365 protein-coding genes, 3 tRNA genes, 3 pseudogenes and 2 riboswitches are annotated in these 422,690 nt (G+C 65.8%); of the genes and pseudogenes, 199 read left to right on the forward strand and 172 right to left on the reverse strand.

From position 1 onward, the window contains the following. Position 1: 1 nt before the first annotated feature. Both BLR29_RS17370 and rfaE2 read left to right on the forward strand, forming a co-directional pair. Positions 2-862 carry a ferritin family protein gene (locus BLR29_RS17370; RefSeq protein ID WP_092138282.1) on the forward strand — a complete coding sequence of 287 codons (861 nt, stop codon included), beginning with the start codon at positions 2-4 and terminating at the stop codon, positions 860-862. 155 nt (positions 863-1,017) lie between these two features. Next, positions 1,018-1,512: a D-glycero-beta-D-manno-heptose 1-phosphate adenylyltransferase gene (gene rfaE2 / locus BLR29_RS17375; protein WP_092138283.1), complete on the forward strand. Its 495-nt coding sequence runs from the start codon at positions 1,018-1,020 to the stop codon at positions 1,510-1,512. Between the two features lie 68 nt (positions 1,513-1,580). Here the strand turns inward: rfaE2 and BLR29_RS17380 are convergent, their stop codons facing one another. From BLR29_RS17380 to BLR29_RS17390, 3 genes are read right to left on the reverse strand one after another with little or no spacing between them, the layout of a single operon-like run. After that, the gene (locus BLR29_RS17380) at positions 1,581-2,444 is read right to left on the reverse strand and encodes an SPOR domain-containing protein (RefSeq protein ID WP_092138284.1); all 864 of its coding nucleotides are present in this window, start codon (positions 2,442-2,444) and stop codon (positions 1,581-1,583) included. 48 nt (positions 2,445-2,492) lie between these two features. Further along, the gene (locus BLR29_RS17385) at positions 2,493-3,320 is read right to left on the reverse strand and encodes a type III pantothenate kinase (RefSeq protein WP_092138285.1); all 828 of its coding nucleotides are present in this window, start codon (positions 3,318-3,320) and stop codon (positions 2,493-2,495) included. Further along, positions 3,317-4,195: a biotin--[acetyl-CoA-carboxylase] ligase gene (locus tag BLR29_RS17390; RefSeq protein ID WP_092138286.1), complete on the reverse strand. Its 879-nt coding sequence runs from the start codon at positions 4,193-4,195 to the stop codon at positions 3,317-3,319. Before BLR29_RS17390 ends, BLR29_RS17385 begins: the two co-directional genes overlap by 4 nt. 263 nt (positions 4,196-4,458) lie before the next feature. Between BLR29_RS17390 and BLR29_RS17395 the strand changes: the two genes are divergently transcribed. The 5 genes and pseudogenes from BLR29_RS17395 (at position 4,459) to BLR29_RS17415 (ending at position 9,537) form a co-directional block, all read left to right on the forward strand. Beyond that, complete coding sequence (locus tag BLR29_RS17395; protein ID WP_092138287.1) at positions 4,459-5,589, forward strand: MlaE family ABC transporter permease; 1,131 nt, start codon at positions 4,459-4,461, stop codon at positions 5,587-5,589. Further along, on the forward strand, positions 5,586-6,425 hold the full coding sequence (locus tag BLR29_RS17400; RefSeq protein ID WP_176860983.1) for an ABC transporter ATP-binding protein: 840 nt from the start codon (positions 5,586-5,588) through the stop codon (positions 6,423-6,425). Before BLR29_RS17395 ends, BLR29_RS17400 begins: the two co-directional genes overlap by 4 nt. After that, complete coding sequence (locus BLR29_RS17405) at positions 6,425-7,366, forward strand: MlaD family protein (RefSeq protein ID WP_176860984.1); 942 nt, start codon at positions 6,425-6,427, stop codon at positions 7,364-7,366. The genes BLR29_RS17400 and BLR29_RS17405 overlap by 1 nt, the downstream gene beginning before the upstream one ends. Positions 7,367-7,398: 32 nt before the next feature. Continuing rightward, positions 7,399-8,019: pseudogene (locus tag BLR29_RS17410) on the forward strand (ABC-type transport auxiliary lipoprotein family protein); the annotation flags it as partial. A gap of 210 nt (positions 8,020-8,229) precedes the next feature. Beyond that, entirely contained in the window at positions 8,230-9,537 is a 1,308-nt protein-coding gene (locus tag BLR29_RS17415; protein ID WP_092138290.1) for a VanZ family protein, read from the forward strand. Here the strand turns inward: BLR29_RS17415 and pcp are convergent. The 9 genes from pcp to BLR29_RS17460 form a co-directional block, all read right to left on the reverse strand. Next, complete coding sequence (pcp, locus tag BLR29_RS17420) at positions 9,534-10,184, reverse strand: pyroglutamyl-peptidase I (protein WP_092138291.1); 651 nt, start codon at positions 10,182-10,184, stop codon at positions 9,534-9,536. The genes BLR29_RS17415 and pcp overlap by 4 nt on opposite strands. A 15-nt stretch (positions 10,185-10,199) precedes the next feature. Then, positions 10,200-11,150, reverse strand: coding sequence for a DUF979 domain-containing protein (locus tag BLR29_RS17425; protein ID WP_092138292.1), 951 nt, complete (start codon positions 11,148-11,150; stop codon positions 10,200-10,202). Between the two features lie 3 nt (positions 11,151-11,153). Then, the gene (locus BLR29_RS17430; RefSeq protein WP_092138293.1) at positions 11,154-11,897 is read right to left on the reverse strand and encodes a DUF969 domain-containing protein; all 744 of its coding nucleotides are present in this window, start codon (positions 11,895-11,897) and stop codon (positions 11,154-11,156) included. A 55-nt stretch (positions 11,898-11,952) separates the two neighbouring features. Continuing rightward, positions 11,953-12,693: a 5-oxoprolinase subunit PxpA gene (pxpA, locus tag BLR29_RS17435; RefSeq protein ID WP_092138294.1), complete on the reverse strand. Its 741-nt coding sequence runs from the start codon at positions 12,691-12,693 to the stop codon at positions 11,953-11,955. Positions 12,694-12,816: 123 nt separating this feature from the next. Continuing rightward, positions 12,817-13,836, reverse strand: coding sequence for a 5-oxoprolinase subunit C family protein (locus BLR29_RS17440; protein WP_092138295.1), 1,020 nt, complete (start codon positions 13,834-13,836; stop codon positions 12,817-12,819). Then, on the reverse strand, positions 13,833-14,483 hold the full coding sequence (pxpB, locus tag BLR29_RS17445) for a 5-oxoprolinase subunit PxpB (protein ID WP_092138296.1): 651 nt from the start codon (positions 14,481-14,483) through the stop codon (positions 13,833-13,835). The genes BLR29_RS17440 and pxpB overlap by 4 nt, the downstream gene beginning before the upstream one ends. Before the next feature lie 358 nt (positions 14,484-14,841). Continuing rightward, entirely contained in the window at positions 14,842-15,834 is a 993-nt protein-coding gene (lipA, locus tag BLR29_RS17450; protein WP_092138297.1) for a lipoyl synthase, read from the reverse strand. 64 nt (positions 15,835-15,898) lie between these two features. Beyond that, a complete protein-coding gene (gene lipB, locus BLR29_RS17455) occupies positions 15,899-16,627 on the reverse strand; it encodes a lipoyl(octanoyl) transferase LipB (RefSeq protein WP_092138298.1) in 729 nt (242 codons plus the stop codon). A gap of 150 nt (positions 16,628-16,777) precedes the next feature. Further along, the gene (locus BLR29_RS17460) at positions 16,778-17,146 is read right to left on the reverse strand and encodes a DUF2917 domain-containing protein (protein WP_092138299.1); all 369 of its coding nucleotides are present in this window, start codon (positions 17,144-17,146) and stop codon (positions 16,778-16,780) included. A gap of 193 nt (positions 17,147-17,339) precedes the next feature. On the opposite strand from BLR29_RS17460, the gene BLR29_RS17465 reads away from it, so the two are divergent. Continuing rightward, entirely contained in the window at positions 17,340-18,299 is a 960-nt protein-coding gene (locus BLR29_RS17465) for a transcriptional regulator GcvA (protein WP_092138300.1), read from the forward strand. Here BLR29_RS17465 and xerC read toward each other — a convergent pair. The 7 genes from xerC to BLR29_RS17500 all read right to left on the reverse strand — a co-directional run bounded on the left by xerC (position 18,296) and on the right by BLR29_RS17500 (position 26,532). Beyond that, positions 18,296-19,348 carry a tyrosine recombinase XerC gene (xerC, locus tag BLR29_RS17470; RefSeq protein WP_092138301.1) on the reverse strand — a complete coding sequence of 351 codons (1,053 nt, stop codon included), beginning with the start codon at positions 19,346-19,348 and terminating at the stop codon, positions 18,296-18,298. The two genes, BLR29_RS17465 and xerC, sit on opposite strands and share 4 nt — an antisense overlap. Before the next feature lie 12 nt (positions 19,349-19,360). Continuing rightward, a complete protein-coding gene (locus BLR29_RS17475; protein WP_092138302.1) occupies positions 19,361-20,032 on the reverse strand; it encodes a DUF484 family protein in 672 nt (223 codons plus the stop codon). Between the two features lie 82 nt (positions 20,033-20,114). Continuing rightward, a complete protein-coding gene (gene rodA, locus BLR29_RS17480) occupies positions 20,115-21,257 on the reverse strand; it encodes a rod shape-determining protein RodA (RefSeq protein WP_092138303.1) in 1,143 nt (380 codons plus the stop codon). A 14-nt stretch (positions 21,258-21,271) separates the two neighbouring features. Continuing rightward, positions 21,272-23,641, reverse strand: coding sequence for a penicillin-binding protein 2 (gene mrdA / locus BLR29_RS17485; protein WP_092138304.1), 2,370 nt, complete (start codon positions 23,639-23,641; stop codon positions 21,272-21,274). 39 nt (positions 23,642-23,680) lie between these two features. After that, positions 23,681-24,193 carry a rod shape-determining protein MreD gene (gene mreD / locus BLR29_RS17490; protein WP_092138305.1) on the reverse strand — a complete coding sequence of 171 codons (513 nt, stop codon included), beginning with the start codon at positions 24,191-24,193 and terminating at the stop codon, positions 23,681-23,683. Beyond that, positions 24,190-25,176, reverse strand: a complete 987-nt coding sequence (gene mreC, locus BLR29_RS17495; protein WP_092138306.1) for a rod shape-determining protein MreC — start codon at positions 25,174-25,176, stop codon at positions 24,190-24,192. The genes mreD and mreC overlap by 4 nt, the downstream gene beginning before the upstream one ends. A gap of 312 nt (positions 25,177-25,488) precedes the next feature. Then, positions 25,489-26,532, reverse strand: coding sequence for a rod shape-determining protein (locus BLR29_RS17500; protein WP_092138307.1), 1,044 nt, complete (start codon positions 26,530-26,532; stop codon positions 25,489-25,491). Positions 26,533-27,415: 883 nt separating this feature from the next. Between BLR29_RS17500 and gatC the strand changes: the two genes are divergently transcribed. The 5 genes from gatC to gatB all read left to right on the forward strand — a co-directional run bounded on the left by gatC (position 27,416) and on the right by gatB (position 32,458). After that, a complete protein-coding gene (gene gatC, locus BLR29_RS17505) occupies positions 27,416-27,715 on the forward strand; it encodes an Asp-tRNA(Asn)/Glu-tRNA(Gln) amidotransferase subunit GatC (protein ID WP_092138308.1) in 300 nt (99 codons plus the stop codon). Between the two features lie 66 nt (positions 27,716-27,781). Continuing rightward, entirely contained in the window at positions 27,782-29,281 is a 1,500-nt protein-coding gene (gene gatA / locus BLR29_RS17510; protein WP_092138309.1) for an Asp-tRNA(Asn)/Glu-tRNA(Gln) amidotransferase subunit GatA, read from the forward strand. An 11-nt stretch (positions 29,282-29,292) separates the two neighbouring features. Further along, a complete protein-coding gene (locus BLR29_RS17515) occupies positions 29,293-29,760 on the forward strand; it encodes a hypothetical protein (protein WP_092138310.1) in 468 nt (155 codons plus the stop codon). 18 nt (positions 29,761-29,778) lie between these two features. Further along, complete coding sequence (locus BLR29_RS17520; protein WP_092138311.1) at positions 29,779-30,891, forward strand: dienelactone hydrolase family protein; 1,113 nt, start codon at positions 29,779-29,781, stop codon at positions 30,889-30,891. Between the two features lie 34 nt (positions 30,892-30,925). Continuing rightward, complete coding sequence (gatB, locus tag BLR29_RS17525; protein WP_255371315.1) at positions 30,926-32,458, forward strand: Asp-tRNA(Asn)/Glu-tRNA(Gln) amidotransferase subunit GatB; 1,533 nt, start codon at positions 30,926-30,928, stop codon at positions 32,456-32,458. 155 nt (positions 32,459-32,613) lie between these two features. On the opposite strand, the gene BLR29_RS17530 is transcribed toward gatB, so the two are convergent. Beyond that, positions 32,614-32,937 (reverse strand): hypothetical protein, encoded by a 324-nt coding sequence (locus BLR29_RS17530; protein WP_092138313.1) that lies wholly within the window; start codon positions 32,935-32,937, stop codon positions 32,614-32,616. 209 nt (positions 32,938-33,146) lie between these two features. Here BLR29_RS17530 and BLR29_RS32890 point away from each other — a divergent pair, with 209 nt between their 5' ends. The 9 genes from BLR29_RS32890 (at position 33,147) to BLR29_RS17560 (ending at position 45,773) form a co-directional block, all read left to right on the forward strand. After that, positions 33,147-33,581 (forward strand): hypothetical protein, encoded by a 435-nt coding sequence (locus BLR29_RS32890; protein WP_255371301.1) that lies wholly within the window; start codon positions 33,147-33,149, stop codon positions 33,579-33,581. Beyond that, positions 33,487-41,862 carry a hemagglutinin repeat-containing protein gene (locus BLR29_RS17535; protein WP_255371316.1) on the forward strand — a complete coding sequence of 2,792 codons (8,376 nt, stop codon included), beginning with the start codon at positions 33,487-33,489 and terminating at the stop codon, positions 41,860-41,862. Before BLR29_RS32890 ends, BLR29_RS17535 begins: the two co-directional genes overlap by 95 nt. Then, entirely contained in the window at positions 41,859-42,167 is a 309-nt protein-coding gene (locus BLR29_RS17540; protein WP_092138315.1) for a hypothetical protein, read from the forward strand. Before BLR29_RS17535 ends, BLR29_RS17540 begins: the two co-directional genes overlap by 4 nt. Positions 42,168-42,279: 112 nt before the next feature. Beyond that, a complete protein-coding gene (locus BLR29_RS17545; RefSeq protein WP_092138316.1) occupies positions 42,280-42,534 on the forward strand; it encodes a CPCC family cysteine-rich protein in 255 nt (84 codons plus the stop codon). A gap of 38 nt (positions 42,535-42,572) precedes the next feature. After that, positions 42,573-42,719, forward strand: a complete 147-nt coding sequence (locus BLR29_RS32695; RefSeq protein ID WP_218132704.1) for a hypothetical protein — start codon at positions 42,573-42,575, stop codon at positions 42,717-42,719. 17 nt (positions 42,720-42,736) lie between these two features. Next, positions 42,737-42,901, forward strand: a complete 165-nt coding sequence (locus BLR29_RS33210; RefSeq protein WP_369804645.1) for a DUF596 domain-containing protein — start codon at positions 42,737-42,739, stop codon at positions 42,899-42,901. A gap of 146 nt (positions 42,902-43,047) precedes the next feature. Next, positions 43,048-43,386 carry a DUF6984 family protein gene (locus tag BLR29_RS32700; protein ID WP_218132705.1) on the forward strand — a complete coding sequence of 113 codons (339 nt, stop codon included), beginning with the start codon at positions 43,048-43,050 and terminating at the stop codon, positions 43,384-43,386. Between the two features lie 64 nt (positions 43,387-43,450). After that, complete coding sequence (locus BLR29_RS17555; RefSeq protein WP_092138318.1) at positions 43,451-43,927, forward strand: Imm42 family immunity protein; 477 nt, start codon at positions 43,451-43,453, stop codon at positions 43,925-43,927. A gap of 70 nt (positions 43,928-43,997) precedes the next feature. After that, complete coding sequence (locus BLR29_RS17560; RefSeq protein ID WP_092138319.1) at positions 43,998-45,773, forward strand: ShlB/FhaC/HecB family hemolysin secretion/activation protein; 1,776 nt, start codon at positions 43,998-44,000, stop codon at positions 45,771-45,773. A 31-nt stretch (positions 45,774-45,804) separates the two neighbouring features. Here the strand turns inward: BLR29_RS17560 and BLR29_RS17565 are convergent, their stop codons facing one another. The 12 genes from BLR29_RS17565 to BLR29_RS17620 form a co-directional block, all read right to left on the reverse strand. Beyond that, on the reverse strand, positions 45,805-46,920 hold the full coding sequence (locus BLR29_RS17565) for a transglutaminase family protein (RefSeq protein ID WP_369804646.1): 1,116 nt from the start codon (positions 46,918-46,920) through the stop codon (positions 45,805-45,807). Positions 46,921-46,952: 32 nt separating this feature from the next. Then, positions 46,953-49,571, reverse strand: a complete 2,619-nt coding sequence (locus BLR29_RS17575; protein WP_092138322.1) for a circularly permuted type 2 ATP-grasp protein — start codon at positions 49,569-49,571, stop codon at positions 46,953-46,955. Positions 49,572-49,678: 107 nt separating this feature from the next. Beyond that, positions 49,679-53,209: a transglutaminase family protein gene (locus BLR29_RS17580; protein WP_092138323.1), complete on the reverse strand. Its 3,531-nt coding sequence runs from the start codon at positions 53,207-53,209 to the stop codon at positions 49,679-49,681. Positions 53,210-53,326: 117 nt separating this feature from the next. Next, positions 53,327-54,001 (reverse strand): tetratricopeptide repeat protein, encoded by a 675-nt coding sequence (locus BLR29_RS17585; RefSeq protein ID WP_255371318.1) that lies wholly within the window; start codon positions 53,999-54,001, stop codon positions 53,327-53,329. 294 nt (positions 54,002-54,295) lie between these two features. Next, positions 54,296-54,991 carry a two-component system response regulator KdpE gene (gene kdpE / locus BLR29_RS17590; protein ID WP_092138324.1) on the reverse strand — a complete coding sequence of 232 codons (696 nt, stop codon included), beginning with the start codon at positions 54,989-54,991 and terminating at the stop codon, positions 54,296-54,298. A gap of 1 nt (position 54,992) precedes the next feature. Next, the gene (locus BLR29_RS17595; protein ID WP_092138612.1) at positions 54,993-57,938 is read right to left on the reverse strand and encodes a sensor histidine kinase; all 2,946 of its coding nucleotides are present in this window, start codon (positions 57,936-57,938) and stop codon (positions 54,993-54,995) included. A gap of 117 nt (positions 57,939-58,055) precedes the next feature. Then, positions 58,056-58,676, reverse strand: a complete 621-nt coding sequence (kdpC, locus tag BLR29_RS17600; protein WP_092138325.1) for a potassium-transporting ATPase subunit KdpC — start codon at positions 58,674-58,676, stop codon at positions 58,056-58,058. Between the two features lie 26 nt (positions 58,677-58,702). Next, positions 58,703-60,931: a potassium-transporting ATPase subunit KdpB gene (gene kdpB / locus BLR29_RS17605; RefSeq protein ID WP_092138326.1), complete on the reverse strand. Its 2,229-nt coding sequence runs from the start codon at positions 60,929-60,931 to the stop codon at positions 58,703-58,705. A gap of 16 nt (positions 60,932-60,947) precedes the next feature. Then, on the reverse strand, positions 60,948-62,777 hold the full coding sequence (gene kdpA, locus BLR29_RS17610; RefSeq protein ID WP_092138327.1) for a potassium-transporting ATPase subunit KdpA: 1,830 nt from the start codon (positions 62,775-62,777) through the stop codon (positions 60,948-60,950). Continuing rightward, on the reverse strand, positions 62,777-62,866 hold the full coding sequence (gene kdpF / locus BLR29_RS17615) for a K(+)-transporting ATPase subunit F (protein ID WP_092138328.1): 90 nt from the start codon (positions 62,864-62,866) through the stop codon (positions 62,777-62,779). Before kdpF ends, kdpA begins: the two co-directional genes overlap by 1 nt. Beyond that, positions 62,866-63,042 carry a hypothetical protein gene (locus BLR29_RS32475; protein WP_176860985.1) on the reverse strand — a complete coding sequence of 59 codons (177 nt, stop codon included), beginning with the start codon at positions 63,040-63,042 and terminating at the stop codon, positions 62,866-62,868. The genes kdpF and BLR29_RS32475 overlap by 1 nt, the downstream gene beginning before the upstream one ends. A gap of 155 nt (positions 63,043-63,197) precedes the next feature. Next, positions 63,198-64,169: a magnesium and cobalt transport protein CorA gene (locus BLR29_RS17620; RefSeq protein WP_092138329.1), complete on the reverse strand. Its 972-nt coding sequence runs from the start codon at positions 64,167-64,169 to the stop codon at positions 63,198-63,200. A gap of 219 nt (positions 64,170-64,388) precedes the next feature. Here BLR29_RS17620 and minC point away from each other — a divergent pair, with 219 nt between their 5' ends. From minC to BLR29_RS17640, 4 genes are all read left to right on the forward strand, one after another. Beyond that, a complete protein-coding gene (gene minC, locus BLR29_RS17625; RefSeq protein ID WP_092138330.1) occupies positions 64,389-65,246 on the forward strand; it encodes a septum site-determining protein MinC in 858 nt (285 codons plus the stop codon). Positions 65,247-65,294: 48 nt separating this feature from the next. Next, the gene (gene minD, locus BLR29_RS17630) at positions 65,295-66,110 is read left to right on the forward strand and encodes a septum site-determining protein MinD (protein WP_092138331.1); all 816 of its coding nucleotides are present in this window, start codon (positions 65,295-65,297) and stop codon (positions 66,108-66,110) included. Positions 66,111-66,125: 15 nt separating this feature from the next. Beyond that, the gene (gene minE / locus BLR29_RS17635) at positions 66,126-66,380 is read left to right on the forward strand and encodes a cell division topological specificity factor MinE (protein ID WP_006164360.1); all 255 of its coding nucleotides are present in this window, start codon (positions 66,126-66,128) and stop codon (positions 66,378-66,380) included. 366 nt (positions 66,381-66,746) lie between these two features. Beyond that, on the forward strand, positions 66,747-67,838 hold the full coding sequence (locus BLR29_RS17640) for a porin (RefSeq protein ID WP_092138332.1): 1,092 nt from the start codon (positions 66,747-66,749) through the stop codon (positions 67,836-67,838). A 107-nt stretch (positions 67,839-67,945) separates the two neighbouring features. Here BLR29_RS17640 and BLR29_RS17645 read toward each other — a convergent pair whose 3' ends face one another. Beyond that, on the reverse strand, positions 67,946-68,728 hold the full coding sequence (locus BLR29_RS17645; RefSeq protein ID WP_143018474.1) for an ATP-binding protein: 783 nt from the start codon (positions 68,726-68,728) through the stop codon (positions 67,946-67,948). Continuing rightward, positions 68,725-69,558, reverse strand: coding sequence for a response regulator transcription factor (locus tag BLR29_RS17650; protein ID WP_369804635.1), 834 nt, complete (start codon positions 69,556-69,558; stop codon positions 68,725-68,727). The genes BLR29_RS17645 and BLR29_RS17650 overlap by 4 nt, the downstream gene beginning before the upstream one ends. Positions 69,559-69,723: 165 nt before the next feature. Between BLR29_RS17650 and BLR29_RS17655 the strand changes: the two genes are divergently transcribed. Further along, positions 69,724-70,455 (forward strand): response regulator transcription factor, encoded by a 732-nt coding sequence (locus BLR29_RS17655; RefSeq protein WP_369804636.1) that lies wholly within the window; start codon positions 69,724-69,726, stop codon positions 70,453-70,455. Between the two features lie 160 nt (positions 70,456-70,615). On the opposite strand, the gene BLR29_RS17660 is transcribed toward BLR29_RS17655, so the two are convergent. Then, positions 70,616-71,557, reverse strand: a complete 942-nt coding sequence (locus BLR29_RS17660; protein ID WP_255371320.1) for a Bug family tripartite tricarboxylate transporter substrate binding protein — start codon at positions 71,555-71,557, stop codon at positions 70,616-70,618. A 132-nt stretch (positions 71,558-71,689) separates the two neighbouring features. Further along, entirely contained in the window at positions 71,690-71,989 is a 300-nt protein-coding gene (locus BLR29_RS17665; RefSeq protein WP_369804647.1) for a hypothetical protein, read from the reverse strand. Between the two features lie 188 nt (positions 71,990-72,177). On the opposite strand from BLR29_RS17665, the gene BLR29_RS17670 reads away from it, so the two are divergent. Continuing rightward, entirely contained in the window at positions 72,178-73,485 is a 1,308-nt protein-coding gene (locus BLR29_RS17670) for a M20/M25/M40 family metallo-hydrolase (protein ID WP_092138336.1), read from the forward strand. Between the two features lie 142 nt (positions 73,486-73,627). Here the strand turns inward: BLR29_RS17670 and BLR29_RS17675 are convergent, their stop codons facing one another. Further along, positions 73,628-74,851 (reverse strand): MFS transporter, encoded by a 1,224-nt coding sequence (locus BLR29_RS17675; RefSeq protein ID WP_092138337.1) that lies wholly within the window; start codon positions 74,849-74,851, stop codon positions 73,628-73,630. A 226-nt stretch (positions 74,852-75,077) separates the two neighbouring features. Here BLR29_RS17675 and BLR29_RS17680 point away from each other — a divergent pair, with 226 nt between their 5' ends. After that, positions 75,078-75,896 carry an AraC family transcriptional regulator gene (locus BLR29_RS17680; RefSeq protein WP_092138615.1) on the forward strand — a complete coding sequence of 273 codons (819 nt, stop codon included), beginning with the start codon at positions 75,078-75,080 and terminating at the stop codon, positions 75,894-75,896. A 49-nt stretch (positions 75,897-75,945) separates the two neighbouring features. On the opposite strand, the gene BLR29_RS17685 is transcribed toward BLR29_RS17680, so the two are convergent. From BLR29_RS17685 to BLR29_RS17695, 3 genes are all read right to left on the reverse strand, one after another. Beyond that, a complete protein-coding gene (locus tag BLR29_RS17685) occupies positions 75,946-77,199 on the reverse strand; it encodes a M20 aminoacylase family protein (RefSeq protein WP_092138338.1) in 1,254 nt (417 codons plus the stop codon). Between the two features lie 229 nt (positions 77,200-77,428). Beyond that, the gene (locus BLR29_RS17690) at positions 77,429-78,277 is read right to left on the reverse strand and encodes a fumarylacetoacetate hydrolase family protein (protein WP_092138339.1); all 849 of its coding nucleotides are present in this window, start codon (positions 78,275-78,277) and stop codon (positions 77,429-77,431) included. Beyond that, positions 78,274-78,951 carry a GntR family transcriptional regulator gene (locus BLR29_RS17695; RefSeq protein ID WP_092138616.1) on the reverse strand — a complete coding sequence of 226 codons (678 nt, stop codon included), beginning with the start codon at positions 78,949-78,951 and terminating at the stop codon, positions 78,274-78,276. The genes BLR29_RS17690 and BLR29_RS17695 overlap by 4 nt, the downstream gene beginning before the upstream one ends. A 231-nt stretch (positions 78,952-79,182) precedes the next feature. Between BLR29_RS17695 and BLR29_RS17700 the strand changes: the two genes are divergently transcribed. The 6 genes from BLR29_RS17700 (at position 79,183) to gstA (ending at position 85,451) form a co-directional block, all read left to right on the forward strand. After that, positions 79,183-80,484 (forward strand): MFS transporter, encoded by a 1,302-nt coding sequence (locus tag BLR29_RS17700; RefSeq protein ID WP_092138340.1) that lies wholly within the window; start codon positions 79,183-79,185, stop codon positions 80,482-80,484. A gap of 26 nt (positions 80,485-80,510) precedes the next feature. Further along, positions 80,511-81,719, forward strand: a complete 1,209-nt coding sequence (locus BLR29_RS17705) for a serine hydrolase domain-containing protein (protein WP_092138341.1) — start codon at positions 80,511-80,513, stop codon at positions 81,717-81,719. A 67-nt stretch (positions 81,720-81,786) separates the two neighbouring features. Beyond that, positions 81,787-82,515, forward strand: coding sequence for a maleate cis-trans isomerase family protein (locus tag BLR29_RS17710; RefSeq protein ID WP_092138342.1), 729 nt, complete (start codon positions 81,787-81,789; stop codon positions 82,513-82,515). Between the two features lie 5 nt (positions 82,516-82,520). Beyond that, positions 82,521-83,942, forward strand: a complete 1,422-nt coding sequence (gene hydA / locus BLR29_RS17715; RefSeq protein ID WP_092138343.1) for a dihydropyrimidinase — start codon at positions 82,521-82,523, stop codon at positions 83,940-83,942. Between the two features lie 11 nt (positions 83,943-83,953). After that, entirely contained in the window at positions 83,954-84,691 is a 738-nt protein-coding gene (locus BLR29_RS17720; RefSeq protein WP_092138344.1) for an aspartate/glutamate racemase family protein, read from the forward strand. A gap of 133 nt (positions 84,692-84,824) precedes the next feature. After that, entirely contained in the window at positions 84,825-85,451 is a 627-nt protein-coding gene (gene gstA, locus BLR29_RS17725) for a glutathione transferase GstA (protein WP_092138345.1), read from the forward strand. On the opposite strand, the gene BLR29_RS17730 is transcribed toward gstA, so the two are convergent. From BLR29_RS17730 to BLR29_RS17765, 8 genes and pseudogenes are all read right to left on the reverse strand, one after another. Beyond that, the gene (locus BLR29_RS17730; RefSeq protein ID WP_092138346.1) at positions 85,448-86,242 is read right to left on the reverse strand and encodes an oxygen-binding di-iron domain-containing protein; all 795 of its coding nucleotides are present in this window, start codon (positions 86,240-86,242) and stop codon (positions 85,448-85,450) included. The two genes, gstA and BLR29_RS17730, sit on opposite strands and share 4 nt — an antisense overlap. A 195-nt stretch (positions 86,243-86,437) precedes the next feature. Then, the gene (locus tag BLR29_RS17735) at positions 86,438-87,064 is read right to left on the reverse strand and encodes a glutathione peroxidase (protein ID WP_092138347.1); all 627 of its coding nucleotides are present in this window, start codon (positions 87,062-87,064) and stop codon (positions 86,438-86,440) included. Positions 87,065-87,137: 73 nt separating this feature from the next. Further along, on the reverse strand, positions 87,138-88,628 hold the full coding sequence (locus BLR29_RS17740; RefSeq protein ID WP_176860994.1) for an MDR family MFS transporter: 1,491 nt from the start codon (positions 88,626-88,628) through the stop codon (positions 87,138-87,140). A gap of 324 nt (positions 88,629-88,952) precedes the next feature. Then, on the reverse strand, positions 88,953-89,393 hold the full coding sequence (locus BLR29_RS17745) for a CBS domain-containing protein (protein ID WP_092138349.1): 441 nt from the start codon (positions 89,391-89,393) through the stop codon (positions 88,953-88,955). 208 nt (positions 89,394-89,601) lie between these two features. Continuing rightward, complete coding sequence (dbpA, locus tag BLR29_RS17750; RefSeq protein WP_092138350.1) at positions 89,602-91,023, reverse strand: ATP-dependent RNA helicase DbpA; 1,422 nt, start codon at positions 91,021-91,023, stop codon at positions 89,602-89,604. A gap of 294 nt (positions 91,024-91,317) precedes the next feature. Continuing rightward, a pseudogene (locus tag BLR29_RS17755) lies at positions 91,318-92,145 on the reverse strand (DUF72 domain-containing protein); the annotation flags it as partial. A 113-nt stretch (positions 92,146-92,258) separates the two neighbouring features. Further along, positions 92,259-92,777, reverse strand: coding sequence for a 2-oxo-4-hydroxy-4-carboxy-5-ureidoimidazoline decarboxylase (gene uraD / locus BLR29_RS17760; RefSeq protein WP_092138352.1), 519 nt, complete (start codon positions 92,775-92,777; stop codon positions 92,259-92,261). A gap of 190 nt (positions 92,778-92,967) precedes the next feature. Continuing rightward, positions 92,968-93,912 carry a LysR family transcriptional regulator gene (locus BLR29_RS17765; RefSeq protein WP_092138353.1) on the reverse strand — a complete coding sequence of 315 codons (945 nt, stop codon included), beginning with the start codon at positions 93,910-93,912 and terminating at the stop codon, positions 92,968-92,970. 419 nt (positions 93,913-94,331) lie between these two features. On the opposite strand from BLR29_RS17765, the gene BLR29_RS17770 reads away from it, so the two are divergent. The 4 genes from BLR29_RS17770 to BLR29_RS17785 all read left to right on the forward strand — a co-directional run bounded on the left by BLR29_RS17770 (position 94,332) and on the right by BLR29_RS17785 (position 99,415). Then, entirely contained in the window at positions 94,332-95,690 is a 1,359-nt protein-coding gene (locus tag BLR29_RS17770) for an MFS transporter (protein ID WP_092138354.1), read from the forward strand. 64 nt (positions 95,691-95,754) lie between these two features. Further along, positions 95,755-96,282, forward strand: a complete 528-nt coding sequence (locus BLR29_RS17775; RefSeq protein ID WP_092138617.1) for a hydroxyisourate hydrolase — start codon at positions 95,755-95,757, stop codon at positions 96,280-96,282. 11 nt (positions 96,283-96,293) lie between these two features. Next, positions 96,294-96,629, forward strand: a complete 336-nt coding sequence (uraH, locus tag BLR29_RS17780) for a hydroxyisourate hydrolase (protein WP_176860988.1) — start codon at positions 96,294-96,296, stop codon at positions 96,627-96,629. Positions 96,630-96,736: 107 nt separating this feature from the next. Then, entirely contained in the window at positions 96,737-99,415 is a 2,679-nt protein-coding gene (locus BLR29_RS17785; protein WP_176860989.1) for an ATP-binding protein, read from the forward strand. Between the two features lie 145 nt (positions 99,416-99,560). Here BLR29_RS17785 and BLR29_RS17790 read toward each other — a convergent pair whose 3' ends face one another. Further along, on the reverse strand, positions 99,561-99,890 hold the full coding sequence (locus BLR29_RS17790) for a nucleotide pyrophosphohydrolase (RefSeq protein ID WP_092138356.1): 330 nt from the start codon (positions 99,888-99,890) through the stop codon (positions 99,561-99,563). 197 nt (positions 99,891-100,087) lie between these two features. Here BLR29_RS17790 and BLR29_RS17795 point away from each other — a divergent pair, with 197 nt between their 5' ends. Then, a complete protein-coding gene (locus BLR29_RS17795) occupies positions 100,088-100,729 on the forward strand; it encodes a methyltransferase family protein (RefSeq protein WP_255371321.1) in 642 nt (213 codons plus the stop codon). Between the two features lie 119 nt (positions 100,730-100,848). Here the strand turns inward: BLR29_RS17795 and BLR29_RS33215 are convergent, their stop codons facing one another. The 4 genes from BLR29_RS33215 to dnaA form a co-directional block, all read right to left on the reverse strand. Continuing rightward, positions 100,849-101,412, reverse strand: coding sequence for a DUF1484 family protein (locus BLR29_RS33215; protein ID WP_369804637.1), 564 nt, complete (start codon positions 101,410-101,412; stop codon positions 100,849-100,851). Between the two features lie 217 nt (positions 101,413-101,629). Then, positions 101,630-104,155, reverse strand: coding sequence for a DNA topoisomerase (ATP-hydrolyzing) subunit B (gyrB, locus tag BLR29_RS17805; RefSeq protein WP_092138359.1), 2,526 nt, complete (start codon positions 104,153-104,155; stop codon positions 101,630-101,632). Positions 104,156-104,391: 236 nt separating this feature from the next. Beyond that, a complete protein-coding gene (gene dnaN / locus BLR29_RS17810) occupies positions 104,392-105,507 on the reverse strand; it encodes a DNA polymerase III subunit beta (protein WP_092138360.1) in 1,116 nt (371 codons plus the stop codon). Between the two features lie 365 nt (positions 105,508-105,872). After that, positions 105,873-107,576, reverse strand: a complete 1,704-nt coding sequence (gene dnaA, locus BLR29_RS17815; protein ID WP_092138361.1) for a chromosomal replication initiator protein DnaA — start codon at positions 107,574-107,576, stop codon at positions 105,873-105,875. A gap of 813 nt (positions 107,577-108,389) precedes the next feature. Between dnaA and rpmH the strand changes: the two genes are divergently transcribed. From rpmH to tam, 5 genes are all read left to right on the forward strand, one after another. Next, positions 108,390-108,524, forward strand: a complete 135-nt coding sequence (gene rpmH, locus BLR29_RS17820) for a 50S ribosomal protein L34 (protein ID WP_008650850.1) — start codon at positions 108,390-108,392, stop codon at positions 108,522-108,524. 146 nt (positions 108,525-108,670) lie between these two features. Then, complete coding sequence (gene rnpA, locus BLR29_RS17825; protein ID WP_092138362.1) at positions 108,671-109,120, forward strand: ribonuclease P protein component; 450 nt, start codon at positions 108,671-108,673, stop codon at positions 109,118-109,120. A gap of 9 nt (positions 109,121-109,129) precedes the next feature. Further along, complete coding sequence (gene yidD, locus BLR29_RS17830; RefSeq protein ID WP_092138363.1) at positions 109,130-109,429, forward strand: membrane protein insertion efficiency factor YidD; 300 nt, start codon at positions 109,130-109,132, stop codon at positions 109,427-109,429. A 22-nt stretch (positions 109,430-109,451) separates the two neighbouring features. Beyond that, positions 109,452-111,122: a membrane protein insertase YidC gene (gene yidC / locus BLR29_RS17835; RefSeq protein WP_092138364.1), complete on the forward strand. Its 1,671-nt coding sequence runs from the start codon at positions 109,452-109,454 to the stop codon at positions 111,120-111,122. 106 nt (positions 111,123-111,228) lie between these two features. Continuing rightward, a complete protein-coding gene (tam, locus tag BLR29_RS17840) occupies positions 111,229-111,999 on the forward strand; it encodes a trans-aconitate 2-methyltransferase (RefSeq protein ID WP_092138619.1) in 771 nt (256 codons plus the stop codon). Here tam and BLR29_RS17845 read toward each other — a convergent pair. Then, entirely contained in the window at positions 111,989-112,378 is a 390-nt protein-coding gene (locus BLR29_RS17845) for a VOC family protein (protein ID WP_092138365.1), read from the reverse strand. The genes tam and BLR29_RS17845 overlap by 11 nt on opposite strands. Before the next feature lie 49 nt (positions 112,379-112,427). Continuing rightward, positions 112,428-112,865 carry a PaaI family thioesterase gene (locus BLR29_RS17850; RefSeq protein WP_092138620.1) on the reverse strand — a complete coding sequence of 146 codons (438 nt, stop codon included), beginning with the start codon at positions 112,863-112,865 and terminating at the stop codon, positions 112,428-112,430. Between the two features lie 212 nt (positions 112,866-113,077). Here BLR29_RS17850 and BLR29_RS17855 point away from each other — a divergent pair, with 212 nt between their 5' ends. From BLR29_RS17855 to BLR29_RS17865, 3 genes are read left to right on the forward strand one after another with little or no spacing between them, the layout of a single operon-like run. Further along, complete coding sequence (locus tag BLR29_RS17855; RefSeq protein ID WP_092138366.1) at positions 113,078-113,830, forward strand: CHAD domain-containing protein; 753 nt, start codon at positions 113,078-113,080, stop codon at positions 113,828-113,830. Positions 113,831-113,864: 34 nt separating this feature from the next. Then, positions 113,865-115,292 carry a tRNA uridine-5-carboxymethylaminomethyl(34) synthesis GTPase MnmE gene (mnmE, locus tag BLR29_RS17860; RefSeq protein WP_092138367.1) on the forward strand — a complete coding sequence of 476 codons (1,428 nt, stop codon included), beginning with the start codon at positions 113,865-113,867 and terminating at the stop codon, positions 115,290-115,292. Beyond that, positions 115,292-115,801 (forward strand): hypothetical protein, encoded by a 510-nt coding sequence (locus BLR29_RS17865; protein WP_092138368.1) that lies wholly within the window; start codon positions 115,292-115,294, stop codon positions 115,799-115,801. The genes mnmE and BLR29_RS17865 overlap by 1 nt, the downstream gene beginning before the upstream one ends. A 46-nt stretch (positions 115,802-115,847) precedes the next feature. Here BLR29_RS17865 and BLR29_RS17870 read toward each other — a convergent pair whose 3' ends face one another. Further along, positions 115,848-116,774, reverse strand: a complete 927-nt coding sequence (locus BLR29_RS17870) for a ketopantoate reductase family protein (RefSeq protein WP_092138369.1) — start codon at positions 116,772-116,774, stop codon at positions 115,848-115,850. A gap of 156 nt (positions 116,775-116,930) precedes the next feature. On the opposite strand from BLR29_RS17870, the gene BLR29_RS17875 reads away from it, so the two are divergent. From BLR29_RS17875 to BLR29_RS17885, 3 genes are all read left to right on the forward strand, one after another. Continuing rightward, positions 116,931-117,527, forward strand: a complete 597-nt coding sequence (locus BLR29_RS17875) for a TetR/AcrR family transcriptional regulator (protein ID WP_092138370.1) — start codon at positions 116,931-116,933, stop codon at positions 117,525-117,527. A 140-nt stretch (positions 117,528-117,667) separates the two neighbouring features. Continuing rightward, a complete protein-coding gene (locus BLR29_RS17880; protein ID WP_092138371.1) occupies positions 117,668-118,237 on the forward strand; it encodes an OB-fold putative lipoprotein in 570 nt (189 codons plus the stop codon). A 180-nt stretch (positions 118,238-118,417) separates the two neighbouring features. After that, a complete protein-coding gene (locus BLR29_RS17885) occupies positions 118,418-119,008 on the forward strand; it encodes an Sbal_3080 family lipoprotein (protein WP_092138372.1) in 591 nt (196 codons plus the stop codon). An 82-nt stretch (positions 119,009-119,090) separates the two neighbouring features. Here the strand turns inward: BLR29_RS17885 and BLR29_RS17890 are convergent, their stop codons facing one another. The 4 genes from BLR29_RS17890 to BLR29_RS17905 all read right to left on the reverse strand — a co-directional run bounded on the left by BLR29_RS17890 (position 119,091) and on the right by BLR29_RS17905 (position 124,489). Beyond that, on the reverse strand, positions 119,091-121,094 hold the full coding sequence (locus tag BLR29_RS17890; RefSeq protein WP_255371302.1) for a methyl-accepting chemotaxis protein: 2,004 nt from the start codon (positions 121,092-121,094) through the stop codon (positions 119,091-119,093). Between the two features lie 277 nt (positions 121,095-121,371). Further along, a complete protein-coding gene (locus tag BLR29_RS17895; protein ID WP_092138373.1) occupies positions 121,372-122,346 on the reverse strand; it encodes a M14 family metallopeptidase in 975 nt (324 codons plus the stop codon). A 29-nt stretch (positions 122,347-122,375) separates the two neighbouring features. Beyond that, complete coding sequence (locus BLR29_RS17900; protein ID WP_092138374.1) at positions 122,376-123,347, reverse strand: Bug family tripartite tricarboxylate transporter substrate binding protein; 972 nt, start codon at positions 123,345-123,347, stop codon at positions 122,376-122,378. Between the two features lie 197 nt (positions 123,348-123,544). Further along, positions 123,545-124,489 (reverse strand): LysR family transcriptional regulator, encoded by a 945-nt coding sequence (locus BLR29_RS17905; protein WP_092138375.1) that lies wholly within the window; start codon positions 124,487-124,489, stop codon positions 123,545-123,547. 494 nt (positions 124,490-124,983) lie between these two features. Between BLR29_RS17905 and BLR29_RS17910 the strand changes: the two genes are divergently transcribed. Beyond that, positions 124,984-125,925, forward strand: a complete 942-nt coding sequence (locus BLR29_RS17910) for a TetR/AcrR family transcriptional regulator (RefSeq protein ID WP_092138376.1) — start codon at positions 124,984-124,986, stop codon at positions 125,923-125,925. Positions 125,926-126,036: 111 nt separating this feature from the next. On the opposite strand, the gene BLR29_RS17915 is transcribed toward BLR29_RS17910, so the two are convergent. Genes BLR29_RS17915 through BLR29_RS17925 form a run of 3 tightly spaced genes read right to left on the reverse strand, consistent with a single transcriptional unit; the run spans position 126,037 to position 131,972 of the window. After that, positions 126,037-127,512, reverse strand: a complete 1,476-nt coding sequence (locus BLR29_RS17915) for an efflux transporter outer membrane subunit (RefSeq protein ID WP_092138377.1) — start codon at positions 127,510-127,512, stop codon at positions 126,037-126,039. A 2-nt stretch (positions 127,513-127,514) separates the two neighbouring features. Then, positions 127,515-130,679, reverse strand: a complete 3,165-nt coding sequence (locus tag BLR29_RS17920; RefSeq protein ID WP_092138378.1) for an efflux RND transporter permease subunit — start codon at positions 130,677-130,679, stop codon at positions 127,515-127,517. A 36-nt stretch (positions 130,680-130,715) separates the two neighbouring features. Next, positions 130,716-131,972, reverse strand: coding sequence for an efflux RND transporter periplasmic adaptor subunit (locus BLR29_RS17925; protein ID WP_092138379.1), 1,257 nt, complete (start codon positions 131,970-131,972; stop codon positions 130,716-130,718). Between the two features lie 499 nt (positions 131,973-132,471). Between BLR29_RS17925 and BLR29_RS17930 the strand changes: the two genes are divergently transcribed. Beyond that, complete coding sequence (locus tag BLR29_RS17930) at positions 132,472-133,200, forward strand: TetR family transcriptional regulator (protein WP_092138380.1); 729 nt, start codon at positions 132,472-132,474, stop codon at positions 133,198-133,200. A 15-nt stretch (positions 133,201-133,215) separates the two neighbouring features. On the opposite strand, the gene BLR29_RS17935 is transcribed toward BLR29_RS17930, so the two are convergent. Next, positions 133,216-134,355, reverse strand: coding sequence for an ABC transporter substrate-binding protein (locus tag BLR29_RS17935; RefSeq protein WP_369804648.1), 1,140 nt, complete (start codon positions 134,353-134,355; stop codon positions 133,216-133,218). 278 nt (positions 134,356-134,633) lie between these two features. Here BLR29_RS17935 and BLR29_RS17940 point away from each other — a divergent pair, with 278 nt between their 5' ends. Both BLR29_RS17940 and BLR29_RS17945 read left to right on the forward strand, forming a co-directional pair. Beyond that, complete coding sequence (locus BLR29_RS17940) at positions 134,634-135,308, forward strand: response regulator (protein ID WP_092138381.1); 675 nt, start codon at positions 134,634-134,636, stop codon at positions 135,306-135,308. 1 nt (position 135,309) lies between these two features. Then, positions 135,310-136,800 carry a sensor histidine kinase gene (locus BLR29_RS17945; RefSeq protein WP_092138382.1) on the forward strand — a complete coding sequence of 497 codons (1,491 nt, stop codon included), beginning with the start codon at positions 135,310-135,312 and terminating at the stop codon, positions 136,798-136,800. Between the two features lie 65 nt (positions 136,801-136,865). Here the strand turns inward: BLR29_RS17945 and BLR29_RS17950 are convergent, their stop codons facing one another. From BLR29_RS17950 to BLR29_RS17995, 10 genes are all read right to left on the reverse strand, one after another. Continuing rightward, the gene (locus BLR29_RS17950) at positions 136,866-137,732 is read right to left on the reverse strand and encodes a ChaN family lipoprotein (RefSeq protein WP_092138383.1); all 867 of its coding nucleotides are present in this window, start codon (positions 137,730-137,732) and stop codon (positions 136,866-136,868) included. After that, positions 137,729-138,082 carry a DUF2149 domain-containing protein gene (locus BLR29_RS17955; protein WP_092138384.1) on the reverse strand — a complete coding sequence of 118 codons (354 nt, stop codon included), beginning with the start codon at positions 138,080-138,082 and terminating at the stop codon, positions 137,729-137,731. The genes BLR29_RS17950 and BLR29_RS17955 overlap by 4 nt, the downstream gene beginning before the upstream one ends. Beyond that, on the reverse strand, positions 138,079-138,588 hold the full coding sequence (locus BLR29_RS17960; protein ID WP_092138385.1) for a MotA/TolQ/ExbB proton channel family protein: 510 nt from the start codon (positions 138,586-138,588) through the stop codon (positions 138,079-138,081). The genes BLR29_RS17955 and BLR29_RS17960 overlap by 4 nt, the downstream gene beginning before the upstream one ends. A gap of 76 nt (positions 138,589-138,664) precedes the next feature. Beyond that, positions 138,665-142,669, reverse strand: coding sequence for a cobaltochelatase subunit CobN (gene cobN / locus BLR29_RS17965; protein ID WP_092138386.1), 4,005 nt, complete (start codon positions 142,667-142,669; stop codon positions 138,665-138,667). Between the two features lie 17 nt (positions 142,670-142,686). Next, complete coding sequence (locus BLR29_RS17970; protein WP_092138387.1) at positions 142,687-144,951, reverse strand: TonB-dependent hemoglobin/transferrin/lactoferrin family receptor; 2,265 nt, start codon at positions 144,949-144,951, stop codon at positions 142,687-142,689. Between the two features lie 310 nt (positions 144,952-145,261). Beyond that, on the reverse strand, positions 145,262-148,462 hold the full coding sequence (locus tag BLR29_RS17975; RefSeq protein ID WP_092138388.1) for an efflux RND transporter permease subunit: 3,201 nt from the start codon (positions 148,460-148,462) through the stop codon (positions 145,262-145,264). A gap of 4 nt (positions 148,463-148,466) precedes the next feature. Continuing rightward, a complete protein-coding gene (locus BLR29_RS17980) occupies positions 148,467-149,699 on the reverse strand; it encodes an efflux RND transporter periplasmic adaptor subunit (protein WP_092138389.1) in 1,233 nt (410 codons plus the stop codon). Between the two features lie 237 nt (positions 149,700-149,936). Then, positions 149,937-150,581, reverse strand: a complete 645-nt coding sequence (locus BLR29_RS17985; RefSeq protein ID WP_092138390.1) for an MOSC domain-containing protein — start codon at positions 150,579-150,581, stop codon at positions 149,937-149,939. A gap of 58 nt (positions 150,582-150,639) precedes the next feature. Then, the gene (locus BLR29_RS17990; protein WP_092138391.1) at positions 150,640-151,818 is read right to left on the reverse strand and encodes an MFS transporter; all 1,179 of its coding nucleotides are present in this window, start codon (positions 151,816-151,818) and stop codon (positions 150,640-150,642) included. Between the two features lie 133 nt (positions 151,819-151,951). Continuing rightward, positions 151,952-152,965 (reverse strand): D-2-hydroxyacid dehydrogenase family protein, encoded by a 1,014-nt coding sequence (locus BLR29_RS17995; RefSeq protein WP_092138392.1) that lies wholly within the window; start codon positions 152,963-152,965, stop codon positions 151,952-151,954. A gap of 554 nt (positions 152,966-153,519) precedes the next feature. Between BLR29_RS17995 and BLR29_RS18000 the strand changes: the two genes are divergently transcribed. Beyond that, positions 153,520-155,376, forward strand: coding sequence for a phosphoenolpyruvate carboxykinase (GTP) (locus BLR29_RS18000; RefSeq protein ID WP_092138393.1), 1,857 nt, complete (start codon positions 153,520-153,522; stop codon positions 155,374-155,376). 129 nt (positions 155,377-155,505) lie between these two features. Here BLR29_RS18000 and BLR29_RS18005 read toward each other — a convergent pair whose 3' ends face one another. After that, the gene (locus tag BLR29_RS18005; protein WP_092138394.1) at positions 155,506-156,201 is read right to left on the reverse strand and encodes a response regulator; all 696 of its coding nucleotides are present in this window, start codon (positions 156,199-156,201) and stop codon (positions 155,506-155,508) included. Continuing rightward, positions 156,198-157,646, reverse strand: a complete 1,449-nt coding sequence (locus tag BLR29_RS18010) for a cache domain-containing protein (protein WP_255371303.1) — start codon at positions 157,644-157,646, stop codon at positions 156,198-156,200. Before BLR29_RS18010 ends, BLR29_RS18005 begins: the two co-directional genes overlap by 4 nt. 375 nt (positions 157,647-158,021) lie before the next feature. Here BLR29_RS18010 and BLR29_RS18015 point away from each other — a divergent pair, with 375 nt between their 5' ends. From BLR29_RS18015 to BLR29_RS18025, 3 genes are all read left to right on the forward strand, one after another. Further along, positions 158,022-160,094, forward strand: coding sequence for a carbon starvation CstA family protein (locus tag BLR29_RS18015; RefSeq protein ID WP_092138395.1), 2,073 nt, complete (start codon positions 158,022-158,024; stop codon positions 160,092-160,094). 16 nt (positions 160,095-160,110) lie between these two features. After that, positions 160,111-160,305 (forward strand): YbdD/YjiX family protein, encoded by a 195-nt coding sequence (locus BLR29_RS18020; protein ID WP_092138396.1) that lies wholly within the window; start codon positions 160,111-160,113, stop codon positions 160,303-160,305. A gap of 226 nt (positions 160,306-160,531) precedes the next feature. Next, entirely contained in the window at positions 160,532-160,969 is a 438-nt protein-coding gene (locus BLR29_RS18025; protein WP_092138397.1) for a hypothetical protein, read from the forward strand. A 139-nt stretch (positions 160,970-161,108) separates the two neighbouring features. Here BLR29_RS18025 and BLR29_RS18030 read toward each other — a convergent pair whose 3' ends face one another. After that, positions 161,109-161,366: a hypothetical protein gene (locus BLR29_RS18030; protein ID WP_092138398.1), complete on the reverse strand. Its 258-nt coding sequence runs from the start codon at positions 161,364-161,366 to the stop codon at positions 161,109-161,111. 188 nt (positions 161,367-161,554) lie between these two features. On the opposite strand from BLR29_RS18030, the gene BLR29_RS18035 reads away from it, so the two are divergent. After that, the gene (locus tag BLR29_RS18035) at positions 161,555-162,484 is read left to right on the forward strand and encodes a LysR family transcriptional regulator (RefSeq protein WP_092138399.1); all 930 of its coding nucleotides are present in this window, start codon (positions 161,555-161,557) and stop codon (positions 162,482-162,484) included. Positions 162,485-162,572: 88 nt separating this feature from the next. Here BLR29_RS18035 and BLR29_RS18040 read toward each other — a convergent pair whose 3' ends face one another. From BLR29_RS18040 to BLR29_RS18055, 4 genes are all read right to left on the reverse strand, one after another. Beyond that, entirely contained in the window at positions 162,573-165,293 is a 2,721-nt protein-coding gene (locus tag BLR29_RS18040; protein ID WP_092138400.1) for a DNA topoisomerase III, read from the reverse strand. Positions 165,294-165,457: 164 nt separating this feature from the next. After that, positions 165,458-165,859 carry a thioredoxin family protein gene (locus BLR29_RS18045; RefSeq protein WP_092138401.1) on the reverse strand — a complete coding sequence of 134 codons (402 nt, stop codon included), beginning with the start codon at positions 165,857-165,859 and terminating at the stop codon, positions 165,458-165,460. 121 nt (positions 165,860-165,980) lie between these two features. Further along, entirely contained in the window at positions 165,981-167,162 is a 1,182-nt protein-coding gene (gene dprA / locus BLR29_RS18050; protein WP_255371304.1) for a DNA-processing protein DprA, read from the reverse strand. Positions 167,163-167,263: 101 nt separating this feature from the next. After that, complete coding sequence (locus BLR29_RS18055; protein WP_092138403.1) at positions 167,264-168,439, reverse strand: LysM peptidoglycan-binding domain-containing protein; 1,176 nt, start codon at positions 168,437-168,439, stop codon at positions 167,264-167,266. Between the two features lie 159 nt (positions 168,440-168,598). Here BLR29_RS18055 and def point away from each other — a divergent pair, with 159 nt between their 5' ends. The 10 genes from def to priC all read left to right on the forward strand — a co-directional run bounded on the left by def (position 168,599) and on the right by priC (position 178,249). Then, entirely contained in the window at positions 168,599-169,105 is a 507-nt protein-coding gene (gene def, locus BLR29_RS18060) for a peptide deformylase (protein WP_092138404.1), read from the forward strand. A 116-nt stretch (positions 169,106-169,221) separates the two neighbouring features. Further along, positions 169,222-170,226: a methionyl-tRNA formyltransferase gene (fmt, locus tag BLR29_RS18065; protein ID WP_092138405.1), complete on the forward strand. Its 1,005-nt coding sequence runs from the start codon at positions 169,222-169,224 to the stop codon at positions 170,224-170,226. A 31-nt stretch (positions 170,227-170,257) separates the two neighbouring features. Beyond that, positions 170,258-170,923, forward strand: a complete 666-nt coding sequence (locus BLR29_RS18070; RefSeq protein ID WP_092138406.1) for a LysE family translocator — start codon at positions 170,258-170,260, stop codon at positions 170,921-170,923. Between the two features lie 126 nt (positions 170,924-171,049). Next, the gene (gene htpX / locus BLR29_RS18075) at positions 171,050-171,910 is read left to right on the forward strand and encodes a zinc metalloprotease HtpX (RefSeq protein ID WP_092138407.1); all 861 of its coding nucleotides are present in this window, start codon (positions 171,050-171,052) and stop codon (positions 171,908-171,910) included. Between the two features lie 167 nt (positions 171,911-172,077). Next, positions 172,078-173,451 (forward strand): 16S rRNA (cytosine(967)-C(5))-methyltransferase RsmB, encoded by a 1,374-nt coding sequence (gene rsmB, locus BLR29_RS18080; RefSeq protein WP_092138408.1) that lies wholly within the window; start codon positions 172,078-172,080, stop codon positions 173,449-173,451. A gap of 9 nt (positions 173,452-173,460) precedes the next feature. After that, the gene (locus BLR29_RS18085) at positions 173,461-174,294 is read left to right on the forward strand and encodes a DUF4390 domain-containing protein (RefSeq protein WP_092138409.1); all 834 of its coding nucleotides are present in this window, start codon (positions 173,461-173,463) and stop codon (positions 174,292-174,294) included. Then, positions 174,291-176,756: a sensor histidine kinase gene (locus BLR29_RS18090; protein WP_092138410.1), complete on the forward strand. Its 2,466-nt coding sequence runs from the start codon at positions 174,291-174,293 to the stop codon at positions 176,754-176,756. Before BLR29_RS18085 ends, BLR29_RS18090 begins: the two co-directional genes overlap by 4 nt. 56 nt (positions 176,757-176,812) lie before the next feature. Continuing rightward, complete coding sequence (locus BLR29_RS18095; protein ID WP_092138411.1) at positions 176,813-177,532, forward strand: response regulator; 720 nt, start codon at positions 176,813-176,815, stop codon at positions 177,530-177,532. Positions 177,533-177,590: 58 nt separating this feature from the next. Further along, a tRNA-Phe gene (locus BLR29_RS18100) sits at positions 177,591-177,666 on the forward strand. Between the two features lie 331 nt (positions 177,667-177,997). Beyond that, positions 177,998-178,249 carry a primosomal replication protein PriC gene (gene priC, locus BLR29_RS18105; protein ID WP_092138412.1) on the forward strand — a complete coding sequence of 84 codons (252 nt, stop codon included), beginning with the start codon at positions 177,998-178,000 and terminating at the stop codon, positions 178,247-178,249. Positions 178,250-178,414: 165 nt separating this feature from the next. Here the strand turns inward: priC and BLR29_RS18110 are convergent, their stop codons facing one another. The 6 genes from BLR29_RS18110 to BLR29_RS18135 form a co-directional block, all read right to left on the reverse strand. Continuing rightward, on the reverse strand, positions 178,415-179,899 hold the full coding sequence (locus tag BLR29_RS18110; RefSeq protein ID WP_092138413.1) for a dihydrolipoyl dehydrogenase family protein: 1,485 nt from the start codon (positions 179,897-179,899) through the stop codon (positions 178,415-178,417). Between the two features lie 70 nt (positions 179,900-179,969). Further along, positions 179,970-180,887 (reverse strand): patatin-like phospholipase family protein, encoded by a 918-nt coding sequence (locus BLR29_RS18115; RefSeq protein WP_092138414.1) that lies wholly within the window; start codon positions 180,885-180,887, stop codon positions 179,970-179,972. Positions 180,888-180,922: 35 nt separating this feature from the next. Next, positions 180,923-181,339, reverse strand: coding sequence for a PaaI family thioesterase (locus BLR29_RS18120; RefSeq protein WP_092138415.1), 417 nt, complete (start codon positions 181,337-181,339; stop codon positions 180,923-180,925). A gap of 135 nt (positions 181,340-181,474) precedes the next feature. Further along, entirely contained in the window at positions 181,475-182,989 is a 1,515-nt protein-coding gene (locus BLR29_RS18125; protein ID WP_092138416.1) for a tripartite tricarboxylate transporter permease, read from the reverse strand. Between the two features lie 27 nt (positions 182,990-183,016). After that, positions 183,017-183,490 carry a tripartite tricarboxylate transporter TctB family protein gene (locus BLR29_RS18130; RefSeq protein ID WP_092138417.1) on the reverse strand — a complete coding sequence of 158 codons (474 nt, stop codon included), beginning with the start codon at positions 183,488-183,490 and terminating at the stop codon, positions 183,017-183,019. A 237-nt stretch (positions 183,491-183,727) separates the two neighbouring features. Then, a complete protein-coding gene (locus BLR29_RS18135) occupies positions 183,728-184,696 on the reverse strand; it encodes a Bug family tripartite tricarboxylate transporter substrate binding protein (RefSeq protein ID WP_092138418.1) in 969 nt (322 codons plus the stop codon). A 426-nt stretch (positions 184,697-185,122) separates the two neighbouring features. Here BLR29_RS18135 and BLR29_RS18140 point away from each other — a divergent pair, with 426 nt between their 5' ends. Further along, positions 185,123-185,617 (forward strand): hypothetical protein, encoded by a 495-nt coding sequence (locus BLR29_RS18140; protein WP_092138419.1) that lies wholly within the window; start codon positions 185,123-185,125, stop codon positions 185,615-185,617. A 24-nt stretch (positions 185,618-185,641) separates the two neighbouring features. On the opposite strand, the gene BLR29_RS18145 is transcribed toward BLR29_RS18140, so the two are convergent. After that, complete coding sequence (locus BLR29_RS18145; RefSeq protein WP_092138420.1) at positions 185,642-187,393, reverse strand: diguanylate cyclase; 1,752 nt, start codon at positions 187,391-187,393, stop codon at positions 185,642-185,644. Positions 187,394-187,551: 158 nt separating this feature from the next. Between BLR29_RS18145 and BLR29_RS18150 the strand changes: the two genes are divergently transcribed. Then, the gene (locus tag BLR29_RS18150; RefSeq protein WP_092138421.1) at positions 187,552-188,244 is read left to right on the forward strand and encodes an aspartate/glutamate racemase family protein; all 693 of its coding nucleotides are present in this window, start codon (positions 187,552-187,554) and stop codon (positions 188,242-188,244) included. 9 nt (positions 188,245-188,253) lie between these two features. Here the strand turns inward: BLR29_RS18150 and BLR29_RS18155 are convergent, their stop codons facing one another. From BLR29_RS18155 to BLR29_RS18170, 4 genes are all read right to left on the reverse strand, one after another. Beyond that, a complete protein-coding gene (locus BLR29_RS18155; protein WP_092138422.1) occupies positions 188,254-189,468 on the reverse strand; it encodes an MFS transporter in 1,215 nt (404 codons plus the stop codon). 181 nt (positions 189,469-189,649) lie between these two features. Beyond that, on the reverse strand, positions 189,650-190,819 hold the full coding sequence (gene dinB / locus BLR29_RS18160; RefSeq protein WP_092138423.1) for a DNA polymerase IV: 1,170 nt from the start codon (positions 190,817-190,819) through the stop codon (positions 189,650-189,652). Positions 190,820-190,956: 137 nt separating this feature from the next. Next, complete coding sequence (gene rarD / locus BLR29_RS18165) at positions 190,957-191,862, reverse strand: EamA family transporter RarD (RefSeq protein WP_092138424.1); 906 nt, start codon at positions 191,860-191,862, stop codon at positions 190,957-190,959. Positions 191,863-191,975: 113 nt separating this feature from the next. Then, positions 191,976-193,115, reverse strand: coding sequence for a TRAP transporter substrate-binding protein (locus BLR29_RS18170; protein ID WP_092138425.1), 1,140 nt, complete (start codon positions 193,113-193,115; stop codon positions 191,976-191,978). 296 nt (positions 193,116-193,411) lie between these two features. Between BLR29_RS18170 and BLR29_RS18175 the strand changes: the two genes are divergently transcribed. Further along, the gene (locus tag BLR29_RS18175; RefSeq protein WP_092138426.1) at positions 193,412-195,193 is read left to right on the forward strand and encodes a carbohydrate porin; all 1,782 of its coding nucleotides are present in this window, start codon (positions 193,412-193,414) and stop codon (positions 195,191-195,193) included. Here the strand turns inward: BLR29_RS18175 and BLR29_RS18180 are convergent. Next, the gene (locus BLR29_RS18180) at positions 195,177-195,914 is read right to left on the reverse strand and encodes an aquaporin (RefSeq protein WP_092138427.1); all 738 of its coding nucleotides are present in this window, start codon (positions 195,912-195,914) and stop codon (positions 195,177-195,179) included. The genes BLR29_RS18175 and BLR29_RS18180 overlap by 17 nt on opposite strands. Positions 195,915-196,286: 372 nt before the next feature. On the opposite strand from BLR29_RS18180, the gene BLR29_RS18185 reads away from it, so the two are divergent. Both BLR29_RS18185 and BLR29_RS18190 read left to right on the forward strand, forming a co-directional pair. Continuing rightward, positions 196,287-197,036 carry an SDR family oxidoreductase gene (locus BLR29_RS18185; protein ID WP_092138428.1) on the forward strand — a complete coding sequence of 250 codons (750 nt, stop codon included), beginning with the start codon at positions 196,287-196,289 and terminating at the stop codon, positions 197,034-197,036. A 29-nt stretch (positions 197,037-197,065) separates the two neighbouring features. Further along, on the forward strand, positions 197,066-197,386 hold the full coding sequence (locus BLR29_RS18190; RefSeq protein ID WP_092138429.1) for a putative quinol monooxygenase: 321 nt from the start codon (positions 197,066-197,068) through the stop codon (positions 197,384-197,386). A gap of 115 nt (positions 197,387-197,501) precedes the next feature. Here the strand turns inward: BLR29_RS18190 and BLR29_RS18195 are convergent, their stop codons facing one another. Further along, positions 197,502-198,482, reverse strand: coding sequence for a DUF2272 domain-containing protein (locus BLR29_RS18195; RefSeq protein ID WP_092138430.1), 981 nt, complete (start codon positions 198,480-198,482; stop codon positions 197,502-197,504). 241 nt (positions 198,483-198,723) lie between these two features. Next, entirely contained in the window at positions 198,724-199,002 is a 279-nt protein-coding gene (locus BLR29_RS18200) for an HU family DNA-binding protein (RefSeq protein ID WP_017227089.1), read from the reverse strand. Between the two features lie 1,135 nt (positions 199,003-200,137). On the opposite strand from BLR29_RS18200, the gene BLR29_RS18205 reads away from it, so the two are divergent. Continuing rightward, the gene (locus BLR29_RS18205; RefSeq protein WP_092138431.1) at positions 200,138-200,650 is read left to right on the forward strand and encodes an SET domain-containing protein; all 513 of its coding nucleotides are present in this window, start codon (positions 200,138-200,140) and stop codon (positions 200,648-200,650) included. Positions 200,651-200,679: 29 nt separating this feature from the next. Here the strand turns inward: BLR29_RS18205 and BLR29_RS18210 are convergent, their stop codons facing one another. The 4 genes from BLR29_RS18210 to phhA all read right to left on the reverse strand — a co-directional run bounded on the left by BLR29_RS18210 (position 200,680) and on the right by phhA (position 204,685). Further along, positions 200,680-202,386 (reverse strand): sensor histidine kinase, encoded by a 1,707-nt coding sequence (locus tag BLR29_RS18210; protein WP_092138432.1) that lies wholly within the window; start codon positions 202,384-202,386, stop codon positions 200,680-200,682. Positions 202,387-202,447: 61 nt separating this feature from the next. Further along, positions 202,448-203,152, reverse strand: coding sequence for a response regulator transcription factor (locus tag BLR29_RS18215; RefSeq protein WP_092138433.1), 705 nt, complete (start codon positions 203,150-203,152; stop codon positions 202,448-202,450). 168 nt (positions 203,153-203,320) lie between these two features. Beyond that, a complete protein-coding gene (locus tag BLR29_RS18220) occupies positions 203,321-203,620 on the reverse strand; it encodes a 4a-hydroxytetrahydrobiopterin dehydratase (RefSeq protein WP_092138623.1) in 300 nt (99 codons plus the stop codon). Between the two features lie 129 nt (positions 203,621-203,749). Continuing rightward, complete coding sequence (gene phhA / locus BLR29_RS18225) at positions 203,750-204,685, reverse strand: phenylalanine 4-monooxygenase (RefSeq protein ID WP_092138434.1); 936 nt, start codon at positions 204,683-204,685, stop codon at positions 203,750-203,752. Positions 204,686-204,827: 142 nt separating this feature from the next. Between phhA and BLR29_RS18230 the strand changes: the two genes are divergently transcribed. The 4 genes from BLR29_RS18230 (at position 204,828) to pbpC (ending at position 214,371) form a co-directional block, all read left to right on the forward strand. Further along, positions 204,828-205,307, forward strand: coding sequence for an Lrp/AsnC family transcriptional regulator (locus BLR29_RS18230; RefSeq protein ID WP_092138435.1), 480 nt, complete (start codon positions 204,828-204,830; stop codon positions 205,305-205,307). Between the two features lie 96 nt (positions 205,308-205,403). After that, positions 205,404-211,433, forward strand: a complete 6,030-nt coding sequence (locus tag BLR29_RS18235; RefSeq protein WP_369804649.1) for an alpha-2-macroglobulin family protein — start codon at positions 205,404-205,406, stop codon at positions 211,431-211,433. Next, positions 211,430-212,134: a lysoplasmalogenase gene (locus BLR29_RS18240; RefSeq protein ID WP_092138437.1), complete on the forward strand. Its 705-nt coding sequence runs from the start codon at positions 211,430-211,432 to the stop codon at positions 212,132-212,134. The genes BLR29_RS18235 and BLR29_RS18240 overlap by 4 nt, the downstream gene beginning before the upstream one ends. Positions 212,135-212,145: 11 nt before the next feature. After that, entirely contained in the window at positions 212,146-214,371 is a 2,226-nt protein-coding gene (gene pbpC, locus BLR29_RS18245; RefSeq protein ID WP_092138438.1) for a penicillin-binding protein 1C, read from the forward strand. 3 nt (positions 214,372-214,374) lie between these two features. Here the strand turns inward: pbpC and BLR29_RS18250 are convergent, their stop codons facing one another. Beyond that, positions 214,375-215,304: a LysR family transcriptional regulator gene (locus tag BLR29_RS18250; protein ID WP_092138439.1), complete on the reverse strand. Its 930-nt coding sequence runs from the start codon at positions 215,302-215,304 to the stop codon at positions 214,375-214,377. 135 nt (positions 215,305-215,439) lie between these two features. Here BLR29_RS18250 and BLR29_RS18255 point away from each other — a divergent pair, with 135 nt between their 5' ends. From BLR29_RS18255 to BLR29_RS18265, 3 genes are all read left to right on the forward strand, one after another. After that, positions 215,440-216,435 carry an aldo/keto reductase gene (locus tag BLR29_RS18255; RefSeq protein WP_092138440.1) on the forward strand — a complete coding sequence of 332 codons (996 nt, stop codon included), beginning with the start codon at positions 215,440-215,442 and terminating at the stop codon, positions 216,433-216,435. 55 nt (positions 216,436-216,490) lie between these two features. Continuing rightward, positions 216,491-217,450: a delta(1)-pyrroline-2-carboxylate reductase family protein gene (locus BLR29_RS18260; RefSeq protein WP_092138441.1), complete on the forward strand. Its 960-nt coding sequence runs from the start codon at positions 216,491-216,493 to the stop codon at positions 217,448-217,450. Positions 217,451-217,736: 286 nt separating this feature from the next. Then, positions 217,737-218,465: an OmpW/AlkL family protein gene (locus BLR29_RS18265; RefSeq protein ID WP_092138442.1), complete on the forward strand. Its 729-nt coding sequence runs from the start codon at positions 217,737-217,739 to the stop codon at positions 218,463-218,465. Positions 218,466-218,558: 93 nt separating this feature from the next. Here BLR29_RS18265 and BLR29_RS18270 read toward each other — a convergent pair whose 3' ends face one another. Further along, the gene (locus tag BLR29_RS18270; RefSeq protein ID WP_092138443.1) at positions 218,559-218,771 is read right to left on the reverse strand and encodes a heavy-metal-associated domain-containing protein; all 213 of its coding nucleotides are present in this window, start codon (positions 218,769-218,771) and stop codon (positions 218,559-218,561) included. 197 nt (positions 218,772-218,968) lie between these two features. On the opposite strand from BLR29_RS18270, the gene BLR29_RS18275 reads away from it, so the two are divergent. From BLR29_RS18275 to BLR29_RS18365, 19 genes are all read left to right on the forward strand, one after another. Beyond that, positions 218,969-221,416, forward strand: a complete 2,448-nt coding sequence (locus tag BLR29_RS18275; RefSeq protein WP_092138444.1) for a heavy metal translocating P-type ATPase — start codon at positions 218,969-218,971, stop codon at positions 221,414-221,416. Then, complete coding sequence (gene cueR, locus BLR29_RS18280) at positions 221,413-221,832, forward strand: Cu(I)-responsive transcriptional regulator (RefSeq protein ID WP_092138445.1); 420 nt, start codon at positions 221,413-221,415, stop codon at positions 221,830-221,832. The genes BLR29_RS18275 and cueR overlap by 4 nt, the downstream gene beginning before the upstream one ends. A 132-nt stretch (positions 221,833-221,964) precedes the next feature. Continuing rightward, on the forward strand, positions 221,965-222,903 hold the full coding sequence (locus BLR29_RS18285) for an alpha/beta hydrolase (RefSeq protein WP_092138446.1): 939 nt from the start codon (positions 221,965-221,967) through the stop codon (positions 222,901-222,903). A 65-nt stretch (positions 222,904-222,968) separates the two neighbouring features. Next, positions 222,969-224,630: a GMC family oxidoreductase gene (locus tag BLR29_RS18290; protein WP_092138447.1), complete on the forward strand. Its 1,662-nt coding sequence runs from the start codon at positions 222,969-222,971 to the stop codon at positions 224,628-224,630. 424 nt (positions 224,631-225,054) lie between these two features. Further along, positions 225,055-225,828, forward strand: coding sequence for an ABC transporter ATP-binding protein (locus BLR29_RS18295; RefSeq protein ID WP_092138448.1), 774 nt, complete (start codon positions 225,055-225,057; stop codon positions 225,826-225,828). A gap of 11 nt (positions 225,829-225,839) precedes the next feature. Then, complete coding sequence (locus BLR29_RS18300) at positions 225,840-226,565, forward strand: ABC transporter ATP-binding protein (RefSeq protein WP_092138449.1); 726 nt, start codon at positions 225,840-225,842, stop codon at positions 226,563-226,565. Between the two features lie 90 nt (positions 226,566-226,655). Further along, positions 226,656-227,867 (forward strand): ABC transporter substrate-binding protein, encoded by a 1,212-nt coding sequence (locus tag BLR29_RS18305; RefSeq protein ID WP_092138450.1) that lies wholly within the window; start codon positions 226,656-226,658, stop codon positions 227,865-227,867. A 121-nt stretch (positions 227,868-227,988) separates the two neighbouring features. Beyond that, positions 227,989-228,873, forward strand: a complete 885-nt coding sequence (locus BLR29_RS18310) for a branched-chain amino acid ABC transporter permease (protein ID WP_092138451.1) — start codon at positions 227,989-227,991, stop codon at positions 228,871-228,873. Beyond that, entirely contained in the window at positions 228,873-229,913 is a 1,041-nt protein-coding gene (locus tag BLR29_RS18315) for a branched-chain amino acid ABC transporter permease (RefSeq protein ID WP_092138452.1), read from the forward strand. The genes BLR29_RS18310 and BLR29_RS18315 overlap by 1 nt, the downstream gene beginning before the upstream one ends. A 408-nt stretch (positions 229,914-230,321) precedes the next feature. Continuing rightward, positions 230,322-230,870: a hypothetical protein gene (locus BLR29_RS18320; RefSeq protein WP_143018476.1), complete on the forward strand. Its 549-nt coding sequence runs from the start codon at positions 230,322-230,324 to the stop codon at positions 230,868-230,870. 87 nt (positions 230,871-230,957) lie between these two features. Continuing rightward, complete coding sequence (locus BLR29_RS18325; protein WP_092138454.1) at positions 230,958-231,716, forward strand: sulfite exporter TauE/SafE family protein; 759 nt, start codon at positions 230,958-230,960, stop codon at positions 231,714-231,716. A 457-nt stretch (positions 231,717-232,173) separates the two neighbouring features. Next, positions 232,174-233,322 (forward strand): ABC transporter substrate-binding protein, encoded by a 1,149-nt coding sequence (locus BLR29_RS18330; protein ID WP_092138455.1) that lies wholly within the window; start codon positions 232,174-232,176, stop codon positions 233,320-233,322. Between the two features lie 174 nt (positions 233,323-233,496). Next, positions 233,497-234,549, forward strand: a complete 1,053-nt coding sequence (locus tag BLR29_RS18335; RefSeq protein WP_092138456.1) for a branched-chain amino acid ABC transporter permease — start codon at positions 233,497-233,499, stop codon at positions 234,547-234,549. 3 nt (positions 234,550-234,552) lie between these two features. Beyond that, positions 234,553-236,397 carry a branched-chain amino acid ABC transporter ATP-binding protein/permease gene (locus tag BLR29_RS18340; protein ID WP_092138457.1) on the forward strand — a complete coding sequence of 615 codons (1,845 nt, stop codon included), beginning with the start codon at positions 234,553-234,555 and terminating at the stop codon, positions 236,395-236,397. An 8-nt stretch (positions 236,398-236,405) separates the two neighbouring features. After that, positions 236,406-237,149, forward strand: coding sequence for an ABC transporter ATP-binding protein (locus BLR29_RS18345; protein ID WP_092138458.1), 744 nt, complete (start codon positions 236,406-236,408; stop codon positions 237,147-237,149). Between the two features lie 177 nt (positions 237,150-237,326). Next, complete coding sequence (locus BLR29_RS18350; protein WP_092138459.1) at positions 237,327-238,673, forward strand: nucleotide sugar dehydrogenase; 1,347 nt, start codon at positions 237,327-237,329, stop codon at positions 238,671-238,673. Continuing rightward, entirely contained in the window at positions 238,673-239,887 is a 1,215-nt protein-coding gene (locus tag BLR29_RS18355) for a glycosyltransferase family 2 protein (protein ID WP_092138460.1), read from the forward strand. Before BLR29_RS18350 ends, BLR29_RS18355 begins: the two co-directional genes overlap by 1 nt. Before the next feature lie 28 nt (positions 239,888-239,915). After that, the gene (locus BLR29_RS18360; RefSeq protein WP_092138461.1) at positions 239,916-240,977 is read left to right on the forward strand and encodes a hypothetical protein; all 1,062 of its coding nucleotides are present in this window, start codon (positions 239,916-239,918) and stop codon (positions 240,975-240,977) included. 9 nt (positions 240,978-240,986) lie between these two features. Further along, positions 240,987-242,048 carry a hypothetical protein gene (locus tag BLR29_RS18365; protein ID WP_092138462.1) on the forward strand — a complete coding sequence of 354 codons (1,062 nt, stop codon included), beginning with the start codon at positions 240,987-240,989 and terminating at the stop codon, positions 242,046-242,048. A gap of 50 nt (positions 242,049-242,098) precedes the next feature. Here the strand turns inward: BLR29_RS18365 and BLR29_RS18370 are convergent, their stop codons facing one another. Further along, entirely contained in the window at positions 242,099-243,031 is a 933-nt protein-coding gene (locus tag BLR29_RS18370; RefSeq protein WP_092138463.1) for a LysR substrate-binding domain-containing protein, read from the reverse strand. A gap of 129 nt (positions 243,032-243,160) precedes the next feature. On the opposite strand from BLR29_RS18370, the gene BLR29_RS18375 reads away from it, so the two are divergent. The 23 genes from BLR29_RS18375 (at position 243,161) to BLR29_RS18485 (ending at position 273,656) form a co-directional block, all read left to right on the forward strand. Then, complete coding sequence (locus BLR29_RS18375; protein ID WP_092138464.1) at positions 243,161-244,159, forward strand: Bug family tripartite tricarboxylate transporter substrate binding protein; 999 nt, start codon at positions 243,161-243,163, stop codon at positions 244,157-244,159. Positions 244,160-244,162: 3 nt separating this feature from the next. Further along, on the forward strand, positions 244,163-245,041 hold the full coding sequence (locus BLR29_RS18380; RefSeq protein ID WP_092138465.1) for an N-formylglutamate amidohydrolase: 879 nt from the start codon (positions 244,163-244,165) through the stop codon (positions 245,039-245,041). A gap of 236 nt (positions 245,042-245,277) precedes the next feature. Further along, positions 245,278-247,242 (forward strand): tRNA uridine-5-carboxymethylaminomethyl(34) synthesis enzyme MnmG, encoded by a 1,965-nt coding sequence (mnmG, locus tag BLR29_RS18385; RefSeq protein ID WP_092138466.1) that lies wholly within the window; start codon positions 245,278-245,280, stop codon positions 247,240-247,242. Beyond that, on the forward strand, positions 247,243-247,950 hold the full coding sequence (rsmG, locus tag BLR29_RS18390) for a 16S rRNA (guanine(527)-N(7))-methyltransferase RsmG (RefSeq protein WP_092138467.1): 708 nt from the start codon (positions 247,243-247,245) through the stop codon (positions 247,948-247,950). Between the two features lie 74 nt (positions 247,951-248,024). Further along, complete coding sequence (locus tag BLR29_RS18395) at positions 248,025-248,798, forward strand: ParA family protein (RefSeq protein WP_092138468.1); 774 nt, start codon at positions 248,025-248,027, stop codon at positions 248,796-248,798. Positions 248,799-248,830: 32 nt separating this feature from the next. After that, positions 248,831-249,733, forward strand: a complete 903-nt coding sequence (locus BLR29_RS18400; RefSeq protein ID WP_092138624.1) for a ParB/RepB/Spo0J family partition protein — start codon at positions 248,831-248,833, stop codon at positions 249,731-249,733. Between the two features lie 374 nt (positions 249,734-250,107). After that, complete coding sequence (locus tag BLR29_RS18405) at positions 250,108-250,623, forward strand: ATP synthase subunit I (protein ID WP_092138469.1); 516 nt, start codon at positions 250,108-250,110, stop codon at positions 250,621-250,623. Positions 250,624-250,894: 271 nt separating this feature from the next. After that, positions 250,895-251,764: a F0F1 ATP synthase subunit A gene (gene atpB / locus BLR29_RS18410; protein WP_092138470.1), complete on the forward strand. Its 870-nt coding sequence runs from the start codon at positions 250,895-250,897 to the stop codon at positions 251,762-251,764. A gap of 54 nt (positions 251,765-251,818) precedes the next feature. After that, positions 251,819-252,085: a F0F1 ATP synthase subunit C gene (atpE, locus tag BLR29_RS18415; RefSeq protein WP_092138471.1), complete on the forward strand. Its 267-nt coding sequence runs from the start codon at positions 251,819-251,821 to the stop codon at positions 252,083-252,085. 106 nt (positions 252,086-252,191) lie between these two features. Beyond that, positions 252,192-252,662: a F0F1 ATP synthase subunit B gene (locus BLR29_RS18420; RefSeq protein WP_092138472.1), complete on the forward strand. Its 471-nt coding sequence runs from the start codon at positions 252,192-252,194 to the stop codon at positions 252,660-252,662. Positions 252,663-252,664: 2 nt separating this feature from the next. After that, positions 252,665-253,207: a F0F1 ATP synthase subunit delta gene (locus BLR29_RS18425; RefSeq protein ID WP_092138473.1), complete on the forward strand. Its 543-nt coding sequence runs from the start codon at positions 252,665-252,667 to the stop codon at positions 253,205-253,207. A 39-nt stretch (positions 253,208-253,246) separates the two neighbouring features. After that, positions 253,247-254,788: a F0F1 ATP synthase subunit alpha gene (atpA, locus tag BLR29_RS18430; protein WP_092138474.1), complete on the forward strand. Its 1,542-nt coding sequence runs from the start codon at positions 253,247-253,249 to the stop codon at positions 254,786-254,788. Positions 254,789-254,859: 71 nt separating this feature from the next. After that, positions 254,860-255,735: a F0F1 ATP synthase subunit gamma gene (gene atpG, locus BLR29_RS18435; protein ID WP_092138475.1), complete on the forward strand. Its 876-nt coding sequence runs from the start codon at positions 254,860-254,862 to the stop codon at positions 255,733-255,735. A 33-nt stretch (positions 255,736-255,768) separates the two neighbouring features. Next, positions 255,769-257,172, forward strand: coding sequence for a F0F1 ATP synthase subunit beta (gene atpD, locus BLR29_RS18440; RefSeq protein WP_092138476.1), 1,404 nt, complete (start codon positions 255,769-255,771; stop codon positions 257,170-257,172). A 96-nt stretch (positions 257,173-257,268) separates the two neighbouring features. Continuing rightward, positions 257,269-257,685 carry a F0F1 ATP synthase subunit epsilon gene (locus BLR29_RS18445; RefSeq protein WP_092138477.1) on the forward strand — a complete coding sequence of 139 codons (417 nt, stop codon included), beginning with the start codon at positions 257,269-257,271 and terminating at the stop codon, positions 257,683-257,685. 839 nt (positions 257,686-258,524) lie between these two features. Further along, entirely contained in the window at positions 258,525-259,481 is a 957-nt protein-coding gene (locus BLR29_RS18450; protein ID WP_092138478.1) for an alpha/beta hydrolase, read from the forward strand. A gap of 90 nt (positions 259,482-259,571) precedes the next feature. Continuing rightward, entirely contained in the window at positions 259,572-260,657 is a 1,086-nt protein-coding gene (hemE, locus tag BLR29_RS18455; RefSeq protein ID WP_092138479.1) for a uroporphyrinogen decarboxylase, read from the forward strand. 518 nt (positions 260,658-261,175) lie between these two features. Beyond that, positions 261,176-263,485 (forward strand): primosomal protein N', encoded by a 2,310-nt coding sequence (locus tag BLR29_RS18460; RefSeq protein ID WP_092138480.1) that lies wholly within the window; start codon positions 261,176-261,178, stop codon positions 263,483-263,485. Positions 263,486-263,671: 186 nt separating this feature from the next. Then, on the forward strand, positions 263,672-267,643 hold the full coding sequence (gene putA, locus BLR29_RS18465; RefSeq protein ID WP_092138481.1) for a trifunctional transcriptional regulator/proline dehydrogenase/L-glutamate gamma-semialdehyde dehydrogenase: 3,972 nt from the start codon (positions 263,672-263,674) through the stop codon (positions 267,641-267,643). Between the two features lie 156 nt (positions 267,644-267,799). Next, positions 267,800-268,951 (forward strand): branched-chain amino acid ABC transporter substrate-binding protein, encoded by a 1,152-nt coding sequence (locus BLR29_RS18470; protein ID WP_092138482.1) that lies wholly within the window; start codon positions 267,800-267,802, stop codon positions 268,949-268,951. 188 nt (positions 268,952-269,139) lie between these two features. Beyond that, entirely contained in the window at positions 269,140-271,140 is a 2,001-nt protein-coding gene (locus BLR29_RS18475; protein WP_176860990.1) for a hypothetical protein, read from the forward strand. A gap of 186 nt (positions 271,141-271,326) precedes the next feature. Continuing rightward, positions 271,327-272,541, forward strand: a complete 1,215-nt coding sequence (locus tag BLR29_RS18480; RefSeq protein ID WP_092138626.1) for a cation:proton antiporter — start codon at positions 271,327-271,329, stop codon at positions 272,539-272,541. Then, positions 272,541-273,656 (forward strand): YbdK family carboxylate-amine ligase, encoded by a 1,116-nt coding sequence (locus tag BLR29_RS18485; protein ID WP_092138483.1) that lies wholly within the window; start codon positions 272,541-272,543, stop codon positions 273,654-273,656. Before BLR29_RS18480 ends, BLR29_RS18485 begins: the two co-directional genes overlap by 1 nt. A 21-nt stretch (positions 273,657-273,677) precedes the next feature. Here BLR29_RS18485 and BLR29_RS18490 read toward each other — a convergent pair whose 3' ends face one another. From BLR29_RS18490 to BLR29_RS18525, 8 genes are all read right to left on the reverse strand, one after another. Further along, the gene (locus BLR29_RS18490; protein ID WP_092138484.1) at positions 273,678-274,148 is read right to left on the reverse strand and encodes an OsmC family protein; all 471 of its coding nucleotides are present in this window, start codon (positions 274,146-274,148) and stop codon (positions 273,678-273,680) included. Positions 274,149-274,187: 39 nt separating this feature from the next. Next, on the reverse strand, positions 274,188-274,934 hold the full coding sequence (locus tag BLR29_RS18495; RefSeq protein ID WP_092138485.1) for an MBL fold metallo-hydrolase: 747 nt from the start codon (positions 274,932-274,934) through the stop codon (positions 274,188-274,190). Positions 274,935-275,004: 70 nt separating this feature from the next. Next, the gene (locus tag BLR29_RS18500) at positions 275,005-276,381 is read right to left on the reverse strand and encodes an L-serine ammonia-lyase (RefSeq protein ID WP_092138486.1); all 1,377 of its coding nucleotides are present in this window, start codon (positions 276,379-276,381) and stop codon (positions 275,005-275,007) included. Positions 276,382-276,430: 49 nt separating this feature from the next. Beyond that, positions 276,431-276,970, reverse strand: coding sequence for a DUF421 domain-containing protein (locus BLR29_RS18505; protein WP_092138487.1), 540 nt, complete (start codon positions 276,968-276,970; stop codon positions 276,431-276,433). Positions 276,971-277,074: 104 nt separating this feature from the next. Beyond that, a complete protein-coding gene (gcvP, locus tag BLR29_RS18510) occupies positions 277,075-279,999 on the reverse strand; it encodes an aminomethyl-transferring glycine dehydrogenase (RefSeq protein ID WP_092138488.1) in 2,925 nt (974 codons plus the stop codon). A gap of 107 nt (positions 280,000-280,106) precedes the next feature. Continuing rightward, entirely contained in the window at positions 280,107-280,487 is a 381-nt protein-coding gene (gcvH, locus tag BLR29_RS18515; RefSeq protein WP_092138489.1) for a glycine cleavage system protein GcvH, read from the reverse strand. A 102-nt stretch (positions 280,488-280,589) separates the two neighbouring features. Beyond that, positions 280,590-281,717: a glycine cleavage system aminomethyltransferase GcvT gene (gene gcvT / locus BLR29_RS18520; RefSeq protein WP_092138490.1), complete on the reverse strand. Its 1,128-nt coding sequence runs from the start codon at positions 281,715-281,717 to the stop codon at positions 280,590-280,592. Positions 281,718-281,827: 110 nt separating this feature from the next. Continuing rightward, positions 281,828-281,948: riboswitch (glycine riboswitch) on the reverse strand. Positions 281,949-281,969: 21 nt separating this feature from the next. Beyond that, positions 281,970-282,057, reverse strand: a riboswitch (glycine riboswitch). A gap of 244 nt (positions 282,058-282,301) precedes the next feature. Continuing rightward, a complete protein-coding gene (locus BLR29_RS18525; RefSeq protein WP_092138491.1) occupies positions 282,302-282,523 on the reverse strand; it encodes a glycine zipper 2TM domain-containing protein in 222 nt (73 codons plus the stop codon). Positions 282,524-282,784: 261 nt separating this feature from the next. Here BLR29_RS18525 and BLR29_RS18530 point away from each other — a divergent pair, with 261 nt between their 5' ends. The 3 genes from BLR29_RS18530 to BLR29_RS18540 all read left to right on the forward strand — a co-directional run bounded on the left by BLR29_RS18530 (position 282,785) and on the right by BLR29_RS18540 (position 287,322). Next, on the forward strand, positions 282,785-284,881 hold the full coding sequence (locus BLR29_RS18530) for a UvrD-helicase domain-containing protein (protein ID WP_092138492.1): 2,097 nt from the start codon (positions 282,785-282,787) through the stop codon (positions 284,879-284,881). 403 nt (positions 284,882-285,284) lie between these two features. Further along, positions 285,285-286,037, forward strand: a complete 753-nt coding sequence (locus tag BLR29_RS18535; protein WP_255371307.1) for a response regulator — start codon at positions 285,285-285,287, stop codon at positions 286,035-286,037. A gap of 4 nt (positions 286,038-286,041) precedes the next feature. Beyond that, complete coding sequence (locus BLR29_RS18540) at positions 286,042-287,322, forward strand: ATP-binding protein (protein WP_092138493.1); 1,281 nt, start codon at positions 286,042-286,044, stop codon at positions 287,320-287,322. 149 nt (positions 287,323-287,471) lie between these two features. Here BLR29_RS18540 and BLR29_RS18545 read toward each other — a convergent pair whose 3' ends face one another. Further along, the gene (locus tag BLR29_RS18545) at positions 287,472-288,635 is read right to left on the reverse strand and encodes an ABC transporter substrate-binding protein (RefSeq protein ID WP_092138494.1); all 1,164 of its coding nucleotides are present in this window, start codon (positions 288,633-288,635) and stop codon (positions 287,472-287,474) included. Positions 288,636-288,898: 263 nt separating this feature from the next. On the opposite strand from BLR29_RS18545, the gene hemN reads away from it, so the two are divergent. Next, a complete protein-coding gene (gene hemN, locus BLR29_RS18550; protein ID WP_092138495.1) occupies positions 288,899-290,470 on the forward strand; it encodes an oxygen-independent coproporphyrinogen III oxidase in 1,572 nt (523 codons plus the stop codon). A 181-nt stretch (positions 290,471-290,651) separates the two neighbouring features. Here the strand turns inward: hemN and BLR29_RS18555 are convergent, their stop codons facing one another. Beyond that, a complete protein-coding gene (locus tag BLR29_RS18555) occupies positions 290,652-291,536 on the reverse strand; it encodes a c-type cytochrome (protein WP_092138496.1) in 885 nt (294 codons plus the stop codon). Positions 291,537-291,845: 309 nt separating this feature from the next. Here BLR29_RS18555 and BLR29_RS18560 point away from each other — a divergent pair. Continuing rightward, positions 291,846-291,921: transfer RNA gene (locus BLR29_RS18560), tRNA-Arg, on the forward strand. 95 nt (positions 291,922-292,016) lie between these two features. Here BLR29_RS18560 and BLR29_RS18565 read toward each other — a convergent pair. The 4 genes from BLR29_RS18565 to BLR29_RS18580 all read right to left on the reverse strand — a co-directional run bounded on the left by BLR29_RS18565 (position 292,017) and on the right by BLR29_RS18580 (position 295,211). Further along, positions 292,017-292,268, reverse strand: coding sequence for a hypothetical protein (locus BLR29_RS18565; RefSeq protein WP_092138497.1), 252 nt, complete (start codon positions 292,266-292,268; stop codon positions 292,017-292,019). Between the two features lie 134 nt (positions 292,269-292,402). Continuing rightward, a complete protein-coding gene (locus tag BLR29_RS18570) occupies positions 292,403-292,864 on the reverse strand; it encodes a MarR family winged helix-turn-helix transcriptional regulator (RefSeq protein ID WP_092138498.1) in 462 nt (153 codons plus the stop codon). A 272-nt stretch (positions 292,865-293,136) separates the two neighbouring features. Next, a complete protein-coding gene (locus BLR29_RS18575) occupies positions 293,137-294,528 on the reverse strand; it encodes a heavy metal sensor histidine kinase (RefSeq protein WP_092138499.1) in 1,392 nt (463 codons plus the stop codon). Next, positions 294,525-295,211, reverse strand: a complete 687-nt coding sequence (locus BLR29_RS18580) for a heavy metal response regulator transcription factor (protein WP_092138500.1) — start codon at positions 295,209-295,211, stop codon at positions 294,525-294,527. The genes BLR29_RS18575 and BLR29_RS18580 overlap by 4 nt, the downstream gene beginning before the upstream one ends. A gap of 192 nt (positions 295,212-295,403) precedes the next feature. On the opposite strand from BLR29_RS18580, the gene BLR29_RS18585 reads away from it, so the two are divergent. The 4 genes from BLR29_RS18585 to copD all read left to right on the forward strand — a co-directional run bounded on the left by BLR29_RS18585 (position 295,404) and on the right by copD (position 299,711). Continuing rightward, positions 295,404-297,311, forward strand: coding sequence for a copper resistance system multicopper oxidase (locus BLR29_RS18585; RefSeq protein WP_092138501.1), 1,908 nt, complete (start codon positions 295,404-295,406; stop codon positions 297,309-297,311). A gap of 26 nt (positions 297,312-297,337) precedes the next feature. Further along, a complete protein-coding gene (locus BLR29_RS18590; RefSeq protein WP_092138628.1) occupies positions 297,338-298,315 on the forward strand; it encodes a copper resistance protein B in 978 nt (325 codons plus the stop codon). 79 nt (positions 298,316-298,394) lie between these two features. Beyond that, positions 298,395-298,751, forward strand: coding sequence for a copper homeostasis periplasmic binding protein CopC (gene copC / locus BLR29_RS18595; RefSeq protein WP_092138502.1), 357 nt, complete (start codon positions 298,395-298,397; stop codon positions 298,749-298,751). A 9-nt stretch (positions 298,752-298,760) separates the two neighbouring features. After that, positions 298,761-299,711 carry a copper homeostasis membrane protein CopD gene (copD, locus tag BLR29_RS18600; protein WP_092138503.1) on the forward strand — a complete coding sequence of 317 codons (951 nt, stop codon included), beginning with the start codon at positions 298,761-298,763 and terminating at the stop codon, positions 299,709-299,711. Between the two features lie 83 nt (positions 299,712-299,794). Here the strand turns inward: copD and BLR29_RS18605 are convergent, their stop codons facing one another. After that, positions 299,795-300,706 (reverse strand): SDR family oxidoreductase, encoded by a 912-nt coding sequence (locus BLR29_RS18605; RefSeq protein ID WP_092138504.1) that lies wholly within the window; start codon positions 300,704-300,706, stop codon positions 299,795-299,797. A 202-nt stretch (positions 300,707-300,908) separates the two neighbouring features. On the opposite strand from BLR29_RS18605, the gene BLR29_RS18610 reads away from it, so the two are divergent. The 5 genes from BLR29_RS18610 to BLR29_RS18630 all read left to right on the forward strand — a co-directional run bounded on the left by BLR29_RS18610 (position 300,909) and on the right by BLR29_RS18630 (position 308,764). Next, the gene (locus tag BLR29_RS18610; protein WP_092138505.1) at positions 300,909-302,300 is read left to right on the forward strand and encodes an FAD-binding oxidoreductase; all 1,392 of its coding nucleotides are present in this window, start codon (positions 300,909-300,911) and stop codon (positions 302,298-302,300) included. Positions 302,301-302,357: 57 nt separating this feature from the next. Next, a complete protein-coding gene (gene arfB / locus BLR29_RS18615; RefSeq protein WP_092138629.1) occupies positions 302,358-302,762 on the forward strand; it encodes an alternative ribosome rescue aminoacyl-tRNA hydrolase ArfB in 405 nt (134 codons plus the stop codon). A gap of 177 nt (positions 302,763-302,939) precedes the next feature. After that, positions 302,940-306,146, forward strand: coding sequence for a bifunctional cytochrome P450/NADPH--P450 reductase (locus BLR29_RS18620; protein ID WP_092138506.1), 3,207 nt, complete (start codon positions 302,940-302,942; stop codon positions 306,144-306,146). Positions 306,147-306,384: 238 nt separating this feature from the next. Further along, complete coding sequence (locus BLR29_RS18625; RefSeq protein WP_092138507.1) at positions 306,385-307,593, forward strand: MFS transporter; 1,209 nt, start codon at positions 306,385-306,387, stop codon at positions 307,591-307,593. 139 nt (positions 307,594-307,732) lie between these two features. Next, entirely contained in the window at positions 307,733-308,764 is a 1,032-nt protein-coding gene (locus BLR29_RS18630; RefSeq protein WP_092138508.1) for a GlxA family transcriptional regulator, read from the forward strand. 99 nt (positions 308,765-308,863) lie between these two features. On the opposite strand, the gene htpX (BLR29_RS18635) is transcribed toward BLR29_RS18630, so the two are convergent. The 4 genes from htpX (BLR29_RS18635) to BLR29_RS18650 form a co-directional block, all read right to left on the reverse strand. Further along, positions 308,864-309,742, reverse strand: a complete 879-nt coding sequence (htpX, locus tag BLR29_RS18635; RefSeq protein ID WP_092138509.1) for a protease HtpX — start codon at positions 309,740-309,742, stop codon at positions 308,864-308,866. Positions 309,743-309,853: 111 nt separating this feature from the next. Further along, on the reverse strand, positions 309,854-310,276 hold the full coding sequence (locus BLR29_RS18640) for a hypothetical protein (RefSeq protein WP_255371308.1): 423 nt from the start codon (positions 310,274-310,276) through the stop codon (positions 309,854-309,856). Positions 310,277-310,356: 80 nt separating this feature from the next. Continuing rightward, positions 310,357-312,117: an FAD-dependent oxidoreductase gene (locus BLR29_RS18645; protein ID WP_092138510.1), complete on the reverse strand. Its 1,761-nt coding sequence runs from the start codon at positions 312,115-312,117 to the stop codon at positions 310,357-310,359. Positions 312,118-312,204: 87 nt separating this feature from the next. Further along, the gene (locus BLR29_RS18650) at positions 312,205-313,716 is read right to left on the reverse strand and encodes a polyamine aminopropyltransferase (protein ID WP_092138511.1); all 1,512 of its coding nucleotides are present in this window, start codon (positions 313,714-313,716) and stop codon (positions 312,205-312,207) included. A gap of 177 nt (positions 313,717-313,893) precedes the next feature. Here BLR29_RS18650 and BLR29_RS18655 point away from each other — a divergent pair, with 177 nt between their 5' ends. From BLR29_RS18655 to BLR29_RS18695, 9 genes are all read left to right on the forward strand, one after another. Next, complete coding sequence (locus tag BLR29_RS18655; protein WP_092138512.1) at positions 313,894-314,280, forward strand: DUF350 domain-containing protein; 387 nt, start codon at positions 313,894-313,896, stop codon at positions 314,278-314,280. Between the two features lie 81 nt (positions 314,281-314,361). After that, complete coding sequence (locus BLR29_RS18660; protein ID WP_092138513.1) at positions 314,362-315,435, forward strand: SPFH domain-containing protein; 1,074 nt, start codon at positions 314,362-314,364, stop codon at positions 315,433-315,435. A gap of 9 nt (positions 315,436-315,444) precedes the next feature. Then, entirely contained in the window at positions 315,445-317,025 is a 1,581-nt protein-coding gene (locus BLR29_RS18665; protein WP_092138514.1) for a DUF4178 domain-containing protein, read from the forward strand. Then, positions 316,982-317,188, forward strand: a complete 207-nt coding sequence (locus BLR29_RS32480) for a hypothetical protein (RefSeq protein ID WP_176860992.1) — start codon at positions 316,982-316,984, stop codon at positions 317,186-317,188. Before BLR29_RS18665 ends, BLR29_RS32480 begins: the two co-directional genes overlap by 44 nt. Before the next feature lie 8 nt (positions 317,189-317,196). Next, a complete protein-coding gene (gene speD, locus BLR29_RS18675; RefSeq protein WP_092138516.1) occupies positions 317,197-317,574 on the forward strand; it encodes an adenosylmethionine decarboxylase in 378 nt (125 codons plus the stop codon). A 115-nt stretch (positions 317,575-317,689) separates the two neighbouring features. Then, positions 317,690-318,124, forward strand: a complete 435-nt coding sequence (locus tag BLR29_RS18680; protein WP_092138631.1) for a Cd(II)/Pb(II)-responsive transcriptional regulator — start codon at positions 317,690-317,692, stop codon at positions 318,122-318,124. 97 nt (positions 318,125-318,221) lie between these two features. Beyond that, positions 318,222-318,416: a hypothetical protein gene (locus BLR29_RS18685; protein WP_092138517.1), complete on the forward strand. Its 195-nt coding sequence runs from the start codon at positions 318,222-318,224 to the stop codon at positions 318,414-318,416. Positions 318,417-318,581: 165 nt separating this feature from the next. Further along, positions 318,582-319,013, forward strand: a complete 432-nt coding sequence (rnk, locus tag BLR29_RS18690) for a nucleoside diphosphate kinase regulator (RefSeq protein ID WP_092138518.1) — start codon at positions 318,582-318,584, stop codon at positions 319,011-319,013. A 322-nt stretch (positions 319,014-319,335) separates the two neighbouring features. Next, positions 319,336-319,683 carry a hypothetical protein gene (locus tag BLR29_RS18695; RefSeq protein WP_092138519.1) on the forward strand — a complete coding sequence of 116 codons (348 nt, stop codon included), beginning with the start codon at positions 319,336-319,338 and terminating at the stop codon, positions 319,681-319,683. 358 nt (positions 319,684-320,041) lie between these two features. On the opposite strand, the gene BLR29_RS18700 is transcribed toward BLR29_RS18695, so the two are convergent. The 6 genes from BLR29_RS18700 to gcl form a co-directional block, all read right to left on the reverse strand. Continuing rightward, positions 320,042-320,932 carry a KPN_02809 family neutral zinc metallopeptidase gene (locus BLR29_RS18700; protein WP_092138520.1) on the reverse strand — a complete coding sequence of 297 codons (891 nt, stop codon included), beginning with the start codon at positions 320,930-320,932 and terminating at the stop codon, positions 320,042-320,044. A 242-nt stretch (positions 320,933-321,174) separates the two neighbouring features. Further along, on the reverse strand, positions 321,175-322,659 hold the full coding sequence (gene pyk, locus BLR29_RS18705) for a pyruvate kinase (RefSeq protein ID WP_092138521.1): 1,485 nt from the start codon (positions 322,657-322,659) through the stop codon (positions 321,175-321,177). 73 nt (positions 322,660-322,732) lie between these two features. Further along, a complete protein-coding gene (locus BLR29_RS18710) occupies positions 322,733-324,064 on the reverse strand; it encodes a glycerate kinase type-2 family protein (protein ID WP_092138522.1) in 1,332 nt (443 codons plus the stop codon). Positions 324,065-324,205: 141 nt separating this feature from the next. After that, a complete protein-coding gene (gene glxR, locus BLR29_RS18715; protein ID WP_369804652.1) occupies positions 324,206-325,171 on the reverse strand; it encodes a 2-hydroxy-3-oxopropionate reductase in 966 nt (321 codons plus the stop codon). Positions 325,172-325,186: 15 nt separating this feature from the next. Further along, positions 325,187-325,969 carry a hydroxypyruvate isomerase gene (hyi, locus tag BLR29_RS18720; RefSeq protein ID WP_092138524.1) on the reverse strand — a complete coding sequence of 261 codons (783 nt, stop codon included), beginning with the start codon at positions 325,967-325,969 and terminating at the stop codon, positions 325,187-325,189. Positions 325,970-326,092: 123 nt separating this feature from the next. Then, positions 326,093-327,877 carry a glyoxylate carboligase gene (gene gcl / locus BLR29_RS18725; RefSeq protein WP_092138525.1) on the reverse strand — a complete coding sequence of 595 codons (1,785 nt, stop codon included), beginning with the start codon at positions 327,875-327,877 and terminating at the stop codon, positions 326,093-326,095. Positions 327,878-328,142: 265 nt separating this feature from the next. On the opposite strand from gcl, the gene BLR29_RS18730 reads away from it, so the two are divergent. Both BLR29_RS18730 and BLR29_RS18735 read left to right on the forward strand, forming a co-directional pair. Then, complete coding sequence (locus BLR29_RS18730) at positions 328,143-328,838, forward strand: hypothetical protein (protein ID WP_092138526.1); 696 nt, start codon at positions 328,143-328,145, stop codon at positions 328,836-328,838. 92 nt (positions 328,839-328,930) lie between these two features. Continuing rightward, positions 328,931-329,848 carry a LysR family transcriptional regulator gene (locus BLR29_RS18735; protein WP_092138527.1) on the forward strand — a complete coding sequence of 306 codons (918 nt, stop codon included), beginning with the start codon at positions 328,931-328,933 and terminating at the stop codon, positions 329,846-329,848. A gap of 203 nt (positions 329,849-330,051) precedes the next feature. Here the strand turns inward: BLR29_RS18735 and BLR29_RS18740 are convergent, their stop codons facing one another. Beyond that, a complete protein-coding gene (locus tag BLR29_RS18740) occupies positions 330,052-330,744 on the reverse strand; it encodes a GntR family transcriptional regulator (RefSeq protein WP_092138528.1) in 693 nt (230 codons plus the stop codon). Between the two features lie 51 nt (positions 330,745-330,795). Beyond that, positions 330,796-332,199, reverse strand: a complete 1,404-nt coding sequence (locus BLR29_RS18745) for a C4-dicarboxylate transporter DctA (protein WP_092138529.1) — start codon at positions 332,197-332,199, stop codon at positions 330,796-330,798. A 408-nt stretch (positions 332,200-332,607) separates the two neighbouring features. Between BLR29_RS18745 and BLR29_RS18750 the strand changes: the two genes are divergently transcribed. After that, positions 332,608-333,864 carry an allantoate amidohydrolase gene (locus BLR29_RS18750; RefSeq protein WP_092138530.1) on the forward strand — a complete coding sequence of 419 codons (1,257 nt, stop codon included), beginning with the start codon at positions 332,608-332,610 and terminating at the stop codon, positions 333,862-333,864. Positions 333,865-333,948: 84 nt separating this feature from the next. Continuing rightward, entirely contained in the window at positions 333,949-335,199 is a 1,251-nt protein-coding gene (locus BLR29_RS18755; RefSeq protein ID WP_255371322.1) for a M20/M25/M40 family metallo-hydrolase, read from the forward strand. Positions 335,200-335,256: 57 nt separating this feature from the next. Here BLR29_RS18755 and BLR29_RS18760 read toward each other — a convergent pair whose 3' ends face one another. Continuing rightward, the gene (locus BLR29_RS18760) at positions 335,257-335,793 is read right to left on the reverse strand and encodes a MarR family winged helix-turn-helix transcriptional regulator (protein WP_092138532.1); all 537 of its coding nucleotides are present in this window, start codon (positions 335,791-335,793) and stop codon (positions 335,257-335,259) included. A 91-nt stretch (positions 335,794-335,884) separates the two neighbouring features. Here BLR29_RS18760 and BLR29_RS18765 point away from each other — a divergent pair, with 91 nt between their 5' ends. Both BLR29_RS18765 and BLR29_RS18770 read left to right on the forward strand, forming a co-directional pair. Next, a complete protein-coding gene (locus BLR29_RS18765) occupies positions 335,885-336,346 on the forward strand; it encodes a carboxymuconolactone decarboxylase family protein (protein ID WP_092138632.1) in 462 nt (153 codons plus the stop codon). Beyond that, a complete protein-coding gene (locus tag BLR29_RS18770; protein WP_092138533.1) occupies positions 336,343-336,792 on the forward strand; it encodes a GNAT family N-acetyltransferase in 450 nt (149 codons plus the stop codon). Before BLR29_RS18765 ends, BLR29_RS18770 begins: the two co-directional genes overlap by 4 nt. Before the next feature lie 80 nt (positions 336,793-336,872). On the opposite strand, the gene BLR29_RS18775 is transcribed toward BLR29_RS18770, so the two are convergent. Then, entirely contained in the window at positions 336,873-337,436 is a 564-nt protein-coding gene (locus BLR29_RS18775; protein ID WP_255371310.1) for a GNAT family N-acetyltransferase, read from the reverse strand. A 162-nt stretch (positions 337,437-337,598) separates the two neighbouring features. On the opposite strand from BLR29_RS18775, the gene arsC reads away from it, so the two are divergent. Continuing rightward, positions 337,599-337,958, forward strand: coding sequence for an arsenate reductase (glutaredoxin) (gene arsC, locus BLR29_RS18780; protein WP_092138535.1), 360 nt, complete (start codon positions 337,599-337,601; stop codon positions 337,956-337,958). A 118-nt stretch (positions 337,959-338,076) separates the two neighbouring features. Here arsC and BLR29_RS18785 read toward each other — a convergent pair whose 3' ends face one another. The 3 genes and pseudogenes from BLR29_RS18785 to BLR29_RS18795 form a co-directional block, all read right to left on the reverse strand. Beyond that, entirely contained in the window at positions 338,077-338,307 is a 231-nt protein-coding gene (locus BLR29_RS18785) for a hypothetical protein (protein WP_092138536.1), read from the reverse strand. Positions 338,308-338,520: 213 nt separating this feature from the next. After that, a pseudogene (locus tag BLR29_RS18790) lies at positions 338,521-339,207 on the reverse strand (exonuclease). A gap of 3 nt (positions 339,208-339,210) precedes the next feature. Continuing rightward, positions 339,211-339,861, reverse strand: coding sequence for an MBL fold metallo-hydrolase (locus tag BLR29_RS18795; RefSeq protein ID WP_092138537.1), 651 nt, complete (start codon positions 339,859-339,861; stop codon positions 339,211-339,213). Positions 339,862-340,265: 404 nt separating this feature from the next. Here BLR29_RS18795 and BLR29_RS18800 point away from each other — a divergent pair, with 404 nt between their 5' ends. Beyond that, complete coding sequence (locus BLR29_RS18800) at positions 340,266-341,030, forward strand: septal ring lytic transglycosylase RlpA family protein (protein WP_218132706.1); 765 nt, start codon at positions 340,266-340,268, stop codon at positions 341,028-341,030. Positions 341,031-341,125: 95 nt separating this feature from the next. Here BLR29_RS18800 and rsmI read toward each other — a convergent pair whose 3' ends face one another. Next, complete coding sequence (gene rsmI / locus BLR29_RS18805) at positions 341,126-342,040, reverse strand: 16S rRNA (cytidine(1402)-2'-O)-methyltransferase (protein ID WP_092138538.1); 915 nt, start codon at positions 342,038-342,040, stop codon at positions 341,126-341,128. A gap of 15 nt (positions 342,041-342,055) precedes the next feature. Between rsmI and BLR29_RS18810 the strand changes: the two genes are divergently transcribed. The 25 genes from BLR29_RS18810 (at position 342,056) to BLR29_RS18935 (ending at position 364,644) form a co-directional block, all read left to right on the forward strand. Continuing rightward, complete coding sequence (locus BLR29_RS18810; RefSeq protein ID WP_092138539.1) at positions 342,056-342,448, forward strand: YraN family protein; 393 nt, start codon at positions 342,056-342,058, stop codon at positions 342,446-342,448. 62 nt (positions 342,449-342,510) lie between these two features. Beyond that, positions 342,511-343,098 carry a phosphoheptose isomerase gene (locus BLR29_RS18815; protein ID WP_092138540.1) on the forward strand — a complete coding sequence of 196 codons (588 nt, stop codon included), beginning with the start codon at positions 342,511-342,513 and terminating at the stop codon, positions 343,096-343,098. Between the two features lie 283 nt (positions 343,099-343,381). Then, positions 343,382-344,221 (forward strand): BON domain-containing protein, encoded by an 840-nt coding sequence (locus BLR29_RS18820; RefSeq protein ID WP_092138541.1) that lies wholly within the window; start codon positions 343,382-343,384, stop codon positions 344,219-344,221. A 14-nt stretch (positions 344,222-344,235) separates the two neighbouring features. After that, positions 344,236-344,622: a c-type cytochrome gene (locus BLR29_RS18825; protein ID WP_092138542.1), complete on the forward strand. Its 387-nt coding sequence runs from the start codon at positions 344,236-344,238 to the stop codon at positions 344,620-344,622. 45 nt (positions 344,623-344,667) lie between these two features. Further along, positions 344,668-345,945: an NAD(P)/FAD-dependent oxidoreductase gene (locus BLR29_RS18830; RefSeq protein WP_092138543.1), complete on the forward strand. Its 1,278-nt coding sequence runs from the start codon at positions 344,668-344,670 to the stop codon at positions 345,943-345,945. Between the two features lie 141 nt (positions 345,946-346,086). Then, positions 346,087-346,980, forward strand: a complete 894-nt coding sequence (locus BLR29_RS18835) for an EamA family transporter (RefSeq protein WP_092138634.1) — start codon at positions 346,087-346,089, stop codon at positions 346,978-346,980. Positions 346,981-347,236: 256 nt separating this feature from the next. Beyond that, positions 347,237-347,563 carry a c-type cytochrome gene (locus BLR29_RS18840; RefSeq protein ID WP_092138544.1) on the forward strand — a complete coding sequence of 109 codons (327 nt, stop codon included), beginning with the start codon at positions 347,237-347,239 and terminating at the stop codon, positions 347,561-347,563. A 230-nt stretch (positions 347,564-347,793) separates the two neighbouring features. Beyond that, entirely contained in the window at positions 347,794-348,249 is a 456-nt protein-coding gene (gene soxY, locus BLR29_RS18845) for a thiosulfate oxidation carrier protein SoxY (protein WP_092138545.1), read from the forward strand. Between the two features lie 58 nt (positions 348,250-348,307). Beyond that, the gene (gene soxZ / locus BLR29_RS18850) at positions 348,308-348,619 is read left to right on the forward strand and encodes a thiosulfate oxidation carrier complex protein SoxZ (RefSeq protein ID WP_092138546.1); all 312 of its coding nucleotides are present in this window, start codon (positions 348,308-348,310) and stop codon (positions 348,617-348,619) included. 22 nt (positions 348,620-348,641) lie between these two features. After that, positions 348,642-349,097 (forward strand): DsrE family protein, encoded by a 456-nt coding sequence (locus BLR29_RS18855; RefSeq protein WP_092138547.1) that lies wholly within the window; start codon positions 348,642-348,644, stop codon positions 349,095-349,097. Between the two features lie 134 nt (positions 349,098-349,231). Beyond that, complete coding sequence (gene soxA, locus BLR29_RS18860) at positions 349,232-350,083, forward strand: sulfur oxidation c-type cytochrome SoxA (RefSeq protein ID WP_092138548.1); 852 nt, start codon at positions 349,232-349,234, stop codon at positions 350,081-350,083. 18 nt (positions 350,084-350,101) lie between these two features. After that, positions 350,102-350,779 carry a sulfur oxidation c-type cytochrome SoxX gene (gene soxX, locus BLR29_RS18865; protein ID WP_092138549.1) on the forward strand — a complete coding sequence of 226 codons (678 nt, stop codon included), beginning with the start codon at positions 350,102-350,104 and terminating at the stop codon, positions 350,777-350,779. 10 nt (positions 350,780-350,789) lie between these two features. Next, positions 350,790-351,275, forward strand: a complete 486-nt coding sequence (locus tag BLR29_RS18870) for a TlpA family protein disulfide reductase (RefSeq protein ID WP_092138550.1) — start codon at positions 350,790-350,792, stop codon at positions 351,273-351,275. Positions 351,276-351,315: 40 nt separating this feature from the next. Then, positions 351,316-353,040, forward strand: coding sequence for a thiosulfohydrolase SoxB (gene soxB / locus BLR29_RS18875; RefSeq protein ID WP_092138551.1), 1,725 nt, complete (start codon positions 351,316-351,318; stop codon positions 353,038-353,040). Between the two features lie 106 nt (positions 353,041-353,146). Further along, a tRNA-Ala gene (locus BLR29_RS18880) sits at positions 353,147-353,222 on the forward strand. A 114-nt stretch (positions 353,223-353,336) separates the two neighbouring features. Next, positions 353,337-354,470, forward strand: coding sequence for a site-specific integrase (locus BLR29_RS18885; protein WP_092138552.1), 1,134 nt, complete (start codon positions 353,337-353,339; stop codon positions 354,468-354,470). A 50-nt stretch (positions 354,471-354,520) separates the two neighbouring features. Then, positions 354,521-354,709, forward strand: coding sequence for a plasmid-related protein (locus BLR29_RS18890; RefSeq protein ID WP_092138553.1), 189 nt, complete (start codon positions 354,521-354,523; stop codon positions 354,707-354,709). 2 nt (positions 354,710-354,711) lie between these two features. Continuing rightward, a complete protein-coding gene (locus tag BLR29_RS18895; RefSeq protein WP_255371311.1) occupies positions 354,712-356,295 on the forward strand; it encodes an Eco57I restriction-modification methylase domain-containing protein in 1,584 nt (527 codons plus the stop codon). Further along, positions 356,292-357,209 (forward strand): XamI family restriction endonuclease, encoded by a 918-nt coding sequence (locus tag BLR29_RS18900; protein WP_092138555.1) that lies wholly within the window; start codon positions 356,292-356,294, stop codon positions 357,207-357,209. Before BLR29_RS18895 ends, BLR29_RS18900 begins: the two co-directional genes overlap by 4 nt. A 5-nt stretch (positions 357,210-357,214) precedes the next feature. Continuing rightward, a complete protein-coding gene (locus tag BLR29_RS18905) occupies positions 357,215-357,907 on the forward strand; it encodes a hypothetical protein (protein ID WP_092138556.1) in 693 nt (230 codons plus the stop codon). 62 nt (positions 357,908-357,969) lie between these two features. Beyond that, positions 357,970-359,820, forward strand: a complete 1,851-nt coding sequence (locus tag BLR29_RS18910) for an ATP-binding protein (RefSeq protein ID WP_092138557.1) — start codon at positions 357,970-357,972, stop codon at positions 359,818-359,820. 1,175 nt (positions 359,821-360,995) lie between these two features. Continuing rightward, positions 360,996-361,727: a hypothetical protein gene (locus BLR29_RS18915; RefSeq protein ID WP_092138558.1), complete on the forward strand. Its 732-nt coding sequence runs from the start codon at positions 360,996-360,998 to the stop codon at positions 361,725-361,727. Between the two features lie 434 nt (positions 361,728-362,161). After that, positions 362,162-362,593, forward strand: coding sequence for a hypothetical protein (locus BLR29_RS18920; protein WP_143018477.1), 432 nt, complete (start codon positions 362,162-362,164; stop codon positions 362,591-362,593). Then, complete coding sequence (virB5, locus tag BLR29_RS18925; protein ID WP_176860993.1) at positions 362,583-363,338, forward strand: P-type DNA transfer protein VirB5; 756 nt, start codon at positions 362,583-362,585, stop codon at positions 363,336-363,338. Before BLR29_RS18920 ends, virB5 begins: the two co-directional genes overlap by 11 nt. A 262-nt stretch (positions 363,339-363,600) precedes the next feature. Further along, complete coding sequence (locus BLR29_RS18935) at positions 363,601-364,644, forward strand: TrbL/VirB6 family protein (protein WP_092138562.1); 1,044 nt, start codon at positions 363,601-363,603, stop codon at positions 364,642-364,644. A gap of 368 nt (positions 364,645-365,012) precedes the next feature. Here the strand turns inward: BLR29_RS18935 and mobC are convergent, their stop codons facing one another. The 3 genes from mobC to BLR29_RS18950 form a co-directional block, all read right to left on the reverse strand. Next, complete coding sequence (gene mobC / locus BLR29_RS18940) at positions 365,013-365,555, reverse strand: plasmid mobilization relaxosome protein MobC (RefSeq protein WP_092138563.1); 543 nt, start codon at positions 365,553-365,555, stop codon at positions 365,013-365,015. A gap of 599 nt (positions 365,556-366,154) precedes the next feature. After that, positions 366,155-367,078, reverse strand: coding sequence for a replication initiator protein A (locus BLR29_RS18945; RefSeq protein WP_092138564.1), 924 nt, complete (start codon positions 367,076-367,078; stop codon positions 366,155-366,157). 1,170 nt (positions 367,079-368,248) lie between these two features. Beyond that, positions 368,249-368,830: an LOG family protein gene (locus BLR29_RS18950; RefSeq protein WP_092138565.1), complete on the reverse strand. Its 582-nt coding sequence runs from the start codon at positions 368,828-368,830 to the stop codon at positions 368,249-368,251. Between the two features lie 200 nt (positions 368,831-369,030). Here BLR29_RS18950 and BLR29_RS18955 point away from each other — a divergent pair, with 200 nt between their 5' ends. From BLR29_RS18955 to BLR29_RS18975, 5 genes are all read left to right on the forward strand, one after another. Continuing rightward, positions 369,031-370,455, forward strand: coding sequence for a MocR-like pyridoxine biosynthesis transcription factor PdxR (locus BLR29_RS18955; RefSeq protein ID WP_092138566.1), 1,425 nt, complete (start codon positions 369,031-369,033; stop codon positions 370,453-370,455). Positions 370,456-370,575: 120 nt separating this feature from the next. After that, positions 370,576-371,028 carry a carboxymuconolactone decarboxylase family protein gene (locus BLR29_RS18960; protein WP_092138567.1) on the forward strand — a complete coding sequence of 151 codons (453 nt, stop codon included), beginning with the start codon at positions 370,576-370,578 and terminating at the stop codon, positions 371,026-371,028. A 72-nt stretch (positions 371,029-371,100) separates the two neighbouring features. Then, positions 371,101-371,421, forward strand: a complete 321-nt coding sequence (locus tag BLR29_RS18965; protein ID WP_092138568.1) for a DMT family transporter — start codon at positions 371,101-371,103, stop codon at positions 371,419-371,421. Positions 371,422-371,641: 220 nt separating this feature from the next. Continuing rightward, positions 371,642-372,187 (forward strand): YbhB/YbcL family Raf kinase inhibitor-like protein, encoded by a 546-nt coding sequence (locus BLR29_RS18970; protein ID WP_255371312.1) that lies wholly within the window; start codon positions 371,642-371,644, stop codon positions 372,185-372,187. Beyond that, positions 372,177-373,169 carry a cation diffusion facilitator family transporter gene (locus BLR29_RS18975; RefSeq protein WP_092138636.1) on the forward strand — a complete coding sequence of 331 codons (993 nt, stop codon included), beginning with the start codon at positions 372,177-372,179 and terminating at the stop codon, positions 373,167-373,169. The genes BLR29_RS18970 and BLR29_RS18975 overlap by 11 nt, the downstream gene beginning before the upstream one ends. 84 nt (positions 373,170-373,253) lie before the next feature. On the opposite strand, the gene BLR29_RS18980 is transcribed toward BLR29_RS18975, so the two are convergent. Both BLR29_RS18980 and BLR29_RS18985 read right to left on the reverse strand, forming a co-directional pair. Beyond that, entirely contained in the window at positions 373,254-373,883 is a 630-nt protein-coding gene (locus tag BLR29_RS18980; RefSeq protein WP_092138637.1) for a LysE family translocator, read from the reverse strand. A gap of 480 nt (positions 373,884-374,363) precedes the next feature. Next, on the reverse strand, positions 374,364-374,990 hold the full coding sequence (locus BLR29_RS18985; RefSeq protein WP_092138569.1) for a DNA-3-methyladenine glycosylase I: 627 nt from the start codon (positions 374,988-374,990) through the stop codon (positions 374,364-374,366). A gap of 119 nt (positions 374,991-375,109) precedes the next feature. Here BLR29_RS18985 and BLR29_RS18990 point away from each other — a divergent pair, with 119 nt between their 5' ends. Beyond that, positions 375,110-375,490 carry a DUF2314 domain-containing protein gene (locus BLR29_RS18990; RefSeq protein ID WP_092138570.1) on the forward strand — a complete coding sequence of 127 codons (381 nt, stop codon included), beginning with the start codon at positions 375,110-375,112 and terminating at the stop codon, positions 375,488-375,490. A 111-nt stretch (positions 375,491-375,601) separates the two neighbouring features. On the opposite strand, the gene BLR29_RS18995 is transcribed toward BLR29_RS18990, so the two are convergent. Both BLR29_RS18995 and BLR29_RS19000 read right to left on the reverse strand, forming a co-directional pair. After that, positions 375,602-376,912 carry an MFS transporter gene (locus tag BLR29_RS18995; RefSeq protein WP_092138571.1) on the reverse strand — a complete coding sequence of 437 codons (1,311 nt, stop codon included), beginning with the start codon at positions 376,910-376,912 and terminating at the stop codon, positions 375,602-375,604. 186 nt (positions 376,913-377,098) lie between these two features. Further along, the gene (locus tag BLR29_RS19000; protein ID WP_369804654.1) at positions 377,099-377,398 is read right to left on the reverse strand and encodes a hypothetical protein; all 300 of its coding nucleotides are present in this window, start codon (positions 377,396-377,398) and stop codon (positions 377,099-377,101) included. Positions 377,399-377,773: 375 nt separating this feature from the next. Here BLR29_RS19000 and BLR29_RS19005 point away from each other — a divergent pair, with 375 nt between their 5' ends. Continuing rightward, the gene (locus BLR29_RS19005) at positions 377,774-378,652 is read left to right on the forward strand and encodes a DODA-type extradiol aromatic ring-opening family dioxygenase (protein ID WP_092138638.1); all 879 of its coding nucleotides are present in this window, start codon (positions 377,774-377,776) and stop codon (positions 378,650-378,652) included. 87 nt (positions 378,653-378,739) lie between these two features. On the opposite strand, the gene BLR29_RS19010 is transcribed toward BLR29_RS19005, so the two are convergent. The 5 genes from BLR29_RS19010 to BLR29_RS19030 all read right to left on the reverse strand — a co-directional run bounded on the left by BLR29_RS19010 (position 378,740) and on the right by BLR29_RS19030 (position 382,587). Further along, on the reverse strand, positions 378,740-379,855 hold the full coding sequence (locus tag BLR29_RS19010; protein ID WP_092138573.1) for an MFS transporter: 1,116 nt from the start codon (positions 379,853-379,855) through the stop codon (positions 378,740-378,742). Positions 379,856-379,909: 54 nt separating this feature from the next. After that, complete coding sequence (locus BLR29_RS19015) at positions 379,910-381,154, reverse strand: MFS transporter (RefSeq protein WP_092138574.1); 1,245 nt, start codon at positions 381,152-381,154, stop codon at positions 379,910-379,912. A gap of 187 nt (positions 381,155-381,341) precedes the next feature. Further along, positions 381,342-381,752: a VOC family protein gene (locus BLR29_RS19020; protein ID WP_092138575.1), complete on the reverse strand. Its 411-nt coding sequence runs from the start codon at positions 381,750-381,752 to the stop codon at positions 381,342-381,344. 26 nt (positions 381,753-381,778) lie between these two features. Continuing rightward, the gene (locus BLR29_RS19025) at positions 381,779-382,129 is read right to left on the reverse strand and encodes a GFA family protein (protein ID WP_092138576.1); all 351 of its coding nucleotides are present in this window, start codon (positions 382,127-382,129) and stop codon (positions 381,779-381,781) included. Positions 382,130-382,167: 38 nt separating this feature from the next. Beyond that, on the reverse strand, positions 382,168-382,587 hold the full coding sequence (locus BLR29_RS19030) for a GNAT family acetyltransferase (RefSeq protein ID WP_092138577.1): 420 nt from the start codon (positions 382,585-382,587) through the stop codon (positions 382,168-382,170). 142 nt (positions 382,588-382,729) lie between these two features. On the opposite strand from BLR29_RS19030, the gene BLR29_RS19035 reads away from it, so the two are divergent. Next, complete coding sequence (locus BLR29_RS19035) at positions 382,730-383,344, forward strand: HD domain-containing protein (protein WP_092138578.1); 615 nt, start codon at positions 382,730-382,732, stop codon at positions 383,342-383,344. Between the two features lie 81 nt (positions 383,345-383,425). On the opposite strand, the gene BLR29_RS19040 is transcribed toward BLR29_RS19035, so the two are convergent. Further along, on the reverse strand, positions 383,426-387,019 hold the full coding sequence (locus BLR29_RS19040; protein ID WP_092138579.1) for an indolepyruvate ferredoxin oxidoreductase family protein: 3,594 nt from the start codon (positions 387,017-387,019) through the stop codon (positions 383,426-383,428). Between the two features lie 323 nt (positions 387,020-387,342). On the opposite strand from BLR29_RS19040, the gene BLR29_RS19045 reads away from it, so the two are divergent. After that, entirely contained in the window at positions 387,343-388,797 is a 1,455-nt protein-coding gene (locus BLR29_RS19045) for an NYN domain-containing protein (RefSeq protein ID WP_092138580.1), read from the forward strand. A 165-nt stretch (positions 388,798-388,962) separates the two neighbouring features. Here BLR29_RS19045 and gspF read toward each other — a convergent pair whose 3' ends face one another. From gspF to gspG, 11 genes are all read right to left on the reverse strand, one after another. Next, on the reverse strand, positions 388,963-390,180 hold the full coding sequence (gene gspF / locus BLR29_RS19050) for a type II secretion system inner membrane protein GspF (protein WP_092138581.1): 1,218 nt from the start codon (positions 390,178-390,180) through the stop codon (positions 388,963-388,965). 19 nt (positions 390,181-390,199) lie between these two features. Then, positions 390,200-391,675 (reverse strand): type II secretion system ATPase GspE, encoded by a 1,476-nt coding sequence (gene gspE, locus BLR29_RS19055; RefSeq protein ID WP_092138639.1) that lies wholly within the window; start codon positions 391,673-391,675, stop codon positions 390,200-390,202. An 86-nt stretch (positions 391,676-391,761) separates the two neighbouring features. Further along, on the reverse strand, positions 391,762-394,131 hold the full coding sequence (gspD, locus tag BLR29_RS19060) for a type II secretion system secretin GspD (RefSeq protein WP_092138640.1): 2,370 nt from the start codon (positions 394,129-394,131) through the stop codon (positions 391,762-391,764). A gap of 55 nt (positions 394,132-394,186) precedes the next feature. After that, the gene (locus BLR29_RS19065) at positions 394,187-394,993 is read right to left on the reverse strand and encodes a type II secretion system protein N (RefSeq protein WP_092138582.1); all 807 of its coding nucleotides are present in this window, start codon (positions 394,991-394,993) and stop codon (positions 394,187-394,189) included. After that, a complete protein-coding gene (locus BLR29_RS19070) occupies positions 394,993-395,574 on the reverse strand; it encodes a type II secretion system protein M (RefSeq protein ID WP_092138583.1) in 582 nt (193 codons plus the stop codon). Before BLR29_RS19070 ends, BLR29_RS19065 begins: the two co-directional genes overlap by 1 nt. After that, the gene (gspL, locus tag BLR29_RS19075; RefSeq protein WP_092138584.1) at positions 395,571-397,124 is read right to left on the reverse strand and encodes a type II secretion system protein GspL; all 1,554 of its coding nucleotides are present in this window, start codon (positions 397,122-397,124) and stop codon (positions 395,571-395,573) included. Before gspL ends, BLR29_RS19070 begins: the two co-directional genes overlap by 4 nt. A 242-nt stretch (positions 397,125-397,366) precedes the next feature. After that, positions 397,367-398,404 (reverse strand): type II secretion system minor pseudopilin GspK, encoded by a 1,038-nt coding sequence (gspK, locus tag BLR29_RS19080; RefSeq protein ID WP_092138585.1) that lies wholly within the window; start codon positions 398,402-398,404, stop codon positions 397,367-397,369. Between the two features lie 7 nt (positions 398,405-398,411). After that, entirely contained in the window at positions 398,412-399,137 is a 726-nt protein-coding gene (locus BLR29_RS19085) for a PulJ/GspJ family protein (protein ID WP_092138586.1), read from the reverse strand. Next, the gene (gene gspI / locus BLR29_RS19090) at positions 399,115-399,546 is read right to left on the reverse strand and encodes a type II secretion system minor pseudopilin GspI (protein WP_092138587.1); all 432 of its coding nucleotides are present in this window, start codon (positions 399,544-399,546) and stop codon (positions 399,115-399,117) included. Before gspI ends, BLR29_RS19085 begins: the two co-directional genes overlap by 23 nt. After that, on the reverse strand, positions 399,543-400,055 hold the full coding sequence (locus BLR29_RS19095) for a prepilin-type N-terminal cleavage/methylation domain-containing protein (RefSeq protein WP_092138588.1): 513 nt from the start codon (positions 400,053-400,055) through the stop codon (positions 399,543-399,545). The genes gspI and BLR29_RS19095 overlap by 4 nt, the downstream gene beginning before the upstream one ends. Positions 400,056-400,082: 27 nt before the next feature. After that, positions 400,083-400,562, reverse strand: a complete 480-nt coding sequence (gspG, locus tag BLR29_RS19100) for a type II secretion system major pseudopilin GspG (RefSeq protein ID WP_255371313.1) — start codon at positions 400,560-400,562, stop codon at positions 400,083-400,085. 192 nt (positions 400,563-400,754) lie between these two features. On the opposite strand from gspG, the gene BLR29_RS19105 reads away from it, so the two are divergent. The 5 genes from BLR29_RS19105 to BLR29_RS19125 all read left to right on the forward strand — a co-directional run bounded on the left by BLR29_RS19105 (position 400,755) and on the right by BLR29_RS19125 (position 404,854). After that, positions 400,755-401,207, forward strand: coding sequence for an RrF2 family transcriptional regulator (locus tag BLR29_RS19105; RefSeq protein WP_092138589.1), 453 nt, complete (start codon positions 400,755-400,757; stop codon positions 401,205-401,207). 102 nt (positions 401,208-401,309) lie between these two features. Continuing rightward, on the forward strand, positions 401,310-402,530 hold the full coding sequence (locus BLR29_RS19110) for a globin domain-containing protein (RefSeq protein ID WP_092138590.1): 1,221 nt from the start codon (positions 401,310-401,312) through the stop codon (positions 402,528-402,530). A 120-nt stretch (positions 402,531-402,650) separates the two neighbouring features. After that, positions 402,651-403,373 carry a general secretion pathway protein gene (locus BLR29_RS19115; protein ID WP_092138591.1) on the forward strand — a complete coding sequence of 241 codons (723 nt, stop codon included), beginning with the start codon at positions 402,651-402,653 and terminating at the stop codon, positions 403,371-403,373. Between the two features lie 172 nt (positions 403,374-403,545). Then, entirely contained in the window at positions 403,546-404,145 is a 600-nt protein-coding gene (locus tag BLR29_RS19120) for an EF-hand domain-containing protein (RefSeq protein WP_092138592.1), read from the forward strand. Between the two features lie 217 nt (positions 404,146-404,362). Then, the gene (locus tag BLR29_RS19125) at positions 404,363-404,854 is read left to right on the forward strand and encodes an Lrp/AsnC family transcriptional regulator (RefSeq protein ID WP_092138642.1); all 492 of its coding nucleotides are present in this window, start codon (positions 404,363-404,365) and stop codon (positions 404,852-404,854) included. A gap of 84 nt (positions 404,855-404,938) precedes the next feature. Here the strand turns inward: BLR29_RS19125 and BLR29_RS19130 are convergent, their stop codons facing one another. Continuing rightward, on the reverse strand, positions 404,939-405,637 hold the full coding sequence (locus BLR29_RS19130) for a GNAT family N-acetyltransferase (protein ID WP_092138593.1): 699 nt from the start codon (positions 405,635-405,637) through the stop codon (positions 404,939-404,941). Positions 405,638-405,983: 346 nt separating this feature from the next. On the opposite strand from BLR29_RS19130, the gene BLR29_RS19135 reads away from it, so the two are divergent. Both BLR29_RS19135 and kefC read left to right on the forward strand, forming a co-directional pair. After that, positions 405,984-406,571 (forward strand): glutathione-regulated potassium-efflux system oxidoreductase KefF, encoded by a 588-nt coding sequence (locus BLR29_RS19135; protein WP_092138594.1) that lies wholly within the window; start codon positions 405,984-405,986, stop codon positions 406,569-406,571. Continuing rightward, entirely contained in the window at positions 406,568-408,394 is a 1,827-nt protein-coding gene (gene kefC, locus BLR29_RS19140; protein ID WP_092138595.1) for a glutathione-regulated potassium-efflux system protein KefC, read from the forward strand. The genes BLR29_RS19135 and kefC overlap by 4 nt, the downstream gene beginning before the upstream one ends. A gap of 197 nt (positions 408,395-408,591) precedes the next feature. Here kefC and BLR29_RS19145 read toward each other — a convergent pair whose 3' ends face one another. Next, on the reverse strand, positions 408,592-409,206 hold the full coding sequence (locus BLR29_RS19145) for a TetR/AcrR family transcriptional regulator (protein ID WP_092138596.1): 615 nt from the start codon (positions 409,204-409,206) through the stop codon (positions 408,592-408,594). 46 nt (positions 409,207-409,252) lie between these two features. Next, complete coding sequence (locus tag BLR29_RS19150) at positions 409,253-410,050, reverse strand: DUF1835 domain-containing protein (RefSeq protein ID WP_092138597.1); 798 nt, start codon at positions 410,048-410,050, stop codon at positions 409,253-409,255. 510 nt (positions 410,051-410,560) lie between these two features. On the opposite strand from BLR29_RS19150, the gene BLR29_RS19155 reads away from it, so the two are divergent. After that, on the forward strand, positions 410,561-411,013 hold the full coding sequence (locus BLR29_RS19155; RefSeq protein ID WP_092138598.1) for a DUF302 domain-containing protein: 453 nt from the start codon (positions 410,561-410,563) through the stop codon (positions 411,011-411,013). A 65-nt stretch (positions 411,014-411,078) separates the two neighbouring features. Here BLR29_RS19155 and paaE read toward each other — a convergent pair whose 3' ends face one another. From paaE to paaA, 5 genes are read right to left on the reverse strand one after another with little or no spacing between them, the layout of a single operon-like run. Continuing rightward, the gene (gene paaE, locus BLR29_RS19160; protein ID WP_092138599.1) at positions 411,079-412,167 is read right to left on the reverse strand and encodes a 1,2-phenylacetyl-CoA epoxidase subunit PaaE; all 1,089 of its coding nucleotides are present in this window, start codon (positions 412,165-412,167) and stop codon (positions 411,079-411,081) included. An 11-nt stretch (positions 412,168-412,178) separates the two neighbouring features. Next, complete coding sequence (paaD, locus tag BLR29_RS19165) at positions 412,179-412,838, reverse strand: 1,2-phenylacetyl-CoA epoxidase subunit PaaD (RefSeq protein WP_092138600.1); 660 nt, start codon at positions 412,836-412,838, stop codon at positions 412,179-412,181. Between the two features lie 18 nt (positions 412,839-412,856). Further along, positions 412,857-413,705, reverse strand: coding sequence for a 1,2-phenylacetyl-CoA epoxidase subunit PaaC (gene paaC / locus BLR29_RS19170; protein ID WP_092138601.1), 849 nt, complete (start codon positions 413,703-413,705; stop codon positions 412,857-412,859). 12 nt (positions 413,706-413,717) lie between these two features. Further along, the gene (gene paaB, locus BLR29_RS19175; RefSeq protein WP_092138602.1) at positions 413,718-414,005 is read right to left on the reverse strand and encodes a 1,2-phenylacetyl-CoA epoxidase subunit PaaB; all 288 of its coding nucleotides are present in this window, start codon (positions 414,003-414,005) and stop codon (positions 413,718-413,720) included. 26 nt (positions 414,006-414,031) lie between these two features. Continuing rightward, complete coding sequence (gene paaA, locus BLR29_RS19180; RefSeq protein ID WP_092138603.1) at positions 414,032-415,054, reverse strand: 1,2-phenylacetyl-CoA epoxidase subunit PaaA; 1,023 nt, start codon at positions 415,052-415,054, stop codon at positions 414,032-414,034. A 335-nt stretch (positions 415,055-415,389) separates the two neighbouring features. Between paaA and BLR29_RS19185 the strand changes: the two genes are divergently transcribed. Then, positions 415,390-415,857: a universal stress protein gene (locus tag BLR29_RS19185; protein ID WP_092138604.1), complete on the forward strand. Its 468-nt coding sequence runs from the start codon at positions 415,390-415,392 to the stop codon at positions 415,855-415,857. Between the two features lie 39 nt (positions 415,858-415,896). Here BLR29_RS19185 and BLR29_RS19190 read toward each other — a convergent pair whose 3' ends face one another. From BLR29_RS19190 to BLR29_RS19210, 5 genes are all read right to left on the reverse strand, one after another. After that, on the reverse strand, positions 415,897-416,175 hold the full coding sequence (locus tag BLR29_RS19190; RefSeq protein ID WP_092138605.1) for a DUF1488 family protein: 279 nt from the start codon (positions 416,173-416,175) through the stop codon (positions 415,897-415,899). A gap of 103 nt (positions 416,176-416,278) precedes the next feature. Further along, a complete protein-coding gene (locus tag BLR29_RS19195) occupies positions 416,279-418,399 on the reverse strand; it encodes an FUSC family protein (RefSeq protein WP_092138606.1) in 2,121 nt (706 codons plus the stop codon). Positions 418,400-418,779: 380 nt separating this feature from the next. Next, positions 418,780-420,024: a nucleoside recognition domain-containing protein gene (locus tag BLR29_RS19200; RefSeq protein WP_092138607.1), complete on the reverse strand. Its 1,245-nt coding sequence runs from the start codon at positions 420,022-420,024 to the stop codon at positions 418,780-418,782. A 106-nt stretch (positions 420,025-420,130) separates the two neighbouring features. Beyond that, complete coding sequence (locus tag BLR29_RS19205; RefSeq protein ID WP_092138608.1) at positions 420,131-420,517, reverse strand: DUF488 domain-containing protein; 387 nt, start codon at positions 420,515-420,517, stop codon at positions 420,131-420,133. 16 nt (positions 420,518-420,533) lie between these two features. Beyond that, the gene (locus BLR29_RS19210; protein ID WP_092138609.1) at positions 420,534-422,225 is read right to left on the reverse strand and encodes an AMP-binding protein; all 1,692 of its coding nucleotides are present in this window, start codon (positions 422,223-422,225) and stop codon (positions 420,534-420,536) included. Positions 422,226-422,690: the final 465 nt, after the last annotated feature.

The following is a 422,690-nucleotide window of genomic DNA, read 5'->3' on the forward strand; positions in this document are numbered from 1 at the left end:
CATGCTCTACCCCGAACTGTTCAAATCGTTGGAATCGGTCCGCTGGCACATGGACAAGGACATCCCATGGGATTCCTTCGACGCCAGTCTGCTGACCGATGACCAGGCGAAAACCATCCGCATGAATGCCATCACCGAATGGTCCGCCCTGCCGGCCACGGAGATGTTCCTGCGCGACAACCGCCACGATTCCGACTTTTCGGCGTTCATGAGCATCTGGTTCTTCGAGGAACAGAAGCACTCGCTGGTGCTGATGGAGTACCTGCGCCGCTTCCGCCCCGACCTGGTGCCGACCGAGGAGGAGCTGCACGCCGTGCGCTTCGAGTTCGACCCGGCCCCGCCGCTGGAAACGCTGATGCTGCATTTCTGCGGCGAGATCCGCCTGAACCACTGGTATCGCCGCGCCGCCGAATGGCACTCGGAACCGGTGATCAAGCACATCTACCGCACGCTGTCCCAGGACGAAGCCCGCCACGGCGGCGCGTACCTGCGCTACATGAAGAAGTACCTGGCCCAGTTTGGCGACTCGGCACGCGCGGCGTTTGCCAAAATCGGCGTGCTGATGGCATCGGCCCGCCGCACGGAAAAGCCGCTGCACCCGACCAACCTGCACGTGAACAAGGCGTTGTTCCCCCGCGACACGGTGCAGTCGCGCCTGCCGGACCCGGACTGGCTCGAGCACTGGCTCGACGAGCAGATCCGCTTTGACGAAGGCTGGGAAAAGAAGGTGATCGAACGGATCCTGCACAACATGTCGCTGCTGTTCGAGCGCACGTTTGATACGGTCCAGGACCTGAACCGCTACCGCAAGGAACTGAACGCCAGCCTGCAGGCCGGCGGCGCCCAGCCGGCACAGGCCTGACGCCCTTCCCTCTGGTTGTGCCCGAAGACCCCATCGCCACGATGGGGTTTTTCATTTCAGACACCGCCGCGCGCCGACCTCACACCTATCCACGCCGACCGGCGCCGATCCGGTAAGCTTGCGGCTTGCCGCACCCCACTCGCACTCCGCCACTCATGACCGCTCCCGCCTTCGAATCCAAGCTGGTTCCCGCCGACGATGTCGCCGCGCTGCACGCTGCCGTGGCGGCCCTGCCGCGCCCGCTGGTGTTCACCAACGGCGTGTTCGACATCCTGCATCGCGGCCACGCCACCTACCTGGCGCAGGCGCGCGACATGGGCGCCAGCCTGGTCGTGGGCGTCAACAGCGATGCGTCGGTGAGGATGCTGGGCAAGGGAGACGACCGGCCGCTCAATCACGAGAACGACCGCATGGCGCTGCTGGCGGCGCTGGCGTCGGTGGATCTGGTTGCGATGTTCCGGGAGCAAACCCCGGTGGAACTGATCCGGCTGGTCCGGCCGGACATCTATGTGAAGGGCGGCGACTACGACATCGACACGCTCGAGGAAACCCGGCTCGTCCGCAGCTGGGGCGGCCAGGCGTTTGCGATCAACTTCCTGCACGACCGCTCGACCACCAAGCTGCTGACCAAGGTCCGCCAGCAGCGCTAGACATGGCGGCGGCGCGGGCTCGTTAGCCCACCGCGCCGATGGCGCCCCTGGTCCCTGGTTGGCGGCGATCAGCCCGCAGCCCGCGCGGCCGCGTTGCCGTCGCCACGTGCCTGCGTCCCCGCGGGATTGCGCGGCGGCACCGCTGCCGGCTTGCAGGCCTGCAGCACGTCCGCGCCATAACGCTGGCGCACTTCATCCATGCGCGCCCGCACGGTATCGTCGGCTTGCTTCACGCGCAGCCACAGGCGCGATACCGGGCGCGGCGCATCGGTAATCAGCGCGGTCCGTACGCCCTGCGTGCGCAACGATTCCAGGAATTTGTCGGCCCGCTCGCGCTCCCGGAACAAGCCCAGCGAAACCGTATAGGACTCGGGCTCCTCGCTGCTGACTACCGACACATCCGTCACCTTGCGACGGCGCAGCTCGGCCAGCTTGCGATCGGCGTTTTCCCGCGTCGGCTGGGCAGGCAGGTGGACCCACCAGCGGACCTGCTCGGTGCGCTCGAACTGCTCCACCGGCATCTGGCTCCCCGCAGCGATCGCGGCGAGGTCTTCCTTCGCGCGCTGCACGGTCTGCATCGAGAACCCGCCCATTTCCACGCATCGGTCATCCTCGGGCGTCCGGGCAGTTGCCAGCGTCACGTGGCCCGGCAGCGCGCCGCGCGGCGCGCCGGCCGTTCCGCCCGGGGTGTCCGGAAGGTTCGGCATGCCCGGCGCTCGCGGTACATCCGGCGCCGCGGCCTCGCTGCCGGACGGCGGCTGCAACTGCATGCGTTCGCGGCGGACCTGCTGGTCCACGCGCTGCGGCTCGCGCGGGCTTTCCAGCCATCCGGCCAACGGCTCCAGGCCGAATGCGCCCAGCACGGCGGCCAGCAGCATCGCATTGAGGAGCAGCAGGATCAGCAGCAGGACGATCAGGCGTCTCTGGGGCATGGAAGCAATCGGTTGGGGGATGCGGAGTCTGGAATGCGACGGACGCGCTCACGCGTGCGTTGCCATCGCGTGCAGTCCAAGCAGCACGAGATTATCGTGCATCTCGACCGGCATCGCGAGTGCTCCGGCCAACGCATGACGCGCGCCGCCCGAAAGCAGGCAACGGACGGGCCCGCGTTCCCCGAGCGCACGCCAGGAACGCTCGACGGCACCGGCCTGCGCGGCCAGGCAGCCGGCGGCGATGGCATCGTGTGTGTTGTCTGCGCCCAACGCTCGCACCGCACGCGCCGCCCCGGCACCGGTGTCGAGCACGTCCAGTTCCGGCAATTGCGCCGTGTTGCGCGCCAGCGTGCCCAGCATCAGGGCCAGGCCGGGCAGGATCAGGCCGCCTTCGAAGCGGGCGCCGTCCGGGCCCGCCGTGACGATGTCCAGCGTGGTCGCGGTGCCGGCCGTGACGATCAGCAACGTCTCGCCGGGCAGCCAGCGATGCGCGCCGATGCTGCCGACCCAGCGATCCACGCCCAGTTGCGCGGGCTCGCGATAGCCGTTCTTCAGGTCGCCGTAGGCCGCCGTCGTGCGTACCCATTGCAGCGGGGGCGGCGTGCCGAAGGCGCTGGCCAGCGTGGCCTCGACCTCCGCGGCAATCGTCGCGCCCGCCACATTGGCGATCCAAACGGTGGGAATCCCGCCGCTGGCCAGGCCATGCCACGTACCGACCAGCGCCGCCAGTTCCGCAGGCGCCGCGTGGGTGGCGGCTCCCGCGTGCTGCCAGGGCGTGGGCAGCACGCCGGTTGCCGGCGGCGCGCCGGCGTCCGCCAGGCACCACGCCCACTTGAGGCGTGTGTTGCCAATATCGATCAGCAGACGGGCGCTCATGCCGCGGCTCCACGCAGCGAAACTTCGCCGCTGGCGATGCGTTGCAACCCTTCCGCCGTTTCCAGCAGCAGATGACCGTCGCCATCCACGCCGCGCGCCAGCCCCTCGGCCAGCAGCGCGCCGTCGTGCAGCAATCGCACGGGTTCGTCGCGGAACGCGTCGCGCGCGGACCATCGCGGGGCCATCGGCGCGAAGCCCGTTTCGAGGAATGCCAGCCGCATCGCGGCCAACCGGTCCAGCACCGCGCCCAGGATGCGCGTGGGATCGCGCGACGGGAGGAAGCCCGGTAGCGCCTCCGCCACGCCCGCCAGCTCGCGACCCAGCGCGGCCTCCATGCGCGCATCGCGCACGAGGTTCAGGCCGATGCCGATCACGGCCCAGACGCGCCGTGGCCCGGCCGGGACCGATTCGATCAGGATGCCGGCCAGCTTGCGGCCATCGATCTGCAGGTCATTCGGCCACTTCAGGCCCACGCGGGCCCCGAGCGCCGCGTCGCAGTCCTCCAGCGCCTCCGCCAGCGCCAGTCCGACGGCCAGCGAGAGCCCGCTCAATTGCGCTGGCGCCAGTGCCAGCGGCATGGCCACCGAGAACGTCAGCCCCGCCTGCCCTTGCCAGGGCCGGCCCTGACGTCCGCGACCCGCTGTCTGGCGATAGGCCACGCGCACGCGCGCCTGTTCCGACCAGTCGGCCGTGCGGCAGGCCTGCGTCAGGTCGGCGTTGGTGGAACCGGTCTCCTCGATCACCTCCACCATCCAGTCGCGCGCCGGTCCGGTGGACAGCGCAGTGCGCAGGCCATTGGCATCGATGCACCAGGACGGCAACGCGGCGGCGTCATCGGCCATGGCGGAAACGGGGTGGTCAGGAACAGCGGGCATGCGGGGGCACGAAAAGTGGATCAGCGTGTGAAAAATCGGGCCGGCCGGGAAACCTCGCGCACCGGCAGGCCGTCACAGGTGAGGCGTGCCGCGCACGATCCGGCACGGACCGTGGTTAGCCGAGATTGTATCCGCGCCGCCCGCGATTGCCCGCCAGCCCTTGCGGGACAAGCGTCCGTGGCGATGTGAGCTGACATCCGGTCGCCACGTCACGGCCGGTAGCATAGAATCGAGACTCCCCCATCACATCGCCCCATCTTCATTTGGACCGCCAGCCGACGCCCGCCATCGAGATTTCGCGCCAGGACGGAGCCTTCAGCGTACAACTGCAGGGGGACTGGACGGCGCTCGCGCTTGCCGGCTGCCACGAGGCCCGCGGGCTGCGCGCGCAGCTGCATGCGCTGACCGAGGCCCCGCAGCACGCGGAATGGTCACTGTCCGACGTCACCCGCCTGGACCATATCGGCGCGCAACTGATCTGGCAGGCCTGGAACGGCAAGATGCCGGAGCGCGTCGCCATCAATGACGGCCAGCGACGCGTGTTCGACCGCATCGCCAACCTGCGCACCGAGGGCTGGAAGAAGAAGATCGTGGACCGCTTCAACCCGGTCACGATCCTCGGCGCGAGCCTGTTGTCGATGCTCACCCAGCTGGCAATCGGCGTCACGATGCTCGGCCAGTTGAGCTTCGACCTGCTGCGCTTCCTGCGCGCCCCGCACCGCGGGCCGTGGCGCGAGATCTCCGCGCATGTCTACAACGTCGGCTACAAGGCACTGGGGATCACCGCGCTGGTCGGCTTCCTGATCGGCATCGTGCTGTCCTACCTGTCCGCCAACCAGTTGCGGAGCTACGGCGCCAGCACGTTCATCGTCAATATCCTCGGCATGGCCGTGATCCGCGAGCTGGGCCCCGTGCTGGCCGCGATCCTGGTGGCCGGCCGCTCCGGGTCCGCCATCACCGCGCAGATCGGCGTGATGCGCGTGACCGAGGAGCTCGACGCGATGCGCGTGATGGGCATCTCGCACGGCTTCCGCCTGATCATGCCGCGCGTGATCGCGCTGGCGGTGTCGATGCCGCTGCTGGTGGCATGGACCGACCTGATGGCAATTCTTGGCGGCATGACGGCCGCGCGGCTGCAACTCGGCATCAGCTTCTCGTTTTTCCTGCGCCAGTTGCCCGATGCGGTGCCGGTGGCCAACCTGTGGCTTGGCCTGGGCAAGGGCGTGGCGTTCGGCATGCTGATCGCGCTGACCGCGTGCCACTTCGGCCTGCGCATCAAGCCCAACACGCAGAGCCTCGGCGAAGGCACGACGGCATCGGTCGTGACATCGATCACCGTGGTGATCCTGGCCGATGCGATCTTCGCGATCCTGTTCAAGGAAGTGGGAATATGAACGCGCCCATGCCTGCGACGCCGGCCTGCGGCGAGACCATCATCGAGGTCCGCAACCTGGTCAAGCGCTATGGTGACAACCTCGTCCATGACGGCCTGGACCTGGACGTCTGCCGCGGCGAAGTCCTGTCGATCGTCGGCGGGTCGGGCACCGGCAAGACCGTGCTGCTGCGCCAGATCGTGGGGCTGGAGCGTCCGACGTCCGGGTCGATCAAGGTCTTCGGCGAAAGCCCCTCGACGCTGCGCCCGGCCCAGTTGCAGGCGCTGCGCAATCGCTGGGGGCTGCAGTTCCAGCGCGGCGCGCTGTTCTCGGCGCTTTCCGTGATCGACAACATCGCGCTGCCGATGCGGGAGCTTCGCGCACTGCCCGACAACCTGATCTGCCAGGCATCGCTGCTCAAGCTGCAGCTGGTGGGCCTCTCCGCGAAGGACGCGGACAAGAAGCCTTCCGACCTGTCCGGTGGCATGATCAAGCGGGTGGCGCTGGCGCGCGCGCTGGCACTGGAACCGGAGCTGGTCTTCCTCGACGAACCCACGGCCGGCCTGGACCCGATGGCGTCCGACGACTACGTCGCGCTGATCCGCGAGTTGCGCCGCGAGCTCGGCCTGACCGTGGTGATGATCACGCACGACCTCGACACGCTGGTGGCGCTGTCCGACCGCGTGGCCGTGCTGGCCGACCACAAGGTGCTGGCCGCCGCCCCGATCCCCGAACTGGTGAAGATCGACCATCCGTTCATTCGAGAATATTTCCTGGGCGATCGTGCCCAACGCGCGATGCAGGCATTGCCCGCCCCCACTGGCGACGCGGCGCGCCTGCCCTCCGGAGAATCCTGATGGAAAACAAGTCAAACGCCTTCCTGGCCGGCGTGTTCACCATCGGCCTGGCCATCCTGGTGCTGTTTGCGCTGTTCTGGTTCAGCAGCGACCACGCCGTGCGCGTGCCGTACGACCTCATCACGCGGTCCACGGTGAACGGGCTGGGGCCGCAGGCCGATGTGAAGTATCGCGGGCTCGATGTGGGCAAGGTGCTGTCGATCAAGTTCGACCCGCAGGTGCCGGGCCAGATCATCGTGCGCATCAGCGTGAACCAGGACACCCCGATCACGCGCACCACCTACGCCACGCTGGGCTTCCAGGGCGTGACCGGCATTGCCTATGTGCAGCTGGACGACACCGCGCGCGAGGAAGGCGCTGCCCAGAGCTCGCCACGGCTGCCCACCACGGCGCGCACACCGGCGCGCATCGTCATGCGCCCGGGCTTCTTCGAGGAACTGGAAAAGCGCGGGGATTCGCTGCTGACGCAGACCGAGACGCTGATGGCATCGCTCAACGAGATGTTCCAGACCGTCAACCGCGACGAGCTGATGGGCGCGATCCGCGCCGTACACAAGACGGCCGAGGACTACTCGCGACTGTCGGCATCGCTGCAGCCGGCCGCCGCCAGGCTGCCGCAGGCCGTGGAAAACCTCAATGCGACGCTGGCCTCCACGCGCCGCCTGACGGATGAAGTGGCGAACCCCAATGGCACCGTGATGCGTACCGTGGACCGCGTCGGCGAGAACCTGCAGGGCGCGGCGGATTCGGTGCAATCCACCGCCGGCATCGTCAATCAGGAAACCCTGCCGCAACTGAACGGCCTGGCGCGCGATGCCCGCCAGACGGCGCGCAGCATCGACCGGGCCGCCGGCCAGTTCAACGACCGCCCGAGCAGCGTGCTGTTTGGTGGCCCCTCGCCTGCGCCGGGTCCGGGCGAGCCGGGATTCCACGCGCCGTGACACGGCGCCCCTCCATTGACCGAGACATCGTTATGACGCCTGCTCCCGCCCTCGCAAGGCCCGCTGCGCGCTTCGCCACCTGCCTGACGCTGACGGTGGCGCTGGTCGGGCTGGCCGGCTGCAGCGCGCTGTCGCCCCCGCCGCCGACACTGACGTACGACCTGGGTCCGCTGGCCGCCACGCCGTCGCAGGCGCCGGCGCCCTTGCCGAAGCTGCGCGTCGCGCAGACCGAAGGCCCGATCTGGATGGATGGCCACGGGATCTACTACCGTTTGCAATACACGCAAGCCCAGCGGCTGCAGGCCTACGCCACGCAGCGATGGGTGGATACGCCGACCCGGCTGTTCGATGACCGGCTGCGCGAGGCCGTCGCGTCACGCGGCGCGCTGACCTGGTCTGGCGACACCTCGGTGCCGGCGCTCAGGGTGGACGTGCTGGCCTTCGAGCAGGTGTTCGACAGCCCCACAGCCAGCCGTGGCGTGGTCCGCGCGCGCGCGACCGTGTATCACAAGGGATTGATCGGCCAGAAGACGTTTGTCGCCGAGCAGCCAGCCACCAGCGCCGACGGCGCGGGCGGCGTGCGCGCGCTGTCGGCCGGCAGCGACGCCGTGATCGCGGCGATCCTCGACTGGACCGCCACGTTGCCACTCGACGCCGCGGCCGCCAGCGGGCCGGCGCAATCGCCGGATGCGGCGCCGCCGGGCCGGAACGTGGCGCCGCCAGCGACGCGCCCACCCGCGCCGAAGCCCGCATCCACATCCGCGTCGTCGCCGACCTCGCCGACCTCGCCGACGTCTGCACGTGAGCAAGCGCGTGAGTAAGCGCGTGACCAAGGATTCCTTGTTGTAAGAGACACTGCCGTCATGGCCCTGGCCGCACCTCCACCTCCCCAACCGCCCAGCCCACCGCTGCACCCGCGCCAGGCTGAGCTGGATGGCTGGCTCCCCCGCCACTCGCCGCTGGCGCGTGTGGGGTTGATCTGCTTCACGCTGCTGGTGGTCTACGCAAGCCTCTATCCGTTCACCGGCTGGGTCGACAACGGCATTTCGCCGTTTGCCTACCTGACCGCGCCAAAGCCGCGCTATATCACCGAGTTCGACCTGCTGACCAACGTGCTCGGCTACTGTCCGTTCGGTGCGCTGGTCGTGCTGTCGCTGCACCCGCGCGTCTCCGGTGCGCGCGCCACACTGATCGCGCTGGTGGCCGGGGCCTTGCTGTCGGCGGTGATGGAAGCGCTGCAAACCTGGCTGCCCAGCCGCATTCCCTCCAACATCGACCTGATCACCAATGCGCTCGGCGCGCTGCTGGGCGCCGCGATGGTGGCGCCGTTCACGAGCGCGCTGATTGATCGCGGCACGCTCACGCGGCTGCGCATGGCGTGGTTCGAACCCCACGCCAGCTTCGCGATCATCCTGGTAATGCTGTGGCCCTTCGCCCAGGTCTTTCCGCAGGAGCACTTGTTCGGCATGGGCGGCATCGTGCGCGAATGGCTGACGGACCCCGACTCATGGCCGATGGAGCTGCTGCAAACCTATGTGCCGTCGCTACTCGATTGGCAGGAAGACATCGGCCTGCGTCCGGACGACATGCAGGCGCAGCAGTTGCTGGAAACATTGGTGACCGCATGCAGCTGGATTGGCACGGGATTGTTCGCGTCGATTGCCATGCGGCGCACCGCCCCGATGTTGCGCATCCTGGCGGGCCTGTTGACGGGCGCGCTGATCATCAAGGCGGCCGTGGCGGAGCTGCAGTTCCCGGATGACAACGCCTTCAACTGGCTATCCGAGGGTGGGCGTTTTGCGCTGCTGACAAGTTCGCTGGTGCTGGTGTTGCTGCTGCGCCTGCCGCGCTGGCTGCGGGCGATGCTGGCGACGCTGGCGCTGGCGGCCCTGGTCGCGCTGACCAACGTGCTGCCGCCCAATCCCTATGCGTGGATCTCCGAGCAAGGCTGGCGCATGGGCCGCTTTATCCATTTCAACAGCCTGGCGCAATGGCTGGGCTGGCTATGGCCGTTCATGGCCTTCTGCTATATCGCGTGGCGCTTCGAGCAAGCCGGCCTGCGGCGGCGGCTGCAGCGGCGTGCGCGCCGGCGCGCCACGGCGCGCGCGGTGGCGGCGGCCATGGACCAGCCGCCGAAATCCAAACCACCGAAGTCGCGCCGTACGTCTTAGTGAAGCTGGCCGCCCTGGACTCGGATATCGGTATCCGTTTCCAGCGCAGTGCCCACAGCTACCCGCAATCCCGTCACCAGCGTTTCCAGCGCCAGGCTCGGCGCGCCCGGATGGCGGGCGGCCTGCTCCGGCAGATAGGGGATGTGAATGAAGCCACCGCGCGTGGCGGCGAGGCCCTGGCGCGCAATCGCGTGCATCAGCCCGTAGAAGACGTGATTGCAGACGAAGGTGCCCGCCGTCTGCGACACCATTGCCGGCACGCCCGCCGCGCGCAGGTCGCGCACGATCGCCTTGATCGGCAACGTGGCGAAATAGGCCGCGGGGCCATCGCCGGCGATCGTCGTGTCGATGGGCTGTGCGCCGGCGTTGTCGGCAATGCGCGCATCGTCGACATTGATCGCGACCCGCTCGATGGACATTTCGGTCCGGCCGCCGGCCTGCCCGACGGCGATGACCAGCGCGGGCTTCAGCGTCTCCAGCAAGGCCGCCATCGCATCGATGGCCGCCCCGAACACGCAGGGCAGCTGGCGAGCGACGATCACGGCGTCGCCCACCTGCTGGCCATCCAGCGCGCGTACCGCCTCCCACGATGGATTGACCGGTTCATTCTCGAACGGCTCGAAGCCGGTTAGCAGCACGGTGCGCATGGCAGGCCTCTTGGATTACATCAGGAAGTACAGCAGGAAGATGTTGGCGACCAGGATGCACAGGGCGGTGGGCACCTGCGCGCGGATCACCGCGTTCTTGTCTTCCAGCTCCAGCAGCGCGGCGGGCACGATGTTGAAGTTGGCCGCCATCGGCGTCATCAGCGTGCCGCAGTAGCCCGAGAACATGCCAATGGCCGCCATCACCGCCGGATTGCCGTGGAACATGCCCACCAGGATGGGCACGCCGACGCCACCGGTCATCACCGGGAACGCGGCAAAGCCGTTGCCCATGATCACCGTGAACAGCGCCATGCCGATGCAGTACACCGCCACGGCCACCAGCTTGTAGTCCATGTTGATGTAGGCGGTGGTCAGGTGCGCCACGGCCTTGCCCACGCCGGCATCGGCAAACACCAGGCCCAGCATGGCCAGCATCTGCGGCAGCACCAGCGCCCAGCCGAGCGACTCGATCAGCCGGCGGGATTCGCGCATGCCCTGCACCGCGGTGTCACGCGTGAGCCAGCACACCACGGCCAGCGAGATCAGGCAGCCGATACCCAGCGACACGAAGGTCACGTTCTTGGGGTCCAGCAGCGCCAGGCCGCCGATCTTGACGTCCTTGAACAGCACGGTGCCCAGCACGGTGACGGCCGGAATCAGCAACGCGGGGATGAACAGCTTGTTGCCCAGGCGCTTTGCGCTGGCGCGGCGCTCCGCCTCGGGCAGAGTGCCATGCTTGCCGTGCCCCACGCCGCCAAACCCGGCGATCAGGGCCATGACCACGGCGGCAACGCCGACGATGGCCGGCGGGATCTTGTCGCCGATCAGGAAGATGATGGCGTACAGCAGCCAGAACAGTCCCGTGGACAGCCGACGCGGGTGCGTCTTGTCCGTGAACGTCATCAGCGCGGTAATCGCCAGCACCAGGCCGGCCAGCCAGTAGAGATAGTTGATGGATACGATCATGGCTTACTCCCCGACCTTGGCACCGGCACCGGCGGCCGCCGGCGTACTCGTCGCGGTCTTGCCGCCCAGCTCGCGTGCGAGCCAGCCGTCCAGGCGCCTCAGCCGCACGGCGTGGATCAGGAACGCGCAGATCGCGGTGGGAATGCCCCACACGGCGATATGCAGCGGCTCCACGTCGATGTTCGACGACAGCAGGAACGTATGCATCAGCGCGATGGCGCCGAACGCCACGAAGATGTCTTCGCCGAAGAACAGGCCGACGTTGTCGGTGGCGGCGCAGAACGCCAGGATGCGCTGGCGCACCGGCTCCGGCAGGTGGCCGAAGCGGTTCTCGGCCGCGCCTTCGGCCATCGGGGCCAGCAGCGGACGCACCATCTGCGGATGACCGCCCAGGCTCGTCAGGCCCACCGCGGCGGTGAGTTCACGCACGGCCAGGTAGACGATCAGCAGGCGCCCCACGGTGGCCGATGCGATGCGGGAAATCCACGCCTGCGCATGCTCGCGCAGCCCGTGGCGCTCCAGCAGGCCGATCACGGCCAGCGGCAACAGGATGATCAGCGGCAGGTTGCGCGCCTTGACGAAGGCGGTACCGATCGCGGTGAAGATCTGCGTCAGCGGCATGGACGCGGCCAGCCCCGTGGCGATGGCGGCGAGCGCCACCACCAGCATGGGATTGAACCGCAGGACAAAGCCAATGATGATGACGCCGACCCCGAGCAGGGGCCAAAGATTGACAGCCGATTCCATAGGAAACACCAATAAGTGTGATGGAGCAAAACCAGCGCAGCCGGGGGTCGTCCCGTCAGTCGCCGGCCCGGATGGCGATGCCCTCCGCGCCGAGCCGTTCCCGGATGCGGCGCGCAAAGGCAAGCGCGTGGGCGCCGTCGCCATGCAGGCACACGGTTTCGGCGCGAATCGGTACCCAGGTGCCGTCGATGGCGCGCACGCGTTGCTCGCGCACCATGGTCAGCGTCTGGTTCAGGGCCACTTCCTCGTCGTCGTGCAGCGCGCCGGGCGTGCCGCGCTTCACCAGCGTGCCGTCGGGGTTGTAGCCACGGTCGGCGAACACTTCTTCCTTCACGCGCAGGCCCGCCTCGCGCGCAATGGTGATCATCTGGCTGCTGGCCAGGCCGAAGAAAACGAGATCGGAATCGTAGTCACGCACGGCGCGCACGATGGCTTCGCAAAGCTTGTCGTCGCGCACGGCCATGTTGTAGAGCGCGCCATGCGGCTTCACGTGAGCCAGCTCGCCGCCCTGCGCACGCACCATCGCGTCCAGCGCGCCAATCTGGTACAGCACGTCGGCGTAGACGGCCTCGGGATCGCGTTGCATCTCGGTGCGGCCGAAGTTTTCGCGGTCCGGAAAGCTCGGGTGCGCGCCGATCGCCACCTTGTTGGCCAGCGCCCATTTCACGGTCTGCAGCATCGTGGCGGCATCGCCGGCGTGCCAGCCGCACGCCACGTTGGCGGAGCTGATCAGCGCGAGCAGCGCCTCGTCGTTGCCGCAGCCTTCACCCAGGTCAGCGTTCAGGTCGATTTGCATTTGCGTTCTCCTTGTGCGGGCCGCGTCTGGCGCGAGCCGGGCGTGTGGGGGTGGTGGGATTCCTGGTAGCGCGGGGAATTCGTGGATGGTGCGGATGGCGTGGCGTGCATTCCGGCGACAGATTCAGGCGACAAAGCGCGTGGTGGTGCGCCGGCGCGCGGCGATCTTCATGCCGTCGCCCTGCCATTGCAGCGCCTGGTCGATCTGGCGCAGATAACGATCCAGCTCCGCCTGCGCGGCGGCCGCTTCCTCCAGCGTCACCTGCGCAAACCGGACCGAGGCACCCAGCGGCACCTGTGCCAGCCGCCACAGGTCCGCGCCGATCACGACGCCGATCTTCGGGTAGCCGCCCGTGGTCTGGGCGTCGCTCATCAGCGCGATCGGCTGGCCGGCCGGCGGCACCTGCATCACGCCCGGCACCACGCCATGCGACAGCAGGTCGCCGGAGCGGTCCGCACGGCGCGCCAGCGCCGGACCTTGCAGGCGCAGGCCCATGCGATTGCTCTGCGGTGTGATCGTCCAGTCGGCCTGCCACAGCGCGGCCTGCGCGTCGGATTCGAAATCGGGGTACTCGGGGCCCGGCAGCATGCGGATCACCCAGGCGTTGTCGATGCGGTTCGCCGGCAGCGACCAGCCCGGCCCGGCCACGCCCAGCCAGTCGCGCTCCTCGTCGAGACCGGGACGGCCAGCGGGCAGGCGATCGCCCTCGCGCAGCACGCGGCCTTCAAATCCGCCGTAGCCGGATTTCAGGTCCGTGCTGCGCGAATTCATGACCATCGGCACGTCGATGCCACCCGCCACGCAGAGATAGGTGCGGGTGCCGCCGCGCGGCGACGGCAGCGTCAGCGTCTCGCCGCGGTGCACGTCGAAGGCATGCCACGACCAGACCGGCACGCCGTCGAGGTTGGCGCCGCAGTCCGCGCCGGTCAGCGCCACGCGCATGTCGGCATCGAAACGGACGGACGCGCGGCCCAGCGTGAATTCGATGGCGGCGGCGCCGCGCTCGTTGCCCAGCAGGCGGTTGCCTACCTGGAGTGCCAGGCTGTCAGCCGCACCGGATCGCCCCACGCCAAAGCGGCGGAAGCCCACGCGTCCCAGATCCTGGACCGACGCCTGCGCGCCGGGACGAATGATTTCAATCACGCCAGGTACTCCTCGACGACGAAGCGCACGGTATCGCCCGGCGCAAACAGTGACGGCGGATCACGATCCGCCACGAAGAGCTGGGCGTCGGTATGGCCGATCAGTTGCCAGCCGCCCGGCAGCACGGCCGGATAGATGCCGGTCTGCTCGCCGCCGATGCCGACGGCGCCCGCCGGCACGGCCAGGCGCGGTTCCCGCCGGCGCGGCGTAGCCAGTTCCGGGGCCATGCCGCCCATATAGGCGAAGCCGGGCTGAAAGCCCAGGAAGTAGACGACGTACTCGCCCGACGCATGGCGGCGCACCACTTCCTGCGGCGTCATGCCCGTGTGCGCGGCCACGTCGGCCAGGTCCGGGCCGAACTCGCCGCCATAGCGCACGGGGATTTCCACGAGCTTGCCGGTGGCATTGCGCGTCTCGCCGGACGCCCACGCGAGCTTGAGATTACGCTCCAGCGCGGCCACGTCGGCGGTCTCGTCGAAGACGACGGTGAGGTTGTTCATCCCTGGCACGACGTCGACCACGCCGCGCCAGTCGGCGGCGCGCTCGGCCATGGCCCAGATGCGACGCTGGACGTCGAGCGAGGCTGGCGGCGCCACGCTATAGAGCAGCGCCTGCTCGGCCAGACGATGGACGGTGCATTGGGGCATATCGGCAACCGGTGTGATGGGGGCGGACCCAGGTCAAGGCAGTGTAGGCGCCGCCAGACCGAAGGTGCGGGTCGTCGATGGCTCCGAAGTGACTGATTCGAATTTCATCGACGATTTATCGATAAATTCATCATAACGAAACATGCGCACGCCCAGCACTCGGGGTTGACCCTAGGTGTTTACGCACCGTTAGCGACAAGATCGCGCCACGAATGGGAATAAGTGATTTTTGAGGCGCCCGTTGAAAGGGGCACTGAAGGGTCGCGGCCAGACATTCAGCGAAATGCCTGCCGGAAAAACAAAACCGGCCGGGGGAGACCCGGCCGGTTGGGGTACCGCGCTGGCGGTGCAGAAGCGATCAGGCGAAACCGGCCTGATGCGCCTGCTGGTCGGCGTGGTACGAGCTGCGGACCATCGCGCCCACGGCGGCGTGCGTGAAGCCCATCTTGTACGCCTCTTCCTCGAACATCTTGAAGGTGTCCGGATGTACGTAACGCAGCACCGGCAGATGGTGGTTCGACGGCGCCAGGTACTGGCCGATCGTCAGCATGTCGATGTCATGGGCGCGCATGTCGCGCATGACGTCGAGGATTTCCTCGTCGGTCTCGCCCAGGCCGACCATCAGGCCCGACTTGGTCGGCACGTTCGGGTTGCGGCGCTTGAATTCCTGCAGCAGCTTGAGCGAGTGCGCGTAGTCCGCGCCCGGGCGGGCCTGCTTGTACAGGCGCGGCACCGTTTCCATGTTGTGGTTCATCACATCGGGCGGAGCGACCTGAAGAACGTCCAGCGCCTTTTCCAGGCGGCCGCGGAAGTCCGGCACCAGCACCTCGATGCGGGTGTCCGGCGACAGCGCGCGGGTCTGCGAGATGCAGTCCACATAATGCTGGGCCCCGCCGTCGCGCAGGTCGTCGCGGTCCACGCTGGTGATCACCACATAGTTCAGCTTGAGCTGGGCGATCGTGCGCGCCAGGTTCCCGGGCTCGTTGACATCCAGCGGGTCCGGACGGCCGTGGCCGACGTCGCAGAACGGGCAGCGGCGCGTGCACTTGTCGCCCATGATCATGAACGTGGCCGTGCCCTTGCCAAAGCATTCGCCGATATTCGGACAGCTGGCTTCCTCGCACACCGTCACGAGGTTGTTGGCGCGCAGGATGTCCTTGATCTCGTAGAAGCGCGAGTTGCCGGTGGCGGCCTTGACGCGAATCCACTCCGGCTTCTTGAGCTTTTCGGCGGGAACGATCTTGATGGGGATGCGTGCGGTCTTGTCGGCCGACTTCTGCTTGCGGGTCGGGTCGTAGTCGGCAGGGGATTGCGGGGCTTCGCTGGACGTGGCGATCAGTGCGTCGCTCATACTATTCTCCGCACGCGCGGCCGCGTGCATGTTTGGCTGTGATTCGGGCCGGGCGTGCCATGGTTCAGGCGGCCTCGGCAGCGGCAGTCCCGGGGGCCACGGTACGCGCTTCGCGTGCCGTCAGCACCTCGCACAAAGCCGCCGCCAGGCGCCGTGCGATCTCGGGTTGTTGTGCCGCAGTCACGGGCTGTGGCGTCGCGCCGCCGGCATCGGTCGCCGCCGTGAAGGTGGCGCCTGCGGTGGCCATGTCGACGGTTTCCAGTCCGGCATAGCCGCAGGGATTGATGCGCAGGAACGGCGAGAGGTCCATCTGCACGTTGAGGCTGACGCCGTGATAGCTGCAGCCGTTGCGGATCTTGAGGCCGAGCGCTGCGATCTTGGCACCCTGGTGCGGCCCATCGGACAAATAAATGCCGGGGGCGCCGGGCTTGCGTTCGGCTGCGAGATTATACGCCGCGAGCGTGTCCAGTACCGCCTGCTCGATATCGGTGACCATCTCGCGCACCATCAGGTGACGGCGGCGCAGATCCAGCAGCAGATAGGCCACCACCTGGCCCGGGCCGTGATAAGTGATCTGTCCGCCACGGTCGATCTGCACGACGGGAATCGTATCGTCGGGGCACAGCAGGTGCGCGGGATCGCCGGCCTGGCCGAGCGTGTACACCGGCGGGTGCTCGACCAGCCAGATCTGGTCGGGCGTCTGGGGCGTGCGGGCAGCGGTGAAGTCCCGCATCGCGTCGAAACAGGGCTGGTAAGGCTCTTCGCCCCGCTCGATGACTTGGATCGGATGCATGCACGAGAGTGTAACGAAAAGGGCCGGCATGCGCCGGCCCCCTTCTCGTCTGGAGCCCCCGGTCATGGCGGGGCCTCCCGGCGATTCTTCACCTGTGGCGTCTTGCCGGCATCCGGCGGCCAGACCAGCCGCAGATGCGGACAACCCGGCTCAGGATGCCGTGACCTGGTCTTTCCCCGGGGTCCATTCCGTGCCTCGAACCAAACGCCTCACGGCGCGATACACGAGGTGCGGCACATCGGCCAAGGTCAGCGCCGGGCGGCGGGCTTCGGCAATCAGGGCCAGCCGTACCGCGCCGGCGGCGCGCGGGTCTACGCTAAGAACGATCTCATCGCCACGCCGGAGCAACAGGCTGCTGCCACAACGCAGCCAGTAATCCTCCGAATCGTTCTCGCGGGTGACCCATACATCCATGCCGTGGGCGTCTTCCACAAACAGACGCTGTGCCGCATGAAGAGACAGGGCGGTCACTTCGCCGGGATTCAGGGTGAAGACTGTCGTTGTGAGCAATGCTTTCATGATGGCTTCTCCGTATGCCGGTTGCCGCTGTATCGTCGGCGTCGCCGGAACTGGCTTGGTTATTGGACCAAGACAGTTTGGGGGCGCTTGTCAGGGGGTCCGGTGCATTGAATTCTAGTGATTACCCTTGCTCTCTCAAAACGATATATATTCTTGAGTCTTGTTAGTGAATCTCACATAGAGCGAGGTCATCATGGTCTGGAGCGGGAGCTGGAACCCCGACGATCCCCGTAGCTGGAAACGGGAATTCCCGCGCCTGCCGGCGCTCTCCGCGCTGCGCGCGTTCGAAGCCGCGGCGCGCTATGAGAGCTTTTCGCGGGCGGCGGCCGAGTTGTTCGTCACGCACGGCGCCGTGAGCCACCAGATCCGCGCGCTGGAAGAAGAACTGGGCCAGCCGTTGTTCGAACGCCGCGGCAAGCGCGTCATCCTGACCACCAACGGCCGGGTGTATGCGGAGCGGGTGCGCGACGCCCTGCTACAGATTGCCGATGCCACGCGCGTGCTGCAGGCCGGCAACCGCGACAAGCGCCTGACCATCAGCACCATGCCGTCGTTTGCCGCGCGCTGGCTCACGCCGCGCATCGGCAGCTTTATCGAACGGCATCCGGAACTGGATGTGGAGCTGCTGTCATCGAACTCGCTGGTCGACTTTGCCAACGAGGAAGTGGACGTGGCGCTGCGCATGGGCAGTGGCGACTATCCGGGCCTGTACGTGGAGCGTCTGCTGGACGATGTGTTCTTCCCGGTCTGCAGCCCCGACTTCAACGGCGGGCGTCTGCCGGAACTGCCGGCGCACATGGCGGGCATGCCGCTGCTGCGCGGCGAAGGCGATCCGTGGAAACCGTGGTTCGAGGCCGCCGGGCTGGACTGGCCGGAGCCGCGCACGGGGCTGCTGCTGCAGGATTCCTCGCTGCTGCTGCAGGCAGCGGCCGAAGGCCAGGGCGTGGCGCTGATCCGGCCCTCGCTGGCCTACAACGATCTGCTGTCCGGGCGTGTGGTGCGGCTGTTCAACGTCAGCATCCCGTGTCCGTGGCTGCTCCATTTCGTCTGCACGCCGGCCAACCTGGAGACGACCAAGGTGCAGGCGTTCCGCCATTGGCTGCTGCCCGAGATGGAACGCTTCCGGAACATCCTGTCCCAGTGGGCGAACTAGCCTTCGTCGTCGTCGCCAGACTTATCCGGCTTCGCGGCCGGCCTGGCGCGGCCCGCGCGCGGGTGGGCCTTGTCGTAGACCTTCGCCAGATGCTGGAAATCCAGCGCGGTGTAGACCTGCGTGGTCGCGATACTCGCGTGACCGAGCATTTCCTGCACCGCGCGCAGGTCTCCGGACGACTGCAGCACGTGGGTCGCGAACGAATGCCGCAACATGTGCGGATGCACGTCCGTCGGCACGCCGGCCGCCAGCGCCTGCTGCTTGATGCGGGTCTGCACCGTCCGCCCGGAAAGCCGCTTGCCGCGCGCGCCCAGGAACAGCGCGTTGGCATCTCCGGGCTCCCGGCCGGGCACCAGCATGGCGTCGCGGGCCTTGAGCCAGGCACGCAGCGCCTCCATCGCCTTGCTGCCGACGGGCACGGTACGCCGGCGCGATCCCTTGCCGATCACCGTGACCTCGGCGCCGGACAAGTCCAGCCAGCCGGCCGAACGATAGTCGCCATCCTCGGTGTAGCGGACGTCCAGCTGCACCAGTTCCGATAGCCGCAGCCCGCTGGAATAGAACAGCTCGTAGACCGCCTGGTCCCGCAGCGCCTCGGGGCTGTCGCCCTGGCGGTGCGCCACCAGGGCCACCGCATGCTCCACCGACAGCGCCTTCGGCAACGGCTGGCCGCGCTTGGGCGCCCGCACGCCATCGACCGGATTGGACTGGACGCCATGGCCATGGCGTGCTGCCCAGAGGTAGAAGCCACGCCACGCGGACAGCGTGCGCGCGATGGTGCGGGCGGACAAGCCGCTGCCATGCATGCGCGCGGCGAAGGATCGGATGTGATGGGTTTCAAGCGCCAGCAGCGCCACCCCCGGCGCATGGCGCGTGGCATGGGACTGCAGGGCTGAGAGATCGTGACCGTAGCTGGTCAGGGTGTGCTCGGCCAGCTTGCGGCCCGTGGCCAGCCAGTCGAGATAGCGCACCACCAGCGGATCGGGGGCCGCCTTGGGGGCAGGATCCGGGTCCGCCCCGGTATCCACCAATGGCTGGCGGGTGCGCATGATGCGATGACGTCAGTCGCGCAGGCGGTTCAGCGCGGCACCGGCCACTTCGCCGATCTGCGTCAGGTAGGCAGTGCCCATGCCTTCATGGAACCGGCGGGCGTCAGGCGAACCCAGCACCAGCAGGCCGAACGCGGCGCCCGGGCCTTCCTCCGCCGATTTCGCCGGCACGCGCAGCGTGACCATGGCCAGCGACGCGATATCGTCCTGCTCCAGCAGGCTGGCGGCCTCGAAACCACTGTTCGGGCCGCAGTAGGGCGCGCGCAGACCTTCGGCAAACAGGCGCAGGTCATCGCCGGCACCCTGCGCCACTTCCATGTGCGCGAAGGCTTCCCCCACGCGCCACAGGCGCAGCGCCACGGCGGGCACGTCGAATACCTGCTGCAGGCCGTCCTGCACCGCATAGGGCAGCGCGTGAGAATCCACCTCGGCCAGCAGGCGCAGTTGCCAGGCGTGCAGGCGCTGCTGGGTGCGGTCGTTGTCGTGGCCGTGGCGGACCAGGTCGGCCAGCTTCAGCTCCAGGCCCTTGTTCTTCTCGCGCAGGATTTCCATCTGGCGCTCCTGCAGCGACACCGCACGATGGCTGTGCGGGCTGGTCAGCTGCACCGTCGCCAGCAACTCGGCGTGGTCCTCAAAGAACTGCGGGTTGCCTTGCAGATAGGCGGCGACGTCTTGAGCATTCATGAGCTTCTACCGAGAGGAAATTTCGGGTGGCAGTGTAGCAAAGGGCTCCGCGGCTGGCACGGCAAGTTGGCCGTGCGCCACGTCAGGTCTGGATCAGCCGCTTCTGACGAGAGATGCTCATCAGGATGCCGATCCCCATGCCCAGCGTCACCAGCGCCGTGCCCCCATAGCTCAGCAGCGGCAGCGGCACGCCCACCACCGGCAGGATGCCGCTCACCATGCCCATGTTGACGAAGGCGTAGGTGAAGAAGATCAGCGTGATGGCCCCCGCCAGCAGGCGCGAGAACAATGTCGGCGCATTGGCGGCAATATAAAGCCCCCGGAAGATCAGCATGAGGTACAGCACCAGCAGCACCGCATTGCCGATCAGGCCAAATTCCTCGGAAAACACCGCGAAGATGAAGTCGGTGTGCTTCTCCGGGATGAATTCCAGGTGAGTCTGCGTGCCCTTGAGCCACCCCTTGCCGGTGACGCCGCCCGACCCGATCGCGATGATCGACTGGATCGTGTGGAAGCCCTTGCCAAGCGGATCGGTGGTCGGGTCCAGCAGCGTGCAGATGCGGTGCTGCTGGTAATCGTGCAGGATCGGCCAGTTCACGCCGGGCGCGCAGATCTGGTTTTGGTAGGTGACCACCAGGGTGACGGCCACGACGCCGATGCCCAGGATGGGCAGGATAATCTTCCAGGACAGGCCAGCGAAGTAGATCACGTAGATGCCGGCGGCCGCCACCAGCAGTGCCGTGCCCAGGTCGGGCTGTTTGGCGATCAGGCCGACGGGGACGCCCAGCAGGATGAGCGCGACGACGAAGTCGAACCATCGGATCACGCCCTCGCGCTTCTGGAAGTACCACGCCAGCATCAGCGGCATGGAAATCTTCATGATTTCCGACGGCTGGATCACCATGCCCACGTTGAGCCATCGCCGCGCGCCCTTGCGGATCAGGCCGAACATGGCCACCCCGATCAGCAGCGCCACACCCACCGTATAGAGCGGCACGGCAACGCGCATCAGCAGCTGCGTGGGCATGTAAGCGATCACCAGCATCACCACGTACGACAGCAGGATGTTGCGCAGCTGGTCTTCCACGCGGCCGGGCATGTCGATGGCGGCCGAGTACAGTGCAACGATGCCCGTGGCAAACAGCAGGAAGACGATCAGGGCGAGTGGCTTGTCGAAGCCGGTAATGGCGGTCCGGATGACGGACGCGACGCGGCGTTTATCCATGGCGCTCGTCTCCTTTATTCGGAAGCAGTGTTGCGGGGCGCACCGGCACCCGCCACATTGACGGGTTTCGCACGCGGCTTGGCCGGTGCGGGCGCCGATGCCGGACTGACGCGCGGCGCGGGCGGCGGCGCCGAGGCCGGCGGCTTGCTGTGACCCAGCGCCTGCAGCATGCGCTCGTCGAGCGTGGCCACGGCGGAAGCGGGCGCGATGGCCGCCGGGTCGAGGCGGTTGGCGATCGATTCGGAGGCCGACCGTGCGGCGGTGGTAGCGCTGGCGGGTGCGCCCGGCGCGCCCGATGCTGCCGCCGCGATGGCAGCCGGTGCGCTGGCCCCTGCCGCGGACGCGCCAGCCACGGGGGCCGTCTGCATCACCGTGGCGGTGGCCGCGTTGGCGGTCTGGCCGGTCGTGAACACGCTCGGGGTATCGACGGGCGGCTTGCCGCCGGCACGCTCGCGCTCCGACGGGGGCGGCGCGCTGGCCTGCAGTTCCTCGGGCCACTTGCCCAGCAGGTAGTAATCCATCACCTTGCGCGCGATCGGCGCGGCCACGGCGGCGCCAAAGCCGGCGTTCTCCACGATCAGCGCCAGCGCGATCTTCGGATTGTCCGCCGGGGCAAATGCCGTATAGAGCGAGTGGTCGCGCTTGCGTTCGTCGATGGCGTGGTGGTTGTACTTCTCGTTCTTGCCCAGCGTATAGGTCTGGGCGGTACCGGTCTTGCCGGCGGATTCGTAGGCGGCGCCCGCAAAGACGCGCGCGGCGGTGCCGGAATGGGTCACGGCGACCATGGCGCGCTTGATCACATCGATATCCGCCTGCTTGAGCGGAATGCGGTAGCTTTCCTTGGGCACCGTCAGCGTGCGCTGGCGCGAGACCGCATCCTCGACGGCCTTGACCAGGTGAGGCTTCATCGCCGAGCCATTGTTGACGATGATCGACACCGCGTTGGCCAGTTGCAGGATCGTGAAGCTGTTGTAGCCCTGCCCGATGCCAAGCGAAATCGTCTCGCCGTCATACCATTTCTGCTGCTCGGGCTTGCGGTATGCCTTGCGCTTCCATTCGGTCGACGGCAGGATGCCGCGGCTTTCGCCCTCGATGTCGATGCCGGTGACCTGGCCGAAGCCCAGCGGCTTCATGAAGTCGTGGATCGCGTTGACGCCCATGTCGCGGGCCAGCGCGTAATAGTAGGTATCGCAGGACTGGACGATCGACGCCTGCATGTCCACCCAGCCGTGTCCGCCCGGCTTGTCGTCGCGGAACGTGTGGTTGCCCAGCGTGAAGAAGCCCGGATCGTGCATCCCCCAGGCGGCGGTGCGCTTGCCCGTGGTCAGCGCGGCCAGCGCCATGAACGGCTTGTACGTGGAGCCCGGCGGATAGGTGCCGCGCAGCGGGCGGTTCAGCAGTGGCTTGTCCGGCGAGCCGTTCAGCTCGTCCCAGGTCTTGGAGTCGATGCCTTCCACGAACAGGTTCGGGTCGAACGTCGGCTTGGAGACGAAGGCCAGGATGTCGCCCGTTTCCGGCTCGATGGCCACCAGCGCGCCCCGGCGGTCGCCAAAGAGCTCCTCGGCCAGTTGTTGCAGGCGGATGTCCAGCGACAGGATCAGGTTGTTGCCCGGCGTGGCGGGCGAGGTGGAGAGCGTGCGGATCGGGCGTCCGCCCGCGCTCACTTCCACTTCCTCGAAGCCGGTCAGGCCGTGCAGCTCGGTCTCGTAGCTCTGTTCCAGGCCGATCTTGCCGATGTAGTTGGTGCCCTTGTAGTTATCCGCGTCCTTGCGCGGGTCGTACTTGGCGCCTTCGGCGTCGTTGGCCTCGTCGATCGCTTCAATGCGCTCCTGGTCGCGCTGCGAGATGCGCCCCAGGTAGCCGACCACGTGGCTTGCGGACTCGCCGAGCGGATACTGGCGGAACAGGCGCGCGCGCACGTCGACGCCCGGGAAGCGGAAGCGCTGCGCGGAGAACTTGGCCACTTCCTCATCGGTCAGCTGGCTGCGGATCGGCAGGCTCTCGAAGCTGCGCGATTCCTCGAGCAGGCGCTTGAAGCGGCGGCGGTCGCGCGGCTGGATGTCGACCAGCGAGGACAGGGCCTCGATGGTGTTGTCGAGCGTGTCGGTCAGCTTGGACGGCGTGATTTCCAGCGTGTACGCGGAATAGTTTCGCGCCAGGATCACCCCGTTGCGGTCCATGATGATGCCGCGGTTGGGCTCGATCGGCGCCACGGAGATGCGGTTGTCCTCGGCCTTGGCCGAGTACTGGTCATGCTTGTACCACTGCAGCCACAGAAAGCGGGTGAACAGCAGCCCGAAGCAGATCACCGTAAACAGGGCGGCAGCCGCCACGCGGATGCGGAAGCGGCCGATTTCCAGTTCGACGTTGCGGATTTCGGTCATGGAGGTACTGCGGGCGGCGTGGGCGGTTTCCCGGAGGGGTTAGATAGGACGTGTTTCGTCCACGTCGTGCGACCGGCGTTGTGGCGCCAGCAGCAGGCTCGTGGCCAGCGGCCACAGCAGCGCCTCGATGCCGGGCGCCAGCAGCAGCGGCCAGCCGGGCAGCGGCGCGCCCATCGCCAGGCGGATCATCACCGGCACCGCGTGCGCAACGAACAGCAGCGGCAGCACATGCAGCGCCTGCGCGTAGACCGAGAACCACAGCACGCGACGATGGATCGTGATCGCGAAATAGGCCAGCAGCGTATAAGCCATGGCGTGCTCGCCCAGCAGCCGGGCATCGTGCACATCCATCAGCAGGCCCAGCGCAAACGCCACACCCATGCCCACCTTGCGCGGCTGGTGGATGTTCCAGAACACCAGCACCAGCGCCACCATGTCCGGAATCCACAGCGTGGAACCCCAGGGCATCAGGTTGAACAGGAACGCCAGGATGAAGCTCAGTGCGATGAACGCGGGATTGACCGGACGCAGCAGGTATTGGGGGTTGGTCACCGTGCGGGCTCCGTGGCGGATTTCTCGGCAGGCTTGTCAGCAGCCGCCTTGTCGGCGGATTTCTGGTCCGCCCCGGCACGCGCGGCGGCGGAACGCGCCCCCCGCTCGGCCTTCTGCGGCTTTTCCTCTTCCGCCGGACGCGGCGCCAGGCCGGACTCGTAGCGCACCACCAGCAGTTGCCGATGCGAACGCACGCCGGCCACCGGCTCGCAATACACGCGCGAGAACGCCGTATCGGCCTTGCGCTCGATGTGGACGATCTTGGCCACCGGCAGGCCCGGGGGATACGTGCCGTCGAGCCCGGACGTCACCAGCAGGTCACCCTGCTGCAGGTCAGCCGATGCCGCCATGAAACGCAGGTCCAGCTGGCCGGCGCGCGAGCCGCCAAAGGCCACGCTGCGCAGGCCGTTGCGGACCACCTGCACCGGGATCGCCTGATCCTTGTCGGTCAGCAGCGTCACTTCGGACTGGAACGGCGATACACGCGTGATCTGGCCGATCACACCGCGTTCGTCGATGACCGGGTAGCCGGCGCGCAAGCCCTGGGTGCTGCCGCGATCGATCACGATGCGCTGGCTGTAAGGATCGCGGGCGTCGTAGAGGATCTCGGCCGCCGTGACCGGCGTGGCCGATTGCTGCGTCAGGTTCAGCAGCTTGCGCAGCTGGTTGTTCTCCGATTCCAGCTGGGACTGGCGTACGGCGGCGTTGGCCTGCTCGACGGCATTGCGGCGCAGATCACGGTTTTCCGTGGCCAGCGTCACCGAGGACTGTGCATAGTCGAACACGCCCCGCAGGGCATCGCGCGGCACAAGCACCACGCGTTCCACGGGCATCAGCACCGTGGCGGCGACTTGCCGGGCAATGCGCATGGCGTCGAAGCGCGCGTCGACGATCAGCAGCGCGAGCGCGATCGCCACGAAGATGACCAGGCGTGCGACGGCTGAAGTGCCTTGCTTGAAGAGCGGCGGTGGGGAGTAATCCATTTACCCGTGCGCAGGCGGAGTCGACCCGCCAGCCGTCGCGCGCACCGGGAATCGGGCGCGGCGGGCATGACCAGCGGGGGCGAAAAAAACAGTACGGCGTACCGCGATGACGATGACGGAAGCAGCGGCGACAGCGGGGCTGGCAATGGCGCCTGCAACAGGGTCCACAACAGGACCCGCAGCGGGCGCCAGCCCGACCCGGGCCGCGGTGACGACGCACGCGCCGGCCGGCTGGCCGACTCGCGCGCGGCGCGCCGACCCGGTTGTTGGGCGCGGCAGGCCGCGTGTCGCCACGTTATGTCCCTGCCTCGATTACTCGTAGGAGAAGATGCTGCCCAGCTTGTCCATGCGCTCCAGTGCCATACCCGAGCCGCGCACCACGCAGGTCAGCGGATCTTCGGCCACCAGCACCGGCAGGCCGGTTTCCTCGGCCAGCAGACGGTCCAGGTCGCGCAGCAGCGCGCCGCCGCCGGTCAGCATCATGCCGCGCTCGGCGATGTCGGCGCCCAGTTCCGGCGGCGTCTGCTCCAGCGCGATCTTCACGGCGGACACGATCTGGTTCAGCGGATCGGTCAGGGCTTCCAGGATTTCGTTGGACGACACCGTGAAGGCGCGCGGGATGCCTTCGGACAGGTTGCGGCCCTTGACTTCCATTTCACGGACTTCGGAGCCCGGGAAGGCGGAGCCGATTTCCTTCTTGATCGCTTCGGCGGTCTGTTCGCCGATCAGCATGCCGTAGTTGCGGCGGATGTAGTTGACGATGGCTTCGTCGAACTTGTCGCCGCCCACGCGGACCGAACCCTTGTAGACCATGCCGCCCAGGGAGATGATGCCCACCTCCGTAGTGCCGCCGCCGATATCGACGACCATCGAGCCCGACGGCTCCGACACCGGCAGGCCGGCGCCGATCGCGGCCGACATCGGCTCCTCGATCAGGTACACCTGGCTGGCGCCGGCGCCCAGCGCCGATTCGCGGATGGCGCGGCGCTCCACCTGGGTCGACCCGCAGGGTACGCAGATGATGATCCGCGGGCTCGGGCGCAGCAGCTTCGAGTCGTGGACCATCTTGATGAACTGCTTGAGCATCTGCTCGGTGACCGTGAAGTCCGCGATCACGCCGTCCTTCATCGGGCGGATGGCCTCGATGTTGCCCGGCACCTTGCCCAGCATCTGCTTGGCTTCCTTGCCCACCGCGGTGATGGTCTTCTTGGCGCTGGGGCCGCCTTCCTGCCGGATCGCCACGACCGACGGCTCGTCCAGGACGATGCCCTTGTCGCGCATATAGATCAGGGTGTTAGCGGTACCCAGGTCGATGGCCAGGTCGTTGGAGAAATAGCTGCGGAGAAATCCGAACATCAGGAATCCTGTCTTCTGTTGGTTCGCGGGTATGCGAAACGGCCGGCGCCGTGTTCGGCCCGGCCATCAATTCGTTTGCAAGGGTAATGGTTCACGGCTCCCCCGGTGCGCTGCGGCCCACGCCAGCATGGCCGGCGTGCCCCGGTACCGGCGGCGGCAGGCGCATGCCTCCGATCACCGGCGATCCGCAACCGGCGCGACCTGCACGCCGGACCTACGGGAACCTTTGATTAGACTCTGCGCGAAAGTTCGCCGCCAGATGCGCCGGACAGGTAAAAAAACGCCTGACGATGGCAGTAGCCTAATCGGAGGAACCTGATTGTTACGCCTGAAAATGCAATGAAAACCTGCCGCTTATCGCGGCCACCCCTTCAGGCAGGACTTGGTTCAATCCACCTTCGGTATTCCGCATCCTCGCCGCGTCCCTGCCGCGACGATCATTGCGACAGTCATCACGAGTGTTGCGTGCCTGCGACGCCGCCGCTTTCGCGGTCGCCGCGGAGCCCCTGGCGACCCGCCGGTCGTGCCCCGAAACGGGGGTCCGGCAGTGGCGACGGCATCACCGCCTGCCCGCACCGTCGCGCCCCATGTGGAGCCAGCGTTGCGGGGAGACTGCAACGCGTAATGATACCTTATAATTCCGGCTGTTTCGGGGCGTTTGACCCCGTAATACTTGTAACTTCGACGATCCCTGGGGTGCCCCCCGGGCGCACCTGTCCGGCACGCCTCGGCCCTCCCGCCAGTGTGTCGCGCGCGGCGCCCCTCCGGCGCCCCGACGGCCGCCAAACGGTGCGCACCGGACCCGATCCGGCCGCCTGCCCGCCCCCCGGCCGCAACACCCCAGTCCGACGGACTGAACCCGGCGCCCGCGCCGCATCAAGCCATGGCTCTCGAACTCTCCGACGTCAAGCGCATCGCCCACCTGGCCCGCATCGAAACCAGCGATGCCGAGGCCGCGCAGACGCTTGTCCAACTGAACAATTTCTTCTCGCTCGTGGAGCAGATGCAGGCGGTAGACACGACCGGCATCGCCCCCCTGGCCCACCCGCTGTCGGCCGTGCGCGATGTGGCCCAGCGCCTGCGCGAGGACGTCGTCACCGAGACCAACCGCCGCGACGACTACCAGCGCCCTGCGCCGGCCACCGAAAATGGCCTCTACCTGGTGCCGAAGGTCATCGAGTGACAACGGGGGCGTAATGCCCCGTTGCCCCTGACCCTTGCCCGCCACCCCAGACGCCACCCGACCGACATGTCCTTTTCCGCTGATTCCGTGACTTCCCTGCGCCAGATCGCCGACGCCCTGGCGGCGCGCTCCGTTTCCGCCGAGGAACTCGCGCGCGACTACCTGGCCCGTATCGATGCCGCGCGCGCGCTCAACGCGTTCACCGGCATCAATCCCGACCTGACGCTGGCCCAGGCCCGCGCCGCCGACGCGCGCCGCGAACGTGGCCAGGCCACCCCGCTGACCGGCGTGCCCATCGCCCACAAGGACGTCTTCGTGACGCGCGGCTGGGCCTCCACCGCCGGTTCGAAGATGCTGGCCGGCTACGAGAGCCCGTTCGACGCCACCGTGGTCGAGCGCCTGGCCGACGCCGGCATGGTGACGCTGGGCAAGACCAATATGGACGAGTTCGCGATGGGTTCGTCGAACGAGAACTCGTATTTCGGCCCGGTCCGCAACCCGTGGGACACCAGCCGCGTGCCCGGCGGCTCTTCGGGCGGGTCCGCCGCCGCCGTGGCCGCCGGCCTGGCTCCGGCCGCCACCGGCACCGACACGGGCGGCTCGATCCGCCAGCCGGCCTCCTTTTCGGGCATTACCGGCATCAAGCCGACCTACGGCCGCGTGTCGCGCTACGGCATGATCGCGTTCGCTTCCTCGCTGGACCAGGGCGGCCCGATGGCCCGCACCGCCGAGGACTGCGCCATGCTGCTCAACGCCATGGCCGGCTTCGATCCGAAGGATTCCACGAGCCTGACACCCGCACAGGGCGGCGTGGACGAAGACTTCACGCGCCACCTGGGCCAGCCGCGTGCCGGCGCCAGCGCGGACAAGCCGCTGGCCGGCCTGCGCATCGGCCTGCCGCGCGAATACTTCGGCAAGGGCCTGTCCGCCGACGTCGAGCAGGCCGTGCGCGCCGCGCTCGCCGAATACGAGAAGCTGGGCGCCACGCTGGTGGATGTGACACTGCCCAAGACCGAGCTGTCGATCCCCGTGTACTACGTGATCGCGCCGGCGGAAGCGTCGTCCAACCTGTCGCGCTTCGACGGCGTGCGCTACGGCCACCGCGCGGCCGAGTACCGCGACCTGCTCGACATGTACAAAAAGAGCCGCGCCGAAGGCTTCGGCCCCGAGGTCAAGCGCCGCATCCTGGTTGGCGCGTACGTGCTGTCGCACGGCTACTACGACGCCTACTACCTGCAGGCGCAGAAGATTCGCCGCATCATCGCCGATGACTTCCAGCGTGCGTTCGGCCAGTGCGACGTGATCATGGGCCCGGTGGCGCCGACGGTGGCCTGGAAGCTGGGCGAGAAGAGCGCGGACCCGGTGCAGATGTACCTGGCCGACATCTTCACGCTGTCCACCAGCCTGGCCGGCCTGCCCGGCATGAGCGTGCCGTGCGGCATGGGCGAGGGCAACATGCCCGTCGGCCTGCAGCTCATCGGCAACTACTTCGACGAAGCGCGCCTGCTGCAGGTGGCCCATGCATTCCAGCAGGCCACCGACTGGCACCTGCGCCGGCCCGCCTGATCGCACCCGCCATGACTGACCGCGCGATCGTCTCCCTCCGCCTTGCCGCCGCCCTCGCCCTGGCCTCGGCCGTGGCGGGCTGCATCCCGATGCCGTTCGGCGGACGCTCCACGCCGATCGCCGCGCGGGACATCGACCTGGCCGGCGACTGCCGCCGCACCGAGGAAGACGGCTTCCGCGAGGATGCCCAGCTGCGCGTGTCGGACAACACCGTGCAGCAGCTCCAGTGGAAGCTGTGGGTCGGCAAGCGCGGATCGTGCACCTTCAACCTGGCGGACTTCCGGCAGGTCCGCAAGACGCCGCATATCGAACTGCGCGCCAACGACGGCAGCGCCTGCAAGCTGATGGTCTGGCAGGACCCGCGCCGCGTCACGCTGGCGCACGCCAACTGCCAGGCGCATTGCTCGCCGGGCATCTATGAGGAAGCCTGGCCCGTGATGTTCGAACCCGACACCGGCGCCTGCGCGCGCACGCGATAGCGCGCCCGCTGAACCACCATGCTGCGCCGCCGCCCCTACCTCACCCAGCCCGGCTTGCCGACGGTCCCGACCGTGGCGGGACGCTGGCTGCGCGCGGTTCTGGCGGCACTGGCGATGGGCGTGGCGCTGCTGTCGTCCGCGCCCGCCCAGACGCCTCCCGCTTCCTCATCCTCGGCCCCTGCTCCGGCTGCGCCGGCCCCGGTCTCACTGGCGCCACTGACCGCACCCCTTGCCGCCCCCCTGCACGCGCCCAACAGCGCTCCAACCGCGCCGGCACCGATCGCCCAGCGTGTGGCGCTGCCCGGCGAGCCCGGCATGCCCACGCTCACGGGGTACTGGTTCGTACCGCGCGAAGGCTCGGTGCCGCGCACGCAGGGGCTGCCGGTGGTGGTGGCGTTGCACGGCTGCGGCGGGCTCGACGACGTGCGCCGTGCCACCAGGCGCTCGGGCACCATCGAAGAAATCGTGGACCCGGCCGGCGCGCTCCAGGGCCGCTATCGCGAATACGCGCAATGGCTCACCGAGCGCGGCTACGCCGTGCTCATGCCGGACAGCTTTGGCCCGCGCGGCAAGACGCAGGGCATCTGCACGGAAGCGCTCGATTCGCGCGCGATCGACGACAAGACGCGACGCGCCGACGCGCTGGCCGCGCTGCGTTGGGTGGCCAGGCAGCCGGGCGTGGACGCGCGCCGCATCGTGCTGCTGGGCTGGTCCAACGGCGCGCAGGCGGTGCTGGCCACGATCGACGCCAGCCGGCCATGGCCCGCCGACACGCCCCCGATCGAGCGCGCCGTGGCGTTCTACCCGGGCTGCAAGCGCGCGGTACAGCAGCACAATTACCGGCTGCGCTCGCCGATCCTGCTGATGATCGGCGGCGCGGACGACTGGACGCCCGCCACGCGCTGCGCGATGTTGCAGAACGCGGTGCTGGCGCGCCAGCCCGAGGCGCGCTTCCGGCTGGAGATCTATCCGGGCGCGTATCACGGCTTTGACGGCACCAGCGAACTGCACATGCGCCGCGACGTCGCCGCGGCCCGTCACGGTGGCGGCGTCACCGTGGGCGGCGATGCCGTGGCACGCGTGGCCGCGCTGGCACAGCTGGATTCGTGGCTGACCAGTCCCGATCCCTGAGCGGCGGCATCGCCAGGACGAGACAGAACAGAACATCGCAGAACACCGGCCGCGGCAAAGCGCCCCGGCCCCGACAGAAACCGAACAGAAGACTCAAACCAGGAATACCGCCATGCAATGGGAAGTGGTGATCGGCCTGGAGACGCATACGCAGCTCTCCACGGCCTCCAAGATTTTCTCCGGCACCTCCACCGCCTTTGGTGCCGAGCCCAACACGCAGGCTTCGCCCGTGGACCTGGCGCTGCCGGGCGTGCTGCCCGTGCTGAACCGCGGCGCCGTCGAGCGCGCGATCCAGTTTGGCCTGGCCATCGGCGCGAAGATCGCACCGCAGAGCATCTTCGCGCGCAAGAACTACTTTTACCCTGACCTGCCCAAGGGCTACCAGATCAGCCAGTACGAGATTCCCGTCGTGCAAGGCGGCACCATCACGATCCAGGTGGAAGGCAAGCAGGGCGTCTACGAGAAGACCGTCAACCTGACGCGCGCCCACCTGGAGGAAGACGCCGGCAAGTCGCTGCACGAAGACTTCGCGGGCATGACGGGCATCGACCTGAACCGCGCCGGCACGCCCCTGCTGGAAATCGTGACGGAGCCCGACATGCGCAGCGCCGCCGAGGCCGTGGCCTATGCCAAGGCCCTGCACTCGCTGGTGGTCTGGCTGGGCATCTGCGACGGCAACATGCAGGAAGGCAGCTTCCGCTGCGACGCCAACGTATCCGTGCGCCCGGTCGGTCAGAAGGAGTTCGGCACGCGCCGCGAAATCAAGAACCTGAACTCGTTCCGCTTCCTGCAGCAAGCCATCGAGTACGAGGTGCAGTGGCAGATCAACGAGATCGAAGACGGTCGCAAGATCGTGCAGGCCACGGTGCTGTTCGACCCGGATACCGGCGAAACCCGTGCGATGCGCACCAAGGAAGACGCGCACGACTACCGCTATTTCCCGGATCCGGACCTGATGCCGCTGGAGATCGATGCCGCCTGGATCGAGCGCGTGCAGCGCGACCTGCCCGAACTGCCGGCCGCCATGCAGGCACGGCTGGTCTCGCAATACGGCCTGTCGGCGTACGACGCAAGCACGCTGACCGCCACCAAGGCGATGGCGCAGTACTACGAGGCCGTGGTCGTCGCCGCCGGCGTGGCCAGCGCCAAGCCCGCCGCCAACTGGCTGATGGGCGACGTGGCATCGCAACTGAACCGCGAAGGCATTTCGATCGATGACGCCCCGGTGCGCCCCGCGCAACTGGCGAAGCTGCTGTCGCGCATCGCCGACGGCACGGTGTCGAACAACACCGCCAAGAAGGACGTGTTCCCGGCCATGTGGGCCGGCGAATCCGATGGCGACGCCGACGCCATCATCGCCGCCAAGGGCCTGAAGCAGATGTCCGACACTGGCGAGCTGGAGAAGATCATCGACGACGTGCTGGCCGCCAACGCCAAGTCGGTGGAGGAATTCCGCGCCGGCAAGGAAAAGGCCTTCAACGCGCTCGTGGGCCAGGCCATGAAGGCCACCAAGGGCAAGGCCAACCCGGCGCAGGTGAACGAACTGCTGAAGAAGAAGCTCGGCTGATACTGCTGCGTGCGGTGTCGAGAAAACCGGCTGCGCGAAAGCGTGGCCGGTTTTTTTTATGGGTTGGCGTTGATCTGTGGGGTGGGGGCGCTGAGCGATCCTTTGCGGTCGGTCGCTGCGTGAAAGCTCGAAGGGCGCGTGAGCAGGATTGCTCGCTAGTTGTTGTTGAGCCAACCAGTTGCGACACCGTTCTGCCCAATGACGACGAAGCCACGAAAATCTCGATCGGCTATATGAATCTCGCCTTCACCCCAGTGCGCGGCAGCGTATTTAATGGCTTCGCGCTTGGTAACGTAGTTGCCGAGCTTTCGATGAACTTCAACGAGGACGCACTCCGCGGGAACAAATTTATCCAAGAGGCACATTAGTTCTGGCTCCCGAATGCCCTCAGGGCCGACGACGTGTATCCACTCTCTTGACGCCGCATCGGTTGGTGGAAAATTCTGCCGCATCAGTTCGTGGACGCGCCGTGCGTTCATGACATCTCCTTGGACAGCCGCAGTCTACCGCCGGACGGAATTGCTCATATTAAGCGCCTTCAGGACGGGGCTATAGGGCCCTCGCTTGCAGTTCCTACGCGCCATCACATCCGGGAAATTTGTCACACTGCATTGCAATCCGTTGCGCGGATGCTGAAGGCAATTCTGATTAAAAAAATCTTCAGATCAGCCCGCCGTGTGAGCGCGTCTTGAGACAACTTCCAATTGTCACAGTCGATTTATTACGCGATGCGACCTGGCGGTCGCCACTGTTGCAGCTGCAACAGACTGTGTTCGGACTGTGGCTTTTTTTGGTCGATATGAGGGCTGTCTGCGCCCTCTTTTTCCGGTTTACCCTGCGCGCCGTTTGGTCGTTTTTAACCACTACAACCGGTGCAAGCGCTGTGGTCGTCGGCAAGCGGGCTTTCGTTCGGGATGGCCTGGCGTTGCCGCGCATGGATGGCATCACGCCCGCCGATGACAGCGCCCAGGGTCTCGATGAATCGTCTTTGCTATCGCATTGTTTTCAACCGGTCACGCGCCATGCCGATGGCCGTGGCCGAGACCGCTTGCGGCAACGGTCGCGGCACAACCGTCGGCGCAACCGGCGGCGCAAGCCCAGCGAGGACGAGCGCGCCGCCTGACGTGGCGTGGTTCGCCGTGCCGGCGATCCGGCTGGCGATCTGGGCCATCTGGGGGGCCTGCATGGGCTTGCCGATGCTCGCGGGCGCGCAGATCGTGGCGGACCCCAATGCCGGCGCGCATCGCCCGGGTGTCGTCCAGACGGCCAACGGGCTGCAGCAAGTCAACATCACCCGCCCCTCCACAGCCGGCGTCTCCACCAACCACTACACGCAATTCGACGTCAACAAGGGCGGCGCGATCCTGAACAACTCGCCCGGCCTCGTCGCCACGCAGCAGGCGGGCTACATCAACGGTAACCCGAACCTGCTGCCCGGCGGGTCCGCGCGCATCATCGTCAACCAGGTCAACAGCACGTCTCCCAGCCAGTTGCGCGGCTACCTGGAAGTGGCCGGGCAACGCGCCGAAGTGATCGTGGCCAATCCTAACGGCCTGCTGGTGGATGGCGCGGGCTTCATCAACACCAGCCGCGTGACGCTGACCACGGGTCTGCCGGTCTACGGCGGCAGCGGCAGCCTCGACGCATTCCGCGTAAGCGGTGGCCAGATCCGCGTCGAGGGCGTGGGCCTGAATGCGGCCGGCATCGACCAGGTGGACCTGATATCGCGTGCCGTGAAGGTCAACGCGGCCCTCTACGCCAACCGGCTCAATGTGGTGGCGGGTGCGAACCGGGTCGATTACCACTCGCTCGATGCCACGGCCATTGCCGGCACGGGCGCATCGCCATCGGCGGGTATCGATGTCAGCCAGCTTGGCGGCATGTACGCCAACAAGATCCTGCTGGCGTCGACCGAAGCCGGTGTCGGCGTGTCCCTGCGCGGCGTGACGGCCGCGCAGGCCGGGGACCTGACGCTGACCTCGCAAGGCAAGCTCGTCATGGCGGGCGATACCAGCGCCACGGGCACCCTCGCCGCGACGGCGCGCGACGGCATCGACCACAGCGGCACCACCTATGCCGGCAAGCGCCTCGCCATCGACACGCAAGGCGCGCTGACCAACGACGGCACGCTGGCCGCTGGCGCAGACCTGTCCGCCCATGCCGCATCGATAGCGTCGACGGGCACGCTTGCGGCGGGCACGAAGCCGGATGGCACGATCGGCCAGCCGGGCAGCATCGAACTCGATGCGAGCGGTGCGTTGCAGGCGAGCAAGGTGCTGGCGGGTGGCGATGCCTCGCTGCGCGGCGCGTCCGTCGATCTGGCGGGCAGCCAAACGTCGGCCAATGGCGCGTTGAAGGTGGCGGCCACGCAAGGCGATGTGAACCTCCGCCGCGCGAAGGTGCTGGCAGGCACCACGCTCGATCTGCAGGCCACGGCAGATATCGACAACAGCGCCGGGCGGATCGATGCCGGGGGCGCCGTCTCCATGACCGCCACGTCCGTGCGCAACGATGGCGGCACGCTTGCCACCGGCGGCAATGCCGCTATCACGGCCAACCGGGCGGTGTCGAACACGGGCGGCAAGATGGCCGCGGCGGACCTGCACATCGCGGCGCAAACCATCGACAACGCCAACGGCCAGATCGACGCCGAAGGCGTCACCCTGCGTACGACGGGCGATCTCTCCAACGCAGGTGGCACGATCACGCAGTTCGGCACGCGGGATGCGTCGATCTCCGCCGGTGGCGTGCTGGATAACCGCAACGGCACGCTCACGGCCAACGGCGCCAATGCCACGGTGAGCGGCCAGTCCGTGCTGAACGGCGGCGGACGCATCGCGCATGCGGGCGCGGGCACGCTGACCGTCGATGCCGATGACGCGGTCGACAACACCACCGGCACGCTGGCCGGCAACGGCAATCTGTCGCTGGCTGCGGACCACCTGACCAATGCCGGCGGCGCGAAGCTGGCCGCGTCCGGCAATCTCGCACTGGCCGTGCGCAGCGGTGTCGACAACCGTGGCGGCACCGTCTACGGCGGCGAGAGCCTGAAGCTGGAGCAAGCCGCGGCGCGCCTCGACAACCGCGGCGGCATGCTGCTGGGCGGCACCGACCTGTCGCTGAAGGTGGCCGACCTGAACAACCTCGGTGGCACGATCCGCGCGAATCAGGACATCGGCATCGGCGGAGCCGTGGCCGGCAGCGGCGAGATGACGGCCGGTCGCAACCTGAGCCTCGACGTGGCAGGCGACTATCTCAACGATGCCACCAACAAGCTCGGCGCCAATGGCGACCTGAAGCTGAGCGCCAGCGGCACGCTGACCAATGCGGGCAAGCTCGCCGCAGGCCAGACGCTGACGGTTCAGGGCGCCAACGTCGTGAACGCGGCCGGCGCCATCCTGAACGGCGCCGCGACCCACGTCGATGCCATCGATACGATCCGCAATGCCGGCCGCATCGAAGGCAATACGGTGCACACCACCAGCGCGGTGTTCGACAACACCGGCGCGGTGATCGGCAACGACGTACAGATCAACGCACAACGCATCGCCAACACGGGCAGCGCGGCGATCATGGCGGCCACCCGGAGCCTGAAGCTCTACGCGAGCGAGGCGGTGACCAACACCGATGGCGCCACGCTCTACAGCCTGGGCCATCTGCAGATCGCCCGCGATGGCGCGCGCGGGGCCGATGGCATGCTGGTCAACCAGACCACATCGCTGGTCAACAGCTCGGCCACGATCGAAGCCGATGGCGACATCGACATCGCCGCGCGTGAGGTGGTCAACAAGCGCACGCGCATCGTGACGGAAGCGGGCACGCCGGCGCAGACCGCGCGCAAGACGCTGACGACGTGGACGGCGGGGCTCGATGGGGGCGCGGCCAGCTACAAGAGCTATACGTTCCCGGGATGGGAGTGGCACCAGATCAATGCGCCGATCAGCGAAGCGATGCTCATCGCCTTGCGGACGCCCGTCACCATCGAAGTCCCCAAAGGGGACGTGAGCGCGGTAGAGGCCGCCGGCCAGCGACTGACGTTTGCCAGGGCGCCCACCGAAACATGGGAGATCGCCCCGGCGACACACGTCTGCAATGACAACGACTGCACCGACACCAAAGCGGTCGTTGGCGAGCGCACCTTCGGCAAGGTGCAGTACTACCAGTCGCTGGAGGAAACGGGGACGACGTACCGGATCACATTCTGGCCCGACTGGGACCCCGCAAAGCACATCCGGCCCGACGACGTGCGCATTCGCCACGATCTGGCCGACAACGGCGTCGACTACAACGAGATCTCCCGCACGACGGTGACGACGACGGCCACCGATCGGCTGGTCAGCGCCACGGCGGCAGGCGTCATGCAGGCTCGCGGGACGATCCGCATCAACGCAGATGGTGGCTCGATCCTGAATCACGCCTCGACCATGACGGCGGGCGGCAACCTGATCCGCCGCGCCACCGGGGGCTCGGTCCAGGACGAAGGCATCGCCCTGCAGCAGACCGTGCACGCCACGGAGACGTCCACCTTCTACTGGCATGAGAAGTCTGGCAGTCGCTCGGACCAGAAGGACGTAGCGTATCCCGCCACACCGCAGGCACCCACCACCATCCAGACGCTGCCCGCCCTGGCCACCGCCAACGGCGCCGTCCAGACCACGGCCCACGACGTCACCATCGCAGCCGTCGATGGCGTGGGTAATCCCGTGGCCATCAACGGCGCACAGACCGGCGCCGCCAGTGGCCAGACGGGGCGCCCGCAAACGCTGGGCACGCAGGGCGGCGGCATCCCGGGCCTGCATCTGCCGACCAGCGGCCTGTACACGTTCCGCACGGCGCCGGGCGACACCTACCTCGTCGCCACCGATTCGCGCTTTACCGACTACGGCAAGTTCCTCTCCAGCGACTACATGCTTGGCGCGCTGGGCCTGAGCCCGCAGACCACGCAGAAGCGGCTGGGCGACGGCTTCTACGAACAGAAGCTGATCCGCGACCAGATCACGCAGCTCACCGGCAAGACCTTCCTGGCCGGCCACTCCGACCAGATGACGGCGTATCAGGCGCTGATGGATAACGGCGCGACCTACGCCAGGGCGTTCAGCCTGACGCCGGGCGTGGGCCTGACCGACGAGCAGATGCGCCAGCTGACCACCGACATGGTGTGGATGGTCGCGCAGGACGTGACGCTGCCGGATGGCACCACGCAATCGGTGCTGGTGCCGAAGGTGTACCTGGCGCAAGGCAATGGCGTGGACCTGAACAGTACCGGTGCGCTGGTGGCCGGCCATGCGGTGGCGGTCAACGCCACCGGCACGGTGAAGAACAGCGGCTCGATCGTGGGCGACCTCGCCACGCAGGTGCTGGGCACCGACATCGTCAATCGCGGCAATGTCGGCGGCACCCGGGGCACCACGCTGGTCAGCGCGTCGCAGGATGTGCGCAACGAGGGGGGCCGCATCGGCGGGAAGGATGTGGTGGTGTCGGCGGGGCGCGATGTCGTCAATGACACCCGCACGGTGACGGCGAGCCATTCGGTGGGCAATTCCAGTGCCAGTTCGACCGCTGTGGCCAGCGCGGGCACGATTGCCGCCACCGGCAGCGCCAGCGTGCTGGCCGGCCGCGATATCCATATCGCCGGGGGCGCCGTCGATGCCGGCGAGCACGCGCTGCTGGCGGCCGGCCGCGACCTGAACCTCGGCACGACCGCACTCGGCACCACGCAGGACTACGCGGCACGCGGCGCACAGAGCTACAGCCACGACAAGACCACGACGAACCTTGGCACCAGCGTCAACGCCGGCAAGAACGTCGTCGCCGTGGCCGGACGCGACGCCACGATCACCGGATCGACAGTCAAAGGGGGCGAGAACGTGTCGGTGATTGCCGGTCGGGATACGACGATCACGGCTGCGCTCGATACCCACACCCACAGCGAAGGCTCGCTGGGCGGCAAGAAGCACCAATACAAGCAATCGTCGTATGACGAGAACGCCAGCGGCAGCTTCGTGCAGGCGGGGCGCAACGCGACGCTGGCGGCCGGGCAGGCCGGCACGGCCGCTGCCGCGCTGCAATCCGTCGGCATCAGTCCCGCCGCCGACACGGCGGGTGGCAAGGGCGATCTGTCGGTGCTCGGGTCGAGCGTGTCGACCGGCGACAAGGCAGGCAAAGGTGGCACCGCCCAGCTGATCGCCAGCGGCGATATCACGGTGGGCGCCGTCAACGAAACCCACACCTCGGATAGCTGGTCGCAGTCGCGCAAGTCGGGTTTCCTGTCGAAATCCGAAACGACGCGTGAATCGAGTGCGCAGCAGAACGTGGCCGTGGGCTCGGTGGTGTCAGCCGATACCGTGGCGGGCAGCGCGGGCAGCGACCTGACCATCGGCGGTTCGACCGTGGCCGCCACCCACGACCTGACGCTGGAAGCCGGCCGCGATCTGACGATCACCACGGCGGAGAACACTAGTAAGCGCCACAGCTTCGAGCGATCCAAATCGAGCGGCCTTGGCGCCACGGGCGGCGGCATCTCCTATGGCATGCGCGACAAGAAGGACACCGTCCACGACAGCGCGGTGACACACACCGGCAGCCTCGTGGGCAGCACCGACGGCAACGTCAGCCTGAAGGCGGGCAGCACGCTGCGTGTGACCGGCAGCGAGGTGATCGCGGCGAAGGACCTGACCGGTGTCGGTGCCGACGTCGTCATCGAAGCCGCCAGGGGCACGGAACACCATGACGAAACCCATGAGGTGAAGCAAACCGGCTTCACGCTGGGCGTGAGCGGCGGAGCGATCGGATCGGCGATCAATGCGGGACAGAAGGTCGCTTCGGCAACCCAGAGCCAGGACGGGCGGGCTTCCGCGCTGTGGGGCCTCGCGGCGGGGCGCGACGCCTACGACGCTGCCGCCGGCGCGGGCGAAGCACTCGATAGCCTCGCCGCCGGCAAGGGGCCGGCTGGCACGGCGGTGACGCTCTCGTTCGGCACCAGCCAGAGCAAGCAGACGCTGACGCAGGACAGCACCACGCATAGCGGATCGAATGTGCAGGCGGGCGGCACCGCCACCTTCATCGCCACGGGCGTGGACGCCGATGGCCAAAAGACCGCCGGCAATCTCGACATCGTGGGCTCGGATGTTGCCGCAACGAAGGTGGCGCTCGCCGCCAGGGGCGACGTGAACATCGTCTCGGCCACCGACACGAACGAGAGCCACAGCACGAACAAGTCGAGCAGCGGCAGCATCGGCGTGTCGTACGGCACCGCGGAATTCGGGGTATCGGCCTCCGCATCGAAGAGCAAGGGCAACGCCGACAGCACCGGCACCACCCAGGTCAACAGCCACGTGACCGGCAGCGAATCGGTATCGATCGTGTCGGGCAAGGACACCAACGTCCTCGGCGGCGTGGTCAGCGGCGGCAAGGTATCGGCCGACGTGGGCGGCAACCTGAACCTGGCCAGCCAGCAAGACACCGAGGAAAGCCATGCCCGCCAGCAGAGCATGGGCGGCGGCCTCAGCTTCAGCCAGGGCGGGGGCGTGAGCGGGTCCTTCTCCGCGTCGAAGGGCAAGGCCGATGGCAGCTATGCCAACGTCACCGAGCAATCCGGCATCCGTGCGGGCGACGGCGGGTTCGACCTCGACGTCAAGGGCAACACGGACCTCAACGGCGCGGTGATCGCCAGCACGGCGACGGCGGACAAGAACAGGCTCTCCACCGGCACGCTCTCCTGGAACGATATCGAGAACAAGTCGGACTACAGCGCCACGTCGCTGGGCGTGAGCGGCGGCTTCAGCTTCGGGCCCAAGGTGGAGGACAAGAAGACCGGCCAGACCTCCGGCAAGAACACCGGGGGCGTAAGCCCGATGATCCCGCAGCACGAAAGCGGCAGCCAGCGCGGCGTGGCGCAATCGGGCGTCTCGGCGGGAACGATCACGATCACCGACACGGCCAGCCAGAAGCAGGACGTCGCGACGCTGAACCGGGACACGACGAACACCAACACGACGGTGAGCAAGGGTCCCGATCTGGCCAATGTGCTGGGCAAGCAGGCCGACATGATGGCGGCGGCACAGGCGGCCGGGGAGGCGGTGGCACGGACGGTTGGGGATATTGCGGACAGCAAGCGCGAGGATGCCGCCAAGGCCCTGAAGAAGGCGCAGGACGCTTTGACCAAGGACCCAAGCGAAGCCAATCGCGCTGCGGTTGCCGAGGCACTAGCCGCCGTCGAAGGGTGGGACGAAGGCGGCCAATACCGCGCGGCGCTACACGCGGCAGGCGGCGCGATGATCGCGGGCCTGGGCGGCGGCAATGCGATTGCCGGGGCGGTGGGTGCCGGGCTGTCGTCAGTGGCCGCGAAACAGCTCGCGACGCTGGGCAAGTCGGTCGCAGATGGTGTCGACAGCGGCAACAAGAATCTGGATGAAGCCATCGGCAACCTGGCGGCGAACTTCGCGGCTGGTGGATTGGGAGCGGCTGTCGGCGGTGGCTCAGGGGCGGCAACTGCGGCGAATGCGGATCGGTTTAATCGGCAGTTGCATCCCAATGAAGAGCGGAAGCTGGCCGACTTGCAGAAAGGCAAGACCAAGGAGGAGCAGCAAAGGCTGGCCGATGCCGCCTGCGCGCTGGTCAACTGCGCGCTCGATGTGCCGAGCAACGATCCGAGCTATATGGAGAAGCTTGCCTCGCAGCAGCGTGGGCAGCAATACCCGGCTGAACAGGAGCAGTTGAAGACGTCCGGCCTATTCATGTATGAGCCGCTCGATGTGGTGCTGGATTTGCAGACGCGGGGCCGAGATTCTGCGCTCAACGAGGTAAAGAGTGTCCTGCGTGGGGCATCCAATTTTGCAAATCAGTTTGGCGGGCTCCTTAAGGCTAGTGGGCCGCAGCCACAGCAAGTGACGCCTGATGATCTACCAGGTCACGACGGCGGCAGCGAGCCGCCAACGGCAGGCGGTGCTGCAGTTGCCGGGCCGGTCGCATTTCCGTGTGGCAACGTGATCTGTCAGAGCGGCGTTGTCGTTCCAGGTAAGCCGGGATATGTACCAGATAACGCAACTCTCTCCTCGGATGGAAATGATTACGATAATCCAGCAAATGATGCGTCAATTCTTGATACCAAGGCAAATACCCACATCCTTGATGGCGACGGACCAGGATCAGGAGGGCATCGGTTCGGTACTGGAAAGCCGGGGAAATCGGAATTTCCGCAATCTTGGAGCGACAAAAAAATTGCCAATGTCATTTCGGATATAGCTACAGATCCGAATGTTCAATGGTCAGAACCTAATAGACGCGGTTATGTAAATACAACCGTCGGTGTTGACGGCGTTGATGTCTTCGTAGTTTTTGATACCATAAATGGTAGGGTTGTAACGGGATATCCGATCAATCTTCCAAGGAATCCAAAGCCATGACAAAAGATTTCAAATTTATCGAAGAAAACTTGACCTTCATTATCCGAGAATTGCAGCTGCAATGTTCCGGCTCTGAAACCTGGCTTCCCGATGGAATGATGAGTTACGCCGAACAGGTTGCTCAGATCGAGGGTTTTGCCTGTGACGCGGGAGAATATGGAATTGCTTACGAGAGCATGGTCAGCTTGATAGAGGCGGTCCCGGTAAAACTTTCAGGGAAAGCCGCTATAAAGCTGCTGGAAATTGGACTTTTGTTTGGTTTCAAGACCGAGCTTAAGGAAGATGGCGATTTTGATAGGCGATAGATTGAGCTTTTTGAGCCCAATAGGACAACCGGATCGCAGGTGGTGGTCACCAGACACGATCTGCGGCTGGGCGAAACATAATTTATGTGGATCAATCTGCTCGAAAGCAAAGATGAGCCATTTTCCTTGCCCATGTTGCGGAAATTTCACTCTAAATGAGATTTCAGGTGGTACGTTCGAAATTTGCCATGTGTGTTTTTGGGAGGACGACCAGATTCAGCTGAACTACCCCGATATAGCTGGAGGTGCCAATAAAGTTTCTCTTAAAGAGGCTCGTGAAAATTACAAGCGATATGGCGCAATCGTGGAGCGCTTCGTAGATAAAATTCGGCAGCCAAACAAGGATGAATTGCCAGAGTCTAGATAAATGTCAAAGCTATGGGCGGACTATGGTCACTTAAATAGATGATTGAACGAGTACGCCAAAGCGCCTTCTGGCTTTCGATGGGCTCCGTATGGCAGCACATGACGGTGGAACTCGAACATTCGGCGATTGACTACAAGGACAAAGTAGAGCTGTTCTTTTCGATCTTGGATCGCCTGGGCTCTTGAAGCTTGCCAGCGATGGAGTGTTTCTCACTGGCGGCATCCAGGATCAGCTGGATCTACTCAGATCCTCATGGCCCGAGGAACCGAATGAGGACGATCTCGACGGTTTTGGATTGTGGTTATTGACAGAAGCTCCGGCTGGAGTTGTCTGGATCAACCCAGACGGGAGTGAGGTGTGGACCTGATCGGTTGCACTGCCTGTTCGCTCGAAGCCGAAAAGTAGTGCATGAGCTACTGCCGAGTTGTCAGTTTCGTTGCCTAACGCAATCCTCAAGAACGTGTTCGGTTAAAGACAATGATTACGCGCCCAATCACGGAACGAGAAATTCTCTTGCTGCGTCAACTTGGCGAGATCGGGTTGTTGCGAGGCACGATTGACACGCTCCTTGCGAAGCAAGTAGCGGTGAAAAATCTAGAAGATGGTCGTATGGGAAGTTTCCGAATAATTTCTTCAAGCGGTGAATTTTCACAGTGCTGGCGAATGGTAGCCTCGGCAAAGTCAAACGATCTAGATGGGACGCTTTTGGTTGCGACACTCTTTGTCGACGAAGATGGGATCCCATGTGAAGTAGATATCTGGAAGGTTGATTTTTCGGCACTAATAGAGCTCCCGGAAAAATGGGAGCCGGAAGATTTCCCGCGCTTTCCTGGATCTGGCACCGGGATCTAGCCGCGATCAGCAGAACGCGGTGATCGATGTTGCGAAAAGCTAGTAAATCCAAAGAAAAGTAAGAATGCTATCTGGAAATCCTGATACTTTTGCCATTTGGTACGACTCTGTGGAAAGCTGGTCGACTGACAGATTTAAGAATGGATGTTTCGGGTACGTCATTGATGGAAACCTGATGTGGACAACGCGATCGACCATTGGGGTCGACCTGCATATGCTTGCCGGATTGCACTGCATGACCCACGCCGTGGAAGATGCGAGATTATTTAGCATGGCAACCAGCAACGCTTACTCCGAACTTTGTGAACGTGCGCTTCCCTCATCGAATTCGGACGCAAGGAACAGTGACTTCACGCATCTTGTATCGGCTGAGAGTCTTTCTGATGATGGATACTATGTATTTCTCATTGAATCAGCAGATCAGGCGAAATTAATTTATGGATTGAAGGGTGATTACGGTGGTGCAAAGGACATTCTTCTTGCGCGCGGCGAATTTCAAACTACCGTAAATCAAGCTATAGAAAAATCGAAGTCGGTATAGCCTCGTACGATTATTCTGCATTTCAAATTTATCGCGACGGGTGTTTTCATACAGTCACTCCCTCACCCCGATGTCCAAGAAATCGCATCACATTGCCGCCGCCGCAGCACTCGCCTTGGCCCTCGCCGCTCACTCACAGGCGACCAACGCACAAGTCTTACCTCTGAACCCCGGCCAATCCGCTGCCCTCAACAACGCTGAGCAAGAGCAACGTAATCGTCAGCAGCAGGAAGCCCGTGAGCGCGCTGCGGTCGTCGATGCGCCGGTGGTCCGTGCCGAAGCCATCGCCCGTGCTGAGTTTCCGGTGTTGCCCACGGAAGAGCCCTGCTTCCGCATTGGCGATTTCGTCCTCGAAGTCCCCAAGGACCTTCCGGCCGATCTCCGCGTCCGCGGCGCGTCGGCATTGCCGATGGATCCGTTCGCGTTCGCGCGACTTTGGCTCGATCATTACCAGGGTGAATGCATTGGCAAGCAGGGTGTTGAAACGCTCGTGAAGGGACTTTCGCAGGCGATCCTGTCGAAGGGATATGTCACCACGCGCGTGCTGGTGCCCGAACAGGATCTGGCATCCGGCACGCTGAAGCTGGCGCTGATTCCGGGCGTGATCGGAGATATTCGCTTCAATGGCCCGGATCTCTGGGGCACATGGAAGACCGCATTCCCGACGGCGCCCGGCGAACTGCTGAATCTGCGCGACCTGGAGCAAGGCCTTGAGCAGATGAAGCGCGTGGCCAGTCAGGACGTCGATATGCAAATCGTGCCGACTGCCGTGCCGGGCCTTAGCGACGTTGTGATTGCAGTGAAGCGAAACAAGCCGTGGACGATGGTGGCGTCGGTCGATAACTCCGGCTCGCGCTCTACGGGCAAGTGGCAGGGCAATGTGAGTGCCGGCGTCGATAATCCGTTCGGTCTCAATGACATATTCAACATCGGCTACAACCAGGACCTGATCTTCGGCAACAAGGCACATGGCACGCGCGGATGGAACGGGTTCTATTCGATTCCGTGGGGTTACTGGACGGCCACGCTGTCCGCCTACAGCAGCAATTACTTCCAGCAGATCGCGGGGGTGAATACCACGTTCATATCGAGCGGGAAATCCGAGAACGTGGATCTGAAGCTGCATCGCGTGCTGCGTCGCAGCCAGAACGATGTGCTCGGCATGCAGCTGCGATTGACGCGCCGCTTCGGCAAGAGCTTTATCGAGGACACCGAGATTGCGCAGCAGCGTCGCAACAACACGATTCTCGAATTCGGCGTGACGGATCGGCATTACTTCGGCCAGTCGCAGCTCGATGCCACGCTGGCATTCCGCCAGGGCATCGGCGCATTCGGCGCGCAGCCCGATGCCCTGGCCGCCGAAGATGGCCCGACCTGGCGCTATCGGATGATGGTGCTCGATGCCAACCTCTCGGTGCCGCTCAGGATCGCCGATCAGCCCTTCCGCTACGTCACCACAATGCGCGGCCAATTCACCAATGACCGGCTCTATTACGTCGATGACCTGACCATCGGCAGCCGCTACACGGTGCGCGGCTTTGACGGCGAAAGCCAGCTCGCGGGCGAGCGTGGCTTCTATTGGCGCAATGAATTGCAGGCGCCGCTGGGTGCCAGCGGGCAGGCCGTGTATGTCGGGCTGGACTATGGCCGGGTGTACGGGCCATCCACCGAAGCACTGGTCGGCACGCAACTCGCCGGCGCGGTAGTTGGCCTGCGTGGCGGCATCGGCTCATCGAACTTCGGCAGCGTTTCTTATGACGTGTTTCTCGGAATGCCCGTGTACAAGCCCGAACAGTTTCATACGGCCGGCGTGACTGCGGGCATGCAGGCGACTTATCAGTATTGACGCCCGCAAGGCCGCACAAAAGAAAGTCCATTCACGCCGGCGTTTCCCCGGGCGATGTCACCGGCACCACGCTGACCTCCACGTCGACGGTATGCTCGCCGCCGCCCACGATGACACCGTGCAGCAGCGGCACGTCGCTGTAGTCGCGCGCGATGGCCAGCGTGACGTGGCGCGTATCGGCCAGCACGTCATTGGTAGGATCGAGGTCGATCCAGCCATTCACGGGACACCATACGCCCGCCCACGCGTGCGACGCATCGGCACCCAGCAGGCGCGGTTCGCCCGGCGGCGGATCGGTGCACAGGTAGCCGCTGACATAACGCGCCGCCAACCCCAGTGAACGCAGGCAGCCGATCATGACCTGCGCGAAGTCCTGGCATACGCCGCTGCGCAGCGCAAACGCTTCGAGCGCCGGCGTGTGCACCTCGGTACTTTCACCGTGGTATTCGAAGTCACAATGGATGCGGTGCATCAGGTCGATGGCCCCCGCCGCCACCGTCACGCCCGGTGCGAAGCTCCTGCGCGCATAGTCGCGCAGGTCCGCGTGCAACGCGACGTTGGGTGACGCGTAGACGAACTCGGTCTCCGGATGGAACGGCTGCCCCGCCTGATAGCGCAACAGCCGCGCGGCTTCCTGCCAGGGCGGGCTGCTGGCGGCATCGAGCTGCTGCCACCGTGGCGTCAGCGTGACCGTGCTTTGCGTGGTCAGCTGCATGGTGTCGTGCGGCACATCCAGCATGAAGTGCAGGACGTTATTGCCGAACGCATCGGTGCGCACATGCTGGTGCGAGGGCGCCGGGTCGATTGTCGTCTCGTGGCAACTGACCGCCTGCCACGGGTACGACGGCGGGGTGACGACGGCGCGCTGCTGTGCGTGCTCCACCGGCCACGCGTAGTGATACGTCGTGACGTGGTGGACGTTGAGCGTGGCCGGCTCGCAGGGCGACGCGGCATCGCCGTCCTCCGCGGCGACGGGCGTGGCCGGGAGAGATGATTCAGACGCCTCGGGCGAGCGTGACCGCTCCGGCAAAGCCGACGAACCTGACGCCGAGCCTGTCGAGCCTGTCGAGCCTGTCGAGCCTGTCGAGCCTGTCGAGCCGGACGATGATCCTGTCGAACCCGATGACCCCGACGAGCCTGGCGGCACGGCCGGCGAAGGCGTGGCGAGGCGGTCGTCGCTCATGGCAGGTCGGTCTCCGGCGCCACGCCGGCATGACTGAAATAGCGTCCGCCGATCTCGTCGGACAGCTTTGCCATGCGCCCGCCGAGCTGATCGCACAGCGCGGCAAGCGTCGAGTATCGGCCGCTCCGGTCGGCTTCACACAGCACCGTGCGCGACGGCAGCGCGCTGGCGGGCGGCAGCAGTTCGGCCAGCGGCACGCGCGACTGGCCCGTGGCACCGGTCGGCAATTGGGCCAGCTTTTCGCGCAGGCGATCCAGCACGCCATAGAGGCCACGCGGATTGGTGGGTTCCAGCACCAGCAGGTCCACCAGCGCCGCGGTATCGGTGCGCCCCGGATACAGGGAGCGGAAGGTCAGCGTGCTGTCGAACAGGTGCAGCAGCAGGTCGAATCCGCTGCGCGACTGCAAGGCGCCGCTGCGCTCGGCCACTTCCAGGAACAGAGACAACACGCCAAGACGCTCGATATGTCTGCCGATGAACACCAGCCGCCAGGCTTCGTCGCGCGACATACGGTCCCCCTGCGCGCCGCTGATCGCCCCCAGCTGCATCGACAAATGCTCCAGCGCGGCCAGCACCTGCGAACGGTCATAGGCGCCCTCACGGCCGCCCGGCGTCCCGGAAGGACACGCGGCCGCCGACATCGCATCGTGGAAGTCATTGCGCGCGGCCAGGATCGTGCGCCAGTGATCGTTGGAGAGCCGGTTGCGAATCTCGTTGGCCGCGCGCGCATGACTGGCCAGCGTCTGCACCACGCCGGACGTGCTGTTCACATCGGCCAGCGTGGCGACGAGGTTGCGTTCGAACACGCGCAGCGAGGCTTGCGGCGATGGGGTCTGCGCCGGCACCAGTCCGAACCACTGTGCCAGCTGGCCGATCATGTTCAGCGTGCCGTCGTCGGTCTCGTCGTTCGACTCGATCGAACCGAGAATCTGGCGGCACAGGCGCACGGTGTTCTCGGCGCGCTCGGCATAGCGGCCGGCCCAGTAGAGATTTTCCGCCGCACGGCTGGAGACGGCCAGCGGGCGTGACCCCGTCGGCGCAGCCAGCCCCGTGCGCGCCGCCAGCGGCACTGCGCCGGAGCCCTGGCTCGACAGCACCCAGGTATCCGCGCTGGTGCCGCCAAGCTGCATCGACACGGCCTCCAGGTTGGGCGGCGCCAGCCGCGTGAAGCCGCCCGGCATGACCTGCCATCCGCCATTGCCATCCGCCACGGCAAAGACGCGCAGCATCGCCGCGCGCGATCCGATGCGGCCGCAGCCACCTTCGTCAGGCTCCCAGCACGGCATGTGCGACAGCGGTAGCGGCGCCTGCAGCGTGTAGCGGTCCGGCGCCTCGGCAATGCGATCGCGCCACTGGTCCAGCGGCTGCAGCCCCCGCTCCATCCCGAGCCGCGGCTCGCCGGGCGATCTCGGATACGTCGGCATGACGAAGGCCTCGCTGAGCATGCCCATCGCTTCCGCCTGCGCCGCGGCCTCGCCGCACCACCAGCTGGACACGGCGGGCAGGATCAGCGTTTCATCCAGCAACGCCCGGGCGATGCCCGGCATGAACCCGTGGATGGCCGGCGATTCGAGGAAGCCGGCGCCCGGCACGTTCGACACCATCACGTTGCCCGCGCGCATCGCCTCCAGCAATCCCGGCACGCCGATCGTCGAATCGCTGCGCAACTCCAGCGGATCACAGAACACGTCATCCAGCCGGCGCAGGATCACGTCCACACGCTCCAGCCCGCCGAACGTCTTCAGGTAGACCACATCGTTGCGCACGGTGAGATCCTTGCCCTCGACCAGCGTGATGCCCAGGTAGCGCGCCAGGAACGTGTGCTCGAAATACGTCTCGTTGAACGGCCCCGGCGACAGCAACACGATCTGCAGCCCGGTGCCGGACGCCAGCCCGGGGCCGTCATCCGTGGCCGCCACCAGCGGCGCATGGGCCAGCGTGGAGATCAGTTGCGCGAACGCGGGCGGCAACCGCCGCACGCGCATCTCGCGGAACGCATCGGCAAACTGGCCGGAGATGATCAGCCGGTTTTCCAGCGCGTAGCCCATGCCCGATGGCGTTTCCGTGCGATGGGCGATCACGGTCCAGCCGTTCTCCGTGTGGACGAGGTCCATCGCCATCGTCTGCAGGAAGCTGCCGCCGGGCGGCTGATAGCCCTTGAGCGGCCGCATGTAGCCCGGGTGCCCGTAGACCAGGCCCGGCGGCAGCAGCCCCTTGGCCAGCAGCGTCTGCGGGCCATAGATGTCGGCCATGATCGCGTTGGCGAGCGTGGCGCGCTGCGCAGCGCCGGCCTCGATGACCGCCCAGTCTTCCTCGGACACGAGGAACGGAAACAACTCGAGCTGCCACGCGCGCGTCTCGCTCTGGTCGGCGTAGACGTTGTACGTGACGCCGTTGTCGCGGATCTGGCGCGCCACGGCGGCCGCGCGCACGTCGAGCGCTTCGGGGTGCAGATCGCCCAGCACCGAAAAGAAGCGGGCCCACGCCTCCCGCAGCGTGCCGTCGGGCAGCCGCAACTCGTCCAGGTGGCCGGCCGGCACGGGCAATGCCAGCCGGCCGGCCATGCTGGCGGGGCTGTCCAATCCGTCGAGAGGGAGCGACGACTGCGAGGGCAAGGGATGCGGTCTCCGTGGGGCCCCGGTTATCGGGGACGTTATGGGCTATGAGGCGCTATGGTTCGTCATGATCGAGGCGTCACGGTGCGTCATGGTTGGATCAGCGCTCAAGGCCCCGTCTGCCGCAGGTCCAGCGTGAACGGCATCTCCAGGCTGCGTTGCATCGGTGGCGCCACGGTCCTGCCGGGCGTATGGCCGATCGTGAAGAAGCGCGCCAGCCGCCGGCTTTCCGCCTCGTAGGCGTTCACCGGGAAGGTCTGGTAGTTCCGTCCTCCGGGATGCGACACATGATACTGGCATCCCCCCAGGCTGCGCTCCATCCACGTATCCACGACGTCGAAGGTCAGCGGCGCGTGCGCCGCGATGGTCGGATGCAGCGACGAGGGCGGCGCCCACGCGCGGTAGCGCACGCCCGCCACGAACTCGCCGGCGCGCCCCGTCGGCTGCAGCGGAATGGCGCGGCCGTTGACCGTCACGACATGCCGGTTGTCATTCGCGCCCAGCACGCGCACCTCGATCCGCTCGACCGACGAATCGACGTAGCGCACGGTGCCGCCCGCCGCGCCCTCCTCGCCCATCACGTGCCACGGCTCCAGCGCCGCGCGCAGCGTCAGCGACAGGCCGGCCACGTCGACCTCGCCCACGCGCGGGAAGCGGAATTCGAAGTGCGGCGCAAACCAGGAGGACTCGAACACAAACCCGGCGGCGCGCATCTCGGCCAGCACATCGTCGAAATCCATCTGGATGAAGGTGCTCAGCATGAAGCGGTCATGCAGCGCCGTGCCCCAGCGCGTCAGCGGCGCGGTGTACGGCGTGCGCCAGAACCGCGCCACCAGCGCGCGCAACAGCAACTGCTGCACCAGGCTCATGCGCGCGTGCGGCGGCATCTCGAACGCGCGCAGCTCCAGCAGGCCGAGCCGGCCCGTGGCGCCATCGGGCGAATAGAGCTTGTCGATGCAGAACTCGGACCGGTGGGTGTTGCCGGTCACGTCCACCAGCAAGTTGCGCAGCGCACGGTCGATCACCCACGGCGGCATGTAGCCACCAGGGCCGCCCTCGCGCAGATCGATCTGGCGACGCAATTCGGCAAACGCGATCTCCAGCTCGTACACCTGATCGTTGCGCGCTTCGTCGACGCGCGGCGCCTGGCTGGTCGGGCCGATGAACAGGCCCGAGAACAGATAGGACAGCGCCGGGTGGTTGTGCCAGTACGCGATCAGGCTCGCCAGCACGTCGGGCCGGCGCAGGAACGGGCTGTCCGCAGGCGTGGCGCCACCCAGCACGAAGTGATTGCCGCCACCGGTGCCGGTATGGCGTCCGTCGACCATGAACTTCTCGGTGGACAGATAAGACTCGTGCGCGGCCTGGTAGAGGAATTCGGTGTGATCGACCAGTTCGGTCCAGTTGCTGGCCGGGTGGATGTTCACCTCGATCACCCCCGGGTCCGGCGTCACCTGCAGCAGCTTCAGGCGCGGATCGCGCGGCGGCGGATAGCCTTCCATCACGATCTTCATGCCGAGTGCCGCCGCGCTGGCCTCCACCTCGGCCACCAGCTCAAGGTAGTCCTCCAGCACCGTCAGCGGTGGCATGAAGACGTAGAGGATGCCGCGCCGGCCCTGTGTCGATTCCAACGCCATCGATTCCAGTTCTACGGCGGGGCCGGCGGCGCGGCTCGGATGGCGGATCTCCACGCAAAGCGCGGTACGAATGATGTCGGCGGCCGATTCCCCGCGCGCCGGGGCGCGGGCCGTGGCGCTGACGCTGCCACCGACGCCGGCCGCGAGTCCGGCACCCGCACCGGCTCCAGTGCCGTTGCCACGCGCCATCGCGCGGCGTGCGGCCATCGCCGCTGGACTGAAGTCGCCGTGCGGCGTGGTCGCGGTGGACGTGGGCGGCGCCCCGCCCGGCGACTGCCGGCGCAGCGGCGTGATTGCCGGCAACGGCGCGCGGGGGGCGAACGGATCCTGCGCGAATTGCCACGGGTAGTCGGCCTTGCTCACCCAGGGCAGCGAATCGAGCGGCAGGCGATAGCCCATCGGTGAATCGCCGGGCAGCAGGTACATGCGTTCCTCACGCAGGAACCAGGAGCCGCTGACCCACGGGGCGCCATCGGGCGATGGCGTCTCCTCGCTGTTCCGTGCCAGCGGCAGCGCGTAGCCGGTCACGCGCGACAGGCCGCCATCGAACACGCGCCGCAGCCGCACGCGCTCCATTTCGTCTTCGAGCCGCGCTTCGAGTGGATCGACGTTGACCGGCAACTGACGTTCGCGCCAGAGGTAGTACCAGACATCCTCGTAGCCGGGCTGGATGCACGCCGTGTCCAGTCCCAGCCGCGTGGTCAGAGTCTCGAGGAAGCGCCTGGCGTCGGCATCCGTGTAGGCGTCGGGTTCGCGCTCGTCGGCGAACCGCGACGGGTCCTGCCAGCACGGCACGCCGTCCGCACGCCAGCAGATGGATAACGCCCAGCGCGGCAGTTGTTCCCCGGGGTACCACTTGCCTTGCCCGAAATGGAGGAATCCGCCCTCGCCATAGTGCGCGCGCAGCTTGTGCACCAGTTCGGTGGCCAGCCCCCGCTTGGTGGGCCCGAGCGCGTCGGTGTTCCACTCCGCGCCATCACGGTCCCGGACCGCAACGAAGGTCGGCTCGCCGCCCATCGTCAGGCGTACGTCCATGTCCTGCAACTGCCGATCCACGGCGGCGCCGGCGGCGTCGACGGCCGTCCACTGCGCCTCCGTATAGGGCTTGGTCACGCGCGGCGATTCGTAGATGCGCGTGATCGACATGAGATGCTCGAACGACACCTCGCACTCATCCACGGCGCCGCTGACCGGTGCCGCGCTGCTGGGCTCCGGCGTGCAGGCCAGCGGGATGTGGCCTTCCCCGGCCAGCAGGCCGGAGGTGGGATCGAGCCCGATCCAGCCGGCGCCGGGCAGGTAGACCTCGCACCACGCGTGCAGATCGGTGAAGTCGGCCTCCGCGCCGCTCGGGCCATCCACGGACCTCACGTCCGGTGTCAGCTGCAGCAGATACCCGGACACGAAGCGTGCCGCCAGCCCGAGGTGGCGCAGCGTCTGCACCAGCAGCCAGCCGGAGTCGCGGCAGGAGCCTGAGCCGTTTTCCAGCGTGACCTCCGGCGTCTGCACTCCCGGCTCCATGCGGATCAGGTAGCGGATCTCGTCCTGCAGGCGCTGGTTCAGGGCGACGAGGAAATCCAGCGTGCGGCGCGGCGTGCGGTCGATACTGGCGACGAACGCGGCAAAGCGCGGTGTCAGTTCACCACGCGCCAGGTACGGCGCAAGATCGTGCTCCAGGCCATCGGCGTAAGTGAACGGAAACTGCTCCGCCGACGGTTCCAGGAAGAAGTCGAACGGGTTGTAGACCGACATCTCGGCCACGAGGTCGACGGTGACCTTGAATTCCGTGGTCGCCTCGGGGATGACCAGCCGCGCCAGGTAGTTGGAGAACGGGTCCTGCTGCCAGTTGACGAAATGCTGCGCGGGTTCGATGCGCAGCGAGTAGGAGAGGATTGGCGTCCGGCAATGCGGCGCCGGGCGCAGGCGTACGACCTGCGGTGACAACTTCACCGGACGGTCATAGCGGTAATGCGTGACATGGTTCAGCGCGACGTGCGTAGCCACTACGACCTCCCGGGTTGCGGTGAAAACAGTCAGTGAATGTCAGGTGAACATCCGCATCCGATCAAGCAAGACTTGTACCGCCCCGGGAACGGGCGCGCCGGCCCGGATCCGGCGACGTCACATGGAGCCGCCGTTCTTTGCCCGGAGCCCTTCCTCCAGCAGCGACCGCAGCTTGGCCAGTGCGCCGGGATCGCCGTGGGCGGCGGCCCGGGCGTACCAGATCTTGGCCTGCTCGATGTCCTTGTCCACCACGCCGGGTTCGCCGCGCTCGTAATAGCTGCCGACGATGTATTGCGCACCACCGTCACCCGCCGTGGCGGCCCGGCTGTACCAGGTGAACGCCTTGCCATAGTCGCGCGCCACGCCGCGCCCCGTGAAGTAGTTGGTGGCCAGCGCCATCTGTGCCTGCACGTGCCCGCCCTGCGCCGCGCGCTCGTACCAGCGGTTGGCCTCTTCGAGCGACTTCGGCACCAGCTCGCCCCGCTCGTAGAGATCACCGAATGTGTACTGCGCGTGTGTCATCTGGTTGTCAGCGGCCTTGCGCAGCCAGATCAGGGCCTCCTGCGGCTTCTCGGGCGTACCTTCCCCGCGGAGCAGCATCATGGCGTAGTTGAACTGGGCGAGGCGGTTGCCTTTCTGGGCGGCGGCGGCAAATCCCTGGATGGCGACGTCGAAACGGCCCGCCTCGTAGGCAGCGACGGCATCCCGGGTCTGGGCCTGGGCGGGCGCCGGGGGTTCCGTGGCCGACCGGGCCGGCGGGGCGAGCAGCCCAAGGAAGACGGCCAGTGCCATGGCGACGGCAGCCTGGCGGATCTGGGGGGCGAAGGATGCGGGCATGGCTGGCATGACGGGCTCCGGGAGTCCTGCTGGGGGCGTCGGGGCGCTTCTGGTTCAGTGTAGTGGGGATGATATGGAGTTGCCGCCAATATAGTCAGGACGAATTTCCATGCCGTAATGCCAGCCAGGATCATTATTCCCGTCGATACCTGTGCCTTACCTTCGCCCCCATTCCCGCCAGTTCCAGGCCGCGACGCCGGCACCCGCTTCCGCGTCCTCTTCCGGCCTCGTCACGCCCTGCACCGGGCCTCAGCCCGCAAACCGGTATCCGACCCCCACCTCTGTTAACAAGTGCGCGGGTTGTGCCGGGTCGGTCTCGAGCTTGTGGCGCAGGTGGCCCATATAGACGCGAAGGTAGTGGCTGCTTTCGGCGTGCGATGGCCCCCATACCTCCCGCAGCAATTCCCGGTGCGTCATCACCTTGCCGCGATGCGCGATCAGCACCGCCAGCAGGCGGTACTCGATCGGGGTCAGGTGCACTTGGGCCTGCCCGCGCATGACAAGCCGGTTGGCCAGATCCACCTGGACATCGCCGAATGTGATCTGGGGCGTGCCCTGCGGATTCAGCCGGGCATGCCGGCGCAGCAGCACCCGCACGCGCGCCACCAGTTCGCCCACGCCAAACGGCTTGGTCAGGTAGTCATCGGCGCCCGCGTCCAGTGCGGCGATCTTGTCGGCCTCGTCGGTACGCGCCGACAGCACCAGCACCGGCACCTCGGTCCAGGTCCGCATCTCGCGGATCAGCGTCATGCCGTCGCCATCGGGCAGGCCGAGATCAAGGATGACCACGTCCGGCTGGCGCGTCCCCGCATCGATCAGGCCGCGCTTGAGGGTTTCCGCCTCGTGCACGGTGCAGCCCTCGGCCTGCAGCGATTCCCGCACGAAACGGCGGATGTGGGGTTCGTCCTCGACCACCAGCACGGTCGGCGAAAAGTCGAATGGCATCTCAGTCAGGGTCCTTGTCCTGCGGTGCAACAGTTGCGATGTGCGCGACGCCGGACATCTCCGGCAGGGCGACATCCGGGATTTCGGGCTCGATGTCCGGCGGATTGCCGCGCGGCAGCGCCAGCGTGAAGCACGCGCCACGCGACGCCGTCTGGCCATGCCGGTCGTTCAGCCCCGGTTGCGCGTGGCCCGGCTCGACCCAGATACGGCCGCCGTGTGCCTGCAGGATGGCCTCGCAGACCGCCAGCCCGAGGCCCACGCCAGCCGTGGCGGACTCCCGTTCGCCGCGCGTGAACTTCTCGAAGATACGGCGCTCTTCTCCAGCCGGCACGCCCGGGCCGTCATCCTCGACGGTGAGGCGGAATTCCTCGCCCACCACGGCACCGTGAATGCGGATCGCGGTACCCGGCGGCGTGTACTTGCCGGCGTTCTCGAGCAGGTTGCACAGCACCCGCTCCATCAGCACGCCATCGCATTCCACCAGCGGCAGCACCGACAGGTCCGCCACCTGCACCGGATGCCCGGCCAGCGCGTCACGCATCGACGCCAGCGCCGCCCCCACCAGCTCCTCCATCGACTGCCAGCCCCGCTGCATCGGCACGTCATGCCGCTGCAGCCTGGCCATATCGAGCAGGTTCACGACCATTGTGCGCATGCGCTGCGCCTGGCCGCGCATGGCTTCGACGGTCAGCGCCACCTCGGCCGGCAGCGGCGGTTCCACGCGCTGAAGCGTCTCCGCCATGCCGATCAGGCCCGTCAGCGGCGTGCGCAAATCATGCGACACCGCTGCCAGCAGCGAACTGCGCAAGCGTTCCGACTCGATCGACACCAGCGCGCGCTGTGCCACTTCCACGTAATGCAGGCGCTCGATCGCAATCGCGATCAGCGTGGTGAACACATCGGCCTGCCGGCGCAGTTCGGGCTCGGCCAGCGCGCGCCACGCGCGCGGCTCCACGGCCAGCACGCCGCGCGTCTGCATCGGCGCCTTCAGCGGCAGATACAGCACCGTACTGCCCGGCAACGTATGCGTGCCCGTGCCAGCCGGCTGGCCGTGGTCGAACACCCATTGCGCCAGCACGGTGTCGATGGCTTCGCCCTTGTCGCGCGCGTGCGCATCCACGCCGTGCCGCGCGCGGTCTTCCCGCGCCTGGCCCTCCGATATCGGCACCAGCCGGCCCTGATCGGACACCAGGAAAAAGGTGGCATGCGCGTCGAACGCCGCGCGCAGGAAGCGGCCACCGATCTCGACGATCTGTTGCGTGGTCAGCGCCGCCGAGAGTTCTCGTGCCAGCTCATAGAGCGTGCGCGCATCGGTCTCGCGGCGGACGGCCACCTGCGCCTGCTCGCGCAACCCGGCCGTGAGCTGGCCGATCACCAGCCCGACGGTCAGCATCACCAGGAAGGTCAGCAGGTATTGCACATCGCTGACGGCAAACGACATGCGCGGCGGCACGAAGAAGAAATCGAACGCCGCCACGGCCACCACGGACGCCAGCGCCGCCGGGCCACGCCCATGCCGCAGCGCCACGCCAACCACCGCCGCGAGAAACAGCATCGCGATATTGACGAGGTCGAACCACGGCCGCGCGAGCATCGACAACGCCGTCGCCCCCGCGCACCAGACCGCGGCCCAGCCGTAGTCCAGGCGGCGCACGCGGGCCTGTTCCGCATCGGCCTCGGCATTTCCCCCGACATCGGCCGCCAGCGGCGGCGGCCGCACATCCCCACCGGCGGCGCCGGCCGCGAACGTGCGGGGGCGCAGGTCGGCGCGCGTGGTGTCGGCCGCCACGCGGATCACGTCGATCTCCGGACAGCCCGCCGCCAGCGCATCGGCAAAGGTCTGCCGGCCGATCAGGCGATATCCCGCGCCAAGCAGCGGCGACAACGCGCGCGCCAGCCAGGTCCGCCCCTGTTCGAGCCAGCCGCCCTCATGCTGCCAGTCCGTGCGTGCACGGCCCACCAGCACCTTGGTGAGGTTATGGCGGCGCACGTAGCCGGCGACGGCCTTGACCATATCGTGACCCGCCAGCGTCTCGGTGCGCGCGCCGAGTTCCTCGGCCAGTTGCATCGCCGCACGCACGCGCACGCGCACGTCGTCGGATAACGGCATCAGGCGGGGGGTGGCGATGGTGACGACGTGCCAGTCGCAATCGAGCTGGCTGGCCAGTCGCCGCGCACTGCGCACCACCTGCTCGGCGTCGTCGCCGGTGCCGATGCAGGCCACCACGGCTTCCCGCGTGCGCCAGACGGGCTCGATCGATTCCGCATCGCGATATGCCCGCACGTCGTCATCGACGCGATCGGCAGTGCGCCGCAGCGCCAGCTCGCGCAGTGCGATCAGGTTGCCCTTGCGGAAGAAATTGCGTGCAGCGTGCCGCGCCTGCTCGGGCAGGTAGACCTTGCCTTCGCGCAGGCGACGCAGCAGCTCGTCGGCGGGCAGGTCCACCAGGACGACTTCGTCGGCGCCGTCGAAGACCGCATCGGGCACGGTTTCCCAGACGCGCACGCCGGTGATGCCACCCACCGCCTGATTGAGGCTATCCAGGTGCTGGACGTTGACCGTGGTCCAGACATCGATACCCGCGGCCTGCAGTTCCTGGATGTCCTGCCAGCGCTTCGGATGGCGGCTGCCTGCGGCGTTGGAATGCGCCAGTTCGTCGACCAGTATCAGCGCGGGGCGGCGGGCGAGCGCGCCATCGAGATCGAACTCCTGCAGCACGCGGTCCCGATACGGGACGTCGCGCTGCGGCAGGCGATCCAGCCCATCCAGCAGCGCTTCGGTTTCCGCACGGCCATGGGTCTCGACGACACCGACCGCCACGTCCACGCCTTGTGAGCGCAACGCGCGGGCGGCGGCCAGCATGGCAAACGTCTTGCCCACGCCGGCGGATGCGCCAAAGTAGACGCGCAGCTTGCCGCGCGCGGCGCGTGCGCCCTCCGCCTGCATGCGCTGCAGCAGGACATCAGGGTCCGGGCGGGCGTCGGTCACGGTCGTCGAAAATGGCTGGTGATGACCGGGATTCTGCCACGGGACGCACCAGCCGTTCCCGCCCGGCGCGGGGCGTTACCTGGCCTCATCCAGCGCCAGATTCAGCTTCAGCACATTCACGCCCGGCTCGCCCAGCACCGCCAGCCCCGGCCCCTCGGTGTTCGCCGCGATGAGCGCGTTGACCTTCTCGACGGGAATCCCGCGCACCCGCGCCACGCGAGCGGCCTGGTACTTCGCCGCCGCCGGGCTGATCTGGGGATCGAGCCCGCTGCCGGACGCCGTCACCAGGTCCACCGGCACGGGTGCCGTATTGCCCGGATCGGCCGCACGCAAGGCGTCGAGGCGCGCCTTGGCGGCATCGGTCAGCGCGGGATTGGTCGGGCCCAGGTTCGACCCCACCGACCCCGCGCCGTTGTACGGCATCGGTGCGGTGGCGGACAAGCGGCTCCAGAAGTACTTCGGATCGGAGAACGGCTGGCCGATCAGTTCCGAACCCACGGTCTTGCCATCCTTGACGATCAGCGACCCTGCCGCCTGGTGCGGGAACACGGTGCTCGCGATGCCGGTGACCACGCCGGGATACAGCAGGCCGGTCACGATCGACAGGCCAACGAAGATGGTCAGCGCCGGGCGCAGCGCGCCTTGCTGGCGCGGGGTCTCGGTCGGCAGGCCAGCGGCCTTGATGGGGGTATGCATGGAAAATCTCCGTTTGCGGTGTGCGTTCAGACCCAGCCGAACAACGTCAGCAGCATGTCGATCAGCTTGATCCCGACGAACGGCACGAGAATGCCGCCCAGGCCGTAAATCAGCAGGTTACGGCGCAGCAGGATCGCCGCGCCAAGCGGGCGATACACCACGCCCCGCAGCGCCAGCGGAATCAGCGCGACGATGATCAGCGCGTTGAAGATCACCGCCGACATGATCGCGGACGCCGGCGTGGCCAGGCCCATCACGTTCAGCAGGTTCAGCTGCGGATAGGTGGTGGCAAACGCCGCCGGGATGATCGCGAAATACTTGGCCACGTCGTTGGCCACGCTGAAGGTGGTCAGCGACCCGCGCGTCATCAGCATCTGCTTGCCGATCTCCACGATCTCGATCAGCTTGGTCGGATTGCTGTCCAGGTCGACCATGTTGCCGGCTTCGCGCGCGGCCTGCGTGCCGCTGTTCATGGCCACGGCGACATCGGCCTGCGCCAGCGCGGGCGCGTCGTTGGTGCCGTCGCCGGTCATCGCCACCAGTCGCCCGTCGCGCTGGAAGTCGCGGATCAGCGCGAGCTTGGCTTCCGGCGTGGCTTCGGCCAGGAAGTCGTCGACGCCGGCCTCGGCTGCGATCGACGCGGCGGTCAGGCGGTTGTCGCCCGTGATCATCACCGTGCGGATGCCCATCTTGCGCAGTTCGCCAAAGCGCTCCCGGATACCCGTCTTGACGATGTCCTTGAGCTCGACCACGCCCAGCACGCGCACGCTGTCCTCGGAGCCTTCCGAGACCATCTCCGCCACCACCAGCGGCGTGCTGCCCGCGCGCGCCACATCGTCGACGGCCTGCATCACGGCGTCCGGGAACTTGCCCGCGTGCCCGGTCACGTAACGGCGCAGCGCGTCGGCAGCGCCCTTGCGTACGCTGCGCACCACCGTGCCGTTGGTCACGTCGATACCGCTCATGCGCGTCTGCGCGGAGAACGGTACGAACACCGGCGCGGCGAGACCCTTGGCGCCCATCTCCGGCACGGCCACGCCCGGTTGCTGACGGGCCAGCGCGACGATGCTGCGGCCTTCCGGCGTTTCATCGGCCAGCGACGACAGCCATGCGGCCTCGGCCAGCTGGCGGTCGGTCACGCCCGGTGCGCAGATGAACCGCGCAGCCTGGCGATTGCCGTGCGTGATCGTGCCGGTCTTGTCGAGCAGCAGCACGTCCACGTCGCCGGCGGCTTCCACCGCGCGGCCCGACGTCGCGATGACGTTGGCTTCCATCATGCGGCTCATGCCGGCCACGCCGATGGCGGACAACAGGCCGCCGATCGTCGTCGGAATCAGGCACACCAGCAGCGCCACCAGCACCGTGACGGACACCGGCACGCCGGCCTTGGTCACCAGCACGCTGTAGAGCGAGAACGGTTGCAGCGTGGCGGTGGCCAGCAGCAGCACCAGCGTCAGCCCCACCAGCAGGATGGTCAGCGCCAGTTCGTTAGGCGTCTTCTGACGCTTGGCGCCTTCCACCATGCTGATCATGCGGTCGATGAAGCTCTCGCCGGGGTTGGTCGTGATGCGTACCACGATCCAGTCGGACAGCACGCGCGTGCCGCCCGTGACCGACGAGAAGTCGCCGCCCGACTCGCGGATCACCGGCGCCGATTCCCCCGTGATCGCGCTTTCGTCGACCGAGGCCACGCCTTCGATCACTTCGCCATCGCCCGGGATCATGTCGCCGGCTTCCACCAGCACGACATCGCCGCGACGCAGATCGGTGGCCGCACGCGGCTCCGTCGCGCCGGAAGCGCGCGCATCGCTGCGGCCAGCACGCACCACGCGCGCCGTGACGGTCGTCTTCAGCCCGCGCAGCGCGGCGGCTTGCTGCTTGCTGCGGCCCTCGGCCAGTGCCTCGGCAAAGTTGGCGAACAGCACCGTGAACCAGAGCCAGATCGACACCGCCAGGATGAAGCCGGCGGATTCACCGCCCGGCGTCGGATGGACCAGGGCGCGGGCAAACAGGATCGACGTCAGGATGCTGCCCGCATAGACGACGAACATCACCGGATTGCGTAGCTGGTCGCGCGGAGACAGCTTCCGGAACGCATCGACGATGGCCGGCTTGACCAGCTCGGGCGCGAACATGCCGCCACGCGGCGGACGATGATGGCTGCCCACGATCGTGGTGGCCGGCGCGTTGCCCTGCGCCGGGGCCTTGGAGGTGCCGCTGCCCGAGGCGCGCGTCACCGTGGAGTCTTGTTGCATGCGATTCTCCGCAAGATTACTGAGCAGCCGCCGCCACTGCGGCGGGCTGCAATTGCTCGGCGACCGGACCCAGCGCCAGCGCGGGCACATAGGTCAGCGCACCAACCAGCAGCACCGATCCCACCAGCAGCACGACGAACAGCGGGCCGTGCGTGGGCATCGTGCCGGCCGTCACCGGCGTACGACGCTTGGCGGCGAGGGAGCCGGCCATCGCCAGCACCGGGACGATGATCCAGAAGCGGCCGAACCACATCGCCGCAGCCAGCAGCGTGTTGTAGAACGGCGTATTGGCGGACAGTCCGGCAAACGCGCTGCCGTTGTTGTTGGCGGCCGAGGACAGCGCGTACAGGATTTCCGAGAAACCGTGCGTGCCCGGGTTGAACACCCCCGCGCGGCCTGGATCGGCCATCACCGCGATGGCGGTCCCCACCAGCACCAGCAGCGGCGTGACGAGGATGGCCACGGCGGTCATCTTCATCTCGAAGGTCTCGATCTTCTTGCCCAGGTACTCCGGCGTGCGGCCGATCATGAGGCCCGCGATGAACACTGCCAGCACGGCATAGACCAGCATCCCGTACAGGCCCGATCCCACACCGCCGAAGACGACTTCACCCAGTTGCATCAGCAGCATCGGCACCAGCCCGCCAATCGCGGTGAAGGAGTCGTGCATGCCGTTGACCGCGCCGCAGGACGCGGCCGTGGTGATCGTCGCGAACAACGACGTGGCGGAGATGCCGAAGCGCACTTCCTTGCCTTCCATGTTGCCGCCGGCCTGGAGCGCGGAGGACACATGGTCGATCGACAGCCCCGACAGCGCCGCGGTGATCTGCTGCTCCGAGACGAAGGCCGCGATGGCCATCACCACGAAGATCACCGTCATCGACGCCAGCACCGCAACGCCCTGGCGCCGGTCGCGCACCATCTCGCCGAACGTGAAGCAGAGCGCGGCGGGAATCAGGAAGATCGCCAGCATCTCGATGAAGTTGGCCAGCGGCGTCGGGTTCTCATACGGATGCGCGGAGTTGGCATTGAAGAAGCCGCCACCGTTGGTGCCGAGCATCTTGATGGCCTCCTGCGACGCCACCGGGCCCATGGCCAGCGTCTGCGTGCTGGTCTTCATGTCTTCCGTGACGGGCTTGCCTTCCTTGTCGAGCACGGGCTGTCCGGCGGCATCCACCTTGGGCTGCGTGTACTCGACGGCCGTGACGAGGTTCACATCCTTGTAGCTGTCGAAGTTCTGGATCACACCCTGGCTGACCAGCAGCAGCGCGGTAATCACCGACAGCGGCAGCAGCACGTAGAGCGTGCTGCGCGTCATGTCGACCCAGAAATTGCCGATGGTGGCCGACGTATGGCGCGCGAAGCCGCGGATCAGCGCGAACACCACGGCAATGCCGGTAGCCGCCGAGACGAAGTTCTGCACCGTCAGCGCCAGCATCTGCGTGAGGTAGCTCATCGTCGATTCACCGGCATAGCCCTGCCAGTTGGTATTGGCGACGAAGCTGATGGCGGTGTTGAACGACGAGTCCGGCGAGACCGCGCCGAATCCCTGCGGGTTCAGCGGCAGCACGCCCTGGAGGCGCTGGATCGCATAGACGGCGATCACGCCGAGCACGTTGAACACCAGCACGGCGATGGCGTACTGCTTCCATCCCATTTCGGCGTCGGCGCGCACGCCGGCCAGGCGATACAGCCCGCGTTCGAGCGGGCGGCCCCAGGCCGTGAGGCGGTAGTCCCCCTCCTCCATGGCCCGGCGCATGTAGCGTCCGAGGAAAGGCCCCATCACAAACAGGATGAGGAGAAAGAGGACCAGTAGTCCGATGAATTGCGGCGATAGAGACGACATCAGAATTTCTCCGGCCGGAACAGGGCGACGAGGAGGTAAATGAAGATCACGACGGCGAGCGTTGCGCTCAGCAGATCAGTCCAGTCCATTACAGCCTCCGGTCGCTGGCCGAGTGCTTGGGCGCGAACGCGTCGGCGTGGCCCTGGCGGCCGTCGGCATCCGGACCGCCCGATGGCAGGTTGGCGCCCAGCGCGGCGCACAACGCCAGCAGCGCGCCGGTGAGCGCGCCGAAAGCTAACAACACGAGGAAATAGATCCCGTCCATGACAAACCCCAGAAGAAAAGGCGTGAAGGATTCACACCGTGGAGCTTAGGGACGGGGCGATAAAAACGGGGTAGAGAGGGGGAGGCGGGGTGTAAAGAGAATATAAAAATGGCGCGCCGGGCCAGGAATGGCGCGCCTGGCCGGCCGGTCGTGCCTCAGATCCAGCCGGACTTGTGCAGCTTGCGCCAGAGCCCGCCGCAGGCCAGGGCCGTGACGCCGACCACGGTCGGATAAGCATAGTGGAACTTGAGCTCCGGCATGAAACTGAAGTTCATGCCGTACAGGCTGAAGACCACCGTGGGGATCGCCAGGATGGCGCCCCAGCCGGCCAGCCGCTTGACCACCTCGTTCTGCCCCACGGTCACCAGCGCCAGGTTGACCTGCACGGCCGTGGTCAGCATTTCGCGCACGACGTCGAGCGTACGCACGACGCGGCTGCAGTGATCCTCGATATCGCGGAAATAGGCGCGCAGCTCCTTCGGCACCAGCGCATCGTGCAGGCGAATCAGCTGGCTGCAGATATCCTCGACCGGATAGACCGCGTTGCGCAGCCGCAGGACCTGGCGCTTGATCTGGTAGAGCCGCTCGATCGAGGCGCGATCGAACTCGTCGCGGAAGATGTCCTGCTCCAGCGTCTCGAAGGTGTCCTCCAGGTGAGTGACGATGGGCAGATAGTGGTCGACCACGAAATCCATCAACGCATAGAGCACATAGGCGGGGCCGTTGGCCAGCCCCTGCGGGTCCTGCTCGCAGCGCTCGCGCACGGGGGCATAGGTGGTGCTGGCCCCATGGCGGACGGAGACCACGTAGTTCGACCCGACGAACAGGTGGGTTTCGCCGACCACCACCTCCTCGCCGATCAGCTGCGCGGTGTTCAGCACCACGAAGACCGAATCGCCGTAGGACTCCAACTTGGGCCGCTGATGGGCGTCCAATGCGTCCTCCACCGCCAGGTCATGGAGCCCGAAGGCCTGCTGCACCTTGCGCAGCAGCGGCAGGTCGGGCTCATGCAGCCCCAGCCAGACGAAGGTGCCGGGCTCGGCCAGCACATCGGCAATGGCTTCAAACTCCACCTTGCCGAGCTTCTTGCCTTGGCGATAGGCCGCGCAATTGACGATGGCACCCATGGGAACTCCGCTGTCGAGATGCGCAATCGTAACAAGATGGCCCCCGCGATGCGACCTCGCCTGCGCCTGCGCGGTCCGGGGACTGGCCCGCCCGCCACATGCATCACCGGGCCACCCCTGATATGGTCCGCATCGGCCACCTCGGGTGGCAGGTCCGATATTTCTTACAGTTCGTCGGAAAACCGACGTTAGAATGTGGCATTTCCACGGTCGCTGCCTATGTCCCAGAAGAAATCGCCACGCTTCGAGCTGCGCAGTGGCAATGTCGACGCCCTCCTTCTCGCCCTCAAGACCGCCGACCTGGACGCGCTGCGGGATGACCTCCTCTCCCGTTTCGAATCCACCCCTGATTTCTTCTCCAATGACGTCGTCGCGCTGGACCTGCGCCGCCTGGAAGGCGACGACCGGGTGGCGCTGGACCGTGTAATCGACACCCTGGCCACGCTGCGGGCCCGCGCCATCGGCGTGGTGGCCCGCCCGGGGCAGCGGGCGTGGGCAGAGAGCTTCGGCCTGCCGCTGCTGGACAGCCAGAGCCGCCGTGGCGGCCGCGACGAGGCGGCCAGCGTCGGCAAAGGCCCAACCGCCGATTCAGGTACGCCAGCCTCGGACACCGCGCCGGCAGCCAATGACGCCGACGAGACTGACGGGAGCGACCAGAGTAACCAGAGCGCCCGGAGCCCCGCCAAGGCAACCACCGCCGACATCGCGGACATCATGGCCGCCGCCTCCGCCGCGCGCGCCATCCCCACCATGCTGATCGACAAGCCGCTGCGCTCCGGCCAGCAGGTCTATGCACAGGGCGACGTGGTGATCCTGGACCTGGTGAGCTACGGGGCCGAGGTGATCGCCGAAGGCAATATCCATATCTATGCCCCGTTGCGCGGCCGCGCGCTGGCGGGCGTCAAGGGCAACCCGGACGCGCGCATCTTTTGCACGTGCCTGGAGCCGGAACTGATTTCCATCGCCGGCATCTACCGGACCGCGGAGCAGACGCTTCCGGCCGACGTGCTCGGCAAATCGGCACAGGTCCGCCTGGCCGAAGAAAAGCTGATTCTCGAACCGCTGCGGATGAAGTGACCGCGCCGGCCATCGGGACGAATTCCACCCATACTGGACCATAGAGCCATGGCAAAAATCATCGTTGTGACCTCCGGCAAGGGAGGCGTTGGCAAGACCACCACCAGCGCGAGCTTCGCCGCCGGCCTGGCCCTGCGTGGCCACAAGACTGCCGTGATCGATTTCGACGTCGGCCTGCGCAACCTCGACCTGATCATGGGGTGCGAACGCCGCGTGGTGTATGACCTGATCAACGTCGTCCAGGGCGAAGCCAACCTGAACCAGGCGCTGATCAAGGACAAGAAGTGCGAGAACCTGTTCATCCTGCCGGCCTCGCAAACGCGTGACAAGGACGCCCTGACGCGCGACGGCGTCGAGAAAGTCATCAACGGCCTGATCGACATGAACTTCGAGTTCATCGTCTGCGATTCGCCCGCCGGCATCGAGTCGGGCGCGCTGATGGCCATGTACTTTGCCGACGAGGCGCTGGTCGTGACCAATCCGGAAGTCTCGTCGGTGCGCGACTCCGACCGCATCCTGGGCATCCTGGCCTCCAAGACCAAGCGTGCCAGCGAGGGCGGCGAGCCGATCAAGGAACACCTGCTGATTACGCGCTACAACCCCAAGCGCGTGCATGGCGGTGAAATGCTGTCGCTGACGGACATCCAGGAAATCCTGCGCATCAAGCTGATCGGCGTGGTCCCGGAATCGGAAGCCGTGCTGCATGCGTCCAACCAGGGTACGCCGGCCATCCATCTGGAAGGCTCCGACGTGGCGGACGCCTACGGCGACGTGGTGGACCGCTTCCTGGGCAAGGACAAGCCGATGCGTTTCACCGACTATCAGAAGCCGGGCCTGCTCTCCCGCATCTTCGGCAACAAGTAAGGAGGACTCATCCCTATGTCGATCCTGTCCTTCCTGCTGGGGGAGAAAAAGAAGTCAGCGTCGGTCGCCAAGGAGCGGCTGCAGATCATTCTCGCCCACGAACGCACCGGCCATTCGGCGCCGGCCGACTACCTGCCGGCCCTGCAGCGCGAGCTGGTGGCCGTCATCTCGAAGTACGTCAAGATCAGCGACCAGGACCTGCGCGTCAGCCTGGAGCGCCAGGACAACCTTGAGGTCCTCGAAGTCAAGATCGAGATTCCCCAAGGCTGATCACCCGGGCGCATCGCGCCTGTCTACGGGATAACCCTCCCAACCTTGGAGGGGTTATTGCACCGCAACATCCGGCACTCCCGGATGCTGCGGTCCCGACTGCACATCCCCGCCCCTGTTTGCCTGCTGCCTGCCATGCACCGCCGTGGCGCGTGCTGCTTTGCACCATTTACATGGTGTCGAGGCATTGTGTAGCGACAAACCAACGGATTTGCACCAAATGTCTCCTCAAGTGGCACCAGCGCGCCGGTTTTATGTCCGAATGTCCCGCGTTTTGTTAAATTTTCGCGGCGTTTACAGCAAACGTAGACCTTTGGACGCACCGCGATCCGGCTGCGGACAACCACAAGACAGAAAAGGAGCACCATGAAGAAATCGCTACTCACCCTCGCAATCGGCACACTGCTCGCCGGCAGCGCCTACGCGCAAAGCTCGGTGACCCTCTACGGTATCGTTGACCAAAGCATTCGCTTCCAAACCAACGCCGACCGTGGCAACCACAGCCAGACCCAACTGACGAACGGCGCGATCACTAACAGCCGTTGGGGCCTGAAGGGCAGCGAAGCCCTCGGCAACAACCTGAAGGCCATCTTCCAGCTGGAAAACGGCTTTGATCCGGACACCGGCAAGGCCAACCAGGGCGGCCGTCTGTTCGGTCGTCAGGCATACGTCGGTCTGTCGGGTGACTTCGGCGCCATCAAGCTGGGCCGTCAGTACACCGAAGGGTTTAACTTCTTCGGCGACTACGATCCGCTGACCATCGGCAACTACGACAACAACGCCTGGCCGTTCTTCCTGACCCAGTTCCGTAACGACAACGTCATCAGCTACGCTGGCTCGTTCAGCGGCCTGAGCGTTGGCGCCAGCTACGGCTTCGGCGAGGCTCCGGGCAGCTTCACCAAGGGTACCGCCACGACCAACTCGTACTGGGGCACCCGTGCTTCCTACGACGTGGGCCGTTTCGGCTTCGGCGGCGTGTACCAGGAAGTGCGTGACCAATTCGGCAACAAGCAGCAAATGTGGGGCGCTGCTGGTAAGGTTGGCTTCGGCGCAGCCAAGGTCTTCGCTGGTTACATCGGCGGCAAGGACAAGACTGGCCTGATCGACGCGAACTTCTTCACGCCGGCCAACTCGGCCAACCCGATTCCGGCTGGCGGCAACGCACAAGCCAACCCGCGCAAGGACGCCATCGGCTACATCGGCGCCACCTATCAGGTGACCCCGGCCCTGGCCCTGACCGGCGTGTTCTACGGCGATCACATCAAGAACGTGAACAGCGTCGCCGACAACAGCGGCAACCGTTACACGGGCGTTCTGCTGGCCGAGTACTCGCTGTCCAAGCGCACCCAGGTCTATGGCACGGTTGACTACAACAAGGTCACCGGCGGCGCCAAGACTGAGTTCCCGGGCAAGAACAACCAGACGGGCGTTGGCGCAGGTATCCGCCACATCTTCTGATTGTTGGTTTGATCGTTTGGCAGAAAGGCACCTTCGGGTGCCTTTTTGCTTTGGGGCGCGCCGCGCGGCGTGGCGACGCGTCATCGGCGCATGCCGGCCCCTCTTCGCTACCCCGACAGCCTTGGCAACCCTGGCAGCCAGATCCGCCATCCCATCCGGTGCGGCGGCCCATCCTCCGGCCCATCCTCTGACTCATCCCCCGGTTCATCTCCCGGTTCATCTCCCGGTTCATCTCCCGGTTCATCTCCCGGTCCATCTCCCGGTTCATCCAGGTGGGACAGCAGCGACAGCGAGCCGGCGTGCCGGTCCATCACGCGGCGAGCGAGCATGACCGCGGCCACGTTGTCCTGCATGATCCTCGCGCCCTTGTCTGGCTCAGGCACAAAATCGAGGCGCACCGCATGCCCGTCCGCATCAGGCCCCCAATGCATGACCACGCCATGTGCGGCGTGGCCGTTGCGTCGCGCAATGCACAGCAACAACCGCAGGACTTCCGACAGCCGCGCGCGATCTCCCCATATGCGCGTGCCGGCCGGCGGCAGTCGCTGGTCAATCCGCCCTCCGTCATGCATGCCGTCGTCGGGGAGGCTATCCGCGCAGTCGGCCATCAGCGCGGCCAGCGCGATGCGCTCGAAGCGATAGTCGTGCCGCGTCTCGCGAAGCAACCGCACGATGCTGTCCGCGTGCGCAAGGGCGTCGGCGGCACTCCGTTCCGCATGCGCGATGAAATCGACGTCCACGGGCACGCCACGCGCCTTGCGCAAAGCCAGCAGCGCCAGCCACGACGCCAGCGGTGCGCGCAGGTCGTGCGACAGCACCTCGAGCGCCAGTTGCCATGCCTCGCCCGCATCCTGCGCAAAACCATCGCGTCGCATTGCCGGCGGGTTCATGGGCACCCCTGACGCGCATCCGCCAGCGGTGGAGGTGATGGAGGCAGTGAGGACGGCCACCCGCCTCGCGGACTCGGGATGCCGCCGGGCACTGGCTCGGCCGGCGATGCCACCCATTGCGGCTGCGTGCCGGCGTCGACAAGTTCGAGCCGGTAACCGTGGGTATAGACCGGCGCCAGGCGCACGCCGTTATCGCAGCACAGGCCGAGTTTGTTGCGCACGCGCGAAATGTGCGTGTCGATGGTGCGCGACATCGGCGGAATCTCGCGTCCCCAGACCGCTGCCACCATGTGCTCGCGCGGCACCACCCGGCCCTCGTTGCGAAACAGCAGCAGCGCCAGGTCGAACTCCTTCGGGGTCAGCCCCACCGGCTGGCCGTGGCGGGTGGCAGCGCGCGCGGCGATATCGAACGTGAAGCATCCCCACGACAGACAGCTGCTGCCCGGCTCCCGTGCATCGGGGTACGCCCGCCGCGCCAGCGCGGCAATACGCGCGGCCAGCTCCTGCGGCCGGATCGGCTTGACCACGTAGTCGTCCGCGCCCGCCGCCAGGCCGGCAACGACGTCTTCCTCGCTGTCACGGCACGTGAGGAACATGACCGGCACGCGGGGATCCAGGTGCGTGCGCACCCAGGCCAGCACCTCCTTGCCCGACACCAGCGGCACATGCCAGTCCAGCAGCAGCAGGTCGAACGTCACCTTGCGCAGCGTCAGCAGCATGCGCCGGCCGTCCGAGAACGTCACGCACTCGTGCCCGGCGGCCGTCACGATCTCTCGCACCAGCGCGGCCTGCGCGATGTCGTCCTCCAGCGAAGCAATCCTCAGTCCCATCGTCATCTCCGCCCCGGGGACGGCCTGCGTGTTCCATGAGCCCATTAGATGCCGATGCGCGACGCGAACCTATAGGACGATGCTCATTTTGCGCGGCCACAAATGTTTACTTCGCCCCGCAAGGGCTCCCGCCCTACCATGGCCGCCACCGATCGACTTGTAAGGATGACCATCGTGAAGATCGCCGCGCTGGAAGACAACCCGGCCCGCGTCATGATGCTGGAGCGTGCCATGCAGCCGGGGCACCACACGCTGGAGCGGTTCCGCTGCGGCAAGGCCATGATTGCCGCCCTCCATCGGAGGCCCTGCGATTTCCTGCTGCTGGACTGCGATACGGGCGGGACGAGTGCCCGCGAGGTGCTGGAATGGGTACGCCGCACGCTGGGCCACGGCGTGCCGGTGATGATGACCGGCCAGGAGGACACGGCGGCCCGGGTGGCTGCCTGCCTGGCGGCGGGCGCCGATGCCTATGTGCCCGCGTCGGCACGATGCGCGGAGTTGCTGGCCCGCATGGAGGCGCTGGCGCGGCGCGCCGCAGTGCCCGGCATGCAGCGCGGCACGGTGGTGCCGGCTGCGTTTGGCGACGCACCCGCGCAACTGGTATGCGGAGTCTTTCGCTTTTCGGCGACCGAGCGGCGGGTGTGGGTCAAGGGCGTGCCCGTGGCGCTGGCACCCAAGGAGTTCGCGCTGGCCCTGCTGCTGTTCCGCAACCTCGGGGCGCTGGTGATGCGCCGGGCCATGATCGAACACGTCTGGCCGTGCGCCAACATGGCCGAGAACGCCAGGACCGTGGACAGCCATCTGTCGCGCGTGCGCACCAAGCTGGCGCTGTGGCCACACAACGGCGTCATGTTGCGGGCGGTCTACCGGCTGGGCAGCCGACTGGACACGATATGACGATCGCCCATGCAGCGCCCGCCTGTCGCGCACAACGCCGTCACATGGCGGCCAGCTGGCGCCTCGCTGTGGCCTTGTTGCCGCCATGTGGGTGCCGTGTAGGCGCCGCGCGACCCCGATGGCCTCGATGGACCTGGTGGCCCAGGCCGGCGTCGCTGGATCAGTCGGCCTTGATGCCGGCTTCCTTGACGATACGGGCGTTGTCCTCGTACTCGGCGCGAATGGCGGTGGCGAACTGTGCCGCGGTGCCGCCGGTCGGCACTTCGCCGCCCTTGAGCAGGCGCTCGCGCACGTCCGGTTCGGCCAGCGCCTTGTTGAGCTCGGCATTCAGGCGGTTGATGATCGCGGCCGGCGTCTTGCCGGGTGCGAAGATGCCAAATGTGGAAGTCAGGTTGGCCTTCGGGAAGCCCAGCTCGGCAAACGTCGGCACATTGCCCAGGCTCTCGATGCGCTTGGGCGCGCCCACGGCAATCGCCCGCAGCCGGCCGGCCTGCATGTGTTGCGTCAGCATCGGGCTGGCATTGGTGCTCATGACTTCGAACTGGCCGCCCAGCGCGTCATTCATCTGCTGCCCGGCACCCTTGTACGGGATCAGTGTCACCTCGGCCTTCGATTTGGCCTTGACCTGCTCCAGCATCACGTGACCCACCGTGCCCAGTCCGGAGGTAGCCCAGCGGACGGAACCCGGCTTGGCCTTTGCCTGGGCAATCAGATCCTGGAAGCTCTTGCCCGCAAAGCTCGGCGTGGCAACCACCAGCACCGGCGAGTACATCACGCTCATCACGGGCGCGACGTCCTGCTGCGGGTCGTAGTTGACGTGTCCCACATGCGGATTCAGCGTCAGCGGGCTGGTGGATGCAAAGCCCAGCGTATAGCCATCCGGTGCGGCCTTGGCCACGGCGTCGATGCCGATGCTGCCGCCAGCGCCGGCCTTGTTCTCCACCACCACCGAGGTGCCCATCTGCACGGAGAGCTTCTCGCCCAGTGCGCGGGCCACGGCATCGCTGATGCCCCCGGTCGGGTACGCCACGATGACGCGGATGGGGCGATTGGGATAGGCATCGGCCGCCTGCGCGGACAGGGCGAAGGTGCCGGTGGCCATGGCGACGACTGCGGAGACCGCGGCGAACATTGCCGCAGCGCGCGGCGGATGGAAGGAGGAAGCCATATTGGGCAGTGGGTGGGAGGTAAGGCGGGAAAAACAGTGAGCGTCGGGGCCGGTCATCTTTCGGGGCTATCGCACCAGCGGGTGCTCCGGCACCCAGGAGACAAACAGTTCGTTGGCGCGGTCATACAGGCGCCATGCGGTGCCGCATTCGCGGCAGGTAAACGACAGCATGCTGAACGGCACGCCGGCCGCGCTCTGGCTGACCAGCGGTGCCGTACTGCGCAACGCCAGGCAGGCATGGGGTTCGCGCCGGCGCGGGTCGTCGGCCAGGGCAAGGCAATGGGCGCAGGCGGGGCGGGCAGGCGCCTGTGCGTGAGGGGCGGGCATGGTGGAAAAGCCGGAGGGCTGGGGTACGGCGGACTTCATGTCCGCAATGATGCCGCAAAACCGCTGCAATGGTCGTGCCATGTCTGCTGCGCCAACGCGACATTCGCACGAAATTCCGCATCAATCCTGCCGATTCCGCACGAATCCTCTTTACGACGACAAGTGCCCGCGGTGAAGATTTCCCTTCTCGTCTTACTACCACGCAGAAGAAAGAAGGAGTCCACCCCATGCATGCCCCCGTCCGCGCCCGTCTGGTCGCCCTGCCCGCTGTTTTGCCCGCCGCCATGGCGCTTGTCTGTGCCGTGTGGGCCCTGCCCGCGCAGGCCGCGCCCGTGGAGCCGGCCTACCAGTTGGCCCAGCAGGAGAAGCCGGCGCTGATCGCCACGCTGAAGGACCTGGTGTCCATCGAATCCGGCAGCAAGGACATCGAAGGCCTGGACCGCATCGCCAACCTGATCCGCGACCGCCTGGCCGCGCTGGGCGGAGACGCGAAGCTCATCGAGCCGACCGAGATCTACCGCATGGAGGACACTCCCGAGAAGGTCGGCAAGATGGTGATGGCCCAGTTCAAGGGCACCGGCCAGCGCAAGATCATGCTGATCGCCCACATGGACACGGTCTACCTGCGCGGCATGCTGGCGCAGCAGCCGTTCCGCGTGGACGGTGACCGTGCCTATGGCCTGGGCATCGCCGACGACAAGAATGGCGTGGCGGTGATCCTGCACACGGTGGCCATCCTGCAGAAGATGAAGTTCAAGGACTACGGCACGCTGACGGTGCTGATCAACGGTGACGAAGAGATCAGCTCGCCCGGCGCACGCGCCACGCTGACCAGACTCGGCGCGGAGCAGGACGCGGTGTTCTCGTGCGAGGCCACGCGCGTGACCGGAGACCGCCTGTCGCTGGCGACCAGCGGCATTGGTGCGATCTCGCTGAAGGTGGATGGCAAGTCGTCCCACGCCGGCAGCTCGCCGGAACTGGGCCGCAACGCGCTCTATGAGCTCTCGCATCAGGTGCTGCAGATGCGGGACCTGTCCAATCCGGACACCGGCCTGAAGGTGAACTGGACGCTCTCCAATGCCGGCACCAACCGCAACGTGATCCCGGCCGTTGCCACGGCACAGGCCGATGTGCGCGTGCTGCGCACGGCCGACTACGACGGCCTGGAGCGCACGCTGCAGGAACGCGTGCAGAAGAAGCTGATTTCGGACACGAAGGTGGCGGTGAAATTCGAGCGACGCCGCCCGCCGCTGGAGGTCACGCCGGCCGCCCGCGCGCTGGCAACGCACGCGCAAGGCATCTATGCGGAAATTGGCGAGAAGCTGGCCGTCTATGACACCGCCGAAGGCGGCGGCACCGACGCAGCCTTTGCCGCAGCGGCCACCAAGGCGCCGGTGATCGAGCGCTTTGGCCTGCGTGGCTTTGGCGCCCACTCGAACGATGCCGAGTATGTGGACCTCAATTCCGTGACCCCGCGGCTGTACCTGCTGACGCGGATGATCATGGATGTCTCGCAGGACAAGGCCGGCAAGTAAGAGAGGTCGCTTCAGGAAGATCCTGGAACAACTTCCAGGCCGTATTCCGGCGCCCGCGCGGGTCGGATGCAAAAAGGGGGAAAGGGCTCCAAGCCCTTTCCCCCTTTTTATCGTCTTGGCGCAGGCCCGCCGTGACGTCAGCTCAGGCCGTCGCGACCTTCTTCCGTCCACCCAGATCCGGCAGGAACACCGCCAGCAGCCCCAGCAGCGGCAGGAATGCGCAGAACTGGTACACGGACTCGATGCCGTGCGTATCGGCCAGCCGGCCCAGCACCGCCGCGCCGATACCGCCCATCCCGAACGCAAACCCGAAAAACAGGCCGGACACCATCCCCACCTTGCCCGGGATCAGTTCCTGCGCGAACACCAGGATCGCCGAGAACGCCGAGGCCAGGATGAAGCCGATGATGAACGACAGCACACCCGTCCAGAACAGGTTGGCGTGGGGCAGCATCAGCGTGAACGGCGCCACGCCCAGGATCGACGCCCAGATCACGCGCTTGCGCCCGATGCGGTCACCGATCGGACCGCCCAGGATCGTGCCCGCGGCCACCGCGAACAGGAACAGGAACAGGTAGATCTGCGAGCTCTGGCGCGTCAGGCCGAACTTCTCCATCAGGTAGAACGTGTAGTACGTGTTCAGGCTGGCCATGTAGAAGTACTTGGAGAAGATCAGCAGCAGCAGCACCGCAATGGCGCGCACCACCGTCGACGTCGGCAGCCGGTTGACCGGCGCGCCGGCGGCCTTCTTCCTGGCCGCGCGCTCGGCCAGGTGCCGGCCGTACCAGCCGCCGATCTGCCACAGCACCGCGATGGCCAGCAATGCGGCCAGCGAGAACCACGCCACGCTGCCTTGCTGGTGGACGATCCACGCCGCCAGCAGCGGCCCCATGGCGCTGCCGCCGTTGCCGCCCACCTGGAAGATCGACTGCGCCAGGCCGTGCTGCCCGCCGGATGCCAGCCGCGCCACGCGCGACGATTCCGGGTGGAAGATCGACGACCCCGTGCCGACCAGCGCGGCAGCCACCAGCAGCACGCCATAAGTCGGCGCCACCGACAGCAGCAGCAAGCCGCCCAGCGTGAAGCCCATGCCGATGGCCAGCGAATGCGGCTTCGGGTGTTTGTCCGTGTACAGGCCGACAATCGGCTGCAGGAGCGAGGCGGTGATCTGGTACGTCAGCGTCAGCAGGCCGATCTGCGTGAAGCTCAGGTTGAAGCCGCCCTTGAGCATCGGGTAAATGGCCAGGATCAGCGACTGGATCATGTCGTTGAGAAAGTGCGCGAAGCTGATCGCGTACAGCACGCGGAAGCGTGTGCCTTCCTCACGGTGAGCCGCCTCGGCGGCGGAATTGACGGTTGTGCTCATGGTGCGGGGGCGCATTGGCCGGGTCATCTCGGATAGGAATGCCCGAATGCCAAAAAAACCGGGAACTCGGGAAAGTGCAACGATGCTAAATGGCAAATTCCCGCCTGTCCTGCGAGAATGGGGCCGCAACTTTGGAGAAAAGGACATGCCACCCGCCGCTCGCCCGCAGAAACGGGGCACGCCGCCCGTGCCGTGGATCGATCGCAGCACACCGGGCAGCAAACGCCTGCCGGCCGACGCGCCGCACGACCCCGAAGCCGACGCCCGCGCCGACACCTACGCGGAGCAGCCCGCCTACCTGGCCTATGACCGCAGCCCGATGCCGGTCACGGCGATGGCCGCCGACTACGGGCCGGGCCACGTCACCAAGCACCACCAGCATCCCCACGCCCAGCTGATCCACGCAATGCACGGCGTGATGGTCGTGTCCACAGCGGACGGCCAGTGGATCGTGCCGCCCACGCGCGGCATGTGGATGCCGGGCGGGACGGTGCACTGGATCCGCATGGTCGGCCGGGTGCAGATGCGCACCGCCTATATCCGCCCCGACGCGGCGCCGGACCTGCCCACGCGCTGCACTGTGCTGGGCATCTCGCCGCTGCTGCGGGAACTGATCCTGGCCGCCATCGACATCCCGCAGCCCTACGCGCCCGATTCGCGCGATGGCCGGCTGATGCGGCTGCTGCTCGACGAGGTGATGCTGGTGCCGACGCTGCCGCTGCACCTGCCGCGACCGTCCGATGGCGGGCTGCGCCAGATCTGCGACGCGATCATCGGCAGTCCGGACACGGACCTGACGCTGGCGGACTGGGGCGACAAACTCGACCTGGACCCCAAGACGATCCAGCGTCGGTTCGCCCGGGAGACGGGCATGACCTTCGGTCAATGGCGCCAGCAGGCACGGCTGCTGGCCGCGCTGGAACGGCTGGCGGCGGGGGCGAAGGTGGTGGATGTGGCGCTCGACATGGGCTATGGCAGCCCGAGCGCCTTTGCGACGATGTTCCGCCGGCAGTTTGGCGTGCCGCCCAGCGCGTTCTTCCGCTAGGGGCGGACAGCGGCGCCACGCGGCGCCATCCATCCTTTCGAGGCGACCTCTAAGCCGGCAGGTACCGCTCCACCAAGCGCGTCCAGTAGGCCGCGCCGACGGTCAGGTTCTTGTCGTTGAAGTCGTAGCCGGCGTTGTGCAGCAGCGGCTGGTTGGCGCCGTTGCCCATCCGCACGAAGCAGCCGGGGCGTTCTTGCAGGAAGTACGCAAAGTCCTCGCTGCCGGCGATCCGGTGGAAATTGCCGATCGCCCGGTCCGGGCCGACCAGTTCCTCGGCCACCTGGCGCGCGAACTCGGTCTCGGCCTCGCTGTTGACCAGTACCGGGTAGCCGCGCACGTAGTCGATATCGACCGTCGCGCCGTAGCCTTCGGCGTGGGATGTCGCCAGCTGGCGGATCCGCGCCTCCATCGAGGCCCGCACATCGGGGCTGAACGACCGCACGCTGATCTCCATGCGCGCGCTGTCCGGGATCACGTTCGGGGCGTGGCCGGCGTGCAGCGTGCCGATGGTCACCACGGCGGTCTCGTTCGGATCGACGTTGCGGGACACCACCGACTGCAGCGCCATCACCAGGCTGCCGGCCACCAGGATCGGGTCGATCGACTGGTGTGGCCGCGCGGCATGGCCGCCCTTGCCGCGAATCGTGATCGCCACGGTATCGCAGGCGGCCATGAACGGGCCCGAACGGAACATGAAGGTACCGGCTTCGACACCCGGGTGATTGTGCAGGCCGAAGATGGCGTCGCACGGAAACCGCTCGAACAGGCCATCGGCCAGCATCCGCTCGGCCCCGCCGCCCGCGCCGATTTCCTCGGCCGGCTGGAAGATCAGGTGAACGGTGCCGTCGAAGTGCTTCGTACGAGCCAGCTGGCGCGCCGCGCCGAGCAGGATCGCGGTGTGGCCGTCGTGGCCGCACGCGTGCATCTTGCCTTCGTGCACGCTGGCGTAGGGCAGGCCGGAGCGTTCGTGAATCGGCAGCGCATCCATGTCGGCGCGAATGCCGACGCTGCGCTGGCTGGTGCCGGCGCGGAGCGTGCCCACCAGGCCCGTCCCGCCGACGCCGCGCGTCACCTGGAAGCCCCAGCCCTCAAGACGGCTGGCGACCAGTTCGGCGGTGCGAACCTCGTTGAACGCGAGTTCGGGATGCTGGTGGATGTTGCGGCGGATGTCCTGCAGCTCGTCGTGCGAATCGAGCGTGTCGTGCAGCGTGCAGAAGGATCGGGACCGCGTGGGGGAATCCTTGGCGAGGGTGACCGAGACCGACTTCAATATCGACTCGATTTCGGGGGCGTGTTCAGACATGGCGTTGCTCTTTTTTGGCAGACATGTAAGAACAGTATTTCACGCGAGGTCGATGGGTAAAACCCTGAATGCCGATTTCGTGCGCATGCACCCCAAACAGGGGGAAAACTGTTGCCCTTAGGGGACGCTTTGTATGGAATCGCGACGCTTTGTATGAAGACGTTTCAGTGGGGAACCCCTCGGGATGCCCCACCGTGCCCCTGTCGTCGGACAAGATCCGACGCGCGTCTCAGCGATCGCCGTATGGCAAGACCGACTGCGTCTGTTCGCCCAGGCCCTCGATGCCCAGACGCATGGTGTCCCCCGCGCGCAGGAAGCGCGGCGGCTTGAAGCCCATGCCGACGCCGGGCGGCGTACCGGTGGCGATCAGGTCGCCGGGCTCCAGCGTCATGAAGCGGCTCACGTAGCTGACCACGGTGGCCACGTCGAACACCATCGTCGCGGTGCTGCCCTTCTGCATGCGCTGGCCATTGACGTCCAGCCACATGCCCAGTTTCTGCGGATCGGGTACTTCGTCGCGCGTCACCAGCCACGGACCCACCGGGCAGAACGTGTCGCAGCCCTTGCCCTTGTCCCAGGTGCCGCCGCGTTCGAGCTGGAACTCGCGTTCCGACACATCGTTGACCACGCAGTACCCGGCCACGTGACCGAGCGCCTGCTCCTTCGACACGTTGCGCGCGGTGGTGCCGATCACCACGCCCAGTTCCACTTCCCAGTCAGACTTTTCCGATCCCAGCGGCAGCATGACGGCGTCGTTCGGGCCGTTCAGCGAAGTGTTGGCCTTCAGGAAGACGATCGGCTCGGCCGGCAGCGGCATGCCCGCCTCCGCGGCGTGGTCGGCGTAGTTCAGGCCGATGGCGATGATCTTGCCGATGCCGGTCCAGGGCACGCCGTGGCGACCGCCCTCCACCACCGGCAGCGTGGCCGGGTCGATCGCGGCCAGCTTCGCCAGCGCCGCCGGCGCCAGTTCCTGCGGGCCGATGTTGCCAATCACGCCGGACAGGTCGCGCACGCGGCCGTCACGGTCTACCAGGCCCGGACGCTCGGCGCCGGGTTTTCCTACACGGACTAGTTTCATTGTTTTCCCTTGGCTGGATGGGCGAGGCGGCCGTCCGGCTCCGACAGCGAGCGGGCGACCACGGCGAGGACTTCCCTGGCGGTATTTTCCGAGTGCCATCGCAGCACCTGCGCCAGCCGGGGACGGCCCGGTTCGCGCAGCGCCGCCATGATGGCCTCGTGTTCCTCATGGGACTCCTGCCAGCGGAGCATATCCGCATTTGCGGCGCCACGCGCACGGTGGACCTTGCTCATCAGGCTGGCATAGACGTTGGCCAGCACCGCGTTGGCGGCGCCGTCGATGATCAGCTGGTGGATCTCCTGGTTGATGCGGAAATACTCGGTGCGCCGGCCCGTCGCATGGGCGTCGATCATCGCCAGGTGCCGGCGCTCCAGCCGCGCCATGGTGACTTCGGAGAGCCGCTGCGCGGCGAGTTCGCCGGCGGTGGCCTCCAGTCCGTGCAGTGTCTCGAAGGTCTGCCGCAACTCCTCCAGGTCCAGCGGTGCCACGCGGTAGCCGATGTACTGTCGATGCAGGACCAGGCCTTCCGCCACCAGCACCTTCAGTGCCTCCCGCAGCGGGGTCTTGGAAACGTCGAACGATTCGCAGAACGCGCGCTCGTCGATGCGCTGGCCGGGCGGCAGTTCGCCTTCCTCGATCATCGTGCGCAGGCGGGCCGCGATCCCGGCGGACATGCCGAGCGTGCGGAGGCGGGGGGTCTTGGGCAGAGCTTGTGTCACAAACGTCACCAAATTGGGTCAATGCACCGCGAAGAGGCTAACACAGCTCCAAATGGTGCATCGTCTACCTTTGAAAATCAATAACTTACAGAAGTTGTAATTACAGATTACGTATCCTATACTCGGTTCCGTTGCGCGACACCTTATAGAAACCGCCTCACCAAAGGACCAAAGGAGACAACCGTCATGCCAACGACGACCGCCCGCGCGGCCTCGCTCACCGAGCGAAAGACCACCGTGCGATGGAAGATTTTTCTGATGATGCTGTTCCTCATCGCCATCAACTACATCGACCGGGCATCGCTCTCGGTCGCCATGCCGCTGATCGCGAAGGAGTTCGACCTCACCCCGACCATGCAGGGCCTGATCCTCAGCGCGTTCTTCTGGACCTATGCGCTGATGCAGGTGCCGGGCGGCATGCTGGCCGACAAGTACAAGCCACGCGTGGTGATTGCCTGCGCCACGGTGTTCTGGGGGGTGTTCCAGGCGATGGCGGCGCTCTGCACCTCGTCCTTTACGCTGCTGCTGACCCGGCTGGGCCTGGGCGCCGCGGAAGCGCCGATCTACCCGGCCGGCGGCAAGCTCAACGCCATCTGGATGACCCAGAACGAACGCGGCCGCGGTGCCACGCTGCTTGACGGCGGCGCCCCGCTGGGTGCGGCGCTGGGTGCCATCATCATCACGTGGCTGATCACTGCGCTGAATTCGTGGCGCCTGGCCTTCGTGGTCGCAGGCGTGGGTACGGTCATCGCCGGCTGGTGGGCGTGGCGCTATGTGCGCAATTCGCCGCGCGAACACAAGGGTGTCAACGAGCTGGAAGCGCGTTACATCGAGGAAGCCCAGGCGACCGAATTCCGCGCCGAGCCGGCCAACCTGTCGGGCCGTTCGCTGGACTTCTTCAAGTACCGCTCGGTCTGGTGCATGGCCATCGGCTGGATGTGCTTCAACACCGTGTTCTACGGCCTGCTGACCTGGATGCCCAACTACCTGAACAAGGTGCACGGCTTCGACATCAAGCAGATGGGCGGCGCCAGCTTCGTGATCTTCTTCTGCGGCTTCATCGGCGAACTCATCGGCGGCTGGATCGCCGACAAGTGGAAGGCTGCCGGCGGATCGCCCAACCGCGTGATGCGCACGCTGTTTGGCATCGCCGCCGTGGTCGCCACCGTGTCGATCTTCTCGGTGGCCTACGTCAGCGACCCGCTCGTGGTGGTGGTGCTGCTCTCCTCCACGCTGTTCTTCCTGCGCTGGTGCGGCCTGTTCTGGTGCATCCCGTCGATCCTCGGCACCCGCAACAAGGTGGGCTTCCTGGGTGGCGTGATGAACCTCGGCGGCAATATCGGCGGCATCAGCGTGCCGATCATCGTCGGCATGATCGTCCAGTACACCGGCTCGTACTTCCTGGCGCTGATGTTCTTCGCCGCCGCCGGCGTGGGCCTGCTGCTGGCCTCCACCGCGATCGACTACGAGAAGAAGCTGCCGGTCTGACCCCGGACGGCACAGAGGAGACAACCATGAATCGCTTTGCCCGCCAGGGCGTGGCTGCCGCGCGCATCCTCGCCCCGCTGGCGGCGTGCCTGGTGCTGGGCCACGCCCAGGCCCGCACGCCGGCCCCCGCCAGCGACGAACTGCCGACCGCCCAGCCCGAGACCGTGGGTGTGGATTCCCGCAAGCTGGTCGAACTGTCCGAATGGATTCGCCGCGACAAGCTCGACGTACGGAGCCTGCTGGTCATCAAGGACGGCAAGATCGTCTTCGAGCGCTACGGCGACGACCTGTCCCGCGACTACAACCACGAGCTGTATTCCGTCACCAAGTTCATCAGCGCGCTGCTGGTGGGCACGCTGGTTGGCGATGGCAAGCTGTCGGCCGATGAGCGGCCCGCGGCCCGGCTGGCATCGGCCCGTCCGGACCTCGCCCCCGCGCTGGCGGACAAGCAGGGCATCGCCCTGCGCCACCTCATGTCGATGTCGAGCGGGCTGTCGTACAAGCTCGTCGAAGGCACGGACACGCTGTACTACGGCGTGCCCGACCGGCTGCGCGTGGCCGCCACGGCGAGTGTGCGCGTGGCGCCGGGCAAGGACTTCGACTATATCGACGTGAACCCCGTGCTGGTGGGTGCCACGATCGCGCAGGTCGCCGGCCAGCCCGAGGACAAGTACGCCGAGTCGCGCCTGTTCCGCCCGCTGGGCATGCAGCACTACCGCTGGGACGGCGCCGACGGCAAGGGCGCCGTGTCAGGCGGCTGGGGCCTGCGGCTGCGCTCCGTCGACATGGCCCGGCTCGGGCTGCTGATGCTGAACCAGGGCCGCTGGAACGGTCAGCAGATCGTGCCGGCCTCCTGGGTGGCGCGCATGACCACGCCATCGGGCCCCGCCCCCGACTATGGCTACTACTGCTGGGTCAACAACATCGTGAAGAGCGAGCGCGAGTTCAGCGCCATGGGCTACAAGGGCCAGTTCATCACCGTGCTGCCGAAGCAGAACGCCGTCGTCGTCATGAACAGCATCATGTCGACGAAGGGCGGCCTGCGCGATGCCGAGTACCTGGACCTGTACCGCCGGATGGTGAACCAGTACGTGCTGCCCGCGCTGCAGGCGGGCACGGCCGTCAGGCCCGATGCCGAACGCGCCGCCGCGCTGCGCAAGGAGCTTGACCTCGCACGCGGCAGCCACGGCGTGCCCGGCACGCAGCTGGCGTTCAACGACAAGCCCGAGAAGTAGTCCCCGAGATTCCCCTGAGGCCGCCCGGCAAGTACCGGGCGCCCCGCTCACTCCCGAGAACCCATTCATGACCAAACGTACCCTGCTGGGCATGCTGACGCCCTCCTCCAACACCGCGCTCGAACCGATCACCAGCGCGATGGTCAGCGGCTTGCCAAACGTCAGCGCGCATTTCTCGCGCTTCACCGTGACGGAGATCTCGCTGCGCGACCAGGCCCTGGGCCAGTTCGATCTCGAGAAGATCCTTGCCGCCGCACGCCTGCTGGCCGATGCGCGCGTCGACGTCATCGCCTGGAACGGCACGTCCTCCGGCTGGCTCGGCTTCGACAAGGACGTGGCACTGTGCCGCCAGATCACCGAGGCCACCGGCATTCCCGCCACCACCTCCGTGCTCGCGCTCAACGAGATCCTGGAAAAGACCGGGCAGCGCCGCTTTGGCCTGGCCACGCCCTACCTGGACGACGTGCAGCAGCGCATCGTGCAGAACTATGCGCGCAGCGGCTTCGAATGCATGGCCGAGCGCCATCTGGACCTGCATGTGAACTACAGCTTCGCCGAGGTGGAAGAAGACACCATCCGCCGCATGGTGCGCGAGCTGGCCGCCACCGGCCCCCAGGCCATCACCACGTTCTGCACCAACCTGCGTGCGGCGCATCTGGTCGATGAACTCGAGGTCGAGACCGGCATCCCGGTCTACGACACCATCTCGACCGTCGTGTGGAAGTCTCTGCGCCTGGCTGGCGTGGACACCACGCAGATTCGCGGCTGGGGCCGCCTGTTCCAGGAAGTGGAGTAACGACGATGCCCGCCCAGGACCGCTTTGATCTGGTCATCCGCAACGCCGACGTCGTCACGGCGTCGGACCGCTTCCAGTGCGACATCGGCGTCATCGATGGCCGCATCGCCACGCTGGGCCACGGCCTGGCGCGTGGCGATCGCGAGATCGATGCCGCCGGCCTGCTCACCCTGCCCGGCGGCGTGGATGGCCATTGCCACCTGGACCAGCCGATGCCAGATGGCATGCGCATGGCCGATGACTTCTTCACCGGCACGCGCGCGGCGGTCTGCGGCGGCACGACCACGGTCATTCCCTTTGCCGCACAGGAAAAAGGCGGCTCGCTGCGCGCGGCGGTGGCCGACTACCATCGCCGCGCCGAGGGCCGCGCCGTGGCCGACTACGGCTTTCACCTGATCGTGGCCGACCCGACGCCGACGGTGCTGCGCGAGGAACTGCCCGCGCTGATCCGCGAGGGCTACACCTCGTTCAAGGTGTACATGACCTACGACGATCTCAAGCTGTCGGACCGCGAGATGCTCTCCGTGCTCGAGGTCGCCAAAGAGAACAACGCGCTGGTGATGGTGCATGCCGAGAACGCCGACTGCATCTCGTGGCTGACGGAAAAACTGACCGGCGAAGGCCGCATCGCGCCGCGCTTCCACGGCATCGCACGGCCGGCGGCCGTCGAGCGCGAGGCCACGCACCGCGCGATCACCTTCGCGGAGCTGGTCGACGTACCCATCCTGATCGTGCACGTCTCCGGCAAGGAAGCGATCGAGCAGATCCGCTGGGCGCAAGGCCGTGGCTTGCAGATCCTCGCCGAGACCTGCCCGCAGTATCTGTATCTGACTGCCGAGGACATGGGCCTTGCGGGCGATGACGGCTACGAGGGCGCCAAGTGCGTCTGCAGCCCGCCGCCGCGCGATCCCGAGAATCAGACCGCGGTCTGGCGTGCGCTGACCAATGGCGTGTTCAGCATCTTCTCGTCCGATCATGCGCCGTTCAACTATGACGACCCCGAAGGCAAGAAGCTCGGCGGCCAGGCGCAGCCGTTCGACCACATCCCCAACGGCGTGCCGGGCATCGAAACACGGATGCCGCTGCTGTTCGATGGCGTGATGCGCGGCAAGCTGTCACTGCATCAGTTCGTCGAGCTGACGTCCTACCGCCCCGCACGGCTGTATGGCCTGTATCCGCGCAAGGGCACGATCGCGGTGGGCGCCGACGCGGACATCGTGCTGTGGGACCCGTTGCGGCGCGTGCGCATTCGCAACGATGCGCTGCATCACGCGGTCGACTACACGCCGTATGAAGGCATCGAGGTCACCGGCTGGCCGGTGCACTGCCTGTCGCGCGGCGAACTGCTGGTGGAGGATGGCCGCTACATGGAGCCGTCGCCGGGCCGTGGGCGCTTCCTGCCGGCCGTCGCGCCGTCGCTGGTTTGAGGAGGGACGTCATGCGTATTCTCGTAGTCAATCCCAATATCTCGCAGAGCGTCACGGACCTGATCGAGGCCGAGGCGCGCCGCTCGATCTCGCCCGGCACCGCGCTGACGATGGCCACCGCGCCGTTTGGCGTGGCGTATATCGAAACCCGCTTCGAGGCGTTGACCGGCGGCTACGCCACGGCATGCGCCGCCGCCGAGCACGCGGGCGAGTTCGACGGACTGGTGGTCGCTGCATTTGGCGACCCCGGGCTCGCCGGCTTGAAAGAGCTGTTCGATGTGCCGGTCGTCGGCATGACGGAGGCCGCACTGGCGAGCGCCTGCCTGCTGGGCCAGCGCTTTTCGATCATCGCGATCTCGCATCGCATCGAGGCGTGGTATCGCGAATGTGTGGCGGCCAATGGGCTGACGTCGCGGCTCGCCAGCGTGCGCAGCCTGCAGGAGCCACTGCGCGACATCGGCAGCGTGCAGGAGGATCACTCGGCGCGGCTGGAGCAGATGGCGCTGGAGGCGGTGCGGCAGGATGGCGCCGACGTGATCATCGTGGCCGGCGCACCGCTGGCCGGGCTGGCACGGTCGCTGAAAGGCAAGATCCCGGTGCCCGTGGTCGATGGCGTGTCGAGTGCAATCCGGCATTGCGAATCCCTGATCGCGCTGCAGCCGGGTTCCGCGCGAGAGGGCAGCTTTGCGCGGCCGCCGCGCAAGCCGAACAGCGGCCTGCCTTCCGCGCTGGCGAAGCTGCTCGACTAGCCCCCGCCTGACGTCTGCACTTTTGCATAAGCTGTGTGCGTGGCCACGTATTGTGGCCACTCATCGCCCTGCCTAGACTGGTTTCACCGCGCGACGCATCCCGCGTCGCGCCTCCAGTCCGAGGACCTCGACGATGAAGCTGTACTACTCCCCTGCCGCCTGCTCACTGGCCGTTCATATCGCGCTGCGCGAAGCCGGCCTGCCCGTCACGCTTGCCCGGGTCGACCTGATCCACCACACGCTGGCCGAGCCCGAGCACGGCACCAACGACTACTACGCGATCAACCCGCGCGGCTACGTGCCGCTGCTGCAACTGGACGACGGCTCGCGCCACACCGAGGCCTCCGCCCTGCTCCAGTACATCGCCGACCAGGTCCCCGCGCGCAACCTGCTGCCCCAGGCTGGCACCGAGGCACGGCTCGAAGCGGTGCGCTGGCTGACGCTGATCTCCACGGAACTCCACAAGGTCTTCAGCCCGTGGCTCTGGCACAAGGAAACCGCGGCCAGCACGATCGAGGAATGCAAGACAAAGATCCACAAGCGCTTTGCCGAAATCGACCAGCACCTGGCCACGCGCGAGTACCTGATGGGCCAGCAGTTCACCGTGGCTGACGCGTATTGCTTCACGATCGCCAGCTGGGCACGGCTGCTGCACATTCCGATGAATGCGTACCCATCGCTGCAGGACTACCTGTCGCGCGTGGCGGCGCGCCCTGCTGTGCAGGACGCGATGCGTGCTGAGGGACTGGTGCGCGACTAAAGGCGCTGCAGCCGATCATGCGTCGGCACGCGGTAGTGCGATGGCTCGAGCAAATCCAGCCCACACTGGAGCTGCTCGACCCAGTCGATAAAGCGCGTCACCATCGCCCTGCCCTGGAACGACGGCCCGTGCTGCGGCACGATCCAGTCGATCTCCATCGTCCGCGCCATGGCGGCCCACAGCCGGCACGCGCGGTTGCCGCTCATATAGCGTGCGTGGAACGGCAACATGCGCTCCGCGTGGGCATCGAAGTCGGCCACCACGCCGCCCGCCTCCGCCGCCGACGTCATCGCCGCGCCAAGGTCGCCAGAAAACAGGATCTTGCTGACGGGGTCGTAGAACTGGAAATTGCCTTCCGAATGGAGGAAATGCGCCGGCACGGCCAGCAGGTGACTTTGCCCCAGAGGCACGACCATGCCGGCATCCGGAATCGTCACGATGCGGCCTTCGGTCTTGCCAGCCTGGCAGAAATGCGGGAGAAACCGTGCCCAGACCTCCGAGATCAGCACGCGGCTATCCGACGCCGTCAGCCAGCGTCCCACCGAAGCCACGATGTCCGGGTCCGCATGCGAGGCCAGGACGTAGTCGAGTTGCTTGGGTGGAAAGTAGCGGCTGATGGTCAGGTAGAGCTCGCTGTACGTCATTTGTCCGCCGGGGTCGATCAGCGCGGCGTGACCGTGATCGACGACCAGGAACTGGTTGCTCTGCACGACTTCGCCGTGCTCTTCCTCCACCAGGTCGGTGAATGCCACGCAGACGTGCCCATCCGATTCGTACAACACGGTGCCCATGATCCCCACTTTCGCTTTTTTGCTATGAAGCGGCGAAAGTAATGAGGTCTGAGGCACCATCGATTGACGGAGATCAAGGGTGCGCGGGAACGAAATCGGCCTTCTACAAACTACATGCCGTTTTCGGATAGCCGGTCGATGTCGAATCGCCTGACACTACGGCCACGGCATCAGGCGATGCCGACACCTCGACAGTCAGCGCGTGCTCAGCAGTTGCTCGATCCTGGCGACGAATTGCTTGTCGTCAGGCTTGACCATGCTGTTATAGCTGCCGACTACCTGGCCCTTGCGGTCGATCAGGTACTTGTAGAAGTTCCACTTCGGCGCCGTGCCGGTTTCCTTCGCCAGCAGCTCGTACATCGGATTGGCATCACTGCCGCGTACGTGCGATTTGCCGAGCATCGGGAACTTGACGCCGTAGGTGTTGTAGCAGAAGTCCGAGATCTCCTTGGCCGAGCCGGGCTCTTGCGAGAAATCGTTCGACGGGAACCCGATCACCACCAGGCCGCGGTCGCGGTATTTGGCGTAGAGCGCCTCCAGGCCTTCGTACTGCGGCGTGAAACCGCAATAGCTGGCGGTGTTGACCACCAGCACGACCTTGCCGGCGTACTGGCAGAGATTCTGCGGCGACTCGTCTTGCAGCCGCGGGAACTTGAAGTTCAGGGCTGCCGGGCAACTGCCCGCCGACTGCGCGGCCAGGGCAGGCTTGTCGGCGGCGCGGGCAGGGCGCGGCAGCGTGGCGGCTGCGGCGGCCAGGGCCAGCGCGCCGACGAGCGCGGTGCGGCGAAGCGTGAGGGCAGCCGAAGAACGGTGGCGGGTCATGGGGTTGGGCTCCGGGATCGATCGTGCAAGAAAGTCTACGCTTTCGGCAGGATCGGCGCACCCCGGTGTGGCCTCAGTCCATCGCCATGGTGGCTGCGTGTTCCGTCACGCTGCTGCGCAGCTCCAGGTCCGGCATCCGGCGCACGATCACCAGCGCAATGATGGCGGCCACGGCGCCGGCCGCGAAGATCAGGTGGAACCCGGACTCCACGCCGCCCGCCAGCACCTGCCGCACGGCGGGCGACAAGTGCGACATCGCCTCGCTGCCATGACGCAGCGCACCAAGATCCAGTTGCTGCGTGATGCCGGCGCGGGTCATCGCCTCGCGGAATTCCAGCGCCAGCAGGGTTCCCGCCAGCGCACCGCCCAGGGCGCTGCCCAGCGAGCGCAACACCAGCAAGGCGCCCGTGCCGGCCCCCATGTCGCGACGTTCCAGTGCGTTCTGCACGCTGATCAGCGTGCCGACCATCGTCATGCCCAGGCCGACGCCGCTAATCGTCATCGCGATCAGCACCATGGCCGTCGGCACCGCCGGCGTCACGGTGGCCAGCGAGACCAGTCCGATGGCCGCGGCGACAAACCCGCCACTGAGGATGCCGCGCATCCGGCCCATGCGTGGCGCGAGCCATGCCACCACAAGGTTGCCGGCCACGGTCGACAGCAGGAACGGCACCACCAGCAGGCCAGAAGTCGACGCATCCGCGTCACGCACGAGCTGGAAATGCAGGGGCAGGGCGAAGATGCACAGGAAGATATTGAGCGCGGCCAGCGCCGACGCGCCGACGCCCATTACGTAGGCACGATTGCGGAACAGGCGCGGCGACAGCATCGGATCGGCGGCGCGACGTTCCTGCCAGGCGAGCAGGGCAACGGCAATCGCCGTGATCAGCAACAGCCCGCCCATCTGCGGGGAGATCCAGTCAAACGCGTCGCCGGCCCAGCTCATCGCCAGCAGGAAGGCCACGATCGCCACGGCCAGCAGCACCGCGCCGATCCAGTCCACCTGCGGCCTGCCGCCGCGCGCGCGCAGGTGGGCCAGGCCGCGATAGCACATGGCCATGGCGAGCGCGCCCAGCGGCACATTGATCCAGAACAGCCAGCGCCACGACATGTGATCCGACACCCAGCCGCCGACCAGCGGCCCGGCGATGGACGCCATCGCCCAGACCATCGCCAGGTAGCCCTGATAGCGTCCGCGCTGGCGCGGCGCCACCACATCGGCAATCGCCGCCTGCGCCAGCGACATCAGCCCGCCGCCGCCCACGCCCTGCAAGGCGCGGAACAGGATCAGCTGCGTCAGCGACTGCGCCATCGCGCACGCCACCGAGGCCAGGATGAAGAGCGAGATCGCCACCATCAGCAGCCGGCGGCGCCCGAAACTATCGGACAGCTTGCCGTAGAGCGGCGTGGTCACCGTGGAGACGATCAGGTAGGCCGTCACGATCCACGATAGATGGCCGAATCCGTTGAGATCGTTCGCAATCGCCGGCACTGCCGGGATCACCACGGTCTGGTCCAGCGCGGCCAGCAGGATGCACAACACGATGCCACCGATCACACGCATGATCGCGCGGTGGTCGTGGACGATGGGCTGGGAATGGTTGGAGGTGGGGGAGGGGGACTGGATGGGGGCGGGCGACGACATTGGGGCTGCGGCGGGAGGGGGACTGAGGCGTCAGCCACGTGACATCGACGCAGCCTAATTCAGCGAACGCATAATTATATGCGCTTGCGTTATTTGGCGCCCGTCGCCACCCGTCGCAATTGCCCAACAAATGAGCAGCCACGACCCTCCGGCCACGCCCGGGAGGACATGGCAGGAGTTCGCGGCTGAACCTGTGCTGTTACGAAGAGAACCGCGAGAAACGAATAAAGGGGAAAGGGCGGGTCAGCGCGATCCGCCCGTGATGTAGTGCTCGAGTTGCTCGATGACGAAGCGCTGCTCGCTGATGATGTCGTTCACCAGGTCACCGATCGACAACATGCCGAGCAGTTCCTCGCCGTGCATGACCGGCAAGTGACGCAGCCGGTGGCGGGTCATCAGCGCCATGCAATCGTCCGTGGTCTGGTCGGAACGCACATAGATCACTGCGGCGGTCATGATCTCCCGGACCAGGGTTTCACGTGATGTCCGCTGCATCAGGATCACCTTGCGCGCGTAATCCCGTTCACTGAGGATGCCAACGATCTTGCCTTGCTCCATCACCAGCAGGGCGCCGATGCCCTTTTCGGCCATCAACTGCAGTGCGGCGTAGACCGTTGCTGTAGGGGGAATGCTGTAGATAGCCCGACTTGCCTTGCTTTCCAGAACTTGCCGTGCGGTCTTCATGTCACCGACTCCTTGTTGCCGTCTTGGAAACGTTGGTTGCCCTGCAGGTTACCCTGAAGGCAGGCGGGGCGCTGCGCAATGCGCCGCCAGCCACGTTCATTCAGATTAGCAAAGGATCGGCGGGGGTCACAGGGTGACTTTGGGGAATCTTTGTAAGAAATATCTGGCCATCGCCCACCCGGTCACACCCGGCAACTTCGCCCGACCGTTACTCCGTCAGCATCCGGACCCGGACCTTGCGGCCCTTGACCTTGCCGTCGTTGAGACGCTTGACCGCCTCGCGGCCGATGGCCCGGTCCACCGCGATGTAGGTCGACATCTCCATCACGTTGATCTTGCCGATCTGTTCCTTGGTGTACCCGGCATCGCCGGTCAGCGCGCCCAGGATGTCGCCCGGACGTATCTTTTCCTTGCGGCCACCCAGCATCTGCAGCGTCACCATCGGCGGCAGCAGGCGTTCCTTGCTGGTGGGCACCAGTTCCGTCAGCGGATGCCATTCGAACTCGCCGCCCTGGTGTTGCTCCAGGTTTCCGACGCGTCCCATTTCATCCATGCTGACCAGGCTGAACGCCCAGCCCTCGGCATCCGCGCGACCCGTGCGGCCGATGCGGTGCACGTGGACTTCCGGATCCGGCGTGATTTCGACGTTGATCACCGCTTCCAGCTGCGCGATGTCGAGCCCGCGCGCGGCCACGTCGGTGGCCACCAGCACGGAGCAACTGCGGTTGGCAAACTGGACGAGCACCTGGTCACGGTCACGCTGTTCCAGGTCGCCGTGCAGCGCCAGCGCCTGGAAGCCCTGCGCGCGCAGCAATTCGACCAGGTCACGGCAGCGCGCCTTGGTATTGCAGAACGCCAGCGTGCTGGCCGGACGGAAATGGTCGAGCAGGCGACCAACGGTCTGCAACCGCGCGCCTTCCTCGACTTCATAGAAGCGCTGGCGGATCTTGCTGGCGCTGTGCGTCTCCGCCAGCTTGATCTCGCGCGGCGTCCTGAGGAACTGCTGGCTCAGTTTGGCAATGCCGGCCGGGTAGGTCGCCGAGAACAGCAGCGTCTGGCGGTCTTTCGGGCAGTGGCTGGCCACGTAGGCGATGTCGTCGAAGAAGCCCATGTCGAGCATACGATCCGCTTCGTCGAGCACCAGGGTGCTGATGCCGCGCAGATCGAGGCTGCCGCGCTCGATGTGATCGAGAATCCGCCCCGGCGTGCCCACAACGATATGCGCGCCGTGAATCAGGCTGTCCACCTGCGGACGCATCGGCGATCCGCCGCACAACGTGAGTACCTTCACGTTCTCTTCGGCGCGGGCCAAGCGGCGGATTTCCTGCGTGACCTGATCGGCCAGTTCGCGGGTGGGGCACAGGACCAGCGCCTGCACGTCAAAGCGGCGCGGATCCAGCCGGTGCAGCAGCGCCAGGCCAAATGCCGCGGTCTTGCCGCTGCCGGTCTTGGCTTGCGCGATCAGGTCCTTGCCGTCCAGCGCCACGGGGAGGCTGGCGGCCTGGATCGGCGTCATGATGTCGTAGCCGAGCTGCGCAAGCGTCGCCAGCATCGCGGGCGACAAGGGCAGGTCGGAGAAGGGCGCGCCGGCGGCTGGCGCCGGCGTCGAAGGTGTCTGGCTGGAAGTCATGCCGGATTATAGCGGTGGGGGTGAGGCCACCGGGGCTCAGGCGGCATTCCGGGCGGCCGCCTTCCTTGCCGGGGTCTTCTTTGCCGTCGCCTTACTTGCCGTCGCCGGAGCCTTCTTTGCCGGGGTCTTCTTTTCTGCGACCTTCTTTTCTGCGACCGTCTTTGCCGCCGTCTTCCTGGCTCCGGCCTCGGTTGCCGTCGCCGTCTTTGCTGCGGCCTTCGTCGCCGGGGCTTTCGTCGCAACCTTCGTTACAGCCTGCCGCGATACGGCCACCTTCACCGGCGCCGCTTCCGATGGCGCCCAGCCCAGCCGCTCCAGCAACCCGCCAGCCGCTGCCGGCGCGCGTTCCTTGGCGCCATTGATGAAGAACAGGAAGACCTCCTTCGGCCTCAATGCCGTGCCGGGCTTGTCCTCGACGCGCGGCAGGTCGTCCGGCGCCTTGCCGCCGGCCCATGCCGTGGCGCGTTTCGACCAGCTGTCGAGATCGTCCGGCGCGTAGCCGGTCGCCAGCTTCTCCTGCGCATTCATCAGCCGCGCGTAGACAAAATCCGCAGTCAGGTCGGCGAAGGACGGATATTTCGGCGAGTCGGTGAACACCGTCGCCGCCCTGAACTTGCGGGCGAGCCGGAGATAGTCCTCGCACATGAAGCTGGGATGACGCACCTCCAGCACGTGGCGCAACGACACGCCCTCGACCGTATCGGGCAACAGGTTCAGGAAGGCCTCGAAATCGTCGGGGTCGAACTGCTTGGTCGGCGCGAACTGCCAGACAACCGGCCCCAGCTTGTCGCGCAATTCCGCGATGCCGCTGTCGATAAACCGGCTGATCGAATCGCCCGATTCCGCCAGCACGCGCCGGTTGGTGGCAAAGCGCGACGCCTTGACGGAGAACACGAAGCCATCAGGCGTGGCATCGCGCCAGTTGGCGAATGACGTGCGCTTTTGCGTGCCGTGATACGTGCTGTTGATCTCGATGGCGGTCAGGTGCCGGCTAGCGTATTCGAGTTCGCGCGCCTGCGCGAGCCCCGCCGGATAGAAGTTGTCCCGCCACGGCGCAAAACTCCAGCCGCCAATGCCGATGTGGATATTGCCCGCTGCCTTGCCCTCTTTGCTCGCTGCCATGGCCCGATCTCCGCGAAAGGCGATGGCTCGAAGTCTAGCCGGAATTGCGCGCGGCTTCGCGTCCGATTTCGGGGCGCTTCCGGGCCGCTATCGCGCCATCGCGGAGGCCCGGCCTACGGGCGCAGCCGGGCCGCCAGCCGTCCGCGCGTGATCGCCGCGATCTGCGCCAGGGCCTCGTCCAGCTCCTGCACTGTGGTCCGGCCAATCCGGCGTTCGAACGCCGCGAAAATGCCCTCGCGCGTGTAGTGGCGCACGCAGATGATGAACGGAAAACCATGCCGCGCCTGATAGTCGGCGTTCATCCGGTCCAGCGCGGCTTCCTCGGCCGCCGACATCGCATCGAGGCCGGCGCTCTTCTGCTCGTCATTGGAGTCGGCCGTCATGGTCCCGGCGCGGATGGCTCGGCCCGACAGCGGCGGATGGCGGTTGAGAAAGGCCGCCTGCGCGGCGGGGTCCAGCTTGCGGACGACGCCGGACATCGCATCGTGCAGCGCCGCAACGGTGGCGAACGGCCGCTGCATCCACGCGCCTTCCGCGGCCTGCGGAAAATGCTCGAACACGCTGCCGAGCGCCTCGGTGAAGGCGGCTTGATCGAGGGCATTGACCGTATTCAGATCGAGGGGCTGTGACATGAAGGACTCTCCCGTGAGAAGCATCTGATCGACATCGAATTGATGTCGGTTTGACGATGGTGACGGGCCGAGTATAGGAACGCGATTTGGTCGCGGCGAGGGCCGGGGTCCTATAAGCCGGATAGCAATTTCGCGATACAGCCGCGCCGCCTCCGGTTGTCTCCGGTTTCCTCCGGTTTTCTCGCCAAGCCTATCGATGCATGTCGCGCAGCGTCTTCAGCTCCTGCGACGCCTGCGTCAGCAATCCGCGCAACCAGACATGCGCCGCCGAGCGATGGCGCGACGGATGCCACAACTGATAGAAGCGCATGAACGGAAAGTCGATCGGCGGCTTGAGCACCGCCAGCGGCACATGCTGCGCGTGAAAGTTGGCAAAGTGACGTCCGGTCGTCAGGATCAGGTCCGTGCCGGGAATCAGGCTGGGTGCCAGATTGAAATAGGGACAGCTCACGCGATTGTCCCGATGGACGCGCATGGTGCTGAGGCCCGTATCGACCACCCCGCGCTGGTCGCGCGAGTAGGGCGTCGGCACGATATGCGCCGCGCCGAGGTAAGCCTGCGCGGTGAACTTGCCCGGCTGCGTGTACGCGCTGTCCTGCGCCACCACGCAGACCACCTCGTCCTCCAGCAATACCGACAGATGCAGGTGTTCCGGCGGATTCGGCCAGTTGCCGATCACGATGTCCGCGTCACCAGCCGACAGCGCCTGCTCGTAGTCGAACGTGGAACCCAGCGGCATCGCCACCAGCCGCGCGCGCGGCGCGGCCGCGCGGAAGACGCGTACCACGTGGGCAAAGAAGGGCGGCGCCAGGTAGTCCGGCATCGCCACCACGAAGGTTTGCTCAGAGGTGGCCGGATCAAAGTGCTCGTCCGACACCAGCAGGCTGTCCAGCGCGCTCAGCGCGGCCTGGGCGTTGCGCGCCAGCTGCAAGGCGCGCTCGGTGGGCACCATCACATTCTTTTCACGCGTCAGCAGCGGGTCGTTGAAGATGGCGCGCAGGCGCTTCAGCGCGGCGCTGATGGCCGGTTGCGACTGGTTCAGCCGGATGGCCGTGCGCGACACGCTTTGCTCGGCAATCAGGATGCACAGCACGCGCAGCAGGTAGGTATCGAACGGATCGTCGGCGCGGTTCATGGGAGGGCGGCCAGATACGGTGGCCACTGGCGGGTGGATGACGCGTTTGTACCGTGCCCGGCACCGCGCCGCAACGCGGCAGAACCCGCACTCCGCCGATTTGCGGAGTTCGCCGCAGCGACCCGATGCACCACCACGGCATCGCCGCCGACGCGCCGGTGCATCGCGCCCCGGCATGGCGATTTTCCGCCCGATGCACCGCACCAACCCGGCGCTCAGGGTAATCCATAGGTCGGCCAACGGCCTCGCGGATCGCCCGCAAACCCGCATGGCACAAGGCATTCCAGCCCATACGATGGTTGCTATGCGGCCTATACCAGCCATCGCGTTCCCTTGGCCGGCGCCATTTCTATACTGGCCTCAACCGGGCCGGACGAAGCCCACCCATACAGGCCATACAGAGACAAGCGAGGAACGACATGTCGACCACCAAGCAGGGCATCCCCATGTTCACCGCCACGGCGGACGACGCCGAAGACGGTGTTTACCGAAAAATCTCCTGGCGTCTGCTGCCGTTCCTTGGCGTGCTCTGGGTGCTGGCATGGCTGGACCGCGTCAACATCGGCTTCGCCAAGCTGCAGATGCTGGAATCCCTCCAGTTCAGCGAGGCCGTCTACGGGCTGGGCGCCGGCATCTTCTTCCTCGGCTACTTCTTCTTCGAGGTGCCGTCGAACATGCTGCTACAGAAGATCGGCGCCAAGAAGACGATCATGCGCATCACGATCTGCTGGGGCATCATCTGCATGCTGCAGACCTACGTCACCACGCCCACGCAGTTCTACATCCTGCGCTTCCTGCTCGGCGCGTTCGAAGCCGGCTTCTACCCCGGCGTGATCCTGTACCTCACCTACTGGTATCCGACGCAACGCCGCGCCCGGGCATTCGGCACGTTCATGTCGGCATCCGCCATCGCCGGCGTGCTGGGCGGCCCGATCGCCGGCTACATCATGACGTCGATGGGCGGCGTGCACGGCATGCACGGCTGGCAGTGGCTGTTCATCATCGAAGGCATTCCGTCCGTGCTGGCTGGCGTCTTCGCGTGGTTCTACATGACGGACAAGCCGGAGAAGGCCAACTGGCTCACCGCCGACGAGAAGCGCGTGGTGGAGACCGTGCTCAAGCGCGACGAGGCCGCCCTTGGCGAGCGCCGTCACGACTGGCGCGAGCTGTTCGGCAACAAGAAGGTCTGGCTGCTGATCGCGATCTACTTCTGCCTGCTCTGCGCCAATTCCACGCTGACGTTCTGGATCCCGACCATTATCAAGGAAGTGGGCTTCTCCGCGCCGATGACGGTGGGCTGGATCGCCGCAGTGGCCTACCTGGGCGGCGCGGCCGGGATGATCCTGAACGGCGCGCATTCCGACCGCCGCAACGAGGTGCGGTGGCATTTCACCGGCGCGGCGTTCGTGGGCGGCGTCGCCATGGCCGTCCTGGCCGTGCTGCTGGGTACGTCGATCACGCCGATGCTCCCACTGATTGCCATGACCGTCGCACTGGTCGGCACCATGAGCGCCATCCCCGTGTTCTGGCAACTCCCCAACCGCTACCTCGCCGGCAGTGCCGCAGCGGTGGGCGTGGCGCTGATCAACTCGGTTTCCAACCTGGCGGGCTTTGGCGCGCCCTATGTGATGGGCCTGATCAAGAACGCCACGGGCCAGGTCTCCCCGGGGCTCTACATCGTGGCCGCCATCGAGATCGTGGCGGGCGTGCTGGTGCTGGCTGGCATCCGCCAGCTCCACGCGTCCCGCAAGGGCGTGGCTTCGGCCAAGGGGGTGTGACATGACCGACAGATCGAGCAATACGCGGGGCGGCGCACCGGGCAATGCGCCGAACGACACGCGAATCGACACCACGCGGATCAACACCAGTCGCCGGCGCTTCGCGCTGCAGTCCGTCACGCTGGGCAGCGGCGCGCTGATCGCGGCCACGTCGCTCACCGCGCAAGCCGCCGAGACAGCGCCCACCTCGACGCCAGCGCCCAACCAGACCACGGGGCCGGTGCAGCAGGGCGGGCTGAGCCCGCGCCTGACGATGCACGCGCTGGACACCTACCATGGCACGCCGGCCGCCGGCCTGCGTGTCGACTTCCTCAAGATCGACGGCGCGCACTCGCAGATGATCCGGACGGTCACGCTGCCTGGCAACGGCCGCACCGACCCGCCGCTGCTGATCGGCGATACGTACCGCGCCGGCACGTACGAGCTGGTGCTGCACGTGGATGAATACTTTGCCGAGCGCCAGGCCGCACTGCCGCAACCGCCATTCCTTTCCAGGATTCCGCTGCGGTTCCGCATCACCGACGTGACGCAGCGCATCCACCTGCCCGTGCTGTTTGGGCCGTGGAGCTACAACTACTATCGCGGCAGCTGAGGGAGACGATCATGGCAGGCATCAGCACCCACGTACTGGACGTATCGCTCGGCAAGCCGATCGCCGGGATGCAGATCGAGTTGTTCGACATCGCAGCACAACCGCCCAAAATGATCACCCGCGCCCGGACCAACGCGGACGGCCGCACCGATTCGCCGATGTTGCCCGCGGCGCAGGCGCGGACCGGGGAGTTCGAACTGCGCTTCTATGTGGCCGAGTATTTCAAGTCCGCCGACGTGTTCGCGGACATCGTGCCAGTGAGGTTTTCGATCGCCGATGCGACGCAGCATTACCACGTGCCCCTGATCTGCTCGGCGTGGAGTTTCGGCACCTATCGCGGCAGTTGAATCCCCGGCCGGGCCATTGAGCGCCCGGTGCATCATCGGAAACGCATAACGCGTGTCGTAGAATAAACGCGACTAGCCCCCGTTCGTTCCGGACCGGAGGATTCGCGTTGCGCCCCAACTCTGACTCGCTCGATCCGCTCCGCCAGGCGCACCATGCGCTCCCCGGCTTTCGGCTGGCGAGGCTCGAGGTGTCCAACTGGGGACCGTTCGGCCACCATGTCTGGGCGATGCCACTGGACGGCGGCAACATCCTGCTGACCGGCGACGCCGGCTCCGGCACCACGGCACTGGCCGATGCCGTCATCACGCTCCTGACGCCTGGCGATCACATTCCCGGCGATGCGTTGTCCGGCACGCGACAACATGGCAATAGCCATGCGGTCATCCTCGGCGTATTCCGCAACATCGACGATAACCAGACCGTCTTGCTGGCCCAGGTCTTTCTGCCCACGGCCGGCCCGCCGCGGCGGTACTTCATCTGCGCGGGGCGTGATCTGACCATCACCCATGACATCGCACCGACCGGGGCCGACGTCGCCGCGTGGCGTACCGCGATCGTCAACACTGGCGCGGCATGGTTCGATGACCGCTCGCACTATGAAGCGTGGTGTCGCCAGCACCTCGGCATCGACGACGGCCATGCGCTGACGCTGTGCCGGCATCTGGCGTCGATGAGCGGGACGGACGACCTCACGGAATTCCTGCGCCATCATGTACTGCCGCCCGACGACACCCCGGCACGCCTCGCCGCCCTGCTCGGCCACTTCGACGATCTCGACAGCGCTCACGAAGCGATCCTCCATGCCAGACGGCAGGAGGCGATGCTCGCGCCGCTGGTGGCCGAATGCGAACGGCACGCCGAACTGTCCGCCACCATCGACGACCTGCGCACTTGCCGCGAGGCGCTGCATGGGTATTTCGCGGAGCTGAAGCGCGATTTGCTGAACGAACGGCTGGCCGCCCTGGACGACGAACGCGACCGGCAGGAGCGCCATGTGAACTGGCATCAGGTACGGTGCGATGCCCTGCACGCCGAGGCGCTGGCTCTGCGGCAACGGCTCTCCGACCAGGGCGGTGACCCTATCGCCCAGCTTGAGCTGGCGATCCAGCAGAAAGAGCGCATGCGGGAGCAGCGCAAGCAGCGCGCCGCCACGTATCGGCGACTCGTCGAACGGTTGCGTATCCCGGCGGCCGAGACCGAAGCGGACTTCCGCGCGCAACAGGATCGGCTGGCCACATGGCAGCCCAAGGCTGCCGAACGCGAGGCCGCACTGCGCAACGCACACAATGAACTGACGCTGCAGCTACGCCTGGAAGCGCCGGCCGCGCCCATCGACGACCCGGCTCGCACGAGCGCGTTGCAAGGCAAGATCGCGCAGATCGACGCCGCGCTGGCCACGCTCCGCGACCAGCAGATTGCAGCCGCGCAGATCGCCATGATCGGGGACTTCACGGAAGTGGACTGGCGGTCAGCGGCGGTGGAAGTGGCGCGCCTTGATGAGGAGAAGGTGCGCCAGTCGAATCCCGACGCGCTGCGGCCGCTTGCCGACGAACTGGACGCGTTGCAAGCGACGATCCGCGAAGCCGAGCAGCATCTCCAGGACGCCCGCGAGGCGCGCATCGCCCTCCAGGCAAAGCACGACATCGTCATGGCATGGCATCAGGACACCGAAGCGGTGCTGGCCGAATCGTTGCCAGCCATGCAGACGGTCTCCCCCGAGCGCCTCGATGCGATACGCGCCGAGGCGCTTGGCGAACACAAGCTGACGCTGGAATGCGTCGACCACCGGCAGCAGGATGTCCGCACCTGGCTGCAGGCCCACATCGACGCGGAGGCCGGCCGGCTTGATCGCTTCACCGAACACGTGCTCAGGATCCTGTGCGCCTTCAAGGCGGCATTTCCGGTGGAGACCGCACAGATGGAAGCCAGCCCCGCCGCCCGATCCGGCTACCAGAACCTGCTGGAGACACTGCGCACCTCGGAGCTGCCGCGCCTGACCGCCCGCTTCGACGACCTGCTGAGCCTCAACATGGTCTACGAGATCGCCTACTTCCACGGCCATCTGGGCAAGGCGTTGGAGGCGGTGCGCGGGCGCGTGGCGCAGATCAATGCCGTGCTGGCGCGGATCGACAGTACTAGCGGCCAATACGCCCAGATCGACCTCGAAGCCGATCTCGACGCCGACATCCGCGACTTCGAGCAAGAGCTCCATCTGTGCACGGAAGCCACGCCGGACATCGAGCGCGCCGAAGAGCGGTTTGCACGGATCGAACGACTGTTGAACCGCTTGCGGGATGGCCCGCAACAGTCTGACCCGGACCGGCTGTGGACATCGAAGGTAACGGACGTGCGCAACTGGTTCCACATCGGCGTCAGCGAGCGATGGCGCGCGGAAGATCCCACGCACACCCACTACATCGACACGGACGATCCCGCGGGGACGCATCGGGCCCGGCTGGCCTACTCGATCCTCGCGGCCAGTCTGGCCGATGCGCTGGCGTGGCAGGAGGATGAGACGCGATCGCGAGCGCTGCGCTTCGTGGTGCTCGGCGACCGCTTCGGCCAGGGCCCCGACACACTGATCCGCCCCGTGCTGCAGCGATTTGCCGGACTTCAGGTCCAGTTGTTGATCGCCGCACCGCTGCAGAAGGTGCCCGTCATGGAACCGTTTGTCTCAACCGTGGCTTACGTGCGCAAGACCGACGACGGCACATCGGCCGTGCATAGCTTGCCTATTGATGCGTATCGGGCGGTGAAGGGGAGAGGGCGCGGGAGCAGCGGTTGAAGTTACCGAGCGGGAAGATTTTGGGGTGGTGTGGCGGTTTGGCGGCTATATCTTCCCGAGCGGTAATTTTTCACGGATGCCTGGTTCGAAGGCGACTGAACGCTGCTGGGGTCCGCCAAAGATGCCAGATCGCACATCCTCCGGATCACACGGCCTTGCCAGCAGGGTATTTCCGCGCGTTCATTTCCATTTTCGCCCTCACCGCCGCGTCCAGATCAACCCCCAGCGCCGTCACAAGCTGCGACAGGTAGATCGTGATATCGGCCAGTTCTTGCTCGACGTGCTCGCGCTCCGCAGTCTCCATGATCGCGTGCGATTCGGACTCCGTCTGCCACTGAAAAATCTCCACCAGTTCGGCCACTTCCACGCTCAGGGCCATGGCCAGGTTCTTGGGGCTGTGATATTTGCCCCAGCCGCGCTCCTCGCCGAAGTCGGCGGCGGCTTGCTGCAGGTTCTTGATGTCGATGAGAGGCATGGCGGATGTGGGGTCGTGCGAATCGAATTGCGGAAGGCGCTCGGCGCTGCGGTTAGCGGGCCCGGGAGGTCGATTTTACCGTCTTGGGTGTCGCAACTTGCCCCCGCCGGATACCCGGCCGGCAGGGTGCTTCACAACGGACTACGCTGTAGCGAGGAAGTCGCTCAGCGGAGCCTGATGTGAGATCAAAGTCGCTACTGGCCTTGTTCAGTCTGATTGGCGTCGTGGCCTATCTTGGCATCGCCGCACTTGGAGCCGGCGGCGTTGCCGCCTTTCTCTCTCACCCCGCCCGGATCGCACTGGCCGTCGTCACGATTGCCTTGACGGTGGCGGCGCTGTTCACCGAGGCGAATCTAAGCTCCGGCGAGCGGGAGGATCGAGGGAATCGCTGGGTGCTGATTGCCTTCGGATTGCTGGGGTTGTTATCCGCCTATCTGCCGGCCTACACCGAACGCATCGGCTTCTGGACCTTCGGCGGCGACGGCACCCGATGGCTCGGCGTCGCGCTGTTTGCCATCGGCGGCGCGCTGAGGCTTTGGCCAGTGTTCGTGCTCGGGAATCGCTTTAGCGGATTGGTGGCAATTCAGCCCGGGCACCGGTTGATGACCACCGGCCCCTATCGACTGGTTCGAAATCCGAGCTATCTCGGCCTGCTTGTCAACGCATTGGGCTGGGCGCTGGCCTTTCGGTCGGGGGTCGGCGTGATACTCGCGCTGCTGATGCTGCCGCCATTGATCGCCCGAATGCATTCGGAGGAAAGACTGCTGCTCGATGAATTCGGTACGGAGTACGCGGACTACCGCGACAGGACGTGGAGACTGGTGCCGTATTTGTATTAGGGCGGGGTTCCTTTACGGCTTTGTTTCATTCGCGCGACGACGTTCGCGGCATGTCGACACGTCGTCACTCTTGCTGGCCCCCGCACCGGCGGATCATCACCGCCGGCAACTTGCTGCTGTCAGATCTGATCAAGCAATTGGTTGGCGCTGTGGTCCACCTGCTGCTTCAGGGGCGCGAGCAAGGCGTGAAGCCCCGCACATTCGATCGCGACATCGCCTTGCAGATCCAGCAAGTTCAAGACCGCTTGCAAGCCCGCGCCGAGGCGCAGCAAATCGTCGCAGACTGCGATGATGTGGTCTTGCTGGGTGACGGGTAGGGCGGACGGATCTGGCGCGTTCGTCGCCACTCGGCGCACCAATGGGCGACCTCCTCGCGCGGGTCTCTTCGATATCTGGGGGGAATGCTCTGGAACCTGGAATGGCTTTGTCCGAGCTGTACTGCCTTTCATGGCGACCTCCGTATATGTGGACTGGAGGCCCGCACTTCCGCTGTCATCCGGGGTGGGCGGGCACGAGGCAGGGTTGACAGACCGGCCACACATACCGGCGAGCCCGGAGGCTCCCCCGCCAAGGCCCGCCCAATGGACGTGCGAAGGCAATGGACGAGAAGGATACAACTGCTTGCGTCGTCCGGTTGTGGAACGGGCTGTCAAACCCGGTCGACTGTTGTTTGCAGCGACCATGACAGTCTCGCCGGAAGGGTGCCTGCCATCTAGGCGACTATTCTCATTCTCGAGGATAGAAGTATGTCTCGAGCGTGAACTACCCAAGCGGACAAATGCCGAGCGAGGGGATACTCGGCATAGCGCTATAAAAAAAGCTCGGACGTTTGTCCGAGCTTTTTCCTACTGGTGGAGCGCTAGATACCGCCCAGAAAATCAGGCGGCTCTTGCGGGCCCCTCAAACATCAATATTCCGAGCAATCAGCGCATTACTCTCAATGAAGTTCCGACGCGGCTCCACCTCATCGCCCATCAGCGTTGTAAAGATCTGGTCCGCCGCAATCGCGTCCTCGATCTGTACCCTCAGCAGGCGGCGTTGCGTGACGTCCAGCGTCGTCTCGAACAGCTGGTCAGGATTCATCTCGCCCAGGCCCTTATAGCGCTGACGCGATACCCCGCGCTCTGCCTCGGATAGCAGCCATTGCATCGCCTGGTGGAAATCCGACACCGTCTGGTCGCGCAGCTTTTCGCCTTCGCCACGCTTGACCTTCGTGCCTTCCGGGATCAGACCCTGGAACGTCGTCGCCGCGCGAGCCAGTGCCGCGTAGTCGGCGCCGTGCACAAAGTCCGCATCCAGATGTGACAGCCGCACGTTGCCGTGATGACGACGCGCGATCATCAGGCGATGCTTGTCGGTCTTCTCGTCGAACTGTGCGTACACGTCGGCGGTGCCGTCATCGTTCACGGCTGCGCCCAGCAGCGTCTTGGCATGCATCTCGGCCAGCTTGGCCTTGAGTGCCACCGCCGATGCCTCGGCAGCCGCCGCGCTATCCAGATCCAGCGCCACGCCATCGGCGATGGCACGCAGCGCGTCCGAATCGACGATCCGCGACAGGCGGCCGATCACGCCTTCCGCCAGCTGATACTGGCGAGCCAGTTCCGTCAGCGCTTCACCATTGATCTCGCTGCCATCCGGACGCGTCAGCGCGGCCTTTTCCATTGCCAGCTTCAGCAGGTAGGCATTCAGCTCGTTGTCGTCCTTGATGTAGCGCTCTTCCTTGCCGTGCTTGATCTTGTACAGCGGCGGCTGGGCGATATACACATAGCCGCGCTCGATGATGTCCGGCATCTGACGATAGAAGAACGTCAGCAGCAGCGTGCGGATGTGAGATCCATCCACGTCCGCATCGGTCATGATGATGATGCGGTGGTAGCGCAGCTTCTCGAGGTTGTAGTCGTCCTTGCCGATGCCGGTGCCCAGCGCCGTGATCAGCGTCAGCACTTCCTGGCTGGACAGCATCTTGTCGAAGCGGGCGCGTTCCACGTTCAGGATCTTGCCCTTCAGCGGCAGGATGGCCTGGAACTTACGGTCGCGGCCCTGCTTGGCGGAGCCGCCTGCGGAGTCACCCTCCACCAGGAAGAGTTCTGACAGGGCAGGATCTTTTTCCTGGCAATCGGCCAGCTTGCCGGGCAGGCCCATGCCGTCCATCAACCCCTTGCGGCGCGTCATTTCGCGAGCCTTGCGGGCCGCTTCGCGCGCGCGGGCGGCGTCCACGATCTTGCCGCAGATGATCTTGGCGTCGCCGGGGGTTTCCAGCAGGAAGTCGGTCAGCGCCTTGGCCACCAGCTCTTCCACGGGCAGGCGTACTTCGGACGACACCAGCTTGTCCTTGGTCTGCGAGCTGAACTTGGGCTCGGGCACCTTCACGGACAGCACGCACGACAGGCCTTCACGCATGTCGTCGCCGCTGGTTTCGACCTTCGCCTTCTTGGCGATCTCGTTCTCTTCGATGTACTTGTTGATGACGCGCGTCATCGCCGCACGCAGGCCGGTCAGGTGGGTACCGCCGTCGCGCTGCGGAATGTTGTTGGTAAAGCAGAGCACCTGCTCGTTGTAGCCGTCGTTCCACTGCATCGCCACTTCCACGGCAATACCGTCTTTCTCGGTGTTCGCGTAGAAGATGTTCGGGTGCAGCACGGTCTTGGCGCGGTTGATGTACTCCACAAACCCCTTCACACCGCCGGAGAACGCAAAGTCCTCCTCCTTGCCGGTGCGCTGGTCGGTCAGGCGGATATGCACGCCGTTGTTCAGGAACGAGAGCTCGCGGATGCGCTTGGACAGCACCTCGTAGTGGAACTCCACGTTGGTGAAGATTTCCTCGTCCGCCAGGAAGTGGACTTCGGTGCCGCGCTTGTCGGTCGCGCCGATGACCTTCATCGGGGACACTTCCACCGGCTTGCCGTCCGGGCCATCCACGGTTTCGACGATGCGGTTCTGCAGATCGCCACGGGCGAATTCCAGCAGGTTGACCTGGCCGTCACGGCGCACGGTCAGGCGCAGCCACTTGGACAGCGCGTTCACGCAAGACACGCCTACGCCGTGCAGGCCGCCGGATACCTTGTAGCTGTTCTGGTTGAACTTGCCGCCGGCGTGCAGCTCGGTCATGGCAATTTCCGCGGCGCTGCGCTTGGGCTCGTGCTTGTCGTCGAACTTCACGGCTTGCGGAATGCCGCGGCCGTTGTCGACGATCGAGATCGAGTTGTCGCTGTGGATCGTGACCTGGATCTCCGTGCAATAACCGGCCAGCGCCTCGTCGATGGAGTTGTCCAGCACCTCGAACACCAAATGGTGCAGGCCGGTGCCATCGGAGGTATCGCCGATGTACATGCCCGGACGCTTCCGTACCGCCTCCAGGCCTTCCAGGATCTGGATCGAAGAGGCGCCGTAAGAGTTTTCCTGCTGCGGATTCTGCTGGTCGGTCATGTTTTCCTACTCACGATGCTCACGGCAAATGCGGAAACCGGACCGGCGCCAAAACTGGCGGGTACGAGGTCCGCAAAAGCGGGTTACTTAAAAACGGCAAAAGGGGCGGATCGATATGGATCCTGCCCCTGCTGCGGTGGGTCTGCCCGGCGTGTCTCCTGGACGCGCCGGACGCCGTAGCGTGCCGTTCGATGCTCCGGTCTTGCGTATCTTGTCGTCCTATTACCGGAGGATCATCAGATGCGCATCGGCATGACGACGTATTTGAAGTTGTCGTCTTCCGGCACGGTAATCAGCGCACTCGAATTGGAGTCGCCGAGGCTGACCTGCACCTGCTCGCTCTTCAGGTTGGCCAATACGTCGAGCAGGTAGGTCACGTTAAAGCCGATATCCAGGGCGTCGCCCGAATAATCGAGTTCCAGCTCTTCCTGCGCCTCTTCCTGATCGGCGTTGGTGGAGCTGATCTTCAGCATGTGCGTGTCGAGGATACAGCGCACACCCTTGAACTTGTCGGTAGTCAGGATCGCGGTGCGTTGCAGCGCCTGCTGCAGCTTCACGCGGTCGATCGCAAACGCGTTCTTGTAGCCCTTGGGGATCACGCGCTGGAAATCCGGGAACTTGCCCTCCACCAGCTTGCTGATCAGTTCGATGTTGGCGAAGGAGAACTTGACCTGGTTGGCGGCCAGCTGCACCTGCACGGGATCGTCGTTGTCTTCCAGCAGGCGTTGCAGTTCCAGGATGGTCTTGCGCGGGATGATGACTTCCTGGCGCGAACCCGCGCCAGTGGCCTCGTTTTCCAACTCAACGCCGCAGTACGCCAGGCGGTGTCCGTCGGTAGCCACGGCCATCACCTTCTTGCCGTCCACCACCAGCAGCATGCCGTTCAGGTAGTAACGGATGTCCTGCTGCGCCATCGCAAAGTGGACCATCGCCAGCAGGTGCTTGAAGGTCTTCTGCGGCAGGCTCACGCTCGCGTTGAACTCGGCGGCCTCGGCCACCGTCGGGAATTCTTCCGCGGCCAGCGTCTGCAGCGCAAAGCGGCTCTTGCCGGATTGCACCGTCATGCGCTTGTCGTTCAGGGACAGCGCGACGTCGCCATCGGGCATGGCGCGCAGGATGTCCAGAAGCTTGCGGGCGGCCACGGTGGTGGCCACGCTGTCGCTACCGACGCCGCATTCGGCGTGGGTCGTGATCTGGATCTCGATGTCGGTCGAGAGGAAGGATACGTTCGAGCCGGACTTGCGAATCAGCAGGTTGGCCAGGATCGGGAGGGTGTGGCGGCGCTCCACGATGCCGCTCACGATTTGCAGCGGACGCAGCAGATTGTCTCGCGAGGTTTTGACCAATTGCATTGAATTTATCCTTCGTCGTTTGTCGTCAGCGACCGCGGGTTGCGCGCAACTCCAAATTCACTTTGGAATCAAGGAGTTAATAGCGCATTGTACCAAGGATAAGCCGCTGCGGTGAAGCGGGACGATCCCGGCGAGGCCGCGGGTTGTGCACAAAAAGCCACGCCCCGTCACCGACCCTTGCCAAACCGTCCCGACTCACCGCAAAGCCTTATCTGAGGCCAAATCCCCGCGATCCAACCATTGATTCAGGCGCCCGTTTGCCGCCGGGCGCGCACCCAGTAGTATGCCAGCCCGGCAAGGCTGGCCTTCAAAATCGTAAAACTGCGTCAGGCGATGCGTAATCCACTCCGCGTCGCGCGTTCGCATCAGCCCTTGAGCGTCTGTTCCAGCACGTGCAGTTCGTGGTTGAGCTGCGCATCCTTGCTGCGCTCGTCGGCGATCTTGCGGACGGCGTGGAGCACCGTGGTGTGATCGCGCCCGCCGAAGAGTTCGCCGATTTCCGGCAGGCTCTTCTGCGTGAGTTCCTTGGCCAGGTACATCGCAATCTGGCGCGGTCGCGCGATATTGGCGGGACGCTTCTTGGAGTACATGTCCGCGACCTTGATGTTGTAGAAGTCCGCGCACGTCTTCTGGATGTTCTCCACGGAGATCTGGCGGTTCTGCACGGTCAGCAGGTCTTTCAGGGCCTCGCGCGTGACATCGATCGTGATGTCCTTGCCATGGAAATTGGAGAACGCCAGGATCTTGCGCAGCGCGCCTTCCAGCTCACGCACGTTCGATCGCAGGTGCTTGGCCACGAAGAAGGCGACTTCTTCCGGCACGTTCACGTTCTCTGCCGCCGCCTTCTTCATCAGAATGGCAACGCGCATTTCCAGCTCTGGCGGCTCGATCGCCACGGTCAGGCCGGAGTCGAAGCGCGAGATCAGCCGGTCGTCGATGCCGGTGATTTCCTTGGGATACGTATCGCTGGTGATGATCACCTGCGCGCGGTTGGCGATCAGCGCCTCGAACGCGTAGAAGAACTCTTCCTGCGTGCGGTTCTTGCCAGAGAAGAACTGAATATCGTCGATCAGCAGCAGGTCCAGCGAGTGGTAGTACCGCTTGAACTCGTCGAACGCCTTGCGCTGGTAAGCCTTCACCACATCGGACACGTACTGTTCCGCGTGGATGTAGCGGATACGCGCGCGCGGGTTCTCCATCAGCATGAAGTTGCCGATGGCATGAATCAAGTGGGTCTTGCCCAGGCCAACGCCGCCGTAGAGATACAACGGGTTGTAGGACTTCCCGGGGTTATTGGCCACCTGGATGGCGGCGGCGCGCGCAAGCTGGTTGGCCTTGCCGGTGACGAAGTTGTCGAACGTCAGGATCGGGTTCAGGCGCGAGCGCTCGTGCACGGTGTCGTTCGGCTGCGCGGCCGGCATCGGCGGTTGCTGCGGCTGCCGGTAGGACCGGGCGCTGGCTTCGGCCGGGTCCATCTGGGCGACGTCGATCTCACCCATGTCGGGCACGTGGCCGCCTGCGTTACCCTGCAACGGATGGCCGGTTGGCGCCATCTGGCCACGATTGGCCATCGGCGCGCCCGACTGCGACGCGGGGTAGGGCGATTGGCCGGCCATGCTGCCATGACCGCCAGGCGCGGCGTTGCCATGACCCGGATAGTCGGGATAGCCGCCTGCCTGGCCCGGGTGCTGTGCGGCCGGCTGGCCATAGGCGTGGGCGCCCGACTGCATGTTCGGATAGGACGCACCGCCCGTACCCATTGCAGCGTGCGCGGCCGGATTCTCCTGGCCCTGCTGGGTGTAAGCCGCCGACCGGCCCGACGCAGCGGGATCCAGGACGAAGTGAACGCTGACCTGCGCTTCCCAGTATTCGCATGCCAGGGCCGTGATGCGGCCCGAAAATTGGCTCTTGACCCAGTCCAGTTTGAAGCGATTGGGCGCGGCAATCCGCAGCGCATGCGCCTCCTCGTCGAAGGCGACGGGCGCCAACGGCTTGATCCAGGTCTTGAACTGTTGCGGCGTCAGCTCGCGCTCGAGTTGCGCGGCTGCCGCCTGCCAGAAATCTTGCATGTGTTCTTGTTGAGTGATCGCGCCATCAAGGGCACGTCACGAGTGTCGCGGCGCGTGCTTTCCATCGGCTCCCCAGCCATCGACCCTGCGGGCCGAAGCATCGACGGCAATACCTCACATTGGCGTGCTGCATGCAGCGCCCGAAAGGGAGGTATACCAAGGCAGGAAGTCCGGGTTGTGCGTGCGCCACGCGGCCCGTGTAGTGTTTGGACCGGGATTGTACCCCCCGCCTCAAGTTATCCACAAAGGATAACCCTGTGGACAAGTTGTGAAAATTCAGTGGATTGTTGTGCACAACCCGTAAAGGACAAGGCGGGTTCCGGCTGACCAAATCGGCGATTATTCATCGGAAACAAGGGCTTGACCGGTGCGAGTAATCCATATGGGTGACCGTGACGGCCCATAAAGTTACCCACCGAATGTTGTGGACAATGGCGCACGGTGACATCCGTTGCCATTGTGGCTCCCATGGCGGAACTGGCCGTTTGTCGCCTTGACAGTCGGCGCGAAAATCGGTTAAATGGCGGGTTCTGCGATGCCGCAGGGGATCACGTATGCGCATCGCCGGGTCTGGCCCGTACCGACCATGTTTACATGTGCGGCATCAGGCAAGCGGCTTGATCCCCGCCAGTGTCTCGCCCGTTGCGGCGAAACCAGCGGCGGCCGGCAGCAAGACAGAACCAGAATCGTCGGCAAGACCGCAGCAATCCACAGACCTGCATTGCGGCAGCCCCATGCGAACCATACGCGGCGGCCAAGGCGCCCCGGCACCGGCCGGCGCCCGGAAAGCCCGGATCAACCAGAGAGTGCAACATGAAACGTACCTACCAACCTTCCGTTACCCGCCGCAAGCGCACCCATGGTTTCCGCGTGCGCATGAAGACCCGTGGCGGCCGTGCCGTCATCAACGCCCGCCGCGCCAAGGGCCGCAAGCGCCTGGCCATCTGAGCGCCGGGCGACCGGCCAGGACGGCACGTCGTGGCGATGGCTTGCCATCGCACCCGCACGTTACCGTCCCTGCCCACCGCCTCGCACTCAGGATGGCCGGGAACGCCGCCGCCGAAGCGCAGCCTTGTCGCTAGCTTTCTTACAGCGTGTCTACCTATGCCTTTCCCAAAGCCGCGAGGCTCACAAAGACGGATGAGTTTTCATCCGTTTTTGCTTTGCGGCCGCGCCGCCGCAGCACGCACTTCGTGCTGTACGTGCGCGCCAACGGCCAGGAACAGGCCCGGCTGGGGATCGTCGTCGGCAAGAAGTTCGCGCCGCGCGCCGCCGAGCGCAACCTGGTGAAGCGCATGGCGCGGGAACTGTTCCGGGGCCGGCAGGCCCAACTCGCGGGCCGCGACATTTTGTTGCGGCTCCAGGCCAAGTTTCCCCGCGCGGAGTTTGCCAGCCGGACCGCCGTCCGACAGGCATGTCACGCGGAAATCACCAGCCTGCTGGACGTTGCGGCGAAGCCTCTGCCCGCCGCACCCCCGGCCGCACCGCCTGCTGATCCTCCGGCCGAGCCGCCCGCGACGGCCGCCCCCGCCGCGCCCGCCTGACCATCCGCCATGAAGCGAATCCTGCTTGCCCTGCTGCGCATCTACAAGATCGCCTTGAGTCCGTACCTGGGCTCGCAGTGCCGCTTCCTGCCGACGTGTTCCGACTACGCCCGCGACGCCATCGTGCAACATGGCCCGGCGCGCGGCACCTGGATGGCCGCTTGCAGACTGTGCCGCTGCCACCCTTTCACTGCGGGCGGGTATGATCCCGTGCCCGAGCCTGAAACACACGGGAATGTCGCCACGGCGACCCCCGCCTCCGCCGCGCCAGGCCGCCCGCCTGTCACGGTCCGGCTCCCCAGACCCTGATTTCCTCCGACCATAGCGAGACATGGATATCAAACGCACCATCCTGTGGGTCATCTTCTCGATGTCCCTCGTGCTGCTCTACGACAACTGGCAGCGCGCCAACGGCCACGCGTCGATGTTCTTCCCGAGCACCAACACGCAGCAGGCTGCCACGGCCGGCGGCGCAAGCGGTGCCGCGGCCCAGGGCGACGTGCCCAAAGCCAATGCCACGGGTGCCTCGGCACCGGGCGCTGCCCCGGCTGCGCCGCAGGCGGCTGCCCAGCCGACAGGCGAGAAGGTCATCGTGACCACCGACGAGGTGCGCGCCGAGATCGACACGGCCGGCGGCATCCTCTCGCGACTCGAACTGCTGAACGAGCACGAGAAGGACGGCAAGCCGGTGGTGCTGTTCGAACGTGACGCCACGCGCACCTATCTGGCACGCTCGGGCCTGATCGGCGGCGACCTGCCCAACCACACCACCGTGTTCACGGCCACTCCTGGCCCGCGTACGCTGGATGGCAAGGACAAGCTGGAAGTCGTGCTGACTGCCGAGAAGGGCGGTGTGAAGTTTGTGAAAACTTACATCTTCCACAAGGGCAGCTACGTGGTGGATTCCCGCTTCGACGTGACCAACACGGGCACCGCGCCGGTATCGCCGACGCTGTACCTGGAACTGGCACGTGACGGCAGCAAGGTGGAGCAGTCGCAGTTCTACAGCACGTTCACCGGCCCGGCCATCTACACGGACGCGGACAAGTACCACAAGCTCAGCTTCGAAGACATCGCCAAGGGCAAGGCCAGCGTGCCGGCCGCGACCACCAATGGCTGGGTGGCGATGGTGCAGCACTACTTTGCCTCGGCCTGGATTCCGCAAACCGGCAAGCAACACAGCTTCTACGCCGAACAGATCGACCCCAACCTGTACCGCGTGGGCATCCAGCAGCCGCTGGGCCAGCTGGCCCCGGGCGCCACGGCGACCACCGATGCCCGCCTGTTCGCCGGTCCGCAGGAAGAGCGCATGCTCGAGCAGATCACCCCGGGCCTGGAACTGGTGAAGGACTACGGCTGGCTGACGATCCTGGCCAAGCCGCTGTTCTGGCTGCTGGAAAAGCTGCACGGCTTCCTGGGCAACTGGGGCTGGTCGATCATCGCGCTGACCGTGCTGATCAAGCTGGTGTTCTTCCCGCTGTCGGCTGCCAGCTACAAGTCGATGGGCAAGATGAAGGACCTGCAGCCGCGCATGACGGCCGTCCGCGAACGCCACAAGGGCGATCCGCAGAAGATGAACCAGGAGATGATGGCGCTGTACCGTACCGAGAAGGTCAACCCGCTCGGCGGCTGCCTGCCCATCGTGATCCAGATCCCCGTGTTCATCGCGCTGTACTGGGTGCTGCTGTCGTCCGTGGAAATGCGCGGCGCGCCGTGGCTGGGCTGGATTCACGATCTGTCGGTGCCGGATCCGTTCTACATCCTCCCGGTCGTGATGGCCGTCTCGATGTTCGTGCAGACCAAGCTGAACCCGACGCCGCCGGACCCCGTGCAGGCCAAGGTCATGATGATCATGCCGCTGGTGTTCTCGTTCATGTTCTTCTTCTTCCCGGCCGGCCTCGTGCTGTACTGGGTCGTGAACAACATCCTGTCGATCGCCCAGCAATGGCAGATCAACCGCATGCTCGGCAAGGGCAAGGCGGCAGCGACGGCCAAGGGCTGATTGCTGAGACATCTCTGAAAAAAACCCGGCCTAGCGCCGGGTTTTTTCATTGGGGCGTATGCTTATGCCCTGCATTTCGCACCAATACGCAGTGAAGGGGAACACCATGACGTGGTCGGCCACGCAATACGTGCAGTTCGAGGATGAACGAACCCGCCCGGTGCGGGATCTGGTGGGCGCCATTCCCACGCAACAGGCGAAGCGTGTGGTCGATATCGGCTGCGGCCCCGGCAACTCCACCGAGGTGCTGGCCGCCCGCTACCCGGATGCGGAAGCCACCGGGCTCGACAGCGATCAGGACATGGTCACCGCGGCGCGCAAGCGGCTGGCGGACATCCGGTTCGACATTGCCGACGTCGCCACCTGGAGCGACCCGGGCCCGTACGATGTGATCCTGGCCAACGCCGTGTTCCAGTGGGTACCCGACCACGCCACGCTGTTTCCGTCGCTGATCAAGAAGCTCGCCCCCGGAGGCAGCCTGGCGGTGCAGATGCCAGACAACCTCAATGAGCCGCCCCATCTGCTGATGCGCGACACCGCGATGAATGGTCGGTGGTCGCCCAAGCTGACCGCCGCAGCGGAAGCGCGCACGCCGCTGGCATCCGAGCGCTGGTATTACGAGTTATTGAAGCCGCACTGCACGCGCGTGGATATCTGGCGCACGATCTATCAGCATCCGCTCAAGGGTGGCGCGGCCGCGGTGGTGGAATGGTTCAAGGGCAGCGGGCTACGGCCATTCCTGGCACCGCTCGATGAAGCGGAAAAAGCCGATTACCTGCGCCAATACGAAGCAGCCATCGCCAAGGTACTTCCGGCTTTGCCCGATGGAACGGTGTTGCTGCCGTTCCCGCGTGTGTTCATTGTCGCTACGCGCTAGGGCCGTGGCACACCGCCTCGATGTTGTGTCCGTCAGGGTCCAGCACGAAGGCGCCATAGTAGTCGGGGTGGTAGATCTCCCGTAGCCCCGGCTTGCCGTTGTCGCGGCCGCCGGCGGCCATCGCAGCCTGGTAGAACGCATCCACGGCGTGGCGATTGTCCACGCGGAACGCTACGTGCACCGGCGGCTCGTTGGGCTTTCCGCTGGCGATCCAGAACTCGGGCTTGCCCGGCGGGCCAAAGCCGGCCACATCGGCACTGCCCGTTACGCTGGCCGGGAACTCCTTGCCGATCTCGAAGCCGATGGCGCCCAGCGCCGCCTGATAGAACGCACGACTTTTTGGATAGTCGCTGACATTGACGCCAGTGTGATCAATCATCGTTAGCTTTCGGTAAAAGTACCGCCACAGGCTGGGAAGACGTGTTTCATCAGGCCAGGTCCAGCACGCTCATCGTCGCGTTGAAGCGGCTCACCAACACCGCTTCGCCATGCACGTCCGCAAAGACGTCGGCCTCCACCACAATGATTGAACGGCCCGATTTGAGCACGTCGGCGCGGCAACGCAGCCGGTCGCTGCGCACCGCGCGAAGCAGGTTGATCTTGAACTCGGCCGTGACAACGTGGCGGCCGGTCTCGAGGATGGTCGTCGCAGCGGCACCAGCCGTGTGGTCGGCCATCGTCGCTTGCACGCCCGCATGGACCACGCCGCCATGCTGCAAGTGGCGCGGCGTGACAATCAGTTCAGACTCGCACCAGGCGGGCCCGCAATCCACCAGCCGGATGCCCACCTCACTCACAAACGCCGCCTGACGGAATCCCGCCTCGATGGTCTCGCGCAGCAGCAGTTTTTCCTGATCGGTCGACATGATCGGTCCTCTCGGCGACGGTGGTCCGGCAAGGGTGGCGATGAATGCATCCATGGCAGTCGCCATGAATGGGGCCATTGCAGCGCGAAAGCGTTGGGCCTGTCAATGCGTAGTGCGGCGCAACAGACACTTCCGGGCTAGCGAGCGTGCGCTATCGCCTACACTGGGAAAGGCACTGCATCGTCTTTCTTTCAATCACAGAGTCCGCTGCCATGAACGGCCCGCCTGCCTTGCACAGGAAGATGCGCCCGTCCGCCGCCTTCGTGGCGCTGGGCGAGGAGGGCCTGCGTGCCATCGCGGAGCGTATCGACACGTTGTTCCACCGTGACGACGTCGAAGACGTGCATGCACTGCGCGTGGCGGTACGACATCTGCGCGCCGTGACCTGGGCGTTCGGTCCGGTGCTGCCGCAGCGCGTCGAGGCACGATGGAAGCGGGCGCTTCGTGACGTGGCCGACGCCGCAAGCGAGGTGCGCGATTGGGATGTATTCCTTGCGGAAACGCTGGCTCCGGCATTGACGATGCAACCGCAGGACCCGGTGCTCGCGGCCCTGATCGACGTCGCGCAGGCGCGCCGCAGCCAGGCGCACGGCGCGATGACGGCAAGGTTGTCACAGTATCGACCGTCCCCATTGCCTACCCTGCATCGGGACTTGCTGCACATCGCCGCTGCCCCGTCAGGAGGTGGACGCCTGGGTGCCTTCGCAACGAAGCGCATCCGCAAGGCCCGCAACCGCACGCGAGAACTGGCGCGAGTTGCCCGCGACGGCGAGACCCGGCATGTACACAAGCTGCGCATCGGCAACAAACGGCTGCGCTACTCGATCGAGGCGCTCTCGGACGTCCTGCCGGGGCGCTACCGCAAACGGCTGCGCAAGAAGCTGGTGGCGCGGCAATCGGAATTGGGCGCGATCATCGATGGCGCCGTGGCGCGCCGCCTGATGTCCGAATGCCTGTCGGCGTGAGCCGCGCCAAAAACGATCTGCGACAATACCGCCTATGACTGCTACCCAGCTTCCTATTGCCGCGATCGCCACCGCGCCCGGTCGTGGCGGCATCGGCGTGGTGCGCGTGTCCGGGCCCGATGTCAGCGCCGTCATGCGCGCCGTCTGCGGACAGACGCTCAAGCCGCGACATGCCACCTACCTGCCGTTTCTCGATGCCCACGGTGGCGTGATCGACCACGGCCTCGCGCTGTACTTTGCCGCGCCCAACTCCTACACCGGCGAAGAGGTCCTGGAGCTGCAAGGCCACGGCGGCCCGGTCGTCATGCAGATGCTGCTGGCGCGCTGCCTGGATGCAGGCAAGGACATCGGCCTGCGCGTCGCGGAGCCCGGCGAGTTCACGCGCCGCGCATTCCTCAACGACAAGCTCGACCTGGCGCAGGCCGAGGCAGTCGCCGACCTGATCGAGGCCAGCACCGAGGCCGCCGCACGATCGGCGGCAAGGTCGATGGAAGGCGAGTTCTCCAACGCCATTCACGCCCTGGTGGAAAAAGTTATCCACCTGCGCATGCTGGTGGAAGCCACGCTGGATTTTCCGGAAGAAGAGATCGATTTCCTGGAAGCGTCCGACGCGCGCGGCCAGTTGGCCAGCATTCGCCACGACCTCGCCGGTGTCCTCAAGCAGGCGCGGCAGGGTTCGCTGCTGCGTGAAGGCTTGTCCGTCGTGCTGGCGGGGCAGCCCAACGTCGGCAAATCGTCGCTGCTGAACGCGCTGGCGGGCGCGGAGCTCGCCATCGTCACGCCGATTGCAGGCACCACGCGCGACCGCGTGCGCGAGACCATCCAGATTGACGGCATTCCATTGCACATCATCGACACCGCCGGCCTGCGCGACGATGCTGTCGACGAGGTGGAGCGCATCGGCATCGAGCGCACGTGGGATGCGATCCGTCGCGCGGACATCGTGCTGCATCTGGTCGACGCCACGGACTACATCGAACATGGCCTGTCGGAAATCGACGATCACATCGACGACCGTTTGAGCGGTCAGTTGCCGCCCGGCGCGCCGATCGTACGCGTGGTCAACAAGATCGACCTGGCACCCGCCGCGGGCGAGACGATGTTTGGCGGCAACCGCCCGCACGTGGTGGCCGCCAACGGACCGAACCCAACCGAGATCTGGATCTCCGCGCGCGCGGGCTCCGGCATCGAGCTGATGCGCCGCGAATTGCTGAGGCTGATTGGCTGGCAATCCGGGAACGAAGGCACGTTCCTGGCACGAGAGCGGCATCTGACCGCGCTTCGCAACGCGCAATCGCACCTCGACGTCGCCACGGAACGGTCGGCGCAGCAGGCGCAGGCGCTGGACCTGTTCGCGGAGGAACTGCGTCTCGCGCAGGACCACCTCAACAGCATCACGGGCGAATTTACCAGTGATGATTTGCTGGGGACGATCTTCACGCGGTTCTGTATCGGCAAGTGATGCGCCAGGACGCCAAGGCACGCCCGCTGACGGCGGGCGAGGTCGAGCTGGCCCGGCGGATGTTTGCCGACAGCATCGACTACACGCTGGTGCGCGTCCACAGCAAGAACTACGTGCCCTGGCAAGGCGGGAACTACATCATCACGCCGAACGGGGAAATCTACCTCGGCAGGAACCTGCGTCACTACACGGACTTCAGCGCGGCCGACCTGCCCGCGCAGGGGCTGTTCATCCACGAGATGACCCACGTCTGGCAATACCAGCAAGGCATCCATGTGCTGCTGGTCGGCGCCATCCAGCAGATCAGACACTTCCTGATCAGCAACCAGTACGCGTACACGCTGGAACCCGGAAAGACCCTTGCGTCGTACAACATCGAGCAGCAGGGCGATATCGTGCGCGACGCCTTCTTCGGCCAGCAAGGCATGCCGGCGCCTTATCCAGCCAGCGAGTACGTCGCCACGCTTGGTGATATTTCCAGATCGTCTGACGACAACTACGTGGCATAGCGCCCGCGCGGTGCGGGCCTGCCAAACTGGCGTCTTGCCTTTCCCCTTACTTCGTCTGTTGCTGCGCCTCGTACACCTGCAGGTTGCAGTAGGCCGCCTGCGCGATCGGCGTATCGATTGCGAACACTTTCGCGCGCCGTACCAGGTCGCCGACGATGTTCTCCGCTTCCAGTCGCGGTGCGTGCTGCGTGATATCGCGCGCCATGGACGCGGACCACTCCAGCGTTTCGTCCAGCAGACGTTTCTCCATCTGCGCCATCACCGCATCCGGAAGCGCGTGCCCCTCGGCGTTGGCGACGGCGGCGCACTCGGCCATGGCGCGGCGCATCAACCCCTTTCCATCCTGGGTCCGGCAGATCGCGCCGACCGTGCCACGCATCAGACAGGTCATCAGCGCGCCGGTGGCAATCATCATCCATTTGTTCCAAAGCGCCTGTTCGACGTCATCGGAAGTGGCCCGGGAACCCGGCGTGGTGCGAATCAGCGCGTGGAACGCTTCCACCAGCGGCCGCTGGCTGGCATCGCGGGCGCCGACGATCACGGTGTCGAGCGCGCCGTAGTGACCGATCGTGCCGTCGGCCTCGAGCATCGTTGCGATCTGCGATACCCCGCCCAGCACGCGCGCGCGGCCAAAGCGTGCATCGAGCCGGTCGTAGACGGACATGCCATTCAGGAATGGCAGAACGCCGGTGCGCGCGTTCATCGCGGGTGCGATGGCCTCCATCGCCGATTCCAGGTCGTAGCCCTTGCAGGCTAGCAGCACGAGATCGTAGTCAGGCCGCACGGTCGTGCTGTCCACGGTCTTCACCGGCTGCGCGAAGTTTCCCAGCTCACTTTTCACCACCAGGCCGCTCGCCGCCAGCTTCGCCGCACGCGCCGGGCGGACGAGAAACGTGACGTCCGCGCCAGCTTCGATGAGCCGGGCACCGTAATAGCCGCCGATGGCGCCTGCGCCAAGGACAAGGATCTTCATGGGTTGTCTCGCATGGTGGGTGAGTGCAGGCGCCCATAATACATGATGATCAACTTTTATTAAGGCCGTGAAATGATTGCCGCGTTGACTTGAACGAAGATGTAGCCGACCATCGACGCACATACATCAGACAGGTCGGAAGGACGGGAGCACACCATGCCACGCGTATCGAAAGCGGAGGCGGAGAAGAACCGCGAAATCATTGAGCAGGTATCGTCCCGGTTGTTCCGCGAGCAAGGATTCCACGGCATCAGCGTGGCAGACCTCATGGGCGCCGCAGGGCTGACGCACGGTGGCTTCTACGGCCATTTCGAATCGAAGGACGCGCTCGCGGCCATTGCTTGCACGCGCGCGTTCGAGGAATCCAGTGCGCGCTGGCGCAAGCGCGTGGACGAAGCGCCCGACAAGGCGACGGCATTGACCGGCCTGATCGAAGCCTACCTCTCCGCGCGCAACCGCAATGCGGCCGGTACGGGCTGCGCGGCACCTGCACTCGCCATCGATGTGGCGCGGGAGTCCGACGACAAGCCCGTGCGGGCGGCATACCAGACCGGAATCGAGAGCCTGCTGACCATCCTGGAGGGCATCCAGCCGGGTGACCATGCCGACGATCGCCGCGCGGGGGCCATCGCGCAGATGGCCACGCTGGTCGGCGCGATCGTCCTGGCGCGGGCCACGCAGGGCACGGCGCTGTCCAATGAAGTGCTGGCGGCGACGAAGTCCAGTCTGCTGGCGCATGTCGCCGAAAAATAGGCACGGTACACTTGCGGTTTGCTCCGCGCGCCCGCTCCGGGAGCGCGGAGCAACCTGTCGTTCATCGACGCATTCGACGCATTCGACGCATTCGGCGCATTTGTCGCATTCGTCGCCTTACCTGCCCTCAGCCGCCTCCCATGATGTCCCGTCTCCAGCAAACCCTCATCGCCATCGTCGCCGTGGTCGTTATTGGCATGTTGTGGTTTGTCGGCAATGACAAGGGTGACATCGTCCCCGTGGACACCGCCGCCGCACCGTCCGAGGCGGAACAGCCGGCCAGCGTGCCACGCGGCATTCCCCGCAACGGCACGCTGGACCCGATCAGCATCGACCCGAACCGTTCCGCCGACCTGCTGCCCCAGTATCCCGCCGATGCGCTGCTGGACGACTATCGCGACAATGCCGGCGCGGCCGATGATCGCTATCGCGGCAAGTACTTCATCGTGGAAGGCGTAGCCAGCGGCATCCGGCGCGATGCGGCCAAGGTATTCCTGGAAATCCGCACGAACGATCCGGGCCAGGTGGTCCGGGCGGACCTGCTGCAACAGCAGATCTGCGGCCCGGCAGGCCGCACGTGCGAGGTGGAGGCCCGCGCCACGATGGTCCGGCGCGGACAGAAGGTGGCCGTGGAATGCACCGGCGCAGGCTTGGGCGAAGGCGGCACGCCGCTGCTGGCCGACTGCCTGCTGCGCGGCGGCGCAAACTGAATGCGCGCCCCGGATACCACGCATTCGTCTCTTTTTATCTGACGGCCCGGTTTTTCCCCTCTGTTTCCCGCTTTGCCCGGCCATGCCTGCGCCTACAGTACGCAGGCATGCTGCCGGCAATGCGCCCCTCATCCGAGTCCGGGCGGCCGGCGCCCTCGCCGACGCGATCCAGGACACATGATGAAGAGAGCAACGATTGCCGCCGCGCTGGCCCTGCTGGCCACAGGCTGTTCCACCTACCAGGCGGTGACGCCGGTCGACCGCGCGGGCCAGCCCGATCCCATCGCCGGCTACCAGCCCGGTGCCTATGGCGGCCCGGCGCAGTTCCGCGTGGATGGCAACCAGATGATCGGCGCCGACGGCGCGCTGTTTTGCGTGATCACCAACCAGGTGAATGGCAACGCCTACCTGGAAGACTTCGCGGCATCGCTGCGCGCACGCAACTTCGAGGTAAAGATGTTGCCGCCGTACGCCTCCGTGGCGTCGTGCCCGATGACGGCGACCTACACCGCCCAGCGCCAGACCTTCCTGACGCCGTTCCTGGTGTCCGCCGACATCACGGTCTTCCGTAACGGCGAGCGCGTCGGCAAGGCCATCTACAACGCCAACCGCAGCGCGGGCGGCGTGAACCTGAGCCACCTGATCCAGCCCGGCATGAAGATCGAGGAACTGGTCGACCAGCTGTTCCCGGGCCTGAAGCCGCAACCCGCGCCGGAACAGGCGGCACCGGCTACGCCAGCGCCTGCATCGGCACAAACCCCCGCCGCCTGAACGTCACCTTGAACGTCGCCTCGAGCGCCGGCCGCGCGCTTCGCACAGGCGGGCATCCGGCCCGCCTGCCCCCTGACAGCCGTCAGGCCAGCCTGAACACCTCGACCGCCTGGCTCAGCTCCTGCGCCTGATGGTGCAGGCTTTCGGCGGCGGCGGCGGCTTCCTCGACCAGTGCGGCATTCTGCTGCGTGGTCGTATCCATCTCCGCTACGGCACTGCTGACCTGCGCCAGCCCCTGGGACTGTTCGCGCGAGGCAACGCTGATATCGCTCATCAGCGCGGCAATGCCTTCCACGCGGCGCACCATGTCGTCGATCGCCGTACCCGCCTGCTGCACGGCCTCGTTGCCGGACTTCAGGTCCGTCACCGTTCGCTCGATCAACTGCTTGATCTCGCCGGCCGCGTTGGCGCTGCGTTGCGCCAGGCTGCGTACCTCGCCCGCCACCACCGCGAAGCCACGGCCGTGCTCGCCCGCGCGGGCGGCTTCCACGGCGGCGTTCAGCGCCAGGATGTTGGTCTGGAAGGCGATGCCGTCGATCATGCCGATAATGTCCACCACCTGCTGTGCGTTGCGATGGATATCGGCCATGGTATCCACCACACGTCCCACGGTGCTGCCGCCGGCGCGTGCCGCGTCGGCCGCGCTGGCCACCGCCGAGTTGGCGTCCTGGGCGTTGTCGGCGTTCTGCTTCACGGTGGCGGCCAGTTGCTCGATGCTCGCCACGGTGCGCTCCAGGCTGCCGGCCTGCGACGCGGTGCGCGCCGACAGGTCCGCATTGCCGCTGGCGATCTGGCTCGTGCTGCCAGCAATGGCGCCCACGCTGCCGCGCACCTTGTCGACGATGTCGGACAGGCCCTGGCCCACGCCGTCAATCGCCCGCATCAGTGCGCCGATCTCGTCGTTGCGCGCGTTGTCCAGCCGGGCCGTCAGATCGCCCGACGCCAGGCGCGATGCCGCACCCGCCGCATGGGCCAGCGGCTGGCTGACCATCCGGCGCAGCAGCCACCAGAACGCGGCGGATACCGCCAGCGCCACCAGCAGCCCGGCGGCCAGGAATCGATTGCGGCTCGCCACCAGTTCGTCGCGAAGCGATGCCATGGGCACCGTGCCGGCAATCAGCCATTGCCAGTCGGGGTAGGTCACGAAGGCGGTCATCCGTTCGATGGCGGGTCCGTTGCCGAGCGCCACGGCGCCGACCAGCACCCCATCCCTGGCCGCAATCATGTCGCGTACCCAGGTCTTGCCGTCCGCATCCCTGGCGTCGATCTGCACGGATCCTTCGCTGCCGGTGCGGTCGACCAGCACCTTGCCCTGGTCCGCACCCGCCTTGGCGTCGATCACCAGGAAATGGCCGTCGCCATTGATGGTCTTGCGGCGGATGCGGTTCTTCAGCATCGCCAGCTCGGATTCGACGTTCACGCCAACATACAGCGCGCCGACGATCTTGCCGGCGGCATCGCGCACGGGTTCGTATTTGCTCATGTAGGGCTTGCCGAACAGCCAGGCCAGCGAGCGATACGACTTGCCGGAAGAGACCGCCGCATACGCCGGGCTGGCCCGGTCCAGCAGCGTCCCCACGGCGCGCTCGCCGTTCTGCTTCTTGAGGGAGGTGGTCACGCGGATGTAGTCATCACCGGTGCGTGCAAACACCGTGGCGACCACGCCACCGGTCGTGGCAAAGAAGCGATCCGGCACCTCGAAGCTGTTGTTGAGCACCGCGTCGCCGCTGCGGAAGGCCGGTGTGGCCTTGCCCGCCACCTCCACGGTCTGGGAGGCATCCACCGCGTATGGGCCGGGCAACACGGCCGCAAAGCTCAGCATGAAGCGATCCGCTTCCTGCAACATGGTGTCGTCGAGCTGGCCGACGAGTTCGCGCAGGGTCTGGCTTTCGGCGGTGATGGCGTCACGCGCCTGCGCCTCGAGCTGGCGCATGCTGCTGAACGACAGCGCCAGCGCATAGGCGCCGAACGCGACGATCTGGACGGCGAGCACGACCAGCGCGATGCGCGTGCCGATGCTCCAGCCGCCAGCAATCGCGCGCGCTCGACCGGCCGGCGAGGGTCGGGATAGAGAGTAAGAAGACAAGGGGCGCTCCGTGGCATTTCCATGCACCTCATGGACGCATGGGCAACGCCCGCTCTTTCGGCAGGTCGTCACATCGCAGATAACGGATTCGCCTTGGCCCGGCTTGAATTTCAGGGAGCGCTTAATCTAGCCGCGGATAACGCTTCCCGCGTTTTGTCGGTCTTGCATCACATTGCGACGATTCGATCGACAGCCAAAGGGCGGCGCACCAGGGGTCCTTCTTGAGGGAGCAACTTGCCGGCGCGCGCCACGGAAAAACAATCGGCTGACTGGCGGCTCAGCTATCCAGCCGCCCCAGGCGAACCACGGTGACGCCGGGGCGTAGCTGCCGCAGGGACGGCATCACGAGCACGCAGTTCGGGTACGGGGTCGTCACGGGCTGGCCGTCGCGCCAGCCAATCACGGTGCCGGCCTCGGCAAACGTCTCCAGCCCGGTGTAGGCACCGGCAAAGCGGAAGTCCATGCTGGCAGCCACCACGGGCTCGGTCACCCGCACCACGCGCTGGGCGGCCGGCAGCGGACGCAGCCAGCCGGCGGGCAGATCCGCTGCCTCCACGATGCCCGCGTTAAGCAGGAAGCGGGCAGTGCAGTCGCGCGCCACATCCACGGCGCCCGCCTCCCAGTGCTGGCCGCATTCCACGAGCAGCGCATTGCGCGGGCTGGCCGGATCGCCAAAGTCCGCGTAGTCGCGCATGCGACGGCCCTCGGGGTGCCCCTCGTCGACGATGATGTCCGCCGGCGCGCCGAGCGCCTTCGACAGCGCGATGCCCTTGTCGAGCGGACCCGACACGATCAGCGGCCGGCTCTTCTCGTGCATCGAGTGCAGGTCCAGCAGCAGGTCCACGGTGTCGATGACAGGACGCATCGCGCGTGCACGGCGCAGTTCGGACGAATCCTGCGTGGTGTCGTCCAGCACGGCGGCGGTCCAGACGCGGTTGAAATCCTGGTCGACGAAGCGCGATGCGTCGGGCCGGGCCGCGTCAAAGCGTGCGTAGGCATCGACGTTCGCGAACGCCAGCGTCAGCCGGCCGAGGCGCGGACGCAGGCCGTGCTCCAGCAGGCCGGACACGGCAATGGCACCGCAGACCTCGTTGCCGTGTGTCAGCGCGTTGATCATCACATGCGGGCCCGGCAGGCCGCTGTCGAACGTGTGCACGTAGGCGATGCCGGTGTTGCCCTCGGCATGGGGCCGGATGTCGGGAAACCCGACCTCGACCGGATAAGCGTCAAAGAAAGGAGGCGACTGCGTCATAGAAACGTCCTTGTATGGCTCGCTTATCTTTACTCGTGGATATCGGCGGCTTGCACGATCGTGCGGTAGCGGCTCGTTTCGCGCTTGATGAAGCTGCCGAACTGGGCCGGGTTCGCGGGCGCCACTTCCACGCCGGCTTCCGCCAGCTTCTTGCGTACGTCCGGCAGGGCCAGCACGGTCTGCATTTCCGTATTGAGGCGGTCGATCACGGGGCGTGGCGTCGCGGCCGGTGCCATCAGGCCGAACCAGACCCCCATGTCCACACCCTTGAGCGCCGGGGTTTCCGCCAGGGCCGGCACGTTCGGCGCCACGCTGGCGCGCTTGGCCTCCGTCACGCCGTAGACCTTCACGCGGCCAGCCTGGATATGCGGCAGCGCGGAGGACAGCACCATGACAGCCAGGTCGATCTGGCCGCCGAGCAGGTCGGTGGCCATCGCCGAGGCGCCCTTGTACGGCACGTGCGTGATATTGACCTTGCCTTGCTGCTTGATCAGCTCGCCAGCCAGGTTCAGCGGCGTGCCCACGCCCGACGACGCGTACGACAGCTTGCCCGGCTGCGCCTTGGCCAGCGCGATCAGCTCGCCCGCGTCCTTGGCCGGCAGTTGCAGCTTGCCCACCAGCACCATCGGCTGCGTGCCGACAAAAGTGATCGGCGCGAGGTCGCGCTCGCCGTCATAGCGCACCGCCGAGTTGGTCAGCCGGGCGATGGAAACCTCGCTGCCCGAGCCCATCAGCAACGTATAGCCATCGGCTTCCGCCTTGACCACCTTCTGCGCGCCGATCGTGCCGCCGGCTCCGCCGAGGTTCTCGATCACCACGCTCTGCCCAAGCCGTTTGGCCAGTTCCGGCGCCACGGTGCGCGCCACCAGATCCACGCTACCGCCGGCCGTGTAGCCCACTACCAGCGTGATCGGCTTGGTCGGATAGTTGCCGGCCGCGGTGGCAGCCAGTGCACAACAGCTCAGGGTGGCGGCGACGGCCGCGCGCAGCAGGGTTTTCATGATTTCTCTTCCGGCAGTGGTGTGGATGTTGTCCGGCGATGGTAGAGAGCGTGGGCCGCCGCGACATGCGGCTTTGGCAACGCGGGTTGCCGTTTCGGCAATGGTCCGCGATGGTGCATCGGCGCGCACAAAAACGGCCTCCGCCACGGCGTGCCGCGCCCGGACCGGCGCGAGGGCCCGGAGCGCGGAAAAAGGCGTCAGCCGCCGAGGCCGATAGCGGCGCGCCAGAACGCCTCGGCCAGTGGCCGCATCGTCGCGCGCGGGCGGTAGAGGCGGATTTCCAGCGCCAGGTCGGCGGGGTCGCCGCCCTGCACGTCGGCACGCACGAGGCGGCCTGCATGCAGGTCGTCGGCGATCATCCGCGCCGGTAGCCAGGCCAGTCCCATCTTCTGACGCACCATCTCATGCACCGATTCGGCGAAGTCGCTGATCGCGATGACATCGAGGCGGCTGGCAAGCTTGCGGCGCGCAATCTCCTGGTTGACCATCCGGCCCATCGTCAGCGTCTCGGCATAGGCGATCATCGGCACCGGTGCGGCACGCGTGCCAGCCTTGGGCCCTTGCAGGCGATGCGCGGGACCGCCGCGCGCATCGGCGGCAGCCACGCAGACCAGCCGCTCCACGCCCACCGGATGAAACATGTAGCGGGCATCGTCGAGCATCACCGGCAAGTCGTGCGGGCTGTAGCAGAGCAGGAAATCGGCGTCGCCCTCGGTGAACATCTCCATCGCATCGTGCGTGGCATGGGTCGTCAGCCGCGTACGAAAGCCGGCGCCGGCCGGGTCGTCACGCAGCGCCTCGCGCAGGCTGGCCAGCCATGCCGGCACCATCGATCGGGCGAGCGTCTTGCCCGTGGCAATGGTAAGCGTGCTGGCATCGGCGCGATGCGCCGCGCGTAGCGACAGGCGTGCTTCGTCGAGTGTGCGCAGCGCCGATTGGGCGGCTTCGAGAAACTGCCGCCCCTCGGTGGTCAGGCGCACGGGGAAAACGCTGCGATCGATCAGCGGCGCGCCGGCCCAGACCTCAAGCGCCTGCATGCGGCGGCCAAATGCTGGCGGCGTGACGTTACGCAGCTCGGCAGCGCGCGCAAGGCTGCCGGCCTGGGCCAGGCAGACGAAATCTTCGAGCCAACGGGTGTGCATGGGGACGGAGGGCGGTGAGGGGACATTGTACGTGGCTGTCATCGCCGACGACTGGCCAATCCGTCAGTGTTTGACGGCTCAGTTTTCCCACCCGTATCGGGGCGAACCCTCAGTTGTCAGTCCTTGCGTTGACGGCGCAAAATGTCCCCGCGCCGGACAGTCGCATCATGACGTGATACGACGCCAGCGTCCCGCGGAAGAGGCGGGAAGCGGAGAGGGCGGGAAAATGCGGTGCGGCACGGATGCCCGTCAGGCCTCGTGGGTCGGGGCATCCGAAGACCGCCGCGCGCGACAGGTTTCACGCGCATTCTGCAGGGCAATCGGGGCCCCGCAATTTAGAAGAACCCTTCGAATATTCACCTTGTGAAACGGCCGGGCGCGTAGATAGGCTTCGTACAGCTGTTTCAAGCATCCGTATGCCGACAGAGCACGGAGCAAAACGGTCGTGGAATGTTCTGCAGGGATCCACAGCGATAACTTTGCGAGAGACACCCATGAAGACCGGCAAAAGCACGGCAGGAGATACCAAGGCGCGGATTCTGGATGCGACCGAGAAGCTGTTCATCGAAGTCGGCTACGAAGGGACATCCTTGCGGCAGGTAACGTCGCGCGCGATCGTCAATCTGGCCGCCGTCAACTACCATTTCCGCAGCAAGGAAATCATGATGCAGTCGGTGCTTGGCCGCCGGCTGGATCCCCTCAATGCGCGCCGACTGGCGTTGCTCGATGCGTGCGAAGCGCGTTGGCCTGGCAACGAGATCTGCTGCGAGCGCGTCATGGGGGCGCTCTTTGTGCCCGCGCTGCAGATGGCGCGACAACCCGAAATCGGCGGCCCCTCGTTTCTGCGCCTGCTCGGGCGCGTGTATTCGGACACCTCTCCATTCATTCAGTCCTACCTGATTGGGCACTACGCGCCCGTGTTCGGCCGCTTCTTCGAAGCATTCTCCCGCGCGCTGCCGGAAGTGCCTCGCCAGGAACTGGGCTGGCGTCTGCATTTCGCGCTCAAGGCCCTTGCAGGCGTGCTGGCTGGCGATGAACTCGGCAACCTCATGCCGACGTTCACGCAAGGCAGGCATATGAGCGATGCGCACCTGCTGGCGCATCTGACGTCGATGGTGGTGGCGGCCCTCAAGGCCCCCGCGCCCGAGATCCGGCAGCTCGACGCGCTGCAGGATGTGGTCGAAATCGGCGAGGCCCAGCAGGCCGACGATCAGGCCCATATTGCCGCGCTGGCCGACACCGTGCGGAACGAAGCGCACCAGGCCGCGATAGCGACTGCCGCCGTCGTGGGTCGTGCCCGCCGCGGTGCGCGTACCGTCCGCAACGAGGGCGCAACGCGATCGGCCACTGCCAGCCTGACCGTGCGTCGCGAGCACTGCCCGACCTTCCCCAGCAATCCGCTCGACGACTGGATGCGCACCCGCTCCAGGACATAGCCACGCGCGGCGGTCTCCATGCGAGCCACCGCACGGCCGATAACCGAAGCCATCAACGCAAAAAGGGCGAAGCCGAAGCTTCGCCCTTTTTGCATGCTGCCGACGCGATGCCTACTGCGTCGTGGTGCCTTGCGGCGGTGTCGCCTGTGCCACGGGTCCGCTCTCGTTCAGTCCGCCGCCAAGCGCGCGATAGAGATCGATCGCGTTGACCAGCCGCAACTGGCGCGCCTGCACCAGTGCCTGCTCCGCCGTGAACAACTGGCGCTGCGCGTCGAGCTCGTCCAGATAGCTGGCCACGCCGCTGCGGAAGCGCAAGCGCGACAGCTCGTACCGCGCTGACTCGGCGTTGCGCTGCTGCTCCTGGCCCGATACCTGTTCTTCCAGCGTGCCGCGCGCCACCAGTGCATCCGCCACTTCGCTGAAGGCCACCTGGATGGTCTTCTCGTAGTTGGCGATCTGGATGTTCTTGCGGACGTTGGCCACGTCCAGGTTCGACAGGTTGCGGCCATAGTCGAAGATCGGCAGCACCAGTTGCGGCGCGAAGGACCACGCGTGCGTGCCGGCGTCGAACAGCCCCGAGAAGGTCGGGCTGATGGTGCCGGCGCTGGCCGTCATCGTGATGCGCGGGAAGAACGCCGCACGCGCCGCGCCGATGTTGGCGTTGGCGGACAGCAGCTCCTGCTCCGCCTGGCGAATGTCGGGGCGCTGTGTCAGCAGGTCCGAAGGCAGGCCTTCGGGGATGTCGCTGATGATCCGCTCGTCCGACAGACGCATCGGCTCCGGCAGGTTCGGGATCTGGGCGATCGGCTTGCCGACCAGCACCTCGAGCGCGTTCTGCGCCTGCGCGCGCTGGCGGGCCAGCTGCGCGGCGGCGACCCGGGCCTGGGCCACCAGCGACTCGTTGTCGCGCAGGTCCAGCGCGGACGTCGCGCCCGCGTCAAACCGCTTCTGGGCCAGCTCGAACGTGCTCTGGCGTGCCGTGAGGGAATCGCGGGCCAGTTCGTATTGCTCGGCGAAGGCGCGCTCCGACAGATAGGCCTTGGCGACCTCCGATACCAGCGAGATATACGCGGCGCGGTGCGCTTCCTCGGTGGCGAAGTACTGCGCCAGCGCGGCATTGGACAGGCTGCGCACGCGGCCGAAGAAGTCGAGCTCCCACTGCGTCACCGACAAGCCCACCTGATAGGTGTTGCCCGTGGCCGACTGAACGAGCGGCGTCTGCGATCCGAGCGCCGTGCCGCGCGTGAAGCTGGCGTTACCGTTCAGCGTCGGCAGCAGGTCCGCGCGTTGCACACGATACAGCGCACGGGCTTCCTCGATCCGCAGCGCGGCCTGGCGCAGATCGCGGTTGTTCTCGAGCGACGTCGCGATCAGGCCTTGCAGGCGCGGGTCGCGGAAGAACTCGCGCCAGCCGATATCGGTGGCGCGGCGCGTCTCGCCGCTCTTCACTTCGGCGGTTGCATAGCCTTCCGGCGCGGCCGGGTAGCCGCCGGCCACCGGCGGGGCGGGGCGGTCATAGTGCGGCGCCATCGTGCAGCCGCTCAGTACGCCCGCCACCAACAACAATGTGGTCAGTGTCTTGGTCATAGTCAGATTTTCTCCTGGCCGTCGACGTTAGCCTCGAGGCGCGCCTGCTCCAGCTTGCGCTGACGCTCGCTGCCCTTGAACCAGCCACGCACCACGACGAAGAAGACCGGCACCAGGAAGATCGCCAGCAGCGTGGCCGTGATCATCCCGCCCATCACGCCCGTACCGATGGCGCGCTGGCTACCCGAGCCCGCGCCGGTGGCAATCGCCAGCGGCAGCACGCCCAGGATGAACGCCATCGACGTCATCAGGATCGGGCGGAACCGCAAGTGCACCGCCTCCAGCGTGGCTTCGATCAGGCCCTTGCCTTGCGCCTGCAGATCCTTGGCGAACTCCACGATCAGAATGGCGTTCTTCGCCGACAGGCCGATGGTCGCGATCAGGCCCACCTTGAAGTACACGTCGTTGGGCATGCCGCGCATCGTCACGCCGAGCAGTGCGCCCAGCACGCCGAGCGGCACCACCAGCAGCACCGCGACCGGAATCGACCAGCTCTCGTACAGCGCCGCCAGGCACAGGAACACGATCACCAGCGACAGCGTATAGAGAATCGGCTCCTGCGATCCCGCCAGGCGTTCTTCGTACGACTGGCCAGACCACTCGAAGCCGAAGCCCGGCGGGAGCTTGGCAAAGTTCTGCTCCATTTCGCGCATGGCCTCGCCCGTGGACTTGCCCGGTGCGGCCTGACCGGCGATCTTCACCGCCGGCATGCCGTTGTAGCGCTCCAGGCGCGGCGAACCCATGATCCACTGCGACGTGGCGAACGACGCGAATGCCACCATGTCGCCGTTGGCATTGCGCACGCGCAGCTTGGTCAGGTCATCGGGCAGACGGCGGTCCGCACCATCGGCCTGCACGATCACGCGGCGCACGCGGCCTTCGTAGATGAAGTCATTCACGTACGAGGAACCGAAGGCAATGGTCAGCGTGGAGTTGATGTCCGCCACCGACACGCCAAGCGTGCGCGCCTTCTCGCGATCGATGTCGATCTTGAGCTGCGGCGCATCTTCCTGGCCTTCGGGGCGCACGCCCATCAGTGCCGGCGACTGCCCAGCCATCCCGAGCATCATGTTCCGCGCTTCCATCAGCTTGGCGTGGCCCTGGCCGGTACGGTCCTGCAGGCGGAAGTCAAAGCCCGAGGAATTGCCCAGCTCGGCGATCGCCGGCGGATTCAGCGGGAAGATGATCGCGTCCTTGATGAACGACAGCGTGCCAAACGCACGACCGACCAGCGCCTGCGCCGTTTCGTCCGCGCCGGTGCGCTCCTTCCAGTCCTTCAGGCGCACGAACGCGATACCACCGTTCTGGCCACGGCCGAAGAACGAGAAGCCCGCGACCGTGATCATCTGGTCCACCACCTTGGATTCCTTCTGCAGGTAGTAGTCCTCGATCTGCTTGAGCACGCCGATGGTCCGCTCCTGCGTGGCGCCCTGCGGCAGCTGCACCACGGTGATCATGTAGCCCTGGTCTTCATCAGGCAGGAACGACGACGGCAGCCGCTTGAACAGCACCACCACGCCAGCGATGATGACCAGGTAGATGATCAGGTAACGGCCCGAGCGCTTGAGGATGCGCGCGACGATCCCCTGATAGCCAGTGGATGCCGTGGCGAACGTGCGGTTGAACCAGCCGAAGAAACCCGTCTTCTCGTGATGATGGCCAGCCTCGACCGGCTTGAGCAGGGTTGCGCACAGCGCCGGGGTCAGCGTCAGCGCCAGCACCGCCGAGAACGCCATCGAGGCGATCAGCGACAGCGAGAACTGGCGATAGATGTTGCCAACCGAGCCGGAGAAGAACGCCATCGGCACGAACACCGCGGTCAGCACCAGCGTGATGCCGACGATGGCGCCGGTGATCTGGCCCATCGCCTTGCGCGTGGCGTCACGCGGCGAGAGACCTTCCTCGCTCATGATCCGCTCGACGTTCTCCACCACCACGATGGCATCGTCCACCAGGATACCGATCGCCAGCACCATGCCGAACATTGTCAGCACGTTGATCGAGAACCCGAACGCGAGCAGCGCGCCGAACGTACCCAGCAGCGCGATCGGCACCACCAGGGTCGGGATCAGCGTGGCACGGAAGTTCTGCAGGAACAGGTACATCACCAGGAACACCAGCACCACGGCTTCGAGCAGCGTCTTGACCACTTCCTCGATGGAGATCTTGACGAAGGCCGAGGTGTCGTACGGCACGCTGAACTCGTAGTCCGCCGGGAAGTACTTGGCAAGCTCCTCCATCTTGGCGCGCACGGCCGTGGCCGTGGCCAGCGCGTTACCGGTCGGCGCGAGCTTGATGGCGATGGCGGATGCCGGCTTGCCGTTGGTACGGGCCAGCGTCGAGTAGTCCGCGCCGCCCAGTTCCACGCGGCCCACGTCCTTGATGCGCACCGACGAACCGTCCGGATTGACCCGCAGCAGGATGTTGGCGAACTGCTCCGGCGTGGTCAGCCGGCTTTCCGTGTTGACGGTGGCGTTGAGCTCCGTGCCCTTGGGCGACGGCGTGCCGCCCAGCTCGCCCACGGCAACCTGGATATTCTGCTCGGCGACGGCGGCGGTCACGTCCAGCGGCGTCAGGTTGAACCCGGTCAGCTTGGCCGGGTCCAGCCAGATCCGCATGGCGTACTCGGTGCCGAACAGGTCGGCCGAGCCCACGCCAGGCACGCGGCGGATGGAATCCACCACCTGCGCGGAGACGAAGTTGCCCAGCGCGATCGCGTCCGAATTGCCTGACTTGGACGAGACCGTGATGAACATCATGTAGTTGTTGCCGGCCTTGTCCACCTTCACGCCTTGCTGGCGTACCTCGGCGGGCAGACGTGCTTCCACGCGCTTCAGGCGGTTCTGCACTTCCACCGAGTTCAGGTCGACGTTGGAGCCGGGGGCAAACGCGATGTTGATCGACGCCAGCCCGGACGCCTCACTGGTCGACTCGTAATACAGCAGGTTCGGCGCGCCGTTCAGTTCCTGCTCGATCACGGACACCACCGAGTCCTCGATGGTCTTGGCGGACGCACCGGGGTAGCTCGTGGTCACCGAGATGATCGGCGGAGCGATGTTGGGGTACTGGGCGATCGGCAACTGCAGGATCGCCAGCAACCCGCCCAGCGCGATGATCAGCGCGAGCACCCACGCGAACACCGGCCGGTCGATAAAAAACTTGGCCATGAATCTGGCTCCCTATGTATGGCGATTACGCTGTGGTTAGCCGTGCTTGGCAGGTGCCTGGTTGCTGGCTTCGGACTTGCTGTTGTCCTTGGCGCTGCCCTTGTCGGCTTCCTGCGGCGCCACGCCGGACGCCGGTGCCGCCGGAGCGGCCGCGGTCTGCGGCGCCTGGAACGGCACGGCCTTGGCGGGCGCGCCCGGCCTGATCTTTTGCAGGCCTTCCACGATGACCTTTTCACCACCCTTCAGGCCTTCGGTGACGATCCAGCGGTCACCAATCGCCTGCGGCGCCTTGACCGGCACGGCAGCCACCTTGCCATCCGTACCCACCACCATCACGCTGGCGCCCTGGGCGCTGCGGATCAGTGCGCGTTGCGGGACGGTCAGCGCGTTCTCATCCACGCCCTGTTCGATCTTCACGCGCACGAAGGTGCCGGACAGCAGTTCGCGTTTCGCGTTCGGAAACTCGGCGCGCAGCGTGATCGAACCAGTGGTCGGGTCGACGGTCATGTCCGAGAACAGCAGCTTGCCGGTCTGGCCATACTCGCGCTCGCCGCCCTCGGGGAAGAGGTGCACGCGCGCGCCGCCGTTGACGCCCTTGACCGCACCGGACTCGATCGCCCGGCGCAGGCGGGCCACTTCCGAGGCCGGCTGCGTGAAGGTCACCCAGATCGGGTCGACCTGCTCCACGGTCGTCAGTCGCGTGGCCTCGCCCTTGCCGACGAGCGCGCCTTCGGTGACGAGTGCGCGGCCCGCACGGCCGGAGATCGGCGCGGTGACGGTGGTGTAGCCCAGGTTGATCTGGGCCGTGGTGACAGCCGCCTTGGCGGCGGCGATGTCGGCGTTGGCCTGGCCGGCGGCGGCCACGGCCTCGTCATATTCCTGTTTGCTGACGGCGTTCACGGCCACCAGCGGCTTGTAGCGCTCGGCCTTCTGGCGGGCGGACACCGCATTGGCCTCCGCGCGCTCCAGCTGGGCCTTCGCCGAGGCCAGCTGGGCCTGGTACGGGGCCGGATCGATGCGGAAGAGCACCTGCCCGGCCTTGACCTCGCCGCCTTCGGCGTAGTTGCGGGACAGGACAATGCCTTCCACGCGGGCGCGCACTTCCGCGGTACGGACGCCTTCCAGGCGGCCCGGCAGTTCATTGACAACGGCGACGGCGGACGGTGTGACGGTAACAACACCCACTTCCGGTGGCGGCATGGCGCCGCCTTGCGGGGCCTTCTGGCCACAGGCAGACAACGCCAGGACCGCCAGGGCGGCGGCAACGCAACGGATACGTTGGGACTTCCTCATCGATAACCCCATGATGGCAATTTGAGATCTGCCGCATTGCCCCAAACCTTGGGTCAGGGCAGACGCGACCCGGGGGCGGGACGCGGCGGCAAAACAGGTCATGCTGGTCACGGCACGCCGCGCATCGTTATCGGCGGCGAGCCAGACCATTACTTGAAAACAGGCAGGATTGGCCTGGCGCTCCGGCAGGCGGTGGCGTCACCTGGCGTACAGGACGTCACAAGATTCGGGCTGGCCGGATGCCAGGCGAGGGCGTAGTATATATACATTCAAGCATGTATGTTAAGCCCCTGCGAGCATTCCGGCGCCTTCTGCAACACTTTGGTAACCGGTTTCTCTTGTCGATTTGGGATACCTGTGAGCAAGAATGTTGCCGACGGGTTAGGATGCGCCCCGCTGGCACCCGCGGTGACAGCAAGAAAGAGAGAGTCATCACGGATTCCCACGCGGCGATGACACAAGGAGACCTGGGCGGCGTTGCCGCTGGCAGGAAGAGGAAATGGTCAGACGTACCAAGGAAGAAGCACTCGAGACGCGCAACCGGATACTGGATGCGGCGGAAGCCGTGTTCCACGCCCGCGGCGTGGCGCGCCCGTCACTCGCCGATATTGCCGAAGCGGCCGGCGTCACGCGCGGCGCCATCTACTGGCACTTCAAGAACAAGAGCGACGTGTTCGCGGCCATGTGCGACCGCGTCAACCTGCCCGTCGAGGCGCTTTGCGCGCCCGAGCGGCTTGCGTTGCAGGAAGACCCGCTCGGCGGCATTCGCGACATCTGTGCCTTTGTCTTCCGGCAGACCGTCGTGAACCCGCAGTGGCGCCGGGTGTTCGAGATCATTTTCCACAAGTGCGAGATGGTGCAGGACAACGGCGCCATCTTCGAGCGCCAGCGCCAGTCTCATCAGGAAGGCCTGGTCAAGATGCATGAGCACTTGCGCCTTGCCATCGAGCGCGGCCAGCTTTCCGCCGACCTGGACCTGCCGCTGGCCGTCAATGCGTTCCACGCGGCAATCGGCGGCGTCCTGGCGCACTGGCTGTTTTCCCCGGAAGACTTCGACCTGAATCACCACGCCGAGCGCCTGGCCGACGCGTTCATCGATACGCTCAGGCTGTCACCCGCCCTGCGCAAGGGCTACGTGCCGCGCCCGATGGCCCCGCTCGACGCGGAAATGGCATCGTTCTGCGATCACCAGCAAGCGACACAAACCCATCAGGAACTGGCCGAGTAGGCCCAGCCTCCTCCCTCAGCCCCGCAACGCCTCGCGCCAGCGCGCGAGGAAGGCTTTCTTGCGCAGCGCATCCTGCGCGGCCAGCAGGCCCGGCCCCACGCTGATCGGCTTGAGCGCATAGCCGAGTCGCTCCGCCAGGGCATTGGCGGTATGCGTGCTGTCCGTATCCGTGCGGATCGTATAGAGCTGGGACGTGGACTTGCCCAGGAACCCCTGACCGTCGCGCGACAACAGGAAGTCCAGCCATAGCCGCGCTGCGTTGGGCCGTGGCGACTGCCGCGCGATGAAGGCCACGCGCGACATCACCAGCGTGTAGTCCCGCGGTGCAATCACGCCGATCGCGGCGCCGCGCTCCATCAGCGACAGCGCGTACGAACCCAGCAGGTTGTAGCCGAGCACCAGTTCCCCGCTGGCGATGCGCTCGATCATGTCCGCCGTCGACGCCGACAACTGCACCTGGGCGCGCCCCAGCGCCTGCGCCAGGTACCAGAATTCGCTGCCCATGCGGGCATCCTGCTGCGCCAGCAGGTAGCCCACGCCAGATCGCTCCACATCGTAGGTAATGACTTTTCCCCGCCACTGCGGCGCACGCTCCTGCAGCAGGCGCGCCAGCCCGCTGCGGCTGCCGGGCACGTGCGTGCGCTCGAAATGCTTGCGGTTGTAGACGATCACGGCCGGCTCGAATGTCGTGCCCCAGGCCTCGTCGCGCCACACCGCCCAGCTCGGCAGGCCACCACGTTCGGGCGACTCGTAGCGCTGCGCGTAGCCGTCGTTGACGAGCTTGATCTGGAGATCCATCGCCGTGCTCCACAGCACATCGGCATAGTCGGCATCGCGCCCCGGCCGACCCGTGCCCAGGCTGGCGCTTTCCGCCAGGAAGCGATTGTGCAGCTCCACCGTGTTCAGGTCCTGATAGCGCACGCGGATGCCCGGGTAGCGCGCCTCGAACGCGGCAATCAACGGCTGCACCACTTCGACGTCCGTGGAGGCGTAGACCGTCACCGCGCCTTCGCGCTGCGCACGCCGGATGATGCCGTCGTAGTCGGCCGGGTAGCCGTCGGGCACGGCGGGCCGCGCGGGCGCCTGGGCGAAGGCCGGGCTGGCGGATGCACCTGTCGCGGCGATGGTGGCCACGGCAGCGCCCGCCCGCAACAGCTCGCGGCGGGTCGGCGAGACAAGGGGCGGCGGCAACGATGCGGGGAGGCGACTGGACAAGGGACTCGGGGAACTGGGGGAACCGGGGGAATCCGGGGGACTCGGAGGGCTCTGGGAATTCGGCAAAGGACTCGGAGAATTCATGGCGATGCGAGAGCCGGCGCGGACGGTCCCGGCGGAGGCGCCGGCCGACACCGGCAGGCAGGGCGGAGGTATTATAGGCGCCCTCAGGACGCACCCCGCGGCCTCGATTCAAGATCCGGCAGAGGAGGTCGGGCATGCGCATCCTGCTGGTGGAAGACGAGGTGGAACTGGCCCGCTGGGTGGCGCGCGCGCTGGAGCAGGGCGGCTTTGTCATCGAGCATGTGGCCGACGGCCTGCAGGCGGAATCTCGCCTGATGGCCGAGGAGTACGACGCCGTGGTCCTCGACCTGCGCCTGCCGGGCAAGGACGGCCTGGCCGTACTCAAGGCGATGCGCGGCCGTGACGATCGCACCCCGGTGCTGATCCTGACCGCGCAGGACACGCTCGACGAACGCGTGCGCGGACTGAACCTCGGCGCGGACGATTACCTGCCCAAGCCATTTGCCATTGCCGAACTGGAAGCGCGCATTCTGGCGCTGATCCGCCGCAGCCGTGGCCGCGCCCATCCGCGCCTGCAATGCGGGACGCTGGTGTTCGACGGCGAGACGCGCAGCTTTACGCTTGGCGGCGCGCCGCTGGCCCTGACGCCACGCGAATCCACACTGCTCGGCGCCCTGCTGGCTCGGAGCGGCCAGCCCCTGACCAAGGCCCAGTTGCTCGACAAGGTGTTCTCGCTCGACGCCGACGTGAGCCCCGATGCCATCGAAGTACTCGTCTACCGCCTGCGCAAGAAGCTGACGGGCCACGGCGTCACCATCGTCACGCTGCGCGGGTTCGGCTACCTGCTGGAACCCGAGGCCGAGGCCTGAGATGTGGCGTCGCCACCTGCGCCAGCGCGCGCGCCTGCCGGTGCGGCTGTGGCTGCGCGGCAGCCTGCGCCGCCAGCTGCTGATCCTGCTGGTGCCGGCGCTGGCGCTGATGATGGCTGTCGACACCTGGTTCACCTACGGCACGCTGCGTGACGCGGCCAATACCGCATACGACCGCTCCCTCTACGGCTCCGTCCGGACGATCGACAACGCCATCGGCATGGCCGGCGAAAGCGTGCAACTCACGCTGCCCGACGCGGCCATGGAGATGTTCGAAACCGCCGCGCAGACCCACGTCTTCTATCGCGTCTCGATGGAGCGCGCCGGCAGCGTCGAAACCGTGACCGGCTACGACGACCTGCCGCTGCCGTCCGGGCCGCTCCTCAATAATCAGCCCCGCTTCTACGACGCGACGTATCGTGGCGACCCGGTGCGGATCGCCGCCATGGCGCGCCCCATCTACCGGCCCGATGCGCGCATCCGCGTGATCATCCAGGTGGCGGAAACGGCCGAACCGCGCGCGGCGCTGATCGGCAATGTCTGGCGTAGCGCGTTGCTGCGCGACGTCGCGCTGATCGTGCTTTCGGCGGCAATCCTCGTGGGCGGCATCACCTACGTGCTGAAGCCGCTGTCACGCGTGCGCGATGATGTGCGCGCCCGCTCGCCCGAAGACCTGACGCCGCTGGAATTCGACCGCGTGCCGGTGGAAGTGCGTCCGCTGGTCGATGCGGTGAACCTGCACGTGTCGCGATCCGAGGCGATGGCGCAATCGCAGGCCCAGTTCATCGCCGATGCCGCCCACCAGCTACGCACACCGCTCGCCATCCTGAAGACGCAAGCCGAGTTCGCGCAGCGGCAGCTTTGCTCGCGCGGCGATGGCGCGGCGTCGCGCGAGGCCGCCAGCGAGGCAGTGGGCGGCATCGTCACGCAGCTGGAGCAGGCGGCACGGCTGACCAACCAGCTTCTCGCCCTGGCGCGCGTACGCCAGCCGTCGCGCGATGGTTCTAGCCCGGCGGAAGCCGTCGATATTGTTGACGCGGTCAAGGTGGCGGAACAGGTGGCGCTGGACTACCTGCCACTCGCGCGCGGCAAGCAGCAGGACTTTGGCTGGGAGCGCCCCACGGGGCTGGTGCTGCCGGTGCGCGCCGACGCGGCGCTGCTACGCGAGGCGCTGGCGAACCTTGTCCACAACGCCATCCAGTATTCGGGGCGCGGCAGCCGCATTACGCTGTCGGCATCGTGTGTCGATGGGCGCGCGCTGCTGGCCGTGGAAGACGACGGCCCGGGGATTCCGGAGGCCGAGCGCGAAAAGGTGTTCGCGCGCTTCTACCGGCGGGTGGAGAACACCGAACCCGGATCGGGACTGGGCCTGGCTATCTCGCGCGAGATGGCGGCGCGATGCGGTGGCGCGGTGACCCTGCGCGATGCGACGCAGGGGCAGGGCGTTCGGGCCGAACTGGAGCTCTCGCTTGCTCTGGCCGACAGCGCCTGAGTTTCCGTAGGTCTCCCCCTCGCACCTGCGCGAGGGGTCAGACAATCAGCCCGATCGCGACGCAGCTACTGCTTGACCACCGCCCCCGCGCAAGGGTCTTTCCGCTCCGTTGCCACCACGCGCACCACAGCGTCAAAGCCATCGGATGGGCTGTCCGGCTCCAGGTAGCCAACGCTGACCACGCCGCGCGCATCGCCGCCGATCCAGCGCGGCACGCCCAGGTCCCGCCGCACGTGCCCGTTTCCTGCGATCAGCACCGCGCCGCGGCCCGCGTAGGGGCGCAGCGTTTCCGCCATCACCGCATCGCGCGCGGCTTGCGCGTTCAGCATGCCTGGCAGCATCGCCTTCGGAAAATGCCCGCAGTGGCCTGCGTCGAGCACCGCCGTCTGGGCCGCGACGAGATCCACCGGCAGCGGCTTGTCGAGCCCAAGCGCCGCCTGCTGCGCCGTCGGGAATACCTCGCCCAGTCCGCCGCGCACGATCTTCGCCGCATCCGCGCGCGACAGGTTGGCGGCCAGCAGCGGCAGGTCGTACTGCAACGCCAGCGCGACCACCGGCCGATACAGCGGCCACTCCCACGCGCTCTTGCCACCGGCCGCCTGCGCGATCAGGTAGTCGGCGTCGCGTGGCCGCGCCACTCGCGCGCGGTCGATATCGCCCTGACGCTCCCGGTCAAACTGCTCCATGGCGATGGCGGGACGCCAGCCTGCCTCCACCGCGCGGGTCAGCGCCTGAAGCCGCTGCTGCTGGGCCGCCGCGTTGTCATGGACCTCGCCCAGCAACACATACGACTTGCCGGCGAACCCGGCGCCGACGACCTCGGGCGACGGGGAGGTCGACGGCGCGGGAGCCCTTGCCGCGCAGCCGGCCAGCACGGCCGCCAGCAGCACGATGGCGATGCGCGGGCCAAGTCGGTGGCGTACGTGAATCATGGCTTCGGCGCCTCCGGCTGCGTCTGGGCCTGCGTGGCGCCCTGCGTCTCGGGGACGTAGACCATCGATCCGTCCTTCATCCGGTATGCCACGCCGGCCTTGATGCCGTCGCCGCTACCCACCTGGCCGCTGGCCTGGTAGCGCACGATCTTCTCCCCCTGCCGCGACACGATCTCCATGTTCGGCTTGCCCGGGTTGGTGATGATCGTCACGTCGTCATGGGTGAACGGATTCATCGGGTTCTGCGCGATGGCCACCAGCAGCGCCGCGATCACCACCAGGAAGACGTCGATCAGGTTGACGACCGACAGGATCGGATCGTCGGCTTCGCTTTCCTCGAGGAACCTCATTCATCGGCCTCCCATTGCGGATGCGACTGCCCCAGCCAGACCAGTTCCTCCGCCAGCCAGCGGCGACGCACGTTGACCACCCAGAAGGTGATGCTGGCCGCGATCAGCGCCAGGATCACCGCCGAAAACGCGATTGTCAGGTTCTCGCCCACGTTGGCCAGGTTGCCGCCAGACAGGCTCTTCAACGCCGGGCCCATCGGAATCATGGTGGCCACCAGCCCCAGCATCGGCGCCACGCGCGTGGCAATGCGCGGACGCTCCAGCAGACGGTGGGCGGTCACATCCAGCGCGTCGGGGTGGCTGACCTTGTTGCGCCGGGCCCAGGCCACCAGCACATACCCGCGGCCGGACTGGATCGGATGGCGGCGCCGCAGCCAGGCTTGCATGGCGAATTCGCCCAGCGCCCAGAACGCGTAGAGGAACAGCAGCCCGATCAGGGCCAGCGTCGGGTACAGGAACAGCTGGCCGACGTCGTACATCAGGGTTTCAAGCAGGGTAGGCGTCATGGTGAATCGACAGAATCAAAATCGTTGCGATGGATGGTAGTGCTCAAATACGGGATGCGATCATTCGTGCCGCTAATCAGCCGCTCAGTCTTCGGCGCGCGCTGATCGCGCCGCCAATGACCGCCGCCGCCAACGCGATGCCGCCTGCCAGCCACGATAGCACCGGCACGATGGCGGCCGCCGGCGCCTTGCGGGGCACCAGCTCCATGCCCTGGACCGGCTGCGCCCGGGGCGGCTCGGGTGCGGGCGGTGGCGGCGCCTTGGCCGCAGCGGCAGGTACGGTGGCGTCCGCGGCGGCGGACGGCCGGGGCCGTGCCGGCGCGGGGGCCGATGGCGGCTTCAGGCCGTATCCGGCCGGCTGGCCGGCCTGCGCCTGCCGGTATGCGTTGAAGCTGCGATTGTCGCTGCGAATGTCATGGCGTTGGGCAAGATCTTCGTAGCGCCGCGCCAGCGTCTGCAACAGGGCCGGATCGGCGTGCCAGTAGTCCTTGCGCGCCGCTTCCAGCATGCGCTCGATCATCTGCGCCTGAGCCTGCGGCGCGTTGCGCTCGAACCATTCGTTCAGGCCGAGCTTGTGCTTGTCGTTGACGTAGACCTCCGCGAACTCGGTCCACTGGTCGTCACGCACGATCTCGGGCGAGACCGCCGTCCAGCCCCAGAAGTTGTTCATGGTGTCGAGCATGTTCAGCGCGCCGCTGTAGCCTTCCGCCTTCATGCCTTCGATCCAGCCCGGATGGAAATAGCGCGTGCGCAACTCGGTGGCCAGGAAGCTGGCGGCGGTCTCGGTGCGCGCGTTATTGGCATCGCGCAGGTTCGAGATCAGCAGCTCCGGCGCGCGGCCGGTCAGGTGCCGCACGGCGAGGCCGATGCCGCCGAGATACTGGAACGGATCATCGGTCGTCAACATGCCGTACAGATTGGAACTGCGCGCAAGCAGGGCGCCTTCCACGCCCTTGAGGTTCTCGGCATAGAGATTCAGCTGCGGCAGCGCCTCGCCCCAGTGCTGCTCGTCCGGACCGTACGCGTACTGCATCCGCGAGAGGTAAAGGTTGGCCAGCTTCGCGTCGGCGGCCTTGCCGCTGCCGAAGGTGTCGGTGGCCAACGTGGCGTCGTTGAGACCCGTGCCGTAGTTGCCCGATTCGCTCGCGAAGATGCGCGTGACGGCCAGCGCCTCGACGCGCTCCTCCGGGAGCCCGAGCCTGACGAGTCTTTCGCGCACGGCGCGCGTACTGGCCGCCACGGCGTTATCCGCTTCCGGTTGCGCGGCGGCCAGCTTCACCGCTTCGGCGAGCCACTTCATCAGGTTCGGAAAGTGGTCGCGATAGAGACCCGTCGCGGACAGCACCACGTCCACGCGAGGGCGCCGCAATTCGCTGGCGGGGATCGCCTCGATGCCGACGACGCGGCCGCCATCGTCCCACTTCGGACGGATGCCGAGCGCGGCCATCGCCTGCGCCTCCAGCATGCCCTGGTGGCGCATCGTTTCCACGCTCCAGAGCGAGAACGCCAGCTTCTTCGGCCACTGGCCGTGGCGGCTCCGCCAGTCGGCGATCATCGCTTCCGCCGCGGCCTGCCCGGCCTTCCACGCTTCACGGCTGGGTACCTTGGAGGGGTCGAAGCCATACAGGTTGCGCCCGGTCGGCAGCGCATCGGTATTCCGGACGGGGTCCCCGCCGGTGCCCGCCGTCAGGTGACGCCCGGCCAGCGCCGTCAGCAGACCCGCGTTTTCCGGGCTGGCGTCGAGGCTCGCGTAGAGCTGTCGCGCGCGTTGCATGTCTTCGCGCTGCTTCGCGTCGGCCAGCGAATCGAGCGGCGCGTTCTCCACCACGTAGCGGCGCACCATCGCGTATGGCGCCGTCTGCGACAACTGTGCGTAGTCGACGGCGAACAGTTCCTCGGGCTCCTCGGGGAAGACGCGCCGGAGCCAGTCGCGGCCCAGCATCGCCATGGTCGTGTAGAGCCGCAATCCTTCTTCCTGCGACTGCCCGAACGTGTGCAGCCCATACGGCTGCAACATGCCGCCGAGTTCGTGCAGATGGATGTGCAGGGCGTCCAGATACGCGGCAAAGCCCGCGCGGGCGCGCGCCTCTGTCCAGCCCATGTCCTCGAAGACATGCATCTTCTTGCTGCGTGCAAGGATGTCCGCTGCCAGCGTGTCCTTGACGGCGCCATCGTCCTGCGCGAGATACACGTGCAGCTGATCGTGCAATTGCGTGAGTTCCGTGTGCAGGCCCGCCGGCCGGAACGGCGGCGTCTGGTGGCTGACGATCACCGCGCGGCCGCGTCGCTTGGCCTGGATCGCCTCGCCCACGTCATCCACGATGTAGGGGTAGATCACCGGCACGTCGCCCAGCACGAGGTAAGGCTGATCCGTCACGGCCAGGCCGCGCTCCTTGCCAGGCGTCCACTCCTGCGTGCCGTGCGTGCCGTAGTGCACCAACGCGTCGCGGTCTTGCCGCGCCCACAGGTACGCTGCCATGTAGAAATGATTCAGCGGCGTTTTCGTCGAATGGTAGAGCGCCTTTTCGTCGGATTCGCTGCGCTCGCCGCGCGGCGGCACCGGCATCAGCACCACATTGCCCAGTTGCAGGCGCGGGATCACGAAGCCGGCTTCGCCCCGCCGCGTGGTGGCCATCGACGATTGCTCCGGCTTGCCCCAGCGCTCCGCCACGGCGGCGCGGAAATCCGACGGTTGTGCGTCGTACCACGCGCGGTACTGCGACATCGGCATCCAGACACCCAGGTTGGCGTCGAGCAAACCTTGCAGCTTGTCGGCGCGATAGAACGGCGCCAGCAGGGCGCCGAGATCACGCTGCAACGCGGCCTCGTCCGCCGCGTCCGTGCGATAGCCGGCGCTACGCAATGCGGCCAGCGTGCTGGCCAGGCTCTTCGGCAGATTCAGGAACGACGCCGACAGGTTCTTCTCGCCCGCCGGATAGTTGTAGTAGAGGATCGCCACGCGTTTGTCGGCATTCGGCGTGCGCTGCAGCCGTGTCAGCGCGATGGCTTTCGCGGCCACCGCATCGAGCTGCGCGGGCAGGCCGACGATCGCGCCGTCGCGCTTTGCCGTGGCGGCGGCCAGCATCGGATCGATCACGCCGGCCAGCTCGGGCTGCACCAGATAGAACGGCGTGTCCGTCAGGCTGATGCCGTGCGGGTCGGCCGCCCAGTCGGCGGCGTCGCCCTTGCGATAGGGCATGACCTGCAGCACCGGGATGCCCAGTGCCTCGAACTCCGCCTTGCGCCCCTGCGGATTGAGCATGATCTGACCATTGATCAGCACGTCGACGATGCGTTTGCCGTCGGGCGCCACCATGCGCGTGATGCCGTCGGCATCCATCACCGGACCGTAGAACACCAGCGCCCGGGCGTGCCGCGCTTCGATGCGTGCAATCAGGTCGTCGATGAATGCGCTGTCGAGTCCCGATACGTAGGCCTGGTGAATCGCCACGCCAATCACCGGCGTGCCATCGGCGCCGGAAGCCGCCAGCGCCACCGCCGGCGAGGTCGTGATCACACCGGGCAGGCGCGGGTGATAGAAGGCGGCCTTCGGGAAGATCACGGGGGCGGGGATCGAGGCATCGGCGCGCAGCCGGAACCGCTCGGCCGCCAGCGTGCGCATCATCGCGTCGAAGTTGGCGCGGCCACCGTTGACGTAGTACGCGTGCAGACGCGCCGCGAGCTTGTCGTCCACGCCATGCGCCTCGTAGCGATCGGTCGCCAGCAGCACGCGCGCGGTGGTCGAGGTTGTCCACAGCGGACCCAGCTGCGCGAGCATCGCGGTCACGATGTGGTCGCGCGGCGCGTCGACGATCAGCAGATCTGCCTGCGTGACGAACGGCCCCAGTTCCTGGCCTGGTATCCGCTCGATGTAGCGCGCTTCCAGCTGCATGCCTTGCTGTCGCGCCATCTCGCGCAGCGGCTCGAACTTGCCGGCCGGCACGGGCGACGACGTCAGGATGTGGATCACCGGTGCGGCATGCGCGATCTGCGCCAGCGCGCCGATCACCAGCAGCCAGAACGCCAGCGCGATGGGCCAGCGTGGCCGCAGCCGTTGTCTTGTTATCGATTGTGGGGACATTGCGACTCCTTGCCGCCTCAGAACGCGAGCTTGACGGCGGCGGCAAACGTGCGGCCGGGTTGCGTGTAGAAGTCCACGCCGGGTTCGCTGGCGGCCACGCCGGTCTGGCGCACATCGCCCCAGAGCCAGTACTTCTTGTCGAACAGATTGTTCACCGCCAGCGTCAGCGTCGCCATCTTGCCGAAGCGCCACCACGCCTGCAGGTCGACCACGCCATAGCCACCCGGCTTGAAGTAGGTGAACGTCGTGTCGTCGGTACGCGTGACGGCCTTGGCGGCACGCCAGCGCACCGCCGCGCCAGGCCCCTGGCTGACCGATTGCTCCCAGGTCAGTCCGGCCGCCGCGCGCAGCGGCGAGACGCTGTTGAGCGGCTGGCCCGTCTGCTCGTTGTTGCCATGGGCGTAGGCCACCGCGCCATCGACACGCCATTGCGGCAGGAAGCGCCACACGCCGCGCCACTCGGCGCCGTAGATGCGCACCTTGGTCTGGTTGCGATACTGGTACGTCGCACGCAGGCCCGGCAGGCAGGCGGGGTCCGACGGGCAGTTCAGCTGCACCTGCTCGATGAAGTCGTGATAGCGGTTGTCGAACACGGCCACGCTGGTCTGAACGTTTTCATCCGTATAGCGCGCGCCCACCTCCAGCGACCGGCTCTTCTCCGGATTGAGCTCGCCGTTCGGCGCGGCGCCGTAGCCCTGCACCGGGTTGCGGAAGCTGCCGTTGATTTCCTGGTAGTTCGGCGCGCGGTAGCCAAACACGTATTGCGCCCAGAGGTTGATGCGGTCGGTCGCCTGCCACAGCGCGGAGAGCTTGGGCGACAGGTTCGAATCGCTCTTGCTGATCGCGGGCTTGGCGGCCACGCTGTTGTAGAACGGATCGTTGTCCGGACCGAGCGAGTAGTGGTCGAAGCGCAGGCCCGGCGTCACCGTGAATCGCCCGCCCGCAAAGCGGATCTCGTCCTGCACGAACACGCCGACCTGGCGCGTCTCGCCCTTCGGGAAGTCGTGGATCGGGAAATTCTCGCCGGCCAGGGATTTGGTGATGGTGCCGGTGGTCGTGTTGACCACGGTGGCATCGCGCATTTCCTCCGACTCGGTTCGGATGAAATCGACACCGCCGATCAGGCGATGTTCGAGGCCGCCAGTGTTGAAGGACTTGTCCGCCTGGAAGTTGAAGCCGGTTTGCTGCTGGTCGAAGCCGAAGCCCAGCGCGACATTGCACAGGCTGGTGCCCGCGGTGGTCGCCGAGCAGCCGCTGCTGGTGCGGCTGCGCACCTGGTTGGTGTTGGTGGAGGTCTGGCTCTTCTGGTAGTAGACGGCCGCCGTCAGGCGATCAAGCACGCCGTTCTCCGGACGCCACTCGTAGTCGAGCGACACGCGATTGCGTTCGAGGTCTTCCGTACCATTGGCCGACGTCACGCGCGGCAGGGACGTGGACAAGCGCAGCAGGTCGGTGCTGCTGCTGGCATCGCGATGCTCGTAGGTGAGTCGGAAAGTCTGCCGCGACGTGGCATTGAGCACGATCTTGCCGAGATAGGCGTTGGTCTCCACATCCTGTGGATTCGGCGTGGAGCGCGACACGGAAACCGAATCGTTGCCGCCCATGTTCTTCATCTCGTGCGCGTTGCGGTGCGCGTACATGAACAGGCCCTGGATCGTGTCATTGCCGCCGGCCACGCCCACGGTCTGGCCGAAGCCGTTGTCGATGCCATTCCAGCTCAGGCCCGCCTCGCCGCCGACGGACTTGCCGCGCATCAGGTCCTTGGGGTCCTTGGTGACGTACGACACCACGCCGCCGATCGCATCGGAGCCATACAGGCTCGACGCCGGCCCGCGCAGCACTTCCACGCGCTTCAGGAAAGAGAACTCGGGTGCGTCGCGCGTGGACGTGGAAATGTTGGACGGGCCACCGCCGTTGAAGAAGTCCGGCAGGCGCACGCCATCCACCATCTGCAGCACGCGGTTGTCTTCGATGCCGCGAATGTTGATGCTGCCCGCGCCAAAGCGGCGGCGGTCGCGCGGCACATCGATATCGGGCTCGTCGGCAAACAGCCCGGTCTCGTCGACGGGCATCGATTGCTCGATCTGGCGGGCATCGCGCGTGGTGATGGTGGATGCCACGGCATCGGCGCGTTCCTCGGTGCGCGTCGCGGTGACGACGACCTCGGACAGCGACTGGACCTCCTGGGCCCAGAGCGGTGTGCAAAGTGTGGCGCAGACGGCGGCAACCGGCGTCACCCGCACGGCGGCGCGCAAGCGACGCGCCATATGACAGCGTTTCATGGATTTTCCCCTCAAGAAATCGAAACGCTGGCTGGCGGGGCGGCGTGCGGACGAAGCGGTCCGGTCCGGGGGGCGAGTTGGCTGGCTGGCGTGAAACGGCGCACGTCGGCGCCTTTATGCAAACGAGAATTATTATCGTTTGGAGAGAGGTCGTAAAGACTTTGAAATGCGGGGCCGTCGATACGTGTTGTTACAAAGAGACACACTCTCCGGGCTGACGGGTGGCTCCCGGGTGCTGCGCCCATGAAAAAGGGCGCCCGCAATGGGGCGCCCTCGGACTCGGACGGGGCGGCGGCCGGCCGCCGCGTACTCAGTGCTGCGTGACCGCCACCGGTTCGCGATCCTTGAGCGGGTTACCTTCCGCGTCGATCTGCAGCGGACCGGTGCCGGAGAAGCGATCCAGCGCCAGGTAGATGACCGGCGTGATGAACAGCGTGATGACCTGCGAGAACAGCAGGCCGCCCACCACGGCCAGGCCCAGCGGCTGGCGCAGCTCCGCGCCAGCGCCAAGGCCCAGCGCGAGGGGCAGGGCGCCCATCACGGCGGCGAACGTCGTCATCATGATCGGCCGGAACCGGAGCAGGCACGCCTGCCGGATGGCCTTGGCCGGCGCCATGCCTTGCTCGCGCTGCGCCGCCAGCGCGAAGTCGATCATCATGATCGCGTTCTTCTTGACGATGCCGATCAGCATCAGCACACCGATCGTCGCGATCAGCGACAACTCCACGTTGAACAGGAACAGCGTCAGCAACGCGCCGATGGCTGCCGACGGCAGGCCGGCCAGGATCGTTAGCGGGTGGATGTAGCTCTCGTAGAGCACGCCCAGCAGAGTGTAGATCACCGCGATGGCCGCCACCAGCAACACGATCTGCGTGGACTGCGACGACTGGAACACGGCGGCATCCCCGCCCCAGCTCGTGAAGATCGCCGACGGCATCTCGATCTCCTGGCGGAACCGGTCGATCTTTGTCGATGCGTCGCCAAGTGCCGCGCCCGGCGCCAGGTTGAACGACACCGTCACCGATGGCAGCTGGCCCTGGTGATTCACGGCGATCGGGCCCACCCGGCGCTCGGTCGTGGCAAACGCGGAAACCGGCACCATCTGGCCCGTCTTGCTGCGCACGTAAAGCTTGGAGAAGGCGGTCTCATCCTCGCGGTCCACATCAGCCGCGGTCAGGATCACGTAGTAATTGTCGATCGGCGTATAGATGGTCGATACCTGCCGTTCGCCGAACGCCGTGTACAGCGCCGTACGCACGTCCTGCATTTGCACGCCGAGTGCATTCGCCTTGTCGCGGTCGATGGTCAGTTGCGCCTCGAGACCCGATTGCTGCGAATCGCTCGTGACATCGCGGAAGATCGGCTCGGCGCGCATCTTCGCCATCAGCTTGTCGCTGAACTCCTGCAGTTGCCCCGCCTTCACGCTCTGCAGTGTGTACTGGTAGCGGCTCTTGCTCTGGCGGCCACCCAGGCGCAGGTTCTGCACGGGCGAGAAGTACACCGCCAGGCCCGGCACGCCCGCGACATCCTTGCGCAGCGATTCCACCACCCGCGGCATCTTGGGGCGCTCGCCGAGCGGCTTGAGCTCCACGAACATCCGGCCCGTGTTGATGGCGGGCGACGGGCCGCCACCGATCGACGCCACCACGCTCTTCACCGCCGGGTTCGCGCGGATGCGCTCGGCGGCGTCGCGCAAGCGGTCGGCCATCGCATCGAACGAAATGTCCTGCGGGCCTTCGGCGTTGACCTGGATCTGGCCGATGTCTTCCTCGGGGAAGAAGCCCTTGGGAATCTTGGCGAACAGCACGGCGGTCAGCACGAACGTCAGGCCGGCGACCGCCAGCACCACGCGCCGATGTACCAGGCACCAGTCGAGCCCGCGCGCGTACTTGTGCAGCGTCCATTCGAACAGATCTTCGAACCACTGCGTGGAGCGCATGCCCAGCGTCTGCTTCTGCTGCACATGGTGCACCGGCGCGCCGGGCGCGTGGTCCCCATAAGCGTGCTGCGACTCGTCCACCGGCACGTTCTCGGCGGAGAGAAAGCGCGCGCACAGCATCGGGATCAGCGTCAGCGACACCAGCGCGGACACCAGGATCGACAGCGACACCACCGCGGCGAACTCGTGGAACAGCAGGCCGATCACCCCCGGCATGAAGAAGATGGGAATGAACACCGCCACCAGCGAGATCGAGATCGACAGGATGGTGAAGCCCATCTCGCGCGACCCGACCAGCGCGGCCTTGAGCGGCGGCACGCCTTCCTCGATGTGGCGGACGATGTTTTCCAGCATCACGATGGCGTCGTCCACCACCAGGCCCACGGCCAGCGTGATGGCCAGCAGCGACACGTTGTCCAGGCTGTAGCCGAAGGCCTTCATCAGCGCCACGGTGCCGATCAGCGAGATCGGCAGCGACACGGTGGGAATCAGCGTGGCGGCCGCGCGGCGCAGGAACAGGAAGATCACCATCACCACCAGCGCCACGGTCAGCGCCAGCGTGAACTGCACATCGTGGATCGACTCGCGGATCGACATCGAGCGGTCGTTGACCACGCTCACGTTGACCGAACCCGGCATCTGCTGGATCAGGCGCGGCAGGGCGCCCTTGATCGAGTCGACCACGGCCACCGTGTTGGCGTCCGGCTGGCGCAGCACGGCCAGCACGATGGAGCGTTCGTTATTGAGCCAGCTCCCGGTCTTGATGGTCTCGACGCTGTCTTCCACGTCGGCCACGTCGGACAGGCGCACGATGGCGCCGCTGGGCTGGCTGGCCACGATGATGTTGCGGAACGCGTCGGCGCTGGTCATCTGGCGGTTGGCCTGGATGGTCAGCGTCTGCCGCGCGCCGTCGAGCGTGCCGACCGGCGTATTGGCGTTGGCGCGATTCAGCGCGGTGGCCAGTTCATCGAGCGTCAGGCCGCGTGCGGCCAGCGCGTCCGGGTGGGCGCGTACGCGCACCGAAAAGCGCTTCTGGCCGAAGATCTGCACCTGCGCCACGCCCGGCAGCGTGGCCAGCGTGGGCGAGATCAGGTTGTCGCCAAAGGCATTCAGCTCCGCCAGGCTCATGGCCGGCGAGTTGATGGCCAACAGCAGCACCGGTGCATCGGCCGGGTTCACCTTGCGGTACGACGGCGGCACCGTCATCTCGATCGGCAGCGAACGCTGGGCGCGGAACAGCGCGGCCTGCACGTCCACGGCGGCGGCATCGATGTCGCGGTCGCTGTTGAATTCGATCGTGATGCTGGAATTGCCGAGCGTGTTGGACGAGCTGATGACCGTCACGCCCGGAATCGTGGCGAACTGCTTTTCCAGCTGGGTCGCCACGGATGCCGCCATGGTCTCGGGGCTGGCCCCGGGCAGCGTGGCGGTGACCTGGATCACCGGCGAGTTGAAGCTGGGCAGCGCCGCGATGGGGATCGTCGGATACAGCACGATGCCCGTCACGATGACGGCCAGGCACAGCAGCACCGTCATGACGGGCCGGCGGATACAGAGCTCGGACAGCGTCATGGTCTTAATGCTTGTCGGCGGTGGTCGCGGCGGCCGGCGCCGAGGCCCCGCGCGCGCGGGCCTCGCGCACCTGGCTACCCGGGCGCAGGTTCTGCGCGCCCTCGGTCACCACGCGGGTGCCGGGCTGCACGCCTTCGATGATCGCGGCGGCGGCGGTGGTCGCCACCACTTGCACCGGCACGCGCGCCACCTTGTTGTCCGCTTGCACGGTGTAAACGAAGCGCCCTTCGGGGCCCGTCACCACGGCCTGCGGCGGCACGGACAGCGCGCCCTTGAGCACCTGCACCGTGGCGTTCACGTTGGCATAGGTGCCGGGCCAGAGGCGATGCTCGGCATTGTCGAACGTCGCCTTGATGCGGATGCTGCCGTATTGCGGATCGACGGTGTTATCCACAAACGTGATCTTGCCGGTGACCGGCGCCTTGCTGCCATCGTTGGGCAGCGCGGTCACCTGGACCGGACCCACGCGCAACGCTTCGCGCAGCGCGGCCAGCTGGCGCTCCGGCAGCGTGAATGTCACGGTGATCGGCGCGATCTGGGCCACGATCACCATCGGCACGGCGCTGGTCGGCGTGACCAGCGAACCCGGGAAGACGTTGATGACGCCGGTACGGCCGCCGATCGTGGCGCGGATGGCGCCGTAGCTGGTGGCCACGCGGCTGGCCTCGATGGCGGCCTGGTCGGCACGGATGGTGGCCTCGAACCCATCCACCTTGGCCTGGGCCGTATCCACGGCGCTCTTGGAGATGAAATTCCGCTGCAGCAGTTCCTGACTCCGTGCCAGCGTACGGCGGGCGTCGGCCAGGTCCGCCTGGTCGCGCATCAGCTGCGCACGTGCCTTGGCGAGGTTGGCCTCGTCCATGCGGGTATCGAGCGAGAACAGCAGGTCGCCCGGCTTGACCGTCTGGCCTTCCTTGATATGCACGGTCTGGACTGTGCTGGACACCTGCGGGCGCACCTCCACGGTCTGCATCGCCGTGACGGTGCCGTTGGCGGTCACTTCCAGCGGCACGTCGCCCTGCTGCACGATGGCCGTCGCCACTGCGGTGGCGTCCGGCGCCTTGGCCACCGGCTTTGGCGCGAACCAGGTCTTCCAGCCGAACCAGCCGGCACCGCCGACCACCAATACCACCAGGATTGCCACCCAGGGCGAAGTCCGGCCACGGCCCGTGCTGGCGGCCGCGCTCCAGTTGCCATCGACGAAGCCCTTCGGCTGGTCGATCCCGTCTGTTTTCATGTGAGGACCCTCAAACACTGCATGGCGCGCTGCTCCCTGGCGCCGGCTTCTTGGAGCCGGTTGGCCCGCGCAAACCGCTACTAGTACCGCGCCTTGGCCGCTCCGGCTAGCGCGTTGTATTACAAGCCGTTACAGCGACCATGGGGATGGATGTCCTGCCCGCGTGGGAGGGGGCGGCCGGATCGCTTGTATCAGAATTAAAACATTAGCAGAAAACCCGGCGCGGGCCACTCGGGACTAACGATGGCCGTGGCGGCTGATGCTTTCCACCGACACTTCGCGCGGGCCGGGGATCACCGTGGCGATGTCGCCGGCGCGGATCACGCCGGGCATCGCCACGCTCAGGTACATGCCTGAAAAGCCGCTTTGCAGCATGTCCCGCACGGCATGGGCATAACCCATCACGGCATTGAGCTTGTAGCAGGGCTGGCGGGGCGCCTCCACGATGAACTCGACCTCGCCGATATGGATCCGGTCCCGGATCCACAGCGCGGACTCCAGCAATCCCTGCGTGGTCAGGTTTTCACCCATGGCGCCGAAGGCGAGCGGGCGCTCGGCTTCCTCCACGCCGGCCTCGCGCCGGCGCGTGTTCCACCAGGTGTAATGCTCGATGGGATATGCGTAGACCGCCTTGTCCAGCCCGCCGTGGATCGTCAGGTCGGCCTGTTCGTCGCCGGCCAGCCCGAGCCGATGGACGCCGACGGCGATGGGATGGTGCAGGGTGCTCAGCGGGTGCTTGCGGATGGCGGACAGCACCACGGCTTCGGTGCCGGCGCCGGCCACGACCAGCGGCAGCGCCGTGCCGACGTTCACGGCCAGCACGCGCCCGGTCGCGGCGCCACCTGCGCCCGCGGGGTTGGGACGGGGATCGTATTCGGCCACGGTACGCCCTCCTTGCGTTGGCGAGGCCCGCGCGGGATACCTGTCCCGCGCTGACTTTCTACGGGGATGTCTGCTGCGTCCTTCCTGGTGGTGTCCAGTGGCAGCCGAGCGCCCGCGCCCGCTGCGAAATCGCGAGTGCCAGCCCGATCAGCGCCGCCGCACCCCAGTGCAGCGCATCGGGACCGGCCATGGTGTAGATGGCCGCGCCAACCATGGCGCCCAGCGCCTGGCCAAGGTAGATCGAAGAGGAATTCAGGGAAATCGACGCGGCGGCCTTGTCGGGACCCAGGGCCACCAGCCGCGCCTGCTGCGCGCTGTTGGTGGCAAACCCGCCCACGCCCCAGAGCATGAACAGCGCCACCAGCAGGACCGTGTGCAGCCCGGCCAGCGGCCACAGCAGCATCGCCGCCAGCGACGTCAGCAGCGCCACCTGGACGATCCGGCTGGGCGTGACGCGATCCATGCGCGATGCCGCCAGCACGTTGCCGGCCACGCCGCAGGCGCCGTAGGCCAGGAACATCAGGCTCAGCGCACCGCCGCTGATGCCATGCACGTCCCGCATCAGCGGGGCGATATACGTGAACATGGTGAACATGCCGGCGGACTGGATCATGGTGGTCATGACCACCAGCATGATCGGCTTGTGGCGCAGCACCGCGGCCCACGCCGTGCGGCCGACCGGCGCCACCTGCAATCCTCCCGGCATGGCCTGCCATACCGCCACGGCGACGGCCAGCGCCAGCACGCCCACGATGCCCATGCTGAAGCGCCAGCCCAGCGTGCTGGCGATCAGGGTGCCCATCGGCATGCCGACCACGCTGGCCACGCTCCACCCCAGGAAGACGAAGCTGATGGCCCGCCCGCGCGTGCGGGCATCGACCAGCAGCGGCAGCGTGGCGGCGGCCTGCGGCGTGTAGATGGCGGCGCCGATGGCCGTCACGAAGCGGATCGCCATCAGGGCGGCAAAGCTCGGGGCCAGCGCCGCGGCCAGGTGCATGGCGCCATAGATCAGCAGCGCCGCGCACAGCAGCAACCGCCGGTCGATCCGTGAGCCCAGCGTGGCAAACAGCGGCGCCCCGACGCACGTCGCCACGGCAAATACGGAGATCAGCTGCCCCGCGCTGGCAACGCCCAGGCCGAAGTCGGCGGCAATATCATTCAGCATGCCGGTGACGATCATCGCGCCGGTGCCGATGACGAAATTGCCGACGCAGAGCGTCAGTAGCCTGGGGTCCATGAGGGCCGAAACCGAAGAAAAAAGGAGATTGGGGCGGAAAGATTGCCCCGAGTGTAGCGGTTTTGCCGCCCGTCAGACCTGCGGAAATGTGGGGAAGGAGACGCTCGATGAGACCCGGCGTCTCCTGGATGAATCAGCGCGACAGCGCAGGCGTGAGCGCCTTGGGATTGACGATGCTGTCGTGCTTGCCGGCCAGCACGTCCAGGATGTTCTGGAACGCGGTGCGGAAGTAGAGCTCGTAGCTGTCGCGCTCCACGTAGCCGAGGTGCGGGGTGCAGATGCAGTTTTCCATGCGCAGCAGCGCGTGGCCCTGCAGGATCGGCTCGGATTCGAACACATCCACCGCCGCCATGCCCGGCCGGCCACGGTTCAGCGCGGCCACCAGCGCGTTTTCCTCGATCAGTTCCGCGCGGCTGGTATTGACGAAGAGGGCCGTCGGCTTCATCCGCTGCAGGTCGGCCAGCTTGACGATGCCACGGGTCTCGTCGGCCAGCCGCAGATGCAGGGACAGCACGTCGCTCTCGGCAAACAACTGCTCGGCGGACGCGGCCACGTTCAGGCCGTCCTCGCGCGCGCCCTGCTGGGAGGCCTCGCGGCCCCAGACCAGCACATTCATGCCGAAGGCCCGGCCGTAGCCAGCCAGCAGGCGACCGATCTTGCCGTAGCCCCAGATGCCCAGCGTCTGGCCGCGCAGCACCTGGCCCAGTCCGAAGTTCGGCGGCATCGTGGTCGATTTCAGGCCGGACTGCTGCCAGGCGCCGTGCTTGAGGCTGGCCACGTACTGCGGAATGCGACGCTGGGCCGCCATGATCAGCGCCCAGGTCAGTTCGGCGGGCGCCACGGGCGATCCCACGCCCTGCAGCACGGCCACGCCGCGATCGGTGCAGGCTTCCAGGTCGACGTGGCTGCCCACGCGGCCGGTCTGGCTGATGATCTTGAGCTTGGGCAGTTTTTCCAGCAGCTGGCGCGTCACGCGCGTGCGCTCGCGGATCAGGACCAGCGCTTCCACGTCCGACAGGCGGGCGGCCAGCTGGCCCACGCCCTTGACGGTGTTGTTGAAGACCTTGATGTCATGGCCTTCGAGCAGTGCAAAGCACGGCAGCTTGCGTACGGCGTCCTGGTAATCGTCGAGAACGGCAATCTTCATGTGTGACTCGGTGACTCTTATGACTGGTGGCGGCTTGGTGCGCGCGGCAACAGAATCGGCGCGCGCCCGACAGTATTGTTGGCTTCCCTGACACAACATTGACAGCAGACATGGGCCAGTCCGACTTGCGGCACGACGATCGACCCCGGCGCACAGGCGTTCTGGCAGGCGGAACAATGCTGCGCAGCAAAAAACAGGGGATTGCCGCGGTGGTATCCTTGCCCGCTCCTGCGACGCGACAGGCTGGTCGAGCCACGCTCCCGTCACCTGTTTGTCGCCGGACAAAGCCCGACCGGCCCCTGCCGCCCGCCATGCGCGGGCGAAGCGCAACTGTATCGCAGCCGCAGGGACGTCCGTGACAATTTGCGCGGATTTGGTTGTCCCCGAGTTGTAACGGGATGTGACGGTCACATGGCGGGGTGCATCTTGCCGAACATCGATGAAGATCGAACCTGTGCGGCATTGCCTCCACCGACCGACTTTCCCCGCAGCAACCGCCCGGACGGCACCGGCCGGACTTCGCCAGGTTTTCTTTTTCGCTTTGGAGTTGCTGTATGAACCATCCCACAATGCAAGGCACTCCGGCACTGAACGTGCCGGCCTGGGTCAAGAACCAGAAACTGGTCGCCTGGGTTGCCGACATCGCCGCGCTGACCAAACCGGACCGCATCTATTGGTGCGATGGCTCGCAGGAGGAATATGACCGCCTGTGCGAACAGATGGTCGCCGCCGGCACCATGCGCCGCCTGAATCCGGCCAAGCGCAAGAACTCCTTCCTGGCCCTGTCCGACCCGTCCGACGTGGCGCGCGTGGAAGACCGCACCTTCATCTGCTCCGACAAGAAGGAAGACGCCGGCCCCACCAACAACTGGACCGCCCCGGCCGAGATGCGCCAGACGCTCTCCGGCCTGTTCGACGGCTGTATGCGCGGCCGCACGCTGTACGTGGTGCCGTTCTCGATGGGCCCGCTCGGTTCGCCGATCGCCCATATCGGCGTGGAGCTGTCGGATTCCCCGTATGTGGCCGTCAACATGCGCATCATGACCCGCATGGGTCGCGCCGTGTTCGACGTGCTGGGCGCGGACGGCGAGTTCGTGCCGTGCGTGCACACCGTGGGCAAGCCGCTGGCTGCCGGCGAGAAGGATGTGCCGTGGCCGTGCAACCCGACCAAGTACATCGTGCACTTCCCCGAGACGCGCGAGATCTGGTCGTTCGGCTCGGGCTACGGTGGCAACGCGCTGCTGGGCAAGAAGTGCTTCGCGCTGCGGATCGCCTCGACGATGGGCCGCGACGAAGGCTGGCTGGCCGAGCACATGCTGATCCTGGGCGTGACCTCGCCCGAGGGCAAGAAGTACCACGTGGCCGCGGCATTCCCGTCGGCCTGCGGCAAGACCAACTTCGCCATGCTGATCCCGCCCAAGGGCTTCGAGGGCTGGAAGGTCACGACCATCGGCGACGACATCGCCTGGATCAAGCCGGGCCAGGATGGCCGCCTGTACGCGATCAACCCGGAAGCCGGCTACTTCGGCGTGGCCCCGGGCACGAGCGAGAAGACCAACTACAACGCGATGGCGACGCTCAAGGAAAACGTCATCTTCACCAACGTGGCGCTGACCGATGACGGCGACGTGTGGTGGGAAGGCATGACCAAGGAAGCGCCGGCCCATCTGGTCGACTGGCAAGGCAAGGACTGGACGCCCGAGATCGCCAAGGCGACCGGCGCCAAGGCCGCGCACCCGAACGCCCGCTTCACGGCCCCGGCGTCGCAGTGCCCGTCGATCGACGACAACTGGGACAACCCGGCTGGCGTGGCCATCGACGCGTTCATTTTCGGCGGCCGCCGCAGCACCACCGTGCCGCTGGTCACGGAAGCGCGCAACTGGACCGAAGGCGTCTACATGGCCGCCACGATGGGTTCCGAAACCACCGCCGCGGCCGCTGGCCAGCAAGGCGTGGTGCGCCGCGACCCGTTCGCCATGCTGCCGTTCTGCGGCTACAACATGAGCGACTATTTCGGCCACTGGCTGGCGCTGGGCAAGAAGCTGGAAGCCACCGGCGCCAAGCTGCCGAAGTTCTACTGCGTGAACTGGTTCCGCAAGGACGCCGAAGGCAACTTCGTGTGGCCGGGCTTTGGCGAGAACATGCGCGTGCTGTCGTGGATGATCGATCGCGTGGAAGGCAAGGGTCAGGGTGCGGAGCACGTGTTCGGCACGTCGCCGCGCTATGCCGACCTGAACTGGAACGGTGTGTCGTTCACCGCCGAGCAGTTCAACCTGGTCACGTCGATCGACCATGACGCGTGGAAGCAGGAACTGGCGCTGCATGACGAGCTGTTCGCGCAGCTCAAGCACCACCTGCCGCAAGCCCTCGTGGAAACGAAGGACGCGCTGGCCAAGCGCCTGGCGGCCTAAGCCGCGCGCGTTGCCGCAAGAAAGGAAGGGCGCCCGCGTGGCGCCCTTTTTTCATGTCCGGCCTGATGTCGCTGGCCCGATGTCGCTGGCCTGATTTGCTGGCTTATTGTTGCCTGCCTCTTGGCCCGCCTAGTTGCCTTCCGCGTCCGTGCCAAGTTGCTGCACTGCGTATTTGACCAGTCCGGCGCGACCGTCGATGGCTAGCTTGCGCTTGAGATTGAGCCGGTGGGTTTCGACCGTGCGCACCGACACGCCAAGCTGCGCGGCAATTTCCTTGTTGGCAAGTCCGCGACCGATGGCGTTAAGGATCTCGCGCTCGCGCGGCGTCAGCGCATCGAGCGGCCCGACGGTCTGCGCGGCCATGCCGCGCGCAATGCGCGCACTGTAGAACACGCGGCCCGCCAGCACGGCCTGGATGGCTGCCAGGAGTTCGTCGGCCGGCGCGTCCTTCAGGACGTAGCCGCGCGCGCCGGCCCGCACGGCCTGGCGCACGTACTCCAGGTTGTCGTGCATCGAGACGATCAGCACGGCCAGCTCCGGGTAGTGCTCGTGCAGCGCGCCCGCCAGCGTGATGCCGCCCATGCCACGCATGCCGATATCGGTAATCACCAGTTCCGGGCGCCGGGATTCGTCGAGGTTGGCCAGCCACGCCAGCGCGGCCTCGCCATCGTCGGCTTCACCGACCACTTCCAGCCCCGGCTGCAGCGACAGGTGCATGCGCATGCCGTCGCGCACCAGCGCATGGTCGTCGATCAGCAATACGCGGGCCGGCGTGCTCCGGGCGGGCGCGGTGAGCGCGGGGGCGTCATCGTGCGGGTAGGTCATGACTGCGGAAAATCGGAAGTCGAAGTAGGGGCTGCGGTGTGCGCTGCCGTCGGAGACCGGTCGTCGGCCGGCGATGTCGGGGGTTTCGGCGGCGCCGGCGGCAGCGCCGCGACAATCTGCGTGCCGCCCGGGCCCGAGACGATATCGAACTGCCCGCCCAGCGCGGCCATGCGCTCGCGCAGGTTGCGCAGGCCGATGCCACGGCGCGGATCGACCTGCATGCGGGCCACGTCGAAGCCGGTGCCGTTGTCACGCACGGTCAGCCGCGTGGCCGTCTCGGCAAACTCGAGCGCCACATCAACGCGGCTGGCGTGCGCGTGACGCTCCACATTGGTCAGCGCCTCCTGCGCGATGCGGAACAGCGCCGTGGCCTGGTCGTCGGACAGTTCGCGCGGTTGCCCGGTCTGCGTCACCTTGACCCCGAGCGAGCTACCCGCCTGCATCTCCCGCGCCAGGTGCTGCAACGCGGCGAATAGCCCAAGGTCGTCGAGCAGGGCGGGGCGCAGGTTGCGCGCCACGCGTCGCACTTCGTTGAAGACGGAATCGAGCCGGGCGAGCGCCATGCCCAGCACGGGCGCCACGGACGCACCTTCGGTCGGCGCCAGCCGGATGCGGTTGGTGGCGGCTTCCAGCACCAGCTTGACCGACACCAGCAACTGGCTGATGCCGTCGTGCAGTTCGCGCGACAGCCGCGCGCGCTCTTCTTCCTGCGACTGCACCACGCGCTGGGCCAGCTGGCGCAGCTTGGCGTCGGCTTCGCGGTGTTCGCTCACGTTGAGGGCCAGCCCGCTGGCCGCCACCAGCAGGATGCTGATGCCCGCGATCACGCCGATCCACGCCATCGTTTCGCGGATATCGGTCTCGGCGCGCGCGTCAAGCTGACGCAGTGTCTGCTCCACATCGTCAAGGTAGATGCCCGTGCCGAGCATCCAGCCCCACTCGGGCACCGCCACCACGTAGCCGAGCTTGGGCGCCAGTTGCTGCGAGGAGGGCTTTCGCCACTGGTACCGCACCGAACCGCCGCCAGCCTTGGCCGCGGCAATCAGTTGCTGGATCGTCAATGCCCCCTGCGGGTCACGCATCAGCCACAAATCCTGCCCCACCAGCTCGGGCTGGCGCGGGTGCATCAGGTTGCGGCCCTGAAGGTCGTAGAGGAAGAAGTAGCCGTCGGGGCCATAGTCGAGACGGGCCAGCGCTTCCATGGCGGCCTGGCGCGTGGCCACATCGTTGCGGCCCGAGCGCACCATCGGCGCGATGGTGCTCTGCGCCAGTTCCACGTAGTGGCGCAGCTCCATTTCCTTGCTCTGGAGGTAGGCGGCCTCCACCAGCGCACGCTCGTGCCGCGCCAGCGCGGTGGCCTGATAGCGCACGGCCAGCGCGATGCCGAACATGGCCACGGCAAGCGGCGCGACGGCGAGCAAGAGTATCTTTTGGCGGAGTTTCATCTGACCCGGGGGTAAACACCGATGCCGGCAAGGCCGCTATACATCGTCGGCCTGCGTACTACTACGCAGTGATGTTGCGTAGTTACGCGCTTGTGCCGACATGGGCGGGTGTCAATACTACACGCCGGAATGCGCCGGGGTCTTTCGCCGGATGCAATCTGACGCAGTAGGTGCATCCCGAAGCCAATGTCGGTCTGCACTGCCTGCCTGCACGACAAGATCCGGATCAGACGAGAACAGACCGGGCGCGCCGCAGACATCCAGGAGACCCCCCCTCACCGCAGGATCGTCCACGGCCGCCATTCCCGGCACCACCCCGCTGCCCGCCTCACGTCGCCGCAGGCCTTTCAATCCGGTCTGAGGAGACCCTTCATCATGAATCGCATCGGACAACACCTGTTGTGGCTGGCCGTCGCCGTCCTCGGCGCGTTTGCCTTCGCCACCGTCGCGCTGTCGCGCGGGGAAGCCGTCAGCGCACTGTGGATCGTGGTTGCCGCGCTCTGCATCTACCTGATCGCCTACCGCTACTACAGCCGCTTCATCGCCGACAAGGTGATGCAGCTGGACCCCAAACGCATGACGCCCGCCTGGCGCCATAACGACGGCCTGGACTACGTGCCGACCAACAAGGCGGTGCTGTTTGGCCACCACTTTGCCGCGATCGCCGGTGCCGGACCGCTGGTCGGCCCCGTGCTGGCCGCGCAGATGGGCTACATGCCCGGCATGCTGTGGATCCTGGCCGGCGTGGTGTTCGCGGGTGCGGTGCAGGACTTCATGATCCTGTTCATCTCCACGCGCCGCGACGGCCGCAGCCTGGGCGACCTGGTGAAGTCCGAGATGGGCACCGTGCCCGGCATGATCGCGCTGTTCGGCTGCTTCATGATCATGATCATCATCCTGGCGGTGCTGGCGCTGATCGTGGTGAAGGCGCTGGCGGGCTCGCCCTGGGGCACGTTCACCGTGGCGGTGACGATCCCCATCGCGCTCTTCATGGGGATCTATACGCGCTACATCCGCCCGGGCCGCATCGGCGAGGTGTCGGTGATCGGCTTCGTGCTGCTGATGCTGGCCATCATCGGCGGCCAGTACGTGCATGAAAGCGCCGTGCTGGCGCCGCTGTTCACGTACGACGGCAAGGCACTGACGTGGATGCTGATCATCTACGGCTTCATCGCCGCCGTGCTGCCGGTGTGGCTGCTGCTGGCACCGCGCGACTATCTGTCGACGTTCCTGAAGATCGGCACGATCATCGCGCTGGCCATCGGCATCCTGATCGTGGCGCCGGAGCTGAAGATGCCGGCCTTCACGCAGTTTGCCCAGGGCGGTGGCCCGGTGTGGTCGGGCAACCTGTTCCCGTTCCTCTTCATCACCATCGCCTGCGGCGCGGTGTCGGGCTTCCACGCGCTGATCTCGTCGGGCACCACGCCCAAGCTGCTGGAGAACGAGTCGCACGCACGCTTCATCGGCTATGGCGCCATGCTGGCCGAGTCGTTCGTCGCCATCATGGCCCTGGTGGCCGCGTCGGTGATCGAACCCGGTGTGTACTTCGCCATGAACAGCCCGGCCGCCGTGATCGGCACCACGCCGGACGCCGTGGCGCAGGTCGTGTCGACGTGGGGCTTTGTCATCACGCCCGACGTGCTGATCCAGACCGCCAAGGACGTGGGCGAAAACACCATCATCTCGCGCGCCGGCGGCGCACCGACGCTGGCCGTGGGCATCGCCCATATCCTGCACCAGGTGGTCGGCGGCCAGGCCATGATGGCCTTCTGGTACCACTTCGCCATCCTGTTCGAAGCGCTGTTCATCCTGACCGCCGTCGACGCGGGCACCCGCGCCGGCCGGTTCATGCTGCAAGACCTGCTGGGCAGCTTCGTGCCGTCGATGCGCCGCACGGACTCGCTGCCGGCCAACCTGATCGCCACGGCGCTGACCGTGGCTGCCTGGGGCTACTTCCTCTACCAGGGCGTGGTGGATCCGCTCGGCGGCATCAACACGCTGTGGCCGCTGTTCGGCATCTCCAACCAGATGCTGGCCGCCGTGGCGCTGGTGCTGGGCACGTGCGTGCTGGTCAAGATGAAGCGCGGCCAGTACGCCTGGGTGACGCTGGTGCCTACCGTGTGGCTGCTGATCTGCACGCTGACCGCCGGCTGGCAGAAGCTGTTCGACGCCGATCCGAAGGTCAGCTTCCTGACCCACGCGGCAAAGTTCAGCGATGCCATCGCCCAGGGCAAGGTGCTGGCGCCGGCCAAGTCGATGGAACAGATGCACCGCATCGTCTTCAATGACTACCTGGATGCCGGCCTGTGCGCGCTGTTCATGTTCGTGGTGCTGTCGATCGTGTTCTACGGGTTCAGGACGGCGATGCAGGCTCGCAACCAGTCGCGCCGCACCGACAGCGAAACGCCGTTCGAGCCGATGCCTGGCGCGGCTTCGGCACAATCCTGATCCGCGGAGGGCCGCCATGCTGGAACAAATCGGCACCATGGGCCGCTATCTGGGCCAATCGCTGCGACTGATGGTCGGGCTCCCCGACTACCAGACCTATGTGGCCCACATGGAAAGCACGCACCCCGACCGCGCGCCCATGACGTACGAGGAGTTTTTCCGCGAACGCCAGGAGGCCCGCTACGGCGGCGGTCAGGGCAAGTGCTGCTAGACTGCGCGGCGCGGCGTGTGGGCTGATCGTCATCGGCCAGCCCGCATGCCTTGCACACCACAAGGGCGGTCCCGCAGGGCCGCCCTGTTGCGTTTACGCTGCGACTTTGCGCCGTTAGATACCGTTTCTGGAGTGGGTTACAGGGCCTCACAACTCGTTACAGCAACGGCAGGGCTCCTTCTCTACACTCCGCTTCCAGATGCACGACTCAACCAAGGAAAAAATGATGTCTCGCCATCCTGTTCGCAACCTGACCCTGGCCCTTGCCCTTTCGGCAGCAGCACTGCCGGCGTTTGCAGGGGGTGACCTCAACAATGCACTCGGCGGCGGCCTGGGTGGCGTGGCGGGTGCCGCCGTGGGCGGCGCGCTCGGCGGCAGCACCGGCGCCGTGATCGGCGGCGCGGTAGGCGGCGGCGCGGGTGGCGCAGTCACCTCCAACCGTCGCGAGCGCACCGGCGCCATCATCGGCGGTGCCCTGGGTGGCGGCGCCGGTACGGCGGCCGGCAACGCCATGGGCGGCCGCACCGGTGGCCTGGTAGGCGCCGGCCTGGGTGGCGCCGCGGGCGCGGCGCTGGGCGGCAATGTGTCGCGCAGCAACTCCTACGACGACGACCGCCGCTACTACAAGCGCAGCAAGCATCGCCGTCATCACCACGACGACTGATCCTCGCAGCAATGAGAAACGGGCCATCACGGCCCGTTTTTTTATCCCGAGTTTTTGTCCCGGGTTCGCGCTGCAGCGCACAAACAAAAAGCCCGTACCGGGAAGGTACGGGCTTTTTGTCGAATGCGGAAAGCGCGGATCAGAGGGCAGCGCCGTCGGTGTAGACGTCGAACTTGCCAGCCCTGGCACCGTCGGTGAAAGTGTCGAACTTGCCACCCGAGCGGGCGCCATCGGCGAAGGAGTCAAACTTGCCGGCCTTCGCGCCATCCGTGAAGGTATCGAACTTGCCGGCCTTGGCGCCGTCGGTGAAGGTGTCGAACTTGCCAGCCTTGGCGAAGGCGGGGGCGGCCGACAGGGCCAGGGTCAGGGCAGCGATCAGGGCAAATTGGCGCTTCATGGCGAATCCTTTTTGTTTGGAAGATGCCAGCCTCGACGTACGTTTGCTGCGATGCGGCACCAGATGCTGCGATATTAGGCATTTCCCTGATATGAATAAATATTGCGCTCCACAATGATTGATTGTGGTTTCAACAATAAATCGCCCGGATCGTGTAAAGGTTCACGGGGTAATCGGGAGACTATGTCATGGATCGGCTTCAATCGATGCGCGTCTTCGCCAAAGTGGTCGAGCTTGGCAGCTTTGCCCGTGCGGCGCAGCAATTGGAGATGTCCAACGCCGTCGTGACGCGCTATGTGGCGGACCTGGAGAGCCATCTCGGCACCCGCTTGCTCAATCGCACGACGCGCAGCCTGTCCCTGACGGATGCCGGCGAAACCTATCTGCAACGCTGTTCCCAGATCCTGGAAGACGTGGAAGAGGCGGAATCCGTCGTCACTGCGCGGAGCCAGTCGCTATCGGGCACGCTGCGGCTGGTCACCCCGGTCATGTTCGGCCTGCACCTGCTGCCGCAGACGTTGGAACGCTTCCAGCGGCTCTATCCGGATGTGGTCTTCGACGTCCAGTTGTCCGACCGGATTGTCGACATCGTGGAAGAGGGCCGGGACGTCGGCGTGATGCTGTCAGACCTGGGGCTCGGCTCGCACCTGGTGGCGCGGCCGCTGATTTCCGCGGAGATCATCCTCTGCGCATCCCCAGGTTACCTGCGCGAGCATCCCCCGCTGCGCAACGCCCACGACCTGACCAGCCACCGCTGCATCGCCATGCGGCTGCCCAATGCCGAGCACGAGTGGACGCTGTCCGGCCCCGAGGGCGAACTGACCGTGCCGATCCGCCCGGGCCTGCTGTGCAGCAATGCCGAGCTGGCGCACCAGGCGGCGCTGGCCAATATGGGTATCGCGATGTTGTCGTCCTACCTGGCGCGGCCCAACATCGAAGCCGGCCGGCTGACGCACATCCTGCAGCAGTACCAGTTGCCGCGTCGCGACGTGAGCGTCGTCTACCCCAGCCGGAAATTCCTGCCGACCAAGGTACGGGCGTTTATCGATTTCCTGCTTGAGGAAGGGAACAAGCGCGTCGTCGAGGCATCACCGACAGTGGCGCACACGCACAAGTAAGCGCAGGGAAGAAACGCAGGGGGACGGCGCAGGAGAGGCGCGGAGGGAGAACAGCGGCGGGGCGGGCGCCCCGGCCGCTGGTGAGCGATTACTCTTCGGCGTCAGCCGTTGCCTTTGCGGCGACGCGGGCCTTCTTGGCCGCAGGGGTCTTGGTTGCCGCGGTCTTGGTTGCAGCCGTCTTGGCCGGTGCCTTGGCCGCGGCCTTCTTCGCCGGCGCTTTCTTCGCGGCTACCTTCTTGGCGGCGACCTTCACCGGTGCTTCCTCGGCCTCGGCCGTCTTGGCGGCGCCCTTCGCGGCACCCTTGGCAGCAGTCTTGGCCGCCGCGCCCTTGGCCCCGGCCTTGGGTTCGCGCACTTCGAACTCGAAGCCGATCTTGCCGTCCGGCTGCTTGGCCAGGAAAGCCTTGAAGTTGCGTCCCGTACGCGACGACTTGAAGCCGGTCAGCAAATCCGTCTTGCCGTCGGTCAGCAGCTTGCCGATCTGCTCACGCGAGATTTCCTGCTGCAGGATGATCTTGCCGGTCGTGAAATCGCACGACTTGGGCGCGCCGACAGCGTTTTCGCACACGTACTTCATGCCGTGCTCGTAGACCGAGCCGCCGCACTTCGGACAATTACCCACTGGCGTCTGCTCGCTGAAGTCCACCGGCTCGCCATCGCCTTCGTCATCGTTCTGACCGAAGTCGAACTCCATCTTCCAGTGGTCTTCGTCGTCCTTGGCCAGCTTGAGAATGGCGGCAAACGGGCGGCCCATCTTGCTGCGGAAGCCCTGCAGCGGACCGATTTCCTTCTTGAGCAGCAGTTCCTCGACCTCTTCGATCTCGAACTGGCGGCCGCCGGGGATCTTGCTGATCGAGAACTCGCACGCGGTGCAGGCAAAGCGGCGGTAGTTCTCCTTGACCTGGCCGCCGCACTGCGGGCACGGCGTGTCCAGCGTGGCGTAGTCGCCGGGGATCGTGTCGCTGTCGTATTCCTTGGCGCGCTTGACGATCTGCTGCGTCATCTGCGCGATCTCGCGCATGAATTCGTCGCGCTTCAGGCGGCCGCGCTCGATCTGCGAGAGCTTGTGCTCCCACTCGCCGGTCAGTTCCGCCTGCGTGAGTTCTTCCACGCCCAGGCCGCGCAGCAGCGTCATCAGCTGGAACGCCTTGGCCGTGGGAATCAGTTCGCGGCCTTCGCGAACCAGATATTTCTCAGTCAGCAGACCTTCGATGATGGCCGCGCGCGTCGCCGGCGTGCCCAGGCCCTTGCCGGCCATGGCTTCGCGCAGGGCGTCGTCGTCCACCAGCTTGCCGGCGCCTTCCATGGCGGACAGCAGCGTCGCTTCGTTGTAGCGCGCGGGCGGCTTGGTCGTCAGGCCGACGCTCTCGACCTTGTCGGTCTTGACCTTCTCGCCCTTGGCCACCGGCACCAGGTTGGCAGCATCCTTGTCGCCCTGGGCCTCGCGGCCGTAGATCACCAGCCAGCCCGGGTTGACCAGCACCTTTCCTTCGGTCTTGAAGTGATGGCCGGCCACCTCCGTGATGCGGGTCGTGACCTGGAACTCGGCCGCCGGGAAAAACACGGCCAGGAAGCGGCGCACGACCAGGTCGTACAGCTTCTGCTCGGGTTCCGACAGGTTCTTGGGCGCCTGCAGCGTCGGGATGATAGCGAAGTGGTCGCTGATCTTGCTGTTGTCGAAGATCCGTTTGTTCGGCTTGATCCAGCCGCTGGAAAGAACCTTCTTTGCGTGCGGCAGGTAGTTCGGCGAGCTGTCGGCCAGCATGTCCATGGTCTGCTTGACCGTGTCGAGGTAATCCTCGGGCAGCGCGCGCGCATCGGTACGCGGGTACGTCAGCACCTTGTGCTTTTCATACAGCGCCTGGGCCAGGCCCAGCGTGTTCTTGGCCGAGAAGCCGAAGCGCGAGTTGGCTTCGCGCTGCAACGTGGTCAGGTCGAACAGGGCCGGCGACTGCTGCGTCGACGGCTTGGACTCCTCCGTGACGGTGCCCGGCTTGTCGCGGCAGGCGGCCACGATGCTCTTGGCTTCCGCCTCGCTCCACAGACGCGAATCGCGTGCCTCGGGATCGAACTCGCTTTTCTTGAACTTGGGATCGAACCAGCGGCCTTCGTACAGGCCGCCGGCGGCGATGAACTCGGCGTGGACTTCCCAATAGTCGCGCGGCACGAAGTGCTTGATCTTCTCTTCACGCTCCACCACGATCGACAGCGTCGGGGTCTGCACCCGGCCCACCGTGGTCAGGAAGAAGCCGCCGCCCTTGCTGTTGAAGGCGGTCATGGCGCGCGTGCCGTTGATGCCGACCAGCCAGTCGGCCTCGGAACGGCAACGGGCGGCATCGGCCAGCGGCATCATTTCCAGATCCTCGCGCAGCGCGGAGAACCCGTCGCGAATGGCCTGCGGCGTCATCGACTGCAGCCACAGCCGGCGCACCGGCTGCTTGGCCTTGGCCTGCTGCGCGATCAGGCGGAAGATCAGTTCCCCCTCGCGCCCCGCATCGCAGGCGTTGATCAGCGCGGTCACGTCCTTGCGCTTGATCAGGCGGTTCAGCACCTTCAGGCGCGACTCGGTCTTGGCGATCGGGCGCAGGTCGAAATGCGGCGGAATCACCGGCAGGTTGGCGAAGCTCCACTTGCCGCGCTTGACCTCGTATTCGTCCGGAGCGGCAATTTCCACCAGGTGGCCCACGGCCGAGGACAGCACGTAGTCGTCGCTCTCGAAGTACTCGTCGTGCTTGGCAAAGCCCCCGAGGGCGCGCGCGATATCGGCGGCGACCGATGGCTTTTCCGCGATGATGAGGGCTTTAGACATTGAACGGGTCCTTGCGGCACCGCTCCCTCATGGGAAGTCAGCGCCTCTTGAATTGCACTGCAAACTATGTAAACAGCACGGCTGGGGCTTTGAGGCGCCAATAATAAGCGCGGTTCCGACGGCCGTGCAAGCAACGCCACCCGCGCAGCGGGCGGCAGCAAGACTCAGCGGTCGTCGTTCTCAAGCAACCAGTCGAGCACTTCAGGGATTTCCGATGTGGCCGTCGGCATCGCTACGCCGCGGTCCAGCATGCGCCCCAGTACTTCCAGGTGCGGCAGCACTGTGCCGTAAAAATGCGGTGCGCCACCGCCAATCGGCTGAATCAGCACCGTGGGAAAATTCTCGATATCGATGTCCTCGCCAAGTCGGTCGGCGTGGGTTTCGATGTCGATCCACACAAAGCAATCGTCGGGATGGCGTCCGGCCATCGCCGCAAACCCGCTCATGTACTCCTTGCACGTCCCGCACCAGTCCGCGCACAGGCAGGCCACCAGCCGGCCACGTGGCCGCTGGGCCAGCGCCTGGCGGACGGCACCGGGATCTTGCTCGGGAAAGTAAACGGTCATGACGGTTGAAACATGAGCCTCAGGCGGCACCGGATGCGGCAGATTGTAGCGATATTGCCGCGACGGGCCGCTGCACCTCGAAAATTGGTCGTCGTCGTGTCGTTGTAGCGTCCTCGCAAAATCAGGCCAGCCGGCGATAACGGTTGCCCGGCAGGCGCTCGGCCGCACCCGCGAGCTCCAGCTGCAAAAGTGTTGCGGACGCCGCCTCCGCAGTCAGGCCACTGCGCTCGCACAACGCATCGAACGTGACAGGATCATAGGCGAGGGCGGCGCCGAGCGCGTCGGAAGGGATGGCCAGCGGGCCCGTCGCCTGGCCGTCGTTGCGGGGCGTACGTGAGGCATCGGCCACCGGTTTGCAAGCACCCCCTGAGGGCTCGCCGCGGCGCGCACGATCCCGGCTACGCGCCGGCTTCGCCGCCACGGGCGCGAGCGAAGGCGCCAGATCGGCGAACTCCTCAAAGACATCGGTGGCCGATTCCACAAGCTTGGCGCCCTGACGAATCAGCTTGTGGCAGCCCCGGGACAGTTCGGCGTGGATCGAGCCGGGAATCGCAAAGACCTCCCGGCCGATTTCCGAGGCCAGCCGCGCCGTGATCAGCGACCCGGACCGCTCGGCCGCCTCCACCACCAGCACCCCGCGCGCGAGCGCCGCGATGAGGCGGTTGCGGCGCGGGAAATGATTCGGCAAACCCGGGGTGCCAAGGGGGAATTCGCTGACGATGGCGCCCCCGGCGTCGACGATCTGGTGCGCCAGCGCATGGTGCCGCGCAGGGTAGACGATATCCGCCCCGGTGCCGATCACGGCCACGGTACCGCCGGGGCCAGCCAGCGCGCCCGCATGGGCGGCGGCGTCGATGCCGAGCGCCAGCCCGGACACCACCGAGAGCCCGGCTGCCGAGAAAGCGCTGGCGAAGGTGTTGGCGTCGCGCGTACCTTGCGCGGTCGCATTGCGCGCACCCACGATGCCCAGCCCGGGCCGCGACAGCATCGCGGGATTGCCATTGACATAGAGCACCGGAGGGGGATCGGCCAGATCCAGCAGCCGCGCAGGGTAGGCCGCATCGGCCAGCGTCACCATGGCGTGGCCGGATTGGGCCAGCCAGGCAAGCGTACGGTCGATCAACGCGGCCATTGCGGCATCGGGTGGCGCGGCGAGGCGGCGCGCCACGGCAGGCTCGACAACCGTGCACAGGCTGGCGACGTCTTGCGCCAGCACCGCCTGCGGCAGTCCGAATGCGGACAGCAAGCGGCGCACGGCCGCAACGCTTGCGCCCGGCGTGGCGGTCAGGCGCAGCCATGCCACGACGTCAGCGGGGTCGCGTGTCGTTTCGGTTGTCGTGACGACGGCAGCCGGCGCAAGCGCCGGCCCGGAAGAAGGCGCGCCCGCAGGCGCGCGGCACCCTGTCAACGCGGCGTCGTGGCGATATCGCCGACCTTCATCAGGTTGGTCGCGTCCGTCACCAGCGCATACGCGATGCCCGGGAAGACGCGGTAGACGTAGGCCAGCCCGTAGCGGTCATCCGGCAACGTGATCGCGCGGTTGCGGTCGGTCGGGTCCTTCACCTTGCCGCCATCGCGCGACAACGACAGGACGTGGCCCGGTTCCAGGCCGGCGTTGGTGCCCGCGTTGAGCACCACCACCTGCTTGGCGCCGCCGTACTGCACGCCGCCATAGACCGCGGCGATGCGGGCATTCACGTCGGATTCCGGCGCGTGCGGCACATAGCGAACCAACTCGCGCGGCGGCTGGGGCAGCAGCAACGAGCCCGGCCCCATTTCCTGCAGCGACTGGGTGGCCAGCACGGTGCTGACGCCGTCCGGGCCCTCCGGACCATGCGCCACGCGCACGCTGCCTTCATATTGGGCCTCGTAGCCGATGACCTTCTGCGTCATCGGATCGCGCACCGGGTTGGCCGGCCGGAACGCCTGCCAGTCGCTGCCGATGGCGGCGTCCGTCACGCCGATGCCGCGCACATAGGCCGAGTCGCCACGACCCATGTAGACGCGGGCGTCCGGCAGTGCCACGATACGTGCAGAGGTATCGACGGTGCCCTGGTCCACCACCAGCGGACGGAACAGGAATGGCTCGATATCGCCCGCCGGGATGCTCAGGATGGCGTCGCCGTCCACGCCTTCGCCGCGGACACGCGGTGACAGGCGGCTGTCGCCGCTCGCCCCGCCTGGCGCGGTCGTCGACAGGTAGGCACGGCCATCGCGCTGAATCAGGTACAGCACCTGGCCCGGATAGATGAGGTGCGGATTTTGGACCTGCTGCTTGTTCATGCCCCAGAGCTCGGGCCAGCGCCAGGGCTGGCGCAGGAAGCGTCCGGAGATGCCCCACAGGGTGTCGCCGCCACGTACTGTGTACTGGCTTGGCGCAGTGGGAGACAGATCGGAAACCGGGATGCCCTGCTGGGCCGTCCGGTCGGCCTGGGCCAACTGCGTCGGCGAGACGCCGAGGTCGGCGGCCTGGACGGTCATGCCGACTCCGGCAGTGACGCCAGCGACACTCAGCATGAGGAGGGTAAACGCGTGCAGCCTGCGGCCCGACGCCGCTTGTTCTTTGGTAAGATCGCGCATTTTCGTGAACCGGCCGGTAGACGACCGGATTGACCCTGGAGAGCGTGCCTGCTGCGGCGCGCCTTGATTTTTGTACTAGCGCCCCGATTCTGCATGGAAACCCCCGTCGCCGCAACGCGGCCGGGCAGTGGACAGCACCCGGCGTTGCGCCCGAGCATCATGGCCAAACTCGACATCCTCACCTACCCCGATCCCCGCCTGCACAAAGTGGCCAAGCCTGTGGAGGTGGTGGACGACCGCATCCGCCAACTGGTGAAGGACATGGCCGAGACCATGTACGAAGCACCCGGCATCGGCCTGGCAGCAACCCAGGTGGACGTGCACGAGCGCGTCGTGGTGATCGACGTGTCCGAGACCCGCGACGCACTGCAGGTCTTCATCAACCCGGAAATCATCTGGGCCAGCGACAACCGCAAGGTCTGGGAAGAGGGCTGCCTGTCGGTGCCCGAGGTCTACGACCGCGTGGAGCGGCCCGATCGCGTGAAGGTGCGCGCGCTCAATGAAAAGGGCGAGAGCTTCGAACTCGATGCCGACGACATCCTGGCTGTATGTATACAGCACGAGATGGACCACCTGATGGGCAAGGTGTTCGTTGAATACCTGTCGCCGCTCAAGCTCAACCGCATCAAGCAAAAGCTGCAAAAGCGCGTACGGTCGCGGATGTAACAGTCGCCGTCCGTAGCGCCGCCCCGAGCGCGGGGTCTGCTATCGTTACATCTTCCGAAGAACACACACGTACCGGCCGCTATGCGGCCGGTGTCGTTTTATCGCGGACATCTGCCATGACTCAAGCCCAGCCACTGCGCGTCGCCTTTGCCGGCACGCCGGAATTCGCGCGCATCGCCCTTGAGGCCATCCATGCCGCCGGATTTCCGGTGGTCGCCGTCCTGACCCAGCCGGACCGCCCCGCCGGCCGCGGCATGCAGCTGCAGGCCAGCCCCGTCAAGCAATTCGCCCTGGATGCCGGACTCGGCCCGGTGCTGCAGCCGCGGTCGCTGCGCCGCCAGGGCAAGTATCCCGAGGAGGCCGGCGCCGCCGTCGATGCGCTGGCGGCGATCGCCCCCGATGTGATGGTCGTGGCCGCCTACGGGCTGATCCTCCCGGCGGAAGTCTTGACCTTGCCGCGCCACGGCTGCCTGAACATCCATGCCTCGCTGCTGCCGCGCTGGCGCGGCGCGGCGCCGATCCACCGCGCGATCGAGGCCGGCGACGCCGAAACCGGCATCACGCTGATGCAGATGGACGAAGGGCTCGATACCGGGGCCATGCTGGCGCGCGAGGCGGTGCCCATCGGCACGCCGGACACCACGGGCAGCCTGCACGACACGCTGGCCGCGCTGGGCGGCCGCATGATCGTCGATGCGCTGCGCCAGCTCGCCGCCGGCAAGCCGCTGCCCGCCACGCCACAACCGGAAGCCGGCGTGACCTATGCCGAGAAGATCGCCAAGGAAGAAGCGCCACTGGACCTGACCCGCCCGGCCGCGGCGCTGGCCAACCAGGTGCGCGCGTTCAACCCGTTCCCGGGCGCGACGGTGCAGGTGGGCGATACGGTCATCAAGTGCTGGCAGGCGCTACCGCTGGCCGCCTCCACCAGCCTGCCTCACCCGCCGGGGACGGTGCTGGCGGCCGATGCCGCCGGCGTGATCATCGCGTGCGGGGAGGGCAGTGCGCTGCAGGTCACCGAGCTCCAGAAACCCGGAGGACGCCGCCAGCCCGCGCAGCAGTTCCTCCAGGCGATGCCGCTGCCGCCGGGCACGCGCTGTGCCGTCCCCGACGCCAAGGCATAATCAGACTCGTCCTGTTCCACGCCCTCACGCCATGTTTGGCATCATCGATCTGCCGCTGTTCGTCGGCGCCGTCTTCCTGCTCAACATCACGCCCGGGCCGGATACCGCCTATATCGTCGGACGCAGCGTGGCACAGGGCCGCGCGGCCGGTGTGATGTCCGCGCTCGGTGTGAGTGCCGGATGCTGCGTGCACGCATTGGCCACGGCGTTCGGGCTGACCGCGCTGCTGGCGGCATCGCCAGCCGCCTTCACGGTCATCAAGTTCGCCGGCGCGGCCTACCTGGTCTGGCTGGGCGTGAAGCTGATCTGGCCGCGCCTGGGAGCGTCGCGCTCCACCGCGCTGGCCGGGGAGCCGGATGGCGCGCAGGATCAGCCGCGCAATGGTCATCGCAGCCTGCGGGCCCTGTTCATGCAGGGATTCCTGACCAACGTGCTGAACCCGAAAGTGGTGCTCTTCTTCGTGTCGTTCTTCCCACAGTTCGTGGATCCGCGTGCCGGGCACCAGGCGGCGGCGTTCCTGCTGCTTGGTGCCGTCATGGTGCTGATGTCGACGATCTGGAACTCGCTGGTCGCCTGGCTGGCCGGAACACTGACACGTAAGGTCGGGCAGACGCCGCGCCTGAAGTGCTGGCTGGATCGCGTGGTGGGCACGGCCTTCATCGGCCTGGGCGCACGGCTGGCCCTGACGCAGCGATAGGCCGGCAAGCCGGCCAGCCGCGTAAAACCCTGCAATCGGCATTGAATTTCCACCGTCCCGGCACTATCTAACTGTCATCGCGTCCCGCAGGGGCGGGTACGCGTCTGACGAAATGGAGCGCAAGCCATGTTCAACTGGGTCAAGACCTTCATGCTGATGGCAGCCATCACGGCGCTGTTCATCGTCATCGGCGGCATGATCGGCGGACGCAGCGGCATGATGTTCGCGTTGCTGATCGCGCTCGGGATGAACTTCTTCTCCTACTGGTTCTCGGACAAGATGGTCCTGCGCATGTACAACGCGCAGGAAGTCGACGCCAGCAGCGCGCCGCAGTTCTACAACATGGTGCAGGAGCTGGCGCAGCGCGCCGGCCTGCCCATGCCGCGCGTGTACCTGATCAACGAGGACGCGCCCAACGCGTTTGCCACGGGCCGCAATCCGGAGCACGCCGCAGTGGCCGCCACCACGGGTATCCTCCGCGTGCTGTCCGACCGCGAACTGCGCGGCGTGATGGCTCACGAACTGGCGCACGTGCGTCATCGCGACATCCTGACCTCGACCATTGCGGCCACGATGGCCGGTGCGATCTCGGCGCTGGCCAACATGGCGATGTTCTTTGGTGGCCGCGACGAAAATGGCAATCGGACGAATCCGATCGCCAGCATCGCCGTGGCCATCCTGGCGCCGCTGGCGGCATCGCTGATCCAGATGGCGATCTCGCGCGCACGCGAATTCGAGGCCGACCGCGGTGGCGCGGAGATCAGTGGCGATCCGCAGGCCCTGGCCAGCGCGCTCGACAAGATCCACCGTTACGCGCAGGGCATTCCGTTCCAGGCGGCCGAGGAGCACCCGGCCACGGCACAGATGATGATCATGAACCCGCTGTCGGGCGGCGGCATCGCCAACCTGTTTTCGACTCACCCGGCCACCGAGGAACGCATCGCACGCCTGATGCACATGGCCCAGACGGGCACTTATCCGGCCTGAGCGCCACCCCGTCCGCTGCGTGAATCCGGCAACCCGTCCGACAACGGGTAAACTGCCCGCTGTGTTCCTATCGGAGCCAGCGGGTATTTTTATTGCCCGCCGGGGCGCGTGACCCATTACGCGTCGCTTTCCACAGATTTTCGATTTTCCGAGTTTTCGTCATACCCATGCGCCTGCCCCACGATTCCCTTGCCTTCCAGATGCTCGGCGCCGCCGCGGCTGTTCGCGGCGTCCACGAAGGCACGGCACTGCCGCAGGCCATTGAAGATGCCGCCGCCCAGCTGCGCCTGGACCGCGTGCGCGATGCCGCCACACGCGGCGCCGTGCAGGACCTGGCCTACCGCACGGTGCGCCAGTTCGGCACCACCCGCGCGCTGGTCACCCAGCTCGTGACGCGCCCGCCTGGCGCCCTCGTCGATTCCTTGCTGGCCGTGGCCCTGGCGCTGCTGCTGGAAGGCGAGCAAGGCGAAGCCGAGAAGCCTGGCCGCGGCGGCTACAGCGAATTCACGGTGGTGGATCAGGCCGTCAGCGCGGCGGCCTCCGAGCCCAAGACCGCGCATGCGCGCGGCCTCGTGAACGCCGTGCTGCGCCGGTTCCTGCGTGAGCGCAAGACGCTGATGCAGACCGTGAGCCAGGACGAGGAAGCGCGCTGGAACCTGCCGGGCTGGTGGCTCACGCAACTGCGCAACGCATATCCCGATCAATGGCAGACGCTGGCGGAGAGCGTCAACACGCGTCCGCCGATGACCCTGCGCGTCAACACCTCGCGCATCTCGGTGGCGCAATACCTGACGCAGCTCGCCAATGCCGGAATGGCCGGCACAGCCGTGGGCACGCAGGCCGTGCGGCTGGTGCGCGCGTTCCCCGTTGCGCAGGTTCCCGGTTTTGCCGAAGGCGATGTCTCCGTGCAGGACGCCGGCGCGCAACTGGCGGCACCACTATGCGAAGTTTCTGATGGCATGCGCGTGCTCGACGCCTGTGCGGCACCTGGCGGCAAGACCGGCCATCTGCTGGAGCTCGCCGACATCCATGTGACCGCGGTGGAAACCGACGCGCAGCGTGCCGCGCGCATTCACGACAATCTCGCCCGGCTGGGACAGAACGCCGAGGTCATCGTGGGTGATGCCAGCCGTCCGAAGGACTGGTGGGACGGCCAGCAGTTCGACCGCATCCTGGCGGACGTGCCGTGCTCGGCCTCGGGCATTGTGCGGCGGCATCCGGACATCCGCTGGTTGCGGCGCGAATCCGATATCGGGCGCCTGATCAATGAACAGCGGCGCATCGTTTCGCAGCTGTGGCCACTGCTGAAGCCGGGCGGCATTCTCGTTTATGTGACCTGTTCTATTTTCCCAACGGAAGGCGAAGAGCAGGCGCTCTGGTTTGGTGCGCAGCTACCAGATGCGATACGATTGCAGGCGCCGGGACAACTGCTGCCCGGTACGAAGGCGCCTGAAACGGCCGGTGGCGATGCCGCTGGCGAGGCAAGCCTGCCATCCGATCACGATGGCTTCTACTACGCCCGCTTCCAGAAACGCGCCTGATTTCAACCGATGCTGAGCCCGCTGCGCTTGTTCGTCCTACGTGTCCCGGGTGACGCAGCGCGCGGGTTGCCAGCCGGTCCGCTGGGCCGCATCCTGCGCGGCTGGTGGGTGGTAGCCCTGCTGCTGCTGGCGCTGCTGGTGCACTGCCCGGGAGCGTCGGCACAGCTGATCGAGAATAACGAGGCCCGCGTCGAGTACCAGGACGGTGGCTTCGACCTCGCGGCATCGTTCGATTTCGACCTGCCACCCGCCCTCGAGGATGCGCTCCACAAGGGCATCTCGCTCTATTTTGTCGTCGATTTCCAGCTCACGCGGCCACGCTGGTACTGGTTCGACGAAAAGCCGGTCAACGCCAGCCGCAGCGTACGTCTTTCCTACCAGCCGCTGACGCGACAGTACCGCGTCTCCACGGGCGGCCTGCAACTGCCGTTCAGCCGGCTGAAGAGCGCGCTCCAGTTCATCCAGCAGGTCCGTGCGTGGCGCGTATTCGAGCGCAATCAGGTCAAGCCCGGCGAGACCTATCACGCCGAGGTCCGCATGCGGCTGGACCTGTCGCAGCTGCCCAAGCCGTTCCAGATCAACGCGGTGAACACGCGCGAATGGAACCTGTCCTCTGACTGGAAGCGCTTCAACTACACGGTACCGACCAACCTGGATACCCCGCAACCGCTCCCCGCGCCGATCGCACCGCCGCCAGTGGCTCCGCCGCCCGCCGCTCCCGGCTCCACGCCGGCCGCGGCCTCCGCGCCTGTCGCCGATGCGCGCAGCACACCGTTCTCGCAAACGGTGTCCACGGTGCTGTCCCCCAGTCAACTGGTCCAGCCCAACGCGAGCCAGCCATGAACGGCACGCCGTGGGATAGCAGGTTTCGCCGCGTGCTCTATCGCATCGTGGCGGGCATCATCGTCTTCCTGGCGTTGGTGCTGGTGGGACTGCTGGCGGGAGCCTCCGCCAATACCGAATTCTTCGACCGGTATTTCACGCTCCTCTTCAAGATCAACCTGGTCGTCGGCGTCCTGCTGATCCTGACCATCGGCGCGCTCGGGTTCACGCTGTGGCTGCGCTATCGCCGCGGCAAGTTTGGCACGCGGCTGATGACCAAGCTGGCCGTGTTCTTCGGCGTGGTGGGCGTGCTGCCCGGCGTGCTGATCTACCTGGTGTCGCTGCAGTTTGTCTCGCGCAGCATCGAGTCATGGTTCGACGTGCGCGTGGAGACCGCGCTCGAAGCCGGCCTGAATCTCGGACGCTCCACCATCGACAGCTCGCTGGCCGACCTGCAGGGCAAGGCGCGCCTGATGGCCGATCAGCTCACCGGGGCATCGGGCATCGCCACATCGCTCCAGCTGAACCGCCTGCGCGAACAGTATGGCGTGCAGGAGGCCGCGATCTTCACCGGCAGCGGCCGCGTGCTGGCCACCGCATCGAGCAACTATGCCTCGCTGGTCCCGGACCTGCCGTCAGGCATGCTGGCCGAGCAGGCGCGCATGGCCGGGGGCTATGCCGCGGTGGAAGGCGGCACCGATCCCGCCGCCGAGGGCCGGCGCCCGGACCGCATCGATAGCAGCCACCTGTACCGGCTGCGCGTCATCATCCCGCTCGGGACCGCGCCGTCACCGGTGCCCGTCGACACCCAGGCGAAGCCCGCTGCCGGCGCCGCCTCCGCGCAACGCCCGCCGCGCGCCGCCATGACCGCGCCCGGAAGCCGCTGGGCCGGCTCGGGCCTTTCGGTGGAGCGGCGTCCGGAAGACGCGCCTGCGATCGGCTTCGGACTCGTCGGCGATACGGTGCGCGAGGAGCGCTATCTGCAGGTGCTGCATCCCGTGCCGGCCGTGCTGGCCCGCAATGCGGACGAGGTCCAGCGTGCGTACCAGGAGTACCAGGAAAAGGCGCTGGGACGCACGGGGCTGCGCAAGATGTATATCGGCACGCTGACGCTGACGCTGTTCCTGGCGGTGTTCATCGCCGTGATGCTCGCGCTGCTGCTGGGCGGCCAGCTGGCGCGTCCGCTGCTGATGCTGCTGCAGGGGACCAAGGAGGTGGCCGAGGGCGATCTCTCGCCCAAGCGTGAACTCAAGAGCCGCGACGAGCTGGGCATGCTGACGCAGCAGTTCAACCAGATGACCCGTCAGCTGTCCGAGGCCCGCATCGCCGTGGAGGAAAACCGCACCGCGCTGGAACAGTCGAAGGCGTACCTCGAAAGCGTGCTGCAGAATCTGACCGCCGGGGTGCTGGTGTTCGACCGCCGCTTTGCGCTGATCACGGCCAACCCCGGCGCGGAACGCATCTTCCGCCAGCCGTTCGCGGGCGTGCTGGGCCAGCGTGTCGAGCAAGTCCCGGGCATGGGGGAGTTTGGCGAGATCGTCCGCCAGGCCTTCTCCGAGCAGACCACCAGCGAAGTCCTGGGTGGCGCGCAGCACTGGCAGAAGCAGATCGAACTGCCGCAGGGCGACGAGGAACAACCGCTCACCCTGCTGGTGCGCGGCGCACATTTGCCGGGCGGCAGCCGCGACGAACCCGGCTACGTGGTGGTGTTCGACGATATTTCCGATGTGATCGCGGCCCAGCGTTCGGTCGCATGGGGCGAAGTGGCGCGCCGGCTGGCGCATGAAATCAAGAACCCACTGACGCCGATCCAGCTGTCCGCCGAGCGCCTGCAGATGAAGTTGTCACCGAAACTTGAGCATTCCGACGCGGAAGTGCTAAAGCGCGGGGCTGCGACGATCGTTAACCAGGTAGCGGCAATGAAACGGATGGTGGACGACTTCCGCGACTATGCCCGCACGCCGCCCGCGGTGGTGCAGGCGCTGGCCCTCAACAGCCTGGTGGCAGAAGTCTTGCATCTGTACGGGATTGACGATCCCGCCGTGCATGAACACCCGGTGATTCATTCGGCGCTGGGCCCCGGACTCCCTGAAATCAAGGGCGATCCGACCCAGCTGCGACAGGTTATCCACAATCTGCTGCAGAATGCGCAGGATGCGGTGGCGGACAACGTGGCGGCGGGTAGGGCCGCGCCCCATATCACTCTGCACACCGAGACTGTAGAATACAAAGATTCTGCTGGCGAAGACCGGCAGGCCGTCAAGCTGTCCATCGCAGATAATGGTCCAGGTTTCGCGCCACGGATTCTCAGCCGTGCGTTCGAACCCTACGTGACCACGAAAGCCAAAGGTACGGGACTTGGGCTGGCGATGGTAAAAAAGATCATTGACGAACACGGAGCGCGCATCGAGTTGCGCAACCGTATGGACGGCACCGACATTGTCGGGGCACAGATCTCGATCCTGTTCGTTAAACTGGCATAGTCAATCTTGCGTCGTCGGCCAGTCGGCGACGCTGCGGTGGGGTTAAGAGGGGAAGTATGGCAACCATCCTCGTAGTCGACGACGAAATGGGTATCCGGGAACTACTCTCGGAAATCCTGAGTGACGAAGGCCATGTGGTCGAACTGGCGGAAAACGCCCAGCAGGCACGCGAGTACCGTGCGGGCTCCACGCCCGATCTTGTCCTGCTCGATATCTGGATGCCGGATACCGATGGCGTCACGCTGTTGAAGGAGTGGTCGGCACAGGGCTACCTGACGATGCCGGTCATCATGATGTCCGGTCACGCCACGATTGATACCGCGGTGGAGGCCACCAAGATCGGTGCGCTGAACTTCCTCGAGAAGCCCATCGCGCTGCAAAAGCTGCTGTCCGCCGTGGAGCAAGGTCTGGCGCGCGGCATCGAACGACCGCGCGCGGCCGCACCGGCCGCCACCGCGACGCCTGCCGCCACGACTACGCCCGGCGAATCCGCCATGGCCGCGTCGGTTCCTGCCGAGATGCCAGCGGAAGCTTCCGCCAACGGCAGTCCGGCACGCCTGCCCGAGGCCGAGATGCACTTCTCCTTCGACATGCCGCTCCGCGAGGCCCGCGACCTGTTCGAGCGCGCCTATTTCGAATATCACCTGGTGCGTGAGCACGGCAGCATGACGCGCGTGGCCGAGAAGACCGGCCTTGAGCGCACGCACCTCTATCGCAAGCTCAAGCAGCTTGGCGTGGAACTGGGCCGCAACAAGCCCGAGCCCACGGAGCAGTAACAGTGATGCACGGGACGCTTGACTGGGTCCAGTCTCGCTGATATAGTTTCGCTTCTTTGGCCCGGTAGCTCAGTCGGTAGAGCAGAGGATTGAAAATCCTTGTGTCGGCGGTTCGATTCCGTCCCAGGCCACCAGAATTCAAAGGCCAACCGTTCGCGGTTGGCCTTTTTGTTTTTGCTGCTCGTTTTTGCGTCCGTCTTCCCGCTCGTTTTTCGCCAGTTTCTCCGCCGCTCGATCCCAAAGCCACCGCATGTTTTCGTGCACCCTGGCTCTCGTCCCGCGCAGTCCGCGCATTGCAAGAATTTCAAATCTGAACCCATGGCAACACACCCGTGGCAGGCCATCGGCGTGGTCCGCACGGCCATGACGGCCGCCGCGTGTGAGCGCACGTAACGGCATTGGAATTGGCTCTGCGGGTGTTCTACCGTAGAGACACGTACCGTGATGTTCATGCTGGAGACTGCCATGGCCCTGCGCTCCCTTGCCTCCCACAGCACCGCGCAGCTGCGTCGGCTGATCGGCCAGATTCAGGCCGAACTGGACGCGCTCGAGCAGCTCAGTGCCACCGACGCGGATGCCCAGACCAAACTTGCCTATGCCTGCGCGCGTCTGCACGACGGCATGGAAGCCATCGAGGATGCGTTGGCCTCCCTGCGCGCCTTGCAGCAAGTCCGGCCGGTCTCGCTGCGATCCAGACGATCCCCGCGGCTGGCGTGATTGCCTGACGTGACAGTCACTGCGGTCGCGCGGCCGTAACGGTCGAACTATTGCCCTCCCGATCTCAAAGCCACAAGAACCCGCACCCGCAACCACCCAAGGCCTCGCGATGTCTTATGGGCGCCTCATGGCCCTGGGTGTCTTCAAGATTCCCTTGCGTCCCCATCACCCGAACAATTCCTCGGCCACCGTGGGATGCAGCGGCAGCGTCGATTTCAGGTGCGACGTCTTCAACCCCAGCCTCAATGCCACCGCCAGCGTCTGAACGATCTCCGGCGCCGCGTTATCCATCAGGTGCGCGCCCAGCACCCGCCCGCTGCGCGCGTTCAACACCAGCTTGAACATCGACGTCTGCGCGTTGCCGCCGAAGCGGTTCTCCAGCGACACAAAGCGCTTGATTTCCGTGCGAATACGATCCGCCTTGCCGCCGGCGGCCTCGATGGCCTGCGCCTCCGTCAGTCCGACCGCGCCAATCGCCGGCTCGCAAAACACCGCCGTCGGCACAAAGTCGAAATCGGCGATGTCTCCACGCTTGCCGAACAGCCGATCCGCCACCCATCGGCCCTGCGCAATCGCCACTGGCGTCAGGTGGATGTTCTCCGCCATGCAATCGCCAATCGCGTACAGCGAACGTTCCGAACTCCGAAACTGACGGTCGACGCGGATGCCACCCTTCGGCCCCATCTTGACCCCGATCTCCTCCAGGCCCAGCCCGTGGACGTTCGCTTCACGACCGATTGCGGCCAGCACCGCCTGGGCACGCACGGTCTGCGTACGCCCCGGATGGCTGTCCTGCCGGTAACAGACTTCCACCGCGCCGTTAGTCTGCGAGAGCAACGTCACGTCGGTATTGAAATGGAGCCGGATGCCCGTGGCGGCTAGCGCCTCCGCCAGCGAACGCGAGATATCGTGATCGAAGCGCGGGAGCAGCCGGTCCTCGCGCACCAGCAGGTCCACCTTGACCCCGTAGCGGGACAGGATCGACGCCAGTTCCACGGCGATGTATCCGCCACCGATCACGACGATCGATGCCGGCACGGTCTGCCACGTGAACACGTCGTCCGACGTACCCGCAAGCTCCCCGCCCGGCACGGGCAGCGCGCGCGGACGGGCGCCGGTGGCGATCAGCGTCTTGCGCGCCTGCACGATCTCGTTGCCGATGACGATCTCCGTCGGCGCGGCCAGCCGGGCCTCGCCGTGCAGGATCTCCACGCCGGCCTCCGCCAGCCGCTGGGTGTAAGACGCATTGAGCCGCGCGACTTCCGCATTGACGCGCACGATGGCGTCACGCCAGTCCTCCTTGCCGCCGGTATGCGACAGGCAGCCCGACAGGATCGCCGCCAGGGTGGCCCCGTAGGACAACATCTTCTTTGGCACGCAACCACGGTTGACGCAGGTGCCACCGATCGCGCCACGCTCCACCAGGATCACGCGTGCACCATGCGATGCGGCGCGCCGTGCCGCGGCCACGCCGCCGGAGCCCGCGCCGATAACGACGAAATCCGCTTCCCGTGCCTTGGGCGGCTTGCCCGCACGCTTGCGGCGCGGCACATTTTCCACGGCGGGCTCCGCGCTGATCTCGCGCGCGCGGCGGCGCTCCTTCGCCGGTGTCGGGGTGGCGATCTCGGGTGTTGCCTGGCGCTTAGTCATCCATGCCTCCTTGATACGCGGCGCGTAGCCGCACTCAACAGACCGACCGGCGCCATCAGGGCGCAACTGCCTATGACGCCGGCAACAATTCCTTGTCACGAATCTCCGGCCAGTCGCGCAGGAAGGCTTCCCCGTCGCGACGTCCGAGATCGTAGGCGTGCGTCATCCCCTCGGGCCGGGTGTAGTCCCAGCTGGAAATCGGCACACGTTGCGAAGGTTGCAGATACAGGCGGCGCTGGCCGCCCACGTCCAGCGCAAAACGGCGCGGGCGCGGGTACAGCCGCGTCACCAGCACCAGCACATTGCCCGGCGCGGCATCCAGCGCATCGACGGGCACGTTGTCCACCAGCCCGCCGTCGAGCACGGCACGGCCGCCACGCTTGAGCACGGGCGTGAACGGCGGCGTGGAGGCCGATTGCAGCAGCAGGTCCGCCAGGTCTTCCGGTGAGCGGCAATCCTGGGCCAGCACGAACTCCGGACGGAAGCCGAGCTTGCGCCCCAGCCGCGGATGCAGCGTCTTCAGGATGTGCTTGTCGATGTTGTACGCCAGCAGCCCGGCCGCCACGGCCAGGCGCGGGCCACTCCACGGCGGAATGTGCGCCACCCCGATGCGGATCTCGGGTGCCTGCTGCAGCCGCGCAAGCCGGTTATCGCCAAACAGCGACAGCAAGGCATTGCGGTAGATGCCGTAGTGCGGGAACACGCGCTCGCGCCGCCACAGATTGCCCCAGTAGGCATTGCGTGTGTTGTCGGCCAGGATCGACCGGTAGTACGCCATGGTCTGGTGCGAGTCATGGGCATAGACCATGCACGCGGTGGCGGCGCCGGCCGATATCGCCGCGATCACGCGCGGCCGCAGCCCCAGCTCGGGCGCCACGGTGTCCCACAATCCCGCCTGCCACCAGCAGCGGTTGCCGCCGCCGGCAAAGACGATCTGGTCGAAGGGCTGCGCCAGGGAAGGGGAGGTCGGCGTACCGCCAAGGGTCATGATCGGGAAGGGGAATGGTGTCCGCGCGTGGACAATCAGAGCAGCGCGTAAGTGGTGGTGGCCTGCACCGCGAGCTTGCCATCCTTGCCGGTCAGTTCGATTTCGCCGAACACCACGGTCTTGCCCAGGCGCAGCACATTGGCACGCACCAGCACATCCCCGTCGATGACGGGCCGCATGAAGTTGGTGGTAAGGCTGACCGTGGTCATCGGGCGGAATTCGCCCAGCGCACTGGAGATGGCGACGATCATCGCCGTATCGGCCGCGGACATCAGGACTTGTCCGCACACCACGCCGCCGGCATGGCGGAGGCTCTCGCTGAAAGGCAGGCGCAGCGTCACGCCGCCGGCATCGGCAGCCTCGGCGCGCAGGCCTAGCTGGCGTACCCACGGGGCAAGAACCCGCTCCAGCGTGGCGTCGACGTCGGCAAGCGTAAGGATGGACTCGGGCATGGCGATCCTGTCGGCATGGCCACGCGGGCCGCCACCGGCAGCGAAGGCTGCGGGCGGCGCTTTGGTCTCCTCCGGCGCGGCGCGATGTTTGCGCCAATGATACAGGGGGCGCCGGCCCCCCGCATGCGCCGTCGGTTATGCGGCGTTGTCGGCCTCGACGCGCGCGCTGGACCGGGTGGCGTGCCAGCGCAGCAGGCGCGGGACCACCACCACGGCCACCGTCAGCGCCAGGATCGTGGCGGAGATCGGCTGCTTGATGAACAGGCTCCAGTCGCCCTGACCGATCGACAGCGCATTGCGCAACTGCTTCTCGGCCATCGGCCCCAGGATCAGGCCGACGATCACCGGCGCGGTCGGGAAGTCGAAGCGGCGCATCGCCATGCCCAGCAGGCCGATCAGGAACAACAGCAGCAGGTCGAACCACGACTGGCGGATGCCATACGCGCCCAGGCCGGCGAAGATCAGGATGCCGCCGTACAGCAGCGGGGTGGGCACGCGCAGCATGCGCACCCACAGGCCGATCGCGGGCAGGTTCAGCACCAGCAGCATCACGTTGCCGATATACAGCGATGCCAGCAAGCCCCACACCAGGTCGCCCGAGGTCTGGAACAGCATCGGGCCCGGCTGCAGGTTGTAGTTCTGGAACGCGGCCAGCAGGATCGCGGTGGTGTTCGAGGTCGGGATGCCCAGCGTCAGCAGCGGGGCCAGCGTGGCGGTGACCGCGGCGTTGTTGGCAGCCTCCGGGCCTGCCACGCCTTCGATGGCGCCCACCTTGCCGAACTCTTCCTTGTGGTTCGACAGCTTCTTCTCCGTCGCATACGACAGGAAGGTCGGGATCTCCGCGCCACCCGCCGGAATCAGGCCGAACGGGAAGCCGATCAGCGTGCCGCGCAGCCAGGCCGGCACCGAACGCTTCCAGTCCGACTTGTTCATGTGGACCGAGCTCAGCTTGTTGAACGTGCCGTCCGGTTGCGGGAAGAACGCGTTGAACAGCGCCTCGCCCACGGCGAACAGGCCCACGGCCACGACGACGATATCCACGCCGTCATACAGCTCCTGGACGTTCATCGAGTAGCGGGTCTGGCCGGACAGCGAATCCATGCCGATCAGGCCGATACCCAGGCCCAGGAACAGGCTGGTCATGCCGCGCAGCAGCGACGACCCCAGCACGGCGGACACTGTGGTGAAGGCCAGCAGCATGATCATGAAATACTCGCCCGGGCCGAACTGCAGCGCCACGTCCGCGGCCACCGGCGCGAACATCGACAGCAGCACCGTGGCAATCGTGCCGGCCACGAACGAGCCGATCGCGGCCGTTGCCAGCGCGGGGCCCGCGCGACCATTCTTGGCCATCAGGTTGCCTTCCATGGCTGTGACCATGGTCGACGATTCACCGGGCGTGTTCATCAGGATCGACGTCGTCGATCCGCCATACATCGCACCGTAGTAGATGCCGGCAAACATGATCAGCGCGGCGGTGGGCTCCACCTTGGCGGTCAGCGGCAGCAGCATCGCCACGGTCAGCGCCGGGCCAATGCCGGGCAGCACGCCGATGGCGGTGCCCAGGAAGCAGCCCACCAGGGCCCACATCAGGTTTATCGGCGTGATGGCCACGGCAAAGCCGTGCATCAGCTGGTTCAGGGTATCCATGTCAGTTCCTCCCGTTGGGGTGCGGGCTCAGAAGCCGGCAACCGGCAGCAGCGGCAGGTTGATGCCGAGCAAGAAATCAAACAGCGCCCACATCGGCACCGTGAGCACGAGACCGATCAGCGTGTCGCGCACGATGCGGCGGCTGCCATAGCCTCGCGCGACGCAGACCATCATCAGCGTCGACGAGAACACGAAGCCCAGCGTGCCAATCAGCGCCATGTTCAGCACCAGGCCCAGTGCCACCCACAGGAAACCCTTGAAGTTGTGCGGAGCCGATGGCAATTCGGCATCTTCCTCCGGCATGTTGCGGAACCCGCCGCGCACGCCTTGCCAGGTCAGCAGCGCGCCGCAGACCGCCAGGCCGATGGCCACCAGCGTGGGCACGAAGCGCGGCGACAAGCCGGCATAGCCTTCCTCGCCCGAGATGCCCGGCAGGCCGGCAAGGAAAAAGGCGGACACCGCCAGGATGGCAATGCCGATGGAGACGTGGGATGGTTTCATGATGGGGCTCTCGGAGGGTCCTGCTTCCCGCATGGTCACGGGGCCCGGTGACGTTATAGGTTTAGTTTTGAGGTGCTGCGCAGGTGATGGCGGCACCGGGCCCCGTGCCGTCCTCCGGACAGCCGGCAATCGCCAGCGGTCCGGGCGGGAACAGCAGGGTGAGACAAACTTCCGCGACAACAAGGTTGGCCAGGCCGGTGGCACCGAGGGCCACCACGCCCGGCACGCGACGCCCGCTTACTTGGCGACGCCCAGTTCGCGCAGCGTGCTGCCCAGGCGGGCCGATTCGGCATCGACGAACTTGCCGAACTCGTCGCCGGTCAGCAGGAACGGCGTCCAGTCGTTCTTTTGCAGCGCGTCCTTCCACACCTGGTTCTCGGTGCCCTTGACCACGGCGTCGATCAGGGCCTTGCGCTGTTCAGGCGTAATACCCGGCGCGCCGTACACACCGCGCCAGTTGTAGATCTCCACATTGACGCCTTGCTCCTTCAGCGTCGGGATATCGGCGGTGCGGTCCTTCGACGTCACGGCCAGTGCGCGCATCTTGCCGGTCTTGATGAACGGCAGGAATTCGGAAACGCCGGCGATGCCGACGGTCACGTGGCCGCCGAGAATCGAGGCCGACGCTTCACCGCCGCCCTGGAATGGCACGTAGTTGATCTTCTTCGGGTCCACGCCGATGTCCTTGGCGATCAGGCCGGCCAGGATGTGGTCGATGGAACCTTTGGAGCCGCCGCCCCAGCTCACGCTGCCCGGGTTGGCCTTGAGCTGCGCGGTCAGGTCCTTGATGGACTTCAGCGGCGAGCTGGAAGCCACGGTGATCACCATGGTGTCGGCGAACAGGCGGGCGACCGGCGTGGCGTTCTTCAGCGTCACGGGCGGGTGGTTGGTCTCGATGGCACCCACCATCACGGCGCCCGTCACGACCAGCGCGTTGGGATTGCCCTTGTCGCTGTTGACGAACTGCGTCAGGCCGATGGTGCCGCCGGCGCCGCCCTTGTTGTCATAGGACGCGCTCTTGGCCGTACCCGCCGCGATCATCGCCGCACCGATCGTACGGCCGGTCTGGTCGTAGCCGCCGCCGGGGTTGGCGCCGATCATCACCTTGAGGCTGTCCACCGCGTAGGCCGGTGCGGCAACTACTGCGGCGGCCACCGTGGCCGAGGCGAGGACGACATGGGCAAAGCGGGCAAGCGTGCGAGGCATCGCGGTCTCCTGTCTTTATTGGAATGTTGTGCAAATGCGGCCGCGCATGCGTGCAAGAGGCAGTGGCGGCCATGGGCAGGATTCTAGGTGGCCCAAACTGTCAAAAGCCTGTCAAAGCGACAGCAATCCGCATGGGGTTTACGTGATGTTGTCTGCTTTGTCTGCATCCGGGACGCGCGGTCGTCATCCATCCTACGCAAATGCCGGGCAGCATGGTGGATGGTTTTTGCCACAGTCGGGTGCCGCGAAGGCTGATCTAAACATCTTTGACTTGGCGACCGATACACATATCACTAGGATTGTCCTCAGTTGCCTGCCGCACAGAACGGCGCAACATGAACGACAAAAAAAACCTCCGCGCAATGGAAGCTGCAACAGAAGCAGCAACAAGTGCGGCAGGCCAAATGGGTGTCATCAGGGGTCAACATGGAAACAACGGTCAAGGTGTCGGACGGCTGGCCGCCGGAGCTCGACGGGGGGGCCGACCGCGGCCTGTGGAAAAGCACGATGGCCGCGGCCAGCCAGGCGCTGGAAGCCGCCAAGGGCATGCAGGCGGCAGTGGGGCAGACGCTCAAGCTGCAACACAAGATCATGGCGCTACGCGACGAGCTGCATCGCGCCGAGGCCGAGCGCGATCTTTACCGCGACCTGCACACGCGCACCGTCGACGAACTCAATCACACGCTGGACCTGAGCCCCGCCGAATGGCAGCGCCTGCGCGCGGAGAACGAGACGCTGCAGGTCCGGCATCGCGCGTACAAGCTGCTGGTGCAGCATTACGCGCGTAACGGCGTGCAGATCGATCCGGCGCTGTTTGCCGAGCAACGCAGCCGCGTCCAGCAGCACATCCTGTTCCAGCGCCGCAAGGGCATTCCGGTTTCCGTGATCACGGTCGAGGACATCGCCTTTCTGTTGCGCTGAACCGGAAGAACGGCATGCGCTGCGTCATCCCTGGACTGTCGGTGCCGCAACACTGCCGGCAGGCGCATCCGATGCGCACACCCGATTGCGTCCCGCTGCCTTGGCGGCATAGAGGCGGCGGTCGGCCGTGGCCAGCATGGCGTCAAGTGTCGTGCTGCCATCGATCCCGGCTTCCGCGACGCCGATCGAAATCGTGAAGTGAATCCGGCCGTCACCACCTTCCTGGGGTGGCGCGTCCGGTGCAGGTTCCACCGCGATGGCGGCGATCGCCGCACGCAGCCGCTCGGCCGTGGCCGTCGCCTCGGCCAGCGTCGCGCCGGGCAGCAGTACGGCGAATTCCTCTCCACCCAGTCGCGCCGGCGTATCCTCCGCGCGCAAGTTCTCTTTCACAGCCGTTGCCAGCCGCTGCAGCACGCGGTCGCCGCTGGCGTGTCCCCAGCGATCATTCACGCGCTTGAAGTAGTCGATATCCAGCATCAGCGTCGCCAGCGGATGGCCTTCGCGGTGACGGCGCGCGGACTCCCGCCGGAATAAATCGCTGAAATGGCGGCGATTGGCCAGGTTGGTCAGCGGGTCGTGCTCGGCCAGTTGCTGGAGCTTTTCGCCCAACGCCATGTAGTGGTCGAACAGCAGCGTCACCACGCGGATGGTGACCAGCATCAGCAGTGGCAGCAGGAACCAGATCACCAGCAGCGGCTGGCTCATGCGCGCCAGCACGGCGCGATTCAGGTCGTCGGACTTGAGCGTGTCCAGCAGCATCCAGTTGCCATCGTCGCCAGTCTGGAACAACAGGTACTCGCCGCCCGACTGGCGCACGCCGGAACGCGCCGAGAACAGTTCCGCCAGGGTCAGGTGCTTCCATTTCTCGCCCAGGGCGTCGGGCCAGCGGAGATCCCGGATCGTTTCGTTGGTGCTTGCCGCCATCAGCTTGCCCTTGCGATCCAGCATGTAGCGCGTGGCATCGGCGTCGTCGGGCGTGCCCAGCAGCGTACGCAGCTGCCGCAGCGACAAGTCCACCGCCACCACGCCGCGGAAACGATTGTCGACGTAGATCGGCACGCTCACGGTGGTGCGCTGCTGCGTGCTTTCGAATTGCGTGTAGACGGACGACCACCGCAGTTCATGGTTCGGGTTGCGATCGGGCAGCAGGTCGCGGTAATACGGCATGCCGTTGAGGCGTCGCAGCAGCGCCGGTGCCTTGTCGGCAGCCAGCGGCGGGAAGGTGATGTAGAACCCGTTGCTCGAGATAAAGGTGACCGCGCCGGCGGTGGCGTCGTTACGCTGGTTCAGGCCGAGCACATGGCTGAGCTGGCGGGCCGCGTAGAGATCGGCGCGCAAATCCGCGTCGCGCCGCTCGAAGCCCTCGAGGCCAGACAACAGTTGCGGGGACACGCCAATGATGGACGAGTCTTCATTGGGCACGGCCAATTGCCACACGGGCTGATTGCGCGCGGCGTACGCGGCTTCGATTGCCGCGTCGGGTGGCCTGGCCGCCGCGCTTTCCTGGATGGTGATCTGTTGCTGCGCGTAATCGCGCACGAAGGTCAGTTTGTACCGCTCGGCGGCCAGCACCGCCTCCACGCCCAGCACACGCAAGGTGAGGTCATGCTGGCGACTGGTCAGTACGCGTTCGCGCAACAGGAACAGGTCCCGCGCGCCGACGACCAGCATCATCAGGATCACCACGACGAAACACCAGACCACCAGCCGCGCCGGGTGCATGAGCACCGCGCGTGGGAGCCAACGCGGTCGCGGCAGCAATTTGCGCCAAGGCATCCGTAGTCTCCAGGCAGGTCCGCTTGCGCGGGAAGTGCAATGAGTTTGTGGCGGCTGGCTGCATCCGTCGGCACAGTGTAGTGCAGCCTCGCCCGCCTGCCAAAGCGGCACATGATCGTGCGATCATGGCCGTTCGTTGACACCGTGGAAGACAAGTCATGCCGCAGCACATTGGCATCGTGGCGTGCTCCGCCGAAGGCGCCGCGCTCTGCTATCGCACGATCTGCATGGAAGGGGCGGAATGGATGGGCCCGCACGCGCATCCGGAAATCACCCTGCACACGCCGTCACTGGCGGCGTATGTCGACTGCCTGGACCGGGGCGACCGGTTGGGCGTGGCGGACCTGATGCTGCGCTCGGCGGACAAGCTGGCGCGCACCGGCGCCGACTTCCTGGTCTGCCCGGACAACACGATTCATGCCGTGATGGATCTGGTGCTCCCGCGCTCGCCATTGCCCTGGCTCCATATCGCGGAGGTGGTCGCGGATGAGGCGCTGGCGCGTGGCTTCCAATGCATCGGCATCACAGGCACGCGCTGGCTGGTGGACAGCGATGTCTATCCGGAAAAACTGGAGGCACGCGGGCTGTGGCACATGCGGCCGTCGGTGGCGGACCGCGACGCCATCCATGACGTGATCATGGAGGAACTGGTGCCGGGCATCGCCACGCCGGCGGGGGTTGCGATCTTCCAGCGAGTGATCGGCAAACTGCGCGACGACGGTTGCGACGCGGTAGTGCTCGGTTGCACCGAGATCCCGCTCATCATCAATGATGGGAATTCGCCATTGCCGACGCTGGATTCCACACGGTTGCTGGCCCGCGCGGCATTGCGCCACGCCGCGCAGCCGTAGGACGCAGCGTCAGGTACGGTCGGTGCGGAAGTAGAGCAGGGCCAGCGCGGGCAGCGCAAACCCGATCCAGCTCGCCAGCGGCCAGCCGCCGCGCGCAAAAGCCCAGGCACCGACCGACGACCCGATGGCGCCGCCCACGAAGAAGATGGCCATGTAGAGGCCGTTCAGGCGGCTGCGATGCTCGGCCGACAATGCGAAGATCGCGCGCTGGCCGATCACGAGATTCGCCGACACGCCGAAATCCAGCAGGATGGCCGCCGCCGTCAGGGCCAACAGAGACAGCAGCGAGCCCTCCGTGCCTGCGCGGCTCAACAGGAACGACCCGGCGCCAATGGCCAGCGCGATGGCGGTCATCTGGCGGCTGTGGCCCCGGTCGGCATAACGGCCCGCCATCGGCGCGACGATCGCACCCGACACACCCACCAGTGCAAAGATGGCGATGCCGGTCTGCGACATGTGGAACGCCGGCCCCGCAAGATACAGCGGTGCCGTGGTCCAGAACATGCTGAACACGCCGAACAGGCTGGCCTGATACAGCGCACGGCGGCGCAGCACCGGCTGGGTGCGCAGCAGATGGCCCATCGAACCGATCATCTGCACGTAGTTGACGCCGGGCGCCGGCTGGCGGCGCGGCAGTTTGCGCGCCAGCACCACGGCCAGCAGCACCATCGCCACGGCGGACGCGGCAAAGATCGTGTGCCAGCCGAACAGGCCCGACACCAGGCTGGACACGGGACGGGCCAGCATGATGCCCATCAGCAAGCCGCTGGTGACATTGCCCACGGCACGACCGCGCGCATGGTCGGGCGCCAGGTGCGCCGCAAACGGCACCAGCACCTGCACGGCCACCGAACACAAGCCGATGGCACACCCGGCAATCAGGAACACGCTTGCGTGGCTGGCCAGTGCGGCCGCCGTCAACGCCACGGCACAACCGGCAATCAGTGTCAGGATCAGCTTGCGGTTTTCGACGATGTCGCCCAGCGGCACCAGCAGCACCAGTCCGGCGCAGTAGCCCATCTGGGTCAGCGTGACGATCAGCCCGGCGATCTCCGGCGACAGTTGCAGCGCCCGCGCGATCGGGCCCACCAGCGGCTGGGCGTAGTAGAGGTTGGCGACGATCATGCCGCAGGCGGCGGCCAGCAGCGGCGTGATCCATGCGGCGGGCTGGGTGGTGCCTTCGGTGGCGCCCTGGTCGGTACGTTGCGCGGTGGCGGGAGTCATGAGGCTTCCTGAGCGGACTTGCGGGCCGGCAGGCCGTCATGTTTGTTCGGGGGGCCGCTGGCCGGCAAAGACGGAATGCAGCGTGCGGGGCCGGGGACGAGCGCGATCGGTTGCCGCGCCATCAAGCGGCCGATTCTACCTGGAGATAGATAGGGGCGTCGGGCGTAGGGTCTTGGGCCGGCTACGGGTCCAGGTCGTCGTCGAAGCGGAATTCCTCCTGCACCGCGGCAGGATCGTCACCTTGTTCGCCGGCCGGCATCAGCGCACTCACGCGTACGCCCAGCAGCCGGATCCGGCGCTCCAGCGGAATCCGCTTCAGGCACTCCGTGGCACCGCGCCGGATTGCCGCGCCGTCCGCGGTATGCGCGGTCATCGTCAGGTCGCGCGTCACGGTGCGGAAATCGTCAAAGCGCAGCTTGATCCCCACCGTTCGCCCCACGTAGCCCTTGCGCCGCAGATCCTCCGCCACGCGCATGCAGAGCCTGGTGAACGATTCCGACAGCAGTGGCCGGTCGCCGCGCGGGTGCAGGTCGCGCTCGAAGGTGGTTTCGCGGCTCATCGACTTGGGTTCGTGGCTCACCACCACCTGGCGGTCGTCGCGCCCGTGCGCCACCTCCACCAGCCAGCTTGCGTAGTTGCGGCCGAAGTGCGCCTGCAGCAGGCCCTGATCCGCCTCGGCCAGGTCGCCGACGGTGTCGATGCCAATGGCCGTCAGCTTCTCCGCGGCTTTCGGACCAATCCCATTGACCTTGCGGGCCGCCAACGGCCAGATGCGCGTGGGGATGTCGGCCGGGGTCAGGATGGTCAGGCCATCCGGCTTGTCGAGTTCGGAGCCGATCTTGGCCAGCAGCTTGTTGGGTGCCACGCAGATCGAACAGGTCAGCCCGGTTGCCTCCCTGACCGCCGCCTTGATGCGCGCGGCGACATCGCGGGGTTCGCCCGGCACATCGGTCAGGTCGATATAGATCTCGTCGATGCCGCGGTCTTCCACCTCGGCCGTGAAGGTACGCACGGCCGCCTTGAACAGCCCGGAATAACGCCGGTAGGCATCGAAGTCCGTCGGCAGCAGGACCGCGTCCGGCGCTAGCCTGGCGGCTTTCATCATGCCCATCGCCGAGAACACGCCCAGCGCCCGGGCCTCGTAGGTGGACGTGGTCACGACACCGCGTCCTACGTAGTCACGCAGGCGCGCATAGCGGCGCGAGCCGTCGGGCAGGGTTTCCGGAATGGCGTTGCGACCGCCGCCGATCACCACGGCCTGGCCACGCAAGTCGGGATAACGCAGCAGTTCGACGGACGCATAAAAGGCGTCCATATCGAGATGGGCGATGCGCCGGGTGGTCGGGGGCATGAAGGTAAGGGGGCGCGTCGATACTGTATAAACGTACAGTATAGTGCGTCAGCTTCTGTATGCCGAGTGAGTGCCGGGTGAGGCGTCAGAACGGCACCACAACAATCATTAGCCGCAAAGATTAATCGATCTGTTTTTCAAGGACTCTGATTCTTGATATTGATAGCGGAGAGCCGGTTGCGCCGCGAGATCCACATTCCCTCCACCGCATAGATGGCCAGCGATACCCAGATCAGCGCATAGCCGAGCTGCTTCTGGGCGGGGAACGGCTCGTGCCAGAGCCAGATGCCCAGCAGCAGTTGCAGGGTGGGGCCGGCGTACTGCAGCAGCCCCAGCAGCGACAGCGGAATCCGTCGCGCGCCGGCGGCAAAGAACAGCAGCGGCACGGCCGTGACCGGGCCGGCCATCAGCAGCAGGAATTGCGTACCCGGCGCTGCGGCGCGGGTGGTGTCCTGTCCGGTCAGGAACAGGAATCCCAGCGAAACGAGAGCAATCGGAAACAGCAGGAGCGTTTCCAGCGACAGCCCTTCGAGGGCGCCCAGCGCGCCGGTCTTGCGCAACAGGCCGTAGCCGCCGAACGTGGCCGCCAGCGCCAGCGCGATCCAGGGCAACTGGCCAGCGGATACCGTCAGCCACAACACACCTGCCGCGGCGATGGCAATCGACAGCCATTGGCCGGGGCGAAGCCGCTCATGCAGAAACAGCACGCCCAGCAGCACACTGAACAGCGGGTTGATGAAGTAGCCCAGGCTGGCATCCACCACGCGGTTGGCGGAAACCGCCCAGATATAGAGGAACCAGTTGCCGCAGAGCAGGGCCGCGCTGGCGGCAAACCCCAGGATCAGGCGCGGATTCCCGGCCACCTCGCGCAACCAGCCGAAATGGCGCCGCCACAGCAGGATTGCGCCCAGGAAGACGAGCGACCACACCATGCGGTGCAGCAGGATCTCGATCGGCGCCACGCCGTGCAGGGACTTGATGTAGAGGGGCAGCAAGCCCCAGATGATGTACGCGAGCAGCGCGTAGAGGATGCCGATTTGCATGGGAATGTCCGGTAAGTGCGGCGGATTCTACCGGGGATGAAAAAAGCCCGTGCGCGGGGCACGGGCTTTCCTCTTTCCTGCCAGGTCGCCCCAGGGCTGGGGCAGCGCTCGGCTTACAGCTTGTGAGTGAAGCTGAATTGCGAGAACGCCTGCTCGGCCACGTTGAACCAGGCGGCCTCGTTGTTGCGGAACACGCGCCAGTCGTCGTAGATCTTCTTGAACGACGGGTTCTTGGCGGTTTCGTCCGCATACGCTTCCTGCGTGGCCTTGAAGCAGGCCTCCATGATCTCCTTCGAGAACGGACGCAGCTTCACGCCGTTTTCCAGCAGACGAGCCAGCGCCTGCGGGTTCACGGTGTCGTACTTGGCCATCATGTTGGTGTGCGCCTCGATGGTGGCGGTCTCCAGCGCGCGCTTGTATTGGGCCGGCAGCTTCTCGAATTCCGGTGCGGAGGCGTAGAACGACAGCTGCGCGCTGCCTTCCCACCAGCCCGGGTAGTAGTAGTACGGCGCCACCTTGTAGAAGCCGAGCTTTTCGTCGTCATACGGGCCCACCCATTCGGCGGCGTCGATCGTGCCCTTTTCCAGCGCGGGGTAGATGTCACCACCGGCAATCTGTTGCGGCACCACGCCCAGGCGCGACAGCACCACGCCGGCAAACCCGGCAATGCGGTACTTCAGGCCTTGCAGGTCGGCCACGGTCTTGATTTCCTTGCGGAACCAGCCGCCCATCTGGGCGTTGGTGTTGCCGCCCAGGAAGTTGACGATGTTGTATTCCTTGAAGAACTCGCGCATCAGCTTCATGCCGTTGCCCTGCATCATCCACGCGGTCTGCTGGCGTGCGGTCAGGCCAAACGGGACCGTGGTGTCAAAGCACAGCGTCGGATTCTTGCCGAAGTAGTAGTAGCCGGCCGTATGGCCGATCTGCACGGTCTGGTTCTGCACCGCGTCCAGCACCTGCAGGCCCGGGACGACTTCGCCGGCGGCAAACACCTTGATGTTGAACTTGCCATCGGTCAGTTCCTTCACGCGCTGCGACAGCAGCTCGGCGGCCCCGAAAATGGTATCGAGCGACTTGGGGAAGCTGGAGGCCAGGCGCCATTCCACCGCGGGATTGCTGCCGACCACTGCCGGCGCCCCGGGGGCGCTGGTCGATGCGGCGGGAGCCGCCGGCTTGTCTTCCTTGCCACATGCGGCAAGTGCCCCGGTAGCGGCCACAGCCGATGCTTTCAACAGGAAGGAACGACGTTCCATTGACATCTCCTCTTATAAATATGTGTGCATGCTTTACCCGTAAAACGGGGCCCGCCGATTATAGCGGTGGCGTTTTGTGCACGGGGCCCCGCCAAAGTCCGGGTTTTCGCTAATCGGCGTGCTTATGCAACAGGGGGACGTGGGCATGCCCCAATTGCGGGCCTCGCAAGGTTTCGTATTGTGAGAAGTGGCAAGGTTTGATGGATTTTGTAACCCGGCTTGCGGTCCAAAAGGTCGCCTGTTAAAAACAGACCCCTCGTCTGGGGCCTTTTGTCCGAGCCCGTCCTGTTGTTTTCATGCTGCATTCCGCTCCGTCTTCCTCCCGCCCGCATCCCCGTCGTCTCACGTTCGCCGTCCTGGCCGCGTGGGGGCTGGTGGCCTGCGCGCAAACCGGAAGCACGGTAGCGCCACCCCCGCAGATCGTCACGCCCGCCGTGCCGCCCATGGCTTCGGCCGTCGCGTCTGGGGCCACTCCGGTGGCCAACTCCAGCGCCCCTTCCAGGTCCACATCGGCAACCACGTCCGCTACCGTGCCGGCAGCGGCAACGTCCGCAGCGGCGGCCGATCCGCTGGGAGACCTGATCAGCGCCGCGAATACGACGACTGCAACGGACAAGACGGCGACAGCGGACACGCCCGGCACCGGCGATGCAGCCGCCACGGCCCCGTCCGCCGATGCAGGGACGCCGGCGGCAGCACCAACCACCACGGCCGCAGCCGACGCCAGCACGGACCCCGACTTTGTCGGCCCGCCCGAATCGGCGGCTCCGCCACCGCCACCTCCTCCTCCGCTGGTCCTGTTTCCGCATCGGCTGGGGGAATTCCCAGCCCAGCTAGCCCCGGAGCAAACCGCCGAAGCGGGCGATTCCCGGGATACCGCCGAAGCGGGTACGCCGTCGGATGCGCCTCCGGTCCTGCGGTCACAGCTGCCGGCCGAAGATCCCGCCGGCGATTCCGTCTGGCGGCTTGGCTACAGTGGCCGTGCGGCCGTGGAGGATCGCTCCAGCGTGCAGCGCGCCTGCGCAGGTGGGGGAACCCCGTCTACCGGGTTCGGCAGGGGGCTTGCGTGCACGAGCAGCGGCGAGGTGAAGATTCGCGAGTCCCTGGTCGATATTGGCGGCGGTGCCCAGGTCCAACTGGTGGCGCACGCCAAGGGGACCGACGCGACGTCCATCAACGGCAATGCCGCCGCCGTGGACCCCTATGCGCTGGTTCCGCAGTTCTATACCGCCGTCAGCGGCCTTTCCGGCTTGTCGGTGCTGGACGGTGCCAGCGTCTGGGCCGGCCGTCGGGACAGCAACCCGTTCCTGATGTCATCGGGACTGTTGCCACCCAACTCGCCGTCGATGCGCTTTGGCGTGGACAACGCCAAGGTGGGCGATTTCGGCCTGAGCTACCAGTACACCGCGCGCAACGATCTGAACGGCGCCAACCTGCCGAGCTATCACAGCGTGCGCACGGCGCCGATCGGCACCAACGACAAGGGTTCGGTCCAGCTCGGTTTCACGCGCGTGGAGCCGCTGCCCCAGATCGTGGACACCGGTAGCGCCTGGTGGGCGTCGGCCATGCACGAGCAGAAGGGTGTGCTCTTCGGCACCAACCGCCTGGGCGTGCAGTACGGCCAGGGCTCGCGCACGGCCATGACGGGCTACACAGGGATGGGCACATCGCTGTCGCGGGTGCGCCTGGCCGAGTCGATGGAATGGAAGGGACGATCCGGCATCGGCGGTTCGGTGGAGTCGAGCCTGCAACTGGACCGCTCCGCCATCGGCACGCTCCAGTGGGCCGCCACGCGCGTGCGGCCGGCCTACGTGGCCAGCGACCAGTTCCGCCTGACCTTCGAGGTGGCGCATGACCAGATCTCGTCGGGGTTTGGCGTCGGCGGACAACGTACCGCGCTGACCGTGGCGCCGACGCTCACGCTCGGCAAGTCCGCGGGCAATGCCAATCTCCGCGCCTTCTATACCTACAGCCGCGCCAACGACGTGGACGGCATCACCTTTGCCGCCCCCGCGGACACGTGGGCGTCCCAGGCCAGCGGCTCCATCTTCGGCGTCCAGCTCAATCGGCGCTGGTAGTTCCGCCGGTGGCCCGCTTGAATCCCTTCCATGCCTTCGCCTCCGGTGCGCGCTGCGGCGCGACCGGCTGGCGGCACATCCAGTGAAACAGCCACGTGGCCGTGAGCGCTCCGCCGGCTTGCGCCAGCACGAAGGCGGGCACATCGGCCGGGCGGATGCCGGCGAACGTATTGGTCAGCGCGCAGGCTATCGTCAGCGCAGGATTGGCGAAGGACGTGGATGACGTGAACCAGTATCCGGCCGTGATATAGCCGGCCACCACAAACGGCACCAGGCCTGGCCGCGTGCGGGACGTGCCGATGGCCAGCCCGATCAGGCCGAACGTCGCCAGGAATTCGCTCCACCACATCGGCGCCCCGGTACGCGCCTGCGTGGACCAGTTCAGCAAAGGCTCGCCGAACATTGCGTGCGCGGCCATCACCCCGATGATTCCCCCGGCCACCTGCACCGGCACATAGCGCAGCGCATCGCGCGGCGCCAGGCTCCCCTGTATCAGCCCCGAAAGGGTGACGACGGGATTGAAATGCCCGCCCGAGACCGGCCCCAGCGACACCAGCAGTGCCACCAGTCCGGCACCGGTCGCCAGCGCATTGCATAGCAACGCCAGCGCGGTATCACCAGCCGCCAGCCGCTCGGCGCGAATCCCCGATCCCACGACGATTGCAATCAGCAAGGCCGTACCCAGGCCTTCGGCCACCAGCCGACGGGCAAGCGTCGTCATGGGTGCCGGGCCGCCATGGCGGTAGTGGAGGTGAGAGCGGTGAGACGAAAGCGGGTCATCGAAAGGGGCACAGGAGGGCGAAAGAAGGGACGAAAGAACGGACCAAATAATGGACGAAAGCGAAGGCAGGAATCGACCGCGCAGTGTTCCGCGCCGGCCCGAAGCCCGTCAATGCGCCGCGGCGATGTTGTGAACGAACACGCGGTATCGAATCGGCCACGCCTTGGCAAAGCCTGCCCGCCAACGGCAAGCAACTCGTGGCAGGCAACTCGTGCGATGGCGTCGAACGTTGCCGCCAACTCGTTCGCATGGCTTTCGGGTCGTGGTTGGCCAGAATGTATTCACACACCCACCACATCTCTGGAGAACACCATGCAACGCTTCGCAAACAAGACCGTACTCGTGACCGGCGGCAACAGCGGTATCGGCCTGGCTGCCGCGCAGGCTTTCGCCGCCGAAGGCGCGCGCGTCGTCATCACCGGCCGCGACGCGGCCACGCTGGAGTCGGCCCGTGCCACGCTGGGCGCCGGCGCCATCGCCATTCGCAACGAAGCGGGCTCCGTCGATGGCGCCCGCGACCTGGCCCGACAACTGACCGAAGCCGGCGTGCGCCTCGATGCCGTCTTTCTGAACGCAGGCGCGGCCAGGTTTGCCGCCCTTGAAGATGTTCAGGAATCGCTCTGGGACGAAGTCTTCAACGTCAACGTCAAGGGTCCGTATTTTCAGGTGCAGGCCCTGACGCCGCTGCTGAACAAGGGCGCGTCGATCGTGATCAACGGTTCGATCAACGCCCGCATCGGCATGCCGCAGTCGTCGGTGTATGCCGCCAGCAAGGCCGCGGTGATTTCGCTGGCCAAGACGCTGTCGGCGGAACTGCTGCCGCGCGGCGCGCGCGTGAATGTGGTGAGCCCCGGCCCGGTCAGCACGCCGCTGTACGGCAAGCTGGGTCTGGATGCCGAGACGCTGAACGCCACGGCGGCCCAGATCCTGAGCCAGATCCCGCTCGGCCGATTTGGCGAACCGGCGGAAGTGGCCTCGACCGTCCTCCACCTGGCGGCCCCGGAATCGGCCTTCATCGTCGGCACCGAGATCATCGTCGACGGCGGCATGAGCCAGCTGTGATTCGCAACGATCCCGCACAGGAGAGAACCATGAGCCATGAACAGATCGCGTTTGTCGTGCGCCTGCCCGCCCGGGCCGAGTTTCGCGAGGAGTTCGAGGCCCGCCTGCTGGGTGTCGTCGAGGCGATGGCGAAGGAGCCGGACTTCGTGAACACAACCATTCACAAGTCAGCCGAAGACCCCGACACCTACGTGCTGTACGAGACGTGGGCCTGTTCCCAGGAATATTTCATGACCCATCATCTCAGCAAAAATTACCGCCACGAATATGAGGCAGCGCTGCCGCGCTTGCTGAAGGCCCCTCGGCAGATCGACTTCCTGGTGCCGACCCACGCATTCGTCAAGGCGTAACACGGCGAATGCCTCACATGGCGAGCCCGCATCCGATGGTTGCGGGCTTATTTTATTCAAGCGAATAATCAACACATCAAAAACATAACAGCATTGATTCTTCACGCTGATATAGCTATTGCAGATTGTTCCGCATCACCAGCAGCCACGGCATATGGGAGTTCGTAAAGGCGTCGAGCTGACCGGCATCGTTCAGGTCGATGACGTCCATCGATACCGATTGCTGGACATTGCCGCCGATGGCCTTGACGACGCGCGCGGAGGGGTCCACCTCCACCACGATGTCGCAATGCATCGGCGTGGTGCCAAATCCGATCTCGGCAGGACTCTCGAGGTACTTGTCACGGCCCCGTGGGGCACAGATCAGGTCGCCAGGCCGTGGCAACGCAGGCGTGGGTACGATATGGAACGCGGGGCGCGCCAGCTTGCCGTCACGCGCATCCACCACGTACATCGAATGTGACTGGCCGGTCAGGAACTGGTCATTGTTGAGGCCGGCCTTGCGCATGACCCAGGAAATGAACACGGCCGACCAGGCCCAGGCCCCCTGGGTGACCTGACGGCAGGTCGGGGCTTCCCCCACGATGCCCCAGTAGCGTTGTGCCATGGCGCAGCCCCGCTGCGTGGACTCCATGCCGGTGCCGTCGGGGAAGCGCACGCAGTTCGCGTCGCGTCCATCCTCATCGGACTCCTGGTCTGCCGAGGCCTGTCCGTTCGCGTCCACCGCATTGGCGTTACCAACCAGATCCTCCAACACGGGTGGCGGCAGCGGGCTTTGCGTCACACAGGCCGAATCGTCCCGGCCAATGCGAACGACCTGATCTCCCCATTTGTGCCATTCCAGCAAGGCGATCTCGACAATGCGCTCGCGCGGCGTGGCGCCAGGTGTCGTGGCGACGCGTTGATAGTCGGGGAGGGGGATGGCCTGCGGACGCGCGGTCCGGGGCGGAGAAGTGGTGCAACCACAGAGCACGGCCAGGGCAACTGCGCTCAGAAATGCCTGCGCAAGCGCCTGTGGAGAAAGCTGTGGAGCCTTGTGTGGAAAGCGCTGTGTATAACGCTGTGGAAATCTGCGCGGCAGCAAGCGGGACAGCATGTCAGGTCCACGACTCCCGGCACCCGACGGCCCTAGTACCGGCCACGTCCAGGCGCCTTTTTTCAGACAATTGCGACGGCCATCCGGAAGGCCCTGCCGGCTGTGCAGTTCTGCGCGCACGTCGGCGGGAAAACCGTTGTGGATAACGTCCCCCGCCTGGCGCACACCTGCGCCTTTTCTGGCGTCCGGTGGCGGCACGGCGGGGTCATGCAAACCGGGCGATCGAAGGCGCCCGCCAGCATCACTGGTTGACGGCGTCCTTGAACTTCTGGCCAGCCTTGAACTTCACGGTCTTCGCGGCTTCCACCTTGATTTCCTCGCCGGTGCGCGGGTTGCGCGCCATGCGTTCGCCGCGCTCGCCCTGGCTGAAGGTGCCAAAGCCGATCAGGCTGAGGGTGTCGCCCTTCGCCACGGCGTCCATGATGGCGCCCAGGGTCACGTTGAGGGCCTGCTCTGCCTTGGCCTTGGTCAGACCGTCCACGCCAGCTGCAATCGCGTCGATCAGTTCGGTTTTCGTCATGCTTCACTCCGTATCGAGTTGAAAAAACACTGACGCCCTGCCCAGGCATTCCACGCTGGAACCCGCCCTGGCCAAGACGCCGCGGGCCACATCATACCGTGTCGGGCAAGCCCGGCCGGGAACACATTGTTACGCCGGCTCTCCGCGAAGCCGCGCCAGATGGCGGCTGGCGGGTTTTCAGCGGGTTTTGCGGGGCTTTGGCGCAAGGTCGATGTGACAGCAGAGGCCCATGGAACGCATAGTGCGGTATACGGCATTTCCGGGACCGGAATGGTCAGGAGGAGGCAGAGGGCCTCAGCAAGCCCCGGAGGGCGTATACGTCCCCCAGGGTCATGCCAGCCCCGTAAACGTCCCTGAGCCCCTCTGAGCGCCTCCAGACGCCCCTGAATGGCCGGCGCCGGGTGGCGGGGGTGGCACAAGCATTCCATGCACCACGCCGACGGCAAATCCCGACAGCATGGCGATGTCGGGTCTACGGCATATCGGCTGCCAATCGTCGGGCCAATCGCCGGTATACGCCGACCCATCGACCGCCGACCCACCGACAACCATCGCGAGCCGGTCAGAGCCCATTGGCCAGCCATGCCTCGCCAGCCCCAGCTCGATGCCGTGCTGCCCATTTTTTAACCGGCCTGCATTCGAGGGGGTATACCGGCCGGCGAGCGAAAGCGAGGTATACGCCGGGCGTTCTTTGCCTCCTCCCTCTCTCGTGCTTTCGGTTTACGTATTTCTTTTCATGTATACAAATAGTAGTGATAGGTAAACGGGGTGCTTTTCTGTGGATAACCACGTATACGTCAATCGGATCAACCGTTTACGTATACCGAAAGCACAGGGATGGCGTGTTGGTCGGCGTGGATGACTCAGCCATCGGGATGAGGTGTACCCGAAACCCCCTCCGACTTGTTCCTGATCCATCCCCATGCCAGCCCCAGGCAGCCCACACCAAACGCGCGCGTTTATCCACAGATTTCGGCCTGGTTATCCACATTGCGGGTTGACGGGTATACGCGAAATACGTGGCATTTCCCCCGCGCCGATGAGGTCGCCGGGTGTGTTGTATACGTCGTTCGGCGGGTATCATCCGGTTCGCGCCGGGCTGGACCGGCCATCCATCGTTGACGGGAAAACGGATATGTCGGAAAAGGCCAGGGACGGCAAGGACAAGAAGGCGGGCAAGAAGAAGACCGCCAGCGATCGCATCGAAGTGCGCCAGTCAGGTGTGCACGGAAGGGGCGTATACGCGATTGGCGCGATTGCCGAAGGCGAGCGCGTGATCGAGTACAAGGGCGAGCACATTTCCTGGAAGGAAGCGCTCAAGCGGCACCCGCACGATCCCACCGACCCGAATCACACGTTCTATTTCAGCCTGGAAGACGGCAACGTTATTGACGCCAAGTTCGGTGGCAATCGTGCGCGCTGGATCAATCACGCCTGCGCTCCCAACTGCGAGGCGCGCGAAAAGCGCGGCAAGGTCTACATCCATGCCCTGCGCGACATCACAGCCGGCGAAGAGCTCTTCTATGACTACGGTCTGGTGATTGACGCCCGCTATACCCGCAAGCTCAAGAAGGAATACGAATGCCGATGCGGCAGCCCGGAGTGCCGCGGCACGATGCTGGCGCCGAAGGAAAAGAAGGGCAAATAAGCCCGCTGGGCGGCACGGCAGGCGCGCCGTCAGGCCGTGGTGCTACCGGGTGCCTCGCAAGGGATCCGGATCACGAAGCGCATCGACGCCCGGCGGGGCGCGGGTTCCGCTGAAGGCGCTTCGTCATGGCCACCGTGGGTGGCCACCGCAGGGGACGGTGCCAGCGCAGGCGCGGGCACATCCTCGATGCAGATCGTGCCCTGGTGCAGCGTGACGATCTCGTGCACGATCGCCAGCCCTAGGCCGGCGCCGCCCGGCGCGGCCTGTTGCACCGCCTGGGCTCCCGGGGTGTGATCGCCACGGAAGAAGCGCTTGAACACCTCACCGCGTCGTGCAGGCGGGATACCCGGTCCGTTGTCTTCCACCATCACCACGGCCATGCCACGATGGCCCATGGTCTCGCCACCGGCGCGCACCGTGATGCGTCCGCCGGCCGGCACATACTTCACCGCGTTATCGATCAGGTTGGAAAGCGCCTCGCGCATCAGCAAGCGGTTGCCGCGCACCACGGCCGGCGCACTGCCGGTAAAGGTAGGGCCGGGCAGGATCTCGAAGCCCAGGTCCACGCGGCGCGCCAGCGCCTGCGGCACCCACTCGGCACCGATCTCGAACGCCAGCCCGGCCAGGTCGAAATGCTCCACGGGCCCAAGCCGCTCCAGCGACAGCCCCGGCTCCGCGCGCGCCAGCGACAGCAACTGGTTGGAGAGCCGCACCGCGCGATCGGCGGCCGTCTGCACCTCCCGCAGCGCGTGGCGCGCCACGTCGAGCGTATCGGCTTCCATGGCGCGATCCGCGTGTAGCTTGACGGCGGTCAGCGGCGTGCGCAGCTGGTGGGCGGCATCGGCGATGAACTTGCGCTGCGCGTCCAGCGCATCGCGCAGGCGCGACAGCAGGTCGTTCAGGCTGCGGATCAGCGGTTCCACCTCGGCCGGCACCTGGGTTTCGTCCAGCGCGGCCATCGATCGCGCGGTTTGCCGGTTGAGCTTGTCCGTCAGGATCTGCAACGGCACCAGCTCTTCCTTGAGCACGTGCGACAGGATCATGCTGCCCACCAGCAGGAGCAGGATGAGCGGCACCGACACCGAGAGCAGGATTTCATTGGCCGCGGTTTCGCGCCGGTCCAGCAATTCCGCCACTTCCACGACGATCGGCCCGCGCGGCACGGTGGCCTCCGCGCTGGTGCCGAGTTCGTCCGATGCCGAGCTGGGCAGGCTGACGGGCAGCCGCACGGCCCGGACCTGCCGGCCGCTGAACCACGCATAAAAGAGCCGCGCGTCATGGAGCGAGGTCTGGCCCGTGCCATAGCCGAGCCACGTATCCATGCCACCGATCAACCCGTCCGGTCCGTGGATGCGCCAGTAGATGCGGTCGCTGCCTTCCGCTTCGACGAGCGTCTGGGCAATCGTCGGGATGTCCTGCTCCAGGCGCGGCCCGGCAATGCGGATCTGCTGGGCGATGTTGTTCGCCACGCCATAGAGGGCCCGGTCGAACACCTGCGTCGTGTAGTGGGCGGCCAGCCAGTAGGAGAGCGAGCCGCTGGTCAGCACCAGTGCGAACAGCGGCGTGGCCAGCGCGCGCAACAGGTGGACGCGCAGGCTGGGATTGGACGACACGCGCGCATTGGCCTGGCCGCGGTTGCGGCCGCTACGGCTACCCCGGCGGCTGCGCGTGCGCGTCCCCGTGGCGGGCGGATCGCCGGCCGGTGCGGAAGAGGACGATTGCGAGCGCGGCCACATGGCGGATGACTACGTTGGTTGGGACGCGGTGCGGCGCGGCCGCATCCGTGACATACGGGAATCAGTGCCCGGCACGAATCTGCAGCAGGTAGCCGAAGCCGCGCACGGTGACGATTTCGACATCGGCATCCTCAAGCTTCTTGCGGACGCGGTGCACATAGACCTCGATGGCCGTGTCGCCGACGGTATCGCCGCCTTCGCCGGCCGGGTGGGCAAACGTGGCCAGGTGATCCTGCATCTGCGCCTTGCTCACCACGCGGCCCTGCCGCTGCAGCAGCAGTTCCAGCACGGCGAACTCGCGCGGCGACAACTCCAGCGCACGGCCGTCGACGAACATGCGGCGATCGTTGCCGGAAAGGCGCAGGCGGCCCAGGCGCACATCGCGCTCCGGCGCAGCTTCGCCATGCTGGCTGCGGCGCAGCAGCACGCGCACGCGCGCTTCCAGTTCGGGCAGGGCGAAAGGCTTGACCAGATAGTCGTCGGCGCCGGCATTCAGGCCGGAGAGCTTGTCTTCCAGCTCGTCGCGCGCGGTCAGGATGATGACGGGGGTGGTGCGATTACGGGCGCGGTAGCGCGCCAGCAGCGTCATGCCGTCGATACCGGGCAGGCCCAGGTCCAGGATGACGAGGTCGTGCTGCTCGCGCAGCAGGTGATCGGTGGCGTACACGCCGTCGTGCACCACGCGTACCTGGTGGCCGGCGCGGGACAGTCCGGCTTCCACGCCGCTGGCGATTTGACGGTCGTCCTCGATCAGCAGGATACGCATGGCAGGGGGCTCGGGCAGGCAGTGTGGCAATGCCGGCGATTGTACAGGGCGGCACCGCGGCCTGCCTTTCAGTTGCCCTACAGCTGCAGCGTTCCCGCGGGAGCGCCGGCCGCCGCCCTGACGGCCCGGAGGGCGGCCTGCGGCGACCGTTATTTCCCGACCGGTGCCTCAGCGGGCCAGGCCCGCGGCAGCCTGTTCGATGAAGCGGGCCAGGTCGATATCGCGCTGCGTCAGCCCGTTGGCATCGTGCGTGGAGAGCGTGATGTCCACACGGTTGTAGACGTTGAACCACTCGGGGTGGTGATCCACCTTGTCGGCGTGCAGCGCCACGCGCGTCATGAAACCGAACGCGGCGTTGAAGTCGGCAAACTTGAAGGATTTCTGGATGGCGTCGCGGTCCTGGACAGCGGTCCAGCCGGGCAGTTCCGCGAGCAGGCTCGCGCGGGCTTCTTGCGAAAGAGGCGTCATGATGGGCTCGATCTGATAGGTCATAAACGACAAGCGCCGGCCCGCCTGGTCCGCCGGGCCCTGGGGGCGGGCGCCGCTGGCGGCCGGGCATGCCGGCATTGTTTCACAAAGCGGGGTGGGCGGCGGGGCTCAGATGTCGTCGCTGTCAGCCCAGCCTTCGCGCGTGCCCACGTGGATGACGCGGTCGCCCTCGGCGATGTCGCCAGCGCCCAATGTAGGCAGCGCGCTCAGCTCCGGGTACAGCGCCGTGAAGTCCGGGCGCGTGGCATCGAACAGCTGTTCGAAACTGTCGATCACGAAGTAGGTTTTCTGGAACGTGTCGATGCGGTACCGGGTGCGCATGATCCGGTGCAGGTCAAAGCCGATGCGGTTCGGGCTGGCCGAATCGAGGCTGTAGATCGATTCGCCCTGGCTGGACAGGATGCCGGCGCCAAAGATGCGCAAGCCGTCCGGGGTGCGGATCAGGCCGAATTCCACGGTGTACCAGTACAGGCGGGCCAGCATGTCCAGCGCGCCCAGTTTGGCGGCCTTCAGGCCGCCCTTGCCATAGGCCTCCATGTAGTCCGCGAAGATCGGGTTGATCAGCAGCGGCACGTGGCCAAACACATCGTGGAAGCAGTCCGGTTCCTGCAGGTAGTCCAGCTGCTCAGGCTTGCGCATCCACCAGCTCGCCGGGAAACGGCGGTTGGCCAGGTGGTCGAAGAACACCTCGTCCGGCACCAGCCCGGGCACGGCCACCACCTGCCAGCCCGTGGCGCGCATCAGCGTCTCGTTGAGCTGGTCGAACTCCGGCACGCGATCGCGTTCCATGCCCAGCGTGGCCAGCCCCTGCAGGAATTCGTTGCAGACGCGGCCCTGGAGCATCGATGCCTGGCGTTCGTACAGCCGGCGCCACATCGCATGATCGGTGCTGGTGTAGCGATGCACCGGCTGGGCGATGGTGAAGTCCGGGCGCAGTTCCTGGCCGGACAACAGGCCTTCCTCGAACTGTTCCTTGAGCTTCGCGGTCAGGGTGCCGGCAAAGTTGCCGGACGCGGTGTCCTGGGGGGCGGCCGATGGGGTCATGTCTTGTGTCTCCAGTCATGCGGGTTTTGTGCATAGTCTAGCGATCAGCGCGCGCGTTCTGGCCGCAAAATCGGTTTGGTTTCGAAGCGGCGTGCATGTAATCTGCATATTTCAACCAGCGGATGCGGGATATTCACGCGATATGACTACAGCCAGCCTGGACCCCTACGACCTGGCGTTGCTGGCGGCGCTGCAGGCCGACGGACGCTCCACCCACCAGCAACTGGCGGACCGCGTCCATCTGTCGCCCAGCCAGGTCGGCCGCCGCCTGGCCCGGCTGGAGACGGACGGCGTGATTACCGGCTACCGCGTGAACCTGTCGTCACAGGCGCTGGGTCTGGGGGTGCTGGTCTTTATCAGCGTGAAGCTGGCCCACCACGGCGACACGATCATCGAGCGCTTCCGGGAGGAGATCCTGCTGCTGGAAGAGGTACAGGAGTGCTACTCCGTGGCCGGCGAAGCCGATTACCTGATCCGCGTGGTGGTGCCCGATCTGCCCACGCTGGCGGAGTTCACGATGAAGCGGCTGATGCGTGTGCCGGGCGTGGAGAGCATCCGGTCCAACATCGTGCTGACCGCGCTCAAGTGCGAAGGGCCGCTTCCGCTGTCGCATTTGCGCTGAATCCGGTACGCGACTGCATCGAAATGTGCTGAAGCTTGCGCTTGCCATCGGTGCATGTCACGCTCGCCGGGTGCCAATTCCGGAGAGGGCAGGATGATGGGGAAGATCGCCTCGTGCCGTAGCGTGAAGCTCCTGCGGGCTGTATCGGGCAGGCTGGCCGCGGCAGCGGGCCTTGCGCTGTGGGGGATGTCCGGCGTGCCTGACGCGCTGGCCGCGCAGGTCGCGCGCTTTTCGCCCGAAGGGGTCGTCCCGCAGGTCCGGCAGGTGGCGATCCGCTTCGACGAGCCGATGGTGCCGATGGGCGACCTCAACGCCGCACCGCCCGCAGCGGTGTCATGCACCGGCGGCAGCGTGGGGGGCAGCGGACGCTGGGTCAACGCCACCAACTGGGTGTTCGATTTCGAGCGCGATCTGCCACCCGGCGTGCGGTGTTCCGTGCGCATGGGCACCGGACTCCGGAGCGTGGCGGGCAAGCCCTTCACGGGCAAGCCCGAATACCGGTTCGAGACCGGCGGCCCCACCGTCATTGCCGCCCGCCCATCCGGCGGGGAGATCGAGGAAGACCAGGTCTTTGCGCTGCGTTTCAACGGCGCGGCCACGGCCGGATCGATCCTCGCGCACACCTGGTGTCAGGCGGAAGGCCTGGGTGAACGCATCCCCGTGCGGCTGCTGACTGGCAAGGAGCGCGACAGCGTGATTGCCGCCGCGCACTGGAAGGAGATCGCCCGGCGCGAGGCCGACGCCATCCACCTGCTGACCTGCCAGCAGCGCCTGCCGGCCGGCGCGCGCATGCAGCTCGTGTTCGATGCCGGCATCGCCACGCCATCCGGACTGGCCACCACCACGCCGCGCCGCTTTGACTTCGTCGTGCGCGAGGCCTTTGCCGCCGGATTCACCTGCGAGCGCGAACGCGCCGAGGCCCCGTGCACGCCGCTGCGCCCTCTGACCGTGACGTTCACCGCGCCGATCGCGCGCAAGGTGGCCGAACACATCGTCCTCAAGACACCCTCCGGCCCGCGCAAGCCGACGTTCGATCCCGACCAGCGCGCCGAGGCGACCGTGCAATCGGTCACCTTCTCCGCGCCATTCCCCGAGAAAGCCAGCCTCACCATCGAGGCGCCCAAAGACATCCAGGACGAGAGCGGCCGCCCGCTGACCAACGCGGACCTGTTCCCGATCCGGCTGACGACGGCCGCGTTGCCGCCGCTGGCGAAGTTCGCCGCCGCGCCGTTCGGGGTGGTCGAGCGGTTCGCCGATGTGCCGCGCGGCAAGTCCCCGGCCGACTATCCGCCGCTGCTGCCCGTCACGCTGCGCAATGTGGAGGCCGACCTGCCGGCCAGATCGGTCCGCGCGGAAGCCGGAACCGTGGCCCGCCTCAATGTCGACGACGATACGGCGATCCTGCGCTGGTTCGGCATGGTCAAGCGCATGCACGAATCGTCGTGGACGAAGCAGGAACTCGATGCGATCCGCACCGGCAAGTCGCCGTCGGACGTGCGCAGCCCGCGCAATGCGCCGTCGATCGAAGCGCGTTCGGTCTCGCTGCTCGATGGCGTGGCGGGGGCGAAGACGCTGGCGATCCCCAAGCTGAACGATACGACGCCGCGACCCTTCGAGGTCGTCGGCATCCCGCTGCCCGAGCCGGGCTTCCATGTGGTGGAGATTGCCTCGCCGATGCTGGGCGCCGCGCTGCTTGGCAAGCCTGCGCCGATGTACGTACGCACCGCGGCGCTGGTCACCAACCTCGGCGTGCATTTCAAGCTGGCGCGCGGCGTGGCCGATGGCGACATGAGCGGGCTGGCGTGGGTGACATCGCTCGACGACGGCAAGCCCGTGCCGAATGCGAAGATCGCCGTGCGCACCTGCGAGGGCGAACTGCTTGGCGAAGGCGCGACCGACGCCAGCGGCGTGGCACGTTTCGCCAGATTGCCGGATCGCCGCTACAAGGATTGCGCAAACGGGATGGAGGGCTACTTCGTCTCCGCGCGCATCGCCGCCGATCATCCGCAGGCGCGCGGCAAGGCCGACATGGCCTTCGTGATGTCCGGCTGGAATCGCGGCATCGAGACGTGGCGCTTCAATGTGCCCACGGACATGAGTCCGAACCAGACCGTGCGTGCGCATACGATCTTCGACCGCACCTTGCTGCGCGTGGGCGAGACCGTGTCGATGAAGCATCTGCTGCGCACGGAGACGGCGCAGGGCTTTGGCCTGCCGGCGGCGATGCCGGAGAAGATCGTCATCACGCATGACGGCAGCGGCCAGACCTATGAGCTCCCGCTCGCATGGCGCACCACGGCGACCGGCGGTCGTAGCGCGGAGAACACGTTCCAGGTCCCGCAGGCGGCAAAGCTCGGCACGTATGCCGTGGCGCTGGTGTATGGCGATGGGCGCACGCTGGATAGCGGCAGCTTCCGCGTCGAGGCCTTCCGGCTGCCGGTGCTTGCAGGCACGCTGTCGGTCACGAAAGATCCGAAGGCAAAGGGCAACGCGCTGGTGGCCCCCGCCGAGGCGCCGGTGGGCGTGGAGATCCACTACCTGAACGGTGGCGGTGCGGCGGGCTTGCCCGTCCGCGTTTCCGCGCTGTTGCGCAACAAGGCCGTGAACTTCGCGGACTACGACGAGTTCTCGTTCAACCCGCCGCGCCCGCAGCGCGAGAGCGCATCGGGCGACGAGGAAGAGAGCGAGCAGGACGCCGCGCGTGACGAATCCGAGAAGCTCGTCGCCGACAAGCTGCCCGTCACGCTGGACAAGGACGGCAACGGCAAAGTGACCGTCAAGCAGCTGCCGAAGGTCGACAAACCGGGCGACCTCGTGCTGGAGGCCGGCTTTGCCGATCCGAACGGCGAGATCCAGACGCTGCGCCAGACCGTTGCCGTGTGGCCGTCGGCCGTCGTCGCGGGGATTCGCGCGGCCAACTGGGCGTCGGTGAACCAGAAGCTGTCCGTGCAGGGTGTCGTGCTCGACACGCAGGGCAAGCCGATGGCCGACTCGCCGGTGCAGGTGAAGGCGCGCGCGCGCATCACCACCTCGGCGCGCAAACGCGTCGTGGGCGGCTTCTATCGTTACGACAACCGTAGCGAGAGCAAGGACCTGGGCGTGGTGTGCGAGGCGCGCACCGATGCGCAGGGCCGCGTGCGTTGCGAGGTGCTGCTGGCGCAGGCGGGCGAGATCGAGCTGGTGGCGAATGCGCGCGATGCCGATGGCCGCATGTCGCAGGCCGCCACCACCGTGTGGGTCACGCGCCAGGGCGAACTCTGGTTTGGCGGCGAGAACCACGATCGCATGGATGTGCTGCCGGAGAAGAAGGCCTACGCGCCGGGCGACACGGCCGTGTTCCAGGTGCGCATGCCGTTCCGCCAGGCTACCGCGCTGGTGGCGATCGAGCGCGAAGGCATCCTCGACACGGAAGTTGTCGAACTCAACGGCAAGGACCCCACCGTCAGGCTGAAGGTGAAGGCCGACTGGGGGCCGAATGTCTATGTGTCGGTGCTGAGCGTGCGCGGCCGCCTGCGCGAGGTGCCGTGGTATTCGTTCTTCACGTGGGGCTGGCGCCAGCCGATCGACTGGTGGCACGCGTTCCGCAGCGAGGGCCGCGACTACGTGGCGCCGTCGCCGCTGGTGGACCTGGCGAAGCCGGCGTTCCGTCTGGGGCTGGCCGAGATCCGCGTTGGCAACGAAGCGCACAAGCTCGACGTGACCGTGACGCCGGACAAGGCCACGTACCCCGTGCGCGGCAAGGCCCGCGTGGTGGTGCAGGTGAAGCTGCCCGATGGCAAGCCGGCCGCGAACGGCGAGGTGGCGCTGGCCGCCGTCGACCAGGCGCTGCTGGAACTGATGCCGAACACGAGTTGGAACCTGCTCGACGCGATGCTGCAACGGCGCAGCTATGGCGTGGAGACCGCCACCGCGCAGATGGAGATCATCGGTCGCCGTCACTATGGCCGCAAGGCGGTGCCGGCGGGCGGTGGTGGGGGCAAGAGCCCCACCCGCGAGCTGTTCGACACCTTGCTGCTGTGGAATCCGCGCGTGCAGCTCGATGGGGAAGGCAAGGCATCGCTCGAGGTGCCGCTCAATGATTCGCTGACGAGCTTCCGCATCGTCGCCGTGGCCGATCTCGGCGTGGGTCGCTTCGGCACGGGTGGCGCCACCATCGCCGCCACGCAGGACCTGCAGATGATCTCGGGCCTGCCGCTGCTGGTGCGCGAGGACGACCGGTATCGCGCGATGTTCACGCTTCGCAATACGACGCAGCGCGCGATGACCGTGGAGGCCACCGCCCGCGCGACGCTGGTCGACGCGCAGACGCTGCCCGCGCAAACCGTGCAGATCCCGGCGGGCGAATCGCGCGAGATCGGCTGGGATGTCAATGCGCCCGCGTTGCTGGCCTACAGCCGCAGCGGCACGGTGATGTGGGAAGTCGCCGCCACCGAGAAGGCTACCGGCACCGCCAGCGACCGGCTCAAGCTGTCGCAGCAGATCGTGCCGGCGGTGCCGGTCACGGTCCAGCAGGCGGCGCTGGCGCAACTGACGCCCTCGCTGACCCTGCCGGTGCAGGCGCCGGCGGGCGCGCTGACCGACCCGGCCGGCAAGCTGCGCGGCGGCATGCAGGTATCGCTGCAGTCGTCGCTGGCGGGAGGCATGCCGGGCGTGCGCGAATGGTTTGCCCACTACCCGTTCAGCTGCCTGGAGCAGCGCACGTCGAAGGCACTCGGCCTGGGCGATGCCGCCGCATGGGACGCGCTGATGGGCCAGCTGCCGTCCTATCTCGACAGCAATGGTCTGGCGGCTTATTTCCCGCTGCGTAGCGATGACAGTGCCGGTAGCGAGGTGCTCACGGCCTACCTGTTGTCGATCTCCGATGAAGCGGTGCGTGCGGGCCTGCCGATGCGCGTGCCTGACGCGCTGCGCAGCCAGATGGAGCGCGGGCTGACCGCGTTCGTGGAGGGCCGCGTCACGCCGCCACGCTGGGCGCCGTCGTCGGCGACGATGGATCTGGAAGTGCGCAAGCTGGCTGCGCTGGAAGCGCTGTCGCGCAGCGGCCACGCACAGGCCCGCATGCTCGGTTCGATCCAGATCCTGCCTGCGCAGTGGCCCACGTCGGCGCTGATCGACTGGCTGGCGCTGCTGTCGCGCATGCCGGACATCCCGCAGCGCGACAAGCTGCTGGCCGAAGCGCAGCAACTGCTGCGCAGCCGGCTGACGGTGCAGGGCACGCGGCTGGTGTTCTCGACCGAACGCAGCGACGACTGGTGGTGGCTGATGGCGGGCGGCGATGTCAACGCGGCGCGCTTGCTGGCGCTGGCGACGCAACTGCCGGCGTGGAAGGAAGACGTGCCGCAGCTGGTCACGGGCCTGCTGGGTCGTCAGGCGCGCGGCGCGTGGGGCACGACCACGGCCAACGCGTGGGGCGTGCTGGCGATCCAGCGCTATGCGCAGGTCTTCGAGAAGACGCCGGTGGCCGGCACCGCGCGGGTCACGCTTGGCGACACCGCGCGCACGTTCGACTGGTCGCGGGCCACCCAGAAGGACGGTGTGGCGAGCGGCGCGGTGGATCTGCCGTGGCCGGCCGGCAGCGGCGGCAGGTCGTCGCCGGCACCTGTCGCCACGCCTGCGACGTTGCAGGTGGAGCAACAGGGCACGGGCCGTCCGTGGGCGACGGTGCGCGCATTGGCCGCCGTGCCGCTGCGTGAGCCCATCGCAGCCGGCTATCGCGTGCGCCGTACGGTGACGCCGGTGGATCAGGCCGTGGCGGGCCGCTGGTCGCGTGGCGACACCTATCGCGTGCGGCTCGATGTTGACGCGCAGGCCGACATGACCTGGGTGGTGGTCAGCGATCCGGTGCCCACTGGGGCGACGATCCTCGGCAGCGGACTGGGCCGGGATTCGTCGATCGCCACGCAAGGCCAGAAGACGTCGTTGTCCACGTTCACCGAGCGCACGCCGGAGGCCTATCGCGAATACTTCGCCTACCTGCCCAAGGGCGGCCTGGCCGTGGAGTACACGGTGCGGCTGAACAACGCAGGCGAGTTCGCGCTGCCGCCCACGCGGGTGGAGGCGATGTACGCGCCCGATGTTTTCGGCGCCGCGCCGAATGCGAAGTTGTCCGTGGGAGCCCGGCCATGAGCTGGCTGGCGATGCGAATGCCGGCGCGCGTGCGCGAGTGGTGGATCGCGGGTGCGCTGGCGGGCGTGGTCTACGGTGTATTGCTGCTGCAGGTGGCGATGGAACTGCCCGCGGGTACGCCGCTCACCGGCCAGATTGCCTACCAGCCGGCATGGAAGACCGCGATGGCGATCATGCTGGCGCGCGCCGCATGGTTCCATCGGCCGGTCGGCGAGCGTCGCTGGCTGGTGACGGCGCTGGTGTTCTCCGCGATCGGTGATTTCCTGCTGGCGCTGCCGGGCTTGAGGATCTCGTTTATCGGCGGACTCGGCGCCTTCCTGCTGGCACACCTGGCCTACCTGCGCCTGCTGGTGCCGATGTGCGGCGACTTGCGTCCGCACCGGCTGATCGGCTGCGGGCTCGTGATCGGTGCGGCGGGGGCGTTGCTCGGCCGTTTCTGGCCGAACCTTGGGGACCTGATGTTGCCCGTGTCGGTCTATATCGGCGCACTCGCGGCGATGGCCTGCGCAGCGCTGCTCGCCAGGTTGCCGACGCCGCTGACCGCGTTGGGGGCGCTCTGCTTCGTGGCCTCCGACGCGATGATCGGCATGGCGAAATTTCTCTCGCCGTTCGATACGTACCAGCTCGGCATCTGGTGGACCTATGCGGTGGCGCAGGTGCTGCTGGTGGCGGGCATCGTGTCGCAGCGCGCAGAGTCGTGAGGTCATCGGCGATGCGGCGCGGCGTCCTGGGCTTCCTGTTGTCGTGCACGTTGGCGACATCCGCTTACGCGGTGCCGGCGTTCCGGGACGTGCGCGACAACTGGCGCAGCGCCGATATCGTCGTGGTCGATCGTCACGGCGAAACCCTGGCGCGCGTGCGCGACGACTTTCGTGCGCGACGCGGTGACTGGGTGATGCTGGCGGACACGTCGCCCGCGCTGCGCACGGCCATCGTGCTATCCGAAGACAAGCGCTTCTACGCACACAGCGGCGTCGACTGGCAGGGCGTTGCCGCCGCCGCATGGGCCAACGTCTGGAATACGCGCACGCGTGGCGCGTCGACGCTGACGATGCAGCTCGCGGGCCTGCTGGACGACGACTTGCGCGCGGGACGTGGCCGCAGTCTCGGGCAGAAGGTCGGGCAGGTCGTCAGCGCGACGTCGCTGGAGCGCGGGTGGAGCAAAGATCAGATCCTGGAGGCCTACCTGAACCTGGTGCCATTCCGTGGCGAACTGGTGGGGCTCGCGGCGATGTCGCAGACGCTGTTTGGCAAGGTGCCGAGCGGTCTCGATGCGCGGGAATCGGCGGTGGCGGTGGCACTGGTGCGCAGCCCCAATGCCACGGCTGCGCAGGTATCGAAGCGCGCGTGCGGCATCCTGCGCGAGATGAAGCAGCCGCGCGAGTGCGACGGCCTCGATGGCTTCACCACGCTGGCGCTGACCAAGGCATCGTCGACGGCCGCATTGTCGACAGCTGCGTTTGGCGATACGGCAGCGATGCGACGTGGCAACCTCGCACCGCATCTCGCCCGGATCGTGATCGCGCAGACCCGCGACGCCACGCCGGCTGGCAAGCCACTGCCGCAGCGCATCGCGTCGACGCTGGATGCTGACGTGCAGCGCGTGGCGGTCGGCAGCCTCGACCGCCACCTGCGCGAACTGGCCACGCGCAATGTGGAGGACGGCGCCGTCGTCGTCATCGACAACGCCAGCGGCGATGTGCTGGCCTACGTGGGATCGTCGGGCGCGTTGTCATCGGCGGCGCAGGTCGACCATGCCGCCGCGCTTCGGCAGGCGGGCTCCACGCTCAAGCCGTTCCTCTACGAGCAGGCCCTGGAAGAGCGTCGCCTGACGGCGGCGTCGCTGCTCGACGACCGGCCCGTCAACCTGCCAACGGGCGGTGGCCTCTACATTCCGCAGAACTACGATCATCGCTATGCGGGCTGGGTGAGCCTGCGCGCGGCGCTTGGGTCATCGCTCAACGTGCCGGCGGTGCGCACGCTGGTCATGGTCACGCCGCATCGCTTCCATCGGCGGCTGGTGGCGCTTGGCCTGCCGCTGACGCAATCGGGCGACTACTACGGCTACAGCCTCGCGCTCGGTAGCGCCGACGTGTCGCTGTTGTCGCTGACCAATGCCTATCGCGCGTTGGCGAATCAGGGTGCCTATGGGCCGACGCGCGTGCGGCCGGGCGCCGCCGTCGTGACCGGGCAGGCCGTGATGACGCCGGCCGCGAGCTACGTGGTGGGCGACGTGCTGTCAGACCGTCACGCGCGCGCGCGTACCTTCGGCCTCGACAGCCCGCTGACCACGCGGTTCTGGACGGCCGTGAAGACCGGGACCAGCAAGGACATGCGCGACAACTGGTGCATCGGCTGGTCGCAGCGCTATACCGTCGGTGTCTGGGTCGGCAATGCCAGCGGCGCGAGCATGCACGATGTGTCGGGCGTCTCGGGCGCGGCACCGGTGTGGCATGAGGTCATGGAAGCGCTCCATCGCACCACGCCCAGTCGCGCGCCCGCGATGCCGTCTGGCGTGGAGCGCGTGGCGCTGACATTCGCCGACGACCTGGAGCCGGCACGCGAGGAGGTCTTCCTGTCCGGCACGGCGATCGGGCGGATCAGCGTGGGATCGACGCCGCAAGCCGCGTCGGCGGCCGCCATCGCCAGTCCCGCCGATGGCACGATCTTCGCGCTCGATCCGGACATTCCGCCGTCGGCGCAGCGGGTCTGGTTCCACGCCGACGGGTTGACCGGCCAGACTGCGCGCGCGGTGAGCTGGCGCATGGATGGCAAGCCGCTGGGCAAGGGCGGGCAGATCGCGTGGCTGCCGTGGCCGGGACGACACCGCGTGGAGCTGGTCGATGCCGCCGGCAAGGTTGTCGACCACATCGGCATCGAGGTACGGGGCGCCGGCGTGCGCGATGCCGGCCCGCAACGGGTATCGGCGCGCCGCTGAGTGTCAGGGGGCCGGCGGCAGCTTGCGGGCCTTGAGGAAGTCGACGAACACGCGCAGCTTGGGCGGCATCAGTGCACGGCTGGGGTAGTACAGGTAGAAGCCGGCGAACGGCGGCGTCCACGCTTCCAGCACGGGCACGAGTTCGCCGGAAGCCAGCGCGGCCTGGATGTGGTGCGGGAATTCGTAGATCAGGCCGAGCCCGGCCAGCGCCGCCTGATGCAGCATCGACTTGTCGTTGGCGATCAGCGCGGGGCGGGTGTCCACGGTGAACGTCCGTCCGCCGTTCCGCGCGAATTCCCAGCGATAGACGGTGCCGGTGGGGCCGAAGCGATACTGCAGGCAGGCGTGGTCATGCAGCTCGTGCGGGGTCTGCGGCGTGCCGTGGCGCGCCAGGTAGTCGGGTGATGCGGCTACTGTCATCCGCATCGGGCCGGTCACGGGGATGGCCACCATATCCTGCTGCAAGGCCTCGCCCAGCCGCAGGCCGGCGTCGAAGCCCTCGGCGATCAGGTCGATGAACCGGTCGTCGGTGACCAGGTCCACGCAGATCGACGGGTACGCGCGCATGAAGTCCGTGAGGATCGGGCGCAGCGCGATGACGACGGCCGAGTGCGAACTCGTCAGACGCAGCGTGCCCACGGGCATGTCGCGTTGCTGGCGCACATCGTCCGTGGCGGCGTGGATCTCCGCCAGTGCCGGTTCCACGCGCGCGAGCAGGGCGGCGCCGGCTTCGGTCAACCCCACGCGGCGCGTGGTTCGCTGCAGCAGGCGCACGCCGAGCCGGTCTTCCAGGTGACGGATGGTCTGCGATACGGCGGACGGGCTGACGGCCAGCGCGCCGGCGGCGGCCGTGAAGGTGCCCATCCGGGCCACGCAGGCGAAGGCCACCAGCGCTGGCAGCGAATCGGCGTCGATTGTGAAGTCAGGCTTCATGATCCATGCAGCGTAGCACGCTGTTTCCGGGCGCGCCGACTCGGGATACTGATGGGCATCCGGTCGAGGCCGGCCAGTCCGGCCCGATCGCTCTCTCGACCCCGAATCGTTGCATTGCCCCACAGGAGTCTCCACATGACCGCATTGCGCAAACTGGGCCAGGTTGGCCCCGAAGTCTTCCCCCTCGGCCTGGGCTGCATGGGCATGAGCGATTTCTACGGCGCCCGCGACGACGCCGAATCGATCCGCACGATCCACCATGCGCTGGATCGCGGCGTGAACCTGCTGGACACCGCGGACATCTACGGCCCGCACACGAACGAGCAACTGGTGGGTCGGGCGCTGGCCGGCCGTCGCGACAAGGTGGTGCTGGCCACCAAGTTCGGCATGGTGCGCGATCCGGCGAATCCGGCCGCGCGTGGCGTCAACGGCCGCCCCGAGTATGTCCGGGCGGCGTGCGATGCCAGTCTGAAGCGGCTCGGCGTCGACCATATCGACCTCTACTACCAGCACCGCGTGGATCCGCACACGCCGATCGAGGAAACCGTCGGCGCCATGGCGGACCTGGTCCGCGCCGGCAAGGTGCGCTGGATCGGCCTGTCCGAGGCTGGCGCCGATACGATCCGGCGTGCCCATGCCGTCCATCCCGTCACCGCGTTGCAGACGGAGTACTCGCTGTGGACGCGCGATGTGGACGAGAACGGCATCCTGGCCACGTGCGCACAGCTTGGCATCGGATTCGTGCCATACAGCCCGCTGGGGCGTGGCTTCCTGACCGGGGCGATCCGCACGCCGGAGGACTTCGACGCGGACGACTATCGCAAGACCAATCCGCGTTTCATGGGCGACAACTTCACGCGCAACCTGAAGCTGGTGGATGCCGTGCGGGAGCTGGCCAGTGCACGGGGCTGCACGCCGGCACAGCTGGCGCTGGCGTGGGTGCTGGCGCGCGGCGACCATGTGGTGCCGATTCCGGGCACACGCCGCATCGCCAACCTCGACGACAACCTCGGGGCGCTGGAAGTGAAGCTGACCGCGCGCGACATGGCCGACATCGAGGCCGTGTTCCCGGCGGGCGCAGCGGCGGGTACGCGCTATGCGGAGGCGGTGATGGGGCTGCTGTCGCGCTGATCCGGCGCGTTGGCTGGGCGACAATGGCGGTTTTCCACCGCTGCCCGTCGCCCAGATGACCGCTCCGTTCACGCCCCTCGATGCCGCCGCCACGGCGGCTCGCCTGCCTTACCCTGAACTCGCCCGGGCCATCGCGGCCATGCTGGCGGAATTGCGCGATGGCACGGCCATGGCGCCACCGCGCATTGCGCTGCCGGTGGGGGACGCGGCGCAAGGGGAGGGCACGCTGCTGGTGATGCCGGCCTGCAACCGGGATCTCGTGATGACCAAGAACATCACGGTGCATCCGGGCAATCCGCGGCGCGGCCTGCCCAACATCCTGGGTGAGGTGCTGGTTGCCAACGCCCACACCGGTGAGCGCATTGCCATGCTCGACGGTCCGACGGTGACGGGGCGTCGCACGGCGGCGGTGTCGCTGCTGGCGGCGCAATCCTTCGCACCCGTGCCTGATGGCGAACTGCTGATCGTCGGCGCCGGGGTGCAGGCGCAAACCCATCTGGAGGCGTTTGTCGCCGGGCTGCCCGTGCGCAAGGTCTGGTTGCAGTCACGGACCCGCGACAAGGCGGAAGCCCTGGCCACCCATGCCCGCGCGCTCGGGGTCGAGGCGACGGTGATCGACGACGTCGCCGAGGTGCTGCCGCGCGTGTCGATGGTGGTGACCGTGACCTCCAGTCGCGTGCCCGTCCTGCCCGATCTGGATAGCGGCTTGTGGACGGATCGCCATTTCGTGGCCGCGGTCGGCGCGTTTCGGCCCGAGATGTGCGAACTCCCGCCCCGGCTGTGCCAGTCCGCGGCTGCCAGCCAGCGGCTGTTGGCGGACACCCTGTTCGGTATCGAGGACGAGGCGGGGGACCTGCTGCAGGCCGGCATCGACTGGGCCACGGTGCAGCCGTTCGAGACCGCGATCCTGGCGGCTGACGCGTTACGTTCCCGCACGGGCAGCCCACTGGTCTTCAAGAGTGTCGGCTACGCCCTCTGGGACCTGGCGGCCTGCGTCCTGGCCAGTCGGGAGTAATGTTCGCGCGATATTGTCTTCACCCTTCCGGGTGATCTGCCGATCGGAAATGTAGGAGAGAGACCACTCACTATGAGTGGTCTTTTATTTTGCGTACAAAACCGTTGCGCGAAAGCGTCGTTTTACGAGGAAGAATTGGCAGTTTCCGATCCGATTTGTGGGTTAACCCTGCCTTTAGGGCAATTCTTCTACCGACCGGTAACTCGTTTGAATCAGGCCGCGCACGTCACGCAGGATAATGCGTGCCTTGCAGTGGTTGTGATGTAAACGAGGAGTAAGAGGATCTATGACAAAAATCTATAAGAAGATGCTGGTGGCAGGCGCCGCCATGGCGCTCGCAGGCGTCGCCCAGGCACAATCCGCGGGCAGCAACGTTGTGAGCCTGGGTTGGTTCCGTGTGATGCCGATGGGGCATTCGGAAAACCTGACCATCGATTCGGTCGCCGGCCGTCCCACGGGTGGCCTGCAGCGCCCGAACACGGGTGCGACGATCGACACCGCCGACACGGTCGGCCTGGCCTTCAGCCACTATTTCACCGACAACATCTCCGCCGAGTTCGTGGCTGGCATTCCGCCGAAACACGATGTGAGCGGTGACCGTGGCTACGAGAAGTACGGCAAGCTGGGCGAAGTGCGCCAGTGGAGCCCGGCGATCGTGGCCAAGTGGCACTTCTTCGACGCCAAGACCAAGTTCCGCCCGTACGTGGGTATCGGTGTGAACTACACCTGGTTCACCGGCGAAACCGTGACCAACCAGACCTTCGTGCAGAGCGAATTCGGCCCGGGCTCGCATATGACCGCCAGCGCCAAGTCGTCCTGGAACCCGGTGTTCAACGTCGGCGCCAACTACGCCATTACCGATAACTGGTTCCTGGGCCTGTCCGTGTCGTACGTGCCGATTTCCACGACGGCCAACTTCACGACCACGCTGGCCAATGGCGCCACGGTGCAGTCGCACACCAAGATCAAGATCAACCCGGTGGTGACGTTCCTGAGCGTCGGCTACCGCTTCTGACCAGACATCTCCCGCCAGGGCGGGAATGCCTGGGGTCAGGAAACAGGAAAGGGCACCTTCGGGTGCCCTTTCCTATTAGTGCTGCCGCCGTGCTCAGCCTGCGGAGGTCACGGCGGATTTGACCGGATAGCCGGCCCCCTCGATGGCCTGCTGGAGCGCCTGGCGATCGGCGCCGGATTCCACGCTGACCGCCTGCGTCGGCACATCGGCCGTTACACGCGCGGCCGGGTCCACGGCCTGGACGGCACGGGTGATGGCGCCGACACAATGATTGCAGGACATGCCTTCGACCTGAAACTGGATCATCCTAAGACTCCTTGAGAAATAACCGACCAGACTAAGCGGACTGAGCGGATTGAGCGGACTGACAGGCTGTAGTGTGAACCTTCCCATGGTGGGAAGCGCAAGCGGCGGTTTCAGGCGGCCCGACCTTGACCTTCCAATGATGGTAAGGTCCACAGTCAAGTCATCGCTCTCGCAGCTTTCGTGAATACCGTTCCGCCATGTCCAGTGTTCCCTCCGCCCTGACCCCCGCCGAATGGCGCCTGCCCGTGGATGGCATGACCTGCGCGTCATGTGTGCGCCGCGTGGAAAACGCACTGGCCAAGGTGCCCGGCGTGCGTGATGTTGCCGTCAACCTGGCCACCGAGCAGGCCACGCTGCATGCCGACAATGGCGCCGCGCTGACCGCTGCCGCGCAGGCGGTTGCCGATGCCGGCTACGACGTCCCGCGCGACACCATCGACCTCACGATTGCCGACATGACCTGCGCCTCATGTGTCGGCCGCGTGGAGCGGGCGTTGCGCGCCGTACCCGGGGTGTTGGATGCGCAGGTGAACCTGGCGACCGAGCGTGCCAGCGTGACGGTGCTGCGCGGAACCATCGAGGCCGCCGCGCTCGCGGCCGCCGTGTCGGGTGCCGGCTACGCCGCGACACCCGTGACCGCAGCACCGGGTACGGCGGCGCCGGCACCGGTCCACGCGGATTTCTGGTCCGGCCCCTGGCCCGTGGCGATCTCGGCGCTCCTGTCGCTGCCGTTGATCGCGCCGATGGTGCTCGGCTGGTTCGGCATCCACGCGATGTTGCCCGGCTGGGTGCAATGGCTGCTGGCGACGCCCGTGCAGTTCGTGTTCGGCTGGCGCTTCTACAAGGCTGGCTGGAAGGCCGTGCGCGCGGGCGCCGGCAATATGGATTTGCTGGTGGCCCTGGGCACCTCGGCTGCCTATGGCCTGTCGCTGTGGCAGATGGCCGATGCGGGGGAGGCCATGCCGCATCTCTATTTTGAAAGCGCTGCCGTGGTGATCACGCTGGTCCGGCTGGGCAAGTGGCTGGAGACGCGCGCCAAGCGCCAGACCGCCGATGCCATTCGCGCGCTGGCGGCGCTGCGGCCGGACACCGCGCAGGTGCGCCGTAACGGCGTCGAGACCACCGTGCCGCTGGCCAGTGTGCGCGTGGGCGACGAGATCGTGGTGCGGCCGGGCGAGCGCATTCCTGTCGATGCCGAAGTGATCGAGGGTCGCAGCCATGCCGACGAATCGATGCTGACCGGCGAATCGGTGCCGGTGCCGAAGGGCGTGGGCGACCGCCTGACTGGTGGCGCGATCAACTTCGAAGGCCTGCTGGTGGCCCGCACCGTGGCGGTGGGAGCGGAGACGGTCCTCACCCGGATTATCCGGATGGTCGAGCATGCCCAGGCGGCCAAGGCTCCGATCCAGCGGATGGTCGACCAGGTGAGCGCGGTCTTCGTGCCGGTGGTGCTCGTCATCGCGCTGGCCACGTTGCTCGGCTGGGGACTGATCGGCGGCGACTGGACGGCGGCGCTGCTCAATGCCGTCGCGGTGCTGGTGATCGCCTGCCCGTGCGCGCTCGGTCTGGCCACGCCGACGGCCATCATGGCCGGCACGGGAGCGGGAGCCAGGGCGGGCATCCTGATCAAGGACGCCGAGGCGCTCGAAGTGGCACATCGCGTCTCGGTGGTGGCCTTCGACAAAACCGGCACGCTGACCGTGGGCAAGCCCGAGGTGGTGGCGCTGCGTGCCGCCGATGCCACCGACGCAGGCGACGCGCGGCTGCTGGCCCTGCTGGCCGCCTTGCAGGCCGGCAGCGAGCATCCGCTGGCGCGTGCCGTGCTGGCCGCCGCGCAGGCACGCGGCATCGTGGCGCCCGTGGCGAGCGAAGTCCGCGCACTGCCGGGTCGCGGCATTGCCGGCGTGGTGAACGGGCAGGCGCTGCAACTGGGCAGCGAAGGCCTGCGCAACTCGCTCCATGCGGACGCCGGCGCGTTGCAGGCCGACGCGGACCGGTTGCGCCAGGAAGGCCGCACGGTCTCGTGGCTGATCGAAACCTCGCCGCCGCGCGTGGCCGGGCTGGTCGCGTTTGGCGATGCCTTGAAGCCCGGCGCCCCCGATGCCATCGCCCGGTTGCGCGCCGCCGGTATCCGCACCGTGATGCTGACTGGCGACAACGCTGGCGCGGCCGCACGGGTGGGCAAGGCACTGGGGCTCGATGCCGTGCAGGCCGAGGTGTTGCCGGAAGACAAGGCTGCGCGCGTGGCGGCGCTCAAGGACGGTGGCGCCATCGTGGCGATGGTCGGCGACGGCATCAACGACGCCCCTGCGCTCGCGGCGGCCGACGTGGGGATCGCCATGTCGACCGGCACGGACGTCGCCATGCATGCGGCCGGGATTACGCTGATGCGTGGTGACCCGGCGCTGGTGGCCGATGCGCTGAGGGTGTCGCACCGCACCGTGCGCAAGATTCGCCAGAACCTGTTCTGGGCCTTTATTTACAACGTGATTGGGATTCCGCTGGCTGCGGCCGGCCTGCTCAATCCGGTGGTGGCCGGTGCGGCCATGGCGTTCTCCAGCGTCAGCGTGGTCGCCAATGCGCTGCTGCTGCGGCGCTGGCATCCCGCCGCGCCGGCGGCATCCACTCATGAGGGATCGCGATGAATATCGGTGAAGCCGCGGACGCATCGGGTGTGTCCGCCAAGATGATCCGCCACTACGAATCCATCGGCCTGGTGGCGCCGCCGCCGCGCAGCGAGGGTGGATATCGCCGCTACAACGAACGCGCCGTGCACACCTTGCGCTTCGTCCGGCGCGCCCGTAATCTCGGATTCTCGCTTGACGAGATTCGCGGGCTGTTGTCACTGTGGCACGACCGGGCGCGCGCGAGCGCCGACGTCAAGGCGCTGACGCTGAAGCACGTGGCGGACCTGGAGGTGCGCATTGCCGAACTGACCGCCATGCGGGACACGCTGCGTGCGCTGGCCGATGCGTGCAGCGGCGATCACCGGCCCGACTGCCCGATCCTTTCGGATATGGCCAGCGTGGATGGCGACGACCGCGCGTCCTGTCATGACTGAGGTTGGTTGACGTTCGCGGGGGAGGCTGACGGACGCTGAAGGTAGCTGCCGCAGTGCAGCAAAGGCGCGCGTGACGCGCCTGTTTTCCATGACAACAACAAGAAGCAGGCACCCAACGAGGAGACGAGTGGGATGGACGAACCTGTGACTACTGCCGGGCCCGGCACCGGCATGCCCGATACCGCCGCACGCGCGGTAACCACGACCACCATCTTGCCGACCGAATCCCGCCAGCGCATGCGCGACGGCACGGAATTGCTGTTGCGCACGTGGCTGCCAGATTCCCAACGCTATCCCGAGCCGCTTGGCACGTTGCTGCTGGTCCACGGCCTGGCCGAGCATTGCGGCCGCTATTTCCACGTCGCGGATCTCCTTTGCGGGCTGGGCTTGCGCGTGCGCGCGTACGACCTGCGCGGCCACGGGGCCAGCGGCGGCCCGCGCATGGTGGCGCCGCATCCGGATATCTATGTCGACGATCTCGCCGAAATCCACGATGCCGCCGTGCGCCAGTGGAACGAGATGCCGATCGTGCTGGGCCACAGCATGGGCGGCCTGGTCGCGGCACGCTTTGCCACGGGGCGCATACGTCCGATCCGCGCGCTGATCCTGTCGTCGCCCGCGCTGGCGCTGAAGTTGTCGGGCGGCATGATGACGCTGCATCGCGTGCTGCTGGCGCTGGTGCCGCGGCTGCGCGTGCCGAACCCGATCGACGCGCGGCTGCTCTCCCACGATCCCGAGGTGGCGCGCGCCTATCGTACTGATCCGCTCGTGCAGGGCACGATCACTGCCGGCGTGCTGGAGTCCTTTATTCGCGGCATGGCGCAGGCGCAGGCCGATGCGCCGCGGCTGGAGTCGCCCATGCTGATGCTGGTGGCCGGCGCGGATCGCATCGTCGATCCGGCCGGGAGCCGCACCTTCCATGACAGCGCGCCGGAAGACCTGCGCGAGATGATCTGGTTCGAGACCGGATACCACGAGATCTTCAATGAGGCCGAGCCGCTGCGCGGAGAGGTATTCGCCGCACTGTCCGGCTGGCTGGGGCGCCACCTGGAGACTCCGGCAAAGCCCTGACGACGGGCGGGCGCGAGTCGTGCGATGATCTCCGGCATTCCGACAATAAAACCGATGCAGGGGATATGGAGACGTACGACTACATTATCGTGGGGGCGGGCTCGGCCGGCTGTGTGCTGGCCAACCGTCTCACGCAGGACGCCGATGTCAATGTGCTGCTGCTGGAAGCGGGCGGCAAGGACGACTATCACTGGATCCATATCCCGGTCGGCTATCTGTACTGCATCGGCAACCCGCGCACGGACTGGCTGTACCGCACGGCGGCGGAGCCGGGCCTGAACGGCCGGTCGCTCGGCTATCCGCGCGGGCGTGTGCTGGGGGGATCGTCATCGATCAACGGCATGATCTATATGCGCGGCCAGCGCGAGGATTACGACGACTGGGCGCGTCTCTCGGGCGACGATGGCTGGCGCTGGGACAATGTGCTGCCGCTGTTCAGGCGCAGCGAAGATCATTACCGTGGCGCTAACGAATTCCACGGCGCGGGCGGCGAATGGCGCGTGGAAGCGCAACGGCTGCGCTGGGACATCCTGGAGCGCTTCATCGATGCGGCGGAGCAGGCCGGCATACCGCGTACCGATGACTTCAATCGCGGCGACAACTTCGGCGTGGGTTACTTCGAGGTCAACCAGCGGCGCGGCATTCGCTGGAATACCTCCAAGGCGTTCCTGCGCCGCGCGTCCGATCGGTCCAATCTGACGATCGTCACCGGTGCGCAGGTGAGCGCGCTGACGTTCGACGGACCCGACGGGCGCCGCTGCACGGGCGTGCAATACCTGGGCGGCGGCAAGGCGTGCGAGGCCCGCGCGACCGAGGAGGTGATCCTGGCGGCCGGCGCCGTCAACTCGCCGCAGCTGCTGGAATTGTCCGGCATCGGCCAGCCGGATCGGCTGCAATCGCTGGGCATCCGCGTGCGGCATGCGTTGCGGGGCGTGGGCGAGAACCTGCAGGATCACCTGCAGCTGCGCACCGTGGTGAAGGTGGAGGGCGTGCGTACGCTCAATACGCGCGCGTCGAAGTGGTGGGGCAAGCTCGGCATCGGCCTGCAGTACGCCTTCAACCAGAGCGGACCGATGAGCATGGCGCCTTCGCAGCTCGGTGCGTTCGCTCGCAGCGATCCCGGCTACGCGCGGCCCAACCTCGAATATCACGTGCAGCCGCTGTCGCTCGACAAGTTTGGCGATCCGCTGCATGACTTCAACGCCTTCACGGCCAGCGTCTGCAATCTGCGGCCCACGTCGCGCGGCAGCGTGCATATCGACGGTGCCGATTTCCGCCGCGCGCCGGTGATCGCGCCCCACTATCTGTCCACGGACGAAGACCGCAAGGTGGCCGCCGACTCGATCCGGCTGACGCGACGCATCGTCGCATCGCCCGCGCTGGCACCGTACCAGCCGCAGGAATGGCTGCCGGGCGCCGCGTTCGAGACCGACGAGCAACTGGCCGAGGCCGCGGGCGCCATCGGCACGACCATCTTCCACCCCGTGGGAACCTGCCGCATGGGCACGACGGAAGATCCGGACGCCGTGGTGGACAGCCGCCTGCGCGTGCGCGGCATCGCCGGGCTGCGTGTGGTCGATGCATCGGTCATGCCGCTGATCACGTCGGGCAATACCAACTCGCCGACGATCATGATCGCCGAGCGCGCCAGCGACATGATCCGGGCAGACCGCAAGGCACGGCAAACCGCCACCACGGAAGTCGTCCCTGCCGTGCAGCCCGCATAGCGGCCACACCCCGGCCACATCCGGCCGCACGCCAGCGGTGCACGTGGCCGGTGGCGTGTCCGCCGGCGCGCGGATCGGGTACGTTTTGCGCCCGTGCGCGGCGGCTTGCACGCCACTGCGCACGTGTCGGTGCGGGGCGCCACACGGCCTCCGCGTCATGTTGCAAACATGACATCTGGTTCATGTTTCATGATTAGTGCAAACCCCGATGTTTTGCGACGCAACAGGCGCACACAATAGGCGCCGGTATACGGTGCCCGAGCCTGCACATCCAGCGTCTTCCGCGCGCCCGTCATACCTGCGGCAGCCGCGCCGCCCCACACACCTATAACGCGGCAAGCATGGCGACAAAAGCGCCGCAGTTCGAACCATTGTCAGTGCCGGCCAAAATCCGGCATCGCAGCAAGAGGGCGGGCAGGAGACTATGACTCAGGAAACCATCCTGGAAACCAAGAACCTCACGAAGGAATTCAAGGGGTTCACCGCGGTGAGCGACGTTAACCTGCGCGTGCGGCGCGGCTCGATCCATGCATTGATCGGCCCCAACGGCGCGGGCAAGACCACCTGCTTCAACCTGCTCACCAAGTTCCTGGAGCCGACCACCGGCACCATCCTTTTCAACGGCATCGACATCACCCGCGAAAAGCCCGCGCAGATCGCGCGGCGCGGCGTGATCCGCTCGTTCCAGATTTCCGCCGTGTTCCCGCACCTGACCGTGCGCGAGAACGTGCGCATCGGCCTGCAGCGCCAGCTCGGCACCGCGTTCCAGTTCTGGCGCAGCGAGCGTTCGCTCGACGTGCTCAACGACCGCGCGATGGAGCTGCTCGAGCAGGTCGGCCTGACCGAGTTCGCCAACACCGTCACCGTCAACCTGCCGTATGGCCGCAAGCGCGCGCTGGAGATCGCCACCACGCTGGCGATGGAGCCCGAGCTGATGCTGCTGGACGAGCCCACGCAGGGCATGGGCCACGAGGACGTGGACCGCGTCACGCAACTGATCAAGAAGGTCTCGGCCGGCCGCACCATCCTGATGGTGGAGCACAACATGAACGTGGTGTCGTCCATCGCCGACAAGATCACCGTGCTGCAGCGCGGCGCGATCCTGGCCGAAGGGCCGTACGCGGAGGTGTCGAAGGACCCGCGCGTGATGGAAGCCTACATGGGCACGGTTGACGCCGAGCTGCAGGGCGCGCACTGAGGAGCCGGGACATGACGAATACGATTACCCCCGCGCTCGAGATCAAGGACCTGCACGCCTGGTACGGCGAATCGCACATCCTGCATGGCGTGGACCTGACCGTGAACCCCGGCGAGGTGGTCACGCTGCTGGGGCGCAATGGCGCCGGCCGCACCACCACCATGCGCGCGATCATGGGCCTGACTGGCACGCGCAAGGGATCGATCAAGGTCAACGGGCACGAGACCATCGGCCTGCCCACGCACAAGATCGCGCACTACGGCATCGGCTACTGCCCGGAAGAACGGGCGATTTTCTCAAGCCTGTCGTGCGAGGAAAACCTGCTGCTGCCGCCGGTGCTGAAAGGCGCCAACGCGGACAAGGGCATGAGCGAGGCCGACATCTACGAGATGTTCCCGAACCTGGCCGAGCGGCGCCAGAGCCAGGGCACGCGGCTCTCGGGTGGCGAACAGCAGATGCTGGCCGTCGGCCGCATCCTGCGCACGGGTGCCAACCTGCTGCTGCTCGACGAGATTTCCGAAGGCCTGGCGCCAGTGATCGTGCAGGCGCTGGCCCGCATGATCCTGATGCTCAAGAAGAAGGGCTACACGGTGGTGATGGTGGAGCAGAACTTCCGCTTTGCCGCCCCGCTGGCGGACCGCTTCTATGTGATGGAGCACGGCACGATCGTCGAGCGCTTTGCCGCGGCGGAGCTGCAGGCCAAGATGCCGGTGCTGAACGAACTGCTTGGGGTCTGATCCGTGGCGCCGTTCCGGCGCATGGGTCGCATGATTGATGGTGGCAGGAAAGGCTGGCGTGAGACGCCGCCGAAACTCAGGAGACAAAAGATGAAGATGACTCGGCTGGCGGTCGCAGTGGCGGCTACTGTCTTTGGTGCCTTTGCGACGGGCGCATCCGCGCAGGTGTCTGGCGATACCGTGAAGATCGGCTACATCACCGATTTGTCGGGCCTGTACGCCGACATCGACGGCCCGGGGGGCCTGGAAGCGATCAAGATGGCCATCGAGGATCACGGCGGCAAGGTGCTGGGCAAGCCCATCGAACTGCTGTCCGCGGACCACCAGAACAAGGCCGACATCGCCGCCTCCAAGGCACGCGAGTGGATGGACCAGCAGGGCCTGGACGTGCTGATCGGCGGCACCAACTCCGGTACCGCGCTGGCCATGAACAAGGTGGCGCTGGACAAGAAGCGCGTCTACATCAACATCGGCGCCGGCACGGCCCGCCTGACCAACGAAGAGTGCTCGCCGTACACGGTGCACTACGCGTATGACACGGTGGCGCTGGCCAAGGGCACCGGCAGCGCGGTGGTGAAGCAGGGCGGCAAGTCGTGGTTCTTCCTGACCGCCGACTATGCGTTCGGCCACTCGCTGGAGAACGACACCGCCGCGGTGGTGAAGGCCAACGGCGGCACGGTGACCGGTTCCGTGCGTCACCCGCTGTCGGCATCGGACTTCTCGTCGTTCCTGCTGCAGGCCCAATCGTCCAAGGCGCAGATCCTGGGCCTGGCCAACGCCGGCGGCGACACGATCAACTCGATCAAGGCGGCCAAGGAATTTGGCATCACCAAGACGATGAAGATCGCTGGCCTGCTGATGTTCATCAACGATGTCCACAGCCTGGGCCTGAAGAACACCGAAGGCCTGCTGATGACCGACAGCTGGTACTGGGACATGAACGACGACACCCGCAAGTGGGCCAACCGCTATTTCGGCAAGATGAAGAAGATGCCGAGCAGCTTGCAGGCGGCTGACTACTCGGCGGTCTCGACGTACCTGAAGGCGGTGGAAGCCGCCAAGACGGACGATCCGGACAAGGTCATGGTCGAGCTGAAGAAGGCGAAGATCAATGACATCTACGCCAAGAACGGCTACATCCGCCAGGACGGTCGCGGCATCCACGACATGTACCTGATGCAGGTGAAGGCGCCGGCCGATTCGAAGAAGCCGTGGGACTACATGAAGGTCGTTGCGACGGTCCCGGGCGACCAGGCCTTCACGACGGTCGCCGAATCCAAGTGCGCGATGCTGAAGAAGTAAGCAGGCAGAGGAAAGTGCCGTCGGGGATATAGGTTCCGACGGTTGGCTCCCCTTTTTCGCACGCGGCAATCCCGTACACGGAAAAGGGGAGCAGTCACGTAGTGCACAACGGCAATTTGCCATGGACATCTTCGGAATACCCCTTCCCGCCATGCTGTCCCAGCTGCTGCTGGGGCTGGTCAACGGCGCCTTCTACGCGATGCTGAGTCTTGGGCTGGCCGTGATCTTCGGCCTGCTCAACGTGATCAACTTCGCGCACGGCGCGCTCTTCATGCTCGGCGCCCTGCTTGCCTGGGCGGGCATGGAGTACGCCGGGCTGAATTACTGGGTGATGCTGGCGCTCTCGCCGATCATCGTCGGGCTGCTCGGCGTGATCATCGAGAAGACCATGCTGCGCTGGATCTACAAGCTCGATCACATCTACGGCCTGCTGCTCACGCTGGGCATCACGCTGGTGATCGAAGGCGTGTTCCGCTCGATCTACGGCGTGTCCGGGCTGCCGTACTCGCCACCCGATGCGCTGCAAGGCGCCACCGACCTCGGCTTCATGATCCTGCCGAACTACCGCGCATGGGTCGTGGCGGCGTCGCTGGTGGTGTGCTTTGCCACCTGGTTCGTGATCGAGAAAACCAAGCTGGGCGCGTACCTGCGTGCCGGCACCGAGAACCCGAAGATGGTGGAGGCGTTCGGCGTGAACGTGCCACTGATGGTGACGCTGACCTACGGCTTCGGCGTGGCGCTGGCAGCCTTTGCGGGCGTGCTGGCCGCGCCGGTGATCCAGGTGTCGCCGCTGATGGGGCAGAACCTCATCATCGTGGTGTTCGCCGTGGTGGTGATCGGCGGCATGGGCTCCATCATGGGTTCGATCCTGACGGGCCTGGGGCTGGGCGTGATCGAAGGCCTGACCAAGGTGTTCTATCCTGAAGCGTCGGCGACCGTCGTCTTCTTCATCATGGTGATTGTGCTGTTGCTGCGCCCGGCAGGGTTGTTCGGGAGGGAAAAGTGATGAGCGGACAGACCGGACAAACCACGGTGGCGGTTGGCGCCAATCGCGTGAAGGAAGGAACGGGCGTGCAAAAGAAAGTCCTGTATGGCCTGCTGCTGCTGGGCCTGATCGTGGCGCCGATGGCCGGCGCGTACCCGGTGTTCGTGCTCAAGGTCATGTGCTTCGCGCTGTTTGCCTGCGCCTTCAACCTGCTGATCGGCTTCACCGGACTGCTCTCGTTCGGCCACGCGGCCTTTTTCGGCGGCGCGGGCTACGCCGCCGGCCATGCCATGAAGGTCTGGGGTGTGACGCCCGAGATCGGACTGATCCTGGGCACGCTCACGGGTGCGCTGATCGGGTACGTGGTCGGCTCGCTGGCCATCCGCCGGCAGGGCATCTACTTCTCGATGATCACGCTGGCACTGGCGCAGATGCTGTTCTTCATCTGCCTGCAGGCGCCGTTCACCGGTGGCGAGGATGGCCTGCAAGGGATTCCGCGCGGCAAGCTGTTCGGCGTGCTGTCGCTGTCCGATGACCTGACGCTGTACTACGTGGCGCTCGCGATCATCGTCGCCGCGTTTGCGCTGATCGTCCGCACGGTGTACTCGCCGTTCGGCCAGATCCTGAAGGCCATCAAGGAAAACGAGCCGCGCGCGATCTCGCTGGGCTACGACGTGGACCGCTTCAAGCTGCTGGCCTTCGTGCTGTCGGCGGCGCTGTCCGGCCTGGCGGGTTCGATCAAGGCGCTGGTGCTCGGCTTTGGCACGCTGACCGACGTGCACTGGTCGATGTCGGGCTCTGTGATCCTGATGACGCTGGTCGGCGGCCTGGGTACGTTGTCCGGCCCGATCGTCGGCGCGTTCGTGGTCGTTGCGCTGGAGAACAAGCTCGGCGACATCGGATCGTTCCTGGCTTCGACGACCGGCATCAGCTGGTTCAATGCGCTGGGCGAATCGGTGACGATGGTGACGGGCGTGATCTTCGTGATCTGCGTGCTGACTTTCCGGCGTGGCATCATGGGCGAACTCATCGCCCTCACCAGTCGCAAGAAATCGCAATAAGTGGCAAAAACGCGAGTGATGATCCGGCGACATGCCCGATTTTGGGGCTAGGGTTTCTGCTAGCTTGTTTCATACGCACCGCTTCGTTACATTGCATATACGGTTTTCGCAGGTTACTTGGAGGCGGAAGCGAGGAGACGACAGGCGCGCACCCGGTGTCGGGTAGCAGCAGCCAATACAAATAAAAGGCGTTGCCGGGTGATCCCTGGCAGCGCCTTTTTCATTTCCGGGCCCCAATTATTCGGCCCACTTCGGCTTGCTCCATGTAGCGCCGACGCCCGCTCCGGGCGGCGATGACACCCCCTCGTGCCCCGGTCTCGTCCATGCGCTTCCGGCATGACCCCCCGCCAACCCCCGTGCGACAATGCGGCCTCTTTGCCTCCGCCCTGGCAGTCTGGCAGGCCTGACATGTCCACCGATCCATCCCATTCCCCGATTTCCCCTACGGCGCAGCACTGGGTACGCCCCGGTCTGACCACGGATGCCCCGTTGCTCGACGCCTGGCTGATGACCCTTGCGCCGCTGCCGGTGCCGGAAGCCCGCGCGCGGAGGGTCGCGCTGGAGGCGCTTCTGGCGCAGGGCGGTCATGGCCTGTGCCTGATGGTGGGGGAGGGGAAAAGCGATGTCGACGGCACCACATCGGTGCGGGCGCTATTGCCGGTCTCACTTGTCCACAGCTTGTCCACCGGTGGCAGGGCGGCGTTTGCCTCGGAATGGTGGACGACCGCAGCGCTGGGTACGGAGGGCAACGGGGACAAAAAGGGCGACAAGGCGAGCGACTGGCTGTTGGCCAGCTGCGACGTGCTGGCCGACTGGTGCCGTGCGCATGGCATTCGCCACGTGCTGCTGGCGCCAGGGGTGGTGGCCGATGTCGGCACGGTGCCTCCAGGCTTCGTCGCCGGGCCGGATGGGCTCTGGCATCGCAGCCTCGTCCCGGCGCCGAAGATCCTCGGCTGATCGCGGATTCCTCTCCGGGTCGATGACGCCGTCGGCGCGTCACGATCCGCCTGCTTCCTTCTTTTTTCCTTTTCGGTACTTCGCTCCATGGAGTTCGTTTTTCTCGCCGCCGCCGCTTTCCTCGCGGGCATGATCGATGCCGTCGCGGGCGGAGGTGGACTGGTACAGATCCCCGCGCTGTTCTCGACCTATCCGAATATGTCCCCGGCCACGCTGATCGGCACCACCAAGGTGGCGTCACTGGCGGGGACCAGCAACGCGGCGCTGCGCTATGCCCGCAGCGTACGGATCTACTGGGGCGCCACGGCGCCGGCGATGATCGCGGCCTTTGCGCTGTCGATGGCGGGTGCCTGGACGCTGACGAAGATTCCCGCCGAGCCGCTGCGCAAGGCGTTGCCGTTCGTGCTGTTGGTGCTGCTGGCCTACACGGTGGCGAAGAAGGACCTGGGCGCCGCGCATGCGCCTACATTGTCGGGTGGCCGCGAACGTGCCGCGGCGTTGCTGGCTGGAGCGGCCATCGGCTTCTACGACGGCGTCTTTGGGCCCGGCACCGGCAGCTTCCTGATGATCGTCTTCGTGCGAGTGTTCGGATACGACTTCCTGCACGCGTCGGCCTCCGCGAAAGTGGTGAACCTCGCGACCAACCTGGCGGCATTGTTGCTGCTGGCTGCCAAGGGTCACGTCTGGTGGCAGTTGGGGCTGGTCATGGCGGTTGCCAACGTGGCGGGCAGTCAGGTTGGCAGCAAGCTGGCACTGCGCCACGGCAGCCGTTTCGTGCGGAAGGCGTTTATCGCCGTCGTCAGCGCGCTGATCGTCAAGACCGCCTACGACGCCTTCCTCAAGTAGAGCTTGGTTCAAAAAGATCCTGGCGTCGTTGCGCGGCCTTGCCGTACTAGTTGTACTGTCTGCGGCCGCACGCCTAGCCATGACCGCTTCGCTTCATTTTGAACCAACCTCTTAGGGCAGACCTCATGCCCCGCGCCCCGCAAACCTCCGCCGCGACCCGGACTGTTGCGCCTGCGCTGCTGCGGGTTAATCCCGCCTTTTCCTGCGAAATCGCTGTGTTAGACTCGATTCGCATTCCCGACCGTACGGTCGGGTAATGCTGCTGCGCAATCCGGGGGTAAGAAGCGCAGGACGGGAAAAAAAGCGGGACGAACTTCGACGTTCCCAACATTGATGCGGACGCCAGCGATGCATCCGCCAGAGAGCCCGGACAACGGGCCGAAATAAAAACTGAGGGCATCCGCCGGCCGGAAGCCGACGGATGCCTTTTTCCGTTTTTGGAACCGAAGGAGAGGACATGACATTCAAGCGCGCCAGCCTCCTGGCCCTTGCAGCCGCCAGCCTGTTTGCAGGTGCGGCCAGTGCCCAGGTAAAGGTGGGGGTCACGGTATCGGCCACGGGGCCGGCTGCCTCGCTCGGCATTCCCGAGAAGAACACCTTCACGCTGCTGCCGAAGGAAATCGCGGGCAAGAAGATCGAGTACATCGTGCTTGACGATGCCACCGACACGACCACCGCGGTCAAGAACACGCGCAAGCTGATCAGCGAAGACAAGGTCGACGTGGTGGTGGGTTCCACGGTCACGCCGAACTCGTTGTCCATGGTCGACATCGCCGCCGAGAGTGAGACTCCGATGATCTCGATGGCCGCCTCGGCCCGCATCATCGAGCCGATGGATGCCAAGCGGGCCTGGGTCTTCAAGACGCCGCAGAATGACTCGCACATGGCAACCGCTCTTGCAGAGCACATGACCAGCAACAACGTGAAGACGGTGGCATTCATCGGCTTTGCGGATGCGTACGGCGACAGTTGGGCGCAGGAATTCGCCAAGGTGGCGGAGATGCGCAAGATCAAGGTCGTCGCCAACGAGCGCTTTGCGCGCACCGACAACTCGGTCACTGGCCAGGTGCTCAAGATGATGGGCGCGAATGCCGACGCCGTGCTGATCGCAGGATCGGGTACGCCTGCTGCGCTGCCGGCCAAGACGCTCAAGGAGCGGGGCTACAAGGGCAAGATCTACCAGACGCATGGCGTGGCCAACCCGGATTTCCTGCGCGTGTGCGGCAAGGATTGCGAAGGCACCTATCTGCCTGCCGGCCCGCTGCTGGTGGCGGAGCAACTGCCTGACAGCAACCCGGTCAAGAAGCCGGCCATGATCTACAAGACCGCCTACGAGAAGGCCTTCGGTGGCCAGGTGTCGACATTCGGTGGCCATGCGTGGGACGCCGGCCTGCTGCTGCAGAACGCGATTCCGGAAGCGCTGAAGAAGGGCCAGCCCGGCACCAAGGAGTTTCGCAAGGCCTTGCGCGATGCGCTGGAGCAGACGAAGAACCTGCCGGTGTCGCACGGCATCATCAACATGAGCGCCACCGACCACCTCGGCATGGACCAGCGCGCACGCGTGATGGTGCAAATCGTCGACGGCAAGTGGAAGCTGCAGAAGTAAGTCGGCACCTGACCGACGGCAGGGAGCAAGTCGCGGGGGCACAGCAGCAACGAAGGGCGCATGGGCAACCATGCGCTTTTTTTTGCCTGCGGCAGCCGGCGTGACGACTATGTTTAAGGGAACGCCGACGTCAGTCCGCTGACGCTGCCGACCCATCCATGACTCGGGGAGACAATGGACCTCTCGATTGCGGCCATTCTGGCGCAGGACGGCATCACCTCCGGCGCGATCTACGCGCTGCTCGCACTGGCACTGGTGCTGGTGTTTTCGGTGACGCGCGTCATCTTTATTCCCCAGGGCGAGTTCGTGGCCTACGGGGCCCTGACGCTGGCCGCGATGCAGGCCGGCCATGCGCCGCAGACCACATGGCTGCTGCTGGCGATGGGCGTGCTGACATTTCTCTATGAATGCGTGGCCGTCCTGCGCAGCGCGGAGTTGCGTCGCACGGCGCCGCGTCGGATAGCCGTGCTGGCCGGCAAGTACCTCGTGTTTCCCGGGGTCGTCCATCTGATCGTGCAGCAGTACGGCGGTCAGCCGTTGCCGATGCTGGCACAGATCGCGCTGACGCTGCTCATCGTGATCCCGCTCGGGCCGATGCTCTACCGGCTGGCGTATCAGCCGCTGGCGGAGGCGAGCACGCTCGTGCTGCTGATCGTCTCGGTGGGCGTGCATTTCGCGCTCGTGGGCCTGGGCCTGGTGATGTTCGGTGCGGAAGGCTCGCGGACCACGGCGTTTTCCGATGCGCGCTTCGATGTGGGCAGTCTCAGCATTTCCGGGCAGAGCCTCTGGGTGGTGGGTGTGTCCGCGCTGCTGATCGTCGCGTTGTACTTCTATTTCGAACGCACGCTGCAGGGCAAGGCACTGCGCGCGACCGCAGTAAACCGGCTTGGCGCGCGGCTGGTGGGCATCGGCACCACGCAGGCGGGACGACTCTCCTTCACGCTGGCCGCCGCGATGGGCGCGCTGTGCGGCATCCTGATCGCGCCGTTGACCACCGTGTACTACGAGTCCGGCTTCCTGGTGGGGCTCAAGGGCTTCGTGGGGGCCATCGTCGGAGGACTGGTGAGCTATCCGGTCGCCGCGCTCGGTGCGCTGCTGGTGGGTCTGCTCGAATCCTATTCGTCCTTCTGGGCCAGCGCGTTCAAGGAGGTCATCGTATTCACCCTGATCATCCCGGTGCTGTTGTGGCGCTCGCTCACGAGCAAGCATGTCGAGGAAGAGGAGTAAGCCATGACGATGCTGACCGACAAGCAGGTGAACGAGGCGGCTCCGTCCTCCAGCGCGCGTACGACCAACGTCGCGCGCAATCGCGTGCTGACGCTGGCGTTCGTGATCGTGCTGGCGCTGCTGCCCGTGCTGCCGACGCCGGAGTTCTGGATCACGCTGGGCAACTACATCGGCCTCTACAGCATCGTGGCGATCGGCCTCGTGCTGCTGACGGGCGTGGGCGGGATGACGTCGTTCGGGCAGGCTGCGTTCGTGGGCCTGGGTGCGTATAGCACGGCGTATCTGACTACGCAGTTCGGACTGTCGCCGTGGTTCGGGCTGCTGGTCGGGCTGGTGATCACGATGGCGTCCGCGTATGTGATCGGGCTGATCACCATGCGCATGTCTGGCCACTACCTGCCACTGGCGACGATTGCGTGGGGACTCTCGCTGTTCTTCCTGTTCGGCAACCTCGAGTTCGTCGGCAAGTACGACGGCCTGAACGGAATTCCGGTGTTGTCGTTCTTCGGCGCCGAACTGCAGTCCGGGCGATCGATGTTCTACCTGATCTGGGCGGTGGTGCTGCTCGCGGTGCTGGCGATGCAGAACCTGCTGAACTCGCGTCCCGGCCGTGCCATCCGCGCGCTCAAGGGTGGCGGAACCATGGCGGAAGCGATGGGCGTGAACACGGCCTGGATGAAGGTCGTGATCTTCGTCGTCGCCGCGGTGCTCGCCTGCATCTCGGGCTTCCTTTACGCGCACCTGCAGCGCGCGGTCAATCCCACGCCATTCGGTCTGAACTATGGAATCGAGTATCTGTTCATGGCCGTGGTGGGCGGCATTGGCCATGTGTGGGGCGCGGTGCTGGGCGCCGGGATCCTCACGATCCTCAAGGACGTGCTGCAGGGACTGCTCCCCAAGCTGCTCGGCTCGACCGGCAATTTCGAGATCATCGTCTTTGGCGTGCTGATGGTACTGCTGTTGCAGTACGCGCGCGATGGGATCTGGCCGTTCCTGCGCAGGCTGTTTCCGTCCGGCCCGTCCGTGATCGCCCCCGACGACGCCGCACCGCTGCCTGTGCGGCAGAAGCCCGATGCCGGGGAGCTCATTCTGGATGTGCGGGCCGCGCGCAAGCAGTTCGGCGGGCTCGTGGCCGTCAACGATGTCAGCTTCCAGGTGCGCGCGGGCGAGATCATCGGCCTGATCGGTCCGAACGGCGCCGGCAAGTCCACCACGTTCAACCTGGTCACGGGTGTGCTGCCGCTGACGCGCGGTGAAGTGCGCTATCGCGGCGAGGTGATCTCCGGCCTGCCGTCGCGCGAGATCGTGAAGCGCGGTGTCGGACGTACCTTCCAGCATGTGCATCTGCTGCCAACGATGTCGGTGCTGGAGAACGTGGCCATCGGTGCCCACCTGCGCGGCGACTTTCGTGCCCAGGGCGGCGTGTCCGCGGCGATCCTGCGCATGAACAAGGTCGAGGAACAGAAGCTGCTGTTCGAGGCCAAGCGGCAACTCGAGCGCGTGGGCCTGGGCGACTGCATGTACATGGAGGCAGGCAGCCTCGCGCTCGGCCAGCAGCGCATCCTGGAGATCGCCCGCGCGCTGTGCTGCGACCCCGCGTTGCTGCTGCTGGACGAACCAGCGGCAGGCCTGCGATACAAGGAAAAGCAGGCGCTGGCCGAGTTGCTGAAGAAGCTGAAGGGCGAGGGCATGAGTGTGCTGCTGGTCGAGCATGACATGGACTTCGTGATGAACCTGACGGATCGCCTCGTGGTGATGGAGTTCGGGACGCGCATCGCCGAGGGTGTGCCGGAAGACGTGCAGAAGAACCCGGCTGTGTTGGAAGCCTATCTGGGCGGCGTCGAGTGAGGGATGAGATGAGTCTGATTCTTGAGGTGAATGACCTGCACGTCCGCTATGGGAAGGTGGAGGCCGTGCACGGCGCCAATCTCAAAGTGGAGGCGGGCAGGATCGTGACCGTGATTGGCCCCAACGGCGCGGGCAAATCGACGATGCTCAACGCGATCATGGGCGCGCTGCCCGTGAACGGTTCATCGAGCGGCGGGGTGCGCTACCTGGGTCACGACATGGCGGGTATCCCGGTGGAGGGACGCGTCGCGCGCGGCATGTGCCTCGTGCCGGAGAAGCGCGAGCTCTTCGCGTCGATGACCGTCGAGGACAACCTGCTGCTGGGCGCATTCCGTCGCAAGAAGGCAGGGGAGCGCAACTACCTGGACCAGATGGACGTGGTGTACGAACTGTTTCCGCGCCTGAAGGAACGCGCGAAGCAGGACGCTGGCACGCTGTCCGGCGGCGAGCGCCAGATGCTGGCCGTTGGCCGCGCGCTGATGGCCAAACCGCAACTGCTGATGCTGGATGAGCCGAGCCTGGGGCTGGCACCGCTGATCGTGAAGGAAATATTCCACATCATCCACAACCTGCGGCAGACCGGCGTGGCGACGCTGCTGATCGAGCAGAACGCGCGCGCGGCGTTGCAGGTGGCCGACTATGCGTACGTGATCGAGACCGGCGATATGGCGATGGAGGGGCCCGCGTCCGAACTGGCGAGCAATCCGAAGGTGATCGAGACCTACCTGGGGTTGGCGAAGAAGGCCGCCTGAGCCGCGCAAACGGCTTCCCGCAGCATGGATACCCGGCTTCGGCCGGGTTTTTTGTGACCACACCGATTCGGAACTTTCGTACAAATCCGATTTCCGGGGACACTCCGCATGCCTACTCTTCCCGTCTCGATGCGATAGATCAGCGCCGCTGGCATCGCTCGTTACAGGAATCCTCTCATGTCTGATTTGCATCCGCGGATCGCACGGACCGCATGCACCGCGTCGAGCGTGCCGGAGCACCTATCGGCCGGGTCACAGGTCGTGGTCGTTGGCCTGGGCTATGTGGGTGCTCCGCTGGCCGTTGCGCTGGCGAAGTATTTCGATGTATCTGGCTTCGACATCAGCACGATGCGTGTGGAGGAACTGCGCGCCGGGCGGGACCGCACCAACGAGATCCCGGCGGCAGCGCTGCGGGCGACATCGGCGGTTTTCACGACCGACGCCACGGTGCTGGCGCGGGCAGATGTCATTGTGGTGACTGTGCCGACGCCTGTGGATGGCGCCTGTGTGCCGGATCTGAATCCGGTGGTGCAGGCATCGATCGAAGTGGGACGCCACATGAAGCGTGGCGCGATCGTCGTCTATGAAAGCACGGTCTATCCCGGCGTGACGGAGGAGGTATGCGTGCCGCTGCTGGCGCAGCATAGTGGCCTGGTGCACCTCAGGGACTTCCACGTCGGCTATTCGCCGGAGCGCATCAGCCCGGGAGACCTGGTGAACACGCTGACCACGACCACCAAGATCGTGGCGGGAGACACGCCCGAGGTCTGCGAGCTGCTGGCGGACCTGTATGGCCGGATCACGCAAATCCATCGCGCACCGAGCATCAAGGTTGCCGAGGCGGCCAAGGTGCTGGAGAACACGCAGCGCGACGTCAATATCGGATTGGTCAACCAGGTGTCGCAACTGCTTGGCACGCTCGGTGTGGACACGCACGACGTGCTGGCCGCGGCGCGCAGCAAATGGAATTTCCTCGACTTCCGCCCGGGCCTGGTGGGTGGACACTGTATCTCCGTCGACCCGTACTACCTGACGCACAAGGCCGCCACTTGCGGATTCACGCCGAGCATTGTGCTGGCGGCGCGCGAGACCAACGACGGCATGGCCGGCTTCGTCGTGGATCAGCTTCTGCGCAGCATGACCCGTCATCATTTGCTGCATGCGGATACGGTGGTGACGATCCTGGGCGTGACGTTCAAGGAAGACGTACCGGATATCCGCAATTCCAAGGTTGTGGATATCGTCCGGGAACTCGATGCGGTGGGTATCCGCACGCAGGTGATGGATCCGCTGGCTGACAGCGCGGAGGTCGAGCAGGCGTATGGCTTTGCGCTGATGTCGCCGGAGCAGGCCACGCCAGCTCACGCGGTCGTGCTGGCCGTACCGCATGCCAGCTATCTCGAAGGAGGCTGGGCTTTGCTGGAATCACTCGGCAGGCCACAAGGCACGTTCGTCGTCAGCGACCTCAAGGCTGTGCTGAGTCGCACGGCCCGGCCGGAGCGGGCCATCCTCTGGCGTCCGTGATGGACTTCCTGATCCATGTCGTTTTCCTGCTGCCGCTGAGTGTGATGACGCTGAACTTCGGCGTGACATTGATGTTGCGGGTCGGCGCGCGCTCGACGTTCATCGAGAAGGACTTCGCGCTGCAACCGCAAGTGAGCGTGTTGTTGCCATGCTTCAACGAGGGCGAGCATGTGTTCCGAACCATCGAGAGCATCGTCACCAGCGACTATCCGCACGACAGGATCGAAGTTATCGCCGTCGACGATTGCTCGGCGGATGACAGCTTTGCCTGGCTGCAGCGCGCGGCACAACGATGGCCAAATGTGAAGGCGTACCGGAACGAGACCAACTCTGGCAAGCACCACACGCTGTCCTTTGCACTGTCGGAGTCGTCGGGCGAGATCCTTGTCTGCATCGACTCCGACTGCATCTTCGACAAGCGCGCCATTGCGGAGCTCACCGCCTGTTTCGGCGACGAGCGAATTGGAGCGGTGGGCGGGCGCGTGGGGATCAACAACACGCGACAGAACATTCTTACGCAGTGTCAGACGCTGGTCTACTACTACGCGTTTCAGATCATGAAGATGTCGCAGAACTGGACGCGCAACGTGACCTGCATATCCGGTTGTCTGTTTGCCATCCGTCGTGCGCACTTCGAAGCCATCGAGGCGCAGGTGAAGCAGCGCAACTGGTTTGGCATCGGCGTGCGCGACGGCGAAGATCGCTACATGACGCACCTGCTGTTGCTGAAAGGCCTGAAGACCTACATCAATATCTCCGCCCAGTGCTGGACTCCCGCCCCCGACAATTTCCGGCAACTGTTCATGCAGCAGTTGCGCTGGCGGAGGAGCGGATTGCGAGACCTGTTCTGGACACTGCGCACTTTCGGGATGAACGTGAAGGTGCTGCACCCGCTGACGATGGTGAACATGCTGGTGCCTGGCACGCTGACCGTGCTGTGGCCGGCCATGCATCTGTATGCGATCGCAACCGGCTGGGTTGCGGAACACTTGCTTTTGGCGCTGCAGGTCTACTTCGGCCTGTACGTCGCATTCGGATGCGTCTTCAACTATTTTGTTCGCCGCCGCAATCCCGAGCAAAGGGTCAACCCGCTCGCCGTCGGCATGCTGGGCTTGTGGTTCGTACTGGATTCATTTTTCATAACACTGGCGGCCATCTGCACATTCGACGTCGGCGACTGGGGTACGCGTGGCACGTCCCAAGCGAAGGCATAGATCCGAAAGCACTGATCTCGTTCCGGTCATGTTCAATTTCAAGCGGTTCCAGAATTCCATCATCCACACCTACCGCCTGACGATGACGACGGCACTGGTGGCCATCGTGGTGGGCGTGGTGTCCTATCTATTCCTGGTTGGCTTCTACGCGGTCAACCGCAACTGGTCGGCGCCGATGATTCTGTCGCCGACGCAGGGCAAGGTGCTGGCGTTCCAGCCACAGATTGCAATGCTGGAGGCCGCGCTGTTGAAGAACAAGGCCGACCTGGCGACGGCAGTGCAGCGGCATGCGTTGTTCGGAGAACAGGTGGGTGAACTCGAGTCGTTGATAGGACGCTTCGATGCGGCCGGAGACGCGGAAGCTGTGGCGCTATCGCGAGCGGGCGAGGACTTCCGGCGCGTGCTACGCCGCAAGTCGGCCGACACGACCGGTGGTGAGACTGCCGTCAGGCATGCGCAATCGCTGCTCGTGTCGATCGACGAGGATCTCGCAGCGGGGCTGGTCACGCGCGAAGAGGCGACGATGCGGCGGCTGAGCTTGCAGACTGCCGCCAGTGCGATCACGGACGCACGTGTCAACGAGGCGCTGTTGCGCGAGCGCGCGCGGATCGATGGCGATGCGAGCCTTACGCTGCAGGGCAACGCGTCCACGTCGCTCATGGCTTTGCAGTCGCATCACTCCGTGAGTCAGCTGAGGATGGCGATGGCACAGGCCACGATCGAAGTGGAAAGTGCCAGGCAGGCCATCGGGCAATTGCGCGTCAGCGTGGCACAGGGTACGCGCGTGCTGGACGAGGCAAGGCGATCGCCCTACTACGGCGCGTTGACGCAGAGCGTGCCTGTGGTGTTCGCACAGTATGACAACCTCGGTGCGGCCCGGCCCGGTGCGCCGGTCTATGACTGCTATCTGCAGATCATCCTTTGCCGTAGGGTCGGGATCATTCGCCGCATCTATGAGGCGGAAGAGTACGCGCGACATCCGCTGTTCAAGTCGGACATCAAGGGCAAGTTCATCGGCGTGGAATTCGACGATGAGCGCGCCAGCCGGTCGTCGGTGGTCTTCCTGGGCCGCAAGCCCTTATTACTCTAAGGGGCGCCGATGCGTTTCAACAGGACTGGTGTAGCCGTATGGTGCTTGTTGGCGGCGACGCGTGCGCTGGCGGATGTCGCCGCCGATCGTGAGAAGCAGGCTTACTGCCAGCACGTGCTGGATGTTGCCAAGGCTCAGCAGGTACTCGATCGCGGTATCGAGGGTTTTGGGCGCATCGGCCAGTCCGACACAAATCCCGACCTGAAGCAGGCGGTGCTTGGCGCGTCCAAAAGCCTGTCACGACACCTGCAAGGCGATGCGGCGGTCAGGGCTGCAGCGTTGGATTGCGAGCTCTATGCGCACAGTCTCGATGTCGAACTGATCGTCAACTTCCGGATGCTTGCTATCGAACAGCAGGTGGCGGCCCGACGTGTGGAGGAGTTGACGAAGGTGCTTGGCCTCCTGGATGAGGAGGTCCGCCTTGCCGAGCGGCGCAAACAGAGCGGTGATGCCACGACGGCGGAAGTCATGGCGCTGAACCAGCATCGGCTGCAGCTTCATGGTCAGTGGCTGGCGGCACAGCGTGCTGCGGTGGGTCGCGAGATCCCGGAGCTTCCCACTGTCGATGTGGGAGAAGCACTGCAGGAGGTAGATCGACTGACGCTCGCGCTGCAAGGCGAGCTCAATCGTCGGCAAGCGCTGCAAGCATGGGATGTCGCGCTCGTGGGGGGATTGCAGAGACCGATTTCGGGGCAGGTTCCGGGTGCGTCGCCGGAGTTGAAGCCGTTCGCGTCGCTGACGTTCCGATACAACTTCAATGACATCGTCTACCGGCGGCAATTGGATGCGACCGCCACATCGGCGTTGGCCCTGCGGAAGGCGCAGAATGCCGAATTGACCCGCCGTCTCCACTATTTACGGGAGAGCGTGGGCAGGATGTTGAAGGTGGAGAGTGCGGCGCTTCCCGGTCTCGCCGAGCAACGCCGCAGTCTGGCCGCGGAAATGGAGCGTCTGCGAGATATCGATTCGGCATTGGCCAGGAAGGCCAAGTCGCAACTGCGTGTCAGTCTTGCCGTTGCGGCGATGGAGGAGAACCTTTCGAGGTTCAAGGTTGGATTGCTAAATTATTAGTGGTATGGATTTGATGGATGACTGCGTGCATCGAACCATCAATGCTATGACTATTGTTTGGCGATTGAATTCGCTGGGGAAATATCGGTTGCTGCAGCTGCGAGCAACCATTCACGGAAGGCGGACAGTGCCGCGTGATTCCGCTTTTCCCGCCGTGAGCAAAGAAAATATCCGCGCCGCAGGCTGACCGGCAAATCAAACGGGGCGATGATCTGACCCGCCTCCAAGGCATCATGCACCAGGCAGCGCTGCAGCACGGCCACCCCCATATCCGCCTTCACCGCTTGAATCAGAATCGAGACCTGGTCGAAGCCCTTGGCAAGCGGGGGCGCAGCATCAGGTACGCCAGACGCCCGCAACCAGTTCTGCCAATTGGCCGGCGCCGTCGTGTGATAAAGCAGCGGTTCCTCCATCAACTCGGCCGGCGATTGCCAGAGTCCGGCCGCATGCCTTGCACGAGCGCGGTCCGGATGGCAAACCGGCACCATCTCTCGGCCAATCACGTAGTCGACTTGCCAACCGGGCCACTGTCCGTCCTCGCCGGCAAGAATGGCGGCATCCGGTGTTGCCCCGGAAAAATCCTCATCGCGTCGGTAGGGCACGAAGTTGAGCTGGATGTCGGGGTGACGCCGGTGGAAGTCCGGCAGCCGCGGCACTAGCCACACGCTTGCCAAAGTGGGGACGGCCGATAGGGTTAACTGATGCTGCCGGTCCTGATCGAGCATGGCCGTGCTGGCACTTTCGATGGCGGCCAGCGGGCCGGCGACGGCGTCCAGGAAGCTACGGCCGGCATCGGTCAGCGTCAGCCGATGGGCGTTCCGATGGAGGAGGGGCTGACCGAAATGGGATTCGAGTCGGGCGATGGCGCGGCTGATCGCACCCTGTGTCACACAGAGCGCTTCCGCCGCGCGTGTGAAGCTACCCAGGCGCGCCGCCGTGGCAAACGCATGCAGTTCTGACATCGAGGGGGAACGAAGCCGCATGGCAGGGCAGTCCTAGAATGATCTTTGGTAATGCAATCGTGCAATATAGTCGTTTGTGCACAGCCGGTAAACTCCCGACACTCGACGCTCGGTACCCCATTCGAGAACGATAAAGAGGAGTTTGAACTGATGAACCGAGCCTATTCGTCGCGCCGCCGCTTTGTGCTGTCCGGCGCAGCCGCTGCCTTGCTGGGCATGACCATCGCCGGCACCGCTGTTGCGCAATCCAGCTACCCGAACAAGCCGATCCGCCTCGTGGTTCCGTTCGCTGCCGGCGGGTCGACGGATCTGTCGGCCCGCCTGGTGGCCGAGTTCGCTGGTCGCGAGCTGGGTCAGACCATCGTTGTGGATAACAAGGGTGGGGCGGGCGGCTCGATCGGCATGGAGCAGGTTGCTCGCTCAGCGCCGGATGGCTACACGATCGGTATGGCCACGGTCAGCACGCACGGTTCCAATCCGGCCGTGTACCCCAGGCGTGGTTACGACCCGATCAAGGATTTCGCGCCGGTGACCAATGTCGTGGCGATTCCGAGCGTGTTTGCCGTACATCCAAGCGTGCCGGCCAGGACCATGCAGGAATTTATCGCTCTGGCCAAGGCCAACCCGGGCAAGTACACGTTTGCGTCGCCGGGTGCCGGATCGCTGGGTCACGTCAACATCGAGAACTTCATGATGCTGGCCAAGATTGACCTGCTTCATGTGCCGTACAAGGGCGCCGGCCTGGCACTCAACGACGCGGTGGCGGGCCAGGTCAATGCGATTACCGATAACCTGTCCTCGACGCTGCCCCACGTGAAATCGGGCCGGCTCCGCGCTTTGGCGATTCTCGGTGCGACGCGTTCCTCGCAATTGCCGAATGTACCGACCTATGCGGAGCTGGGATTCAAGGACATGGGCGAAGGCGGTTGGTTTGGCATCGTGGCGCCCGCCGGCACGCCGCCAGCGGTTATCGACAAGCTGAACGTCGCCATCCACAAGGCGATGCAGAACCCGGAGTTCAAGCGGAAGGTGGAGGAGAGCGGTGGCACGCTCGTACCGACCACTCCAGATCAGTTCAAGGCACAGATCCAGCAGGCCATGGCCCGCTATGCCCGTGTTGCCAAGGCCGCCAACATCAAGCTGGATTGAGTCATGACGATGTTTGAAGCAGTGCAGGGCGATGCACAGTGCGGTCCCTTTACGCTTGCGACCCCCGAGGGTGATCCGCTTCCGCTGGTGTGTGACTCGCCGCACAGCGGCGTCTTCTATCCGGCGGACTTCCATTCCGCCGTGGATATGGGGCGTCTGCGTGGCGGCGAGGATACGCATATCGACACGCTGTGGGAGTCCATTCCCAAAGTCGGCGGCACACTGATCGGGGCGACGTTTCCGCGTGTCTACATCGACCCAAACCGGATGCTGGATGATCTCGATCCGGAACTGCTGGCGTCGTCCTGGCCCACGCCGCTAGCGCCGGGGGAGAAGACCCGCCTCGGATTTGGCCTGATCTGGCGCAACATCGATGCGGCCACGCCGATCTACGACCGCAAGCTGACCGTGGCGGAAGTGGAGAGGCGGATTGATCGATACTACCGCCCGTATCACGCGGTGCTGGCATCGGCTGTGGAGGTGTCTTACCAACGGTTTGGCGCGCTGTGGCACCTGAACCTGCATTCGATGCCGAATAACGCCTATGAGCGGCTGAAGATCCAGAGTGCCCATCCGCTTGCGGACTTTGTGCTTGGCGACAGGGATGGTACGACTTGCGAGCCGGGGTTCGTGGATCTGGTGGAGGCGGAATTGCGTGGCATGGGCTACACGGTGGCGCGGAATGATCCCTACAAGGGTGTCCAGTTGATTGCCCAGATTGGTCGGCCAGCCGAACGCCGCAACAGCCTGCAGATCGAGATCCGTCGCCCGCTGTACATGGACGAGGCGACCAAGGCACCGAACGGTGGGTTCGCTACGCTGCAACGCGACCTTGGCATCCTCAGCGAGCGCATTGCGGTGTACATACGCGCGCGTATCTGACGCCAGAGAGCCTTCACGTTTCACGTGAAACATTGGCAAGCAAGGAGGCCCCGCAGAAGCGGGGCCTTTAATTTTTCCGCCGGGGTGTTTCACGTGAAACACACATTGGCTTGCCGGAGTATCTCGCGGGTCATGTTTCACGTGAAACATCGTGTCGGACCAAAGTCCACGATTCGATTGCCGCTATAATTCGGCATCCCGATTTTTCCCGCCCAGCCTCCCGGAGGAGGTGTCCCATGCTTTACCCAAAAGAGTTCGATGTCATCGTCGTCGGTGGTGGTCACGCCGGCACTGAAGCTGCCCTTGCTGCGGCCCGCATGGGCTGCCAGACGTTGCTGCTGAGCCATAACATCGAGACGTTGGGCCAGATGAGCTGCAATCCGTCTATTGGCGGCATCGGCAAGGGGCACCTGGTCAAGGAAGTGGACGCCATGGGCGGTGCGATGGCTGCCGCTACCGACGAGGCCGGCATCCAGTTCCGCATCCTCAACTCCAGCAAGGGTCCCGCGGTACGTGCTACCCGCGCCCAGGCCGATCGCGTGCTGTACCGCAAGGCCATCCGCTCGCGCCTGGAGAACCAGCCGAACCTGATGCTGTTCCAGCAAGCGGTTGACGACCTGATGGTGGAGGGCGACCGCGTGGTGGGGGCCATGACGCAGGTCGGCATCGCCTTCCGCGGTCGGGCGGTGGTGCTGACTGCCGGCACCTTCCTGGACGGCAAGATTCACGTCGGACTCGACAACTACACGGGCGGGCGCGCCGGTGATCCTGCCGCCGTGTCGCTGTCGGCACGCCTCAAAGAGCTCAAGCTGCCACAAGGCCGTCTCAAGACTGGCACGCCGCCGCGGATTGACGGCCGGACCATCGATTTCTCGGCGATGGAAGAGCAGCCGGGCGACCTGGATCCTGTGCCGGTGTTCTCGTTCCTGGGCCGGCCGGAACAGCATCCGCAGCAGCTCCCTTGCTGGATTACCCACACCAATAGCCGTACCCACGACATCATCCGTGGCGGGCTGGACCGATCCCCGATGTACACGGGCGTGATCGAAGGGGTAGGGCCGCGGTATTGCCCGAGTATCGAGGACAAGATTCATCGCTTCGCCAGCAAGGAAAGCCACCAGATTTTCCTGGAGCCCGAAGGCCTGACGACCAATGAGTTCTACCCGAATGGCATCTCGACGAGCCTGCCGTTCGACGTGCAGCTGGAGTTGGTGCATTCGATTCGTGGCCTGGAGAGTGCTCACATCCTTCGCCCGGGCTACGCCATCGAGTACGACTACTTCGATCCGCGTGCCTTGAAGGCGTCGCTGGAGAGCAAGGCGATTCAGGGGCTGTTCTTCGCTGGCCAGATCAACGGTACGACGGGCTACGAGGAAGCCGCAGCCCAGGGCCTGCTGGCCGGGATCAACGCCGGGTGCTACGTACGCGAGCGAGATGCGTGGACGCCTCGCCGCGATCAGGCCTATCTGGGCGTGCTGGTGGATGATCTGATCACGCGCGGTGTGACCGAGCCGTATCGCATGTTCACCAGCCGCGCCGAATTCCGCCTGAGCCTTCGTGAGGACAATGCGGATATGCGCCTGACCGAGATGGGACGCGAACTGGGCGTCGTCGATGACGTGCGTTGGGATGCCTTCAACCGCAAGCGCGACGCTGTTTCACGTGAAACAGAGCGGCTCAAGAGCACGTGGGTGAACCCGACGCTGCTGCCGGAAGCCGAGGCGGTGCCGCTGCTCGGCAAGGCAATCGAGCGCGAGTATTCGCTGGCCGACCTGCTGCGCCGTCCGGAAGTCAGCTATGAGGCGCTGGTTGCGCTCCAGGCAGGGCGCTTTGCACCGGAGGCAGCGCTCGATGTAGATCCGATGCTGGCCGAGCAGATCCGCGAGCAGATCGAGATCGGTATCAAGTACCACGGCTACATCGCCCGCCAGGCGGCCGAGGTCGACAAGCTGGAAGCCAATGAAGCGACCCGGCTGCCGCCGAACTTCGATTACACCGAGGTGCGCGGGCTGGGTTTCGAAGTGAGCCAGAAGCTGAATCAGCACCGGCCCGAGACCCTGGGTCAGGCCTCACGGATTTCCGGCGTCACGCCGGCCGCGATCTCGCTGCTGTTGGTACACCTGAAGAAGAAGGGGATGGGTCGCGCGGCTCCCGCCGCATCGGCCAAACCGGCGGCCGGCAATGGCCAGGAGGCTGCCTGAGTGGGCGGCCCTCGACACTCCGCGATCGACGACGCCGCGCAACGCCGCCGGCTCGAAGCCGGCCTTGCCGGTATCGGGCTGGCGCTGACACCGGCGCAGATCGAGACACTGTTTGCGTACCTCACGCTGCTCCGCAAATGGAACGGCGTCTATAACCTCACCGCCATCCGTCATCCTGACGAGATGCTCACGCACCATCTGCTTGATTCGCTGGCGGCTGTTCCGGCACTGGCCGAGGCTGCCCGTGCCGCTGGCGTCGCCGATGCCGCGCGGGGAAGGGTGCTCGACGTTGGTTCGGGTGGCGGAATGCCCGGCCTGCCGCTGGCGATTGCCTGCCCGGACGTATCCGTGCTGATGGTCGATATCGTCCAGAAGAAGACTGCGTTCCTGACGCAGTGCCGGGCGCAGCTCGGCCTGTCCAATGCGGCGGCGCATTGGGGCCCGGTGGAAAAACTCGAAGATGCAAACGGCTATGCGGTGATCACATCGCGGGCCTTTGCGGAGCTCACGGATTTCGTGAACCTCTCCGGCCATCTGCTGGCGGCTGGCGGCAAGCTGATTGCGATGAAGGGCGTTTATCCACAGGCCGAGCTCGACCGCATGGAGGCCGCTGGCCTGATGACGGTATGGCAGGTGGAAGCGGTACCGAAGCTGGCGGTCCCGGAACTCGATGCCGAACGGCATCTCGTGGTGCTGTCCCGTCGCTAATGACGGATATTGTGAATAATTCAGCACAAATCGGCGATGCGCCGGTTGGATGCACTCAGGAGCGGCAAGCGCATATGGCCAAGGTATTCGTGATCGCAAACCAGAAGGGCGGCGTCGGCAAAACCACCACCACGGTGAACCTTGCCGCCGGCCTAGCTGCGCAGGACCAGCGTGTGCTGCTGGTCGACCTGGATCCGCAGGGCAATGCCTCGATGGGTTCGGGCATCGACAAGCAGGCGCTGGAGCACAGCGTGTACCAGGTGCTGGTGGGCCTGTCCACGGTGGCCCAGGCGCGGCAGCGATCGGAATCGGGCCGGTATGACGTGCTGCCCGCCAACCGTGAGCTCGCGGGGGCGGAAGTCGAGCTGGTGGAGCTGGACCAGCGCGAACGGCGGCTCAAGCAGGCGCTGGCGGAGGTCGACGCCGAGTACGACTTCGTGCTGATCGATTGCCCGCCGTCGCTGTCGTTGCTCACGCTGAATGGCTTGTGTGCCGCCCATGGCGTGATCGTGCCGATGCAGTGCGAGTACTTTGCGCTGGAAGGGCTGTCTGACCTGGTCAACACGATCAAGCAGGTGCATGCCAACCTCAACCGCGACCTCAAGGTGATTGGCTTGCTGCGCGTGATGTTCGACCCGCGCGTGACGCTGCAGCAGCAGGTATCGGCCCAGCTGGAAGCACACTTCGCGGACAAGGTATTCAAGACCGTGATTCCGCGCAACGTGCGGCTGGCCGAGGCGCCGTCGTACGGCATGCCGGGCGTCGCCTTCGACGCGACTTCCAAGGGTGCGAAGGCGTATCTCGATTTTGGCGCGGAGATGATTGCGCGCGTACGGCAGCTCGGCTGAGTGCCGCGGATTTGGAAAGAAGGATGGCGACCATGAGTACCGCAAAGAAGAAGGGCCTCGGCCGTGGGCTGGAGGCTCTGCTGGGTGGCCCGGCCGAGATCGTCGAGACCGCCCGGCAGGAGGGTGCCCCGTCGGTGTTGCGCGTGGACCAGCTGCAGCCGGGCAAGTACCAGCCGCGCACGCGCATGGATGAGGGCGCGCTGCAGGAGCTGGCCGCGAGTATTCGCGCACAGGGCCTGATGCAGCCGATCCTGGTGCGTCGTGTGGCCGAGCCCGATCGCTACGAGATCATCGCCGGCGAACGCCGCTATCGTGCGTCGAAGATCGCAGGCCTGGACAAGGTGCCGGTGCTTGTGAAGGACGTGGCCGACGAAGCCGCGGCCGCGATGGCGCTGATCGAAAATATCCAGCGCGAAGACCTGAACCCGCTGGAAGAAGCGCAAGGCATCATGCGCCTGATCCGCGAATTCCGTTTCACGCACGAACAGGCTGCCGAATCCGTGGGACGTTCGCGCAGCGCGGTGTCGAATCTGCTGCGTCTGTTGAACCTGGCCAATCCCGTGCAGACCATGCTGATGGCGGGCGACCTCGACATGGGGCATGCGCGCGCGCTGCTGGCCGTCGATGGCGCCAATCAGATCACGCTGGCGAACCAGATCGTCAACAAGCGACTGTCGGTTCGCGAAACAGAGAAGCTGGTCGCCTCCACGCTCAAGCCGTTCGACCTGAAATCGCTCAAGCAGAAATCGGGCAACGGTACGCGCGATGTGGCGCGACTGGAAGAGGAGTTGTCCGATACGTTGGGGCTGGCGGTGCAGATCAAGCTCGGCGCACGTGGCAAGGGTCAACTCACGATCCACTTCACCAGCAACGATGCGCTGGACGGTGTGCTTACGCGTCTGCGCGAGCAGGCGGACGACGAGCGTGTAGCCTGATACGGAAATAGCGGCAACTGCTTTTTCCGGCAGTTGTCGGCCTCGCGCGACAGTCGCCCCGATGCGAAAAATCCATCGGGAAGAATCTGCGCGATAACCGAACAGTGGCCGTTCGAGAAGGGCAGGGCGGGCCGCTCGATCGGTGACCCATTCCCCATCATGCGCCACGGACCCGGCGCAATCCAATTACGTATCGCGTCATTGCCGCGCAATTTCCCGCCAGCCATCATGAAGACGTGATGCCAACCGTTGTGCGAAATTCACTGCAAGCTAACTGAAAGCAGATTGACTCCCATTGGGGATTCCTCGTAGAATCGTGCGGTTTGAATTCTGGCCGGACCCGAAAAGTTCCGGCCTGGAACGAGGCTAGGCAGGTGGTAGTTCGAGACCGTCAGCAGGACCGTCCGCAAGGCGGCGCAGTGCCCCGGAACGATCGTCTTGATGACGATTGGGACGATGAGGCCAAGCGCGAAGAAGAAGCTGTCGATCCGCTGTCGCATGCCGAGGCGGTGAAGCTGCTTGGCGAACGTGCGTTGCGTCCTTCGCGCATGACCCCCGTCAAAGTGGTGCTGGCGCAGGTCGTCGTGACGCTGTTGTCGGCGATTGCCTGGGCGGTGTTTGCCAGCGAGCATGCACCGTCGGGCTGGTCGGCCTTCTTCGGTGGCGCGGTGTGCTTCGTGCCCAGCGGGTTTTTCGCGCTGCGTCTGTGGATGTCGCGCGGGCAGCCGTCGGTTGGCGGTCTGGTTGCCGGCGAGGCGATCAAGATCTTTGCCACCGTCGCACTGCTCGTGCTGGTGGTGGTGCTGTACCGCGAACTGCGTTGGGTGCCGATGCTCGTCACGTTCCTGTTGGCGCTCAAGACATATTGGGTGGCGCTCGCGATCCGCTAAGCGGATGATGCGAAGCCCGTCGCCCTCGGCTTTCGGGCCTCGGGTGGGCTTCCGTCAAGATGCGGCACCCCTCCCGAAATTCAAGATTGGTTTTAGATGCGGCGCGTCACAACGGTGAAGCGCTGCATGACTAAGGTTTGCCAGAACAACAAAGCGTTCTTGCTCAAAGCGGTGACCGGTCATGTGACCGAAGGCTAAGCAAGACCTGTACCGAGATGCCGTCCAGGGCGGCGTCCGGTCAACAATTTCGCAATATACCGTTCGATTCGACATGTCAACTGAAGCTACTCAAGGCGCCGAGCACACGCTCACACCCTCAGGCTATATCGCCGAGCATTTGCAGAACTTGAATTCGGTTGGCGGCAAGCAGCACTCCGTTGTCGACTTCAGCATTCTCAATTACGACACCGTGTTCTGGTCGGTCCTCTGCGGTCTGATCGCCGTGGTGTTCCTGTACCTCGCCGCCCGCCGCGTCACCGCCGGCGTGCCGGGCCGCTTCCAGGCCTTTGTGGAAATGGTTGTCGAGATGGTCGACGACCAGGCCAAGGGAATCATCCATGGCGACCGTTCGTGGATTGCGCCGCTGGCGCTGATGGTGTTCTGCTGGATCACCATGATGAACGCGATCGACTTGATCCCTGTGGACTGGGTCACCGGCTTGAACCACCTGCTGGGCGTCTTCCACATTCACTTGCCGCACCACCGCGCCGTGGCCACCGCCGACCTGAACGGCACGCTGGGCATGTCGTGCTCGGTGCTGGTGCTGATGATCTACTACAGCTTCAAGATCAAGGGCGCGGGCGGTTTCATGCACGAACTGTTCTCGGCCCCGTTCGGCGCCAAGTGGTATCTGGCTCCGTTCAACCTCATCCTGAACATCATCGAATTCCTGGCCAAGGCCGTCTCGCTCGGCATGCGGTTGTTCGGCAACATGTATGCCGGCGAACTCGTGTTCCTGCTGATCGCGCTGCTGGGTTCCATCTGGACGTTCAGCGCGGATCTGTCGGCGCTGGGCTTCGTCGGGCACGTGGTTGCCGGTACCGTCTGGGCCATCTTCCACATCCTGATCGTTCTGCTCCAGGCCTTCATTTTCATGATGCTGACGCTGGTGTACATCGGCCAGGCTCACGATCATCACTGATTTCCGGTTTTTTGGTTTTTTGGTTCTAAGTCTCTCTAAATTAAAGGAGTCATCATGCAAGCATATCTCGCCAACATTCAGGGTCTGACCGCTATCGGTATCGGCATCATCATCGGCCTGGGCGCTATCGGCGCCTGCCTCGGTATCGCCCTGATGGGTGGCAAGTACATCGAAGCCTGCGCACGTCAGCCCGAACTGATGAACCCGCTGCAAACCAAGATGTTCCTGCTGGCCGGCCTGATCGACGCTGCATTCCTGATCGGCGTGGGCGTTGCAATGCTGTTCGCCTTCGCCAACCCGCTGCTGGCTGTCATTCAGTAAGTCTTTTCGGTCTGCATGATGCTGACGGGCGGCGCCGGCCTTCGGTCCGATGGCCTGGCCGCCCTTGTGCATTTGTCTGTAGTTTGATTACCGAAAGGAACACACCATGAATCTGAACGCAACGTTTTTTGCGCAGATGGTCGTGTTCTTCATCCTGTGGTGGGTTGTTGCCAAATTCATTTGGCCGCCGCTGGTGAAGGCGCTCGACGAACGCGCAAAGAAGATCGCCGATGGCCTCGCCGCTGCCGAAAAAGGCAAGGCGGAGCTTGAACTCGCCAACAAGCGTGTGGACCAGGCCATGGCCGAAGCCCGCACCGAGGGTGCCCAACGCGTCGCCGACGCCGAGAAGCGCGCCCAGCTGACTGCCGACGAGATCAAGCAGAACGCCCAGGCGGAAGCCGCACGCATCATCGCCCAGGCCAAGGCCGAGGCAGAACAGCAAGTGACCCGCGCCCGCGAAGAGCTGCGCGATCAGGTCGCCGTGCTGGCCGTGAAGGGTGCAGAGCAGATCCTCAAGCGTGAAGTGAACGCGCAGGTGCACGCAGACCTGCTCAATCAACTCAAGGCTGGGCTCTAATCATGGCTGAAACCGCAACCATTGCCCGTCCCTACGCTGAGGCGCTGTTCCGCGTCGCCAGTGAAGCCGGTGCAGGCAACCTGGGTGCATGGTCCGAGCTGGTGTCGGAGATGGGGCAGGTTGCTGCCAATCCCGACATGAAGGCGCTTGCCGACGATCCGAACGTTTCCAGCCAGAAGGTGGTGGAAGTGTTCCTGTCGGTGCTGAAGAATCCGGTCAATGACGAAGCCCTCCGCTTCGTGAACCTGCTGGCGGAGAACAACCGCCTGACGGTATTGCCGGAAATCGCCGAGCAGTTCCATGCGCTCAAGAACGCCCGCGAGGGGTCGTCCGACGTCGAAATTACCAGCGCATTCCCGCTGGAAGGTTCGCAACTGAACGAACTGGTCGCTGCACTCGAACGCAAGTTCGGCCGCAAGCTGCATGCAAAGGTGGCGGTTGACCCGTCCCTGATCGGCGGCGTGAGCGTCAAGGTCGGCGACGAAGTGCTCGACACCTCCGTGCGCGCGCGCCTGGCTGCCTTGCAAGCCACGCTGACCGCCTGACCGCAACGGCCGACGGATTGAAGAATTAGGAGCATTGTGATGCAACTGAACCCCTCAGAAATCAGCGAGCTGATCAAGTCCCGCATCTCGGGCCTTGGCGCCGACGCTGAAGTGCGCAACACCGGCACGGTGATTTCCGTGACCGATGGTATCTGCCGCGTGCACGGCCTGTCCGGCGTGATGCAGGGCGAGATGCTGGAATTCCCCGGCAACACCTTCGGCCTCGCGCTGAACCTCGAGCGCGACTCGGTCGGCGCCGTGGTGCTGGGTGAGTACGAACACATTTCCGAAGGCGACACGGTGAAGTGCACCGGCCGCATTCTGGAAGTGCCGGTTGGCAAGGAACTGCTGGGCCGCGTGGTGAACACGCTGGGCCAGCCGATCGACGGCAAGGGCCCGATCAACGCCAAGGAAACGGACGTGATCGAGAAGGTGGCCCCGGGCGTGATCGCACGTCAGTCGGTGAGCCAGCCGGTGCAGACCGGTCTGAAGTCGATCGACGCGATGGTGCCGATCGGCCGTGGCCAGCGTGAGCTGATCATTGGCGACCGCCAGACCGGCAAGACGGCCGTGGCCGTTGACGCGATCATCAACCAGAAGGGCAAGGGCGTCTTCTGCGTGTACGTGGCAATCGGCCAGAAGGCTTCGACGATCGCCAACGTGGTGCGCAAGCTGGAAGAGCACGGCGCGATGGAATACACCGTCGTCGTGGTTGCCGCCGCTTCGGACTCGGCCGCCATGCAGTACCTGGCTGCCTACGCCGGCTGCACGATGGGTGAGTACTTCCGCGACCGCGGTGAAGACGCGCTGATCGTTTATGACGACCTGACCAAACAAGCCTGGGCCTATCGCCAGGTGTCGCTGCTGCTGCGCCGCCCGCCGGGCCGCGAAGCCTACCCGGGCGACGTGTTCTACCTGCACTCGCGTCTGCTGGAGCGTGCAGCCCGCGTGAACGCCGAGTACGTCGAGAAGTTCACCAACGGCGCCGTCAAGGGCAAGACCGGTTCGCTGACCGCGCTGCCGGTGATCGAAACGCAGGCCGGCGACGTGTCCGCGTTCGTGCCGACCAACGTGATCTCGATTACCGACGGTCAGATCTTCCTGGAAACCGACCTGTTCAACGCCGGTATCCGTCCCGCCATCAACGCCGGTATCTCGGTGTCGCGCGTGGGTGGTGCAGCACAGACCAAGGTCATCAAGAACCTGGCCGGTGGTATTCGTACCGACCTGGCCCAGTACCGTGAACTGGCTGCGTTTGCGCAGTTTGCTTCGGACCTGGATGACGCCACCCGCAAGCAGCTCGAGCGCGGCCGCCGCGTGACTGAACTGCTCAAGCAGGCGCAATACCAGCCGCAGCAAGTATGGCAGCTGGCCGCGTCGCTGTTCGCAGCCAACAACGGCTTCCTCGACAACGTGGAAGTGAAGGACATTCTGCCGTTCGAGAAGGGCCTGCACGACCATCTGAAGACCAAGTACGCCGACCTCGTCAACCGCATCGAAGAGACCAAGCAGCTCTCGAAGGAAGATGAGCCCGCCCTGCGTGCCGCTGTCGAGGATTTCAAGAAGTCCGCCGCGTTCTAACCGCGTGATTCCACGACACCGCCCGTGCGCTGGATGACAGCGCGCGGTGCGGTTCGGACGGAGAGGAAGATATGGCCGGAACGAAAGAGATCCGAACCAAGATCAAGAGCGTGCAAAACACGCGCAAGATCACCAAGGCGATGGAGATGGTCGCCGCGTCCAAGATGCGCAAGGCGCAGGAGCGGATGCGCAATTCCCGTCCCTACGCCGAGAAAGTGCGGAATATCGCAGCGCATTTGGCTTCGGCCAACCCTGAGTTCAAGCACCCGTTCATGCAGGAACGCGAAGTCAAGCGCGTTGGCATGATCGTGGTCACGACCGACAAGGGGCTGTGCGGCGGTCTGAACACGAACGTGTTGCGCGCAGTGACCGGCGAACTGAAGACCCTGCAGGGCCGCGGTGTGGATGTGCAGGCGACCGCCATCGGCACCAAGGGCATGCAGTTCCTCGGCCGCATCGGCGCCAAGGTGGTTTCGCATGTGGTGCAGCTCGGTGACACCCCGCATCTGGAAAAGTTGATCGGTGCGATCAAGGTTCAGCTCGACGCATTCACCAATGGTGAAGTCGACGCGGTGTACGTGGCGTACACCAAGTTCATCAATACGATGAAGCAGGAACCGATGGTTGAGCAGCTGCTGCCGCTCGCCGCCGACAAGCTGGCCCAGACCGAAGATGAAAAGCGCGCCTACTCGTGGGATTACATCTACGAGCCGGACGCCCAGACTGTAGTGGAAGAGTTGTTGGTCCGCTACGTCGAGGCACTGGTGTACCAGGCCGTGGCCGAGAACATGGCGTCCGAGCAATCGGCGCGCATGGTGGCCATGAAGGCTGCGTCTGACAACGCCAAGAACGTGATCGGCGAACTGCAACTGGTCTACAACAAGACCCGTCAGGCCGCGATTACCAAGGAACTGTCGGAAATCGTCAGCGGTGCGGCTGCGGTCTAAGGCGTCAAGAATTCAAGCTATCGGAGATACGAAATGAGTATCGGAAATATTGTGCAGTGTATTGGCGCCGTGGTGGACATCGAGTTCCCCCGCGACGCAATGCCGAAGGTGTACGAGGCGCTCGTGCTGGAAGACAGCAACACCGCTTCGTTCGCCGAGAAGGGCCTGACTTTCGAAGTGCAACAACAGCTGGGCGACGGCGTGGTGCGTACCATTGCCCTCGGTTCGTCGGACGGCCTGCGCCGCGGCATGGCGGTGAAGAGCACCGGCGCGCCGATCTCGGTGCCGGTGGGTCAAGGCACGCTGGGCCGCATTATGGACGTGCTGGGCCGCCCCATCGACGAAGCCGGCCCGATCGCTTCTGACGAGCGGCGCGCGATTCACCAGGCGGCACCGAAGTTCGACGAACTGTCGCCTTCGACCGACCTGCTGGAAACCGGCATCAAGGTGATCGACCTGATCTGCCCGTTCGCCAAGGGCGGCAAAGTGGGTCTGTTCGGTGGTGCCGGCGTCGGCAAGACCGTGAACATGATGGAGCTCATCAACAACATCGCCAAGCAGCACAGCGGTTTGTCGGTGTTCGCCGGCGTGGGCGAGCGTACCCGTGAAGGGAACGACTTCTACCACGAAATGAAGGACTCCAACGTGCTCGACAAGGTGGCCATGGTGTTCGGCCAGATGAACGAGCCGCCGGGCAACCGTCTGCGCGTGGCACTTTCCGGCCTGACCATGGCCGAGAAGTTCCGCGACGAGGGCCGCGACATCCTGTTCTTCGTCGACAACATCTACCGCTACACGCTGGCTGGTACCGAAGTGTCGGCACTGCTGGGCCGTATGCCTTCCGCCGTGGGCTACCAGCCGACGCTGGCTGAAGAAATGGGCAAGCTGCAGGAGCGCATCACCTCGACCAAGACGGGCTCGATCACCTCGATCCAGGCCGTGTACGTTCCCGCGGATGACTTGACCGACCCGTCGCCGGCCACCACCTTCCTGCACCTGGACTCGACCCTGGTGCTGTCGCGTGACATCGCCGCTCTTGGTATCTACCCCGCCGTGGATCCGCTCGATTCGACCTCGCGTCAGATGGACCCGCACGTCGTTGGCCAGGAGCACTACAACGTCGCACGAGGCGTTCAGCAGACCCTGCAACGCTACAAGGAACTGCGCGACATCATCGCGATTCTGGGCATGGACGAACTGTCGCCGGAAGACAAGCTGGCAGTGAACCGCGCTCGTAAGATCCAGCGTTTCCTGTCCCAGCCGTTCCACGTGGCCGAAGTGTTCACGGGTTCGCCGGGCAAGTACGTGCCGCTGAAGGAAACCATCCGTGGTTTCAAGATGCTGGTGGATGGCGAATGCGATCACCTGCCCGAGCAGGCGTTCTACATGGTCGGCTCGATCGACGAAGCCTTCGAGAAGGCCAAGAAGCTCCAGTAAGCCTTGCCCGTCGTTGCCGCCCCTGGGCGGTGACGGCGGTGGGGCACATCGCGTGCCTCACCGCCGAGGGTAGAGCGATTGGACAAAGGATTTCACATGGCAACCATTCTTGTAGACGTCGTCAGCGCGGAAGCGTCGATCTTCTCCGGTCAGGCGAAGTTCGTTGCGCTGCCGGGCGAGACGGGTGAACTGGGTATCCTGCCGGGCCACACGCCGCTGATCACCCGTATCCAGCCGGGTGCGGTGCGCATCGAGAAGGAAGACGGCAGCGAAGAGTTCGTGTTCGTTGCCGGCGGTATTCTCGAAGTCCAGCCCAAGCACATCACCGTGCTGGCCGATACCGCCATCCGCGGTAGCGACCTGGACGAGGCCAAGGCGCAGGAAGCCAAGCGCAGGGCCGAGGAATTGATGCAGAACCAGAGCGGCGACCTGGACCTGGCTCGCGCCCAGAGCGAGCTGGCGGTGGCCGCCGCGCAACTGGCAGCAATCGCCCGTCTGCGTCGTAAGAAGTAAGCACCTGGTAGTACTGGCGCGCCTGTTGTTTTTTGGGCGCGACATAGAAAAAGGCAGCCGGATGGCTGCCTTTTTTGTCAGGTGGACGCTATATTTTCCTGCCTGGACCACAAAAAAAAGCGCGCGGGCCGGGGAGGCTCCGCGCGGACGGGAAAATCCCTTCGAGGGGTCAATTCGAAGGAACGGGTTCGGTCCAGGATTCCACTACAAGCGCATCGGAGTCATTTCTCCGCATCCAGGTCAGGGTTCCCAAAGGGAATCTCAAGCCTCGCGCCGTCGGTCTTCCTGTGCTCCGGATCAGCGGATTTACAAATCTGCTGGTCCGGAAAATCGGGTACTGCCTAGGGCTTTCTTCTTCCGCCCCGCCTTATTTATCAATGATTTACAGGTAGGGGCGTCACACCCCAGTGGCTGGTGTGTCAATGCATTGTGGGGGAAACTTCCTGGGATGGCAGTAACAAAATGTATCGTTTTGCAAGAAGTTGAAAGGACTGCAAGCAAAAATACGGCGTTTTAACCACTTTTGTTTGCTTCTCGCATCTTCTTCGCCACTCCACGCAGCCGTTTCTGAGCGTGTAATTGTTAAGACAATGCGCGGCTAGCGTACTGAATGCATTACGTTTTTTCCGATACCAAAATACGCATTCCCCACTTTCGGGGGATAAAGAAATTCCGATTTCTGATTTTGTGTTCGGTAGCGCATTCATCGTTACGTTTAGAAACGGTTGGTGCGCTGGATGGACCGCTTTTCACCTGCCGGCCGACCTGAGCGCTGATGTAGGTACGGGACATCGGCCCCGTATACACTTGCGCGGTTCCCGCACTTTCCGCCGACGCACATGGCCATCGATCCCCAGATTCTTGCCTACTATCGCCGCATGGCCGACCAATTTGCCGGTCTGCCCGTGCCCATTGATGCGCCCGCGCGCCGTGCGAGGTTCGAAGAAGTGGCCGCGCAATCCGTCCTTCCGAATCCCGAGGGCATGGTCGTCGAGAATCTCGAGATCCCCGTACCAGACGGCAAGCTCCCGGTCCGCCTGTTTCGGCCGGCCGGCGTGGACCGCCCCCGCCTGATCGTCTATTTCCACGGTGGTGGTTGGGTTGTGGGCTCTCCGCAGACCCACCACACGGTCGCCGCATTGCTTGCCGCCGATACCGGTTGCGTGGTGGCCAGTGTCGACTATCGCCTGGCGCCCGAGTTCGCATTCCCAACCCCCTGCAACGATGCCATTGCCGCAGTGCGCTGGTTGGCCGACGCACGCGGACAACTCGGCGTCGCACCCGGATTCCTGGCCGTGGCCGGCGACAGCGCCGGTGGCCATCTCGCCGCCATCGCTGCGCGAGACGTCAACACAAAGTCCGACACGCCGGTCGTCAACGCCCAGTTGCTGATCTATCCGGTGACGGCACCTGTGCTGACCACCGAAAGCTACCGCGCCTTTGCCGATGGCCCCGGCCTGACACGCGATGAAATGGCGTGGTTCTGGACCCAGTTCATCGGTGCCGATGAATTGGCGCGTGGTGCGGACCAGACCGACGCGCGGATCCACCTGATGGCCGAGGTGCCGACCCAGTTGCCGCCGGCCACTGTCGTGCTGGTGGCGGCAAACGACGTACTGCGCGACGACGGCCTGGCCTACGCTGATTTCCTGGTGCGCCATGACGCGCCGGTCATCACGATCGAGGCCAGTGGCATGACGCACGGCTTTGCCCGTCTCCAGCCGGATGCACCGCGTGCGCGCGAGTGGATGCGGCGCGCCGCGGATGCGTTCGTCAGCATTTTCGACGACGCGTAACGCGCCACTGACTCATATCATCGACATCGGCCCGCCGCTCCCCGTGAGCCGGCGGGCATCCCTTAGAATGGCGGTCTTACGAGGATGACCATGACCGCATTGCAGAACGACACATTCCTGCGCGCGTTGCGCCGGCAACCGACCGAGTACACACCGCTCTGGCTGATGCGCCAGGCGGGTCGCTACCTGCCCGAGTACAACGCCACGCGCGCCCGGGCCGGCAGTTTCCTGGGGCTGGCCAAGAATCCGGCCTATGCCACCGAAGTGACGCTGCAACCGCTGGACCGTTACCCGCTGGACGCCGCGATCCTGTTCTCGGACATTCTCACCGTGCCGGACGCCATGGGCCTCGGCCTGTCGTTCGCGCAGGGCGAAGGCCCGCGCTTTGCACACCCGCTGCGCACGGAGGCCGACGTGGCGAAGCTGGCCGTGCCCGACATGGGTGAACTCCAGTACGTATTCGACGCCGTCGCGGAGATCCGCCGCGCACTTGTGCAAGACGGCCGCCAGCGAGTGCCCCTGATCGGCTTCTCCGGCAGCCCGTGGACGCTGGCCTGCTACATGGTGGAAGGCGGCGGCTCGGACGACTTCCGCACGGTCAAGGCGATGATGTACGGCCGGCCGGACCTGATGCACCGCATCCTGGACATCAACGCGCAGGCGGTATCCGCGTACCTGAATGCCCAGATCGACGCCGGCGCCCAGGCCGTCATGATTTTCGATACCTGGGGTGGCGCGCTGGCCGACGGGATGTACCAGACGTTCTCGCTGGACTACATGCGCCGCGTGCTCGCCGGCCTGAAGCGCGAGCACGACGGCCAGCACATCCCCGTCATCGTCTTTACCAAGGGCGGCGGGATCTGGCTGGAACAAATCGCAGAAACCGGACCGGATGCAATCGGCCTGGACTGGACCGTGAATCTGACGCAGGCCCGCCAGAGGACCGGTGGCCGCGTCGCGCTGCAAGGCAACATCGACCCGACAGTGCTGTTTGCGCCCGAGGCCGCCATCCGGGCGCAAGTACGTGGCGTGCTGGACAGTTACGCAGCCGGTGGGGGCAGCGATGGGCACATCTTCAACCTCGGCCACGGTATTTCACAGTTCACGCCCCCGGAGAGCGTCGCGGTCCTGGTGGACGAGGTTCACGGCTACAGCCGCAAGCTTCGGGCCGCCTGACGTCAGTGGCTGCCTGGAGCGCCGATTTTCCCCGCGCCGCAGCGATCCGGTTGGCTGTACGCGCCTGTGCCGCGGGAGGCGCGCCGGGATCCCTGTCAAGTAAACTATTTTGCGTTTTTTCGCCAAAAAGGTGCCAGGCGCTTGCTGTCAAGGCTTGACTTATGCACACCGATAGGTTTGCGGCAGTGCACGAGCGGGTAACCCCTTAACTCAGTTGGGGGGGTGTTTGCAAGTCATTGATTCATAAGACTTTGAATCTTCTGCAACGGACGTTGCGAGCGCGATAAAACCCTTGATCTGCGCGCCTTGGCGGGAAGTTGGCGCGACTTTTCAACAAAGTTATCCACAGGCATGGCGACGGACGTGGAAAACCATTCATGGATCATCGACTTAGGGTCACATTTGAAGTTTTACTTTAAGTTGATGTTGCGCCGCACACAGAGCCTCCGCGCCAAGTCGCCCCGCCGCCGCATGCACAACGAATGCGCAACCGCAGTGCACCACTCAGGGGGCTGCCGATGACCACCGGACAGCCTGCGGCTGTGGCGAATACGTTACAGACAACAACCCCCGTGACGCGGCCTGAGCAATCGTTCACGGTCGCGCGGGTCGCATTGGATACCCCGGCCGACGACTGTTTCGATTACCTCGCCGACGAACCCGTCACCCCAGGCCAGCTGGTCGTCGTGCCGTTCGGCCGCCGTCATCTGGTCGGGGTTGTGATTGAACTGGCCACATCCTCCGATGTGCCCGTCGACCGCCTCCGCCCGCTGGCCGGCCGGCTCGACTGGCTGACGCCGGTGAGTGCGGAATGGATCGCGCTGGCCCGATTCGCAGCCCGCTACTACCACCGACGTCTTGGCGAGGTGATCCTGCCGTCGCTGCCGCCATCGCTGCGTGAATCCGACACGTGGGATCGCCTCGGCCAGCGCGCGCAGACCACGCAGTACCGGGTACGCCCGGGGCAGGCCGAGGCGCTCCTGGCCGCCGCGCCAGCGCGCGCCCGCACCGTCCACGCACTGGCGCAGGCGCTGGAGGCGACGGACAGCTGGATCGACTTGGCCGATGCGCGCGAACTATGCACCGCTGCGCCGGCGAGGCTGGCCGAATGGGTGGAGTCCGGCTGGGTGGAATCCGGCAACGTCGCCCGGCCGCTCCTGGAAATCGTGCCGGATCAGGCGCCGTCCGTGGCGCCGCCGCTCCATGACGAGCAACGCCAGGCCGTGGCCGCCATCGAAGCGGCGGACGGATTCGCGGCGTTCCTGCTGCATGGTGTGACCGGCAGTGGCAAGACCGAGGTCTATCTGCATGCGACGGCCGGCATCCTGGCGGCCGACCCCGCCGCGCAGGTTCTGATGCTGGTGCCTGAAATCAATCTCACGCCGCAACTGCAGGCGCGCATCGCCGCGCGCTTCCCCCAGTGGCCGCTGGCCGTGCTGCACAGCGGACTGGCGGATCAGGAGCGCAGCCTGCAATGGCTGGCCGCACATCGCGGCGAGGCTCGCATCGTGCTGGGCACACGGATGGCCGTGATGGCCTCGATGCCGCAGCTCAGCCTGATTGTCGTCGATGAAGAGCACGACACGTCATATAAGCAGCAGGAGGGCCTGCGCTATTCCGCGCGCGATCTCGCTGTGTGGCGTGCGAACCAGTTGAAGATTCCGATCGTGCTGGGTTCGGCGACGCCGTCGATGGAAACCTGGTATCGCGCGGAGCAGGGGGCGTACCGCAAGCTCGTGCTGCGCGAACGCGCACAGGCGGATGCCGCGCTGCCGGTGGTGAGGCTTGTCGACCTGAACCACGAGCGCCAGCGCCAGCGGCCACTCTACGAAGGCCTGTCGGTGCCCCTGATCGATGCGATCCAGCAGCGGCTGGATCGCGGGCAGCAAAGCCTGCTGTTCCTGAACCGGCGCGGCTATGCGCCCGTCATCGCCTGCGACAGTTGCGGCTGGCTGTCAGGATGCCCGCGCTGCTCCGCGTACATGGTGCTGCACCGGCCCGAGCGCCGGCTGCGTTGCCACCATTGCGGCCTGGAATCCCCGGTGCCGCATCACTGCCCGGATTGCGGCAATGTCGATATTGCGCCACTCGGGCGCGGCACGCAGCGGATCGAAGAAGCACTGGCCGCACGTTTTCCACAGGCCCGCATCGCCCGGATCGACGCCGATTCGACCCGTCGCAAGGGTAGCGCCCAGGCCATGTTCGACGATGTCCACGCGGGGGAAGTCGATATCCTCGTCGGCACCCAGATGGTCGCCAAGGGCCACGACTTCCAGCGTGTGACGCTGGTTGGCATCGTCCATCCCGACGCGGCGATGTTCAGTCACGACTTCCGCGCGGCCGAGCACCTCTTCGCATCGCTGATGCAGGTTTCCGGCCGGGCGGGCAGGGCGGGGCTGGCCGGCGAAGTGCTGATCCAGACCCGCTATCCGGACGCCCCCGCATTGCAGGCCCTTGCCCGGCATGACTATGATGGATTCGCCGCCAGCCAGTTGCGCGAGCGGCGCCAGGCCGGGTTGCCCCCGTTCGCGTACCAGGTGCTGGTCACCGCCGAGCACGGGCAACTGGAACGTGCGCTGGCGTTCCTGCTGGCTGCACGCGAGCAGGCCGATTCGTGCGCGATGGCGCCAGAGGTGCAACTGCACGATCCCGTGCCGATGTCGATGGTGCGGATTTTCAACAAGGAGCGCGCCCAGATGCTGGTGGAGGCGGGTGCGCGTCCCGTACTGCAACGTTTTGTCAGCGAGTGGGTGCAAACATTCGATCAGGTTGCCGCGCAGGTCAAGGGCGTGCGCTGGCAACTGGAAATCGATCCGTTGCGGATTTGACGGATGCGTGGAATGTGGCGTGTGTGCAACCGTTGCACCATCGCCGTGCTAAGGGGTTGCACTAGGTTGCACCTTTTGATTTGCCGAGAGTAAGATCGCGCCAGCCCCGGAAGCTGTGGGACCCTGCGCGCCCGTTGCGTGCCGGTAGAACCCGCTGCCTTTCCCGCCTTACGGAGAATTGCTCGCATGGCCACCACTACCCTCGGCGTCAAGCTCGACGACGCGTCGCGAGACCGCCTCAAGCGCGTCGCCCAATCCATCGACCGCACGCCGCACTGGCTTATCAAGCAGGCGATCTTCACGTACCTGGAACAAGTCGAGCGCGGCCACCTGCCGCACGAAGCGGGTCCGGGCGCCACGTCGGAGACCGACGCCGCCGATGCCGGCGAGATGACGCAGGGCGATGCCGCACCGCAGCCATTCCTCGAATTCGCGCAGAGCATCCAGCCACAGTCCGTGCTGCGCGCGGCGATCACCTCGGCCTACCGTCGCCCGGAAACCGAGTGCGTGCCAGTGTTGCTCGAGCAGGCCCGCCTGCCCCAGATCCAGGGGGAAGCCGCTATCAAGATGGCGAAGACGCTGGCCCAGCGCCTGCGTGAACAAAAGGTAGGTACTGGTCGCGAAGGACTGGTGCAGGGCCTGATCCAGGAATTCTCGCTGTCGTCGCAGGAAGGCGTGGCGCTGATGTGCCTGGCCGAGGCGTTGCTGCGGATCCCCGACAAGGCCACGCGCGATGCGCTGATCCGCGACAAGATCAGCGGCGCCAACTGGCAGTCGCACCTGGGCCAGAGCCCGTCGCTGTTCGTCAATGCCGCCACCTGGGGCCTGCTGCTGACCGGCAAGCTGGTGGCGACCCATACGGAAGCCGGCCTGTCGAAGGCGCTGACCCGCATCATCGGCAAGGGCGGCGAGCCGCTGATCCGCAAGGGCGTGGACATGGCGATGCGCCTGATGGGCGAACAGTTCGTGACCGGCGAGACGATCTCCGAGGCGCTCGCCAACGCGCGCAAGTACGAAGCCGAAGGCTTTCGCTATTCCTACGACATGCTGGGCGAGGCCGCGATGACCGAAGCCGATGCCCGGCGCTACCTGGCATCGTACGAGCAGGCCATCCACGCGATCGGCCAGGCCTCGCGCGGTCGTGGCATCTACGAAGGCCCCGGCATCTCGATCAAGCTGTCGGCGCTGCACCCGCGCTACAGCCGCGCGCAACATGAACGCGTGGTCACCGAGCTCTACGCCCGCCTGAAGTCCCTGACCTTGCTGGCCCGCCAGTACGACATCGGCATCAATATCGATGCCGAGGAAGCCGACCGCCTGGAAATCTCGCTGGATCTGCTGGAGCGCCTGTGCTTCGAGCCCGAGCTGGCCGGCTGGAACGGCATCGGTTTCGTGGTGCAGGGCTACCAGAAGCGTTGCCCGTTCGTGATCGACTACCTGATCGACCTGGCACGCCGCAGCCGCCATCGCCTGATGATCCGCCTGGTCAAGGGCGCCTACTGGGATAGCGAAATCAAGCGCGGCCAGGTGGATGGGCTGGAGGGCTACCCGGTCTACACGCGCAAGGTCTATACGGATGTGTCGTACCTCGCCTGCGCGCGCAAGCTGCTGTCCGTGCCGGACGCGATTTATCCACAGTTCGCCACGCACAACGCACACACCCTGTCGGCCATCTACCAGATTGCCGGCCACAGCTACTATCCCGGCCAGTACGAGTTCCAGTGCCTGCACGGCATGGGCGAGCCGCTGTATGACCAGGTCGTCGGCCCCGTGGCGGACGGCAAGTTCAACCGCCCGTGCCGCATCTACGCACCCGTGGGTACGCACGAGACGCTGCTGGCGTACCTGGTGCGCCGTCTGCTGGAGAACGGCGCCAACACGTCCTTCGTGAACCGCATTGCCGACGACACGATCTCGCTCGACGAGCTCGTCGCCGACCCGGTTGCCGTGGTCGAGGCGATGCATCGCGACGAAGGCGTGCTCGGCCAACCCCACCCCCGCATTCCGCAACCGCGCGGGCTGTACGGCAAGTCGCGCGCCAATTCGGCCGGTATCGATCTGTCGAACGAGCATCGCCTGGCGTCGCTCTCGTCGGCCTTGCTGGCCGGCACCAGCGACACCGTGCGCGCCGAGCCGCTGCTGGGCGCCGAGGTGCCACGCGCCGACGCCGTGTTCGCACCAGTACTGAACCCGGCCGATCACCGCGACGTGGTGGGCCAGGTCAGCGAAGCGACGCCCGCCGAGATCGAGGCCGCGCTGGCCGCCGCCGTCAACGTGGCGCCGATCTGGCAGGCCACGCCGCCCGAGGTCCGCGCCGCCGCGCTGGAACGCGCCGCCGACCTGATGGAAGCGCAGATGCAGTCCCTGATGGGCACGATCATGCGCGAGGCCGGCAAGACGTTCTCCAACGCCATCGCCGAAGTCCGCGAGGCCGTGGACTTCCTGCGCTACTACGCCGTGCAGGTGCGCGAGACCTTCTCCAACGACACCCATCGCCCGCTGGGCCCGGTGGTCTGCATCAGCCCGTGGAACTTCCCGCTGGCGATCTTCACCGGTCAGGTGGCCGCCGCGCTGGCCGCCGGCAATCCGGTGCTGGCCAAGCCGGCCGAACAGACCCCGCTGATCGCCGCGCAGGCCGTGCGCCTGCTGCGCGAAGCCGGCGTGCCGGCCGGTGCCGTGCAGCTGCTGCCGGGCCGTGGCGAAACCGTCGGCGCGATGCTGGTGGGCGATGCGCGCGTCAAGGGCGTGATGTTCACGGGCTCCACCGAAGTCGCGCGGCTGTTGCAACGCAACGTCGCCGGCCGGCTGGACGCCGCGGGCCGGCCGATCCCGTTGATCGCCGAGACCGGCGGCCAGAACGCCATGATCGTCGATTCGTCGGCGCTCGCCGAACAGGTCGTGGGCGACGTCGTCTCGTCGGCGTTCGATTCCGCCGGCCAGCGCTGCTCCGCGCTGCGCGTGCTGTGTCTGCAGGAAGACGTGGCGGACCGCATCCTGGAAATGCTCAAGGGCGCAATGGGCGAACTGACGCTGGCCAACCCGGATCGCCTGTCGACCGACGTGGGCCCGGTGATCGACGAAGAAGCGCGCGGCAACATCGTCCGCCACATCGAGGCGATGCGCGCCAAGGGCCGTCGTGTCCACCAGGCCGACGCCGACGCCGCGCAATCGGCCGCCTGCCGTCACGGCACCTTCGTGCCGCCGACGCTGATCGAACTGGACAGCCTCGAGGAACTGCAGCGCGAGGTCTTCGGTCCGGTGCTGCACGTGGTGCGATACCCGCGCGCGGCCCTCGACACGATGATCGGCCAGATCAACGGCACCGGCTACGGCCTGACGCTGGGTATCCATACGCGGATCGATGAAACCATCGCCCATATCGTCAACCGCGCCCACGTGGGCAACCTGTATGTGAACCGGAATATCGTCGGCGCCGTGGTGGGCGTGCAGCCGTTCGGCGGCGAAGGCCTGTCCGGCACCGGCCCCAAGGCGGGCGGCCCGCTGTACCTGCACCGCCTGCTGTCGGTCTGCCCGCAGGACGCCGTGGTGCGGGTGGTGCGCGCGGCGGATGTCGCCGGGGGCACGGCGCCCGCGCCGCAAGCCCCGCTCTCGCCGGAACTGGCGGCCCTCAAGACCTGGGCCCAGGGCAACAGCCCGGAGCTGGCCGCCGCCTGTGACCGCTTTGCCGCCGCCAGCCCGTCCGGCCTGTCCGTGACGCTGCCCGGCCCGACCGGGGAGCGCAACACCTATTCCCTGCTGCCGCGCGAGCGCGTGCTGTGCCTGGCCCAGCAGGAAGCCGACCTGGCCGTGCAACTGGCCGCGGTATTGGCTGTGGGCGCGGAGGCGTTGTGGCCGGACACCACACTGGCAAAGAGCCTGTTGGCGCGGCTGCCCCAGGCAGTACAATCGCGCGTCCGCCTGGTCACCGACTGGATGGCCGCGGACACCGGCATCGACGCGGTGCTGCATCACGGCGATTCCGACCAGCTTCGTACCGTCTGCGAACAGGTGGCGACGCGGCCCGGTCCGATTGTCGGCGTGCAGGGGCTCGCCCACGGTGAACCGAATGTTGCGCTGGAGCGTTTGTTGATCGAGCGTTCGCTGTCCGTCAATACGGCGGCGGCGGGCGGCAATGCAAGTCTGATGACGATCGGCTGAGTCCAACCCGGCTGACGTGTCATCGAAGTGCGTGGCGGGGGCCGGCGATCCTGACCCCGTCGCGCAACCCAGGAACGGAGCGGTGCTGCCAACGCCGACCCGCAAAAATGCCGACACCGGCACCATATGGCACCCTATGGGACCCAAGGAGAACTGATGAGCTCGACATTCCAAAAGACGGCCATGACCGTTGCCATGGCCTTCGCCGGCCTGACCACCGCCTCGGCCGCATTCGCGCAGGCACAGGAAATCAAGCTGGGCTTTGCCGCCCCGATGACCGGCGGCCAGGCCCAGTACGGCAAGGACATGCAGAACGGCGTTGTCCTCGCCATCGAGGACATGAACGCCACCAAGCCGAAGATCGGCGGCAAGGATGTCAAGTTCGTGCTGGTCTCCGAAGACGACCAGGCCGATCCGAAGACCGGTTCCGTGGTGGCCCAGAAGCTGGTGGATTCCGGCATCCAGGGCATGCTCGGTCACTTCAACTCGGGCACCAGCATCCCGGCGTCGATGGTCTACAACCGCGCCGGCATTCCGCAGATCGCCATGGCGACCGCGCCCGAGTACACCAAGCAAGGCTTCAAGACCACGTTCCGCATGATGACCTCCGACACCCAGCAGGGTTCGGTGATCGGCGCCTTCGTGGTGAAGAAGCTGGGTGCCAAGAACATCGCCATCGTCGATGACCGCACCGCCTACGGCCAGGGCCTGGCAGACGAGTTCGAGAAGGCCGCCAAGGCCGCCGGCGGCAAGATCGTGCGCCGCGAGTTCACCAACGACAAGGCGGTGGACTTCAAGGCCGTGCTGACCAACATCAAGCGCAGCAACCCGGACGTGATCTTCTACGGCGGCGCCGAGACGCAGTCGGCCCCGATGGCCAAGCAGGTCAAGGAACTGGGTCTGAAGTCCCCGCTGGTGTCGGGCGAAATGTCCAAGACCGACAACTTCCTGAAGCTGGCCGGCAACGCTGCCGACGGCACCGTGGTGTCGCTGGCCGGCCTGCCGCTGGACCAGATGCCGGGTGGCTCGGCGTACGAGAAGAAGTACGAGAAGCGCTTCGGCAGCAAGGTGCAGACCTACTCGCCGTACGCCTATGACGGCGCCACGGCCATGATGACCGCCATGATCAAGGCCGGTTCGGCCGACCCGGCGCGTTACCTGCCGGTGCTGGCCGCAACCAGCATGCAGGGCGTGACGACCAAGACGCTGGCCTATGACGCCCGTGGCGACCTGAAGGACGGCGGCATCACCGTCTACAAGGTCGTGGACGGCAAGTGGACCGTGCTGGAAACCGTCGGCGGCAAGTAAGCCGGCCGACATCAGGCCCGCCGACTGGCTTTCCTCCGGTCGGCGCGGTTGCAGAACTGACGCCACCCCGCGGGGTGGCGTTTTTTTGGGCGCGGCCGCCACACACGCCGTGGAGCAGCCGACGTCGCGCTCCGCAACCGGAATCACACCGGTTTTTCCCCCTGTTTTCTCCATGGTGCGACGCGGCGATGGCGCATAATCCCGCCTTTGCATATTTCCAGAAGGAGCCGTCCGTGCAGGAAGTCCGTTACGAGCACGCGATCGCGCTAGCCAACGCGGAGCGCTATGACGAGGCGCTGCGGATTGCCGACCAGCTCTGGGAGGCCCACCCCGAAGTCGTGGACTATGCCGCGCTGCGCGCGCAATTGCACGCCGATCGCGGGGATACGCCGGCCGCGCTGACCACGCTCGACGAGGCGATGGCCAAGCTCTCGTCCCTGCCGCTGGAGCCCGTCCACCGCTGGGCGTCGCGCGGCGCGCTGGCGCATCTCTACGGCACACTGCTGATGCGCGCGGGCCGGGATACCGAGGCCCTGCCATGGCTGCATGAGGCTTCGCGGCGCAACGGACTGGCTTCCGGGGAATGGGCCGCGCACTTCTACGCCGGCTTTGTTGCCTTCCGTCTCAACGATTTCCCGCTGGCCGGCCGCTACTGGCACGACCTGCTGTATCGCGCGCCCGACCTTGGCGCCTCGGACATCCTGCCACTCGTGCAGGACTACGTCGTGCGCGCCGATGCCGCCGGCCAGCTCGGCGAGCCGCTGCTGCGCATTTGCCTCGGTCGGATCGCGCTGGATTCCCCGGAATTGCTCGATCTCACGCCCGAAGCCGGCGATGCGCTGGCGGCCGCGCAGGCCGAGCGTGTGCTGGCCGAGCAAGCCGACCATCCCGAAGCGCGCCGGCTGCGCGCGCCCCTGCGGCTGGGCAGTGATCGCGCCGGAGCACTCGATGACCTCGCCACCTATCTTCGCCAGCGCCCGGACCCGCAGGCACAGGTACGCGAACTGACCTGGCGCCACCAGGCCAACGCGTCCGCCGCACCCGGCACACCCGTGCCGCCGCCGGCGTGGAGCAGCTTTGCCATGACCGCCGACGCCGATGACGGCGCGGCGTACTTCCACGCGGCTACCGCGCTCGGCGCATTCATCGACGAGGTGCCGCAATCCGAGGCCACGCTCAAGCCGGTGATGGAGTTGGCCTGCCGCAAGGGTCTGGAGCGCTTCGAGGCGTACTTCGCCACGGGCGAGGGGGATGCGGACGGGCACGGCGGCAACGCCGATCCGCACCTCTACTCGATGCTGTGCCGCCTGCTGGCGCGCACGATGCCGGCGGACGCCACGCACCTCGACGAAAAGATCGCACTGCATCGGCAGGGCATGGTGGCCAGCGATTTCATCGACCACTGGATCGACCTGCTTGATGCCTATGCGTCAGCGGGCCAGCCCCAGCAGGTGGTGGATCTGGCCGGCCAGGTGCTGAACCGCTACCCGGTGGAGCGCAACCCGGCGGATGTGACCTGGGCGTTCAGCCGTCTGGTGGCGGCATGGGGTGCCATCGGCGGGCGGGAGCCGACCGAATCCGCCAGCGCCGCGCTCACGCATATGGACGCGCGGCTGGATGCGCTGCCGGTCGAGGCACGCAGTGAAGCCGCCCACGCGATGGCCCATGCGCGCGCGCACTACGCGGCGCTGTTGCAGTCCGGCATGGCGACGATGGACGAACACGACAAGACCGACGCGACGGCGGAGCTGGAGACGCTGCAGCGCCGCGCCTTGCTGGTGGAGGACGCGTGGCTGTTCAACCGCTTTGGCCAGATCTGGCGCGACCTCGGCGATACCGAACGCGCGCTGCCGTTGTTCGATCAGGCCGTGTCGCTGACGGAAGGCGACCCCGCCGACCAGGCGCCGCCGCGCGTGCAGCGGGCGAAGCTCTACGTCGCCGCGGAGCGCTTTCCCGAAGCCCTGACGGATTTCCAGATGGCCCTGGCCGCGCGGGATGACTGGGACGCCGAGACGTATCTCAATGCGGTGCAGGCGGCACTGGGCATGGGGCAGCGCGAGACTGCCCTGGCGTGGTTCGAGCGCGCCCGCGCGCAAGGTGCCGAGACGGGTCGCACGCGGGGACTCCATGCCAAGGTCGAGGCCGGCCTGAAGGCGACGCGTCCGAAATGGAAGCTGTGGGGCGTATAGCGCGCATGGTGATCCGGACGGGGCGGCAAGGCCCGCCCCGATTCTGAATTTTGAAAGTCCTACAAAAACGCCATCCCGGGAGATGGCGTTTTTTATTTTGATTTGACGAATGTTGCCGGCACATTGCAAGCAGTGTCGGACAAACCCCGACACGGAAATGCAAGTGCTTCCGTTACCATGTCGGCCATGAATGGATTGAGCCAACTATTTCCCTCCTTGCCGCTGGCGCCGGGCGGCCTGTTCTGGGTGGGTCTCGCGCTGGTGGGCGCGGGCCTGGCCGGAGAGGTCTGTCGCCGCTGGCTGGGCTGCCCGCGCATCGTCGGCTACGCCGTGATTGGACTGTTCGCCGGCATGCTCGGCCGCAGCATCGTCGACGAGAACATGATTGCGCAGACGCGCATCCTGATCGACATGGCGCTGGCGCTGGCGTTGTTTGAACTCGGCCACCGCCTGTCGCTGTCCTGGCTGCGCGCCAACCGCTGGCTATTGTTTACGAGCGCGGCCGAGAGCCTGCTGACGTGGGGCCTGGTGTCCACGGTCCTGCAATGGCTCGGGGCGTCGCCCGGCGTCGCGATCCTCGCGGGCGGGATCGCGGTCAGCACCTCGCCGACGATCGTGCTGCAGCTCAAGAATGAGCTGCGCGCCGAAGGCCAGGTCACCGAGCGCCTGATGGCGATGTCGGCGCTGAACAGCATCTACGCGGCGGCGATCGTGCAGGTGGCCACCGGCTGGCTCCACTCGGAATATGGCAACCTGGGCGCCGCATTGCTGCATCCGTTGTACCTGCTGGTGGGTTCGTGCCTGCTGGCATGGGTGGTCGGCAAGCTGGGACATGCGCTCTATGCGCGGATGTCCGCCGACGATCACTACAGTTTCCTGGTGCTGGTGGGGCTCGTGCTGTTCACGCTGGCACTGACCCGCGTCCTAAAATTGTCCATGCCGCTGACGCTGATGCTGGCGGGCGTGGTCTTCAAGCATCAGGATCGTCAGCCGCACGTGTGGCCCACGCACTTCGGCAGCGCGGGCAGCTTGCTGATCATTGTGATGGTGGTGTCGCTGGGCCTGCCGCTGACCGCGCGTGACTGGGTGATCGGCGGCTCACTGGCCGTCGCGCTGGTGGTGCTGCGTCATGTGGCCAAGCTGGTGGGCGTGGTGTCGCTCGGATCGTTCTCGGGCCTGAGCCTGCGCCAGTGCATGGCGCTGGGCCTGGCGCTGGCGCCGATGTCCGGCCTGGCCTACCTGCTCATGAGCGATGTGGCCCGGCTGTATCCGGGCACGGGCGCGCCGCTGACGTCGATCATCCTGTGCGCGCTGGCCATCGAACAACTGCTGGGCCCGATCATCGCGGCCTGGGCGCTGCGCTACGCAGGCGAGGCGCGCGAAAATGGAGGAGGGCGCTGATGTCGCTCGAACCGTTCAAGCACTCGGAGGCGCTGACCTTCGGCGTCGAGCTGGAACTGCAGCTCGTCAACCGGCACGACTACGACCTCGCGCCGTTTGCGCCGGACCTGCTGCGTGCGCTCAAGGGAGCGCAGCATGCCGGTGACATCAAGCCCGAGATCAGCCCGTCAATGATCGAGATCAGCACCGGCATCTGCCACGACTATGCGCAGGCGCTGGAAGAGCTGACCGTCATGCGTGACCTGATGGTCAATGCATCGCGGTCCCTGAATCTTGGTATTTGCGGCGGCGGCACGCACCCGTTCCAGCAATGGTCGGATCGCACGATTTCCGACTCGCCGCGCTACCAGTACATCTCCGAACTCTACGGCTACCTCGCCAAGCAGTTCACGGTGTTCGGCCAGCACGTGCACATCGGCTGCCCCAGCGCGGACGAGTCGCTGTTCCTGTTGCATGCCATCGGCCGCTACGTGCCGCATTTCATTGCGCTGGCGGCCTCGTCACCCTATGTGCAGGGCGTGGATACCGGTTTCGCGTCGGCGCGCCTGAATTCGGTGGCGGCCTTCCCGATGAGCGGGCGCGCGCCGCACGTGCTGACGTGGGACGCCTTCACGGCGTACTTCAACAAGATGCGCAACACGGGCGTGATCGAGAGCATGAAGGACTTCTACTGGGATATCCGTCCCAAACCGGAGTTCGGCACGATCGAGGTGCGCGTGATGGACACGCCGCTCACGGTGCAGCGCGCTTGCGATATCGCCGCCTACATCCAGGCGCTGGCGCGCTATCTGTTGCTGTCGCGTCCCTTCATGCCGCAGGAGGACGACTACCTCGTCTACACGTTCAACCGCTTCCAGGCGTGCCGCTTCGGGCTGGAGGGCGAGTACGTGCATCCGAACGAACTCACGCGCATGCCGATTGCCGATCACATCCTGTCGATCTGCGATGCGCTGGTGCCACATGCGGAAGCATTGGGGTCGCTGCCGGCGCTGGCCAACATCCGGGCGCTGGCGTCCAGCCGTGACAACGATGCGCATTGGGTTCGCACGGTGGACGCCGATGCGCACAGCCTGCGCGAGACCGTGCGGCGGACGTGCGAAAGCTGGGAGTCCTGACGGCAGACAGCGCCCGTGGTGCTACGCCGGATAGACGGGCTCGCAGCGCACATCGGTCCTGACCGAGTTCGCGATGAAGCAGGCGTCATGGGCCGCGTGGTGCAGGTGGTCGATATCTTCGCGCGTCGGCCGAAGCGGGCCGGAGAACACGACGTCCGGACGCAGCGTGACCACGGTCATGGCCATGCGGCCTTCGGCGTTCTTTTCCATCCGGCCGGTCGCCTTGTCCTCATAGCGATCGACGCAGAAGCGCTGCTTTGCCGCCAGCGACAGAAACCACAGCATGTGGCACGCCGACAGCGAGGCGATAAACGCCTCCTCGGGATCCACCGCGTTCGCGTCGGACATCGGCAGCGGCACCACGTGGGGCGATGACGACCCGGGCACCTCGATGCCGCCGTCGAAGCGCAGCAGATGCCTGCGGCTGTAGCGGTTGCCGAGGAAGTCCTCTTCGTTGCGTTGCCACAGGACTTCGGCGGTGTACTCGGACATGCGTGTGACTCCGTTTTGACAGGAAAGGATTCCGCGCGGTCACGCGCCGTGCGGCACGCTTTCGCCATCCCGGCCGGTGACGAGCCCGAGGCGCTGGTTGGCCGGCACGGCCACGTCGATCATCTTCGGGCGCGGCAGGTTCAGCCCGCGCATCATCGTGATGAATTCGTCGCGCGTGCGGCCGGCCACGCGGCTGTTGTGCGCGCGCTCATGGCCGATGGTGGATTCGGTGCGGCCCTTGTAGTCGTGCGCCGGGTAGACGCGCGTATCGTCGGGCAACCGGAAAAGCTTCTGCGTCAGGCTGTCGAACAGCGTGCCGGCGTCGCCGGACTGGAAATCGGTGCGGCCGCAACCGTCGATCAGCAAGGCGTCGCCGGTAAAGATGCGCCGGACCACGCCGTCTGGCGTTGGCTCTTCCCAGAGATAGCTCATGCTGCCGGCCGTGTGGCCCGGCGTGTGGATCGCGCGCAGGACCTGATTGCCGAATGTGACGGTGTCGCCGTCGATCAGTTGTTTCTGCGCGGGCTTGATGTCGCAGCCCGATGGCGCCGCGGTGTGAGCGCCGGTCTGCACGGCAAGGCGGCCTGCCGAGGTGATGTGGTCCGCGTGCGCGTGAGTTTCGATCACCCATTTCAGCCGGACACCGGCGTCCGCCAGCACGGCCAGGTCGCGGTCGTATTGCCGGTCGACGGGGTCGATCAGCAAGCCTTCGCGCGTATCGGCATCGACCAGCAGGTAGGTGAAGGTGGACGACGTCTCGTCGAACAGCTGATGGAAGGTCTGCATGGCCGTTTTCTTTTTGGCAAACCGGGGGTGTCGCCAATGATACGCCGGCCCGGAGGCACAATCGAGTGCGTCAGCACTCCACGATATTCACGGCCAGCCCGCCCCGCGCCGTCTCCTTGTACTTGGTTTTCATGTCCGCGCCCGTTTCCCGCATCGTCTTGATGACGGAATCGAGCGAGACATAGTGTGTGCCGTCGCCGCGCAACGCCATGCGCGACGCGTTGACCGCCTTCACCGACGCCATCGCATTGCGTTCGATGCACGGAATCTGGACCAGGCCGCCCACCGGGTCGCAGGTCAATCCGAGGTTGTGCTCCATACCGATCTCGGCGGCGTTCTCGACCTGTTCCGGCGTGCCGCCAAGCACCGCCGTCAGCGCGCCCGCCGCCATCGAGCAGGCCACGCCCACTTCTCCCTGGCAGCCGACCTCGGCGCCCGAAATCGACGCGTTGAGCTTGTACAGCAGGCCGATTGCGCCCGCCGTCAGCAGGAAATCGACGACGCCCTCGCGGCTGGCGCCGGGCACGAAGCGGTCGTAGTAGTGCAGCACCGCAGGAATAATGCCCGCGGCGCCGTTGGTCGGCGCGGTGACCACGCGGCCACCGGCGGCGTTTTCCTCGTTGACCGCAATCGCATAGAGATTGACCCAGTCCATCACGGACAGCGGATCGGACAGCGTGCGCTCGGCGCGCTCGGTCAGGCTGCGGTAGAGCTCCGGAGCGCGGCGGCGAACCTTGAACGGCCCCGGCAGCACGCCATCGGTACGGCAACCACGCACCACGCAGCGCTGCATCACATCCCAGATGTGCAGCAGGCCGTCGGTGACTTCGTTCTCGGGTCGCCACGCGAGCTCGTTTTCCATCATCAGGCGGGCGATGGATTTGCCGCTGGCATGCGCCATTTCCAGCATCGCCCGTCCGCTGCGGAACGGGTGGGGCAGTTGCTGCTCGGCGGCCAGCACGTGCGTATTGGGGGCCCCGGCCGTGACGACGAAACCACCGCCGACGGAGAGATAGCGTGCCTCGCGCAACGATGCGCCGCTGGTGTCGTAGGCGTGGAACTTCATCCCGTTGGGATGCTCGGCCAAGGCTTCGCGACGATAGAACGCAATGTGATCGCGCTCGACAAATGGCACGGCATGCTTGCCCAGCAGCGAGAGCGTCCGGCTGGCGCGCAGGGCGGCCAGCTTGCCGTCAATCGCGTCCGGGTCGACGGTGTCGGGCGTCTCGCCCATCAGGCCCAGAATCACGCCCTTGTCGGTGCCGTGGCCCTTGCCGGTCGCCCCGAGCGACCCATACAGTTCCGCGCGCACGCTGGCCACTTGCGGCAGCAGGCCATCGCGCTCCAGCCCGTGGGCAAACATCAGGGCGGCGCGCATCGGCCCCACGGTATGGGAGCTCGAGGGGCCGATACCCACCTTGAACAGATCGAAGACGCTGACAGCCACGGTGAACTCCTGGGATTGCGGTGTGGATCGGGGATCTGGATGGCGCGCCTCAGACGGAATCGTCGGAGCCGGGGTCGCCCCAGATCGATACGGCCCGGGGCGGCGGCGATACGGGTTCGGCCGGTTTCGCACGGAGCTTCACCGACACCGTGCCATCTGTTTCCAGAATGGCGAAATGCACGTCCTGCGTGCCGTCGCAGCCAGCGTGGCGCAGGATCTTGTTCAGGTCGTCGATCGAGATGCGTTCGTGCCGCATCACGTCGCGGAAAATCTTGCCGTTGTGGATCAGCACCCGGGGGCGTCCTTCGACCAGCACTTCCAGCCGTCGGCTGCGCCACGTCAGGTAGGCCAGCGCCGCATTCGCGGCAACCAGCGTCGTGGCGAGGATCAGGCCCGCGCTGACCGAGTTGTCCCCGGCATTCATGGCGTTCTGCACGGCGTTCGAAATCACCAGCAGCAGCACCAGGTCGAACGGCGTGAGCTGGCCGATCTGGCGCTTGCCCGAGAGGCGCAGCAGCGCCAGTATCGCGCCGTACACGATCAGCCCGCGCAGGACGAATTCCCACCAGGGGGCGCTGAGATTCCACATGTATGAGACCTCCGCTCAGGAGCACGCCGGACGCCGGCGCTGGCCTTCTGAGCATAGCGCGTGGGCGGCATCCGCGTGAACCGGACACCGCCCGACCAGGCGCGTCAGTCCTGAGCGTACTCGCTCATCGGCACGCAGGCGCAGAACAGGTTGCGGTCGCCATACACGTTGTCGGCACGGCCAACCGGCGGCCAGTACTTCTGCGTGCGCAGCGAGGCAACCGGATAGGCCGCTTCCTCACGCGTGTACGCCCGCGTCCACTCGTTCGCCGTGATGACGGCGGCCGTGTGCGGCGCGTTCCGGAGCGGATTGTCTTCGCGGTCGAAGCTGCCGTCCTCCACGCGCGCGATCTCGGCGCGGATGGCGATCATTGCATCGATGAAGCGGTCCAGTTCATGCAGCGCCTCGCTCTCGGTTGGCTCGATCATCAGGGTGCCCGGCACCGGGAAGCTCATCGTCGGCGCGTGGAAGCCGTAGTCCATCAGGCGCTTGGCCACATCCTCGTTGGAGATGCCCGTGCTCTTCTGCAGCGGCCGCAGGTCCAGGATGCACTCGTGCGCCACCAGGCCATGCTGACCCGCGTACAGCACCGGGTAGTACGGCGACAGGCGCCGGGCCACGTAGTTGGCGGCGAGGATCGCGTTCTCGGTGGCGGCGGTCAGGCCGGCCGATCCCATCATCGCGATGTACATCCAGGAGATCGGCAGGATGCTGGCCGAGCCGAACGGCGCGGCGGACACGCCACCGATGCCGTTGTCGTCGCGGCGATAGCCCACGCTGTCCTGGTTCGGCAGGAAATCGGCCAGATGGGCACCCACGGCCACCGGACCCACGCCCGGGCCGCCACCGCCGTGCGGAATGCAGAAGGTCTTGTGCAGGTTCAGGTGGGACACGTCGCCGCCGAACTGGCCCGGCGCGGCGGTGCCGACCATGGCGTTCATGTTGGCGCCGTCCACGTACACCTGGCCACCGTGCTGGTGCACGATGTCGCAGATCTGCTGCACACCCGCCTCGAACACGCCGTGCGTGGACGGGTACGTGATCATGATCGCGGCCAGGTTCTTGCTGTGCTGCTCGGCCTTCTTCGCCAGGTCGTCCAGGTCGACGTTGCCGTTGGCGTCGCAGGCCACCACCACCACCTTCATGCCGGCCATCTGCGCCGAAGCCGGGTTGGTGCCGTGTGCCGACGACGGGATCAGGCAGATGTCGCGATGGGACTCGCCACGGCTGGCATGGTAGGCGTGGATGATCAGCAGGCCGGCGTATTCGCCCTGCGATCCCGCGTTGGGTTGCAGGCTCACGGCGGCGTAGCCCGTGGCGGCGCACAGCATGGCCTCGAGCTGGTCGATCATCTCGCGGTAGCCCACGGTCTGGTCCAGCGGCGCGAACGGGTGAATCTTGCTGAATTCGGGCCACGTCACGGGGATCATCTCGCTCGTGGCGTTGAGCTTCATCGTGCAGGAGCCCAGCGGGATCATGGTGCGGTCCAGCGCCAGATCCTTGTCGGCCAGCGAGCGCAGGTAGCGCAGCATCTCGTGCTCGGCGTGGTGCGTGTTGAACACCGGGTGCGTGAGGTAGGCGCTCTGGCGGGCCAGCGCGGCCGGGAAGCCGTCCTGCACCGAGGCCTCGGTCTTGTCGAAGTCGGGCAACGGCTTGCCGTGGGCGAAGATTTCCCACAGCGTGACGACGTCCTCGCGCGAGGCGGTCTCGTCGAGCGAGATCCCTACGCGCGTGGCGCCCGCATGACGCAGGTTGATGCCGCGCTGCGTGGCGGTGGCGTGGAACGCGTCGGTGTTAAAGCCTGTTTCCAGCGTCAGCGTGTCGAAGAACGTCGCATTCAGCGGCGTGTGGCCCAGCGCCTTCAGGCCGGCGGCCAGCGTGGCGGTCAGGCGATGCACGCGCTGCGCGATGCGCTTGAGGCCTTGCGGGCCGTGGTAGACCGCGTACATCGACGCCATCACGCCCAGCAGAACCTGGGCGGTACAGATGTTCGAGGTGGCCTTCTCGCGGCGAATGTGTTGCTCGCGCGTCTGCAGGGCCAGGCGGTAGGCCTTGTTGCCCTGCGCGTCGATGGTCACGCCGACCAGCCGGCCCGGCATCGAACGCTTGAAGTCGTCCTTCACCGCCATGTACCCGGCGTGCGGGCCGCCAAAGCCCAGCGGCACGCCAAAGCGCTGCGAGTTGCCCACGGCCACGTCGGCGCCCCATTCGCCCGGTGCGGCGATCAGGGTCAGTGCCAGCAGGTCGGCGGCGGCGACCACCAGGCCACCGGCCGCGTGCACCGCGTCGGCAATCGCGCGGTAGTCGGCCACGTCACCGTTCACGCCCGGGTATTGCAGCAGCACGCCGAACGCGTGGGCCTGCGCGGCGTCGGCGGCGGGGCCGACCTTTACCTCGATGCCCAGCGGCAGCGCGCGCGTGCGGACCACTTCCAGCGTTTGCGGCAGCACGTCGTCGGCCACGTAGAACGTGTTCGAGGCGTGCTTGTTCACGCGCTGCAGCAGCGTCATCGCCTCGGCGGCGGCGGTGCCTTCGTCGAGCATCGATGCGTTGGCGATGTCGAGGCCAGTCAGGTCGGTGACCATCTGCTGGAAGTTCAGCATCGCCTCCAGGCGGCCTTGCGAGATTTCGGGCTGGTACGGCGTGTAGGCCGTGTACCAGGCGGGGTTCTCGAAGATATTGCGCAGGATGACGCCCGGTGTGAGCGTGTTGTAGTAGCCCTGGCCGATAAAGCTCTTGAGAACCCGGTTCTTGCTGGCCAGGCCGCGCAGCCTGGCCAGCGCGGCTTCCTCGGTCAGCGGTTCGGTGAATTCGCCCAGCGGCATGCCGTCGCGGCGGCGGATGGCGGCGGGCACCACGGCATCGATCAGCGCGGCGCGGCTGTCATAGCCGAGCACCTTCAGCATGTGTTGCTGTTCGGGGCCGTCCGGGCCGATGTGGCGGGCGGCGAAGGCGTCGCGCGCCTCCAGTTCGGCCAGCGTGGGCCGTGCACCTTGGGCGGCAGCGTTCATGGGGAGCGGGGCGTTCATGGCAAGGGTCTCGTGGGTGCGTGGCGGCAGGTGGTCAGCCGTGCCGCCGCGCGGGCATCTTCAGGCGCCGTCTCCTGGCTCGGGAGCCGGCGTGGGTGCGTCCGGGCTCAGGCGCCGACGCTGGCCTTGTAGGCGTCGACGTTCATCAGGCCGTTCACGTCGTCGGCGTTGGCCGGCTTCAGCTTGAACAGCCAGGCGTCGAAGGCATTGGCGTTCACCGATTCCGGCGATGCCGTGGCGGCTTCGTTCACGGCGATGACTTCGCCGGCCACCGGGGCGTAGATGTCGGAGGCCGCCTTCACGGACTCCACCACCGCCAGCGCGTCGCCAGCGCCGACCGACTTGCCGACTTCCGGCAGTTCCAGGAAGACGATGTCGCCCAGCGCGTCTTGCGCGTGGTCGGTGATGCCGATTGTCAGCGTGCCGTCGGATTCGACGCGCACCCATTCGTGCGACTCGGTGTACTTCAGGTCAGCGGGGAAATTCATGAGGGTTCTCCGGGATGCAGTGTGTTTCTTGTTTCGGACGCCTGCCGGCTGGCCAGCCGGGCAGGCGAGATGGCGACCGTTGGGTGATGCCGGGCGGATGCCTCAGCTCACGAGTGCCTTGCCATTGCGCACAAACGGCAGTTTAACCACAGTCGCGGTCAGTTTGCGGTCACGAATCTCGACCTGTACTTCGGTGCCGGGGACAACATCGGCGGGCAGGCGGGCAAAGGCGATCGACTGGGAAAGCGAGGGGCTGAAGGTGCCGCTGGTGATCTCGCCTTCGCCGGCCGGCGTGATGACGCGCTGGTGCGCGCGCAGCACGCCGCCCTTGTCGCGCAGGATCAGGCCGGCAAATGTCTTGTGTTGTCCGCCGGCGGTCAGTGCGGGCTTGCCGACGAAGTCGCGCTCGCTCTGCAGGTCGACGGTCCAGGCCAGGCCGGCATCCAGCGGGGAGGTGTGGATGTCCATGTCCTGGCCATAAAGGTTCATGCCGGCTTCCAGGCGCAGCGTATCGCGCGCACCCAGGCCGGCCGGGCGCACGCCGGCGGCTTCCAGCTTTTCCCAGATGCCTGCGACGTTCTCCGCCGGCACCACCAGTTCAAAGCCGTCTTCGCCGGTGTAGCCGGTGCGGGCGACCATCAGCTCGCCGACGGCCGGGTCCTGCACGACCAGCGCGTTGAACGGCTTGAGCGCGTCGGCGGGCTGGGTGGACGGAAAGGCCTGATAGACCTTCTGGCGGGCGTTGGGACCTTGCACGGCGATGATCGCCAGCTTGCTGACGTCGGCCGGGGCCACGTCGCCGCGTCGCGGGGTGATGGTGACGCCGCTGCCGGTGGCGGCATTGCGGGCGCGGATCCACTCGATGTCGCCCACCGCGGTGCTGGCGTTGACCACCAGGCGGAAGCGGTCCTCGGCAAAGAAGTAGACGATCAGGTCATCGATGACGCCGCCTTTCTCGTCCAGCATGCACGAGTACAGTGCCTTGCCGGGTGTTTGCAGCTTGTCGACGTTGTTGGCCAGCAGGCCACGGAGGAAGGTGCGCGTGTTGGGGCCGGCCAGGTCGACCACGCACATGTGGGAGACGTCGAACATGCCGGCGTCGCTGCGCACGGCGTTGTGCTCTTCAATCTGGGAGCCGTAGTTGACCGGCATGTCCCAGCCGCCAAAATCGACCATGCGGGCGCCAAGGGCGCGGTGGATGGCATTGAGGGGCGTGGCCTGGAGCGTCATGGAATTCCTTCGGGGGCTCTCGCGGTTCGGAAACCGTGGTTCGAAAACGAAAAAAGGGTCATCCGCCGCATCGCTCGGTCACAATAATGTGCAACCAAGCCGCTGCGGCGGATGACCCCTCTGTCCTCGATACCTGAGAGATTACAAGGCTCGCGCCTCGTGCGCCCCTTCGGTGGACATGCTCACCATGCGGTTAGGCAATGGCGGATGTCGCTCTCCAGAGTGCGGCATGCATTGTGTGCATGTTGCATGCCGATCCGACCAGTCCATGGTGCCTGAGAGTTTTCGGGTGATACCCCTTCGGCGGCGCAGTCGCTGCGCGCTCTCCCGGTCGGATGCGCGAGAATGTACGGGACCGGTTTGCCTTTGTCAAACGGCGAAACGCGCGGCGGGTTCCGCGGCGCCGTGTCCCACGTATGCGGCATCTGCCGCAAGGCGGAGTGGCGTCGAAGCGGCGGGCTGTGCGCCAGGCTCACCCCGCCGGTCCGGCCTCGCCGCGCAGTCTTCCCTCAGTCACCCGCCCCTCTGTAATTCCTGCCGGCCGTGCGTAATCGCTACGTCCGGCAACTTCACGATTGCCGGAATCAGCGGTCCTTGGTGACGACGTTACCCACCACGCCACCCACCGCCGCGCCGCCGACGGTGCCCAGTGCGCTACCGTTGGTCAGCGCCGCGCCGCCCAGGGCGCCCACGCCCGCGCCGATCGCGGTGTTGCGTTGCTTGGGCGTCATGTCCGCGCAGCCGCCAAAGGCAACCAGCGTGACGCCGATCAGGGTGACTTTCGACAAGGTTCGCAGCGTGCTCATGATGGCCTCCAATGTGTTGAACTTGCCATCCGCGCCGACCGTGGGCCCGCGCGGCCATGACTCAGAGAGGCAAACTCCATGCCCCGGCGGCCGCGACTTACGAAGTGTTACCTCGGTGAGTCTGTTCCCCCCGAAAGAGCCCGTTGCTTGTCCGCTATCGGTCACCGGCGGGCTGGGCATCGCGTGTTAACATCGTCGGCTTTCGCGTACCACCTGCTGCGTGCGCCATCCGGCACCTCGCCCTTGCTCCTTCCCGCCCCCATGACCCACGGACTCAACGCCGCCCAATCCGAAGCCGTCCGCTATCTGGACGGACCCTGCCTGGTGCTGGCCGGCGCGGGCTCGGGCAAGACGCGGGTGATCACGCAGAAGATCGCGCACCTGATCGAGGACAAGGGCTTCGAGCCGCGCCACATTGCCGCCGTCACCTTCACCAACAAGGCGGCCAAGGAAATGCAGGAGCGGATTGCCAAGCTGATGGAGGGCAAGACCACGCGCGAGGGCAAGCGCATTCCGCTCAAGCAATTGACGGTCTGCACGTTCCACTCGCTCGGCGTGCAGATCCTGCGCATGGAAGCCGAGCATGTGGGCCTGAAGCCGCAGTTCTCGATCATGGATTCCGACGACTGCTTCGGGCTGGTGCAGGAACAACTCGGCACGACCGACAAGAAGCTGATCCGCAGCGTGCAGAGCACGATCTCGCTGTGGAAGAACGGCATGATCGATCCCGAGACCGCGCTCGCGCAGGCCGCCAATGCCGACGAGCACCAGGCCGCGATGGTGTATCGCAACTACGTGGCCACGCTGCATGCCTACCAGGCCGTGGACTTCGACGACCTGATCCGCCTGCCCGCCGAACTCTTCGCGCGCGATGAAACCGTGCGGCTGAAGTGGCAGAACCGACTGCGCTACTTCCTCGTCGACGAATACCAGGACACCAATGCCTGCCAGTACCAGTTGCTCAAGCAACTTGCCGGCGGGTCGCACCTGCGTGCGCCGGCGTTCACGGCCGTGGGGGACGACGACCAGGCGATCTACGGCTGGCGCGGCGCCACGCTGGACAATCTGCGCCTGCTGCAGACTGATTTTCCCGCCCTCAAGGTCGTCAAGCTGGAGCAGAACTATCGCTCCACGGTGCGCATCCTGGAAGCCGCCAACGCGGTCATCGCCAACAATCCCAAGCTGTTCGACAAGAAGCTCTGGTCGGAGCACGGCATGGGCGATCCGATTGCGATTCACCCCATGAATGACGAGGAACACGAGGCCGAGTCCGTCGTGTTCCGCCTGTCCGCGCACAAGTTCGAGCGGCGCGCGCAGTTTCGCGATTACGCGATCCTGTATCGCGGCAACCATCAGGCGCGGCTGTTCGAGCAGATCCTGCGGCGCGAGCGCATTCCGTATGTGCTGTCGGGAGGCCAGAGCTTCTTCGACAAGGCCGAGATCAAGGACATCTGCGCCTACCTGCGGCTGATCGCCAATCCGGACGATGATCCCGCCTTCATCCGCGCCATCACCACGCCGCGGCGTGGCGTGGGCAATACCACGCTGGAGGCGCTCGGCACGTTCGCCGGCCAGGCCAAGGTGTCGCTGTTCGAGGCCGCGATGATGGGCGGCATCGAAGGCAAGCTGCAGCCGCGCCAGCTGGAACCGCTGCGCGTGTTCTGCGAGTCGATGGTGCGGCTGGCCGACCGCGCGGCCAAGGATCCGGCGACCGTGGTCCTGGATGACCTGATGGCGGGCATCCACTACGAGGCCTACCTGTACGACACCTTCGACGAACGCCAGGCGCAGTCGCGCTGGACCAACGCGCTGGAGTTCCTGGACTGGCTCAAGCGCAAGGGCACCCGGCCGGAGCCGGAGGGCGAAGGCGAAGTCACGGGGTTCGACAATGCCGACGGCTTTGGCGACGAAGGCAAGAACCTGCTGGAGCTGACGCAAACGGTGGCGCTGATGAGCATGCTGGAAGGCCGCGAGGAAGATCCGGACGCGGTGCGCTTGTCCACGCTGCATGCCTCCAAGGGCCTGGAGTATCCGCATGTATTCCTGGTGGGCGTGGAGGAGGGCATCCTGCCCCACGCGCGCGAAGACGAGGACATGAGCGACGAGAAGATCGAGGAAGAGCGCCGGCTGATGTACGTGGGCATCACGCGCGCCCAGCGCAGCCTGCAGATCAGCTGGTGCAGGAAGCGCAAGCGCGCGCGGGAAACATATTCGTGCGAGCCGTCGCGCTTCATTGGCGAGATGAAGCTGGAGGAAGCGCCCGCCCCGAAGGACGAGACCCCCGCCATGAGCCCGAAGGACCGGCTGGCCGGACTCAAGGCGCTGCTCGGCACCGCTGGCAAGACCGCGCCGGGCTGAGGTGAACGCCGGCAGCGCGACGTTGCCGGTACAAGCTGGACAAGACTGGCGCGACACGGCCCCCTAGGATGAGCGGGCGCGAAACGTTGCGGTGACATCGCTTCGGCGATGACATCTCGATGTCTTGCGTCGTGCCGTGGCCTGCCCTTCGGCTGCGGTGCGGCCGGGCCCATGCGAGCCTGGCTTCTTCCCTGTTGAACGCTCCTGGCGCGGCAGTGCCGGGGGCGTTTTTTTCGCTGTGTCGTGATGAGATGCAGCCCCTCGTCCGCATGCATGTGGCGCAGTCTGCACGTATCGAAATTGATACAAAACGGCGATAGCCGGGATGGATCCATTTGGTACAGTGGACGGCCGATCGCGCCCGCGTCTTTTCAGACGCTTCCCATTGGACGATCGCCGCCGCATGCCCCTCCCGTATCTGCCCATGGACCGCTCATCTTCCCTGCCTATCCGCCTGCTGATCGTCGATGACGATCCCCAGATCCGTGCCATGCTGGCTGAATATCTTGCAACCTTCGGCATGGAAGCCGATGGCGCGGAGGGCGGGGCGGCGATGCGTGCGGCGCTGACGCGGAACGACTATGACCTGGTGATCCTGGACCTGTCGCTGCCCGGGGAAAACGGTCTGACGCTGTGCCGCGAGATCCGCGACCAGGGCAACCTGCCCGTCATCATGCTGACCGCCCGCGCCGAGCTGGCCGACCGCGTGGTGGGTCTGGAGGTCGGGGCGGACGACTACGTGACCAAGCCCTTCGAGATGCGCGAGCTGGTGGCGCGTATCCATACGGTGCTGCGCCGCAGCCGTGCGGACGTGCATCGTCCGGCGCCCACTTCGGCGGGCCACGAGCTGCGATTTGGCGCATGGCGCCTGAATACGACCCTGCGCCAGCTAGTGGATGCCGAAGACACGGTCGTGCCGCTGTCCAACGCCGAATTCCGGTTGCTGCTGACCTTCATCGAACATCCCAATCGCGTGCTGGACCGCGAGATGCTGATCAACCAGGCGCGCGGCCGCGATCTCGATGTGTTCGATCGCAGCATCGACCTGCTGGTGTCGCGCCTGCGCCAGAAACTGCGTGACGATCCGCGTGACTCCGCGCTGATTCGCACCGTGCGCGGCGAGGGCTACGTCTTCACCGGCAACGTGGAGCACTGACCGCATGGCCGCTCCGACACCGCCGTCGGCCGACGGCGGCCGACCCGAAGCGCAGGCCCGGAATCGCCCCCGCGCCCGCCGGTTCGATTCGATGTTCGTCCGGCTGTTTTTGGTGATGGCCGCGATCATGCTGGCCGTACATGTGCTTGGCGTGACCGTGATCGAAGGGTTGTTCCCGCGTCCCGGTTCCGAACGCTACATGGAGCGCTTGCGCCGCGCGGCGTCGGAGGCCGAGGCCGCCGGCAAGCCGGTGCCGACCGTCCCGCCTCCGCGTCCCATGGACAGATTCATGCCGCCGCCACCCGGCGAGCGGCCGTTCGGTCCGCCGCCCGGGCCGGGCATGGAAGGGCGCCCGGGTCGCGGTCCTGATGGCGGTCCGGGTATGCGCCGCCCCGATGGCGAGCGGCGCGGGCCACCGCCACACCTGCGCGGCATCTGGCCGCCGCACCCGGGCATGTTGCTTCAGCTGCTGGCGATCCTGACCGCTTCGTGGGTCGGCGCACGCCTGCTGGCGCGACCGGTGCAGCATCTGGCCAGCGGGGCCGGACGGCTGGCGCAAGACGTTCACGCACCACCGCTGGACGAAGACACCGGACCTGCCGAGGCGCGCGCGGCCACGCATGCGCTGAACCTGATGCAGCAGCGCATCCGCACGCAACTCGCGCAGCAGTCTCGCTTCCTGGCGGCGGTATCGCATGACCTGCGCACGCCGCTCACGCGGATGAGCCTGCGGATCGAGCGGATCGAAGACAACGATGTGCGCTACCGGCTGCGCCAGGACCTGGCGGAGATGAACGGGCTGATCGACGCGACCCTCTATTACCTGCGCGACCGTGACGACGCCACCGGGCCGCGCCAGCGCGTGGATGTGCAGGCACTGCTTCAGGCCATTGTCGACGACGCGGAGGAACTCGGGCAGGACGTGCGCCTTTCCGGCACCGCGGCGCCCCTGCTGGCGTATCCGGCGGAGTTGCGTCGCGCCGTGGTGAATCTGGTGGAGAACGCCCACCGCTATGGCGGCGCGGCGCAGATCCTGCTCACTGACAGCCCCGAGCGCGTGGGGATCGACGTCTGCGACAACGGCCCCGGCATTCCGCCCACCGAGTTGCAACGCGTGCTCGAGCCGTTCTACCGCGTGGAGTCGTCGCGCAGCCGTGCGACCGGTGGCGTGGGCATGGGGCTGTCGATCGCCTCGGACATCGTCGCGCGTCATGGTGGCGAGCTGACGCTGGCCAATCGTCCCGAGGGCGGGCTGCGCGTCAGCATCACGCTGCCCCGCAGCTAGCGGCACGCAGTACCGCTATCGCTCGATGCTGATGGCACCACTTGCCATCGTGACCCGGGGGTGCGATGGGCCGACGCCAATGCCCAAGTCCGCCAATGTTCAGGTTCAACTAGTCAGCGCTGAATTCAGGCCCGAGTTCAGCGTCGATTTCAGGCTCGTTGCGGCAGGCCGGTCTTGCCGATGGCCGCCAGCTGCACATACTGCGAGCCGCGCAGACCGCGTGTGAAGTCGAGCGTGAAATCCCCCACATCCACGCGAGCCTGCAGCGCACGGCGCAACTCCATCGCGCCGGGGGCCTTGGCGGCACCTGCCGCGCGCACCAGCCATGCCGCGCCGATATAGCCGGCCAGCGTGGCGGGCGAGGGCGGTTCGTCGAGGTACTGCTTCATGCGGGCCACATGTTCCTTCACCACGCGCAGCGTGGATTCCTGCGGACCGGGCGCCACCTGCGTCACCACCACACCGCCCACATAGCGCGAGCCGAGAATCTCGCGTGCGGAGGCCGGACTGACGGCCGATAGCCCCACCAGGAAGCCGTACCAGTTCTGCGCCGCCAGCGCGCGGCCCAGGCTGCCATAGGCGAGCGTGTCGCCGGCCACCACCACCGCGCCGGGCCTTGCCGTGGCGATGCGCTGCGCGCATTCGTCGAAGCTGCCTGTCAGGGGCACGGCGCGCGTGTTCATCTCCTTTTCCAGCCGGCCGAGCCACGGCGTACCCGTGCCGAGCGTGCCCGCGGCAAAGTCGGGGGACACCGCCAGCGCGACACTCGTCAGCCCATAGCTGCGCAACTGGCGCACGGCGGCATCGAGTTCTGACTGATAGTCGGCCCGCGTGTACCAGACGTTCTCCGCGTTGAGCGAGAGGCCGGAAAGAGGCGCCACAATCTGCACGCCGCGGCGCCCCAGTTCCGAGGACGACGCCAGCGCCGGCAGCAGGTTGTCGCCCGGGCCGAACAGCACGTCGGCGTGCTCGTTGTCGACCAGCGCGATGGCCTGGCCGATGGCCGTGCGCGGATTGGCATCGGCATCCCGTACAACGTGGACGACGTGCAAGCCGCCGCCCGATGCGTTGAGGGCATCGAAGAGCACCTTGGCGCCGGCCAGGTAATCGCGCGCGAGATCGGCTTGCGGGCCGGTACGGTCGACCAGATGGCCGACTACCAACTGGCGGCGCTGGCCGGACGGCATGGACTGCGCCCAGGCGCCAGGGCCCGCCAGCGTTCCGGCGAGGGCGGCCATGACGGCGAGAGCGCGTCGGCGCCCGGTGGAGGCGGGCGCAAAAGGCGGGGTCGACTGCGGCAAGGCTGGGCGCATGGCAGCGGATCTGAAAGTTCGTGCGTGGAAGGGAGGCAAGGCGGGGACTGCGAAAGCCGGCCCCGAGACTATCGATCGATGGTGACGTTTCCGTGACGTTTGATCCCCACTGGCGCGGGGCTGGCGGGCGCAGGGCTGTCATGGCCTGCGAAGGCGCGCAGGTGAGGCGATGTTCCGTGGCGGACTTTGATGGACATCAACATGCGGGGAAGGGCCGACGCATAGCATCGATCAAATCCCCGCCCCACAAAAGAGCACTCGCCATGTCAGCCCCCGCCCACGCCAGCCCAGCCACTCCTGCTCAGTCTCAAGCCAATTCCATCGACGCCGGCGACCTCGCCGCTTCCACCGCCGCGTCCACCAGCTCAACCGCCTCAACCGCCTCAACCGCCTCAACGGCTTTCGATCGACGCGCGCTCGCGGACTTCCGAAGCCTGGCAGGCCGCATCGACGGCAACGGGCCGCGTTACACGTCCTATCCCACCGCCGACCGCTTCCACGGTGAACTCGGCGACGCCGGCTACCTGGCCGCGCTCGATGCCTGCAGCGCCAACGCGCCCGCTCCGCTCTCGCTCTATATCCATATCCCGTTCTGCGAGAACATCTGCTACTACTGCGGCTGCAACAAGATCATCACAAAGGACCACACGCGCAGCGCGCGCTATGTGGACTACCTGGCCCGCGAAATGGCGATGGCGGCGGAACGGCTTGGCGCGCGTCGAGGCGTGATGCAATCGCACTGGGGGGGCGGTACGCCGACCTTCCTCGACCCGGACGAGATGCGCCGCGTGATGCGCGCGCTGCATCGTCACTTCGACTTGCTGCCGGAGGGCGAACACGCGATCGAGATCGACCCGCGGCGCGTCGGCGACGATCGCATGGAGCTGCTCGCCGAACTGGGCTTCAACCGCATCAGCCTGGGCGTGCAGGACTTCGACCCCGAGGTGCAGCAGGCAATCAACCGTGTGCAGTCCTATGAGGAAACGCGCGATGTGGTGCTGGCGGCGCGCCGGCTGGGTTTCCGCTCGGTCAGCGTGGATCTGATCTACGGACTGCCGCACCAGACCACGACGCGCTTTGCCGCCACGATCGATCGCGTGCTGACGCTGCGGCCGGATCGGCTTTCCGTCTATAGCTACGCGCACCTGCCGCATGTCTTCAAGCCACAGCGTCGCATCGACGAGACGGCGCTGCCGCCGGCGGGCGAGAAGCTCGACATCCTGGTCTCCACGATCGAGCGTCTGACCGCCGCCGGTTATGTCTATATCGGCATGGACCACTTTGCGCTGCCCGACGACGACTTGGCCATTGCCCAGCGCGAGGGCCGATTGCAGCGCAACTTCCAGGGCTACGCCACCCACGCGGGCTACGACCAGCTGGGCTTCGGTGTGTCGGCGATTGGTGCGGTGGCGGGTCACTACGTGCAGAACGCGCGGACGACCGACGACTACTACGCCGGGCTGGACGCGGGCAGGCTACCGGTTGTGCGGGGTTTCGAGATGTCCGAAGACGATCACCTGCGCAAGGCGATCATCGGCGCCCTGATGTGCAACGGCACGCTCGATATCGGGGCGCTGGAATCGACGCATCGCATCGACTTTGCGGCCAAGTTTGCGGCCGAGCTGGCCGACCTCGACGCATTGGCCACCGAGGGGCTGTTGCACCGCCAGCCGGACCGCATCGACATCACGCCTCTGGGCCGGCTGCTGGTTCGGCGCGTGGCGATGGTGTTCGATCGCTACCTGCGCGAGGATGCCACGCGGCCCGCGCCTGCCGCCCCGGTTGCGCGGAATGGCAAGGTGATACCACTCGTACGCTATTCGCGTGTCGTTTGAGGCGCGTGTTGTTCAGGAGGATGGTCGGGCCGTCGACTCGGCCGACTGAGTCGACTTAGCCACCGCAAAAGCCGGTCGCAACAAACAAAAAACCCGCGAGACATTCGCGGGTTTTTTGTTTGGGCCGGAGCACGTGGGCTTGGTGCCTCGTCTGCTCCGGGCCTTTCCTGATCCGGACGACTTACTTGGCGGCGTTGGCCATGTAGTCGGCGGCGGCGATCACGTCGGCGTCGGGGCCAGCGTAGCCACCCTTCGGCGGCATCACGCCCTTGCCCTTGAGCGCAAAACCATGCACCGCGTCCATGCCTTCCTTCAGGCGGGGCGCCCAGGCTGCCTTGTCGCCGAACTTCGGCGCACCGGCGACGCCGGCCGCGTGGCATGCGGCGCAAACCTGCTCGTAGACTTTCTTGCCAGTGTCGGCGGAAGCGGCTGCCGGAGCGGCCGCAGCAGCAGGCGCGGCGGCGGGTGCTGCTACGGCGGCAGCTACAGGGGCAGCAGCAGCGGGTGCCGCGGCTGGCGCTTCCGGTGCCGGTGCGGCCGCCTGAGCCGGTGCGGGTGCGGCGGGTTCGGGGAACTTGGCACCGCCGGCGTCGGCCATGTAGACCACGGCGCGGGTCAGTTCGTAGTCGGTGAAGTCGTCCGGCGTGGTGCCTGCGCGCGCGGGCATCGCGCCCTTGCCGTGCAGCACCGACTTCATCAGGCCATCAAGACCCTGGCCGATGCGGGCGGTCCAGTCGCCGGCGTTGCCATACTTCGGCGCGCCAGCCGCACCCGTGGCGTGGCAGGCGGCGCAGACTTCCTTGTAGACCTGCTCGCCAGCCTTGAAGACGCGCGGTGCGTTGGGATCCTTGATTTCCAGCGAGGCAACCGGGGCGATGCGGTTGTTCACCGCCTCCGCCGTCTGGGTTGAGCCAGCGCCCTCAAGGGTGCCGTGTCCGACGAAGTTGACCAGCAGGATGATGACGATGATTGGAACCAGGAAGGCGGCGATCACGACGGCGATCAGTTGCTTCGGGGTCTTGATAGGAGACTCGTGGTGGTCGTTTTCTTGGTGGACGTCACTCATACAGAACTCTCGATTTTGCAGGAAACCTTATGCAGCGCGGTGGGGGCGGCTTGCTTTGTTGGCCCTTTGTCGGGGATGAATCTGTCGCATTTGCGTCCGGGGCTGTCTCAGGTCCCGAGTACGTCTCGTTTCGACGCAAATAGCTGGCGATTATAGACCCAAGACATGTCGGCTGGGGCTAAAAGCGGCGGCTCCGAAACCTGCCGTGGCGACTCCCGGCGCAACCCGCATGGACGGGCCGGGCCAAACGAGGTATCCTATGCGACTTTCCGACGGCGGCACTCGCCCGCTGTCAAATCTGCACACGTCGCGCCCGTAGCTCAATGGATAGAGTACTGCCCTCCGAAGGCAGGGGTTGCTGGTTCGATCCCAGCCGGGCGCGCCAATCCTGACAACGGATTCCCGTATTTCCCCGCCTCCTCTCGTCAGCACATCTGCCGCTCGCTGCGCGTTTCCGTCAGCGCTGGCGTCGCCCGCTATTCAGTAGTCGGCCAACTTGTTGCCGTCGACTTCGACGAGCTGATCAAGGCGCAAGGTCTCGCCCGAGCTGAGCGAGAGATACTCGGCGCCATCCCGGCTGAACACATCCGTAATCGTTGCGTCACGTTCCTGTGCCGCGCCATCGCTGTCTTGATAGCGGATGCGCGTCGGTTTGCGTACGGTCGCGAGATCCTCGAGTCGATCGTGGAATTCGCAGCTGATCGGGCTGTACTGGGAGGGGTCGGTGCTCATGCTGGTGGTGGTGTGTGCCGCGCTTAGCGACTTGGATTGGATGTCCCGCAACGCGCCATCAACGTGTCGCGAGGGGTCAGGTGGATTGCTCTGGCGCGAACTGCAAGATGCACCGGAGCCAGCCGGGCAAGCGCTCATTCGCCGGCCCTGGTCGACTGGATGAGGTTGTCGCGTAGCGTCGCGATCGCCTTCCGCAATTGCGCGAAGCCGTCCGGAGTCAGGCCGGTCGCGTCGGAAAGGCACATTTCCAGCTGCTTTTCGCGCAGGCTTCGGCCGCTCCGGGTCAGCCTGATCCGCACCAGACGCTCGTCCACGGTATCGCGGTGCCTCTCAAGAAACGACATCGCCTCGAGTTTCTTCAGGATCGGCGTGAGCGTGTTCGATTCCAGAAACAGCTTTTCCCCCAGCCTGCCAACGGTCACATTGTCTTCCTCCCATAGCGCAACGATGGTGATGTACTGCGGATAGGTCAGGCCGAGTTGCTCGAGAATTGGCTTGTATGCCTTGCCGAAAGCCAGGTTTGCGGAATAGACCGCAAAGCACAGGAAGTCGGAGAGCGCCGGGCTTGCCGCAGTCGCCTTGTCAGTGGATGTCATTTGCTCTCCGCCAGCCTGGGGATGGAAGTTGTTCCTTGATCACTGCGCCGCGCACATGGACGAGGAAGAACATGGGTACCTCCTTGGGAGCGGGCGACGAATTCTAATCACGTACACGATTCAATCGCATGCGATGAAAATGATCATCGTACACGAGGCAATCGATGTCAAGGGAAAACGCATGCCGCTCGGTTGGGTGCCGAGCTGGCGTTGCCTCGGGCGAGACTCCCACCGGCACCGGGCGACGACCCACGGAACCCCCGCAACCCGCCTTATTTGACCAGTCGGGGAAAGGTCAGCGTGAAACACGTCTTGCCGTCCGCGGACACCGCCGCAATGCTGCCTTCGTGCGCCGCCATGATGGCTTGCGTGATCGACAGGCCCAGCCCAACGCTATCCGAATCCGCACGGGCACGCGATCTGTCGGCGCGGAAGAAGCGATCAAAGATCGACGGCAGCAGCTCCGGGCTGATCTCCTTTCCTTCGTTTTCCACGGCGATCGTGACCGTGTCCGGCTGGCTGGCGATCTCCACGTCGATGCTTCCACGCGCCGGTGTGTAGCGCAGCGCGTTAGACAGTAGATTGCTGAGTGCCCGGCGCAGCATCAGGCGATCGCCAACAATGTTCCCGTCGCCCCGCATGCGCAGGTGCACGCCCTTGTCTTCGGCCAGCGCGTCATAGAAATCGAACAGCGCGAGCACCTCGTCCTTCACCGTGATTGGCTCCGCGTTTGGCAGCGTAATGCCGTGCTCCATCTTCGCAAGGTAGAGCATGTCGGACACCATGCGGGACAGGCGCTGCAGTTCTTCCGCATTGGATATCAATACATCCCGATACTTCCCGGCCTCGCGCGGCTGGGACAGCACCACGTGGGTCTGGGTCATCAGGTTGGTGAGCGGGGTGCGCAATTCGTGCGCCAGATCCGACGAGAACTCGGACAGCCGGCGAAAGTCGCGTTGCAGCCGCTCCAGCATGGCATTCAGCGTCGCCGCCAGATCCGCCATCTCCACAGGCACCGCATCCACCGGCATGCGCTCGTCAAGCTTGTGCGCCGTGACGGCCCGGGCGCGTGTCGCCATGGTTCGCAGCGGTGCCAGCCCGCGCCGTGCGGCTCTCCACCCCAACAGCCCGCTGGCCAGCGCACCCAGCGCGATATAGAAAGCCAGTGACTGCCGGAACGCGTGCATGAAGTGCGCATGGATTTGCGTATCCATGCCGACCACGACACGCAGCATGCCAGGTGGCGCGCCCGGTGTTGGTGGCATTTCGACGGACGCGCGCATGCCGCGATACTCCTCGCCGTCATGCTCCCACACGAAGGTATTCCGATCCGCCGGCAGCTTCGCGACGACATCCGAGACGGAACCGAAATCGAATCCCTCGCTGGCATAGAGGCGGGCGCCGTCGGCGGTACGCACATCCGCCACGAAGCCGGCATGGTGTTCCAGTGTTTCCGCCAATCGCGCCGGGACGGAGCTTGGCGGCCCCTCGGCGGCGATCTTCTGGATCAGCCGGATATTGTCCTGAAGCACGGCATAGTCTTCATCGGCAAAGTGCCGGTCCATGGCCAGCCAGATCAGGATGCCCAGGCCCAGCAGCACCCCGGCCGACGACAACGAGAACAGGATGGTGAGTCGCGTCGTCAGCGACGGGCGAACCCTCATTCCAGCGCCTCCGGTTCCTCCAGCACGTAGCCCATGCCCCGGACGGTCTGGATCAGCTTGGGCTCGAAGTCGTCATCGATCTTGGCCCGCAAGCGACGAATGGCCACGTCGATCACATTGCTGTCGCTGTCAAAATTCATGTCCCACACCTGGGAGGCAATCAGGGACCGTGGCAGAACTTCGCCACGGCGCCGCGCCAGAAGTTCGAGCAAGGCAAATTCCTTGCTGGTCAGCACGATCCGGCGGCCGGCGCGCGTTGCCCTGCGGCGGCTGAGGTCAAGTACCAGATCGGCCACCTGGATGCGGTCCATGGCGATTTGCCCGGTGCCACGCCGCAGCAGCGTGCGCACGCGCGCGAGCAGCTCCGAAAACGCGAACGGCTTGACCAGGTAATCGTCCGCACCCAGTTCCAGCCCCTTGACCCGGTCCGCCACGCTGTCGCGGGCGGTCAGGAACAACACGGGAACCGCGATTTCGGCGGCGCGCAGTGCTTGCAGAATGCGCCAGCCGTCGACGTCCGGCAGCATCACGTCGAGGATGATGAGGTCGTAGGACTCGTTCATCGCCAGGTGCCGGCCATCGAGCCCGTTTGTCACCAGATCGACCACGAAGCCCGCTTCCGTCAGACCCTGGCGTACGTATTCGCCGGTCTTGGACTCGTCCTCTACCACTAGCAGTTTCATCAGCCACCTTCCATTCATGAGTCGCACCCGGCCTGCGCCAGAGGCAGGCGAGTCTAGTCTAGCCAGAAAGCCGCCGACATGACGGGAACATTACCGGATCGTAATTTTCCGGTCAGATGTGCGTAGGCTCGATCTCGCTACGCTGTGCGCGCCGCCTTCCTGTGCGGTCATTACGAAAAAAGGATTGATTTCATGCGACGCGATCGACCGGCCGGCATTGTGCTGCTCAACCTTCCGCGCCGCCGCTTTGTCCAGGGGCTGGCGGCAGGCGGTGTCATGGCGGGGCTGACCGGACTACCGGGCGGCGCGTGGGCCCATGCCCACCCCGCCGGGTCTTCCGAAAGCCGTGGAAGCGCTGACCTGGGTACGGCGCCTGTGCTGCGCGGCACCGAGTTCGACCTCGTGATCGAGGAAGCGCCGGTCAATTTCACCGGCAAGCCCGGCATTGCCACCACGATCAACGGCATGATTCCCGGGCCCACCTTGCGCTGGCGCGAAGGCGACACCGTCACGATTCGCGTGACCAACCGCCTGTCCGAGCCCACCTCCCTCCACTGGCACGGCATCATCCTGCCGTATCAGATGGACGGCGTACCCGGCATCAGCTTTGCCGGCATCGCGCCCGGCACCACCTTTACCTACCGATTCAAAGTCGCGCAAAGCGGCAGCTATTGGTATCACTCGCACTCCGGATTCCAGGAGCTCACCGGCGTGTACGGCGGCATCATCATCGATCCAGCTGCCAGCAAGGATGCGACCCGGGCGGATCGCGACTACACGGTGCTGCTGTCCGACTGGACCGACGAGGATCCGATGCGCGTGCTCGCCAAGCTGAAAGTGCAGAGCGACTACTACAACTACAACCAGCCGACCGTCGTCGATTTCTTCCGCGATGTCTCGAACGACGGCCTGCAGCACGCGCTCGACAAACGCAAGATGTGGAACGAGATGCGGATGAATCCGACAGACCTCGCGGATTTGTCCGGCGCAACGCTTACCTACCTCACCAATGGCGTCACGCCCGCCGGCAACTGGACCGGCCTGTTCCAGCGCGGGGAGCGCGTGCGTCTGCGCTTTATCAACGGCGCGGGGAGCACGTTCTACGACGTCCGCATTCCCGGCTTGAAGCTCAGGGTCGTGCAGGTGGATGGCCAGAACATCGATCCCGTCACCGTCGACGAATTCCGGTTCGGCCCCGGTGAAACGTGCGATGTGCTGGTGGAACCTCAGGACGAGGCGTACACGATCTTCTCGCAAGCCATGGACCGGTCCGGCTACGCGCGCGGCACGCTGGCAATGCGCGAAGGCCTGACGGCACCGGTGCCTGCGCTCGACAAGATCGAGTGGCTCGCCATGTCCGACATGATGGGCGGCATGAATCATGGCGGCATGGCGATGCACGGCATGGACCACGCCGGCATGCATGGGATGAACCACGGCGCGATGACCATGCAGAGCATGGATCACGGCGCCATGACGATGGACCACAGCCAGCACGGCACGGGTGGCATGGCGATGGATCACAGCCAGCACGCCATGACCGGCATGGATGCGCCGAATCCGCTCAAGGTCCCCAGCACGAAGGCGAGGCACGCCAGAACCGAGTACGGCCCCGGCACCGACATGCGTGTGGACGTGGCCCGCACCAACCTCGACGATCCCGGCATCGGCCTGCGCAACAACGGCCGGCGCGTGCTCACCCTGGCCGATCAGCACACCATCGGCGGCGCGATGGACCCGCGCGGTCCGGCGCGCGAGGTCGAACTGCATCTCACCGGCAACATGGAGCGATACACGTGGTCGTTCGATGGCGTCGAGTTCGGAAAATCCACGCCGGTTCACTTCAGGCACGGTGAGCGGCTGCGGGTCATCCTGCACAACGACACGATGATGACCCATCCGATGCACATGCACGGCATGTGGAGCGAGTTGGAGGCGCCGGACGGCAGCTTCCAGGCGCGCCGCCACACGATTCCCGTGCAGCCGGCGCAGCGCATCAGCTTCCTGGTCACCGCCGACGCACCCGGCCGCTGGGCCTGGCACTGCCACCTGATGCTCCATATGGATGCGGGAATGTTCCGCGAAGTGTTGGTGGCCTGATGTCCTATTGCAAGCACGCATTTCCCATGTCAAAGCCCATCGCAACATTAATCGTCGCCTTGCTCACCATCGCGGCAACCGGCGTCGCCTCCGCGCAGGATTCGCACGCCGGGCACGTTCATCCCGCGCCAGCGGCCGAGGCAACGCCAGCCAACAGCGGCGCGATGAAACCGGATGTGGAGGACATGGAAGTCATGTCCATGCAGGCCGCCGATACAGCCCCCGCGCCGACGATGGATCACGGATCGATGCGCATGCAGGGCGGATCGCCGCCGGCTGATGCGCGCGACCCTGACGCCTACTCGGGCGGCTATCAGCTCGGCGCAGGTAAATACGCGCTCGGCGACAAGCGTCAACTCGTGATGGCGGACGAGCACCTTTTCGCCTCCGTGCTAATCGACCGGCTCGAATGGACGCACGCCGGCGACGGCAACGCCGCCGCCTACGAGGCGCAGGCGTGGTTCGGCAATGCCTACGACAAGCTGGTGATCAAGGCCGAAGGCGAAGCCGCGAAGGGCAAGGTGCATGACGCACGCACCGAACTGCTTTGGGGGCACGCCATCGCCACGTATTGGGATAGCCAGCTCGGGCTTCGCAACGACGCCGGAAGCGGCCGCGAGCCCAGAAACTGGCTCGCGTTCGGCGTGCAAGGCCTGGCGCCATACTGGTTCGAAGTCGACGCCACCGCCTATGTCGGCACGAGCGGCCGCACTGCCTTGCGCCTGTCTGCCGAGTACGAACTGCTCCTGACCCAGCGACTGATACTTCAGCCCCGCATCGAGGCCAATCTGTACGGCAAGAGTGACCCCGAGGCCGGCGTTGGCAGCGGCCTCTCCAGCGGGATGGCGGGTCTGCGCCTGCGTTACGAATTCAGCCGCCAGTTTGCGCCTTATATCGGCGTCGAGCGATATCAGACCTTCGGCAACACAGCGGACCTCGTCCGGACATCGGGCGGCCGCAGCGGCGAGACACGTTTCGTCGCCGGGGTACGCCTCTGGTTCTGAGTTCCATCTACTTCATCTCCACCTCATCTCCACTCGCCCCCGGGAGTCTTCCTTGCCTATCCTTCGTTCCACCGTCCGCATGATGCTGGCGTCAACCGCACTCGTCAGTGCCGCAGCCGTCGCGCACCCGGCACTGGTTTCATCGATGCCGGCCGACAAGGCGGAGATCGCCGCACCCTCGAAGATCGAGCTGCACTTCTCCGAGCGCCTCGTGACGCAGTTCTCGGGCGCAAACCTCGTCATGACCGCCATGCCCGGCATGGATGGCCATGCGCCGATGAAGATCGCGGCGACGGTCGCGGGCAGCGACGATCCGAAGACGATGGTCGTCACACCCGCTCGCCCGCTGGCGCCGGGAAGCTATCGCGTGGATTGGCGCGCCGTCTCATCCGATACCCACCCGATCACGGGCAATGTCTCCTTCACCGTCAGGTAGGGATCGCGCATGGACTGGGCCGGAATCTCGGTACGTTTCGGGCTATACCTCGACCTGACCCTGCTGTTCGGGCTGCCCCTGTTCAGCCTCCACGCATTCCGCCGCGACGAGCCGTCGTCCGCGCACGTTTCCCAGGCGGCATCACGGGTTCTGTCCCACTACGCCGCCGTCACCGCGGCAGCGGCGGCCATCGGCATCATTCTGTCGTTGGCCGGCATCGTGGTGATGGCCCGGTCGATGACCGGCGTGGCCGAGTACTCGGCACTACCGCGCGACGTCTTCACCATGATCGTGACCGGCACCGACGCTGGCATGGTCTGGGCCGTGCGCATGGTCGCCCTGGCGCTCTGCCTGATGGCAGGTTTGTCCGGCAGGACGCATCCCCGGCTCCGGTCGATATGGCAGACGACGACCGCCGCCGTGGCACTCGCCACGCTCGCATGGTCAGGGCACGGCGCGATGGACGATGACGGGCTCAGGCGCTATCTCCACCTTGCCGCCGACATCGGGCATCTGCTGGCGGCTGGCGTCTGGGTCGGCGCATTGGTGGGCTTCGTCCTGCTGGCATGGACGAAGCCGTCGGCCAGCCTCGGCAGGGTGGCGCTGCTGAGTCGCGCGGCCGATGGATTCGCGAAGACTGGGACGGTGGTCGTGGTCACGCTGATGCTCACCGGCACGCTCAACTACTGGCTGATCGTCGGACCGGAGCTGCCTGCTGTCTCATGGAGTTCCTACGGTGGGCAACTGCTTGCCAAGCTGGCGCTGTTCGGCGCCATGCTTGGGCTTGCCGCAGCCAACCGCTATCGGCTGAGTCCCCGGCTGGCGCGTGCCGTGCTGACGGGCGATTACGCGCAGGCCGTCAGCGCGTTCCGCACGAGTCTGATGATCGAAACCACACTGGCGATCGTGATCCTGGCCCTTGTGGCGTCCCTCGGCGTCTTGTCTCCGACGGCAGCGTAGGCTCGTCTTGTGTGCGAGGGATCTCCACCACCAGCGGCGACTCCGCAATCCGGACTGGCGTGCGCACCGAACCCCAGGCGCAACTATCGATAGCCGGTCGTGTCCGCCGGTTTGCCGGCGTCCTGCACCTCGGGCACATAGCGCCAGGCGTCGGGCTGGCTGCCGTCGAGATCGGTGAACCCATAGACGCGCGCCAGTTGGCCGCTGGATAACGCCTGGCCATTCCAGCGCGAGACCGCCGGGTCCGTCGCCAGCGCCGCCACGGCACGGCCGATATAGGCGGGGCTTTCCGAGATCGCAAAGTGAGGCTGGATGCGGGTGGCATCGCGCCAGTTGGCTTCGGTGACGCGATAGGCGTCGAGCATGGCCTCCGAGCGTAGCCAGCCCGGTGTCAATGCCACCGCCGTCGCGCCGTAGGGCGCCAGTTCATGCCCCAGCGCAAACGCCATGCGCAGCACGCTGGCCTTGGCCAGGTCGTAGAAGAACGACACGCGGTAATTTTTGGTGTTGTAGTCGGCCGTGCCGTCGGTCACCTCGACCACCAGCCCGCCCGGCGACTCGATCAAGAGCGGCAAGGCAAAGTGACTCGTGATGGCATGCGTGCCGACGCCAAGCTGCAGATTGCGCAGGCCAGCGTCGAGAGACGACTCCCACACGGTCTTGTTCCATTCCATGACCGTGGCGCCCCAGATATCGTTGACGAGGATGTGGAGCGCACCGTGATCCATCCGGATGCGGTCGATCAGCGCGCCGACCTGCGCCGGTATCGTATGGTCCACGCGGATGGCGATACCGCGTCCGCCGGCGGCCGTCACCAGTTCGGCCGTCTCCTCGATGGTCTCCGGCCGGTCCATCTCGGAGCGCGCGGCACGCGTGGAGCGGCCGGTCACGTACACCGTCGCCCCTGCCGCCCCGAGTTGCACGGCAATGCCGCGGCCGGCGCCCCGGGTGGCACCGGCAACCAGCGCGACGCGATCTCTCAGTGGCAGGTTCATGAGAATGAGCCTAGGCGCCCGCGAGGTCACCCGCAAGGGATCAAGTCACGTTGGCGCCGCCTCATCGCTGCAACACATCGGCCAATTCCGCGCGACGCGCGCGGGTCGCCGGAGCCGCCACGCCAGCGTGGGCGCCACTTGGCGCGCCGTTTGCATGAGATCTCCTTCCGACCCGCGTACCTGCGCCCGTGGAGATCCCGCCATGCCCACTCTATCCGCTGAACACATCGACATGCTGCGCCAGTCCGTGCGCGGCAAGGTCATCCTTCCCGCCGACCCGGGCTATGACACCGCGCGTACCGTGTGGAACGCCACCGTGGACCGCCGGCCCGCGGTCATCGTGCAGTGCACCGGGACGGCCGATGTCATGCAGGCCGTCAACTTCGCGCGCGATCGCGGGCTCGTGCTGGCCGTGCGCGGGGGTGGCCACAATATCGCCGGCAGCGCCATCTGCAACGACGGGCTGGTCATCGACCTGTCCAACCTGCGCAGCGTGCATATCGATCCCCGGGATCGCGTGGCATGGGTCAGCCCCGGCGCCACGCTGGCCGACTTCGACCATGAGGCCCAGGCCTGCGGGCTGGCCACGCCGCTGGGCATCAACTCCACCACGGGCGTGGCCGGGCTCACGCTCGGCGGTGGCTTTGGCTGGCTGACGCGCAGGTACGGCATGACGGTGGATAACCTGCTGGGCTGCGAGGTGGTCACGGCCGACGGCCGGCGCCTCTGGGCCAGCGAGCGCGAGGAGCCCGACCTGTTCTGGGCGCTGCGTGGTGGCGGTGGCAATTTCGGCGTCGTCACGCTGTTCGAGTTCCGGCTGCATCCGGTGGGGCCGCTCGTCACGGCCGGGCTGCTGGTGTTTCCGGCGGTGGAGGGCAAGTCCGTGCTGAAGCAGTACCGCACGTTTGTCGATTCGGCCATGTCCGAAGACCTCAATGTCTGGGTGGTGCTGCGCAAGGCGCCGCCGCTACCGTTCCTGCCGTCGTCGGCGCATGGCACCGATGTGGTGGTGCTGGCGGTGTTCTACGACGGCGATCCCGCCAGGGCGGACAAGGCCATCGATCCGTTGCGCGCGTTCGGCCAGACCATCGGCGAGCACGTCGGGCCGGTGCCGTACACCGCGTGGCAGCAGGCGTTCGACCCGTTGCTCGGCCCGGGGGCGCGCAATTACTGGAAATCCCATAACTTCGCCCGGCTGGACGATGCGGCCATCGATGCGATGACCGACTACGCGCTGCGCTTGCCGTCGCCGCTGTCGGACATCTTCGTCGGCCAGGTCGGCGGCGTGGCCAATCGCGTGGCTCCGGACGTCACCGCCTACGCGAATCGGGACGCGCGCTACGTGCTCAACGTGCACGCCCGCTGGGAGCGCGCCGACGAGGACGCCGCCTGCATCGCCTGGGCGCGCGATTTCTTCCGTGCCACGGAGCCCTACGCCACTGGCAGTGTCTACGTGAATTTCCTGACCGATGATGAAGTCGCGCGCGTGGGCGCGGCCTACGGTCCCAACTATGACCGCCTGGCGCGCATCAAGCGCACCTACGATCCGCATAACCTGTTCCGCACGAACCAGAACATCGCGCCCGCACCCTGAGCCTGCCGACGCGGCCGTTCTGGCGCCGCCGGTGCATGCGTTGCTATGATGGCGCGCATGGCCGGCGACACTGTTATCCCTCATCACGAATACGAAATCACCGCGATTCGCGCGCAAGGCGCGGGCGGGCAGAACATCAACAAGGTGTCCAACGCGGTGCACCTGCGCTATGACGTGCGTACGTCGTCGCTCGCGGCCGATCACAAGGAGCGGTTGCTGGCGCTGCACGACCATCGCATCACGCGCGATGGCGTGGTGGTCATCAAGGCGCAGCAGCATCGCAGCCTGGAGATGAATCGCGAGGAAGCGGTTCGGCGCCTGCACGAACTGGTGCAGAGCGTGGCCGAGCCCCCACGCATGCGCCGCGCCACGCGCCCGACGCGGGCGTCGCGCACACGCCGGCTGGACGCCAAGACCCAGCGCGGACAGGTCAAGGCACTACGAGGCCGGGTATTCGACTAGGCAGCGCCTAGTTTCAACACAGCGCCCCACAAACCACACGTTGTATTCGAACGATCACTTCAAACGGGCGGGACATCGCGCCAATTGGAGGACCTGCTCGGTGCGAGCGCGTTGACTTCGCTCCCGAAACTGGCGATTGTCTACGGCAGCCTTCAATGACCATCCTGCCGCCCCCACATGTCCTCCGAAACGCTCGCCGCCGTGCTCCAGCCCATTCCCCGCGATCCGGGCTGGCCGATCGTTGGCAACCTGTTCCAGATCACGCCCGGCGAGGTTGGCCAGCACCTGCTGGCGCGCAGCCGCCACCATGACGGGATCTTCGAACTGGACTTCGCCGGACGGCGCGTGCCGTTTGTCTCGTCGGTGGCGCTGGCCAGCGAGTTGTGCGATGCAACGCGCTTCCGCAAGATCATCGGGCCGCCCTTGTCGTACCTGCGCGACATGGCCGGCGACGGCCTGTTCACCGCGCACAGCGACGAACCCAACTGGGGCTGCGCGCACCGCATCCTGATGCCGGCGTTCAGCCAGCGCGCGATGAAGGGCTATTTCGACGTCATGCTGCGCGTGGCCAACCGGCTGGTGGACAAGTGGGACCGGCAGGGCCCGGACGCCGACATCGCCGTGGCGGACGACATGACGCGGCTGACCCTGGACACCATCGCGCTATCCGGCTTCGGCTACGACTTCGCGTCGTTCGCCAGCGATCGGCTGGACCCGTTCATCGTGGCGATGGTCGGCGCGCTGGAAGAGGCGATGGACAAGCTCACGCGGCTGCCGATCCAGGATCGCTTCATGGGCCGCGCCCATCGCAAGTGCGCCGAAGACATCGCCTACATGCGCAACCTGGTCGACGACGTGATCCGCAAGCGGCGCGCGGCACCGATGCCCGGCATGGATCTGCTGAACCTGATGCTGGAAGCGCGCGATCCGGAAACCGACCAGCGGCTCGATGACGCGAATATCCGCAACCAGGTCATTACCTTCCTGATCGCCGGCCACGAGACCACCAGCGGCCTGCTGACCTTTGCGCTGTACGAGTTGCTGCGTAACCCCGGCGTGCTGGCGCAGGCCTATGCCGAGGTGGATGCCGTGCTGCCGGGCGACGCGCCGCCCGGCTACGCCGACCTGGCGCGCATGCCCGTGCTCGACCGCATCCTCAAGGAGACGCTGCGCCTGTGGCCCACCGCCCCGGCATTCGCGGTGGCGCCGTTCGAGGATGTGGTGATCGGTGGCCGCTATCACCTGCGCAAGGACCGCCGTGTCTCCGTGGTGCTGACGGCGCTGCATCGGGACCCCAAGGTGTGGGCGAACCCCGAGCGCTTCGATATCGACCGCTTCCTGCCGGAGAACGAGGCGAGGCTGCCCGCGCACGCCTACATGCCGTTCGGGCAGGGCGATCGCGCCTGCATCGGCCGGCAGTTCGCGCTGACCGAGGCCAAGCTGGCGCTCGCGCTGATGCTGCGCCACTTCGCCTTTCACGATCCGCATGACTACCAGTTCCGGCTCAAGGAAACCCTGACGATCAAGCCCGACAACTTCGTGCTGCGCGCACGGCGGCGGCGGGCGCACGAGCGCATCGTGACAAACGTGGCGGCCCCGGAAGCGACCGGTGCAGCGCAGGCGGAGGTACGCGGTCATGGCCAGTCGCTGACGGTGCTGTGCGCGTCATCGCTGGGCACCGCGCGTGAGCTGGCCGAGCAGATTCACGCGGGCGCCGTGGGCGCGGGATTCGACGCCAGGCTCCAGGATCTGGACGAGACCGTCGGCGCGTTGCCGGTGTCGGGCCTTGTCGTGATCGTCGCCGCCACCTACAACGGCCGCGCGCCGGACTCCGGCCGCAAGTTCGAGGCGATGCTCGATGCCGAGGCGGCGCAGGGCTATCGCGCGGCAGGCTTGCGGCTGGCGCTGCTCGGCTGCGGCAACTCGCAATGGGCGACGTACCAGGCATTCCCGCGCCGGGTGTTCGATTTCTTTACGGCCGCCGGCGCGGTGCCACTGTTGCCGCGCGGCGAGGCCGACGGCAATGGCGACTTCGACCAGGCGGCCGAGCGCTGGCTCGCGCAGCTCTGGCAGGCGCTGCAGGCCGAAGGCGCGGGCGATGGTGCGAGTGCAGGAGGCGCGGGCCTCCAGGTCCGGCTGCGCAGCATGGCCGCGATCCGTGCCGACACCCTGCCGGCTGGCACGCAGGCGTGCACGGTGCTCTCGAACACCGAGCTTGTGAACGACCCAAGTGGCCTGTGGGATTTCTCGATCGAGGCGCCGCGGACTTCCACGTGCGACATCCGGCTGCAACTGCCGCCGGGCGTGACCTATCAGGCCGGCGATCACCTGGCCATCTGGCCGCAGAACGAGGCACGGCTGGTGGAGGCGTTGTGCGAACGGCTCGACCTCGATCCGGGCGCCATGGTCACGCTGTCCGCGCCGCCCGGCGCCGGCCGCGGGTTGCCCATCGGCGAGGCGCTGCCAGTCGGCCAGTTGCTGACGCATTTCATCGAGCTGCAGGATGTGGTGTCGCGCCAGACCTTGCGCGGATTGCTGCAGGCGACGCGCTGCCCGTTCACGCGGCAGGCGCTGGAGCAACTGGCGTCTGACGATCCGGAACGGGGCTACGCGGCGCAAGTGGTGGCACGGCGATTGGGCGTGCTGGACGTGCTGACCGCGTATCCCGCCATCACGCTGACGCTGCAGGGCCTGCTGGCCTGCGCGGTGCCCATGCGGCCACGGTTCTATTCGATCGCGTCATCGCCACGGGTATCGCCGGACGTGGCGACGCTGCTGGTTGGCACGGTCTGGGCGCCGGCGCTGTCCGGACGCGGGCAGTTCCGGGGCGTCGCGTCGACGTGGCTGCAAGGCCTGGCGCCCGGCGCGCGTGTGGCGGCATCCGTGCGCACGCCGAATCCGCCGTTCGCGCCGGAGGCCGACCCGGAAGTGCCAATGCTGCTGATCGGTCCGGGCACGGGTATCGCACCGTTCCGCGGCTTCCTGGAAGAGCGCGCCGCCCAGCATGCGGCGGGGCAGGCGGTGGCGCCCGTGCAGTTGTACTTTGGCTGTCGCCACCCGGACCATGACTGGCTGTATCGCGACGAGATTGCCGGATGGGCCAGCGCCGGCGTGGCCGAGGTCCACGCGGCGTACTCCGTGGTGGAGGGCGCACCGCGCTATGTGCAGGATCTGCTCTGGCAGCGGCGGCAGGATGTCTGGGCACGATTGCAGGCCGGCGCGACGGTCTATGTCTGCGGCGACGGACGCCGCATGGCGCCGGCGGTTCGCCAGACGCTGATCGACATCGGCGCGGAGCAGGGCGGGATGACGGCGGACGGCGCCTCCGACTGGTTTGCGACGCTGGTCGCGCAGGGGCGGTATCGGCAGGACGTGTTTAACTGACCCGCTCATTTTCTTACTCACTCACGCGTTGCCGTCGAGCACTGCCGGCGGGCTTCCACGGATTCGGGCTATCGGATGCGGCCTGGCTGGCGGCTGGTAGCGGGGCGGCAGCGCGGCTGGTGACGAGGTGGCAGCCGGGTTGGCAGCGGGTTGGCAGAATTCCACGGATCATTGTCAGCCGGCCACCCGGCCCGCGCCTTACGCTGGGAACCATCCCCCTCTCGTCCGGAGACCCCCGATGGCTATCCCCGCGATGCGGCAAGCGCGCGTGCTGGCGCTCTGTCAGGCGCTCTATACCGCAGCACTATCCGTCGACCTGACCCTGACCGGGCTGGTCGGCTACACCCTGGCGCCTGACAAGGCGCTCGCCACGCTGCCGTTCGCGCTGATCACCGTCGCGTCGGCGCTGACTGCCATCGCGGCGGCTTTTCTCATCGAGCGGCTGGGCCGGCGCTTCGCGTTCTGCCTCGGCGGGCTGGCGTGCACGATCGGCGGGCTGGTCTCGGTCTGGGCGATCTATCGCCATCACTTCCTCCTGTTTTGCGTCGGCACGGCGCTGGTTGGCGTGTTCCAGGCGTTCGCGCGGTTCTACCGGCTGGCCGCCGCCGATGCCGCGCCGGCACCGGACAAGCCGCGCGCCATCTCGGTGGTGCTGACCGGTGGCGTGGTGGCTGCGGTGTGCGGCCCCGCCATCGCCGCGTGGAGCGTGGACATGATGCAGCCGCTGCCGTTCGCCGGCGCCTATCTGGTGGTGGCGGCCTTCGGCGTACTGACCGTGCTGCTGCTGGCCATCGCCTATCGGGACCCCGCATCGCTGGCGGCCACCACGGCCGGGGACGGCCTGCCTGCGCGACCGCTGGGCGAGATCGTGCGTCAGCCGGTGTTCGTCGCCGCGTTTGCCAACAACGGCATCGGCAACGCCGTGATGATGTTCATGATGACGGCCACGCCGATTGCCGCCGTGGCGTGTAACCACACGATCACGCAGGGCGCGCAGATCATCGAATGGCATCTGGTCGGCATGTACGCGCCATCGTTCTTTTCCGGCTGGTTGTTGCAGCGCTTCGGCAACCCGGTGATGCTGATGAGCGGCATTGCGCTGTCCGCGCTGGCGTCCGTGGTGGCGCTGTGCTCGACCTCGCTGCCGGCGTTCTATGTGGCGCTGCTGTGTCTTGGCGTGGGCTGGAACTTCATGTTCGTGGGCGGCACGACGTTGCTGGCCGGCAGCTATCGCACCGCCGAGCGCGCCCGCACGCAGGCCGCGAGCGAGTTTTCCGCAGCCGTGCTGACCGCGCTCGCCACGCTGGCGGCGGGGCAGGTGCTCCATCACTGGGGCTGGAGCGCCGTGAACCTGGCCGTATTCCCGGCGCTGCTGCTGGCGCTGGTCATGACGGCAGGCTGGCAACGCCATGCACGGCGCCAACAGGCAATGGCCGTGGCGGCCTGAAGCGGGAGGTATGATCGACACGACGCGCGCCGGCTGACGGGGACGCCCCCGACACAGCCGGCGATCGCCATTCCGACCGCCCCGATGTCCCCGAGTCGCCCGAGGCCAGCCCGGGGCCACTCACTTTCGCCGAATCGCCATGCCATCCGACCTGCACCTCGTCTCCGAATTGCCGCGCGTCGTGGTGATCGTCGCGCCTGATCCCGCGCAGGAACTGGACGTGACCGGGCCCACGGCGGTATTCGGCGCCGCCAACAAGCTCTCCGGCCGACCGCAGCCTCCTTACGAGGTGCACGTGGTCAGCGTCAGCGACGATGCCATCGTGCGCACGGAGAGCGGCTTGCGGATGCTGGCGGACGCGCCTTATTACCAGATCGTCGACAAGATTGGCCGGCCGATCGATACGCTGCTGATCTCGGGCGGCTCCGGTCATGCCCGGGCCGCCGACGACGCGCGGCTGATCGACTGGATCCGCGCGCAGGCCCCACGTGTGCGGCGGTTGGGGGCCGTGTGCACGGGCGCGTTCGTGCTGGCGCGCACCGGGCTGCTCGACGCGCAGCGCGTCACCACGCACTGGCGCCACGCCGGCCGGCTGGCGGATTGCAATCCGAGGCTGACCGTCGATGCGGACCCGATCTGGATTCGCGCCGGGCGCTTCTACACGTCGGCGGGTGTCACGGCGGGGATGGATCTCTCGCTGGCGCTGGTCGAGGAAGACCTGGGGTACGCCGTGTCGCTGGAGGTCGCGCGAGAGCTGGTGCTGTTCCTGCGGCGGCCCGGCAACCAGGCGCAGTTCTCCACGTCGCTGCGCGCCCAGGCCGCGGAAAGTCCGGAGCTGCGCGCACTGCAAGGATGGATGGCCGACAACCTCGGCGGTGACCTGTCGGTGGGTGTGTTGGCCGAGCGCGTGGCGATGAGCCCGCGCAACTTCGCGCGCGTGTTTGCGAAGCAGGTCGGCGAGACCCCGGCGCGCTACGTCGAGCGGCTACGGGTGGAGGCGGTGCGGCGGCTGCTGGAAGGCAGCGACCGCAGGCTGGAAGGGATTGCCCGCGCCACCGGATTTGGCAACGCGGACATCATGCGGCAGGCATTCCTGCGGCATGTGCAGACCACGCCCGAGCGCTATCGGGCGGCATTCAAGGCCGGGCAGGGCGGCGACCTGGCGGCCTAGCTGACAGTTTTTTCCGAGCGCCGCCGAACGTCGCCAAACGCCGAGCGCCGGACGGCGCGAGTTGCCGGCAGGCAGCGCCGCCGGCAACCCTGTCCGCGCTTAGCGGGCGCCCTGCAGCGCCGCGATCCGCGACTCGATCGGCGGGTGGCTGGAGAACAGCGCCAGCCACGACTTGCCGCCCGAGATGCCCATGGCCTGCATGTTCTGCGGCAGGCCGTCGGCGTCCAGACCACCCAGGCGGCGCAAGGCGGCGACCATTGGCGTGGGCGTACCCATCAGCCCGGCGGCGCCGGAATCGGCACGGTATTCGCGATGACGCGAAAACGCCGCGACGATGATGCTGGCCAGGATGCCGAACACGATCTCGCAGATCACCACGGTCACCATGTAGCCGATGCCGGGGCCGCTCGACTCCTCGTCATTGCGGCGCAGCCACGAATCCACGAAGTAGCCGACCACGCGCGCCATGAAAATGACGAACGTGTTCACCACGCCCTGGATCAGCGTCAGTGTGACCATGTCGCCATTGGCGATGTGCGCCACTTCGTGCGCCAGCACGGCCTCCACCTCGTCATGGGACATCGACTGCAGCAAGCCGGTGGACACCGCCACCAGCGAGCTCTTCTTCGATGCGCCCGTGGCAAAGGCGTTCGGCTCGCCCTCGTAGATGGCGACTTCCGGCATCGGCAGGCCGGCCCGGGTCGCCAGCTTTTCCACGGTCTGGACGAGCCAGAGTTCCGTGCTGGTGCTCGGATGCGTGATGACCTGTGCACCCGTCGACCATTTGGCGATGGTCTTCGACATGAGCAGCGAGATGAACGATCCGCCGAAACCCATCAGCGCGGCGAAGACCAGCAGCATGCCGAGGTTGAGGCCGTTGGCGGTCAGGAATCGGTTCACGCCCAGCAGGCTGGCCGTGAAGCTGAGAACAAGCATGACGGCGATGTTGGTCGCCAGGAAAAGGAGAACGCGTTTCATAGTGGTGGGGCAAGACTCGAAAGGACGCGGACAGGCCGCAAGAGCGCGCGGCACGTTGCGACGCGCCACACGACACACAGATGCGCGGACCGAAGGCCGCGCGAAAGAGGATCAGCCGCGCGGCGGGCGCGGCAGGCGGGGAAGGTCGGGGTCTGGCAGGGCTGTGCCGGCGTAGTGCGGCAAGGCGCTCCGGCCGTTGGGCGCGGCCACGCGCGGCAGCGGCGCGGGCAGCAGTTGCTCGGCAAAGTCGGCACCCGGGGGCGACGGCTCCGCGTTGTCGGCGGGATAGGGGGATTCGCCCGATTCGGCCGGCGTGACGAAGTCAGCCTGGTCGGCCTGCACGGCTTGTACAGCTTGTACGGCGAGTTCGATCACCGCCGTGTTGGCATTGGCCTGCGTGGCCGGCGATGCCTCGGCCTGCGCGCTCGCCACCCTGGCCGCAGGCGCGCCAGCACGCATGGCCGTGTCTGCCCAGGCCTGCAGCGGCAGGAAGGCAAGCAGCACGATCATCAGCAGGAAGCGGAGCGATTGCACGGGGGCGTGTCACGTGGGGACGACATCGATGGCGTCGATTCTACAGGATGGCGCCGCCAGCCATCGGCCGGAAAAGTGCGCTATCCGATGATTCTCAACGCCGCCCGGGTGCCCCACCACGCAGCCTCCTCGAACACGGAAAGGCCGGACAGGTCGGCATGGGCAAACTGGATGCGGCCATCCGCCTGCCGCAGCGCGGCGGCGCCGGGATTGGTCAGGAATCCTGGCACCGGTGTGGCCATGGCATGGCCGCGTGCGGTGATCTCCACTGCATCGGCATGGCGCCAGAAGTCGCGCCCATAGACCTCGCGGAGGTCCGTGACGGCGAGGTCCAGCAACGCGGCCGGCGCGGCATCGGCCAGCCAGCGGCGGACGGCGTCAGGCGAGGCCGGCGAGGTGGACGGTGAGCTCGACGATGAGGTGGCCGGCACGCCTGACGCGGCGTCCAGCGGGCAATAGGCGGTGAAGGCGGTTTCCGCCGGCCGCGCCTGCCGGATCCACTGGTGCGTCGCCACGACGTAGCCAAGCCCGCGCGATCCGTGCACGACGTTATCCCAGGCCAGCGGCACGCCGGCCGCCTCGGCGGGAAACCCGCGCAGATGAAACGAGGACACCAGCCAGGGTGCGTGCGGGCGCAGGTGGGTGGCCGGGTCGAAGCCGAACGCCGCCAGCGGCACCACGCGCGCGGCCACGTGAAGCGGCATCGCACAGATTACGCGGCGGGCGCGCAGGCGATAAGACTTCGGTGGCCGGCCGACGCCGTCGGGCCAATACACGCAGCGCACGCTGACACCGTCGCCCGCCTCGTCAACGCGTACCGCCAGACCGGGCCGTCGCCAGCTGCGTGCGGTGCCGTCGGGTGCGTCGCCGACCGTGCCGCTCCCCGGGCCACCATCGGCGCCGCGCCCAGCGCCCCGAAGCGCGTCGATGCGCGCCGACAGCCGCGTGACGATGCCATGCAGGCCGTCCGGCCACGTCAGCACGGCGCCGTCCGCCGCGTTGCGCGCATGGCCGCCACGGCTGGCGAAGTAGTGCAGTCCGGCCCAGGCCGACACTACGTCGGCTCCGGCGCCGTAGTCGTCGCGGCAGCAATAGTCGGCGTACCAGTGCAGCGTCGGCGCGGTGAAGCCTTCGGCGACCAGCCACTGGCGGAAGGTCTGACGGTCGAGTGCCGTCCATGCCGGATCGCGCGACGCCAGCGCGAGGGGAATCGCGAACACCTTGCGGCCATCGCTTCCCGTCGCGTGACGCAAGGCGTCCATGCGGGCAAGAAAGCGCTGGTGCTGGTCGTGAGACGCGTCGCTGTCGGGAAGCAGCCCGCCCTGCCATCTGCCGTCGAAGAACAGCCGTTCCTCCGGAGCATGCACGACCACGCGTTCGTCAAAGCGCGGGCGGGCATCGAACGGATCGCGCTCGATGACGCCGATATCGGCCAGCATCTCGCGCACGTGTGTCGATTCAGCCGACGGCAGCGGCAGGTAGTGCGCGCCGCGCGGATAGGCGATGTCGCCGAACTGGCCGCCCGCTGCATTGCCGCCGAACTCGGGCCCATCGACCATGACGACATCACGCAACCCGGCGCGCGCCAGCTGCCATGCGGCGGACAGCCCGGCCACGCCGCTGCCGAGGATCGCCACTTCGCAGCGAAGCTCGCCGTCCGGCTCGGGCCACTGGCGCACATCGCGCAGTGCGTGGCCTTCCGCCATGCCCGGGCGCAGCACCACGGGCACCGGCTCGCGCAGCCCCAGCCCGGCGAGGAAGCGGCCGGCCTCGTCGCCAAGGCGGTCGCATCCGGCCAGGGCCGTGCCGGCGGCGGCGATCAGGAAGCGGCGGCGGTCCATCCCGGCTCGGATCGGGGCGACAACGATTCAACAGGCACGGGCACGGCGCAACGCAGTCGGGCGGGCCGCGACGTGCCGGGCGAGAACTTAGCGAATGACATTGCGCCAGTCTTCCTCGAAGTCATGCACGAGGGTTTGTTCGTTGAGGCGATTGGCCGCGCCGGCGCGCGGCGCCATGTCGGCCGGAAAGCGGAACATCAGCGCCGTGGTGTCGGCATCGAGAAATTTCATCGGCACGTCGTAGCGCGCGGGCGGGGTGTAGTCGGCGCGCTTGCCGGCGAGGATGAAGCCCCATTCGCCGAACGACGGCACGTAGGTGTGGTACGGCCAGGTGTGCAGGCCGGCTTCGCGCAGCGTGGCGTCGATGTCCCAGAAGGAGCGCGGCGCGTAGTAGGGCGAGGTGGACTGCACCACCGCGTAGCCCTTCTCGGCCAGGTGGCGCGCCAGCAGCCGGTACATCGGCACCGAGTACAGTTTGCCGAGGCCGAAGTTGGACGGGTCCGGCAGGTCGACGATGATCGCGTCGAAGCTCTCGCGGTTCTGTTCGAGCCATTGCGCGGCGTCGGCATTGACGACGGTGACGCGGCGATCGGTCAGGGAGTCATGATTCAGCGCCCGCAGCGGAGCGCTGCGCGAAAACAGCGTGGTCATCGCCGGGTCCAGGTCCACCAGGGTGACATGCTCCACGTGGCCATACTTGAGGATCTCGCGCAGCGCCAGCCCGTCGCCGCCGCCGATCACCAGCACGCGGCGCGCCCACGGCAGCGCCTGCATGACCGGATGGACCAGCGCCTCGTGGTAGCGGTGCTCGTCGCGCGAGGAAAACTGCAGGTTGCCGTTGATGTAGAGCCGCAGGTCGTCCTTCCAGCGCGTGATGACCAGCCGCTGGTAGGGCGTGGTCTCGCTGTGGATGATTTCATCGCCGAACAGCCCGCGTTCCGCCCAGCGTGTCAGGTGGTTCGATCCGGCAAAGCCGGCCGTCAGCAGCGCCAGCACGATGCCGGCGCGCAGCGATCGCGTGGCGATGTGGGACACCTCGTCGCGAAAGATGCGCAGCGTGAACAGCGCCACCGCCACGTTGAGCATGCCGAACAGGAATCCGGTACGCGACAGCCCCAGGCGCGGGGCGAGGACCAGCGGGAACACCAGCGACACCGCCAGCGCGCCGAGGTAGTCGAACGTCAGCACGCGGCTGACGAGGTCGCTGAACTGGGCCTTGCGGGCGTTGAGGACCCGCATCACCAGCGGAATCTCCATCCCGACCAGCAACCCGATCACGAACACCAGCGCATACAGCGCGGTCCGGAACGGGGCGGAGAGCCACGCGAACACGACGAACAGCAGCGCCGCGGAAATCCCGCCGAGCAGGCCGACCAGGATCTCGATGTCGATAAAACGCGACAGTACGTCCTCGTCCTTCACATAGCGCGAGAGCCAGGAGCCCACGCCCATGGCGAACAGGTAGCAGCCTATGATGGAGGAGAACTGGAGGATGGAATCGCCCAGCAGGTAGCTGGACAAGGCGCCGGCGATCAGTTCGTAGCCCAGCCCGCAAGAGGCGACGATCAACACCGAAAGAACGAGGGTACGGTCGCGCATGGGGCGGCGGTCGCAACAGGAGATCAGCCGGCCGTGCGAGGCGACCGGTATGTCAAGAATCTGATATTGGAAAAAATGCGACTGCGGCTATACTCTGCCGCGCAGTTCCGCATCGCGAAGGACCGGATACAACCACCACCACGTCGACTACGAAGGGCCGGCACGGCAACCCGAACCATGCAACCAATCTATGCCTACGTCGAGCACTTGCTGGCAAGCCTTGTGCTGCTGGTCGTGTTCGTCGGAGTCTACACCAGGATCACGCCGTTCCACGAGTTCACGCTGATCCGCCAGGGCAACGTTGCCGCAGGGCTTTCGCTGGCCGGGAGCACGCTGGGCTTTTGCTTCACGCTGTCCTCCAGCATCCAGCATAACGACACCTTCCTGATGTTCCTGGTGTGGTCGCTGGGCGCGCTGGTGGTGCAGGCCGCCGTCTATGCGGCCCTGACGCGCGCGCTGCCTGACATGGACGCTGCCATCGAATCCAACAACATCGCCATGGGCGGCCTGATGGGGACCATTTCGGTGACCGTGGGCGTGCTCAATGCCGCCTGCCTGTCCTGACCGGACGGGCGCCCGGCAGGCATCCCCGGACATCCCGGCACAACCCTGAACATTGCTGAATATCCCCTTAGAGGAGCTGACATGAGCATCGGGTCATTCATCAGGAAGCAGTTCATCGACATCCTCCAGTGGACGGAGGATACGGACGGCGTACTGGCATGGCGCCATCCGATGGAGGACATGGAAATCCAGTACGGCGGCAGCCTGACCGTCCGGGAGTCCCAGGTGGCGGTGTTCGTCAACGAGGGCAAGATCGCGGACGTCTTCACCCCCGGCATGTACAAGCTGACCACCCAGACGCTGCCGGTGCTGACGTACCTGAAGAACTGGGACAAGCTGTTCGAGTCGCCCTTCAAGTCGGACGTCTATTTCTTCAGCACCCGGCTGCAGATCGGCCGCAAGTGGGGCACGCCGCAAGCCATCACCATCCGCGATGCGGACTTTGGCATGGTGCGGCTGCGCGCGTTCGGCCTGTATTCGTACAAGATTGCCGACGCGGCGAAGTTCTACAGCGAGATCAGCGGCACCCGCGCCGAATACACGCGCGACGAGGTGGAAGAGCAGCTGCGCAACCTGCTGATCGCCACGATGACCAGCACGCTGGGCGCATCGTCGGTGCCGTTCCTGGACATGGCGGCCAACCAGGCGCTGATGTCGCAGACGATCCGCGAGAAACTGGCGCCCGAGTTCGAGCGCTATGGCGTGGTGCTGGACAACTTCGCGGTCACCAACGTCTCGCTGCCCGAGGAACTGCAGAAGGCGATCGACACGCGCATCTCGATGGGGATGATGGGCGATATGACCCGGTACACGCAGTACCAGGTGGCCAGCTCGATCCCGCTCGCCGCGCAGAACGAAGGCGGCGTGGCCGGCCTGGGCGCGAGCCTGGCGGCCGGCGCGGTGATGGGTCAGGCGATGGCTGGCGGGCTGGCGGGCGGGGTGGCCGGCGCCGCGAGCGGTGCCCCGGGCGTACCCGCGCCTGCGGTGCCAGTGGCCGTAGCTGGCGCGGCGGGGACGGCTGGGGCAACCCCGGCACCCGCCGATGATCCGGCCGCGCGCCTGCAGAAGCTCAAGGAGTTGCTCGACAAGAGCCTGATCTCGCAAGCGGAGTTCGACACGGCCAAGGCGGAGATCCTCAGGAAGCTGGTCGGCTAATCCTCCCTTATGCAAACGGTCAACTGTCCGGGCTGCGGCGCGGAGGTCAGCTTTCGTTCGTCCGCCGCCGTCATGGCGGTCTGCGAGTATTGCCACAGCACGCTGCTGCGGGAAGCGGACGCCGTCCGCAGCATCGGCAAGATGTCGTCGGTGCTGGAGGACTACACGCCGCTGCAGCTCCATGCCAGCGGCGTATGGCAGGGGCAGGGCTTTGCGCTGGTCGGCCGCATCCAGCTGCGCTATGACGCGGGCCTGTGGAACGAGTGGTATGTGCTGTTCGATGACGGCACCGATGGCTGGCTGGCCGATGCGTCCGGCCAGTACATGCTCACGCGGCGCATGCCGCCGGAGGCCGCCGCCACGGCTTCGGTCAATCCGCTGCCGAAGTTCGAGACGCTCAAGCCCGGCGACGGGCTGTTCTTCGACAAGTACCGCTACGAGGCCGGCGACGTGCGCACGGCGCGCTGCACCGGCGGCGAAGGCGAGCTGCCGTTCCAGGTGGGCGCGGGCTGGACCGCGCAGGTCGCGGACTTCCGCAACGAGGGCCGCTTCCTGACGCTGGACTATGCCGACGGGTATCCGCCATCGGTGTACACGGGCGAGCTGGTCACGCTCGCCGGGCTCAAGTGCCAGTTGCTGCGGGGCGCGGACGAGATCGGCCGCACCGCGGACAAGTATCGCGGCAAGGCCGTGCCGCTCGGCTGCCCGAACTGCGGCAGCCCGATCGCCTATCGTGCGGGCATGGCCAGCTTTGTCGTCTGCCCGAGCTGCCACAGCGAGGTGGATTGCACGACTTCCACCGCCATCGTGCTGGAAAAGCATGCCGAGGTGGAGGCGCTGCAGACCAGCCTGACCCCGGGCGAGGTGGGCACCATCGACGGCAAGCCGTACACGGTGCTGGGGCTCCTGCAATGCATCGATGACGACGAGGACGAGGCGTCCACGTGGGTCGAGTACCTGCTGTTCAACGAGGAAGCCGGACTGCTCTGGCTGGTGGAGCAAGACGCCGGCTGGGACCGCGTGCGCGTGCTGGATACATGGCCGCGTATGTCGACGGCAAAAACGGCGGCCTTCGAGGGCAAGGAATTCCGGCAGGGTTTCGACTACGAGAGCCGCGTGCTCTACGCCGCCGGCACGTTCAACTGGCGGGTTCAGGCCGGCGATACCACGCGGCTGACCGAGTTCGGCGCGCCGGCGCGACGGCTGACGCGCGAAACCAGCGAGACCGAGATCGTCTGGACGCTGTCCACGACCGTGAGCCGGTCGCAGGTGGCGCAATGGTTCAAGGGCAACAAGGCGCTGGCGGAGGCCGCAAGACTGTCGGAGGCCCGGCGGGCCGAGGCGCCGACCGGCGATCTCGCCTATTGCCGCAAGACGGCATGGGGCGTGGCCATCGTGATGTGGGTGTTGAACCTGCCGCTGGCGTTTTTCAATGGGCGCAACTTTGCCGGGCTGTTCGTCGGGACGCTCCTGCTGTGGGCGCCGGTCTGGATCGTCGAGCACTACACGGGCGAGCGGAAATCCGGCCGCGATGGCGATGGTGGCGATGGTGACAGTGACGGTGGTGGTGACGGTGGCGGAGGAGACTGAGCGCGTGCGATTCCTGTTTCTTGTCTATGGCGTGGCCGTGCTGTTCGGGGTCACCTTCTATACGCTGGGCGATGCGTCGGGCGCGCGCGGCCGGGGCTGGTCCGGCAGTTCGGGCTTCAGCGGCGGCAGCGGTGGCTGGTCGTCCGGTGCCGGCCACAAATAAGCGCCGCGATGAATGCCCCCGTGCTTCCTTGTCCACCGATCCTGGGCCGCCACCTGCTGCTCGACATGCAGGGCGTGGCCGCGACGCGGCTGACTGACGCCGCATTGATCGAGCGCGTGCTCTACGACGCCGCGCGCGCAGCCGGTGCCACGCCGGTGGACGGCCGCTTCCAGCATTTCGGGCCGGGGCTTGGCGTGACCGGCGTGCTGCTGCTGAAGGAATCCCATATCAGCATCCACACCTGGCCCGAATATGGGTTTGCGGCGGTGGACATCTTCATGTGCGGCACCGCGCAGCCGGAACTGGGCATTGAAGTCATCCTGGCGGCGCTGTCGCCGACCGTCGCCAACGTGCGCGACCAGGCCCGGGGGCCCGGACTGGCCTGAAGGACCGGGATCATCGCCGCGTACCCACTGCTGCGCCAGGGGCTTTGCGGATGGTCTACACTCCGTTCGTAACCCTGTAATGACTACAGGGATTTGAGACGCGGAGGACATGATCATGCGAATCGGCGAGCTGTCCCGCCACAGCGGCTGTGACGTTGAGACCATTCGTTACTACGAGCGCGAGGGCCTGCTGGATGCGCCGCAGCGCGAGGACAACGGCTATCGCCGCTATGGCGACGGTCATCTCGTCCAGCTCAATTTCGTCCGGCATTGCCGCTCGCTGGGCATGAGCTTGTCCGACGTGCGGCGCCTGCGGGACTTCCAGCGCAATCCCTCGCTGGCCTGCGACGATATCAACACCCTGCTGGATCGCCAGATCGACCAGATTCACGCGCAGCGGCTGGCGCTTGAGGCACTCGAAGGCCAGCTGCGCGCGCTGCGCCACACCTGCGAGAAGCCGAATCCGCATCCCGCCAGCGAGTGCGGCATCCTGCAGAACCTGCAGCAAGCGGCCGAAGGTGCCGCCTGCGAGTGCCATCCGCGGCACTGAATTGCATCGACGGGGCACCCGGGTCTTCCACCAGCCACCTCCGCTCCCGCCGAGAGTGGGGTGCCCGTGCCAGACCGACGCGACGGCCTGTGCTAGCATGACCGCTCGTCACATCGACGTCTTTCCCATATCCCAGACTTTTCTCACGATGTCTTGCGCTCAGCCGTTCGCCGCCTTCGCCCTGGTCCGCACTCCGCGGCCGGCGCACGCGTGCGCGGCGGTGGCGCTTGCCGCCATCGTCACCGACCGCCGGATCAGCGCCCCGCTTGATCCCGCCCGGTTCCCGGCCTGACCGATCCCCACTAAGCGGGTCCCGGCGCCGAACCGGGCCTGAGCCACCGCAGTTTCACCAGCCGGCGCGCCAGTTTCCGCGCCGGATATCGATTTCCCAGCCCACGACGGCCGCCACGCGTCTCGATTCCGCACCCGGCCGCCATTCAGCGAGAGAGGCATTGCCATGGCCAAGTCCGCCAACGTTTCCAACGCCGCGTCTTCCACCCTGTACCTGACCGAACTCGACGTGACCCGCCTGGAGGGCATTGCCAGCCGGGCGGGCACCGCCGAACTCGATGAAATGCTCGATGCGCTGCTGGCGCGTGCGGCGATCGTGCCGCCTGACGCCATCCCCAGGGATGTCGTGACGATGAATTCCCGGATCGTCTGTGCGCTGGAGGGGGAGGCCGCGCCACGCGACTGGACGCTGGTGTATCCGGACGACGCCGATCTGGCGGCCGGACGGCTGTCGGTGCTGTCGCCGGTGGGGCAGGCGCTGCTGGGTACGCGGGCAGGGCAGACGGTGAATTACCGTCTGCCGGACGGCCGGGCGCAGAGCGTGACGGTGATCGAAATTGCCTTCCAGCCCGAAGCCAGCGGCCAGTTCACGCTCTGAACCGGCGGCGAGTTCACGCTCTGAAGCAGCCGCGTACCCACCCCGCACTGGCTACCTGAACCCCGGGCGAACTGGCTTCGCCGGGGTGCCACTTCCGTCTGACCGGTGCCGGCAAGCCTGCCGGCCGGTCGCCAAACCGTGCCGTTCGTCCGCAAGCCCGTCGTTTCACGGCGTGCAACGCACCATTCGTCGCAGCGGTATTTCTCGTTTCCAGCCGACCCACTAACCTTCACTCCGTGCTCGCATGGCAACAAAGATTGCGCATCCGGGCAGCAGTCAGCTGCGTCCATAAAAAAGTAATGATCAGTTGAAGGAGTCCCAGATGAACGCCAAACGTATCCTTGGCGGCGCCCTTGTGTTCGCCGCGTTTGCCGCCTCGGCAGTTGCCATTGCCGCGCCCGCCACGACCAGCAAGGTCGGCAAGTTCGATGTGTATGCCGACGCGTCGCGTACCGGCAAGTTCGATACCTTCTCGGAAGGATCGAAGATTGGCAAGTACGACACCTACACGGATGGTGCTCGCCAAGGCAAGTTCGATACCTTCAGCGAGGGCTCGCGCCAAGGCAAGTTCGATACCTTCAGCGAAGGCTCGCGCACGTTTAGCGGCGAGATCTCCGCGTCGGCACTCGACAATGCCCGTAACGGCGACCTCTATGGCTATCGCGTCTGATTGCCTGTCCTGATGGACATCAGCGGCCACTTCGGTGGCCGCTCAGTTTTCTCTCCCACCTGCGCGACCGACCTCCTCCTTCTCTCTCCGTCGCGCAGGTGATTTTTCCCCTCAGGTTTTTCCCCTCCGCAACGATGCCGGCGTGCCTGCACGACCCAGCACGACCTCCGCTCGACCTCCCGCACGCTTGTTGCCGTACCAAGGCGCCCCGTCTGCGCTGAACTCAGGCTGTACCGCTCTCGCGCCATGTCGACTCGTATCGACTATCAGCGACTTATAGCGATTTGCATGGTTTCGTATGTGCTTCGCCCGGACCTGCTCGCGCCTCCGGCGCCGCTCGCCTTGACGGTGGCGTGACCTACGGTTGCCGCGCGGCGAAGGTGTCGCACTTGCGGATGTCGCCCGTCGTCAGGCCCTGACGCAGCCAGCGCACGCGTTGCTCGCTTGTGCCGTGCGTGAAGGCTTCCGGCACGACATAGCCTTGCGCCTGCCGTTGCAGCCGGTCGTCGCCGATGGCGGCCGCGGCCTTCAGGCCTTCTTCCACGTCACCCGGCTCCAGCAGCGCCTGATTGGCGCGCTGCGCCGTCGCGGCCCAGACGCCGGCCAGGCAGTCGGCCTGCAACTCCATGCGCACCGAAAGCTGGTTCGCCTGCGCTTCGTTCATCCGCCGACGCGCGGCATCCACCTTGCCGGAGACACCCAGCAGGTTCTGCACATGGTGGCCAATCTCGTGCGCGATCACGTAGGCCTGCGCAAAGTCGCCGCCGGCACCAAAGCGCTGGCGCAACTCGTCATAGAACGCCAGGTCGATGTAGACCTTCTGGTCGCCGGGGCAGTAGAACGGCCCCATCGCCGATTGCCCGGTTCCGCACGCGGTGGGCGTGGCACCCGAGAACAGCACGAGCGTAGGCGGCGCGTAGCGGCGATTCAGATCGGTCTCGAAGATGTGCTCCCACGTCCGCTCGGTATTGCCGAGGACCTTGCGCGTGAACACGGTCAGCTGGTCGTTGGCGGCCGGCCGGTGCGCCTGCGATTGCGGCGCCTGTTGCGGCTGGCCCTGGATGACCGAGGCGCCCTGGAAGATCAGCGAGGGATCGATGCCGAAGAAATAGGACGCGGCCAGCGCAATGATGACGGTGCCGATGCCGATGGACTTGCCGCCGATGCCGAATCCGCCGAACCCGCCACCACCGCCGCCACCGCGGCGGTCTTCTACGTTCTGGCTTTCGGCTTCGTCATCGAGACGCATGGGGGCTCCGTCAATGCAGGGTAAAACGGCAGCCACGATTGGCTGCCGGATGCCGGAGCAGTATAGCAACGGCACCTGACGGCCCACATGCTGTGCACAAATCGTTACGTGAAAAAAGGAGCCGTCCGCGACACCCGACGACCAGAGCGCGGACGGCCAGTGAGCAGGGGGTCAGCCTGCCCGACTCAGGGAAAACAAAAGCATGTCGTGCGGTGCCGCGCGCAACAGGCGCATCAGCCGCATCAGGCGGTGGCGGTCTCCCGCGCGGCGTTGCCAATGCCGAACTCCGCATCGAGGCCACCGGCCACTTCCGTGCCGACCTCGGCGACGCGCAGCAGGTTGGTCGTGCCGCCCTGGCCGAATGGCATGCCGGCCGCGATGGTGATCTGGTCGCCGGGCTCCGCGTAGCCTTCCACCAGCGCGGCGCGGGCGGCAGCCTCCACCATCTCGTCCACGCTCTGCACGTCCGGGCTGACCGTCGAATGCACGCCCCACGCAATCGCCAGGCGGCGTGCGATGTCGAGGTTCGGCGTGATGCTGACGATCGGCGCGCACGGCCGCTCGCGCGCGGCGCGCAGCGCGGTGGCGCCGGACGACGTGTAGGTCACCGTCGCCCGGGCGCCGATGATGTGCGTGACTTCGCGCAGTGCCGCGCAGATCGCATCCTGCCGCGTGGAGAGCGGCGCCTCGTGCTGGGCGTCGATCATGTTGCGGTAGAGCGGGTCGCGTTCCACCTCGGTGATGATGCGGTCCATCATCGCGACGGCCGGCACCGGATGGCGGCCGTTGGCGGATTCGGCAGACAGCATGACGGCATCGGCGCCGTCGTAGATGGCGCTGGCCACGTCCGACGCTTCCGCACGCGTGGGCACCGGCGAGTCGATCATCGATTCCAGCATCTGCGTGGCGATCACGATCGGCTTGCCGAGTTGGCGGCAGATGCGCAGGATGCGCTTCTGCACGCCAGGCACGCGCTCGGGCGGCAGCTCCACGCCGAGGTCGCCGCGCGCGACCATCACCGCATCGGAGACGCGCACGATTTCTTCGAGCTGCTGCAGGGCGGCCGGCTTCTCGATCTTCGACAGCACGCCGGCACGGGTGCCGATGATCTCGCGCGCTTCCACGATGTCCGACGGACGCTGCACGAACGACAGTGCAATCCAGTCGGCACCGAGCTCCAGCGCGAACGCGAGATCCTTGCGGTCCTTTTCCGTCAGCGCGGGAATCGAAATCACGGCATCGGGCACGTTCACGCCCTTGCGGTCGGACAGCGTGCCGTTGTTGGCCACGCGCGTGGTGATGCTGCCGCTGGCCACCGATTCGATGTTCAGGCGGACCTTGCCGTCGTCGATCAGCAGCGACTGGCCGGCGCTGGCCGCGCGGAACAGTTCGGGATGCGGCAGGTAGACGCGCGTCGCATCGCCTGGCGTCGGATCACTGTCGAGCACGAATGCATCGCCGGTGCGCACGGCGACCTTGCCGGCCGCGAACGTGCCGATGCGCAGCTTCGGACCCTGCAGGTCCGCCAGGATCGCGATGGGGCGGCCGGTCTCGGCCTCCACGCGGCGCACGGCGTCGTAGCGCGCGCGATGATCCTCGTGGGTGCCGTGGCTGAAGTTCAGCCGGAACACATCGGCCCCGGCATCGAACAGCTGGCGGATCACCGCGCTGTCCGTGCTGGCGGGACCGAGCGTGGCAACGATCTTGGCTTTGCGCTGGCGTCTCATCTTGTCTCCTCTTCCATTCTCGGACGGCACGCCTCTCGCGTGCCGATATTGCTGGGGACGCGCGATACCCGGATCAGACGATCAGGATCGCGCGGAAATCGTTCACGTTGGTACGCGTCGGGCCGGTGACGATCAGGTCGTCCACGCCCGCGAAGAAGCCGTAGCCATCGTTGTTGTCCAGATGCGCGCGGGCCGACAGGCCGCGTGCGGTCGCGCGCGTCAGCGTGTCGGGGCCCAGCAGCGCGCCGGCGTTGTCTTCGGAGCCATCGATGCCATCGGTGTCGCAGGCAATCGCATGCACGCCGGGCAAGCCATCCAGCGCCACGGCCAGTGACAGCAGGAACTCGGCGTTGCGGCCGCCGCGGCCATTGCCGCGCACGGTGACGGTGGTTTCGCCGCCGGACAGGATCACGCACGGCTTGGAGAATGGCTGGCCATGGGTGGCCACCTGGCGGGCGATGGCGGCATGCACTTCGGCCACGTCGCGCGCCTCGCCCTCGATGCTGTCGGACAGGATGTGGGCGGTCAGGCCCAGTTCGCGTGCGCGCGCGGCGGCAGCTTCGAGCGACTGCTGCGCGCTGGCCAGCGTCACGCTGCGATGGCCGGCAAAGCGGGCATCGCCGGGCTTCGGTGTTTCTCCGGCACCGCTCTCCAGGTGTTGGCGCACGTTGGCGGGCACATCGATGCCGTACTTGGCGATGACCGCGAGCGCGTCGGCGCACGTCGTGGCGTCCGGCAGCGTCGGGCCGCTGGCGATGAGCGTGGGGTCGTCGCCGGGAATATCGGAGATCAGCAGCGTTTCCACGCGCGCCGGCGCGCACGCCAGCGCCAGTCGGCCGCCCTTCAGCGCGGAGAGATGCTTGCGCACGCAGTTCATTTCGCCGATGCTCGCGCCGCTCCTGAGAAGCGCCTTGTTCACGGCCTGCTTGTCGGCCAGCGAGAGACCCGGCGCGGGCGCCGCCAGCAGCGCGGAGCCGCCACCGGAGATCAGGCACAGCACGAGGTCGTCCGCGGTCAGGCCTTGCACCAGTTCCACCATGCGCTGCGCGGCGCGCTGGCCCGCGGCGTCCGGCACCGGGTGCGCCGCTTCGACGACTTCGATGCGCCGGCAATCGGCACCATGGCCGTAGCGTGTGACCACCAGCCCGGACAACTCGCCTTGCCAGTGCGCTTCCACGGCCTGCGCCATGGCCGCGGCGGCCTTGCCGGCGCCGATGACGATGGTGCGCCCCCTGGGTGGCTGCGGCAGGTGCGGCGGCAGGCAATGGCTCGCGCTCACGGCGGCCACGGCGGTATCGAACAGGTCGCGCAGCAGCGCGCGGGCGTGGCGGGGTTCGCGATAGTCGGGCGTGCCGGGCTGGCGCTCGGGCGACAGCAAGGCGGCGTTGGCATCGGTGGCAAACATGTGGGGTCCTGATGGGATGCAAATCCCGCGCGTGACACGCGGGAAGAACGGCATCCGCCGACGTGGCGCGCATCGCGCGCGGCCACGTCGGCGGGCAGGGCAGGGACTACGGGAGCTGCAGGGACTACGCGAGTGAGATGCTTACTTCGCGCCCTTGGCGATGTCGTGGTTCGACATGATCTCGATCGCGCGGCACAGCGCCGAGTGGTCGAGCTTGCCGAAGCCGTTGGCCGCGCACGCGTTGAACAGTTCCTGCGCGGTCGACGTGTTCGGCAACGACACGCCGAGGGCCTTCGCACCCTGCAGCGCCAGGTTCAGGTCCTTCTGGTGCAGTTCGATGCGGAAGCCCGGATCGAAGGTGCGCTTGACCATGCGTTCGCCGTGCACTTCCAGGATGCGCGATGCCGCGAAGCCGCCCATCAAGGCCTGGCGCACCTTGGCAGGATCGGCGCCCGCCTTCGAGGCGAACAGCAGCGCCTCCGACACGGCCTGGATATTCAGCGCCACGATGATCTGGTTGGCCACCTTGGTGGTCTGGCCGTCGCCGTTGCCGCCGACCAGCGTGATGTTCTTGCCCATCAGGTCGAACAGCGGCTTCACCTGGTCGAACGCTTCGGCGGGGCCGCCCACCATGATCGTCAGCGACGCGGCCTTGGCGCCCACTTCGCCGCCGGAAACCGGAGCATCCAGGTACGACGCGCCCAGCTTGTTGATGCGCGCGGCGAAGTCCTTGGTGGCGATCGGCGAGATCGAGCTCATGTCTACCACGATCTTGCCGTAGCTGGCTTCCTTGCCGGCGGTCTTGAACGCGGCGGCCACGCCCTTGTCGGCGAACAGCACGGCCTCGACGTGCGGGGTGTCCGGCACCATGATGATGATGATGTCGGCGCGCTTGGCTACTTCCTCGGCGCTGGTGCAGACCGTCACGCCGGCATCGACGAGTGCCTGCGGCGCGGGGTTGACGTCGTGCACGAACAGCGTGTGCCCGGCGCTGCGCAGGTGGCCCGCCATCGGCGCGCCCATGATGCCCAGACCGATAAAGCCGACGTTACGTTGGTTTGCCATGTGATGTCTCCTTGAAGGGTATGAATCTGTTTTTCCGGGGATGCGGGAATGCGGGGCTCACTGCACGCCGTGCGCGGCGCGCCAGCCGAGGCCGGCTTCCGTGGTGGTCTTCGGCTTGTACTCGCAGCCGATCCAGCCCGCGTAGCCGATCTCGTCGAGGAACTTGAACAGGTACTGGTAGTTCAGTTCGCCCGTGCCGGGCTCGTTGCGGCCGGGGTTGTCGGCCAGCTGCACGTGGCGGATCTTCGGCAGGTTGGCGCGGATCGTCGCGGCGATCTCGCCTTCCATGCGCTGCATGTGATAGATGTCGTACTGCACGTAGAGATTGGGCGCGTTGACCTGGCCAATCAGGTCCACCGCCTGCTGCGTGCGCGAGAGGAAGAAGCCGGGGATATCGAACGTGTTGATCGGCTCGATCAGCAGGTCGATCTGCTCCTTCGCCAGCGCATTGGCGGCGAAGCGCAGGTTCTCCACGAGCGTTTCGCTGGCCTGCTCGCGCCGCACGTTCTGCGGCAGGATGCCGGCGAGGCAGTTCAATTGACTCACCCCCAGCACCTTTGCGTACTGGATGGCTTCGCCCACGCCGTCCTGGAACTCGCCGACGCGGTCCGGATGGCAGGCGATGCCGCGCTCGCCGGCTTCCCATTTGCCCGCGGGCAGGTTGTGCAGCACCAGGTCAAGCTGGAAGCGGCTCAGGCGGTCGGCGATCTGGTCCGCATGGAACGCGTACGGGAACAGGAACTCCACGCCGCGGAATCCCGCGCGGGCGGCGGCCTCGAAGCGGTCCATGAAGCCGACTTCGTTAAACAGCATCGTCAGGTTGGCTGCGAGCTTTGGCATTGTTGGTCTCTCTCGGTGATGGTGTTGCGGCAATGCTTACCCCTCCCGCGCGGGCGGGAAGGGTAAAGGGTGAGGCGGGTCTCGTCAGGCCGGTCGGATGGCGATCCGCCGGCGCGGTAGCCCTCAGGCGTTGACGGTTTCCTCGACCAGGATCGCCTCCTCGGCGTCATCCAGGTCTTCGATGGGCTCGAACTCGTTGATGTTGTCGATCTCGGTGCCCATGGCGATGTTGGTCACGCGCTCCAGGATCACCTCGACGACCACCGGCACCGAGTACTCGGCCATCAGGTCGCGGGCCTCGGCAAAGGCCGGCGCGATGTCTTCCGGCTTGAACACGCGGATCGCCTTGCAGCCCAGGCCTTCCACCACCTTCACGTGGTCCACGCCATAGCCTTCGAGTTCCGGCGCGTTGATGTTGTCGAACGCGAGCTGCACGCAGTAGTCCATCTCGAAGTTGCGCTGTGCCTGGCGGATCAGGCCCAGGTACGAGTTGTTCACCACCACGTGGATGTACGGCACCTTGAACTGCGCGGCGACGGCCAACTCCTCGATCATGAACTGGAAGTCGTAGTCACCGGAGATGGCCACGACGTCCGATTCCGGCGACGCGGTCTTCACGCCGATGGCGGCCGGGATCGTCCAGCCCAGCGGGCCGGCCTGGCCGCAATTGATCCAGTGACGCGGCTGGTTCACCGAGAGGAACTGCGCGGCGGCGATCTGCGACAGGCCGATCGTCGAGACGTAGCGCACGTCGCGCGGGAAGTACTGGTTCATCTCGCGATACACGCGCTGCGGCTTGACCGGCACGTTGTCGAAGTCGCTCTTGCGCTTCATGGTGCGGCGGCGCTTCTGGACGTCGGCCACCCAGGCCTTGCGGCACGGCAGGCGGCCGGCCATCTTCATTTCGCGGGCGACTTCCACGAACAGTTCCAGCGCAGCGCCGGCGTCGGACACGATGCCCAGGTCCGGGCCGAACACGCGGCCGATCTGGGTGGGTTCGATGTCCACATGGACGAATTTGCGACCCTTCGTATAGACGTCGATGCTGCCGGTGTGCCGGTTGGCCCAGCGGTTGCCGATACCCATCACGAAGTCGGAGGCCAGCAGCGTGGCGTTGCCGTAGCGGTGCGAGGTCTGCAGGCCGACCATGCCGGCTTGCAGCGGGTGGTCATCGGCCAGCACGCCCCAGCCCATCAGCGTGGGCACCACGGGCACGTTGACCAGTTCGGCGAATTCGACCAGCAACTCGGACGCATTGGCGTTGATCACGCCGCCGCCGCACACGATCAGCGGGCGCTCGGCCGCGTTGAGCATGCTGATGGCCTTTTCGATCTGGGCGCGCGAGGCGGACGGCTTGTACGGTTGCAGCGGCTGGTACGTTTCCGGATCGAATTCGATCTCGGCCACCTGCACGTCGAACGGCAGGTCGATCAGCACCGGGCCCGGACGGCCGGAGCGCATCAGGTGGAACGCTTGCTGGAACACCTGCGGCACCAGCGCCGGCTCGCGCACGGTCACGGCCCACTTGGTCACCGGCTTGGCGATCGATTCGATATCGACAGCCTGGAAGTCTTCCTTGTAGAGCCGGGCGCGTGGGGCCTGGCCGGTAATGCAGAGAATGGGGATCGAATCCGCCCAGGCGGAATACAGGCCCGTGATCATGTCCGTGCCGGCGGGTCCCGACGTGCCGACGCAGACGCCGATGTTGCCGGGCTCGGCGCGGGTGTAGCCCTCGGCCATGTGCGAGGCGCCCTCGACGTGACGGGCCAGCAGGTGCTTGATCGTCCCGGTCTTGCGCATGGCGGAGTAGAACGGGTTGATGGCTGCGCCGGGCACCCCGAACACGGTATGGATGCCTTCCTTTTCCAGCACGGCGATGGCTGCGTCGATTGCTCTCATCTTCGGCATGTCTGTCTCCAATTGAAATGGTGGGATTCGTGTTGGAGTTGATGCTATGCCCGCACCGGCCTGTGGATAAACAGAAGGGCGATCAGTTGATTCGATACCTGTGGTTAGGAATGTCGCAGCATCGGTCGATTCGATGTGACTAAATCGGTACGTATCATGGAGTCCCCCACGGCGTGGGGATTGGTCTGTTTTCGTACGGTTTGGCCTATCGGCCGCAGCCGCCGTCGGGCCAAAATAGCGGGTTGTGTTTTGTCACTGCCTTGCCATGTACACCCGGCTGCCGCCCACCTATGAACTGATCGAAGCGCTCCAGACGGCGCCGGCCGCGAAAGCGTCCGAAAGCCGGCTGGCCGTTGTGCTGTGGGCGGGTTTCGTCCTCACGCTGGTGCCGACACTGGTCGGGGGCGGGGCATTGGTGTGGTGGCACCAGGTCCTCGTCCAGACGCCGCCGGTCTGGCTGCCGCAGCTCTTCCACGTGCTGCTGGCGACGAGCGGCGTGTTCTACGTGGCGGCGTGGCTGGCCCGGATGCTGGCGGCGCGTGATGCGCTGCAACATCCGATGCGCTGGCTGTCACGGCGCGTCGATACCGAAAGCGAGATCGAGAACGCCCTGCTGCTGCGCCTCGGCCGAATCTCGTCGCTGCAGCTGCGGGCGCGCCAACGCCGCATCGTCCTGCAGGCGCGCCTGTGGGAAGGCGCCGCGCGGACGGTGGCGCTGGTGCTCGCGCTCGGACCGGCTGCGCTGGTGCTGGCCGATGGCATCGCCGTCACGCCACCCGGCAACGCGCCCGCGCTGGTGGCGATCTATGGTGCCGTGCTGGTGATCGGCGCCGCGTTCGCGCTGTTCGCCCAGCTGCAATGTTGCGGACCGCTGCGGCGGCTTGCCCACGTGCTGGGGGAGGCCGCCGAGATCAACGAGGCGCTGCTCAAGGGGCGCCAGCCGTCACCGTCATCGGCATGAGTGGATGGGCCGCATAGCAGCGCGGGGATGCCCATCGCGTCGCGGATGCCTCACAATGTGCCAGCAGGAGACAAATGGCTTAGCTGGCCCATATGGACAAACTCAAACAAATCGAAGCCTTTATCGCCGTGGTGGAACACGGCAGCATGGCCGCGGCGGCGCTGACGCAGAACGTCACGCCGGTCATGATCGGTCGCCGCATCAATGCGCTGGAAGCGCGCATCGGCGTGAAGCTGCTGCATCGCTCCACGCGCCGTATCGTGGTGACGGAGCAGGGCGCCGCGTTCATGGAGCAATGCAAGAAGGCGCTGTCCGACCTGGACCGCGCCGAGATGCTGATTGCCGAGGGCAAGCACAAGGCCACCGGCCACCTGATCGTGTCGGCGCCGGCGGCGTTCGGCCGCAAGCATGTCGCGCCGCATGCGCCGGCCTTCCTCAAGGCCAACCCGGAGGTGCAGATCTCGTTCAACCTCACCGATCGCGTGGTGGATCTGGTGCGCGAGGGTTACGACGTCGGCATTCGCATTGGCGGCGCGATCGATCCCAATTTCGTGGCCATCAAGCTGGCGACCAACAAGCGCGTCGTGTGCGGTACGCCGGCGTACTTCGCCAGGCACGGTGTTCCCCATACGCTTGAGGACCTGGAGCGCCACAACTGTCTGGCCTTCAACCTTCAGGGTGGCCAGCAGCGCGGGTGGTACTTCCAGCAGAACGGCAAGACGGTGACGGTGCGGGTGAACGGCAATCTGGATTGCAATGATGGCGAGCTGCTGCATCGGTGGACCGGCGAGAGCCTCGGACTGGGATGGCGGTCGACGTGGGAAATCCTGCCGCAACTGGAAAGCGGGGAGCTGATTACGGTACTGGACGAATATGCGCTGCCTGACTACGACATCCTGGCGGTGTACCCGCAGCAGCGGCCGGTGCCGGCCAAGATCCGCTTCTTCATCGAACATCTGAAAGCGGCATTCGCCAAGCCCGGTTACTGGACGGGCCGCAGCGAAGGTTGAATCGGTGGGGGGGGTGGCGTGGGGATGCGCGATGCGCGTCGCACAAAAGAAAAAGCCCGCAGCCATTGCGGTCTGCGGGCAGTCCTTCTTGCGAAGGACGGGGAGAGCCCATGAAGTGCGCCCCCGCAACTTCATGGCGAGAGGAATGATGCGCCCACCCCGTACTCCGCGTCCTTGATGCCGATCAAGCTGGCAGCAATCGCCTAAGCCAGCAACGCGGCCACCAGATCCTTGGCGCGTGCCGCGGCCGGAACTTCCTCAAAGTGCAGCGCATTCTCGACATGCGCCAGGTGCTCCACCATCAGCGCGACGGCACGATCGGCATCGCCGGCGCGCGCGGCCTCGATGAACTCCCGGTGCTCGTCGGATGAGCACGTGGCGTCGCGACGGCTCTGGTACAGCATCGTGATCACCGCACTGCGCATCGACAGCTCGCGCATGATCGCGGTCAGCACATGGTTGCCGACGACTTCCGCCAGCACGATGTGGAAGTCGCCGAGCAGCCGGGTGCGAATCTGCGCATCGTTGCCGGCAAGCGACTTGCGTTCCGCCGACAGGTGTTTGTCGATCCGCTTGTAGTCGGCCGCCGTGGCCTTGGCCACGAACTCGCGCGCCAGTGCCGCCTCCAGGATGCGCCGCACGGCGAAGACTTCCCGCGCCTCTTCGGCGCTTGGCTTGGCCACGAATGCGCCCTTGTCCGGCACGATCTGGATGACCTTGTCCTTGGAGAGCATCAGCAGCGCAGCACGCACCTTGGTGCGGCTGACGCGGTAGACGCTCGCCAATGCCTCCTCGCGCAGCTTGGTGCCGGGTGGCAGCCGGTGCGAGACGATGGCCGCGACGATGTCGTCGGCAATCGCCTCGGCGGTCATATCTGGATCGATGTGCTCGGGCATGGTGTCGCGCGTCGCCTGACGGACCTGCGCGGTGAAGGGAATGACGAGATTCTAGCGCCCCGCCACGGTGCCAGGCAGCGCGGCCGCTACCGGGACTTCCCCACTGGCGTCCGTCATGGCCGCCAGGCCCTCGTCCAGATCGCCGGCGGAGATGGTGCCGTTGAGCACGCCGTGGGCCCGCTCGCGGTCGATATCCTTCTCCCAGGCCGCCACGACCACCGTGGCCACGCAGTTGCCGATCAGGTTGCCCAGCGCACGGGCGATGCCGATGAACCAGTCCACCGACAGCACCAGCACCAGGCCGATGGCCGGGATGGCAGGGTGCGCCGACAGCGTCGCCGCCAGGATCACGATGGCCGAGCCCGGGATGCCGTGCGCGCCCTTGGAGGTCACCAGCGCCACGGCGAGGATGCCCAGCAGATCACCCAGCGCAAGCGGCGTATTGGTGGCTTGCGCGATGAACACGGCCGCCAGCGTCAGGTAGATCGAGAACGCGTCGAGGTTGAACGAGTAGCCGGTCGGGATCACCAGGCCCACCACGGATTTGCGGATGCCCATGAACTCCAGCTTCTTCATCACCTGCGGCAGCACGCTGTCCGACGACGCCGTGCCCAGCACCACCAGCAGTTCGGCCTTGAGGTAGCGAATCAGCTTGATCACCGAGAATCCGCACAGCCGCATGATGCCGCCCAGCACACCCACCACGAAGATCACCACCGCGCCATAGAACAGGATGACCAGGAAGCCGAGCTGCTTGAGCGAGCCGATGCCGTACTTGCCGACCGTGAATGCCACGGCACCCAGCACGCCAAGCGGCGCCAGCTTGATGATGAAGCCCATCATCTTGAACAGCGTGTGGGAAAACGTGTCGATCAGCCTCACGAGGGGCCGGCCGGGTTCACCCACCAGCGACAGCGCGCAGCCAAACAGCACGGAAATCAGGAGCACCTGCAGCACGTCGCCGCTGGCAAAGGCACCCATCACCGTGTTGGGAATCAGCTTGAGCAGGAAGTCCACCGTGCCCGCGCTCTTCACCTTGCCGGCGCTTTCCACGTAGGCGGCCATCGCCGAGGCGTCGAGCGACTGCGGGTTCACGTTCATGCCCGTGCCCGGCTGGAAGACGTACGCCAGGATGATGCCCAGCGCCAGCGCGATCGTCGTGACGATCTCGAAGTACACCACGGCCTTGATGCCTACGCGGCCCACCTTCTTGAGTTCGCCGGCGCCGCAGATGCCGGCCACCACCACGCAGAACACGATCGGGCCGATCAGCATCTTGATCAGCTTGATAAAGGCGTCGCCCAGCGGCTTGAGCTTGGTGGCGAATTCGGGGAACAGCAGGCCAACGACCGTGCCGAGCACCAGGGCGATCAGCACCTGGCCGAACAGGGAACGGGTGAAGCGGGTGTGCAGGCGTGCGCCGGCGGCGCGCTGCGGTTGAACTGCATGCTGCATCGTTGTCTCCGTGCCGGGCCGGTCCATGTCGGGCATGGCAGGCCCTGATCTGATTCAGGAATGCCAGCCGTCACATTGGGACGTGAAGCTGGCCTGACGCATCGTGCAGCGATCGGCCCGGGAGCCTTGCCGCGCGCGGAAAGCCCCCCTGTTGGGGCGGAATCCACGCAATCCACTTGTCGGGACTGGATTGTCCGCAGCGGATTGTCGGTACGTGGAGGCCAATATAGTGCATATCATTTTTGTATGCAATTTTTGAATTCACTGTGCTAACATGAATCGCAGAGAATAGAGCTACGGCACCGGGCGCCAGCCCGGACTGGCGCCACCGCCAGGACCCTCGCGCCGGGCTATCGCCAGACCAGACACCAAAGGCACCAACGAGGCACCACCAGCAGGAGACACGCAATGGCAGCATCCCCGACGCCGTTCGCCGCTGAAGTCGGCACGCGCATCATGACCTGGGCCGATACCCTGGCCGTCCACACCGAGCAGCCCGGCATGCTCACCCGCACGTACCTGACCGATGCGCACCACGGCGCCGCCGCTCAGTTGGCCGCGTGGATGCAGGAAGCCGGCATGACCGTGCGCCGCGACGCCGCCGGCAATGTGATCGGCCGCTACGAAGGCACGTCGCCCGACGCGCCCGCGCTGCTGACCGGCTCCCACTTCGACACTGTGCGCGATGGCGGCCGCTATGACGGCAACCTCGGCGTGATCCTGCCGATTGCCTGCGTGGCGGAATGGAATCGCCAGGGCAAGCGCTTCCCGTTTGCCATCGAGGTCGTCGGGTTTGCCGAGGAAGAGGGCGTGCGCTTCAAGGCCACGCTGCTGGGCAGCCGGGCGATCGCCGGCACGTTCGACACCAGCGTGCTCGACAACGTCGACGAATCCGGCCAGACCATGCGCGACGTGATGCGTGCCGCAGGTTTCGACGCGGCGCAATTGCCCGCCGCCGCGCATGACCGCAAGCAGGTGCTGGCGTTTGTCGAAGTCCATATCGAGCAGGGCCCGGTGCTGCTGAACGAAGGCTTGCCGGTGGGCGTCGTGACCGCCATCTCCGGTGCCACGCGCTATATCGTCGAGCTGGAAGGGCTGGCCGGCCATGCCGGCACGGTGCCGATGGACATGCGGCGTGACGCCGCCATGGCCGGCGCCGAGATCGGCCTTTACATCGAGCGTCGCTGTGGCGGCAAGCCGGGCCTGGTCGGCACGGTCGGCCAGTTCAACGTGCCCAACGGCGCCACCAACGTGGTGCCGGGCCGCGCGGTGTTCTCGATCGACATCCGTGCCGGCGAAGACGCCGAGCGCCAGGCCGCCGTCAACGACGTGCTGGCCGAAATCGAACGCGTGGGCGCGCGCCGCAATGTTCGCGTGCAGGTCCGCAAGACGCACGAGGCCAACAGCGTGCCGTGCGCGCCGTGGCTGCAATCGCAATGGGCCGAGGCCGTCGGCCGCCAGGGCGTGCCGGTGCGGCACCTGCCTTCCGGCGCGGGCCATGACGCGATGGCCATCTCCGCCATCGCCGATGTGGCCATGCTGTTCGTGCGCTGCGGCAACGGCGGTATCAGCCATCACCCCACTGAAATCATGACGTCGGAAGACGCCCAGACGGCCGCGCGCGTGTTCGCCGATTTCGTCGAGCATTTCCAGCGTCCCCACTGAGAGGTCGTTTCAAAAACGATCCTGGCGACGACGACCATCAAAGATTCCCGATATCCGAGAAAAGACATGACCGCACGAGACAACATGAACCCCATCGAGACCACGCTCACGCAGTACATCGACCAACAGCGCCCGCAGCAGGAAGCGTTCCTGGCCGAGCTGGTCAAGGTGCCGTCGGATAACCCGTCCGGCGACTGCGAAGCCCACGGCAAGCGCGCCAAGGCGCTGCTGGAAGGCCTGGGCTTTACCGTCGAAGCCCACAAGGTGCCGGAAGACAAGGTCAAGGCCGCCGGCATGATCAGCGCGACGAACCTGCTCGTGCGCAAGACGTTCGGCAGCGGCGGCCCGACCATCGCCATGAATGCCCACGGCGACGTGGTGCCGCCGGGCCTGGGCTGGACCAAGGATCCGTACGGCGGCGAGATCGCCGACAGCGAGCACGGCCCGGTCATGTATGGCCGCGGCGTAGCCGTGTCGAAGTCGGACTTCGCCACCTATGCCTACGCCGTGCTGGCGCTGATGAACGCCGAGAAGCAGGGCGCCAAACTGAATGGCACGGTGGAACTGCAATTCACCTACGACGAGGAAACCGGCGGCGACATCGGCCCGAAGTTCCTGCTCGACGAAGGCCTGACCAAGCCTGACTACGCGATCTCGGCCGGCTTCTCATATGGCATCACGTCGGCGCACAACGGCTGCCTGCACGTGGAGGTGACGGTCAAGGGCAAGCAGGGCCACGCCGCCATGCCGCACACCGGCGTGGATGCGATCGAAGCCGCCACGCACATCCTGCAGGCCATCTATGGCCTGCGCGCCGAACTGGCCACGCGCAAGTCCAAGGTGCCGGGCATCGACACCGCCACGCTGAATGTCGGCCTGATCAAGGGCGGCATCAACACCAATGTGGTGCCGGACCTCGTCACGTTCCGCGTGGACCGCCGCATGATTCCCGAGGAAATCGGCTTCGACGCGGAAAGCGAAATCCGCGCCGTGGTGGAGCGCGCCGCCAAGGATCGTCCGGGTATCGAAGTGAAGGTGGAACGCATCATCCTGGCCGAGCCGCTGTCGGAACTGCCGGGCGTGGAAAAGCTGATCGGCGCGCTGAAGCAGCGTGCGGAGGCCGTCTTCGGCGTGGAGATCCCGGTGCAGGGCGTGCCGCTCTACACCGATGCGCGTCACTATACGAGCCGCGGCATTCCCACTGTGCTGTACGGCGCGGGTCCGCGCACGCTGATGGAAGCGCGCGGCCATAACTCGGACGAGAACCTGCGCCTGAACGACCTGAACCGCGCGACCAAGGTGGTGGCGCTGGCCCTGTCGGACCTGATGGCCTGATGTTCTGATTCCCTTGTTGTGATTCCGGCCCGCGAGACGCCAGTCCGCGGGCCTTTTTCATTGGGTGCCGGCTTCGAGCGGCTCCGCCAGGCTGACCAGCCAGCGGCGGATGATCCCTTCCTCTTCCGGCGACAGGCCAGCGCGCAACTGCTGATCGACGGACTTCGCCCGCTCCTTGCACGCGGCCAGCATCGTGTGGCCAGCGTCGGTCAGCGCGATGGTCTGGATGCGGCCGTGAACCGGATGCGGCGTCCGGGAGATCGCGCCCATCTTCTCCAGGTTGTTCATGATCACGCTGACTGTCTGCGGTGTCAGTAGCGCCAGGCGCGCCACGTCGGCACCCGAGATGCCCGGATAGGCGCCCAGCATCGTCAGCACGAAGAACTGCGGCAATGTGACACCGAGGTCGGCCAGTTGCCGCTCCATGCGCAGCCGGTTGGCGGCGCTGGCCTGCCTCAGCAGGTACGCCAGATAGCCGCCTTCACCGCGCTTGCCTTCGCCGGGGCGTGGGATGGGCAGGGCGTCGGATAGCGCTTCGGGGGCGGGGTGGGCGGCGGCAGCCTTTTTCCCCTTGGACGGCAGGGTCTTCGACATGTTGTCAGAGCTCTTACATTAATATTCGTGCTCTGACATGTTAGCTCAACGTGTCGAGCCATGTAACCAACATGAGCAAGGAGCATTCATGATGGACTTTCAGGAATTCACGCATATCGCGCCCGATGTCTACGCGGCACTGGGCGGCGTCAGCAAGGCCGTGGACGCTTCCGGGTTGGACAAGGCGCTGACGGAGCTGGTGAAACTCCGCGTCTCGCAGATCAACGGCTGTGCGTTCTGCCTGCAATTCCACCTGAATATCGCGCGCAAGCTCGACATCGATCCGCGCAAGTTCGACCTGCTGGCAGGCTGGCGCGACGCCGGCATCTTCAGCGAGCGCGAACAGGCGGCGCTCGGCTGGGCAGAGGCACTGACCTGCCTGGCCGATCCTGCCGCACGCGATGCAGCGCTCGCTGCCGCCCGCGCAACCTTCCAGCAAAGCGAGCTGGTTCACCTGGCCGCCACGATTGCCGGGATCAACGCCTGGAACCGGATCGCCGTTGGCCTCCACTTTCCGCCGCCGCCGGCTGCCGGTGCCGGAAACCAGGCATGAGCGCGATCGTCGGGCAGGTTCAGATTCGTCGCATCGACACGGGTGCCGAGGTCGCGGCATGCTTCCCTCTGATGCACCAGCTGCGGCCCCACCTGGCGGACGCGGACGAGTTTGTGGCGCGCTGGCGCCGGCAGGCGGACGTCGGCTACCGGCTGGCTGGACTCTGGGATGATGGCCGGCTGATGGCGCTGGCTGGCTACCGGCTGCAGGACAACCTGGTTCACGGCCTGCATTTCTACGTCGATGACCTCGTGACGGATGCCCAGGCGCGCAGCGGTGGGTACGGCCACGCGCTGATGGACTGGCTCAAGGCGGAGGCGCGGGAGCTCAGTTGCCACAAGCTTGTGCTGGATACGCCGCTGACCAACGTGCTCGGGCACCGGTTCTACTACCGCAACGGCCTGCTGGCGGCCGCGCTGCGATTCAACGTCGTGCTCGACCAATAGGTCGCTTCAGCATGACGTGACGCGGTCCTGGCCAGGGCGAAGCAGGGGTTTCGGATCGCGTCGGCGCCTGCGTTGGCGCTTCAGCTGGGAATCGTCTCGTTGCCGGCACCCAGCGGGCGTTGCATGAGCAGCGTGTCGATCCATTGACCGTGCTTGAATCCGACGGACTCCAGGCGGCCCACGGTCCGGAAGCCCAGCCGCTCGTGCACGGCCACCGATCCGGCGCCTTCGCCGGTGGAGGTCAGGGCCACCACAGCCACCATCTGCCGCCACGGGCCGGTCTCGCAGCGGGCGATCAAGTCGGCCAGCAGCGCGCGGCCCAGGCCCTCGCCCGTGTGGCGGTGGTCAATGTAGATGGAGTCCTCGATCGCAAACCGGTAGGCGCTGCGCGCGCGGTAGGCCGATGCATAGGCGTAGCCCAGGATCTCATCGTCGCGTTCTGCCACGATATACGGCAGGCCCTTCTTGCGGACCTCGGCAAGGCGCAGGTGCATATCGTCCAGCGTCGGCGCGACTTCCTCGAACGAGGCGCGGCCGTGCTGCACGTGGTGGGAGTAGATGGCGTGGATCGCAGGCACATCGGCCGGGGTGGCGTCACGCAGCCGGAAGGACTTGCGGGTCAGGACGGCGGAAGATTCGGACACGATGAATCGGGCAGGGAAGGGTGGACCAGCCGATGGCCGGTGGCCACGGTTCAGGGGTAAAGCGGACATGCACGATACATGCCCGCCACATCCGGTACCTTATCGTGCCGGCGCCGCCAGCGCTTGTATATAGTGCGGGATATTCAATTGGAGGACGCCGTCATGATCACGATCTACCACAACCCCCGTTGCTCGAAGTCTCGCGAAACGCTCGCGCTGGTCGAGTCCGCGGCACAGCGTCTGGGCGAACCGGTGGAGATCGTCGAATACCTGAAGCATCCGCCGTCACTGGCCACGCTGCGCCAGCTCCATACGATGCTGGGCGTGACGGTGCGCGAAATGATCCGGGACAACGAAGACGTCTACAAGGAACTGGACCTGGCCGACCCGGGCCTGACCGATGCGGAACTGCTTGCCGCCGTGGCCGACAACCCGATCCTGCTGCAGCGCCCCGTGGTGGTGCGCAATCGCCGTGCCGCCATCGGCCGGCCACCGGAGCACGTTCAGGCGCTGCTTGCCTGAGGAAGCGGAGAGCTCCGTTTTGGGGAGCCATGGTTTCGAGAGCCCCAAATTGAAACCGGCCCCCACCAAGGTGGAGGCCGGCCGGTCAGACAGGCGAATCGCTTCAGGCGAGTCGTCGTTATTGAACACCCAGCCAGTGCATGGCCTCCTGACCGAAAGAAATGCCAGCCAGCACGACCAGCAGAACGACGAGGGTTACCGTGCTCACGTAGAGCGTGGCTTTGGCGACTTCCGCGTCTTCCGAGGCGGAATGCGACCGGGAGATGACGGTGGTGCGCTCGTGCGTCCGGTGTGGCCAATGCAACCTGCCGGCCAGATCCTTGACGTGGATTTCGGGATGGAATCGCATGGTCACACCTCCTTGCCTCTGGGACGGCGCGGGCGGCCGGGCAACTCCGTTTTCGACCGTCACATGGCGTGGCCGCACCAGCCCCGGAGCGGTCGGCCCCGGGTCGCCATGAGCACCCTTCTACTATAGGCAACCGGCGCGAAATGTGGCCTTGCTGTCGCGTCGTGTGTGGGCTTCCCCACCCGCGGACACCCCGCAGGCACCCCGAGAATGTCAGGTCGACCTGGCCCCTGCTTCGGCGGAAGACTCGGCAGAAAGTGAGGGATTGCTTGCCTCGGTGTCGGCCGCAGCCTTGGCTTCGATCTCCGCCAGCGCGCTTTCTCGCGTACGCAGTTCTGCGAGCATGTTGCAAAACAGCGCCCCTTGCTCCATCGCGTCGTCGAGTGCCACGTGAGTATGTGGCAACGGGTCGTGCCAGTGTGGCGGGAACGCCGCCTTGACCGACTTGCGATACGGTCGGCCGGTGAGCGCGAAACCCATGGTCTTGATGTCCAGCGCGGCCCATCCGAAAGGCGAGCGGCCGGCAAAGCGCATCATGTACCAGAACACCCACGTGAAATCGAAACCCGCCGGGAACGCGACGAACACCGGCTTGCCAGGCAGGCGTTCCACCTACTCCACATAGCGCGGCATGACGTCCTCCGGGCGCTCCAGGTCGCGCCGGCAGGCGGCCCAGGCGTCGGGTTGGGTTTTCCACCACTGCATTTGCACCGGATGGCCGGTGGCGCCGGGCAGCGTTTCCAGGTTTGCGGAGAACGTGCCGACCACGGTCTTGTCGGCGAGCATGGCCGCGGAAGCAAACGACAGCATCGAATGCGGCCCCGGGATCGGGCCATCAGCCTCGACGTCGGTGCTGACGTAGATCTCGGGGCGGGAATCCGGGGCCTGCTTCTTCGCCATGCGTCAGGCCACCTCGACCAGATGGTCGGCCACGAAAGGATTGTTGCGGCGCTCCTCGCCGAACGTGGACACCGGGCCGTGGCCGGGGACGAACGTCACTTCCTCCCCCAGCGGCCACAGGCGCGTCCGGATCGACCGGATCAGGTCGGCATGATTGCCGCGCGGGAAGTCGGTGCGGCCGATCGAGCCGGCAAACAACACGTCGCCGACGATCGCGAGCTTGTTCTCCCGCGAGAAAAACACCACGTGGCCGGGCGTGTGGCCGGGGCAGTGGTAGACCTCCAGCGTCTCGTTGCCGAATGTCACCGTCTCGCCGTTTTCCAGCCAGCGATCGGGTTCGAAGGCTTCCGCCTGCCCGAATCCGAAGCGGCGAGTCTGCTCCGGGAGCTGGTCGATCCAGAAGCGCTCCTCCTGCTGCGGGCCCTCGATGGGGATGCCAAGCTGGCGCGAGAGTGCCGCCGCGCCCGCGCAGTGATCGACATGCCCGTGCGTCAGGAAGATCTTTTCCAGCGTGACGCCGTGCTCTTTCACCGCGGCCAGGATCCGGTCCAGGTCCCCGCCGGGGTCGCACACCGCCGCGCGGTTGGTGGCTTCGTCTATCAGCAGCGAACAGTTCTGCTGGAAGGGCGTCACGGGGATCACGAGGACTTTCATCGGGCGAATGCTTGAATGCTTGTGCTGTCTGGGCGGCCGGGATTGGCAACCGGCGCGGGACCGGCCACCTGCTATCCGACCAGGCAAGGGATCGATTGGGCGCTGACAATGGCTTGAAAACCGGGTCGGAAACCGGGTTCGAACACGAGTCAGATTGAGGCCCTGCGGGTGGGCCATTGTAGCCTCCGGCGAGTCCGTTCATCGACGCTCCATGACCGGCTTTCTGGATGAGACAACTCTGAAAGTTACGTATCGATTACGTGACCGACGCCCGGTAACAATCGGCGCAATCCCTTGTCTGGCGGTGGATTCCGGGGAATAGGCACCATCTTGGACACCGTTTGATTAAATTTCGTAACAAAATCAAGGTAATAGCAGCGAAAGGCCGGTGTTAGACTGCCGCCATGCTTAGCCTGCCAATCCTCCGTCCGGGGTTCGCGTCCGTGTTCCCCGCCGGCAATCGTTTTCTTCGTCAGTGCGCGATCATCGTATCGGCGCTGGTGATGGCCGCGTGCGCAACGCCGCCGGAAAGCGATTCGCAGAACGCGTCCAATACCAACGGCGCCATCGCCACGAAGTCGGCGAAGTCCAGGGCGGACAAGTCCCGGGCCGATGACCGTGGCAACTGGGACCTGTTCAGCTGGGGCAAGGACGAGGGCGCTGCCTCGCAGCCGTCGCTCGACGGCCTGAGGGCGGACCTGGGCACCTTCGAGCAGCGTGGCATGGCGTCGTGGTACGGCAAGGCATTCCACGGGCGCAAGACCGCCAACGGCGAGCGCTTCGACATGCGCGCCATGACGGCCGCCCACCCGTCGCTGCCGCTGGATAGCTGGGTGCTGGTGCGCAACCTGCGCAATAACAAGGTGGCCGTGGTGCGCATTAACGACCGCGGTCCCTATCACGGCAACCGAATCCTCGATCTGTCCTATGCCGCAGCCAGGCGGCTGAGCTTCGTCGATCACGGCGCGACCCAGGTCGAGATTCGCCGCCTGTCCCGCACCGAGGTGGCGGCGCTGGGGCCGCAGATCGAGGCCGGCGGTAATGAAGCCGGTGACGGCAGTGGTGCGGATGACCTGAGCCCACCCGATAGCGCCAACACGTTGGCCCCCGTCAAGTCCAAGGCTCGCGCACGCACGGTCAAGCCAGCCGTCAAGCGCAAGGCCCGGTAAGCGGCCGGGTCCAGACGATGTGGACTGGCGCGAAGGACTTCCTCCCTGCTGCCAGTGCCCCGCACTACCTCTTCAGATTTTTCTCAGTACATCTCTCAGTCATCGCTGTCGCCATCGCCTCGTTGGCCCAGGGCGAGTTGATAGAGCGCATCCGTCTTCGCACCCGTAATCGCCGCCGTCAGCTTGGCCGCGCGCTTGGCTGGCAACTCTGCCAGCAGCAACTTCAGCACGCGCTGGGCCTCGGCGTCCGGCGCATCCGCCCCGTCCCGCTCGGCGCTGCCCGCGCCTTCCACTACCAGTACGAACTCCCCCTTGCCACGCGACGCCTCGGCCGCCAGCCATGCGGGCGCCTCGGCGACGGTCAGCACCGGCGCCTCCTCGAACAGCTTCGTCAGCTCCCGGCCCACCAGCAGCCGGCGCGCGGGGGGCAGGGCGGCCGCCAGCGCCGCGAGCGTGTCGGCGATCCGGTGCGGGGCTTCATACAACACCCACGCGTGGTCCAGGCTGGCGAGCTTGTCGATGGCATCGGCCCTGGCCTTGGATTTGCCGGGCAGGAATCCGACGAACGTGAAGTGGCCCTGGCCCGCTTCCAGCATGTCGCCGGCCACGGACAGCGCGGTCACGGCTGCGCTTGGCCCCGGCAGCGGCACGACCTTCAGGCCGGCGGCACGCACGGCTTCCACGAGGCGCGCGCCGGGATCGGAAATGCCGGGCGTGCCGGCATCGGAGACATAGGCAATGCGTTCGCCTGCAGTCAGGCGTTCGACGATGCGGCCGGCGGCCTCGCGCTCGTTATGCTCGTGGACGGCCAGCAGCGGCCGTTGCAGGCCGACGCGGGACAGCAGCTGGCCGGTGTTGCGGGTGTCTTCGCAGGCAATGGCGTCCGCCAGTCCCAATACGTGAAGCGCCCGCAGCGACAGGTCCGCGACGTTGCCGATCGGCGTGGCCACCACGTACAGCGTGCCGGGCGGGTAGGTCTGGCCTGTCGCCAGCGAGGTCCAGTCACTCATGCTTGAGAACTTCCGTTGAATCGCTCATTCAAAACCACCACGCAGTCGGGCGCGCTGGCAGAGGACCGCGCGCTGGCCTACCTGCTGAGGCAGGGGCTGGCGCCGGTGGTTCGCAATTATCGCTGCAAAGGCGGCGAGATCGACCTGGTGATGCGGGCGGCCGACGGCACGCTGGTTTTCGTCGAGGTGCGCCAGCGTAGCGGCCGGGGTTTTGGCGGAGCGGCCGCCAGCGTCACGCCGGCCAAGCAGCGGCGCGTGCTGCTGGCCGCGGGACAGTATCTGGCGACGCTCGATCCCACCCCGCCATGCCGTTTCGACGTGGTGGCACTGGAGCCGGGCCGGCTCGACTGGCTGAAGAATGCCTTTGATCTGGGCGCCATGGAAACTGACTGGTCCGCTGCGTCATAATGCGCGGGATAGCAAGAGAGAGTATGAGAGGTAGAGGGCCCGCCCAAGGGACCCGGTGATCCATGAGCATTGAAAGTATCGAGCAGCATTTCCTGGACAGCGCCGACCACACGCGCCAGGCCGCCACGCTGATGGCGCCGCACATCGACGCCGCCGTGGAGCGGATGGTTGCCGCGCTGACCAGTGGCAACAAGATTCTGGCCTGCGGCAACGGTGGATCGGCTGCGGACGCCCAGCGCTTTGCCGCCGAACTGATCGGCCGCTTCGAGCGCGAACGACCCGGCCTGGCCGCCATCGCCCTGACCACGGACAGTTCGATCCTGACGGCCATCGGCAATGACTATGATTTTTCCGTTGTGTTTGCCAAGCAGGTGGAAGCGCTCGGCCAACCGGGCGATATCCTGCTGGCGCTGTCGACCTCGGGGAACTCCGCAAACGTGGTGGCGGCGATCCAGGCTGCCCGCCAGCGCGACATGAGCATCATCGCCCTGACCGGCAAGGGCGGCGGCAGGATTGCCACATTGCTGGACGAATTCGATATCCACCTGTGCGCGCCGGGCGACCGTACTGCGCGCATCCAGGAGGTGCACCTGCTGACGCTGCATTGCCTCTGCGACGGGATCGACGAGGCTCTGCTGGGCGAAGCGTAAGACAGACGGCATAGGCCGGGGAGAACAGGAGCACGACTTGGAGGTTGTTTCAAAAAGATCCTGGCGTTGTTGCGCGGCCTTGCCGTACCACTAGTACTGTCTGCGGCCGCGCGCCTAGCCAGGACCGCTTCGCTTTATTTTGAAACAACCTCTTATCCCCTGTTATCCACAGGCCTGCCCACAAGCTATCCACAGGTTTTGCGGCGTCATCCACAGCTCTATCCACAGCGCCGCACCCTTTTGCAACCTATCGCGCATCATTCCGTTACGAGCCAAGGATCGCATGACGACCGTGATTACCCAGAAGACTTCCCCCGCCCGCATGGCGCGCACGGCCATTACCGTGGCTGCGCTGGTGGTGTCGGCCACGCAACTTGCCGGCTGCTTCCCGGTGCTGGCCGGCGCCGTGGGCACCGGTGTGGTGATGGCCACCGACCGCCGCCCAACCGGCACCCAGACGATCGACCGCGGCCTGCAACTTGAGATCGACAACACGCTGAACGCCAGGTACAGCGGCCAGGCACGCGTGGATGCGGCGGTCTTCAACCGCAAGGTTCTCCTGGTCGGCGAGGCCAAGGATGCCAACGTCAAGCAGCAGGTGGACCAGTACGTGCGCGGGCTGTCGAATGCGCGCGAGGTGGTCAACGAGCTGGAAATCACCTCTTCCCCCGGCTTCATGACCAAGAGCAACGACGCGTACCTGACCAGCAAGGTCAAGACGCTGCTGGTCACCGCGGACGGCGTGCCAGCCAATTCGATCAAGGTCACGACCGACAAGAGCGTGGTCTACCTGATGGGCGTGGTGACCTCGGCCGAGGGTGACAAGGCGACCGAAGTGGCCCGCAACGCCAGCGGCGTGCAGAAGGTGGTCAAGGTCTTCGACTACGTGAGCGACGCCGAGCGGGCACGGCTGGATGCCGCCTCCAGTTCGACGAACGGCAATACGGGTTCGGAAGCGGTGGGCACGCCGGCGCCGGTGCAGTCGGTGCCGGGTACGGCGCCCAACGCGCCGGTGACGTCCGGTGCGCCGGCCACTACCGCCACCAACGGCACCACGACGAGCCCCGTGGCCGCGCCCGTCTCGTCGCCGGTGGCGCTGCCGCCGGGCCGTAGCCTGCCCTGACCGGCAAGATCGCCATGACCGACATGTTGCGGCGCACCATTCGACGATTGCCGATGAGCCTTGTGGCGGCGGCAGGCGCCGCGCCGATGCTGGCGCTGGCCCAGCCCGCCGCATCGGGGCCCGTGAGCGACCAGCGCACGACCGTCGAAACGCAGGCGGCGCGCATGCAGCAGGCGCGCAACCAGGCGGCCGCGTGTGCGGTCTGCCACGGCCCCGACGGGCGCGCGCCGGCCGATAGCGCCGTGCCGGGGCTGGCCGGGCGACCACAGGTGGAGCTGGTCGAGTCGATGCTGAACTACAAGTCCGGCAAGCGGCCGGGCACCGTGATGCCTCAGATCGCAAAGGGATACAGCGACGCCGAAATCATTGCCATCGCGTCCTGGTTCGCCGATCAGAAGTAAGTGACGGGGTCTTCCTCCCCGGAACAACAATAACGACAAAAATCCATGCGCAGACGAGCCGTACTCGGCGCGCTGACCGGCCTGGCCGGTGCCGCCACCCTGGGAATGCTGACCCCACGTCAGGCCCGCGCGGCGGCGCCGGCCAAGGTGGTCGTGGTCGGTGGCGGTTACGGCGGCGCCACAACGGCGCGATATCTGCGCACCTGGAGCCGCGGGGCGGTGGACGTGACGCTGGTCGAACCCGACGCCGCGTTGGTTTCCTGCCCGCTGTCCAACCTCGTCGTCGCCGGCAACCGGCAGATGGCCGACATCACGGTGCCGTACGACACGCTGGTCCGCCGCCATGGCGTGACCCATGTGCGTGACCTGGCTACCGCCATCGACCTTGCCGCGCGCACGGTCCGGCTGGCTGGCGGCGGTACGCTGCCTTATGACCGGCTGGTGCTGTCGCCCGGCGTGGAGATGCAATCGAGCGCCATCCCGGGCCTCGCCCGACCTGGCGGCGACCAGATTCTCCACGCGTGGAAGGCGGGCCCGCAAACCGAGGCCCTGCGCCGGCAACTGGCGGCGATGCGCGATGGCGGCACCTTCGCCATCACCATCCCGCTGGCCCCGTACCGTTGCCCGCCCGGCCCCTACGAGCGCGCCTGCCTCGTCGCGGACTACCTGAAGCAGCACAAGCCTCGCAGCAAGGTCCTGATCTTCGACGCCAATCCGGACATCACCTCCAAGGGGGCCCTGTTCCGGCAGGTCTGGGAGACCCGCTACAAGGGGATGATCGAATACCGGCCCCAGCACGAGACCGTGGACGTGGACCCGGCCACGCGCACGATCAAGTTCGACGTCCAGGACGATGAACGCGCCGACGTCGTAAACCTGCTGCCGCCCCAGCGCGCCGGCGCCATCGCGGTGTCCGCCGGACTGGCGACGGCCAACGGGCGCTGGTGCGAGGTGGATTTCCGGACCATGGCCTCCCGCGTGGCGCCGGAGATCCACGTGCTGGGCGACGCCATCCAGATCGCGCCGCTGATGCCCAAGTCCGGCACCATGGCCAACCAGCACGGCAAGGTGGCGGCCGCCGCCATCCTGCAATTGCTGGCCGGGCAGGCGCCGGACCCCGCCCCGCTCTACACCAACACCTGCTACAGCTTCACGTCGGCCAGCGAGGCGATCCACATCGCCAGCGTCCACCGCTACGACGCTGCCCAGCAGACCATGATCACCGTGCCGGGTTCGGGCGGGTTATCCACAGGCCCGAGCGCGCTGGAGGGCACCTATGGGATCGCCTGGGCCCGCAGCATCTGGGCCGACATGCTCGGCTGACCGCCCGGCCCGGGGTTCCCCGGGGCGACCACGAGCCCCCACAAAACCGCAAGATCGTGCAATGCCGGGGCGGGCCACGCTGCTACGCTTGGCCTGCTGGTCATCCCGCCCCCCAATGGGATGCGGCGCCTTCCATCGATCATGCAAGCCAAAGACCGTCTTCTTGCCCTCGCCATCATCGTGGTCTGGGGTGTCAATTTCGTCGTCATCAAGGTCGGCCTCGCCGGCATGCCGCCCATGCTGCTGGGCACGCTGCGCTTTTGCCTCGTGGCATTCCCGGCCATCTTCTTCATTCCGCGCCCGCGCATTCCCTGGCGGATGCTGCTGGCCTACGGGGCGACCATCAGCCTGGGCCAGTTCGTGTTCCTGTTCTATGCGATGGCCGTTGGCATGCCGGCCGGGCTGGCGTCACTGGTGCTCCAGTCTCAGGTGTTCTTCACCCTGGCCATCGCCGCGTTGTGGCTGGGCGAGCCGATTCGCTGGCACAACATCGCCGGCATGGCCATCGCGGCAGGCGGACTGGCGCTGATCGGCACGGGCGCCGCGCACGGCCCCGGTGGCATGACCGCCGCCGGCTTCGCGCTGACGCTCTGCGCGGCACTCTGCTGGGCATCGGGCAATATCGTCAGCAAGAAAATCGGCCCCGTGGACTTGCTGGGGCTGGTGGTCTGGGGCGCGCTGATCCCGATCATTCCGTTTGCGCTGCTGTCGCTCTGGTTCGAGGGGCCCGCGCGCATCGGCACGGCCCTGACCCACGTCTCCGGGACGGGCATCTTCGCGGTGTGCTACCTGGCCTTCGCCGCCACGCTGTTCGGCTACACGATGTGGGGCCGGCTGCTGACCCGCTATGCGGCCAGCAAGGTGGCGCCGCTGACGCTGCTGGTGCCGGTGGTGGGCCTTGTGTCGTCCCACATGCTCCTGGGCGAGGACCTGGCGCTGGCGCAATGGGGCGGGGCCGCGGTGGTGATGGCGGGGCTTCTGCTCAATGTCTTCGGTGGCCGCCTGTGGGCGAGCCGGGCGCTGGCCCGGCGCTGATCAGCCGAATCGAGCGAATCGAGCAAATCGACGAGGGTTAACCCGGAGTTTGACCGCGATTTCCCTCGCTTTTGTGAATATCGATATCACAGGCGCATCCGTAACGTTGCCCATTCTTGAGGCAAAATAACGGACTGGCCGCATTTGCCCCTCGAGAGGCCCGCCCCAACGGCGGCCAGCGCGCGCCGCGCCGCGGGGGATCCCCGAGCGAGGCCTTTGCTGTCCCCACGGCTCAATCAGTTTGGAGCACAACAACATGAAGCAGTTTGTCATCGCCGCCGCCCTGCTGGCGGCCGCCGCATCCGCACACGCGGTGGACGCCGCCAAGGCGCAGGACATCGCCAACAAGAACGCCTGCATGGGCTGCCACCAGGTCGACAAGAAACTGGTCGGCCCCGCCTACAAGGACGTCGCCGCCAAGTACAAGGGCGACAAGGGCGCGCTGGCCAAGCTGAGCGCCAAGGTCAAGAGCGGTGGTTCGGGCGTGTGGGGTCCGGTGCCGATGCCTGCCAACGCCGCAGTCAGCGACGCTGACATCAAGACGGTGGTGGAATGGATTCTGGCCGGCGCGCCGGCCAAGTAAGCCACACGGATATCGACAGGCCAGACGGGCCGTCCGGCATTGCCGGCGGCCCGTGCCGCTTCCGGTGCCGCCGGAAGCGGCAGGCAGGCTGCACAGATGAAAGAAGCAACGGCCGGCGACGCACCGGCCGCCGCACGCAGGCCAGGCGCCGGGTCCGGCGCGAAAATCTGGCTGGCGGAGCAGAAGGGGTCGACAGGGAACCGGGTACGCAAGTACGGGAAAACAGCAACATGAATACAAAACGACGAGAAGTATTGCGGGTCACCGCCGTCCTCTCGCTGATGGCGGCCACTGGCCTGATCAGCGAAGCCCAGGCCGCGGAATGGAACAAGACCGCCTTTGACGGCAAGAGCGTCACCGACGTGATCAAGGCCCTCGGCGGCAGCGGCACCGAGAAGAGCAGCGCGATCACCTTCACCGCGCCGGACATCGCCGAAAACGGCGCCGTGGTGCCGGTGGCCGTGACGAGCAACATCCCGGATACCGAGCAGATCGCGATCCTCGTGGAGAAGAACCCCAACACGCTGGCGGCGGATTTCACCATCCCGGCCGGCACGGAACCGTTCGTCTCCACGCGCGTGAAGATGGGCCAGACGTCGATCGTGTACGCGGCGGTCAAGGCCGGCGGCAAGTGGTACGTGGCATCGAAGGAAATCAAGGTCACGCTGGGTGGCTGCGGCGGCTGAGTCTCGCCCCGAACCCCGACTCACGGATTTCCCGATAACCTGCTGACAGGAGAAGCACATGGCAGACCCGATGCGCGTCCGCGCCACCGAAAACGGCGGCGTTGTCGACGTCAAGATTCTGATGAAGCACGACATGGAAACCGGCCAGCGCAAGGATTCGGCCGGCAAGACGATTCCGGCCTGGCATATCCAGACCGTGATTGCCACGTGCAAGGGCAAGGAAGTCTTCCATGCCCAGTTTGGCCCGGCCGTGTCCAAGGACCCGTTCCTCAACTTCAAGTTCAAGGGCGGCGCCAAGGGCGACAAGGTCACCGTGACCTGGGTCGACAACCGCGGCGACAAGCGTACCGACGAGGCCACCATCGCCTGATACGGCGAAGCGAGGAAGCATCATGCGGCGAGCATTCATTCGCGCCACGGCGGCACTGGCCGCCATCGGGCTGTCGGCCAAGGCTGCAGCGCAACAGGCGCCGGCATCGGCCGGCAAGGGCGGGCGCGTCAAGGTCGTGTACCAGTTGTCCGACGGGATCGACCAGGCCGTACGCGCCATGGGCAACCTGCGCAATCACCTGAACGGCGCGCCGGACACCAGGATCGTGGTGGTGGCGTTCGGTTACGGCGTGGATTTCCTCGTCGAAGGTGCCAAGGATTCGCGCGGCAATGCGTTCGAGGCGGCCGTGGGAGCGCTGGCATCGGCCGGCGTCGACTTCCGCGTCTGCCGCAACACGCTGACCGCACGCAAGATTTCCGAGCAGAGCCTGCTGATGGACGCCAAGGTGGTGCCGGCCGGTGTGGTCGAGATCGCCCGCCTGCAGTTCGACGAAGGCTACGCCTATATCAAGCCCTGATCGGGGTCAGGCCCTGATCGCCTGATCTTCATCTGATCGTCGTTCCCCCGAAGTCCGGCCGCGAGCCCCTGGCCGGTCTCGAGTACAAAGCGATCCGCCGCGCCTGTGCGGCGAGATTGCGAGGAGAAGCCCCCATGCGCATCACCCGTCGTCGCCTGCGCGGCGCCACCGTGCCCGCCATCACGGCACTGGCTGTCGCCGCCGCCGCGGCAGTCAGCGTCTCGGTCTCCGCGCCGGCATTGGCGCAAGGCAGCACCGCCGAGGAAATCGCCAAGTACCGCCAGATGCTGGCCGAAGGCAATCCCGCCGAACTGTGGGAAGCCGCCGGCGAGGAACTGTGGAAGAAGCCGGCCGGCCCGAAGAACGTATCGCTCGAACAGTGCGACCTGGGCAAGGGCCCGGGCGTAACCAAGGGCGCGTACGCGGAACTGCCGCGCTACTTCAAGGACGCCAACAAGGTGATGGACCTGGAGCAGCGGCTGGCCTGGTGCCGGGTGACGCTGCAGGGGCTGACGCAGGAAGAGGCGACGAAGAACCCGTTTTCGTCCTCCGGCAAGCCGTCGGACATCGAGCGCCTGGTGTCGTACCTGACGGGCGAATCGCGTGGCGTGAAAATGAACGTCCAGTTGACGCATCCCGAGGAAAAGCGGGTCTACGCGCTGGGCCAGAAGATGTTCTTCTACCGTGGCGGCGCGTATGACTTTGCCTGCGCGACCTGCCATGCCGTGGATGGCCAGCGCATCCGCCTGCAGGACCTGCCGAACCTGCTGACCGAAAAGGGCGCGCAAGCGGCCTACACCACCTGGCCCGCGTACCGCGTGTCGCAGGGTGAGGTTCGCTCGATGCAGCACCGCCTCTATGACTGCCTGCGCCAGCAGCGCTTTCCCGAACCGGCCTATGGCTCCGACGTGATTACCGCCCTGGCGATGTTCCTGGCGAAGAACGCGAACGGCGGCACGTACGACGGCCCCAACATGAAGCGCTGAGGCACGGGAGAGCACAACATGAATCGACTCCATACGATGGCGCTGGTCGCGGCCATGACGCTCGCCGGCATCGGCACGCAGGCCCTGGCGCAGGATGCCGCCAGGCCGGCACGCGCAACGAAGGCCGCCAAGGCTGCCACGCCCGCGGTCAGTGACGCCGACGTTCGCCAGATGATCGAAGGCTCCTTCACGTCCAAGGGGCCGGCGACGGTAGACGGCGTGGTGAACCAGGACGCCACGCAAAAGACTTGCAGCCAGTACCCCGACCGTACCCGCGTGCCGGCGCCGGTGGCGAAGAAGGTGGAAGCCGCCGAACTGCGTCAGGTGAAATACCCGGCCGACAACAACTGGATCGGCGACTGGAAGGAAGGCGAGAAGATCGCGCAGAACGGCCGTGGCATGCAGTTCACCGACCAGGTGGGCGGCGTCAACGGCGGCAACTGCTACGCCTGCCACCAGATGACCAAGGCCGAGATCTCGTTCGGGAACATTGGCCCCTCGCTGTATCAATACGGCAAGCTGCGCGGCAACTCGGACCAGGTGGTCAAGTACACGTGGGGCAAGATCTGGGACTCCAACGCGTACGCCGCGTGTTCCAACATGCCGCGCTTTGGCCACAAGGGCATCCTGACCGAGGCCCAGATCCGCGACGTGATGGCGCTGCTGCTCGATCCGGCATCGCCGGTCAACCAGTAAGGGCAGGGCGATGCTGGCCCGGCGCATTGTTGCCTCACTGGCGCTGGCAGCCGGGCTGGTGGCGTCCGTGGGTGCCGCCGAGGTGGGCGAGGTAATCCGCCTGCCGGCGGTGCAATTGCTCGACGGCCGCACGATGCCCGCCTCGCAATGGGCCGGCAAGCCGCTGGTGATCGAGGTGTGGGCGTCGTGGTGCCCGTTCTGCGCGTTGCAGAACCCGCGCCTGCAATCGCTCTACGAGCGAACCCGTGGTACGCCGCTGCAGGTGCTCACGATCAGCATCGACAAGGACCCGCAGGTGGCCGCCGCGTACCTGAAACAGCGCGGCTACACCTTCCCGGCGACGATGGATACCCCGGCCTTGCGCCATGCGCTGGGCGCGCGCAAGGGCCTGCCCGAACTGTATGTGCTCGACGGCAACGGCCGCGTGGTGCAGAAGGAAGTGGGCGAAATGCTGGAAGACGACGTCGCCGCGCTGGCCCGATACGGCCAGCCTTGAGCCGTCGCCCGCAACGGATACCCGATACGGATACCCGACCATGAATCGACGCGAGTTCCTGCAAGTGCTGGCCGTGGCCAGCGCAAGCGGCATGGCCTTCCCCGGCGGCGAGGCCCAGGCCGCGCGCGCCGCACGGCAACTCTATGACGTGCCGCGCTTCGGCAACGTCCACCTGCTGCATTTCACCGACTGCCACGCCCAGCTGCGGCCCGTGCATTTCCGCGAACCGAGCGTCAACCTTGGCGTCGCGCAATGGGCCGGCAAGCCGCCACATCTGGTTGGCAACGCCTTTCTACGCCACTACGGCATCCAGCCCGGCACCGCCGCCGCGCACGCCTTTAGCTGTCTTGACTTCACCGAGGCGGCACGCCGCTATGGCAAGGTCGGCGGGTTTGCGCATCTGTCGACGCTGGTCCAGCGCATGAAGGCCAGTCGCCCGGGCGCGCTGCTGCTCGACGGTGGCGACACCTGGCAGGGTTCGGCCACGGCGCTGTGGACCAGGGGCCAGGACATGGTCGACGCCGCGCTGCAACTTGGCGTGGACGTGATGACGCCGCACTGGGAAATGACGCTCGGCGCGGATCGCGTGAAGGAAATCGTCAGCAAGGATTTCAAGGACCGCGTGTCCTTCCTGGCCCAGAACATCAAGACCAACGATTTTGGCGACCCCGTGTTTGATCCGTACGTGATCCGGGACATCAACGGCATTGCCGTGGCCATCATCGGGCAGGCGTTTCCCTACACGCCGATCGCCAACCCGCGCTACCTGGTGCCCGACTGGACGTTCGGCATCCAGGAGGAGAACCTCCAGCAGGTGATCGACGATGCGCGCGGCAAGGGCGCGCAGGTAGTGGTGCTGCTGTCGCACAACGGCATGGACGTGGACCTCAAGCTCGCGTCGCGCGTGCGCGGACTGGATGCCATCCTGGGTGGCCACACCCACGACGGCATGCCGGCGCCGGTGCCGGTGAAGAACGCCGGAGGCACCACGCTGGTCACCAATGCGGGATCGAACGGCAAGTTCCTGGGCGTGCTGGACTTCGACGTCCGCAACGGCAAGGTGAGCGACTTCCGCTACAAGCTGCTGCCGGTCTTTGCCGACTACCTGCCGGCCGATCCGGCCATGAACGCGCTGATCGCCAAGGTGCGCGCGCCCTATGAAGCCAGGCTGGGCGAGGTGCTGGCCGTCAACCGCGGCCTGCTGTATCGGCGCGGCAACTTCAACGGCACGTTCGACCAGTTGATCCTCGACGGGCTGATGGCGGTGCAGGACGCCGAGATCGCGTTCTCGCCGGGTTTCCGCTGGGGCACCACACTGATGCCGGGCGAGAACATCACGATGGAGGCGCTGATGGACCAGACCGCCATCACGTACCCGTACACCACGGTGACGGCGATGACCGGCGACACCATCAAGACGATCCTGGAGGACGTGGCGGACAACCTGTTCAACCCCGACCCGTACTACCAGCAGGGCGGGGACATGGTGCGCGTGGGCGGTTTGCAGTACACGATCGACCCCAACAAGGCCATTGGCCAGCGCATCACCGACATGCGCCTGCGCGGCAAGCTTCTCGATGCCGGCAAGACCTACAAGGTGGCCGGCTGGGCGCCGGTATCGGAGGAGGCCAGCAAGATTGGCGGCCCGCCGATCTGGGACGTGATGGCGCAGTGGCTGCGCCAGAGCAAGGAGGTCAGCGCCCGCCCACTCAACCTGCCGACCGTGCGCGGCATGGACGGCAATCCCGGCATGACGGCGGGTTGATGGCGACATGAGGGCGGTCCGGGGGCGCAGTGTGGTGTCGGGTGGACGCCATCGCACCCGGCCGGATTGAAAGCGGGCAAAATCTTCGGCTACAATCCTCCGCTACGGGCCGATAGCTCAGCTGGGAGAGCGCTGCGTTCGCAATGCAGAGGTCGGGAGTTCGATCCTCCTTCGGTCCACCAATCAAATCAAGGGCTTAGCGTCACGCTAGGCCCTTCGTCTTTTCGGAAGTCGATTTATTGTCCAAAATCTGTCCAACCCGCCTCCACGGGAGGGGGACTAACAAGAGGCAATAAATGGCATCGTTCCGCAAGCGTGGGGAGCTCCAGTGGCAGGCTCGAATCTCTCGCAAGGGGTATCCACCGCAGGTCAAGACCTTCAATACCAGAGCTGACGCGGAGACCTGGGCGCGACTGATCGAGTCAGAGATGGACCGGGGTGTGTTTGTTAGCCGGACAGAGGCAGAGACCACTTCGCTGTTCGAGGCCTTGAGCCGGTACGCGCGTGAAATACTTCCGGGAAAGAAGGGCGCTTCGCCAGAGTCGTCAGTGCTGCGCGTATGGCAGGCAACTGACCTTTCTAGTCGCTCTATGGCGGGAGTGCGTAGTGCCGACGTGGCGAAGCTCCGTGACGAATGGCTGAAGAACCGGAAGCCAGCAACCGTACTGCGCCGCCTAGCCGTGCTGTCACATGTGTTCAACATCGCCCGCAAGGAATGGGGCATGGAGAGCCTGTCGAACCCGGTCGAGTTGGTACGAAAGCCACAACCCAACAACGCGAGGACGCGGCGCATTATTTCATCCAGTGATTCTGTCGTTGATGTGACCTGTGAGGATGATGCAGGGACCGATCGTGGCGCACAGGATGGCGAACTTGAGCGAGTTTTAGCGGCCAGCGGTTCAACACTACTGCCACCCATCATTCGGCTGGCAGTCGAAACAGCAATGCGTCGGGGCGAAATTGTTGCCCTGCGCTGGGAGCATGTCGACCTTAAACGCCGCGTTGCACACCTACCGGCAACCAAGAACGGCAGCACACGCGACGTACCCTTGTCCTCGCAAGCTGTTGCAGTACTTCAAGCCCTGAAGGATGCCCTTGATGCAGGCCAAGAGGAATCCGAAGATGCAGAACAGATCTATGTGGGCAAGGTATTTGCGATTCGCAGCGATGCCGTTACCAGGGCCTTTGAACGGGCCGTGTCACGAGCCCGCAAGCAATACGTTGAGCAATGCAAGGCGGCCAAGCAGCAGCCCGACATCAGGTTTCTGACCAACTTACGATTCCATGACTTGCGGCACGAGGCTACATCCCGACTTGCCACGATCTTTCCGATGCATGAGCTGACGAAGATCACGGGTCACAAGGACCCACGCATGCTGATGCGGTACTACCACCCGCGAGCCGAAGAGTTGGCAAAGCGGTTGGCGTAGAAGTGGTGAAATGGATACACAGATGTGTATCCATATGCTATCGTGCCTGGATGTCACTCAAAGATTCTGGAATGCGCATCAGGGTGGAGAAAGAGCTGCGCGAAGCATTCGTGCAGGCTTGCCGTGCCCAAAACCGAGTCGCCGCTGATGTACTGCGAGATTTCATGCGCACATTCACGGAGAAGCAGCAACAAGGCCAGGCAGATCTGTTCGCTGGCGCCAAACGAAGAAGCACCTGAATATGCAGACAGAACAAGAGCTAGTTGCCCTTTGCCTTTCCCTTATCGAGGGACAAGGCGGCCTGTCTGCGGCCGAACGAAAGCTCGCGAAGTCGGCTCCAGCTTCGACATTAAAGGCTCGTGAGCTTGAGGCGATCCGCAGAGATATCTCACGTGGCGCCGATCCTCTCGGTGAAGCTTTCTCGTCGATTCGATCAGCGTCCGAGCGCCGCGCGGCAGGGGCCGTCTATACGCCGCCTCCAATTGTCCGTTCGATGATGAAGTGGCTTGGCACGCAAGGTGCGCCGGCCCGCATCGTTGATCCGGGAGCGGGCTCTGGTCGTTTCATCTTGGCAGCAGGCGAGGCCTTCCCGGAAGCGCAACTGGTAGCCGTCGAGATGGACCCGCTTGCCGCGCTGATGCTGCGTGCCAACCTGAGCGCACGCGGCTGGACAGATCGCGCCACGGTACTGGTGAAAGACTATCGGCAAGTTAAATTGCCCCGCTGTGCGGGCGTGACAGCCTTCATCGGCAATCCGCCGTACGTGCGACATCACGACATTACCGAGGACTGGAAAGCTTGGTACGCCTCGCGGTTTAGCCAGTTCGGTATCAAAGCAAGCGCCTTGGCCGGCCTGCATTTGCACTTCTTCCTGCAAACGCGACTGCTGGCGAAGCAGGGCGACGTGGGAGCATTCGTCACCTCGGCCGAATGGATGGATGTGAACTACGGTTCGGCGCTGCGCCGGCTGCTGCTCGAAGAGATGGGCGGAGTCGCCTTGCACGTCCTGGAGCCGACCGTCGAGGTCTTCCCCGGCACAGCGACGACAGCAGCAATCACGTGCTTCCGGGTTGGTGAAAGCGTCGAGCCGGTGCGCGTTCGCTCCGTCGATGAACTCGCGGAACTCAACGGTTTGACTAAAGGCATCGACATACCGCGCGAGCGGCTCCAGGCTGCGCCGCGCTGGTCGATCATCGTCCGACCATCCGAACAGCCGGCCATTGCCGGGGAAATCGAACTCGGTGAGCTGTTTCGCGTACATCGTGGACAGGTCACAGGGGCAAATGGAATCTGGATCGCTGGAGAGCACGCGAAGGGTCTACCCGATCGCGTCAAACTGCCCGCTGTCACCAAGGCCAAGGATTTGATTCAGGCCGGCGCACATCTGCACTCTGCCGAGGTTCTGCGTCGCGTGATCGACTTGCCGGCCGAACTGGACGCCTTCACTAAGGCTGAGCGGCAGCGCATTAGCGCCTTCCTTTCTTGGGCTAAGACTCAAGGGGCCGATCAGAGCTATATCGCGCAGCATCGCAAGGCTTGGTGGTCGGTGGGCCTCAAGGCACCCGCACCCATCCTGTGCACGTACATGGCACGCAGGCCACCTCAATTCACACTTAACGCCTGTGATGCGCGACATATTAATATCGCGCACGGCCTATATCCGCGCGAGCCACTCGCTGAAAATGCGCTGGCCTCGCTGGTAACTTGGCTCAACAAGAACATAAACAGGGGTGACGGTAGAACCTACGCCGGCGGCTTGACCAAGTTCGAGCCAAAGGAAATCGAACGCCTGCGCATCCCAAGCTTAGAAGCTCTTACTGCATGATTAGCTCGCCCGCACAATGGACAACCGACGAACTCACCGAAGATGCCGCAACCTCCGCGTCGCTATTTCGAGCGGAGCGCTTGTCCGTCTCTGACTCCTGGGAAACGCACTACAAACAGGCACGAGGCAAGTTCGAACTTCTCTTCAAGAAGCTGAGCAATCTCAACCCAAGATCGATTACAGACAACAAGCTCGCCGAAGCATATGGCTTGGGTCTGGGCGAGGCATTGCGCTATTTGGCTGGCCCACCGATTTCTGATGACGACTTACAAGTAATCGCTGATGTCGACTCGATTGCTCCTGGCGTTTTGAAGAAAGATCCCGAGGCCCTCCGCAAGGTCTTCCAAGTCATCGAGCGCGTGATTGACCCCCACCGCTTCCCGTGGATAGAAGCCGGTACGGCTCCTTCCGCCCAACAGCGTGAGGCTGCATTGCTCGCCTCATCGGTACTCCTAGCTGCGCAGCGCATAGCAACTGAGCGCCGCAACGAAGGCAAGCAAAATCAGGAAACCAAGGTAAAAAACTACCTTCGCGGCTTGGGCTTTACTGAGGTCCCGACCATGATGATCAACACGATCGTCAAGGGACCTCAGGCCATGCAGTTTTGCGCCGAATGTCAACTCGGCGAGCGCAAAGCGGATGTCGTTGTTAGACTTCATGACACCCGCCTCATGGCGATTGAGTGCAAGGTGTCAAATAGCTCCACCAACAGTGTGAAGCGGTTGAACAACGATGCCGCCGTGAAGGCGGAATACTGGATCACGCAGTTTGGCAGGGCGCAGGTCGTGCCGGCCGCCGTCGTTGCAGGAGTCTTCAAGGTTCTGAACCTAGAGCAAGCGCAGGACCGGGGACTTTCGCTGTTCTGGTCGCATGACTTGGACAAACTCGGTGCGTTCATCGAAGCAACCCGGTAATCGCGATGCTCCGCGCGACATTGGCCTGCATCGATCTAGTGCTTTTCGGTGCGCTGATCATGTCCGGGTTGGCCGTCGTAGTTTGCAGACCTTGGGGGATCGATCCAGCTGCGGCGGCAAGCTTGGCCGGCGCATTGTTCGGAGCTGCCGCGCTCCTGCTCGGCAACTGGATCAATAGAGTCAACGAGAAGTTCAAGGCCGAAAAGAAGCTTGCAGATCAAATTGACAAACTAAAGACCCTGATTGCCTCCGAGCTGGTCGATGTGGCCATCGGCCTGATGAGCGCTAAGCAACTAGTGGATGCGGCTATCGTCAGCCTTCAAGCCGGTGGGCCGGTGACTCAGACGCTGGATATAAGCCCATACAGACCGCGCCAGATGCTCTTCACCGACACAATGGGGGTGGAGCTTCTTTCTCTGGACGAGGCCACCATCGATGCGCTTGCGATTCTCCGCTCCAACTTAGCGCTGACTCGACAAAGCATGGAAGAGATCGCCGCCGATGCCAACTTCGGCCTACTGAAAGCAACATCATTGTCGAACGCCTTGGGACATGACATGAGGGTTCTGTCTGATGCGTTTACACATATCGCGCCTCACCGCAGATTGATCCTGGAAGATGCTGAGCCCGAGCTCGTAACCGAGATTCTTAGGCGTGCAGCACAGCCACCGGTCGATCCAGTTCAGCAGCCCGGCTAGGGCAACTCGGGAGCGACATCCCGATCCGGCATGCCAAAGAAAAACACACAAATGGAGGGATCATGAAACTTGCCGCAGTGACCCTAGAAAACTTCCGAGGATACGCTCAAAGGACTCGGATTGAGATCGACGACCTAACGGCGTTCATAGGAAAGAACGACGCTGGCAAGTCAACAATCTTGGAGGCACTTGAGATCTTCTTCAATGATGGCAAGCCAGAACGCGGTGACGCGTGTGTGTATGCCGCTGGAACGTCAATCCGCATCGGCTGCGCATTCACGAGCCTGCCTTCTGAATTGGTTCTCGATGCCTCCGCTCGCACTACGCTCGCTGCTGAGTACCTATTGAATGGGAAAGGCGAGTTAGAAATAATCAAAGAGTGGGACTGCTCGGGCAAGACGCCGAAGGAATCGGTTTTCGCAGTGGCGGAACACCCAACGAATGCAGATGCTTCCGACCTGCTTACGCTCAAGAATAGCGACCTGAAAACAAGAATCAAGAAACTGGGTATTGCCGAGTCGACTGTGAAACTCGCGGTCAACGGGAGCATGCGGCAAGCTATCCGTGAGTTCTGCCAGCCACTAACGCTCCAAAGCACGCAAATTCCTCTCGACAAGGAAGATGCAAAGAAGGTTTGGGATGCACTCAAGCCTCAACTTCCAATGTACGCGCTCTTCCGCTCGGACCGCCCGAGCCACGACGGTGATGACGAAGTTCAGAGCCCGCTCAAATTTGCCATCACCCAAGCGCTGAAGGAAATGGCAGATGATCTGAAGAAGATCGAGGACGCCGTGAGGCAGCGGGCGGAGAATGTTGCAAATCGCACGCTTGAAAAACTGAATGAAATGGACAGTCGGTTGGCGCGCGAACTCAAGCCATTCTTCAAGACCGACCCCAAATGGGATGTTTTCAAATTCGGCCTGGTAGGAGATAACGACATTCCCATCAACAAGCGCGGGAGCGGTGTTCGCCGCCTCATCCTGCTGAATTTCTTCCGTGCCGAAGCAGAGAGACGACGCACCGAGAAGGGGGCGCTGAGCGTCATCTACGCCATCGAAGAGCCAGAAACATCGCAGCATCCCGATAACCAACGGTTGCTTGTTCAGGCACTTAAAGAGCTCGCCGTAGATGAGAACACCCAAGTGTTGGTCACTTCCCATACACCGGGCCTGGCTGGACTCCTGCCAAGCGACAGCCTACGGTACGTTCGCAAGCAAGCTGACGGCACAGCGACTGTTTCACATTGCAACGCTGACGACTTGGCTGCTATCGCGAACGAGCTAGGCGTGCTGCCCGATCGCCGGGTACAGGTCCTAGTTTTTGTCGAAGGGACGAACGATATCGAGTTCCTGGAGCGCGTCAGCGCTTTGCTCAAGCCTGAGATTGCCGATGTCGTGGACTTCACCACGGACAACCGCGTGGCGCTAGTACCCCTCGGCGGCGGCTCCCTGAAGCAATGGGTGGCCAAGCACTATCTGAAGAACCTCAGTCTTCCGGAGGTGCACATTTACGATCGCGACGACGATACGCCACCCAAGTACCAGCCCGAATGCGATGCGGTCAATGCCCGTGGAGATGGATCGTGGGCGGTCATCACAGGGAAGCGCGAGCTGGAGAACTATTTGCATGCCGATGCAATCTCGGACGGCATGAACGGTATCGCAATTACCTTCACAGATGCGTGTGACGTGCCGCTGATCGTGGCGAAGGCCGTTCACGAATCGTCGGGCAGTCTGAAGCCATGGGAGAATGTTTTAGCCGATCCCAAGGAGCTATCGGATAAGATCAGTCGAGCGAAGAAGCGTCTAAATCGCGATGCGGCTGCAAAGATGACGCCCCTCAGGCTGGCACATAGCGACGCATTGGGAGAAGTTTCCAGCTGGCTGAGATCAATCCACGCCATGCTTGCTTAATAGCCCTGTGTGGCGGCCTGCTATCGCGCGATAGCAGGCTTGAAAGCGATCACTCCCAGGTCATCGACTGACGCGAGCAAGATAGCCGCGGCTCAAGTCGAACATACTCTGGTGCGCTAAGCCACTGACAGGAAGGGCTGAGACTCAGCCACCGAAGACACCGCTACGGAATCAGTGGAAACGGCCAGGGGTCCGTGCGCGGCGCTACCCGTTGAGCTTCAATCATGTCTGCATAGGCAGATTCTTGCCCAGCGGCGCTGGCGGGATATACAAGGGTCCCGCTATTTGCGACTTCGATCTTGTGGCAATCGATATCGTTCGTATCTTCCTCAAAGACTCGCCAGTACCAGCCCTGGCTGGCGTGAGGCACAACCTCTCCGCTGTAGGTTCGCATCGAAAATGGTCCTAGTGAACGAGTGGCAATAGTAAACGCGGGGTGCATGTCTTGCATCCCAGTGAGCTAGTTCTCGGCGGCAGCCCTTTCCGCACTCGACAATTGTGAATTCGCCGGGCTTTCTCCACGATCTAGCAACCGCCCCACATGTCACCGGCTATCTAACTTTGGGCACATGAACGCAGTCGTTTGTGCCACAAAAGCGGCACGAGTGCCTATCCTGCCCTAGTATTTTACCTCCCACATTCTCCAACTTCGTACAGTACAAAGCGCGTACAGAATCAGAACATAAGCAGTACGCTCGCAGAACTTATTCGGTACAAAAAACGTACAAAGAGCGTACATTTGCAGGTCAAAAAGTCAGTTCCAGTCTCAACTGCTCACTCTGAGGCAGTTCTACGGCAGTTCTACGGCAGTTCTACGGCATTTCCATTCGCATGGAATGCACCTTGCATGCAAACATGGGGCATTGCTGGGAGCAATCAGCAAGATCACACGCGCCTACCCACGTGACTCTCCCAGCCAAGATTTTCGCGGACGCGAAAATCTTGCATGGCGTTCGCCTCGACGAGTGATCGTTCGACATGCGCCTGATTCCTTGCTTGTGTTGCATACGCCCCATTCCCTCAGTATTATCCTCGCTAGGGCTTGGTCGACGCCCGCTGCCCATCCTTGGCGAACCCGGAGGGACGACCTTCTTCTCACCATTCCATGAGATTCCTTTCTCGCGGTAATCGGCAATGGGCACCGGCTTTCCGCATGCACAGAAGGAGTTTCTGAGATGCGCTACATCCCGACGTCCGCCGTTGCTGTTGAAAAGCTCAAGCAAGCGGCAAAAAAAGCCAAGCGTAAGTACAAGATTCCCCATAGCGACGCCCTCGATCGGGTTGCTCGCGGGGAGGGGTATGACCATTGGCATCATGTCACTCTTTGCGCTCGCGAAACAGAAAGGCTGGCGTCCCAGCCCAGCCTGGTAGGCGAATGCCAGCGCGCAGTAGATGCCGCAATTGCCGGGCGTTCGATTTCCATCGTCACAGGCCCGGAGATTCTGGCTGATGGGCCTCTGATCCTGTTCTCCACAGTCGATGGTGACGCTTGGCTGCTGGAGCCGAACGAACGGATCTGTACCTGCCTCGCTTGGCATGGAACCCCGAGGAAATTCGGGATTTCTGATGCCGGCCAGCAGCTCCTGATTCACTGGGGCGGCTCTTACGAACTTCATGGCAATTTCTTCTCCGTCAGCATGGACGATGATGAAATAGGTGCGCGCATGATTGGCGGTTACCCCTTGCCGGAGCTACGCAAGGCCATCGAAAAATCGCTCTCGTTTGATGCTGCACTGAACGACATTTTTGGCGGCCGTGGGGGCGTCGATCTCACTGACGAGGTGATTGCCGACCTTGTGCGGCAAGGATGGGCGGAGAAAGAACTTCTGGCGGCTCGTTCGGACGGTGCCATTTATTCGCCGGCTAGGAATTCACTGCTGTATCCGGCCTTCGGCAATGTTCCTTAACACCGCTTTCTGAGGGCGAGTCAACTTACAGCTTCGAGCTCAGGGGCGCAGAATCTTCGGTGGAGCAGTTCTCTCCTACCCATAATCTCTGCGCCCCTGACCTACTTGTTTTCAGGCGGAGTGTTCCGCCGGCGCGTACAAGCCATTGAGATGGGTTGGCGAATAGCCATCCGGTTTTCAGACAATAAAACCGCGTAGCATCGTGGTTTCTAATCAAAATACTCCTCCGATTCAGATTGATCGCGTGGTGGGCCTGCCATTTAGCTCGGCTGGCCCGCCTTGGCTGAAATCGAATAAATTGAGTAGAATAAATATCAAAATTCTAAATACCCAGTGATTAATGTGAATTGGATATGGTGAATTTGCTTGTCATGGCGCCATCGTTAATTTATGTGAATTTCCCGCTGCTCCTTGTCGGGCCTTGATTCGAGGCGATGAAGGTAGTGACCGCTCGACAAGCTATTTCATTTGACTTGGCGCTTGTCAATCTTTTTGATGGAGTCCCAATTATGGGCGGAGAATTACCTCGTCTGGAGATGGTTACGATTACCTTCGCCGCGGTTCTGATCGCGACGATGATTGTTGCGACCCTTACTCATCGGGCATTGCGGGTGGCTCGAACGATCGCTGAAGGCGGCGGCGTTGATAGCCTTCTGTCCTATCGCAGTGCCAGTTTCTTGTTCATTCACTTCTGCCTGCTTTTCTCTTGGTTCCTGTTCCTGCGTGCCTGCTATGACGCAGTCGAACATGCAGAACCGCTTGAACTGACGATTGGGATGGGCGTGTTTCTTGGCGGCCAAGCTGCGATGGCCTTCCGGGCGGCCGCTCCTACCAACACTGATGGTGGAGAGACTAGTGATCGATAAATTTTCGCGTCCGCGAAATTCCCTCCGACCTTCGCGCATATCGAACAAGCGAGCCAAGCAAGGAATCCTTCTTCTAGTCATCGTAGGTATGCAAGCGGTCTCACGGGCCTGCTTCGCGCAGGGCATCCCGGTCATCGACGCGGCGAGCCTGGCACAACAAGTCCAGCAGGTAGTTGCCTGGGCGAAGCAACTGCAACAGATGGAACAACAGGTATTGCAGATGAAGCAGCAGTACGACAGCCTGAACGGGATTCGTGGCATGGCGAGCCTGGTCAACAACCCCGCGCTACGCAACTATCTGCCATCTGAGTACCAAACCATGCTGAACGGCAGCGGCCTATCCGCTGGCATTTCGGGCTCGATTGCCGCCATTCGTGATGCGGCCAAGCTATTGGATGTCAGTGCTACGAGATTGCGTTCGACGAGCGACTCCGGAAAGGCGTTCATGAATGCACAAAACCAAAATGCTCTCAACCGAGCGATTGGGGAGGAGGGATATCGCCAAGCAAGCCAACGATTTGGCGCCATACAGCAGTTGCTGGACAAGGTAAACGCCGCTCCTGATCAGAAGGACATTCTTGATCTACAAGCCAGAATCCAAGCGGAGCAGGTGATGATTCAGAACGAACAGGTCAAGCTGCAGACGATGGCCTACCTCGCCCAAGCTCAGCGTGATATTCAGCAGCAACAAGCGCGTGAGATTGCGATGAAGGCCGCCCGGCCGGCACTCCCTGCAGGCTGGTGAAGAGCTTTACGGAACAAGACATGAGAAAGCTATTGATGTCCAACATGCTGATGCTTGGTTTGCTTACGGCGTGCAGCGACGATGTGCCGAAGATCGTGGACCCTCACAATCCCACTGTTAATGGGCGCACCATGAAATCGAGCGAGTTCTTCCAGACGTACTGTCGTGGGAAGTCAGGTTATGAGAATGCGACGTGTCAGCGGGTAAAAGCGGCTATGGCACAAGATGCTGCTAGACCAAACCTCCCGAAGGGCTGGTAACGATGGCGGCTGATTTTCACTTTTACGAACGAGCGTTCTCGGAGCTTAACAACGCTCTTGGCAGCTACGTCTCGACTGTGGCCACGAACGTCATTCAAGCGATTACCCCGACGGCCAGTACGTTGTTAATGATCTACGTAATGTTGTGGGGCTGGGCAATGATGCGAGGGATGATTCAAGAGCCGGTCCTCGACGGTACGACGCGGCTGATAAGGCTGTCCGTTATCTGTAGCATCGCTCTAAGCATTGGTAACTACAGTGGATACATTGCCGACTTCTTGTGGAATGCCCCTGATGAGCTTGCCGCTTACGTGGCATCCGGCTATTCGAACAGTGGCAGCAACATCCAGTTCCTCGACAGTCTCATGTCGAAGATGTACGACCTTGGTCACGCGTTTTGGGATTCCGCAAACGCGACTGGCGGCTTGATCCCAGACCTTGGCATGCTGACAACGGCAATCATGATCTGGTCTGCAGGCTTGGTCGCTACCGCCTATGGAGCTTTTCTCTTGGCACTTTCGAAAGCCGCCTTGGCAATCATCCTTGGAATCGGTCCAATTTTTGTGTTGTTGCTTATCTTTGAAGGTACGAAACGACTCTTTGAATCCTGGCTGAATCAGGCGTTGAACTATGTGTTCCTGGTGGTGCTGACGGCCGCCGCAATCAAGCTGATCTTGACCATACTGCAGAAGTACCTGCTTGAGGCAAGCGGATCTGGCTTGCTCGCTGACCCTTCGCCAAGTCAGGCACTTCCCGCAATTGGTTTCTGCATCATCGGTGCACTCGTGATGATGCAACTCCCGTCAATCGCTGCATCGCTGGGAGGCGGTACTGCGATCAGCACGCTCGGCGCTGCAGCATGGGTATACGGCAAGGCAAGAGGCGGGGCGGCGGGCCTGCGACCTTCAAATATCCAGCGCAGTCTCCACAAAGCCCGTGCAGACGCCCGAATTGTCGGGGGAGCAGCCCGAACCACGGCAGGTGCTCCCATGGCGGTCTACAGGAGGATCACGGGGAACCGTGCGAATCGTGTGGCGCAACGCTAGCACCTTGGGCGGGGGGCTAGAACTCCTTGCCTAATAAACCAGTCTAGGTCCGATCCTACACAGAGGCTGCCATACCTTTGCCGGGCTACGGGGTGCCGCTGCGCGGCAGGGCTACCGCCCCGGCCCCTACCGGCAACCCGCGCCCGGCGGGCGCGGCTTCGGGCACATGGCCGCCTGAACCGCCTGCATCGATCGACCGTACACTGAGCATTCAGTACGACCAAGAAATGGTCTGTCGCTCGGTGATGGGCGTAGAGCGCGCTGTCTGCAAAGCGACGGCACTCAGTCGGGCCAGGCGCGCAGCCACAGCAAGTGCTAATCGGAACGCGGGGCCCGACAGGATCTGCCGAACTCGATATTGTCGAATCTCATTCCATGTCGCCGCTCCAAGCTTGCCGGCTTGCTCTGACCAACTCACGGATGGCCTGGCGTTCTGACGCGATCGCGGCGGCCAGTTCCTGTAGCTTCTCCAGCTTTACACGCTCGGTTTCCTGAAAACCCTCGTTTAGGTTGCGGGTGATCTGGTTGATGTTGCGGCCGATGGCGGCCAGCTCTCGGTTGGCCGCCAACACGGCCGCCAACTCCGCATCCGTCAATACCGGGAGGCTGGTGACGTTGGTTTGTACAAGCGCGGCAACCCAACGGCCCAGAGCCATGCCACCCGTCCTGGCTCGCTCCTTGGCAGCATCGCGTAGGAAGGCCGCCAAGCGCACTGTAACGCGTTCGGTACTTAGGCGGCTTAGATGAGGCTTCGCCGGCTCGTACGAGGACGATTCCTGACCGACTTCGGCCATGACCAATGTCCGCAACAGCTCGGATTCCGTCATACGACGGCTTCTAGCGCAGCGCTCGAACGCCGCTTTGACTTCCGGCTGAACGCGCGCTTTCAGTTCTTTTCTGAGTTCAGTCATAAATATCCGATCTCAATGAAGCCTCGCTTTGAGGATCTCGGTGTTTGGCTGAATGCGGGGTCAAGGGCGGCACCGGAGGCCGCATGCGGAGCGCAGGGCCGCCTGGCCCGAGCACCGAACGGGCGAGGATGCCGGCGAAGCGAACCCTTGATGCCGCTGGAAGCCATCAAGCCTATGGCAAGGGAGTAGGTCAAGGGCGTAGCCCGCTGTGCCTGCTCCCGCTGCCAGTCCGGCAAGGTCGGACGCGGGGTGCAGCCGAAGGGGATGCCCAAGCCCGAAGGGCGCGGAGGAATGATTGCTTGGCCCCAAAGGGGCCCCGATAGTTTGGGGGGGCGCGCAGGGGGCTGGAGGATGCCCCGAAGGTAATGCCGTGAAGCCGCCCGTCGCGTTAAAGATTTTAAATAAAGTTAATCCGCGCGCGCGCGTTACGGTTTCTTGAAATCCGCGCGGCGACTGGCTTGGCGATGCCTTCGTGTGGGCAAATGCACGAGACCGTGGGCGTGTGAAAGCACGTGTCAATTCACAGGAGAGCGTGGGTGACCGCACGTCCCAATTCACAGGTGGTGGAGACTTATCCACAGCGAGGGATACACGTGCTTTCACCCACGCTCTCCTTTGGCAGACGATACGCCGCGAGCCGTCAGAAGGTCGCCAATCCTGGCCTTGGCTCCCTTCGGGCCACGGGCATAGAAGGTCATGGTGTCGCGCTCATGATTGAACGCCATTTGATAGTCGGGAAGGCTGTTGCTTTCTGCCAGTTCCTTCACCAGGCGCCGAAACTCTCGCAGACTCGCGGTACTACCAGCCTTGGTACGCAAAAGAGACAGCGATATGCCCCATTTGGGCTGCGCACCGCAATGCTTGCGCGCCAGTTCATAGATGCGCCGGTCCAACGGTTTGCGCAGTCGAAAGTATTCGCGGCTGAGGGTCAGCACTTGCTTGGTTTTTACCGACCGGTAGAGCCATTCAGGGAGTACCACCGACACGGCTACCATCCGGTTATCACTTGAACTGCGTTCGATAATGCGAAAGGCTTCGATCAGACCGAAGCCAGCCTTCTCGCGAATGTCATTCGTCTTGATGTTAGTAATGATGCGTGAGCCAGCGAGCCGCTCTAACGTATCGCTGAGTCTCTCGTAACTGCGACCGCTTGTGCCACGGTTGGTGGCGCTAAGGAAGTCATACGCCGTGAAGTGAATAGTGCGGTCCGTGTCGTTTCGGCCTCGATTCATCGCTTCAACCAACTGACTGATGCAGTAGATCCAAATGTCTTTGTCGTGGATGGTTGCCAGCCCCTTTGCTCCTGGTTGAACCTCGATGCTCTGGCCGTTGTGTTCATACCGTCTGATGCGCCGGTCTCCGGCCTTGAGCGCGAACAAGGGGTGTTCCATTGACGCTATGTCGTCCTTCGGTGCGGCATCGAGAATGTCTGCGACGAAGAAATCCCGTTGGGTATAACGATCAGGCAGGAGCCTTCCGCTGCCGGCGGAAGGCTGCTTGGTGGGCACTGTGTCGAAGGGCATGGCTTACCCTCGAAGTGCTGGGGCGTGGTCCTTTCCTGCTGTCGGGGTATGCGCCAACGTCTTGGCTAGCTGCAGCGCCTTTGTGGGTCGACCCCGTTTCGGCCGCTTGTTCGCTGGGTGGCTCGGGTCTGCCGTGCAAAGGCCGTCGATATAAGCCGCCACATCGATTAGACGGAAGGCACGCTTGCTACCCATCTTGAACGAAGGGATGGGGTAGCGGCCCTGAGAGAGTGCATTCCTAATCGTCTGCGCTGTCTCGCTGGTGATTTCACTCACCTGCCGAACCGACAGCGTGGGGGGGTAAAGCGGGGTTAGGTACTCAAGAAGAGTAAGCTTTGTGAAAGCCAAGATGGAACACCTCTGTGGGTGGCCGCGAGCACTGTTGTGCGCGCGGCCGCAACCGAGAGGTGTGTGATCCGGTATCTGCCAATCCCAGCCATCAGGACTTGGTTCACGGCTGTTTGATGTATTTTCCGAAACACCCGCTTCCACTGGGCTAGCGCCCCCTGGGGACGCCCCTTGTTTTGGCAGCAGAAGATCTCGTAAGCTCCTGCCGTGGCGTTTCTCCACGGGCGCTACCCCGCGCTGTTTATCCACTCGCTCTTGTTCGCCTTATCCACACTCTTTAAGGCGAACGCAGCCGTCCTGCTCGCTTTCATGGCCTCCAGGTGCACGCCCCATGACGGACTTTTTCAAGGCGCGCACCGGACTGCAAGCCATTCCGGTGCAGCGATTATACTTGTGTGTAACCCCTCGTCGTCAACGGGGCTGATGCACCATCGATGTCACAAGCCTTGTCCAAATTCTGTCCAAGAGCAGTGCAAATTCTTCTGGTAGAGTGCCGAATACTTCGGCATAACTCGATATACCGGAAAGAGCCTAGGTACTTGATGCAGTTGGGCAATCCTGGCACAGCGTGCTTTGGAATCAAAGGGTTGCGCGCATGCGAATGGGATTCGCAATGCAGAGGTCGGGAGTTCGATCCTCCTTCGGTCCACCAGAACATCAGGACGTGATTCAAGACGTGAGACGGGAACGATATTTTTGCGCGGCGCGCAAGGATGCGTTTCCTGGACGAGCGCACGAGATGCCTGCCTGACAAGAAGAGCCGACTTGAGGTCGGCTCTTTTTTTTTCGTCCAGAACGAATAGCGGCAGGCCAGTGGCGGCGCTATAGCCATTTGGGTACATCGACGCATACATGGCTGCGAAGCTTGTCGATCAAGGCACTCGCGTCTGTATCCACGACTATCGAATGCCGATGCGCCGCGGGCAGGAATTTCGTGTTGACCATATGGTCGATGAACCCCAGAAACGGCGCGAAAAAGCTGGCGGCGTTCAACAGACCGACGGGTTTGTCGATCTCCGAAAGCTGGTTCATGGTCCATACCTCCATCAGCTCTTCAATCGTCCCAATTCCACCCGGCAGCGCGATAAAGGCGTCGGCGAGCTCGACCATGCGTTCCTTCCGGCTGCGCAGCGTCGGCGTGATTTCCTGTTTGGTCAGATCCAGATGCGATTGCCCGCGCCGATGCAGGTTTTCGGTAATCACGCCATGGACGTTGCCGCCGGAAGCCAGCGCGGCATCGGCGACAACGCCCATCAGGCCTTTTGTCGTCCCGCCATATACAACGGTGATTCCCGCTTTCCCCAGTGCCTGACCGAGCGCTCGCGCTCCTTCGGCAAACGCCTCCGATGCGCCGTAGTTCGATCCGCAAAATACAGCGATGGTCTTGATTGAACGTCTCGTCATGGCCGATGGATTCTCCTGAGGTCCGGGAAGTCTACGAATCCCATGACCCGTCCCCAAGGTCCATAAATGGCAATTGCGGCTGGTCCATGATTCGGGTTGGCGGGCCCGCCCGGAACATGTCATTCTGGCTTGCCCCGCACCGCCACGCCGGTTTGACATGGTATGGTCGCCAGTAATTAATCTGCAATATTGACTAGACCATGACCGAGACAAAGACCCGCAGTATTCCGCCGTTGGATCCCGCGGCGGCCGCGCCTTTCTACCGGCAGATCTACGAGCGTTTTCGTGGCGCCATTACCGGCGGAGTGTTGAAGCCGGGTGACCGAATCCCTTCAGCACGCGCGCTGACGAAAGAGTTGGGTCTGGCAAGAGGCACGATCGAGGCTGCCTATTCCTTGTTGGCCGCCGAGGGGTACATTCAGGCTCGCGGCCAGGCAGGGACCATTGTGACGCCGGGCCTCAAGCCGCAATCGCGCATGGCAACCGCGACGCCCCCGCCCAAAATCGGCGTCGATGCGACGAGTTATCGCCCGGATTCCATCCTGCCGTTCCAGATGGGGTTGCCTGCCCTCGATATGTTTCCCCGAAAGATCTGGGCTCGACTGGGCGCGCGATGTGTACGCGCCATGCAGCCGTCGGACATGGTTCATCCGTCCGTATTCGGTTCGCAGGCGCTGCGCGCCGAGATCGCCGCATATCTCCAGGTTTCGCGTGGCATCAATTGCGCCCCGCATCAGATATTCGTGACATCGGGATATCGCCACACCATCGAGTTGATTACGCATGCCTTGCTGAAGGCGGGCGATCGCGTTTGGCTTGAAAACCCCGGATACCCGCCGACGCGAGAAATATTGGGGCACATGCAGATTGCGGCAGTCCCGTTGCCGGTAGACCAGGAGGGGCTAGTCGTTTCCGAAGGCATCAGGCTAGCGCCGCGGGCGCGCGCAGCGGTGGTCACGCCTGCGCATCAGAGTCCACTGTGTGTGTCGCTGTCCCTGACGCGGCGGCAGGCGTTGCTGGACTGGGCCGCGCGAAATCACGCATGGATTATCGAGGACGATTACGACGGCGAGTATCGGTATGTCAGCCGTCCTCTGGCGGCGTTGAAGAGCCTGGATCGCGATGGGCGTGTGCTGTATGCAGGAACCTTCAGCAAGGTGCTGTTTCCGAGCATTCGACTTGCATATCTCGTCGTGCCGGAAGCGCAGGTCGAGAGATTCGAGACGATCAGTCAGGCTTTGGCAGGCGGTAGTCCGCAGCTTACCCAGGCCATCGTCACAGCCTTCATTACCGAGGGACACTTCGCGCGTCATATTCAACGGATGCGGAAACTCTATGCCGAGCGTCGGGAAGCCACAGCAGCAGGCTTGAAAAGCGTGCTGGGGAAACACATGCAAATCGATTCACAGCCGGGAGGCATGCATTTGATCTTGCGATTGCAAGGCCAGCAGTCAGATCGCCGGCTTGCCGCGCGCATACGGGAAGAGGGCTTGTACGCCGAAGCGTTGACCGATTGGACCACGAATCGCGATGGCGCCTCCGCCTTGCTTCTCGGTTTCACGAATATCGACTCCGAAGAGACGGCCGAGAATCTCGGAAGGCGCATCCTGACGCTGATGTCATGATCGAAAATGTGCGCCTTGGGGCGATCATGGCCTAATGTGCAAGACCGATCTTGGATCTTTTGAGGTAGGCCAAGAAGCGGCACGATAGCGTCCTTCATCAGTCAACATCAAGGATTCGTCATGACCGCTCGTATCGATTACGCCAAGGCCTCGCCCGAAGGCTACAAGGCTTTCGGAGGCGTGTACGGCACGCTTCAACACGGCAGCCTGCCAAAAGAACTCGTCGATCTGGTGTATTTGCGGGTTTCTCAAATCAACGGCTGCGCATTCTGCATTGACATGCACTCGCGGGATTTGCTCAAGTCCGGTCTTGCCGTGGACAAGCTCGTATTAGTGCCCGTGTGGCACGAAGCGGGCGAAGTATTCAGTGCCCGCGAGCGGGTCGCATTGGCCTGGGCGGAAACCGTTACACGCGTCGCCGAAACTGGTGTTCCCGATGCCGACTACGAAGCTGCCGCGGCCGAGTTCAGCGACAAGGAGCTTGCCGATCTGACCTACGCGATCGGCTTGATGAACGCCTTCAACCGATTTGGCGTTGCGTTCCGCGCGACCCCCGCTGCTGCAAAAGCCTGAAATCTCCCATGAGCGAGTGCTTGCCGTATGGGCAGGCCTCGCTTTTCAAATCACGGAAGGAACCTGTCATATATGGCATGGGTATTACTAGGGATCGCCGGCCTTCTCGAAATTGCATTCGCCTTCGCCATGAAGTCGTCTGCAGGGTTCACGCGATTGATCCCCGCGCTGTTGACACTCGCCGCCGGTTTGTCGAGTGTCTTTCTGCTTTCGCTCTCGCTCCGTACCCTGCCAATGGGGACGGGCTACGCGGTCTGGACCGGTATTGGCGCGGCCGGTACCGCGATCCTGGGAATCATCGTGCTCGGTGACTCCGCCGCGCCGATGAGGGTGCTCTGCATTGTTCTGATTCTGACGGGCGTTATCGGACTCAAGCTGGCTTCGGGAAGTTGAGGGCGGTTTGCCGGGCCGCTTGCATGGCGTCCGGGTGCAGTGCACAAACGCCTCCGCCATCCGACATCAACAAGCGCCGAAATTGGCGGTACGATTCCCGGGAATCTGCTTATGCCCGTCAATCGTTGTTCCGAAGGTGGGACGGGAACAGAAGCCGATCCTGTCCGGCACTGGCCCGTCCAGCCCGGGACCCCGTTGATCCGCGCCAATCGGAGCTCGCATGCCTGCTCGATACAGATTCGCCGCTGCCGCCGCCCTCCTCGCCGCCACGACGCTGGCTCATGCCGCCGGCATGGAGGTCACTTCCACCTCCTTTCTGGAAGGAGGCACCATTCCCACGCTCCACGGCAACGACACCGATAACTGCGGCGGCAAGGGTGTATCGCCGCAAGTCGGGTGGTCAAACCTGCCGCCGAAGGCGCGCTCGGTGGTCGTGTTCCTGTACGACCCCGATGGCCAGAACGGCCTGGGTGTCTCGCACTGGGTTGCCTACAACATCGCCGCCAGCCGCAATGAACTGAAGCAGGGCGAAGGGCAGGCCGAGGGCAAGGGCGCCACGGTCGGCAAGAACATTCGGGGCGATACCGTTTATCGCGGCCCCTGCCCGCCGGTCGGCGACTTGCCGCATCACTACACGCTGACCGTCATCGCCACGGATCTGGAGCCCAACGCGCTGCAGCCCGGCATGACGCGCCAGGAAGTACTCGACGCCCTGAAAGGCCATGCGCTGGGCGGGCAAAGCATCGTCGGACGCTATGCCCGATAGGCAAGTGGCCGGAGCATCCGATGCGCCCGTGGTGGGCGAGACCGCCACGAACGCCGAGGCGCGGCACATCGCCGGCCGGCGCAGCACGCTGGTCAGCGTTGTCGTCAACGTTGCGCTGACCGCGGCGCAGGGCGTGGTCGGCGTCCTGGCGGGATCGCAAGCGCTGATCGCGGATGCCATGCATTCCTTGTCGGACCTGATCTCCGACTTCGTGGTGCTGTTTGCCGGCCATCACAGCCACAAGGATGCCGATACCGATCACCCGTACGGTCATCAGCGGTTCGAGACGGCCGCGTCGCTGGCGCTGGGCGCGCTGCTTCTGGCGGTTGGCGTCGGCATGCTGTGGAGCGCCGTCGGCAAGATCCAGCACCCGGAGGGCGTCCAGCCCGTGAAGCTGGTGGCGCTCTGGATGGCGCTGGTCGCGCTGGCCGGCAAGGAATTGCTGTTCCGCTACATGCTGCACGTGGCGGAGCGCGTGCGGTCCAGCATGCTGGTGGCCAATGCCTGGCACGCGCGGTCCGATGCGGCGTCCTCGCTGGTGGTGGCACTTGGCATCGGCGGCAACCTGCTGGGCTATCACGTGCTGGACCCGGTGGCCGCGATCGTCGTCGGCCTGATGGTGGCGAAGATGGGTCTGCAGTTCGGCTGGAACGCCCTCGGGGATCTGATGGACCGTGCCGCCGATGACGAGACCGTGGCCAACTTGCGCGATGTCATGCTCGCCACCCCTGGCGTGCTGGGTCTGCATGATCTGAAGACCCGCAAGATGGGCGATATGGTGCTGGTGGATGTGCACCTGGAAATCCAGGCCGACCTGACGGTCGAGGCAGGCCATGCCATTGCCACGGAGGCGCGCCGCCGGGCGATGCAACGTGACGACGTGCTCAACGTCATGACGCACGTGGATCCGGTTCGCGTCGCGGCCCGCCCGACAGCGGCGCCAGATTTGGCCCCAGCGCCCGGCATGTCGGAAATGTCCTAATCGTCTAAAGCGTCCGCCATGACGGCCCCGCCGGGCGAGACGTGGCCTTCCGAGGCCAGTCTCCGCCAGGCCGCAGGCGCGCCCTCAGCGCAGATCGCTGCGCCGATAGAGGCTGAGTCCGACCGCCAGGAAGGCGAGCATGCCCGCGCAACCGCGATTGATCCATTGCACGGCGCGTGCTGACAGCGTACGCATCGCGTGCCGGCCGCCGAACGCGTAGATCGCCATCATCACGATATCCATGACTGCGGCGACGACGGCCAGGATCACGTACTGGATGGCCACCGGCTTGTCCGCATGGACGAACTGCGGCACGAACGCCGACGTAAACAGCAAAGTCTTTGGGTTGGAGAGCGCCACGAACAGTGCCCGCAGGAACGCGGCGCGCCCGCTGGCGGAAGATGCCCCGGGCGCCGCCACGAGCGCGTGGGTTGGCGCGCGCCACATCGACCACGCGAGGTACAGCAAATAGGCCGCGCCGATCCATTTGATCACCGTAAACAGCTGCTCGGACGCCTGCAGCACCGCGCCCAGCCCGCAACCCACCGCGCCGATCAGGATCAGGTCCGCCAGCGCCGCGCCGGCAATCCCACAGGACGCCACGCGCATGCCGCGTGTGGCGCCGTTGCTGAGCGCCAGCAGCATCGTCGGACCGGGCGTCACCATCACGGCGGCAACGGCGATCAGGTAGAGAAACAAGGTCGTGGCATCCATCGGCGGCTCCAGGCAGCTGCGCCATGCAAGGCGCAAGCGATCCGCCAGTGTGCCGCGTTTGACCGCGATGCGCACGCGTTGCCTGTGGACATCTTTTCGGCACCTGGGGACAACTACATGAAAAGCCTGTGGCCCGGCTGGGGGTGGCATGTGGGATGTATACGGATAACCTGGACCTATCGGCGCCCCGCGTATACGTCCATCCAAACTATCCACGTATACGCACCCCGCTTGCCCCTGCGCTTGTCTTTTCGCCAACCTGCTGACGCAAAAGGGAAAAATCCGGTTATCCACGGGCAGGCGCCACATCTATCTACTACTACTATTCATGTATACGTAAACAATACTGAACTACGTATACAGACCGTTGCCGAGGGTGGAATGCCCTGTGGATGACTCGGCATCCGACACGGCAGATGGAGGGATCGGCCTCGTATACCGTCGACGATTCCCTGCCACCACTTCGCGCCCAGGCGCGCCTTAGCGTGGCACCTTGAATGCCTTGCGGGCACGCAACGCCTCCGTGCGGGCCCAGCAGCCTTCCTGATGGTCGTTCACCAGGCCCATGGCCTGCATCAGCGCGTACATCGTGGTCGGGCCGACGAACTTCCAGCCGCGCTTCTTCAAGTCTTTCGACAGCGCCACCGATTCCGGAGACGTCGTCATCTCGCGCAGGGCCTCGGGCGTGATCTTCTTCGGCCGGCTTTTCGGGTCCGGCTCGAACTTCCAGAAATAGGCGGCCAGCGATGGCTCGGTCGACAGCAGCTCCTGCGCGCGCTTCGCATTGTTGATGGCGGCCTCGATCTTGCCGCGGTGCCGGACGATGCCGGCGTCGCCGAGCAGGCGTTCCACGTCGCGGTCAGTGAAGCGCGCCACCTTGTCGATGTCGAAGTTGGCAAACGCCTTGCGGAACGCCTCGCGCTTGCGCAGGATCGTCAGCCAGCTCAATCCGGACTGAAAGCCTTCCAGGCAGATCTTCTCGAACAGGCGTCGGTCGTCGTCGACGGGAAAACCCCATTCGTTGTCGTGGTAGTGGCAGTAATCCTCGATCGTGCCGCACCAGCCGCAGCGGTCCCGATGCTGCGACGCGGATTCGGACATTGTCATTGCCTTGAAACTCCTTGTAGTGGATGGAAAGTGCCGGCTGTGCCCCCGGGCGCGCTGGCGCTTTTGCTACGATCATGCCCGGACAAATGGTTTTGCGTAAAGGGTCGAAAGGGCTGGAAATGGACATGCAATTGGCAACACTGGAAGACGACGGCTGGATGCTCGATGACGGCGAGGAAATCGCCGCCCAACACCCGGAAACGTTCTGGATTCCTTCCCGGGAGCAGCGGGACGCGCTGCAGCCCGGCCAGCAGGTCAAGCTGATTTTCCGTATCGTCACCGAGGACGCGGACGGCGCCGAGGAGATGCATGTCGAGCGGATGTGGGTCATCGTCAGCGGTCGCGAAGGTAACCTGTACCGGGGTGAGCTCGACAACCAGCCGTACTGCACCGACGAGATGAACCCGGGCCTGCCGGTCTGCTTCGAAGCGCGCCATGTGATCAACATCTTCGAAAGCGAAGAGGGCGGCGAGGCGGTAAAGGCCGGCGACGACGTCTGAGCGCCAGACCCGGCTTCCCGCCGGACCGCGCGGGATTGACGGACGTCGCGGCCGGCGGCAATAAAAAAAGCCAACCCTCGGGTTGGCTTTTTTGCGGTCGCAACGGCGAGCTTACGCGAGCTTCTTGCCGGTGCGGTCGTGCATGAACACCAGGGCCACGAAGCTGATGGCCGCGGCGATGATCACGTAGTACGCGGGGGCCAGCTTGTTGTGCGTCGACTCGATCAGCCACGTGACGATCAGCGGGGCAAAGCCGCCGAAGATGGTCACGGCGAAGTTATAGGCCAGCGACAGGCCCGTGGAGCGCACCTCGGTCGGGAATTGCTCCGCCAGCACCGCCGGGGCCGGGCCCGTGAAGGCGGCCAGCAGGATGCCCAGCACGACCTGCACCTGCAGCAGCGTGGCCGTGGTCGGCGACACATTGAGCCAGTGGAACAGCGGGTACGCCAGCACGCCGATGATCAGCGCCACGGTGCCCAGCATGCGCTTGCGGCCCACGCGATCGGACAGCATGCCCATCAGCGGACACAGCACCAGGATGATCGCGCCACAGATGGCCGTGGACTGGAACGTGGCGCCCAGCGGCAGCCCCAGCTGCTGCTTGGCGTAGGACGGCATGTAGAACACCAGCACGTAGGTGCAGACCGTCCACAGGATGGTCACGCCCAGGCCGGCCAGCACCTCGCGCGGATGGTCGCGCAGGACCTGTGACAGCGGCGAGAACTTGACCTTGCTGGCGTTGCGCTCGGCCCGGCGCGCCTCGAACTCGGGCGGCTCTTCCAGGTGGGAGCGGATGTACATGCCCACCGGCCCGATCAGCAGGCCGAACAGGAACGGGATGCGCCAGCCCCAGGCGTCGATCTGCGCCTGGTCCAGCCCGTTGGTCACCAGCGCGCCCATGGCCGCGCCCAGCATGAACGAGATGCCCTGGCTGGCCTGCTGCCAGCTGGCGTACGCGCCACGCTCCTCGTCGGGGGCGTGTTCGATCAGGAAGGCCGTGGCACCGCCGACCTCGCCGCCGGCGGAAAAGCCCTGGATCAGCCGGGCCACGACGATCAGCGCCGGGGCCCACAGGCCGATCGAATTGTAGGTGGGCGCCAGGCCGATGATGGCCGTGCCCAGCGCCATCAGCAGGATCGTCAGCGTCAGCGCCGCCTTGCGGCCCACGCGGTCGGCATAGACGCCGAGCACGATGGCGCCGACCGGACGCATGAAGAAGCCGACGCCAAAGGTGGCGACGGTCAGCAGGAACGAGGTGAGGTCATCGCCGGTGGGGAAGAACAGTTTGGCGATGATGACGGCGAAGAAGCTGTAGACGGTGAAATCGAACCATTCCAGGCCATTGCCGATGGTCGCGGCGATGATCGCGCGTCGTCGGGTGGCTTTGGTGAGTTCGTGGGCAGGTGCGGCGATGACGGACATGGCGCTTTTGACAACGATGAAGGAACCGGTGGATGCCCCCGCTTCTGCGAGCGGCGGCGCGAGGCGTCATCTTAAGCGATTCCTTACATCGCACCCGAGAAGTCGGCTCAAGGGCACGTGGGAGAGCAATGGGCGCTACGAGCGGGCAGAGTGGCCAGAGTGGCCAGAGTGGCCGGAACGGAGGTGTTAGCCGGGACGCCGCCCGTTCGTGGCGTGATCGCGGCGCGCGGGGGGCGCGGAGGGCAACTTGGGCGCGGCGTTGGCCACCGCATCCGGGCGCCCGGTTTCCGGACGCTTGCGCGTGAACCAGAGCCAGGCGGCGCTGGCCAGCCAGCCGACCACAAAGACCGTATCCCCGGCATGATTGAACAGGGCGGCGGCGGACGGGGTGCGGAAGAGTTCGGCCAGCAAGTCGGCGGGCAAGCGTGCGACGATCCACAGCAGCACAGCCGGGCCGCTGCCGTAGACGCCGGGCTGCCACCACAGGGCGTGGGGCAAGGCGTGCCGGTGTGCATTGCGCTTTACCACGGGGGTTCTCCAGCTGACCGCCCGGTTCCGAGGCGGGCGCATCTTGCGTTGTGGGTAGCGCTCCCGCGCCGGTCGACTAGTGGGGCGGCCTGGCGCGGTGAGCCATGGGGCTCCCTGTCATCATCATAGGCCGATTCGCCTTGCGCCTGCCGCTCGCGGGCGGCAATCCCACGTGGACTGTGTGCGCTATCCAACGCGTCGTGCCCGGCACCCGATAAGTGCCGGGGGGAGCTTCAAGTTTTTTGCACGATATATCCGCAATCGGCTTTCGCCGGACGGGCGCATCTTTGCCAGACTTCAGGCATACGCACAAAGCCTTTGAAGGTCACGACCATGCTTCCCGCTCTCTATGTGTCACACGGTTCTCCCATGCTGGCGATCGATCCCGGACCGACCGGCGCCGCCTTCGATGCGCTGGGCGAGCGGTTGCGCGCGGAACACCCCAAGGCGGTGCTGGTCATTTCGGCGCACTGGATCTACAGCACGCTGGCCGTCAGCACCCGCAATCGGCAGGAGGCCTGGCACGACTTCGGTGGCTTCCCGCGCGAGCTCTACGCGCTGCGCTACGACGCGCCCGGCGCCCCGACGCTGGCCGCCCGCGTGAAGGCGCTGGTCGAGGCCGCTGCCATCCCCGGGGCCGGGTTTGTCGCCGAGGATGAGGATCGCCCGCTGGATCACGGCGCCTGGATGCCGTTGCGCCATTTCTTCCCGCAGGCGGACGTGCCCGTCGTGCAACTGGCGCTGAACCCGTACCTGACGCCGGCCATGCAGATCGAGATCGGCCGCGCGCTGGCGCCGCTGCGCGAGGAAGGCGTGCTCGTGATCGGCTCCGGCAGCTTTACCCACAACCTGCAGGAAGTGTTCGGCGGCGGCCGCAAGGCCCAGCACGGACCGGAAACCGAGCCGTACGTGGATGCCTTTCGCGGCTGGATGCTGGATGCGCTGGACGAGGCGCTGGCCACCGGGGACGTCAGCCGGATCGCCGACTATCGCGCCCAGGCTCCCTATGCGCGCCGGGCGCACCCGACCGACGAGCACCTGCTGCCGCTATACGTGACGCTGGGCGCGGCCATCGGCCCGCGAGCGGCCTCGACGGGGCAGACCCAGGTAGCCCGCGTGGCGGATGAGGTGACCTACGGTGTGCTGGCCATGGACACCTTCGTGTTCGACGGCATGGGCGCGGGGCACGTGCGGCTGGACAAGGCAGCCTGACCGGGGCGACTTGAGCTGGACTCCCGGGCGCTTCGCCGGGAACGAAAAAGGCGGCCTCGGCCGCCTTTTCCATGATGGAAGCAAGCTCTAACGGCGAATCAGGTATTGGCGGGCTGAGCGCGCGCCGAACAGCGCAATCCAACCCATCGTCAGTGCCACCACGGCGATGCCGATCCGCAGGTCGGCCACATGCGCCACGCCGCCGATCAGCACAGGCCCGAGCAGCAGCCCCACGTAGGCGAACCGCGCCACGCGCGCGATGGCCTCGGCCGGGGCCACGCCGGGCAGGCGCGAGGCCGCGACGAAGAAGATCGGCACCATGTTGGCCGCGCCCAGCCCCATCAGGCTGAAGCCGACCAGCGCGGCCAGCGGCAGCGGCACCGCAATCGCCAGCGCGATGCCGGCAAATCCGAGCCAGGCGCTGCCGGTCAGCGTGTCGGCATCGCCAAAACGCGCGCGCAGGCGGTCCCCGCCAAACCGGCCGCAGGCCATCCCGCCCGAAAACGCGGCATAGCCGAAGCTGATCCAGCCCAGCGGCGCTGCGGCTACGTCCCGCATATAGACGCTGGTCCAGTCGTACATCGCGCCTTCCCCGACCAGCCCCAGGAACGCCATCAGCCCCAGCAGCCAAAGCGCGCGCGTGGCGTGTTCGCGATGGTGATCGGCCGTCGGCGGCATCGGATGGTCGGCCATCAGCCGCGGTGCCATGCCGATTGCCACGGCGGCGGTCATGGCGGCGATCAGTGCCGCATGCACCAGCGGCGGCACGCCAAGTGTCAGCATCAGGCCGCCGAAAGCCGCCCCGAGCATGCCGCCGAGGCTGAACATGCCGTGCAGCGCGGACATCACGGGCCGCGTGCGGCTGGCCTCCACCGTGGCGGCCTGCGCGTTCATGGCCACGTCGAACGCGGCGTTGGCCATGCCGAAGAGCAGCAGCATCGGCAGCAGCAGCGCAAAGGCGGGCATGGCCAGGATCGCGATGGTTGCGACGGCAAAGGCGATACCGCCCAGCATCGATGCGCGCGCGCTGCCCAGCCGTGCCACCCAGCGCCCAATCGGGCCCATGGCGAGGATCGCGCCGCCGGCCACGGCCAGCATGGCAAACGACAGCATGGCGTCCGATAGTCCAAAACGCGCCTTGATGGTGGGAATGTGAACGCCCCAGGTGGCGAACGTGGCGCCATTGACGAAGAACAGCGCCATCGTGCCGCGCGTGGCGCGGGAGACCGCCAGGGGGGAGGGCACCGATACCACCGCTTATGCCGACTGAGTGCCGGGGCGTAGCAGGCCACGCCGATGCAGCGCGAAGCCGAACGCCAGCAGGGCGCCCGCCGCCAGCGCCACCATGACCCAGAGCATCAGCCAGTAGCCGCCGGCCGCGCGCCACAGCAGGGCGCCGAACCACGGCGCCACGGCCTGCATCAGCAGCACCGGCGTCATCATCAGCCCGTTCAGCGTGGCGTAGTGGTGGCGCGAGATCAGCTCCGGCATGGCCATCGCGCGCAGCATGGTGTTGACGCCGTTGGCGCAGCCATAGAGCACGGCCGCCAGCATCAGCCAGTAGCCGTGGCCCATCGCCAGGCACAGCAGGCCGATGCTCATCACGACATAGACCGGCATCGACAGCCGCACCGGATGATGGATCGGCAGCCGCGCCATGGCCAGCCGCCCGGCCACCTGGGCGGGGCCGATCAGCGCGGCGACGATCAGTTGCTGGCCCAGCGGCATGCCCTTCTCGGTGAGCATCGGGATCAGGTGCGCGCCCAGCAGGGACGCAATCACCGCCGTGGCCGTGAAGGCCAGCACCACGGCCCAGAATACGGGCTGGCGCAGGGTCATGCGGGCAATGCCGGGGGCGCCCGCCCCGGCCAGCGGGCCACCGGCCTGCACGGGCGCGTAGGTGGCGTGCACCGCGAATCGCAGCCGCGCATGGAGCGGCGCGCAGACGAACAGGTTGAGCGCGGCGAATCCCACCAGCGTCGGGCGCCAGCCCAGATGCAGCACCAGCCATTGGGCCAGCGGAATAAACACGGTGCTGGCAAAGCCGGCCAGCAGTGTCACGTGGACGATCGGCTTCTGGTAGCCGTCGCCGTACGCCTGGCGCAGCACGACGAACGCGGGTTCGTAGAGCGTGGAAGCCATCGCCAGGCCCAGCGGAATCCACATCAGCAGGAACATCGCCGGGGTCGGACACCACGCCCAGAGCAGCAGCCCGATGGCGGCGAGCACGGAGCCGGCGCTCATCACCTTGCGTGCCGGCACGCGGTCCAGCAGCCGGCCCACGGCGAACGAGCACAGGGCCCAGACCAGCAGCCCCAGCGAAAAGCCCCCGGCCAGGAACGGCTTGCCGTAGCCCAGCGCCTGATGCATCGGGTCGATGAAGACGGTGAAGGTGAAGTAGAGGGTGCCCCAGCTGATGACCTCGGTCAGGCCGAGGGTCCAGACGATATGGCGCGGTGGCAGCGCAGCGGTGGGTACGGCGGGGTCGGCAGGAGCAGTCATGGCGCGCCCGGCGCAGGTGGGGGAGCGCCGGTGGCGGTGCGATGGAAGAAGCGGAAATTGTATCGGCCCGGTCGCCGGATGCCTACGCCAAGCCACTTGGCGGGCGTCGTTCGCGCACCACGCCTCCACTCAGCCATGCAGCCATGCCCACGGCCAGGCGTTGCCGGCCATGTTGCCGCGATGCCGGTTATGCCGATGTCGGCGGACCCTTCAGCTCGACGGTATTGCCGTCCGGGTCCTTCACATAGATCGAAGGGCCCCGGCCCTCGGCGCCGTACCGCTGCTCGACGGGGCTGGCATCGATGCGATGAATGCGCAGGTGTTCAAAGATCGCTATGGCATCGAACGGATCGATGCGCAGGCAGAAGTGGTCGAGGTTGCGGCCCTCGGCACCCGGCCCGGCACCACCGGCCCGACCGAGCGGGCCGGCGAGCGACACCAGGTCGATCAGGCCGTTGCCGGCGCGTAGCTGGGTCAGCCCGAAATCGGGCTGCTCGCGCTCGAGGGTGCAGCCCAGTACGTCCACATAGAACCGCGCCAGGCGAGGCACATCCGCCGTGCGCAGGACCAGGTGATCGATGCCGGCGATGCGGAACATGGCGACTTGCCTCCTTCCCTCTTGGCCTACTTGTGCAGGCCGTCGTACTCGACGATCTTGAGGCTGCCCAGGTCCACGCCATCCACACAGCGCACGTTGACCCCGGCCATGGCATTGCCCTGCGGGTCCTGTGCCTCCGCGTAGGGGCCGCAGCCACAGACCGGGCAGAAGCGGTGCGCGATCTTCATCGTGTTGAAGCGGTAGGTCGACGCGTTCTCGTCCGGCGTCTTGAGCCGGAACTGCGCCTTGGGCACGAACCACAGCAGATGGCCGCGCCGGCGGCAGATCGTGCAGTTGCATTGCAGGACCGAGGTGATCTCGCCGTCCGCCTCGAAGGCGACGCGTCCGCAATGGCAGCTTCCCTGGTAAGTCGTCATGGGGTCTCCTGATGTTGTCGTCATCCGACCCCGCCCGCTCACTGGTCCGGGATCAGCCGCTTGCCCAGGCTGACCGCGGCGTCGCGGCCATAGCCGAGCTTGTCGTAGAACGCCATCACGGCGTCATTGCCTTCTCGCACGAGCAGGTTGATCTTCGGGCAGCCGCGTTCGATCAGCAGCGCCTCCGCGCGCGCCATCAGCATACGCCCGTAGCCACGGCCCTGAAACCCCGGGTCGACAGCCAGGTAGTAGACCCATCCGCGATGGCCGTCAAAGCCGATCATCGCCGATGCCACCACGCGCCCGTCGGTCTCGCCGACGAGGAACAGCTCGGGTTGCTCGGTCATCTTGCGGGCGATGTCGCGATGCGGGTCGTTCCAGGGCCGGGTCAGGCCACAGGCTTGCCAGAGGGCCACGACGGCCGGTTCATCGGCGAGGCGATATGCGCGGATCAGCATGGGAAGGAGGAGGGCGGAAGCGACCACTGCTGCATTGCAGCGCGGGCGTTTACCGACATTGTTAAGCGATTGACAGTGTATCCGCTGCGGCGCTGTCACAATGGCCGGCAACACCTGAGAACAACATCCCACAGGAGACACCATGAGCGACATCCACGCGCCCGCGCGCGCCACCTTCCGCCACATGGAACAGGGCACCCGGGAAGACTGGGCGGCCATCTCGGCGGAGTTCATGCCTTATGCGCGGGCGTTGCCGGACCGCGTGCTGGCGCACCTGCGCCTGCTCGATGGTGATTGCGGCGGCTTTCCGGTGGATCGCCTGACCCATTCGCTGCAGACCGCCACGCTGGCCCACCGCGACGGGCAGGACGAGGAGTACGTGGTTTGCGCGCTGCTGCACGATATCGGCGACACGCTTGGCAGCTTCAACCATCCCGACATCGCCGCGGCCATCCTCAAGCCGTTCGTGAGCGCGGAGAACCTGTGGATGGTGGAGAAACACGGCGTGTTCCAGGGCTACTACTTCTTCCATCACCTGGGCCTGGATCGCAACCTGCGCGAGCAGTTCCGCAGCCAGCCGGACCTGTTCGACCGCACGGCCGATTTCTGCCGCAAGTACGACGCCGCCGCGTTCATGCCCGACTACGACACGCTGCCGCTGGAATTCTTCGAGCCGATGGTGCGGCGGGTGATGAGCGCGCCGAGAAACTCGATGTATGTGAAGCCCGGCGAGCAGACGCTCGCGCGCGCGGAGTAAGGCCGCCAAACAAAAACAGCGCGGGTGTTGGCCCGCGCCGTTTTCATTTGCCCGGTCTCCCGGGCATCGATGATGCACCCCTCAGGCAGCCTGCTGTCCCGCCTGCGGATTGCGGAACTGCTCCAGCAACTTTGCCCACTTGCCGCGCACGGCCTTCAGGTTGTTCTCCTTCACATGGCCGAAGCCGCGGATGTCGTCCGGCAGGTTGGCCAGCGCGATGGCCGCGCCGTGGTTGGCCGCCGTCAGACCGGCCGACAGGTCCGCCAGCAGCGCACGGTACTCGCCGATCAGTGCCCGTTCGGTGCGACGCTCCTCGGTCTTGCCGAAGATGTCGAGCACGCCGCCTCGCAGGCCCTTGAGTTTCGCGAGGATCCGGAACAGCGTCATCGTCGACGGCCCGAAGCGGCGCTTCACCAGATGGCCCTGGTCGTCGCGCTTTGCCATGATCGGCGGCGCCAGCCAGAAATTCAGCTGGTAGTCGCGGCCGGGTTCGCCTTCGAACTGGGCCCGCAGCTTGTCCAGGAATACCGGGTCCGTGTAGAGGCGAGCCACCTCGTACTCGTCCTTGTACGCCATCAGCTTGGCCAGGTTGCGCGCGGCGGCTTCCGTCAGCGGCAGCGGCTTGCCCGAACCCACCAGCGCGGATTCCGCGGCGCGCACGCGATTGACGGCTTCGCGGTATTGCTCCGCATAGGCGGCGTTCTGGTACTGGGTCAGCAGGTCCGCGCGGTTGGCGATCAGCTTTTCCAGCAGCGCGCCCGACGACGTCGGCAGCTTCACCACATCGGCACCTTCGGCCGTCGTCTGCAGCTTGCCGGTCAGCGACAGCACGTGCTCGGGGTCATGCGCCATGTGGCGGCCCCAGTCGAACGCGGCCTTGTTCTTGTCCACCGACACGCCGTTCAGCTCGATGGCGCGCTCCAGGGCTTCCAGCGTCAGCGGGATCCAGCCCTTCTGCCAGGCGTAGCCCAGCACCAGCGGGTTGGTGTAGATCGCGTCGCCGATCAGCGCCACGGCCAGCGCGCTGGCGTTGATGAAGTCGCACTGGGCGCCCACGGCATTGCGGATGTCCTGTTCCGCCGACATGCCCGGGAACTGCCACTTCGGATTCTTGATGAAGTCGGCGGTGGGGGTTTGCGCGGTATTCACCACGGCCCGCGTGCGGCCGGCCTGCGTCTTCGAGATGACTTCGTCGGTCGCCGAGACGATGGCGTCGCAGCCGATCACGAGGTCGGCCTCGCCCATGGCGATGCGCGTCGCGTGCAGGTCATCGGGCCGCGCCGCGATCTGCACGTGGGACAGCACCGCGCCACCCTTCTGCGCCAGGCCCGCCATGTCGAGCACGGTCACGCCCTTGTTTTCGAGGTGCGCCGCCATGCCGAGCAGGCCGCCGATTGTCACCACGCCGGTGCCGCCCACGCCGGTGACCAGCACGCCGAATGCGCGGCGCAGCGGCGGGAGCGTCGGCTCCGGCAGTGCGGGCAGGCTGTCCATCGACACCCCGTGCGCCGCCGGCTTGCGGACCTGCGCGCCTTCGGCCGTCACAAAGCTCGGGCAGAAGCCGTTGGTGCACGAAAAGTCCTTGTTGCACGACGACTGGTTGATCTGGCGCTTGGTGCCCAGCTCGGTCTCCAGCGGTTCCACGGACAGGCAGTTCGACTTGACCGAGCAATCGCCACAGCCTTCGCACACCGCGTCGTTGATGAACGCGCGGCGTGCCGGATCGGGGAACGTGCCGCGCTTGCGGCGGCGGCGCTTCTCCGTGGCGCAGGTCTGGTCGTAGATCAGGATCGTGCAGCCCGGCACCTCGCGCAGTTCGCGCTGGATGCGGTCCAGCTCATCGCGGTGATGCACGGTCAGGCCTTCGGGCAGCTTGATCGCGCCGTTGTACTTCTCCGGCTGGTCCGTGACGATGACGATCTTCTTCGCGCCTTCCGCGGACACCTGGTACGCGATGTCCTGCACGGACAGCTGGCCGTCCACGGGCTGGCCGCCGGTCATGGCCACCGCGTCGTTGTAGAGGATCTTGTAGGTGATGTTGACGCCCGCGGCGATCGACGCGCGGATGGCCAGCAGCCCGGAGTGGAAGTAGGTGCCGTCGCCCAGGTTGGCGAACACGTGGTTGTCGCCGGCAAACGGCGCCTGGCCGATCCACGCCACGCCTTCGCCGCCCATCTGGCTGAAGGTGCTCGTGCTGCGGTCCATCCACACGGTCATGTAGTGGCAGCCAATGCCGGCCAGCGCGCGCGAGCCTTCGGGCACATTGGTCGACGTATTGTGCGGGCAGCCGGAGCAGAACCACGGCTTGCGCTCGGCGGTCACGCGCGGCGTGGCCAGCGCGCGTTCCTTGGCCTCGATGATGGCCAGGCGTGCCGCGATGCGGGCGCGCACGTCCACCGGCAGGTCGAATTTTTCCAGCCGCGTGGCGATGGCCTTGGCGATGATCGCCGGCGACAGCTCGTAGTGGGCCGGCAGCAGCCACTTGTTCTGCGGGATCGACCATTCGCCGCCCGCGTTGTCGCGTTCGTCGAACTTGCCGTAGACCTTGGGGCGCACATCGTCGCGCCAGTTGTACAGCTCTTCCTTGAGCGCGTACTCCATGATCTGGCGCTTTTCTTCGATCACCAGGATTTCCTGCAGCCCCTCGGCAAAGGCGCGCGCGCCGTGTGCTTCCAGCGGCCAGACGCAGCCAACCTTGTACAGGCGGATGCCGATCTGCGCGCAGGTCTCGTTGTCGAGGCCGAGGTCGCACAGGGCCTGGCGCGTATCCAGGTACGCCTTGCCGGCGGTCATGATGCCGAAGCGCGCATGCGGCGAATCGATCTCGATCCGGTCCAGCTTGTTGGCGCGCACATAGGCCAGGCCCGCGTACCACTTGAAGTCCAGCAGGCGGGCTTCCTGTTCCAGCGGCGGGTCCGGCCAGCGGATGTTCAGGCCGCCCTGCGGCAGGATGAAGTCCTCGGGCAGGGTGATCTGCACGCGGTGCGGATCCAGCTCCACGGAAGCCGACGATTCCACCACATCGGTCACGCACTTCATGGCGACCCAGAGGCCCGAATAGCGGCTCATGGCCCAGGCGTGCAGGCCGTAGTCGAGGTATTCCTGGACGTTGGACGGATACAGCACCGGCAGGCCGCAGGCCTTGAAGATGTGCTCGGACTGGTGCGCCAGCGTGGAGGACTTGGCCGAGTGGTCATCGCCAGCCAGGACCAGTACGCCGCCGTGCGGGCTCGATCCGGCCGAATTCGCATGCTTGAACACGTCGCCCGTGCGATCCACGCCCGGGCCCTTGCCGTACCACATGCCGAATACGCCATCGAACTTGGCGTCGGGGTACATGTTGACCTGCTGCGATCCCCACACGGAGGTGGCGGCGAGGTCTTCGTTCAGGCCGGCCTGAAATACGACGTTGTGCGCCGCAAGGTGTTTCTTGGCCTTCCATAGCGACTGGTCCAGGGCACCCAGCGGCGATCCGCGGTACCCGGAGATGAAACCGGCGGTGTTGAGTCCCGCGGCGCGATCGCGTTCCTGCTGCAGCATCGGCAGCCGTACCAGGGCCTGCGTGCCGCTGATATAGATGCGGCCGCGCTCCAGGGTGTACTTGTCTTCGAGGGAAACGTTTTCGAGCGCGCGACGGATAGCGTCGCTGACCGGAGGGGTCAGGGGGGCATTCATGAGTGCTCCTCTAGGGGCATGCTGTCGGGATCACCGACACATCAGTTGTGGGCAACCGTATTCGGTCCCTTGTGGGGGCGTTGGACGGCCGTGTCTCTGCGCGGCATGGTAGCACCGGCGTGGCGGCCGCGGTACCGTGCGATGCAGCATAAAACGGGCCTGATACCCCCGTGATTTCCCGTAGCCACCGGCGCCACGCGTGTACACTGCGTTGCATCCAGCTGGCACGCAGCCCCGCCCGATGGCCGGGCGAATGACGCCTGTGCGCCACACCGCCGGTACCCCGGCATGGTGCAACCCGCACCGCTTATTTCATATCGAACATGACCAATTCCCCTCGCCAGGGCGCAACCCTGGCTGTGCTGATCGATGCCGACAACGCGGCGCCCGCCATCGTGGAAGGCCTGCTGGCGGAGGTGGCCAAGTACGGCGTGGCCGCCGTCAAGCGCATCTACGGCGACTGGACCAAGCCCAACCTCGCGGGCTGGAAGGAACGCCTGCTGTCGCACTCGATCCAGCCGATCCAGCAGTTCCGCTACACCGTGGGCAAGAACGCCACGGACAGCGCGATGATCATCGACGCGATGGACCTGCTGTACACGGGCCGTTTCGACGGGTTCTGCATCGTCTCCAGCGACAGCGATTTCACGCGGCTGGCGTCGCGTATCCGCGAGCAGGGGCTGATCGTCTACGGCTTTGGCGAGCGCAAGACGCCCAAGCCGTTCGTGACCGCCTGCGACAAGTTCATCTATTCGGACGTGCTGCGCGGGGACGCCGATACGGACACGGACACGGAGGCCGAGGGGGCCACCGCGCCGGCCCGCCGGCGCAATCCCAACGAGCTGCGCCAGGATTCGCGGCTGGTGCGCCTGCTGCAGACCGCTTCGCAGGCGGTATCGGACGAAGACGGCTGGTCCACGCTGGGCGGCATGGGGAACCACATCGCCAAGACGGCGCCCGAATTCGACTCGCGCAACTATGGCTACGGCAAGCTCTCGGAGCTGGTGGCGGCGACCGGGCTGTTCGAGGTCGAGACGCGCAACGGCGGCAACAACAAGACCATCTGGGTACGGCTGAAGAAGCGCGGCAAGGGCGAGGGCGGTGGCCAGCCGCAGCAGGGCCAGCAGCAGGGCCAGCAGCAGGGCCAGCAAAGTCAGCAACAGGGACAGCAGCAAGGCCAGCAGCGTCCGCCGCAGGGCTACGGCCAGCAGAACGAGCCGCGCCGCCCGACGCCGGCACCCCAGCCCCAACCCCAACCCCAGGCGCAACCGCTGCCGGCCGCCACGGTGGCGCAGCCGGTGCCGCCGGTGGAAACCCCTGCGCCGGTGGTGGAGTTCGACGCGATTCCCGAACCCGCGCCGGTGTTCTCGGCGGCGTCTGAAGACGAGGACGATGGCGCGGGCTCGGCATCCACGCTGATTTCGGAAGCCCTGGACGCACCGGAAGACAGGTCGAACGGCCGAGGCAATCGCACCAGGCGGCCCGACGTGGCACTGAGCGACAAGCCGTGGCCGATCGACCAGTCGGTGTTTGCGGCGCCGGGTACGACGGTGCTGTCGGCTCAGATGGATGGGGGCGTGGCGCCGGCAGAGGCGGAGACGGCAAAGGCAGAACTGCCCAGGCCGGAAAAGGCCGAGGCGCCCAAGCCGGCGGCCCGGAAGGCTGCTCCGAGGAAGGCCGCCAGCAAGACCGCCAGAAAGTCCGGGGACACGCCCGCCAGCAAGCCGGCCAAGGCCGCGCCGCGCAAGCGGGCTCCGGCGAAGAAGGCCGCGGAGTGATGTCCGGCGCCGCCGCACCAGCGGCGTAAGAGGCCGCGCGGCTGGCGGCCACCGGACCACAGCAAGGGAAGAACCACGCCGGTGCATGCAGCGCCGGCGTCGGACCGCTCTCCCGCTTCCTGCTTTTTTTTTCGCTCTCCGCGCTCCGCTCTCCCGAGCCCCGGCCTACCGTACCAGCTGGTTGATCTCGATGATCGGCATCAGCACGGCCAGTACGATCAGCAGCACCACCACACCCATCGTCAGGATCAGCAACGGCTCCAGCAGGCTGGTCAGGAACAGCGTGCGACGCTCCAGTTCCTGGCTTTCGCCCGTGGCCGCGCGCTCCAGCATCACCGGCAGGTTGCCGGTGGCCTCGCCCGAGCGGATCAGGTGCACGAGCACCGGCGGGAACTGGTTCTGCGCGGCCAGCGCGCGCGCCAGCGACGAGCCTTCGCGCACGCGTGTGGTGGCATCGTCCACGTTGGTCTTGAGCGCCTGGTTGGTCAGCGTTTCGCCGGCCGCCTGCAGGCTGCGCAGGATCGGCACGCCGGCGGACACCAGGATCGCCAGCGTGCTGGCAAACCGCGCCGTGTTGTAGCCGCGAATCAGCTTGCCGACCAGCGGCGCGGTCAGCAGCCAGCGGTGCCAGGCCAGGCGGACGTCGGGCTGGCGCAGCAGGCTGCGCACGATCAGCGCCGCCACGCCGATGACGGCAAGCGCGGCCCACCACCAGTTCCGCACGAAGTCCGACAGCGCCAGCATGACGATCGTCAGCGTGGGCAGCTTTTGCTTGGTGTTGGCAAAGACGCTGACCACCTGTGGCACCACGTACGACAGCAGGAAGATCACGATGGCGAATGCCACCACGGTCACGATGGCCGGGTAGGTGAACGCCAGGCGGATCTTCGCGGTCAGCGCGTTGCGCGACTCGATATAGCCGGCCAGCCGCTCCAGCACCACGCCAAGATGGCCGGAGTGCTCGCCCGCGGAAACCAGCGCGCGGTAGATATCGGGAAAGTCCTTCGGATGCTGCGCCAGCGCGACGGACAGCGAGCTGCCGCCCATGACTTCCGCGCGGATGCCGGCCAGCAGTTCGTGCACGTACTGGCGCTCGGCCTGATCGGCCAGTGCGCCGAGCGCCTCGTCCAGCGGCAGGCCGGAGACGATCAGGCTGGCCAGTTGGCGGGTGAACAGCGCCTGTTCCTGCGTGCTCAGCCGGCGTATCAGCATGGCGCTGCCGCTGCGCGGCGCCAGGCCGGCACCGGCCAGCGGGTCGACGGTGATCGGCGTCAGGCCGCGCGCGCGCAGTTGCGTGCGGGCCTGCTTCGGGCTGTCGGCCTCGATGACACCACGGTCGGCGCGGCCGGTGGCGTCAGCGGCTTCGTAGCGATAGGCGGGCATGCTGCGATCTGTCCCTTGCTTATTCGCGCGTGACGCGCAGCACTTCTTCCAGCGACGTGGCGCCGCTGTCGATCCAGCGTTGCGCATCGCTGCGCATCGTGTGCATGCCCTTGGCGAGCGCGGCCTGCTTGATCTCGGACTCCGGCTGCTGCCGGTGGATCATGGTCTGGATGTCGCTGTCGACGGTCAGCAGCTCGTACACACCCATGCGGCCCTGATAGCCGGAACGCCCGCACTTGTCGCAGCCCACCGCATGCCAGACGCGTTGCAGCGGCTTGCCTTGCGCGTGCAGCAGCTCGGCCTCGGCCGGTGTGACCTCGATCACTTCCTCGCGCTTGCAATGCACGCACAGGCGGCGTACCAGCCGCTGCGCCAGCACGCCCAGCAACGACGACGACAGCAGGAACGGCTCGATGCCCATGTCGACCAGCCGCGTCACGGCGGACGCCGAATCGTTGGTGTGCAGCGTGGCCAGCACCAGGTGGCCCGTCAGCGAGGCCTGCACGGCGATCTGTGCCGTCTCCAGGTCGCGGATTTCGCCGATCATGACCACGTCCGGGTCTTGCCGCAGGATGGCGCGCAGGGCCTTGCCGAACGTCATGTCGATGCGCGGATTGACCTGGGTCTGGCCGATGCCCTCCAGGTCATACTCGATCGGGTCTTCCACCGTCATGATGTTGGTGGTGCGCGCATCGAGCCGGGACAGCGCCGCATACAGCGTGGTGGTCTTGCCGGAGCCGGTCGGCCCCGTCACCAGGACGATGCCGTGCGGCTGCCGCACCAGATGGTCGAATCCGTGCAGGGTGCCGGGCGCCATGCCAAGTTTGGCGAGGTCCAGCCTGCCGGCTTCCTTGTCCAGCAGACGCAGCACGGCGCGTTCGCCGTGGCCGGTCGGCAGCGTGGAGACGCGCACGTCCACCGGGCGGCCGCCCACGCGCAGCGTGATGCGGCCATCCTGCGGCAGGCGTTTCTCGGCAATGTCGAGCTGCGCCATGATCTTGATCCGCGAGATCAGCGCGCCGTGCAGCGCCTTCTTCGGCCGTACCACGTCGCGCAGCGTGCCGTCCACGCGGAAGCGCACCACGGAGGCGGACTCGAACGGCTCGATGTGGATATCGGACGCCTGCTCGCGCGCGGCCTGGGTCAGCAACGCATTGATCATGCGGATGATCGGCGCGTCGTCTTCGGATTCCAGCAGGTCTTCCACGGCCGGAATGTCCTGCATCAGGCGCGAAAGATCCACTTCGCCTTCCACTTCGCCCACCACCTGTGCGGCGCTGCCGTCCTGCCGGTTGTAGGCATCGGACATGGCGGCCTCCAGCGCGGCCGGTTCCAGCACGCGCAGATGCAACGCGCCGTGCACCCGCGCCACCTCGGCGAGCGCCGAAGGCGAAGTCTGGCGGCTCACCCAGACTTCCAGGCCGTCGGGCCGCTGGCGGGCGATCAGCAGCGGGGCTTCGCGCGAGAACGAATAGGAAACCAGCCGGGCGGCCATCGGCGAGGGCGGCTCGGACAGATCCGCCGACGATGACATCGGCGGCGGCGTGATGGTTGCTGGCGTATCGGTGGCCATGGCGAAGATCAGCTGGCGCGCGGCGTATTCGTCGCACCGGCACCATTCTGCGAAATCGGGCGCGGCGCAGTTTGCGGGACCGGCTGCGGCGACGGCGCGGTCCCCGGCTGCAAGGGCTCCAGCGGCAGCGGACTCTGCACGGGACCGTTGTAGCGCGGATCCACGAACGGCGTGCCCGGGGCGTCGGCCGGCGGGAGCACCGGCGTGTCCTTGTCGCGCACAAACATGTTAGGCGAGACAAAGCCCTGCTGCTGGCCGCGGATGTATTCGTAGCGATCCTGCGTCAGGCGGTCCGTGGCGCTGGCGGTGCGCATGATGTACGGGCGCAGGAACACCAGCAGGTTGGTCTTCTTGCGGTTCTTGTTTTCGTAGCGGAACAGGGCGCCGAGCCACGGAATGTCGCCCAGCAGCGGCACCTTCTGCACGCCGTCGCCATAGCTGTCCTCGATCAGCCCGCCCAGCACGATGATCTGGCCGTCATCGACCAGCACGTTGGTTTCGATCGAGCGCACGTTGGTGGTGGGGCCCTGCGTGGCGTTGATCGTGTTGGCCACCACCGACGACGATTCCTGGTAGATCTGCATCTTGACCAGTCCGCCATCGGTGATCTGCGGGCGCACGCGCAGCGTGATGCCGACGTCCTTGCGGTCGAAGGTCTGGAACGGCGTGACCGTCGCGGTGCTGCCGGTCTGCGCATAGGAGCCGGTGGTGATCGGAATGTTCTGACCGATCAGGATCTTGGCTTCCTCGTTTTCCAGCGTGATCAGGTTCGGCGTGGACAGCAGGTTGACGCTGTCGTTGCTGCCGAGAGCCCGCAGCAGTGCGCCGAGGCCGATGGCCTTGTTGACGACGCCCAGGTTCAGGCCGCCGATATCCGGCACCAGTTGCGTGGCCGCGGCAATGCCGCCCGTGCGGTCGTTGTTGATGGCCGCGATGGCGCCCGTCAGGTTGATGATGTTCTTGCCGCCGCTGCCGAAGTTGGTGCCGGCAAAGCCGACGGTATTGCCGCCCGAATTGATCAGGCCCTGCCACTGGATGCCCAGCTCGCTGGCCTGCGTGGCGGTGACCTCGACGATCATCGATTCGATATAGACCTGCGCGCGGCGCGCGTCGAGGTCCTCGATCACGGCGCGCAGGTTGCGGTAGACCGGTTCGCTCGCGGTGATGATCAGCGAGTTGGTGGTCGGGTCGGCCTGGATCGTGCCGCCCGTGGTGGGTTGCTGGTTGACCGCGAACGATGCGGAGAACGCATTGGCGCCGCCGTAGCCGGAGCTCGATCCCGAGCGGCCGGAGCCGCTGCTGGCGCCGCCACCGGTGTACTGGCCGCCCTGTGGCGTGGACGGGGTCTGGAATGCGCCGGCGCCGGTCGCGCCGATGGCGCCAGGCGTGCCGCCGGGCTGGGTCGAGGGCGTGAGGCTTGCATCGGCGGCCACGATCGCGCGCAGCGTGGAGGCCAGCTTCACTGCATCGGCATTCTTGAGCGGCACCACCCAGATGTTGCCGGGCTTGGCAAAGGGCTGGTCGAGTCTTTCGATCAGCGCGCGGGCCTGCTGCACGCGCGCGCGGCTGGAGGCGCGGATCATCAGCGAATTGCTGCGCGGTTCCGCCACCACCGTCGTGCGCAGGCTGGTGTCGCCACCGGGCGCGCCGCCACCGGCACCGCCGGCCGCGGACGGGTCCAGCAGCTTCTGCAGCACCACGGCCGCGTCGCTGGCGATCGCATACTTCAGCGGCACCAGTTCCACTTCGCCCGAGGCTGGCGCATCCACGGCCGCGATGATGCGGGCCAGGCGCCGCAGGTTGTCGGCGTAGTCGGTGATGACCAGCGTGTTATTGGCCGGATACGCGGTGATGGTGTTGTTCGGCGCGATCATCGGCCGCAGCACCGGTACGAGGTTGTTGGCCGACTCGTAGTTAAGCCGGAAGACCTGCGTCACCACTTGTTCGCCGCGGCTGCCACCTTGCCCGATCACGATGGGGGATCCCTGCAGCTTGGCATCGGCCTCCGGCACGACCTTGGTGAAGCCGTTGCCTTCCACCATCGCATAGCCCTGCATCCGCAGCACCGACCCCAGCGTCTCCAGCGCCTGCGCGCGCGAGACCGGCTGCTCGGTGACCAGGTTCACCGTGCCCTTGACCCGCGGATCGATGACGAAGTTCTTGCCCGTGGCCTGACCCACCGCCTTTACCACGGAGTCGAGATCGGCATTGACGAAGTTCAGCACCACCTGGTCGCGGTTGCGCGGCGAGATGTCGTTCGGCTGCGGTGGCTGCTGCGCCCAGAGCGGCGCGGGTGCCAGCAGGGACAGGCCGCACAGCAGCACAGTGGCGCGCGCGCAGGCGGTGCGGAAGAAGGGTCGGGGTGCTTGGGTTTTCATCATTGTTTCGAAACGGACTGCTTCTCTCCGGCAGTGGTGGGTCAGAAGCGCAGCCTTAGAAGCGCAGCCTTGTTACGTTGTCCTCATGTCGTCCCAGCAGGCTCAGCAGGCCTGCCAGCTGCGTGGCGGCCTGAGGGTCGGTACGGGCCGTGCCCTCGAAGCGCGCCTGCCTGCCCAGGGTGCCGCTGCCCTCCAGGTACAGCGGTCCGGCAGTGGTCCTCAGTTGCAGCTTGCCGTCCGTTCCGGTCAGGTCGATCTCGACGCGATAGCTGCCCAGCGGGCGCAAACGGCTGACTGCGGCGGACATCTGCTCGAACTGCATGGTCAGGTGTCCGTACTTCTGGTTGCCGGCAAAGCGGCCCTGCAGCGCCGACCAGGCGATGCGCATCATGCCGTCCGGGCGCAATGTGTTGAACGGCGCGCCGATGCCCTCCAGCAACGACGCCGGCAACCGGATCGCGCCGGGCTGGACGCTCCAGCCGGCCGGCGTCACGGCCACGGTGACCGGCGACGGCATCGACTGGTCGTGCGTCAGCACCATCCGCAGCGTGCCGGTCAGCAGCGGCCAGAACGCCACGTCCCATCGCAGCCGGCCCGGCAGGACCGTCGCCGTCTGGCTGCCCGCGCCGGCGGACAGCGCCAGCGTCGCGCTGCCGTGCCAGACCGTGCCGGCCGCGTCGGCCAGCAGGACCCGGCGCTGCGTGCGCGTGGCCACCGTGTCGGCCAGCCACGCCGCCGGCCAGCCGGCCAGCATCGTCACGACCACGATGGCGAGGCCCAGCAGCGTCCAGCGCACCCGCTTCCAGCCGTTTGCGACGGGCGTGCGCCGACGTGCCAGGCGCAGGGATTCCAGCCGCGCCATCAGTTGCGGCCACCGGCACCGGGGCCTTGCATGGTGGCGGTCACGTTGACGAGCGCCGTGGCGCCCACGTAGGCAATCCGTGCGTCCACCACCTTCAATCGCTGCTGCTGCCGGACATCCTGCAGCCAGGCGGCCACCGACCCGAAGGCGGCCTTGTCGATCTGTACCTGCACGGCGTTGTCGCCCGTGGGCGCCAGCCGGGTGGCCTTGAGTCCGTGCAGGCCCAGGCTGTCTTGCAGCGCCTGGGTCAGCGCATCGCCACGCAGGGAAGGCGCCGGGCTGGCGGACAGGCTGCGCGCTTCCTGCGCCAGGGTTTCCATTTCGGCGAGGTCCGCGCGCAGCGCCGGCAGATTGCGGGCCAGCCGCGCGCGACCGTCGGCGGCGGGCTCCCAGAGCACCAGATAGCCGATGACGAGCGCGAGCACCACGGCGCCGCCGCCCAGAATGGCCTGCTCGCGCGGATTGCGGGCGTTCCAGAATACGTCGAAGCGTTCGCGCCAGCGATCCGGCACGCGCGGCTTCAGGCGGGCCAGACGGGCAGCGATGAGACCGGTCCGGCCGGTGCGGTGGTTGTCTTTCATGATCCGGCCTTCACGGTCCAGCGCGTTGCACCTTGCGGTGGCGTGCTGCCGGCGCGACCCGCCGCATCCGGCGGGGTCTTGTCTTCTTCCATCTGCAGGCCGGCCTGGCGTGCGTTGTTGCGCAAGGTGTTGGTGTCCATGCCGGGCTTCACCGTGGCGTAGAGCGTGCCGGCGCGGTAGTCGAGCTGCAACAGGCCGTCAGGCGGCAACTGCTGCGCGGCGAGGGCGAACTTGTCGGCGAGCGGCAGGAAGTCGTTCGGCGTGCTGCGCCCGCTGGCCGTGCGCAGCTGTTCGATTTGCCGGCGCATCAGCAGCGGCGGCTCGGCAATCGGGGGGACATTCGGGAACGCCGTGTGCAGGATGTCGATCTGTGCCGCCTCCAGCCGCCTGGCTTCCTGGCGCAGCATCAGCCACTGCACGTTCATGCCGATGATCTGCACGAGCAATACCCCCGCGGCCAGCGCCAGCGGCAGGCGCCACGCGTGCAGGTTCCAGCGGTCCGCCCGTCCCTGCGCGAATTCGAACTGGGCCAGGTCGAGTTGCGGCTGGCGCAGGCAGTCCTCCACGCCAGCCAGCCAGATGCGCCAGTCTTCCGACACGCGGGAGGCGCGCGGGGCAGGGCGTTGGTTGCGCAGCGCCGACACTGGCGCCTGGGCCACGGCTGCGCGGTCACCGTGCCATTCGCCAGCGGGCGCCAGGGCCTGCCAGGCCGCCAGTGCCTGGCCTCCCAGCAGCAGGCCATAGCCTTCATACGGCCCGGCGCGGACGGTCAGTTGCCACAGCCGATCGGCGGCGGCCATGGTGGCGATGTCGAGTTGGGGATCGGCTTGCGCGAGCGCGGTGGCTGCGGCTTCCACGACCAGCGTTGCGGGCTGTGCAGGCGCGGCGGTGTCGGGGCTGGCAGCCGGTGTGGCGGAGGGCGTGACGGATGGGCTGGCGGACGTGCCGGCGGACGGACCCGTGCCGGGCACTGGTTCGAGCTCTCCGGCGAGCACGGGTTCGCGTGCGGTGGCCTCGGCCGCATCTGCGGCCTGCCCGGGCTCGGCGCCGGGGGCGAGCGGCAGGCAGAGCTGCGCGGGCAGCACGTGGCGGCGGCGGTGCTTGTGGTCGGCAAAGGCGTCCAGGACTGCGCGCAGCCAGGCGCGGTCCGTCACCATCAGCAGCCGGCGGCGCGCGGCGCGTGGCGACGCGGCAGGCTCCAGCACGGGGCCCAGCGCGATATGGCACGGTGCAGCATCCGTCGCGAGCACGTCCTCGACGAGGTTTGGCAACGCCAGTCTCAGCCGGGCGGGCGGCAAGGGCGGCACCCGTGCCGTCGTCAGCAGCACATCGCTGGCGGCAACAATCAGCACGAGGCGGTCGGCGGCGGGCATTTCGGCGGCCAAAGCGTGGCCTTCCCGCAACAGCTCGGGCGCGTCTGGAAGCCCGGTCCGACGGCCTTTCTCCCCTACGGGCGTGCGTACCAAAGCAAAGGGCATCGCGCCGAACTGCCACGGTTGCGGCTGGTCATGCGGCCGTTGCGGCAGGCGGACGTAGAGGGTGGTGCTCAAAATGTCGTTGGTTTCTGGGTGGCAAGGTGCGCCGGGGCTGCTTCGGCGGGCTGCCGGATGGCGAAGCGCGCGCTTCCGTGACGGGCGGTTTCAGCTTGCGTGATCGGCGCTGGCGCTCGCCCGGCTTCGGCCCGACAGCGTACCTTGCCTGTGTGACTAACTCGCGTCAATAGCGCCCAGTCCGGATTTGCGGTCGGACGATTGAGGCATAGGCGTTGGGCCCGGCGCCCGACAGGATGGCGTCAGCGTTGCTCCGGCATGCGGTCCGCATCGCGGACCCAGATGACCCGGGTGGTATTGCCGCTGCCGAAGACCGGCGCGCGGAAGATCAGCGAGACCTGGAGCCGCCGTGCGCGCTCGTGGCGTACCAGGCCGTAGATCAGGAAGTAGTTGGTGCGGACGTCGAGCGTTTCGGCCACGCTGGCTCCGGCGGCTTGCGGCGCAATCGCGCTCAGCTGGGTGCTGACATCCGCGGTGTTGTTGAAGTAGGCGCGGTCGCGCTGGCGTACCAGTTCGCGCGCGCGATCGAGCGGCAGCTTGTCGATGACCGCCGCCAGCACTTCGGCGTCGGCGGTGTTGGCGTTGACCTTGGTCCGCTCCGGCAGCACGGTGACAAACGGTTCGAGCGTGGCCACGATCTCGGGCGTGTAGCCGGGGATCGCCAGCAAGTCCGCGGCGCTATCCGGTGGCCGGGGCGGCGGTTGTCCGTCGATCGCACCGCCCTTGGCGGCACGCAGCATGTACTGGGCGGTGGGCTCGGCCAGCGCCGCGTTCATACCGAGCGTTTGAAGCAGCCGGCGGAACGCCACCAGCGACGGCGCATCGATCTGGGCCACGCGGCCGGCGCCATCGGCGTTCCAGATATAGAGATTGGTCAGGTTGAACCGCGCCTGGGCGTCGAGGATTCGGCCGGACAGGAACGAGGTCTCGCCGGCCTGGTCGGTGCGCAGGCCGGCGCCGAGGAAGTCGGACAGCCGGGTTTCCGCGATGGGCACGGACCACGGCTCGCCCAGATAGTCGACGTTGGACCGCCGCTGGTCGTCGCGCAGGATCAGGCGCGCCCAGTCCACGGCGGCGCGTTCGATCCACGCTGCCTGGGCCACCAGCCGCTGGTTTTCGATCGAGCGGATTTGCACCTGCTGGCGCCAGAGCATGCCCGAGACCACCACTACGGCCAGCGTGACGATCAGCAGCGCGGTGACCACGGCGGCACCGTGCTCGCGTCGGGACAGTCGGGCGCGTTGCGAACGTCTGGAGAGGGCGGGCCGGTTCAGGGTCATGGCTGCGTTACAGGCCCGTCATGCAGATTTTCTGGAACTGCCGGGGCGCGTCGCCATCGCCCAGGCGGGCCAGAACCGTCAGCTCCACCGCACGCACCGCCGCGTTGCCGACGGTGTTGCCGGCATCGGCCTGTGCGTCGCTGGCGCCTGTCGCCGGCGCGGGGCTGGCTGCGGCGCTGCCTTGCAGCATGATGGCGCGAATGCGACCGGTGTCGATTTGCCATCCCACCGGATCGATCCATGTGCGCGCCGACAGCTGGTTTGTATCGCCCAGCAGCGGTCGCATGTGCACGCCGGCGCTGCCCGGCTGGCGCAGGTTCAGCATGGCGCCTTGCACGTCATTACGCGTAGTCGCCGGCCGGCTGGCCAGGCGTACCACGGTATTGCCGTCAAGCCGGTAGGCGACCACCTGCCACGCCGCGGGCTGGCCTTCGTCGCGGCGGTCCCGCACCATCAGCAACTGGTTGGGGCCGATTTCCACCGGACTGGACTGCAGTTGCGCCGGGCTGGCCAAGTGTTCGCAATCGGACTGGAACTGGCCGTAGAGCACCTTCAAGGCGTCGAGGCGCGCATCGTGATCGGTCAGCCGTTCGCGGCTGCGCGTGAGCGAATCCAGCGCCCGCCAGCCGATCACGGCCATCACGGCCAGCAGGGTGATGGCGACCAGCATCTCCAGCAGCGTGAAGCCGCGCGCCGTGCGATGCCGCCGGTCAGAGGACGTTGCGCGTTTCATTTGGGACGAGGGTAACCAGCCAGGCCAGGCGCACGGATTTGTCGGTCGCGGACGGATAGACGGCGATCTCCACGCGGCGGAAAGAGGGGTTGGGCGTGCCCGAAACCGATTCCTCGCACCAGAGCGGCGTGCCGCCCTGGGGGCAGTCGTAGCCGCGGGTGCCGGGATCGGGCCATGTCCTGGAAAGGCGTAGCGTGGCCAGGTGGTTCTCGGCGCTGAATTCGGCCAGCATGCGGGACTGCAGCGATGCGCCGGATTCGACCATCGAGCCCATCGCGCGCATGGCGGCGGTCAGCGCCACGGCCAGGATCGTCAGGGCGACGAGCACCTCGATCAGCGTGAAGCCTTGCCGATGGCCATGACAGCCATGACGGCCATGATGGCCACGAACGCGATGGGGCCGGGTCATTGCAGCACCGTGGCGCGGTAGCGTCCGCTGCCGTCGCCGGTTACGCCCACGCGGATGTTGCCGCGCGTGAGAACCAGCCGCTGCGGTTCATCGACCAGTTCGCGGCCGAAGATCAGGCGTGTGGGGCCCGTACCGGTACGGCGGCCGCCATCGACGATGACCGCGCTGTCCAGCGCCAGGCGCCAGTGTCCGGGCGCGAACACGTCCGCGCGCATCGGCACCCAGCCCTGCGGCGTGGATTCGAGGAAGCGCCAGCCGCCGGCATCGCCCTCCCATGCAAGCGGCCGGGCGCCCAGTTGAGCGTCTTCCTGGGCGAGTTCGAACAGGCGGGCGATTTTCTGGCCGTCGTCGAATACGCGCCCGCGCTCATTGGGCGAGGCGTTGACGGCCACCAGGGAAATGACGATGCCGGCGATCACCATGACCACCAGCAACTCCAGCAGCGTAAAGCCGGTGCGCCGGCGGCGGGGGAGGGAGGCGGCAGGGCCGCGCGGCGGCGCCGGGCGCATGGAGAGTCGGAAGGGGAGGAGGGGGGCTTATTCCCAGTTGCCGATATCGGCGTCGTTGGCGCTGCCGCCAGCCTGGCCGTCGGCGCCGAAGCTGAAGACGTCGATCTCGCCGCGCACGCCCGGGTTCAGGTACTGATACGGGTGGCCCCAGGGGTCCTTGGGCAGCTTTTCCAGATAGCCGCCGCCCTTCCAGTTGTTCGGCACGGGTTCGGTGGTCGGCTTGTTGACCAGCGCGGGCAGGCCCTGTTCGGTGGTCGGATAACGGCCGTTGTCCAGGCGATACAGCTTGAGCGCCTGCATGATCGACGAGATATCCTGGCGCGCGGCGACGATGCGGGCCTCGTCGGGGCGGCTCATGATCTTGGGCACCACCAGCGCCGCCAGCACTCCCAGGATGACGATCACCACCATGATTTCGATCAGGGTGAAGCCGCGTGCACGGCCGTTGCAGCGGTGGGGGGCGGTAGCGGGCGTACGGGCGGAAGAGAAGGTGGTCAATCTGCGCATCGTGTCTTGCCTTGTGCCTTGTCATTCGGGTGATCCGCGCCAGGCAGGTGGGCGCGGCCGCATTGGCCAGAAAGTATAACCCCCCGGCGTGACTGTTTTATGTGATGCAGACTCGCCTTGGTTGCCGACCCAACGGCCCGGCGAACAAATATCTTGCATTGCAAATGCACGTTATCTATTATTCCTCCCACGATGCAACTGACCCGTTTCTCCGACTACGCGCTGCGCCTGCTGATGTATGTGTCACGCGGCGACGGCAGCCGGCCGATCACCATTGCGGAAGTCGGCCAGCAGTTCGATATTTCGCACAACCACCTGGTGAAGGTGGCCGCGCGGTTGTCGAAGCTCGGCTGGATCACCGCCACGCGCGGGCGCCACGGCGGCCTGCAGCTGGGGCCGGATGCGGAACGCTTGTCGGTCGGCACGATCCTGCGCGAGCTGGAGGGCCACAAGTCGATCATCGACTGCGCGGACCCGCCCTGTGCGCTGCAAGGTAACTGCCGGCTGAAGCGTGCGCTGGATGAGGCCGAGGAAGCCTTCTATAGCGCGCTCGATGGCGTGACGCTGGCCGATGTGGCCGGCAGCCGCACGGCAGAGTCGATCATCAGCCTGCATCGCGATTTCCTGAGCCGACGTACGGCATAAGGGCCCTGGGGCGGAAAAGCCCCCGGCTGTGCCAACTATCGTCGGCTTATTTGTGCCTTAAAATATGCATATGAAATGCATAATTGACTTGGAGTATTGCTGATGCTGTCCGCTGCTTCCCGCCCCTATATCGATGCCAGCGTTCCCGTGCTCCGTGAGCACGGCCTTGCGATCACGACGCATTTTTATCGTGAAATGTTTGCCGCGCGACCGGAACTGACCAACCTGTTCAACATGGGCAACCAGGCCAACGGGTCGCAACAACAATCGCTCGCCTCGGCGGTGTTTGCCTACGCCGCCAATGTCGACCGCGCCGATCTGCTGGCACCGGTCGTCGAGCGGATTGTCCACAAGCACGTGGCCGTGGGCCTGACGTCGGCCCACTACCCGATCGTCGGCAAGTACTTGCTGGGAGCCATTGCCGCCGTGCTGGGCGATGCCGCCACGCCGCCGCTGCTGGCCGCGTGGGACGAAGCCTACTGGATGCTGGCCGGCGCGCTGATCGCGGCGGAGGCGCGGTTGTACGAGCGCAGCGGCATGGCGCCCGGGCAACTGCTGCGCGTGCGCGTGGTCCATCGCGAGAACCAGGGCGATGCCGTTGTGGCACTGACCCTTGCCGCCGACGATGGCACGCCGCTGCGCGACTTCTCGCCAGGCCAGTACATCAGCGTGGAAGCCACGTTTGCGGACGGCCGTCGACAGTTGCGTCAGTACTCACTCTCTGGCGAGCGTGGCGTGCCGACGTGGCGCATCTCGGTGAAGCGCGAGGAGGGCGGCGAATCCACGCCGGCTGGCGAGGTGTCCAACTGGCTGCACGACACTGCCCATGTCGACACCACGCTGCACGTCAGCACACCGTGGGGCGACTTCGCACCGGAGCTGGAAAGCCGCCAGCCGCTGGTGCTGATGTCCGCCGGTATCGGCATTACGCCGATGGTGTCGGTGCTGCGTACCCTCGCCAAGGAGAACGCGCACCGTCCCGTGCTGTTCGCCCATGCCACGCGCCACGGCCGTCACCATGCGCACCGGAATGACCTTGCCTGGGCGCGTGAACGCATGCCGAACCTGCGTACCCACATCAGCTACGAGACGCCGCACGCCAGCGATGTCTCCGGCCAGGACTACGACCACGTCGGCACCATGCCGATCCAGACGTTGCTCGGCGCCGACGATACCTCGCGGTTCAATGATGGAAAGTTCTACATGTGCGGTCCGATCGGTTTCATGCAGGCACAGCGCCATGCGCTGATCACCTCGGGCATCCCGGTTGGCCATATCCACCGGGAAGTCTTCGGTCCGGACCTGCTGGACGACCTGCTTTGACAAGAGCAATGCGCGGGGCGCGCTGGCTGTCTGACACGGACTGACGTCCCGGACAGACAGTCGACCCGCGCGTCTGGTACGCTAGGCAGTCCAACTTCTTGCCGCCTGGCGTACCGTCTCGTGCCCACCCTTTTCCGGCCTGCCTTCCGCTTCGACCTTTCCGCAGCCTGGCTCCCGCGCCTGGCCAGCCTGGTGCTGTTTGTCGCGCTGTGCGCGCTGGCGACGCACTGGGTTCTGACGTTCAGTGCGATGCGGACCATCCCGGTCCCGCAGACGGCGCGCGTGGCCCAGACCGAGGCCGTGGAAACCGGCGCCATCGCCACGCTATTCGGTGGCAGCGCGCAATCCGGTGTACGGGATGTGCAATTGATCGGCGTGGTGGCGGACCTGGACGGCGTGGGACCGGCTGCGGCCATCCTGTCGCTCGACGGCGGCCCGGCCAGGGCCGTACGCGCGGGGGCATCGCTCTCGCCGCAGATCCGTCTGACCGAAATCCATGGCCGCAAGATCGTGATCGAGCGCAACGGCGTGCGGCAGGAGATCGCGCTGCCGCTGCAGGCAGGCGTCAGCGCCGGCAGTCCGGGCACCGTACCTGCGGCGCCGCCGTCGGGAGCCGCCGCACCGCTATCGACACCGATGCCGTCCCCCGCTCCCGCGCAGACACCGGCCGCAATCGCGCAACCCGGGCAGATGCCGCAACGTCCCTCACAACAGCGGCCTCCGCAACAGCAATTCCAGCCGCAGCAGCAGTTTGCGCCCGAGCAGAATCAGGCGCCGCCCGAGCAATATCAGCAAGTCCCGCTGCAGGGCATGGTTGGCGAAAGCCCGGGGCCCAAGGATTGAAACGCCGCAAAGCGTGGTTTCAATCCATTGCGCAATGTTTGACTGTCTTGCACGCGTTTACGCAGGAAGTCCAATCTGTGAGGGCCGTAACATCGTATTAAAAGTATCAACTTTGCAAGATCGTCTGCGTTCTAATCCGTACATGCCCAACGTGATGAAAAGGAGCACAGACATGCAACGCAATCACAAGACGCACATCCTCAAGAACCTGCTCGCGGCCTCGGCCGTCCTGCTGATGGCTGGCGGCGCTTTCGCGCAAACTGCCGCGCCGGCTCCGTCCACCGCACCCGCGCCGCAGGCAGCCCCACAAGGCGGCATGTCCCATCACCACATGGGCGGCCCCGGCGAGCACCACGGCGGCGGCATGTGGCTGAAGTCGGTCGACACGGATGGCGATGGCACGATCTCCAAGGCGGAGGCCGACGCGCTGTTCAACAAGATCGATACCAACCACGACGGCAAGCTCGACAAGGCGGAACTCGCGGCGTATCACAAGGCCGCCTGGGAGCAGCGCCGGGCGCAGATGAAGACGGAATTCGAGGCCAAGTTCAAGGCGGCCGACAAGAACAATGACGGCGCGCTGACCCGCGACGAAATGAAGGCGGCGTTCCCGCGCATGGTGAACCGCTTCGACCAGATCGATGCCAATCACGATGGCAAGGTGACGATGGCCGAAATCGAATCCGGCATGCAGAAGATGCATCAGCAACGCATGCAGCGTCGCGGCCCGGGGGCCTCCGCGCCTGCCGTGCCGTCGGGTAGCGGCAACTGATCGGCACCTCACCCAGCAAAGCGCGACCTTCGGGTCGCGCTTTTTTTTGCCAGAATGCCTCCCGCTTGGCACCATCCTTGCTGCTTCAGGTGATGTAAGCGGCGGGTACAATGCCTGGCGAAAGCTCCCATCGCATCAAAAAAATTGCGTACTTGTGCACGACTTGTTAAATTTGCGCAAAAAAATTGCCGACAAACATATTGCGGAGCAACAAAACGTGAGCAAGGTGGAGCTGGACAAGATCGATCGGAAGATTCTGGAAGTCCTGCAGACCAACGGGAGGCTGACCAACCTGGAAGTGGCCGAGCGCGTGAACCTCTCGCCGAGCCCCTGCCTGCGTCGCATCCGTCGGCTGGAGGAGATTGGCGTGATTCGCCAGTACGCTGCGCTGCTGGAGCCCAACAAGATCGGGCTCGGGCTGCTGGCATACATCAACGTTCGCCTGGAAAAGCAGGGTGGCACGCCGAAAGGCAAGGCGCCACTGGACCTGTTCCGCGCGGCAATCCAGACATGGCCCGAGGTGGCAGCGTGCCACGCGATGACTGGCGAGATGGACCTGTTGCTGAAGGTCTATGTGGAAGACATGGAGCACTTCGCGCGCTTCATGCAGGAGCAACTGCTTGCGCACCCGTCCGTGATTGACGTGCGGTCCAGCTTCGCGCTGGAATCGATCAAGGACACCACCGCACTGCCGGTGGCCGACGCCTGACGGCCGGGCCAGAAACACAAACGGCGCACCCTGGTGGTGCGCCGTTTGTGTTGGGAAGCCTCGGCTTCGCGGAGGTTCGTCGGCTCAGGCCGTGTGCTTCTGTGGCAACAGCGAACGCCAGAAGCGCAGGCCAAACCGGCGTGCATCGCGCAGATTGCGGCGAACCATGTAGTCCAGGTCGGCAACCTGTTCGTCCAGCGCCTCGGTGAGGCGGCTGACGGTGTCCGCCGGCGGCAGTTCCAGGTAAGCATCGGCTTCGCCGTACGCGTACTGGACCTTCATGCCGGCCTTCTTGGCAATGTGCATCATCGCCGCGTTGCGCGACAGGCAGTGCATGTACAGCGTGCGCACATTCGTGTTGCGGCCATGGATGGCGGCCCGCTCGAACAGTGCGCTGCCGATGCCGCGGCCACGGGCGCTCTTGGACACCGACACGCCGAATTCCGCCACTCGGCCCTGTGCATTGTCGCGCAGGTTGGCAAAGTGACCCACGCCGATCAGGACAAGGTCTTCGTCGTAGACGCCGAACACGGAGTCGTGGTCGAAGTCGATGCTGTCGACGTAGGCCTCGATCACATGGTTGCCAACGGACTGGCCAAAACGGAGCAGGCGATCCTCCTCGCCGAGGGCGAGAAAATGCTTCTGCAGGCGGGAGCGATGATGGGCGGCCAGTTCCCGCACCAGAATGGTGGGGCGCTGAGCGGCCTGTGTGGCTTCGGCTGCACGGCGAAGATCTTCATCGGTTACGGCACCGACGGCCCGGCTCAGTTCGAGCGGATTCACTTTGGTTTCCTTCTTCAGTGATCGGTATAAAAATAGCACCGGTATGGTGGTTGCCTGCGCACTTCCGCGACTTTCGCGCATTCTTGCGCGCAAAGTGATGCTGTTCGGGCAAATACTAGGTTGCTGCGATGCAGAAAGTATTGTAGTGGAATTGTCAGATCCGCGTAAGCTTCCCGCGGCGCAACAAGCTCCTCAAAGTGTGACATTTGGAAAATCCAAGTTTTTTCAATGGCTTAGCCACGTGGCCAAGCCACTCCATGCGCGGCGGATGTGGGCTTGCTGCAACGCCGCATGTTTTCTCCTGCCGGACACTATCCGGACAACGATCCGCTGACTTCTTGCCTTCATGACCGAGCCACCCATCGTTGTGATCTATGCGCATCCCACGCCCCAGCGTTCCCGCGTCAACCGTCCCCTTGCCGAAGCCCTGGCAGCCTTGCCTCATGTGGCCGTGCGAGAGCTCTACAGCCTCTATGTCGACTACGACATCGACGTGGTAGCCGAGCAGCGCCTGCTGTCCACCGCCGACACACTGGTGCTGCAGTTCCCCGTCAGGTGGTACAGCGTGCCGGCACTGCTGAAGCTCTGGTTTGATGAAGTGCTCGAGACCGGTTGGGCCTGCGGGCCGGGTGGTACCGCGTTGCGCGGCAAGTCGATGCTGGCGGTGGTCAGCACGGGCGGGCACGCCGATGCCTACGGGCCCGACGGCACGCACGGCCATCCGATTGCCGATTTCCTGTTGCCACTGGAGCAGACCGCGGTCCTGTGCGGCATGAGCTGGCTCCCGCCGGTCGTGCTGCACGATGCCGACAACGTGCATCCCGAAGCTGTCGCGCTGCATATCGAGCATGTGGCCCGTCACCTCGCGCCTCCGCTGCCGGTTCCGCCGGAAATCCTGTCGCCGGACTCCTCGCTGCAGGAGGACGCGCCGTGAACCAGCACGACTTTCTGATTGCGCTACTCGTGTTCCTGGTGGCGGCCGTCGTGGCCGTGCCCCTGGCACGTCGGTTCGGGCTGGGCGCCGTGCTCGGCTACCTGCTGGCCGGCGCCGCCATCGGACCCTTTGCACTGCGCCTGGTCACCAACGTGGAGTCGATCCTCCATTTCTCGGAATTCGGCGTAGTGATGATGATGTTCGTCATCGGGCTGGAGCTGGAGCCGAGGAAACTCAAGAATCTTCGCAAGACCATCTTCGGCTATGGCAGCGCCCAGTTGGCGGCATGCGCGCTGGCGATAGGCATCCTGGCCATGCTGCTTGGCGCGTCCTGGCAGGTCGCGCTGGTGGCCGGGCTGGGGCTGGCGTTGTCATCTACGGCGATTGCCTTTGCGACGCTGGCCGAGCGGAACCTGATGGGCACGCCAGCCGGGGCCGCCAGCTTTGGCATCCTGCTGTTCCAGGACATCGCCGCCATCCCGATGATCGCGTTGCTGCCACTGTTGGCGGCGGACGCCGCCGACGTGGCGGCCGGCGTGTCGGCGCAGGGTGTGCCGCATTGGCAGACCGCGGCCAAGGCCGTGGCGGTGATTGGTGCCGTCGTGGTCGGCGGGCGCTATCTGGTGCGGCCCGCACTCCGTTTCATCGCCGGCACCGACATGCGCGAGATGTTCACCGCATTCGCGCTGCTGCTGGTGGTGGGGATCGCGCTGATGATGGATGCGGTGGGCCTGTCAATGGCGCTTGGCACCTTCGTGGCCGGTGTGCTCCTGGCCGATTCGGAATACCGCCACGCGCTGGAGGCCGACATCGAGCCTTTCAAGGGGCTGCTCCTCGGGCTGTTCTTCATGGCCGTGGGGATGTCGATCGATTTCGGCGTGCTGAGCCAGGCGCCGTGGCGCGTGCTGGGGCTGGTGGTGGGTTTTGTTGCCGTCAAGACGCTCGTGCTGACACTGCTGTCGCGCCGCTTTGGCATCGCGCGCGGGCAGCGGCTGCTGTTCGGGCTGCTGATCTCGCAAGGCGGAGAGTTCGCATTCGTGGTGTTCTCGGTGGCGGGCAACGCGGGTCTGCTGCCGGAGCGGGTCGAGGCGCTCCTGATACTCGTCGTGGCGCTGTCGATGGTGGCGACGCCACTGCTGCTGCTGCTCTTCGACCGTTTGCTGGCGCCCCGCCTGAATGCGAAGTCGCGCCGGGCGGACGACGCCATCACGCCGCAACACAATCCGGTGCTGATTGCCGGCTTCGGTCGTTTCGGGCAGATCATTGGCCGTCTGCTCTATGCACAGGGCATCGGCGTGACGGTGCTGGATCACGATCCGGACCAGATTGAGTTCCTGCGCAACTACGGTATCAAGGTGTTCTACGGCGATGCCACGCGAATGGACCTGCTGGAAGCCGCTGGCGCCGCCAACGCGCGGATCATCGTTGTGGCCATCGACGGGATGGAAGACAACCTGGCCTTGATCGACCGCGTGCGCGAGCGCTTTCCGCACCTGGAGATCTATGCGCGGGCGCGGCACGTGTCCCACATCTATCAGCTCAAGGACCGAGGCGTGCAGATCTTCGAGCGCGAGATGTTCGAGGGTTCGCTATCGATGGGGCGCCGCGTGCTGGAGGGTCTCGGTTTCGATCCGTCAGACGCCCGTAACGTGGCGCTGAGATTCCGGCGGCATAACATCCAGGCGCTCGATCGCTTTTATCCGCATTACACCGATCAGAAAAAGCTGGTGTCGCTGGCGCGGCAGGCGCGCGACGAACTGGAGGAAATGTTCCGGCAGGACCGGGAGCAGCGGCAAAAGCGGGAAGAGGCCGAATGGTCCTGACACGCAAGGCGAGCGGTCGGTTTCGCAATTAACGCCGGGTTTATTCCGTGCGCCGGGGGGTGCGTGAGTACGGCTTGAATGGCTGGTGGATTTCCGGAGTGGCGCCGATGTTCGCCAGGAACTGCGCGGGGATGATCCCGGGTCAGGGGCGGGATGCCCTCGGGGCAACCCTGACCCGGTGTTCGCTCAGAGCTGATTCAGACCGTGCCTGGCACGCGTGCCAGGCCGCCCTCCAGCAGGTCGATGACCATTTCCGCGAACTGGGCGTATGACAGCTTGCCGCCCGGCTTCAGCCAGGTGAACGTCCAGTTGATCATGCCGAATACGGTCATGGTCAGCGCCGTCTGGTTTTCCCGGGTGACGCGCTCCGGAAAGGCCAGTCGCAACTGGCGCGAAAACGCCGCCACCACGTCGCGCTCGCGCTTGAGGATCAGATCGCGTTGCTCCTCTGCCAGGAACTTGACGTCATTGATCAGCGCGATGTGCCGGGTCTGCGATGTTTCGTATTCGGTCAGGAACGCGCGCAACAGGTGGCCGAAGCTTTCCCGGTCAGAACGGCCGTGGCGTTCGCTCTCGGCTCCCACTTCGGTGACGATCAGCATCAGCCGGCGCGTGTAGCGATCCAGAAGGTCGAACAGGATCGCTTCCTTGCTTTCGTAATAGTGATACAGCCGCGCTTTGGACGTGCCGCAGGCCGCGGCAAGGTCGGCCATCGAGGTGCTGGGATAGCTGCTGGCCGCGAAGGCGGCAGCAGCCAGGTCCAGGATCTGTTCGCGTTGTGCCTCGAAATCGGGCGCCTTGGTTCTGGCCATATCGGTGGGAGGATTCCGCCGTGTTGTTCTTGTCGCCGGGGTGGCGCTATTCTGCGCTGGCGGCGAGGTTGTTGCGACGGAATTCGCAGGTCTGCAGGGAATCGGCGTTGCCGCGCAGTAACAGCTGGCCGGCGCTGATCAGTTCGCGGCAGCGCCAGAACACGAACCAGTCACTGGCCAGCAGGCCCTCGATGGCGCCCATCACGCTCCCCACTACCTGCGCGGCCGGCGTCCAGTCCTCGGGCGCGCGCTCCAGGATCACGTCGTCCACCGTGTGATATGCGGCCGGAACCAGCGTGTTGCCCTTCCACAGGCGAACGTCGGCATTTTCCTTGACGTTCTGCTGCCACTCGTAGCCCAGCCGGCCAAGCCGCAGCACCGAGACCGGTGCGATGGTCGAAAAGCGTCGCGCCAGCCGGGCCGCCGGGTACATGCCGATGGCGGCGAGACCGCCGTGCGCCGGGGTTTCCAGCTCTCGCAGGTCCATCGCCACTTCATTGATCCGCTGCGGCGCCTGGTACAGGTGGAACACCACGCGGCGCAGCATCAACTGGTCCGACGCGCTCTGGCCGTGCCAGATGGCGACCTCCAGGTTGTCACGGCGCAGCGCCTGAAGCTGCTCCAGCGCCTGACGCATCTCGGCGGCGAAATCGATATCGGTGTGGGGAGCCACCCGCTGCCAGAACCCGGAGCGGATCAGGCCGGTGCTGTCGACGTCGGCAATCGGGCCGACAGCCAGGTCATCGCGCAGGACGACCACCGGATCGGGTCGGGCCGCCTGGGCCAGTGCCTGGCGCAGCGTGTTGCCTGCGACGTCGCCGTTGACGACATGGATATATTGCATGACCGTGATTGTATAGGGTGCGACGGGTCCCGGGCCTCCGGTCGCGGTCGCACGCGCCGTCGGTTGACGGGCCGGCGGCAGGCAGTGCGACGTATGGAGCGTGTCCCGCCATTGTAATCACGGCGCGCTGCCCCCCGCTGGCTTGCGATGGGGGGCGTGTGGGATTCCCACCATATCGATGCCCCAGTCAAACGGCGATGCCGTGCGAGCGCCACTTGACCACCGACTTTCCGCCGACGCGCTTCCCGTTGGCGTCGTCTCGGCGATGGCGTGGCGGGCGCCGCGGCAGCATTGCCCGATGCCCCGGGTGGGGGCAGGGAGATTCGTATATCTGCGATGTTCGTCGCGGACAAGCGTTCTTAAGATGGCAAGGCAGCATCACTGCGATTGGACTTCTCCCCGATCTCACCATGGGGCCCCGCAAAGGGAGTCCACAAAGGGAGTCCACAAAGCGGTATCGCACCAATCGCCACGTCTTGCCTCGCTAACAATCTCCGACTGGAGCCTCAAATGAATGTTCTACGCAAATGGCTTGCCGCATGTCTCCTGGCCATACCACTGTCGCTGCAAGCGGCCGATGGGCTGATCGTCGTGCAAAGCGCGCTGCCTGCCGCGGCAACCATTGAGAAAATCGAGAGCGCGGTGAAGGACAGGGGATTGACCGTATTCGCGCGGATCGACCATGCAGCGGGCGCCGAGAAAATCGGCAAATCGCTGCGGCCAACGACGCTGCTTATCTTTGGTGGCGCGGCGGGCGGAACGCCGCTGATGGAGTGTGCCCAGACCGCCGGCATCGACTTGCCCCTGAAGGCGCTTGTGTGGACCGACGAGGCCGGGAAGACGTGGGTTGGCTACAACGATCCTGCGTACATCGGGAAACGCCATGGCGTGCCGAACTGCCCGGCGGTGGCCACTCTGGCCCAGGCCCTCTCGCGATTGATCATGGGCGCAGTTGCGCAGTAGACGCCGTGGCAGAAGCCGCAGCAGAAGCCGCAATACTGGCTGGCAGCGCCTGAGGGCTTTCGACACTACCGATCGTCGTAGCTCACCACCACTCGGGGCGTCAGCGCTCGTGCCTGGCAAGTCAGCACGAAGCCCTTTTCCATCTCCCACGGCTCCAGCGTGTAGTTCTTTTCCATCTCGACCTTACCTTCGAGCACCTTGGCGCGGCACGTGCAGCACACCCCGCCCTTGCAGGCATAGGGCAGGTCCAGCCCAGCTGCCAATGCGGTGTCGAGCACGTTGGCATCCTCCAACGGCAGGCGCATCTTGTGTTGCTTGCCGTCCAGCACTACCACCAGTTCCGCCGTGCCAGCATGATCGGCATGGCTGGTGGGTTTTGCCGGCTTCGACCGGGTCAGCGGTACCCCAAAGCGTTCGGCGTGGATCTTGTGGGGATCGACGCCGGCCGCCTTCAATGCGTCCTCCACTTCATCGATCATCGATGCCGGGCCGCAGACAAAGGCGGCGTCGATGTCATCGACGGGAATCAGCGTCTCCAGGAAAGCCGCCACCCGCGCGCGGTCCAGCCTGCCGTGCAGCAGGTCTACTTCCTGCGGCTGGCGCGACAGTACATGGTAGAGCGTGAAGCGCGACAGATACTGGTTCTTCAGGTCCTCCAGCGCCTCGGAAAAGATGATGCTATCGACGTTCCGGTTGCCGTACACCAACGTGAAGCGACTTTGTGGCTCCACCGCCAGCGTGGTGCGGATCAGCGACAGCACAGGCGTGATGCCGCTGCCGGCGGCAAAGGCAACATAGTGACGCGCCGTGCCGGCGTCCAGCGGTACGTGGAACCGGCCGTCCGGCGTCATGACTTCGAATACCTGGCCTGGCGCGATATTGTCGTGCAGCCAGGTGGAAAACACGCCGTCTTCCACCAGCTTCACCGCGACGCGCAGTTCGCCCCGGGAATCGTAGTCCTGTACGCCGCAGCAAATTGAGTACGACCGGCGCACGTCCTGGCCGTCCACCGGGGCCTTGATCGTGAGGAACTGGCCTTGCGTGAAGCGGTAGGCGCTGCGGAGATCTTCGGGGACGTCAAACGCAATCGAGACCGTATCGGACGTTTCCGGACGAACCTGTGCCACGCGGAGCGGGTGAAACTGAGGGGTCATGGGTCCGGCTCTCAATAGGGTTTGAAGTAGTCGAACGGCTCGCGGCAGTCCAGACAACGGTAGAGCGCCTTGCACGCCGTGGAGGCAAAGCGGGACAGTTCTTCGGTATGGACGCTGCCACAATTCGGGCAGGTGATGGCGTCATCGACTGGCGTGCCGACGCGTGGCACGAAGCGCAACGGATGAACGGTGCCCGTTGGCGCAGCATCGGCATGGCATCGTCCCGGCGGAGCGATGCCGTATGAACGCAGGCTGGCACGGCCCGCTTCGGTGATCCAGTCGGTCGTCCAGGCCGGCGCCAACACGGTGTGGACGCGCCAGGGCGCCAGGCCCGCTGCTTCCAGCGCGCGACCGACATCCTCTTCGATTTGCGACATCGCCGGGCAGCCGGAGTAGGTTGGCGTAATGATGGCCTCGATAGTGATGCCGTCATCCGCCATCGTCACGTTGCGGAGGATGCCGAGGTCGCGGATCGAGACCACCGGGATCTCGGGATCAGGCACGGCTTCCAGCGCCGCCCAGGCGCTGGCCAGCCGCTCCGCGAGCGTACGCGGGCCGGCGACGGCCGCTTGCCGGAATGTCGGCGCGAACGGTGACACGGAGGCCGGCACGGATGCGGCAGTGCCGGGGTCCCGAGCGTGGGTGTGGGCGTAGTCGTCGGCGGGGCGCATGGCAGCGAATCCGTCCGGTTACCACTGGGCGCCCGGGTGGGCGCGCGCCAGCCCCTGCATCTCGGCCAGCAGGTAGCTCATGTGTTCGGAATGCACGCCGTGCTTGCCCGTCGACAGGAACGCCGAGGGCGCTGGCAACTGCAACGTGGCCTCATCCAGAGTGGCGTGCACTGTGGCGTCCCATCGGTCGCGCAGATCGGCTGTCGGCACGGCCACGCCTTGCGCGGCGGCCTCCTGCTCCACGGGGTCGGCGGCAAAGCATTCGTTCATATACGGCAGCAGGTGATTGAGTGCCTGCTGCATCCGCGCATGGGATGCTTCCGTGCCATCGCCCAGGCGTACCACCCAGCCGGCGGCATGCTGCAGGTGGTAGCGCGCTTCCTTGGCGGACTTGGCGGCGATGGCGGCCAGCTCGGTATCGCGGCTGGATTCCAGCGCCGGCCACAGCTCGGCCATCAGCGCGCCGTACAGGAAATTTCGCATGATCGTGACCGCGTAGTCCCGGTCGATGCGCGCCGTGCCGGCCAGCGGGCCATGGTGCGGAAGCTCCTGAAGCGTCCAGTTGCGGAAATCGCGTTCGTGGCGCCAGTAGGCGTAATCGTCCTCATGCCGGGCGCGACCGGTCAACTGGCCCTCCAGCACGCCCGCATGCGTGTACAGCAGCCGTGCCTGGCCGATCAGGTCGAGACTGATGTTGGCCAGCGCGATGTCTTCCTCCAGTGCCGGGCCGTGTCCGCACCATTCGGCGTTGCGCTGGCCCAGGATCAGTGCGTTGTCCGCCAGGCGCAACGCGTATTGCAGGGCCGCGGTGCGCGCGAGCGGCAGGCGGGCGAGGGTGTTCTCGTCGGCGACGGTCGTTTGCGTCATGGTCCCGGGGCCTTACATGTGATTGACTTCGTCGGGCAGCTGGTAGAACGTCGGGTGCCGGTAAATCTTGTCGGCGGCCGGATCGAACAGCTCGGCCTTTTCCTCGGGCGCGCTCGCCGTGATGACGGATGACGGCACCACCCAAATCGACACACCTTCCTGGCGGCGCGTATAGACGTCACGGGCCATGTGCAGCGCCTGCTGCGCGTCGGCGGCGTGCAGGCTGCCGCAGTGCTTGTGTTCGAGGCCTTGCTTGCTGCGGACAAAAACCTCCCACAGCGGCCATTCTTTTTGCGTCATGTTGATCTCCTTGATCCGGGGCACCGTTACGCAGCCTGGCGGCCTTCCGCTTCGCGGCGGGCCCGGCGTTCCGCGTGGGCCAGTGCGGCTTCGCGCACCCAGGCGCCGTCGTCGTGCGCCTTCACGCGTGTGGCCAGGCGCTCCTTGTTGCAGGGCCCGTCGCCGTTGATCACGCGCCAGAACTCATCCCAGTCCAGCGGGCTGTAGTCGTAGTGACCGCGCTCGGCGTTCCATACGAGGCCGGGGTCGGGTAGCGTCACGCCCAGTACCTTGGCCTGTTCGACCGTCGCATCGACAAACTTCTGGCGCAGGTCGTCATTGGAAATGCGCTTGATGCCCCAGGCCATCGTCTGGTTGCTATTGGTGGATGCTGCGTCAGGTGGGCCGAACATCATCAGCACCGGGAACCACCAGCGGTCGACGGCGTCCTGCACCATTTCGCGCTGGGCGTCGGTGCCGCGCATCATGGCCAGCAGCGCGTCAAAACCTTGGCGCTGATGGAACGATTCTTCCTTGCAGATGCGGATCATCGCGCGCGCATAAGGACCGTACGAGCAGCGGCAAAGCGGAATCTGATTCATGATGGCCGCGCCATCTACCAGCCAGCCGATCACGCCCACGTCCGCCCACGTCAGCGTCGGGTAGTTGAAGATCGACGAGTACTTGGCGCGGCCGGTGTGCAGCGCATCGACCAGATCCTCACGCGAGGCATTGAGCGTTTCCGCCGCGCTATAGAGATAGAGGCCGTGTCCGCCTTCGTCCTGCACCTTGGCCAGCAGGATGGCCTTGCGCTTGAGCGACGGCGCCCGGCTGATCCAGTTGCCCTCCGGCAGCATGCCGACGATCTCCGAATGCGCGTGCTGGGAGATCTGGCGCACCAGCGTTTTGCGGTACGCATCGGGCATCCAGTCCATCGGCTCGATCTTGCCGTCTTCCGCGATGCGCGCATCGAAGTCGGCCTGGCGCTGGACGAGGTCCGCGTCCATGAGCGTGTGGCCCAAGGTTGCTTGCGCCGGCTGGCCGGGCAGGTCAAGACTCTGCGTGTACATTGCGCCTCCTTTGGCGGGGGCCGCCTGGTTCTTGTCGACGAGGGTCGGGGTGACTTGGAGTTTGGGTCGGCGGCGAGCTTGTCCACTATATATATAAACCGAACGGTCGGTCAATTTAAAGGGATCTTGCGGCCGGGTTGCGCGCTGCCAGATTCGCTTTTGCCGCCCGCGCGGGCATTTCTTGCGAACGGTCTATTCAGAATCCGCTCACGACGTGAGTCGGGGGCCACGTGTAGTATCAATGTCAGTGCCTGGCGCGATGGCGTGCGGGCCACTGCCATTCATTTGCATCTTCCTATCAGCACCTTCCAATCTACTTCCCGGAGGACAAGGCGATGACGAGCACGGCGTACAGCAAGATCGTAGTGGCGGTTGACGGCAGCAGCACCTCGGATCTGGCGTTGGCGGAAGCGATTCGCGTAGCGGGCAGCGAGGCGACGGTCCTTGCGCTCTATGTGGTGGACAACGGCATGATGCTGTTCGATGCCGGTTACTACGATCCCACACAGATCGAGCGTGCTTTTGTCGATAGCGGCAAGCGTGCGCTGGAGGCCGCAGGCAAGGTCCTGGCGGACGCAGGGCTGGCGTTCGAGACGAAGCTCGTTACCGACCCGGCGGTGGCGGGAGATATCGCGGCTTCACTCAATGAAGCGGCACGCGAATGGGGTGGCGACCTGTTGGTAGTGGGGACGCACGGCCGCCGCGGCGTGCGCCGGCTGGTGCTGGGCAGCGTGGCGGAAGCTGTTATCCGCCAATCGACGATGCCGGTGTTGCTGGTGCGCGGGAAGGCTTCCGACGAATAAGGCGTCGGAGACCATAAGGGACAAACAGGCGACGCGCGGTCAGCTTGCGAAGCGGAAATGGCCGCTTCGCAGCACGATTTCGCGGGCTTCGGTGAGTTCGAACAGGCTTTCCGCCAGTTGTTCGATGCGCTGCCGGTTCGTCGCGAATGCGTGAAGCAGGTCTTCCTCGCGCGGCGACCGGGCGCCGCAATGCGTTTCCAGAGCTTCGGCGGTGACGGAGTACTGGGATTGACTGCCATTGACCGTGGCCGGGCAGGAGAGCGTCAGACTGGCGGCGCAGTAGGTTGGGACGCTGGTGGGGAAGGAGACTTCGGTCATGGCGCACCTCGTACTTGTCGGGGACGGGGAAACGGCGGGTATCCGATTATTCTAGGATATCGCCGCCGCCCGGCAACCCGGGGGAGACCCGCGCTGATCCGTGTCAAACCAGCTCAGCCGGCGCGCGCACTCCGCGGCGTGATCGGCGCGCCGCCGACTGTTCGGCTGCCAGCGTGCGCAGGCTAGCCACGGCCCGGTGCGCGGCGTCTATGTGGGCGTCGGCGTAGGTGCTCTGTTCCGCCAGGAAGCGCTCGAATGGCGGATCGGCGGGGGATAGCGGCATCAACCGTTCCGGTGCGATGAGTTCGGTTAGCGCCGTGCAACCGGGACGCACAGCCAGTTCCGCCAGGCGTGTTTCGAGGTCGGCCAGCAAGGTTTGAACGGCAAGGCCCGGCTTTGCAGCGATTTCGCCGGATTCCGCGCCTGCCCGAATCAATCCCGCAAGCGCCGCCATCCGCCGCGCCGTTGCGTGCAAGGCGCCGTGAGCGCCCGCCAGTGGCGAATCCAGCTCGCTGGCACATTGCGTCAGCGTGTCCTCGGCACGAGTCGAGGCGCGGCCGGCAGCCACCCGTAGTGCCTCCAGTCGCATTCTGTTAGGCGTCAGCGACCGCGCTGCGGCCGTCGATGCCCGGAGGTATACGGCGTTGACGGCGAGTGCATCCAGGCTATGACGGAAGACCCGGGACAATTCGGCCCGCGGCGCCAGCACGTAGTAGCTCGCTAAGGCAATCAGGCAGCCGATCGCTGTATCGGCTCCCCGCAGTGCCGCCACTTGGCTGCTGCTGGAAGCCGGCTCGCCCAGCCAGGAGAACAGGATGACGGCGGGCGTCAGGCAGAAGGCGAAGGCGCCGGCGTTTCCGGCCAGTCGGATCGTATAGGCGGCCGCCAGGCACATGGCGCTGATGGCCAGTGTCAGTGCAGGGGATGGATGGGTGAGACTGACCGCGCAGGCAAACAGCGCGCCGGCCAGCGATCCGGCAAAGCGCAGGAACGAAATCTGCCGGGTGGTCTGCAAGCGTGGGCTGAGCACCATGATCACCGTGACCGCCACCCAATAGCCATGATCCAGCTGCCAGAGTTGCGACGGCAGCAAGCTGAGGCCGCCTGCCAGTGCCAGCCGCACGGCATGCCGGGAGATCCGCGCGTCGCGCGCGGCCAGATCCGCCAGCGTATAGCCGAGGCGGTCAAGCATGCCGGCCAGCCCGGCATTCGGCCAAGTGAACGTCAAGCGCCACCGGTCAAACGTCGGGTGACGCGCCAGCGCCGCAAGTGCCGATTGATAGGCAGGCGGCGCGAGAGCATTGGCGCGTTGCGCGACCAGACGGCGCAGCTCCTGCATAAGGACTGCGCTCAGCGCGGGCAGGTCCGGCGCATGGCGGGACAACGCGTGCTGAACCTGTTCCTGCGTATCCATCAGGCATCGTGCCGCGTAGGCCAAGGGCAGGTCATGCTGATCGCCCGTTCGCTCGCGCAATTCGCCAGCAACGATCAGTAGCGCAAACAATGCATCCGCCACGGCCACAGCGTACGCATAGTGGAGCAGCCCGACCGGATCGCGCCAGCCACGTCGTCCAGCGACTGCGGTCCGTGCTGCCTCGATGCGCAGGCGGATTTCCTGCTTGAAGGGCGTGGTGTCGTGCAACGGAGCCATGCTTGCCAGGGCCTGGGCAAAGCGCAGCAACGCACCATAGACAGCGACGATTTCGCTCCGTGGACGGGCGTCGCGCTGGGATGGGACCAGGACCAGGCACACGAGGCAGGCAAAGACACCGCCGCGCAGAAAATCGACCCCGCTCATCCAAGCGTGCGCAGGCAATGACAACCCGGCGGGAGGCTGCAGGCATGCGGCGATCAGAACGGCGTAGAGCAATTTGGCGCACAGCGCGGCGGTGGCACCCCGCATCTCGGCTAGCCCAGCCATCAGCCCAGCGGCCAGGACCACGACTGCGGCCGACGCGGGCGAAGCCGACAGCGCGGCGCCTGCTGTTGCCATGATCGCCCCGCCAATGCCGACGGCTCCAAGGCTGCGCATGCGTGCGGCAGCCGTACCCTGCCGGTCCGCCAGGCAGGTCCAGATCGACGCCGTCGCAGACCAGAGATAGCCGTTCTCCCCAGTCAGCCAGGCCGTACCGGCGAGTGCGAGAAACGACAACGCATAGACGATGCCGCGCTGAACAAAGGCGGCGTCAGGCCAGTATCGGAGGAGGCGCGGGGCGGGGCGCATCGGTAGCAGGTATGGAGCAAAAGGATGTAGGGACAAATGCTGATGCCACTCTACGGTCAGATTTGCTGCGTCGCAACAAAGCTGTTGGATTTTGTCGATTTGCGCGGGAATCGGGCGGGAATGCACTAGGTCGGGGAATCGTTGCTTGCGGCGGTGCAAGTATCATATTCGTGACGTGCGTCGACCAAAAAACGCATATCGAACGTACATTTCCCAAATTTTGGGCAAAAAAAACCCGCGCAAGTGATGCGCGGGCTGGAATCCACCGAGGTGGTGGAGGAGACAGACTTCACTATACACATCTTGTTGCGTCGCACCAAGTAACGCGTGTTGAAATGACTGCAAGTCAGCACAATGCCGTTGTCATCTCACCACAAGAATTAGCGGAAGAGGTATGCAATCCACACGGCGGCGCCGAGTCCCACCGCATCGGCGAACAATGCGCACCCCAGTGCGTGCCGTGTGTTGCGCACATTGACGCTGCCAAAGTAGACCGCCAACACATAGAACGTGGTTTCCGTGGATCCCTGGATGATTGCGGCAAGCCGACCCTGGAAGGAATCGACGCCGTAGGCCGTCATCACGTCGACCATCAATCCCCGCGCGCCGGCGCCAGACAGGATTTTCATCAGCCCGACGGGCAGGGCGGGCACAAAGTCCGTGTTCAGGCCAAGCCACGCGAAGCCCAGCGTCAGCCCCTGCATCAGCGCGTCCATGCAGCCGGTTGCGCGGAACAGGCCGATGGCCACCAGGATCGCCACCAGATAGGGAATGATCTGCACAGCGACGCCGAAGCCTTCCTTGGCGCCGTCGATAAACGTGTCATAGACGTTGATGCGCCGAATCGCCCCGCAGACCAGAAACAAGGTGATGAGCGATAGGATGAACCCACTACCGGCCAGAGCGGCGAGCTGACTGACCTGATCGGGCTGGGCACCGCGTAGCCAGACGAACAGGCCGCCCACGGCTGCGCCTGCGATGGCAAATGCTGTAAGCACCGCGGGTTTGAACAGGTTCAGCCGCTGTACCCACGCAACCGCCAGCAGGCCGGCCAGACAGGATGCCCCGGTAGCCAGCAGCGTGGGCAGGAAAATGTCGGCCGCATTGAAACCAACCAGGCCTTGTTTGACAGCGATCGCTTGGCGGATCGCAATGACCGACGTCGGAATCAGTGTCAGACCAGCCGTGTTCAGCACGATGAACATGATCTGGTCGTTGGTGGCGGTGTCGGACGCACGGTTCAGCGTCTGCAGCTCGCGCATCGCATTGAGCCCAAGCGGGGTGGCGGCGTTGTCCAGCCCAAGCAGGTTGGCGGACACGTTCATCATCATCGCGCCCTGTGCCGGATGGCCCTGAGGCACGCCAGGAAAGAAATGGCGCAGAAGAGGGTTCACCAGGCGGGCAAAGAGATTGATCACCCCGGCGCGCTCTCCGATTCGCATGATGCCGATCCACAGGCTCATGACTCCCGCCAGGCCGAGCGAGATCTCAAAGGCTGTGCGGGCGCTATCGAACAGGCTTGCCAGCATGGCCGGGAACACCGTGGTGTCGCCGCTGACCAGACGTACGCAGGCGACAGCGAAAGAAAGCAGGAAAAATCCGAGCCAGACGAGGTTCAGTGCCATCTAAGAGGAAGGGCAAATGAGAAGGCTTCGCTCCGTGGCGAAGCTTCGCATCATAGCCGGTGGATCGCGGCGCTGGCCCGCCAGGTGCGCGCCGTGCGGCGGTCCGCTACACCAGGTCGGCGCCGCGTTCCGCCAGCAGGGCGCGCAGGATCGAGCGGTGGCAGTGAGATTCGTCCTCGCAATAGCACCCTAATGAGAAATTGGTCTGGTGCGAGAGCGCGGCCAGCAGGTCGAGCGTCCGGCTGGCGTCGGCCTCGGCCATCTCGGTACGGAATCGCTTCTCGAATGTGCGCCAGGCTTTCTCGTCCGTGGCCGCCTGCGCTTGAGCTACCAATTCGGTGGAAGGGGACAAAGCGGGGTACCAGACGTCGTAATAGTCCCGGCTGGCAAACTCGGCCTTGGGCACGCCTCGCGGCGGTCGGCGCACGGTGCCCATGCGGAGGCCCTCGTCCTTGTTGCGCGGTGATCCCAGTCTGACAATTCGGATGGTCATGGTGACTCTCTTTGATTCAGGCGGTGGCAGCGGACTGCAGCCCCAGATCGTGAATCATGGTGTCACGCATCACAAATTTTTGCACCTTGCCCGTCACCGTCATCGGCATGTCGTTGACGAAGCGGATATAGCGCGGGATCTTGTAATGGGCGATCTGATCGCGGCAGAAAGCGCGGATCTCGTCCTCCGTGGCCGTCTGGCCGGGTTTGAGCACGATCCATGCGCAGACCTCCTCACCGTACTTGGTGTCCGGCACGCCAAAGACTTGCACAGCCTGCACCTTCGGGTGGCGGAACAGGAATTCCTCGATCTCGCGCGGGTAGATGTTCTCGCCGCCTCGGATCAGCATGTCTTTCACGCGTCCGACGATATTGCAGTAACCATCCGCGTCGATCGTCGCCAGATCGCCGGTGTACATCCAGCCGTCGCGAATGGCCTCGTCCGTGCGCGCGTCGTCGTCCCAATAGCCTTGCATGACGGAATACCCGCGGGTGCACAGTTCGCCGGTCTCGCCGCGGGGGACGATCTCGCCGGTGGCATCGACCACCTTGCATTGCAAATGCGGCTGTACGCGGCCGACGGTCGAGACACGCTTGTCGAGCGGATCGTCGGTGGCGCTCTGGAAGGACACCGGGCTGGTCTCTGTCATGCCGTAGGCGATCGTGACCTCTGACATATGCATGTCTGTCACCACGCGCTTCATGACCTCGATCGGGCAAGGGGCGCCGGCCATGATGCCGGTGCGCAGCGCAGAGAAGTCGAACTGGCCGAAGTCGGGGTGCTCCAGTTGGGCGATAAACATGGTCGGCACGCCATGCAGCGCAGTGCAGCGTTCCTCCGTCGCGGCTCGCATGGTGGCGAGCGGGTCAAATGCCTCGCCTGGAAAGATCATGCAGGCGCCGGCAGACACGCACGCCAGCACGGACAGCACCATGCCGAAACAGTGATAAAGCGGAACGGGGATGCACAGGCGATCGTCGCCGCCCAGGCGCATTGCCATCGCCACGAAGCGGCCGTTGTTCACCACATTGTGGTGTGTCAGCGTGGCGCCTTTGGGGTTGCCCGTTGTGCCACTGGTGAACTGGATATTGATGGGATCGCGCGCGTTGAGTTGGCGGGAGAGGCTGTCTAGCTTGACGGCGGATGAGGGGGCGAGGACATCGGCGTAGTTCAGCATGCCGGGGGTTTGCTCGTCGCCCATGCGGACGATGTACTGCAGATGGGGCAGTCGGGCCGCCCCTAGTGCGCCGGGCGTGGCAGCGCTCAATTCCGGTGCCAGCGCCTGCAGTGTGGCAAGGTAGTCACTCGACTTGAAACGGACGGCGGTGATCAGCAATCTCACGCCAGCCTTGTTAAGGGCGTACTCGAGCTCGGCCTGACGGTAGGCAGGATTGATATTGACGAGAATCGCGCCGATGCGCGCGGTAGCAAATTGCGTAACCAGCCACTCGACGCGGTTGGGTGACCAGATCCCGACTCGGTCACCACGCTCGATCCCCCGGACCAGCAGTCCTGTTGCCAGGCGATCAACCTCATCGGAAAACTCTCGCCAGCTCCAGCGCACGGACTGCTCACGGAAGACTACAGCGTCGCCGTCAGGGTTGGCGGCGACGGCGCGAGCGAGAAGCATGGGGATGGTGTCATCTGACAGGGGAATGTCAGTGGCGCCAACCACGAACGAACGGTCGAAAGGCACGGCGTGGGTCATGAATGTCTCCTGCTACGGCGTCATCTATTAGATTGCCTGGCCGACATCGGGCGCCGGCAACAGATTGGCAGGTTAAGACAGTTCATCGGCATAGGCTGTCGCCTACGTGACAGTCAGGCCGGATGGAGCACCTCCGAAGGGCTTTCGAACTATTTTTCGAAATCGCTTGCCAGCGGGTGAGGAGTCCCTTAATATTCGCCCCCTCGCAACACAAACCGCCGCTGCAAGGCAGCACTGGCAAGGGTTGCGGGGTGGATGGGGGGTTGGAGCTGCGAAGGAAAGCGGCGCTGACCGAAGCGAAAAAAACTTCGCTGCCCTGTTGACGAAACGCAGGTTGTTCTTCATAATCTCGTTTCTCTGCTGCTGACGCAAACGACGCAGCGACGCAGACGGCAAAGCCGGATGCGCAAGTTCTTTAACAACCAAACAACCGATAAGTGTGGGCGCTTGATGGCGAACGCGCCG

The organism is Cupriavidus sp. YR651 (genome assembly GCF_900101625.1).
In the GTDB taxonomy this organism is placed as follows: Bacteria; Pseudomonadota; Gammaproteobacteria; order Burkholderiales; family Burkholderiaceae; genus Cupriavidus.

Bases quoted from the DNA above. Each gene is read 5' to 3' on its own strand.
- BLR29_RS17370 (WP_092138282.1), top strand. From the start codon at position 2: ATGCTCTACCCCGAACTGTTCAAATCGTTGGAATCGGTCCGCTGGCAC.
- rfaE2 (WP_092138283.1), top strand. From the start codon at position 1,018: ATGACCGCTCCCGCCTTCGAATCCAAGCTGGTTCCCGCCGACGATGTC.
- BLR29_RS17380 (WP_092138284.1), bottom strand. From the start codon at position 2,444: ATGCCCCAGAGACGCCTGATCGTCCTGCTGCTGATCCTGCTGCTCCTC.
- BLR29_RS17385 (WP_092138285.1), bottom strand. From the start codon at position 3,320: ATGAGCGCCCGTCTGCTGATCGATATTGGCAACACACGCCTCAAGTGG.
- BLR29_RS17390 (WP_092138286.1), bottom strand. From the start codon at position 4,195: ATGCCCGCTGTTCCTGACCACCCCGTTTCCGCCATGGCCGATGACGCC.
- BLR29_RS17400 (WP_176860983.1), top strand. From the start codon at position 5,586: ATGAACGCGCCCATGCCTGCGACGCCGGCCTGCGGCGAGACCATCATC.
- BLR29_RS17405 (WP_176860984.1), top strand. From the start codon at position 6,425: ATGGAAAACAAGTCAAACGCCTTCCTGGCCGGCGTGTTCACCATCGGC.
- BLR29_RS17415 (WP_092138290.1), top strand. From the start codon at position 8,230: ATGGCCCTGGCCGCACCTCCACCTCCCCAACCGCCCAGCCCACCGCTG.
- pcp (WP_092138291.1), bottom strand. From the start codon at position 10,184: ATGCGCACCGTGCTGCTAACCGGCTTCGAGCCGTTCGAGAATGAACCG.
- BLR29_RS17425 (WP_092138292.1), bottom strand. From the start codon at position 11,150: ATGATCGTATCCATCAACTATCTCTACTGGCTGGCCGGCCTGGTGCTG.
- BLR29_RS17430 (WP_092138293.1), bottom strand. From the start codon at position 11,897: ATGGAATCGGCTGTCAATCTTTGGCCCCTGCTCGGGGTCGGCGTCATC.
- pxpA (WP_092138294.1), bottom strand. From the start codon at position 12,693: ATGCAAATCGACCTGAACGCTGACCTGGGTGAAGGCTGCGGCAACGAC.
- pxpB (WP_092138296.1), bottom strand. From the start codon at position 14,483: ATGCCCCAATGCACCGTCCATCGTCTGGCCGAGCAGGCGCTGCTCTAT.
- lipA (WP_092138297.1), bottom strand. From the start codon at position 15,834: ATGAGCGACGCACTGATCGCCACGTCCAGCGAAGCCCCGCAATCCCCT.
- lipB (WP_092138298.1), bottom strand. From the start codon at position 16,627: ATGCATCCGATCCAAGTCATCGAGCGGGGCGAAGAGCCTTACCAGCCC.
- BLR29_RS17460 (WP_092138299.1), bottom strand. From the start codon at position 17,146: ATGAAAGCATTGCTCACAACGACAGTCTTCACCCTGAATCCCGGCGAA.
- BLR29_RS17465 (WP_092138300.1), top strand. From the start codon at position 17,340: ATGGTCTGGAGCGGGAGCTGGAACCCCGACGATCCCCGTAGCTGGAAA.
- xerC (WP_092138301.1), bottom strand. From the start codon at position 19,348: ATGCGCACCCGCCAGCCATTGGTGGATACCGGGGCGGACCCGGATCCT.
- BLR29_RS17475 (WP_092138302.1), bottom strand. From the start codon at position 20,032: ATGAATGCTCAAGACGTCGCCGCCTATCTGCAAGGCAACCCGCAGTTC.
- rodA (WP_092138303.1), bottom strand. From the start codon at position 21,257: ATGGATAAACGCCGCGTCGCGTCCGTCATCCGGACCGCCATTACCGGC.
- mrdA (WP_092138304.1), bottom strand. From the start codon at position 23,641: ATGACCGAAATCCGCAACGTCGAACTGGAAATCGGCCGCTTCCGCATC.
- mreC (WP_092138306.1), bottom strand. From the start codon at position 25,176: ATGGATTACTCCCCACCGCCGCTCTTCAAGCAAGGCACTTCAGCCGTC.
- BLR29_RS17500 (WP_092138307.1), bottom strand. From the start codon at position 26,532: ATGTTCGGATTTCTCCGCAGCTATTTCTCCAACGACCTGGCCATCGAC.
- gatC (WP_092138308.1), top strand. From the start codon at position 27,416: ATGGCTCTCGAACTCTCCGACGTCAAGCGCATCGCCCACCTGGCCCGC.
- gatA (WP_092138309.1), top strand. From the start codon at position 27,782: ATGTCCTTTTCCGCTGATTCCGTGACTTCCCTGCGCCAGATCGCCGAC.
- BLR29_RS17515 (WP_092138310.1), top strand. From the start codon at position 29,293: ATGACTGACCGCGCGATCGTCTCCCTCCGCCTTGCCGCCGCCCTCGCC.
- BLR29_RS17520 (WP_092138311.1), top strand. From the start codon at position 29,779: ATGCTGCGCCGCCGCCCCTACCTCACCCAGCCCGGCTTGCCGACGGTC.
- BLR29_RS17530 (WP_092138313.1), bottom strand. From the start codon at position 32,937: ATGAACGCACGGCGCGTCCACGAACTGATGCGGCAGAATTTTCCACCA.
- BLR29_RS17535 (WP_255371316.1), top strand. From the start codon at position 33,487: ATGGCCGTGGCCGAGACCGCTTGCGGCAACGGTCGCGGCACAACCGTC.
- BLR29_RS17540 (WP_092138315.1), top strand. From the start codon at position 41,859: ATGACAAAAGATTTCAAATTTATCGAAGAAAACTTGACCTTCATTATC.
- BLR29_RS17545 (WP_092138316.1), top strand. From the start codon at position 42,280: ATGAGCCATTTTCCTTGCCCATGTTGCGGAAATTTCACTCTAAATGAG.
- BLR29_RS32695 (WP_218132704.1), top strand. From the start codon at position 42,573: ATGATTGAACGAGTACGCCAAAGCGCCTTCTGGCTTTCGATGGGCTCC.
- BLR29_RS17555 (WP_092138318.1), top strand. From the start codon at position 43,451: ATGCTATCTGGAAATCCTGATACTTTTGCCATTTGGTACGACTCTGTG.
- BLR29_RS17560 (WP_092138319.1), top strand. From the start codon at position 43,998: ATGTCCAAGAAATCGCATCACATTGCCGCCGCCGCAGCACTCGCCTTG.
- BLR29_RS17585 (WP_255371318.1), bottom strand. From the start codon at position 54,001: ATGGCACTGGCCGTCTTCCTTGGGCTGCTCGCCCCGCCGGCCCGGTCG.
- kdpE (WP_092138324.1), bottom strand. From the start codon at position 54,991: ATGCCATTCGACTTTTCGCCGACCGTGCTGGTGGTCGAGGACGAACCC.
- BLR29_RS17595 (WP_092138612.1), bottom strand. From the start codon at position 57,938: ATGCAGGCGGAGGGCGCACGCGCCGCGCGCGGCAAGCTGCGCGTCTAC.
- kdpC (WP_092138325.1), bottom strand. From the start codon at position 58,676: ATGCATACCCCCATCAAGGCCGCTGGCCTGCCGACCGAGACCCCGCGC.
- kdpB (WP_092138326.1), bottom strand. From the start codon at position 60,931: ATGCAACAAGACTCCACGGTGACGCGCGCCTCGGGCAGCGGCACCTCC.
- kdpA (WP_092138327.1), bottom strand. From the start codon at position 62,777: ATGTCGTCTCTATCGCCGCAATTCATCGGACTACTGGTCCTCTTTCTC.
- kdpF (WP_092138328.1), bottom strand. From the start codon at position 62,866: ATGGACTGGACTGATCTGCTGAGCGCAACGCTCGCCGTCGTGATCTTC.
- BLR29_RS32475 (WP_176860985.1), bottom strand. From the start codon at position 63,042: ATGGACGGGATCTATTTCCTCGTGTTGTTAGCTTTCGGCGCGCTCACC.
- BLR29_RS17620 (WP_092138329.1), bottom strand. From the start codon at position 64,169: ATGGGTGCCATCGTCAATTGCGCGGCCTATCGCCAAGGCAAGAAGCTC.
- minC (WP_092138330.1), top strand. From the start codon at position 64,389: ATGTCCCAGAAGAAATCGCCACGCTTCGAGCTGCGCAGTGGCAATGTC.
- minD (WP_092138331.1), top strand. From the start codon at position 65,295: ATGGCAAAAATCATCGTTGTGACCTCCGGCAAGGGAGGCGTTGGCAAG.
- minE (WP_006164360.1), top strand. From the start codon at position 66,126: ATGTCGATCCTGTCCTTCCTGCTGGGGGAGAAAAAGAAGTCAGCGTCG.
- BLR29_RS17640 (WP_092138332.1), top strand. From the start codon at position 66,747: ATGAAGAAATCGCTACTCACCCTCGCAATCGGCACACTGCTCGCCGGC.
- BLR29_RS17645 (WP_143018474.1), bottom strand. From the start codon at position 68,728: ATGAACCCGCCGGCAATGCGACGCGATGGTTTTGCGCAGGATGCGGGC.
- BLR29_RS17650 (WP_369804635.1), bottom strand. From the start codon at position 69,558: ATGGGACTGAGGATTGCTTCGCTGGAGGACGACATCGCGCAGGCCGCG.
- BLR29_RS17655 (WP_369804636.1), top strand. From the start codon at position 69,724: ATGACCATCGTGAAGATCGCCGCGCTGGAAGACAACCCGGCCCGCGTC.
- BLR29_RS17660 (WP_255371320.1), bottom strand. From the start codon at position 71,557: ATGGCCACCGGCACCTTCGCCCTGTCCGCGCAGGCGGCCGATGCCTAT.
- BLR29_RS17665 (WP_369804647.1), bottom strand. From the start codon at position 71,989: ATGAAGTCCGCCGTACCCCAGCCCTCCGGCTTTTCCACCATGCCCGCC.
- BLR29_RS17670 (WP_092138336.1), top strand. From the start codon at position 72,178: ATGCATGCCCCCGTCCGCGCCCGTCTGGTCGCCCTGCCCGCTGTTTTG.
- BLR29_RS17675 (WP_092138337.1), bottom strand. From the start codon at position 74,851: ATGAGCACAACCGTCAATTCCGCCGCCGAGGCGGCTCACCGTGAGGAA.
- BLR29_RS17685 (WP_092138338.1), bottom strand. From the start codon at position 77,199: ATGTCTGAACACGCCCCCGAAATCGAGTCGATATTGAAGTCGGTCTCG.
- BLR29_RS17690 (WP_092138339.1), bottom strand. From the start codon at position 78,277: ATGAAACTAGTCCGTGTAGGAAAACCCGGCGCCGAGCGTCCGGGCCTG.
- BLR29_RS17695 (WP_092138616.1), bottom strand. From the start codon at position 78,951: ATGTCCGCCGGGATCGCGGCCCGCCTGCGCACGATGATCGAGGAAGGC.
- BLR29_RS17700 (WP_092138340.1), top strand. From the start codon at position 79,183: ATGCCAACGACGACCGCCCGCGCGGCCTCGCTCACCGAGCGAAAGACC.
- BLR29_RS17705 (WP_092138341.1), top strand. From the start codon at position 80,511: ATGAATCGCTTTGCCCGCCAGGGCGTGGCTGCCGCGCGCATCCTCGCC.
- BLR29_RS17710 (WP_092138342.1), top strand. From the start codon at position 81,787: ATGACCAAACGTACCCTGCTGGGCATGCTGACGCCCTCCTCCAACACC.
- hydA (WP_092138343.1), top strand. From the start codon at position 82,521: ATGCCCGCCCAGGACCGCTTTGATCTGGTCATCCGCAACGCCGACGTC.
- BLR29_RS17720 (WP_092138344.1), top strand. From the start codon at position 83,954: ATGCGTATTCTCGTAGTCAATCCCAATATCTCGCAGAGCGTCACGGAC.
- gstA (WP_092138345.1), top strand. From the start codon at position 84,825: ATGAAGCTGTACTACTCCCCTGCCGCCTGCTCACTGGCCGTTCATATC.
- BLR29_RS17730 (WP_092138346.1), bottom strand. From the start codon at position 86,242: ATGGGCACCGTGTTGTACGAATCGGATGGGCACGTCTGCGTGGCATTC.
- BLR29_RS17735 (WP_092138347.1), bottom strand. From the start codon at position 87,064: ATGACCCGCCACCGTTCTTCGGCTGCCCTCACGCTTCGCCGCACCGCG.
- BLR29_RS17740 (WP_176860994.1), bottom strand. From the start codon at position 88,628: ATGCGTGTGATCGGTGGCATCGTGTTGTGCATCCTGCTGGCCGCGCTG.
- BLR29_RS17745 (WP_092138349.1), bottom strand. From the start codon at position 89,393: ATGAAGACCGCACGGCAAGTTCTGGAAAGCAAGGCAAGTCGGGCTATC.
- dbpA (WP_092138350.1), bottom strand. From the start codon at position 91,023: ATGACTTCCAGCCAGACACCTTCGACGCCGGCGCCAGCCGCCGGCGCG.
- uraD (WP_092138352.1), bottom strand. From the start codon at position 92,777: ATGTCACAGCCCCTCGATCTGAATACGGTCAATGCCCTCGATCAAGCC.
- BLR29_RS17765 (WP_092138353.1), bottom strand. From the start codon at position 93,912: ATGAACCGCGCCGACGATCCGTTCGATACCTACCTGCTGCGCGTGCTG.
- BLR29_RS17770 (WP_092138354.1), top strand. From the start codon at position 94,332: ATGTCGACCACCAAGCAGGGCATCCCCATGTTCACCGCCACGGCGGAC.
- uraH (WP_176860988.1), top strand. From the start codon at position 96,294: ATGGCAGGCATCAGCACCCACGTACTGGACGTATCGCTCGGCAAGCCG.
- BLR29_RS17790 (WP_092138356.1), bottom strand. From the start codon at position 99,890: ATGCCTCTCATCGACATCAAGAACCTGCAGCAAGCCGCCGCCGACTTC.
- BLR29_RS33215 (WP_369804637.1), bottom strand. From the start codon at position 101,412: ATGGTCGCTGCAAACAACAGTCGACCGGGTTTGACAGCCCGTTCCACA.
- gyrB (WP_092138359.1), bottom strand. From the start codon at position 104,155: ATGACCGACCAGCAGAATCCGCAGCAGGAAAACTCTTACGGCGCCTCT.
- dnaN (WP_092138360.1), bottom strand. From the start codon at position 105,507: ATGCAATTGGTCAAAACCTCGCGAGACAATCTGCTGCGTCCGCTGCAA.
- dnaA (WP_092138361.1), bottom strand. From the start codon at position 107,576: ATGCAAGATTTCTGGCAGGCGGCAGCCGCGCAACTCGAGCGCGAGCTG.
- rpmH (WP_008650850.1), top strand. From the start codon at position 108,390: ATGAAACGTACCTACCAACCTTCCGTTACCCGCCGCAAGCGCACCCAT.
- yidD (WP_092138363.1), top strand. From the start codon at position 109,130: ATGAAGCGAATCCTGCTTGCCCTGCTGCGCATCTACAAGATCGCCTTG.
- yidC (WP_092138364.1), top strand. From the start codon at position 109,452: ATGGATATCAAACGCACCATCCTGTGGGTCATCTTCTCGATGTCCCTC.
- tam (WP_092138619.1), top strand. From the start codon at position 111,229: ATGACGTGGTCGGCCACGCAATACGTGCAGTTCGAGGATGAACGAACC.
- BLR29_RS17845 (WP_092138365.1), bottom strand. From the start codon at position 112,378: ATGATTGATCACACTGGCGTCAATGTCAGCGACTATCCAAAAAGTCGT.
- BLR29_RS17850 (WP_092138620.1), bottom strand. From the start codon at position 112,865: ATGTCGACCGATCAGGAAAAACTGCTGCTGCGCGAGACCATCGAGGCG.
- BLR29_RS17855 (WP_092138366.1), top strand. From the start codon at position 113,078: ATGAACGGCCCGCCTGCCTTGCACAGGAAGATGCGCCCGTCCGCCGCC.
- mnmE (WP_092138367.1), top strand. From the start codon at position 113,865: ATGACTGCTACCCAGCTTCCTATTGCCGCGATCGCCACCGCGCCCGGT.
- BLR29_RS17865 (WP_092138368.1), top strand. From the start codon at position 115,292: ATGCGCCAGGACGCCAAGGCACGCCCGCTGACGGCGGGCGAGGTCGAG.
- BLR29_RS17870 (WP_092138369.1), bottom strand. From the start codon at position 116,774: ATGAAGATCCTTGTCCTTGGCGCAGGCGCCATCGGCGGCTATTACGGT.
- BLR29_RS17875 (WP_092138370.1), top strand. From the start codon at position 116,931: ATGCCACGCGTATCGAAAGCGGAGGCGGAGAAGAACCGCGAAATCATT.
- BLR29_RS17880 (WP_092138371.1), top strand. From the start codon at position 117,668: ATGATGTCCCGTCTCCAGCAAACCCTCATCGCCATCGTCGCCGTGGTC.
- BLR29_RS17885 (WP_092138372.1), top strand. From the start codon at position 118,418: ATGAAGAGAGCAACGATTGCCGCCGCGCTGGCCCTGCTGGCCACAGGC.
- BLR29_RS17895 (WP_092138373.1), bottom strand. From the start codon at position 122,346: ATGACGCAGTCGCCTCCTTTCTTTGACGCTTATCCGGTCGAGGTCGGG.
- BLR29_RS17900 (WP_092138374.1), bottom strand. From the start codon at position 123,347: ATGAAAACCCTGCTGCGCGCGGCCGTCGCCGCCACCCTGAGCTGTTGT.
- BLR29_RS17905 (WP_092138375.1), bottom strand. From the start codon at position 124,489: ATGCACACCCGTTGGCTCGAAGATTTCGTCTGCCTGGCCCAGGCCGGC.
- BLR29_RS17910 (WP_092138376.1), top strand. From the start codon at position 124,984: ATGAAGACCGGCAAAAGCACGGCAGGAGATACCAAGGCGCGGATTCTG.
- BLR29_RS17915 (WP_092138377.1), bottom strand. From the start codon at position 127,512: ATGACCAAGACACTGACCACATTGTTGTTGGTGGCGGGCGTACTGAGC.
- BLR29_RS17920 (WP_092138378.1), bottom strand. From the start codon at position 130,679: ATGGCCAAGTTTTTTATCGACCGGCCGGTGTTCGCGTGGGTGCTCGCG.
- BLR29_RS17925 (WP_092138379.1), bottom strand. From the start codon at position 131,972: ATGAGGAAGTCCCAACGTATCCGTTGCGTTGCCGCCGCCCTGGCGGTC.
- BLR29_RS17930 (WP_092138380.1), top strand. From the start codon at position 132,472: ATGGTCAGACGTACCAAGGAAGAAGCACTCGAGACGCGCAACCGGATA.
- BLR29_RS17940 (WP_092138381.1), top strand. From the start codon at position 134,634: ATGCGCATCCTGCTGGTGGAAGACGAGGTGGAACTGGCCCGCTGGGTG.
- BLR29_RS17945 (WP_092138382.1), top strand. From the start codon at position 135,310: ATGTGGCGTCGCCACCTGCGCCAGCGCGCGCGCCTGCCGGTGCGGCTG.
- BLR29_RS17950 (WP_092138383.1), bottom strand. From the start codon at position 137,732: ATGATTCACGTACGCCACCGACTTGGCCCGCGCATCGCCATCGTGCTG.
- BLR29_RS17955 (WP_092138384.1), bottom strand. From the start codon at position 138,082: ATGAGGTTCCTCGAGGAAAGCGAAGCCGACGATCCGATCCTGTCGGTC.
- BLR29_RS17960 (WP_092138385.1), bottom strand. From the start codon at position 138,588: ATGACGCCTACCCTGCTTGAAACCCTGATGTACGACGTCGGCCAGCTG.
- cobN (WP_092138386.1), bottom strand. From the start codon at position 142,669: ATGTCCCCACAATCGATAACAAGACAACGGCTGCGGCCACGCTGGCCC.
- BLR29_RS17970 (WP_092138387.1), bottom strand. From the start codon at position 144,951: ATGAAACGCTGTCATATGGCGCGTCGCTTGCGCGCCGCCGTGCGGGTG.
- BLR29_RS17975 (WP_092138388.1), bottom strand. From the start codon at position 148,462: ATGACGCTGTCCGAGCTCTGTATCCGCCGGCCCGTCATGACGGTGCTG.
- BLR29_RS17980 (WP_092138389.1), bottom strand. From the start codon at position 149,699: ATGAAAACAGACGGGATCGACCAGCCGAAGGGCTTCGTCGATGGCAAC.
- BLR29_RS17990 (WP_092138391.1), bottom strand. From the start codon at position 151,818: ATGGACCCCAGGCTACTGACGCTCTGCGTCGGCAATTTCGTCATCGGC.
- BLR29_RS17995 (WP_092138392.1), bottom strand. From the start codon at position 152,965: ATGAAGATTGCCGTTCTCGACGATTACCAGGACGCCGTACGCAAGCTG.
- BLR29_RS18000 (WP_092138393.1), top strand. From the start codon at position 153,520: ATGAACCATCCCACAATGCAAGGCACTCCGGCACTGAACGTGCCGGCC.
- BLR29_RS18005 (WP_092138394.1), bottom strand. From the start codon at position 156,201: ATGACCTACCCGCACGATGACGCCCCCGCGCTCACCGCGCCCGCCCGG.
- BLR29_RS18010 (WP_255371303.1), bottom strand. From the start codon at position 157,646: ATGAAACTCCGCCAAAAGATACTCTTGCTCGCCGTCGCGCCGCTTGCC.
- BLR29_RS18015 (WP_092138395.1), top strand. From the start codon at position 158,022: ATGAATCGCATCGGACAACACCTGTTGTGGCTGGCCGTCGCCGTCCTC.
- BLR29_RS18020 (WP_092138396.1), top strand. From the start codon at position 160,111: ATGCTGGAACAAATCGGCACCATGGGCCGCTATCTGGGCCAATCGCTG.
- BLR29_RS18025 (WP_092138397.1), top strand. From the start codon at position 160,532: ATGTCTCGCCATCCTGTTCGCAACCTGACCCTGGCCCTTGCCCTTTCG.
- BLR29_RS18030 (WP_092138398.1), bottom strand. From the start codon at position 161,366: ATGAAGCGCCAATTTGCCCTGATCGCTGCCCTGACCCTGGCCCTGTCG.
- BLR29_RS18035 (WP_092138399.1), top strand. From the start codon at position 161,555: ATGGATCGGCTTCAATCGATGCGCGTCTTCGCCAAAGTGGTCGAGCTT.
- BLR29_RS18040 (WP_092138400.1), bottom strand. From the start codon at position 165,293: ATGTCTAAAGCCCTCATCATCGCGGAAAAGCCATCGGTCGCCGCCGAT.
- BLR29_RS18045 (WP_092138401.1), bottom strand. From the start codon at position 165,859: ATGACCGTTTACTTTCCCGAGCAAGATCCCGGTGCCGTCCGCCAGGCG.
- BLR29_RS18055 (WP_092138403.1), bottom strand. From the start codon at position 168,439: ATGCGCGATCTTACCAAAGAACAAGCGGCGTCGGGCCGCAGGCTGCAC.
- def (WP_092138404.1), top strand. From the start codon at position 168,599: ATGGCCAAACTCGACATCCTCACCTACCCCGATCCCCGCCTGCACAAA.
- fmt (WP_092138405.1), top strand. From the start codon at position 169,222: ATGACTCAAGCCCAGCCACTGCGCGTCGCCTTTGCCGGCACGCCGGAA.
- BLR29_RS18070 (WP_092138406.1), top strand. From the start codon at position 170,258: ATGTTTGGCATCATCGATCTGCCGCTGTTCGTCGGCGCCGTCTTCCTG.
- htpX (WP_092138407.1), top strand. From the start codon at position 171,050: ATGTTCAACTGGGTCAAGACCTTCATGCTGATGGCAGCCATCACGGCG.
- rsmB (WP_092138408.1), top strand. From the start codon at position 172,078: ATGCGCCTGCCCCACGATTCCCTTGCCTTCCAGATGCTCGGCGCCGCC.
- BLR29_RS18085 (WP_092138409.1), top strand. From the start codon at position 173,461: ATGCTGAGCCCGCTGCGCTTGTTCGTCCTACGTGTCCCGGGTGACGCA.
- BLR29_RS18090 (WP_092138410.1), top strand. From the start codon at position 174,291: ATGAACGGCACGCCGTGGGATAGCAGGTTTCGCCGCGTGCTCTATCGC.
- BLR29_RS18095 (WP_092138411.1), top strand. From the start codon at position 176,813: ATGGCAACCATCCTCGTAGTCGACGACGAAATGGGTATCCGGGAACTA.
- priC (WP_092138412.1), top strand. From the start codon at position 177,998: ATGGCCCTGCGCTCCCTTGCCTCCCACAGCACCGCGCAGCTGCGTCGG.
- BLR29_RS18110 (WP_092138413.1), bottom strand. From the start codon at position 179,899: ATGACTAAGCGCCAGGCAACACCCGAGATCGCCACCCCGACACCGGCG.
- BLR29_RS18115 (WP_092138414.1), bottom strand. From the start codon at position 180,887: ATGACCCTTGGCGGTACGCCGACCTCCCCTTCCCTGGCGCAGCCCTTC.
- BLR29_RS18120 (WP_092138415.1), bottom strand. From the start codon at position 181,339: ATGCCCGAGTCCATCCTTACGCTTGCCGACGTCGACGCCACGCTGGAG.
- BLR29_RS18125 (WP_092138416.1), bottom strand. From the start codon at position 182,989: ATGGATACCCTGAACCAGCTGATGCACGGCTTTGCCGTGGCCATCACG.
- BLR29_RS18130 (WP_092138417.1), bottom strand. From the start codon at position 183,490: ATGAAACCATCCCACGTCTCCATCGGCATTGCCATCCTGGCGGTGTCC.
- BLR29_RS18135 (WP_092138418.1), bottom strand. From the start codon at position 184,696: ATGCCTCGCACGCTTGCCCGCTTTGCCCATGTCGTCCTCGCCTCGGCC.
- BLR29_RS18140 (WP_092138419.1), top strand. From the start codon at position 185,123: ATGGAAACAACGGTCAAGGTGTCGGACGGCTGGCCGCCGGAGCTCGAC.
- BLR29_RS18145 (WP_092138420.1), bottom strand. From the start codon at position 187,393: ATGCCTTGGCGCAAATTGCTGCCGCGACCGCGTTGGCTCCCACGCGCG.
- BLR29_RS18150 (WP_092138421.1), top strand. From the start codon at position 187,552: ATGCCGCAGCACATTGGCATCGTGGCGTGCTCCGCCGAAGGCGCCGCG.
- BLR29_RS18155 (WP_092138422.1), bottom strand. From the start codon at position 189,468: ATGACTCCCGCCACCGCGCAACGTACCGACCAGGGCGCCACCGAAGGC.
- dinB (WP_092138423.1), bottom strand. From the start codon at position 190,819: ATGCCCCCGACCACCCGGCGCATCGCCCATCTCGATATGGACGCCTTT.
- rarD (WP_092138424.1), bottom strand. From the start codon at position 191,862: ATGCAAATCGGCATCCTCTACGCGCTGCTCGCGTACATCATCTGGGGC.
- BLR29_RS18170 (WP_092138425.1), bottom strand. From the start codon at position 193,115: ATGGAACGTCGTTCCTTCCTGTTGAAAGCATCGGCTGTGGCCGCTACC.
- BLR29_RS18175 (WP_092138426.1), top strand. From the start codon at position 193,412: ATGCTGCATTCCGCTCCGTCTTCCTCCCGCCCGCATCCCCGTCGTCTC.
- BLR29_RS18180 (WP_092138427.1), bottom strand. From the start codon at position 195,914: ATGACGACGCTTGCCCGTCGGCTGGTGGCCGAAGGCCTGGGTACGGCC.
- BLR29_RS18185 (WP_092138428.1), top strand. From the start codon at position 196,287: ATGCAACGCTTCGCAAACAAGACCGTACTCGTGACCGGCGGCAACAGC.
- BLR29_RS18190 (WP_092138429.1), top strand. From the start codon at position 197,066: ATGAGCCATGAACAGATCGCGTTTGTCGTGCGCCTGCCCGCCCGGGCC.
- BLR29_RS18195 (WP_092138430.1), bottom strand. From the start codon at position 198,482: ATGCTGTCCCGCTTGCTGCCGCGCAGATTTCCACAGCGTTATACACAG.
- BLR29_RS18200 (WP_017227089.1), bottom strand. From the start codon at position 199,002: ATGACGAAAACCGAACTGATCGACGCGATTGCAGCTGGCGTGGACGGT.
- BLR29_RS18205 (WP_092138431.1), top strand. From the start codon at position 200,138: ATGTCGGAAAAGGCCAGGGACGGCAAGGACAAGAAGGCGGGCAAGAAG.
- BLR29_RS18210 (WP_092138432.1), bottom strand. From the start codon at position 202,386: ATGTGGCCGCGCTCGCAATCGTCCTCTTCCGCACCGGCCGGCGATCCG.
- BLR29_RS18215 (WP_092138433.1), bottom strand. From the start codon at position 203,152: ATGCGTATCCTGCTGATCGAGGACGACCGTCAAATCGCCAGCGGCGTG.
- BLR29_RS18220 (WP_092138623.1), bottom strand. From the start codon at position 203,620: ATGACGCCTCTTTCGCAAGAAGCCCGCGCGAGCCTGCTCGCGGAACTG.
- phhA (WP_092138434.1), bottom strand. From the start codon at position 204,685: ATGACCCCATCGGCCGCCCCCCAGGACACCGCGTCCGGCAACTTTGCC.
- BLR29_RS18230 (WP_092138435.1), top strand. From the start codon at position 204,828: ATGACTACAGCCAGCCTGGACCCCTACGACCTGGCGTTGCTGGCGGCG.
- BLR29_RS18235 (WP_369804649.1), top strand. From the start codon at position 205,404: ATGGGGAAGATCGCCTCGTGCCGTAGCGTGAAGCTCCTGCGGGCTGTA.
- BLR29_RS18240 (WP_092138437.1), top strand. From the start codon at position 211,430: ATGAGCTGGCTGGCGATGCGAATGCCGGCGCGCGTGCGCGAGTGGTGG.
- pbpC (WP_092138438.1), top strand. From the start codon at position 212,146: ATGCGGCGCGGCGTCCTGGGCTTCCTGTTGTCGTGCACGTTGGCGACA.
- BLR29_RS18250 (WP_092138439.1), bottom strand. From the start codon at position 215,304: ATGAAGCCTGACTTCACAATCGACGCCGATTCGCTGCCAGCGCTGGTG.
- BLR29_RS18255 (WP_092138440.1), top strand. From the start codon at position 215,440: ATGACCGCATTGCGCAAACTGGGCCAGGTTGGCCCCGAAGTCTTCCCC.
- BLR29_RS18260 (WP_092138441.1), top strand. From the start codon at position 216,491: ATGACCGCTCCGTTCACGCCCCTCGATGCCGCCGCCACGGCGGCTCGC.
- BLR29_RS18265 (WP_092138442.1), top strand. From the start codon at position 217,737: ATGACAAAAATCTATAAGAAGATGCTGGTGGCAGGCGCCGCCATGGCG.
- BLR29_RS18270 (WP_092138443.1), bottom strand. From the start codon at position 218,771: ATGATCCAGTTTCAGGTCGAAGGCATGTCCTGCAATCATTGTGTCGGC.
- BLR29_RS18275 (WP_092138444.1), top strand. From the start codon at position 218,969: ATGTCCAGTGTTCCCTCCGCCCTGACCCCCGCCGAATGGCGCCTGCCC.
- cueR (WP_092138445.1), top strand. From the start codon at position 221,413: ATGAATATCGGTGAAGCCGCGGACGCATCGGGTGTGTCCGCCAAGATG.
- BLR29_RS18285 (WP_092138446.1), top strand. From the start codon at position 221,965: ATGGACGAACCTGTGACTACTGCCGGGCCCGGCACCGGCATGCCCGAT.
- BLR29_RS18290 (WP_092138447.1), top strand. From the start codon at position 222,969: ATGGAGACGTACGACTACATTATCGTGGGGGCGGGCTCGGCCGGCTGT.
- BLR29_RS18295 (WP_092138448.1), top strand. From the start codon at position 225,055: ATGACTCAGGAAACCATCCTGGAAACCAAGAACCTCACGAAGGAATTC.
- BLR29_RS18300 (WP_092138449.1), top strand. From the start codon at position 225,840: ATGACGAATACGATTACCCCCGCGCTCGAGATCAAGGACCTGCACGCC.
- BLR29_RS18305 (WP_092138450.1), top strand. From the start codon at position 226,656: ATGAAGATGACTCGGCTGGCGGTCGCAGTGGCGGCTACTGTCTTTGGT.
- BLR29_RS18310 (WP_092138451.1), top strand. From the start codon at position 227,989: ATGGACATCTTCGGAATACCCCTTCCCGCCATGCTGTCCCAGCTGCTG.
- BLR29_RS18315 (WP_092138452.1), top strand. From the start codon at position 228,873: ATGAGCGGACAGACCGGACAAACCACGGTGGCGGTTGGCGCCAATCGC.
- BLR29_RS18320 (WP_143018476.1), top strand. From the start codon at position 230,322: ATGTCCACCGATCCATCCCATTCCCCGATTTCCCCTACGGCGCAGCAC.
- BLR29_RS18325 (WP_092138454.1), top strand. From the start codon at position 230,958: ATGGAGTTCGTTTTTCTCGCCGCCGCCGCTTTCCTCGCGGGCATGATC.
- BLR29_RS18330 (WP_092138455.1), top strand. From the start codon at position 232,174: ATGACATTCAAGCGCGCCAGCCTCCTGGCCCTTGCAGCCGCCAGCCTG.
- BLR29_RS18335 (WP_092138456.1), top strand. From the start codon at position 233,497: ATGGACCTCTCGATTGCGGCCATTCTGGCGCAGGACGGCATCACCTCC.
- BLR29_RS18340 (WP_092138457.1), top strand. From the start codon at position 234,553: ATGACGATGCTGACCGACAAGCAGGTGAACGAGGCGGCTCCGTCCTCC.
- BLR29_RS18345 (WP_092138458.1), top strand. From the start codon at position 236,406: ATGAGTCTGATTCTTGAGGTGAATGACCTGCACGTCCGCTATGGGAAG.
- BLR29_RS18350 (WP_092138459.1), top strand. From the start codon at position 237,327: ATGTCTGATTTGCATCCGCGGATCGCACGGACCGCATGCACCGCGTCG.
- BLR29_RS18355 (WP_092138460.1), top strand. From the start codon at position 238,673: ATGGACTTCCTGATCCATGTCGTTTTCCTGCTGCCGCTGAGTGTGATG.
- BLR29_RS18360 (WP_092138461.1), top strand. From the start codon at position 239,916: ATGTTCAATTTCAAGCGGTTCCAGAATTCCATCATCCACACCTACCGC.
- BLR29_RS18365 (WP_092138462.1), top strand. From the start codon at position 240,987: ATGCGTTTCAACAGGACTGGTGTAGCCGTATGGTGCTTGTTGGCGGCG.
- BLR29_RS18370 (WP_092138463.1), bottom strand. From the start codon at position 243,031: ATGCGGCTTCGTTCCCCCTCGATGTCAGAACTGCATGCGTTTGCCACG.
- BLR29_RS18375 (WP_092138464.1), top strand. From the start codon at position 243,161: ATGAACCGAGCCTATTCGTCGCGCCGCCGCTTTGTGCTGTCCGGCGCA.
- BLR29_RS18380 (WP_092138465.1), top strand. From the start codon at position 244,163: ATGACGATGTTTGAAGCAGTGCAGGGCGATGCACAGTGCGGTCCCTTT.
- mnmG (WP_092138466.1), top strand. From the start codon at position 245,278: ATGCTTTACCCAAAAGAGTTCGATGTCATCGTCGTCGGTGGTGGTCAC.
- BLR29_RS18395 (WP_092138468.1), top strand. From the start codon at position 248,025: ATGGCCAAGGTATTCGTGATCGCAAACCAGAAGGGCGGCGTCGGCAAA.
- BLR29_RS18400 (WP_092138624.1), top strand. From the start codon at position 248,831: ATGAGTACCGCAAAGAAGAAGGGCCTCGGCCGTGGGCTGGAGGCTCTG.
- atpB (WP_092138470.1), top strand. From the start codon at position 250,895: ATGTCAACTGAAGCTACTCAAGGCGCCGAGCACACGCTCACACCCTCA.
- atpE (WP_092138471.1), top strand. From the start codon at position 251,819: ATGCAAGCATATCTCGCCAACATTCAGGGTCTGACCGCTATCGGTATC.
- BLR29_RS18420 (WP_092138472.1), top strand. From the start codon at position 252,192: ATGAATCTGAACGCAACGTTTTTTGCGCAGATGGTCGTGTTCTTCATC.
- BLR29_RS18425 (WP_092138473.1), top strand. From the start codon at position 252,665: ATGGCTGAAACCGCAACCATTGCCCGTCCCTACGCTGAGGCGCTGTTC.
- atpA (WP_092138474.1), top strand. From the start codon at position 253,247: ATGCAACTGAACCCCTCAGAAATCAGCGAGCTGATCAAGTCCCGCATC.
- atpG (WP_092138475.1), top strand. From the start codon at position 254,860: ATGGCCGGAACGAAAGAGATCCGAACCAAGATCAAGAGCGTGCAAAAC.
- atpD (WP_092138476.1), top strand. From the start codon at position 255,769: ATGAGTATCGGAAATATTGTGCAGTGTATTGGCGCCGTGGTGGACATC.
- BLR29_RS18445 (WP_092138477.1), top strand. From the start codon at position 257,269: ATGGCAACCATTCTTGTAGACGTCGTCAGCGCGGAAGCGTCGATCTTC.
- BLR29_RS18450 (WP_092138478.1), top strand. From the start codon at position 258,525: ATGGCCATCGATCCCCAGATTCTTGCCTACTATCGCCGCATGGCCGAC.
- hemE (WP_092138479.1), top strand. From the start codon at position 259,572: ATGACCGCATTGCAGAACGACACATTCCTGCGCGCGTTGCGCCGGCAA.
- BLR29_RS18460 (WP_092138480.1), top strand. From the start codon at position 261,176: ATGACCACCGGACAGCCTGCGGCTGTGGCGAATACGTTACAGACAACA.
- putA (WP_092138481.1), top strand. From the start codon at position 263,672: ATGGCCACCACTACCCTCGGCGTCAAGCTCGACGACGCGTCGCGAGAC.
- BLR29_RS18470 (WP_092138482.1), top strand. From the start codon at position 267,800: ATGAGCTCGACATTCCAAAAGACGGCCATGACCGTTGCCATGGCCTTC.
- BLR29_RS18475 (WP_176860990.1), top strand. From the start codon at position 269,140: ATGGCGCATAATCCCGCCTTTGCATATTTCCAGAAGGAGCCGTCCGTG.
- BLR29_RS18480 (WP_092138626.1), top strand. From the start codon at position 271,327: ATGAATGGATTGAGCCAACTATTTCCCTCCTTGCCGCTGGCGCCGGGC.
- BLR29_RS18485 (WP_092138483.1), top strand. From the start codon at position 272,541: ATGTCGCTCGAACCGTTCAAGCACTCGGAGGCGCTGACCTTCGGCGTC.
- BLR29_RS18490 (WP_092138484.1), bottom strand. From the start codon at position 274,148: ATGTCCGAGTACACCGCCGAAGTCCTGTGGCAACGCAACGAAGAGGAC.
- BLR29_RS18495 (WP_092138485.1), bottom strand. From the start codon at position 274,934: ATGCAGACCTTCCATCAGCTGTTCGACGAGACGTCGTCCACCTTCACC.
- BLR29_RS18505 (WP_092138487.1), bottom strand. From the start codon at position 276,970: ATGTGGAATCTCAGCGCCCCCTGGTGGGAATTCGTCCTGCGCGGGCTG.
- gcvP (WP_092138488.1), bottom strand. From the start codon at position 279,999: ATGAACGCCCCGCTCCCCATGAACGCTGCCGCCCAAGGTGCACGGCCC.
- gcvH (WP_092138489.1), bottom strand. From the start codon at position 280,487: ATGAATTTCCCCGCTGACCTGAAGTACACCGAGTCGCACGAATGGGTG.
- gcvT (WP_092138490.1), bottom strand. From the start codon at position 281,717: ATGACGCTCCAGGCCACGCCCCTCAATGCCATCCACCGCGCCCTTGGC.
- BLR29_RS18525 (WP_092138491.1), bottom strand. From the start codon at position 282,523: ATGAGCACGCTGCGAACCTTGTCGAAAGTCACCCTGATCGGCGTCACG.
- BLR29_RS18530 (WP_092138492.1), top strand. From the start codon at position 282,785: ATGACCCACGGACTCAACGCCGCCCAATCCGAAGCCGTCCGCTATCTG.
- BLR29_RS18535 (WP_255371307.1), top strand. From the start codon at position 285,285: ATGCCCCTCCCGTATCTGCCCATGGACCGCTCATCTTCCCTGCCTATC.
- BLR29_RS18540 (WP_092138493.1), top strand. From the start codon at position 286,042: ATGGCCGCTCCGACACCGCCGTCGGCCGACGGCGGCCGACCCGAAGCG.
- BLR29_RS18545 (WP_092138494.1), bottom strand. From the start codon at position 288,635: ATGCGCCCAGCCTTGCCGCAGTCGACCCCGCCTTTTGCGCCCGCCTCC.
- hemN (WP_092138495.1), top strand. From the start codon at position 288,899: ATGTCAGCCCCCGCCCACGCCAGCCCAGCCACTCCTGCTCAGTCTCAA.
- BLR29_RS18555 (WP_092138496.1), bottom strand. From the start codon at position 291,536: ATGAGTGACGTCCACCAAGAAAACGACCACCACGAGTCTCCTATCAAG.
- BLR29_RS18565 (WP_092138497.1), bottom strand. From the start codon at position 292,268: ATGAGCACCGACCCCTCCCAGTACAGCCCGATCAGCTGCGAATTCCAC.
- BLR29_RS18570 (WP_092138498.1), bottom strand. From the start codon at position 292,864: ATGACATCCACTGACAAGGCGACTGCGGCAAGCCCGGCGCTCTCCGAC.
- BLR29_RS18575 (WP_092138499.1), bottom strand. From the start codon at position 294,528: ATGAGGGTTCGCCCGTCGCTGACGACGCGACTCACCATCCTGTTCTCG.
- BLR29_RS18580 (WP_092138500.1), bottom strand. From the start codon at position 295,211: ATGAAACTGCTAGTGGTAGAGGACGAGTCCAAGACCGGCGAATACGTA.
- BLR29_RS18585 (WP_092138501.1), top strand. From the start codon at position 295,404: ATGCGACGCGATCGACCGGCCGGCATTGTGCTGCTCAACCTTCCGCGC.
- BLR29_RS18590 (WP_092138628.1), top strand. From the start codon at position 297,338: ATGTCAAAGCCCATCGCAACATTAATCGTCGCCTTGCTCACCATCGCG.
- copC (WP_092138502.1), top strand. From the start codon at position 298,395: ATGATGCTGGCGTCAACCGCACTCGTCAGTGCCGCAGCCGTCGCGCAC.
- copD (WP_092138503.1), top strand. From the start codon at position 298,761: ATGGACTGGGCCGGAATCTCGGTACGTTTCGGGCTATACCTCGACCTG.
- BLR29_RS18605 (WP_092138504.1), bottom strand. From the start codon at position 300,706: ATGAACCTGCCACTGAGAGATCGCGTCGCGCTGGTTGCCGGTGCCACC.
- BLR29_RS18610 (WP_092138505.1), top strand. From the start codon at position 300,909: ATGCCCACTCTATCCGCTGAACACATCGACATGCTGCGCCAGTCCGTG.
- arfB (WP_092138629.1), top strand. From the start codon at position 302,358: ATGGCCGGCGACACTGTTATCCCTCATCACGAATACGAAATCACCGCG.
- BLR29_RS18620 (WP_092138506.1), top strand. From the start codon at position 302,940: ATGTCCTCCGAAACGCTCGCCGCCGTGCTCCAGCCCATTCCCCGCGAT.
- BLR29_RS18625 (WP_092138507.1), top strand. From the start codon at position 306,385: ATGGCTATCCCCGCGATGCGGCAAGCGCGCGTGCTGGCGCTCTGTCAG.
- BLR29_RS18630 (WP_092138508.1), top strand. From the start codon at position 307,733: ATGCCATCCGACCTGCACCTCGTCTCCGAATTGCCGCGCGTCGTGGTG.
- htpX (WP_092138509.1), bottom strand. From the start codon at position 309,742: ATGAAACGCGTTCTCCTTTTCCTGGCGACCAACATCGCCGTCATGCTT.
- BLR29_RS18645 (WP_092138510.1), bottom strand. From the start codon at position 312,117: ATGGACCGCCGCCGCTTCCTGATCGCCGCCGCCGGCACGGCCCTGGCC.
- BLR29_RS18650 (WP_092138511.1), bottom strand. From the start codon at position 313,716: ATGCGCGACCGTACCCTCGTTCTTTCGGTGTTGATCGTCGCCTCTTGC.
- BLR29_RS18655 (WP_092138512.1), top strand. From the start codon at position 313,894: ATGCAACCAATCTATGCCTACGTCGAGCACTTGCTGGCAAGCCTTGTG.
- BLR29_RS18660 (WP_092138513.1), top strand. From the start codon at position 314,362: ATGAGCATCGGGTCATTCATCAGGAAGCAGTTCATCGACATCCTCCAG.
- BLR29_RS18665 (WP_092138514.1), top strand. From the start codon at position 315,445: ATGCAAACGGTCAACTGTCCGGGCTGCGGCGCGGAGGTCAGCTTTCGT.
- BLR29_RS32480 (WP_176860992.1), top strand. From the start codon at position 316,982: ATGGTGACAGTGACGGTGGTGGTGACGGTGGCGGAGGAGACTGAGCGC.
- speD (WP_092138516.1), top strand. From the start codon at position 317,197: ATGAATGCCCCCGTGCTTCCTTGTCCACCGATCCTGGGCCGCCACCTG.
- BLR29_RS18680 (WP_092138631.1), top strand. From the start codon at position 317,690: ATGCGAATCGGCGAGCTGTCCCGCCACAGCGGCTGTGACGTTGAGACC.
- BLR29_RS18685 (WP_092138517.1), top strand. From the start codon at position 318,222: ATGACCGCTCGTCACATCGACGTCTTTCCCATATCCCAGACTTTTCTC.
- rnk (WP_092138518.1), top strand. From the start codon at position 318,582: ATGGCCAAGTCCGCCAACGTTTCCAACGCCGCGTCTTCCACCCTGTAC.
- BLR29_RS18695 (WP_092138519.1), top strand. From the start codon at position 319,336: ATGAACGCCAAACGTATCCTTGGCGGCGCCCTTGTGTTCGCCGCGTTT.
- BLR29_RS18700 (WP_092138520.1), bottom strand. From the start codon at position 320,932: ATGCGTCTCGATGACGAAGCCGAAAGCCAGAACGTAGAAGACCGCCGC.
- pyk (WP_092138521.1), bottom strand. From the start codon at position 322,659: ATGAGACGCCAGCGCAAAGCCAAGATCGTTGCCACGCTCGGTCCCGCC.
- BLR29_RS18710 (WP_092138522.1), bottom strand. From the start codon at position 324,064: ATGTTTGCCACCGATGCCAACGCCGCCTTGCTGTCGCCCGAGCGCCAG.
- hyi (WP_092138524.1), bottom strand. From the start codon at position 325,969: ATGCCAAAGCTCGCAGCCAACCTGACGATGCTGTTTAACGAAGTCGGC.
- gcl (WP_092138525.1), bottom strand. From the start codon at position 327,877: ATGCCGAAGATGAGAGCAATCGACGCAGCCATCGCCGTGCTGGAAAAG.
- BLR29_RS18730 (WP_092138526.1), top strand. From the start codon at position 328,143: ATGTACACCCGGCTGCCGCCCACCTATGAACTGATCGAAGCGCTCCAG.
- BLR29_RS18735 (WP_092138527.1), top strand. From the start codon at position 328,931: ATGGACAAACTCAAACAAATCGAAGCCTTTATCGCCGTGGTGGAACAC.
- BLR29_RS18740 (WP_092138528.1), bottom strand. From the start codon at position 330,744: ATGCCCGAGCACATCGATCCAGATATGACCGCCGAGGCGATTGCCGAC.
- BLR29_RS18745 (WP_092138529.1), bottom strand. From the start codon at position 332,199: ATGCAGCATGCAGTTCAACCGCAGCGCGCCGCCGGCGCACGCCTGCAC.
- BLR29_RS18750 (WP_092138530.1), top strand. From the start codon at position 332,608: ATGGCAGCATCCCCGACGCCGTTCGCCGCTGAAGTCGGCACGCGCATC.
- BLR29_RS18755 (WP_255371322.1), top strand. From the start codon at position 333,949: ATGAACCCCATCGAGACCACGCTCACGCAGTACATCGACCAACAGCGC.
- BLR29_RS18760 (WP_092138532.1), bottom strand. From the start codon at position 335,793: ATGTCGAAGACCCTGCCGTCCAAGGGGAAAAAGGCTGCCGCCGCCCAC.
- BLR29_RS18765 (WP_092138632.1), top strand. From the start codon at position 335,885: ATGGACTTTCAGGAATTCACGCATATCGCGCCCGATGTCTACGCGGCA.
- BLR29_RS18770 (WP_092138533.1), top strand. From the start codon at position 336,343: ATGAGCGCGATCGTCGGGCAGGTTCAGATTCGTCGCATCGACACGGGT.
- arsC (WP_092138535.1), top strand. From the start codon at position 337,599: ATGATCACGATCTACCACAACCCCCGTTGCTCGAAGTCTCGCGAAACG.
- BLR29_RS18785 (WP_092138536.1), bottom strand. From the start codon at position 338,307: ATGCGATTCCATCCCGAAATCCACGTCAAGGATCTGGCCGGCAGGTTG.
- BLR29_RS18795 (WP_092138537.1), bottom strand. From the start codon at position 339,861: ATGAAAGTCCTCGTGATCCCCGTGACGCCCTTCCAGCAGAACTGTTCG.
- BLR29_RS18800 (WP_218132706.1), top strand. From the start codon at position 340,266: ATGCTTAGCCTGCCAATCCTCCGTCCGGGGTTCGCGTCCGTGTTCCCC.
- rsmI (WP_092138538.1), bottom strand. From the start codon at position 342,040: ATGAGTGACTGGACCTCGCTGGCGACAGGCCAGACCTACCCGCCCGGC.
- BLR29_RS18815 (WP_092138540.1), top strand. From the start codon at position 342,511: ATGAGCATTGAAAGTATCGAGCAGCATTTCCTGGACAGCGCCGACCAC.
- BLR29_RS18820 (WP_092138541.1), top strand. From the start codon at position 343,382: ATGACGACCGTGATTACCCAGAAGACTTCCCCCGCCCGCATGGCGCGC.
- BLR29_RS18825 (WP_092138542.1), top strand. From the start codon at position 344,236: ATGACCGACATGTTGCGGCGCACCATTCGACGATTGCCGATGAGCCTT.
- BLR29_RS18830 (WP_092138543.1), top strand. From the start codon at position 344,668: ATGCGCAGACGAGCCGTACTCGGCGCGCTGACCGGCCTGGCCGGTGCC.
- BLR29_RS18835 (WP_092138634.1), top strand. From the start codon at position 346,087: ATGCAAGCCAAAGACCGTCTTCTTGCCCTCGCCATCATCGTGGTCTGG.
- BLR29_RS18840 (WP_092138544.1), top strand. From the start codon at position 347,237: ATGAAGCAGTTTGTCATCGCCGCCGCCCTGCTGGCGGCCGCCGCATCC.
- soxY (WP_092138545.1), top strand. From the start codon at position 347,794: ATGAATACAAAACGACGAGAAGTATTGCGGGTCACCGCCGTCCTCTCG.
- soxZ (WP_092138546.1), top strand. From the start codon at position 348,308: ATGGCAGACCCGATGCGCGTCCGCGCCACCGAAAACGGCGGCGTTGTC.
- BLR29_RS18855 (WP_092138547.1), top strand. From the start codon at position 348,642: ATGCGGCGAGCATTCATTCGCGCCACGGCGGCACTGGCCGCCATCGGG.
- soxA (WP_092138548.1), top strand. From the start codon at position 349,232: ATGCGCATCACCCGTCGTCGCCTGCGCGGCGCCACCGTGCCCGCCATC.
- soxX (WP_092138549.1), top strand. From the start codon at position 350,102: ATGAATCGACTCCATACGATGGCGCTGGTCGCGGCCATGACGCTCGCC.
- BLR29_RS18870 (WP_092138550.1), top strand. From the start codon at position 350,790: ATGCTGGCCCGGCGCATTGTTGCCTCACTGGCGCTGGCAGCCGGGCTG.
- soxB (WP_092138551.1), top strand. From the start codon at position 351,316: ATGAATCGACGCGAGTTCCTGCAAGTGCTGGCCGTGGCCAGCGCAAGC.
- BLR29_RS18885 (WP_092138552.1), top strand. From the start codon at position 353,337: ATGGCATCGTTCCGCAAGCGTGGGGAGCTCCAGTGGCAGGCTCGAATC.
- BLR29_RS18890 (WP_092138553.1), top strand. From the start codon at position 354,521: ATGTCACTCAAAGATTCTGGAATGCGCATCAGGGTGGAGAAAGAGCTG.
- BLR29_RS18895 (WP_255371311.1), top strand. From the start codon at position 354,712: ATGCAGACAGAACAAGAGCTAGTTGCCCTTTGCCTTTCCCTTATCGAG.
- BLR29_RS18900 (WP_092138555.1), top strand. From the start codon at position 356,292: ATGATTAGCTCGCCCGCACAATGGACAACCGACGAACTCACCGAAGAT.
- BLR29_RS18905 (WP_092138556.1), top strand. From the start codon at position 357,215: ATGCTCCGCGCGACATTGGCCTGCATCGATCTAGTGCTTTTCGGTGCG.
- BLR29_RS18910 (WP_092138557.1), top strand. From the start codon at position 357,970: ATGAAACTTGCCGCAGTGACCCTAGAAAACTTCCGAGGATACGCTCAA.
- BLR29_RS18915 (WP_092138558.1), top strand. From the start codon at position 360,996: ATGCGCTACATCCCGACGTCCGCCGTTGCTGTTGAAAAGCTCAAGCAA.
- BLR29_RS18920 (WP_143018477.1), top strand. From the start codon at position 362,162: ATGAAGGTAGTGACCGCTCGACAAGCTATTTCATTTGACTTGGCGCTT.
- BLR29_RS18935 (WP_092138562.1), top strand. From the start codon at position 363,601: ATGGCGGCTGATTTTCACTTTTACGAACGAGCGTTCTCGGAGCTTAAC.
- mobC (WP_092138563.1), bottom strand. From the start codon at position 365,555: ATGACTGAACTCAGAAAAGAACTGAAAGCGCGCGTTCAGCCGGAAGTC.
- BLR29_RS18945 (WP_092138564.1), bottom strand. From the start codon at position 367,078: ATGCCCTTCGACACAGTGCCCACCAAGCAGCCTTCCGCCGGCAGCGGA.
- BLR29_RS18950 (WP_092138565.1), bottom strand. From the start codon at position 368,830: ATGACGAGACGTTCAATCAAGACCATCGCTGTATTTTGCGGATCGAAC.
- BLR29_RS18955 (WP_092138566.1), top strand. From the start codon at position 369,031: ATGACCGAGACAAAGACCCGCAGTATTCCGCCGTTGGATCCCGCGGCG.
- BLR29_RS18960 (WP_092138567.1), top strand. From the start codon at position 370,576: ATGACCGCTCGTATCGATTACGCCAAGGCCTCGCCCGAAGGCTACAAG.
- BLR29_RS18965 (WP_092138568.1), top strand. From the start codon at position 371,101: ATGGCATGGGTATTACTAGGGATCGCCGGCCTTCTCGAAATTGCATTC.
- BLR29_RS18970 (WP_255371312.1), top strand. From the start codon at position 371,642: ATGCCTGCTCGATACAGATTCGCCGCTGCCGCCGCCCTCCTCGCCGCC.
- BLR29_RS18975 (WP_092138636.1), top strand. From the start codon at position 372,177: ATGCCCGATAGGCAAGTGGCCGGAGCATCCGATGCGCCCGTGGTGGGC.
- BLR29_RS18980 (WP_092138637.1), bottom strand. From the start codon at position 373,883: ATGGATGCCACGACCTTGTTTCTCTACCTGATCGCCGTTGCCGCCGTG.
- BLR29_RS18985 (WP_092138569.1), bottom strand. From the start codon at position 374,990: ATGACAATGTCCGAATCCGCGTCGCAGCATCGGGACCGCTGCGGCTGG.
- BLR29_RS18990 (WP_092138570.1), top strand. From the start codon at position 375,110: ATGGACATGCAATTGGCAACACTGGAAGACGACGGCTGGATGCTCGAT.
- BLR29_RS18995 (WP_092138571.1), bottom strand. From the start codon at position 376,912: ATGTCCGTCATCGCCGCACCTGCCCACGAACTCACCAAAGCCACCCGA.
- BLR29_RS19005 (WP_092138638.1), top strand. From the start codon at position 377,774: ATGCTTCCCGCTCTCTATGTGTCACACGGTTCTCCCATGCTGGCGATC.
- BLR29_RS19010 (WP_092138573.1), bottom strand. From the start codon at position 379,855: ATGGCGCTGTTCTTCGTCAATGGCGCCACGTTCGCCACCTGGGGCGTT.
- BLR29_RS19015 (WP_092138574.1), bottom strand. From the start codon at position 381,154: ATGACTGCTCCTGCCGACCCCGCCGTACCCACCGCTGCGCTGCCACCG.
- BLR29_RS19020 (WP_092138575.1), bottom strand. From the start codon at position 381,752: ATGTTCCGCATCGCCGGCATCGATCACCTGGTCCTGCGCACGGCGGAT.
- BLR29_RS19025 (WP_092138576.1), bottom strand. From the start codon at position 382,129: ATGACGACTTACCAGGGAAGCTGCCATTGCGGACGCGTCGCCTTCGAG.
- BLR29_RS19030 (WP_092138577.1), bottom strand. From the start codon at position 382,587: ATGCTGATCCGCGCATATCGCCTCGCCGATGAACCGGCCGTCGTGGCC.
- BLR29_RS19035 (WP_092138578.1), top strand. From the start codon at position 382,730: ATGAGCGACATCCACGCGCCCGCGCGCGCCACCTTCCGCCACATGGAA.
- BLR29_RS19040 (WP_092138579.1), bottom strand. From the start codon at position 387,019: ATGAATGCCCCCCTGACCCCTCCGGTCAGCGACGCTATCCGTCGCGCG.
- BLR29_RS19045 (WP_092138580.1), top strand. From the start codon at position 387,343: ATGACCAATTCCCCTCGCCAGGGCGCAACCCTGGCTGTGCTGATCGAT.
- gspF (WP_092138581.1), bottom strand. From the start codon at position 390,180: ATGCCCGCCTATCGCTACGAAGCCGCTGACGCCACCGGCCGCGCCGAC.
- gspE (WP_092138639.1), bottom strand. From the start codon at position 391,675: ATGGCCGCCCGGCTGGTTTCCTATTCGTTCTCGCGCGAAGCCCCGCTG.
- gspD (WP_092138640.1), bottom strand. From the start codon at position 394,131: ATGAAAACCCAAGCACCCCGACCCTTCTTCCGCACCGCCTGCGCGCGC.
- BLR29_RS19065 (WP_092138582.1), bottom strand. From the start codon at position 394,993: ATGGCGCGGCTGGAATCCCTGCGCCTGGCACGTCGGCGCACGCCCGTC.
- BLR29_RS19070 (WP_092138583.1), bottom strand. From the start codon at position 395,574: ATGAAAGACAACCACCGCACCGGCCGGACCGGTCTCATCGCTGCCCGT.
- gspK (WP_092138585.1), bottom strand. From the start codon at position 398,404: ATGACCCTGAACCGGCCCGCCCTCTCCAGACGTTCGCAACGCGCCCGA.
- BLR29_RS19085 (WP_092138586.1), bottom strand. From the start codon at position 399,137: ATGAAACGCGCAACGTCCTCTGACCGGCGGCATCGCACGGCGCGCGGC.
- gspI (WP_092138587.1), bottom strand. From the start codon at position 399,546: ATGACCCGGCCCCATCGCGTTCGTGGCCATCATGGCCGTCATGGCTGT.
- BLR29_RS19095 (WP_092138588.1), bottom strand. From the start codon at position 400,055: ATGCGCCCGGCGCCGCCGCGCGGCCCTGCCGCCTCCCTCCCCCGCCGC.
- gspG (WP_255371313.1), bottom strand. From the start codon at position 400,562: ATGCGCAGATTGACCACCTTCTCTTCCGCCCGTACGCCCGCTACCGCC.
- BLR29_RS19105 (WP_092138589.1), top strand. From the start codon at position 400,755: ATGCAACTGACCCGTTTCTCCGACTACGCGCTGCGCCTGCTGATGTAT.
- BLR29_RS19110 (WP_092138590.1), top strand. From the start codon at position 401,310: ATGCTGTCCGCTGCTTCCCGCCCCTATATCGATGCCAGCGTTCCCGTG.
- BLR29_RS19120 (WP_092138592.1), top strand. From the start codon at position 403,546: ATGCAACGCAATCACAAGACGCACATCCTCAAGAACCTGCTCGCGGCC.
- BLR29_RS19135 (WP_092138594.1), top strand. From the start codon at position 405,984: ATGACCGAGCCACCCATCGTTGTGATCTATGCGCATCCCACGCCCCAG.
- BLR29_RS19145 (WP_092138596.1), bottom strand. From the start codon at position 409,206: ATGGCCAGAACCAAGGCGCCCGATTTCGAGGCACAACGCGAACAGATC.
- BLR29_RS19150 (WP_092138597.1), bottom strand. From the start codon at position 410,050: ATGCAATATATCCATGTCGTCAACGGCGACGTCGCAGGCAACACGCTG.
- BLR29_RS19155 (WP_092138598.1), top strand. From the start codon at position 410,561: ATGAATGTTCTACGCAAATGGCTTGCCGCATGTCTCCTGGCCATACCA.
- paaE (WP_092138599.1), bottom strand. From the start codon at position 412,167: ATGACCCCTCAGTTTCACCCGCTCCGCGTGGCACAGGTTCGTCCGGAA.
- paaD (WP_092138600.1), bottom strand. From the start codon at position 412,838: ATGCGCCCCGCCGACGACTACGCCCACACCCACGCTCGGGACCCCGGC.
- paaC (WP_092138601.1), bottom strand. From the start codon at position 413,705: ATGACGCAAACGACCGTCGCCGACGAGAACACCCTCGCCCGCCTGCCG.
- paaB (WP_092138602.1), bottom strand. From the start codon at position 414,005: ATGACGCAAAAAGAATGGCCGCTGTGGGAGGTTTTTGTCCGCAGCAAG.
- paaA (WP_092138603.1), bottom strand. From the start codon at position 415,054: ATGTACACGCAGAGTCTTGACCTGCCCGGCCAGCCGGCGCAAGCAACC.
- BLR29_RS19185 (WP_092138604.1), top strand. From the start codon at position 415,390: ATGACGAGCACGGCGTACAGCAAGATCGTAGTGGCGGTTGACGGCAGC.
- BLR29_RS19190 (WP_092138605.1), bottom strand. From the start codon at position 416,175: ATGACCGAAGTCTCCTTCCCCACCAGCGTCCCAACCTACTGCGCCGCC.
- BLR29_RS19195 (WP_092138606.1), bottom strand. From the start codon at position 418,399: ATGCGCCCCGCCCCGCGCCTCCTCCGATACTGGCCTGACGCCGCCTTT.
- BLR29_RS19200 (WP_092138607.1), bottom strand. From the start codon at position 420,024: ATGGCACTGAACCTCGTCTGGCTCGGATTTTTCCTGCTTTCTTTCGCT.
- BLR29_RS19205 (WP_092138608.1), bottom strand. From the start codon at position 420,517: ATGACCATCCGAATTGTCAGACTGGGATCACCGCGCAACAAGGACGAG.
- BLR29_RS19210 (WP_092138609.1), bottom strand. From the start codon at position 422,225: ATGACCCACGCCGTGCCTTTCGACCGTTCGTTCGTGGTTGGCGCCACT.